This is a genomic window from Pseudomonas viridiflava, assembly GCF_900184295.1.
GTDB lineage: Bacteria > Pseudomonadota > Gammaproteobacteria > Pseudomonadales > Pseudomonadaceae > Aquipseudomonas > Aquipseudomonas viridiflava.
In genome coordinates this window covers 5313430-5774802 of record NZ_LT855380.1, presented here as the reverse complement: position 1 = coordinate 5774802, position 461373 = coordinate 5313430, and the positions used below count along the sequence as shown (strand labels likewise).

Here is a 461373-nt window from a genome sequence, read left to right as displayed (position 1 = left end):
ACTCGGTTAGAAATCTGCGGAGAGATGAGTCGACCTGTAGCCCGCAACCATGCTTGTCCAGACGTGACTGCAGATCTTTGAAGTTGATCGCGAGCAACGACTCGGGTGCCGCCGAATGGTTGTACTGTTCGCCTTTGCCATCCAGTAGGTCGAGTGCTGACCAGAATGGAATCAATGCGTCCTCAGCTGACTGTTCGGGCAAGCCAATGGTATCGAGGGCTGGTATCGGCATGCAGAGCAGCGCAGAAAAATGGGCGAGCTGGTCATAGATCGCCGAACGAAGCGCCATGCTCCTGGTTCGATTCAACTCCCTCAGGAGGAAAACTCGATGGCGGGACAACGCGATCTGGTCAGCGACGCATAAATCCTCGGACATGTTTATCTCCTATGCCCCGACCGGGTCGATGGCGCTGAAACGTGACCGGAACGTGGGATTTCGTTCTGAAAACGGGGGTGGGGTAAAAAAATAGCGATATTAGCTAGATGTGAGGAAAAAGGGGTTGGAGGCCCCGGTTTTGCTGGGTCCTTCATATAGCAGGGGATAGCGATATGATAGCTATATGAATAGCGATATTTTACCAAACCCCCGGAATCATTGGGTTTTAAGGAAGGTAAATATTACTGTTCATAAAGGTAATATTATCGCCTTCATATCGCTTCAATATCGCTATTTACCGAAAACGCTGAGAGCCTTGATTTACAAGGGCTGTAGCCGTTTTCAGCAACGCATATTACTAATATCGCTCTTTTTTTCTGCCCCAACAAATTTTGAGACGCTGCCCTTGGGTGGGCTGCTTGGGGAGGTGCGGACGCGTGTTGGCGTGTGCGCTTTTACCGGCGCGAGTAATCACGTTTAAGGCCTGGTCAGGCGCAGTGAAAGGATGGCTTGTTACGTGGCTTGTTACGTGTACCGCAAAAAACAAGGGCCTGCATCGCTGCAAGCCCTTGATTTATATGGTGCCGGCACCAGGAGTCGAACCCGGGACCTACTGATTACAAGTCAGTTGCTCTACCAACTGAGCTATACCGGCGTAATGGGCTGCGAGTATATAGAGTCTGATGCGCTTGTAAACCCTAGCTGACTGATTCAGTTGAAAAAATTTGACCGCCGGTGCGGCTCAGCGTCGGCATGCAGGACAGGGTCGGTGGTGAATGAAGGACGTTTCCCTATGGTTTGGCGGATTAGGCTGCCTGATGGCGGGTAGAAGGGTGTCTCAACATGCTGGTTTGGCCCCGTTTTGATGAGAGTGATTCGGCTATAACCCGCGTCGATTTTTAACCTGCCCATGCGAATCAATGACTTAGGCGGTGGCAGCTATCTGAGGCCGTTCAACGCTTCAGCCGAGTCAGGGGCTTTTGGGCCGTTTGCACGCTCGGGACGCTTTGCATAGGCTTGTTCTCAACGGCCCAAGCCACTGAGTCAGGCGGCGAGGGGCGTTCACTTTTCAGTCGGGGATAAAGGATTATCCATTGAATGACACGAAGGATCGTTGCAGGGCTTCGGGGATGCAGTACACCTTAGGCCAGCCATTCACTGAGAAGCGGTTTGAAGGTATTGGTAACGACGTCGTGTCCGGTCGGGCAGGCGTCAGGTGATAGAGAGGCTGTGCATTGCCGTCTGAATCGCATGAATGTGCGTCTGGACGCTGATGGAGTCATCACCAAGTCGGGTACGGTCAAGGTCGCTTCGGCGGGTCTGTGATGGTCTCGATGCTTGAAAACGATGCCCGGGTCTCAGGATCCGGGCATTTTTTTGCGTTTGTATCGGGTGTGTAGCATTGCGATTGGAGTTCGTGCGGTTCTGGCCGATATAGCTGTATCAAAATGGCAGTCGGCCATGGACAGCTAGTGCAATGCAGAGAACGCCCACGCATTACGAGCTGCTGAATGTCGCTCGCGATGCCTCTCCTGATCAGATCAAGAAGGCTTATCGCAAGATCGCTCAGAAGCTGCACCCGGACAGGAATTCCGACCCTTACGCTTCGGACATGATGAGTGTCGTCAACGCGTCTCACGATGTGCTGGCCGATGCTGGCAGACGCGCGGTTTATGACGCGCAGCTGGTGGCCGATGAGCAGAGGGCTCGCGAAGACGCTGCACGCCGCAGGCAGGTGCAGGCGATGCGTGGGCGGGCCGTTCATGTGTATGCCAGTGCGTCGGGCTCGGCGTCTGCTGCACCGCAGCAATCCACCTATACCGGCCCTGAGCGTCGGGCCAATGGTTCTCCCCAGCCTTCCAGAAGTCAGCGCCACGGCAGTGTGTGGCGCTGGGCGGCGGTGTTCGTGATTTTCTGTGCGGGCGGCGCGTGGATGGGGTACGACCCTAATGCTGGCAAGTCTTTCGTGCCGACTGAATCGGTGCCTGTGGTTCAGCCGTGGGCCAAACCGGCTGTTGAGCCCGAGCCTGTGGTTGAGCCGGTCAGCGTGTCTGAGAAAGCTGCGGACGTGGTTGCGTCCGAGTGTGAGGTGCCGACGGTGGATCCGATGGGCGCGCCCTGGCCGCAGAAGGCGGGCTATGTAAAGGACATGCCGACGCTCAAGGACAATGGCTGGTCGCAGATCACTGTTGATAACACGGCAGGCGGTTCTGCGGTTTACGCCAAGGTCACGGACGCAATGGGGCGCAAGGCGTTCCGGCATGCGTATATTCCGGTGGGTGCGTCGTTCTCGTTCGCCAAGATGGACGCGGGCCTGTACCTGCTCAAGTACAAGATGCTGGATACGGGCTGTGCGTTTGCCTCGGGGCGGATCCTGTTGGAAGAGACGCCGATGGGCAGTCAGATCAAGTCCAGTGCGTACAAGCTGACGTTGCGTAAGTTGCAGGGGCGCAGTGTGCCGTTTACGCGGTTGAAGGATGATCAGTTTTAGCTGGTATTCGTCTGGGTTCAGGATCTGCATGGTCAGTTGAATCGGACGCGGAGCGTCCTCGGCGGCATTCCCACGCGGAGCGCTCATCGTATACACAAGTTTGCCTCGACACTGATCGTGCCCATCGCTCCGCGTGGGCATGCGTCCCGTGACGCTCCGCGTCACAAATGGCACAGATTGCGGATTCAGTGAGCCGAGCGCATGACGTGGATAACGCTGGAGCTTTGGCCACGCATCTGCGCCACATTCAAGAGCGGACGCGGAGCGTCCTGGGAGGCGTTACCACGCAGAGCGTAGGAACGATCAGAGTGATCTCAGGCACGCCGATATGCCCATGCACCCAAGTCTTGCTGCAACCACGGACTACCGTGGGAGGCGGCTTGCCGGCGATGCTTTTTCTGAAGCGATCTATCGGTGACTGAACAGGCGCCATCGCCGGCAAGCCGCCTCCCACGGGATATGCATTCAGTCAGACGCTTTCGTTTGGCCCCGTTTTGCGCGTCTTTCGGACTTGTGTATAACGATGAGCGCGGAGCGTGAGGAACGATCGTCAAACCTGCATCACTCATGTCTTGCAACGCTTTCAGGCGTGTTTTTGAAGGCTTCGTCTCTTTCCTTTGCGGGACATTTCCGAGAGAATCCCGGCCCGCTTGTGCCTTGCTGTCTGTGCTTCTACTCTCCCGTCCGTCGCTGCCCATCAGCGATGGGGTTTAGTCGCCCGTGTTTGAGTTAAGGCGCATTGCGCCGCTGTTTGATCAGGTCGTTGGCCTGTTCTTTATGGCGGCTGTGCCTAGGGCACCTTCGGGTGCGCCGGTTCTTAGCTCCCGGTCGACTAACCTTCGTACAGCCGCCACCTTTATTCGTTTAGTCGCGACTCGGTGGCGGTTTCATTGAGGAGAGCTAAGCATGGTCAAAGTCACCCCCGATCCACCCTCGAAAACATCCACCGGCGCACCGATCTTCGATCAGGCCGTCGTCAAACGCGCGATGGCGTGTTACCTGCCCACCCGTCGTCCCAACAATGAATCCCAAGACAACAGCGCCGATTACATGAACCTGGAAGCAACGCTACTGCACGCGCTGGATTTTCTGCGCTGTGCCTCGGCAACGGCTTATGAACTGGGCGATGAGTTGAACGGGTCGAAACGGGACCTGGCGTTTGCTGCCATGCACATGGCCGAGATGGCCAAGGTGATGGTCGAGCGATCCTTGGAGTGTGTTGAGGAATAATCAGTTTTAGCGGGGCGTTTGTGTTTGCTCAGGATCTGCGTAGTCAGTTGAATCGGACGCGGAGCGTCCTGGGCGACATTCCCACGCGGAGCGTGAGGAACGATCATCAACTGACCTCGCTCACGCTTTGCAACGCTTTCAGGCGTGTTTTTGAAGGCTTCATCTCTTTCCTTTGCGGGACATTTCCGAGAGAATCCCGGCCCGCTTGTGCCTTGCCGTCTGTGCTTCTACTCTCCCGTCCGTCGCTGCCCATCAGCGATGGGGTTTAGTAGCCCGCAATGAGCAAGGCATCACAACCGTGTTTCATCAGGTCCGTCCCGATGCTATGGCGGCTGTGCGCTTGGCGCCTTCGGGTGCGCCGGTTGCCTGGCTCACCGGTCTACTAACTCGTGCACAGTCGCCGCCCTTTCGTTTAGTAGCGAGAGGACAGCGATTTCATCGAAGGAGCTAGAACATGGTCAAAGTCACCCCCGATCCACCCACGAACACTTCCACTGGCGCACCGGTCTTCGATCAGGCCGTCGTCAAACGTGCGATGGCGTGTTACCTGCCCACCAGTCGCCCCAACAACGACGCTCAAGACAACAGCGCCGATTACATGAACCTGGAAGCGACGTTACTGCATGCGCTGGACTTTCTGCGCTGTGCCTCGGCGACGGCTTATGAACTGGGCGATGAGTTGATCGGGTCGAAACGGGACCTGGCGTTTGCTGCGATGCACATGGCCGAGATGGCCAAGGTGATGGTCGAGCGATCCCTGGAGTGTGTCGAAGAAGTCTGAGATATCCGCTTGAAAACCGGATCGTGAACGGCGTGTTACCCGTATGCGATCCGGCACCGCAACAGGCCCGTTCCAGAGCCGTTACCAAATCTTTATGCACAATCGCTACATCAATATTTGCGTACATGCCAATAAGTGTGCAAATACCCCGCCTGTGTCGCAAACCACTGTTTTTGTGGGTTCCTGACGGAACAGGCAGGAAAAATCAGGGACTTCAGTAACTGGTGCGCCAAGCTTTAACGCGCCATTCAGAATTTTCATCAACAGACTTATCCACAGGATGTTCTGTGGTTTTACAGCTTCATTTATGGCCCAGTATCAGAAGGTTGCGAGGCGTAAGCTGGCGCTGACAGAAAGTCCCCACGCTGACGCTGTAACCCTGCTCCTGAAGATACAGGGCTCGATCGAGCACCAGCCACATTTCCAGCGGGCGTCGGAACAGGTTCTGGACCAGTTCCAGATTGCGCACCTGAGCCAGTCGCTGCCAGCCCGCAGCCTCCCATTGCGCCCAGTTCTGTTCGCCCGACAAGGGCAGGTTTTTCAGTTGCGCCAGATGACGGCAGTAATCTTCGTAGGGAGCGTCAAGCCACGAGACGGGCAATGACGGTGTGGGCAGATATTCATCGATGCCGCGCAGCGTGCGCTGCAGCAGGTCGAACCCCAGGCGGCGTGCCATCGAGGTGTCGCGCTGACGACGGACGCGGGCACCGGCGGTCACGGTTTCGCTCAACGGCAAACCGAGTTCGTCACGCGACAATGTCAGCCCCGATGCTTTGCCCTCGCGGGACAGTGGCTGGTAATGATCGAAGCGAGTGCGGTTGTAACAGCAGGGCGCAATCGCCAGGCGCTGGCAGCCGGTGTGGCTGGCCAGTTGCATCAGTTGTACATGCAGATCACCGCAAGCATGCAGCGCGACGGGCGTATGGTGCGGCTGCAGGCTGCGCCACGCATCATCGGCCATGACGTCCTGTTGAACATGCCGGGCTTCCAGCCCTTGGCGGGCGCTGAGGGTAAGGCCCGCTTCGACCAGCGCCGGGTCGCGCTCAAGGCAGGTGAGTTGCTGGCCGCGCCCGGTCAGGCGACGACCTAGATGACCCTTGCCCGCGCACCAGTCCAGCCAGTGAGTGCCTGCCTGTCCGGTGTCCACATGACGGGCGAAGGCTTCGATCTGCTGCCACTTACGTCCCGGTACATCGGCACTCATGCGCGGCTCGACGGGGGCGAGCGGGTAGACGGGCAGTTCGGCGACCTGGCTCAGGGCAACGGCTTCGGATGCCAGTGCCGCAAACGGGAAGGGCGCGTCGAGTTGGTCGGGGTCCAGGTGCGCCGCTTCAGCCTGTTCGAGGGTACGTTGGCGCAACCATTGTGTCAGTTCGGGGTACTGGTCTTCCCACGGCAGGTGCAGATGGGTGAATGGCTTGGGCCGCCACAAACCCTGATGCGCGAACAGGAAGCTGTCCAGCGCACCAAAGTGGCTGCGAAGCGTGTCGTTCTGCAGGCTGGGTTCAGAATTCATGGTCGGCGGCTTCGCGTGGGAGACTGGCCGGATGAAAGCCAGCCCCCTTCATATCAGCGACCCTGGCTCGCGTCTACGCGTAACAGCTTTTCCAGCAGGCGGAAGCCCTGTACCAGCACGAACGCCATGACGAGGTAGAACAGGCCTGCTGCGAAGAAGATCTCCACCGGCATGTAGGTGCGGGCAATGATCGTGCGGGCCATGCCGGTCAGTTCCAGCAGCGTGACGGTACTGGCCAGGGCGCTGGCCTTGAGCATCAGGATCACTTCGTTGCTGTAGGCCGGCAGGCCGATGCGGGCGGCGCGTGGCAGGACGATGTAGAACAGCGCTTTCCACTTCGACATGCCCAGGGCGCGGGCGGCTTCGACTTCGCCGGGCGGTACAGCCTGGATCGCGCCGCGCAGGATTTCTGCGATGTAGGCGGCGGTGTGCAGGGTCATGGTGATGACCGCGCACCAGAAAGGGTCGCGCAGATAGGGCCACAGTGAACTCGCGCGTACGGCATCGAACTGCGCCAGGCCGTAGTAGACCAGAAACAGCTGCACCAGCAGCGGTGTGCCGCGGAAGAAGAAAATGTAGGCGTAGGGCAGGGTGCGAACCGGCCAGTGCCGTGAGGCGCGGGCGATGCCCAGCGGGATCGCGAGAATCAGGCCCGCAATGACTGCAATCGCCACCAGCTCCAGCGTCAGGGTGGCGCCCTGTGCCAGGCGTGGCAGCCATTTGATGATGACTTCCCAGTTCATGATGCGCTCCTCGCAAAGCCGCGGGCGGCGCGTTTTTCCAGGAAGTACATGCCGATCATCGCCAGCACGGTCAGGCCCAGGTACATGATGGCTGCGACCATGTAGAAGGTGAACGCTTGCTTGGTGAAGCCCACGGCGATCTGCGCATGGCGCATGATTTCCTCAAGGCCGATCACCGAGACCAGCGCGGTGTCTTTCATCAGGATCATGAACAGGTTGCCCAGGCCGGGGAGGGCGATGCGCCACATCTGCGGCAGGATCAGCTTGTAGAGGATGCGCGTGCGCGACATGCCCAGCGCCAGCCCGGCTTCCCGATGACCTTTGGGAATCGCCAGAATGGCGCCGCGAAACACTTCGGTGGCGTACGCGCCGAAGCACAGGCCTAGCGCGATAACGCCCGCGGCGAACGCGCTCAGCGCCAGGTCCGGCTTGCCGAAGACTTCACCCAGTGCGCGCATGCCGTTCACGGTGCCGAAGTAGATCAGCAACACCCAGAGCAGTTCGGGAACGCCGCGCACGATGGTTGAGTAGGTGCCGCCCAGCCACTGCAAGGGCTTGTAGGGCGAGGTCTTGGCCAGGGCGCCGAGCAGGCCGAGTATCAGCCCCAGGCACAGGGCCGAAAGAGCCAGTTGGACGGTCATCAGCGCGCCAGCCGCAAGGGCCGGGCCGAATCCGTGGAGATCAATGTTCATGGGCAGGCTTATTCAGGACCGGTCGCCGGGCTTCGAGTCGAAGCCGCAGCGACGCCGTCAGGTGAATCAGAGAATGCTGAAAGGGAAATACTTGTCGTTGATCTTCTTGTAGGTGCCGTCAGCGATGATTTCTTTCAGGGCGGTGTTCAGGCGCTCACGCAGCGGGTCTTCCTTGCGCACGGCGATGCCGATCTTGTCGTCATCCTTGACAGGGTTGCCCTTGAATTCGAAGTTCTTGCCCGCCTCGCTTTTGAGCCATTCGTAGCCGACGTACTTGTCGGCGAGCATGGCATCGACACGGCCGGACGACAGATCAAGGAAAGCATTTTCCTGAGTGTCATAGAGCTTGACGTTCACATCGGGCATTTCGAGCTGCTGGTCTTCCAGCCAGATGCCTGACAGGGTCGCGCGTTGGGCACCGATGGTTTTGCCTTTGATGCTTTGTTTGGCCTGGTCGGCGGTGTCAGCATCAAACGACGTGGTTTTCGGCGCAATGAACTGCAGCTTGTTCGAGTAATACGGATCGGTGAAATCGACGGCTTGTTTGCGCTCGTCGGTGATCGACATCGACGAGATCAGAAAGTCGAACTTCTTCGCTTCAAGGGCCGGGATGATACCGTCCCAGTCAGAGGTCACCGCCTGGCATTCAGCCTTGAGCTTGGCGCACAGGGCCTGGCCAATCTCATAGTCGAACCCCACGACCTGACCGCTGGCGTCCTTGTTGTTGAACGGCGGGTAGGCCGCTTCGATACCCATCTTCAAGGTTTCGGCAAATGCACTGGTCGTAAAAGCCAGGGTGGCCGCTGCGACCAGCAGGATCTTCTTGTACGTCTGCATGGGTGTTGCTCCGTTAGCGGTGACTCGACATGAATTGTTTACACCTTACCGACAGCGGGTTCTCGAACACTTGCTGCGGTGTGCCCTGTTCTTCGACCATTCCTTGATGCAAAAACACGACTTCACTTGAAACCTGGCGTGCAAAATTCATTTCGTGGGTCACCAGCAGCATGGTGCGGCCTTCCTCGGCCAGCGCGCGGATGACGTTGAGCACTTCCTGAACCATTTCCGGGTCGAGTGCCGAAGTCGGCTCGTCGAACAGAATGACTTTGGGTTGCATGGCCAGCGTGCGGGCGATGGCCGCGCGCTGTTGCTGACCGCCCGAGAGCTGGGCCGGGTAGACATGGCGCTTGTCAGCGATACCGACCTTGGCCAGCAGCGCTTCTGCAACTTCGATGGCTTCGGCCTTGCTCTGGCCCAGCACGCGGCGCGGCGCTTCGATGATGTTATCGAGCACGCTCATGTGCGGCCACAGGTTGAAGTTCTGGAACACGAAGCCGATCTCGCTGCGCAGGCGATTGATCTGTTTGTTGTCGGCCGCAACCAGCTCGCCGTTGCGCGCCGCCTTGAGCTTGAGTTCTTCGCCTGCGACCAGAATCTGACCCTGATGCGGGTTTTCCAGAAGATTGATGCAGCGCAGCAAGGTGGACTTGCCGGAACCGGATGAACCCAGAATCGAGATGACGTCACCTTCACGCGCTGTCAGCGAGATGCCCTTGAGCACCTCCAACTGATCGTAGCGTTTGTGCAGGTTGCGGATTTCCAGGGCGGGCGTGGCCTCAGCCATGTGGGGTCCTCATAGTGTTGTGCGCTCTTTCTGCGAGGCGAGCGCCAAGCTAGCACAGCGTTCAAAAGACAACCAACTGCGCCGAAGAGTGAATGTGACAGCGTTTTACGGTTTGTCGCATCGCCGCAGCAGACTGTCGCTAAATAGCAGACGGGCGCGTGGATCGGGTACCCGGTCGAGGTGGGCGTGCGCGAAAAAGGCGCGATGTTGCCATTTTTGACCGGGTGTTGGAAGCAGCTTTTGCGGAGCAGCGCCTGACGGCGCGCACCATTGGTGAGCTTTTATGTGTGGTGTGTGCATTTTCGGTGCGGTGGTGTGAAGCGGTTTTGGGGCGTCAGGTAACAAATCCTACGCCATAGACCGTATTTTCAATTTGTCCATTCAGGGACCGCTTGCCTACAACCCCTATGTTTCAGGAACGACGTCGTTTTTGAAATATTTTGGCGCAATTCTTGCGTCAAGAATACAGAACGGCACCGTTGCTTTCTTTTTACGAGCTGCTTCGGTGTGCCTCGCTCGTCTTGCACAGGTGGTTTTATGAGCAGTACCGCTAACTCTTCCGAGCTCGAACAAGGGCTGAAACCTCGACACATCACTATGTTGTCGATTGCTGGCGTCATTGGCGCCGGCCTGTTCGTAGGCTCCGGCCATGCCATTGCCGAAGCCGGACCTGCCGTGCTGCTGGCTTACGCTGCAGCGGGTACGCTGGTGGTGCTGGTGATGCGCATGCTGGCCGAAATGGCCGTCGCCTCGCCTGACACCGGTTCATTTTCGACATACGCCGACCGAGCCATCGGGCACTGGGCCGGTTTCACCATCGGTTACCTGTATTGGTGGTTCTGGGTATTGGTGATTCCGCTGGAGGCCAACGCGGCGGCGACCATTCTGCACGCCTGGTTCCCGGACATCGCCATCTGGATGTTCACGCTGGTCATCACCTTGTTGCTGACGGCCACCAACCTGTTCAGCGTGAAGAACTACGGCGAGTTCGAGTTCTGGTTCGCGCTGATCAAGGTCGTGGCGATCATCGCGTTCGTGGTGCTGGGTGTGGCGGCGATCTTCGGCCTGCTGCCGACCAGCCAGGTCAGCGGTGTCAACCATCTGTTCGATACTGGCGGTTTCCTGCCCAACGGCATGGGCGCCGTGCTGGCGGCGATGCTGACCACCATGTTCTCGTTCATGGGCACCGAGATCGTGACCATTGCGGCGGCCGAATCCAAGAATCCGGGCAAGCAGATCACCAAGGCCACCAATTCGGTGATCTGGCGGATCTTCCTGTTTTATCTGGTTTCGATTTTCATCGTTGTGTCGCTGGTGCCATGGAACGACCCGCGTCTGGCGGAAGTGGGCTCGTACCAGACCGTGCTGGATGCCATGGGCATTCCCAACGCCAAGCTGATCGTTGATCTGGTGGTGCTGGTTGCGGTGACCAGTTGCCTCAACTCGGCGCTGTACACCGCGTCGCGCATGCTGTTCTCGCTGGGCAAGCGTGGTGACGCACCTGCATTGTCCAAGCGCACCAGCAAGGGCGGCACGCCTTATTGGGCGGTTCTGCTGTCGACGGCGGCGGCGTTCCTGACCGTATTCGCCAACTACATCGCACCTGCCGCTGTTTTCGACTTCCTGCTGGCCAGTTCCGGTGCCATCGCCTTGCTGGTGTATCTGGTGATCGCGGTGTCGCAACTGCGCATGCGTCAGAAGCGCATCGCGGCGGGTGAGGCCATCGATTTCAAGATGTGGCTGTTCCCGTGGCTGACCTGGATGGTGATTGTGTTCATCGTTGCGGTGTTGACGATCATGCTGATCCAGGAAGAGCACCGCATCGAAATCATCGCGACCGGCCTGCTCAGCCTGCTGGTGGTTGGGGCCGGCCTGATCGTCTCCCGCCGCCGCAAGGCTTCGCGGGTCGGGGCTGCTGCGCTGGGGTGATGGCAAATATCTGATCGTGCCAACGCTCCGCGTTGGCATGCATCCCGTGACGCGCTGCGTCACAAATGGCACAGATTGCGGAATCAGTGAGCCAGGCGCATGACGTGGATAACACTGGAGCTTGGGCGCACATCTGCGCCATATTTGAGAGCGGACGCGGAGCGTCCTGGTAGGCGTTCCCACGCAGAGCGTAGGAACGATCATCATCGTATTCCTCCAGGAGGATTTGTGTATAACGATGAGCGCGTGGGAACGATCAACTCTTTCAGCGCATCGCTCTGGCGTCGCGCTTCATCAGCAAGTCCGACGCCATCTGGAAATCTGCCTGGAAAGCCTTGCCTTCGACCCACTCCACGGCGGTGTCTTCGTCTTCGTTGTGGTGAATGGCGCGGTAGGTGATGAGCAGGCCCATCATGAAGTCGGTCGCTTCCTCTTCGTCTTCTTCCGAAACCACCAGCGCCAGCACCGGGTATTGCAGGAACACCAGACACATCGCCAACTGGCTGATGGCCTCGGCGGACTTCATGGTGTCGAACAGGTCTTCGTAGTCGGCCGGGTCGAACCCGTTTTCAACGATGTCCTTGAAGTCGAACGTGCTCATGTCCAGTTGCACATCGTCGAACGGCTGGTTGACCAGCGCAGAGGCGAATACGGGATGCACGACGTTGGTCGGTGACTTCCCGGAGCGGTTCTGCTTGGCCTTGATCTTTGCGCGCTTGGCACGTTTTTGTTGCTTGTCTGGCGAGGCCATGAGGCGGTCCTTTGTCCGGCGGTAAGGGCAATGGCGGCTATTGAAGCGCACAGAGCCCGAATAGCCAAGGCCGGGATGCTGGCGAGCGGGTTTGCTATTGATGTCCTGGGCGTAGAAGAAACATAAAAGCCCGCAGGGCGCGGGCTTTCAGTGTAGCGGTACAGCGAACAGTTATTTTTTGCCGGTTTTGGAGAAGGCTTCTGCCTCGTCCATACGGTTGGCGAACATGCTGACCGCCTCAACGGCATCGCTCGCGCCGTCACGAATTTGCACGATCACCTGTCCGGCCTGATCCGCCAGCGTAACGCCACGATTTGCGCCTTCCTGAGTCGCGCTCATGCTCGCTACCGCTTCGCGTGTCTCGGCCAGAATCTTGCCGATCATCTCGGCGATTTCCGTGGTCGAGCCGCTGGTGCGTCCCGCCAGTTGTCGGACTTCATCGGCTACGACCGCAAAGCCACGACCCTGATCGCCGGCCCGTGCCGCCTCGATGGCCGCGTTGAGCGCCAGCAGGTTGGTCTGGTCGGCAATGCCACGAATGGTATTGACGATGGCCGTGATCTGTTCCGAGCGATCGCCCAGCTGCCCGACCAGTCTGGCGGATGCGCCGATGTTTTCGGCGATCTGCCGCATCTCGCGTGCCGTTTCCTGGATCACCAGCGTGCCCTGTTCGGCCACTTTCTCGGTTTCGGCCGAGATGTGATAGGCCTTGGACGCGCCGTGTGCGTCGGCTTCCTGCTTTTCCACACGGTCAGTGATGTCGCTGGCGAACTTCACGATCTTGTACAGCTTGCCCTCGACGTCATAGACCGGGTTATAGGTCGCTTCCAGCCAGACGACTCGGCCATGCTTGCCCAGGCGCTTGAACTGGCCGCCCACGAACTCGCCGTGGTTCAGCTTGCGCCAGAACTCTGTGTACTCCGAGCTGTTGACGAACGTCGGCTCACAGAAGGTCTTGTGGTGTTTGCCTTTGATGTCCGTCAGCGAAAAACCCATCACGTGCAGGAAGTTGTCGTTGGCTGTCAGCACATGGCCGGCCGGGTCGAACTCGCACACCGCCATGGCGCGGTCCACTGCATTGAGTTTGCTGTGAGTTTCGTTTTCAAGCATGACCTTCCGGGTGACGTCGAGTGCGTACTTAACGATCTTGATCACTTTGCCCTGAGCGTCTATCACCGGATTGTAACTGGCCTCTAGCCAGACACTTTTCCCGGTTTTGCTGACACGCTTGAAGGTGCCTGATATGAATTTCCCTGCCCGCAGCGATGCCCATAGATCAGCATACTCACGACTGCGTGCCATTTCAGGCTCGCAGAAGTCGCGGTGGGACTTGCCGGGAAGCTCTTCGGCCCGATAACCCATTGCTGTTAGAAAGTTGTCGTTGGCACGCAGGATCCTGCCATCAAGATCCAGCTCGACCACCGCCATCGATTTTTCAAGTGCGCCCATCAGTCCTTTTGCGCTATCTACTTCTGCCTTCATGGCTGCCAGTTCGTTTTTGCTTTTATTTCCGAACATAACCTGCCGCCTTTGGTGTTGTTTTTACGAAACTCTATTCATCAGGCTATCGACACCAGAGTTGAAGGCATTAGGGCTGGAATGACGTTTTGGACAGGCGGGATAGGGTGAGGATGGCGGTAATTTTTAGCTGAAAGCGGTCAGCGCCAAACGCCGGACAAAGAAAAGCCCGCGATGGGGGAGCGGGCTTAAGGATTCACACTTGGGAGCAGCTCTACAATGGCTTATCGGCTGTGAAAACTTTGTGAAGAAAACAGGCCGTTTTTACTTTTTTTCAGGTGTCTGAACGGTGTTGGTCACTTCGGAGGTCGGCACGAAGGTTTTCGACTCTTCGGCAGCGGCTTCCTTGGATGCAGCCTTGTCTTTGGCGGCTTCGGCGTTTTCTTTCGCCGCGTCGTTCACTTTGGCCTGAGCCGACTCCATCTTCTGCTGAGCGTTTTCCTGATGCGCCTGAGCGTCCTGGGCTTTCTGCTCGGATTTGCTGTCGCAGGCGGCGAGGCCAAGGGTGGCGGCGATGACGAGGGCGGAGGCGGTAAACTTGAGCACAGGATTTTTCCCTTTGAAAACAAATGTATGAGTTCGAGGGGATGGGTGGGGCTAAGTTCAATCGGTTATAGGCATGGGGGCGAACGTACTGTGGATGCAACCTATCGGATCGCTGGTGTGCGAAAACGCATCAATAGTATGACAAGATGATCGCCGTCAATGATTTCACTTGAGGTTCAATCATGGGAACCGTTCGCAAGACCATTACCGTCACCGATCAGCAGGACAGCTGGATCAAGGCCCAGATAGATGCGGGCCGATACACCAATGACAGCGAGTATATTCGCGACCTGATTCGGCATGAGCAGGAGCGTAGTGCAGAAATTGAAGGTATCCGCCAGGCACTGATAGAAGGCGAGGCGAGCGGAGAGCCCCGGCGGTTCAGTGTCGATGAGTTCAAGAAAAGGATGTTGAACGCGCATGACTGAATACCGTCTTGCGCCTGCCGCAGAACGCGATCTGGAGGCAATCTGGCTCTAAACGTTTCAGGAGTGGGGCTCAGCACAGGCCAACCACTATGTGGACATTATTACTGAGGCGTTCGCTGAGCTGGCGCAAAATCCGAAAACCGCACCTGCCTGTGATCACATTCGTTCAGGTTATCGTCGTCGCAGCATTGAGCGGCATGTCATTTATTTCCGCGCGACGGAGTATGGCATTGCTGTTATCCGTGTCCTGCACGACCGAATGGATGTGTCGCGTTACATTTGACTCGTTTCAATCGCGACCGCGCAGGGGGTGGTCGTAAGGAATGAGGTAAATCCCGGACAACAAAAAACCCGCACTAGGCGGGTTTCTTGTGTGCTTTCAGCTGTGCTTGGCATCACCTGAAAACGGAAGGTGGTGCCCAGAGACGGAATCGAACCGCCGACACGGGGATTTTCAATCCCCTGCTCTACCGACTGAGCTATCTGGGCAACGGGGCGCATTAAACGTGTTTTTCAGGAGGTCGTCAAGCGCGTTCTCAAAAAATATTGAATTATTACCGACGCTTACGACCTTCACTGCGCGAAACGCTTTATTTCTCGGGCGGAACGTAGCCTTCAGCCTGGGCGTATTCCTCGCCGGACAGGTACTTGTCCATTTCGGCCTGGAGGAATTTGCGGTCTTCGGCGTTCATCATGTTCAGGCGGCGTTCGTTGATCAGCAGGGTCTGGTGTTTCTGCCAGTCGGCCCAGGCTTTTTTCGAGACGTGGTTGAAGATGTCTTCGCCCTTGGCTCCCGGATAAGGGGCGCGTTCGAGGCCTTCCAGTTCTTCTTTGTACTTGCGGCACATTACGGTGCGGGTCATGACGACTCTCCTGCGTTCAATACGTCGGCTGCGCGTTTGAGCAGCTTTTTCACCGGGGCGGCAAGGCCCAGGCGCGGCGGGGTGGCGAGGTTATACCAGAGCCAGTCAGCCTCGGCCACGTGATGGGCGGACTCCTGGACCTGTACCAGCCAGGGTTCGATGCTCAGCTGGAAGTGGCTGAAGGTGTGGATCAGGCCGGGCAGTTCGTGATGCTTGCCCAATTCCAGCGAATGTTGTGTTGCCAGATGCTGCACGTCGTCGAAGTGATCGAGTTCCGGCAGGCTCCACAGGCCGCCCCACAGTCCGCTGGACGGGCGGCGGTACAGCAGAATTGCGCCGTCGCCGTTGGCGAAGATGGGCATGAGGGTGCGTTTTTGCGGCACAGTCTTGCGCGGCTTGGGGATCGGGTAGCGGGTTTCCAGACCCAGCATGTGCGCCTGACAGCCGCGCTCGAGCGGGCAGAGCAGGCAGCTGGGTTTGCTGCGGGTGCAGAGCGTTGCGCCCAGGTCCATCATCGCCTGGGTGTAGTTGTTCACGCGCGTATGGGGCGTGAAGCGCTCTGCCGTGGCCCACAACTGTTTGGCAACCTTGGGCTCGCCCGGATAGCCTTCCTGCGCCGTGAAGCGCGCCAGAACGCGTTTGACGTTGCCGTCCAGGATCGAGGCGCGTATGCCCATGCTCAGGCTGGCAATGGCGCCTGCGGTGGACAGGCCGATGCCGGGCAGTTCGGTCAACTTTTCGACATCGCGGGGAAATTCGCCGCCGTGTTCAGCCACGACAATACGCGCGGTCTTTTGCAGGTTGCGGGCGCGGGTGTAGTAACCCAGGCCGGTCCACAGGTGCAGCACTTCGTCTTCGGGTGCTTCAGCCAGCGCCTGCACGGTCGGCAGGGCTTCCATGAAGCGGTCGAAGTAGTTCAGCACGGTGCTGACCTGCGTCTGTTGCAACATGATTTCCGACACCCAGACCCGATACGGCGTGATGCCTTGCTGCCAGGGCAGGTCGTGTCGGCCGTGGCGGTCGTACCAATCCAGAACTGCGCTGGAAAATTGCTCGGGTTGCATCGCCTGGTGGGCTCCTGTGAAACAGCTCGTGACCTGATGAAATGCTGATAGTTGTAGGAGCGCGCTTGCCCGCGATGCGATGTATCAGGCGACTCATCAGTGACTGAGTGGACGCTTTCGCGGGCAAGCGCGCTCCTACAGTCCTTTGTATCTTGCGAGGCGGCGCTGTGTCAGGGACATCGCGCCGCCTTGCTTTTCTAACGCTTGAACAACCCCTTGAGCGCATCCTTGAGTTCCGGGCTGACCTTGTCGCCCAGCTTCTCGTTGAGCTTGTCCTCGAGTTTTTCGCTGATCCGGTCGCCTGCCAGTTTTGCGGCGATCTGGCCGACGCCTTCGCGGTCCAGACGGCAGGCCTTGGCGCCCAGTTCCAGCGGGCCTCGGCACTGCACCGGCCACTCGATGCCGACGTAGCGCGGATTGACCTCGCAGGCCGGGTCCGGCATGTCGCTCTTGTCGCCTTCGATGATGATGCCGACGCGATAGTTCATGCCCAGCACGCGCAGATCCACGTCACCATTGCCGTTGACGGTCAGGCCAGGGATGCGCACTTTCAGATCCGGGTTGCTCGCCACGCCGTTGCGGATGACCAGATTGCCGTCCAGCTGCTGGAAGGGCGTGTCCTTGGCGCGCGGCTCGCCGGTCAGGGGTTTGCGGTTCAGCGTCGAAATGCCTTTGCACAGTTGCTGCTCAAGGTTGGCGTTGACCAGCACGCCGTTGTTGAGCGCGAAACTGGCGGTGCCATTAAGGCTGTCAATGAGCGCTTTCTCGCTGTTGCCCTGGCCGGTCAGACTGCTGTTCAGTGTCAGCAGGCCACGCACCGGCGGCGTTTGGCCCTGGCTTTCCAGAACGCGGTCCACCGGTACTTTGGCGGTGCGCGTCTGCACACTGATGGTCGGCAGGTCTGGACGCGCATCCAGATTGCCTTTGACCTCGAAGTTGCCGTTGTAGAGATTGCCGCTGAGCGTATCGAGCTTGATGACGCCGCCCAATGCCTGGGTCTTGAACACAGCATTGTCGATAGGCAGCTTGTTCAGGGTCAGCTTGCCCAGGCTGATGTCAGCCTCGACATCCAGCGTGCGCAGGCGCTCCAGTGGCAACAACTTGGCAGTGCTCCAGGCAGCCTTGGTGGGCTGTTCGGGCAATGGCGAATCTCCAGCGGCCGCTGCGGCTTCACCGCTCTGCACCTCGGACTTGCGCGCAGCCTTGGCGCCCTTGCTTTCTTCGCTTTCGGCAGGGCGGTAGCGGTCGGCGTCGAAGGTGTCGCCCTTGAGCTGCACGCGCAGGGCCTGTTTGGCGAAGTCGTCTATCGCGACACGGCCAGTGAAGGTGCTGTCGTCCACTTTCAGGTTCAGGCCGTCCAGCACCACGCTGGTGGGCGTGCCGCTGAGGCGCGTGACCATTTCGACCTTGCTGAGTGCGCCATCGGCCATCGGCGGCAGTGGCTGGCCGATGTTTTCAAAGAAGGTGCGCACATCGAGCTGCGCAATAGACAGGCCGCCACTGAGCTGCGGAGTCTTGTCCAGCTCGCGGGCACGCAGCTCGCCGAGCGCGCGCATCTGATTGGCCGAGATTTTCAGGCTGTTCCATTCGGCAATGTTGGCTGCCAGGTCCACCAGCAGTTGACCTTGTGCCGAGAAGGTCACGGTCTTGCCCTTGAGTGGCTCGCCAGCGACTTCGCCGGACAGGCGCATGTCTTCGAATTGATAGCGCTTGAGTACACGATCCATGCGCAGTTCGCCGACCAGTTCGGTCTTGGCGCGTACCACGGGCTGGTTGGTGCTCAGGAAGGCGGTCAGCTTGATTGGAATATCCGACGCTTCGCGAATCGGACCGGTGCTCAGCTGGATGCTCTCTGCCGTGAAGGTCTGGCCTTTTCGGGCGTCGCTGTAATCCACGCGGGCGTTATTCACGGTCAGGCTGTCGATATCAAGTTTCAGCGGCTGAGAGGAGCGTTCCGGCTTCGGTGCTTCCGGCGTCGGCGTGGTTTCCGGTTTCGCGTCGGTGGACGCGACGGCAGGTGGCTTGCCGATGTCTTCCCAGTTGCCGTGACCCTGCTCATCGCGATGCAACATCAGGTTCAGGCCCTCGACACGGATATCGCTCATCTGCACCTGTTTGCGCAGCAAGGGCAGAACCCGAACGGACAAGCCCAGCATTTGAACATCGGCAAAGGGCTGGTCGGGAGCGGTCAGGGTCGCCACATGAGTGTCGTGCAGCTCCAGTCCGAGCCAAGGGAACAGGCTCCAGCCGATATCGCCATTGAGCGTCAGCTCGACGTTGGCCTTTTCGCGTGCCAGTTGCCGAATCTCGTCTTTGTAGTCGTTGGGATCAAACAGATGGGTCAGGGCAAAGCCGAGAGCCACGATGATCAGCAACAACCCGAGAATAAACAGCCCCAGGATTTTGCCGAACGCTTTCATGGGCGAGTCCTTGTGTCGATGTTCAAAAATAGCCCACGAGTATACCGCTCTGAGGAGGGTCTCGGGCTTCGGATGCCTTCATGGCTGGATGACGCCCGGTGATTCAGGGCGTTGCGACGTCCAGTTGCACAGAAAGCCTGGCCGCCAGGGCGAGGACTTCGGGGCACTCGGCGGTTGCCAGCAAGCGTAGTTCGCAACCGGCTTCCCGGGCCAGTTTCTGCCCTTCGCAGACTATGCGTTCAGCGACACCGCGTCGACGTGTCGGTTTGCGCACGCACAGATGAGACAGGTGCCAGACAGTCTTGCCGCGCTCAAGCCGGGCCGCGCCCAACAGCCGGTCGTTGAAGCGTCCGGTCAGCAAGGCGCCGTCTGCCAGTGTTGTTTCGATCAACTGTGCTGCACCGAAAAAGGGCGGGAACATATCTGCAGGTGCGTCGAGATATATCTTTTGCAGGTCTTCCTGATCCTGAAAAGTGGGCGAACTTAATAGCCCAACTAAGACCGGCATGGATCTTCTCCTGATGTTTAATTGACTGCATCTATGGGGTCATAGATAACGTGGATTAAGTGGGTGATATTAATAATAAAAACACTGTAACAAGATGCTTATTGGCCATCAGTAAGTGATAGTCTCCGCATCTGCTGGCTCGGGTGCGTCTTTTTGTCACGTATCTGAACAACCTGCCGATAAAACAGACATGGCCGCTCGGCATGGAGTCTGTGGCGGATCAGCGGGACCATCTGCAAGCTTCACACATTGGGGTAATTATAATGAGCACAAGCACAGCATTGGGCGGCGCAGCCGTTCAGCCTGCGTTCTTGTCCAAAGAGCGCATTATCGCCAAGCCCGGTTTCAACCGCTGGCTTGTTCCACCCGCCGCACTGGCCATCCATCTTTGTATTGGTATGGCGTACGGCTTTTCGGTTTTCTGGTTGCCGTTGTCGAAAGCGGTCGGTGTTTCGGCACCTGTGGCATGCACACCGGACATGGGCTTCTTTGCACAGATGTTTGCATCGACCTGTGACTGGCAGATTTCCATGCTGGGCTGGATCTACACCCTGTTCTTCATCTTCCTGGGCTGTTCGGCTGCCATCTGGGGTGGCTGGCTCGAGCACGCAGGTCCGCGCAAGGCCGGTGTCGTTTCGGCACTGTGCTGGTGTGGCGGTCTGCTTATTTCGGCGCTGGGTATCTATACCCACCAGATCTGGCTGATGTGGCTGGGCTCGGGTGTCATCGGCGGTATCGGACTGGGGCTTGGCTACATCTCCCCGGTGTCGACCCTGATCAAGTGGTTCCCGGACAAGCGCGGCATGGCGACCGGCATGGCGATCATGGGCTTCGGCGGCGGCGCGATGGTGGGTGCACCTCTGGCGACCTTCCTGATGGGTCACTTCGCTTCTGCGGACAGCGTGGGCGTATGGCAGAGCTTTGTCGTGATGGCGGTGATCTACTTCATCTTCATGATCGGCGGCGCACTGGGCTACCGCGTTCCGCCGACCGGCTGGAAACCTGAAGGCTGGACCGCTCCGGCTGCCAAGGCCAAGAACGCGATGATCACCAACCGTCACGTGCACGTCAGCGTGGCCTGGAAGACTCCGCAGTTCCGTCTGGTCTGGCTGGTGCTGTGCCTGAACGTTTCGGCCGGTATCGGCATCCTGGGCATGGCTTCGCCACTGCTGCAGGAAGTGTTCGCCGGCAAGCTGCTGGGCAATGACCTGACGTTCAGCCAGCTCAATGCTGACCAACTGAAAGCCATCGCCGCCATCGCTGCGGGCTTCACCGGTCTGTTGAGCCTGTTCAACATCGGTGGTCGCTTCTTCTGGGCTTCTTGCTCGGACTACATCGGTCGCAAGGCTACCTACTTCGTGTTCTTCGCACTGGGCTTCGTGCTCTACGCTTCGGTGCCGACACTGGGTCACATGGGCAGCATCGCGCTGTTCGTTGCCGCGTTCTGCGTCGTGCTGTCGATGTACGGCGGCGGTTTCGCAACCGTACCTGCCTACCTGGCCGACCTGTTCGGCACGCAGATGGTCGGTGCAATCCACGGTCGCCTGCTGACTGCCTGGGCTGCAGCCGGTGTACTGGGTCCGGTACTGGTCAACTACCTGCGTGAGTATCAACTCAGCCACGGTGTTGCACGTGCCGACGCCTACGACATCACGCTGTACATCCTCGCCGGTCTGCTGGTGCTCGGTTTCATCTGCAACCTGTTGATCCGTCCGGTGGCCGACAAGTACTTCATGACCGACGCGGAGCTGGCGGCTGAACAAGCCATCGGCCACGACAAGGGCTCTGATGCGACCACTTCGCTGGAATGGAAAGCTTCAGCGGGCAGCAAGCCGCTGGTGATTGCCGCCTGGCTGGCAGTGGGCATTCCACTGGCGTGGGGCGTCTGGGTAACACTGCAAAAGACCGCCGTACTGTTCCACTAACAGTCTGCGAGTCCTGAAAAAGCGCGTGCACTTCGGTGCATGCGCTTTTTTTTTGCCCGGTTTTCGAGGGCGCTGCAGTTAAGGGCTTCGCTTGATACAAACGCAGATCAGCGAGATGTGAACCAGTTGGGGTGCAGTCGTGGGATATGCTCCTTCAGCCAATTCACAAAGGCATCCACCTGAGGGGCAAGGTGCGTTCTGCTGGGGTACAGCACGGAAACCGGTCGCGGTCGTGGACGAAACTCCCTGAGCACTTCGACCAGTTCCCCATTGGCGAGGAATGACTCAACGGTAATGCCCGGTGCCTGAACAATGCCGAAGCCTGCCACTCCGCATTGAACGTAGGCATTCGACTCGTTCAAGGTAATCCCGCCACGAGGCGTGTACGGATGATTGTCAGCGTCTACCGTGAAGTGCCAGAGCAGCGGTCTGTTGTTCTGACCGGACAGGAAGCTGACGCACCGATGGCCCGACAAGTCTTGCAGGCTCATGGGAACGCCGTGCCTCTGGAGATAATCCGGGGATGCACAGGTGACCATGGTAGCGGTGCCGATTTCTCTGGCGACCATGCTGGAGTCGGGGAGATCACCGATACGTAGCGCACAGTCGATGCCCTCGGCCACGAGATCCACTGCACGGTCGGTCACGCCAAGTGCAAGCTCGATTCCCGGAAATGCCTCGGTAAATTTTCTCAGGCTCCCCATGAAGCTGCGTTGGGAAAAGGCAGCTGGAATATCAATTCGAAGCCGCCCCCGTAACGTGGAACCGCTACGGTCGAACATGGACGTGGTTTGAGCGATGGTTGCCAGGATCTCTTTCACCCGCTCGTAAAATTGCTCGCCCTCTGCAGTCAGGTTTACTTTGCGCGTGGTGCGCTGGAAGAGCCGGACACCTAGCGAGGCCTCCAGCTCCTGAATGGTGCGGGTGACATGCGGACGTCCAGTCTGCAATGCCTCTGCGACTTTGGTGAAGCTCCCCAACTCAACCAGCTTGGCGAATACCTGCATCGACTGTAGAAGCTCCATAAGTCTTCTTTCCCAAAGCATATTGAATAGATGATTGTTGCTGATCAGGATAACAATCCTGTCGGTTTCTGCGCATTTATCGCAGGCGACGAAACCTCAACAATGGCTCCAGCGCAAGGAGGAGTCTGCCTCCTGCAATTGAAAATGGCTGGAGACAAAAAATGAAAGCATGGCTTCTGAAAGACTTCGGGCTGGACAATCTGGTGCAGGAAGACGTTGAAACTCCGGTGCCCAAAGCCGGAGAGCTGCTGGTAAAGGTGGGCGCGGTATCGCTCAACTTTCGGGACAAGGCAATCGTTGACGGCATTTATGAGCCCCATATGGTACCCAAGCCGCTTATTCCGGTCAGCGATGCGGCAGGTACTGTCGTGGCAGTGGGTGATGGCGTCAGCCGATTCGTCGTCGGAGACCGGGTCAACTCGCACCTTTATTCACGCTGGCTGGATGGCATGCCCGGGCCGGATGAGCCTGACTACTGCTTCGGCTCGCCACTGCCGGGCGGTCTGGCGCAATACATGATCATCCACGAAGACAGCGCCGTGCGGGCCCCCGATAACATGTCGGATGAAGAGGCCGCGACGCTTCCGATCGCTGCTCTGACGGCATGGTATGCGCTGGTTGATTTTGGCCGGATCGAGCCGGGTCAGACGGTTCTGGTTCAGGGGTCTGGAGGTGTTTCCGTTTTTGCAGCACAGATTGCAACAGCGCTGGGCGCTCGCGTCATTGCCACTTCCAGTCGGGATGAAAATCTGGACGCGTTGAAAAAGCTGGGTGCTTTTGCAGGTGTGAATTACCGCACTCACCCTGAATGGGCAGAGCAGGTGCTTAAACTCACCGAAGGTAAAGGGGTCGATCTTCTGCTGGATGTGGCGGGAGGTGATGGCATCAATCAATCCATTGCTGCCACGAAGGCGGGGGGACGGATCGCACAGATCGGCTTTTTGACGGGGCAGACCTCTGCGCTGAATCTGATGCCTATGATTTTCCGTCAGACAACAATCCGCGGCATCGCCGTTGCGCCACGCTCGTCATTTGACCGGATGAATGAATTCCTGAATAAGCATCGGATTCGCCCCGTGATCGATCACGTTTATTCATTCGATCAGGCTCGCGAGGCTTATGAGCATTTGGCCAGAGGTGCTTTCGGAAAGGTCGTCATCAAGATTGGCTGATGACCGGGCGCATGGAGCGGCTTGGCGTGAGCGTGGATGTGTGATCTCGACTGATCACCTTGAGGTGCTTCAGGGTCAGTTGGCGTTTGCCCCGGCGGACGTTGGATGCTGCCTCAAGGAAGCGGTAAGGTGGGGTTTAATGCCTGTCCTGCCCCACACGTGTATTTTTCTGCCAAATACCAGCCCTGGCAGGGTTAATATCCCGCAGCAGAACCACAGACCTGATCGTTGTCCGGCCTGATTTCATTCTTTAAGGAGTTGTTTGCATGCTAGCCCACGTGGAGTCGTACGCCGGTGATCCGATCCTTTCGTTGATGGAAACCTTCGGCAAGGATCCTCGCGCCGACAAGGTCAATCTCAGCATTGGTCTGTATTACGACACTCAGGGCCGCATTCCGCCTCTGGCCGCTGCCGTCACTGCACAGCAGCAACTGGCCGAGGGCGAGCAGACCGCTTCGCTGTACCTGCCGATGGAAGGCCTCGCGCCTTATCGTCAGGCGGTGCAGACCCTGCTGTTCGGCGAGAACAATCCGGCCGTGCTCGCCGGTCGTGTGGCCACGATCCAGACCGTGGGTGGTTCCGGCGCGCTGAAAGTGGGTGCTGACTTCCTCAAATATGCGTTTCCGGATTCGCAGGTCTGGGTCAGCGATCCGACCTGGGAAAACCATAACGCGCTGTTTGGCGGCGCGGGTTTCAAGGTCAACACCTATCCCTACTTCGATGCCCAGACCGGCGGCGTGAGGTTTGACGCCATGCTGGATGCGCTGCAACAACTGCCCGCACGCAGCATCGTGTTGCTGCACCCTTGCTGCCATAACCCGACCGGCGCGGATCTGTCCGTTGCGCAGTGGGATCAGGTGGTCGCACTGGTCAAGGCTCGCGAGCTGATTCCGTTTCTCGACATCGCCTATCAGGGTTTCGGCAAGGGTATGGACGAAGACGCCTATGCCATTCGTGCGATGACGGAGGCTGGTGTCACGGCGTTCATCAGTAACTCGTTCTCGAAGATTTTCTCGCTGTACGGCGAGCGTGTGGGCGGGCTGTCGGTGGTCTGCGAAGACAGCGCTTCGGCCGTCAACGTGCTGGGCCAGCTCAAGGCGACCGTACGCCGCAACTACTCCAGCCCGCCTGCTCATGGCGCGCAGGTAGTTTCCCGCGTGCTCAACTCGCCGCAACTGCGAGACCAGTGGCTGACCGAGGTCGAAGTGATGCGTCAACGCATCCTCGACATGCGGACTCGTCTGGTGGCGGTGCTGGCGCAGAAGGTCCCGCAGCACGATTTCAGTTTCATCCTCCGCCAGAACGGCATGTTCAGCTACACCGGCCTCACGCCTGCGCAGGTCGATGAGCTGAAGGATACCCACGGCGTCTACCTGATCCGCAGCGGCCGCATGTGCCTGGCGGGATTGAATGAGGGGAATATCGACAAGGTCTGCGACGCGATTGCAGGCCTTTTCAGCTGATTTCTCCAGTGATGGGTAACATGTAATCCGCTGGGGAAACGTGATGTGTGGGAGGCGCCACCACGTCTTCGACGCAGCGCTGTCGCGCAGCAAACTTGGTGGGAGCGGACTTGTCCGCGAAAAGGTCATTACATCCGACGAATATTCATCGACTGAAATACAGTATTCGCGGACAAACGGAACGCCGCCCGGTCCGCTCCCACAAAATCCGGTTTCTTCAGTGGGTTGCAGGTTGTTTGATAAGAGGCGCGACCCAGTATTCAACATGGCGCTGTCGCGTAGCAAATACGGGACTGTGGGAGGCGGCTTGCCGGCGATGAACGATGACGCGATTTGCCTGACCCACCGCGTCCACTGCATCGCCGGCAAGCCGCCTCCCACAAAAAGCTGGCGTTTCTTCAGTGGCTTACAGGTTGCTTGATAAAAGCGGACTTGCCGAGGCGCAAAAGGGCGCTGCACAGTAAATCCCCTGTCTGTCGTCTGTTTGCTTCATGCGGGGCCGTTCTGGGCCTATAATGATTGCCTTTTTCGCCCAATGATTTTGCGGAGCTGGTGATGGCCGAACGTAAGGCTTACGTCGAGCGCAATACTCTGGAAACCCAGATCAAAGCCTCGATCAACCTGGATGGCACCGGAAAGGCCCGATTCGATATCGGCGTGCCTTTCCTTGAGCACATGCTCGACCAGATCGCCCGGCATGGGCTGATCGACCTGGACATCGAGTGCAAGGGCGACCTGGAAATCGACGACCACCATACGGTGGAAGACGTCGGTATCACGGTGGGTCAGGCATTCAGCCAGGCCATTGGCGACAAGAAAGGCATTCGCCGTTACGGCCATGCCTACGTGCCGCTCGATGAAGCGCTGTCGCGTGTGGTCATCGACTTCTCGGGCCGTCCCGGCCTGCAGATGCATGTGCCGTACACCCGTGCAACCGTTGGTGGCTTCGACGTCGACCTGTTCCAGGAATTCTTCCAGGGCTTCGTCAACCACGCCAATGTGACGCTGCACATCGACAACCTGCGTGGCCACAACACTCATCACCAGATCGAAACGGTCTTCAAGGCCTTCGGCCGTGCCCTGCGCATGGCAGTGGAACTGGATGAGCGCATGGCTGGGCAGATGCCTTCCACCAAGGGTGTTCTCTGATGCAGACAGTTGCGGTTATCGATTACGGCATGGGCAACCTGCACTCGGTCGCCAAGGCCCTGGAGCACGTTGGCGCAGGCCGTGTGCTGATCACCAGCGACGCCGATGTGATTCGTGAAGCCGACCGTGTGGTGTTTCCGGGTGTGGGTGCGATTCGCGACTGCATGGCCGAAATCTGCCGTCTGGGCTTTGACTCGCTGGTGCAGGAGGTCAGCAAGGACCGTCCGTTTCTGGGTATCTGCGTCGGCATGCAGGCGTTGCTCGACAGCAGCGAAGAGAGCGACGGTGTGGACTGCATCGGCATGTTTCCCGGCCAGGTGAAGTTCTTCGGCAAGGACCTGCACGAAGATGGCGAGCACCTGAAAGTGCCGCACATGGGCTGGAATCAGGTCACTCAGTCGGTCGATCACCCGCTGTGGCACGACATCCCGGATCTGGCGCGTTTCTACTTCGTCCACAGCTACTACATCGACGCCGTCAATCAGCGTCAGGTGGTGGGCCGTGGCCGTTACGGCATCGACTTCGCAGCAGCGCTGGCCGACGGTTCGCGCTTCGCCGTGCAGTTCCACCCGGAGAAGAGCCATACCCATGGCCTGCAGTTGCTGCAGAACTTCGCGGCGTGGGACGGTCGCTGGTAATCGACATGAGCAAAGCCAAGGCCAAGCCACCCATCCTGACCCTCTCGCCCGAGCATGAGCAGCAGGCGATCGACAAGCTCAAGCGTCTGTTTGCAGACCGCTTCGAGCTGGAGCTGGGGTCGTTCGAGGTGGCCGAGGTGCTTGAGCTGTTCACGCGCGAGATTGCCCCGCATTACTACAATCGAGCCATTTTCGATGTTCAGCAGCACCTCAAGGAGAGGTTCGAGAGCATCGAAAGTGACCTGTGGGCGCTCGAGAAAAACTAATTTCCGGACAAGTAGGTTCCCCGATGCTGATTATCCCCGCTATCGACCTTAAAGACGGCGCCTGCGTGCGCCTGCGTCAGGGCCGCATGGAAGATTCCACGGTGTTCTCCGATGATCCGGTGGCCATGGCCGCCAAGTGGGTCGAAGGTGGCTGCCGCCGTCTGCATCTGGTTGATCTCAACGGTGCGTTCGAAGGTCAGCCGGTCAACGGTGACGTGGTCACCGCCATCGCGCGGCGCTACCCGAACCTGCCGATCCAGATCGGTGGCGGCATCCGTTCGCTGGAAACCATCGAGCACTACGTCAAGGCGGGCGTGAGCTACGTGATCATCGGCACCAAGGCGGTCAAGGAGCCTGAGTTCGTGGCCGAAGCTTGCCGCGCGTTTCCCGGCAAGGTGATTGTCGGCCTGGACGCCAAGGACGGTTTCGTCGCGACTGACGGCTGGGCTGAAGTCAGCTCGGTGCAGGTCATCGACCTGGCCAAGCGTTTCGAAGCCGATGGCGTGTCGGCCATCGTGTACACCGACATCGCCAAAGACGGCATGATGCAGGGCTGCAACATCCCGTTCACCGCTGCGCTGGCGGCGGCAACGCGGATTCCGGTCATCGCGTCGGGTGGCATCCATAACCTGGGTGACATCAAGGCGCTGCTCGATGCCAAGGCGCCGGGCATCATCGGTGCAATCACCGGTCGCGCCATCTACGAAGGCACGCTGGACGTCGCCGAGGCCCAGGCCTTGTGTGATCTGGAACAGCGCTGAGTCTGCGCTGGTTCAATTAACCGGAGATTGATCCTGTGGCCCTAGCCAAACGCATCATCCCTTGCCTGGACGTCGACAACGGTCGAGTGGTCAAGGGCGTCAAGTTCGAGAACATCCGCGACGCGGGTGATCCGGTAGAGATCGCTCGTCGCTACGATGAGCAGGGCGCCGACGAAATCACCTTTCTGGACATCACCGCCAGTGTCGATGGCCGTGACACCACGCTGCACACCGTCGAGCGCATGGCCAGTCAGGTGTTCATCCCGCTGACTGTGGGCGGCGGCGTGCGTACCGTGCAGGACATCCGCAACCTGCTCAACGCCGGTGCCGACAAGGTGTCGATCAACACCGCTGCTGTGTTCAATCCGGAGTTCGTCGGCGAAGCCGCTGCGCGTTTTGGTTCGCAGTGCATCGTGGTCGCCATCGACGCCAAGAAGGTTTCCGGACCGGGCGAAACGCCACGCTGGGAAATCTTCACCCACGGCGGCCGCAAGCCGACTGGGCTGGACGCTGTGGTCTGGGCGAAGAAGATGGAAGAGCTGGGTGCGGGCGAAATCTTGCTGACCAGCATGGACCAGGACGGTATGAAGAACGGCTTCGACCTGGGCGTCACCCGCGCCATCAGTGATGCGCTGGGCATCCCGGTAATCGCCTCGGGCGGTGTCGGCAATCTGGAGCATCTGGCCGCCGGTGTGCTCGAAGGCCACGCCAGTGCTGTATTGGCGGCGAGTATTTTCCACTTTGGTGAATACACGGTGCCTGAAGCCAAGGCTTACATGGCCAGCCGCGGTATCGTCATGCGCTGAGTTGTTGTGCATGAAGCGAGCGCTGTTGTTTCAAACCTCCGGGTTTGAGAGAGCAGCGCTCTTTTTCGTTTGGCACCCTGCTTTTGCTTCTGACTTATTGCCTGGAAGCGACATCCGATAGCACCGGGCTAGACACTGCCGCAGGTTCGCGGCACTCTGCCTCAGTCGTTCAAGATCGAGTGCCGGAACATGCTCAAACGTCTTTTTCTCGCACTGGTCGGAGCAGGGGTTCTGCTCAGCGAGGTTGCCCGGGCCGGCACCTCGCCTGCCTATTCAATGGTTCTGCTGACCGAAAACTACCCGCCTTACAACATGGCAGCGGATGGCAAGAATTTCGCTCAGGACAGCAACATCAATGGCATCGCCGTGGATGTGGTTCGCGAAATGTTCAAGCGTGCCGGTGTCGGCTACAACCTCACCCTGCGCTTTCCCTGGGAGCGTGTGTACAAGCTTGCGCTGGAGAAGCACGGCTATGGCGTGTTCTCTACGGTGCGTACGCCGGAGCGGGAAAACCTCTTCAAGTGGGTAGGACCCATCGGGCCGGTGGACTGGGTCCTGCTGGCACCGGCGAACAGCACGGTTGCGCTGTCGAGTCTGGAACAGGCCAGGGGTTATCGGATTGGCGCCTACAAGGGCGACGCGGTCGCCGAGCATCTGGCGCTCAAGGGGCTGGATCCGGTGGTGATGCTGCGCGATCAGGACAACGCCCGAAAGCTGGTCAACGGGCAGATCGATCTGTGGGCAACGGCTGATCCTGTAGGGCTTTATCTGGCCAAGCAGGAAGGCATCACCGATCTCAAGGCCGTGCTGCGTTTCCACACCGCCGAGTTGTACCTGGCCTTGAACAAGGACACACCGCAGGACGTAGTGGATCGCCTGCAGGCCGCGCTGGATAAGATGCGCGACGAAGGGCAATTGAAGAAAATCAACGACCGTTACCTGTAAAACCTAGCGATAGGTCCCGTCTTTGCCATGACCGGCCATGGCCTTGTTGCCACGCTGGCTGATCATCTCGCGCAATTCGATCCACTCGATGCCCTGCGCTTTCAGTTTGGGCAGTTCGCGCTCAAGCACGTCCAGCGTGACAGGGTAGGGATGACCAATCACCACCGCCGAGCCCTGCTTTTGCGCCAGCTTGATCGCCGTCTGTAATTGCCGGGTAATAGCTTCGGCCGTGCGCTCATCGTCAAGAAACACATCGCGGGACACGCTGGCCAGACCGATGCGTTGCGCCTGGGCGGCGGCGACGGTCTTGGCGCTGGTGCGGCTGTCGACGAAGAACATATGCCGACGCTGCAACTCTTCCATCAACCACGCCATGGCAACCGGCTCTGCGGTCATGCGGCTGCCCATGTGGTTGTTGATGCCTGCTGCGTACGGAACCTTGAGCAGTGCGGCGTTCAGGCGGCTTTCAAGTTCCGGCAACGGCAGTTCAGGGTGCCACGCATAAGGCCCGGTCGCCGGGTCCATGGGCATGTGCAGCATCACGGTCTTGCGCGCGCGATGCGCCTGTCTGGCGAATTCGGTGGCGTGGGGTGTGTCGGGCATGATCGCCAGCGTGACCGGGCCGGGAAGGGCGAGCGTACGGCTGTCGCGCTCGGGGTTCTGGCCCAGGTCATCGATGATCAGGCTGAGGTAGGCTTTGGCCGGTTTTGCACTGGTCTCGGCTGGCGCCGCATGAGCAGCGCCAGTGATCGAGAATGCCAACAGCAGAAGGCTGACAATACGCATCCGTCAGTTGCCGCGCGTAATACTCAACCCCTTGAGCAGGCTGAGGGCCTGGCTGAGCTGGAAGTCATCGTCCTGCGGACGCGCCTTGGCCGCCGCGCCGCCCTTGAGAGTCGGTTTGTCCGCGCCGCCGTTGCCGTTACCCAGGTGACCGAGCAGGTCGGCTTCCTTGTAGTTCTCGCCATCGACTTCGTTGGTGACCTTGGCACGACGCACCACGATGTCAGGATTGATGCCCTGTGCCTGAATAGACCGGCCATTTGGCGTGTAATACAGCGCCGTGGTGATCTTAAGTGCGCGATCGTTGTTCAGCGGCAGCACGGTTTGCACCGAGCCTTTGCCGAAACTGTCGGTGCCCATCAGGATGCCGCGTTTCTGGTCCTGCAACGCACCGGCAACAATTTCCGACGCCGAGGCGCTGCCACCGTTGATCAGCACCACCAGAGGCACGCCTTCGCTGGCGTCTGCCGGGTCGGCCGAGAAGCGCAGCTCGGAGTTGGCGATACGGCCCTTGGTGTAGACGATCAGGCCCTTGGTGAGGAAGTGGTCCGCCACCTGCACCGCCGACTGCAACACGCCGCCAGGGTTGTTGCGCAGGTCCAGAATCAGCCCGCTCATCTTCTTGCCGTTGTCCTTGCGCAGCTTGGCCAGCGCCTTGCCCACTTCGTCGCCGGTCTTGACCTGGAACTGGGTGATGCGGATGTAGCCGTAGCCGTTCTCCAGCATCTGCGCCTTGACGCTCTTGACCTGAATGGTCGCGCGCGCCAGCGTCACGTCGAACGGCGTGCCGCCGTCGCGTACCAGTGTCAGGGTGATTTTCTCGCCGATCTTGCCGCGCATCTTGTCGACCGCTTCCTGCATGGTCTGACCCTGCGTCGGCGCGCCGTTGATCTTCACGATCAGGTCGCCGGCTTCGATGCCCGCCTTGGAGGCCGGGGTATCGTCGATAGGCGAGACCACTTTGACCAGGCCGTCTTCCACACCGACTTCGATGCCAAGGCCGCCGAATTCACCGCTGGTGCTTTCCTGCAGCTCCTGGAAGTCTTCCGGGCCGAGGTAGGCGGAGTGCGGGTCAAGGTTGCTGAGCATGCCTTTGATGGCGTTTTCCAGCAGGGTCTTGTCATCCACCGGCTCTACGTAGGCGGCTTTGACCCGATCCATGACCTCGGCAAAGGTGCGCAGCTCTTCGAGCGGCAGCGGCGGCTTGGCGTTGGCATTGGCCGGAGCGACTGCTGCTGTCGGAGCTGGCGTGGTCTTTTCGGCAGCTTGCGCCAGCGGCGCGCCGATAACGATGGCAATCGCCATGGCCAGCGAGGTGAGGCGGGACAAATGCAGCATGTCTAACGAGCTCCTACTGATATTGGCGCCGACTTATCCTTGAGTGCGGCACCATTGGGCTGGATCGCTTGGGCGACCCTGCTGACGAATAGCAAAGTACAACGCTGATGTGTCCTGACCGCCGCTGTTGCCTACGGTGGAAATCGCTTCACCGGCTTTTACGATATCGCCTGCCGACTTGAGCAGGCTCTGATTGTGTCCGTACAGACTCAAATAGCCATTACCATGGTCGAGAATGACCAGAAGCCCGGCGCCGCGCAACCAGTCAGCGAAAACCACTCGCCCTCCGTGCACGGCATGTACCTGACTTCCGGCCGAAGCGCTGATCATGACGCCGTCCCATTTGGTCCGCTCGTCATCACCTCGCGCTTCACCAAAGCGTGCAAGCAATCGACCATCGATGGGCCATGGAAGTTTTCCCTTGGCCTCTGCAAAAGGTCCGCCGTACGAAACACCGGCACTGGAAACCAGCGCGCCGGGGCTTTTGACCGGACGACGCGGAGCGGGTTCATCATCGGTTTTGCCGCTGTTGCGGGCGACGGCCTCGGCTTCACGTTGACGTTTCTCTTCTGCTTCCTTTGCCGCCAACAGGGCCTTCTGGCGTGCTTCTTCAGCTTCGCGGGCCTGTCGGGCCAGCGTCTCTTCGATGGTCTTCAGTACCTTGGCCAGATCGGCCTGGTCCTGCTGACGGGCCTGCAACTTCTGGTCGCGGGCCTTGTAGTCCTGATTGAGTTTAGCCAAAGCCTGCTGACGTTCCTGACGAACCTTGGCCAATTCTTCTGTCTGGCTGTCGAGGTTGCTCTTTTGAACCAGCAACTGCGCCTGCTGCAGGTCGATGTCTTTACCGACATTGGCCAACTGACGCAGGGTTTCATTGAAGTTGCGCAACTGCTCCAGGCGCGCCTGGCTCAGGTAGTCGTAATAGGTAAGGGTGCGGGCGAATTTTTCAGGGTGCTGCTGATTGAGCAACAGCTTGAGGTATTCCTGGCGGCCACTCTGGTAGGCGGCGCGGGCCTGAATGGCGATGAGGCGTTGCTGTTCAACCTTGGCGCTATTCAGTTTTTTTTTCTCACCGTCGAGCTTCGTCAGCTCGGCTTCGGTCTTTTTTAGTTCCTTTTGCAGGACCTCGACCTGCTTTTCCAGCTTGCCCATTTCCGTTTCGGTGGTGCGCAGGTCCTTCTGGACGCCTGTGCGTTCTTCCTGAACCTGTTTCAGGACTTTTTGCAGCTCAGCGACATCCTGACGCGCAGCGTCTATCTGTTTTTGGGTTTGCGCACGCTCGTCTTCGGCGAACGCCGGATTGAGCAGGCAGATCAGAACAAGGGCGATCAAGGCGCGAAGCATGAGGGTGGGCGATACCGAGGAATTGTGAGAAAAAGTGTCAGGCCTAGTATGCCCGGCATGGGGTACAAAAAAAACGCCCCGGTCGTACTGCTTTGGGGCCTGTAACACAAAAAACCGGCACCGCCTGATGGCCTTGTGCCGGTTTTCAGCCGATTACTCGTTCACAAGGATCGAGTGACCCGTCATCTCCTGCGGTTTCTCCATGCCCAGCAGGTGCAGCATGGTTGGCGCGACATCGGCCAGCACACCGCCCTCGCGGACTTTCAGCTGGCGTTTGCCAACGTAGACGAACGGTACGGGCTCGGACGTGTGCGCGGTGTGAGCCTGGCCGGTGTGATCATCGGTCATCTGCTCGACGTTGCCGTGGTCCGCGGTGATCAGTGCTTCGCCACCGACCTTTTCCAGCGCTTCAGTGATGCGGCCGACGCAGACGTCCAGGCACTCAACGGCCTTGATCGCCGCTTCCATGATGCCGCTGTGGCCGACCATGTCGCCGTTGGCGTAGTTGACGACGATCACGTCATAGCGCTGATGCTCGATAGCATCGACGATTTTGTCGGTCACTTCCGGCGCGCTCATTTCCGGCTGCAGGTCGTAGGTGGCCACTTTCGGCGATGGAATCAGGATGCGCTCTTCGCCCGGGAACGGTTCTTCGCGTCCACCGGAAAAGAAGAAGGTCACGTGGGCGTATTTCTCGGTCTCGGCGATGCGCAGTTGCGTCTTGCCGTTGTTGGCCAGGTATTCGCCCAGCACGTTCGTCAGGCTGCCTGCGGCAAACGCAGACGGCGCAGGAATGCTGGCGGCGTACTGAGTCAGCATCACGTAGTTGACCTTCGGCTGGCGGGCGCGCTCGAAGTCCTTGAAATCGTTTTCGACGAACACGCGGGTCAGTTCGCGGGCGCGGTCGGCACGGAAGTTCATGAACACCACGGCGTCGCCGTCTTCGACTTTCGCAGGCTCACCAATGCGCGTGGCTTTGACGAACTCGTCGTTTTCATCACGCGCATAGGCGGCTTCAAGCCCGGCCACGCCGCTGTCAGCGTGAAATTCGGCGGCGCTGTCGACGATCAGGTTGTAAGCGCTGGAGACACGGTCCCAACGGTTATCACGGTCCATGGCGAAATAGCGGCCGATGATCGTGGCGGTACGGCCCTTGCCCAGGCGGGCGAAGGTTTCATCCATCAGCTCAAGGGATTTCTTTGCGCTGCGCGGTGGCGTGTCGCGGCCGTCCAGAAACGCGTGCAGGTAGATCTTCTCGGCCCCGCGCTTGACGGCCAGCTCAGCCATGGCGACCAGATGGTCCTGGTGGCTGTGAACGCCGCCATCGGACAGCAGGCCCATGATGTGCACGGCCTTGCCAGCGGCAACCGCCTTGTCCACGGCGGCGCAGATGGTCGGGTTCTCGAAGAACTCGCCGTCGCGAATGGCCTTGGTCACTCGAGTGAAATCCTGATACACCACGCGCCCGGCACCCAGGTTCATGTGGCCGACTTCAGAATTGCCCATCTGCCCGTCCGGCAGACCGACATCCATGCCGGAACCTGAAATCAGGCCGTTGGGCATGGTCTTGTAGAGGCGATCCATGACTGGCATCTTCGCAGCCAGGATAGCGTTGCCTTCACGGTGTTCGCTGTGTCCGAAGCCGTCCAGGATGATAAGGACCAGAGGTTTTGGGGTGGCAGTCATAGAACCCACTCGAGGCTGGTTGGAATAAAGAACAAGGGATCGGCATTTTAAGGACAAGTTCAAACGGCGTCACTGCCGTACGGACTTTGGCCGACCTTGGGTGCTGTGTATACTGGCCGACATTTTAACGCCCTGGAACCTACCGATGGTTGCTCATCTGCTTGAATTCGCTACTAACCACTATTTGATCACCGGTGCCTTCGTCATTCTGTTGGGACTGCTGATCGCTTACGAACTGAGCAAAGGCGGCGCGAGCCTGAGCACCCGCGAGCTGACCGCACTGGTCAACAGCGACCAGGGCGTGGTCATTGACGTGCGCTCCAAGAAGGATTTCGCCAACGGCCACATCGTCGGCTCCCTGAACTTTCCGCAGGACAAAGTGCTGACCCGCACCGCAGAACTGCAGAAATACAAGGACAAGACGTTGATCATCGTCGACGCAATGGGGCAGCATGCTGGCAGCACCGCCCGCGAGCTGCTCAAGACCGGCTTCAAGGCGGCCAAGCTGTCCGGCGGTATCTCGACCTGGCGCGGCGACAATCTCCCACTGGTGAAATGAAAATGGCTCAAGTCATCGTCTATTCCAGCGACTACTGCCCGTATTGCATACGGGCCAAGCAGTTGTTGCAGAGCAAGAGTGTGGCCTTCGAGGAAATCAGGGTCGATGGCAAGCCGCAGGTTCGTGCCGAGATGACCAAAAAGGCCGGTCGTACTTCGGTACCCCAGATCTGGATCGGCTCGACCCACGTGGGCGGCTGTGATGATCTGTTCGCTCTGGAACGCGCCGGCAAGCTCGATGCGCTGCTCGGCTGATTCCCCTATTTAACCGCCCCATTTGAGAAGGATCCGAAATGACCGATCAACCGAACAACGGCGCCGTGGCCAACGAAGAAGAAAACGCTCCGCAATTCTCCCTGCAGCGTATCTATGTTCGCGACCTGTCTTTCGAAGCACCGAAAAGCCCGGCGATCTTCCGCCAGGAATGGACCCCGACTGTCAGCCTCGACCTCAACACCCGTCAGAAGCCGCTGGAAGGCGATTTCTACGAAGTGGTGCTGACCCTGTCCGTGACCGTCAACAACGGTGACGAAGTCGCCTTCATCGTTGAAGTGCAACAGGCCGGTATCTTCCTGATCAAGGGCCTGGACGACGCTTCGATGAGCCACACCCTGGGCGCGTTCTGCCCGAACATCCTGTTCCCTTACGCTCGCGAAGCCATCGACAACCTGGTTGTCCGCGGTTCGTTCCCTGCGCTGATGCTGGCCCCGGTGAACTTCGACGCGCTGTACGCACAGGAACTGCAACGCATGCAGGAAGCCGGCGAAACGCCGACTGTTCAGTAAGCGTTACGGCTGAATGTAAAAAAGCGCCTTTCGGGGCGCTTTTTTGTGGGGCATATGTCTGTGGACCGACACAGCGCCGTCTTGCCGCAAACCACAGATTGTGGGAGGCGGCTTGCCGGCGATGCGGTTTATGCAGCGCCATATCAGCGACTCAACTGACGCGATCGCCGGCAAGCCGCCTCCCACAGTTCGGTGTTTGCTGCGCGACAGCGCTACGTCGAAGACGTGGTGGCGCCTCCCACAGAAACAGATCATGCCCACGCGGAGCGATGGGCAGGATCAGTGTCGAGGCTTCTCAGGACGCTCCGCGTCCGCCTGAGGCGCTACGCAAACCCATGCTGCCGCCACGCCTCGTAGACCGCTACGGCGACGGTATTGGACAGGTTCAGGCTGCGGCAGCCTTCGCGCATCGGCAGGCGCAGGCGGTGATCGCCGCTCAGCGAGTCGAGAATATCGGCAGGCAGGCCCCGGCTTTCCGGACCGAACAGAAACGCATCGCCCGGCTCGAAACTGACATCATGAAACGGCCGCGAGCCCTTGGTGGTGAAGGCGAACAGCCGTGGGTTGCCGATCTTTTCCAGACAACCGGGCAGGTCGGCGTGCGTCTGCAGCGTGGCATACTCGTGATAGTCGAGACCCGCCCGGCGCAGGCGTTTATCGTCCAGCTCGAAACCCAACGGTTCGATCAAATGCAGGGTGCAGCCACTGTTGGCGCACAGCCTGATCACATTGCCGGTATTCGGCGGAATTTCTGGTTGAAAAAGGATGACGTGAAACATGCACGGCTCCGAACAAAAGGACGGGATGCATTCTACCCCTGAAGCGGACCCCAGACCGAAGCTATGGCCGCGTGTTCTTGGTTCGATGGCCATTGTCGGCTTCACCATCGGCACAATCATCGGTCGCCTGCAGCAACCTGTGCCGGTTGAACTGGAGCAGATTGAAGAGCTGCCGACGGGTCTGGCGCTGTGGTTCGACGAAGAGCCCCGCTATGAGGGCCGCACGGTGGACGGCGCAGTAGTGCTCAGGCTCGATGCTTCGGGACGGCCGTGGAGCGGCCAATTGCGATTCGACAGCAAGGTTGCGCGCTGGAAGCTGGAACGAGGGGAGAAGGGGTTGGTGCTGACGCTCCTGGCGGCCCGTCCACTTCAGGGCGACTGGCGCACTGAGAAGGTGGACGGGCGCTGGAGACTGGAGGTCAGTCTCCGGGAGGAATAAAAGAGGGGATTCCCCGGCCTGCCTGTACCAAGGTCCCCAAAACTGGTGATGTAATACCTATTGCAGGCAGCGTGCCAGTTTTGAGAAAGCAGCGATAAAACCCGTGTTAATCCTTCGAAAGCCCTCGTTTGGCGGGTTCTGAATAATCCGATAATGGTCGCCGAGTCTTTCAGTTGCTCCGGCCATGCAGCCGTCTCCCCTATTTATGCACCCAATTTGCGCATCACAACGGTGCGCCACACCAAGCTGATGCAATTTGTGTCTAGAACCGGCCGAATCAGTGATGCTGCCCGTGCCAAGGCACCAGTCGGCGTTGCAGTGCCCGCAGGCTCAGTTCCATGGCGAAGGCGATGATGGCGATGACCAGAATGCCCAGCACTACGACATCGGTGACCAGAAACTGCGCCGCCGACTGCACCATGAACCCCAGCCCGCTGGTGGCGGCGATGAGTTCGGCGGCCACCAGTGTCGACCAGCCCACGCCGAGCCCGATGCGAATACCGGTCAGGATGTCCGGCAGCGCGCTGGGCAGGATGACGTGCCGAATCAGCTGCCAGCGTGTGGCGCCCAGCGATTGCGCGGCACGCACTCTGGTCGGATCGACCGTGCGTACGCCGGTTGCAGTAGCAATCGCGATGGGTGCGAAGATCGCCAGATAAATCAGCAGCACTTTGGAAAACTCACCGATGCCGAACCAGATCACGATCAGCGGCAGATAGGCCAGCGGCGGGATAGGGCGGTAGAACTCGATCAGCGGATCCAGAATACCTTGCGCGATGCGGTTGTGGCCGATGGCAATCCCCACCGGAATCGCCGTCAGGATCGCTGCGCCCAGACCCAGGCCGATGCGTTGCAGGCTGGCGCCCAGATGCTGCCAGAGCGTGGAATCCATGTAGCCCTTGGTCAGCAGCAGCCAGGCTTTTTCCAGCACCGCTGAGGGCGGCGGCAAGAACAATGGCTCTATCCATTCGGCGGCAGTCACGGCCCACCACAGGGCGAGCAGCACAACGAGGGTCACGACGCTGATGGCGCGGGTGCTCAGGTATAAGCGAGGGCTGTGTGCCCGAGTGCCGGGTTTGACCGGATGGCTCAGTTCATAGCTGCTCATGCGTGCTGCTCCCTGGCGCGTTGCGAGAACACAGTCGCAAGCACGTGCTCGCGGGTATCGATAAAGCGCGGATCGGATTTGATCGCCCGTGCGGACTCTCCAGCGCTGTAACGTTGGCCGAAGTCCAGGCGCAGGTGTTCGGCGATGCGTCCCGGATTGGGCGCGAGCAGGATCAGGTCTGTGGCCAGAAACACCGCTTCTTCTATGTCGTGGGTGATCAGGAAAACAGGCTTGGCCGTGCGTCGCCACACCTGTAGCAACAACTCCTGCATGTTTTCGCGTGTGAAGGCGTCCAGTGCGCCAAACGGCTCGTCCATCAACAGTACTCGCGGGTCCGCAGCCAGCGCGCGTGCCAGACCCACGCGCTGGCGTTGTCCGCCGGACAGTTGCCAGATGCGCCGTCTTTCAAAGCCGCTCAGGTCCACCAGCGCGAGCATGTCCCGCGCCTTCGCTTCCCGGTCGGCCCGACCGATGCCAGCCAGCTCCAGGCCGAAAGCGACGTTGGCCAGCACGTCCTGCCAGGGCAGCAAGGCATCGTCCTGAAACACGACGCCGCGTTCGGCGCCTGGCCCTTCAACGTCTTTGCCGTCCAGCGTGATGCGTCCGGTGGCTGGCTTGATGAAGCCGGCTATCAGGTTCAGCAACGAAGTCTTGCCGCTGCCGGATGGCCCAAGCGCCACCAGCAATTGCTCGGGGCCGAGGCTCAGGTTGATGTCCGTCAGCACGGGCTGCGTTGCGCCGGGATACCGTGCGCCGATGCGCTTCAGCTTCAATAAGGCCATGGCCCTTGGCTCCTTCCGGGTCGGTCAGCGAGGGATAAATTTGTCCGTCACGTAAGGTGAGTAATCAGGCAGCACGGCGTCGACCTTGCCTTGCTCCTTGAGAAAGGCGGCGGTTTTGGTCACAGCTTCGATGGTGGGCGCGCCGAGCAGCGCGGTCTGGTCTGCGGCCAGCGGATAAACGTTGCCTTGCAGCAGGCCCGGGATGTCTGCGGCCTTGGCACCGGAAAGGCGGGTCAGCTTGTCGATGTTGGAGGCGTTGGCGATCCAGGCACCAGGGGCCTGGCGGTAGTTGGCGTAGGCATCGAGCGTCACCTTGGCGAAGGCGCTGACCACTTCAGGGTGCCTGGCAGCGAAGTCTTTCCGCACGATCCAGGCATCGAAGGTCGGCGCCCCGACCTTCGCCAGTTCGCCGGAGGTGATGAGTACCTTGCCGGTTTCCTTGGCGACACCCAATGCAGGGTCCCACACATAGGTGGCGTCAATGTCGCCACGCTTCCATGCCGCAGCGATGGCGGGCGGAGCCAGGTTCAGAATCGTCACCTTGGCAGGATCGATGTTCCAGTGCTTGAGCGCGGCAAGCAGGCTGTAGTGCCCGGTGGACACGAACGGCACAGCGATTTTCTTGCCGATCAGGTCCTGCGGCGAATTGATCCCCGACCCGTTGCGCGCCACCAGCGCTTCTGCGGCGCCGATCCGGGTAGCGATCAGGAACGTCTCCACCGGCAGCTTGCGGGTGGCGGCTGCTGTGAACGGGCTAGAGCCCAGATAGCCGATCTGTACATCGCCGGAAGCAATCGCTGTGATCACGTCAGCGCCATTTTCGAACTTGCGCCAGGCTATTTTAGAGTCAGTGGCTTTTTCATAGGCATTGTCGGACTGGGCCACTTTGGCCGGGTCAACCGTGGTCTGGTAAGCCACCGTAAAGTCAGCCGCCTGGGCGATAAACGCCGCGCCTGTCAGTGATAACGCCGTCAACAGGCGCAAGGAAAAGTGCAGTTTCATGGGTTGCTCCGAGTCAAGCGGGCCGGGGGCTGGCTGATCTGGAGCCTAAATGATCTAAGAATTTCTAAATAAATAACTTTTGAGCATTAGCTTAGAAACGGTTTTTGTCTCTTTTTTGAGAATGCAAAACGGGCAATCCGCACATTCACGTCTATTCTGCATCTGCCAACTGGCTCACATCGCTGGCGCAAGACAGTAAAACGGGCGATTTGTTCACGCATGCGCCCCTGTGGGGAGTGGTTCACGAGGCAAAACCGACCTTTTAATGACCTGAAAAACCATTCTTCAAAAAAAATTTGAGGCGGGGGAGCGTGCTTCTGCGCAGTGATGACAACTGTAACATTTGATCCCTATTCTCTCCGAAGCTCCCGATCTACAAGGGTTTTAGCTGAGATGGCTAAAGGCTTTCTTTAGGTTGGGCGTGACCGGCGGGTCTTGAACTGGCCATTTGGTTGCACGAAACAGAACGATCTGACGAGCGGTAGCAAAATATATTTTGTGAATTAGCGAATTAGGTCGATACACTCCGTGACGTCGTGATTGACACGAGTTGTGACATATGCCGAAAAGTTATTGATTGGGGTTAATTGATTCCTTTCTGTTCTTCAGGGTTTTCACTACCGTCCAGCCACCGACATGCGCGGTCTAGTCATGCAGTCGGGGTGCACAGAAACCATTGACCTCAAGGTCGGGCCTGTCACCTGCGCGAATCCATGGGTCAGGGCAAAAATGCCCGGCACCGTGGAAATAAAAAATTAGATTCACGAGGAGCGTTGCAATGAAGAAGTCCACCCTGGCCCTGGCCGTAACCGTTGGTGTATTGGCGCAACAGGCCGGTGCAGCTGGTTTCATCGAAGACAGTAAAGCGTCCATCAGTTCTCGTACCCTGTATTTCAACAACGACCTGCGTGAAGGCCTTCGTGCTCCGGATCAGCGTGAAACCGCTACCGGTCTGAAGTTCGACTACCTGTCGGGCTACACTCAAGGCACCGTCGGTTTCGGCCTTGATGTACAGGCAGTAATGGGTCTGCACCTGGGTGGCGGCATTCAGCACCACAACGCCAACACGGCCAACACCGTTGTTCCGACCGACACTGACGGTTCTTCTGTCAGCGACTGGAGCCGTGCCGGTGCCAACGCCAAGGTCCGCTTCTCCAAGACCGAGTTGAAAGTGGGTAACGCTCTGGCGCCTAACCTGCCGATCCTGGTCAGCAACGATGGCCGTCTGTTGCCACAAGCCTTCCAGGGCGGCATCGTGACCTCCAAGGATCTGGACAATGTGACCTTCACTGCTGGTCAGTTGAGCAAATCCATTGGCCGTGCTTCGAGCAACTGGACTGACTTGTCCGTAGCCGGTGCTGCCAAGACCAGCGACGAGTTCCGCTTTGCCGGTGCCGACTGGAAAGTCACCAAAGACCTGACCCTGCAGTACTACTACGCCAATCTGGAAGACTTCTACAAGCAGCACTTCCTGGGCCTGGTTCACGTCTACCAGATCAATGACAACCAGTCCTTCAAGACTGACCTGCGCTATTTCAACAGCAGCGCTGATGGCAAGAACAGCAGCAACACCTCTGGCTACAGCTTCAGCAACAACGGTGGCTACGCCAAGACTCCGGGCGAAGTTGATAACCAGACCTGGTCTGCAATGTTCACCTACACCCTGGGCGGCCATGCACTCATGGTTGGTCACCAGCAGGTAGGCGACGACGGCGGCATGGTTTACCTCGGCCAGGGCAACGTTCGTAAAAACAACGGTGTTGGCAGCCTGGAAGGCAACGGCGGCTCCAGCTTCTACCTGTTCACTGACTCGATGATCAACGGCTTCAACCGCGCGGGTGAAAACACCACGTTCGGTCAGTACTCGTTCGACTTCGCCAAGGTTGGTGTCCCAGGCCTGAAAGCTGCGATTGCCTACCTGAGCGGTGATGACATCCGTGACGTGAACCGTGCTCGTGACTCTCACTCCGAGTGGGAACGCGACATGCGTGTTGACTACGTCATCCAGAGCGGTCCACTCAAGGGCTTCGGCACTACTCTGCGTCACGGTACTTTCCGCGGCGACAGTGCAACAACTGCTGACACCGATCAGACCCGTCTGATCTTCAACTACACCTACAACTTCATGTAAGTGTACTGAGTGTCAAAGAAACCCCGCCCCGTGCGGGGTTTCTTTTGCCTGTTTTTTGATATTCGTTATCGATCTAATCAAAGCGATATCCATTCTTTTTAATTTACTTCAGCGACAGGCAGAGTGGTCTTGACTGAAAGACTCAATCGAACAAGACAGGAGCCACACCATGACACTGCGACTTGGCGATATCGCCCCCGACTTCGAACAGGACTCCAGCGAAGGCCGTATACGCTTTCATGAGTGGCTGGGCGACAGCTGGGGTGTGTTGTTTTCCCATCCCGCAGACTTCACGCCGGTCTGCACCACTGAGCTGGGTTTCACGGCCAAATTGAAAGACGAGTTTGCCAGGCGCGGCGTCAAGGCCATTGCGCTGTCGGTGGATCCGGTGGACTCGCACGTCAAATGGATCGACGACATCAACACCACACAGAACACCCAGGTCAATTTCCCGATTCTGGCTGACGCGGACCGCAAGGTGTCCGATCTGTACGACCTGATTCATCCCAATGCCAGCGACACCCTCACCGTGCGCTCGCTGTTCGTGATCGATCCGAACAAGAAGGTGCGCCTGACCATTACGTATCCAGCCAGCACCGGGCGTAATTTCCACGAGATTCTGCGGGTCATCGACTCCCTGCAATTGACCGACAACTACAAGGTCGCCACGCCCGCCAACTGGGTGGATGGTGAGGACGTAGTGATCGTGCCGTCGATCAAGGACGAGGAAGAGATCAGGCAGCGCTTTCCCAAGGGCTACAAGGCCGTCACGCCTTACCTGCGCCTGACGCCTCAGCCGAACCGCTGATTTCCGATTCACCAAGCGTGGGGTCTTCGGGCCGATTTATCGGCCCTTTTTTGTGGGCGTTTTTTGAGCGTCGTCATGTTCGTTGCCGCTGCGCTCACTCGGAAATGTGACGCGGAGCGTCACGGGCTGCATACCCACGCGGAGCATGGGCACGATCAAATGGGTGGCGCCAGATCGTTCCCATGCTCCGCGTGGTAACGCCTCTCAGGACGATCCGCGTCCGGGCTTGAAGCGACACGGTACGTCCAGATTCAGGATGGGTTCAGAGCGACGCTTTGTATATCTCCAGATGGAATAACCAAATGAATAAATGAGATTTATAGATATAAAAAATCACTGTTACTGTCTCCTTCATTCCGGCGGTCCCCGCCACCCAATACCCGGTAAAGGAGCGCGCCATGCGCACTGTCATTTTGCGTCGAGGTCTGGCCGCTCTGTTGGCTGCAGCAGTCACGTTCGGTGCCTTGAGCCAGGCTCAGGCAGAAGACCTGCGTATCGGCTATCAGAAATACGGCACGCTGGTACTCCTCAAGGCCAAGGGCTCGCTGGAAAAGCGGCTGGCCGAGCAGGGCGTCAAAGTGCAGTGGACTGAATTCCCCGGCGGCCCGCAATTGCTGGAGGGCCTGAACGTCGGCTCCATCGACTTCGGTGTCACCGGCGAAACGCCTCCGGTGTTCGCGCAGGCGGCCGGCGCCGACCTGCTCTACGTGGCCTACGAGCCGCCAGCGCCGACCAGCGAGGCGATTCTGGTGCCCAAGGATTCTCCGATCACCTCGGTCAAGGACCTCAAGGGCAAGAAAGTCGTCCTTAACAAAGGCTCCAACGTGCATTACCTGCTGGTCCGCGCGCTGGAAGACGCAGGCCTCAAGTATTCCGATATCCAGACCGTGTTCCTGCCGCCCGCCGACGCCCGTGCCGCCTTCGAACGCGGCAGCGTCGACGCCTGGGTCATCTGGGATCCGTACCAGGCCGCTGCCGAGAAACAATTGCAGGCGCGTACCCTGAGAGACGGTTCCGGCATCGTCGACAACCACCAGTTCTATCTCGCGACCAAACCCTATGCGCAGAAAAACCCCAAGGTGATTCAGGCGCTGATCGAAGAAGTGCGTGCGGTGGGCGAGTGGTCCAAGGCCAATCCCGAGGAAGTGACCAAACAGGTTGCGCCGCTGCTGGGGCTGCCAGCCGATATCACGCTGACCTCGGTCAAGCGTCAGGGCTACGGCGCGCTGTTCATCACGCCGCCCGTGGTCGCGGCCCAGCAGAAGATTGCCGACGCCTTCTTTCAGCTCAAATTGATTCCCAAGCCGCTCAGCATTGCTGATGTGGTCTGGACGCCACCCGCTGCTGTTGCTCAAGCACAGTGATCCACAGGCCCTTCGAGGAGACCACTCCATGAGCCTCAGTGCTTCGCAACGCCTCATTCACCGGCTGGCGCCCTGGGCGTTACCTGTTTTGCTGCTGGCGGTCTGGCAACTGTCGGTCAGCGCCGGCTGGTTATCCACACGTATTCTGCCTGCACCCAGCGCTGTCATCGAAGCCGGTGTGACGCTGGTTTCCAGCGGTGAAATCTGGACACACCTGGCCATCAGCGGCTGGCGTGCAGGTTTGGGCTTTGTGATCGGCGGCGGTATCGGCCTGGCGCTGGGCTTCATCACCGGCCTGAGCAAGTGGGGCGAGCGCCTGCTGGACAGCTCGGTGCAGATGATCCGTAACGTGCCGCACCTTGCGCTCATCCCGCTAGTGATTCTGTGGTTCGGCATCGATGAAACCGCCAAGATCTTTCTGGTGGCGCTGGGCACGCTGTTCCCGATCTACCTGAACACCTATCACGGCATTCGCAATATCGACCCGGCCTTGGTGGAAATGTCGCGCAGCTATGGCCTGTCCGGCTTCAGCCTGTTTCGCCATGTGATCCTGCCAGGCGCCATGCCTTCGATCTTGGTCGGCGTGCGCTTCGCGCTGGGCTTCATGTGGCTGACGCTGATCGTGGCTGAAACCATCTCGGCCAGCTCCGGCATCGGCTATCTGGCAATGAACGCCCGTGAGTTTCTGCAAACCGACATCGTGGTGCTGGCAATCGTGCTGTACGCCGTGCTCGGCAAGCTCGCCGACCTGGCGGCGCGGGGTCTGGAACGGGTCTGCCTGCGCTGGCACCCGGCCTATCAAGTCAGCAAAGGCGGTGCCGCATGAGCAATCTGAAACAACAACCGGCACATCTGTTGCGCGGCATTCCACTGGCGATTCAGAACATCAAGAAGGCGTTCGGCTCGCGTGAAGTGCTCAAGGACATCGACCTGCACATTCCGGCGGGACAGTTCGTGGCCGTGGTCGGTCGCAGCGGCTGCGGCAAAAGTACCTTGCTGCGCCTGCTGGCCGGACTCGACAGCCCGACTCAAGGCGCGCTGCTTGCAGGCTCCGCACCGCTTGGCGACGCCCGCGAAGACACGCGCCTGATGTTTCAGGAAGCACGTCTGCTGCCGTGGAAAAAGATTATCGACAACGTAGGCCTTGGCCTGACGGGCGACTGGCGCGGACAGGCTCTCGAAGCGCTGGAAGCGGTCGGTCTGGCCGAGCGCGCCAACGAATGGCCCGCCGCATTGTCCGGTGGACAGAAGCAGCGCGTCGCACTGGCGCGGGCTTTGATTCACAAGCCGCGCCTGCTGTTGCTCGACGAACCGCTGGGTGCGCTGGATGCGTTGACGCGCATCGAAATGCAGCAACTGATCGAAAAACTGTGGCACCAGCATGGCTTCACTGTGCTGCTGGTGACGCACGATGTCAGCGAAGCCGTTGCCATTGCCGACCGCGTGATCCTGATCGAAGAAGGACGCATCGGCCTCGACCTGCTGATCGATCTGCCACGCCCAAGAGCGCGTGGCTCGCATCGTCTCGCGGCGCTTGAAACCCAAGTCCTCAATCAGGTGCTGGCCATTCCCGGCTCGCCGCCTGAGCCTGAACCTTCTTCACCCTTGCCCACGCAACTGCGTTGGGCGACTTAACTCCGATCCCCAAAGGAAGACCTGCCATGACTATCAAAGCCATCAACGTTCGCAACCAGTTCAAGGGCACCATCAAGGAAATCGTCCACGGTGACGTGCTGTCCGAAATCGATGTACAGACCGCGTCCGGCGTCGTGACGTCGGTGATCACCACCCGCTCGGTCAAAGAGCTGGAGCTGGTGGTGGGCAGCGAAGTGATTGCTTTCGTGAAATCCACAGAGGTCTCGATCGCCAAACTGTGAACACGCTTAAACACCCGACCCCGAACGGTGAAGACCCTTCGGGGTTTTTATCATTGTGCTCGGCAGGTTGAGGTGCTCATGAAAGACCTCTCGCCCTGCTTGCAAAGACCGGGCATACACTCAAGAAGGCAGTGTAAATCGTGCTACAACGGGGTGACTGATGTCCACATTGCCACCCACCAGTAATGCTCCATCTTCCTGTAGCTTCAGAGCGGTAATTCGATCCTGACTGCCCATTTCCGACTTGGCCCATCCAGAGTCGGTAAAAGACTTATCGGCAGTGCCATCAGGCAACAGGCGTGCGACAAATCCCGCACCATTATTGGTGCCCTGCCAAAAACTTCCGCCAATGATGAGCCGCTTGAGCGCATCAATTTCGATGCCGTACAGCAGGGTTGCCGACTCATCGATTGAATAAAGCATTGGACGGCCACCACTGAACTGGCTGTCTGGAAGTCCATCCGCGTTCAGTTTGAACAAGGCACCTTGATAGCTCTTTACGTCAGCCGGGGACGCATTACCAAAGCCCCAGTAGCCGCCATCGTCATCAGGCCGTAAATCAACGATATAGCGCACTGTTGCGTTTTCACCCGGCGCGGGATCGAACATCAAGTAGCCCGCTGCGCCATAACCGGTGTCAACTGAGCCATCTGCATTCAGACGAGCGATGAAGCCTGTTGACGCGTATTTACCCTCAACAGGTTCCTGCATGGATCCCCAAATGAGATGTTTGCCGTCCTTCAATGCCAACTGTCCTCTCAAACCTGCAAGCCCGTTGGGTGATGTGTGTCTGATTGTGGTAACGCCGCCGTCTCCGAACGATGCGTCCAGTGCACCTTGATCGGTGTATCTCAGAACGTAGGCATCGGGGAGGTTTTGAAGGGTGGCGTAAACGATAACGCCTGAATCTGACAGGTGTTTTGAACTGCTCGCAGCCGCTTGTTGAGACATGGCGGCCTGAAGAACGCCAGCTTCCGGTTCGACGGGCGGATCGGGCCTGACTGGCGTGCTTGCAGAACCCGCTTTTCCTTGTGATTCCAAAGGCAGGTATTGAACGATAAACCCGTTTTGATTACCCCCGAACGTTGAATCCAGTTTGCCAGATTTGTCGACGCGGGCCAGACCCAACGCACTGGCTCCATGAGCCACAGGGCATAGCAGGTATTTTTCATCCGGCAACGTAATAACCTGATTGAAAACCCAGGCAAAGTTCGACGCATCGAATTGCGGGATTATGTAGCCTGAATCTCCGTACGATGTGTCCAGCTTTCCAGCGTCAGAAAGACAGACGAGGCCGCATTGAGAGGCGTCGGAAAAGCATGAAATGATTTTTTCGTCCGAGCGTTGTTCGACCGCATACACGATGCCGGTCCCCAGAGCCTTCAGTCTGGATATGCCGCCTTCACCAAAACCGGTGTCCAGCAGGGGGCCTTTGGATTGCTTGTCTTGATGACTCATGATGTTCCCTCATCATAAAGAGTGGATGTATTGACGTGGTCATCCATGGTTTCTGGAAAGACATTGCCTTCGCCAGCCAATCATCGAAACGCCACGCTGTAAAGTGTGCGCCTGTCGGCTCTGCAGGAAGCGGCTGTTGGTCGGCGTTAGGGACCGGGCTAGCAGTTTTGACAGGTGTCGCCTGTGCCCGGTTTGCAGGATGCTGAGCGTCTGTTGCTCTTGGAGGGCTCAACATGGCATTCCCCACGAACGCAGTGCTCAGCCGTTATCGCTACGATGCGCTTGATCGACTGACCGCCAGCACGTCTGCGGGACGGCCGGATGTGAAGTGCTTTTACCAGAAAAGCCATTTGGCGACGGAAATTCAGGGCTCCGTGACGCGCATTGTTGTTCAGCACGATGATCTGCTGCTGGCCCAGGCACAAGTCGAAAATACTGACACCATCGTCAATCTTCTTGCCACCGATCAACAGCGCTCTGTGCTCAATAAGTTGGGCAGTTCCGGCCCGGAAGCGATGGCCTATATGCCTTACGGACATCTCCCGGCTGAAGTCAGCTCGGCCTCGTTGATGGGCTTCAATGGTGAACGCTGCGATCCCGTGACCGGCCATTATTTGCTGGGCAACGGTTATCGAGCGTTCAACCCGGTGTTAATGCGGTTCAACAGTCCGGACAGCCTGAGTCCGTTCGAGGAGGGGGGCTTGAATGCGTATGCCTATTGTCAGGGGGACCCGGTTAATTTTGATGATCCGACAGGGCATATGCCCAGGTATTTAGCATTACTTAAGATGCAGCCTGCCAAGCGCGCAATGGTTTTTGGGGCTGAACATTCTTCGCTGCCAAGAGTGATGGGGTCATTACCTGCAGGGCACGCCGTTCCCGGAGTGGGCAACGGGGTTCCCGTTTCATCAACGGTTGCCAGTACAGCCTCTGTTGCCTCGCGATCACCCACTCAGCCAATACCGTCTTCCGAAGTCAATGTAACCTCGCCTTCTGTTGCGAAACCAGGCCGGTCCAGAAAGCGCAATGCGCTACGGGATGATGGAGCCGCCAAGGTCAAAAAAGCAAAAAGGGAATATGAGTCTGCAATGGAAAGTTTTGCTGTTACCAACAGTTTGCTTGGGGCAGATCCTTATCTGCTCGGACGACTCGATGCCCGAGCAACGCTTCGGGAGGCCGCATACAGAAAACTGAATAACGAATATATGGATGCAAATCGGTCAAAGCCAGGCTTCAGCCAAGCAGCGTTTGATGAGAATCGGACTTTGCTGAACGCTGCGAACAGAAGGATAGAAACTTATGCCCAGACGTCTAGTGAAGTGGCCACCATTCGTCAATAAGGGCTCTCAAACAGATCTCTTCGGCAAATAAACCGGCAAGTACAACCCCACATACGCATCAAACACCCGCATCCCTTCCACCGCCATGCGCGGGGTAATCTCACCGTGCAGTTGCACCGACCGGGCATACACCCGGTCGCCTAGCTCCATGGCCAGCGCGAACACGTCCACGTCGTCCGGCAGCGCGGGCAGGTGGAAGTGGCGGTTGAACACCTCGAGCATCAAGTGGCCCAGTTCAATGTCGTGCTGACGGTCAGCCTGATTGATCTCGGTCAGGCCGTGCTGCGCCAGGATCAACTGGCGTGCGGCGGCGTCGGCGTTGTAGATGTCCAGCATGCGCATCTCCACCACCCGCGACAGGTCTCGCCAGTTGTCGAGCGAATCATGTTCGATAGGGGCTTGCAGGGAGGCGCGAAAGGCTGCATGGATGTCTGCCGTCAGGGCTTCAAGCAACGCCGGTACGCTGGCGAAGAAGTGATAGACCGAGGACGGCGGAATACCCGCACGCTCCGCCACGCTGTAAATCGACAGGCTGGCCACTCCTTCCGACGCCAGCAACGTACGGGCCGCGTCCAGAATCGAGTCGATCCTGGCCTGGCTGCGTGCTCGGGGTTTGCGCGGGGCGGCGGTACGGGTCATGACAAGGCTCTCGGTTGAACGAGCGCCATTGTAAGACAAACCCTTCATGCCTGTCGGTAAGCGAAGCGGCTCGTGGTTCAGTAACCCTGGCCGCGATCCACCTGACCCTTCATGACTTCGCCACGCTCGAAGCGTCGAATATTGTCCAGCAGCCCCGGGAACGCGCTTTCCGGCTGGGTCATGGCCGCCACGTGTGGCGTCAGCAAAATGTTCGGGTGTGCCCAGAACGGATGATCGGCCGGTGCTGGTTCTTGTTGCAACACGTCCAGCACCGCAGCGCTGAGCTGGCCGCTGTCCAGCGCCGCCAACAGATCCTGTTCCACCAGATGCCCGCCACGGCCCATGTTGATCAGCGCGGCACCGGGAGGCAATTGCTCGAACAGCGTGCCATTGAGGATGCCTTCGGTTTGTCCGGTCAACGGCAGTACGCACAGCAGAATGTCGCACTGGCCGAGAAAGGCTGGCAGTTGCGCTTCGCCTGCGTGGCAGGTCACGCCCTCGACGTGATGTTCACTGCGCGCCCAGCCTGACAGCTTGAAACCGAATGGTTTCAGCGCCGACAGAATCTGCTGCGCTTGCAGGCCCAGGCCCATCACACCCACCCGACGTTGGTGAGCAGGCGTCAGTGGATGTGCCTTCCAGCGTCCTTCTACCTGCTGTTGCCGATAGCGCAGCATGTCGCGATGCAGGCTCAGCACCGCGAAGGTCGCGTATTCGTACATCCCCCGGCCAATGCCCGGATCAAGCAGACGCGCGACAGGCAACGATGCCGGAATGCGGCTCAGGTCCAGTTGATCGACACCCGCCGACAGGGCGAACAGCACCTTCAGATTCGGCAGTAACGTCTGCAGATCATCCGGTGCCAGCCAGGCGCCCAGATAGTGAACGTCGTCCGGATTACCGATGTGTGGCCATTCCCGCCATTCGATGTCTGGCGCGTGCTCGGCGAACAGCACTCGCCAGCGTTCGGCGCGTGCAGGATCGGCTTTGTAGAGGAAGGCGGGCATGGGCTTTTCCTGAGTATGAAAGTGGGGCTCCATCTTGCCGCAAGTACGAAGCACGATCTGTTGAAAGGTCTATTCCCAAGCACGCTACGCGCTGAAAAAGAGCGTTTTGCGGCAGATTAACCGGCCTTCGGCGGCTTGAAGGAATCTGCCGTTTGCGAGGCAAAAAACAGTGGATATGGACGTCTGGGCGGCCAAGTTCGGCTTAGATCGTTTCGCCGAACGCTTAACCTGAACAGCATCGCAGCCACCCGCCGGTTGCCTGGCTCACTATAGGTAAAACCATGAACAGCAAAGTCGACGAAACACCTCATCTGCTCCGTCAGCGCGATCAGTTCGTGCCGCGCGGCATTGTCACGGCCCACCCGCTGGTCATCGACCGCGCGCAGGGTTCCGAGATGTGGGACGTCGACGGCAAGCGTTACCTGGACTTCGTGGGTGGCATCGGCGTGCTGAACATCGGCCACAATCACCCGAACGTGGTGAAGGCAATTCAGGGCCAGTTGGAAAAAGTGACCCATGCCTGCTTTCAGGTGGCGTCCTACCAGCCTTATGTGGATCTGGCCAAGCGCCTGAGTCTATTGGTTGCCGGCCAGAGCGGCATCGATCACAAGGCCGTGTTCTTCACGTCCGGTGCCGAAGCGGTGGAAAACGCGGTGAAGATCGCCCGCGCTCACACCAATCGTCCGGCGATCATCTCATTCCGAGGCGGCTTTCACGGTCGCACGCTGCTCGGCACCACGCTGACCGGCATGAGCCAGCCTTACAAGCAGAACTTCGGGCCGATGGCGCCTGAAGTGTTTCACACCCCGTATCCGAACGAATACCGCGGCGTCACCAGCGAAATGGCGTTGGCCGCACTGCATGAACTGCTGGCGACCCAGGTTGCGCCTGATCGCGTGGCGGCCATTCTCATCGAGCCTGTGCAGGGCGACGGTGGTTTTCTGACCGCTCCGGTCGAGTTTCTGAAAGCGCTGCGGGCGCTGACCGAGCAGCACGGCATCGTGCTGATCCTGGATGAAATCCAGACCGGTTTCGGTCGTACCGGCAAGTGGTTCGGTTTCGAGCACGCCGGTATCCAGCCGGATCTGGTCACCGTCGCAAAGAGCCTGGCGGGTGGCATGCCGTTGTCGGGCGTGGTCGGTCGCGCCGAGATCATGGACGCACCGCTTCCGGGCGGTTTGGGCGGCACCTACGGCGGTAATGCGCTGTCCTGCGCCGCCGCGCTGGCGGTCATCGACACCTACGAACAGGAAAATCTGCTGGCGCGTGGCGAGCAACTGGGTCAGCACCTGCGTGCAGGCCTGCTCAAGCTGAAAGAGCGTTACAGCTGCATCGGCGACGTGCGCGGCACCGGTTTCATGCTGGCCATGGAAATGATCAAGGATGACGCCCAACGTAGCCCCGACGCTGACCTCAACTCGAAGATCATCGATCAGGCACGCATCGGCGGACTGCTGGTGATCAAGTGCGGCGTGTACCGCAACGTGTTGCGCTTCCTGGCACCGCTGGTGACCACCGAGCAGCAGATTGACGAAGCACTGACCATCCTCGACGCCGCGCTGGCACGAGTATTGAAATCCAACTGAGCCCAGGCCCGGTCATGGCGTTGCAAGACGCTGCGACCGGGCGCCTTGGTTCACTGTTGGAAAGGAGACGTTGCCTGCCATGGGGCTTATTGATTACCGCGCACTGCTGATCGATTGTGATGAAGTTCTGGTGGATCGCGACTCCGGGGTTTGGACCGCCTTGCAGCCGCTGCTGGACAACGCCATGTCCGCACCGGACCGGGATGCTGTGCTGACCGAATTCAACGCGGTCATCGCTACGCTCTATCCGCGTTTTGATGAGCTGGGCTTCAGTGGTCTGTTGTGTTTTGCCCATCGCCAGCTGGCCGAGCGACTGGGCATCAAAACCAGTTGGGAGGAGGGCATGACCTTCGCCCGTTCGGTACCCAATTGGACGCTGTTCGAAGACGCACCCGGCGCCATGCTCTATCTGCGCAAGTTCTACCGACTGCTGGTCTACGCCGACCGTGATCTTCAGGACCGGGGTCTGCTCTGTGAGCGGCTGGGGCTTGAGCCTGACAGCCTGCTGTCGCTGACAACCCATCCACTGGACGATCCGCAATGGCTCGTCGGAATGGATCTGGACCCTGCCGAGACCCTCGTGGTGTCGCGTCCGCCCGCCACCGCGTTGGGCAACGGCGGTCTCTGTCTGATCCGCAGAAGCCGTGCGCAACACAGCCAGCCATGTCCGGCAGACATCTGTATCAACAGCATGGCCGATCTGGTCGCTCAGCATCAGCTGTCCTTACGGCGCTGATTTTGCTAGAAGGTAGGCACTGTGAACGGCACAACACGAGGTAGGTAATGGAAGGCTTGGTCAAACTGGATCGGATTGATATCAATATCCTGGTAGAACTCCAGAAAGACGGGCGCATGACCAACGTCAGCCTCGCCGATGCCGTCGGGCTGTCAGCGAGCCCCTGCCTGCAACGCGTCAAGCGCCTGGAGTCGGCAGGTTACATTTCCAGCTACAAGGCGCACCTGAATCTCGCAAAGATCACTGAATCGGTCACGGTGTTCACGGAAATATCCCTCAGTGACCACAAACGCGAAGACTTCGCCAAGTTCGAAGCCAACATTCGCCATGTGGACGAAGTGCTGGAGTGTCACTTGATCAGCGGCGGCTACGACTATTTGGTGCGCTTCATGACCCGCAGCATTCAGCACTATCAGGAAGTGATCGAAGAACTGCTGGACAAGAACATCGGCATCTCCAAGTACTTCAGCTACATCGTCATCAAATCCCCGGTCATGAAAGACGGCGTGCCGTTGCGCAAACTGCTGCGTCACTGACATCTAGCGCACGTAGAACCACCCACAAAAAAGGAGACCCGAAGGTCTCCTTTTTCAATGCCGCAGGGCTATCAGAACAGAACGCGACTGCGGATAGTGCCTTTGATGTGCTGCAGCTTCTCTTGCGCCAGATCCGAGTATTCGGCGTCGACGTCGATCACCACGTAACCCACTTTCTCGTTGGTCTGCAGGAACTGACCGGAGATGTTGATGCCGTTCTCGGCGAAGACCTTGTTGATCTCGCTGAGCACGCCGGGGATGTTTTCGTGGATGTGCAGCAGGCGGTGCTTGCCAGGGTGAGCGGGCAGTGCCACTTCCGGGAAGTTGACCGAGGACACCGAGGTGCCGTTGTCGCTGTACTTGACCAGCTTTTCTGCCACTTCCAGTCCGATGTTGGCCTGCGCTTCGGCAGTGGAACCACCGATGTGCGGGGTCAGAATCACGTTGTCCAGGCCACGCAGCGGGCTTTCGAAGATGTCGTCGTTCGAGCGTGGCTCGACCGGGAACACGTCGATGGCCGCGCCGATCAGGTGCTTGTCCTTGATTGCATCAGCCAGGGCGTCCAGCTCGACCACGGTGCCGCGCGCCGCGTTGATCAGGATCGCGCCTTTCTTCATGGCACGAATTTCCTTCTCGCCGATCATCCACTGGGTGGACGGCAGCTCAGGCACGTGCAGGGAAACGATGTCGGCCAGACCCAGCAGTTCGTTCAGGCTGGTGACCTGGGTTGCGTTGCCCAGTGGCAGCTTGGTCAGCGGGTCGAAGAAGAACACCTGCATGCCCAGGCTTTCAGCCAGAACCGACAACTGCGTACCGATCGAGCCGTAGCCGATGATGCCCAGCTTCTTGCCACGGATTTCGAACGAGTTGGCAGCGCTCTTGATCCAGCCGCCACGGTGGCAGGACGCATTCTTCTCGGGGATGCCGCGCAGCAGCAGGATGGCCTCGGCCAGTACCAGTTCGGCGACCGAACGGGTGTTGGAGTACGGCGCGTTGAACACCGCGATACCGCGCTCACGAGCCGCGCCCAGGTCAACCTGGTTGGTGCCGATGCAGAAGCAGCCGACCGCGACCAGTTTCTTGGCGCAATCGAACATTTCTTCGGTCAGTTGGGTGCGGGAGCGGATACCGATGAAATGAGCGTCGGCGATCTTTTCCTTCAGCTCGGCTTCCGGCAGAGACTTGGTGTGGTACTCGATGCTGGTGTAACCGGCTGCCTTGAGGACGTCGACGGCGGATTGATGGACGCCTTCGAGAAGAAGGAACTTGATCTTGCTCTTGTCGAGGGAAGTCTTGCTCATCTGCGTAAACCTGTGTCCCGGAGAAAATTGGCAGGGGGTGGCCGAAACGGCGTCAGGCGCTGTTCACGGGGGGCGTATGCTAGCATAAGCCCCCCGCGAAACCCCATTCTTGAACGTGAACCGTTCTCAGGATGCCCATGAATTGTTCGAGAGTTGAGTCCATGACCCATCCCGCTTTGATTGATGAGCTCAAGACCCTGGTCGACCCCGGCAAAGTGCTGATCGACGAGGATTCCCTGCAGACTTACGGCAAGGACTGGACCAAACAATTCGTCCCGGCCCCGCTGGCCATCGTGTTTCCCAAGACCATTGAACAGGTGCAGGCCATCGTGCGCTGGGCCAACGAGCGTCTGGTCGCGCTGGTGCCTTCGGGCGGCAGAACCGGGCTCTCGGCCGCTGCGGTGGCGGCCAACGGCGAGGTGGTGGTTTCGTTTGACTACATGAACCGGATTCTGGACCTCAACCTGACGGATCGCACGGCCGTCTGCCAGCCGGGCGTGATCACCCGGCAATTGCAGACAACGGCTGAAGAAAACGGGCTGTATTACCCGGTCGACTTCGCCTCGTCAGGCTCCAGCCAGATTGGCGGCAACATCGGCACCAATGCGGGCGGGATCAAGGTCATTCGCTACGGCATGACGCGCAACTGGGTCGCAGGCCTCAAGGTCGTGACCGGCAAGGGCGATCTGCTGGAACTGAACAAGGACCTGATCAAGAACGCCACCGGTTACGACCTGCGTCAGTTGTTCATCGGGGCCGAGGGCACGCTGGGCTTCGTGGTCGAAGCCACCATGCGTCTGGACCGTGCCCCGCGAAACCTGACCGCCATGGTGCTCGGCACCACCGACTTCAATTCGATCATGCCGGTGCTGCATGCCTTCCACGGCAAGCTCGACCTGACGGCTTTTGAATTCTTCTCCGACAAATCCTTTGCCCGGGTCATGGCGCGGGGTGACGTGCCTTCGCCGTTCGATACGCCGTGCCCGTTCTACGTATTGCTGGAATTCGAAGCCACCACCGAGGATCTGGCCAATCAGGCGCTGGCGACTTTCGAACACTGCGTCGAACAGGGCTGGGTGCTGGATGGCGTGATGAGCCAGAGCGAGCAGCAATTGCGCAATCTGTGGAAGCTGCGCGAGTACATCTCCGAAACCATCTCGCACTTCACGCCCTACAAGAACGATATCTCGGTCACTGTCTCGAAAGTGCCACAGTTCCTGGCTGAAATTGACGCCATTGTCGGCGAACACTATCCCGACTTCGACGTGCTCTGGTATGGCCATATCGGCGACGGCAACCTGCACCTGAACATCCTCAAGCCGGAAAACCTCGACAAGGACGAGTTCTTCATCAAATGCGCCCGCGTCAACAAGTGGGTGTTCGAGACGGTAGAGAAATACAACGGCTCGATTTCTGCCGAGCACGGCGTCGGCATGACCAAGCGCGACTACCTGACCTACAGCCGCTCGCCGGTCGAAATCGAGTACATGAAAGCCATGAAAGCGATCTTCGATCCGAACGGCATCATGAACCCCGGCAAGATATTCGCTGTTTGACGACTGTCGTAACGTTTCACAACGCGTTATAAAACCTTATAAAAACCGCCTTTATCAGACTCAGGAGACGTCATGAGCTACCAGCACAAATATGTCGATGGAACGAATATCCACTTTCCGCTGGGCAAAGTGGTGTGTATCGGTCGCAATTACGCTGAGCACGCCAAAGAGTTGGGCAACCCGGTTCCCACCGAGCCGTTGATCTTCATGAAGCCGGGCAGCGCGGTGGTTGCACTGGAAGGCGGTTTCACCATTCCAGCCGACCGTGGTTCGGTGCATTACGAAGCCGAAATCGTGGTACTGATCGGCAAGCCGTTGACCAAGAATCCATCCCGCGAAGAAGTGCTGGATGCCATCAGCGGTTTTGCCCCAGGTCTGGACCTGACCCTGCGTGACGTGCAGTCGCGTCTGCGTGAGAAGGGCCTGCCGTGGGAACTGGCCAAGTGCTTCGATGGCGCTGCGGTCATCGCACCGTTCGTGCCGGCCGAGACCTTTCCGGACCTGACCGACATCGGCATTCGTCTGACCATCAACGGCAAGGTTGTCCAGGACGGCAACAGCAGCCTGATGCTCAACCCGATCGTGCCGATGATCCAGCACATGGCGGCCAACTTTTCCCTGCAGGCCGGTGACATCATCATGACTGGCACGCCAGCGGGCGTAGGGCCGTTCGAAGCCGGTGACCAGATCGTTCTTGAACTGGGCGGTCAGACGCCATTCGAGAGCGTCGTTCGCTAAGCGTTTCGAAAAGCGCTCACCGAAAGCCATCCGGATTAACGTCCGGGTGGCTTTTGTTTATCCGCTGGGTAATAGTTCATTCCGATTTGCGTTTTTTTCACACCTGTTCTGGATAATCCTGCCGGCCCTTCAAGGGCGATAAGCCCTGTCGACGTTACCTCTGCTCGGGAACACCTTGAATGCCCCTCCCTGCCCAAACGCTGCCTGCCGCCAAGAAACGCTTTGCCTTCATTCGGAGCCTGCGCTGGTATTCGTGGCTGTTACTGGCGGTCATCATGGGCTACGGCCTGGCCTTTGCGATGCACTGGGATGATCGTGCGGTGCTCTGGGTTCAGGAAAGTTTCGAGAACAAGGCGGGCCGCAGCGCAAGCATCTGGTTGCCGGACTACCATGTAGAGATCGATGCGAAAGCGTTGCCCGGCATGGAAAAGGACGAGGCTTCGGACCTGTCTTATAACCCGATCACCAAGACTCTGTTCGCCGTTATGGGCAAGAACGCCTTTCTGGTCGAGCTGACGCTTACGGGTGATGTGCTGCGCAAGATCCCGCTGGTCGGCTGGAGCAATCCAGAGGGCGTGGCAGTGATGAACGACGGACTGATCGCCATCACCGACGAGCGTCAGCATCAACTGACCATCGTCAAGGTCACGGCAGAGACCACGACGCTGAACATCGAGGACTTCCCGAAATACGATCTGGGCAAATCCGACAACCAGAACAAGGGTTTCGAAGGCATCGCCTGGGACCCGCGTCGCCAACAGTTGATACTGGGCGAAGAGCGGCCTGCTGCGCTGTACACCTGGAAAAGCGATGGCAGTGACGTGCTCAAGGGCGATAAGCAGAAACTGCCAAGCCGTTCGCTGGACATGCGTAACCTGTCGTCGTTGAGCATCGACCCGCGCACCGGCCACATGCTGGCTTTGTCGGCGGACTCGCATCTGCTGCTGGAGGTGGATGAGCAGGGCGAACAGGTCAGCTTCATGACCTTGCTGGGTGGCATGAATGGCCTGAAAGAAACGATTCCGCGTGCTGAAGGCGTTGCGCTGGATGAGGCAGGAACGTTGTACATGGTGAGCGAACCGAACCTGTTCTATTCGTTTCGCAAGCACTGAGCCAGGACGGCGACACATACTTGGTAAAAAAGTAGCACTACGCCATTAAGCTTGTTTTCAGAATGGCGTGCTATCAATGCCGCCCGCTCAACCTTTTCGAGTCACCCCAATGCGTCGCTCTACCCGCTCTTTGCTCCTGCTTGTCATCCTCGTGCCGTTGATCGTCTTGCTGTTTTCCATCGCCAACCAGCGATACCGTTTCGTGGAGCGTGCTCAGTTCGATTGGCAGATGTTCTGGCAGTCCGATTCGCAGGAAGCCATCGGCCTTGATCAATACCGGGCGGTGATCGAAGGGCAGGTTATCGACGGGCTGACAGACGACGTTTCGGGCCTGAGCTACGATCCTGATCGTAAAAGTCTGTTCACGGTGACCAACCAGAACGCCGAAATGGTCGAGTTGAGTCTCGATGGGCACATCCTGCGACGCATCAAGTTGATCGGTTTCGGTGATGCGGAAGCCGTCGAGTACATCAGTCCTGGCGTGTACGTGATCAGCGACGAGCGCCAGCAGCGCTTGATCAAGGTGCACATCGATGACAGCACCCAGTCGGTGGATGCGGCCAATGCCGAACAACTGACGCTGGGGCTCAACGCGGGCGGCAACAAGGGCTATGAAGGTCTGGCCTATGACCGGCACCGTGAGCGTCTGTTCGTCGCCCGCGAGCGTGATCCGGTGCAGATCATCGAAGTGCGCGGCTTCCCCAAGACTAATGCAGAAGGCCCAAGCAATCTTCAGGTGATTTCCGACAGCAAACGCGATGCCGGTCTGTTCGTGCGCGATCTTTCCAGTCTGCAGTTCGATCAGAACAGCGGTCACTTGCTGGCATTGTCCGATGAGTCCAGGCAGATCGTCGAGCTGGATATCGATGGCCGTCCGATTGGCAGCGGCTCGCTGAAGAAGGGGCAGATGGGCCTGAGCAAGACCGTGCCCCAGGCCGAAGGCGTGGCCATGGACGACGATGAAGTGCTGTATCTGGTGAGCGAGCCGAACCTGTTCTATGTGTTTCGCAAGCCATAACCCTGCGAAACGTTAGCCAGTTGAAACAAAAGTGCCCACGCAAGGTGGGCACTTCTTCAAGCCGTGACGCTTAGCGGGTCAGGGTTTTCACACCTTCGGCCGTGCCCAGCAACAGCAGATCCGCCGGACGCGCCGCGAACAGACCATTGGTGACCACGCCGACGATGGCGTTGATCTGTGCTTCCAGCTCCACCGGATTGGTGATGCTCATGTTGTGCACGTCGATAATGATGTTGCCGTTGTCGGTCAGCACGCCTTCACGGTAGACCGGGTCGCCGCCCAGCTTGACCAGTTGGCGCGCTACATGGCTGCGCGCCATCGGGATGACTTCAACCGGCAGCGGGAAAGCGCCCAGCACGGGCACCAGCTTGCTGCCGTCTGCGATGCAGATGAAGGTCTTGGCGACAGCCGCCACGATCTTCTCGCGGGTCAGGGCTGCGCCGCCGCCCTTGATCAGGTTCAGGTGCTCGTCGCTCTCGTCCGCGCCGTCGATATAGAACTCCAGATCGCTGACCGTGTTGAGCTCATACACCGGAATGCCTTGGCCCTTGAGGCGCGCAGCGGTGGCTTCGGAGCTGGCGACGGCGCCGTCGAAGGCGGCCTTGTGTTTGGCCAGCGCGTCAATGAAGCAGTTGGCCGTGGAGCCGGTGCCGACGCCCACAATGCTCTTGTCGTCGAGCTTCGGAAGGATGAAATCGACAGCTGCCTGGGCGACTGCCTGTTTGAGTTGATCCTGGGTCATGCGGGCTCCACGGTGCCAGAGGTGTGCAAAAGGGCCCGCATTATAGCGGCGAGCGCGGCGTAAAGCCCCGTCATTCGTATGGTCGTGCATCGGACTGCGGGGTAGACTTGCCGGTCTTGCCCTTTCCGCCAGTGATGTCGTCCCGATGCTTGAACAGTACGTCAAGAAAATCCTCACTTCCCGCGTCTACGACGTCGCCATCGAGACGCCGCTGCATGGCGCGCGTCAGCTCTCCGAACGGCTCGGCAATCAGGTGCTGCTCAAGCGCGAAGACTTGCAGCCGGTGTTCTCGTTCAAGATTCGCGGCGCTTATAACAAGCTGGCGCAGCTGACCGCTGAAGACGCGGGGCGCGGCGTGGTCACGGCTTCGGCGGGCAACCATGCGCAAGGGCTGGCGCTGGCGGCGCGGGAGCTGGGCATCAAGGCGACCATCGTCATGCCGCGCACCACGCCTGAAATCAAGGTAGAGGGCGTACGCTCACGCGGGGCGACCGTGGTACTGCATGGCGATTCGTTTCCCGAGGCGTTGGCGTATTCGCTGAAGCTGGTCGACGAGCAGGGTTTTGTGTACATCCATCCCTATGACGATCCCGACACCATTGCCGGTCAAGGCACGGTTGCCATGGAAATCCTGCGCCAGCAGCCGGGGCAACTGGACGCGATCTTCGTGCCGGTGGGCGGCGGTGGACTGATCGCGGGGATTGCGGCCTACGTGAAGTATTTGCGGCCCGAGATCAAGGTGATCGGCGTCGAGCCGGACGATTCCAACTGCCTGCAAGCCGCCATGGCCGCGGGCGAGCGTGTGGTGCTCAGCCAGGTCGGGCTGTTTGCCGATGGCGTGGCCGTGGCGCAGATCGGCCATCACACCTTTGAGGTCTGCCGTCACTACGTGGATGAAGTGATCACGGTCAGCACCGACGAGATCTGTGCGGCGATCAAGGACATCTACGACGACACCCGCTCCATCACCGAACCTTCCGGCGCGCTGGCCGTGGCGGGGATCAAGAAGTACGTCGAGCAACGCGGTGTCAGCGGCCAGACCCTGGTGGCGATCGACTCCGGGGCCAACGTCAACTTCGACCGCTTGCGCCACGTGGCCGAGCGTGCCGAACTGGGCGAAGGCCGCGAAGCGATCATCGCCGTGACCATCCCCGAACGGCCCGGCAGCTTCAAGGCGTTCTGCGAGGCCATCGGCAAACGGCAGATCACCGAATTCAACTACCGCTACCACACCGACCGCGAAGCCCACATCTTCGTCGGCGTGCAGACCCACCCCGAGAACGATCCGCGCAGCGCGTTGATCGCCAGCCTGACCGAGCAGGGCTTTCCGGTGCTGGACCTGACCGACAACGAACTGGCCAAGCTGCACATCCGCCACATGGTGGGTGGACACGCCGAGCGGGTCAGCGATGAAGTGGTGCTGCGCTTCGAATTCCCCGAACGGCCCGGTGCGTTGTTCAACTTTCTTAACCGTCTGGGCGGACGCTGGACCATCTCGATGTTCCACTACCGCAACCATGGTGCGGCGGATGGTCGAGTGGTTGCAGGGCTGGTGGTGCCTGAGGACGAGCGGCACCTGGTGAGCCAGGCGCTGGCCGAGATCGGCTATCCGTACTGGGATGAAAGCGAGAACCCGGCGTACCGGTTGTTCTTGGGCTGAGGCCTTCAAGCTGCTTACACCGGGACGCGGAGCGTCCTGAGCGGCATTCCCACGCGGAGCGTGAGGAACGATCAGCATAAAGGCTATAGCTGTTGATGCAGGTCTGACTGCTAGACTCAACCCGCCCGATTCAAGAGGAAGACCCTGCAATGGAACCCGTCACTGCCCTGAAAACCCTGCACATCGCTGCCATCACGCTGTTGCTGCTCAGCGTTCTGGTGCTGGCCAGCGGCGTCATCAAGGTGCGCCTCGAAGGTGATGCGACCATCCAGACGCGTCTGCTCAAGCGTCCATTGCTGTTCTTCTGGCTGCTGATGGCGGTCTGCCTGGCGATTCTGCCGTTCAGCGGCTGGTGGCTGGTACATTCGATAGGTTTGTCGCTGGGGCAGACCTGGGTGTTGGGCAGCAGCGTGCTCTATACGGTGGGCCTGTTCAGCTGGGCATGGCTGGTGGCGAGGCTGAACCGATTGCGCCTCGGCGCGCGGACCGACAGGCGCGGCTTCACCCTTGCACTGGCGATCATCAGCGTGGTGTGTTTCGTCGTAATCGCCGGCCTGATGGGCTTCAAACCGGCGTAAGCACTGGCTGAATCAGTGGCGCAGCGTGATCACCGGCCAGCCGCGTTGTTCGGCTTCGGCGCGCAGTTTCGGATCGGGATCGACCGCGACCGGATTGGCGACTTGCTCCAGCAGCGGCAGATCGTTCATCGAGTCGCTATAGAAATAGCTGTCCTCAAGGCTGAACGCGTTCTCTTCCAGCCACAGATTCAACCGCGTGACCTTGCCTTCACGGAAGCACGGAATGCCCGTCGTGCGGCCGGTATAACGGCCATCGATCATCTCGCATTCAGTAGCCAGCAGCGTCTCGATCCCCAGCCGCTCCACGATGGGCGCCGTCACGAAACGGTTGGTCGCGGTAATCACCACCAGCTTGTCGCCCGCCGCACGGTGCTTGGCGATCAATTCCATGGCCTTGGGCAGCATGATCGGTTCGATGCAGTCACGCATGAACTCACGGTGCCATTGCGCCAACTGTTCCATCTCGGTCGCGCCCAGAATCTCCAGTGTGAAGTTCAGGTAGTCGGTCATGTTTAACGTGCCAGCCAGGTAATCCTGATAGAACTCATCGTTACGGGTTTTGTAGGACGCGGTGTCGAGGATGCCGCGACGGCACAGATAATCACCCCAGGCGTGATCGCTGTCGCCACCCAGAAGCGTGTTGTCGAGGTCGAATAGTGCCAGGCGCATGCGGTTACTCGCTGAATTAGCTGAAAAAAGAGCATCAGAATACGAGGTTTTCACAAGTCTTCACATAAGGTGACAAGCCTCGTTGCTGGTTTGATCGCCTTTGTGGAACAATGCGGCGACATGCGTTTGCGAGGTTGTTGCCGTGATCGACCCCGATGGTTTCCGTCCTAATGTCGGGATTATTCTGACAAACGATGCTGGTCAGGTCCTATGGGCTCGGCGTATTAACCAGGATGCCTGGCAGTTTCCGCAAGGGGGAATCAACCCACAGGAGACGCCGGAAGACGCGCTTTATCGTGAGTTGAATGAAGAAGTCGGACTTGAACGACATGATGTGCAAATACTTGCCTGTACTCGAGGCTGGTTGCGCTATCGTCTGCCGCAACGACTGGTCCGTACTCATAGCCAACCGCTGTGTATCGGCCAAAAGCAGAAATGGTTTCTCCTGCGCCTGATCTCCAACGAGCAGCGGGTGCGGATGGATTTGACCGGGAAACCGGAGTTCGATGGCTGGCGCTGGGTCAGCTATTGGTATCCGCTTGGCCAGGTGGTGACATTCAAGCGCGAGGTGTATCGACGCGCACTCAAAGAGCTTGCCCCGCGCCTCTTATCGCGCGACTGACACGGAGTTCGACCCCGAGCCATGCTCAATACGCTGCGCAAGATCGTCCAGGAAGTTAACTCCGCCAAGGATCTCAAGGCGGCGTTGGGCATTATTGTGTTGCGCGTAAAGGAGGCCATGGGCAGCCAGGTCTGCTCGGTCTACCTGCTCGATGCCGAAGCCAACCGTTTTGTACTGATGGCCTCCGAAGGCCTCAACAAACGGTCCATCGGCAAGGTCAGCATGGCGCCGAACGAAGGCCTCGTGGGTCTCGTGGGCACGCGCGAAGAACCGCTGAACCTCGAAAACGCCGCCGATCACCCTCGTTATCGCTACTTTGCCGAAACCGGTGAAGAGCGTTACGCGTCGTTCCTGGGTGCGCCGATCATCCACCACCGCCGTGTGGTCGGGGTTCTGGTGATCCAGCAAAAAGAGCGCCGCCAGTTCGATGAGGGCGAAGAAGCCTTCCTCGTCACCATGAGCGCGCAGCTCGCGGGCGTTATTGCTCACGCCGAAGCCACTGGCTCGATCCGGGGGCTGGGTCGCCAGGGCAAGGGTATTCAGGAAGCCAAATTCGTCGGCGTGGCCGGTTCGCCCGGCGCTGCGGTCGGTGTGGCGGTGGTCATGCTGCCACCTGCCGATCTGGAAGTGGTTCCCGACAAGACGGTTACTGACATCGCGGCCGAGCTGGCGCTGTTCCAGAACGCACTGGAAGGCGTGCGCAATGATATGCGCACCCTGTCTGCCAAGCTCGCCACGCAGCTGCGCCCCGAAGAGCGCGCGCTGTTCGACGTCTATCTGATGATGCTCGACGATGCCTCGCTGGGCAGTGAAGTCACCAACGTCATCAAGACCGGCCAGTGGGCGCAGGGCGCGTTGCGCTCGGTGGTCAACGAACACGTCAAACGTTTCGAACTGATGGACGACGCTTACCTGCGCGAGCGGGCCTCGGACGTCAAGGACCTGGGTCGCCGCCTGCTGGCCTATCTTCAGGAAGCGCGGCAACAGGCGCTGGTCTACCCCGACAATACGATTCTGGTCAGCGAAGAACTGTCGCCGGCCATGCTCGGTGAGGTGCCGGAAGGCAAGCTGGTCGGTCTGGTCTCGGTGCAGGGTTCCGGTAACTCCCACGTCGCGATTCTGGCCCGGGCCATGGGTATTCCGACGGTCATGGGTCTGGTCGACTTCCCGTATTCCAAGGTCGATGGCATCGACCTGATCGTCGACGGCTACCACGGTGAGGTCTTCACCAACCCCAGCGACATCATGCGCAAGCAGTTCGGCAAAGTGGTCGAGGAGGAGCGTCAGCTCTCCCAAGGCCTCGATGCGCTGCGTGAGCTGCCGTGCGTGACGCTGGACGGGCATCGCATGCCGCTCTGGGTCAACACCGGCCTGCTCGCCGACGTGGCGCGTGCTCAGCAGCGTGGCGCCGAAGGTGTCGGGCTGTATCGCACCGAAGTGCCGTTCATGATCAACCAGCGCTTCCCGAGCGAAAAGGAACAGCTGGCAATCTACCGCGAGCAGCTGGCGGCTTTCCATCCGCTGCCGGTGACCATGCGCAGCCTGGACATTGGTGGCGACAAGGCGCTGTCGTACTTCCCGATCAAGGAAGACAACCCGTTTCTTGGCTGGCGCGGCATTCGTGTGACCCTCGACCACCCGGAAATCTTTCTGGTTCAGACCCGCGCCATGCTCAAGGCCAGTGAAGGCCTGAACAACCTGCGCATTCTGCTGCCGATGATCTCCAGCACCCACGAGGTGGAAGAAGCGCTGCACCTGATCCACCGCGCCTGGGGTGAAGTGCGTGACGAAGGCACCGACGTGCCGATGCCGCCCGTGGGGGTGATGATCGAAGTCCCGGCGGCGGTCTATCAGACCCGCGATCTGGCGCGTCAGGTGGACTTCCTGTCGGTCGGCTCCAACGATCTGACCCAATACCTGCTCGCGGTCGACCGCAACAACCCGCGTGTCGCCGACCTCTACGATTACCTGCACCCTGCGGTGCTACAGGCCCTGCAAAGCGTGGTGCGAGACGCTCATGCCGAAGGCAAACCGGTCAGTATCTGTGGCGAAATGGCGGGCGACCCAGCGGCCGCAGTGCTGTTGATGGCGATGGGCTTCGACAGCCTGTCGATGAACGCCACCAACCTGCCGAAAGTGAAGTGGATGCTGCGCCAGATCAACCTGAGCAAGGCCAAGGACCTGCTGGCCCAATTGATGACCAACGATAACCCGCAAGTCATCAGCAGCTCGCTGCAGCTGGCACTGAAAAACCTCGGCCTGTCGCGGATGATCAACCCAGGGTCCGTGAAAGGGCACTAGGTTCGAGTGTTGAATTGGAGCGCGCTTGATCGTTCCCGCGCTCTGCGTGGTAACGCCTCCCAGGACGTTCTGCGTCAGCTATACGCTCAACTCAACCTCACCCAACCGCCCACCCTGCGGCCCGAAGCTGTGTTCGATCATCTGCCGTGTGCCGTCGGCGTTGACGATCAGTACGGTGCTGGCGCGGGTGCCGTAGTTGGGGCTGGCGATGAACACGCTGGACAGCAGCTTCTCGGTGGCAAGGCCCACGCCGGTTTCAGGCAGCTCGGCGTCTGCGGCAGGCTGCGGATCCTTCAGCAGGTCCAGTAATCGTTCGGGCCGAGGGTCATCCAATTGCGCTGTCAGTGCTGCTCTGGCCTTGAGCAGTTTGGGCCAGGGCGTGTTCAGGCCTGCGTTGGACAGCCCGTACACGCCTTCGCCCAGCAACCGGGGCGTCGGGTTGGTCGAGTTCAGGTAATACAACTGCGCTGCGTCACCCGCCAGCAGGTTGAAACCCGTGTATTCACTGGCGCGCGCAGCCATTTCGGCCACGTAATCCTCGGGCGATTGCTCACCTGCCAGAAACTTAGCCACCAGCTCGCCACGCGAACGCAGGCCCAAAGTCTGGCCCGGATCACGAATATTGGTCACAGCGGCAAAGCGTCCCTGGGCACCAATGCCCATCCAGGTGCCGCCGGCTTCCAGGTCCCGTCCTGCATAAACGTTCGGCATGTCCTCCCACTGGCTCAGTGGCCGGGTAGGGCGCGCATAGAATTCGTCACGATTGGCCGCCACAATCAGCGGCTTGGCCTGAGACGGCCGCCAGGCGAATACGATCAGACACATTCGGTTCTCCTTTTTTCCTGAACTGTACGCAGCTTTGTCCGGTGGCCGCTAGAGCAACCGGCCGGGCTCCGGTAACATGCCCGCCTGATTCAGTCGCCCGCACGGGCGTTCCAATTGAGGATACGCAATGCTGCCTTACCCGCAGATTGACCCGGTAGCCGTTGCCATCGGCCCGCTGCAAATTCACTGGTACGGTTTGATGTACCTGGTCGGCATCGGTGGTGCCTGGCTGCTGGCGTCACGTCGCTTGAACGCATTCGATCCGACCTGGACCAAGGAAAAACTTTCCGACCTGATTTTCTGGCTGGCCATGGGCGTGATCGTCGGCGGACGGCTGGGCTATGTGCTGTTCTACGACCTGTCGGCCTATATCGCCAATCCATTGCTGATCTTCGAGGTCTGGAAAGGCGGCATGGCGTTCCACGGTGGCTTTGTCGGCGTCATGATCGCGGCCTGGTGGTTCGGCAAGCGCAACGGCAAAAGCTTCTTCCAGTTGATGGACTTCGTTGCACCGCTGGTGCCGATCGGCCTGGGTGCCGGGCGTATCGGCAACTTCATCAATGCCGAGCTGTGGGGCAAGCCGACCGATGTGCCGTGGGCAATGGTGTTCCCGCCGTTCAGCGACCCTGCGCAACTGGCGCGCCATCCGTCGCAGCTGTATCAGTTCGCACTCGAAGGTGTGGCACTGTTTATCATCCTTAATCTTTATGCGCGTAAACCCCGCCCGACCATGGCCGTTTCCGGCATGTTCGCGCTGTTTTACGGCATTTTCCGTTTTGTGGTCGAGTTCGTCCGGGTGCCGGACGCACAGCTGGGCTATCTGGCGTGGGGCTGGGTCACCATGGGTCAGATCCTGAGTCTGCCGATGATCATCGCCGGTCTGTTCCTGATCTGGCTGGCCTACAAGCGCGCTCCGGCGTCTACCAACGCAGCGGTCTGACACCGAAACGCCGCATGCTCGCGTGCGGCGCTTTCAACAAAGCAGGTGATTTATGAAGCAATATCTGGAACTGGTCGCACATGTGATCAAGCACGGGACCTTGCAGTCCAACCGTACCGGCGTGAACACCATCAGCTTTCCGGGTGCGATGCTGCGTTACGACTTGCAGGAAGGTTTCCCGGCAATCACCACGCGTCGTATGGCATTCAAGTCGGCCATCGGCGAGATGGTCGGTTTTCTGCGTGGCGTGAGCAATGCGGCCGAATTCCGCGAGCTGGGCTGCAAGGTCTGGGACCAGAACGCCAACGAAAACGCTCAGTGGCTGAACAACCCGTTCCGCAAGGGCGAGGATGATCTGGGCGAGATCTACGGCGTGCAGTGGCGCAAATGGCCTGCCTGCAAGCGCATCGATGCGGCCAATGTTGCCGCGATTGAACTGGCGCTCGGTCAGGGTTATCGCCAGATTGCCGAATCCGAAGAAGACGGCCAGGCGTTCGTGGTGCTGTACAAGGCCATCGACCAGATTCGCCAGTGCGTCGACACCATCATCAACGATCCAGGCAGCCGCCGGATTCTGTTCCACGGCTGGAACTGTGCACAGCTGGATGAGATGGCGCTGCCGCCTTGCCACCTGCTGTACCAGTTGCATCCGAACCCGCAGACGCGTGAAATCTCGCTGACCCTCTACATCCGTTCGAACGATCTGGGTCTTTTATCAGGCGGTCAGAAAAATGCACAGTACCTAACCGCTGCGTAAAAAAATTTGCCTACTCCTGCGATTTTATCTGGACGTTGACAATCTGCACATTCTGAATAGTATGTGCCGCCTTGTCGAAAGGGGGTGGGTGTGACGGTAGTAGTATCAGAAGGCGTAGAGCTTGATCTCAGAGCGTCGCCGCTAAACGACGAGACCCAGGTGGTTGAGGGGAAGGTAACAGTCATTGGGTGCGCGGTCTTTGACGATCACGAAAGAATCCTGCCGCTGGTGTCTGAGTTTCTCACTAAGGCATCCCAGACCAAAAAGCTTTCCTTTCCTTCGGTCAAAACCTATGGCCGAAACCTAGGCTACCTGGTTGACCACTTAAGCCGGTTGCCAGAGTTTGATGGATGTTCTTCAGATGAAATTCTGTTGACCGTCAAACGGCCTACTATTGCAGCATATATTGTTGATCTGCGCAGGGTGTACGGGATCGACTCGGTTACCATTCGTAATCGGGATGCCTGTTACCGGACTTTCTATAACAAGTTCCTTTGCGTTCGCTCTGACGATCAAGAGGTACGAAGAAAGAATAATCCATATGCAGCTGGATTCATTTCTCCATCTCCCAAAAGAAAGCTCGTAAAAGCCTGCTCACCTCAAGAGCTGGAAGCTCTTGTACTCTCTACTAAGAACGAGCGCGAACGGGCACTGCTGCAATTCATTTTCGATGCGGGACTTCGGCGGTCTGAGGTAGGTCGTATTACACTCGACGCTATTAACAAAGCGCTTCGTTTCTCACGAGAACAGATGATCGTTGATTCAAAAACCGTTCCTGAAGTGCCAGTTTATTGCCCGCTGTTTGTAGAGGGTAGCAAGGGCAGGGGAGGGGAAACCAAGCAGCGATATTCTATTGTCAGTAGGCCAACTCTCGACAGAATCAAGAAGTATCACGCTACGCCCCTGTACAAGCGTTATGCGGCGCGTTATGAGAGCCCTGAGAAGACGCCTGCATTCTTTAATGCTAATGGTGATCCATTCAATGCAGATGCGATTAGTGCCCTCCTGGAACGTATCTCCGAGCGAGGAGTGAAGTTCAAGCGCCTCGAGAGGTCTGTTGCACCGCATAAACTCAGGCATGGCCATGCTTACGCTATTTTGAACAGCCCAGACATTGGCAAAGACATTCTGGATCAGATGGTCATTGTTCAAATGTCTCTGGGACATGATCGCCCTGATACAACGGATATCTACACGCACATCCCTCAGGATATGTATCGAGCTCTATGCGGCAATGAATCAGTCCTGCTTACAAAAGCCGAGACTATGGCTCAGCTGTGGAAGAACACTGCCGTTCGTATCGATATCAGGATGAAAAAATGACTCCCACCATCCTAGACAAAGGACGTGTAATTGCTTGGTACAACGCCACCAAGGATTCCGCCTTCAATCTTTGCAGCTTAGAGCTGGAACGTGATCAGTATGATGACGAACTTTACCTCACTGATGCGTACATTGCTGAACATGGCTTGTGTGAGGAGTTAGAGCTATTCGCACTCAGTGAAAGGTGTTTGATCACGCAGCTGTTTGTGGACGGTTACTTGAGTCTTGAGGAGCAGTCTGTCGCCGGACTTAATTGGTCGCTAAAGCTGCTGGGTTGGTACGGAAATCTTACTGATGATGAGAAAAAAGCGATTCCAACATTTGGAAATAAAATCGGCGTCCGGTCTCTGGCAAGACAGGAGAGGAAATTTGCTACTCTTGGAAAGTTAGTGGACTACCCGGCTGTAAAGGCGGCCCTTGAGAAGATCAATACTCAACATCTGGAATCTGGATACCTTGCTGTTGATTATGAACCTGTTAAAGACAGGGGGGCTGATGGTGTCGCCAAGTCTGTAACAGTGGCCAGCCCAGAAACTCTTGACTTTCGGCGTCTGTTGAATTTGCGCGTAAATAATGTCAATGAGCTTGAAGCATCATCGTCGAGCTTTCCCTTCCAAACTATCAAGCATCTGTTCGCCTACGCCACTTCTTTTTACGACGAGTGGAAGGCGGGAATGTTTGCCTTCTCATACTTCATTCGATTTCTCAAAGGCCTAGGTTGCTCTGGTGCCGAAGGCCTGTTTGAGGCTGTAGGCGCTTACAGCCTCGTTCGATTCCGTGCTTGTCTGGTTGAACTCATAGTGGAAAAGGAGTTGGCACCTAGTACCGCTAATGGGATTTTAAGTAAAGTCCGCATCACGCTTAAGTCGCTCCAAGGCATTTCAGGTGGAGAAGATTTCAACTTCTACGACGTGGAAGGATTTGATCCTGTTCGCGTTACAGATATGTACATTCCTTACACTCCTTCGGAGCGTGAGCGGATTGCACTCTGTGTGAATGATGATATTGACCTTTATGACCGCCTCTCTCAACCTTATAAGGTCTCTGGAGTAGGCGTTGATCCCTATGAGGCGGATCAAAGTAAGATCGTGCGTGGTTACGCCACTCTCGAAAACATGCGTTGGGTTTTTGAGAACCGGTTGAACTCTACTCCACCTACCGCTGAGCAATTGAGTGTGCCTGGCTACGCCTCGTCATTCGCCAAAACCATTAATAGGTTGGCTGGTAGTGTTGAAGCTGTATATCATTCTTGGGGTGTTCTTCAGCGCGTTGATAATAGTGTCATCACTCCTTATGTGATCAAACTTGCTCAAGTGACCGGGCTTAATGCTGACTCCCTTAAGTGGCTTGATTTAGATGACTATGCTCCATACCACCCTTTCACAAAGCGTCCATGCTTGAGATATTGGAAGGAGCGTTCGGTGGGGGAAAAGCTTTACCCCCTGGATTTGATGCAAGCTGAAATTACGTGGTTAACTTCAGCTCAGTCAAATGAGGTTGCGAAAATATTTGAGGATGTTAAAGCGCTGACTAGCCGCTTTCGCTCTAGTGCACCTGAAGATATTGCCAATAAGCTGTTCATTTGGCAGTCGTCGGGGCCAAGTTCCTATGGTGAAATTAAAAGCCTTGCCACCTCTAAAGTTAGCATAGTTTCTCGCCTGTTCTCAGAATACGCCAAAGCCAAAGCGCTTCTTGATGACAATGGGGAACCGCTGAGACTGTCGGCTTCACGCTTACGTCCAAGCTTTATTAGTGAGCTTTTAGAAAAAGGAGTGTCACCCAGAGAGATTCAGGTGATTCTTGGGCATGCTAAGTTGCGAACCACAATTGCCTATTTTGATCGAATGGACTTCAATCGATTTGCTAGAAAAAAGCTGAATGAGGCTATTACCTCTATCCATGAAGGCGCAGTCGGGAGTTATGAGCGAATTCATGCTGTGGACTTAACTGATTCGGATAGCAAACCGGAGCCGGAGGCCGCGATGGCCCCCAGGGTTGTTTTTAAGACTCCACTTGCGGACTGTGTGAATATTTTCAATCCTCCCGAGTTTGTCAGGTCTCTTGCTTCATATGTCCCAGGTACACCCTGCGCTATGTATAATAAATGTTTGTCCTGTGATAATTCGATCATCACAGTTGCGCATCTGCCGCAGTTATATGCGATGTACAGGGACTATGCTCGCTTAGTAGAGGTGTCTCGAGTGATGGATACACCTTATGGGTTTGTAGTTAAAGAAAATATGTCGTTGCTTGAGGGTATGCTCGACCCTGAGACTTCTGATTTCTCAGAGGAGGAGTTGCATAATGCTCAGCGGTTGTCTGATTACATTGAGACTACCATTTTGATCGACGGGGTGGGGGTATGATTCTTAGTGAGCAACTGGTGGGTTCGATTCTGTCCCTTGGGCAGTTCAATCGAGTCGCACTTGCGGTTATGCAGAACTCCCAGCGCGTCGTTGATGACTACGAGTCCTTGCAGGCAATTGCTATTCTGGAGGCTTTGGATAGCGTTCCAGTCTCCAAGCTGTCTGTATTCAAGGACGCCGTTTGGGATTTCAATGAAGATAATCCCAATGTCTCAAGGCTCCTGCGAGGCGTTCGTCTTAAGATTGATTTTTCTCGTTATGTACACATTCCAGATGTGGTTATGCTGGAATTAAAATGTGCCACTCTTTTGTACTCTCAGGCGCCAGGTGTTCTGGTTGTAAAAGAAGCTAACCGGAAAAAGGCAGCAAAAGTTCTCAAAGCCCAGACGGTTGCTGCTGTTGTGGATCGGGGGCTGAAGTTCGTAGATCAGCTTTATGCGGTGCTTCGGCTAGATTTAGGCGATGAATACATCGACCGTACTATGCAATCGCTGTCTTTCGTGCCTTCTTCGTATTATACACTGGCGGCAGAAAGCTTTGAGTTTGTGTATGATTCCTTGGTAGAAGGCTTTTTCAAGGTGCTTCGGTCATTATCGCTTCAAGGTACTCTTTTTCCTGAGGCTATGCCTGTGGTTGACCTTGATCAGTTACCTTGGGCTCGACTGGGCAATGGAAAGAAGCCAGACAGCGAAAAGAAAGCCAAGTCAAACACTGTACTTCCCAATGAGCTTTTCGAGCACTCGTCCCACATCGCTTCAATGGTTGTCGTAGATTTTCTTGATGCTTTAGGGCACCCTATTATTGATAACTCTGTGTTGGAGATTCGCAATAATAAGCAGTTCTTCCAGGGTAAGGATAATGAGCTCAGTCCGTTAAAGCTGAACGTTTATATGGCAATGCGATTATTTAAGGCAGGCTATCCTCTTGATTACATCAAAGATATGTGGCCTGAAGGCGAAGATGTGATCGATGATCTGTTCGCAAGTAGCAATGTTGTCACCTATCGTAAGATGTGTTCGGCGTGGGTTGGCTCTAAATACGACAGAGATTTTCAGCAGTATCTAAATTATGTAGGTTATAGCTGCATGTATCTCGTGGCTCAGTTTACAGGTATGAGGCCGGGGGAATTAGTTAGGCTTATTGCTGATAGCTGTCTCAGGGAGGACAAAGAGGCAGGCTGCTGGCTTTTGGAAGGCCGTGTAGAAAAGCATCAGGATAATTTGGTTGGTTTGTTTGATGACTATTGGGTCGCGATTCCTATCGTTCGAGATGCAATAAGGGTTAGCATCATTCTAAGTAAAATCAAACAAAATCCGTACGTTTTTTCGAGCGTACAAACCGTCCAGTGTGGTGAAGACGCAGACCCCCTTTCTTCGACGGGTTTTGGAGAACCCACCCGCTCTTTCTTCAGTGGGTTCATGTCACCTGAAGAGGTGGAGGAGTTAGGCTTTTATCCCTATATGCTGCGTCATACGTTAGCTTATCAGCTGTATCGTGCGGACGTTGGTCTTCCGTTTATTTCTCACCAACTTAAACATTTTGGCGACCTAGTAGGGCGTCCGGGGTTTGGAAAGGGTTTTAGTAAGACCACGCTTGCCTATGGCGAAATCGGAGACATGCTTGCGAAAGGCAATAATCGATTCAAAGGTAAAAACCTGATCCGACACCAAGCGGAGCTTGAATGCGTGAAGACTATGTATAACCCCAATGGTAATTACGCTGGTGCCAATGCTGCGGAGCACAAGGCGAACCTAAAACAGGCGTTCGCAGGTTATATGGCAGCTGGTTATACCGATGATGAGGTCTACGAGGCGATGACAGAGCAGCATATTGCGGTCATCAACGTCGGACAGGGTTTTTGCTACGGCAAGCGGCAGGAGGGATTCGACGCCAGTCTTCCATGCATTGGGGGGCTGCGATGCAACCCTTATCGGTGCAAAAATTCCGTTGTGACTGAGGCGCATGCTCCAGCCTGGAAAAATGTGTACCTGCAAAACAAGCGCTCGATGGCCGACCCTCGTTTGCAGCACAGCGTGGGCCATTACAAAGCCGCGATGGACGAGGCTCGAATGGTACTCCGTTCACTTGGAATTGAGGTGGATGAATGATCGATTCCTCGACGCATGTCCAGGCTTTTGACTCCAAGAATCAAGAAGACTTTGATAAGAACACCGGGATCATAACTGACGGTTTGATGGCTATCGGCTCCGATAGCTCCATCAAGGCAACGGTTGCTGAGCTTAGTCGGATTACTGGAATCCACCGTAATACATTACGCCAGCGCCTGTGGCCTATTCAGCGGCTTAAAGCGATCAAGGAAGATCGTGTAGTCGCTGCGATTCGTCAGCGCCTGGTGAAAGAAAAAGCTGCCGATCCGTTGAGCGTGCTGACCTCCAAGCTAGAGGCCTCGCGACGCGAAGTGCTGCACTGGTTCGATCAGTACCTCAAGGCCAATGACCGCGCAGAGCAGCTTGGTGCTCGTGTTAATTTCATCAAGGGTACGATCTCTGAATATGAGGCCTTCCGAGCGGAGCGAGACAGCAAGCTGTTGGAGCTGAATGGTGAAATTGCTAGACTCAAACGAGTAATCGATGTCTTGCAATCTGAGCAGGCGGAAAAGAATTCATGAAAAGCTATCTGGATCTACTGGGTGACGTTCTCGAAAACGGCGCTCAGAAGGGCGACCGCACGGGTACTGGTACGATAAGCGTATTTGGCAGGCAATTCCGCCATGACCTGTCGAAAGGCTTTCCTTTGCTCACAACAAAGAAACTGCATTTCAAAAGCATTGTTAATGAGCTTATTTGGTTCCTTGGCGGCGATACCAACGTCAGATGGCTCAATGAGAACGGCGTCAAGATTTGGAACGAGTGGGCTACCGAAGAAGGTGACCTCGGGCCTGTTTACGGTAAGCAGTGGACAGCTTGGCCAACCAAAGATGGCGGCACGATCAACCAGATCGACTACGTCGTCAACGCGCTGAAGACCAATCCGAATAGCCGACGAATCCTGTTCCATGGTTGGAACGTGGAGTACCTGCCGGACGAAAAGGTAAGCCCTCAGGAAAATGCCCGGCAAGGCAAGATGGCGCTGCCGCCGTGCCACCTGCTTTACCAGTTCTATGTTGTGGACAACAAGCTGTCGGCTCACCTCTTCATCAGGTCGTCCGACACCTTCTTGGGGCTCCCATACAACACGGCATCCTTGGCGTGCCTGACGCACATGCTGGCACAGCAGTGTGATCTCGACGTTGGTGAGATCGTTATCTCGCTCAGCGATGTCCACATCTACTCCAACCATATGGAGCAGGTGAAGACTCAGCTCACTCGTGAACCACGTCAGTTGCCTGAGCTGAAGCTGCTTCGCAAGCCTGCATCCATCTACGACTACAAGTTCGAAGATTTCGAGGTAGTGGGCTACGATCCGCACCCGCATATCGCGGCGCCTGTATCGATTTGATCCCCTGCTGCATTGAGTGACAAGACCGGTCTTAGGGCCGGTTTTTTCTTTTCTGTGGATGAGGAAATGCGGTACCGCGTCATGTTTTCTGCGGGCTGATGATCCTAGGCTTTCAGTTAGGGCGTGCCCCTGCGGGTAGCGGCTGTCGTATACCAAGCCCTGACGCTGCCAGGTCTCGGCCCTTCGGGCTTCCATCCTCACGCCTTTGGCCCTGCGGGCCGGCGCGCTCCGCTTGCTTGGCGCGGACATCTCCAGTCGACTGTTTGCTGTGAGTCAGCGGTGCTCGATATCAGCGGCTGCTCAGATGCCATCGTTTCGAGCAGGGGGGGCTTTGGGTGATAGCCTATCGGGGTGCCTTACTATCCGCATCATCGGAGCGCCACATGATCGACCTCCATCACTTAATCTCCTGGTTGTTTCCCGACCGGCGTCCCGACTGGGAGCAGAAGCGTGAACGCGAGTTCATCCTGGCAGCAAATAAGCTGAAGACCCTCTCGGTGACTGACCGGGGTGGCATGTCTATCGACCCGGAAGAGATTCGCGAGCAGATCATTGCCTCACGTGAGCAGCTCAAGCATCTCGTTCGCAATCCTGGAGCCCCCAGCAACTCGCTGAACGGCGCAACTGGCACTCAGGTGGATCAGGAAGCGAGTGGCGTCGTAAAAGCTTCTGTGGAGCCACAGGACTGCATTGAGGTTGTGGCTTGGCGTAAGCTGCCAAGTGGCGCTGCCGTGCGCTACGTGTGCGTTCAGTCCCCAGTGACCGGTAGTTATGCTGTTGCTACAGCCAGCCTGTTTTCAGGAGGTACGGAGAGTCTTCCGGCTTGGGTCGACGGGAATACAAACAGGCAGGTCGCTACTGCCCTCCAAAATAGAGAGCTCCGCTGGTTCGGTAGCGTGAGTGAGGCGATGAATGCCTGGGACGAGGCGCTCTGATGAGTCTACACAGTAGAAAGGTGGATCTGCTTCCGCTTGAGTGCTACGAAGACTTCGGTGACATACCACCAGAGGGGATGGAGCTGGAGGATGTGGTGCTCATCTGGTGGACGGTCGCATCTAGGATGAGCAAAAAGGAGCTTCGAAGTAGGCTGAATGCAGTCGTAGAGAACTACCGTGATATAGGTTGCTTCCAGTACGCGGCAGTTTCAGATGTTGAAGTGCGCGGTCGATATCCTCGTGGCGTTATCAGTGTTCTTAAGCAGATACTCAGGCGGCGTGGTTTGATGCCTTAGGACACTGCTGAGGATGTGCTCTATGTCCAGGTTGAAGTCTGGCATCTGTGCATTTCCAAAGCGCTTGAGTGGTGCCCACCAAAAGCTCTAACTAGGAAGCTTCGGGGAATCCGGGTTGAAGCTGATCTGGGGTTATAAACTGGGGAGTTCGATTCACTGGCACCATGGGCCCAAGAGGGCGGATTTTCAATAATATCGATGGAGATATTGAGCTCACGCTGCATGCGCTCAAAGACCCTGTTGAGCGTCGGATGGGCATTGGACTCCCTCAGTGTTGTAACCAAGAGCAATAGCTCTCGACCTTGAGCCAAAGGCATTTGCACGTCGCAATAAACCGTGTCGTCATCGTCAGTCATTCCCATCGAAAAATCCTCATAGCACGGTCTCCGCCTCTGGCATACGCCGCCTCGGCGATTGGGCGTGCCCCTCCGGGGATGGTCTGTTGTGAACCGAGTCCGCGTCTCGGCCCTCCGGGCTTCGCGCCTCCACGTCTGCGCCCTCCGCTTGCCATGACTACTCAGCATGGATGGCGACTAGACAGCGTCCTACTCGACACCTTAGGCTCCAGCCATGGCAGATGATCTTTCTAGACGTCGCATCAACTAATCGAGAACGGAGTTTCGAATGACGACTCAGGAGCCCTCACTGGACTTTGCAGCGCTTTCCATCGACAGCAATATTTTGCGAGGTCAGCGTTACAACTTTGACGGCGGTATCCTGAAGCAGCTTGAACAGTTTAAAGGGAGCCCCGTACAGATTCTTCAGCCAGACGTTATCCACTCAGAGGGCATCAAGCATCTGGCGTCTGAAATCACTGATGCGCTAAGGGCGGCAAGGAGTAACCTTCGGACTCTGGCAAAATATGCCCTGTTTGATAATATTCAGAATTTTACCGAAAACTCGCTCGGCCCCGTCTTGAGCGCACCCGCACTGGCTGAAGCGAAGCTAAATTCTTTCTACGAGCGGATCAACGCTCGCGTCATTTCAAGTTCATCAGTTCAGATCCAAGATTTGATGAATATGTATTTTAATGCTGAGCCTCCTTTCGAAACCGCCTCTGATAAAAAGCATGAATTCCCCGATGCGATAGCGTTGTTGGCACTCAAAGCTTGGGCCGTAAGTGAGAACAAACGGACGGTGGTTGTCAGTAAGGACAAAGGGTGGCATGCGTTTGCGCAAAATTTGCAGCACCTACATGTTGTAGGAGATTTAGCAGAGGCACTGGCCCTGTTTCAGCCCCATACAAAGGTCGCAAAGCTGATAAGCCTGTTGCAGGCTGAGGGAATGCTCGAGCACGATAGTCACCTCTTTGCGAGCATAACCAATGCGATTGCAATCCACACTACCGAACAAATGCCAGAGATCGAAGCGAATGCCGTATTCAACTATGAATATGATGACTTTCAGATTGTCTATCTCTCCCATAAGTTTGCGAAGCCTGAAGTAGGCGAGAAACCAAGAATCAGGATCGTGCTCATTAAAGACGACCTCGTGGTGCTCAGCCTGTCTGCGTTGGTTTTGACCGAGGTGATGGCAACATTCTCGTTTAGTCAGTACGACTCCATCGATAAGGATTATGTCTCACTAGGTGGCACAGTCGAGGAACGCCCAGTTAGTTATGAGGCCGATGTTCTTATTCATTTTCGGGGCGATTGGAAGCATCTAGATCAAGGCCTGAAGCCTAGCAAGATCGAGATCGTCGGAACGATGCAACAGATACATTTTGGAGACATCGGGCCAGATTATTCGAATGACAGGGATGACGATATCCAGTTGGCCTGGGAACAGGAACAGGAGTACCAGAGGCGTCGAGATGATGACTTAGAGCGCTGGCGGTGAGCAGTAGCGTTTACTATTACTTAGGCAGATGCTTCCCATCGCTCGAACCTGACTTCACTCTACTACCAGCCTGTGCAGCTCGGTGATTTTGCAGATGCAGCATCTCACGCTCCCACTCAACCAGAAACTTCTGCCAGTCACATGCGTATGGCCCTTCAGGAAGTCGCGTTGATCCGATGGAGGCTTGTAAAAAGCGCTCTCTCCAGGGCTCGGGGATGTCTAGTTCCAATACTATATCGATGCCGGAGGTGTGGCGTTTTAGACGGATAAAATCACGAATCTCGTTGAGCTCGAGAGGCTCATGGATGAAGGCTGTGCTGCTTCGCTCCTGGTCGTCGAGATCGTCAAGGATGGCTAAGACACCGAGTGCTACTGAATCACCAGGATGGAAGGCGGCGAGCTCCCAGAGAGCCCTTCGTTTTGCTCTCTCCAGCTCGCGGAGCTTATCACTGGTCATTGTAGACTCCTCTGAATTGGTTCGAGGCTGCGCAGCGATGATGGCGTGCCGCCTGACGGCGGATGTGGCTGGCGTGAACCGAGCCACAGAAAGCTGTGTCTCGGCCCTCCGGGCGCTCATCCTGCACGTCTGCGCGCTCCGCTTGCTTGATGCTCGCATGGGAAGGAGGTCTGACGTTGCGAATCTGGGATTCCTGATGCGCTTTCCAGCAAGTGAGGCAGATGTTGCACGCACCCCAGCTTATCGCCAGGTTGGTTACTTATGGAATTTACTGAGGCGACTAGAAAATGTCGCAGGCTCAATGCTTTCCCAAGTCTCTGGATTCACCGTCGCGCTGAGCATCACCTTAGCGTGCCAAAGAAAAAACGTAAGCGTACGGGGAATACGTCTTGCGAAGGTCAGCTCGGCACCCACTAATGTGGCAGCAGTTGCTCGATCTCACTGTCTTTCTGCGTCGGCAACCGCATCAGAACATCCTTGTGTTGCTGCAGTGCGGAGCTAAATGGGGATAAACTTCGTCTAGGTCGAATAACTGATCGGCGCAATGCAAATGGATCGAGTCGTGATCGACCAGGTTCAAAGAGTGGATGGAGGAGACTGAGCGGCTCCTGCCAGCGCCCCAGCAGCGTGGAGAATTCCACTAGCCTGATGGAGGTTAGGTGATCCAGCAAGGCCAGCTAACTCAGCTCAGTTTTTCAGTGGATAGACACACCGGTGTCAGTCGAAGAACCAGTCTTTAGATAAATGAAGGATCGATTCTCGATCCTACACCTCAGCCATGAGCGCAAGAATCCTGCTAGGGCAGGATTCTTTGAAGTTACTGCACAGTTGGCTTAGCGCCTGGTGCGAACTGTTTTCTTGGCGCGACATAACTGACAAAAAGAGGCTTCACGCCGTGCTTAAGCGCAACGTCTTTCGACTTCATGCCTGAAGCAACGTCTGTTTGAATATGTGCTACGAGCATAGCGTTCACACGACCCTCTGCCCGACGAAGGCGCTGACCGTGAGAGTCCAAGCGTTTTTCATGATTTACTGACTTCTGCTCCAAGGCAGCCAGACGTTTCTCGATTTCCTCAGTCATAGGGACTCTCTTCCAATGTGCCTCTCCAACAGAGAGCGCGTGATAGAGGCCACTTGCTCTTGATCGACTCGGTAGTGATGCTGCTGAACTTCTCGCAGCCACATCGACACAGTAGATTGACTGCAACCAACAATGGATGCGATCTCTCCCTGCGTTTTCCCTTGCCGCTTGAGCTCGTGGGCTACGTGCATTACGGCCTCACGAGGAAAGCCGTCCAAGTTTCTGTATAACATCTCGCCATTATCGAATAATCGATAACCGATGTAAAGGCAGATCTCAGGTCTGTGGCACAGAAATTTCTTAAGCGTACGGGGACTACGCCTTGCGCAGGTCAGCCCGGCATCCACTGATGCGGTAGTAGCTGCTCGATTCCACAGGCCTTTTGCGTCGGCAACCGCATCAGCACATCCTTGAGATACGCATACGGATCATGCCCGTTCATACGTGCCGACTGGATCAGGCTCATGATCGCCGCAGCCCGTTTACCGCTGCGCAGTGACCCAGCAAACAGCCAGTTGGAACGGCCAAGCGCCCATGGCCTGATCGTGTTTTCGACCGGGTTATTGTCGATGGGCACGGCACCATCATCCAGGTAGCGAGTCAGCGCCAACCAGCGTTTCAGGTTGTAATCCAGTGCCTTGGCCGTGGCCGAACCCTCGGGCACAAGCGCGCGTTGAGCGATCATCCACTCATGCAGCTTTTCAGTGATGGGCACCGCCATTTCCTGACATAATCGCCAGCGCTCTTCATCACTCATGTCCTTAGCCTGCCGTTCGACTTCGTACAACCCGCCGATGGAGTGCAGCGCCTGTTCGGCCAACTGGCTTTTGTTCGCCACGTGCAGGTCGAAAAACTTGCGTCGGGCATGGGCCATGCAGCCGATTTCGGTGATGCCCTTTTCAAAGCCGGCTTTGTAGCCGGCGAAGTCATCGCACACCAGCTTGCCGTTCCAGGTGCCTAGGAAGTTGCGCGCATGTTCGCCGGCACGGCTGGGGCTAAAGTCATAGACCACGGCCTTCAGTGCCGAGAATGGCGTGGTGCAGTAGGCCCAGACATACGCGCGGTGCGTTTTCTTCTCGCCCGGGGCCAGCATCTGCACCGGTGTTTCATCGGCATGGACGACCTGCTGAGCCAACACGGCTTCGCGTAGTGCATCGACCAGCGGCTGCAGTTGTACGCCGGTTTGGCCGACCCACTGAGCCAGCGTCGAGCGGGGGATTGCCAGGCCGGCACGGCCGAAGATCTTTTCCTGCCGGTACAGCGGAAGATGGTCGGCGAACTTGGCCACCATCACGTGGGCCAATAAGCCGGCAGTGGGGATGCCCTTGTCGATCACTTGGGCAGGCACCGGTGCTTGAGTCAGTGTTTCGCATTGGCGGCAAGCCCACTTGCCACGAACGTGCTGCTCAACCGTGAACACGCCCGGCGTGTAATCCAGTTTCTCGCTGACGTCTTCGCCGACGCGCTGAAGCTGGCAGCCGCAGGCACACTCGGTGTTCTCCGGCTCGTGATGAATGACGGTACGTGGGAACTGCGGTGGCAACTGTGCGCGCTTGGGCTGCTGGCGTGGTTCGTCCGGTGCTGGAGTAGGACGAAGTGCTTTCAACTCGGCGTCGATGGCTTCGAGGTCGGTGCTGAGTAAGTCATCCAACAAGCTGCCTTGCGCCGGGCTGATCTGCTCACTGCGCTTGGCAAACTTGTGACGTTTGAGGATGGCGATCTCGTGAGCGAGCTGCTCGATGACGGTTTTGTCGCGGCGGCTCTCTCGGCCCATGGTGTCGACTTTCGACAGCAACTGCGCAGCGAGTGCGCGCAGTTGTTCGGGGGTCATTTGATCGAGATCGGGCAAGGAAGTCATGGGGGTGGATTTTACCAAAGCCGCCCACTCGACACAGCTAAAAGACCCGATTCAGAGCAACGTAATGACGCCGTTTGCGCCAATCCGCTGCCAAGGTAGGCCCAGCACCAGCGCTTGAAGTTGTTCGGGGTCGAGTTCAACTTCGTGGCCTCGATGCGTGCCATGCCAATGGAATTTTCCTTGGTTCAGGCGGCGCGCAGCCAACCAGATACCCACGCCGTCGTGCACCAATACTTTCATTCGATTGGCGCGGCGGTTGGCGAACAGATAAGCGCAGTGCGGCCTCGCCGCACCAAATACAGCGACCACACGAGCCAGTGCTGTGTCCGTGCCGGCGCGCATGTCCATAGGCTCGGTGGCGAGCCAGATGGCGTCGATGCGGATCATTGGGAGAGGCTGCTGATAAAGCGGGCACAGCCGCCCGGGTCGGAGATCGGCCAGTTCACAGTGACTGTTCGCTGCCCGGAAGAGATATCGATGCGGGCTAGATCCTGCCGAGCAGGCGCCGCCACGGCGGTCTCAAACTTCAACGGTACAAATGCAGGTAAGGCAGAGGCCTGCCGGTCACGATAGATAGGTATCCACTTGCGAACCAGATTGGCGTTGATGCCGTGCCGCAGGGCCACGCTGGCAATGGACACGTCAGGGCTTAGGCATTCCTGAACAACCTGGGCCTTGAAGGGTTTGGGATAAGAGGTGCGCTGGCGCATGGTGATCCTTGAATTGAGGGCGATGGTGTCCACGTATTTTTAGGTGGACACCATCGCCCTTAATCTGGGGATTCTGAAGGTGTGTTTGCCATCCGCTTACGAAAAAACAGCGTAGCCGAGCTGCCTTCCACTTTCGCAAGCACGCTAGCGCTGGAGAAGGCGTCCGGATTCCCCTTAAGTATTAAAAGTCTAAGTCAACCGAATGGAATAGGTGGGTGAGACAGACCAAGACTATTACGTTCCGCTTCGGGAAACAGGGCGTTACAAGCCCACCAGGCAGCGTTTCTGAAAGGTTGTGCGGGATCACTTATATATAAGCTAATTATTCTGTCCCATGTCCTCTGGGCGGCAGTTGGACGACCATCCTTGAAGTGAGCGTCGGCCTCTACCCATAGTCCAACGAGAAGCTTAAGGTGATTTTGTACTTTGTCGGCACGAAACGTAAGGTCTAAAACATCAATGCTGGTGTCACCCCTATCATCTAAGCCTACGACTGTCCACTGCCAGTTATTCGGGTGTAGTTTCCGATTAACAGGGATCCACTGGATATGATCTATGGGGTTGTCTAACCGAGGATCAATCAACAAGCGATCTTCAGCAGCGCAGTCGTAGTAGATATCCTGAATAGGGTAAGAGTACGGTGCGGAAGGAGCCAACATCCTAGAAGCGGAAACTCGAATGGGAAATTTATTCCCTTTATTTCCAGAGTTATTGCAGCGCTCACAGGCAAATAGTAGATTTTCCCATGTCCATGCTAGCCACCAGTAGTGTGTAGAAACCCTCCGCCAAACTCCATTAGTTTTATCGTCCGCCCCCAGCTTGGGGCGGAAGTGTTCAACTGGACTTCCGCACACGTCATTTGAAATTTCACAAAATGCACATTTACTATGTTGCCTTTCGAATAGAAAAGGGCGAGCGCATTGATAACCTGTACTGAAGACTTCCTTAAATTCTTTAGAGCTCAGCCCGTGGGCATTCAAAACCAGAATTGCCTCAGCCAATTTTTGGGCACGAGTTGTAGTTAGAATCTGCGGCTCCGAGCCGAGATAAAGCTTAATCATGATCTCTCGCAACCGGCTCTATAAGATCTACTACGCCATCGGTTTCGAGTTCGGCCCTTAGCGCTAGCATTACCGCATGCTGATGCTCATTTCGGAAGGGGCTACTCGCCAGTGCAGTGTACTGCCTAATTTTCTCTCCACTGATGTTCAACGTTAACCGGTCAAATCCAAAATATTCCGTATACATTTCTGTTCCGGTCATGGTGCGTGGATCAGGTTGAGTGTGCAGATCCGCTTCTCCCTCAACCTCATCCCATTCACCTGTAACTGAGTCAGGTGTGATGCGGTGGACATCGCCTGTTGTCGGATCTGACTGAACCCTGATGACTTCCTCCGGGGAAAGAGTTGCAAGCACGACGGGGCTATGTGTTGTGACTATAAATTGTAGTTTTGGGAAAGTTTTACGAAGTGCAGGGATCAGCTGAGATTGCCACTTGGGATGAAGGTAAAGATCTATCTCATCAATAATAACTAAACCTTCAAACTCTTCGGGCTGCAGGTCGGAATTTGGCGACTCCAAGAGAATGTGCCCCACTAAATCTGCTATCCAGGCAATCGTAGATTGATAGCCATGAGCGAGGGCAATAGCAGGAACTTGAAAGGTATCCGTTCCCATTTTCTGATGGAACCGGTTTCTCTCTATCAGATCCGATGCGCGCTTCACGCCTCCCTGTCCCCGCATTTCCAAGTTTATAATATCAAGCGGTAATATGCCGGTATCAATTATAGTGCTTTTTAGGATTCGCGAGTAAGCAAGAGCTTTTTTCTGCCGCTCACCGAAATGGCTTAAAAAACTCGTACTCGTTAATGCTGCTCTCGAATCGAATAACGATTTCATTCGATCCACAGAAGCCCGTGCAAGATCAGGCATCCCACCCGCCTCAGGAAGCGCGCGCTGAACTCCGTAGCCAATTACAAACCAGCTTGGAGCTTCTGTTGCTCTCGCTGTATCGAGCGGATTAACTATCTCCTGATATATGTCGAAATCATAATTGTCAGATGCGCGAATGGAGGTTTCTTTTGGCTTGAGGGTTACATTTGACCTCAAGCCCATGCCGTAAAATGGTGGGGTCTTAAGGCCGGGGTGATACTTTTGATTTATTGATGTTGGAGTGAACTGGAAGTCGGCATTAATCTCGAGAGCGCTCTTACCTCTTCTGTCCAAGAGATGAGTAATTGAACTTCCGGCTAGATCATTGACGCGCAAGCTGCCAGCTGCGGCTAAGGCGATGGCTTGAAGAATGCTGGTTTTGCCTGTGCCATTTTCCCCAATGAGAACAGTCCACATGCGCGGTTCTCCATTGGATTGCTTGAAATCTAATTTCAAGTCTTTAAGGCGTTTCAGATTTTTAATGTGTAGAGATCGGAGATACATCGCCGCCCCAAAAAATTCCAATTCAGCTTACTATACTACATCAGATCAAACAGGTTGGTATGAGTATCGAAAGGATCCGCAGATCATCCCGACGTCTCGGGATTTTTTGCCAGTCGTAGTTACTGGACGTGTCAGGTCTGATGAAAATGGCTGGTCAGCCTGAAGGCGAACGTGTGACGCCTCTGGCATTCGGGGGCAGCGGTGTATCCTTGGTAAACGTTGATTTGGGCTGTGTGGCATATGTACCGACTACGTAGGAAAACGAATGAGGAGAACTCGTCATGAAGCTTGTCAGGCTGACACGCCATGCGGAAAGCGCGGCCAACGCCGGCGAGGCTAGCTTCGATCACGCAACCATTCCTCTCACGCCGAGAGGGATTGAGCAAGCGAACCTCGTAGCTCGTTCCTTCGCGCAAGCGCCTGATCTGATCATAGCATCGCCGTTTTCCCGGGCTAAGCTGACTGCGATGGCCACCGTAGCCGCCTTTCCGGGTATTCCTGTTGAGACTTGGCCCATCCAGGAGTTCACTTACCTCGAGCCTGCCAGGTGTGCAAATACGACTGGCGACCAACGCCGGGCCTGGGTTGACGCTTACTGGTTGAAGTCAGATCCTATGTATGTGGACGGTACCGGCGCCGAGTCGTTCCGAGACTTCATTCATCGAGCTCAGTCATTCTTGGATCGACTTGCAGAGCATCCTGCTCAGGATATAGCGGTGTTTTCTCATGGGCAGGTTATCAATGCCGTCGCATGGCTGATCAAGCGTAGGCCGCAGATCTTAGATGGTCGGGCTATGGCTGACTGGCGCGAGTACGAGATCACCAACCATGTCCCCAATGGCGGTGGCTATTTGCTGACCAAGTCTTTAGACGATGCTGCTTGGAGCGTGTCCACCTCATTACTTGGAGAACGGGTCGAGGCTTCCCCGCAAGTGGGCTGTCCGCTCTCCTGTGATTCGGCTATGCAGAGTCAACCGAGCATCCACGAGGCTAGAACGGCAGTCCAGTCATCGCAGGAGGGTACCGTTGATGAGCACGCTCAAGGTGAGCTTTCTGCCAGAGAAGTAGGCCAAGTGCTTAGAGACGTGACTTGGGGGCGGCGTCTTATGACCAAGGTGGGTCACGAGTCGTGGGGTGGGATCTATGCCGGTAACTTCCGCGTGCTTATAGATGGGTGGGAGCTGTTAATTTACAACGACTGTGATGAGCTCGATTACTGCGAAGAATGCATCAGCCCTGATGGGCGTCGTTGGTCGTTTGATTCAGGGGCTCGATTTGGAACAGATCCCACTGCGTTGCTCAGCACTTGGGAACATCACACGCTTGAGAAACTGCTGAAGGCTCTCTAGCGGTCGAGTTTCGTCGGCCACGACGGCTTCCGCCGCCTCGTATCTTCTAACGCCTGCGTCCAGCGTATAAAGCTTCTAGTGATCATCCCAATCGTCGTAATACTCGTCGGACTCTGGCTGACCATCCTCGCGCTGCAGGTCTTCCGTTATGAATCTGACACGACAAACCTTATGCCTCACCAGCGTGTCAGGCACGTACTCAATCGCAGGCGTCTGCGATGAGGGGCTGCTAAGCAAATCATCTAGGCTCGTAAAAGCAGTTCGAGGCTCGAGTGAAGCCACCACCGCATGATTAAAAAGAGTCAGGTTAGTGCCTTTCCGCACTTGAGCGGATTCGAACAGTACACCGTCGAGCGGCGGGTCGAATTGCGTAGCCAGGTACTCCGCCATGACTTGGGTAGCCAGGTATTCGTGTTCCTGGTTCGGAAGCACTGGTACGGTGATTTTTGCGTGTAGCGTTTTCAAGAAGATGCGCCTACCCATTTGCTCTTCATAGCTGGCTTCAAAGGCACTCAACGGCTTCGCTTCGTAGGCTTCATCCAATGCGATGAAGTCCAGGACGCGGACGGGTCTTGTGAGTTTGAATTCGCCGCTTACGACTCGTCCTCCTACTGGTGGGCGAAGTTCGGCAACACATGTTTTTCGATCAAAGGCTCCATAAAAAGCAGCCAAGCCTTTAGGGTTCATTCGGCCAGCACCAGCGGCCTCCTTGGGTGGAGGTCCGAGTTCTGCAGCAGGCTTGCTAATGATCGAGTCGTATTCTGCAAGGGAATCACAGCGCCTGGCACGAAAGATCTGTTCGTCGACAAGCTCTCTAATAACGGACATCGAGCCATCAGGGCTTTTGAAGGATGAGAGCCCTCGAAACAGCCAGTCCAGAAAATCCTTGGCATGCTGACTAAAAAATCGATTTCCATGCTTCATTTCGTTCTGAAAATTCAGCCATCGAGCTTCTGCTTCTCTTGGTCGAATCACTCTCCACTCATAGTTTTCATCATCGCTGTACCTCGCTTCACCTCCCTGCATGATGTCGTAATGGGAGCTTTCGTTGAGGTCGCAGAGAACACGCTCGACAACCGGGTCGTCCTCATCCAAACCAAGTAATTCTGCGACATGAAAAATAAGGGGGTCGCCAGCCTGCTCTGTTTCAGAGCGTTTCCCATTGTCATCGTAATGATCGTATATCGCTCCAGGATGGCAATACTTCTGGAGGACATCGTCGACCATGGTGATCAGGTCGTCGAATGGGATAGCCTTACGCCTTTTTAGGCAGAACGAGCACTCCGCAGTCACGCCGGTTCGCCTGATCAACCCAATGAGATAGGCTTCGTTCAAGCATTGGTGGCAGATCAGGTCTTCATCCATGTGGCTGTGCCCAGCAATTCAGTTGACGGTGATTCTAAGTCAACATAGACGCTCGGCTCGATGAAAACCTGCGGCCCATAGGCTCTGCCCTCAAGGAACCCGTTGGAGACCACGTGTGGACTTGGGCTGCTTAGCCACTAGGTGTTGCAACACCATGGCTTCATAGCGTTAGCACTGACAAATGGAGTTGATTTTAAGGTTATGACCGCACCACATGCCTCGACCTACCGACGTCCCGCAGACTGGAAGCAATTCGAGCGTCTGTCTTTAGCAGTGATGAGTTGCGTCTTTAAAAGCAGGTTCGATCAGTACGGTCGGGAAGGCCAACGGCAGCATGGCGTGGATCTGTATTGTCGCCTCAAAGATGGTTCTCTCATCGCCGTTCAGTGCAAGGGACGAAATGAGAACCTCGGCAAAAATCTGACCCTGGCTCAGGTAAACCAGGCGGTTCTCGAAACAGAAGACTTTCCGTTCAAGATCGATCACTTCTTCATCCTTACCACCAGTCCGCATGACAAGCACCTTACCAATCGTGCCTTAGAGCTCACGGAAGAGCGAGCTATCGTTGGAAAGGGAACAGTGGACGTATGGGGCTGGGGGGCGCTTGAAGCTGTGATTCAAGAGAACGCCTCGCTCCAGGAGTCATTTTATCCTGACTACAAACCGAAGATTTCTCTTCGTGGCTGGTTCCTCAGGGTCGGGTTGGCTAGCTGCTTTTTCGTAGCTGCCGTCGTGGGGACTCATAAGTACCTTACCTATCAAGCCGATACAGCACAGATGAACCAAGCGACTGTCGAGGGCCTCACTGAGTATATGGATCTGAATGATCGGTTGATTCAGATCTATGAGGGTTGCCTTGGGATGCTGGACAAAGAGACCTTTGCCTTCTCATATTCTTTTCAGCAATTTTGCATCGCTCCTGTGGAAAAAACGCTGAATGCAATGGAGCATCAAGTGCAGCACGCCAGTTTAAAAATCGACATTGCAGCGATTAATCAGCTGGATGTGCTGCTCGACCTATTGCGAGAGGATTATCGACAAGGATTGATCGCCAATCAGATGAGCGATTTTTTTGAACAGGGCATCAGGGATAGCCAGAAGGCACTTTGCATTCCTAACAATTCTGATGCGTCTGCTGAACGCTTGAAGCGGCTGCGTAAGCCAGCTGACGATGCGATGAACCGGCAACTGGAGTTCTATTTCATCCTCCGCGACTTTATCCTGCCTGGGCTTCAATCCATGCAGGCAAATGTGCTCGTCGCAGCTCGGCAAAGCAACCGCAGTGGCCTATCAGAACAGATGCTGAGTGACGCGCATCAGTTAAGCGAGCTACTGAAGCAGCGCCATCAGTATCGAATGGAGGAGCCACAGCAGCCTTTCACTCTGTCTGCTGTCAAGCATTTGAGCTCCCGAGGGATAACAATATCAGGCGAAATGGACACCATGATTGAAGATGCCCGCTATGCCCACGTTTTGCTCAAGGGGATTCGAGCATCATTTCTTGGCAAGCACGAGGACGTGAGTGAGCTAATTGAATGTGGCGTCTATGTTAAGGATGCCGGAGTAAGGTTCCGCAAGGATGAAGAAGCCATCAAGGCCTCCGCCGTACCAAACGCCTGAGATGAGCAGTCAGGCTGTTGCTTACCGAGGCGGTGCTGTTGGTAGCGCGGGTGCACAGAGGCATGTCACATGACGCAACAGCTCTTCGATTTCGACCTCAAACGCGTTTCTCGCTGGCACTACATAACTGGCAAAACCGCAATCAATTTCCCCTACCCAGGGTGTATCACTGGTGGTTGGCACTTCCTGTCTTACTTCGACCGAGATTCGGGCGTTGCCAAGGTGTCGCTTGCAGGGATTCACTACCCTAACACCGATGCGTTTTTTGGCGACACGGGCATCACTGATGTGACCGAGCAGCCCAGGAAGGGTGGCTGGCCCGTAGAGGAAAAAAACCTCTTCATGGCTGACCACTACAGAGCCGCAGCAGACATGATCGTGAAATGGGCTTTGAGCGATTCAAGACACTGCAATGTAGAAGTCGCGGAATGGTTCCCTTCCCCTGAGGCGAGAAGTCGGCTGCTTGAGTTATTGGAGCTTGGCAAGCCCAAGCTTTTGGAGCTGAGCAGGCTGCAAAAAGTAGAAGCTTGGCTAAGCTCGCAATAAGTGATGACGTCTGGTTGGTCAGGAAGACAGCCGTGTAATACGTACTGAATGAGAGCAATGGATATGCGCAAGAAGTCCCAATCATGGTTTGTCCCGGTGCTGATTCTTTTTGCCGTTCTGTGGGCAATAGGGAAGAAAGACACACCTCCCGCTTCGGTACAACCAAGCGCCCTGAGCACGCCAAATACGCTAACGTCAATTTCGCCGAGTCAGTCCTCAGCGCCGGCCCCTGCCACTGCGACTGAGCACTTTGTAAGTGCTGATAATCTCAATGTCCGGGATCAACCAGGCGGTAAGGTCGTATCGAAGCTGAAGCGTGGGGAAAAGGTTCAGGTTTTCGAGACGAGGAATGAATGGGCGCGCATCAGCACTGATGGTCAGTCTTCGAAATGGCTTTCGTTAAAAAGCCTGTGCAGCGGGTCGTCCTGCTACATTGTTTCGAAACCCAAACCAGTGACTCAGCCAGTGCAGCCTGCTCTCCAACAGACTCCAGCTTACGGTTTCTCATGCCCCTGTTTCTCTGGAAATGTGTGTATAGGGCCTCGCGGTGGTCGGTACTGCATAACTTCCGGAGGAAACAAGCGCTACGGCGTTTGACCCATTATCTAATGACGGCCTTCACGCAGATTAGTGATTTCGCAGGCGCGTAGGCAGAAAGCCCGGTAGAGCAGGCTGTAACGTCACGATAAATTTCCCTGCAGATTACGGGTATTGGCTTTGAATCCTTGCGACCGCCCCCGTTGCTGACCAATGGGCAGGTTCAGGGGGCGGGGGATTGAGCGCAAGAAGCATTTCTCTATTGGGCGAATCCTTTCTTCCTGAATCACCTTGGATCAGCGGCGCAGGAGACGGTTAAGTACAAGTATGGCTACTGCACCAATCGCGATAGCAGCCACTGGTTTTTCTTTCGCGAATCTAGACACGCTATCAAGTGCATCGCCATAGGTTTGAGTCAGCTGGCCAGCAGCTTGGCGTCCCGCACCTTCGGCTTCAATCTTCGAATCACCCAGTAGTTTTCCCACTGCGCTTTGAGCTTTGCCGGCAACCTTCTCTACAACGCCCTCAACCTGTTCGCTTTTCATGATTTCAATACCTTCGTGAGTGAGCAGCTCAGATTCAGCTGAGCTAGCGGCCATGTGCACGGCTTTAGGGGGATGAGCTTCAAAATAAGTTCAAAGTTGGTAAGGCTCAGGAACGAACCCATCTAGTAGATAGGACATTTGCGACTCTGCTATCTTGACCGTCGACCGCTACTTGCATGAGGGTGCATGGGATGAATTATTTGGCTCATCTACACCTTGGGGGGCAATCGTCTGACGAGCTCCTGGGGAGCCTGTACGGGGACTTTGTTAAAGGCCCACTCGCAGGGCGCTTTTCTCCTAAAACTGAGACTGCGATTCAGCTGCATCGCACGATTGATGCCTTCACTGATGCCCACGGGTTGGTCAAGCGAGCGCTGTCACGATTTCCCAACGAGAAAAGACGCTACGCTGGGATCGCTCTCGACATGTTCTTTGACCACTGCCTCGCGCGCGATTGGGAGCAATACTCTAACGTCCCGCTGGATGATTTCGCGCAGCAGATCTATGGGATTTTGGAGGCAGAGCCTAACCTTCCTCCGTCACTGGCGCAGGTCGTGCCTTTGATGATCTCGGAGGATTGGCTGTGCGCCTATAGAGACCTTGAAATGATTGGATATGGCCTGGGCATAATCTCGATGCGCCTTTCCAGACCAGAGGTGCTTGATGGATTGTTCGAACATCTCGAAGGCAATTATGAGCTGCTGAGCGCAGATTTCAGTGAGTTTTACCCAGCACTCCAAGATTTTGCGCGTGTGCCTGCTGACGCAGACCCAATGTGTTGAGGTTGTGGCGCACTGGCCAACTCGACTCAAGGGTGAAGCCTGGTAAGGCAAACGCTGTCTTATGATGAGTGACTAATTTATGATGCCCAGATGACAAATTCGGATTCGGCATCATGAGTACACGTTCAGACCTTTTGACTAGCGCCGAAGTTCTGCTGCGCACTAAAGGCTACGCGGCCTTCAGCTATGCCGACCTTGCGGACGACATCGGCATCAAGAAGGCGAGTATTCACCATCACTTCCCCACCAAGGAAGGCTTGGCAATTGCCATCGTCGAGAGCTACCTGTTCCGGTTTAAAAAGCAGCTGGACGCTATCAATGATGAACACGTAAGTTTTCTTGACCGCCTGAATGCGTTCGCCTTGATGTTCGCGCACAGCAGTCAAAACGGGATGCTTCCACTCTGTGGTGCCTTGGCCGCAGAGCTTCTGGCCTTGCCTGAAAGTCTCAAAGAAATGACGAAGGATTTCTTTGAGATCCATCTCACTTGGCTCCAAGCAAATATTAAGCTGGGTCAAGATCGAGGAGAACTCAAAGCCGACCTAGATGTAATCAGGGTTTCAAGGTTCATATTGAATACTTTGGAAGGTGCGAGCTTTGTTTCTTGGGCGATGAGCGATGACTACGAGAAATCCTCGGGATTTGATTTGATTTTATCTAGCCTTCGTCACTGAACTACCAAGAGCGAGCGACCTTGAATCATTTGATTCAGGGTCGCGAGCCGATCTACGCTTTTTTCAATTAGCGCGTACTGAAATCCACCGGATAGATCACTCGGTATTATCTGGTGTGCGATAGATTTGCAACCAATGACGTGAAGGCTTGCTTGTAGGAGGCTCCTATTCGTGGTCGCGGATCGTACAATACCGCCCATGACGAGCGTCAACCGCGCTCTTAGCTGCGTTTAAAGTGACCTCTTGAAACGACCCCCCGTCTCGTCCCAGCACGTTGCCTGGGGTTACATAAACAGTCATAAAGCCTCCCTGATTTCTATCCACGTAATGATGGCACCATGCCGTCACGCCTGCACAATTGCATAAAACCTACCCCGATGCATAGAGCCGTGCGATGTCTTGCCAAGGCGCCGCTCTCGGTGATTCTACTGATCACATCACCCATTGCTTTGCCATCAATATTCCCAATTCCTCTATGCAGCCTAAATTTACAAAGCTATCGGTATCATCACATCCCTTGTAAGCCATCCTACTACTTGGTAGGCTTGTTTCTCTCCCGGCCTAATCGTCAGGCTTATCTGAAGAGGAACATCTACATGAGCAGCAATCTGAATGGTATCGATGTAGCCGCACTGCAGAATTTCGCCGAAGGCGTTGCTGTAGATGCGAGCAAGCGCCACGCGAGCTTCAACGTTAAGACCGAGTGGAAAGGCCAGACTCGCTCCGTAGCTAAGGTCAGCCGTTACAGCCTGGCCGGTGAAACCTATTCCCGCAATTTTGAAATTGCCGCCGACGAGCCGAATGAATTGCTGGGCGAAAACACCGCTCCTAACCCTCAGGAGCTGCTGATGGCTGCTCTCAACGCCTGCATGTCGGTCGGCTATGCCGCCAATGCCGCGATGATGGGCATCAAAATTTACAGCCTGGAGATCGAGACTGACGGCACCCTCGACCTGCGTGGCTTTCTGGGCATCGATGAAAGCGTTAACCCAGGCTACGACGAAGTAAGTGTCGTCATTCGCCTGCACACCGATGCGTCCCGTGAGCGCGTAGAGGAACTGCACAACGTGGTGCTCAAGACTTCGGTCAACTACGCAAACTTCTCTAAAGCCATCCGCATGCTCCCTAAGCTCGAAGTCATCGAAGGCTAGCCGTCCTGGCTACAGGTCAGCACGGCACCTTGCCGCTGGCGACCTCTCACTTATCTGATACCGGAGTCTGTAATGAACGATTTTTTTAAAGGCAAAAAACTGTTGGTCGTCGGCGGCACGAGCGGCATGGGCTTGGAAACAGCGCGCCAGTTTTTGAAAGCGGGTGGCAGCGTGGTTCTCACCGGCAGCAAACAGGATAAAGCCGATGCTGTGCGTGCCGAGCTGAGTCCGCTGGGGAACGTATCAGTGATCGTTGCCAACCTCATGACCGAGGAAGGGATGAATCATGTACGCAACGAAATCAATGCCAATCACAGTGACATCGGCTTCATGGTGAACTCTGCAGGCATATTCATTCCGAAGCCTTTCATCGAGCACGATGAGGCGGATTACGACATGTACCTGGATTTGAACCGCGCCACATTCTTTATCACGCAGGCAGTGGTCAAAAATATGCTTGCTGCCAAGCGCGAAGGCTCCATTGTCAACGTCGGTTCGATTGGCGCACAGGCCGCGCTGGCCGGCTCTCCAGCAACTGCGTATTCGATGGCTAAGGCGGGTCTGCACGCAGTCACCCGTAACCTTGCAATTGAATTGGCTCACTCAGGTATCCGAGTCAATGCCGTTTCGCCTGGCATCGTTCACACCTCGATCTATGAAGGCTTCATGGACAAGGACGCGATCCCTGAAGCGATGAAGTCACTGAACAATTTCCACCCACTGGGTCGAGTGGGTGTTCCCGAAGACGTCGCCAATACCATCCTGTTCTTGCTGTCCGATAAAACTTCCTGGGTGACCGGTGCTATCTGGGACGTTGATGCAGGGGTGATGGCGGTACGTGCCTAAACACCGATGCAAGCGCTGCGTGTAGCGCCTCTCATTGGGGCGCTTCCCAGCACGCTGCTCCGGTTATAAGGCTGCTGGCTGCAGGAGTTCAAATGTCCATCACGACAAAAGCCGCGCTGCTGAGCTACGCGGAAACCCAGATGCGTTCAAAGGGTTACTCAGCGTTCAGTTACGCGGATCTCGCAGCGAAAGTCGGCATTAGAAAAGCCAGCATTCACCATCACTTTCCTACTAAGGAGTGCTTGGGCGCGGAGCTGATCAACGACTACATCGCTCGGTTCAACGAGACGTTGGTGTCAATCGAGATCAGGCATCCCGATCCACTGCAGCGCTTACAGGATTTTTCCCGACTTTTCGTGATCAGCGCGAATGAGGGGCTGCTGCCGTTATGCGGCGCCTTGGCGGCGGAAATGGCTGCATTGCCTTTGTCGCTTCAAGGGCTCACCAGGGACTTCTTTAATTCGCAACTCGCCTGGCTCCAAAGCACCCTTAGTGACGCAGTCCGGCAGCACAACTGGTCACTGGGAACACCCGCTGAGAACTTCGCCTTCATGCTGCTGAGTATGTTGGAGGGCGCAAGCCTCATTGATTGGACGCTCGGTCGATCAATCGACCCTTTGGCAGGTTTTAACCATTTGCTTGAAATGGCGGCAATTCAGTCTTCATTTCTTCGTGCAGGATAAATTATGCAAACCCCTTCGAAAAAATTCGTAGTCGATATTTGGTCTGATTATGTGTGTCCTTGGTGCTGGATTGCCAAGCGTCGTTTTGAAAAAGCGCTCGAAAACTTCCCGCAGAAAGACGATGTACAGGTCAACGTTCGGGCCTATCGACTGGCTGCAAATCACGCCCCTGAACCGATGGTCGCAGCACTGAAACGTAAGCTCGGCAACCCAGATTCCGCAGCAGCGATGATGAACACTGTGAGTAAATATGGCCAGGCCGACGGGCTGGATTACCGCTTCGACACTATGATGTTCGGCGATACTGCTGATGCTCATGTCTTGGTGAAAGCGGTTGAAGACGGGGCAGTGAAAAAGCGCCTTGTGGAAGCGCTGTACGAACAAAGCACCAGCCACGGTAAGTCACTTTTTGATCGCGCCAGCTTGGCGGTGATTGCGAAAGATGCAGGTGTGTCGGATGCGGCAATTCAATTGGCGTGGTCATCTGTAGAACTGCGCGTAGAGATGGAAGCGGATGAGCATTTCGCCGCCCAGTTGGGTTCTGGCGTGCCTCTCTTCGTCTTCAACAATGAATTCTCTGTTTCCGGTGCACAACCTGAAGCTGCTTTTCTTGAAGCGCTCAATCAAATGGTAGAAAGCGCGAAAGTCGACGATAGCTCATTGATGGGCCAAGTCTGCGGCATCGATGGCTGCAAAGTTTGATCGGCAACGGAACGTGGCACTCACAAGGTGCCCCCTTTTCCTTAACACAACACGTGAGACCCAAATGAGCCGTATCGTTGAGTTGAGCGCTCCCCAATTTGCCCGCTTTGTTGCCAAAGGCAGCAGTGTCGTACTGTTCTCAGCATCTTGGTGCAAACCTTGTAAAGAGATGAAGCCAGTCTTCATGGATTTGGAAGCAAAGCTCCATGCTCTGGCAGTGTTTGGAAAAATTGATATTGCGGTATCACCGACGATTGCGCAGATGTATGGCATTCGCACTGTGCCGTCCTTGGCAGTGTTCCACGAAGGCCGATTGTTGAAAGTCTTCGCCGGGTCTAAATCAGTTTCAGCCTTGAAAAAAGCAATCGTCACTGAGCTGGAGGACGCTAGCTAAACAAGCATCCTCCTCGACCGGTAAGTCAGTCAGCTATCTGACTCGCTGCGTGGAAGGCTCACCTTTCCTGGGCCTGCGTCAATTGGATGAGCGCGATCTTCATTGAATATTTCCGTTAGTAAAGCGTTGGCTCGTTTGTAAGCGTCGTACTTGAATTCGGTATCGTCCTCGGGCTGAGCGGCCATCTCTTCTAGCATTTCCGAGTTCAGGCGACGGAATCGATCCGCACGCTCACGAGCTTCGTAGCGTCCTATCCCGAGTTGCCCCAAAGCCCTGCGCCCCAGGGACAATGCGCTTTCAAATGTCTCTCGCTCGACTTCTTCCACACCCATCTGACGTAGGGTAATGATGTGCCCCATATCTCGAGCGCGCACCACCAGTTTTAGGGATGGAAAATGCTCCTGGGCCAACTTGGTCAGTGCCAGGTTATCGTCCTGATTATCGATGGCGTTGATCAGCACCACGGCTTGAGCAGCGCCCGCTGCGTGCAGTAAGTCGAGGCGGGTGGCATCCCCGTAGAACACCTTCACCCCGAACTTTCGCAGTGTCTCGATGTGGTCGGGATCATGATCCAATACCACGACTTCAAAACCACAAGACATCAGCAGTCGCCCAGCGATCTGCCCGAATCGACCGAAGCCAGCAATGATGACCCGAGGGTTGCTCTGATCAATGGTGTCCGATTCCTCGCTGCCCTGTTTGCTCGAAGACTCCAGATGATTGAGCAAAAGGATCAACAGTGGCGTTACACACATGGACAGCGCCACCGCCAACGTCAGGCTTTTACCCCAAGGGTCTACCAGGATGCCGGCGACGGTCGCTGCGCCAAATACTACAAAGGCAAACTCACTTCCCTGTCCAAGGAACACCGCCTGCCATGAGCGCTGATCACTTGGGACATTCAGGAAACGCCCCAGGAGCTTGATCACGAGCAGCTTGATCAGGATAAAGCCCAAGGTCAGAGTGATGACTTTCAGCGGCGAATCGATCAGCGTTCCGAAGTCAATCGACATGCCTACGCCGATGAAGAACAGACCCAGCAACAGTCCTTTGAAGGGTTCAATATCGCTTTCCAGAGCGTGGCGATATTCCGAGCTGGCCAAGAGAACGCCGGCCAGGAAGGCGCCCATGGCCATGGATAAGCCGGCCTCTTCCAACAAGAGACCGAACCCGAACACCAGGAACAGTGCGACGGCACTGAAGATTTCCCTCAAGCCGGAGCGCGCTACAAAGCGAAGGACAGGGCGAGATACGTATTGGCCCAGGAGAACCACTGCGACAATCGCCCCGACGATTTTTGCGATGGACAGGGCCAACTCTGCACCTGAGGGCGTACCACCATTTGCGGCCAGCAGTGGGATCATGGCCACTAGGGGAATCGCCGCGATGTCCTGCAAAAGCAACACGGCAAAACTGCTGCGACCCACTGCGGTGGAGTTCATGTTTCGCTCGGTCATGGCCTGCATCGCGATAGCAGTCGAGGACAGGCTTAACGTCAGCCCTACCAGCAGCGCAGCCGTCCAGTTCAAGCCAAGTGCAGCGCAAAATATTGCGATGGCCGCACCGCATGCCAGCATCTGCAAAGCGCCACCGCCGAACACCATGCGGCGCATGGCCCAAAGGCGTTTGGGGTCGAGTTCGAGGCCAATGATGAACAGCATCAACACCACGCCGATTTCAGCAAAGTGCAGGATGGACTCGACATCGGTCACAAGCTTCAAACCCCATGGGCCGATAAGGCAGCCGGCTATTAAGTAGCCTAGAACCGGGCCAAGCCCTAACCGAACGGCGATTGGGACTATCAAGGCAGCTGAGCCCAGGTAGATCAGCATTTCAATCAGACTATGAGTGTCCATTCAATCTTCCTTCCATGACGTCAGGCGTTCGCCATAAATATGGATCTGCTTGAGCAGTGCGGTTTGATCTGCTCTGTAAGCGCCATGGACTGCAACTGGGCTTAGCCAATGCATCCCGCAGTAACTCGCCGTTGCCTGAAGGGGCTGAGACAGTACGGCAAAACCTGGGTAGTCGCCGCCTTCAAAATGATCATGCTCTCCACCGGTAGTCACGGCCCACAGCAGTTTTTTGTTTTTTAAAGCAGTGCCACCCGCGCCGTAGGCCCAGCCCTGAGTGAAGACTTTATCGATCCACAGCTTCAAGAGAGGTGGGTAGCTATACCAGTACAGAGGGTGTTGCAGAACGAGGAGATCTGCCTGTTCCACCGCCCTCTGCTCAGCTTCAACGTCGATATTGAAATCGGGGTAGAGGTCGTACAGCGAACGGATTGCGACATCGGGATTGTTGGCTGCCAGCTTGAGCATCAACATGTTGACGTTGGATTTATCAGGGTAAGGATGGGCGTAAATGATCAAAATCACGGAGTAGTCCCCACAAACCTGGCGTTCTTTAAGAACGGAAAAGCTCCCTGTTCATTGAGCATAACCGCACTCAACGAACAGGGAGCTAATGACCTGAAGGTGAAGCCTTACTGGCCGGCTTGCAGCTTCAATACTTCCTGCGCAGTCACAGGTTTGCCAGCAATACCCCAGTCTCCGCTCTTAACCTCTTCGAAGATGACCCAGGTGAGGGCACGCATGTTTTCTCCCTCTACCGATACCATGGCGTCAGTCACTTTGCGGATGACCTCGGCTTTTTGCTCGTCGGTAAAAACGCCTTCAATGCCTTTGATAGTCACGAGTGGCATGGTGTTCTCCTAAATGTTTGGGATGGGATATCAAGCGTTGGCCGCTGCGTATTCCGGATAATCGGTGTAACCCTTATCAATCGAATCGCTTACACCGTAGTAGGTCGCGCGATCACCTTCGGCCAATGGCCAATCGTTCTGCATACGCTCTACCAGATCAGGGTTGGCAATGTAGGCGGTGCCAAAGGCAATCAGATCTAGCTCGCCTTTGGCCAGCTCAGACTCTGCGATCTCCTTGGTGAAGCCGCCCGCAGCCATCAAGGTGCCCTTGTACGCTTCACGGAATGCTGCGCCGAAACCAGGTGGTGTTTGTGCGGCAAGGATGGTCGGTTGGTAGTTCAGATGAACAAATGCCAGCTCTCGCTCGTTGAGGGCAGCCGCCATACTCATCCAAGTTTCTTCTTCGCCTTCGTACACACCGAAGTCATAGAGGCGACCAAACGGAGAGAAGCGCACACCGATCTTCGATCCGCCGATTTCAGCAGCAATCGCGTCAATGGTTTCCAGCAGGAAGCGCTGACGGTTGGCGATGGAGCCACCGTACTGGTCTGTCCGAGTGTTAAGTGCGCTGCTCAGGAATTGGTCGAAGAGGAAGCCGTTGGCTGCCATGATTTCGATACCGTCAAAGCCGGCGTCGATGGCCATCCGTGCGGACTTCACGAAGTCAGCGATGACGCGCTTCACTTCTTCAGTCTCCAGGGCGCGTGGTGCGCTAGGTTGAACAGGGCCTGATTTGGTAGGTTCGATCCAGGCATACACAGTGGTATCCACTGCAGGCACCGTGCCCGAGGACACAGGCACGATGCCATGAACCGATACATGGGACATGCGACCAACGTGCCAGAGCTGAGCAAAAATTTTCCCGCCCTTGGCATGCACTGCGTCAGTCACTTTGCGCCAGCCTGGTAAGTGCACATCCTCATAAATGCCAGGGGTGTACAGATAGCCGCGAGCCTCATCGGAAATAGGCAGGCCTTCGGTGATCAGCAAGCCGGCAGAAGCTCGTTGTGCGTAGTAAAGCGCGTTGGATTCATTCGGAATGTTGTTCAAGGTTCGGGTGCGAGTCATGGGGGCCATGACAACGCGGTTTTTCAAAGGAGTACCGGCCAGATCGTAAGGAGTGAACAGCTTATTCATGATTTATCTCGACGTCGTTGAAGGGAGAAATTCGGCGTTTGATTTAGGACTTGTCGAACGCGTCGAGTACGTGGGTGCTGTAAACCATCGCAGCACCAGCATTCATGTTGATGGCCACACCCAAGGCTTCAGCTACCTCTTCACTGGTTATGCCGAGCTTCTTGGCTTCAGCAGCATGGAAGGCAATGCAGCCATCGCAGCGTGTCGTCACGGCCACTGCAAGGGAGATGAGCTCGCGAGTCTTGGCGTCCAGATGGTTGGTTTTCCCACCGGCGGCGCCGAGAGCGGCCATGCCTTTCATCGTTTCTGGCGACAGGCCGTTGAGCTCTACCAAACGAGTATTGATGTCTTTGCGGGTTTGCTTCCAATCTTGCATGGGATTCTCACAGGGATGGCGTTGGTTGCATGAATTTAAAATCTGCAACAAAGCTACCATCCAGTTGGTAGGCTTTCAACGATCATGTGTTGATTTTTAATATCAATGCAATTGAATGGGCAGTTTGTGCTGATTTTTGGAAGGAGAGATCGAGTGAGAAATATTGCTCAGCTAGCTGGAGGCTCATCTGGCGGGTTGTCTAGCAGCTCTACCATGTAATACCACTGCATTTTTTGGTGACACCAGCGTCACTGGTGCGACCGCGCAATTGGGATTGCGTGGCTGACCTTCAGAGTGCAGAAAGCTCTTCATGGCTGACCACTACAGAGCTGCGGCGGACATGGTGGTGATTGGGCATTGAGCCATTCAAGACACTGCAACGTAGAAGTAGCCGAATGGTTCCTTCCTCTGAGGCGACGCAGCGTCTGCTCGAGATACTGGATCAGGGAGAAACCAAGCTTTCAAAATTAGGTTGGCTGCAAAAAGTGGAAGCTTGGCTAAGCTCGCAATAGGTGATGATGTCAGGTTGGTCAGGAGGACAGCCGTTGTCATACGTGACGAATGAGAGCAATGGGTATGCGCAAGAAGTCGCAGTCATGGTTTGTCCCGCTCCTGATCCTTTTTGCCGTCCTGTGGGCAGTGGGGAAGAAGGACACGACTCCAGCCCCCGCACAGTCAGGCGTTCTGACCGCGCCGAGTGCGTTAGAGTCGACTTCTCCAGCCTCACCCTCAGCGCCGGCCCCTGTCTCTGCGACTGAGCACTTTGTAAGTGCTGATAATCTCAATGTCCGGGATCAACCAAGCGGTAAGGTTGTTTCAAAGCTGAAGCGCGGGGAAAAGGTTCAGGTTTTCGAGACGCGCAACGAATGGGCGCGCATCAGTATTGGTGGTCAATCACCGAAATGGCTTTCGTCAAAAAGCCTGTGCAGCGGGTCGGGCTGCTACGTTGCTCCGAAGCCCAGACCGTCGGCCCAGCCTCCACAGCCTGCTCGCCAACAGACTCCAGCTTACGGTTCCTCGTGCCCCTGTTCCTCAGGAAACGTGTGTATTGGGCCTCGGGGTGGTCGATACTGCATTACCTCTGCCGGTAACAAGCGGTACGGCGTTTGAGCGATTAACTGATGACGTCTTGCCGGGGGTTACACTTTCGCAGGCGCTTTAGCCGGTAGACGAGCCGGTCTCTTGACGAGGTTTCGTTGCAGACGGATAGGTATTGGCTATGAATCCGTAACCACCTGACTCTACAACCAGGTGGTTCACCCTCATTTTTGATTTTCCAGCTCAGTGCTAAACATGCACACCATACGGAAAGTGGTAATTCAGAATTTCAAAAAATTCAAAACGCTCACGCTCGATTTTGAGTCTGGGAAGAATGTGCTGATTGGCAACAATGAGGCAGGAAAAAGCAGCATTTTGCTCGCGCTAGACCTCGCGCTCGGCGGGAGTCGCAACCGCATTGAAGCTCTGGGTGCAGAAGCTCTGCTCAACAAGGATTCGGTTGACACTTTCCTTGCTGGGGAGAAGAGCCTGGAGAAACTACCTGAGCTGATAGTCGACGTTTTCCTAGAGGAAGGTGACGACGAGGGCCTGTATGGAACCAACAACGCCCACCAGCGCCAGACTGACGGTGTGCGCATGATCCTTGCGGTGATGGCCGAGTATGGCGAAGCGGTGAAAGCCATCTTGGCTGATGATCAACCGAACTTCCCATTTGAATATTATGCGGTGCGGTTTGAAACGTTCGCCGGCAGGCCCTACGCAGCATTCAACCGCCCCATTAAGCACATGATGCTAGACGGTTCACGTATTGATGGCGATCACGCGTCTCGTGAATACACCCGAGCCGTGTACGCTTTCAACGCACCCGTAGAAGATCGGTACAAACTTGAAAACCTGTACCGCCAAGGCAAGCAGGCGTTTACAGGACAACATCTCGCAGCGCTCAACGCTGACCTACCCGCGTATCAGTTTGACGTACGGAGTGGCGTCCGGTCGAACCTGGAAATCGACCTAATCCTCACGGAAGACAATATTCCGCTTGAGAACCATGGCAAAGGAAGGCGGTGCTTCATCAAGACCGAATTTGCGCTTAGCAAACACAAGCAAGGCGGCTTGGATGTAATGCTCTTGGAGGAGCCTGAGAACCACCTCAGCCATTCCTCGATGAAAGCACTCGTCGCCAAGCTGGCGGAGAACGAGAGCACACAGCTTTTTATCGCAACCCACAGCAGCCATATTTGCTCAAGACTTGACCTTCGGCATGCCCTTTTGATCGGCCCGAATGCAGCTGCTGGCTCACTTAAAGCCCTATCACCTGACACCGCAGAATTCTTCATGAAAGCCCCGGACAACAACGTCCTGGAGTTCGCGCTCTCAAAGAAGGTGATATTGGTTGAAGGTGATGCTGAATTCATCCTGGTGGAAGAGTTCTATAAGCAATGTACAAATGGACATCTACCGCATGTCGATGACGTTCACATAATCTCTATTGGCGGCACCAGCTTCAAAAGGTACATGGAGCTCGCTAACCTGCTCGGAATTCGAGTTGCAGCCATACGGGACAACGACAAGGATTATCAGAAAAACTGCGTAGAAAACTACGTCGACTTCGTTTCGGATAACGCCAAAGTCTTTGCCGACAAAGACGATGCCCGTTCAACCTTCGAAATAGGGTTGCACAACGACAACGAGGAAACCTGCAAGACTGTCTTCGGCCCAGGACGAAAAACCCTCTCCCCCTTGGAATACATGCTGGCAAACAAGGCAGAAGCCGCGTTTGAGCTGCTGAAGGGAAAGCCCGGTGAGCTGACCGTTCCGGCCTACATCGCGGAGGCAATCCAATGGATAAACGAGTGATGTTCGCTGTGGCAGGGTCAGGGAAGACCACCTTACTCGTGAAGCGTCTGAGCCTAGAAAAGCGCGCACTGATAATCACCTACACGGAGAACAACTATCGCCATTTGCGCGATAGCATCATCAAACGGTTTGGCCATGTGCCGAAAAACATCAACCTGCTGAGTTATTTCACGTTCCTTTATAGCTTCTGCTATCGCCCTCTGCTGCAGGTGCATATGCAGACGCGGGGAATCAGCTTTCGAGCTCCGCACGCCCGTACGCTAAAGCTCAAACGGGACAATATGGCGTATTACGCCACTAAAAGCGGCAGCGTTTACCACAATCGCCTCGCAAAGCTCCTAGAAACCGTTAATGCAATTCCTGACGTGATGGCGCGAATGGAGCGCTTTTACGATGAGTTTTATGTCGACGAAGTTCAAGACCTAGCAGGTCATGATTTCAACCTGCTAATGGCATTAGCGAAAGCCAAGGTTGAAATGCTATTTGTAGGTGACTTCTACCAGCATACGTTCGACACCAGTCGTGATGGAAACGTGAACAGCTCGCTACACGCCGACATTGGGAAATACGAAAAGCTTTTTCAAAAAGCGGGTGTGACTGTCGACAAGGAAACACTGAGCCGAAGCTGGAGGTGCGGTGTCACCGTATGTGATTTTATTCGAACACATCTGCAGATTGATATGCAGTCACAGCATACCTACGAAACCGAAATCATTCCTCTGGCCAATCAGGTGGATGCTAACGCCGTACACGCCGATGGCAACGTGGTGAAGCTGTTCTATCAGGAGCATTACAAGTACGGGTGCCTGTCTAACAACTGGGGCGCCAGTAAGGGTTTGGATCACTACAACGATGTGTGCGTTGTACTGGGTACTACTCACTGGAAGATCTATCAGACGTCCTCGCTCGCCGCGCTCCCCCCACAGACAAAAAACAAGCTTTATGTTGCGTTCTCACGGACTCGCGGAAGGCTGTACCTAGCGCCCGAAAAACTTTTCAAACCCTTTAAAACGGACTAGGTCGTAGCCATGGGTGGTGATGTCTGGCGTAAGACCTTGCCCAGAAAGTATTCTCAGTATGAAGGGGAACCGCCGGGCATGACACCTAGCGTGATCAGTCGAAAGACTGGCCCTGCTCCATCTCCCCAATCCAGCTGTATGTGCCGTTTAGCCAAACGAAGACGCTGTTGAGCACCTCGCGCAAGTGCCGGATGTTGATATGCGTAACGTCTGGGAGATGGTCTTTACCATTGTTGGTCGTCGCATACCGAAACGCCATCGAGTCTGGGTCGACGTTGTCCAACTGGCGAATGAATTCGTGAACAGCAGTAGCGTTGACGTCAGACCGCTCTAGCCCCAAGTCCTTGAGCAGATGCCGCAACTCCGACCACAGAGGCATCAACGGATGCTTATCGTAGTTCTTGGGCTCTTTGCCTGTCAGAGCGCGAGCACTCTTTAGCATCAGCTTGAACTGCAGCTCCAAGGAATGGCGGTACAGAAAAAGCAAAGGATAAATGCCGCTGTCCAATGGCACCTGACGATTCGCCATCGCCTCCACAAGACCGTCGGCGGCATCTTTGTATGCAAAAGCATAGAGGTCGGCACGAAAGTGAGACCAGTTCAGCATCGCGTTGTACTGCCAATCCTCACCCTGGATAAACAGCTGCTGGCCGGAGAAGTCTGCCGGCCACTGGATGGCCTCAAGCTCCGGGTCGAGCATCGGTAGCGATTCCTCATCCATATCGTCTCCTCACGTTGGCCAGTCCATGGTGTAGAACTTTACGAATCTAGGTGGACTACCGGCAACCAGTAAGTGGTTTTCTGGCTCGGGCTACTGTGCGAGAAAGCGTGATCTCAGGTTGAGGTCACGGCGTTCTTTGTGCGGGATACTTGATCTATGCTGGGTATGATTTCGGTGCCTCATTGAGCCTCATAGGGTTTGTTATCGCGGTAGCCTAGAGGTCATTGCAAGGAAGCTTGTATGAGATTTTATCGGTTTGATCCCCAAAAGCTTGTTATGCCCGTGAAGCACGACGTGCAAGTTGATTCCGATTTGGCCGGCCTGATTCTGCAGGTGCGTCCCAAGGACTGCATTGTGCTGGCCGGTTGGGACGCGAGAGCCCAGGTTGGTAATGTGAGGGCATTTGGCATCGTCATGACGGTTGATCGAGAGTCAGGCCGTGCAAAAATTCTGTGGCGCGAGGCTGATGTCACGCTTCGGCCCAGCTCGAATGGAAGACGTTACTGGGTGCAAGCCAAACACTGGTTTGCTTTTGCTCCTGACGTGGTCAACCGGTACGGTCTTCCAGATCTACATGCCGAATATTTTCCAGACATCGCTGGATTCGACATCCCTGCACCACCACCGCCCGTGAAAGGTGTGAGTCGTCCCTCGAATTCGCCGACAGGTGGATACGTCTATGTCATTCGATCTAAGCTGGGTTTCAAGATCGGCAAAACAATTCACCTGAAAGCTCGCACTCGGCTCTTTGAGGTCAAGCTCCCCTTTCCCATAAGCCTTGAACATTACGCCTGGTTTGATGATTACAGTCATGCAGAGCGAAGCTTCCACATCACTTATCAAGCAAAGCGCCTTGAGGGTGAGTGGTTCGATCTCGACGCCTTCGATCTTGAGCAGATCAAAACTTTTGGTCAGTCTGTGCCGGTGACAGGGCTGTGAGTAGGAACTCAAATGGAAGTGAATAGCTATTTGCGAGTCGAGGAGTCGATAGAGACTTGCCTTGAGGTACTTACGACTGCACTGGCCGCTATACCAGCGCAGATCATTGAGTGTGCGTCCATTTCTACAGGAGCTTCAGCCGTCGCGATGCTGGATCGCGAAGCCTTCATCAAAGCCTGTGAAAGCCTCAAACCTGCTGTGGTGTTCATTCATCGCGAGCATAGCCTTTTGGAGGAACAACTCGCCGATCTGGTTTCCGAAATCACAGAAGTCCAGGCTGAAGCGGATAAGCTCCGACAGGAGTTCTTGTCCAAGGAAGCAGGGATCGTGGATAGAGCTCAAAAATCCTGTCCTGAATACTCTCACCTTCAGTGTTTCTTTACCTGCGGGGCGGCATTAGTCGCTATGGCCTGTGAGGTAGGTGCCTACCAGGACTTCACTGAGGCACTCGACAGGTTTGAGCAGGTTGCGGATGAGGCCGAGAAAATGGCGTCGTCTCTAGACCAGGCAAGACTGAATAGTGAGATGAAAAAGGTCGCGGAGACGGTTTCCAAGGATCAAGGTTTCATTTCCCTTCGTGGCAAGCGAAAGCGGGCGATGTATGTCCTGAAGCACTATCGACAGGAAATTCCTGAGTCGCCTTATGTGGAGCGCCCCGACCAGGGATCAGATCCAATTGACCGCAACGTCGTGTTGGTTGCAAGGCAGGCCGCCGACATTCTTGAGTTTGAGACCTGAACAGGGTTAACCGCCAACGTGCCACAGCCGGTTAACTGTGCCCTTGGGCAGTTCTAATTGCCGGCAAACCTCCGCTTGAGAAAGGCCGGCCGCCTTGAGATCGCGCACCGCTTTGAGTCTTTCTGCGGCAGCAATTCTCTGGGGTGTAATGAGCTTTTGAGGTTCGGCAGGTAGCTGCTCATCGAGAACACCAAGCTGCATGAGTTCTTTCATTGTGTCATTCAGAACTGAGCGCGCGGTCTTACCTTCATCGGCTGCTGCCACCAGTGTGAGAAAGGAGAGTGGCATTAGGCCTAGCGCTTTAGCTAAGTCGGCACTGAGATCGACGGTTGCCGATGTCGTCGATGCTTCCAAGCGGCTTATGTGTGCTTGGTCAGTCTGATGCTGGAGGTCTGCTTGCGACAACCCATGTCGAACCCTCAGCCACTGTAGCGTTGCCGCATATGCCTTGCGCAAAGACATCAAGCGCACCTCAGCCCAAAAGGAGAAGGTATGCCGCGTTTGATGAGTTCCACACAAATGTATATAGTCATTGCGATGGAACTAAAGGCATGCCGCCTTTGCGATCTGTACGTACGCTGAACCCTATTTTCTTTGTCGCCAAGGGGATCATCAATTTATGGCTAATTCTCCTGAGCACGAGCTGCTCCAGGATGGTAGGCAGTCCTCCGCTGGCACGTCTCTATCTCACACCGAGGTGGAGGCATTGGTAGCGCAGCGCTTCGGTCGCAAGCCTTTTTGCACTGTTGAGGATTGGCTCATCTTTCATGTCGACGAGCCCCCTGAGTCGCTCGCGAAAGTACGAGCAACTGGCCTAGAGCCGATGTTCATGTATGCCCATTGCGTCATCCATGACGGTCATGGCCGGTTCCCGCCAGGGGGATGGGTACGCTCAACCCTTTGCAAATCGTTCGACGGTGTTTGCCTTTTCGAGACGCGAAACACGGTGTACGTGCTCATGGGAAAAGGGCGCGAGATTACTGCCTCGCTGAAGACAATATTTGGCTTATGTTAATCGCAGGTGCGCTTCCCGGGCCTGCTCTACACGAGATACACGATGTTCAGGATTAGCATGCAAGACCAGGCCGGCCCGGTGGGAATGTTTGGCGATGGCCTAGCTCACTTTCACGCGGTCTCCCGATCTCTCGCAACGCATTGGTATCACGTCAGTCTCAGGCGCCGGCATGAGGGGCGATTCCGGGCTTATGAGGAGATGGTCAGCGATGAGCCTCGACTCGTGGAGCTGCTGATCTCCCAAGACAAAAGCATGGTCATTCAAGATGTCCAGGTTGTTACCCCTGCATGGATGAACAAAGGGTCAGGCTGGAAGATGGAAAAGCTGAAATCGCTTTCCATGGGGTTCAACCAGGCAGAAGTGCCGATCTGTGTTCTGCAGGTCGAGAGTGGTGATGTGTACGTCAATACCCATCAGCGCGACCTCGATGTTGATGCCTTAGTTGGCGTCAGGGAGCTATATCGGCGCAGTGCTGCGACCACCGGCGTAGCCTCAGCTTCGGAGACTGTGTAGCTATGGACGACATCAATACAGTCGCAGTCGATTTACACGAAAAACGCTACTCGGACTTCGACCTCCTTCGCATCGCCAAAGCAGTGAGTCAAGACTACGACGGGCTGGTGACGGCCTACCTAGTAAATGTCCACATTCATGCGTGCAGTGCCGTTGGCGTGGTGTTCAGTCACATTTGCCCTGGGCCGTACCAACGGTTTGCAGATGGTAGGCTGATTCGGACATCGGACATTCAGTCCGTTACGAAGGAAGGTAAGTTTTGGGTTATCAACACGGTCAACTCCAAGTACGTCATTGCGACGTTTAGGCGTGATGTCGGGCGGCGTAGCTTGCGAGAGTTTATGCGTGTAGCAAGCGGACGGTATGTCCCAACACCCAGTGGTCTCCAGTAGTCTTTTCATTCATGTCGTTTGGGCTTGCCCCCTTCGGGTGGACGGCTGTCGTGAACCAAGCTCCGCTACAGCGGATCTTGGCCCTAACGGGCTTCCATCCTCAAGCCTCTGGCCCATCCAGGGCCGGCGCGCTCCGCTTGCCATTTTGGCGGCATCCTTGTGCCGTATGTTTGATAGACCTTGATGACTGTGAATCAGCACAATGAAGCCCCACCTGAGATCGACATTAGAGAATTCCGTGACCGCTATCCTGCGATGTTCTCAGACCCTGGAGTTGACGAGATATATTGCGACTCTGGATGGCGTGGGATCTTGGTCTCCCTTTGCGAGACCATTCACCATCATCTAAGGCGATACCCAAAAGTCACGCCGGTCGTCGTCACCCAGATAAAGTCCAAATTCGGCGAACTGCACTTTTTCTATGACGGCGGGGACGCATACTGCAGGGGTGCGGTCGACGTAGCAGTCCAGCTTTCGCTGCAGACTTGCTCGTACTGTGGAGCGCCTGGAAGTCAGGTAGGCGGCGCATGGGTGAGCACGCTGTGCCCAAGCCATGATGGCAGCGGCAGATCGGAGATCTGACCTCTGACAGGCTTGGGTTCGCATCTTACATAAGTGCATTACCAGAGCGTTTCGCTGGGCGCTGATATGAATGAACCGTTCAGGCCGGCTGCTACCGGCTCGATGGAAACGCGGTCTAGAGCTATGTATTTATGCTCTGGCGACATTTGTGTTAAAAATGCGACATTATAAAATCTTCTCCCTTGAAACCATTTTTCAAAACCGGAGATGTATATTTTGAACTCAAAAGAAAAGCAGCGGTGCCTGAGCCTCTTAATTTTTTCTTTTGAGAATCTGGTTGTTTTGCTGATCGTCTTTTGGTGTTGCCTATTCGATCTGAAGGACTTTTTAAGCTCATTTTCAAGCCCATGACATCGTCTGGGTTTGTCCCTCCGACCTCTATAACCAACTCGCCATTTGGGGCCGCAGGCCCCGGCTCGCTTTTGCCACCAAATGAAAAGTATTTAATCCTACTTTTTTAGTGGGTATACGAGATCGGGTGTGATTAGAAATCGAGAAAATCCAGCGAATCAGCCAGAGGGATAGCTCCGTCAACCTAAAGCTTCTGGTCGACGCGGCTGATCAACACAATTCTTTCTTTGAACACGTTGGCGCGAACATGCTGGCGATAATGCGGGCATCTAGGAGGGCGTGATGGGGGAGCGGCGCTCCGTCGTTAATCGCCTCTAGGGTGGTTGCGTCGGTGGGGTGATTGCGCACATTACGAGGCCACTTGCCTTCGTCGTAGGCTAGCTCGCAAAAGAGCTCCCAGTCGTACTGAGGGGCGTCCGTGACGATCTCTAGAACATCATCGTAGGACGCAAGGAAGTCGAGCAATGCCTTCCTGGCCTCTATCACCGGTAGAGCGTGAGCTCCTGCCCAAAGCTGTGGAAGGACGATCCCGATCACAAACTCACTACAGTCTTCTACTTTCCACGCATCCAGCAATTCGACGTAGAATTCGCGCCCGTCCTCTGCCACCAATGCTAGCGATATAAGCTTCGCCGCTGCTGAGAGCTGGGAAAATTCGCAATCAAGAAAGAGCCTCATACCGTTGGATTCCTTTTCATGACAAGCACCCGCCTGAAACTGTCACAGGAGGGGATGCTGTGGAAGATCGCGCTGGAACACCTTGGCCCAGTAGGCCTCCATCAAGTGGTAGTTGAGTTATGGCCAACAGCACGTCCGCCCAGCCCTGGCGCTGTTGAGAACCTGCATCGCGATCATCTTGGCGATGATGTGCTGAGTATTTTGAGAACTGCCCAAGTCGCTGTGGGCGCGGTGGTGCCTTACAGGGTAGTTGAACCTAAGCAGCTAGCGATCTATTCCACTCATGCCGAGGCCCTGGCTTATGGACTATTGAAGGCCCTACCAGTCCGCATTTTGTCTCCCATGTTGAAGGGGGCCAGGCTGGAGGACGATTTGGGAATGTAAAAATCAAAGCTTTGACCGACTGCTTGCCCCTACCGCCCTATTCGAAATGCTCGATCAGAAATAGCACACTGGTGCAGGGGCAGGGACATCGTGCCTTTGCCGTCAGCAGGCTTTATCTCCCACCGCCCATCTCTTCACAGCCTCCAGAGTAGGACGTTTCGTGCCTACGGCACTCAGTCCTTTTAGGGTGTAAAGCCTAATCAGTGGCGATGCCCCTGAGACTGTTGTGATGTCGATTATCGAGAGGTTCAGCCGCACACCTTGGGCGATCATCCGTTGGGTAATTCGACCCTCACGAATCTCTGAGTCAAACTCGCTCTCCACGGTTACCGGGGTGCCCATGGGTGAGTGCTCCAGGCAGAGGCGGCTAGCGTCCCGAAGATTTCGGTACGCTGCCGCAGCACTCAAATCTGTGCGGATCTCACCGTCAAAACTCCTTGAGTCAGTAAGCAGATCGGTGGAGCTGTTTGTGCAGCCGACGAGCAGAATCGAAGCAGCCAGTATTCCTGAAAGTTTCACGGTCGTTCCTTGTTAGGTGGGCTGATGGCCACGGCGCGGTTTTGGATATCAAAGCCCCGAATAATACGGGATGCCCGCGATTGGCGTGGAGGGTATCGAAAGACACCGCCGGTTACTGGTTGTGAACGGTAAAGGGTCGGGCAGCACGGCAGGCGAGGTCACCGTTATAGCGGCACCAGTTGCGTTCAAATTTTCAGGGGTTCGACGGGCGTTGGCCTCTTAGGGAATTGTTACATATCAGGAAATCCAAAACTGCCAAAGCAGAGAACGGTAACCGCTTTACACGCGCTCCGTTATTTCGAAACGATCCTTCGCCCTTGCTGCTTCCTACTATGTTGAGATAAAACATGGAGGAAACCGTCATCATGGACAGTCAAGCAAGAGAGGCAAGAGAGGCTCTGATCGCTGTGCTCAGCACCGCAGCATCAATGGGTATCGACATAGATCAGCTGTGCCATCTATCTGCAGAGGAGCTGGCGTGCGAAGAGGTTAGGGAGGAAGTGAAGCCCTATGTCTCTGGCGCTATCTATCAGCTAGCGGTTTGTATGAATTACGTTGTTGATCCCGGTTGATCTCTATTGTCATGGCACTGTATGCCGTGTGCTGGAGGTCGATGCCCACCGCGCCCTAGGTATTGCCAGTGTGATGGGCTACCTGCACGTCGCACCAATGGACGTAATCCCAAAACGTGGTCTGCCGGTAGATAATCATTAGATGCTCCCGAAGCCAATTCATTCTTTCACATAGCTAAAATCAAGCATCTCATGCCTATTGAAAGCATCCCTCCGTATCCATAGGATGACTCTGCAACAACCCAAATCAACATTTGTATCAAGGAGAGATATTATGGCGCTTAAACCTGGCCCAAAGCCAATTGCCAAATCAACCGGCGAAGTCGATAAACGTCGTCGTGACAATAAAGACACGCCAAGTAACAATCCTGACTTGAAGCCTAGCAAGTCTACAAAAAAATAGCTTGTCGCTGACAGAAGCTACTTAAGTGTAGTTTTTGTCTTTGAAGCTTATGGGATGAATGCATAGTCTGTAATTAATCTGTAGATAACGGTTGTTAGTAACCGTCCGGGCAAGTCATCTAGCGTAGCTGGCTCTATTGTTTTACGAGATTGCGCAACGATGAAGCTCAGCCCTCAATGTCGATCAGGGACTGCCGGGCATCATCACCCCAGTCAGACCCGATCAAAGCACTTTCTCGTGCTATCAACAATTGAAACGCTTGAGATTCCTTTCAAGCGTTGCTGGATAACTTAAACTTGCCGACTACGCTGCGAAGTTCATTAGCGAGCAATGAAAGCTCGTCAGCCGTTACGGCGTTGTCCTCTACGCCTTCCATGACGATTAAGCTGCTGTTTCGAATGCCGATGACGTTGCGATTGATATCCTCTGAGACCGAATGTTGCTGCACCGCCGCACTTGCAATCTGAGTGTTCATGCCCACAATTCCGTCTACTGCTTCATTGATCTGGTTCAGGCTGCCAGACGCTTGGCTCGCTGCCTGAATGCATTCCCTAGCTCGGGTTTGCCCAGCTTTCATCTGTTGAACAGCGGCATCAGTAGCGCCTTGCAACTGTTGGATGATCCGTCGAATTTCTTCTGTGGAGTTTTGTGTGCGCGAGGCCAGAGTCCGCACTTCGTCAGCCACGACCGCGAAACCACGGCCTTGCTCGCCAGCTCGCGCCGCCTCGATGGCCGCGTTAAGGGCCAGCAGGTTAGTCTGATCCGCGATGGTACTGATGACCTCGATGACACCACCGATTTCTTTGCTGTGTGTCGCTAACGCTTCGACTTTGCTTGCACTGAGCTCCACTTCGTTGGCCAACGCCTCAATAGCGGCACTTGTTTCAATCATAACTTTCAAGCCGTCGTTAGACGCACTGCTTGCAGATTCAGCGGCACGTGCTGCGCCCTCGGTATTCTGGGCCACGTCGGCAACGCTCGCGGTCATTTCGTTGATGGCAGTAGCAACCTGCTCGGTTTCAGCCTGTTGTGAGTTCATTGAGGCTTTGGCTTGGCCTATGGAGATCTCTAGTCGCTTTGCCGCATCTGAGACTGAATGCGAGCTACGCTCCACCTGGCTCAGTGAGCCAGAGAAGGCCGTTACCATGCGGTTAAGTCCCTCGCCTACATCACCGATTTCATCGTGGCTGTTGATTCGGACGCGCGCGCTCAGATCGCCTTGAGCAATACGTGCCGTCACAGCTAGGAGCTCATCAACCCCAATCCGCAGAGCCTTGTAGATGCCGACGAACGCATAGAGCAGCAGTATCGCAATGGCGATAAATAGCTCAGTGCCGAAAGTACGCTCATTACTCAGTGTATTCAGACGCTCATCAATTCGAATTCGCAGCGATTCCTGCATCTGATCCTGAGCTTTGTAAAACTGAGCAACGGCGGCGTTTCCACGCTCGCCCAAGGTGTTGGCATTCACGTTTGAGCGCTTGCTCGGATCAAGGTAGTCCACCAGGTCTTTACGCAGATTTTCCAGGTCGGTAATGGCTGTTGTTACAGACGGCTGAACTACACCAGATAATTTAGGCTCTTCTCGGCGAAGCAGGGAAAGGCTCTGCTGCAACTCTTGACGCATTAGCAGCTCCTGTTTCAACAAAGTCTGGGCAAAAATACGAGTGGTGTCGTCCAGAGGACGGTCAGCGCTAAAACCGCTGGCCAGACCGCGAATCTGTCCGACCAGATTTATTTGCCGAGGTAGACGTATAGAGCTTAGATCGATGAGGTACAACGAACCTGCTTCTTCGTCCAAAATCATGCCGGAAGTGGCCGTAATGTAGTAAACGAAATTCATTAGGTCGGTTAACTGGTCGTTCCACGCGGAAAAGATCACCAAAGGTGCTTCGCCTGCTTTGGCGCGTTCAACCAGCTGCACACTAGCGGTACGCAACGTCTGAACTCGGTCTGTCGTTGCCAGTTGGGTGCTAAATTTTGCGTCCTGCGCAGCAAGAGTCGCATAGGCATCGTTAAGCTTTTCAGCATTGCGTGCTGCATTGGCTACTGCGTTGGTGTCACCGCTGAGCATGCCGTGTGTCAGCGCCCTCTGAATCATGGTTAGACGCAGGATAGGGGTGACGTCCAACAAGTATTGTTGACCCACCTGTTCATGCTTGATGCCCGTGATGCTCGTGTTCAGTGAAAGCATCACCCGGGTGCCTAGCAGGAGCAGAGGAATCAGGACAATAAATCCCAAAATTGCGAATTTCATGGGGAATCGAACACGGTTGGTAACGAACAGGGCAGGCGCTAATAAATTCATCGGGTTCTCGATCACTCAAGGTCTGTGAGTGCTTTCTTAGGCGTTAAAAAGTGCCCATCTCTCATTTATGGTTATGAGGTAATGAAAGCATTCCAAGAGATCTTCCTCAAAAGCCGCTTACTCTCCTTTGTTACAGGATCGAATTGCCGCGCTTCTCTTGGTACGAAAACTATCGGCTGAACCGGGCGAAGCTGTAGGGAGGAATGCATGGATAACCAGCATAAAGGCTAAGTAGACCGGTAATGGCACCAGTTGGAGGTGCGTCCGGGCATCCCGTCTTGCGCAACTAAACCGGTCGCCACCTATGCGGTAGTAGCTCCGCAATCTCACTTGCCCGCTGCGTCGGCAGGCGCGTGAGGACGTCCTTCAAATAAGCATACGGATCATGGCCGTTGAGTCGCGCCGATTGGATCAAACTCATGATCGCCGCTGCACGTTTACCGCTGCGTAACGATCCCGCGAACAGCCAGTTCGAACGCCCAAGAGCCCACGGCCGGATTTGATTCTCGCACCAGTTATTATCGATGGGCACGGCACCGTCATCGAGATAGCGCGTCAGCGCTATCCAGCGTTTGAGACTGTAATCCAGCGCCTTGGCGATGGCCGAACCCTCAGGCACAAGCTGTCTTTGGGCGATCATCCAGGTATGAAGTGCGTCGGCGATTGGCGCTGCTTTTTCCTGCCGTATTCGCTGCCGATCACCCGGCTCCAGCTCTCGGACTTCTCGTTCAGCTTCGTACAAGGCCGCGATGTAGTTCAGCGCTTTTTCGGCGACCTGGCTCTTGTTGGTCGCGTGCAAGTCGAAGAACTTCCGGCGGGCATGGGCCATGCAGCCGATCTCCGTAACGCCCAGTTCAAAGCCTGCCTTGTAGCCGGCAAAGTCATCGCAGACCAGCTTGCCGTTCCAACTGCCCAAGAAGGCTCGGGCATGTTCGCCAGCGCGGCTCGGGCTGAAGTCGTAAACGACCGCCGCCAGGTTGGAGAACTGACTGGTGGCATAGGCCCAGACGTAAGCGCGATGAGTTTTTTTCGCACCAGGCGTCAGCATTTGTACCGGCGTCTCGTCGGCGTGAACGACGTCGTGCGTCAGCACGGCTTCGCGCAGCGCATCAACCAGCGGCTGTAATTGCACGCCGCAGTTGCCCACCCACTGCGCCAAGGTCGAACGGGCGATGGGCAGCCCGGCGCGGCCGAAGATTTTCTCTTGGCGATACAGCGGCAGATGGTCGGCAAACTTGGCCACCATGATGTGGGCCAGCAGGCCTGCGGTCGGGACGCCTTTGTCGATGACGTGCGCCGGTACCGGCGCCTGGATCAGTGTTTCGCACTGTTCGCAGGCCCACTTTCCACGGATGTGGCGTTCGACTGTGAACACGCCGGGCGTGTAGTCGAGCTTTTCGCTGGCGTCTTCGCCGATGCGCTTGAGTGCGCAGCCGCACTGGCAGTGGCTGTTGTCCGGTTCGTGATGGATCAGTGTGCGAGGAAACTGCGGTGGCAGCGGTGCGCGCTTGGGTTGCTGGCGCACTTTGGCTTCGACAGGTGCCGGTTGCAGCGCCTCAAACTCGGCTTCGATAGCGGCGATATCCGTATCGATCAAGTCGTCGAGCAGGCTGGCTTGATCCGGGCTCAACTGCTCGCTGCGCTTGGCAAACTTGAAGCGTTTGAGCAGCGCGATCTCGTGGGCCAGCTTCTCGTTGACCGATTTGTGATGAGTGATTTGCTTGTCCATCGTCTCGACGCGCTGGATCAACTGCGCCGCCAAGGCACGCAGTTCTTCAGGGTTTAATTGATCGAGATTCGGATGCGAAGTCATGCCGCCGATTTTGCCAGAGAGGGCTAGTGGCGGCGATAGACTGATGGGCCAATTGCGCTGGCAAGCAGGCCATGGCAGGCGAATTAGAGCACCGTGATGGCTCCTCCGGAACCGACGCGTTGCCAAGGCAAGCCGAGCACCAAGGCTTGAAGTTGCTCTGCATCCAACTCGACTTCAGAGCCGTGCCGCACGCCCGGCCAAAAAAAACGTCCTTGATTCAAGCGCCGGGCAGCAAGCCAAATCCCCAAGCCATCATGCACCAGCACTTTCATGCGATTGGCACGACGGTTGGCAAACAGATAAGCACAGTGCGGCTTCGCCGCACCGAACACCGCCACGACCCGCGCCAGCGCAGTTTCAGTGCCTGCGCGCATGTCCATGGGCTCGGTGGCAAGCCAGATGGAGTCGATGCGGATCATCGCAGCAGGTCTCGCAGGAAAGCAGAACACGCCGCTGCATTTTCTGCCGGCCAACTCACCACGACTACGCCTTTTGAATGCGGCACTTCGATTCGGATCGTGGCAGGAAGGGCCTGATGCATCGGCACCGGCGGCGATGTCTTGACCGGGATGAAGGCGGTTTGAAGTGTCAGGTTTTTCTGTGCATGCACCCGAATCCATTTATGGACGAGGTTTGCATTGAGGTTGTGGGTCAAGGCGACATTGGCAATTGAAGTGTCAGGTTGGGCGCACTCAGCAATGACCTGGGCCTTGAAGGACTTGGAATAGGAACGGCGTTCTTGTGGCATGGGCGTCCGCTTAAAAAGGCTAAAAATGGTGTCCACCTATATTTGGGTGGACACCATCGCCTCAAGCGACGGTGTCAGGAAGGTGTGTTGCCCGGACGGTTACGGTTGTTATCCTTTATATAAAGGTGTGGTGGCCTGTCGGGGATAGCGAGCACAGGCGAATAAGGAGGTGATAGCTTTTAGCCTCAATGCCAGCTAGATTCGACGCTTTGTATGATCAAGGACGGATATGAAAAAGCTCATCGCAGTCATGGGGATGTGTGTCGCACTTGGCGGCTGCGCTACGTCGCATTACACCGCAGGGCGAGACTTCCCGTCGGCCAGTGTAGCGAGCATCACCAAGGGCAAAACCACGACTTCGGAATTGAAATCCCTATTTGGTGAGCCCTACGCCAAAAGCGCAGTCAGCGAGACTGACGAGAAGTGGATCTACACCTACACCAATGGCTCAGCCCATGCCCAAAGCTACGTGGTTACCATGAAGGTGACGACTACAGGCACTCAGAAAACTCTCGACGTCCTGATCCGTAATGACGTAGTTATCAACTACACGTTCAGCGAAGGCCCTGCTCCGGGCACTACTACTGCGACGAACTGAGGTCGCCACCTTGCCATTGGGTGACCACCGCTCAGTAAGGTGTTGATGGAGCAAACTCATGGATAGAACGCATGCCTTCGTAGATGAGTCTGGAAACTCCGGGCTAGATACGTCCAAAGGTGGAAGCTCAGGCTTCTTCATCGTGTGCGCCATTTTGGTGGCGGAAAAAGACTTGGATGCTGCCTATGCCCAAGCAGAGGAACTCCGTAAGCGTCATTTCCAAACGGGCGAGATCAAATCCAGCAACCTGAAAGTCAAGGATGCAGATCGCCGTGCTCGGATCCTCAACGAGCTAGCCGAACTACCATTCAAGCTCTTTTTCACCGTCGTTGATAAAGGTCGAATCCACAAAGATGGCGGACTTCGTATCAAGACCTCGTTCATAAAATACGTGAACGGGTTGCTCTATGAACGCTTGTTCCGCGCATACCCTGACCTCCAGATGATCGTAGACGAGCATGGTGGTCAGGAATTTCAGGAGAGCCTCAAAAGCTACGTTGCAGCTCGGTTCATCGACGACCTATTTGGCGATAAGGACGCCTTCCAGACGATGGCCAGCAAGGACAACGTTTTGGTTCAGGTTGCAGATTTTTTTGCTGGTTCAGTGGCTCAGATTTACGAGAAGAAAGCCTCGGAAGAAGCAGTTCTAGCCTACAAAAAGATCCTGCGCGACCTGACTCTTGGCATGCTGGAGTGGCCATCCAAGTATCAGACTCTACTGCTGCCGCCGACGGATGAATCTGGGTATGCAGACTATCAGGTACACCAAGAAGCCCTCCGCCAGGCTGACCTTTTTAGCGAACGGGTTGGTGAGCACCCTGATGAGGATGAGCGTCTGCAGCTAAGCATCTTGCGGTTCTTGAGATTCCAGAGCGAATTCGTCACCAAAGACTACGTACCAACCGCAGAAATAGTCGCCCACCTAAAAGATAGCGGCTTCGGAGATATCAACGACCAGAGGATTCGCTCCAGCGGCATCGCTAAGCTTCGCGATTCGGACGTGATCATCACAAGCGCGGCCAAAGGCTGAAAATTCCTCAGACACGGGCTGATATCAACGAGTTTCTGGAAAGAGCGTCAGGCATAGTCATCCCTCTGCTGGATCGAGTTAAAAAAGCCCGCGAGGTTTATCGGCTGAGCAGTCGAGGGGAATACGACATCGTTACTGCAGCGAACCTTACTGAGCTAGCTAAGCTTCTACACGTGCTCGAGGGGAGGTATCTAGAAGAGCCATAGCCAGAATTTGATGATGGCTAGGTAGAAGAAAGCCCGTATGGTAGATTATTTGTGCGCTTGTTAACCTCCGAATCGAGTGGTCGGATCGCCTTAGGGTCTATCTGCGAGGCATGTCGATCCATATAGCTCCACGTGACGTTTTCAACAAGGATGTAGATCATGACTGATGAGACTGGTAGAGCCCCTTATCACCAAGACCTCAATGACTGCCCACTGCAATGCAAAATCATCGCTGATGCCATTCAGGGGTATGTAGTTGCTGACCCATTTGACCGTGACGACCTTTTTGATCCTGTGTTTTTGGACTGGGGGTATGGGCCCTATTGGGCGATTGCCAAGCAACTAATATCCAATCCTTTACTCGATCAATTCGCTGGCATCCTCGAGGGCGCTAAGGATCGAAGCTCTCTGGCCCATCGAATAGTTTTTTACTTCTGGGATGAGGATCGGTCTGTCAACGCCGATGAATTGCAGATGGCTCAGATAGTCTCGTACTAGGGAAATCTGCTACGAATGTAGGGTCGTTATCTAGATGGGCCACTTGATCTCCCCTTAGTTAACGGGTGCCAAGCGGTCTCATCGGTACTCACACCCAGCAATGAGGGATTGAACTCGAGTTTCTGATTTTCAGGTGACCCTGCTGCGTCTCGGGCTGACAGCCATTTTTGACGCCTGAGGTCTCTGGAAGATTGCGTCAACACCCGGCATTGTGCGAATGCTAGTCTGATCACAAATTACAGAGCTAAGACTGACTTACGCTAGCTTCGGTCATGGCCTATAACTAGCATCAACTAACCGGCCCACTCCCTTTTAAAGAAGATGGAATTTTCGCTATTTATGCGCATTCGCGACCCTCGAAACGAACCCACTTGCGCTATGGCTAGGTTGCTCGGGCGAATAGTCTTCGCATGTGCTGCTGGCTCCCTCATCTCAACTGCCATCGCGTCTGACTACCAAATCAGCGTGACGCGCAAAGGTAGCAATCTGTACAAGGTTGATGGGCAGCAGGTGTTCATTCGCACCAACTACTGCTATGAGTATGCCTATAGTGAGGCGGCAACTCTTCAGGCCGTCGGGAGCGCAGGGAGTTTAAACTTCCTGCGCTCCCAAGATGAGTGCCCGGTGAAAGCGGTTTTGGGAGCGTCCCAGCAAACTCCTGGAAAATATCAGGTCGATGTAACCCAGGAGGGTGATGACTGGTATGAGGTCTCCGGCCAGAATGTGTTCGTACATACCAGCGGGTGTTTCAATATGGCGATGAACGAGGATGCAGTTCTAGACCTGTACAGTGGCGGTTCCGGCACTTTGGAGTTTGAGAACGACAAGTGCACCGTGGACGGTATTTACTCAAAACTTCGGCTCTGAACTTAATTGCCCACGCCCCAACTTCAAAGACTGTTTTGGGCTCGGCGTCTTCACTGAGCTAACATGAACCTGTGTCCTTAAGTGCCCGAGCAGCTGACTGCTAGCTGGCGGAAGTCGCACGGTGGCGCAGGGGCGGAGGGCCAGAATTCAAAGTGAAGGTGGCCTAACGAGTGTTAGCATCTCTTCAGTCAGACCGTCTTGAATGTATAGCTCTGGTATCGATTCCTCACCAGGGGTCTCCATTGCCACCAGAGCTTTAGCCTGCTCGAACGCCCTAGTGATCGAAAGTCCAAAGCCAATCGCAGAATAGAACTGCGCAGAAAAAATCCGTGCAGGTAGATCCCCAACATCTCTATTCATCCCGATGGTCGCGGGCACGTGCTGCAGGCAGCCTTGGGCTTGATTGAATGAGAAACACGTATTGAAGAACACCAATTTGACACTCTCAGCACCAAGAGCCATGGCACTGACTATGGCTTCTTTGGTGACGTGCTTTTCTTCTCCTAGATCATCCTGTAACACGAGCATGTCAGCGCTTGTTCCGTGGCCACTAAAATGAACTACTGTCGGCTGCAGTTCGTTAATGGCCTGGAGCACGTCTCGCGGTCGTACTGCCCACCTTGTGTGAAATACCACTACATCTCTGTGCTCCGATGCACGGATCCGTTCCCCTATTAAGCGTGCTTCTTCATCTAGAGCAAGCTTGGTGGTTGAGTTGCTGCCAGGGTCGGCTGCGAAGAAAACGACCGTGATTTTTTCTGGAAGAGCCTTCAAACGCTCAATCTCCAGAGCCGTTTGGAGATGTAGATGTTCGTGCCTTGAAAGGCCGTGCGTAATATCGCGAAGCGTACGCTCCTGTTTAAGTGTGGTGCGCTTCTGCTCTGCCATGAGTTTTTTTTCTTCCGTGATTCGCCTGGCCTGAGCAGCGTCTTGCCTTTTACGCTCTCGGCCCAGCTCATCCTCCAGACGCTTTTGTGCGGCAACGAGCTTTGTGTGCTCAGTAGCAATTTTCTTTTCGATTTTGCCGACTTCCGTCTCAGCTTTGGCCTGCTCTTCGGCGTGTCGTATCGCCTCTCGTCGCTTAGACGTTGCGGTCGAGACCGAGGATGCTCGCATTGCAGCCGACAAAGCATCATGACTTATCTTTCCAGCTTTCGCAGCGGCATCGACTTTCTTGGCCTTGTCGCCCTGAAGCTTGGCAATGCCCTTTTGAATATTGGCAACCTGTGTACGGTACTGATCAGCGCTCATAACAAATTCCTTTCTGTCGATGCTTGCATATCGCTACTATACCGCGATCAGGCTCGAGGGTGATTGTGCCTCTCAAAATGGGACTACCACTTCAATGGATGAAACGATTTCGTACCTAAAAGACAGGTTCAAAGAGGAGCAGGCTCGCTTCGATCAGGTGGAGAATAAGAGTGCTAAATTTTTCACCGCCGTGTCGGTTTTGGTTGCAGGGCTTAGCGCTTTAGCAGCGTTAAAAAATGGAATACTCTTCCAGATTCAAACGCCGCTGGCCTTGAGCGCGTTCCTGGCTTTTGCCGTGGCAGCATTCGCTCTAGCTTGCGCTTGGGGCCACGCTCTGAGTGCGCTTAGCGTCAAAGCCTACCCGAACCTACCCTCCAGCCGTGAAACGGCAGAATATCTAAAGGCGGTAGATAATGATGCTCAGAAAGCTCATCTCTATAACTGCTATGTTGACACCCTTGAAATCCTCAAAGCGGCTATCGACGAAAAGTCAAAACCACTAAGTCTGGCCTATCAGGAAATTACTATCGCTGCGGGTTCATTTGCTGTACTCGCCGTGCTTACCATCATCAGAGAGTTGATCGCATGACAAATGAAAAAAAGCCACAAAATAGCGAGCAGAAAATTCCAAGTCCGCCACCGACCACGGAGTATCAACGACGTGACAAAGAATCGCCCTTGAGCCAGCAGGAACGAGATAGGCGCCGATAGTCGTGGCCACTGCATCGGTGCTCCTTGCGGGCTGCAATCAGCTAGTGGAGTAAACCAGCAATGCACCTCGTTGAAGCCATTCGCGCCAAATATCCCTTGCACGTGCCGCTTGCACTTGGGGCAGCGACGCAGCTCAGTTCTTCGAGTTGGCAACTTCACGCAGCGCAAAGTGCCTGACAGTGCAGTCGATACAAAGGATTTTGATTTTTGCGAGTGGATAGGTTTCTCGAGCTTGTTTACGATTTCATGTTAGATAAGCTCCGAGCGCAAGCGGAGCGCGCCGGCCCGCTACGGGCCAGAGGCTTGAGGATGAAAGCCCGCAGGGCCAAACTTGGCGCAGCCAGGTTCTGGTTCACGCCAGCCGTGCCCCGAAGGGGCCAAGCCAAAACGGATCTACCGGAAATGGCCATCCAACGACGAGACAGCATGGTCGCCGAAGGCCTCGCGAAGCAGGTTCTGCATCATCATTGAAGCTGGGCCTTGGAGGAAGTGTTCCTGGGGGCTGACATCGAACCGCACAGGATTTATGTGAACGACAGTCGCACCATGACCCAGCGCACGTAGCGGGAGTTCAGCAGCTGGATACACAACTCCGGACGTACCAATCGAAAGGAAGACATCGCAGCCATCCGCAGCTGCGAGACCTGCGCTCCATGCATTCTCAGGCAGCATCTCACCAAACCAAACGACGCCGGGCCGAACATACCCGCTACATCTACTGCATCGCGGCGGCTCAATCCTACTCCCACCATCCGGCAGGGCCTCGAACGTGATGGGCAGCGTATAAGCCAGCCCGCAATCGATGCACCGAGGGGCATGCAGGCTGCCATGTAGATGAATCACATCCTGGCTGCCAGCTCGTTCGTGTAGGTCATCAACATTTTGAGTCACTACGGTCAGCTTCGGCACATGCTTGGCAAGCTCAGCGATAGCGAGATGAGCCCTGTTGGGCTGCGCTTGGAGAACCTTCAGCCGGCGCCACTCGTACCATCCCCAGCACAGGCTCGGGTCTGCACGAAACGCTTCAGGAGTCGCAAGCTGCGCAGGATCAAATCGCTCCCATAGTCCACTAAGGGCATCTCGGAATGTTGGGATGCCGCTTTCTGCTGACGCTCCTGCACCCGTGAAGACAACGATATGCTGAGCCTCACGCAATCGCTCAGCGAGGGAACTGGTAGTCACAAACTAACCCCTTGATATGCGGCATTTGATCATCGTTCACGCGGCCTAGATCTGCAGTAAGCCAAACGAGGCATTTTGAGCTGGTTGAAGTCGCTCCTTCCCTAGGCCATTCGGAGGCCCTTCGCGAATTTAACCACTGCAAAAATAATATTGCGAAAGCAATCAACCATGGGTAGCATCCACTCAAGGTCTAGAGAACCATCCCCTCCCGCCCATCTTGGGCACGGTAAATCTCTGTTGAACAATTCTTTGCTGCGCTCCTAACTGAGCACTGAATGGCAAGGGGAGGCCCCGTTCTTACATGTGCTCATCATGGAGAAAGGTATGCCTGCTCTCAGTGTTGCCGAAGCAAAAGAATTAGCGCACTACGTAAAACATTCTCACGCTCACATCTTCAATACCGTACCGCTCGGGAAATGGCTGACCGCTATATCGCGTGCCTGTGGGTTCCGTGACTGGAACGTGATGAGCGTCAAAGCACCGAAATTACCCGCTTCGTCCAGTGATAATTGGGGAAACTCTGGTCTCGGTTTTGCTGTTGTATGCGCGCCGGGGCGTGCGACCTCCTACCAATTGTTCCATGATCGCAGCAACGCCTGGAACATGGTGCAAGTCGCCAAAAAACTAGCTCAAAGGATCGCCAGTGGTGGAGAGCATCGGTTTTCAGGCGCGACTTCAAAGTTTTCGTTGCTAGACCCAGCCGAGCCTATCGAAGACTGGCCGGCTTTCAATCTCCCCATACGAAGAAAGCATTCCACAGCGCTTCCCCCTGTTCAGGTCACGATAGCGGACGGAGAGGTCACCATTTGGCTCTGGTGGCTAAGTCCGCGTTACCTGCTTCGCGCAGGCGATTCAGGTGAGCCGGAAACCCTCGGCTTCTACTCTCTGAATGAGCAATCAATGACTACCAAAAATGAGTGCGTTACAAGTTTGTTTTTGCGTGAACTGACCGGTAAGGCCTTACCAAAAAAACACTGCTACTACTGCACCGAGCTTCCAAACGAGCGACACATTTACAGGCTGATGCTCGTTCAGGAAGGCAGTCGTGAAGGGCAAGCAACCCAATACGCTTATGACAATCATGAGTCTGCAGTCAGGCAGAAAATAACGTTGAACTCGAGCCTTGGATTGAGTGAGCGGGATGCCCAAGCCGTATCAGCGGTATTCGCCCAATACGATCCTTATTATGAAGAGGATTATTTCGACGACTACTCGCACAACAACGACTGACTCAGCCATTGCCAGCTAGGAATCAATCTCTATGTCAACGTATCACTATCAGTGCCAACATTGTTATTGCACCACCAGCATGTGGGAGGTGGAAGATGGCGAAGACGATTTCTATGGCGGTGCCATTGAAGACTGTGGCTGTACGTCGCACCATGGTGATCAGGATGACGATGATGACTAACGCTTGACGCTGACCACCTGAGCGCTTGTTTGATTCGGTCTTTGCGTAATTGCGAGGAACTGACCAAGCGCTTGCGTCGCATTTGACCCGCACGCTACGTGTACTTGATCGGCAGAAACCGGCCAGAAGCAGACATCGGAACTGTCGAGAGATACTAGAACCTTCCTGCTAACCGTCAGAGCGAAGGCTTTCAGCACTCAGTTCAGCGATACATTTGCACTGACACGGCAGCTCTACACATTTTGGTGATACCGAGGATTACCAGGATGGATTTCTGGAACTATGCGGCCTTTAAACCTCAATACACCATCACAGGGACGATCTGAGATTGAAGCCAAAGGCTAAAGATTGGAAGGGCATCGCCATAGGCGAGTGCCCTTTATCGACGAGGTGGAGAACCTACATCCCCCAGCGCTTTATGATGCTGACTCAGCAGATGCCACTGAGGCAGATGAACGCGTTGTAGCCTACGCGTAATATCCGTCAATCCTGCCAGAAAAGCGGCTAAGATCCTCGTGACGAAGCACTGCGAAATGCTTAATCGGATGCTGGCCATGTGTCAAAATTCGATTCAATGTTTGATCGTTTTTTGTACACTGGCTCCCTGGTTGCGGTAGGTCAGCGAAACCAGAGATTTTTAATCACCACGGATGGAGACCGAATTGAGTTACATCGTTGCTTTTGTAGATTTAGATGAGCACACAAAGCCAATCCCCGTTGAGTGCTACAGGACTGATTTGATCGTTGGCGATCAGGTTGTCGTGAGCGTGGATGACGGAAGCCTGAGACGCGCAATCGTTGTTGAGCTCCAAAATCTGAACTGGAGCTGTAGGCACCGCATCGAATGCAAAGCTTCTGAAGCAACCGAAACGTCTAAGGGGCAGATTCTGCTACCCGGTGAAAGCCCAGTGAGAGTCGGCATCTGTACAGAGGAAAGCTTCATTTCTGCCGCGCAAGCCATAGGGTGTATACCAGTAAAACCCTCCCATCGCACATACAGACTAATTCTGCTGGCCGAAAACGCAAAGATCCGTGCTAGGATTTTTTTGCGGAAAAATGGTATCGATTTGCAGCTAGTAGACAAAGATCCCAACGGCCTACCGGAACCCTACAGCATCGTCAACTCTTCACTGTCGGAAGGTCAGTCAGTTCGTCATTACTACGCCCATACCAAGTTCAATTTGTTCGAAGGTATTTTGCGATTTTGCAGAAGCGTCATGAACGACGAGCCTGATTTATCTCGTTACTTCATAGCCGTAGGGTCAAATGACAAGCGGCCTGAAGAGTTTAAGCTATAGCGATAATGCTTAACGTATTCAAACCGCACTCATACATTAGTAGATATGCGCATCCTGGCCTCCTCTTTACCAAGTTTCAAATCACCTCAGGTTAGCCGGCAAGGTGCAATCTGTCTTTATAGCTTTCAAGCTTGAGATAACTTTATCGTTGGCGTCTGAGATCTTCTGTATAGTCCCAACATCAGACCATCCCCTCCAAAGCTTTTCTTTTTCTTGTAGGGATGAACAGTGAGCGGTGACCAGGTCAGAATGCATCTGGTTATATATCGCAGGAGTGTTGAGCTGCATTGCATTCTCGATATTTGTTTTCAAATGATCTACCACGTAAATATGCCCATCTTCCGTCAGGATACTTCTTCCGGTCATTAGGAGTTGTGGAGTGATCTGTACCGGATATTGGACGCCTTTGGTGTTGATCACGTTGGTCAGCAGGAATTCTTTCATCGAAGCCTTAGGGTCTGACGCCGTTAGCCTCTCATCCCTGTTCTGATTGTATTTCACGATCACGAAGACAGTACATTTCACCAAGAGCGCGAGCAGTATCAGTATGAGGATTGAACGCAACTTCTTCATCGGTAATCCTTAGCAGAATCTGGAGTTAACTGTGCAGTGAATCACCAGCCGTTTTACGGTCGTTAGCAAACGGTTGATCACCAGGGCCCCCGATGCGTAGAGCCGCCCCGCTGGTTTGAAGCCTTTCTTGGTTGCTTGGGCTTGTGACTGCACATGGGGTAACTCGAGCATGAGCGGAACTCCCCATAAGGGCCTTGGCGCGGGACAATGACGCCAGTCTTGCAGGTCGGACAACGATCTTCTTTTATCGGCTCGCCCCGGATGTTCGTCACTTTGATAGCGCCGTCATTGACCATCTCATCGATAAAAGGTGAGTTTTTCCCCATGACAGTGAACATCGCTACAGAACGACGAGCACGTGTTAGAGCTACGTAAAACAACCGCCGCTCCTCACTGTGCTGGTACGTGTCCCCAGCCGGCATTACAAGCCCAAGCAGAGAGTCATCACTCTTCATGTTGGGAAAGCCTCTGGAGACCATGCCAGGTAGGACAACATATTCGGCCTCATCACCTTTGGAGGTGTGGATAGTCTTGAATTTAACGTCCAGAAGATCTCCGAAATCGTATTGCCAGTATTCGGGAATGTACTGCTGGTCGTTTCTGTACCTACCTAGGATGAAGACAGTGACTTTTCCGTTCTTACCTAATGGCACCGTACCTTCAGCCAAACGTGCATGTAGGTCTGAAAGGTAGTGATTTATGCCCCCTTGAATCTGGTTCCTGTTTGGGACTTGAAACGCCTGAATCGGAATATCCACAGCGGGAGTCACAGACGTGACTCGTTTTGCCAGCTGCGACGGATTTTTCGAGACAAATCGGCTGGATATGTCGCAGATCTCTTGAGGGCATCGGAACGTTGTCTCGAGGCGATAGATCTGACCGTGCCCAAACCATTCCCGAAAGCCAGTCATGACAGAGATATCTGCACCTGCAAAGCGGTTGATAGACTGCCAGTCGTCACCAACAGCAAAAAGGTGCCGCCCTGGCTCGGCCACTAACGCCCGGCAAAGACGCGCACGAGCTCTCGATGCATCCTGGTACTCGTCCGCCATTACCAGGCTGTATGGTGAAGGATGGCCTCGCTCTAACACCTCTGCGGCCATGATGATCATGTCCTCAAAGTCGATTCCTTTCTCTAGGGAGAGGGCCATGTTCCAGCCATTCACCACCGGGATTGCCAGCTTTAGAAAAGCCTCAAATCTATATTTAAAAACATCTGTCGGTAGGGCCTCGAGTCGCTCATGCAGGGACTCGATGGTAAGGCTATTACTCTTTAAATGAGTGATAAACGTTCTAATAAGCTTTACTAGGTCGACGTGCTCCATCGGCACCATTCCCTTGTCAGGGATAGGACGGTCTGGGTTCGGATCAAGAACCAAACCTCGAGCGGTTAGCTCCTTGGACAGGTGCCTAAAAATCTCGCCACAGTTCAACTGGTGCGAAGTCGTCTCCATGAGAGCTGTACCCATTTTTTTATGGGTCTCACGCTTCCATTTCACTCCTTCAACGTAGTCTTTGAAATGCTCTGGTGCTTGGCCCGATGCGTCCAAGGCGAAGTGCTCGTGGTAGAGGTTGATTTCAGGGTAGAAAAAGTCTGGGAAATATTGACGATGCGTGACAGTGGCGGTGTCATGCTCGTAAGAGCGTTCATACTGATAATCGATACCGTGAAAAAAAAGCCAGTTCGCGATCACCCGCTCCTCATGGCTTGCCACATGCTCACCGTTCAATGAGACAAGGCGACCTTGCCCTTCCTTGTCCCAGACCTCAAATAGCTGATCCTCGCCGGCTGCAGGGATATCTCGGCCAAGTACCAGTCTGAACAGATCCCACTCTTCTCTGAACTCTTCTGATTGATCCCTGAGGTCATCGACAATAGTCATGAGCTTCTCGAAGCCCAAGACATTCTCCACCGCCCACTCAGGAACATGAGGCTTGCGCCCGGTCGCCTCGGCAATGATTGATAGTCCAAGAGAGTGAAAGGTCTTGGCCTCGATCTGTACGTTTTCGATAGCAACACGCTCAAGCGATAGAGCGACTCGTGCCTGAAGCTCTTCAGCGGCAGCTTTGTTGAAGGCCAGCATCACGATAGAGCCAGGGAATACCAGTTTGCGGTGCAGGGCATAAACTGCCTTGGCCACCATGGTTGATGTTTTTCCTGAGCCTGCAGAAGCAATGACTTGTACTCGGTTATCGAAACAGATCACCGCACGCGATTGCTCATCGGTGAGGGGTTTGCTTTCCACCCCGGCAAATAGCGCCTTGCATGCCTCAAGCTCCCGCTGCACGTGATCATCGTTTCGCTGCGCCCAAGCCTCAGGCCAGTCGCACATCCAGTTCTCCAGATCTCGCTCGACGGTCGTGTCTGCATCTGGCAGAGATGACTGAACTTCTGGGGTCTGAAACAGCTTGTTTAACGCTTGATCGTCAAGGTTCAGGCTCGGCTTAGCTGCCAACAACTCTTGCTGCATCTCATGAGTCAGCCACAAGCATTTCGAATCAACCGTTTTTATAGAACTTTCGACAGCGTTTAACCAGATTCGGATGAGCGAGTAGCACTCTTGAAAGCGCTGCCGACGAGTGACTTTGAGAAGTCGGCCTATTTCCTCACGGAGTAGAGACTCCTTCGAGTTAGGCAATCCATCCACGCGGAATATGCGGCCTTCACGGAGGGTGATATCCGTCCACAGCACCCCACGATTGATCTCTAAACTAGAGAGATTATCAGGCTGTACCTCGACCACACTTGCGCCAAGCCTAAAAAAAAGCCGGTCGTCCTCGACATGCAGACGCCACGGCTCAGTTTTTGTCAGCAACCGCCCCCAAGCGGATGCTCGCCATTCCATAGTCATCCTGGTACCACAAGCATAAAGATCCCAGTGTACCCCAAGACGTCCTACGTTCCGGGGCGAAATGGCCTACAGGCCAAACGGTGCATCGACTTCTGATCGGGAGGATAAATTCCAGGGAAGTATTGGTTCGACTTAGGTCGCATCTAGGTGGATTCTGCGAGCAGCGATGCATCTCGCAGTCACTAAAAGATGGGCGCTAGAGCTTGAAAAGGCTTTGGAATGATGAATGGGTAAATCTCGCTTACACCGCACAAGCCAGCTAGCAATGTCGAGTGAAGAATGCGCTGCATTGACTTGGCGGACATCTGGCCAAAATCACCCTTCCTGGCGGCGCTAAGGTACCTGTGTTCACTTCACACCCCTCCTGCATGGATAGACGCCTATAGGCAAGACTAAGTTACTGTGTGCGTATAGTAGGTCTTGTCTGTTGCTGCTGTTAAGTATTTAGGGTAAGCTTACTCTACACCTACAGAGGCGCGGAATAACAAACGTGAAAAATGAAATTACTGATGCACTGGACTCGCTCAAGCCTTCTGATGACGGCAAGACTATCAAGGGGACTCGGGCACTGATCTCGGCTCTCCAAGAAGCAACAGGATTTCCTCAATCGAAGATCGCTGAGATCAGCCAATGTAGCATTGCAGGCATCCAGCGCTGGGTCAGTCTCGATAGCGGACAGAAAACCCGGCTCAACCATCTGATCCAATATTCTCGATCTGTTGCGCAAAAACTTGAGGCCGGAGAAACGTCGCCTGGGCAAGCGGGATCGTTCGCCGAAGCTATACGTCGATTCCCTTTGGCAGATTTGGAAAGTGAGTTTCGTGCGAGCTTGCTACGACTGACGGGCGTGACGGTTGAAAGCTGCGAAATCAGCAAGCTTGAATCGAGCGGTGGGGCGGTGACTCTTGAGTTCCGAATCAAATGACGGCTGAGCATTAAGAGAGAGAACCGCTGTGTCCAATGGAGCCCTCAGGCTTTGTGCTAGCTGCTAAGAGCTGGTTTTGCCTGCCTAGGGCGAGCGCGTTAAGTTTCTAGCCTCGATGCCGATCTCTGCCCAGCATGCGGGTATAGGCATCACATGAGTTCTAATTGGCTTATGTGGTCAAAGTGCCATCAGTCGAATAGTATTGGCATTACTGTGCTGAGGTATCAGTACAGATCAATCAACAAGGAGATGTTATGGGCTTCTGGGATAAAGCAGGTGAACTCGCGTTGAAGGCTGGCACCTTTGCTGTGAAAGAGGTGAAGGCTGCCGGAGATCGCTCTCGGGAGTACAAAGAGCTCATGCCGACCCTATCTGATGATGAGCTTCTGCGGATTGTGAAAAAGGAGCGCAGCTCCTCCCCCATGAAAGCTGGTGCAGCACATGGTGAGCTTAAAAACCGTGGTTACGATCCAGAGTCGATCAAACAACTTGCTTCATAGACCTAGCTCTCATTTATTGACCATGCATCTGATAAGGAATATCCATGTCGTGTAGCGCTTGTGGTGCGGGAAATCACACCCTAAAAAATTGTCCTAATGTTAATCGCTGCTCTGTTTGCAGCAAGTCTGGTCATAACGCTCAAACTTGTCCGGAGGCCCGGCGTTGCAGTATTTGCAGTGGCAGAAATCACGATGCCCGCAATTGTCCTGTCAAAAAATAAGATGCCCTCTGGGTCATTCGATCAGCTTTGAAAGGTGCTATCACCCTCAACGCAAGCGGAGCGCGCAGGCCCTTTGGGCCAAAGGCCTGAGGATGGAAGCCCGTAGGGCCAAAACCTGGCGAAGCCAGGGTTTGGTTTACGACAGCCGTACCCCGATAGGGGGCGGGCTCAAAGCATGGATACCTTAGATCGCCGTCGACCTATGAGGCATACAAAGCGCCAATTGCCCGCGAATCTGGCGCTATGTCATTTCCGAGTTTGGGCCTAGTGAACAGTGCTACTGGTTGTCGGTAATCCGACTGCGTATGCCAATGACGTGTTGGCTGAGTGGTGCCCCATGCTATCGCTGATTTGACGCATGAAGTGCGCGTAATTTTCTGTAGTGCTGCGGATAGCATGAGGTGTGAGCAGGCCCGCATCAATATCCGCTTTGCGAGCCCACGAGACACAGATCTTTCTCAGCGCGTAAGGCGATAGTGGACGCCCAGGGGCATTAGCCGCACGGAAAAGATACTCTCCGTCCGACAACTTCGAGGTTTTGATGTATTGCTCGAACATCGACCTGTGCCTATCGGGAATTGCATCGAGTACCTTCTTGGTTTCACGGCTCTTCACACCATACACCGCAACACCATGCTGCATTCTGGCCGACAGGAACTCGTTTTGCCGTAAAGCACCCAGCATGCATGCAAGCAGCGCCCGATCCCTCAAGTCGCCAGATTCGGCAAGAATGCTTTCCAAAGTATGGACGTGTTCTTTGGTCAATCCTGACTGATCCCGGCTAACCAGACCAGGCAACGGGCTATGACCAGCACTTGGAGAAACCCGCACACGTTTGAAGGCTACGAGCTTTTTCAGTGAGAGATCGTTTACAAGCTGTTCCAGCTTCTGTTGAACCACAGGCAGCAATGTTTCCGGCTGCAGGGTAGCTTCGATGGCTGAACGAATTGCCCGTCTGACGTCGGCTTCGAGCGGCGCAGACTCATGTGGTGGACAGACCTTTGAGGTTTCGCTGAGATCGTGGAAGCTCTGATAGCCCAGTCCTTGCGCAAGCGCTTTTTGAGCATCTGCCAGCGAGATTGGGGTTGGGCCACACCATTGCTGTTGCAACTGCTTGGACAGGCTTTTGAAGCCACGATTACGGATCAAGTCTTGTGGATAGACTGGGACGCGCATAGCAATTCTCCGGTAGCGTCAGGGTGTCGGCTGCCCGCTGACTATCGTCGAAATGCGTGCGATAAAGAGGTGTTGCAACCTGTGGCACTAGAGCCTTCACGAGCCGACCGTTTGATCCAGGGAGATCAGAGATGCGGCGAAGCTAGCATGCCAATCTGCAGCGCGTCTAGGTATGCCTGGGTATTTGGCGGTGTCCATGCCTTGAAAGACACATTTACAGATTGAGAGCGACACTGGTCAGTTTTTTAAAGATAGATTACAGGTAGGAGAGACAAGGGAATGGCTGCTAAAGGTGCAAATAGCTTTGGCCGATTAATGAGGCACTTAGATCAAGGGGATTTTGCCAAAAGTGAAAAGCCTTTGGCTTTTGTGGAAGATCTGTTTTGTAAGGAGTGGTTATCCACGAACGGCGGCCATCGGCTTCAGAAGCTATGGACGAGAAAAGACATGTTGTCTAGCACAGAGCTCTTTGCGCTAGGGCGTGCAATCGAGATACTGACTCCTGATCACTCGCTCTGGCTGAAGCGGGTGGCAAATGACATCATAAGACAACCAAAAAATGCTCATGGATATCTGGCCGAAATAATAGTCTGCGCTTCTCTATCAGCTCCTGGCGGCATAGTCCTTCCTGCGTCAAAGGGGAATAAAGGGTTCGATTTAACGTTGACGATGCCCTCCCAATTCAAGTACCAAATTTCTATAAAAAATCATGACATATCGGAACATGAAGGGGTGTTTAGAGAGAAATGTGCTGTTCTCAAAGCCGCTTTTCAGAAGAAGATGAATGAACTGCGAATTCATGGCGCCCTGAGGATTGCTTCGGATCAATTTATTGAGCCAGCTTCTCTCGATACACTGGTAGCGTGGGTTTCCAAGAAAATGGAAGCGCCTGGATCTTACGAATGCCAAGGGGGAGCTGTAAGAGTCTTCTTTTCTGAGCTGCATTCAACAGAAAAACGGCCATTGGCAGGAAGCTTTTTTTCTAGCGATTTAATGGTTATTAGTGGGTTCCATAGAAATGAGTTGGCCAATCAGAAGTCTCGAATACTCAAGGCAGCAGAGAATCTGAAGAAGCACGTTTCTCCGTCATCTAACTCTTGCCGATTCGTCTGGATGAGGGTTCACTCCAGCGCGGATGTGGGGTTGATATCTGGGGTAGTGAAGGAGTTGCTCGCACAAGAAGTGTCTGGTGATATTGGTTTTGACGGGTTTATCATCGCACAGCCTTCAATCGTTCGAGAGAATGGCTCGAGTAGGGTGAACACTGTATTTTCAATTATCGAGGGCCCCCATGTTGGGCTGCAGACTTCGAGGAAATTGGGGGAAAAAATTTCCATAGAGGTTTTAGTAGGGAGTTTTAGTTCTGAGCCATCTCGTGTACTGCTTCAGGTAGATGGGAGAAATATAGAGCTTTCGGCTCATCAATATATTTATCAGGATAGTGACTTCTACGTGTTATCAAAAATGGAGAATGGCGCAGCTACAGGTGATATCTCTTCACCTGCTTCCGGTGTGCGGAACCACAGTGTCATTGATATAGATGGACAGGAACTTGGATTGACTGGCCGATTGACTCCTAGAGCGGAAGAGCTATTGGTCTTCTAAGCTGATCAGCTCGCCGGCGCCTTGGCCTCTGCGGTCGGACTCTGCTTTAGCAGGGTCATCTTAAGAGGCTAGAGTAGGCGGGGCTCTGTCCGGTGTGTGAGTGCATCATCGCAGATGTTCATATCAGTTTAGGCGCGGGCCAGCATCAGGAGACTCATTATGATCCTGGCCTTCGCTATATGATTCAGGTTAGCTGGATCTCGATCCGAATTCGGCTATCCACTTTTGCAGAGCCAAGACGTCGGCCTCAAAGACATCCAGCTCGAGCGCGCTGCTGGGCAACTCGTCCGACTGGGCATGCTCAAACACTGAGTAGCGTGTCATCAGGTCATCAATGAATACGCAGTCTTCATTTTTCACCTTGGCGACCTTGTGCAGTTTGCCTTGGGTGTTGATTGCACGCCTGAAACGTCCTACAACATCTGCCAGCAGGATGAACTCAATCGTCTTTTCAACGATGATCCTGAAGTCACTGCACGCGCTCTTGCCAAGCGCCTCGTAAGCTTCGACCTCAGCGTTTTCCTGGTGCTTCTTTAGGCGTGTAATAGCGTTATCGATCAATCCGCGCACCGCGCTTTCCGGCTTTAGGTCTCGAGCGCTTGCAGTCGCGACAATGCCGGCAGTTTTCGCTAACCGTTGAAGTGACGTCAGCGTTGGCTTGATGGAGGGCATCCCAGGGGTCTGCTCCCACTTCTTGGTAACAGCTTCTACCTGAGCTACCAGAGAAAGTCGGTGAGTGAAAATGATGACCTGCCTCGTCTGAGATAGGGCCACGAGACGCTCGACTACTTTTTCTTCGAAGTCCTGATCCAGCGAAGAAATCGGGTCATCAAAAATGAACGGGGCCAGTTGGTTTGAGCCTGTGGTGTCCGCAAGGAACGCTGCAAGCGCAGCGATCCTGGTCTCTCCTTCGCTCAAGATATAGTCCAGGCCATGGGTGCCATTTGCACCCACCAGGTTCAAGCCGAAGGTGATCTTGCCTTTGCCCCCGGATTTACTTTGCGGCGCGATTGGAAGACGGTGGCCGCCGAGGCGCTTCAACTCATCCAGGAATCGAGATTGATAGCCGGCATCAAGCTCGGTCTTCGCCAGCTCGTTTTTCTTCGTAGTCAGGGCATTGGTGGCGGCTGAGCGCGAAGCTTTATCAATCGCTGCAACGGCGATCAACCTAGCCCTTTCTGCAACAATTGACGCTTTGTTTTGAGAGAGCCACTGCTTGGCTTGGAGTTGCTGAACTCGGCTCTGCACGGCTTGGCGATGTTCATCTTTCAACAAGGCCGACAGGCTCAGCTCCTCCTCGGTGAGTTTTGCAGACTTGGTCTTTGCCGCCTCGTTTATGCCCGACCAGTCGAAAGGTTGCAGGGTGCCTACAGGGCTACCCAGTGAAATTTGATCTAACCGTGCTTTCAGCAGGCCAAGCCAGCTGACCCCATCGGCTTCTTCAAAGCCTAGAGTGGACATGTGGACAATCCAGTCAGCTTGTCCTGGAAGAACCGGCAGCCGCTTCTTGCGGTCGGCAAATCCATTTTCAGCCGTCTTGGCGGTTGTTTCGAGGCCGTCAGTCACGAACTTCTCAAACCCTGTCAGTCGGGCTTTGGCATCCTCGCTGAGGCTTTGGTGGCAAAGTACGCAACGTGAATCAGCTGAGACGTTAGGGAACGCTATATCGACGTAGGCTGTTCCGGTGGAATAGGCACGTGCTTGCTCCCACATTTTCTGCCAGGTCGCTGAGCCAACACCCTCAAGCTCTGCTTTCCCGAAAATAGCTGCCGCTGCCTCTTCGCAGGTGCTCCTCGCTTTGACGGCGGTATTCTTCAGGTTTTCCAGTTCACCCGCCGTCGCGTCGTTCAAGCCCAACTGAAGTGTCGACATCGCTGTCTCGATACTTTTCAGGGCAGTTTTTTCTTTGTTGATAGCCAAGAGACGACCGGCGATGTCCTTCTCTGCAAGCAAGGCTTCGCTTTCTATACGCTCCCGATCAAGTTGGTCGGTATACAGACATTCCTTATCAATGCTCGCAGGCGCAGTCGTGCTCTTCAAGGCGGAAAGCCATTTCGCTTCGACTGTTTGACTAAGGCTCTGAGCCATAGCGGGTAGCGCTTTGCTAAGCAACGCCTTTTCTCTTGCAAGCTCCGCGCTAACGGCATCTGCGGTGGCGATCAGCGCGGATACAAACTTCATCCGGCTTGGCTCATAGCAAGCCTCAGTCCTGGTCATGTACTGCTGGGCAGCCTTGGTATCGAACACCTGTGCATGTCGTAGCGCTTTGTGAGGCCCACTGGGAATGTCCCAGTGAACATCAGCCGATTTACCGTCAATCGATACCTTGAACTGTGCACGGCACGGAGTCGGTGCTGGATCGAAGACATTTCCGTGAATGTCGTCCTTGGAACGTGATCCGCAGATCTGCTTGAGCAACCTTGCAAACCCGCTTTTGCCGGTTCCATTCTGTCCGTAGATAACAGACAGGTTACTCTTGCCGAAGGGGAGGTTGGCGCCAGGCTTGATTGCGTTCAAACCATGCACATCCAGGATCTCTTCAATCCGGAGCATGGGTCTATTGGCGACCTGCGATAACGTGCCGGGCGTGACGCTCAGAAGTCCTGTATCAGCCTCACCCTTGGCCTCGACCATGCAGAGCCTGGACAGCTCTTTGACTTCGTCCTGGTTCAGCTGCCGCTTCGAGTCGATAAGCATTCGAGCTGCAGTCTGCAACCATTTGGGGCGCCCGTTTAACCATGTCTCAAAATCATCAGCGACTACTGGTGCTATCTCAATCGTAGACATGGTGCGCTCGTTTCAAAAAGGAATCTGTGAGCGTAGACGTAAACTGGATTTTTGGTGTTAATTGGCCACTACAATAGTTTCAAGATGTGCCTGCGAGGGCTACTGGGCGAATGCGGTCAAGTGGGTCGGCGGTAGGCTGCCGCCGCTGTATGCCTTGGCGCTGCCTCACGCGCTCTACTAGGAGGCTGAACTGGGCAGTGGCTTGAACTCATCGCGATTTGCAACGCTCTCTAGCGCCCCGAAGCGCACCTTCAGCCCCTTAATCAAGTAGCGATTTGTCCGGTCGAAATCCTGGCCATCGTATTCGCTGTAATTCCCAGATCGGAAAGAGATCAGGTTCATCTCGAAGAGTAGCGTGATTGCGGGGCTTACTGAATGGCGACCCACATCGGTCAGCTCAGAAATCCTGTCATAACTGATCACAGTCAGCCCGTCGTCTTTAGGGAAGTCGCGGTGACGAAGGGCCAGCAGCAAAATGTATATCTTGAGCGCTTGCAGCGAGAGGCGCTTGTTGAAGGTAAATCCCTTGAGCTTTGTTAGCGTTTTCTCTGGGGGGTTGCTCGAGTGATCGTCCTTCGGCCCTCGGCCATGATAAAACCAACTCTTAGGGATTTTGGCGAACCCTTGATCTTCTAGCCATCGCTCAACGTAGATCAAAGACCCCCCTCTTGGGTGAGTAGTATCGCGACGGATGTACCCGTTATCTTCAAGCACCTGCAGTGACCGGGCGATCACATTTCTCGAGAGCCCTGCCAACGTGCAAAGCTCCGGGTAGGTTGTCTTCACCACGCCGGTCTCGTACTTCGCGCGAGTACAAATCGCTAAGTACACCTTCAGTGCCGCGAGTGAGGTGTTCAGCACCGTCAGGTCGACTTGACCGTTGCCATCGCGCTCACCAAAACTTTTCAGTCCTCCTTGCATGGCCCAGCGGTTTGGCATTTTTGCCCAGCGGAGCTCAGGTAGTGGTGTCTTGCTCATTTTTCCTTCCTCAACAGCGCCAAGCTCAAAACGAGTGCGACACACAATGCGAGAGTCAGTGGATCAGCAGAGATCGCTTTATCAACAAGAGTCATTAAATCGTTCATGGAAAGGGCTCCGTTACTTTCGATGCCTCCGAAATTAATCGCTCCCTTGCCGTTGAATCTAGATATAGGCGATCATGATTTATCGTCTAGATTGCCTGAATTCAAAGGTCTGCAGCTCCGATCTCCTAAAATTATTAGTATTTTCGACCGATAGACGGGTAGTATCAATATACTATTTTTGATTTTAAGAGTTTGATATTGAAATCACTAACGGAGTATAGATATGGCGGATTTAGAAACTCCTTTCACTGAAATCCATCTTCCGTTTCATCTGAGCCAAAAAAATCGGAAGGTTAGGCTGGTTCAGAGAGATGGGGGTTACACGCTGGTGGTGGTGCATAACGACACTGTGCATCTCCTGACTGCTCAGAGGGGGCACGTTCGGGTGTTTAAGAATCTGACGCTGGCGGCGGAGTATCTTAAGGCCAAGGGGGTGAAGAAATTTATGGTGTATCTTGAGGTGGCGAAAGAGGCTGCGGAGCGCAAGGCCAGAAAAGTTTTTGACTGGGATGAGGAATAGTGTGATTTGGGGCGACACTTGGGTATCGCCCGGCATAGCCTATTCAGTTAGCCCCCTTAACTTTAAGCTTCGCAGCGATATACTGCTCTGAATCCCCCCTGGCCCAATCATCGCGCCAACAAACCGTTTGTGGTTTGCCCCGCTCGTGCCACACCACACCTTCTGAACGTCTCCGGGATGCATGTTCATTGTCACCGCCAGGCCATGCGCTACGTTCCGTCACAAAAACCCATACGCAAGCAAGCCCGTCTTCCTCCAGAAATGTCTGGAAAAGCTGCTGGTCGATAAACGCGTGTGAGCCATCACCTGGGCTTCTGCCGCAAATGAAGCGAGTTTCTCCAGAGTGATCCACGTAGACAGCTTGATCTGTAGGATGGGGCTTCAGTTTGAGCCTCTGGGCCAGCCAAGGCGCTGGTATTAAAGCCTGCGTGCCTTCGGGCATTGAGACATCCAAATGTGATTCCCAATAGTGGCGGAAGCAGGGATAGGCGACTTCTATTTCCCCCAAGTCGTAAAAGTCATAGGTTGACCATTGCTCTTGAGCCCATGTCGAGCGCCATGGCGCTTCTCTAAGATAGCCATCATTGGTGAAATCACGAGCTGTCCAGGAGTCCACTTCCAGCTTTTGCTTTTCCCCAATGTAATCGAGAAGCTGTTGCTCGTCCTCCCGCCTTACCAACACCGGCAACAGGAAGCGCCACTGCTGTTGCCTGGAGCCATGCTCCCCACCTTCCTTCTCTGGGTACTTCACAGTCACGGAGCGATGTTCGTGTAGGGCTACCCATGCCGCACTGGATGAATCAGTACGGATTACCAGGTTTGCTATGCCGTCGGAGGGTTCCTCCTCGAAAGGCCATTTCCCTACGTCGTTTTCGACAGTCTCTCGTATGGCTATCCGAAACTCATCGATCACCGGGTGGTTTACATCGGGCCGGCTATGCTCGTCAGTGAGCAGGATGGTTGGGTCTATGTCGCGATGAGTACCGATGTCCAGAGGGCTGGCGTAACGACGCGCCCCCTGTTCAGACGTCTCAGATAACCACTTGTTGTCGGCAAGGCTGCAGAGAAGCTCATCAAGGGCAAGCCACTGGTATTTTTTACCGATGCGTTCGATTAATGGTCGATTGCGACTGTAGTCATGCCGACCCGAACGATCATCCGGAAACAGCTTTTTTGTCCAGCCAAGCCCGTACGCTCGTTTGGCCACCCAACGCTGTGCCGCCTTTATGTCGACGTGAGGTAGCCGCTCAGTCGCAGTCGTCGAGCGTTTGAAGCGTTTTTTATACTCCTTTTTATATCTTGTCCGCTCATCAGGGCTCAAAATATCCAGTAGTATTTTTTCAGCCCTCGCAAAGTACGCTGAGCGCTCAGTAATATCCTCCTCGGAAAGCTTGAGCCTCAGATCTCTGAAGGCATTAGGCCTGAAATCGTTCATAAGTTTCAGGACGTCAGTTCTTAGATCGCAGTGGTTAATAACCTCATCCTCGAACCGCTCATATACCTGGGTGGCGCTCAGAGGCTCCTGCAACTCCAATGGCACGCTCAAGAAGGAGCCGATCCTCGGCTGTATCTCATAGCTCGCGAAATCGCCCCCCCATCCGGCGCAAGAATCTTGAATCTGCGAGTCTCCAGCCCGCGTCACTGCCTTTTCAAGGGCCTCTTCGGACACTGACAGCCTTATGTTTTTTGAGTGATAAGGGGGCGTAGCTTTCACGATATCAACCTGTTCGGACAGGTGATCATTTAGCAGTGCGTGCTCGATAATGCCTAGCGCGCTGTCCCTGAGTAGAATCGAGAGCGGAACATCCTCTCTGTCGAAGACCTCGTTGTACGCGACCTTAGAAAAGGTGCTCAGTCGATGCTTCTCTGGATCGATGCAGCATGCTCCAAAGGCGGCTGTGTGTAGGCGCTCGAGGACGTAGAGATCGTCTACCTGCCTGAAATCCCTGCAAAGCATCCCATACAGGCTGGGATTCCAGATCATGAGCGACGTAAGCGCCTTGGTCGCTTTGTCTCGCAGCTCCCGGTGAGAGCAAGTGAAAAACCAGGTCAATGTTATTGCGCAGAGGTACTGGACTTCTGGGTCTGTTTGATCGCGTTGCTCGAAGGCACTCCATTCAATCAAACGCCGCCCGGTATTTTCCTCATCCATGGACAGGAAGTTCAGCTGAGTTGTCCATGACGCATCGCGCTTGGGCATGCTCTGAGCCTCTAGCCGATTGTGCAAAGACTTCGCATTCCACGGGTGGCCTACACTCGCACTCACTTGAAGCATGATGTCTAGATAATCTTCGTTCTCAGATAGGAAATGCTCAAAGAGTTCAAGCGTACGGTTGCTGAACGACTTATTAGCTCGCCACCGCAAACTTTCAATGAAAGCATTTTCGCTAGAGTTGTCGTTTACCCATTGTTTTGCGCCTCCAGGCATAACATCGAGAAATTCCTCTTGGAAACGTTCAGGTAACTGTACGGACAGCGCTTCGGCCAAACCGGCCCACTTGGGATGAAGCCGCTTTCCATTGTGAATGAACTGGAGCGAGCCGTTTATTAAAGCTTCTGAAGGGTCTTTGACCTCGTCTAGAAGCCCCGAACCCATCAAATAATCCTGTAGCCTCTGGAAGCTAAAGCGGACAATGTCTTCCGACGAGTCGAATGGGTCGATATCTCTGCTTTTTGGATCTGGATCAATCCTGAACAGTCCACTTCGCTGAAGTACCTCAAACCAGGTTGTTCCTGATGGGGGCGGAAAAGCGTGGAACTTATCAGCAACGATGCGTATGGCGTGGGAGTAGCAAACGTAGTCTTGCCGCTTTGCGGCCATCTCCATAGCAATCGATAAAAGGGCTTGATTGGTTGGTTTGACGAGATCATCGCTGCCGTCTCTTCCGGCACCTAAGTGCCGAGCAATACTTCTCAGATAAAAAGAGAAGACCTGCTTAGTACCGGTCAATCCTCTCGGAAACCATTTTTGATTTTCTTTGTTCAACGCAATACAGGCACTTCGCAAAAACAACGGATTGACGAATTCCGCAGCTAGCCAGGGCACGTTAGGTTGTGAGATTCCTCGTTTACTTAGGTATATGCGAGCAGCGCGGGCCTGTTCTTCAGGGGTCGCGAATCCGCGAATTAGAAAAGATGGTACTTTTTCTTCAAGGCTGGAAGGTATGACGTAGGGTGTATATTCACTTCTGCAACTGAACACAGCCAGTAGGTTTTTATGCTTCTCAATCCTAGCGATGAACGCTGCAAGCTCCTTACGCCACAGGGTTATGCCAGATCCCTCATTTAGAGCATCAATCAGAATCAAGCCGCGCTTGCCCGTGACCTCTGCAGCAGCACTCAATGCTTGAAGGAAGGCATCAGGATCTATATCCCCAAGGCCTAAACGGTCAGTGACTTGGCTCCAGATACTTTCGTCAGTTAAGTGTTGGCCGAGTATAAGGACAACGACCCTGCCATCCGAGATAGCTTGCTGAGCAATGTTACCAAGTAAATGAGATTTGCCGGTGCCGGCCTTTCCGTTAAGGAAAAAACTTCGGCTATGCTCTACAGAGAAATATCTGTCTTGAAGTGATGACCTCAGTGCGTATGACGCGTCGCTAAGCTCGCTCAACTGATGATCTAAGGATGCTAAAGATTCGCTTCGGGGCTTTTTCGCATTACGTCTATCTTCCTTGATTGTCCATGCCGTACGTTGGAGATCATGGACGCTGTCCGAGATTTGTTCGATGCATGCAAGACATTCCGCCAGTGGCCAAGTAAGCCAAGCGTCAGGTGTGATTTTTACTTTAAGCGTATCAAGCTTTTTCACCTGGCATACAACGCTTTCCATGAGAGCGGTGCTGGAGCTGCCCAATTCATTTTCAGTGTTGCTTATTTTTGCTAAAGCGCGGACTTTGTCGATCTTGGCCTGGAGCTCTGAAATGATGCCCTGATCGTGCAAAATCACCTTGAATAGCTTTTCAATCCCGACTTCGACATGATCTTCAGGATGAAACCTTTCATCGAGAGATTTTACAGCCCAGTCGACTTTTTCTGATAACCAAGTCGGTGAGAATTCGATATCCCCAAACCAGTATCTTCTCAGGCCTTCGGCATTTGATACGGAGAGTCGGTGGGTCAGGTCTGAAGCAGTCCAAGGAACAAACTCCACTGTTTGACCCGATGGAACATAGGATGTCCATTTTTCCTTATGGGCTTCCCAGTGTTCCCAACCTCTTCTGCCGCCCCCTTGCTTACCGCTCCTATCAGTCAGGTCGCAGGCTAACGCTACAACGTATTTGGTTAGCGATGGATGTGACTGCAGGGCGCGCTTAACGGAGTCGTCAATATTCGCCCAATCAATGTCACCTGCCTTTAGATAGTATTTGGCTTGGTAACCTATCTCGCTTCCATCGCTCAGCAACCAATACGCCTCGATACCGCCGTCACCCCCAGCGCCCTCTATTCGCTTGAATTCTGCGTCAGCGGCTGGTGGTTCGCGTCGTGCAAGCTGGCAAACGAGTTCTTCAAAGGCGAGGCGCTGTCCTGAATCCATGCCTCTGATGCGTCTGTAGTCCATGGTGAGTCCGTTGCGAAATCTGATAGTCGTGATGGCTGATTGCCGATAGTCGAGTGTATCTGCTTCACGAATGTTTTGGCGTGGCTGCCTAGGCGTACGTGCCGCAGGCCGCGCAGTGAGAGGGAGTAGAGCTAAGTAGCTGACCTATATGAAGAAGATAGACATCGCCTCTCGAAATGTGCATAATCCGAACTGCACATAGGGATTTCTTCCATATGAACCAGTAAATACGACTGGGTGTGCAAAAAAAGCATCGCAGGAAGGTCATGGGCACGCCGTTCAACCTCACCGAAGGCGCCGCGCTGCTGAGTCTGATCGGTCGTCTGACGGGCTACACGCCACGCTGGTTCACCTATTTCATTGGTGACGCCCACGTCTACGAGAACCATCTGGACATGCTCAACGAGCAGCTTACCCGCGAGCCGTTCCCGATGCCGAAACTGAAAATCTCCGACCGCGTGCCGGAGTTTGCCAAGACCGGTGTGTATCAGCCGGAGTGGCTGGAGCTGATCGAGCCGTCTGACTTCACGCTGGAAGGCTATGAGCATCACCCGGCAATGACAGCGCCGATGGCGGTTTAAGCGCCGATCCTGATCGTTCCCACGCTCCAGAATGTGACGCGGAGCGTCGGAGAATATCGTGTGATGATCGTTCCTACGCTCCGCGTGGGAATGCCTCTCGGGACGCTCCGCGTCCGCTCTGGAATGTGACCCAGAGCGTCACGGCTGCAGGCCCACGCAGATGGGCGCGATCAGTGGAGGATCAGGCGATCAGCTCAAACCAGAACGATCTGGTTCTTGCCCTGGCGTTTGGCCTGATACATCGCGGCATCGGCGCGGCCGTAGAGGGCTTCCAGGCTGTGGTCGTCCTGGGTCAGGTTGGTCAGGCCCTGGCTGGCCGTAATGCTGAAGGTGCTGGTGCCGCACTGAAAGCTCTGGCGCTGGATCTCGCGTTGCAGGCGCTCTGCGATCTGCATGGCCATCTCCGGTGCGCAACCAGGAAAGACCGCTGCAAACTCTTCACCGCCAATACGTCCGAACAAATCCCCGCGCCTCAGCGCTGAGCGACCGCTCTCGGCAATGCGCTGCAGCACGGTATCGCCTTCCTGGTGGCCGTAGGTGTCGTTCACCAGCTTGAAATCATCGATGTCCAGCAGAAGAAAGGCCAGCGGCGTACCGTTCAGGCGTGCCAGCTCGAACTCGCGCTGGGCGCATTCGAAGAAGTGGCGTCGGTTGCTGCTCTGGGTCAGGACGTCGGTGGTCGCGAGGCGCTGCAGTTCATCCTCGAGCTGTTTCTTCTCGGTGATGTCCTCGGCAATGCCCACCACGACCAGGCGCTGCGCATCATCGGTCTGGCGACTGACGAAGCACTTGTCGCTCAGCCAGCGCACTTCACCGTCGGCGCGGATGATGCGGTATTCGCGGTCTTCAATGGCGCCTTTTTCGATCACTTCGCTCAGGCTGCGCTCGGCGTAGTTGAGGTCATCCGGGTAAATGCTGTCGCGCCACTCGCCGTAATCGGCCAGCAAAAGCCCTGCAGAGCGGCCGAAGATGCGCTCGTAGGCCGGGCTGACGTAAATCATGCGCTGGGTTTCCCAATCGAACGCCCAGAGCACAGCGTTGACGCTGACCAGCAGCGAACTGAACAACTGTTCGCGCTCGCTCAGACGCGCCACTTCAGCCTGAGCATGCATCAGGGCAAGCAAGGTTTCAGCGGCGGCGGGCATTTCTGTAGCGGAGGTGACAGGGCTTTGCTTTTCCATAAGGCGACGTCTCAAGCAGCGCGCAGCCAGTGCTTGCACGCTCTCCCATTCACAGCGGGAAAGACGATCAGATGTTTTAAAAGGGGGGAAGTTCCGAAACCGGCATGCCCGCAAGGGGCACGCCGATCAACGGTGTCAGGCTTGAGCCGGGCGCAGCGAGTAGGTTTTCAACTGATCGGCGAAGTCGCGCAGGGACTGAATGCCACTGGCTTCGGCTTCGTGAATCCACTCTTTCATGGCCGACAGCATGTCATGACCGTTGGTGCTGGTCTTGACCCAGATCTGCTGCAGCGCGAGGCGTTTTTCGTAGATGACCTTCAAGGCCTGGCTGTGTTCCAGCATGGTCTGGATGCGCACATGGTGCCTGTCGTCCAGTAGGCTGGTCTCGCGGGACAGCAGGCGCTTGGCACGGTGGAACTGATGGCGGACCGACGCATCGGCCTTGGCCAGTTCCTGAGCGACCAGCGGACCGATCACGACCTTGCGGTACTGAGCCATGATCTGGAAGCGGTTGTTGAGGATGGCCATCGCGGTGTCCATGTCCATATGGCCCTTGCCTTCGACCCGATGGGCGATAGGCGCGACGCGCTGCACCTTGGCCAGACGCAGAAAGCTGAACACTTTGATCCACGCCCAGCCCATGTCGAACTCCCACGGCTTGACCGACAGCTTGGCCGAATTGGGATAGGTGTGATGGTTGTTGTGCAGTTCTTCGCCACCAATGATGATGCCCCACGGCACCAGATTGGTCGCCGCATCACGGCACTCGAAGTTGCGATAACCCACGGCATGACCCAGTCCGTTGACCACGCCTGCGGCCCAGAACGGAATCCACATCATCTGGATTGCCCACACGGTGATACCGATGGCACCGAACAGCGCCAAGTCGATCACCGCCATCAGGGCAATACCCAGCAGCTTATAGCGCGAGTACAGATTGCGTTCGATCCAGTCTTCCGGGCAGTTCTTGCCGTAGATGCGCAGGGTGTCTTCGTTCTGAGCCTCTTCGCGATATAGCTCGGCGCCCTTGCGCAGGACGGTGGACAGCCCCTTGACGACCGGACTGTGCGGGTCATCGACGGTTTCGCATTTTGCGTGGTGCTTGCGGTGGATGGCGGTCCACTCGCGGGTGTTCTGCGCCGTGGTGAGCCACAGCCAGAAACGGAAGAAGTGCTTGAGCCCCGCATTGAGTTCCAGGGAGCGGTGAGCTGAGTAGCGGTGCAGATAGACCGTGACGCCGACAATCGTCACATGGGTCATGGCCAGCGTGACTGCTATTACCTGCCAGACGGAAAGGTCGAGCAAACCGTTGTACCACATAGGCTGTTTGGCCCTCGTAAAGATACGCGTGAAGAAAAAAGTAACAACTGCATTATCACTGACATCCCACAGAAAACCAGTCACGCTTTTAGATAAGAGTCGCAGGATGTTTCTTGCTTTATAATTGCGCTCCTTTCATAAGGCCCTGGATTTTCTTATGACGGACTCTACTGACGGAGCGCTAAGGACGGCCATTCTGTACGGCATGCTGTCCGTTCTGTGGTTGCTGGCGTTCGATTGCCTGTTGCCGCTTTTCATCGAAGATCCGGCTCATTTGGCTATCGCGCAGCGAGCAGGCGGTTACGGATGGGTGTTGATAAGCGCGGTCATGCTCTTCGTCGCGCGTGACCGTTTGATGAAAGTCATCACCGGCAAGGCACAGGTAGCGCGTCATCAGGACGATCACGACCAGCTGAGACTGGCTGCTGCGGTGTTCGACAGTACCCTGGAAGGGGTACTGGTGACCGACGCGAAAGGGCGGATCGTGCATGTCAACCGTGCTTTCGTGGACATTACCGGCTATCAGCCCGATGAAGTGCTGGGTTTCAACCCCAGCAAGTTCCAGTCCGGCCGCCACGGTGCGGAGTTCTATCGGCAGATGTACCGCTCGATCCTCAGCGCCGGTCAGTGGAGCGGCGAGATCTGGAATCGGCGCAAGAGCGGCGAAGTCTATCCGCAGTGGCAGACGATCCGCAGCATCAAGGCCGATGACGGCCAGCCGAAAAACTTCGTCGCGGTGTTTTCCGACATGACCGCCATCAAGCGTTCCGAGCAGGAACTGGCTCAACTCGCCCACTACGATGCGCTGACCGGCCTGCCCAACCGTCTGCTGCTCACTGATCGGATCAGTCAGGCGCTGACGTCTGCCCGCTCCAGCAAGCGCGGTTGCGCGCTGCTGTTGATCGATCTGGACCATTTCAAGAACATCAATGACAGCCTCGGCCACAATATCGGCGATGAAGTGCTGAAGGCCATTGCCGTTCGACTCGAAGGTGTGATCGAGAGCGACATGACCCTGGCGCGTTTGGGCGGTGACGAGTTTGCCTTGCTGGTCAAGAACTGCCCGCAGATGGTCCAGGCTGCGGCCCTGGCGCAGCGGGTCATCGAAGTGCTCAAGGCGCCATTTACCATCGCCGGACAGCAGCTGTTCATCAGTGCCAGCCTGGGCATCAGCCTGTTTCCAGGCGATGCGCTGACTGACCAGCAATTGTTGCGCAATGCCGACTCTGCGCTGTTCAAGGCCAAGAGCAACGGCCGCGACGGCTATGCGTTGTACACCGAAGAGCTGACGTCCCACGCCCGTCAGCGGGTGCAACTGGTCAGCGAACTGCGCCACGCCATCGAACATCAGGAATTACGCGTCTTTTATCAGCCGGTTCACGACCTCGCCACCCGCTGCATTGTGGGTGTCGAAGCGCTCGTGCGTTGGCAGCACCCGTCACGGGGCATGGTTTCACCGGGGGAATTCATTCCGGTGGCCGAGCAGAGCGGGCTGATTGCCGATATCGATGCCTGGGTGCTGGAAACGGCATGTCGGCAGATGCTGGCCTGGCAAGCCTGCGACGTGCCGATCCGCTTTGTGGCGGTCAATGTTTCCAGCCGGTTGTTCAGCACCGGTGATCTTGATCGTCAGGTCAGCCAGGTGCTGCGTGATACCGGCCTTGATCCTGCCTTGCTGGAGCTGGAAGTGACTGAAAGCGCAGTAATGGAAGACCCCGAGCAGGCCATCGAGCAGTTGCACCGGCTGCGCGAGTTGGGCCTGAGTCTGGCCATCGATGACTTTGGCACCGGTTATTCCTCTCTGCTCAGGCTCAAGCGCATGCCGGTCCAGAAGCTGAAGATCGATCAGGGCTTCGTGGCTGGGCTGCCGGGCGATGACGACGATATTGCCATCGTGCGCGCGGTCATCGCACTGGCGGGCAGCATGGGCATGCGAGTGCTGGCCGAGGGCATCGAGCAGGCCGAGCAGGCGGCGTTTCTGTTCGACAACGGGTGTGAGTTGGGCCAGGGCTACTGGTTCGGGCGACCCGTGCCTGCCGAATCGATCAATTGGGTACATGCCCCGGTGTTCACAACAGCTCCGGTCTGACGGGTTCTGACGCGCCTGATTCATGCTCTGGCCGGACGTGCAATGCGTTCCGCCATGGCGTGGAATCTTTTAATTTCTTTTGGTTATATCTGCATTCTTAAATAGTCTTTTTAAGAATATCTGCACCTCACTACTATTGCCTTATCGCCACATGCCAGCGCTTCGGGTGCGACGGCAGGCTCCACTTTCAAGGAATACGATAATGAGCGCATCTCTACGTAGTGTTGACGGTCAGGACGAAGCGGCCATTTTGCGTGAGATTCAGAGTGCGTTGCGTGACCTGCGCTTTGGCGCCGTCGAGATCACCGTGCACAACGCACAAGTGGTGCAGATCGAGCGCAAGGAAAAGTTTCGTTTGCAGAACCCGGGTAACAAGCCGAGCTGACACAGCGCCGGATGAAACAACCGAATGCGATGCACCCCTGACAAGCAGCGCGCCGGTGTGAATCTCACGCTGGCGTGCGACGAAGAAATCAAAAAAAGCCGACACACAGAATTTGCAGGAGCTTCACCTATGTCCATTCGCCGTTTTGCCCTGGCCGCTCTCGCCAGCGCTGTATTCGCAGGTTCCGCTGTCGCCAAGGATTACGAGCTGCTCAACGTGTCTTACGACCCGACACGTGAGCTGTATCAGGAATACAACGCCGAGTTCGCCAAGCACTGGAAACAGTCCCATCCGGACGACACCGTGACCATCAAGCAGTCCCATGGTGGTTCGGGCAAGCAGGCCCGTGGCGTGATCGACGGCCTGCGCGCCGACGTCGTTACCCTGGCGCTGGCCGGTGACATCGACGAGATCGCCAAGCTGGGCAAGACCCTGCCTGAAAACTGGCAGACGCGTCTGCCGGATGCGAGCACCCCGTACACATCGACCATCGTGTTTCTGGTGCGCAAGGGCAATCCAAAAGGCATCAAGGACTGGGGCGACCTGATCAAGAAAGACGTGTCGGTGATCACGCCCAACCCGAAAACCTCGGGCGGCGCGCGCTGGAACTTCCTGGCTGCCTGGGCTTATGGCCTGAAGGCGGGCGGTGGCGACGAAGCCAAGGCCAAGGAATACGTGCAGACCCTGTTCAAGCATGTGCCGATTCTGGACACCGGTGCGCGCGGCTCGACCATCACCTTCGTCAACAACGGTCAGGGTGATGTGCTGCTGGCGTGGGAAAACGAAGCGTTCCTGGCGCTGAAGGAAGACGGTGGTGCCGACAAGTTCGACATCGTCGTACCGTCGCTGTCGATTCTGGCCGAGCCGCCGGTCGCCGTGGTCGACAAGAATGCCGAGAAGAAAGGCAACACCGCCGTCGCGACCGAGTACCTGAAACACCTGTACAGCAAGGAAGGTCAGGAAATTGCCGCGAAAAACTTCTATCGTCCACGTGATAAAGAGATCGCCGCCAAATACGAGAAGCAATTCCCGAAACTGGATCTGGTGACTATCGACAAAGACTTCGGCGGCTGGAAGACTGCGCAGCCGAAGTTCTTCAACGACGGCGGCGTGTTCGACCAGATTTATCAAGCGCAATAACCGCATGACGATACCGCGCAGCCCTCAGTGGGCACGGTATCGCAGTGATGGTCAAACAGCCCGGATCAACGTCCGGGCTTCGTGCAAGTAAAACCAGGGACTTCTATGTCGCGTCGTATCTCCCCCGTCATACCCGGCTTCGGGCTGACGCTGGGCTACACCTTGGTGTACCTCAGTCTGATTGTGCTTATACCGCTGGCCGCCATGTTCGTGCATGCCGCACAGCTCACCTGGGATCAGTTCTGGACCATCATCACCGCCCCTCGCGTACTGGCGGCGCTGAAGTTGAGTTTCAGCACCGCGTTCTACGCCGCTGTCATCAACGGCGTGATCGGTACGCTGCTGGCGTGGGTGCTGGTGCGTTATACCTTCCCCGGACGCAAGATCATCGATGCGATGATCGACCTGCCTTTTGCCCTGCCGACCGCCGTGGCCGGTATCGCCCTGACAGCGCTGTATGCGCCCAATGGCTGGGTCGGGCAGTTCGCTACTGATCTGGGTTTCAAGATCGCCTACACCCCCTTGGGTATCACTCTGGCGCTGACCTTCGTGACGCTGCCGTTCGTGGTGCGCACCGTTCAACCGGTGCTGGCCGATATCCCGCGTGAAGTCGAAGAGGCCGCCGCCTGCCTGGGTGCCCGTCCGCTGCAGGTGTTTCGCCACATTCTCGTGCCCGCGCTGCTGCCTGCGTGGCTGACGGGCTTCGCGCTGGCCTTCGCTCGCGGTGTGGGGGAGTACGGTTCGGTCATCTTCATCGCGGGCAACATGCCCATGAAAACCGAAATCATGCCCTTGCTGATCATGGTCAAGCTCGACCAGTACGACTACACCGGTGCGACTTCCATTGGCGTTCTGATGCTGGTGGTTTCCTTCATTCTGCTGCTGCTGATCAACCTGCTGCAGCGGCGCATTGAAACCCCATCCTGAGGAGGCGAGCATGTCTTATTCATCGGTATCCGCTGCAGCCTCCGCCAACGACGCACGTCGTGGCAATGCGGTAGCGCGTCGTATCCTGATCGGCCTTGGCTGGCTGATCTTCGCCCTGTTTCTGGGGCTGCCGCTGTTCATCGTGGTCTCGCAAGGCCTGAAAAACGGTCTGGGCGCATTCTTCGAGGCGGTGCTCGAGCCGGACGCACTGTCGGCGCTCAAGCTGACGGTCATTGCCGTGCTGATCTCGGTGCCGCTCAACCTTGTGTTCGGCGTCAGCGCCGCGTGGTGTGTGAGCAAGTACTCGTTTCGTGGCAAGAGCATTCTGGTCACGCTGATCGACCTGCCGTTCTCGGTATCGCCGGTCATTGCCGGTCTGGTCTACGTGCTGATGTTCGGCGCGCAGGGCCTGTTCGGGCCGTGGCTGCAGGATCATGACATCCAGATCGTCTTCGCGCTGCCGGGCATCGTGCTGGCAACCATCTTTGTGACCGTGCCGTTCGTCGCGCGTGAACTGATCCCGTTGATGCAGGAGCAGGGCACGCAGGAGGAAGAGGCGGCGCGTCTGCTGGGTGCCAACGGCTGGCAGATGTTCTGGCATGTCACGGTGCCGAACATCAAGTGGGGCCTGATCTATGGCGTGGTGCTGTGTACCGCTCGGGCGATGGGTGAGTTTGGCGCGGTGTCGGTGGTGTCCGGCCACATTCGCGGCGTTACCAACACCCTGCCGCTGCACGTCGAGATCCTCTACAACGAATACAACCACGTTGCCGCCTTTGCGGTTGCGAGCCTGTTGCTGATCCTCGCGCTGTTCATCCTGCTGCTCAAGCAGTGGAGCGAATCCCGTATTAACCGTCTGCGCCATAACGCGGCGGAGGAATAATCATGTCGATCGAAGTCCGTAACGTCAGCAAGAACTTCAACGCCTTCAAGGCCCTGAACAGCATCAATCTGGACATCCAGAGTGGCGAACTGGTTGCCTTGCTTGGCCCGTCAGGCTGCGGCAAGACTACCTTGCTGCGCATCATCGCAGGCCTGGAGACCCCGGATGCCGGCAGCATCGTGTTCCACGGTGAAGACGTCTCCGGCCATGACGTGCGTGATCGCAACGTCGGTTTCGTGTTTCAGCATTACGCGCTGTTCCGGCACATGACCGTGTTCGACAACGTCGCGTTCGGCCTGCGCATGAAGCCCAAGCGCGAACGTCCCAACGAGACGCGGATTGCCGAGAAGGTTCACGAATTGTTGAACATGGTGCAACTGGACTGGCTGGCCGACCGCTACCCGGAGCAGCTTTCCGGTGGTCAGCGCCAGCGTATCGCGCTGGCCCGCGCCTTGGCTGTGGAGCCCAAAGTGCTGCTGCTGGACGAGCCGTTCGGGGCGCTGGACGCCAAGGTCCGCAAGGAGCTGCGTCGCTGGCTGGCGCGTCTGCACGAAGACATCAACCTGACCTCGGTCTTCGTGACACACGATCAGGAAGAAGCCATGGAAGTGGCGGACCGCATCGTGGTGATGAACAAGGGCGTGATCGAACAGATCGGCTCACCGGGTGAGGTGTATGAAAACCCGTCCAATGACTTCGTGTATCACTTCCTCGGCGACTCCAACCGTCTGAGTCTGGGTGATGAAGGCCACGTATTGTTCCGCCCGCATGAAGTGTCGTTGTCACGCCAGGAACTGGAAGACCACCACGCCGCCGAAGTCCGCGACATCCGCCCGCTTGGCGCGACCACGCGGGTCACGCTCAAGGTCGAAGGGCAGAGCGAGCTTATCGAGGCCGAAGTGGTCAAGGATCACGACAGCCTTGTGGGCCTGGCGCGGGGCGAGACCCTGTTCTTCAAACCCAAGGTCTGGCAGAAGTTGTAAGGCAGTCGGGCTGATCGTGCTTGTTTGAACGACCCGGTACTGATCGTGCCCATCGCTCCGCGTGGGCATGCCGCCCGTGACGCTCTGCGTTATATTCAAGAGCGGACGCAGAGCGTCCCGAGAGGCATTCCCACGCGGAGCGTAGGAACGATCATCACACTATATTGATGCGCCCACGCGGAGCGTAGGAACGATCACCCGTTCGTTAAACCGCAGCCTTGCGCACGTTGCGCCCCACCGGGCCGGCACGTTCTTCGATGGCGTGCTGCAACGGTTTCAGCAGGCCCATCAGGAATGCCAGCTCCGCCACCACGAACAGCGGGCCGATGATCAGGCCGGTCACGTCATCGATGAATGCCGGTTTGCGGCCTTCGTAATAGTGGCCGATGAACTGGATGATCCAGCCAACGACAAACAGCCCCACGCCCGCACTCAGCCAGACCATGGTCGTCTGTTGCGCCAGATTCGCGCCTGCCCAGATGCACAGCAGCAAAAGTACCGCCATCACCACGCCAAGCACCCGGTCCAGTCGCAGGTAAAACACGGTCGATGCCAACGTCACCAGCGCCGCGGGCGATAGCCAGATGCCGCCCACTGACCAGCCCGGCCGGGACAAAAGTACGGCCACTGCCAGAACAATCAGCGGGATACCTATGAAGTGGGTCACGATATTGCGTGAGTCGCGGTGATAGGACGCGTATTGGCTGAGATGATCGACAAGGTTTTTCATTATTATTCCTGCCTGAAGCGCTGATCCGGGTTGATCACCGTATCGCCTTTGCAATACGACTGCCTGAAAAACAAGGGAGCAAATATGACAAATGGAACGTTATGGCGGTCACGATTGCTGTCCGATTACTGGTTTTCCAATCTACCTGCCGGTTTGCAGGATAGCCTGCTGGACGCCGCTTTCCAGATTCGCAAGACGCCCGGCAAGGCACTGTTCAAAAAAGGCGACCCGGCGTGCGGTCTTTACGTGTTGGTCGAGGGCAGTGTGCGTGTCGGTCCTGCTGTTGATCAGCGTCTGGTGCCACGTCTGGAGCCCGTTCGCCTGCCGTGCTGGTTCGGAGAAGTGTCGTTGTTCGACGGGCTGCCGCGCAGGTTCGATGTGGTGGCACGGGAGCAGACGATCTTTCTGCATGTGCCCCAGCGCGTGCTCATGGAGCTGCTCGATCAGCATCCGCAGTACTGGCATTCGTTTGCCGGTCTGCTCAGCCACAAGCTGGGCCTGCCGATTCCGCTTTCTGATGAGATGGCCCGATTGCCCGCCAGGCACTGGGTTGCGTGGCGCCTGCTAATGCTGTCCGAAGGCTATGGAAATCTCAGCCATGCGCGGCGCCTGGTTACGCTGGACGAAATCCAGCCGCCTGAGGATCTTTCTCCGGCCGTTTTGCTCGACGTGCTTCAGGACCTGCACCAACGCAGGATCGTGCGCCTGGGGGAGGGGCAGCTGGAAGTCTTCGAAGTGGAGAAGCTGCGCAAGGTGGCGAATTACTCCAAGGCCAGCGCCGTGTGTTGAAGGTGCGCCCGACGCTGATCGTGCCCATGCTCTGCGTGGGCATGCAGCCCATGACGCTCCGCGTCACATCAACAAATGATCATCAGCGCATCAAGTCACTTCGGTACTGCCCCGGCGTCATGCCGGTCCAGCGCTTGAAGGCGCGGCTCAGGCTGTCGGTGTCGGCGAAACCCAGCAGGTAGGCGACTTCGCTCAGCGAGCTGTGCGGGTCGCTCATGTGCATCAGCGCCAGGTTCTGGCGGCACTGATTGAGCAGCAGGTCATAGCGGCAGCCTTCGTCGGCCAGGTGCCGTTGCAGGCTGCGCGGGGTCAGGTGCAGGGCTTCGGCGATGCTCTCGGCAGAAGGCTCGCCGTCCGGGAGCAGGGTTTCGATGGCCGAGCGCACGCGCTGTTCCCAGATCAGCGATGGCAAGGGTTCTGCGCTGGGCATCTGTTCGGTCAGCATGATCGGGTTTTCGTCCAGGTGACTGTCGAAGTCGTCGCAGGCAAATTCCAGCCGATTCTCCGACGCCGAGAAAAACAGCGGCGCTCGAAACAGTTCATGCCAGGGCTGCGGGTTTTCAGGTTGTGGACGTTGCAGGTGAATGGCCAGCGGTGCGTAGTTCCTGCCCAGCCGGTTGCGGCAGGTGCGCACATAAATGGCGGCGAAGGCATCCAGCAGTTCATGGGGCGTTGACAGGCAGGACGCGGGCGCAGCAAAGCGGAATTCGTAACGTTCGCCCGCAGGTCTGAAGCCCAGCTCCAGTGAATCTTCGGCCATCGAGTGATAGCGCACGATGCGTTCAAAGACTTCACGCAGCGAGCCGCTGGCCACCAGCGTGTAACCCAGTGCATGAAATGTGGTGGGGCTGACAAAGCGCGAAACCCGCAAGCCCAGCGCCGGATCGCCGCTGGCCTGCACAGCCAGTTGCCAGAGCTTCGCGGTGGCGCTAGCCGCGAAGCTGGCCTCGGGATCATTGAGCCGCTGCGTATCGATTCCCGCTGCCTGGCACAAATCGTCACTGTTCAGGCCAAGCGCATCCAGTTGCTTGCGCAGCGAACGGGTCCAGCTGGCGAGGCTGCTTGGCTCAGGCATGCGGGCGACCCTTCCTGTCTTCGATTGGCATTCAACGTCGGTCTGTGCCGACAAGGCATCAATGGGCAACTCCTTTGCCTGACGCTGCCTCCAGAGAATGGAAGCTTTTGTGACACTTTTGCAAGTACTGCCTGACTGAATGCAGCGCTTTGCACGAAGTGGCAATAGGCTATGCGCGAAAACCTCTTGTCGTCGTATGACTGGCCTTTTGGCTGTTCAGCTCCTTGAGTGATTTCCCTATAGAGAACGTTGCTCACAGTTGGGTTCGGCATTTGACACGCTCATGGCAAATGACTATAAATGCGCCATGTTGTACGACAACGTATGGCTTTCAAAAATTACAACCATAAAAATAATTCAAAGAGTAACAAAGCTCATGTCCAGCGCTCATATCTCGCCCAGGGATCACTCACCATGGTGCGAAAGATACGGTAAAAAACCCGTAATCCGTCCATTGTGCATGCATAAAACCTTTTCAGCTTCTGTAATCTGACGTTACAAAAATCCAGCCGCCCCTCGGTCAAGGCTGCGGGACGCTCGTCGCCAATCCAAGAATAAGCAGGGTGAAGAGATGAAAGTAAAAGGCATTCGGTGGTGGATGGTCGGGCTGGTCACAGCCGGTCTGGTCGTCAACTACCTCGCTCGCAATACGTTGTCTGTCGCAGCGCCTACGCTCATGAGTGAGCTGAGCATCTCGACCGAGCAGTACGCTCACATCGTGGTCGCCTGGCAGATGTGCTACGCCCTGATGCAGCCGGTTGCGGGCTATATCATCGACGCCATCGGCACCAAGATGGGTTTTGCGATCTTTGCCGTGGCCTGGTCTGCAGCCTGCGCTGCGGCTGCGTTTGCCACCGGCTGGCAGAGTCTGGCGATCTTTCGCGGTCTGCTCGGCTTGACCGAGGCAGCGGGGCTGCCTGCGGGCGTCAAGGCCACCACCGAATGGTTTCCGGCCAAGGAGCGCTCGGTCGCCATCGGCTGGTTCAATATCGGGTCGTCCTTCGGTGCCTTGCTGGCGCCACCGCTGGTGGTGTGGGCCATCCTGCACAACGGTTGGGAGCTGGCGTTCCTGATCGTCGGCGGACTGGGCATTATCTGGAGCGGTCTGTGGTTGCTGCTGTACAAGCACCCTCGTGATCAGAAACGCCTGAGCGACGCCGAGCGTGATTACATCCTCAGCGGTCAGGAAGCACGCCTCAAGGACGCTCCGGCGCAAAAGAGCAGCTGGAAAAAACTGTTCAGGAATCGCAACTTCTACGCCATCGCCTCGGCGCGGATCCTCTCCGAGCCTGCCTGGCAGACCTTCAATGCCTGGATTCCGCTGTACCTGATGACCGAGCGGCACATGAACATCAAGGAAGTCGCGATGTTCGCCTGGCTGCCCTTTCTTGCGGCAGACATCGGCTGCGTCCTGGGCGGCTACCTCAGCCCGCTGTTCCACAAGTACTGCAAGGTGTCGCTGTTCACCTCGCGCAAGATGGTGATGCTGTTCGGCTGCTTCTGCATGATCGGCCCGGCGTGCATCGGGCTGGTTGCAAGCCCTTACACCGCCATCGCGCTGCTGTGCATCGGCGGCTTCGCGCACCAGACCCTGTCGGGCGCGCTGTACTCCATCACCTCGGACTCGTTCGGCAAGAACGAAGTCGCGACAGCCACCGGTATGGGCGGCATGTTCGGCTTCCTTGGCGCAGCGGCATTCACCATGGTGTTCGGTGTGCTGGTCACCAAGATCGGCTACAGCCCGCTGTTCGTCGTACTGGCGATCTTCGACATCATTGCAGCCTTTGTGGTGTGGACGGTGGCACGTGAAGTCACCCAGAAAGACGATCCGCTGATCGTGGATGACATCGTACCGGGCACACGTTCCGTTCCAGCCACCTGATGCGGCGTCGCACAGTTGTCACAAAGACTGGTTAACCTTCGCTCAATCTAGTTTTTTATTCAGGGCCGTTCCTTCAAGGCAGGGAGCGGTCCTTTTTTTGCCTCAGGCTTTATATTCTTTTTGGGAATTAATAAATATCTTCTTATTCCTTAACGAATATATGTTCCATCCCTATACTCGCCCCATGAACGCATACGTGCAGGAGGCGAATCCATGCATAACGAGTCGATCCGGTATCTGATCCTGCCAGGATGGCAGGGATCCCCTGAGAATCACTGGCAAACCCACTGGCAGAACAGCCTGCCCAACAGCGCACGCGTCGAGCAGGCCGACTGGCTCAAGCCGCGCCGCGAAGACTGGGTGGGTGAGTTGCAGCGCACCATTGCTGCACAAGACACGCCCGTGATCCTGATCGCTCACAGCCTGGGTTGCGTCACCGTTGCGCATTGGGCGCAACTGGCTCCGCTGGAGACGCTGCGTCAGGTGCAGGGCGCACTGCTGGTCGCGCCTGCCGACGTGGATCGCCCGAACTGCCCGCCTGCGTTGCGCAATTTCTCACCGATACCCACCGACCTGCTGCCGTTCCCGACCCAGATTGTCAGCTCCGACAACGATCCGGCCGTCAGCTCGCAACGCGCGCTGGAAATGGCCCGTCACTGGGGCGCTGAACTGGGCTTTCTGAGCGAGGCCGGGCACATCAACGTCAAGTCCGGCCATCAGCGCTGGGAGCAGGGTTTCGCGTATCTGTACCGTCTGCAAAATCGTCTGGAGCAACACGCGCGTCGTCGCGCATGACCGGATTGCCTTGTATTGCGGGCCATCCGGCCCCGTTTTTTTAACGCCTGAGACCGTGAGCGGCTCGGGCGGGAGTGCGTCATGAGCCTTCACGAAACCTTCGGTCAGCCGCTGCTGACCTTCCCCGATTCCGACAAAAGCCCACTGAGCATTCGTGCCAAGGCGCTGGTCTTCATCGACCCGCGTTCGCGCCAGTTGCGCGAAGAGATGGAGTTGCTGGCGCCGCGTTCGCTGCCTGTGCTGATACGCGGTGAGTCGGGAACGGGCAAGGAGTTGCTGGCACGGCATATTCATCGCGGCAGTGATCGCTCCGGCCTGTTCGTATCCGTGAATTGCGGCGCCATCAGCCCGACCTATGCCGACGCCGAGCTGTTTGGCTACGCGGCAGGCGCACACAGCGGCTCGGTCAGCAGCCGCGCAGGCTGGTTCGGTTCGGCCAATGGCGGCACCCTGTATCTGGACGAAATCGGCGACTTGCCGCTGCCCATTCAAGTGAAGTTGCTGGCGGCGCTGGAAAATCATGAAGTCACCCGCGTTGGTGCGCATCAGCCAAGCCCTGTGGACGTGCGATTGGTGGCAGCCACCAGTATCGATCTGGCCCAGGCCGTGGCGGCCGGGAAATTCAATGAGCGGCTCTACCATTACCTGCGCGAAGGCAAGCTCGACCTGCCAGCGTTGCGCGAGCAGCCCGGCAACATCCTGCCGTTGGCCGAGTATTTCGTCGGCATCTACAGCCAGCGTCTGAACCTCCCTGTCCAGTTGGTCAGCGAGGCCGCGCAGAAGACGCTGGAAGCCTATAGCTGGCCGGGCAATACCCGTGAGCTTGAAAACGTCATCCATTTTGCGTTGTTGGTCAGCCAGGGTGATGAGATCCAGCCTGAAGACATACACCTGCCCGAACTTGCCAGCCCGCTGAAACAGATCGAGCATCAGGCTCGCAGGTTGCTCGCCGAAAACAACCCCGGCCAGCTTGCGGCACTCAGGCAGTTACTGGAAACGGTCGCGGACCGACTTGAGCAAAACCCGGCATAACCCTTGTTGCAGAGCGCTGCTAATGAGGTGGAAGACGCCTTCGAGAAAAAAAGCATAAGCATTTGCTTAAAAAGTATTTTCTCGGAATAACAAATCTCGGTAATGTCCACATGATGTCGCAGCACGGGATAGCGCCGCGGCAAACCACTGAAAAGGCGTCATTTTTTGTGACGCTCACGGATTCGCTAAGGACATTGCATGAAAAAGACGTTGTTGATGACCGCTCTGGCGGCTGCTTTCTCGATTGGCCTGGCGCACGCCGGTGAAAAACTGGTCGTGGGCGCCACGCCTGTGCCGCACGCGGAAATCCTTGAGCTGATCAAGCCGACCCTGGCCAAGGAAGGTGTGGACCTGGAAATCAAGGTCTTCACTGACTACGTTCAGCCGAACGTGCAATTGAGCGAGAAGCGTCTGGACGCCAACTACTTCCAGACCAAGCCTTACCTGGATGGCTTCAATAAAGGCAAGGGCACCAACCTCGTGACGGGTGTTGGCGTACACGTCGAACCGTTCGGCGGCTACTCGAAAAAGTACAAGAGCATTGCCGACTTGCCTGAAGGCGCAACCGTTGCCATTCCGAACGAAGGCAGCAACGCCGGTCGCGCACTGCTCCTGCTGCAGAAGAACGGTCTGATTACCCTGAAAGACCCGACCAACGCACTGGCTACGCCGAAAGACATCGCCACCAACCCGAAGAAACTGAAATTCCGCGAACTGGAATCGGCCGTACTGCCGCGTGCACTGGGTCAGGTTGACCTGGCGTTGATCAACACCAACTACGCGCTGGAAGCCAAACTCAATCCGCAGAAAGACGCCCTGATCATCGAGGGTGCCGATTCGCCGTACGTGAACTTCCTGGTCACCCGCGAAGACAACGCCAACAGCGACGCCATCCAGAAACTGTCCAAGGCCCTGACCAGTCAGGAAGTCAAAGACTTCATCAACAAGAAGTACGACGGCGCGGTACTGCCCGCGTTCTGATTGTTGATGCGCTGATCGTGCCCATGCTCTGCGTGGGCATGCCTCCCGGGACGCTCCGCGTCCCGGCGTAGGCTCGAAGCTGAACAAAACCTCGTAACACCTTGCTCGTTCCTCTCTCGTGGAAATGGACGTTAGCCTTGTGTCATCAGACTCCCCGTCTGCTGACTCAAGGACGAATCGATGGCCCGAAGCCGCTACACCATCACTGAACCTGACAAACCTCATTTCCTGACGTGCACGATTGTGGAGTGGATGCCCTTATTCACTCGGCCTGAATGGGTGGGCATTCTGTTGGACGCGTGGCGCTATCAGCAGAATGAGCAGGGAATGCAACTGTTCGGGTATGTGATTCTGGAGAACCATCTGCACTATGTGGCTCAGGCACAAGATCTGGGCAGTTGCGTTCGCAGCTTCAAATCCTTTACCGCGAGACGGATCGTCGATCATTTGGAGAGAAGCAACGCAGAGCGTGTGCTTGAGCGATTACGCTTTACAAAACGTGCGTATAAGGCAGACAGGGTTTATCAGGTCTGGCAGGAAGGCACCCACGCAGAGGTCATCTGGAGTGAGGACGTGATGCGGCAGAAACTCGACTACATCCATCACAACCCGGTCAAGCGGGGGTATGTAGATGTCGGTGAGCACTGGCGATACTCAAGTGCCCGGGATTATCAGGGACAGGTCGGTTTGATCGACGTCCAGCGCTGGTATTGATCGCCCGACATCGTGCCCGTGACGCTCTGCGTCACCTCACGGCCGGACGCGGAGCGTCCTGAGAGGCATTCCCACGCGGAGCGTAGGAACGATCATTACACGATATTGATCATGCAGCCCGGGACGCTCTGCGTCCCATTCTGGAGCGGACGCAGAATGATGAGGCCTAATCATTCCTGGCTTTTGATTTGTCAATAACAGTCAGCCCACCCCTCAAAACGCCAATGTCACCCGCGCATTCAGCGCCTGATCGGTCGTGTCGCTGCCGAGTTGTCCGTTGTAGCTCACGCCCACGCTCAGCGTTTCACTCAACCCCAGGTCCACACCCGCGCCCAGCACTGCTGCGTTACGCGCAATCGGTGCGCCGGACAGTGCGAAGGTGTCGCCGCCGCTGAAGGCTGCGCGGCTTTCGGGTGTCACGTCGCCGAACGCACGGCGCCAGCCGACGGTGGCGTTGGGTTTGACGTCGACGCTGCCCACGTTCATGTGCGTGGCTGCCCGCAGGCCGAGAGTGCTGAACGTGACGTGGTTTTCCTCGGACTTGTTGCGCAGGCTGATGGCGTTGCTGTTTTCGTCGAAACCGTCGGTGTCCAGCCTTACGTGGGCGAGGTTGGCGAAGGGTTCGAGCTGCGCGTTGCCCAGTTCGATGGCATAGCCGAGTTCACCAAATACCTGATTGGTCGCCGCCTGATAATCCTGCTTGAAGCGCTCGGAAGAGCCCGGCAGGTCCAGGGTGCGCTTGGACGTCAGATCATGCCAGGTCCGCACGGCGCCCAGACGCAGGCCCAGTTGGCCCCATTTTGCACCGCCGTAGATACCCAAGTGATAGTTGTCACTGTCGCTGGAGCCAGACGCATGGCGCAGGTCGAAGCTGCTGCGGCTGAAACCGGCGAGTGCGCCGACACGCCAGGTGTCGTTGACCGGCACGTCGGCACCGAACAACAGGCCGCTGGTGTGGCTGTCCAGACCCGAAGCGTCATCCGTGCTGTCGGTCTTGCCGGTTGCGCCAATGGCCTGCGTCCAGACCAGACCGCGCGAGGCATCGCCTGCCAGGGTTTGCGAAGCACCGCCGGATGCCTGCGCCGATTGTGATTGCTGCAGGCGGTCAGCGATGGCGTTGCGCACCAGACGGCTGTCTTCGATCAGCGCAGACTGAGTCGAGGCATGCAGTTCGTTGGACAGCGCGTTGAAGGTGGCTTGTGCCGTTGCCGCATCGGCCTGTACGACACTTCTCCACAACGCGTTGCCTGCGCCTGCGCTGTCCAGGCCCTGAGCCACGGCTCGTGCATTGCGGCTGGTCGCCAGGCTGGCGAAGCTTTGCGCGTTGCGATCAAGCGTCAGGCCGACATCGGTCGCGGTGTAATTGAGGGTGGGCGTCAGGAACGCGAAGTTCGACTGTACATTGTTGAACGTACCGCTGATGCCGCCCGCTGCCGAGAGAATCGAGTAACGGCTTGCTGCGACCCAGTTGCCGCCCTCGACCAATGAAACGGTGGCGTTGTTCAGTGTGGCGCGGCCTGTGGCGACGATGCGGTCGGCATTGCCAGCCGCATCTGACTCTAGCTGATAGACCGAGCCCTGTGCGAAGTTGACGTTGCCGTTGACGTTCAACTGGCCCACCGAGTTGCCTGGAGCAACCACGCCACCCGACGCAGCGTTGATACCGCCCACCGAGCCATTGCCGCCCAGCACTGCACCTGAGTTCACGGTCACGACCGAGTTGCCGAGGTTGCCGTTCACCGCCAGTCGCCCGGCCTGCACGGTTGTTGCGCCGGACAGACTGCTGTTGCCCGTCAGGTTCAGCGAGCCTGCGCCCTGTTTGATCAATGCGCCGTTGCCGGTAATGGCGTTGCTGAAGTTGTCATTGGTCGACTGATCGAGCACCAGCGTCGCATTGTCGGTGATCGTCCCGCTGCCGAACGACTGGGCGTGACCGGTCAGGACGCCGCCGTTGATCACCGTGCCGCCCGAGTAGGTGTTGTTGCCGGTGAGTATCAGGTTGCCAGTGCCGTTCTTGATCAGGCCGCCTGTGCCCGAGATGTCGTTGCGCCAGGCGTCGATGGCGTTGTATCCGCCTTGGCTGGCGTTCATGTTGACCGTGACATTGGAGTTGAACGCGGCATAACCGTCACCTGCGGCGTACAGGTTCAAACGGCCGTAGCCATTGGACTGATCGATCACTGCGTAACCCGAAGAAATCTCGGTGGTGCCCAGAATCTCGCGGCGCTGGCTGGCGTCCAGGTACGGGAAGCGGGTTTCCAGCAGCACTTCAGCGTTGACCGGCACCACGGGCGCAAGGTTGGTCGGGCCGACCGGGCTGAAACCGTAGGTCATGCGTGAGGTGTACAGCGCCTTGTCCTGCGCGTGCTGGGACGTGCGGTCGGTAGCCGGATCGATCTTCGCCATGCAGTTATTCACGTCGCCGCCACACTGCGCGGTGAAGTACGCCAGCGCCTGGGCACTGGCATCGGCGCGCAGCTGGGTGTTGGCCGGGTTGGACAGGTTGTCGATGGCGAAATAAGTGGCCGTGATGCGCCCGCCCATCACGTCGAAGGGCGAGTGCATGCCGGCTTCGATGCGGTTGTCGCCAATGTCCGAGGCACGCAGCATCAGTTCGCTGTAGCGCTCGGGAATCGCGTAGGCGAGGGCGATGGACGACAGGTACGCGGCGTTGGTATGGCCGCTCGGGAAGCCCGCATCGCTGGCAGGCGTGGTGCTCTTGGCGGGGCGCAGGGACGGCTGCACCACGAACTCCAGGTTCTGGCCGTCCAGCGTCTGACGCCAAGGACGTGGGTACTGATAATGGGATTTGGCTGGTGTGGTGGACGCGTCGTTACGCACCGCGCCGACCAGATCGACCACCTTGCCCAGCGCCGAAGCCGAACTGCCCGCGCCGTTGCCCTTGTCGTCGTATTTGACGGTCTTGTTGGTGTCGTCGAACTGGGTAATCGTGGTGAAGGCGCCGGAACCTGCCTTGTACGCATCGCTCAACGAGCCCAGGCCGCTGATGGCGCTGTAGCTCTGGTCGCGACGGTCATCGAAATACGCGGCGGTTTCCTGCGCAAGCGTGCGCGAGTTGGCGCGGTCGAGCACCAGTTGCAGGTTGCGCCTGAGCAGGCTCTGACCCAGCGCGGTCGGCGTGCCGGTGTCCCAGGTTGGACCGGTTGTCCACAGAGTGTTATAGCCGGACAGCAAGTCAACGCCGTTGATGCGGTCATCCCCTGACCTGCCTGCTGCGTGTACCGAAACTGCAAGCAGCGAAAGTATCAACGTCGATACCATGACATGGGCGGTGGGTTTGACGCTCGGCATATTGCTGTCCTGCACGCAATTGAAAGAAGGCGCTGACGCTAACAAGCCGTTCTTACAACTGGATGTATCGTGCGTGACACATTTGTGTGAGCCGATCAGGTTCCAGATTCACGCTCGTTCCTACGCTCCGCGTGGGAATGCCGCTCAGGACGCTCCGCGTCCGGCGTCCGGCTGCGCGCTATCCCATTCCGCGCTATGCATATTCCTCAACGGTATTTAAATTCAGTTTCTTATAGCTATACAGTTCTCCTTCTCAGCCACATTCTGGAGTCGGAGTTCTCATGCCCGCAGCCTCCCTCGCTTCATCGTATGCCCCTGCGGCCTCGCAATCGTTCGACGTGCGTCCATTCGCCGAAAAGGTGGGCGCTGAAATCGTCGGGCTGGATTTGTCCCGGCCCTTGAACGACGCTGACTTCGCGCGCGTTCATCAGGCGCACCTCGATTACCACGTCATCGTGTTTCGCGATCAGCACATCACGCCGCAGCAGCAGATCGATTTCAGCCGTCGTTTCGGCGTGCTGCAGATCCACGTGCTCAAGCAGTTTCTGTTGGCCAACCACCCGGAAATTCTGATCGTCTCCAACATTGTCGAGAACGGTCAGCCGGTCGGTCTGGGCGACGCTGGCAAGTATTGGCATTCGGACTTGTCGTACAAGGAGCTGCCGAGCCTGGGCTCGATGCTGTATGCGCAGGAGCTGCCCAGCGAGGGCGGCGATACGTTGTTCGCAAACATGCATCAGGCCTGGGACACGCTGCCCCGGCACCTGCGCGATGCGGTCGAAGGGCGGTCTGCCGTTCACAGTTATACCGCACGCTATTCAGAGGGCCATAACGCCGTCAACTGGCGTCCGACCCTGACCCCAGAGCAACTGGCGCAGGTCGTGGAAGTCAGCCATCCCATCGTGCGCACCCACCCTGAAAACGGTCGCAAGGCGTTGTTTGTCAGTGAAGGTTTCACCACGCGCATTCTTGGCCTGCCAGAAGACGAAAGCCGCCAGATTCTCAACGAAATCTACGCGCACAGCGTTCGCCCTGAGCATATCTATCGCCATCAGTGGCAGCCCAACGACATGGTGTTCTGGGACAACCGCTCGCTGATTCATCTGGCGGCGGGCTGTCCGGCGCACCTGCGACGCAAGCTTCATCGCACGACCATTCAAGGCTCGGCGCCGTTCTGATGGAGAACCGTTCATGAATGCTGCTCTGCAAGGCCACACGGCCAGCCAGAACACGACCTCTTACGTCCCTGAAGCCTTGCTGCAGGTTCGTGGTGTCAGCCTTGAGTACCGCACGCCCGAGCGGGTGGTGCGGGCGACGCATCAGGTCAGCTTCGAGGTCGATCCGGCGGACCGCTTCGTCCTGCTCGGCCCATCGGGCTGTGGCAAGTCCACACTGCTCAAGGCTGTGGCGGGTTTCATCCGGCCCAGCGAAGGCGAAATCCGGCTGGCAGGCAATCAGGTGCGCGAGCCCGGCCCTGACCGCATCGTGGTGTTTCAGGAGTTCGACCAGTTGCCGCCGTGGAAAACCGTGATCGAGAACGTCATGTTTCCGCTGCTGGCGTCGCGCACCTTGAAGCGTCCAGAGGCGTTGGAGCGTGCGCGTTATTACCTGGAGAAGGTCGGACTCAGCGCCTTTGCCGATGCTTATCCACACACCTTGTCCGGCGGCATGAAAGCGCGTGTGGCCATCGCCCGGGCGCTGGCGATGCAGCCCAAAATCCTGTTGATGGACGAACCCTTCGCCGCACTCGATGCCCTGACGCGTCGCAAGATGCAAGAAGAGTTGCTGGAGCTGTGGAACGAAGTGCGCTTCACCCTGTTGTTCGTCACCCATTCCATCGAAGAAGCGCTGGTGGTGGGCAATCGCATTCTGCTGTTGTCGCCACATCCCGGACGCGTGCGTGCCGAGATCAACAGCCATCAGTACGACCTGAAAAGCCTCGGCGGCGTCGGTTTTCAACAGACTGCGCAGCGTATCCACCGCCTGTTGTTCGATGAGGGCGAGGCGGGGCAGGTCGATGAAGAACTGAATTTTCAGGACATCCGGATCGCGTACTGATCGTTGCTGATCGAGCCGACGCAGAGTATGGGCACGATCAGAACAGGCGCTTCCCCCAAGCAATCAGGTAACCGCACACCATGAGCCTCGCACCTCCCGCTCGCGAAGAATACGAAGTCACGCTGCAGCCTTTCACTCAGGAAGACCTGGCCCGCGACCTGCCGTTGGCCCAACGCATCTGGCAACTGAGCTGGGTGCGCAAGACCGTGATCATGATCGCGCTGGCCGTGATCTGGGAACTCGCTGCGCGTCTTCAGAACAACGACCTGCTGCTGCCCAGCTTTTTGCAGACCGCCGCCGCGTTCTACGACGGCATCGTCAGTGGAGAGCTGCCGGGCAAGGTCTGGATTTCCCTGACTGTGTTGATCCAGGGTTACCTGATCGGCATCGTCCTGGCGTTCGGCCTGACCACGCTTGCGGTGTCCACCCAGTTGGGGCGCGACCTGCTCGGCACGTTGACCGCCATGTTCAACCCGCTTCCCGCCATCGCGCTGTTGCCCTTGGCGCTGCTCTGGTTCGGACTGGGGCAGAACAGCTTGATTTTCGTGCTGGTGCATTCGGTGCTGTGGGCGCTGGCGCTCAATACCTACGCGGGCTTTCTGGGTGTTTCCGAAACCCAGCGCATGGCGGGGCGCAACTATGGACTGAAAGGATTGCGCTTTGTCTGGCACATCCTGATTCCAGCGGCGCTGCCGTCGATTCTGGCGGGCCTGAAAATTGGCTGGGCATTCGCCTGGCGCACGCTGATCGCCGCCGAACTGGTGTTTGGTGCCTCTTCCGGCAAAGGCGGGCTGGGCTGGTACATCTTCCAGAACCGCAACGAGCTGTACACCGACAAGGTGTTTGCCGGGCTGGCCGCCGTGATCCTCATCGGCCTGCTGGTGGAGAACCTGCTGTTCGCCAACATCGAGCGCCTGACCGTCAAGCGCTGGGGCATGCAGCGCTGAAACAAATTACCAAACGACTTTTAGAACGACTATAGCGAGCACTCCATGGCAACTCCTTTCAAGCGTCCGGTGCTGACTGCACTGGCGGCAACAATCGGTCTGTTCGGTGCATTGATCAGCGGTGGCGCACAGGCAGAAGGCAAGATCAGCATCGCCCAGCAATTCGGCATCGGTTACCTGATTCTCGACGTAGTGCGTGATCAGAAACTGATCGAAAAACACGGCAAGGAGCAGGGCCTCGACATCAAGGTCGACTGGAACAGCATCTCCGGCGCCACGGCCATGAACGAGGCGTTGCTGGCCGGTGCGCTGGACGTTGTGTCGGCGGGCGTACCGCCGATGCTGACGGTCTGGGACCGCACCAAGGGCAAGCAGAACGTCAAGGCCATCGCCTCGCTGGGATCGATGCCCAACTACCTGCTGACCAATAATCCCGACGTGAAGACGATCAAGGATTTCACCGACAAGGACCGCATCGCCGTACCTGCGGCGGGCGTGGGTTTCCAGTCGCGTACCTTGCAGATCGAAACCGCCAAGGTGTTCGGTAACGACAACTACAAGAAATTCGACAACATCTCGGTCAGCCTCGCGCACCCTGACGCCACGGCCGCGCTGATCGCGGGTGGTTCGGAAATCAACTCGCACTTCTCCAGCCCGCCGTTCCAGTACCAGGCGCTGGAAAACCCGAACGTGCATAAAGTGCTCAGCTCGTATGACGTGTTGGGCGGTCAGGCCACGTTCAACGTGCTCTACACCACCGAGAAATTCCACGACGAGAACCCCAAGACCTACAAAGCGTTCTACGACGCATTGGCCGAGGCCGAGAAGATCATCAAGGCCGACAAACCAGCGGCGGCGCAGACCTACATCCGCGTCGAGCAATCGAAGCTGCCGTTGCCGCTGGTCGAGAAGATCGTCTCCGACCCTGAAATCGACTTCACCATCACCCCGCAGCGCACCTTCATCTACGCCGAAAAGCTGCATGAACTGGGTGTGTTGAAGAACAAGGCGGCGAGCTGGAAGGACTACTTCTTCGAAGAAGCGCAGAGTGGCGCGGGGAGTTGATACAAGTGTCTGGCGACGCTATGCGTCACCGCACGACCGGACGCGGAGCGTCCTGAGCGGCGTTACCACGCAGAGCGTGGGAACGATCAGCGATCTCAAGCACACTGATCGTGCCCATGTTCCGCGCTCATTGTTATACACAAGTCGCGATGAGCATCTGGAGCGGGCACGATTCCGGTCGTAGGAGCGGACCGGGCGGCGTTCCGTTTGTCCGCGAAAGCAGGTGCAGCCGACGAAGATGCAGCGTCTGAAACATGGTATTCGCGGACAAGTCCGCTCCCACTTTCGGATACCGCATTCATTCAGGTCGATTTGTGTATAACGATGAGTGCTCTGCGTGGGCATGCATCTCCGGACGCTCTGCGTCCGATATGTTGTGGCGGATGTGTAACCTGAGCTAACGAAAATCTGCTTTTGAAGGACCATTCTTTCAGGTCTTTCCCTTTCACAAGTACGAACTTTCCTAGAAAATCCCGGGGCCTTGTGTGCACGGATTCTGGGCACTAGGCTGCGTCGGTCGCTGAGTTTCAGCGGTCGGGTTTAGCAGCCTGTCCAGAGTCACGAATACAAGAACCGCTTGATGGCGGCTTTGCGTGGGGCACCTTCGGGTGCGCCGGGTTTCGTGTTCTCTACCGGTCTGCTAACCCGTGTCAAAGTCGCCACCCTTTTCGTTTAGCAGCGAATACGAGGTGGCCTTATCAATAGAGACCACAGCAATGATCAACTCCACCCCAGCCCCACCCCACACCTCCCTCGAAGAAACCCTGATCCAGGTCAGCGACATCCTGCGCTGCGCCTCCGCCGCTGCCTATGAATCCGGCGACGCCCTCAACGGCGCGAAACGCGACCTGGCATTCTCGGTGGTCCATCTGATCGACATCGCCAGAGCCCGGCTCGATCGCTCGCTGGACGATGTAGCCGCACCTTGAGCTGAAGCCAACCTGATACTTCTGCCAGTAGCCGATACGTGTCTGGCAGTTCAGTGTAACGGTGTGAGCGAGGTTCAGCCTGCTCGCACCGATGTTCTGCATATCAAACCGGGTAGGCGTCTGACATGGCTCATAAAACAACTTTCTGCCTCTACCGCTACGACCCGCTGGACAGGCTTGCCACCCGCACCCCTCTCGCCGAAGCCATTTCAAAGGTGTTCTACAAGGCTGGCTTAATCGTCACTGAAACCCAGGGCGGCGCACAGCGCAGTTTCTTTCAGCACAATCGCCAATTGCTGGCCTGCCGAACAGTTGTCGGCAAGTCCTCCAGCGTGTCATTGACGACCAATGATCTGCAAAACAGCGTGCTCAGTGCGGTGAAAGTTGATCAGACAGACGCTTTTGTCTACACGCCTTACGGTCACTATCAGCCAGCACATCACCTGCCGGGGTTCAACGGCGAGCGGCCCGATCCGATCACTGGCCATTATCTGCTGGGTAATGGTTATCGTGCCTATAACCCGGTGTTGATGCGCTTCAATGGCACGGACGACCTTAGCCCGTTTGGCAAGGGGGGCTTGAATGCCTATGCGTACTGTGCAGGAGACCCGGTCAACAGGAGTGATCCGAGCGGTCATGTAAACATGGTGAGCGCGTTGAAGGGGGGATGGAGCCGTCTGACACGTAAAGTACCTGAAGTGCCGGGTCTCAAAAGTAATGTGGAACTGCTCAGCCTGCCTAGACGGCTGTCCCTTGAACCACAAGTGACATTGACTGATATGCCAGTTGAGGTTTTTGCCAGGATTCAACGCTACCTAAGCGTAAAAGATATCTCAAAGATATCGAAGGTCCCAGAGCTGAATGCCTTGGTGAGTGAGGCCTCTGATGTAAATTTTTTGAAGTACATGCGCAGCAAGACTGTCGTTCGCACGGCCAAAGGCATCCGGTTTGAGACTGAGTTGGAAAAAATCCAAATGGCGCACTTGAGTGCAGCTCCAGGCACTCTAAGTTCGGAAGCACGTCGGGTTATCAGCGAGACAGCAGCAGCAGAACTGGCAAGGCAAAATATGCTACATAAAAGAGCTGAACACCTGGCCAGAGCCGTGCGAAGTGGCTCCAGAGATTCGATCACCACTGTCAGTTCATCGGGCTCTCAGGACGTCTGGCTTGAGCGGTGGGCATACAACAGCGACTTCTCTGAATAGGTGTAACCGCAGCCATTTATTCACTGACGTCCAAGGTGGCCAGTTGAGTTTCCCATCAATGCCCGTCGTGCCTGAAGCTGCGGAAAACCTGACAGTTCTGCGAGTAGCCGATAGGCGCCCGGCGGTTCAGTATCACGGTGTGAGCAAGGCCAGCCTGCTCGCACCGATGCTCTGCATATCAAACCGGGTAGGCGTCTGACATGGCTCATAACACAACTTTCTACCGCTACGACCCGCTGGACAGGCTTGCCACCCGCACCCCTCTCGCTGAAGCCATTTCAAAGGTGTTCTACAAGGCTGACGTACTCGTCACTGAAACCCAAGGTGGTGTACAGCGCAGTTTCGTTCACCACGACCGCCGGCCGCTGGCCCAACAGACGCTTGTTGGCACATCTGTCGACACCTTGCTGACGGCCGCGGATCAGCAGCACAGCGTACTGAGTGCCTTGTCAGCCGCGCAGCAACAGGCCATTGCGTATAGCCCCCATGGTCATCGAGCGCCGCTGAATCATCTTCCCGGTTTCAATGGCGAACAGCCTGACCCGGTAACCGGCCATTATCTGCTGGGTAACGGTTATCGTGCCTATAACCCGGTGCTGATGCGCTTCAACAGGCCGGACAAGCTGAGCCCATTTGGCAAGGGTGGTTTGAATGCCTACGCCTACTGCGCCGGGGATCCGGTCAACAGGAATGATCCGAGCGGGCACGAACTTATCGATACGTTGATTTCAGCGTTTTATATCGCTGCGGGTGTGGCTACGGCAGGGATCGGTCTGGCGATAGCAAGACCCTCGTTCAAGGCAGTGTTCAAAGGGGTAAAAGTAAAACCTGCGACTGCTGACGTCGGTCGGCACTCTCTTCCCTTGAGAAGACCTGCCAACACGACCGAGAAACTTTCAGCCGGTGTCGCAACAGGCGCAATAGCGGCCGGGGTCACGTGGGGCGCTGCGTTTACTGTTAAGACGGCGGATCCTGATTCGCCAATTCAGCGACCCTTGGCTGCACTTGCCTTGTTTATTAGCCTGACTACGCTCGGATTTCGTGGCTTTGCTTTCGCGCGTTCCAGAGTCGCAGCAAGGCCAGTTGCTCCGACGCCGACTCCAGCCCCGGCTTCAAACATATCCTCCAGACGCAGCATCGGTATTCAGACAGACAGCATCCGCAGTCGGGCCTCAAGTGTGCGTTCAAATGTGCCTGAACAGAGCGAGATGCAAGAGACCCGGCTCTGACACCGCTACATCCGTAATATAGGCATGCCCCTCCAAGGAACCCTCCCGCACGCCAACAGTCGCATGTTCACGTTGTTCTCTCGTGATCCCACGCTTGCACCCGGCATCCGCAAAAGGAGTCTGCATGCCCGCTCGTCCTTCAAATTTGTTTACGCTCGGCCTTGCCGCTGCCCTGGCAGTGCTGGTCGGCTGCGGCGAGGAAAAACCGGCAGCGCCTGAATTGCCCCGCGTGTACGTGCAACCGGTGAAAACCGCCGAGTTCGCCGCTAGCGTGGCGCTGACCGGCGATATCCAGGCACGGGTGCAGACGCAGCTTTCGTTCCGGGTCAACGGCAAGATCATTCAGCGCAACGTGGATGTAGGCGACCGGGTCAAGGCGAACCAGGTACTGGCACGGCTCGATCCCAAGGATCTGCAGATCAATGTCGACTCTGCGCAGGCGTCCGTCGCGGCCGAGCAGGCACGTGTCAGTCAGACCCGCGCCGCGTTTGTCCGCCAGCAGAAACTGCTGCCCAAGGGTTACACCAGCCAGAGTGAATACGACTCCGCACAGGCGGCCCTGCGTGGCAGCGAGAGTTCGCTGAAAGCCGCTCAGGCGCAACTGGCCAACGCCCGCGAGCAACTGAGTTACACCGCCCTCGTGGCAGAGGCACCAGGGGTGATCACTGCACGTCAGGCCGAGGTTGGGCAGGTGGTGCAGGCTACGGTGCCGATTTTCGATCTGGCGCGTGATGGCGAGCGCGATGCGGTATTCAACGTCTACGAATCCCTGTTCGTGCAGCCGCCGGGCGACGAGCCGGTGCAGGTGACGCTGCTCGACAACCCGACTATCAAGGTCAGCGGCAAGGTGCGTGAGGTGACGCCAGCGGTGTCGGCGCAAACCGGCACCCTGCAGGTCAAGATCGCGCTGGACCCGCTGCCTGAAGGCATGGACCTGGGTTCGGTGGTCAGCGTTGCGTTGAGCAAACCGGCCAGCGCCAGCGTCGAGCTGCCGTGGTCGGCGCTGACCAAGGACCTTGGCGAGCACCTCGGCAAACCTGCCGTATGGGTCGTGGACGAGCAGGGCAAGGCCAATCTGCGCCGTGTCACGGTTGCACGCTACCTGACCTCCCACGTGATCATCAGTGATGGCCTCAAGGGTGGAGAGAACGTGGTGATCGCTGGCGGCCAGTTGCTGCACCCGGACATGCAGGTGGAAATCGCCGATCAACCCGAGCCACAGAATGCCAAGGTGCAACCATGAAGCGTTTATCGTGCGTTGTACTGAGTGGCTTACTTCTGGCGGGTTGCGGCAAAGATGAAGCGCCGCCCGAGCCGGTGCGGCCGGTGGTGTTCGTTGAAGCGAAACCTGAGTCGATGGAGGATTTCGGACGCTTTGCCGGCAATATCGAGGCGCGCTACCAAAGCGTGCTGGGCTTTCGTGTGTCGGGCCGTATCGCGAGTCGGCACGTGGACGTGGGCAGTGAAGTGAAAAAGGGCGATCTGCTCGCGACCCTCGATCCCACCGATCAGCAGAACAATGTGCGTGGTCGTCAGGGTGATCTGGCCAATGTTCAGGCGCAGTGGATCAACGCGCAGGCCAATGCCCGCCGTCAGCAGGAACTGTTTGACCGTGGTGTCGGCGCGCAGGCGCAACTGGACATCGCGCTGACCAACCTGAAAACCGCTCAGTCGTCGCTGGATCAGGCCAAGGCTGCCGAGCAACAGGCCCGTGATCAACTGAGCTATAGCGATCTGCGCAGCGATCACGATGCGGTGGTCACTGAGTGGAAAGTCGAAGCCGGCCAGGTCGTCACGGCGGGTCAGGAAGTGGTCACATTGGCGCGTCCGGATATCAAGGAAGCGGTGATCGACATGCCAGCACAGCTGGCTGACCAGTTGCCTGACGACGTGGTGTACACCGTGGCCAGTCAGCTTGATCCGCAAGTGAACACGACCGCCACGCTGCGTGAAATCGAACCGCAACCGGATCGCTCGACCCGCACGCGCCGGGCGCGCTTTTCGCTGACCGAAACGCCGCCTGCGCTGCGTCTGGGCACGGCGATCAGCGTGACGCTCAGCTCGGCCATCGCGCCACGCATCCGCCTGCCGCTCAATGCCTTGCAGGAGGTCGATGGCAAACGCCAGATCTGGGTCATTGATCCGCAGAATCAGACCGTCAACCCGAGAGTCGTCAACATCGTGAGCCAGGATGACAGCAGCTTTCTGCTGGCTGGCGGCGTGAGCGCTGGAGAAAAAGTGGTCAGTGCGGGCGTCAACAGCCTCAAGCCGGGGCAGAAAGTCAAAGTCGATGAGGAAAGCCCGCGATGAAAGGGAATTTCAATCTGTCCGAGTGGGCGCTCAAGCACCAGTCGTTTGTCTGGTACCTGATGTTCGTTGCGCTGTTGATGGGCGTTTTCTCCTACATGAAGCTGGGGCGTGAAGAGGATCCGTCCTTCACCATCAAGACCATGGTCATCCAGACCCGCTGGCCGGGCGCGACCGTGGACGAAACCCTGGAACAGGTGACCGACCGCATCGAGAAAAAACTCGAAGAGCTGGACTCCCTGGACTACGTGAAGAGTTACACCCGGCCGGGCGAATCGACGGTCATGGTTTTCCTGCGTGACACCACCAGCGCCGAGGCGATACCGGAAATCTGGTATCAGGTGCGCAAGAAGATCGACGACATTCGTGGGCAATTTCCTCAAGGGCTGCAGGGTCCAGCGTTCAACGACGAATTCGGCGACGTGTACGGATCGATCTATGCGTTCACGGCCGACGGGTTCTCGATGCGGCAATTACGCGATTACGTCGAGAAGGTGCGCGTCGATATCCGCTCGGTGGAGGGGTTGGGCAAGGTCGAGATGGTCGGCCAGCAGGACGAAGTCATTTACCTGAACTTCTCGACCCGCAAACTGGCGGCCCTCGGGCTGGATCAACGGCAGGTCGTGCAGAGCCTGCAATCGCAGAACGCCGTGACGCCTGCGGGCGTGATCGAAGCCGGACCGGAGCGGATTTCAGTACGCACTTCGGGGCAGTTCGCGTCCGAGAAAGACCTGGCCGCGGTCAACCTGCGGCTCAATGATCGCTTCTACCGTTTGAGCGACATTGCCGACATCACCCGTGGTTACACCGATCCGCCCAAACCGCTGTTTCGCTACAACGGCAAGCCTGCCATCGGCCTGGCCATTGCAATGAAGAAGGGCGGCAATATTCAGGCGTTCGGCAAGGCGCTGCATGAACGCATGGACGCCACGACCGCCGAACTGCCGGTCGGCGTTGGCGTGCACAAGGTGTCGGATCAGGCCGAAGTGGTGGACAAGGCGGTGGGTGGCTTCACCAGCGCCTTGTTCGAAGCGGTGATCATCGTGCTGGTGGTCAGCTTCATCAGCCTTGGTGTGCGTGCCGGTCTGGTGGTGGCGTGTTCCATTCCGCTGGTGCTGGCGATGGTGTTCGTGTTCATGGAATACAGCGGCATCACCATGCAGCGGATTTCCCTCGGCGCGTTGATCATCGCCCTCGGTCTGTTGGTGGACGACGCGATGATTACTGTGGAAATGATGGTCACGCGGCTGGAAATGGGCGAGACCAAGGAGCAGGCAGCGACCTATGCCTACACCTCGACTGCGTTCCCGATGCTGACCGGCACGCTGGTAACGGTGGCGGGCTTCGTGCCGATTGGCTTGAACAACAGTTCTGCCGGGGAGTACACCTTCACGCTGTTTGCCGTGATCGCGGTGGCGATGCTGGTGTCCTGGGTCGTGGCCGTGCTGTTCGCGCCGGTGATCGGCGTTCATATCCTGAGCAGCAACATCAAGCCCAAATCCGAAGAGCCGGGACGCGTCGGCCGGGCGTTCAACAGCAGCATGATCTGGGCCATGCGTCATCGCTGGCTGGCGATTGGCATCACATTGGCGCTGTTTGCTGCGTCGCTGTTCTCGATGCAGTTCGTGCAGAGCCAGTTCTTCCCGTCATCCGACCGGCCGGAGATTCTGGTCGACCTGAACCTGCCGCAGAACGCCTCGGTCAATGAGACGCGCAAGGTGGTGGATCGCTTCGAGGCAAGCCTCAAGGACGACCCGGACATCGAACGCTGGAGCACTTACATCGGCCAGGGCGCATTGCGTTTTTACCTGCCGCTGGACCAGCAACTGGAGAACCCGTTCTACGCCCAGCTGGTGATTGTCAGCAAAGGGCTGGAAGAGCGTGGCGCGTTGACGGCACGCCTGCAGAAACGTCTGCGTGAAGATTTCGTCGGCATCGGTTCCTACGTGCAGCCACTGGAAATGGGGCCGCCGGTCGGGCGTCCGTTGCAGTATCGCGTCAGCGGCGAGGACGTCGACAAGGTGCGTCAGCACGCCATCGAACTGGCCACGCTGCTGGACCAGAACTCGCATGTGGGCGAAGTGATCTACGACTGGAACGAGCCGGGCAAGGTGCTGCGCATCGACATCAATCAGGACAAGGCGCGGCAGTTGGGGTTGTCATCCGAAGACGTCGCCAACCTGATGAACAGCGTGGTCAGCGGTTCTGCCGTGACGCAGGTACGCGACGATATCTACCTGATTAACGTGGTTGGCCGCGCCGAGGATGCTGAGCGGGGTACGCCGGAAACGCTGCAGAACCTGCAGATCGTCACGCCGAGCGGGGCGTCCATTCCGTTGCTGGCGTTTGCGACGGTGGGTTACGAGCTTGAGCAGCCACTGGTCTGGCGTCGTGACCGCAAACCGACCATCACTGTGAAAGGTGCGGTGCGCGACGAGATTCAGCCGACAGATCTGGTCAAGCAGTTGAAGCCCGAGATCGACAAATTCGCTGCCGGTCTGCCGGTGGGCTACAAGGTCGCGACCGGCGGCACTGTGGAAGAAAGCAGCAAGGCCCAAGGCCCGATTGCGAGCGTAGTGCCGTTGATGCTGTTTCTGATGGCGACCTTCCTGATGATCCAGCTGCACAGCGTGCAGAAGATGTTCCTGGTTGCCAGCGTTGCACCGCTGGGCCTGATCGGCGTGGTGCTGGCGCTCATCCCGACCGGTACGCCGCTGGGCTTTGTGGCGATTCTCGGTGTTCTGGCACTGATCGGCATCATCATCCGCAACTCGGTGATTCTGGTCACCCAGATCGACGCGTATGAGATCAGCGGGTATCTGCCGTGGGATGCCGTGGTCGAAGCCACCGAGCACCGCCGTCGGCCGATTCTTCTGACGGCTGCGGCGGCGAGTCTGGGCATGATCCCGATTGCGCGGGAAGTGTTCTGGGGTCCGATGGCTTACGCCATGATCGGCGGCATCATCATCGCCACCTTGCTGACGCTACTGTTCCTGCCTGCGCTGTATGTGGCCTGGTACCGGATCAAGGAACCGACCGATGAACAGCGTCGTGAGGCTGATGAGAAGAAGGATCATGACGGTGAACTGGCGACGGGGCACTGAGTGAGCGCCGTGCCGCCTGTGGGATCGGACGCGGAGCGTCCTGGGAGGCATTCCCACGCAGAGCGTAGGAACGATCATCAGCGACGAGCGCGGAGTGGGGGGACGATCAGTGGCTGACTTTGATCGTGCCTCACGCTCTGCGTCACATTTCCGACAGGTTCACACCCTGCGCCAGACACTCGCCAGCCAGGGCTGTTGCTCACGTGGCAGTCCGGCGGGGCGGTAGTAGTGTTCCAGTTCGGCGAATCCGGCTTCGGTCAGCAATGCTCGCCATGATTCCAGGTCGTGGTACGAGCCGTAACGTTCGCCTTGCCAGCCTTCCTGATTCTCTCCGCGCGGGTTGGAGCTGAACAACACGCCGCCCGGTTTGAGCGTGGCGCGGAGTTGCAGCAGCACGCGAGGCAGTTCCTGACGCGGGATGTGAAACAGCACGGCGTTGGCGAATATCCCGTCGAAACGTGCAGGTGGCAGGTCGAGTTCGAGGAAGTTCTGTTGCAGCACTTCGCAACCGGTCTCGGTACGCGCCATTTCGGCGAAGCGCTCGGAGCCGTCCAGCCCGACCGCAACGTGCTCCAGTGCCGTGAACGTTTTCAGATCACGTCCCGGCCCGCAGCCAAAATCCAGAATTTGCCATGGCGTCGGCCCTTCGATGTTGCGCATCAACGCGTCGATATTCTGGCTGACGTCATGGTCCCGTGTGCCTTCGCGAAAGTCGTCGGCAACGCGGTTGTAGTTGTTCAGCGTGGTTGCGGTGATCTGGTCGAGTGTCTGGGGATCGAGTTTCATCAAAGGCGTTCCGGTCCGGGAAGGCCGCCAATATACCCCGGACCGTCAGCGCTTGTTGAAGCGTCGCGCCAACCGGTCGCCGCCCAGTTGCACGAACGCCACCACAGCGACCAGCAACACGATGACCGTCAGCATCACTTGCGTGTCGAAGCGCTGATAGCCGTAGCGATAGGCGATATCGCCCAGACCACCCGCACCGATGGCACCGGCCATGGCCGATGAGTTGATCATGGTCACCAGCGTAATGGTGAAGCCGCCGATGATGCCGGGCAGCGCCTCGGGCAGCAGCACGTGCCAGATGATGTGCCAGCGTCGGCAGCCCATGGCCTGTGCGGCTTCGATCAGGCCGTGATCGACCTCGCGCAGGCTGACCTCGGCTATGCGCGCAAAGAACGGCGTGGCGGCGATGGTCAGCGGCACTATGGCCGCCCACACGCCATACGTGGTACCGACGATCAGCCGCGTGAACGGAATCAGCGCCACCATCAGGATCAGAAACGGGATCGAGCGGAACAGGTTCACGAAGGCGCCCAGCGCCCGGTTGATGGCTGGCGCTTCATAAATGCCGCCTTTGGAGCTGGTGACCAGTATCACCGCCAGCGGAATACCCAGCAGCAGCGCGATCAGCGAAGACACGCCCACCATCAGAAACGTATCGATAGTGCCTTGCAGCAAACGATCAAACCCCATAGCCCAGTACCTCCACGCGTGGTGCCTGCCTGCGGGCACGGACCAGTAATTCTTCCCGGCTGTAGGGTGAGCCTGCGACCGACAGAATCAGGTGCCCGATGGCTCGATCCTGAATACGCTCGACGCCGCCCTGCAGCAGTTGCACCTTGCCGCCCAGCGTCGCGAGCAGCGCCGCCAGATCCGGCTCCTGGCCACTGACACCGGTGAACTGCACGTCGAGCAACACCGTGGCGTCGGGTTGTTGCGGGTCCGCGGTCAGCCGCTTGGCCCATTCTTTTGGCAGCCCGGGTTGCAGCGGTGCCAGCAGGGTTTTGCTGACCTCGTGCTGCGGGTCGCCGAACACTTGCCAGACCGGGCCTTGCTCGACCACCTGTCCTTGTTCCAGAACCACAACGCGGTGGCAGATGTCGCGAATCACCGCCATCTCGTGAGTGATCAGCACGATGGTCAGGCCCAGGCGCTGATTGATCTCGCGCAGCAGGCCGAGAATCGATTGCGTGGTTTCCGGGTCCAGCGCCGAAGTGGCTTCGTCGCAGAGCAGAATCGCCGGGTCGTGCACCAGTGCGCGGGCAATGCCCACACGTTGTTTCTGGCCGCCGGACAACTGCGCGGGATAGGCCTTATGCTTGTCCTGCAGGCCGACCAGTTCCAGCAACTGCGCAACTTTGCGCTGACGCTGCTCCTTGGGCACGCCCGCGACCTTGAGCGGCAGCTCGACGTTCTGCCACACGGTCTTGGCCGACATCAGGTTGAAGTGCTGGAAGATCATGCCGATGCGACGACGCAGCTCCACCAGCCTGTCTTCGTTGAAGCCGCCGATGTCGACCTGATCGATCAGCACCCGGCCGCTGCTGGGTTGTTCCAGACGATTGATGGTGCGGATCAGCGATGACTTCCCCGCGCCGCTGCGGCCGATGATGCCGAAGATCTCGCCGCGCTGGATCGCCAGATCAATGTTGCCCAGTGCCTCCACCGGGCCTTGCCGACCCTGATAGGTCTTGCCCAGATTGATGAAGCGTACATGGGCGTTATTCAGGTCCGGGTGCAGTTCGGTCTGTTGCGCGACGTGCCCTGCGTCCGGTCTGTCCAGTGGCTGTTGTCGTTGCGCGATGGCGGTCATTCTTTCCACCCTACCTGGTAGAGCTTGCCGTTGACCTTATCCAGCGCGGCGCGGACTACAGGCGAGTGCTGGTAGATGTCGACGAATTTGGCCAGACGCGGGTCGTCCTTGCGCTCGGGCTTGATCACGAACTGGATGACGTATTCCGGGTGGTCCATGCCGTCGAACAGGATCGCCGAGTCGGCCGGGAAGGTCTTGGCCAGGCGGATGTAGGCCGGATAGCCCTGCACCAGATCGGCGTCGTCGTAGGCGCGCACCAGTTGCACGGCCTCGACCTGGATGATCTTGAGGTTTTTCGGGTTGGCGGTGATGTCTTCTTCGGTCGCCTTGTAGCCGACGCCCTGCTTGAGGGTGATCAGCCCGGCCTTGGCCAGCAGTTGCAGACCGCGCCCGCTGTTGATCGGGTCATTGGCGATGGCGACGGTGGCGCCGCTTGGGAGTTCGTCGAAGCTTTTGTACTTTTTCGAGTAAAGCCCGACGTTGTTGATGATCCCCGGCGCGTAGGGCACCAGGCCGAAACCTGCGGCCTCGTTGGCGTTGGTCAGGAACGGGATGTGCTGGAAGTAGTTCACGTCGATGTCGCCCGCCGCGAGGGTGACGTTGGGCGCGATCCAGTCGGTGAACTCGACCAGCTCGACCTTCAGGCCCTGCTTGTCGGCTTCCTCTACGGCCGCTTCAAGCGGAATGGCAAAGGCTGCGGTGGTGCCGACCTTCAGCGGCGCATCGGCGGCGTGAGCGTTCAGGGTCAACAGGCCGAGGGCCAGGGCTGCGAGGGTTTTGGTCATGTTACATTCCGTTGAATTGACAGGTTATCGAATGGGTTGATGTCGATCGTTCCCGGACGCTGCGCGTCCAGTGCTTTGACGCAGAGCGTCACGGGCTGCCTGCCCACGCGGAGCAGGGGCGCGATCATGATTCATGAGCCCTGCCGATACCCGGCGCCGGCATGCTGCGGCGGCAGGCGGTCGGTGCCTTGGGGGAAGAGTTTCCTGCGCAGGCTGCCGTCTTCATAAGCGGTCTTGTACGACCCGCGGCGTTGCAGCTCGGGGATCACCAGATCGATGAAGTCCTCGTAGCTTTCCGGGGTGACGATGCGGGTCAGGTTGAAGCCGTCCAGACCGGTTTCGGCGATCCACGACTCCAACTCGTCGGCGACCTGTTCAGGCGAGCCGATCACCGTGATGTAACGACCACCCAACGCATGCTGATCGAGTAGTTTCTGGCGGGTCCAGTCGTTGTTCTTGAGGTTTTTGGTCGCCGACTGAATGGCATTGCTCTTCACGTACTGAATCGGCTCGTCCAGTTCGTACTGCGCGAAATCGATCCCGGTGGACGCTGCAAAATGCGCGACGCCCGCTTCGGCGCTCGCATGGCGGCGGTACTCGGCGTGCTTTTCCTGCGCCAATGCTTCGGTCGCGGCGACGATCACATTCAGGCCCATGAACACCTTGATGTCGTCCGGATTGCGCCCGGCCGCTACGGCGCTGGCGCGGACCTTATCCACCTGCTCGCGGGTAGAGGCCTTGTTCTGGCCGCTGATGAACACGCACTCGGCGTTCTCCCCGGCGAACTGCAAACCACGCTCCGAACTGCCTGCCTGAAACAGCACCGGCGTGCGTTGCGGCGAGGGTTCGCAGAGGTGATAACCCTCCACCTGATAGAACTCGCCTGCGTGCCGGATCTTGTGGACCTTGCCCGGCTGGGCATAGACGCGCTGCTCGCGATCATTGATCACCGCGTCGTCTTCCCAACTGCCTTCCCAGAGCTTGTAGAGCACCTCCAGGTACTCGTCGGCCTGATCGTAGCGTCGGTCGTGTTCCACCTGTTCGCTCAGGCCCATGGCGCGGGCGGCGCTGTCGAGATAGCCGGTGACAATGTTCCAGCCGACCCGGCCCCGACTCAGGTGGTCGAGCGTCGACATGCGGCGGGCAAACAGGTACGGCGCGTCGTAAGTCAGGTTGGCGGTCAGGCCGAAACCCAGATGCTTCGTGACGCCCGCCATGGCCGATACCAGCAGCAGCGGGTCGTTGACCGGCAACTGAATCGCCTCCTTGAGGGTGACGTCCACCGAGTTCTGGTAGATGTCATACACCCCCACGATGTCGGCGATGAACAGCCCGTCGAACAGACCGCGCTCCAGCAGCTTCGCCAGATCGGTCCAGTATTCCAGGCTGTTGAACTGCGTGGACGTGTCACGCGGGTGGGTCCACAAACCGTGGTTGATATGGCCGATGCAGTTCATGTTGAACGCGTTGAGCAGGATCTTCTTGCGCGCCATCAGATCGTCCCTCGCAACGGAGGGTTTGTGTCGTTGAGGTAGTAATGGCCGATGGCGTGAAATTTCCAGCGCACCGGGTCGTGCAACGTGTGCACGCGAGCATTGCGCCAGTGACGATCCAGGCCGTGCTCGGCGAGCGTTGACTGGCTGCCGGCGAGTTCAAACAACGTGCTGCCCGCCGCCAGAGAAATCTCGGTGCTGATGGCGCGTGCCTCGGCCACCGCGATGGAGGCGGCGGCCACGGTGTCGGCGTTGCTGTCAGCCTGGGCGATGTCCAGAATCTCACCTGCGCGCTCCAGCAAGGCCTCGGCGGCGTGCAGCCGAATGCTCAACCTGCCGAAGCTGTGCAGGGTCAGCGGATCGTCCACGGCCTTTTCGATGCCTGAGTCGATCCATGGCCGGGTGCGAGTGCGGACGAAGGTCAGCGCGTCCTCGAAGGCGGCACGGGCGAGGCCGGTGTCGATGGCCGCGTGAAGAATCTGTGCCAGCGGCCCCAGCGTGGTCGGGCGCTCGAAAGCGCTCTGGAACGGCACCACATCGTCCGGATCGACGTACACGTTGTTGAACACCACCGAGCCGCTGCCTGTAGTGCGCTGGCCGAAACCGCTCCAGTCGTCGATAACCGTCACGCCCGCGCTGTCATGCGGCACGAACGCCAGTTGTTGGATACCGTGGTCGTCGATCACCGAGGTCGGAATGCGCTGCGCGTACAGCGCGCCGGTGGCGTAGAACTTGCGGCCGTTGATGCGATAGCCGTCGCCCTCGCGCTTCAGGCGCGTGGTGCGGTCGTGGGCGGTTTTGGTGCCCAGTTCGGCCAGTGCGTTACCGAAGCGCTGACCCGCCAGCGCTTCGGCGTACAAGCGCTTCTGCTGTTGCGGGCTGCCGTTCACGCGCAGCACTTCAAGGGCATAGAAATGGTTTTGCGGAATCTGCCCCAGCGAGCCGTCGGCTTCCGAAATCAGCGCGATGACCTGGGCCAGAGTGACCGACGATACACCTGCGCCGCCGAAAGCTTTCGGCACGCTGATGCCCCAGAGTCCGGACTGACTGAACAGCTCCAGTTCTGCATGTGGCAAGCGTCGCTCGCGATCCCGTACGGCGCTTTCGGTCTTGAAGTGGTTGGCCAGTTCGCGGGCAATCTGCAGAGCCTGGGCGTCACTGGTGATCAGCGCTGCGTGGTCGCGCGCCTGTGGATTGAAACTCATGAAAGGGGTGCTCCAGTGGTCTGGTTCAGATCCAGGAATGGCGGGCGGGCAGGGTGCCGTTCAAGTGCCAGGTGCCGACGGCGTGGTATTTCCAGCGCACCGGGTCGTGAAGGGTGTGGACCCGTGCATTGCGCCAGTGCCGATCCAGATTGAATTCGGCGAGGGTGGCGCGACTGCCAGCCAGCTCGAACAGTTTTTCGCTGGCCAGCAGCGAGATCTCGGTGGTCAGCACCTTGGCGCGCGCGACGGCGATGGAGGCGAGGGCGGCCGACTGTTCGTCGATAGGCGCTCTGCTGACCTCATCCAGCACTTGAGCGGCCTTGCGCAACAGCGCTTCGGCGGCGTGCAGGTCGAGTTTCAGCTTGCCGATGTCGGCGATCACGTAAAGGTCATCGCTGGCACGCTCGACGTTGGCGTCTATCCAGGGCCGGGAGCGATCCCGGACAAAGGCGATGGCGTCGTCGATGGCACCGCGTGCAATGCCTGCATCGATGGCGGCTTGAATCAACTGTGATACGGCGCCCTGAATGTTAGGCGTCAATGACAAGCGCCAGTTGGCGACCACCTGCTCGGCCTCGACCGGTACGTTGTCCAGCAATACCGTGCCGCTGGCTGTGGTGCGCTGACCAAAGCCTGACCAGTCATCGACGATGCGCAGCCCCGGCGAACCGCGTTTGACGAAAGCCATGACCTGACGGCCTTCCTCGTCCAGCGCCTTGACGGCGACCCAGTGCGCGAACAGCGCGCCGGTGGAATAGAACTTCTGGCCGCTGATCACGAAATGATCACCCTGAGCGGTGATTCGCGCCTTGAGGTCCAAGGTGTTTTTGGTGCCGCGCTCAGGCCCTGCATTGCCGATTCGCCAGCCGTCCAGCACGCTCTGGAACAGCGCTTTTTTCTGCGACTCGGTGGCCGTGCCTTGCAGCAAATGGAGGATGCCGAACTGATTCTGCGGTATCTGTCCGAGCGCCGGATCGGCGGTCGAGATGATCCTGAAGACTTCGGCAATCGTCACGAAAGAAACCTGCGGGCCGCCATAGGCACGCGGGATGGAAATGCTGCCCAGCCCGCTGCGGGTGAACTGCTCGATTTCCGGCCAGGGCAACAGGCGCTCCTGGTCGCGCCGGGCTGCCTGCACGCGAGCTGCCGCAGCCAGTTCATGGGCTGCAGAAATCGCGTCCGCGTCGTTTTTCAGCACCTTGGCAGGCGACAAAGGAGGGGCGACGTCGGGCTCTTGTGGAGCCTTGATCGCCCTGGTGTTATCCACAGGGGTGGTTGTGAAAGTGACCATCGAAACCTCGTAGCGGTAGGCCGCAAGCGCTGCGGCTGAAAACATCACGATGTCCGGTGGTCCGGTGCATATACCCTAAGCTTGTATTAAATATTTTTAAACTTTCATTTTGGAATAAGCATAGATTGGCAATGCGTGGTCAGGCGAAAGCCTGTGGTCACTCAAATAAGCCCTGTAGCCGCTTGTTTGATTCGAAACTGTTTTACTCGACTCTGTCTTAATCGCCATTGCTGCAGAAACGGACCTGATTAATGCGGTCGGTGCTAATTAATTATATTAAGTGGTGGCAAACTATCCGTGCTGCGGTTATTGCTTACAACGCTCCTTTGGTTGCCCCGATTCTGTCTGCGGGTTGTCCGGTTATTGCGGTGTCCTGACACTCGATGCCGGAATTGTTATTTCACGTGGCGGCGCCCACAGCGAATTGTTCCCGACCCTGTCGATAATGCAATAGGTCACCTCAAGTTGCTGGTCACCGGCTTCCATGATCAGGTCAGGGGGTACGACCAGATCAATCGGCTCACCGATATCTTCCTGAGTAAGGGGCGGGAGGTCCATGCGCAGATCCCCCAGGCGTACCGTGATTTCATCGTGGGCCGCCATGTTCAGGTAGGGCTCGATGGCCATCGGCAACCCGCCGTCCAGATGCCGCTGCGTCAGGCCTCGACGCAGCACCGAAGGCGCCACGTAAAGCGGCGCCAGCCCTTGATTCTCCTCCGCGTTGGGTCCGAGCAGCCGTCCTCCGGGCGGGTTGAGCTTGACCCACAGCTTGCGGCAGGCCGACGTGATCGGCATTCCCCCCACTTTCATGACCCGGTAGTAAGTACGCGCCTTGCCGTTCTGTAGAAAGCTTTCCGGGACACGTAGGGCGATGGCGGTCCCGATGTCGGACGCCGTTAGAATTTTCGACGCGACGTAACAGCCGTCCCAGAACAGTTCTATCAGGTCGCCATCATCCATGCTGTCATAGGGATCAATGTGGACGGTCAGGCTGGAGGCAGTCCTGACACCGATGCCATGTCGGCAGGCCTGCGGAACAGAAGGGGGCGACAGCTTTACGAGGCTGTTTTTGCACAGAGTCTGGTTCATGTCGAGTACTCCTGAAAACAAGGATTCAAGTAAAAAGTCGTCACGACTTTTCATGTTTGACTAAAATAATTCTCAAAACAGACGGGTTGATAAGTACCGCAAACTTCCAAGCTATGGCAAACATTACAAAGTGTCGAAATTGGTGGCTTGAAAGTTTGTGCGGTTATCAATGTGTCGTTTCAGGCGAGCTAATTAGCTTTACGTGATCGTGTCAATATACGGCCGCTGTCAAGTAGGGCTTTTCTGAAAAATTAGATGCTTCCTACAACCGATATTCGGAACTGTTTACTTGGCGGGCATCAACTGTCCTACCACAGGAAACTTTTAAATGAACGCTGTGGCTGAACCGGTTTTTTCAGGAAGGCAGGTGCATGAAAGCGTTTGGGGGGCTGTGTGGAAACGCAGGCCGTCATGTGACAGAACGTCGTTGGCACGGACCCATTCTTTAGATGAGTTGCCACCGGCGTATCGCAGAAAACCAGTGAAGATCCTGATCGAACAATCTTTTTTGAAATGTAAAACGCAAAAAAGCAGCACGTGTGAAGTGCTGCCTTTGGGAAGGGCGCTGTAGGATCAGGCCCTGGTTCGCTCCAGAAATTGCTTCGTCCGTTCCTGCTTCGGGTTGGCAAAAAGCTCTTTTGCGTCGCCCTGTTCCACGATCACGCCCTTGTCGATGAAGATCACCCGGTTGGCGACATCACGTGCAAAACTCATCTCGTGAGTGACGATCACCATGGTGCGCTTTTCTTCGGCCAGGGCGCGGATGGTGGTCAGCACTTCGCCCACCAGTTCGGGGTCCAGCGCCGAGGTCGGTTCGTCGAACAGAATCACCTGCGGTTCCATCGCCAGCGCGCGGGCAATTGCCACGCGCTGTTGCTGGCCGCCTGACAGCCTGCGAGGGTAGGCATCTTCCTTGCCCGCCAGGCCGACCTTGGCCAACAGCGTCCTGCCCAGCGTCATTGCGCTTTCACGCTCGACCTTCTTGACCACCACCGGGCCTTCGATGACGTTCTCCAGCGCGGTGCGGTGTGGAAACAGATTGAAGTTCTGAAACACGAACCCGACCTGTTGGCGCAACTGCCGGATAAGGCCCTGCTGCTGGCTGACGGGGCGGCTGCCATCAATGGTGATGTCCCCGACGGTGATACTGCCGCTGGTGGGTGTTTCCAGCAGGTTCAGGCAGCGCAGCAGGGTGGTCTTGCCCGAGCCGCTCGGCCCGATGATGGCCACTACCTCGCCGGCCTCGACACGCAGGTCGATGCCTTTGAGCACCTGATTGCCCTTGAATTCCTTGGTGAGTTTTTCAACCACGATCATGTGTCAGGACTCCAGATCATGCCGGTTGACCCGCGCTTCGAGCTTGTTTTGCAAGTGCGAAAGCACCGTGGCAAGGATCCAGTAGATCAGTGCGGCGGCCAGGTACATGGTGAAGATTTCGAAAGTGCGCGCGGTAATCAACTGCGCCTGGCGGAACAGCTCCGGCACCTGAATGGTGGCAGCCAGCGCAGTGTCCTTGACCAGCGAAATGAAGCTGTTGCCCAGCGGTGGCAAGGCCGTGCGCGCTGCCTGCGGCAGAATCGCCCGGCGCAGGGTCTGCCAGCGGGTCATGCCGATACTGGCCGCCGCTTCCCACTGACCACGTTCCACGGCGCCGATGGCCGCACGCAGAATCTCACAGGCATAGGCACCCATGTTCAGCGAGAAGCCGATCAGCGCAGCCGTCAGAGGATCCAGCTCGATGCCCAGTTCCGGCAGGCCGTAATAAATCATGAACAGCTGCACCAGCAGCGGCGTGCCGCGGAAGAACGACACGTAGATACGTGCAATCCAGCCCAGCAACTTGAAGCTCGACAGACGCATCAGTGCCAGGCCGAAGCCCAGCACCAGTCCGAAGAACATGCCGCCCAGGCTGAGGATAACGGTGTAATACGCGCCCTTGAGCAGAAAGGGCGCGGAGTCCAGCGCGAGCTTCAGGCTCTCTTCGATCATTTGGTCACGTCAGCCTGGAAATACTTTTGCGACAGCTTGGCCAGTGTGCCGTCGGCACGCAGTTTGTCGAGGGCCTTGTCGATGGCTGCCAGCAGTTCCGGTTCGCCCTTGCGCAGTGCGATGCCCGATTCCTGACGGGAGAAGGGGGCGCCAGCGACGGCCATGGCGTTCCTGGTCTTGGTGACCATTTCCAGTGCCGCGAGACGGTCGACCAGAATGGCGACGATGCGGCCCGATTTCAGGTCCTGAAACTTGGTAGGGTCATCGTCATAGGTTCTGATGTCCGCGCCTTTGACGTTTTCCTTCAGCCATTGCTCATAGTTGGTGCCCAGGCCAACCCCGACTTTCTTGCCCTCAAGGTCGGCAGGTGTCTTGATGGTGCCTTCGTTCTTCTTCAGGGTCAGCGCCTGAATACCGGAAAGGGTGTAAGGCTCGGAGAAGTCGTACTTCTTCTTGCGCTCATCGGAGATGGTGACCTGGTTGATCACGACGTCGAGACGCTTGGAGTCCAGGGCGGCCAGAATGCCGTCCCATTTGCTCGGCTGAATCTTCGCCTTGACGCCCAGTTCCTTGGCCAGCGCCTCGGAGAGTTCGACTTCGAAGCCGGTCAGCTTGCCGTTCTCGTCCACGAAACTGAACGGCGGGTAAGTGCCTTCCAGGCCCACATTCAGGGTGCCGCTATCCTTGATTTTCTGCAGTTGCTCGCCTGCCATGGCGTGTCCAGCAATACCGGTGCCGAGCATCAGGCTCAGTGCCGAGAAGAGAAACGTGCGACGAATAGCGGAAATGTTCATGCGAGCCTCTTGTTTTGTGTGAAGTGTCGGCCCGGTTTCGGGCCTGACGGACGCGTCTGGGTGCTGGAATTCAGCGTTGTTTTTCAGTGGGTTACGCGACAGGTTGAGCGTGCCGGGCGCCACTATAAGGCCATCCGGTTATGAACAAAAATAACTAAAAAGACGCTCGTCTTTCATTTTGGACATAACCCTGGTCATTGCCTGCCGGATCAGCTGGAAAATACATCCGGGTAAGCGAACAGCGCAGGTGCGCCGCCGGTGTGCAGGAAAATCAGCGGGCCGTCGTTGAATCGCTGACGTCCGATGCCATCCAGCAGCCCTGCCATCGCCTTGCCGGTGTAAACCGGGTCAAGCAGCAGACCCTCGTGACCCGCAACAAGTTTGATCGCCGAGAGTGTTCCGGCATTCGGCTCGCCATAACGCGGTGCGAAATACTCGTCCCACAGCTCGACCTTGAAGCCTTGCGGCATCGGGATTTCCAGCAATTCTGCGGTGCGCTCGGCCAGGCCCTGGACCTTGGGAAACTGCGCTTCTTCACTGCGCGAGACGGTCACGCCGATGACTGGCAGATCCGGCAATTCGCTGGCCAGCGCCAGCGCGAGACCGCTGTGGGTGCCCGCGCTGCCCGAGGGCAGTACCACGGCGGCGAAGTCGATGCCGGTCTGTTTGATCTGCTCGGCCAGTTCCAGCCCGGCGCGCACATAGCCCAGCGCGCCGACCGGGCTTGAACCGCCGATAGGCACCAGATAAGGCTTCTTGCCGTTGCTGCGCAGACGAGCGGCCAGTGCGTGCAGTTGTTCGTCGGCGTCGTCGAGGTTCTCGACCAGCTCGACTTTGGCGTCGAACAGCTCCAGCAGCAGGCGGTTGCCGTTGTGCAGGTAGTTGCTGTCTTCGGTGCCGATGGGGTTTTCCAGCAGTGCGACGCAGCCCAGACCCAGACGAGCGGCCAGCGCTGCGGTCTGACGTACGTGGTTGGACTGGATCGCACCGGCCGTGATCAGGGTGTCGGCGCCCTGCGCCAGCGCATCGGCCGCCAGGTATTCAAGCTTGCGCACTTTGTTGCCGCCCAGCGCCAGGGTCGTGGTGTCATCACGTTTGACGTAGATCTCGCGGCCAGCCCATGTCGACAGACGGTCGAGCTTTTCAAGGGCGGTGGGCGCGCTGATCAAGTCCAGGCGATTGAAACGGGCAAGCTGATTTTTGATCATGGAGATAAATGAGCCGTGTAGAGAGTCAGCGGGACTTTAGTCAGCGGACTATAGGCAGACGTTTCCCACACGGCAACCCATCGGTGTTTATGCTTCGCTCAGCCGTTTCGTACAAAAAATTGTTATTTTTTCCACATGAATGTTTGCCGTAGAGTGGACGCAGCAGCGCCCGATACGGTCGGGTCGCCAATCGTCATGACCAAGGAGAGTTCAGCGTGAGCGATATTCCAGAAGCATCCGCCGACGGCCGTTCCAGCCATTGGCAGTTGCAGCGTATCGTCAGCCAGTTACGCACGGCGCGTGAGGACTGGCGCACGCGCAACCGCCGCGTGAGTGGCGAGCATGGTGGTCGCGAGCTGCCGTCGCGTGCAGCCATGGGCGAAATTCTCGAAGCCCTGAGCGGCGCGCTGTTTCCGATGCGACTCGGCCCTGTTGACCTGCGCGAAGAGAGCGAGGATTTCTATGTCGGCCATACACTCGACGTCGCGCTCAATGCGCTGCTGGCGCAGGCCCGGCTCGAGCTGCGTTACGTGGCTCATCAGCAGGGCCGGGAACTGGCCGGGATCGACGAGCATGCGCTGACGCTGATTCAGGATTTCGCCACGGCCCTGCCGGGGATTCGTCAGTTGCTCGACACGGACGTGCTGGCGGCCTATCACGGTGACCCGGCGGCGCGCAGTGTCGATGAAGTGCTGCTGTGCTATCCGGGCATTCTGGCGGTGATCCACCACCGGCTCGCCCACCACTTGTACCGCGCAGGTCTGCCGCTGCTGGCGCGCATCAGCTCGGAGCTGGCCCACTCGGCGACCGGCATCGACATTCACCCCGGCGCGCAGATCGGTCCGAGTTTCTTCATCGACCACGGCACAGGCGTCGTCATTGGCGAGACCGCCATCATTGGCGAGCGAGTGCGGATTTATCAGGCTGTCACGCTGGGCGCCAAGCGCTTCCCGGCGGATGAAGACGGCCAGTTGCAGAAGGGCCACGCGCGCCACCCGATCGTGGAGGACGACGTGGTGATCTACGCCGGTGCGACCATTCTGGGCCGCATCACCATTGGTCAGGGCTCGACCATCGGCGGCAACGTCTGGCTGACCCGCAGCGTCCCGGCAGGCTGCAACCTGACCCAGGCCAACCTGCTGCAGCAGGATGACGGGACGCAGAAGTAGATTTTTGTAGCGCGTCCGCCTCAACACTGATCGTGCCCATCGCTCCGCGTGGGCATGCCTCCCGTGACGCTCCCGACTGATGCGTAAATGCGCCCTGCATACACATTCCGCACCCGGGAACGAACCCTCTCCTGCACACGTCCTACCCAGGTCTGAGCCAGCAATCACAGCCTCGCGATTCGTAATCACGGGGCCTTTCGTGTTTAAATTGAACGTTCATTCAAGTTAAACCGGTGGTTCGCTGCCCGCTCACAACAGGAGGCTAACCCTTGCCGTATGCGTTTTTTGTAGTGGTTTCAATCAGTCCGGAGGCATGCAGTCGATGAGTACTCCGAGTACGCAACCCAGCGGTACGGTCCGCATGAACGCTCCAGTGTTTTACTTCGCTGCGAGCTTTATTCTGATCTTCGGCGTCATCGTGATCGCCTTCCCGCAAGCCGCCGGTGCGTGGCTGCTGGCAGCGCAGAACTGGGCGGCCAACACGGTCGGCTGGTACTACATGCTGGTCATGACGCTGTATCTGGTCTTCGTGGTGGTCACCGCCGTATCTGGCTACGGCAAGATCAAGCTCGGTGCCGACCACGACGAGCCCGAATTCAGTTACCTGTCCTGGGCCGGCATGCTGTTCGCTGCCGGGATCAGCATCACGCTGTTCTTTTTCTGCGTGTCCGAACCCCTGACTCACCTGCTGCAACCGCCGCAAGGCGAGGGCGGTACCACCGAGGCAGCGCGGCAGGGCATGCAGCTGCTGTTCCTGCACTGGGGCCTGCATGGCTGGGGCGTGTTTGCCTTCGTCGGCATGGCGCTGGCGTACTTCGCGTATCGCCACAACCTGCCGCTGGCGCTGCGTTCGGCGCTGTATCCGCTGATCGGCAAGCGCATCAACGGCCCCATCGGTTACGCGGTGGACGGTTTCGGCATCATCGCGACCATCTTCGGCCTGGGCGCCGACATGGGCTTCGGCGTGCTGCACCTCAATTCGGGTCTGGACTACCTGTTCGGCGTCGCACACACCCACTGGATTCAGGTCGGGCTGATCACGCTGATGATGGGCGCGGCGATTCTGGTGGCGATTGCGGGCGTCGACAAAGGCGTGCGCCTGATGTCCGACATCAACATGCTGCTGGCCTGCGCGCTGCTGCTGTTCGTGTTGTTCGCCGGTCCGACTCAGCACTTGCTGAACACCCTTGTGCAGAACATCGGTGACTATCTCGGTGCACTGCCGACCAAGAGTTTCGACGTCTACGCCTACAACGAGCCGAGCGACTGGCTGGGTGGCTGGACAGTGTTCTACTGGGCGTGGTGGATTGCCTGGTCTCCGTTCGTGGGGCTGTTCATTGCGCGCATCTCGCGTGGCCGTACCATCCGCGAATTCGTCTTCGGCGTATTGCTGATTCCGCTGGGCTTTACCCTGGCCTGGATGTCGATCTTCGGCAACAGTGCCATCGATCAGGTGCTCAACCACGGCATGACCGCGCTGGGCCAGTCAGCCATCGACGATCCTTCGATGACGCTGTACCTGCTGCTGGAAACCTATCCGTGGAGCAAGACGGTGATTGCCGTCACGGTGTTCATCAGTTTCGTGTTCTTCGTGACCTCGGCCGACTCGGGCACCGTGGTGCTTTCGACGCTGTCGGCCAAAGGCGGCAACCCGGACGAGGATGGCCCGAAATGGCTGCGTGTGTTCTGGGGCGTGGCGACCGCGCTGATCACCAGCGGATTGCTGTTCTCAGGCAGTATCGATGCGCTGAAATCAGCGGTGGTGCTGACCTCGCTGCCGTTCTCGCTGATCCTGCTGCTGATGATGTGGGGGCTGCACAAGGCGTTCTTCATGGAGTCCCAGCGCCAGATCGCGCAGCTGTATTCGCTGGCCCCAGTGTCGGGTTCGCGACGTGGCGGTTGGCGTCAGCGTCTGAGTCAGGCCGTGCACTATCCGTCGCGAGACGAGGTGTACCGTTTCCTCGACCAGACTGTTCGCCCGGCCATCGACGAGGTCACGGCCGTGTTTGTCGAGAAAGGCCTGAGCGTGGTCAATGTGCCCGATCCTTCCAACGACTCGGTGACGCTGGAAATCGGCCATGGCGAGGAACGTCCGTTCATCTATCAGGTGCAGATGAAAGGGTTCTTCACCCCGTCGTTCGCACGCGGTGGCATGGGTTCCAAGCAATTGAACAACCGCCGCTACTACCGCGCCGAGGTTCACTTGAGTGAAGGCAGCCAGGACTACGATCTGGTGGGTTACACCAAGGAACAGGTGATCAACGACGTGCTCGACCAGTACGAGCGGCACATGCAGTTCCTGCATCTGGTGCGTTGATCGAGCGGGTCTGAAATCCTCAGATGATCGTTCCCATGCTCCGCGTGGGAACGCCTCTCGGGACGCTCCGCGTCCGCGCTCTCAAATCACGTGCTCTCCCGCTCAACCAGCTCGCATGCCAGCAGGTTCAGCCTCTGAATTTCACCCTCGACCGACAACACGCCCAGGCTCTCCAGCACGCGCTGCGCCGCCAGTACGCCGATCTGCTGGGCGGGTGGTTTGATGGTGGTCAGGCTGGGCATCATCATTTGCGCGAAGGCGTAATCGCCGAAGCCCATCACGGCGCAATCCCTGGGTGTCTGCAGGCCAATACGCTGGCTGGTGAGCAGGCCGCCCGCTGCCAGGTTGTCGTTGGCAAAGAAAATCGCATCAGGCCGAGGATGGTTGTCCATCAGCACATGCATCGCCTGCCTGCCCGCTTCAAACGGCGCAAGCCCCGCATCCGGTACGAACACCCACGGCTTTAGCCCAAGCGCTTCCAGTGTGGCAACACATCCGTTGCGGCGTTCCTGCGCGCTGAGGTCACCGGCGATGCTGTTCTCTACGAAGGCAATCCGACGGTAGCCCTTGCCGTGCAGATACCGCGCCGCCGTGACGCCGACTTCGTAGTGGGAAAAACCGATCTGGATCGGACTGCGTTCAGGCTGATGGTCCCAGGTTTCGATCACCGGGATATCCGCCTGCCCGATCATCTTTTCCGTGGCGTCGCTGTGAAAGCGGCTGGTCAGCACCAGCGCTGCCGGTGACCAACCCAGAAACGCACGCACGGCGCTTTCTTCCTGCTCGACGGAGAAATAGCTGGAGGCCAGCAGCAACTGAAAGCCGTGCTGGCTCAGGGTGTCACTGAAGCCCTGAATGGTATCGGCGAAGATCGGCCCGGAGATGTTCGGGATCACCATCGCCACCACTCGGCTGCGCGCCGACGCCAGACCGCCGGCCACCAGATTGGGCACGTAGCCCAGCGCATTGACCGATGCCGCAATGCGCTCGCGCAGTTCCGGCGACACCTGTTCCGGTTGGTTGAAGTAGCGCGAAACGGTGATGGCCGACACGCCAGCCTGCTTGGCTACCGCGTTGATCGTCACGCGGCCTGCGCCCCGGCGTTTACGTGTCACGGGTGTTGGGTCAGCCATGTTCATGCGCTTCTTTTAAAATTAAAAAGCATATAAAACTAATTTTTCAGTATTGGACGATCTATCCGTCATTTCCTGATACTGGCGATGTTAGCGCTAACAACAATGGTTTGTCTGCTACTCGCCACCGCGAATGCCCGGAACCGGTTTGGTTGTAATCAAAGGCGTCAGTGCTTGGGGCACTGTCGGATCAGGGCATATTTCAGGCAGGCACGCAGATGCACACAACACATGGGGATGGGGTCAAACACACACTGCTGGCGCAGGCCATTGATCAGGTCCATGCGGCGCGGGGGCGTCGTTGCGGCTGGTTGTTGATGGGGCTGACGGCCTTGCCAATGGCGCCGGTCATGGCGGCCGATACGGTAGAGCAGGCCGCCGAGACGCCGACACTCGAATCGGTCACCGTAACCGCCACGCGCCGTGAAGAATCGCTGCAGAAAGTACCCGTCGCCGTGTCGGTGATTCAGGGCGAGCAACTGGAGCGCGACAACCGCAACGGCGTCGCCAGTATCGTGCAGCAGGTGCCCTCGTTGAATTTCAGGACCGGCGCGTCGAACAAGGACACCTCGCTGTTCGTCCGTGGCGTCGGCACCATCTCTACTTCGCCAGGCGTCGAGCCAACCGTTGCGACAGTCATCGACGGTGTGGTCTACGCCCGTCCCGGCCAGGCCACGCTCGATCTGCTGGACCTGGAGCGCATTGAAGTCTTGCGCGGTCCGCAAGGAACGCTGTTCGGCAAGAATGCGTCGGCCGGGGTGCTCAATGTGACCACCAAGGCGCCGACCGAAGAGACCCACGGCTACATCGATCAGTCCTACTACAGCGGCAATGAAAGCCGCACGCGCTTCGGCATCGGCGGCAGCCTGATCCCTGACACGCTCAAAGGCTCGATCACCACGCTGTTCGGCAGCTACGACGGCAACGTCGACAATAAGCTCAACGGCCATGAGGTCAACGGCTACAACCGCAAGGGCGCGCGGGGCAAGCTGGAGTTCACGCCCAACGACGACATCACCTTCACCCTCGCGGCCGACTACATGCAGTCCCACGACGACGCGCCCAACGGCGTGGTGACCCAATCGCTCACGCCAGCGTTCACTAGCGCGCTGTCGCCGGTGCGTGCCGACAGCGACAACCGCAACGTGATCAGCGATTACCGCAGCCATGTCGAAGACACCAACAAAGGCCTGTCCGGGCAACTGGATTGGCAACTGGGTGACTACACCCTGACGTCGATCACCGCCTGGCGCGGCTGGGACAACACGCAGTATCAGGACGGCGACCGTTTGGGCACCGTCACCGCGGCGTTCCCCGGCACCGAAGACAAGGGTGATCTCGAGTTCAACCAGTACTCGCAAGAGCTGCGTCTGGCTTCGCCAAAGGGCCAGTTCATCGAATACGTCGGTGGCCTGTTCTACATGCATGGCAAGAGCGACGAGACCTATCAGCGTACGTTGATCACGCCGACGCGCCGCGATCAGGGCGTGGCGGATTACACCACGACCAATGAAAGCTATTCGGTGTTCGGCGAAACCACGTTCAATTTCACCCCGGACTTCCGGGCGATTGCCGGGCTGCGCTGGACGCACGACGACCTTGAGTACGATCACCGCCGCGTCTCGACCTCGGCCACCACGGTCAGCGGCATTCAGCCGGCGACCAGCAGCTCCGGCTCGGTCAACGAAGAGGGCAAGTCGGGCCGTCTGGGGCTGCAATACGATCTGAGTGACAGCGTGACCAGCTACATCACCTATTCGCGCGGCTACAAGGGCCCGGCCTACAACGTGTTCTTCAACATGCAGCCGCGTGACACAGAAGCCTTGAAACCCGAGACCTCCAATACGTGGGAAGTCGGCATCAAGGCCACCACCTGGAACAATCGCCTGACCACCAACCTCGCGGTGTTCCACAGCGATTACGACAACTATCAGGCCAACTTTTTCGACAGCGTTGCCGGGCAGGTCGTGACTCGACTGATCAACGCGGGCAGTGTCAGCACTGAGGGCGTTGAGCTGGATTACGCCTTGCAGGCCACGCGCAACCTGAAGTTTTCCGGTGCGTTGTCCTACACCCGGGCACGCATCGACACCTTCGCCTGCCCGGCCGGTGCCGCCGCGTCCTGCAATGTGGATGGCAAGACTCTGCCGTATAGCCCGGACTGGAAGAGCTACGTCCGCGCCGACTACACCATCCCGCTGGACAACGGCCTGGATATCGAACTGGGCACCGATTACAGCTGGCAGAGCGAAGTGCAGTACGACATCAGCCAGAACCCGGACACCAAACAGGGTGCCTACGGCATCTGGAACGCCAGCGTCGCGCTGGCCGATTACAACAGCGGCTGGCGTGTGGCGCTGTTGGGCAAGAACCTGGCGGACAAATCCTATGCACCGATGCTCGCCACGGGCGGCAATTATGTGTATCGCTCGGTGCCACGTGATGACGAGCGTTATTTCGGCGTGCAGGTGCGCAAGGATTTCTAAGCGGGCAACCGCAATGAAGGGAGACAGGTATGAGCACAACGGCTCGACAGATGAAATTGGGCGCTTTCCTGATGGCCACGGGGCACCATGTGGCGGCCTGGCGACACCCGGACGTGCCCGCCAACGCGGGGCTGGATTTCAAGCACTACCGGCATCTGGCTCAGGTGGCCGAAGCCGCGAAATTCGATGCGCTGTTCGTGGCTGACAGTGTCGCTGCCGCCACGGGCGACATCGCCAGCCGCATGGCGCGTTCCGATCATTTCGAACCGCTGACGCTGTTGTCGGCGCTGAGTGCGGTGACCGATCACATCGGCCTGATTGCCACCGCAACCACAACCTACAACGAGCCGTACCATGTGGCCCGCAAGTTCGCCTCGCTGGATCATCTGTCGGGTGGGCGAGCGGGGTGGAATCTGGTGACGTCCGATGCGGCGGCCGAAGCGCAGAACTTCGGTCGCAGTGAACACGTCGGTCATGCCGAACGTTACAGCCGCGCCCGGGAGTTTCATCAGGTGGTGACCGGGCTGTGGAACAGTTGGGCAGACGATGCGTTCACCCGTGACAAGGCCAGCGGTCAGTATTACGACCCAGCCAAAGTGCAGGTGCTGAATCATCAGGGCGAACACTTCAGCGTCAAAGGCCCACTCAACGTGGCGCGCTCGCCGCAGGGTCAGCCGGTCGTCGTGCAGGCCGGTTCATCGGAGGTCGGTCGCGATCTGGCGGCGCAAACGGCCGAGGTGGTGTTCACCGCACAGACCTCACTGGCCAGCGCGCAGGCGTTCTATGCCGACATCAAGGGCCGTCTGGCAGCGTATGGGCGCAGCGCCGATTCGCTGAAAATCATGCCTGGCGTGTTGATTGTCGTGGCCGAGACCGAAGCGCTGGCCAGGGAAAAATTCGAGTCGTTTCAGGACTTGGTGGAGCCCGAGGTCGGCGTTGCTCTGCTGGGGCGGATGCTGGGCAATTTCGACTTGTCCGGTTACCCGCTGGACGGGCCGTTGCCGGAACTGCCGCTGACCGACAGCGGGCAGCGCAGCCGTCAGAAGCTGCTCACCGAACTGGCCGAGCGGGAACACCTCAACCTCACGCAGTTGGGCCGTCGCATCGCGGGTGGGCGCGGGCATTACAGCCTGATCGGCACGCCTGAACAGGTCGCTGATGAGCTGCAGACCTGGTTCGAGCAAGGCGCTGCGGATGGCTTCAATGTGCTGGTGCCGCACCTGCCCGGCGGGCTTGAAGACGTTGCGCGATTGCTGGTGCCCGAGTTGCAGCGTCGCGGCCTGTTCCGCACGGAATACGAAGGCACCACCTTGCGCGAAAACCTCGGCCTGCAGCGCCCGATAAATCGAGTTTGATCGTTCCCATGCTGGGCGCTCATCGTTATACACAAGTCCGTCTCGACACTGATCGTGCCCATCGCTCTGCGTGGGCATGCCTCCCGTGACGCTCGCGGCACAAATGGCACAGACTGAGGATTCAGTAAGCCGAGCGCATGACGTGGATAACGCTGGAGCCTGGGCACACATCTGCGCCACATTCCAGAGCGGACGCGGAGCGTCCTAGGAGGCATTCCCACGCAGAGCGTAGGAACGATCATCATCGTATTCCTCCAGGAGGACTTGTGTATAACGCCAAGCGCAGAGCGTGGGAACAATCATCGGTAAAGGAAAAACCTCATGAAACCATTTGCAATCATCGCCGCCATTCTCGCGTTCAGCGGCCTGTTAAACACGGCTTCAGCCAGCGAACCCGACACTCTGCGTATCGGCTTTCAGAAAGGCTCGATCACGCTGGTCCTCGCCAAGGAACATGGCCTGTTGGAGAAGCGATTCCCGCACACGCAAATCAAGTGGATCGAATTTCCGGCCGGGCCGCAGATGCTGGAAGCCTTGAATATTGGCAGTCTCGATATCGCCTCGACCGGTGATATTCCGCCGATCTTCGTTCAGGTCGCGGGTGCCGATCTGGTCTACATCGGCGCCGAACCCGCCAAGCCCCAGGCCGAAACCATTCTGGTGCGCAACGAAAGCCGGCTGCACAGCGTGGCCGACTTGAAAGGGCGCAAGGTCGCATTCCAGAAAGGCTCCAGCGCGCACAACGTGGTGCTGCGCGTGCTGAACAAGGCAGGGCTGACCTTCAAGGACATTCAGCCAATCTACCTGACCCCGGCCGACGCCCGCGCGGCGTTTGAAAACGGCAGTGTCGATGCCTGGGCCATCTGGGATCCGTACTATTCCATCGCACTCAACGAAGGCCACAGTCGTCTGTTGGCAGATGGTGAGGGGTTGGGATTGTCCGGCCCGTTCTACACCGCACGCCGCGGTTTCGCTGACAATAACGGGGCTTTCGTGCAGAGCGTGCTCGACGAACTGACCGCCGCCGATGCGCTGACCCGCTCGCAACGCGCCGAGAGCATTCAGATTCTGGCGCGCAGCATGGGCTTGTCCGAAGCGGTCATCACTCAGTATCTTGACCATCGCCCGGCCTCACCGAGCCTGCCGATCACGCCAGAGATCGTCCGCGCGCAACAAGCGACCGCCGATCTGTTTTTCGACAACCACCTGGTGCCCAAGCGGGTCGATATCCAGCAGGCCGTGTGGAACAGGCCTTGAGTATCCCCCTGACAAGAGAGGATTCAATGACGTATATCGCTGCCGAACATCGCTACAACGACATGCCTTATCGCCGTACCGGTCGCAGCGGGCTGGTCCTGCCAGCGCTGTCGCTGGGCCTGTGGCATAACTTCGGTGACAGCACGCCCATCGACACCCAGCGCGCCATGCTGCGCACCGCGTTCGATCTGGGCATCAACCATTTCGACCTGGCCAACAACTACGGCCCTCCCTACGGCAGCGCCGAGATCAACTTCGGTCGCCTGCTGCGTGAAGACTTCAAGCAGTACCGCGATGAGCTGATCATCTCCAGCAAGGCGGGTTGGGACATGTGGCCGGGACCTTACGGGCAGGGCGGTGGTTCGCGCAAATACGTGCTGGCCAGCCTTGATCAGAGCCTGCAGCGCATGGGCCTGGATTACGTCGACATTTTCTATTCGCACCGCTTCGACCCGGACACGCCTCTGGAAGAAACCGCCAGCGCACTGGCCACTGCCGTGCAGCAGGGCAAGGCGCTGTACATCGGTATCTCGTCCTATTCCGGGGCCAAGACCCGCGAGATCGCTGCGTTGCTCAAAGAGTGGAAAGTGCCGCTGCTGATCCATCAACCGGCCTACAACCTGCTCAACCGCTGGGTCGAGAAAGACTTGCTCGATGCGACTGAAGAGCTGGGCGCAGGCGTGATTGCCTTTACTGCGCTGGCGCAGGGTCTGCTGTCGGACAAGTACCTGAACGGTGTGCCCAAGGATGCGCGGGTCAATCGTCCGGGCGGCGGTTCGTTGCAGGCTTCGCACCTGTCCGAGCAGAACATCGCTCACGTGCGTGCCTTGAATGAAATCGCCCAGCGTCGTGGCCAGAGCCTGGCACAAATGGCCCTGGCCTGGACGCTGCGCGATCCACGTGTGACATCAGCGCTGATTGGCGCAAGCCGTCCCGAGCAGATCGTCGAGAACGTCGGCGCCTTGAAAAACCTGTCGTTCAGTCAGGAAGAACTGACCGAGATCGACAGTTTTGCGGTAGAAGGCGGGATCAATCTGTGGGAGAAACCTTCGCTGGCTGAGTAAGCGAGGAGCGCGCCGGGTAGTACGCCAGGCTCAACGCGGGTTGCCATTTGACTGCGAAGAATGGCGCTGGCGGCGTGCTCGCCTGGCGAGGCAGCATCGCAGGGCTGTTCAGTGTCCCCCACTGAACAGCCAGGAACGGCGTCTGGGTCATGACGGTGTTCTCCTGCCCTGAAGTATGACGAGCGGGTCGGCGGAATATCGAGACGGAATGTCTTCGAAGGCCCACAAGGGCATCGGTGGACGCAGGGTGAAGACCGGGTCCGGCGGTGCCATGGTGTGGTACTGGGGATAGTGCATCTGGAAATCGATGGCGGCCTGCACCAGCAGCGGCTCACTGAAGCGCCTGCCCCAGAACGCTGCGTTGATGGGCAGCGTCCGGGGCACGCCTGTCGTTCCATGACCGACAGGCAGCGTCAACATCGGCCAGGCCAGTGCGTTGGGCAGCTCGTGATACATGCGTTGCACAGGCAGCGTCTCGGCCACTGCGCCGGTGCGTTTCCCGATGTGGGCGCCCAGCGGCAGTACCACCATGAAGTCGATTTGATCGTTATCCAGAGCCTTTTCAAAAAGCGCCTGTTGCTGACGCCGCCGATTCTCGGCCTTAAGCCTGATGCCGGTGGGTATCCGTGTGGCAACCTGATCGTAAAATTCTTCGTTTTTACGAAGCAGATAGTCCCTGTGGTCCTGATTTTCCAGCGTCCCGGCGAAATCACGTACGGCTGACCAGTGTCGCGTTTCCAGTTGGTTGGCATAGCTCGTGGCCGCAGGTGCGTTAAGGCTCATCAGCAAGGTGCCGTCTGCATCGTGCACATCATGAAACGGGTAGGGCGATGTGTAGGGCACGTTTTCGTCTTTTTGCGCATCGAGCCACGGAAAGTCGACAACCTCTGCACCCAGCGCCGTGAGTTGAGCCTTGAACCGGGCGAAGGCTGCGCGGTAATCCTCATCGTAGCTCTGGGCGGGAGGCAGATTGGGTGCCGTCATCCAGTCAGTCTGCGGAATGCCGATTTTCAGCCCCTCAAAAGGCAAGGGGTCGGCAGAGGGTTTGATGGGCAGGTCGCCGCCAAGCGAGGGGGCGCTGAGACTCTGCGGGTCGTTCTCGGCATCTGTTCCGGCCAGTATCGAGAGCAACAGCGATGCATCGCGCATCGAACGAGCCATCGGCCCTACCACGTCCCAACCGGTGCGCAATGGCATCACGCCTGCGCCGGAAACAAGACCCAATGAAGGTTTGATGGCGCTGGCGCCGTTGGCCGCTGCGGGGATGATGATCGAGCCTGCGGTTTCTTCACCCAGGGCTCCTGCGCAAAGCCGCGCCATAGGTGCTACGCCCGAGCCCTGGCTTGAGCCTCCGGGCACCCGCTCGGGGTCCCAGGCGTTACCGGCAAACTGGCCGATGGTATGGGTCGACAGCTCCGAGCAGATCGTGTGGCCCAGAATGATTGCGCCCTGCTTTCGAAGACGCATCGTGCAGGTTGCGTCCCTGGCCGCCAGATTCGTGGTGAAGGCCTGGGTGCCATTTTTGCTTTCCAGGCCCTGGATGGCGATGGAGTCTTTGATGCCGATGGGAATGCCACAGAGAGGTGGTGCCGGTCCTCTGTCGTCGTCCGCATTCATCAGCCAGAGATCTGCGAGCCTGGCCTGTTGCACAAGCGTGGGCCTTGCCTGGAGCCTTACAAAAGCGTTGTAGAACCCGTTGTCGCCATAGACTTCTGTCGGGCCGTTGAGGCGGTCGATGCGCTCAAGATAGGCGAGCAGAACCTGCTCGACGGTGAGGCGCTGCGGGTTGCCTTCTCTGAACAATGCGGCGAGTTCGACCACTTCGTAGTCGACGATCCGTTCACGCTGCGGGACGGACGAACCCTTGGGAAGGTCGGCCAGCAGACGGGCGTTGTTGAGGTGTTCTTCGGGTGTAAACGTGGGGTTGAGGTATTCAAGACTGTCCATTGCATTCAGCTCCTTTCATGTCTTGATAGCGAGGCATGTCGGGAGCTAAGCAGCATGGTCCGGGTTCGTATACTGTCAGAAGTGACAGTGTCCGGTCATATCAGAGCAGTCAGCCTTCCTCACCCTCGTCATCATCCCCGCCATCGACCTTCATGCCCAACTCCTTGATTTTTCGGGTCAGGGTGTTTCGGCCCCAACCCAGCAGCACGGCGGCATCGCGACGGCGGCCTGCCGTGTGCTTGAGGGCGGTTTCGATCATGATGCGTTCGAAGGTCGGCACGGCGCTGTCCAGCAGGCTCGACTGACCGCGTGACAGGGCCTGATCGGCCCACTGACGCAGTGCCTGCTCCCAGTTTGTGACCGGCGCAGCATCCTGCGGCAGACTGAGCAGTTCTGGCGGCAGGTCGCTGATGTGCACTTCACGGCCCGAGGCCATGACCGTGATCCAGCGGCAGGTGTTTTCCAGCTGACGCACGTTGCCCGGCCAGGGCAGATGCTTGAGGTATTCCTCGGTCTCGGCCTTGAGCAGTTTCGGCTCGACCGCCAGTTCCTGCGCAGCACGGCTCAGGAAGTGGCGGGCGAGTGTCGGGATGTCTTCGCGACGGTCCGACATGCGCGGAATGTGAATACGGATCACGTTCAGGCGGTGGAACAAGTCCTCGCGGAACTTGCCGGCCTGCACGAGGGTTTCCAGATTCTGGTGGGTCGCAGCGATGATGCGCACATCGACCTTGACCGGCGTATGACCGCCGACCCGATAGAACTCGCCGTCTGCCAGAACACGCAACAGTCGCGTCTGGGTGTCGGCAGGCATGTCGCCGATTTCGTCGAGAAACAACGTGCCGCCGTCAGCCTGCTCGAAGCGGCCGCGACGCAGGTTGGCTGCGCCGGTGAAGGCGCCTTTCTCGTGCCCGAACAGCTCGGACTCCATCAGATCCTTGGGGATCGCCGCCATGTTCAGCGCAATGAACGGCGAAGCCGAACGCGGGCTGTGACGGTGCAGGGCGTGGGCGACCAGCTCTTTACCGGTACCCGATTCGCCATTGATCAATACGGTGATGTTGGAGTGGCTCAAACGCCCGATGGCGCGAAACACTTCCTGCATCGCAGGCGCTTCGCCGATGATCTCGGGGGTGCGGGTCAACGTGGGCGCGACATCCAGGCCTTGCTGTTCCTGAGCGTGCTGGTTGGCACGCTTGACCAGCGAGACGGCCTCATCGACGTCGAACGGCTTGGGCAGGTACTCGAACGCACCGCCCTGATACGACGCTACGGCGCTGTCCAGGTCCGAATGAGCGGTCATGATGATGACCGGCAGACGTGGATGCTGTTCGCGAATTCGCGCCAGCAGGTCCAGGCCGCTGGCACCCGGCATGCGGATGTCGGAAATGATCACGTCCGGTTGCTGACGCGCCAGGCGACTCATCACCCCATCGGCGCTGTCGAAGCTCTGCGTGGTCATGCCTTCCTGTTGCAAGGCCTTTTCCAGTACCCAGCGAATGGAACGATCGTCGTCTACGATCCAGACAGTTTCACTACGGCTCATGTCGAAGCTGCTCCTTGTTCCAGCGGCAGGAAGATCGAGAATGTGGTGTGGCCGGGATGGCTGTCACACTCGATAAGCCCCTGGTGCTGGCTGATGATGTTCTGGGTAATGGCCAGACCGAGCCCTGTGCCATCCGGGCGGCCACTGACCATGGGGTAGAAAATGGTTTCCTGAAGCTCGGCCGGGATGCCCGGACCGTTGTCGATGATCTCGATCTTGCTCACCAGCCTGTGGCGCACGTGGCCGATGGTGAACTGGCGCATGGCACGGGTGCGCATGGTGATGCGGCCCAGGCGCAATTCGTTCTGACCGCTGATGGCCTGCATCGCGTTGCGCACGATATTGAGCACGGCCTGAATCATCTGCTCGCGGTCGATCAAGACATCCGGAATGCTCGGGTCATAGTCGCGCACCAGCGTGATGCAGCCCTGGCTTTCGGCTTCGACCAGACTGCACACCCGCTCGAGCACTTCATGCACGTTGGTCATCGCCAGCGAAGGCAATTTGTTGGAGCCCAGCATCCGGTCAACGAGGTTACGCAGGCGGTCGGCTTCTTCGATGATGACGTTGGTGTAATCCTTGAGGCTTTCTTCAGGCAGTTCGCGAGCCAGCAGTTGTGCTGCGCCGCGGATCCCGCCCAGCGGATTCTTTATTTCGTGGGCCAGGCCGCGCACCAGCATCTTGGTGGTTTCCTGCTTGGACAACTGGGCCTCTTCCTTGGTGATACGCAGCAGGCGGTCACGAGGGTGGACTTCAAGCAGCAGCAGGGTTTCGCCCTTGCTCAGAATCGGGGTTACGGCGTAGTCGACGGTCAGGGTCTGGCCGGTCAGCGCGGTGAGCATGGCTTCACGTTTGGTGAAAGGGTGGGCCTGTTCGACTGCCTGGCGAAGTGAACTCAGCGCTTCGGCCGACTCGGTGAACAGCTCGCTGATGAATTGCCCATGGCTGCGCTGCCCACTGATGGCGAGCAGCATTTCCGCCGCCGGGTTCATGTACTCGAGACGCAGGTCGGCGTTGAGCAGAATGGTGGCAGTGGTCAGGTTATCCAGTAACAGTCTGTGCAGCGCGTCGCTGATAGTCATGAATCGTGTTGACCTCTTTTGGCACATGGCAATCGCGCTATGCGGGTGCTGACAGGTCCTTGTCAGCACGGGCAGAGCCACCCATATGGTGCTTGACGGGGTGCTATGCCGGTGAAGTTGCAAAAACCAAACCAAGGCTCCGAAAAGAAGCGTTTTCTCTGCAAAACAGGTGCTTTTTTCGAACGCGTGCCCGCATACGGCGCTACTTGAGGGTGATTTCTGAACCAAAGTGGGCTGTATTGTTGCGTGGATGCCAGATTAGCGCACCAAAAAGGTGCCCTGGCGTATGCCGTCTCCTGTCACGCGTCCAGTGCCTGAAGATTGGTTGAAATCGGCTTCTGCCCGCAGGGCGTAGGAGCTCTCGCAGGTTACGACGGCAGCGATGGGCTGCGCAGCGGCCCCAAGGTGCATCTGACACACCGCGTGTGCAGGTTTTGCTGCCGGTTCCCGGCAGATCGCCGGCAAGCCGCCTCCCACGGTCCGGTGTTTGCTGCGGGACAGCGCTACGTCGAAGACGAGATAGCTTCAGAGGAACGGCAGAATGCTGCTTTCCGGTTCGGGCTTGTCCTTGATCGGGCACTCAGGGCGAACACCGTACTCCTCGGTCTTGCACGGGTTGACTGCACGCTTCTGTGCAAGGGAAATGCGCTTCAAGTGAAAGGACTGGTTGGGCGTCTTTTCCAGTACCCGTCCCAATGGGTCGAAGATCTCGACAGAGATCTGATGCGTGCCCCGGTCAATATTGCTCAGTGGAAACACCGGGCTGCGTCCCGGCTGGCCTACGGCAACCCCGTCCAGCAAAAGACGATAACTGTGGCCGGGCTGTAATACCGGATCGCTGGTCACCGTCACGATCAGGTCGCCGCTGGGGCTGCTGATCGCGGCATCCGGTTCAGGCACAAGCACTCGCAACAGCTGATAGTGGAAGATCGCAGGCGGCTTGCTTTCGACGGGTTTGCTCTTGAGGGTCCGGGTGGGCGGCGTGCCGGTCATGTTGTTGCTGGGCGGGATGTCGACGCGCTTGGCCTTCTTGCGCGGCTGGTCGGTAAAGACTCGATTACCGTTGGCATCTATATAGGTGTAAACGTCCGCCAGCGCGGGCAGCGCGTAGAGCAATAACAGCGTCAGCAGCAGGTTGCGCACGTTCATGGCTTGCCGAGGTGAACGCGTTGCACGGTCAGGGTGATGGTCTCGCTTTGCTGGATGATGCGTTCGCCGTCCTTCACTACCACTGCGAAGCTGTGCTCGCCACGATCAATGTTCATGACCTGAAAGCGCGGAAGGTTGGTGGGCTGGCCATACAGGTTGCCGTCCAGCAGCAGTTGCAGGCGGTGGGCCTGTTGCAGACGCGGCTGGATTTTCACGCCGATGATGAAAGAACCGTTGTTGGCGCGCAGTGCCTCGTCGGTCGGCAGGTCAGAGAGTTCGAGCGTGCTGTAGGCGTCTTGAGACTGTGCCGGCGTTTGAGTCTGCGACTCGACTGCTTGCGGCGCGGTGTTGAGGACCGGTCGGGAGGGACGGGATTCCACGCTGTTGAGCGGCGGCAGTTCGACGACTTCGGTCTTGACGCCATTGGGTGGCTCATTACTGAACGCCGTATTGCCATTCGCGTCGGTGTACTTATAGATCTGCGCTACGGCAGGCAGGCTGATCAATAGGAACAGGCAGATGAGGCTTTGACGCATGGGGGGCTCGACAGCGAAGGGCAAAGGTCACCAGCATAGAACACTTCGCCCTGTGTCGTGCAGACAGGCTTACAGTTTTGGTGCGCACAGATCCGCAGTGGCCAGCACCAGCGCCTGATCATGGATTGGGTCGCTCAGGTGGCGCTTGAGTGCGGCGTCCAGCAGCGTCTGGCAATCGCTCGACATGCGCACCGGCTGGAAGTCCGCGTAGGCCTTCAACAATTCAGTCTGCAGGCGATCCAGTTTCGGACGGATGTCGTCGACCAGGCTCAGACGTACGGTGTCGGGCGCCTTGCCTGCCGCGTGCCATTGGGCAAGCAGGGCGTTCTGCACACGCTTGTTGGCTTCAATCTGGGCACGGAACAGCCGCTGGACATCCTCCGGGTTCAACTTGAACTCGGCGGCACGCGCCTGGGCAGCGGTAATCACCTGTTGCTCGCGGGGCGGGTCTTCGACGGCCTTGCCACTGTCCCATTTGCTGAGAGCCACCTGATCGGCAATCGTCAGGCGCTCGCTGATGGCCTGCAGCAAAGGTTCAAGGGCGGAAGGTTTCTGCTCGGCGGCGAAGATAAAGCCTGAGGACAGACAGGTCAGGGTCAGTAACGAACTGGCGAGAAGCATGCGCATGGGGCGCTCCATCGTGGGAAAGGATGAAGAGTTAACGCCACGTCGCGGTTCGGGGCCAGTGCCTTCGAGTGAATAAAGATTCATGAATTGTCCGACAATTGATATTGCGCAAACAAAAAGACCTCCCGAAGGAGGTCTTTTGTTACGCCATCAACGTCAGGCCATCAACGTTGGTGCGACTGGATCAGCAGCTGTAGTACAGCTCGTATTCCAGTGGGTGTACGAAGGTGCGGACCTTGATTTCTTCTTCGCTTTTCAGCTCGATGTAGGCATCGATGAAGTCGTCGCTGAATACGCCGCCCTTGGTCAGGAACGCACGGCCCTTGTCCAGTTCTTCCAGGGCTTCTTTCAGGCTGCCGCAAACCTGTGGAATCTCTTTGGCCTCTTCAGGCGGCAGGTCATACAGGTTCTTGTCAGCTGCGTCGCCAGGGTGGATCTTGTTCTGGATGCCGTCCAGGCCAGCCATCAACAGTGCAGCGAACGCCAGGTACGGGTTGGCTGCCGGATCCGGGAAGCGTGCTTCGATACGACGGCCGCGTGGGCTGGAGACGTAAGGAATACGGATGGACGCGGAGCGGTTACGTGCCGAGTAGGCCAGCATGACCGGTGCTTCGAAACCTGGGACCAGACGCTTGTACGAGTTGGTCGACGGGTTGGTGAAGCCGTTCAGTGCCTTGCCGTGCTTGATGATACCGCCGATGAAGAACAGGGCAGTGTCGGACAGACCGGCATAGCCTTCGCCTGCGAAGGTGTTCTTGCCATCTTTGGAGATGGACATGTGCACGTGCATACCCGAACCGTTGTCGCCATAAAGAGGCTTCGGCATGAAGGTAGCGGTACGGCCGTAGGCATCGGCAACGTTGTGTACGCAGTATTTGAGGGTCTGAACTTCGTCAGCCTTCTTGACCAGCGTGTTGAATTTCACGCCGATTTCGTTCTGGCCGGCAGTGGCAACTTCGTGGTGGTGTACTTCCACGATCTGGCCCATTTCTTCCAGGGCGTTGCACATTGCGGTACGGATTTCGTGGTCGTGGTCGACCGGTGGAACCGGGAAGTAGCCACCCTTGACGCCAGGACGGTGGCCCTTGTTGCCGCCGTCGATGTCGCCGTCGGTCATCCAGGAAGCCTGTTCGGAGAAGATCTTGAACATGGAGCCGGAGATGTCGGACTTGAACTTCACTTCGTCGAAGACGAAGAACTCTGGCTCAGGACCTACGAATACGGTGTCACCGATACCGGTGGACTTCAGATATTCCTCGGCACGGTGGGCGATGGCGCGTGGGTCGCGATCGTAGCCCTGCATGGTCGAAGGTTCGATGATGTCGCAGACCAGAATGATGGTCGGCTCTTCGGTGAACGGATCGAGAACGGCAGTTTCGTCGTCCGGCAGCAGGATCATGTCGGAGGCTTCGATGCCTTTCCAGCCAGCGATGGAGGAACCGTCGAACATTTTGCCGACTTCAAAGAAGTCGTCTTCCAGCGCATCGCGCGCAGGCATCGTGACGTGCTGCTGCTTGCCCTTGGTGTCTGTGAAGCGCAGATCAATCCACTTAACGTCATGATCTTTGATGAGTTGAACCGACTTCGACATGGTGTCCTCCGGGTGGCTAGGGACCGCCTTATAGTTTTGGGCCCCTTGAATTTGGGTGATGCCGGCGCGAATACTCTGCCAAGGCAACCTGCCTCACAAGGGAGCAATTTGCATGCCAGTGCCCCGTGTTGGGTTTTTTGCCTCAATCCGAGGCTTTCAGGGCGTCAAATGAGGATTCTCGGAAAAATCACGCACCTTTATGGCGCTGGCAATTGAAGCGCCGACCCTTTTTGGTGCGTAGATGATTGGCCGTACGATAACTGGTTAAACCGTGAGCAATTTCCGCTATAATCCGCGCCCCCCTTTTTTGGTCGGCACCTCACGCACCGTTTCCATGAAACTAATCGTTAAAGTTTTCCCAGAAATCACCATCAAAAGCCCGCCGGTTCGCAAGAAGTTCATCCGGCAGCTGGGCAAGAACATTCGTACCGTGCTCCGGGAACTGGACGCGGACATTGTTGTGGGTGGCGTATGGGACAACCTCGAGGTGGAGACCCGGCTGACCGACCCCAAAGTGCTGCAGGGCATTACCGAGCGCCTGAGTTGCATGCCTGGCATCGCCAACTTTCTGCAGGTGGCCGAGTACCCGCTGGGCGACATGGATGACATCGTTGCCAAGTGCAAAGCGCACTACGCCGACCTGCTGCCGGGCAAGATGTTCGCCGTGCGTTGCAAGCGTGCCGGACGACACGATTTCAGCTCCATGGATGTCGAGAAATACGTCGGCAGCCAGTTGCGTCAGCAGTGCGGCGCGGCCGGAATCGAGCTGAAAAAGCCCGATCTGGTGGTCAGAATGGAAATTCGCGACCAACGGTTGTTTGTCGTTCATGACCAGCATAAAGGCCTGGGCGGTTATCCGCTCGGCGCGCTGGAGCAGACCCTGGTATTGATGTCCGGCGGTTTCGATTCGACCGTTGCGGCCTATCAGATCATGCGCCGCGGGCTTATGGCCCACTTCTGCTTCTTCAATCTGGGCGGTCGTGCCCACGAACTGGGCGTGATGGAAGTCGCTCATTTCATCTGGAAGAAGTACGGCAGCTCCCAGCGAGTGCTGTTCGTGAGCGTGCCTTTCGAGGAAGTTCTCGGAGAAATTCTGCAGAAAGTCGATAACAGTCATATGGGTGTAGTTTTGAAGCGTATGATGTTACGCGCTGCTTCATCCGTGGCTGATCGTCTCGAAATCGATGTGCTGGTCACGGGCGAGGCGATTTCACAGGTGTCGAGCCAGACGCTGCCCAACCTGTCGCTGATCGATTCGGCGACCGACAAGCTGGTGTTGCGGCCTCTGGTGGCCAGCCACAAGCAGGACATCGTGGATCAGGCGACGGAGATCGGTACGGCCGACTTCGCCCGACACATGCCTGAATATTGCGGGGTGATCTCGGTCAACCCCAAGACCAACGCCAAGCGGAATCGCGTTGAGTACGAAGAAAAACAGTTCGACATGGCGATTCTCGAGCAGGCGCTCGAGCGCGCAAAGCTGGTTTCGATCGATCGGGTCATCGACGATCTGAGCCGCAATGTCGATATAGAAGAAGTCAGCCAGGCGCTGGCCGGTCAGGTCGTCATCGACATCCGTCACCCGGATGCGCAGGAAGACCAGCCGCTGCAGGTGCCGGGCATAGAAGTACAAACGCTGCCGTTCTATGCACTGAACAGCCGTTTCAAGGAACTGGATAACACGCGCCAGTACCTGTTGTATTGCGACAAAGGCGTCATGAGTCGCCTGCATGCTCACCATTTGCTCAGTGAGGGGCATGCCAATGTGCGCGTTTATCGACCGAGCTAAGTGCCCGGGGCTGTTTGCCTGTGGCTTGCGTCACCGGCCCCCCGACACCAGTCGCCAAGCCGTAACGGCTTTTGCCGACTAGTAACTGTTAATCGCCGGCGTTAAACCGTCAGCAGACCGAATCCTCTGATCGAGATACACAAGTGATCGAAAATCTACGCAACATCGCCATCATCGCCCACGTTGACCATGGTAAGACCACCCTGGTAGACAAACTCCTGCGTCAATCCGGCACTCTGGAGCGCAACGAGCTCAACGACGAGCGCGTGATGGACTCCAACGACCAGGAAAAAGAGCGCGGTATTACCATTCTCGCGAAGAACACCGCGATCAACTGGAACGGCTTCCACATCAACATCGTGGACACCCCGGGCCACGCCGACTTCGGTGGTGAAGTAGAGCGCGTGATGTCGATGGTCGACTCCGTGCTGCTGCTGGTCGATGCTCAGGACGGCCCTATGCCGCAGACCCGTTTCGTGACCAAGAAGGCTTTCGAAGCCGGCCTGCGTCCAATCGTGGTCATCAACAAGGTTGACCGTCCAGGCGCGCGTCCGGACTGGGTTCTGGACCAGATCTTCGACCTGTTCGACAACCTGGGTGCCACCGAAGAACAGCTGGACTTCAAAGTCGTCTACGCCTCGGCCCTGAACGGCATTGCCGGTCTGGACCACACCGACATGGCTGAAGACATGACCCCGCTGTACCAGTCGATCGTCGACAACGTACCGGCTCCAAAGGTTGACCGTGACGGCCCGTTCCAGATGCAGATCTCCGCACTGGACTACAACAGCTTCCTGGGCGTCATCGGTGTTGGCCGTATCGCTCGTGGTAGCGTCAAGCCGAACACCCCGGTCGTCGCCATTGGTGCTGACGGCAAGAAGCGTAACGGTCGTATCCTGAAACTGATGGGTCACCACGGTCTGCACCGTATCGACGTTGAAGAAGCGTTTGCCGGCGACATCGTATGCGTGAGCGGTATGGACTCCTTGTTCATCTCCGACACCCTGTGCCAGCCGGACAACGTCGAGGCCATGAAGCCTCTGACTGTTGACGAGCCAACCGTTTCCATGACCTTCCAGGTAAACGACTCGCCGTTCTGCGGTAAAGAAGGCAAGTTCGTGACCTCCCGTAACATCAAGGAGCGTCTGGACAAGGAGCTGCTGTACAACGTTGCTCTGCGCGTTGAAGAAGGCGACTCGGCTGACAAGTTCAAGGTTTCCGGCCGTGGTGAGCTGCACCTCTCGGTACTGATCGAAACCATGCGTCGCGAAGGCTTCGAAATGGGCGTTGGTCGTCCGGAAGTGATCATCCGCGTCGTTGACGGCAACAAGCAGGAACCGTTCGAAAACGTCACCATCGACACCCCGGAAGAATCCCAGGGCAAGGTGATGGAAGAGATGGGTCTGCGTAAGGGCGACCTGACCAACATGGTGCCGGATGGCAAAGGCCGTGTGCGTCTGGAATACAACATCCCTGCTCGTGGTCTGATCGGTTTCCGTAACCAGTTCCTGACCCTGACCAACGGTGCTGGCATCCTGACCTCGATCTTCGATCGTTACGACACCATGAAGTCCGGCCAGATGTCCGGCCGTCAGAACGGTGTTCTGGTCTCGGTTGAAACCGGCAAGGCGCTGACCTACTCCCTGGAAACCCTCCAGGCGCGTGGCAAGCTGTTCGTTGAGCACGGTCAAGAGATCTACAACGGTCAGATCGTTGGTCTGAACAGCCGTGACACCGACATGGGCGTCAACCCAACCAAAGGCAAGAAGCTCGACAACATGCGTGCTTCGGGTAAAGACGAAACCATCGCTCTGGTTCCACCTGTTCGTTTCACTCTGGAACAGGCTCTGGAATTCATCCAGGACGACGAGCTGTGCGAAGTTACGCCTAAGTCGATCCGTCTTCGCAAGAAGATCCTGGACGAAGGCGAGCGTACCCGCGCTGCCAAGAAAGCCAAGGCTTGATACTTAGCCCTCGCTGAACGAAAACGCCCCCGGTCGAAAGGCCGGGGGCGTTTTTGTTTGTGTGGGTTTTATGAAAGCCTTGCCCCGTGCATCACATGGGAGAGCGGACGCGGAGCATCCCAGGATGCATTCCCACGCGGAGCGTAGGAACGATCATGCGTTACAGATGATCGTGACCATGCAGCCCGTGACGCTCCGTGTCACATCAGGCAGTCGCTCAGAACTTCGGGACAGGCGCGCTGGTGGCGTTTCTCAGTGAGCCACTTTCCGGGCGCACGACAGCCTTGGGCTTGTAGGCGCAGTAGCCGGGACGTGGGCCAATCCTGGGATGGTTGCGGCACGTATCCGGGCGCTTGTCGTAGATGGTGCACAGGCGGCTCTTGCGATCCAGGTACAGGCAGTCGTTGTTGCTCATGCGCTGCAGGGTGAAGATCTCGGTCTTCTGGTTGTAGCGCTCGACGATCCCTTCCTTCTGCAACCGCTTGGCGATGTTCTTCGCAGGCTCGCCACGTTCGAAATCATCGACGATGCCGATACGGATCAGGTCCTTGATCTTCACTTCGACCGGCAGCGTGCAGCAGCTGGACACGCAGCCTCCGCACATGTGGCTGGAGTACTTTGCCCAGGTATCGATGCGATCGAGTTCTGCGGCGGCGATCAAGGTGGGTTTCATTTGAATTCAGACTTCCGGGTGAATCGGGCGCGCGATCATAACGGGCTCGACGGTTTTGGAGTAAGTAAAAATTGTCGGGGCGACTGTCGGTCGTGCAGGTCTGCGTACGTACAGCGTGCCCACGCAGAGTGCTCATCGTTACACACAAGTCTGGAAGACGCGCAAAACGGGGCCAAAACGTAAGTATCTAACTGAATGCATACCCCGTGGGAGGTGGTCGCAGCAAGGCTCGGTATAACGCTGAGCACAAGCGTGGGCACGATCGGCGTGCTTGAGATCACGCTGATCGTTCCTACGCTCCGCGTGAGGAATGCCTCTCGGGACGCTCTGCGTCCCTATCAATGCGTCAGAACAGGTCGATCGGCGCTGACTCATCTGCTGGCAGTGGGCTGCCCGGCGCGCTGCCGCCGCCCAGTTCGTTGACGCTTGGCGGCGTGTCTTCGCTTTTGAACAGTTCGAAGAACGCATTCGGCGTGCTCGGCGTGGCCGCACGGCCGCTGACCGGGTCGACGCGCAGGCTGAGGATGCCATCCGGCTCTGCCTGCTGATGCGGCGGCTTGTCTTTCAGTGCCGCGCTCATGTAGTCCATCCAGATCGGCAGGGAAACCGTGCCGCCGAATTCATGGCGTCCCAGGCTTTCCGGCTGGTCGAAACCGCTCCAGACCGTGGTCACGTAATCGGCGTTGTAACCCGAGAACCACGCATCCTTGGATTCGTTGGTCGTACCGGTCTTGCCCGCAATGTCAGGCCTGTTCATCGACAGCGCACGACGTCCGGTGCCGCGCTTGATCACGTCCTGCAGCATGCTGTTGAGGATGAAGGTGGTGCGACTGTCGACGATGCGCTCGGCCACGGCAGGTGCCTGAGGTTCGACAGGCGTCGTGGACGATGGAGTCGTCAGGTTCGGGCTGTCGTGTACCGCAAAGGTCGACGTGTCCGGCGCAGTCTTCACGTCATGAGCCGGAACGCTCGGCGGGTTGGCGGCGAATATCGTCTGGCCGTCGCGGTTCTCGATGGTCTGGATCAGATAAGGACTGACCTTGTAGCCGCCGTTGGCGAACGCACTCCAGCCGGTGGCGATTTCCATCGGCGTCAGCGTTGCCGTACCCAGTGCCAGCGACAGGTTGCGCGGCAGGTCCTGCTTGGCGAAGCCGAAGCGGGTGATGTAATCGATTGTGCTGTCCACGCCCAGAGCCTGGAGCAGACGGATCGAAACCAGGTTACGCGACTTGTACAGCGCTTCGCGCAGGCGAATCGGACCCAGGAAGGTGTTGGTGTCGTTCTTCGGACGCCAGACCTTGTCCAGGTATTCGTCGACGAACACGATAGGTGCATCGTTCACCAGACTGGACGCGGTGTAGCCATTGTCCAGCGCGGCGCTATAGATGAAAGGCTTGAAGCTGGAGCCCGGCTGACGCTTGGCCTGCATGGCACGGTTGTAATTGCTCTGCTCGAACGCGAAGCCGCCCACCAGTGCACGAATGGCACCATTCTGCGGATCCAGTGACACCAGTGCGCTCTGCGCGACGGGAATTTGACTGAATTTGAGCGAGCCATCGTCCTGACGCAGCAGACGAACCAGATCACCGACCTTGGCGACATCTCCCGGCTGCTTGGGATTGGCGCCCAGGCTGTTGGTGTTCAGGTAAGGACGCGCCCACTTCATGGTGCTCCAGTCGACCGTCTCTTCCTGCTCGCCGTTACGGGTCAGAACCTTCAGGCCGGTCTTGTCGACCTGAGTCACGATGGCAGGCTCCAGGCCGTTGATCGTGCGTTGCTTGCTCAGTTCCTGAGCCCAGTTGGCGCGGGTCATGCCGGGGAAGCGGCTTTCCGGTCCGCGATAGCCATGACGCTGGTCGTAGTCGATCAGGCCGCGCTGAATCGCCTTGTTGGCATCTTCCTGCAAGCCGCTCGGGACGGTGGTGGTAACCCGGAAACCCTCGGTGTAGGCGTCGCTGCCGTAGCGGCCGACCATTTCGGCACGTGCCATTTCCGCGATGTAAGGCGCGTTAACTTCAGGTGTCGGAACGTGGTAGCTGGCGTTCAGCGGCTCGTTCAGAGCGGCCTGATACGCGGTCTGGTCGATCTTGCCCAGGCGGTACATGCGGCCCAGGATCCAGTCGCGGCGTTCCTTGGCACGGGTGGGGTTGGCCAGTGGGTTGAAACGTGACGGTGCCTTCGGCAAACCGGCAATCATGGCCATTTGCGCAAGGCTTACATCGCGAATCGATTTGCCGTAGTAGACTTGCGCCGCCGCCTCGATGCCATAGGCCCGGTTGCCCAGATAAATCTTGTTGACGTACAGCTCGAGAATCTCGTCCTTGGTCAGTTGGCGCTCGATTTGCAAGGCGAGAAGAATCTCGGTGGTTTTGCGCGAAAAGCTTCTTTCGCTGGTCAGGAAAAAGTTTTTCGCGACCTGCATCGTGATGGTACTGCCGCCCGATTGAATGTGGCCGCTCTTCACCAGCTGGGTGGCGGCGCGCATCAGGCTGCTTGGATCGACACCGTAGTGATTGGCGAAATTGTCGTCTTCGGCCGATAACAGGGCGTTGATGAAATTGGGCGGGATTTCCGCAAAGCGAATCGGCGTGCGACGCATCTCGCCAAATTCGGCGATCAGCTTGCCGTCACTGCTGTACACGCGCAGAGGGATTTGCAGTTGGATGCTTCGCAGCGCCTCAACGGATGGCAGAGTGGGGCTCAGATAAAGGAACGCGCCGCTCAGGCCGAGCAGCAGCGAGCAGAATACCGCGACGAGAGACCACCAGAAAAACTTCAGCAGGCGTATCAAGGCTTTTGGATTTCCAGAAAAAATAATGGGTTAAGCGCAGGCATTTACAAATGAACACGCCTTGAAGCTTTCTCAAACGAAAAAAACGCTGGGCATTATAAGCATTTTTCGTCCCCAAGCGTGATTTGCGCTACTGTCAAGGCTGTTGGCAGTGACGCCGACCCGAAATAACTCCGTAAGTGACGGAAACTCATAGGAATCAGGTTGTGTTCGAACTCTTCGGTAAGAAGGCCAACACCCTTCTAGGGATCGATATTAGTTCCACCTCGGTCAAGCTCCTTGAATTGAGTCGTTCCGGAACCCGCTACAAAGTCGAGTCTTACGCTGTTGAGCCGTTGCCGGCCAATGCCGTCGTCGAGAAGAACATTGCCGAACTCGAAGGGGTTGGTCAGGCGTTGTCACGGGTCGTTGGCAAGGCCAAGACCAGCGCCAGAATAGTGGCGGTCGCTGTCGCAGGCTCCGCAGTCATCACCAAGACGATCGAAATGGATGCCGGTCTCTCGGACGACGACATGGAAAATCAGCTCAAGCTCGAGGCTGACCAGTACATCCCCTATCCCCTTGAAGAAGTGGCCATCGATTTCGAAGTGCAGGGCTATTCGCTGCGCAACCCCGAACGCGTGGAAGTCCTTCTGGCTGCCTGTCGCAAGGAGAACGTCGAGGTGCGCGAGGCCGCGCTGGCGCTGGCGGGCCTCACCGCAAAAGTTGTCGACGTCGAAGCCTATGCCCTTGAGCGTTCGTTCGGGCTGCTGGCTGCGCAACTGGGTAACGGTCACGATGAGCTGACCGTGGCGGTCGTCGACATCGGCGCCACCATGACCACACTGAGCGTCCTGCACCATGGCCGGATCATTTATACCCGTGAGCAACTGTTCGGCGGGCGCCAACTGACCGAAGAAATCCAGCGCCGCTATGGCCTGTCGATGGAAGAGGCCGGGCTTGCCAAGAAACAGGGCGGGCTGCCGGACGACTATGTCAGTGAAGTGCTGGAACCCTTCAAGGATGCGTTGGTGCAGCAGGTCTCGCGCTCACTTCAGTTCTTCTTCGCGGCAGGCCAGTACAACTCTGTGGATCACATCATGCTCGCTGGCGGTACGGCTTCCATTTCCGGCCTGGAGCATCTGATTCAGCGCCGACTCGGCACGCCGACCCAGGTGGCCAACCCGTTTGCCGACATGGCCCTCAGTTCCAAGGTCAACGCCGGAGCGCTGGCCAGTGATGCGCCCGCGCTGATGATCGCGTGCGGTCTTGCTTTGAGGAGCTTCGACTGATGGCGCGGATCAACCTTTTACCTTGGCGTGAAGAACTGCGCGAAGAGCGCAAGAAACGCTTCCTGACTGTATTGGTCTGCGTGCTGGTGGTCTCTGTCGGCGTGCTGTTCCTGATCGATCGCTACATCGGTATGGCGATCGACAACCAGTTGGCGCGCAATACCTTCATGCAGAAAGAGATCGCGCAACTTGATGTGCGCATCAAGGAAATCAGCGATTTGAAAGCGCGGCGCAAGCAGTTGCTGGAGCGCATGAAAATCATCCAGGACCTGCAGGGCAACCGCCCGATCACCGGACGGGTGTTCGATCAGCTCGCCCGCACCCTGCCGGATGGCGTGTATTTCTCGCAGGTCAAGATGACTGACAAACTGATCGCGATCACCGGTGCGGCCGAATCGAACAACCGGGTTTCCGACCTCATGCGTAATCTTGAAGCATCCGACTGGCTGGAGGCGCCAAGCCTGACCGAGGTCAAGGCGACGACTGCGGGTGCCGTGGATCAGGCCAACGTCTTTCAATTGACCGTGCGCCAGACCCAGCCCCAGGTACAAGTTCCTGCCGAAGGAGCCAAGCCATGAACGTGAGCGAGTGGCTGGAAGGGCTTCGCAAGGTCGAACTCAACGAACTCGACCTCAACAACCTGGGTTCATGGCCTGCTGCAGTCAAGGCGATTGCCGGTGTGCTGCTGGCTGTTTTGATCTTTGCCCTGGGCTATTTCCTGTTCATTCAGGACATGGAAACCCAGCTTGAGAACGCGCAGGCCAGTGAGGTTTCGCTCAAGGAACAGTTTTCCACCAAGGCGTTCCAGGCCGCGAACCTGGAGCCCTACAAAAAGCAGATGGAGGAAATGGAAAACACCTTTGGCGCGCTGCTTCGGCAATTGCCCAGCGACACCGAAGTGCCTGGCCTGCTTGAAGACATTACCCGCACCGGTCTGGGCAGCGGCCTGGAGTTCGAAGAAATCAAACTGTTGCCCGAGGCGGTGCAGCAGTTCTACATCGAACTGCCGATACAGATCACAGTGGTCGGCGGCTATCACGATCTGGCGACCTTCGTCAGTGGCGTGGCCGGGTTGCCGCGCATCGTGACGCTGCATGATTTCGATATCAAACCGGCTGATCCCAAGGTGCCTGCCAAGTTGCGCATGAACATTCTGGCCAAGACCTACCGCTACAACGATGAAGGGTTGAAGAAATGAGGGTGGCGCGTGTGTTGTGCGTCAGTACGGTCCTGGCGGGGTTGGCTGGTTGCGGTGGCGGCAATGATTACGCTGACCTGAGCGAGTTTGTGGCTCAGGCCCAGTCGCGTCCGAGCGGCACCATCGAGCCTTTGCCAAGGTTTCGTGCCTATGAGGCGTTCACCTACAACGCCGCCAGTCTGCGCAGCCCCTTTCAGCCTGCGGTCAAGGTCGATGCGCTCAATCGTCAGAAAGGCTCGCGTCTGATTGCGCCGGACGATACTCGCGTCAGGCAGTTTCTCGAAGGCTTCAACATCGAGTCGTTCGACATGGTGGGTACCATCGGCAACGACTCCGGCATCTTCGCCCTGTTGAAAGGGGCCGGAGGCGTCTATCGCGTGAAAGTGGGTGATTATCTGGGTCGCAACAACGGTCGCATCGTGTCGGTCAGCGACGGGCAGGTCGATGTCATTGAAATAGTTCCTGATGGAGAGGGGGCCTGGCTGGAAAGGCCGCGCAGTATCGCCCTCAAAGAACGCTCATGAAGTGGGCAAGGCCAAGCATGTACAGCACCGCACAACGGAAATTGATCATGACCCGGATTCTCTCGATTATCGGCGTTTCGTTATGGATAGCGATGATGTCGCCGGTTCTCCAGGCTGCCAATCTCAAGACGCTCGACGTCGCAGCCCTGCCGGGTGATCGAATCGAGCTCAAGCTTTCCTTCGATGCACCGGTGCCCGCGCCACGCGGCTATACCACCGAGCAGCCTGCGCGCATTGCGCTGGACCTGCCGGGCGTGACCAGCCAGCTGGCGACCAAGAGCCGTGATCTGGGCGCAGGCAATGCCCGCAGTGTGGTGGTTGTGCAGGCGCAGGACCGTACGCGAGTCATCATCAACCTGACGACGCTTTCGCCGTACAGCTCACGCGTCGATGGCAACAACCTGTTCGTGGTCATCGGTCAGGGTGCGGCGGCGGCACAGGCTTCGCAGCCGACCACCGCCAAGGGCGCTGCACGGGTCGCCGTGCCGCCACCCACACCGGCATCGGCGCGGCCCTATGTGCCTGCGGGCGTCAGAGCCATTCGCAATGTCGACTTCCAGCGCGGTGAGCTGGGCGAAGGCAACGTGGTCATCGACCTGAGCAATGCCAGCATCGCTGCAGATATTCAGGAGCAGGGCGGCAAGATCCGTGTCGATTTCGCCAAGACGCAATTGCCCGATCCGTTGCGCGTGCGTCTGGACGTGAAAGACTTTGCCACACCCGTGCAATTCGTCAGCGCCACGGCGTCCGGCGACAAGGCCAGCATTTCCATCGAGCCATCGGGTGCGTTCGATTATTCGGCGTTCCAGACCGAGAACAAGCTGACCATCAGCGTGCGCCCATTGACCAATGAGGACGTGGATCGTCGCGCTGCTGACAAGCCGGTCTACACCGGCGAGAAGCTTTCGCTGAATTTTCAGGACATCGATGTGCGTTCGGTACTGCAACTGATCGCCGATTTCACTAACCTCAATCTGGTCGCCAGTGACACGGTTCAGGGCGGCATCACCCTGCGTCTGCAGAACGTGCCGTGGGATCAGGCGCTGGACCTGGTGCTCAAGACCAAAGGGCTGGACAAGCGCAAGGTCGGCAGCGTGTTGCTGGTCGCCCCGGCTGACGAGATCGCCGCGCGTGAGCGTCAGGAACTGGAGTCGCTCAAGCAGATTGCCGAACTGGCCCCGTTGCGTCGTGAGCTGCTGCAGGTCAACTACGCCAAGGCTGCGGATATCGCCAAGCTGTTCCAGTCGGTCACCAGCGCCGAGTCCAAGGCGGACGAGCGTGGTTCCATTACTGTGGATGAGCGCACCAACAACATCATTGCGTATCAGACTCAGGATCGACTCGACGAGCTGCGCCGCATCGTCTCGCAGCTGGATATTCCGGTACGTCAGGTGATGATCGAGGCGCGGATAGTTGAAGCCAACGTCGACTATGACAAGCAGATCGGCGTGCGCTGGGGCGGGCGAACCGACCGGTCGCGCAAGTGGAGTGTCGGCGGCCTCGACGATAATGGTGATGAAGCAGGCAACACGGGCAACGATCTGACGGCCAACATTCCGTTTGTGGATCTGGGTGCTCCAGATGCCACGGCGGGTGTCGGGATCGGTTTCCTGACCAACAATGCACTGCTGGACCTTGAGCTGAGTGCTATGGAGAAGACCGGCAACGGTGAAATCGTCTCCCAGCCCAAGGTCGTCACCTCCGACAAGGAGACTGCCAAGATCCTCAAGGGCACGGAGATTCCGTATCAGGAATCCAGCTCCAGCGGTGCCACGACAGTGAGCTTCAAGGAGGCGTCCCTGTCGCTTGAGGTCACGCCACAGATCACGCCGGACAACCGCATCATCATGGAGGTCAAGGTTACCAAGGACGAGCCTGATTACCTCAATGCGGTGCTGGGCGTGCCTCCTATCAAGAAGAACGAGGTCAACGCCAAGGTGCTGATTTCCGATGGCGAGACCATCGTGATCGGCGGGGTGTTCTCCAATACGCAAAGTAAAGTTGTAGAGAAAGTGCCATTTCTCGGTGATGTGCCGTATCTTGGCCGCCTTTTCAGGCGCGACGTGGTGGCAGAGGCGAAATCCGAGCTGTTGGTATTTCTGACACCGCGTATCATGAACAACCAGGCGATTGCTGTGAGTCGTTGATTCTGTGCGAAATTTAATACTTGTGGGGCCGATGGGTGCTGGCAAGAGCACCATCGGCCGTTTGCTTGCCAAAGAGTTGCGACTGCCGTTCAAGGATTCCGACAAGGAAATCGAGTTGCGCACCGGTGCCAATATTCCCTGGATTTTCGACAAGGAAGGCGAACCGGGCTTTCGCGACCGTGAGCAGGCAATGATTGCAGAACTGTGTGAAGCCGATGGCGTTGTTCTGGCCACGGGCGGCGGTGCGGTCATGCGCAGCGAAAATCGTCAGGCGCTGCACGCTGGTGGACGAGTGGTGTATCTGCATGCGTCGGTCGAGCAGCAGGTCGGCCGGACGGCACGCGACCGCAATCGGCCCTTGTTGCGTACGGCGGATCCCGCTCGCGTGCTGGGCGAATTGCTGGCCATTCGCGACCCGCTGTACCGGGAGATTGCCGATCTGGTGGTCGAAACCGACGAGCGGCCGCCGCGTATGGTGGTTCTGGACATCCTGGCGCGTCTTGCCGAGCTTCCTCCCCGTTAAAGCGCAGACAAAAATGCGCTATCCTCGGCGACCAATAAAACAGCGACGGTACAGGGTCCGGCACAATGGCCATCCTGACGCACCCAGGTGTGCAACCGTCGAACCGGCAATCAACGTGGGGACACATGCAGACACTTAAGGTCGAGCTTGGTGAGCGTAGCTATCCGATCCATATCGGCGAAGGCCTTCTGGACCGTCCCGAACTCCTGACCCCGCATATCGTCGGGCGCCAGGTGGCCATCGTGTCCAATACAACGGTCGCGCCGCTGTATCTAGAGCGACTGACCCGCACGCTCGCCGGTTATAACGTGCTGCCAATCGTGCTTCCCGATGGCGAAGCGTTCAAGAACTGGGAAACCCTGCAAACCATTTTCGACGGTCTGCTGACGGCCCGCCATGACCGCCGCACAACGGTCATCGCCCTGGGTGGCGGCGTCATCGGCGACATGGCCGGGTTTGCCGCCGCGTGCTATCAGCGCGGCGTGAACTTCATTCAGATCCCGACCACGCTGCTGTCGCAGGTTGATTCCTCGGTGGGCGGCAAGACCGGCATCAATCATCCGCTGGGCAAGAACATGGTTGGTGCGTTCTACCAGCCGGGTGTCGTGCTGATCGACACCACTTCGCTCAATACCCTGCCTGCGCGTGAGCTGTCCGCCGGGCTTGCGGAAGTCATCAAGTACGGGCTGATATGCGACGAGCCGTTCCTGACCTGGCTCGAAGAGCATGTCGATGCGTTGCGCGGGCTGGATCAGGCTGCATTGACCACGGCCATCGAACGTTCTTGCGCGGCCAAGGCACTGGTCGTCGGTGCCGACGAGCGCGAGTCGGGTGTGCGGGCGACATTGAACCTGGGTCACACATTTGGTCACGCCATCGAGACGCATATGGGCTATGGTGTCTGGCTGCATGGCGAGGCGGTTGCCGCCGGTACGGTCATGGCGCTGGAAATGTCCTCGCGCCTGGGCTGGATCAGCACGCAAGACCGCGACCGCGGCATACGTCTTTTCCAGCGTGCCGGTCTGCCGGTGGTGCCCCCGCAGGACATGACCGAGGAACATTTCCTCGAGCACATGGCAATCGACAAAAAAGTCATCGACGGACGCCTGCGTCTGGTGCTGCTGCGTCAGATGGGTGAAGCGGTCATCACGGACGATTATCCAAAAGAAGTACTACAGGCCACTCTGGTTGCGGATTACCGCGCCCTGGTGGATCAGCTTAGAGGTTAACGGAAACCCATGACTAGTTTGCACGCCGACGAGGCCTTCCTCGGCCATTACCAGTTGAGTCATGACCCCTTTGCAGCGCGGGTACCTGGCTTCAAATTCTTCCCTGCCCAGCGCAAGCCGGTGCTGGGTCAGCTTCATCATCTGGCGCGCTACAGCCAGCTGTTGCTCGCAGTCACCGGGCCTCAGGGCAGCGGCAAGACCCTGCTGCGTCAGGCACTGGTAGCGAGTACCAACAAACAATCGGTCCAGAGCGTGGTGGTTTCGGCGCGGGGCGCCAACGATGCGGCCGGTGTGCTGCAACAGGTCGCGCAGGCCCTGAGCGTTGCCCATGCCGAAATGCAGTCGATCCTGTCGCAGGTGGTTCAGCTCGGTCTGACGGGGCAGGAAGTGTACCTGCTGGTTGACGATGCGGAACAACTGGGCGATTCGGCGCTCGAAGCGTTGCTGGGTCTTGCAGCGGGTACGCCGGAAGGGCGCCCGCACGTATTCCTGTTTGGCGAACCGTCACTGCTCGATCGTCTCGATCAGTTGTGTGCCGAACTGCAGGGCGACGTTGAGGGCGAGCGCTTTCACGTCATCGAGTTGCAACCTTATACGGAAGAAGAAACCCGGGAGTATCTGGCTCAACGTCTGGAGGGTGCAGGGCAGGGAATCGCATTGTTTACTGCCGACCAGATCACCGATATCCATGAACAGTCCGATGGCTGGCCTGGGGCGATCAACCAGGTGGCCCGCGATTCAATGATCGAGGCGATGATCGCAAGTCGTTCTGCGGTCAAGCGTCCAAGTGTGGGGTTCAACATGCCGAAAAAACACGTATTGGCTCTGGGTGCTGTCGTGCTCGTGGCCGTGGCAGCCGCTGTGCTGATCCCGGGCCGTGGCGACAAGACACCTGCCAGTGACCCTGCTTCCGCTCAGGCGCAACTGCCTCTGGGGCAGGGCACGCCATCTGCCCAGCAGTCGAACAACGGTGGCCCGGCCATCGAGTTCGCGGGCAACTCCCAGCCGATGCCGTTACCACTGGGTGGCAACTCGCAACCGGTCATGCGCGGCCCGCTGGCCGAGGCGGCAGGTTCGAGTGATTCCGACGAAGACGCAGTGCCAACCGGTTCGCCCGCTCAGCCTCCGACCGTGACCACGACTGCGCCGCCAGCGGGTGTTCCTGCCGGTCAGGCTGCGGCTCAGACGCCACGCTCGTCCATTCCTGCACCGACGCCAGCCGCTCCGGTGACTCAGCCTGCACCGGCTGCCAAGCCTGCGCCAGCGCCGACTCAGGTGGCGACTGCCAAACCGGCTCCAGCGCCGGCCGCCAAGCCCGCCGAGAAGCCTGCTGCCGCCAAACCGGCTGCCGGTGGCAACTGGTACAGCGGTCAGGCACCCGGCCACTATGTGGTGCAGATCCTCGGCACCAGCTCGGAAGCGACGGCTCAGGCCTACGTGGCAGAGCAGGGCGGCGAGTACCGTTACTTCAAGAAAACCCTGCAGGGTAAGCCGCTGTATGTGGTGACCTACGGTAACTTTTCTGACCGTGCTGCCGCCCTGGCAGCCATCAAGGTATTGCCAGCCAAGGTTCAGGCTGGTAAACCTTGGCCTCGTACTGTCGCAAGCATCCAACAAGAGCTTGGCGCCACTCGCTGAAGTCGCAGCGGCCTTATCCAGGCCGCTCACCCGGCAAACCTGACTTTACCCGCTTGAGCGCGCCGCCTTTTCGGGGCGCGCCTTGTGGCGTCTGCGTTACAAACGCTCCGCAGTCTCAGTCGCTTCAGTCAGATTATTCAAGAAATACTTTGACTACCACAGTGACCCGCTTTAAAACTTTCACAATTGCGACATTGATTATCCACCAATCGTCGTTAAATTTGTGAGCCCCAGTGTCGCTGTGTACAATGACCTCCGTTTTGCCCGTCCGAAGCCGGCGTACGTTCGGCGTGTCAGGTAATTGGTTGAATTAAAAGGAAATTTGCCTCGCATAGAGGCAGCCTGGTGAGAAAGTGTCTATGAAAGCAGGTCTGTACCAACCAGATGAATTCAAGGATAACTGTGGTTTCGGCCTGATCGCACACATGCAAGGCGAGCCCAGTCATCACCTGTTGCAGACGGCTATCCAAGCCCTGACCTGCATGACCCACCGTGGTGGCATCAATGCCGACGGCAAGACCGGTGACGGTTGCGGTCTGTTGATTCAGAAGCCCGACGGATTCCTGCGCGCGATGTCCAAGGAACACTTCGGTGTCGATCTGCCCCGCCAATATGCTGTGGGCATGGTGTTCCTCAATCAGGACGACGCCAAGGCCGAAGCCGCACGCGAAAACATGAACCGCGAAATCCTGGCCGAGGGCCTGGAGCTGGTGGGCTGGCGTCAGGTGCCGATCGATACCAGCGTGCTGGGTCGCCTGGCGCTGGAGCGTCTGCCGAAGATCGAACAGGTCTACATCGGCGGTGAAGGCCTGAGCGATCAGGAATTCGCGATTAAGCTGTTCAGCGCGCGTCGCCGTTCATCGGTTGCCAATGCCGCTGACAGCGATCACTACATCTGCAGTTTTTCGCACAAGACCATCATTTATAAAGGTCTGATGATGCCGGCCGACCTCACGGCCTTCTTCCCGGACCTGAGCGACGAGCGCCTACAAACCGCGATCTGCGTGTTCCACCAGCGGTTCTCGACCAACACCCTGCCGAAATGGCCGCTGGCTCAGCCGTTCCGCTTTCTCGCCCACAACGGCGAGATCAACACCATTACCGGTAACCGCAACTGGGCGCAGGCGCGTCGTACCAAGTTCACCAACGACCTGATGGAACTGGATGAGCTGGGGCCGCTGGTCAACCGCGTCGGTTCCGACTCGTCGAGCATGGACAACATGCTTGAGCTGATGGTCACTGGCGGCATCGACCTGTTCCGTGGCGTGCGCATGATCATTCCGCCTGCGTGGCAGAACGTCGAGACCATGGACCCGGATCTGCGGGCCTTCTATGAATACAACTCCATGCACATGGAGCCGTGGGACGGTCCGGCCGGTGTCGTGATGACTGAAGGTCGCCACGCGGTCTGCCTGCTGGACCGTAACGGTCTGCGCCCGGCGCGCTGGGTCACCACCAAGAACGGTTACATCACCCTGGCGTCGGAAATCGGCGTGTGGGACTACAAGCCTGAAGACGTCATCGCCAAGGGCCGCGTCGGTCCGGGCCAGATCTTCGCGGTCGATACCGAGACCGGTCAGATCCTCGACACCGACGCCATCGATAACCGCCTCAAGTCGCGTCATCCATATAAGCAGTGGCTGCGCAAGAACGCCTTGCGCATTCAGGCAACCATGGAAGACAACGACCACGGTTCGGCTTTCTATAACAGCGACCAGCTCAAGCAGTACATGAAGATGTATCAGGTCACGTTCGAAGAGCGTGATCAGGTGCTGCGTCCGCTGGGCGAGCAGGGTCAGGAAGCCGTGGGATCGATGGGTGATGACACGCCGATGGCCGTGCTGTCGCGTCGTGTGCGCTCGCCTTACGATTACTTCCGCCAGCAGTTCGCGCAGGTCACCAACCCGCCGATCGACCCGCTGCGTGAAGCCATCGTCATGTCGCTGGAAATCTGCCTCGGTGCCGAGCGCAATATTTTCCAGGAGTCGCCCGAGCACGCTTCGCGCGTGATCCTCAGCTCGCCGGTCATTTCCCCGGCCAAGTGGCGCTCGCTGATGAACCTGGATCGGCCGGGCTTCGAACGCTATATCATCGACCTGAACTACGACGAGCAGATGGGCCTTGAAGCCGCAGTCCGCAACGTCGCCGATCAGGCCGAAGAAGCGGTGCGTTCCGGTCATACCCTGATCGTACTGAGCGACCGTCATATCGCACCCGGCAAACTGCCGGTCCATGCCTCGCTGGCCGTTGGCGCGGTTCACCACCGCCTGACCGAACAGGGTCTGCGCTGCGACAGCAACATTCTGGTCGAAACCGCGACCGCCCGTGACCCGCATCACTTTGCGGTGCTGATCGGTTTCGGTGCGTCGGCGGTCTACCCGTTCCTGGCCTACGAAGTGCTGGGCGACCTGATCCGTACCGGCGAAGTGCTGGGCGATCTGTACGAAGTCTTCAAGAACTACCGTAAAGGCATCACCAAGGGCCTGCTCAAGATCCTGTCCAAGATGGGCATCTCGACCGTCGCGTCCTACCGTGGTGCGCAGCTGTTCGAAGCCATTGGCTTGTCCGAGGAAGTCTGCAACACCAGCTTCCGCGGTGTGCCGAGCCGTCTGAAGGGCGCGCGTTTCGTCGACATCGAAGCCGAGCAGAAGGCCCTGGCGGCCGAAGCATGGAGCCCGCGCAAGCCGATCCAGCAAGGCGGTCTGCTCAAGTTCGTGTTCGGTGGCGAATACCACGCCTACAACCCGGACGTGGTCAGCACCCTGCAGGCTGCGGTGCAGCAGGGCGACTACAGCAAGTTCAAGGAATACACCTCGCTGGTGGACAAGCGTCCGGTGTCGATGATTCGCGACCTGCTGCAGGTCAAGACCCTCGACCAGCCGCTGAACATCGACGAAATCGAGCCGCTGTCGGAGATTCTCAAGCGCTTCGACTCTGCCGGTATCTCGCTGGGCGCACTGTCGCCCGAGGCGCATGAAGCGCTGGCCGAGGCGATGAACCGTCTGGGGGCCCGCTCCAACTCCGGCGAAGGCGGTGAAGACCCGGCGCGCTACGGCACTATCCGCAGCTCCAAGATCAAGCAGATCGCCACAGGTCGTTTCGGCGTGACGCCGGAATACCTGGTCAACGCCGACGTGCTGCAGATCAAGGTCGCTCAGGGCGCCAAGCCTGGCGAAGGCGGGCAGTTGCCGGGCGGCAAGGTCAACGGTCTGATCGCCAAGCTGCGTTATGCAGTGCCGGGCGTGACGCTGATTTCGCCACCACCGCACCATGATATTTATTCCATCGAAGACTTGTCGCAGCTGATTTTCGACCTCAAGCAGGTCAACCCGGCGGCGCTGGTTTCGGTCAAGCTGGTAGCGGAAGCGGGCGTCGGTACGATTGCGGCCGGTGTTGCCAAGGCTTACGCCGACCTGATCACCATTTCCGGTTATGACGGCGGTACCGGTGCTTCGCCGCTGACCTCCATCAAGTACGCCGGTGCGCCGTGGGAGCTGGGCCTGGCTGAAACTCACCAGACCCTGCGCGGCAACGACCTGCGCGGTAAGGTCCGTGTGCAGACCGACGGCGGCCTGAAAACTGGCCTCGACGTGATCAAGGCGGCAATTCTGGGTGCCGAGAGCTTCGGCTTCGGCACTGCGCCGATGATCGCGCTGGGCTGCAAATACCTGCGTATCTGCCATCTGAACAACTGCGCCACCGGCGTTGCGACCCAGAACGAGAAGCTGCGCAAGGACCACTACATCGGCACCGTCGATATGGTGATCAACTTCTTTACCTACGTGGCTGAAGAGACGCGTGAGTGGCTGGCAAAACTGGGTGTGCGTTCGCTGGAAGAGCTGATCGGCCGTACCGATCTGCTGGAAATACTGCCGGGCGAAACCGAAAAGCAACAGCATCTGGACCTGACCCCGTTGCTGGGCAGCGATCACATTCCGGCTGACAAGCCTCAGTTCAGCCTCGTGGATCGCAACCCGCCGTTCGACAAGGGGCTGCTGGCCGAGAAGATGGTGGAGCTGGCCAAACCGGCCATCGAAGCCCTCAGCGGCGGCGAGTACGAGATGGATATCTGCAACTGCGACCGTTCCATCGGCGCGCGGATCTCCGGCGAAATCGCTCGTCTACATGGCAACCAGGGCATGAACAAGGCGCCGGTCACGTTCCGCTTCAAGGGCACGGCCGGTCAGAGCTTCGGCGTGTGGAACGCCGGTGGCCTGAACATGTATCTGGAAGGCGATGCCAACGACTATGTCGGCAAAGGCATGACCGCTGGCAAGCTGGTTATCGTGCCGCCCAAGGGCAGCCCGTTCAAGACCAACGAAAGTGCGATCATCGGCAACACCTGTCTGTACGGCGCAACTGGCGGCAAGCTGTTCGCGGCGGGCACGGCAGGTGAGCGTTTCGCGGTACGTAACTCCGGTGCCCACACGGTTGTGGAAGGCACGGGCGATCACTGCTGCGAATACATGACCGGCGGTTTCGTCTGTGTCCTCGGCAAGACCGGCTACAACTTCGGCTCCGGCATGACGGGCGGTTTCGCCTACGTGCTGGATCAGGACAACACGTTCGTTGACCGCGTCAATCATGAGCTGGTTGAAATCCAGCGCATCAGCGGCGAAGCGATGGAGGCTTATCGCACTCACCTGCAGAGCGTGCTGAACGAGTATGTCGCTGAAACCGACAGTGAATGGGGTCGCAACCTTGCGGAAAACCTGGACGACTACCTGCGTCGTTTCTGGCTGGTCAAGCCCAAGGCTGCCAACCTGAAGTCGCTGCTCTCCAGCACCCGGGCGAACCCGCAATAAGCGCAACTGCACGCGGCGTGTTTTCACGCCGCGCGACCACAGCAGTGCGCGAATGCCTGCGAACATGATTTCCTGCAGCTTCACGGCCATGGCCTGAAGCTGTCGTGTAGAGGTTCTAGAGAATGGCCGAGCGTCTAAGTAACGACTTTCAGTTCATCGATGTCGGGCGTAAAGACCCGAAGAAGAAGCTGCTGCGTCAGCGCAAGAAAGAGTTCGTGGAGATCTACGAACCCTTCAAGCCCCAGCAGTCCGCCGATCAGGCGCACCGCTGCCTGGGCTGCGGTAACCCGTATTGCGAATGGAAGTGCCCGGTGCACAACTTCATTCCCAACTGGCTCAAGTTGGTCGCCGAGGGCAATATCCTGGCGGCGGCCGAGCTGTCGCACCAGACCAACACCCTGCCGGAAGTCTGCGGCCGCGTATGCCCGCAGGACCGTCTGTGCGAGGGTGCCTGCACCCTGAACGACGGCTTCGGCGCCGTGACGATCGGATCGGTCGAGAAGTACATCACCGACACCGCTTTCGCCATGGGCTGGCGTCCCGACATGTCCAAGGTCGTGCCGACCGGCAAGCGCGTGGCAATCATCGGTGCCGGACCTGCGGGCCTGGGTTGCGCTGATGTGCTGGTGCGTGGCGGGGTAACGCCGGTGGTGTTCGACAAGAACCCTGAAATCGGCGGTCTGCTGACCTTCGGTATTCCCGAGTTCAAGCTCGAGAAGAGCGTGCTGAGCCATCGTCGCGAGGTGTTCACCGGCATGGGTATCGAGTTCCGGCTCAATACCGAAGTCGGCAAGGACGTCACCATCGACCAGTTGCTTGAAGAATACGATGCCGTGTTCATGGGCATGGGCACCTACACCTACATGAAAGGCGGCTTTGCCGGTGAAGACCTGCCGGGCGTACACGATGCACTCGACTTCCTGATCGCCAACGTCAATCGCAATCTGGGCTTCGAAAAGTCGCCTGAAGATTTCGTCGACATGAAAGGCAAGCGGGTCGTGGTACTGGGCGGTGGCGACACCGCGATGGACTGCAATCGCACGTCAATCCGTCAGGGTGCCAAATCCGTGACCTGTGCCTATCGTCGCGACGAAGAAAACATGCCGGGTTCGCGCAAGGAAGTGAAGAACGCCAAGGAAGAGGGCGTGAAGTTTCTCTACAACCGTCAGCCGATCGCCATTGTCGGTGAAGACAAGGTCGAGGGCGTGAAAGTGGTCGAGACCCGTCTCGGCGAGCCGGATGCCCGTGGCCGTCGCAGCCCCGAGCCGATTCCGGGCTCCGAGGAAATCATCCCGGCCGACGCCGTGGTCATCGCCTTTGGTTTCCGCCCGAGCCCGGCTGCATGGTTCGAACCCTTCACGATCAACACCGACAGCCAGGGCCGCGTGATTGCGCCCGAGCAGTCGCAGTACAAGCACCAGACCAGCAACCCGAAAATCTTCGCCGGTGGCGACATGGTTCGCGGCTCCGACCTGGTGGTTACCGCAATCTTCGAAGGCCGGAATGCGGCTGAAGGGATTCTGGATTACCTGGGCGTTTGATGGCTCTGACTCTGTAGATAAGAGGCCTCGCTACGTCTTCGACGTAGCGCGGTCGCGCAGCAAACACGGTGGGAGCGGACTTGTCCGCGAATGCAGTATTTCAGCCACCGCATATGTGTCGGATGTACTGGCCTTTTCGCGGACAAACGGAACGCCGCCCGGTCCGCTCCCACAAAATCGCGTTTCTTCAGTAAGTCACGCATTGTCTGAGGGGCGTCTTTCCGCCTTTCAGGTCTGAACAGCCTTCTTCAGGCTGTTTTCCCGCCTTTGCTGTCAGTTTTGACAGTTCCCGTTCCTGACGCATTTCGCTTTACTGAAAATCGGCTGGCTCGTTCGAGACGCCGATATTTCGACGTGTGCTGCAGGATCGCAGGCGCGTTGTAACAGGGATTCAGTCACGATCAGGGAGTTGATCATGAACAAGCTACTCGCGTTAATTAGTCTGGTCGCCATACTGGCTGGTTGTGGCGCAGACCGTGGCATCGAAGATGTCGGAAAGATTGTCGGCGGTGAGCCCGCTCCCAGAGGCCAATACCCGTTTTTTGCGGCGTTGGTCGAAGAGGATGGCGAGCACATCTGCGGTGGTGCGTTGATTGCACCGCAGTGGGTCCTGACGGCCGCGCATTGCCTGACCAATCCTGAAAAAAAGGCACACGCAGTCAGTATCGGGCTGGAACAATACCGCCCTGAGGTTATCGAGAGAGAGCGTATTACTGTTGGTGATGTCTTTCTTCATGCGGGTCTTAATCGGGGTCAGTACGACATCGCCCTGGTCAAGCTGAGCCGTCCTGCCCAGAGCACGGAGTTTCTCAAGCTGGACAGCGGCCAATCTCCTCTTCCTCTTTACAAGAACACGCCAGTGACACTGATCGGGTTCGGTCGGACCGATGAGGGGGTGCTGGCCGATGTCTTGTATCAGGGCCAGGGGCGCATATTGAATGACGCAAGGTGCATCTACATTCCAGAGGGCTATCCCGACACCAACTTCAACCCCGATAACAACATCTGTGCAGGCTACAACCAGGCGGGAGGCGATTCTGGCGGGCCTCTCCTGTACAAGACAGCAAGCGGGTATGTCGAAGTGGGACTGGTCAGCCGTACCTTGATGTACGGTGCCGGACAGTACACACGGGTGTCATTCTTCGACGGTTGGATAAGGCAAATCATGCAAACCAACCCGTAGAACTGCCGGGTTACATACAGTCATGACGTCGTTGGCGCCTGCGGCAAATCGACCCGATAGATAAAAGGCACGGCTCTTACCGTGCCTTTTGCGTCGCGCTCTGAGAAAATGCCCGCACTTTTATAGCGGATGCCGACATGACTGCCCTGAAGAACGACCGTTTCCTGCGCGCCCTGCTCAAGCAACCCGTGGACGTGACCCCTGTCTGGATGATGCGTCAGGCGGGCCGCTATCTGCCCGAGTACCGTGCCAGCCGCGCCAGCGCCGGCGACTTCATGAGCCTGTGCAAGAACCCGCAGTTCGCCTGTGAAGTCACGCTGCAGCCGCTTGACCGCTACCCGCTCGATGCGGCGATCCTGTTCTCCGACATCCTGACCATTCCCGATGCGATGGGGCTTGGCCTGTATTTCGAAACCGGTGAAGGCCCGCGCTTCAAGAAGACCGTCAGCACACTGGCTGACATCGAAGCCCTGCCGATCCCTGATGCGCAGAAGGATCTGGGTTACGTGATGGACGCGGTCAGCACCATCCGCCGCGAACTCAATGGTCGCGTTCCGCTGATCGGCTTTGCCGGCAGCCCGTGGACCCTGGCGACCTACATGGTCGAAGGCGGCTCCTCGAAGGACTTCCGCAAGTCCAAGGCCATGCTCTACGACAACCCGCAAGCCATGCACCTGTTGCTGGACAAGCTGGCGCAGTCGGTCACCACCTACCTCAACGGCCAGATTCTGGCGGGCGCGCAGGCGGTGCAGATTTTCGACAGTTGGGGCGGCAGCCTGTCTTCGGCGGCGTATCAGGAGTTTTCTCTGGCGTACATGCGCAAGATCGTCAACGGCCTGATCCGTGAGCACGACGGGCGCAAGGTGCCGGTGATTCTGTTCACCAAGGGTGGCGGATTGTGGCTGGAAAGCATTGCCGATGCCGGTGCCGATGCACTGGGGCTGGACTGGACCTGCGACATTGGTGAAGCGCGTCGGCGTGTCGGCAGCAAGGTTTCATTGCAGGGCAACATGGACCCGACCGTACTTTATGCGCGTCCTGAGGCTATCCGCCAGGAAGTCGCACGCATCCTTGCCAGCTATGGCAGTGGCACCGGGCATGTGTTCAATCTGGGTCATGGCATTACGCCGGAAGTCGACCCGGCGAATGCGGGCGCTTTCATTGAGGCCGTGCACGAGTTGTCGGCGCAGTATCACCAGAACTGAGTCGGCACTGTCTGATCGTGCCAGTCGGCGGGCACGATCAGATTTCCTCGCTTGAATCGTTACTTCGCTTCTTTGCCAATCTTCGAATCATCCTCGCGCCAGATCAGGCGTGAGGTGTCGTAACCCTGTTGGCGGGCCTTGCTCAGCATGTCCTGTTTGACCGACTCGGAGACAGTTGGCGTGCGCGACAGCAGCCACAGGTATTTGCGGTCCGGATTGCCGACCACGGCAGTCTTGTAGCCATCGCCGATATCCAGCACCCAGTAATCGCCCTTGGCGACGCCCGGCAGCAGGCGCGAGAACCAGTTATCAAACACGACCCACAGTTTGTCGGTCTTGCCCGGCACCTGTGGCGATGCAGTACCGGTTGCTTCCTGCCACTCGCCTTCAATCGTACGGCAGCGGTTGGTCACCGCAATGTTGCCGTCATCCTTCAGTGCGTAATGGGCCTCGGACTGGGCGCACTTGCGCTGGAAGAACATCGGCAGGCGCGCCAGCTCGTACCAAGTGCCCTGATACTGCTTGAGATCGACGCTGTCGACTGTCCTCGGCTCGAGGTTGTCAGCCGAGTGTGCGAAGCCGATGGCCAGAAAACTGGCCATCACGAAGATACCAAACCGAACGAGTACCTTGATCATGTTTATTTGAGGCCCTGGCCCGAGAACAGCACGACCTTGTCGGCTGCATACTGGACGCTGATGAAAGTGTTCTGATCACCCCATGTGCAACTCGACATGCCCAGCGCACCAGAGCACTCGGTCGGGCTGCCCAGCAGCGACTCGACCTGAGCCTTGGGCATGCCAGCGGAGAGCTTGGCGTAGTTCTCTTGGGTGATTTTGCTGCACGCAGCCAGAAACACGCAAAACGACAGTAACGCGACATAGCGCAAGGACATGGATGTAGCTCCTGAACGGAAGGGGGTCGCGTCGCAACGAAGGCTGATGCAGCCTGACGCTGGCGCAATACCGAAAGGTTAGAAGAGAAAAAGCCGATCTGGTTCCCGGCAGGGACAAGGATTTATCTGGCTGATCAGAAGCTTGAGCCGGGTTTCTTGAGAAATTCTATCTCTTCGTCGGTCGACGACCTGCCCAGGATGGCATTGCGATGCGGAAAGCGCCCGAAGCGGGCAATGATCTTCTGATGGCGTTCTGCGTAATCCAGACTGCTTTTGAAGTAGTCGCGATCAGTGGCGGGCAGCAAGGGAAGCAGACGGGTAAAGCAGGTGATGGCATGGTTCTGGTCAGCGAGGTCCTCGCTGTGTTCCAGCACCAGATAGATGAAGGTGCGCTGCAACGGATCAAGGTGTTGATCGCGTTCCAGTTTCAAGCCGTGTTTGACCAGTGACTGTGCGCGCAGGTCGCCGGCAAAGGCTTTGGGGGTATCGCGGTGAATCATGCGGGGCAATTGGTCGAGCAACAGGATCAGCGCCAGCCAGCCCTTGGGGTTTTCCGCCCATTCGGCCAGTTCGCCCGCCAAGGCCTTTTCGACCTGATCACCAAAGCGCTCTCGCGCTTCAGTGTCGTTGGCTTTTTTCTTGCCGAACCAGAGCGTGTTCCTGGCTTTCACCACGTCACTGGGCGATTCGGCAGAACCGAACCACCAGTCGAGCAGCGGCAGCCAGGGCGCACGCATCGGTCCTGTCCCTCTTACTCTTTGTGATAAGCGGTGGCGCGCTCGACTTCCTGCTTCGAACCCAGGAACACCGCGACACGCTGGTGCAGGCCTTCAGGCTGAATGTCGAGGATGCGCTGATGGCCGTCGGTGGACGCGCCGCCGGCCTGCTCAACCAGGAACGACATCGGGTTGGCTTCATACATCAGGCGCAGTTTGCCCGGCTTGGAAGGCTCACGGCTGTCACGCGGATACATGAACAGACCGCCACGGGTCAGGATGCGGTGTACGTCGGCAACCATGGCCGCAACCCAGCGCATGTTGTAGTTCTTCTTCAGCGGGCCTTCTTCGCCCTGCAGCAACTCGTCCACATAGCGCTGTACCGGGGCTTCCCAGTGACGCTGGTTGGACATGTTGATGGCGAATTCCTGAGTGGTTTCAGGGATGGTGATGTCTTCGTGGGTCAGTACGAAGCTGCCCATTTCGCGGTCCAGCGTGAAGCCTTTGACGCCGTCGCCCAGCGTCAGGATGAGCATGGTCTGTGGGCCATAGATCGCGTAACCGGCAGCGACCTGCTCGGTGCCTGGCTGCAGGAAAGCCTTTTCGTTCAGGGCTTCGTTCTGGCTCAGGTACTGGTTCGGGCAACGCAATACCGAGAAGATGGTGCCGACCGGTGCGTTGATGTCGATGTTGGACGAGCCGTCCAGTGGGTCGAATACCAGCAGGTAGGCACCTTTGGGGTATTTGCCGGGAATCTGGTAGGCGTTGTCCATTTCTTCGGACGCCATGCCGGCCAGGTGACCACCCCATTCATTGGCTTCCAGCAGGATTTCGTTGGAGATCACGTCGAGCTTTTTCTGTACTTCGCCCTGCACGTTCTCGGTGCCCATGCTCCCGAGTACACCGCCCAGTGCGCCCTTGGAGACGGCGTGGCTGATTTCCTTGCATGCTCGCGCCACTACTTCGATCAGGAAGCGCAGATCGGCAGGAGTGTTGTTGCTGCGGGTCTGCTCAATCAAGTAGCGACTTAGTGTAACGCGGGACATGGATAGCTCCGAAATAGGGGGGTATGAAAACCCGCGCAGTTTAACGCGAGTGGCGACGTAATACTGCTATCAGACTGGCTTATGACTGTTTCAGTTCATACGCCGGATCAGCGTAGCTGGAATCCGGCGCTCTCGGACGGCCTGTTCAGCGTTTCGAGGCACGCAGGGTGCTCATCGCCATCCAGCCCAGAAACAGCACGCCCAGCACCAGGACTGCCCACAGTCCGATGCGCTTGAAATCGACGCTTTCCTGCACGACCGGCAGCGGTGCGGCCATGTTGGCGACCGTGGCGGACGTCGGTTTCGCCGTGCCGAGTGTGGCCAGTTTCTGCGGGGTGAAATCGGGAATGAGAGTCGCCAGCGACAGGTTGGCGGCCTTCACGGAGGTGTTGCCCACGGCGAGAGTGAACGGCCCGTTGCCGCGCGCCAGAAACACTACTTCGCTGGCCCGGACGGCGACGCTCAATGCTGGCGCTTCTGTGCCCAGTCCGCCGCCGCGGTCATCGACCACGAGTTTGAGTTGCTGGACGATACGCCCGGACAACTGCAACTGATCCTGAACCACATCGCTGCCATTTTGCGTCAGGCGATACAGCAGTCCGCTGCTGATCGGTTGCCAAGGCTGTCTGGCGTCGCTGCGTGCGTAGAGTGTGCCCGGTGCAAGGCTGTTGGGCTGGGCGATGTCGACTTTCACACGTTCGACCGGCAGGCCCGCAGGCAGCTCCCAGACATATTCGTTGGCCTTTTCGACCTTGCCGGTGACCGGTGGTGACCAGGTCAACGGCGGGGTGGGCGTTTCGCTGTCGGCTGCGAACAGATGGGCCGAGATCAACGTGGGGGCGCTGTGCGGCGAGCGCCACAGCAAGCGCAGATAGCGGGCGCTCTGACCGGGCAGACCCACCTCGCGCTGATCGACCACTTCATCGGCGAACGAAAGGCGTGCAACCTGTCCTTCACCCCAGTCGCGCCAGTGCTGGAGGTCATCGCTGGCCTCGATGCTGAAACTCTGGAAACCCTCGCGCTCGGCGCTCCAGTCGATGATCAGTTGTTCAAGTGGGGCCTTGATCGCGCTGGTGTCCAGCAGCCAGCCGCGCAACACTTCTTCGCCGGCCTCGATGTCACTTTGCGGCTGGACTTCGATCACCGTGCCATTGCTGGCGCGCTCGATGCGAATGACCGGTGTGGCATCGCCCGCTTCCTGGGTGCTGTAGAGCGCGAACCACTTGACCGGGATCGGCGTGGGCTCCTGTTCCTGCGAAGCCTGCTTCTGATTCAGGGCATACGCCTGCGGTTGGCCTTCGTTATTGAACACGCGCAGATCGCTCAGATCGGCCTGCCGCGCATTCAGCTGCACCGAGAGTGGCAGTTCGATGCGATACCACGGGCCATCACCGCTGAGGGTCAGCGGCGTCTGGCTGGCGAAATCGGCCGGTTTGTCTTGAGCATGGGCGGCCATCGTCGTGCACAGGGTCAGGCCGAGCACGGCGATTTTCAGGGGTGAACGACTCAAGAACGGTTTCCTCATGGGCTGTTCGGCTCAGCGGTTGGAGCCGTGCCGGGCTCCCCGTCAGTCTGGGTAACGGGAGGTTTCGGCGGTAATGGTGCGAAATATCCCACCACCAGTAGCAGAATGCCAACTCCTATGAACGAGACAATACGTTCCATGCCCCCGCGATTGCCCAGTTCGATGAAGAACAGTTTGATCACCACCACGCCGATCAACGCTGCGCCGCCCAGCCAGATCTGTCGATGGGCGCGCATGTGCCCGCCGATCATCAGCGCCAGTGCCATCAACGTCCAGACGATCGACAGACCGGCCTGAATGCGCATCGATTCGAGCAGGTCTTCGGTGTTCCAGGGCACTTCAGCCCAGTGATGCGCAGTGCGCATGACCATTGCCGTGACCAGCGCAAAGAGTGAAGCGCCTGCTATCAGCAGGGGAATATTGCGCGAGCGCGTGTCATCCAGGCCCATCTTCGGCAGGTAATGGCGCGTCCACAGGAAGACGCCGGTCAGCGAGAACAGCAGACCGATTTCCAGCGGGTTGAGCAGTGGGATGTACGGCAGGGGATCTGCTGCGCCGTCGCTGAAGATATTGGCCAGCCAGAACCAGGCGAGCATCAGTACAGCGAGCGGAGCGGCGGCGCTGACCCGGTAGGCCTGAGGGTAGGCGGACACAGGCCACGGCCATTGGCGCTGCGAGGTCATCGCCCACAGGTACAGACTCGGCACAACGGCCCAGCCCAGCCAGCGCCATGCGTTGTACTGCTCGGACAATTGCATCAGCCCGAAGCGCAGCTCCAGGGCCAGTACGGCGATGATCAGCCAGCAGCCAACGACATGTGCAAGGCGAATCGCAAGGCTCGGGGCCAGTTCGGCGAGGCGACGAAGCGAGAGCAGATGCACCGCGAATACCGCCAGCCATGCGATCCAGCCGCCATCCTGCGCCGGGTGATACTGACTGCCCAGCGAGGTCAGTAGCACAAGGGTGCAAAGCGGAGTCAGTGTGGCGCACAACGTCGCCAGATCGGACCAGCGTAGCCGCAATGCCAGCACGGTCCAGAGCGCGGCACTGGCCGCAGCCGCCATCAGCAGCGCAGAGGTCTGCAGCAAGACAGGCACGAACAGCTGGACGACGTTGATGACTGAAAACATCCACCACGCAGCAGCCCAGACCATCAACAACGCTCTGGCCAATTCCTGATCCACCAGCGTCAACGTCTGGTAGCGATGGATGCACCCGGCGCTGACAAAGGCGGCAATGGCCAGAATCATCGCGGTCCAGTAATCACCGTGGAGCGACAGCGATGTGTCCGACAGATCCAGGTTGCTCAGCAGGGTGATGCCGGCAGCCAATTGCAGGAACAGACCAAACGCACGCGCCAATACCCGATGTTGGCGCATGCCCAGCCAGAATATGGCTGCGCCTTCCACGGCCCAGGCGCAGGTCGTCCATTGCGAACCCAGCCCCAGCGGGATCGCCAGTGTCGTGAACACCACGCCCAGTGCCAGGCAGGTTTCCATCAGCAACGTGGTTCTTTCCGAGCCGCGCGCTGCCAGCACCCGCGCCAGTCCCATGTAGATCAGGCCCAGCGCCAGCGCACTGAATGCAGCGCCCAGTTCGACGTGTTCGACCAGCGCATATTGCAGGCCGAACCCGACGATAGGCGTCCCGAACAGCAACGTGCCGTCGACATAATCACCCTGACGCGCCGACCAGCGCAGCAAGGCGTTGCGGCTGTCATCCTGTGGCCCGCCTGCCTGCTCCTGAAGCTTGCGCCGCGCAAACAGCAGGCCGATGGCCAGGTACATCAGGAAAAACAGGATCAGGAATGGTTCGGTGCTCCAGAACAGCTCCGGTGTGTAGGCCTTGATACCCCACGCAAAGCCGATGCCGAACGTGCCGAAAAAACCGATCAGGTTCAGCACGCGCCAGGCCCGGAACCAGGCGATGGCGAAGATGCCGGCGTTGAGCAAGGCGAAGTAGCTGAAGAGCGACACATGGCTGCCTTGCCCGGTCGAGGCCAGCAGTGGCGCGGCAAACCCGCCCAGTGCGCCTGCACAGGCCAGCGCCAGCGAATTCTGGGTCAGGGCCAGCACGGCCGAGAACGCCGTGATCGCCACCAACAGCCCGAAGCCCAGGGTCGGGTCGAGCAGCGTGTGCAGTTTCATCGCGGCGAATACCGTCAGGTACAGCACGCCGATGCCAGCGCCCTGAAGCATCAGGGCGTAAGGTGCGTTGCGCAGGCGCAGCCACCAGCCGAGCCCCAACAATGCCAGCGCACTGGCGGCCACACCTGCATAGCGCGCCTCGATGGGTACGACCATGCCTTCGGTGGCGTAGCGCAACAGAAAGGCCAGCCCCAGAAACAGCACCACGATGCCGACCCGCAAAACCGTATTGCCACCCATCAGCCAGCCCATGGCGCTGGATAGAGTCCTTTCGATGAAGTTGGGTGAAGACGGTGTGGTCGATGCTTGCCTGGTCGTGGCCGTTGCAACTGGGGCAGCGGTCGGCGCTGCAGGTGCTTCTTCGGCAGGCAAGTCCCAGATCAGCTCGGGTCCGGTGGTCTGCGCTGCGATGATGACCGAGTCGGCGGGCAGCGGAGCGGTCTGCTGCGCTTCGGCAACGGGTTGCGGGCTTGGAACGGGCGGGTATTCGAGAAGCGTCAGACGCTGTTGGAGGGATTCGACGGTCTTGCGCGTTGCCAGCAGTTCCACAGACTGCTCGGCCGAGCGTTTGTCCAGCAGATACAGGCGAACGCCCGCCCATAGCCCCCAGCCCATGACTGCACCGATGAGCATGCCTTCCCACTCGTCGTAACTGACCGAGTACCCGAGCACTGCACCGCCTACTACCAGACAAATCCAAAGCACGCGACGACATCCTTTTCGATGTGTGAAGGTTTATCGGTGCGCAGTATAGGGGAGAGAGGGACTCAGCGCGCTCCTGACGTGGAGCGGTACATTCAGTCGAAATGGAGCGTCTGAAGCCAGTCTTCGTGGACAAGTCCACTCCTACAGGTCGAAAGCCGGTTTCTGCCAGTAGGAGCGGACTTGTCCGCGAAAGGGGCGGTGCATCAGGTTACGGATGTGCCCCCCCTGTTTCAGTCCAGTGCTTTCCAGATTTCGCCCGCGTACTCGCGAATGGTCCGGTCGGAGGAGAACCAGCCCATGCGTGCCGTGTTGAGCACTGCCGAACGCCACCATTCCTTGGAGTCGTGCCAGCGTTCTTCGACCTTGGCCTGGGCGGCCCAGTACGAGTCGAAGTCGGCGCAGACCAGGAAGCGGTCATAGGCCAGCAACTGATCGACCAGACCTGCATAGCGGTTCGGATCATCCGGCGAGAACACCCCGCCACGAATCGCCTGCAACACATCGTTCAAACGACCGGACGCGGCAACATCGCCATGTGCGCTGAAGTCGCCTGCCTGCTTGCGGGCTTCGACTTCCTGCGAGGTCATGCCGAAGATGAACATGTTTTCCAGACCGATCTGCTCGCTCATTTCCACGTTGGCACCGTCCAGCGTGCCGATGGTCAGTGCGCCGTTGAGGCCGAACTTCATGTTGCTGGTGCCCGAGGCTTCAAGGCCTGCAGTGGATATCTGCTCCGACAGGTCGGCTGCCGGAATGATGCTCTCGGCCAGGCTGACGTTGTAGTTGGGCATGAACACCACTTTGAGCAGGCCGCGTACGGTCGGGTCGTTGTTGACGGTGCGGGCGATGTCGTTGGTGAGCTTGATGATCAGCTTGGCCGAGTGATAGCTGGCTGCCGCCTTGCCCGCGAAGATCTTGACCCGAGGCACCCAGTCCGTGCCCGGCTCGGCACGAATCGCCTGATACAGGGCGACGGTGTGGAACAGGTTCAGCAACTGACGCTTGTATTCGTGGATCCGCTTGACCTGCACGTCGAACATCGCTGCCGGGTTGACTGCGATGCCGAGGCGCTCGTGAATGATCGCCGCCAGCGCACGCTTGCTGTGCAGGCGTTGATCGGCCATCTGCTTGCGGAAGGATGACTTCTCGGCGAACGGCTCCAGTTCCTTCAAACGGGTTTCCGCGTTGTCCAGCACGTCCGGGCCGAGTGCTTCGACCAGCATTTCGGTCAGCTTCGGGTTGGCCTGGAACAGCCAGCGGCGGAAGGTGATGCCGTTGGTCTTGTTGTTGATCCGTTCCGGATACAGCTTGTGCAGTTCGGCAAATACGGTTTTGCGCATCAACTGAGTGTGCAATGCCGAAACGCCGTTGACGCTGTGGGAACCGAGGAATGCCAGGTTGCCCATGCGCACGCGACGGCCATTGTCTTCTTCGATAAGCGACACCGCGCGCAGCACTTCGAAATCGTGGATGCCCTTGGCGCGCAGCGTGTCGATGTGTTGCGCGTTGATCAGGTAGATGATCTGCATGTGGCGCGGCAGCATCCGCTCCATCAGGCCGACCGACCAGGTTTCCAGCGCTTCAGGCAGCAGGGTGTGGTTGGTGTAGCCCAGGGTGCCGACGGTGATTTTCCAGGCGGTGTCCCACGGAATGTTGTGGTTGTCGATCAACTGACGCATCAGCTCGGCCACCGCGATGGACGGGTGTGTGTCGTTCATCTGGATCGCCGCATGCTCCGGCAGATCAGTCAGCGTAGCGTGCATGTTCAGGTGACGACGCAGCAAGTCCTGCAGGGAAGCCGAAACGAAGAAGTATTCCTGGCGCAGGCGCAGTTCCTGACCGGCTTCAGTCGCGTCGTTCGGATACAGCACACGGGAAATACTTTCAGCGCGCACGACTTCCGCCACGGCACCAAAGTGGTCACCGGCGTTGAAGCGTTCCAGGTGCAGATCTTCCACCGCACGGGCGCGCCACAGGCGCAGGGTGTTCACGCTTGCACCACGCCAGCCGACTACCGGCGTGTCGTAGGCAATGGCGCGGACGGTTTCGCCCGGGCGCCAGACCTGACGCGTCTCACCGGCTTCGTTGGTGAAGGTTTCGACGCTGCCGCCGAAGCCGATCGAGTACACCACTTCCGGACGTTCGAATTCCCACGGGTTGCCGAAGTCCAGCCAGTTCTCGGTCTGCTCCTGCTGCCAGCCGTCGACCACTGCCTGACGGAACAGGCCGTGTTCGTAGCGAATGCCGTAGCCATGACCCGCAATGCCCAGAGTCGACATGCTTTCCATGAAGCAGGCCGCCAGACGACCCAGGCCGCCGTTACCCAGCGCGGCATCGGGTTCGAGCAGGCGAATGCGCTCGATGTCCACGCCCAGTTCGGTCATGGCTTCGCGAGCGATTTCCAGCAGGCCCAGGTTGCTCAGGCTGTCGTACAGCAATCTGCCGATGAGAAATTCCAGCGACAGGTAATAGACCCGTTTCTGAACCTTGCGATAAATCTGTCGCGTGTGGTCCATCCAGTGCTCGACCATGTGGTCACGAGCAGCCAGGGCAACAGCTTCGAACCAGTCATGCTCAAACGCATGGTCGGGGTCCTTGCCCACTGAGTAAGTGAGTTTGGCGAGCACTGCGGCGCGGAAAGCAGCCACATCAGCGTCACGAACGAGTGGTTCCTGAGACATCGGTACGACCTCAAGTAGTCTGACGGATTGAAAGATGGGGTTATTAGACTGTAGGCGTGTCGTCAGTTATTTCCTGAAAATGAAAGAAATAATTGAAGACAGAGCTCTCGCTTCGACCCAGCGCGACTGCGCTGGTTCGCGAATGCTGCAAATTGGCAAAACGCTTGCATTGATCGTTCCACTCGCAACGATGATGTGCAGCATGCTCATTCCTCGTTTCGGGTTTATGATGCCCAACGGCAGAATAATAGAAGCCTCTGAATCGGACTCATGGAGCACATATGCAGACTTTGTACCCGCAGATCAAACCTTACGCCCGGCACGATCTGGCCGTGGAACAGCCGCATGTGCTTTACGTCGATGAAAGCGGGTCGCCCGAAGGCCTTCCCGTTGTCTTTATCCATGGCGGGCCGGGTTCGGGTTGCGATGCACAGAGCCGTCGTTACTTCGATCCGAACCTGTACCGCATCATCACCTTCGATCAGCGCGGCTGCGGTCGCTCCACGCCTCACGCCAGCATCGAAAACAATACCACCTGGCATTTGGTTGAAGACCTCGAACGAATCCGTGAACACCTGGGCATCGAAAAATGGGTGCTGTTCGGCGGCTCGTGGGGTTCGACGTTGTCGCTCGCTTACGCCCAGACTCACCCGGACCGCGTTCATGCGCTGATCCTGCGCGGAATCTTCCTGGCGCGCCAGCAGGATATCGACTGGTTTTATCAGGCAGGCGCCAGCCGCCTGTTCCCCGATTACTGGCAGGACTACGTCGCACCGATTCCGCTGGATGAGCGGGACAACCTGCTGGCGGCTTTCCACAAGCGCCTCACCGGTCCGGACCAGATTGCGCAGATGCACGCGGCCAAGGCCTGGTCCACCTGGGAAGGTCGTGCGGCCACCCTGCGTCCCAATCCACAGGTAGTCGACCGCTTCTCCGAGCCGCAACGCGCCCTGTCGATTGCGCGGATCGAATGTCACTACTTCATGAACAATGCCTTTCTGGAAGCCAACCAGTTGATTCGCGACATGCCGAAGATCGCCCATCTGCCGGGCATCATTGTTCATGGTCGTTACGATGTCATCTGCGCACTGGACAATGCCTGGGAGCTGCATCAGGCATGGCCCAACAGCGAGCTGCAGGTGATTCGTGATGCAGGCCACGCGGCGTCGGAGCCGGGCATTACCGATGCGCTGGTACGGGCTGCCGCACAGGTCGCGCGTCGTCTGCTTGACCTGCCGCCTGAAGAAGCCTGATACCGTCGCGTCCTTGTCGCAGGCCTGAAAAGAGTCTCTATGAAAGCTTTATTGCAGCGCGTGCAGGGTGCACGCGTGGAAGTGGGTGGTGAGGTGGTTGGCGCAATCGATCAGGGCATTCTGGTGCTGGTCGGTGTGGAGCCTCAAGACACTCGGGCCAGTGCCGATAAGTTGCTGCACAAGTTGCTCAACTATCGAGTGTTCAGTGATGCCGAGGGCAAGATGAATCTTTCCCTGCGTGAAGTGGGCGGCGGATTGCTGCTGGTTTCGCAATTCACGCTGGCGGCCGATACCAAAAGCGGCATGCGTCCAAGCTTCTCGAAAGCGGCGCCGCCTGCGCTGGGTGCCGAGTTGTACGACTATCTGTTGAGTCAGGCCAGGATCGCGCATTCAACGGTTGCGGCGGGCCAGTTTGGTGCGGACATGCAAGTGCATCTGGTCAATGATGGCCCTGTGACTTTCCTGCTTGAAACCTGAGCTAATATTCCGTTGTCTTCTCCCGGATTCATAAGTCCGGGAGGAATAAAATTCTTTGTCATACCTGATGCGTTGTGACGCGTGCTACTGGATAATCGCGCGCAACGGAGATCAGCGGTGGTTGGTCCATCTGGCATGACAAAAGCGGTTCTGACACCAGGTTGGGGAATCATTAGGCCCAATTGGAGTCGGAACAATGCTCGCCAACCCGGCATCGATAGCTGGCCGTTGGTTTCTTCATCTGTTTTCGGCGAGGGTTGCTCGTGATTGTTAGTCCCTGTAATGCTCCAAAGAAATCTGTCAAGCGCCTGCGCAGTGCGCTCCTGGCAAGTTCGGCGCTGGTCTGCCTGTTCAGTGCGGGTCAGTTGTGGGCTTTCAGCCTGGATGATGTAGCGGCCAGAGCCAAAGAAATGGCCGGGCAGAAATTCGAAGCGCCGAGAAGCAATTTGCCCAACGAGTTGCGCGACATGAAGTTCGCGGACTACCAGAAAATCCGGTTCCGTGATGACAAGGCCGAGTGGGCGGGCGACAAGACGCCGTTCAAAGTGTCCTTCTATCATCAGGGCATGCACTTCGACACGCCGGTCAAGATCAACGAAGTCACCGCCACGTCCGTTGACGAAATCAAGTACGACGCCAGTCGTTTCGATTTCGGTGACTTGAAGATCGATCCGAAATCCACCGAAAAACTGGGTTATGCCGGTTTCCGTGTGCTGTACCCGATCAACAAGGACGACAAGCAGGACGAGATCATGACCATGCTGGGCGCGAGCTACTTTCGCGTGATCGGCAAGGGTCAGGTCTACGGCCTGTCCGCTCGTGGCATGGCCATCGACACTGCATCGCCGTCGGGCGAAGAGTTTCCGCGCTTCAAGGAATTCTGGATCGAGAAGCCAGGCCCGGATGACAACCATCTGGTGATCTTCGCACTGCTCGATTCGCCGCGTGCCACCGGTGCCTATCAGTTGACCCTGCGTCCTGGTACCAACACGCTGGTCGACGTGAAGTCGCGCATGTTCCTGCGTGACAACGTCAACAAGCTGGGCGTTGCGCCATTGACCAGCATGTTCCTGTTCGGTGCCAACCAGCCTTCGCGTGTGCCTAACTACCGTCGCGAGCTGCACGATTCGAGCGGTCTGTCGATTCAGGCAGCCAACGGTGAGTGGCTGTGGCGTCCGCTGAACAACCCTAAGCATCTGTCCATCAGCAGCTTCTCGGTCGAGAACCCGCGTGGTTTCGGTCTGTTGCAGCGTGGCCGTGACTTCAGCCAGTACGAAGACCTCGACGACCGCTACGACAAGCGCCCAAGCGCCTGGATCGAGCCGAAAGGTGACTGGGGCAAAGGTACGGTCGAGCTGGTCGAAATCCCGACTGCCGATGAAACCAACGACAACATCGTTGCCTACTGGAAGCCTGAGACCCTGGCCAAGCCGGGCGAGCCGATGGACTTCAACTACCGCATCCACTGGACCATGCAGGAAAACTCGATTCACTCCCCGGATCTGGGTTGGGTCAAGCAGACTCAGCGCTCCATCGGTGACGTGCGTCAGTCCAACCTGATTCGTCAGCCGGATGGCAGCCTCGCATTCCTGGTCGATTTTGTCGGTCCGGTGCTGGCTGCACTGCCTGAAGACAAGACCATTCGCAGCCAGGTGACCACCGACGACAACGTCGAGCTGGTCGAAAACAACCTGCGCTACAACCCTGTCACCAAAGGCTATCGCCTGACCCTGCGGGTGAAGGTCAAGGACTCCGGCAAGCCGACTGAAATGCGCGCTTACCTGCTGCGTGAGATTCCGGCCGAACCGGGCAAGGAACCTGCGCTGCTGGTTGCCGACAAGGCAGAAGACAAGAAAGTCGCTGCCAAGGAAGCTGCTGCCAAGGAAGCTGCTGCCAAGGAAGCCGCCAAGCCTGCGGCAACCAAGGACACGGACCAGGTAGAAATTGCCAAGGCCGATGCGCCGAAGGTCGAAGCCGCCAAGCCTGAAGCTGCGAAAGGTGATGCATCCAAGCCTGACGCTGCCAAAGGTGAAGTTGCCAAAACCGACGCCGCCAAGGCTGACGTAGCCAAGGACAAGGACGGTAAAGAAATCCAGCAGCCTGAAACCGAGGCCGCGCCCACCCATCCGGAACCGGCCAAGACGTTGCAAGTCATGACCGAGACCTGGAGCTATCAGTTGCCGAGCGATGAGTAATTCTCTACCGGTGCCAGTGTCTCTGAACGAGTACCTGGCGCATTTACCGATGAGCGACGAGCAGCGGGCCGAACTGGCCGGCTGCAAATCCTTCGCCGAGTTGCACGAACGCCTTTCGGCGCAGCCATTCACCGACACTGCCGAGGCCGCACAGGCTTCGGTAGGCCGTCGCCTGACGCTGTCCACAGCCGATGAATTGCAGGACGCCGAGATGCTCGGTGTCGATGCAAGCGGTCGCCTGTGCCTGAAGGCCACTCCGCCAATCCGTCGCACCAAGGTCGTTCCCGAGCCGTGGCGCACCAACATTCTGGTGCGCGGCTGGCGTCGGCTGACCGGCAAGACCAATCCGCCGAAGCCTGAGCACGACGATCTGCCACGCGACCTGCCCAAGTCGCGCTGGCGCACGGTCGGCTCGATCCGTCGTTATATCCTGCTGGTTCTCATGCTGGGTCAGACGATCGTGGCTGGCTGGTACATGAAAGGCATTCTGCCGTACCAGGGCTGGTCGCTGGTTTCGCTGGACGAAATCACGCGCCAGACGTTCGTGCAGACTGCTTTGCAGGTCATGCCTTACGCCTTGCAGACCAGCATCCTGTTGCTGTTCGGGATTCTGTTCTGCTGGGTATCGGCCGGTTTCTGGACCGCGCTGATGGGCTTCCTGGAATTGCTGACCGGTCGCGACAAGTACCGCATCTCCGGTGCCAGCGCAGGTAACGAGCCGATTGAAGTCGGCGCGCGTACTGCACTGGTCATGCCGATCTGCAACGAAGACGTGCCTCGCGTGTTCGCCGGTCTGCGTGCGACCTTCGAGTCGGTCGCGGCCACGGGTGACCTGGATCGCTTCGACTTCTTCGTCCTCAGTGATACCAACGACACCGACATCGCCGTTGCCGAGCAGCAAGCCTGGCTCGACGTGTGCCGTGAAGCCGGTGGTTTCGGCAAGATTTTCTATCGTCGTCGTCGCCGTCGCGTCAAACGCAAGAGCGGCAACCTCGATGACTTCTGCCGTCGCTGGGGTGGTGAATACCGCTACATGGTCGTGCTCGACGCCGACAGCGTCATGAGCGGCGAGTGTCTGACCAGTCTGGTTCGCCTGATGGAAGCCACGCCGGACGCCGGTATCATCCAGACCGCGCCACGTGCTTCGGGCATGGACACGCTGTATGCGCGCATGCAGCAGTTCGCCACACGTGTCTATGGTCCGCTGTTCACTGCCGGTCTGCACTTCTGGCAGTTGGGTGAATCCCACTACTGGGGGCACAACGCGATCATCCGCATGAAGCCTTTTATCGAGCACTGCGCACTGGCGCCGTTGCCGGGTAAGGGGGCCTTCGCTGGTGCGATCCTGTCTCACGACTTCGTCGAAGCTGCGCTTATGCGCCGTGCCGGCTGGGGCGTCTGGATTGCCTACGATCTGCCGGGCAGCTACGAAGAGTTGCCGCCCAACCTGCTCGACGAACTCAAGCGTGACCGCCGCTGGTGCCACGGCAACCTGATGAACTTCAGGCTGTTCCTGGTCAAGGGTATGCACCCGGTTCACCGTGCGGTGTTCCTGACAGGCGTGATGTCTTACCTGTCGGCACCGTTGTGGTTCTTCTTCCTGGTGCTGTCCACTGCCTTGCTGGCGGTGAACACGCTGATGGAGCCGACCTACTTCCTTGAGCCGCGTCAACTGTATCCGCTGTGGCCACAATGGCACCCGGAAAAAGCCGTTGCGCTGTTCTCGACCACCATCGTTCTGTTGTTCCTGCCCAAACTGCTCAGCGTCATTCTGATCTGGGCCAAGGGCGCGAAGGGCTATGGCGGCAAGTTCAAGGTCACCATCTCGATGCTGCTGGAAATGCTGTTCTCGGTGCTGCTGGCGCCGGTTCGCATGCTGTTCCACACCCGCTTCGTACTGGCCGCTTTCCTGGGCTGGGCAGCGACCTGGAACTCTCCGCAGCGCGACGATGACTCCACGCCATGGATCGAAGCGGTCAAGCGTCACGGTCCTCAGACTCTGCTGGGCGCTTGCTGGGCCGCTCTGGTGTTCTCGCTGAACCCGAGCTTCCTCTGGTGGCTGGCACCGATTGTGGTGTCGTTGATGCTGTCGATTCCGGTGTCGGTGATTTCCAGCCGTACCGGTCTGGGTCTCAAGGCGCGCGACGAGAAGTTCTTCCTGATTCCGGAAGAGTTCGAGCCGCCGCAGGAACTGATCTCTACCGATCAGTACACCCACGAGAACCGTTGGCATGCGCTGAAGGAAGGCTTTATTCGCGCCGTGGTCGATCCACAGCAGAATGCCTTGGCCTGTGCGCTGGCAACGTCGCGTCACAAGCAGGCCAGGCCGATCGAAGTGGTCCGTATGGAGCGCGTCGAGCATGCACTGAAGGTTGGTCCGGAAAAGCTTGGCAATCATGAGCGCCTGATGTTGCTGAGCGATCCGGTTGCCCTGGGTCGTCTACACGAGCTGGTCTGGAGCGGTGGCCATGAAGAATGGCTGGCAGCGTGGAGAGCTTCCATTGCAGCTGACCCTCATGCGCCGTTGCTGCCACTGCAGCCGCTGAAACCTGAGGTACAGCCGGTTCTGGCCTGATCGCCACCCGGTTTGAAAAAGCCCCTGAAGTGCTGCTTCAGGGGCTTTTTTATGCTCGCCCGACTCACGACCGCGCAAGTGACGCGGAGCGTCACAGGCTGCATGCCCACGCGGAGCATTGGCACGATCAGTGTGCTTGAGACCATGATCGTTCCTACGCTCCGCGTGGTAACGCCTCTCAGGACGCTCCGCGTCCGGCCGTGGAGTGACGCGGTGCGTCACGGCTGCATGCGCACGCGCACGCGGAGCATGGGCACGATCAGTGTGCTAGAGATCATGATCGTTCCCACGCTCCGCGTGGTAACGCCTCTCAGGACGCTCCGCGTCCGGTCTGGCAGGCGATCACCCCACTCGGAACTTCCCCACCAGCGCTTTCAGGTGCGAGCCCAGGCGGGCGAGTTCTACGCTTGAAGCGGCGGTTTCGTTGCTGGCGGAGGCGGTCTGTTCGGAGATGTCGCGCACGTTGATGACGCTGGCGTTGATCTGCTCGGCCACAGTGCTCTGCTCTTCGCTGGCGGCGGCGATCTGTTCGTTCATCTGCTGAATGGTGGCCACGGTGCGGGTGATCTGCTCCAGCGCTCCGCCAGCCCGACGGCTCAGTTCGACGCTGCTGTCAGTCAGGCTGCGGCTGTTGTCCAGCGTGGTGGCGACCTGCTGAGTGCCGGTCTGAAGGGCCTCGATCAGCTCTTCGATTTCCTCTGTGGACTTCTGCGTGCGCTGCGCCAGGCTGCGAACCTCATCGGCCACAACCGCGAAGCCACGGCCAGCCTCGCCGGCACGTGCGGCTTCGATGGCAGCGTTCAGCGCCAGCAGGTTGGTCTGCTGGGAAACCGATTTGATCACGTCAAGAACCCCCACGATCTTGCTGCTTTCCTGCTTGAGCTGATTCATCGCCTGAGTCGAGTTGACGACTTCGCGAGCCAACTGCTCGATCTGGGTAATGGCCTGGCCGACAACCCGATCTCCGTCCTGCGCCTGCTGATCAGCCTGAGCCGCCGATTGCGAGGCTTCCTGCGCATTGCGGGCGACCTCTTGAACCGTCGCAGTCATCTCGTTCATGGCGGTAGCGACCTGATCGGTCTCGTCTTTCTGTGTATTGACCCCCATGCAGGTCTGTTCGGTCACGGCCGACAGTTGCTCGGCCGCGCTGGCAATCTGCGAGACGCCGTCGCCGATGCCGCCAATCAGCTCTCGCAGGCTCAGCGTCATGGCTTGCATGCTGTTCTGCAGTTGCCCCAGCTCGTCGCGGCGTCCGGTTTCAAGGTCCTTGCTCAAATCGCCCTGGGCGATCCGGGCGGCAGCGATCAGCGTCTGACGTAAAGGCTCGGTAATCTGCCGAGTCATGATCCAGGCGGCCAGCAGGCCGACCAATAAGGCCAGCGCAGCAACGCCGGACAGGGTTTTTCTGGAGCTGTCCGCCTCGCTGTCGCGCCGTGTACCTTGCAGGGTGCTCAGTTCTGCGACAGCGTTGAGCATCTTGTCACCCAGATCCTCCAGCATTCCCTGACCTGCCTCGGTCTTGACCTGGATGACCTTGAACCGGGTCAGCTGCTCCCGATACTGCTGCAAGGCCTCATTGGCAGGCACCAGCGCCTGAATATTTTCATCCGCCTGATCCTGCGAGATTTGCTGCATTTCCTTGAGCGCTTCGTCAATTGCGGTGACAGCTGCGGTCTCATCCGCTTCCTTGCCGGTGAAGGTGTAGGCCTGCACCTGATAACGGGCAATCTGAATCTGATGCTTGAGTTGCGAGAGGTTGGTGAACTCGTCCATCCGCTCACCGTTGTCCTGCTCCTGACTGACCGCCTTGAGCACTTCCTTCTCTACCTGCGTTACGGCGTTTACCGCTTGCTCGGACTTCTGATCAAGTCGGGCGCGTATCTGATCGCGTGCTTCACGATCGGCCCCCAGGTCGGTGAAGGTCTTTTCCATAAGGCTGATCAGTTGGCTCTGGGACTCGAGGCTGGCAAGAGCGTCAGCTTCGTCGCTCTGTTTGCGCAGCGAGGCCAGGAGGGCTTCGATCTCATTGAGTCGGTCGACGACTCTGGATACGTTCTCCGGGGTATTTTCCACTCGGGCGACGATCCGCTCGGTGCGCAAGTCCTTGGTCAGGCTGTTGAGCCGGTCGATTGCGGAGAGCGATTCTGAACGATCGATCATCGTGTCCAGGCCATGCCAGCCGGTCAGCGTGATCGCCAGCGTCAACAGCAGTACCAGGCCAAAACCGAGTGCCAGTTTGAGTTTGACGCTCAGGTTGCCGAGCGTGTGAGTGATCCTTCCAGGCATTGAAATGCTCCTGCGATATGCGAACGAAACCAGATCCTGAACAGCACAGAACCTGCGTTATGAACGCATCGGCGAGGAGTTGAATCGCGTGACCTGAGCAGGTCGTAGGAGATTTCTGAGTCGATCGGGACAGTGACGGGCGTCACTCAATGACAAGGCCGGGCATTTCCGCACCGTTCAACGGGCGCGGAAATGGTCTCGGTGCAATCAGACGGTGAAGCGGCTCACCAGCGTTTGCAGATGAGTACCCAGGCGCGCCAGCTCGATGCTGGATGCGGCTGTTTCTTCGCTGGCAGCGGACGTTTGTTCCGACACGTCGCGTACGTTGATGATGCTGCGGTTGATTTCTTCCGCCGTGGCACTCTGTTGCTCGGCGGCAGCGGCGATCTGTTGGTTCATCGACTGAATCGCCGAGACGGTCTTGGTGATATTTTCCAGCGAGCTACCTGCGCGGCGCGTCAGGTCCACGCTGCTGGCACTCAGCTCGCGGCTGCTGTCCATCACGCTGGCCGCCTGTTGCGTTCCGCTCTGCAGGCTGACAATCAGGGCTTCGATCTCTTCGGTGGATTTCTGAGTGCGCTGTGCCAGGCTGCGCACCTCGTCGGCGACCACGGCAAAGCCGCGGCCGGCTTCACCGGCGCGTGCGGCCTCGATGGCGGCGTTCAAGGCCAGCAGGTTGGTCTGTTGGGCGACGGACTTGATCACATCCAGCACGCTGCCGATCTTCTCGCTTTCCTGCTTCAGCGCGCCCATGGCTTCGCTTGAGTTACCGACCGCCGACGCCAGACGTTCGATCTGGGCGATGGCTTCGTTGACCACGCGCTCACCTTCGCGTGCCTGCTGATCGGCCGCGACAGCTGCTTCGGAGGCTTCTTCGGCGTTGCGAGCGACTTCCTGCACGGTGGCCGTCATCTCGTGCATGGCGGTCGCAACCTGATCGGTCTCGACCTTCTGGTTGTTGACGCCAGCGCTGGTCTGTTCAGTAACCGCTGACAACTCTTCGGCAGCGCTGGCAATCTGGGTGACGCCATCGCGGATACCGCCGACCAGCTCGCGCAGGCTGACGGTCATGCGCTGAATGGTGCTTTGCAGCTTGCCCAGTTCGTCCTTGCGATTCACGTTGAGGTTGCGGCTCAGGTCACCAGCGGCGACGCGCTCCACCACTTCCAGGGTTTCCTGCAGCGGCGTGGTGATCTGACGGGTGATGATCCATGCCGCCAGTACGCTGAGCAGCAGCGCCAGAACGGTGGCTGCAATAATCATCATGACGGCGTGGTCACTTTCTGCGTCACGGCTTTTGTTCTGGCGCTCGATCATCTCAGTGCTGGTGGCCAGCATTTTCACGCCCAGAGCGGTCATTTTCTCCAGCGCGGCCTTGCTGGCAGCCTGCGAGTCCCGGTATACGCCCACCGCAGCGCGGTAGCCTTTCAGGCCTGCGATGGCTTGTTGCAAGGTCGGTGCGAACTCTGAGGACACATCGCCTGCCAGGGTATTGATACCGGTGACTGCGTCATCGATGGCCTGGTTGGCGTTCTTCTCGAATTCCGGTTTGCCGCTGTAGGTGTAGCCGCGAACCTGAAAACGTGCCTGCTGGATCAGCTTGCTGACACCCACGATGCCATTGAAGGCCAGGATGTTGTCTTCCTTGAGCAGCGCCGCTTCGATCTTGTTTGCCTGCTCCACGGCCTTGTCGGCGTTGTCGCCCATCTGGCTGCGACTGCCTTCACGCACTCCGATGGCCTTGGTCATGTCGTCGAACGACTGACGGTATTCGCGCGTCGCCTGTATCTGCCCATCGATCAACTGAATGTTTTCCGGAGACCGCAGCAGGTTTCTGGCGCTCTGGAGGGCGGCGTCGAGTTGATCAAGGTTGGCTTTGACGTCAGTGGCAGTCTCCGCGTTGTACAGCGCTTCGTAGCGCATGCGGTTGATGCGCAGCTGCAGGGTCAGCTCATTGATTTCGGCAATCGCCGTTACGCGATCCCCACGATCAATCAGGGCGTCGGTGCTGAACCAGGCGGTCGTGGAGATCATCAGGGTCATGATCAGCACCAGACCGAAGCCGATGGCCAATTTCAAGCTGACACTCGCGTTGGCGAGACTTTGAGTTAACCCGCGATACATGACCACTCCTCGATGACTCATTCTTGTGCGTATCCATCCCTATCGGCCAGTCATGACGTAACTGAAGCGATTGAGCGGGATACCGCGATTTGAATCAGAACAGTCGTGCGAGGAGTGCAGTGACAGCGGTTTCAACCCGCAGAATACGGTCGCCCAGTTGCACCGGCTGCAGGCCGGATTTGCCCAGCAGGTCGACTTCGTAGGGAATCCAGCCGCCTTCGGGGCCGATGGCGAGGGTGACCGGTTCGGTGACAGCGCGCGGGCAGTCCGGGTAGTCACCGGGATGGCCGACCAGCCCCAGAGTATTCAGCGCCAGTTGCGGCAGACGGTCTTCGACGAAGGGCTTGAAACGTTTTTCGATCACGATTTCCGGCAGCACGCTGTCGCGGGCCTGCTCCAGCCCCAGAATCAGCTGTTCACGAATTGCGTGAGGCTCGAGAAACGGCGTTTGCCAGAAGCTTTTTTCCACTCGGTAGCTGTTGAGCAGGATGACTTTCGGAACGCCCATGGTCGCGACAGTCTGAAACACTCTGCGCAGCATTTTTGGGCGAGGAAGGGCGAGCAGCAGGGTAAGGGGCAGCTTTGCAGGCGGCTCGCTGTTCAACGAGACCCGCAGCTCGGCTTCACGCGGTTCAAGGCGAAGCACTTCGGCGGTGCCCAGCAGGCCATTGACGCGACCGACCCGCATACTGTCGCCGACCTCGGCCCGATGCACTTCCTGCATGTGCGTGAGGCGACGGTCACGCAGCACCACCCGGTCGGCCGCAATAAAGTCGGCCTCTTCGAGAAGCAGCAGGTTCACGGCTGAGTCGCGGGCGGCTGGTCTTGCTTGTCGGCTTCCTGTTCTTCATCGTCCGGGTGCTCACCGCGTTTCTTGATGAGTCCGCTGCACAGCACGCCCAGTTCGAACAGCAGCCACATCGGCACGGCGAGCAGGGTCTGCGAGAAGATGTCAGGCGGGGTGAGGATCATGCCGACCACGAAGCAGCCGATTACCACGTACGGGCGGATTTTCTTCAGGTACTTCACGTCTACGATGCCGATCCAGACCAGCAGCACCACGGCCACGGGAATCTCGAACGCCACGCCGAAGGCGAAGAACAGCGTCATCACGAAGTCGAGGTAACTGGCGATGTCGGTCATCATCGACACGCCTTCCGGCGTCACGCTGGCGAAGAAGTGGAAGATCAGCGGGAAAACCAGGAAGTAGGCGAATGCCATGCCTGCGTAGAACAGGATGATGCTCGACACCAGCAACGGAATCGCCACGCGCTTCTCATGCTTGTACAGGCCAGGTGCGATGAAGCCCCAGATCTGATGCAGGATGACCGGCATGGACAGGAACAGCGCCACCATCATGGTCAGCTTGAACGGCGTGATGAACGGCGAGGCCACGTCGGTGGCGATCATCGTCGCGCCTTCCGGCAGATAGACCCGCAGCGGCGCGGACACGAGCGTGTAGATCTTCTGCGTGAAGTAAAACAGACCGGCAAAGATCAGAAACACTGCGGCAACGCAGCGCAGCAGGCGTGTACGCAGCTCGGTGAGGTGCGAGATCAGCGGCATTTGCTGATCGTTTTCCGGGGTATCTGCGCTCATGGGGCTCGCGGTGGCAATGACGAATCGTGGGCGGGAGAGGGCGTGACGTCCGGTGTCGTGTCGGCGGCAGGTTTCGCGGTTTTCTCAAGCGTCAGCGGTGCCTTGTCGGCAGGCTCTGCCGGGCCGATCTCGTGATGCGATGCTGGCTGGGCAGCCTGCGGCGCGGTCGGCGGAACGATCGGCTCGTAGGCCACTTCAGGGTGCTGTTGCTGAGCGAACATTTTGCGCGCTTCATCTTCCAGCGAAAGAATGTGCTCGTTGTGCAACTGCCGACGGATTTCGTCGGCACCGATTTCACGTTCAACTTCCTGTTTGATCGCATTGAAGCTGCGCTTCAGTCGGCCTATCCACAGGCCTGCGGTGCGTGCTGCGCCGGGCAGTCGCTCGGGGCCGAGCACCAGCAGGGCCACGAGGCCGATCAACAGCAATTCAGAGAAGCTGATACCGAACATGGTCTTAAACCTGGTCTTTGCGGGTCGGCTCTTCGACTTTGTGCGCCTGCGCATCGATGGTATGCGGCTGGTTCAGAGGCGAGCCCTGAGGCGCGGTATACGGTTGTTGAGTCTGAGGTTGAGGCTGTGGTTGCGCAGAAGCTTGATCAGCGTTTTTTTCGTCGTCGTTCATGGCCTTGCGAAAGCCCTTGATTGATTCGCCGACATCAGTGCCCAGACCCTTGAGTTTCTTGGTACCGAAAACCAGTACCACGACGATCAGGATGACGATCCAGTGTTTCCAGTCAAAAATACCCATGAAACAGTCCTCGTAGAAGATTCTTCAAGCTCGAAAGGGGAAGGCAGTCAGTCTGCTGTGCGGGCGGCTTTTTCCGCATGACCGGACAGCCCGAACCGGCGGTCCAGTTCATCGAGCACGGCCTGTGGATGCTGACCCAGTGCCGCAAGCATGACCATGCTGTGGAACCACAGGTCAGCCGTTTCATAAATCACGTCGCTGCAATCACCGCTGACGGCAGCGTCTTTGGCGGCAATGATGGTTTCAACCGATTCCTCGCCAAGTTTTTCCAGAATCTTGTTCAAACCCTTGTGATACAGGCTGGCGACATAGGAGCTGTCGGCAGCGGCATCCTTGCGTGATTCCAGCACCTCGGCCAGGCGGGACAGCGTATCAGTCATGTTCAATGGCCTGCATGGTAAATAGCATCAGGATCTTTCAAGACCGGGTCGACGGTCTTCCAGCCTGAATTTTCATACACTCGGTAGAAGCAACTTTCACGGCCAGTGTGGCACGCGATGCCGCCGATCTGCTCGACCATCAGGATGACGACGTCGGCATCACAGTCCAGGCGCAGTTCATGCAGTTTTTGCACATGACCCGATTCTTCACCTTTGCGCCAGAGTTTGCCACGCGAACGCGACCAATAGATTGCACGATTCTCGGACGCCGTCAGACTCAGGGCCTCGCGGTTCATCCAGGCCATCATCAGTACGCGACCGGTCTTGTGGTCCTGAGCGATTGCAGGCACCAGACCGTCGCTGTTCCAGTGAATCTCGTCCAGCCAGTCTTTCATATCTACTCCGGCAGCCGGACTTGAGGTCCGGCGGGTTGAACAGTGTGCCAGCGCCATGCGCTGCTGGCTATCGGCGAACGATCAGATACAGCCCGGCAATGAGCATGATCGCCGCAGGCCAGGCCGCAAGTGTCGGCAGTTGCGTACCGGCTTCGCTGATCACCCAACCCTGTATGACGCCCCCCGCCAGCAAGGCCGAGCCGATCAGTCGCAAGGCCCAGCCGTCCCTGTTCTCGCGCCATGGGTTTGGCGGGTCGGAAGCGTGCGGGCGGGACAGACGCTCCAGCAGGTCGCGGGTCATGTTGGCGATGTGCGGCAACTGCTCGACCTGCGATTGCAGATTGCTCACCAGGGTCTTGGGGCTGACGCGTTCGCGCATCCAGCGTTCCAGATAGGGCTGCGCGGTGCTCCAGAGGTCAAGCTCTGGGTACAGCTGGCGGCCCAGACCTTCGATGTTGAGCAGGGTCTTTTGCAGCAGGACCAGCTGTGGCTGGACCTCCATGTTGAAGCGGCGTGCAGTCTGGAACAGGCGCATCAACACCTGACCAAAGGAAATGTCCTTGAGCGGCTTCTCGAAGATCGGCTCGCACACGGTGCGGATCGCCGCCTCGAACTCATTGAGCTTGGTTTCGGCCGGCACCCAGCCTGAATCGATGTGCAATTGCGCCACGCGACGGTAGTCGCGCTTGAAGAAAGCGAAGAGGTTGCGGGCCAGATAGTCCTGGTCTTCCGGTGTCAGGCTGCCGACGATGCCGCAGTCGATGGCGATGTACTGCGGGCTCCAGGGGCTGACTGTGCTGATGAAGATGTTGCCTGGGTGCATGTCGGCGTGAAAGAAGCTGTCCCGGAAGATCTGGGTGAAGAAGATTTCCACCCCGCGCTCGGCGAGCAGTTTCATGTCGGTGCGCTGATCGGCCAGGGTCGCCAGATCGGTCACCTGAACGCCATAGATGCGTTCCATGACCAGCACTTTCGGGCGGCACCAGTCCCAGTAGACTTGCGGCACGTACAACAGCTCGGAGCCTTCGAAATTGCGGCGCAACTGGCTGGAGTTGGCGGCTTCGCGCAGCAGGTCCAGTTCGTCGTAGATGGTTTTCTCGTAGTCCATCACCACTTGCACCGGGTGCAGCAATCGCGCATCGGCTGATACGCGCTCGGCGGTACGGGCCAGGATGAACAGCCACGCCAGATCCTGGCCGATGATCGGTTTCAGGCCGGGACGCACCACCTTGACCACAACCTCTTCGCCGGTCTTCAGACGAGCGGCATGTACCTGCGCGACCGACGCCGACGCCAGGGGTGTTTCATCGAAGCGACTGAACACGTCGCAGATTTTCGCGCCAAGCTGTTCTTCGATCAGCTTGATGGCCAGATTCTGGTCGAACGGCGGTACGCGGTCCTGCAACAGCATCAGTTCGTCGGCAATGTCCTCGGGCAACAGGTCGCGCCGGGTCGAGAGCAGCTGACCGAACTTGATGAAGATCGGCCCCAGATCCTGAAGAGCCAGACGGAAGCGTGCGCCACGGCTCAGCTCCGATTTGCTGCGCGGCAGCCAGCGCCACGGCAGCACGAAACGAACTGCCAGCATCCACCACGGCAGGGGCAGGGCGAACAACAGGTCATCGAGGCGGTAGCGAATAACGACACGTTGAATGCGAAACAGACGGCGGACGGCAAGCAGCTTCATGCGTTATCGCTGGAATTGAGGGATCGGGCAAGGCGCGCAAAACGCGCCTCGAGGCGTTCCAGATCGAGTTTGATCTGGTCGAGTTCGGCAAAGCGGGCTTCGGCTTCATGTTTGCCGACCAGTGTGCGCGACTCTTCGCTGAAGTAGTCGGCAGCGTTCTGGCTCAGGCTCGCCACACTATCACGCGTCCAGCGCGCACTATTGCGTAAATGGCCGCTGAGCAGTTGGCTGGCCACAGGACCCAGCCAGCGGGACAGCTCGTGTTCCCAGTCCAGCTCAAGGTCCTGGAGGATCCCGACCAGTTCCAGCAGTACACCACTGTCGCCATCCAGCTCGACTTCAGGACCGTGCAGCACGGCCGTCTTGTCCTTGCTCAGGGCCAGCCGCAGCAGGCTCGACGCCGGAGCACGAAGGGTGCAGTCGGCATCGGCGGCCCACTCAGGGGCCAACAGCAGGCCCTCGTCGCTGGGTAGAATGTAGATTTTCAGGGACGGATCGCGGCAATCGATCTTGATCACATGGCCGGACAACCGCGCCAGACGCGGCAGCGCCGTGCTGTCCAGACGCAACACGCGGTTGATACCGTGCTCGACGCTGGCGAGCAGCCCCCGAAGCAACATTACGGTTTGATACCGCGGTGCAGGGCAACAATGCCCGAGGTCATGTTGTGATAGGTCACGCGGTCAAAACCGGCTTCTACCATCATCGACTTCAGGGTTTCCTGATTGGGGTGCATGCGGATCGACTCGGCAAGATAACGGTAGCTTTCCGAATCGTTGGTCACCAGCTTGCCCATGAACGGCATGAACGCGAAGGAATAGGCGTCGTAGGCCTTGGACATCAGCTTGTTGGTCGGCTTGGAAAACTCCAGCACCAGCAGGCGACCGCCGGGCTTGAGCACGCGCAGCATGGAGCGCAGGGCGTCTTCCTTGTGCGTCACGTTGCGCAGGCCGAAGGCGATGGTCACGCAGTCGAAATGGTTGTCCGGGAACGGCAGCTTTTCAGCGTCGGCCTGGACGAATTCCACATTGCCGGCAACGCCCAGGTCGAGCAGGCGGTCGCGGCCGACCTTGAGCATCGAAGCGTTGATGTCTGCCAGTACCACGTGGCCGGTCGGGCCTACGAGGCTGGAGAACTTGCGGGTCAGGTCGCCCGTGCCGCCCGCGATGTCGAGCACGCGGTTGCCGGTACGAACGCCCGAAAGTTCGATGGCAAAGCGTTTCCAGAGCCTGTGCATGCCGCCAGACAGCAGGTCATTCATCAGGTCGTACTTGGCCGCTACCGAGTGGAATACCTCAGCGACTTTTTCTGCCTTCTGGCTTTCCGGTACATTTTTGTAACCGAAGTGAGTCGTAGGTTCGGCATCGCTGCCTTTGCGCTGATCGTTCATATCGCTTCACCGGAATAGATTGCGGGCCATTCTAATCGTCAAGGCTGGCTTTGTCTTGACAAGGCTCACCGCCAACGCTTTCTTGGATGCAGACGGGTGTATATAGTTGCGCCGCATTTCATACGATCATCAAGGAACACTCTCATGGCGAAGATAACGGTTGAGCGCCCTCATTCCCTGGGCCGGGAGCAGGCTCGCGAGAAGGCCGAGCAGTTGGTGGAAAAGCTGGCCGACCGGTATGGCCTGGCCCATGAGTGGGTAGGCGACACCGTGAAACTCGAAGGCAAGGGCGCCAAGGGCAAGGTAGAGGTCGAGGACGAGCTGATTCGCATCAATATCGACCTGAACTTCATCCTGTCGACCATGAGCGGCTCGATCAAATCCGAGGTCGAGCGTGTGCTGGACAAGGCACTGGCTGCCTGAGACTGTCCGAGTCGTAATGCCCCGTTTGTCGGGGCTCAGCAGGCCGCCGGGCTCTGCTCCTTTCCTTTCACCCTAGGGTGAGCATTCTAATTTTTCTCCGTAGCTTTGAGCTCATGCCCCTGTGGGGCGGTTCCTTCAACTTTCGAGCATGAGGTGCACCATGGCCAGAGTTACCGCCAGGAAAAAAATCGAAGACGAACAGGCTTCCACCTTTTCCGACGTCAAGCTGTATGCCCGCAAGATCTGGCTGGCAGGCCTGGGCGCCTACGCCAAGGTCAACGAGGAAGGTACGCAGTACGTCAAAGAGCTGATCAAGACCGGCGAGCAGACTGAGAAAGAAGCCAAAAAAGCCCTGGATGAAAAGCTTGAAGCCGCGAACAGCGAAATGGACTCGATCAAGGGCGAAGTCTCCGATGCCAAGGGGCGCGTCGAAGCGCAACTCGACCGAATCGAAAGTGCTTTCGACCGCCGCGTCGCAAAGGCCTTGAACCGGATTGGCATCCCGTCTAAACATGATGTTGACACGCTCTCTGCTAAGCTCGATGAGCTGACGGCATTGCTTGAACGTGTCGGGCCCAAGAAGCTCGAACGCTCTGAGCCTAAACGACTCGAACGTTCCGAGCCTGGACAATAAGGAGAGCAGGATGGCTGGCAAGAAAAAGGTAGAGAAAGAAGGCAGCTCCTGGATTGGCGAGGTTGAGAAGTACTCTCGCCAAATCTGGCTGGCTGGTTTAGGCGCTTACTCCAAGATAAGCAATGACGGCAGTAAGCTTTTCGAGACGTTGGTAAAAGACGGCGAAAAGGCCGAGAAGCAGACCAAGGCCGAAGCGCAGAAACAGATCGACGAAGTCAAGGACACCACCAAGGCGGCCAAGTCCCGCGTCGGTGATGTCAAGGATATGGCTTTGGGCAAGTGGAACGAACTGGAAGGTGCGTTCGACAAGCGTCTGAACAGCGCCATTTCGCGTCTGGGTGTGCCGAGCCGTAACGAAGTCCAGGCACTGCACAGCAAGGTCGATCAGTTGACTCAGCAGATCGAGCAACTGACCGGCGCCAAGGCTCGTCCGGTTGCGCCGCGCGCTGCTGCCGCGCCCAAGCCTGCTCCGAAGACCACGGCCAAACCGCTGAAAGCAGCGGCCAAAACCGTCGCCAGGACAGCGGACAAGGCTGCGGATAAAGCAGCAGCGGCCAAGCCTGCGGCCAGAAAGGCGGCCGCCAAGCCGCTTGATGCTGCCGAGAAAGCGGCGTCGAAAACGGCCAGCAAGGCCAAGGATGCCGCCAAGCCAGCCGCCAAACCGGCTGCGCCGAGAAAGCCGGCAGCCAAAAAGGCCGCAGCACCCAAGCCAGCCGCCTCGGCCACGGCAGACAGCCCGAAACCGGCTGCCGCGCCAACGCCTCCACCGGAAGCACCCGCCAACCAGCCTTCGTAAGAAGACCGGAAACGCCAAGGCCCGACCTGCTCAGCAGGTCGGGCTTTTTGTTGGCGGGAAATATAGCTATCGGCCAAACCTGAAAGAGGTGTTTGGCTCTACAGTGGATATCTGTTTGACAGATATCTGTATTTGAGATAAAAATGCTCTCGTGTAGGGATGCCGAAGACTTGAAGACATGCGGGTAATAGCAAAAACGACGGTTGCGAAAGCCATCGAAGCTCATGGTCAGTGGAAGGCGGCACTGAGTTTGTGGCTGACCACCTTTGACAGGGCGACTCTGCGCTTTGAGTCCTTCGAGCAGCTTCGAGATACCTGGGTCACCGCTTCTGGATGGAACATTGACCGAATTCCCTGCTCGAAGCTGAGACAGCCGAGCGTTAAAGGGCCTCTTGATGTGTATGTCTTCGACATCAAGAAAAATGAGTGCCGGATTATTGCGTGGATTAATACCCGGAATGGCACTATTTATATAAAGGATATTCTGCCCCACGCCGGTTATGACAAGTGGTGCAAGAGTGACGTTAAGTAGTTGATCAGGACGATCGGTTCTATTTATGTATAACGTAATTATAGGTGACGCAATGAAGCATGATAAGAACGGAGCCACTGGGCTGGATTCCTTCATCGCTAACATTTCACCGATGCTTGATGGCTTAAGCGATCAGATAGCAACGATGGCCCAGTTATTGGCTGCCTGTCATGATCCCGTCAAGAGTGACACTGACTTGAAGGGGCGGATGGCGCTGATCGATGAGCTTTACTCTCATGCAGACAGTGAAGATCACGCAGCCGCGCGCTTTGCGGAGCTGGTGGCCGAGCGTGTGTATGAGTACGAGACTGAAACCGTTTTGATTCCTTACTCATCTCAGGCGGAAGCACTGGCTTTCCTGATTTCGGACAGGGGAGTCAGACAGAAGGATTTGTCAGGTGTTGCCACTCAAAGTGCTGTTTCCGAGATACTGAACAACAAGAGGAAAATGACGGTTGCTCAGATAAAAGGCTTTGCAGAATTCTTTAAAGTGCCCGTCGAGTTTTTCATGCATGGCGTCGTCTGATTCTTTTATGTTTAATCAGTTTTTTGAAGCGTGAACGTTCGACCGCCTTCCCTCGAAACAGGCATTCAAGGTACCGCTGTTTATAATACGAAGGCCGCCGCGTGACATGTGCCTGGCTTTTTTGCGGATGCCTTTATGTTCTGCTCGGATGAAGGATGAAGGCTGTGACGATGTCGCCTCTCACCGCCCCAGATACTCCATCGCAATCTGCTCGGCTGCCTGCCTCGAGGTGGGCAGCAGGTGCGGGGTGACGAGCATCATGATCTGGTACACCACCACCCGCACGTCGCCTTCACGGCCAAGAATGCGCTGGTAGTCCAGCGAGAACAGCAGGGTCATGGTGATCTGTTCCACCAGTTGCCCCAGCGCCTGGGTTTCGCTGACCAGTTGGCCCTGGGATTTCAGGCGGGCCAGCAGTGAGGCCAGGGTGCGTTTGAGCGAGTTGAGCAGGTTGCGGATGCCACGCGCCAGCTTGGGCAGGCGTCCGGCGAGGTTGGATAGGTCCTGAAACAGAAATCGATAGTGCGACAGGCGCTCGACGATCAGGTGCAGGAACATCCAGTAGTCTTCGGCATTGAGCCTTGCGTCGGCGGGCGGGTCGAGCAGAGGGGCGAGTTCGGTCTGGAAGCGTTCGAACAGACCCAGAATCAGCGGCTCCTTGCCGTGAAAGTGGTAGTACAGATTGCCAGGGCTGATGCCCATTTCGTTGGCGATTTCCAGCGTCGAGACGTTGGGTTCGCCCTGTTGATTGAACAGCGTCAGCGCACATTCGAGGATACGGTCGCGGGTTTTCATCCAGTCTTCTTGTTCGAGAATCCAAAGTCATCAGGAGGCAAGGGGCGCACCGCACAGGGTGCCCCCTTCAGGTCAGGCCATCAGCGCATGTGCACGTAGGTGCCCGGCGCGGCTTCCATCGGCGGGTACTTGGCGTTGCCCAGTTCCATGCGGGTCTCGCGCTCACTGCCGGAACGCTCCTGAATCCAGGTCAGCCATTCAGGCCACCAGCTGCCTTCGTGGTTCTGGGCGTCGTAATACCAGGCGCGCGGGTCGCCGCTAAGCTTGCCGTTCTCTACGTAATTGGCTTTCGGATTGCCCGGCGGGTTGAGGATGCTCTGCACGTGACCACTGTTGGACAGCAGGAAACGACGCTCGCCGCCCAGCAGCAGGGTCGAGCGATAGACCGAATCCCAAGGCGTGATGTGGTCGTTGATGCCGGCGACGCTGAAACTGTCCACTGTGACTTTCTGCAGATCGATAGGCGTACCGCAGACCTCCAGTCCGCCCGGATGGCTGAGCGGGTTGTGCTTGAAGAAATCCAGCAGGTCGCCGTGCAGCGCGGCCGGCAGACGCGTGGTGTCGTTGTTCCAGTACAGAATGTCGAACGGCGGTGGTGCCTTGCCCAGCAGGTAGTTGTTGACCCAGTAACTCCAGATCAGGTCATTGGGCCGCATCCAGGCGAATACCCGGCTCATGTCGCTGCCCTCCAGTACACCGCGCTGATAGGAGCGACGTTTGGCGGCCTCCAGTGCTTCTTCATCGATGAACAGCGTGGCCGGGCTTTCGATCTGGCTGTCCAGCAGGCTGACCATGTAGGTCGCGCTTGCCACTCGCCGTATCTGGCGCTTGGCCTGCAAGTGGCCCTGCAGCGCAGCGATGGTCAGGCCACCGGCGCAGGCTCCGATCATGTTCACTTCACGGGCACCGGTGATTGCCCGGCACACATTCATCGCTTCTTCGGTGGCCTCCACGTAACTGGACAAGCCCCATTCCCGATGCCGCACATCCGGGTTGCGCCAACTGATCACGAAAGTCTGCAGGCCATTCTTGAGTGCGTATTGCACAAAGCTGTTGGTGGGGCTCAGGTCGAAGATGTAGTACTTGTTGATCTGCGGCGGGACAATCAGCATCGGTCGGCTGAACTGTTTTTCGCTCATCGGCTTGTACTGGATCAGCTCAAGCATCTCGTTGCGAAACACCACTGCGCCGGGTGTTGCCGCCACAGTCCGACCGATTTCAAACGCGTCTTTGGTGGTCTGGCTGGGCAAGCCGTTGTTGTGCAGCAGATCATCGGCCATGTGGCTCAGACCCTTGATCAGGCTGGTGCCGCCGGAATTGAACAGCTCCTTGACCGCCAGCGGATTGAGCAGGGTGTTGGTTGGCGACAGGGCATCGTTGAGCAGGTTGAACAGAAAGTGCGCCCTTGCCCGGTCATCCTTCGACAGGTCGCAGTCATCGATCCAGCGTTTGACCTGGTGCTGCCAGCTCAGATAAGCCTGCAAGCCACGACGGTACAGCGGGTTGAGGCTCCAGGTCGGGTCGGCGAAACGGCTGTCGCGCGGGTTGGGCGGATGCGGCGTCTCGCCCAGCAGCATCACGCGCCCCAACTGACCGCCCAGCGCCAGGGCGTGGCGGGCGCTGCGAAAGGGATGGCGCAAGCCTTGGGTGGCGACACTGCGCAGGGTAGAAAACAGATCGCGTCCGCGCAGGCCGGTCACGGCGCTTTGCACGTTGATGAAGGTGGCCGGCGTCATTTCGGCAACCTTCGTGGGTTTTTCTTGCATGAGGGCAACACTCCTTCGTCAAGCCATCAACTCATGGACTGGCGCAGGCCCCGTCGCGGCGGCCTGCGTCGTTCTGCGCGGTTCGACACTCCTGTCTCTGGCGCAGTCGGTGAAGCTTTTTTGTTCGCGAAGCGTTCCAGTGCCTTCGACCGTGACGGACGGATTCAGCGCGCTCTGGGAGGTACAGGTTGCGGGTGCATGACTGCGCGTTGTCGTTCCTGTTGCAGAAAACTCATGATGATGGGAGCCACGGCTTCGGCTCGAGTGATCAGAAACAAATGCCCGTCATCGATTATGTGTAGCTGGGCATTGGGTATCCGCCAAGCCAACAGGCGCATATTGACCAACGGGATCAATGGATCGTCATCACCCGCCAGCACCAGCGTCGGCTGATGAATCTTGTGCAGCCAGTGGATACTGGTCCAGCCCATACCTGCGAATAGCTGCCAGTAGTAACCGAGCTTGCCGGACGAGCGGACCTTCGCCGCATGGTTAGCCGCCAGATGAGGGTCGCGACGGAACGCACCACCATAGATTTCCGGTGCGATACGGATCACGTGCGACGGCTGGATGTACCGGCGCGGACTTGCCATCAGCCACAGCACCCGTGGCTTGCCGGGCACCATCGCCATACCGGCCGCAGTCGCGGCCAGCACCAGCTTCTTGCAGCGCTCGGGGTAGTCGTGGGCGAACTGCTGTGCCAGCGCACCGCCCCACGACACGCCAATCGCATTCACCTGCCCGTAGTCCAGATAATCGAGCATGCGCGCAGCCAGCTTCGCCAGGCCCGGAAAGCGGTACGGACGTCGAGGTGTGGAGGAGCCGCCGACGCCAGGCACGTCGAACGCGATGACTTCCAGATCCGGGTCCAGCGCGTCGACGAACGGAAACACCAGCTCGAGGTTGGCACCGATGCCGTTGAAGATCAGCAGCGGCGTCAAATGGCTCTTGCCGGGTCGCACAGCGGTGCGAATGGTATGACCGTCCAGGTCGATGGAGCGAAATACAAACGGTTGAGGCATGCGCAAAGCCCTGTTGGTTAAACCGCTGGGAAAGCTGTCCTGCGTTTCGACCAGATCGTACGTCTGTCATTCGCCTAACGAGCATTGCCGGTCACTTCCATAGTGAACGGCAGTGCGCCTTCTTCCTTGAGTCTAGCGTTCGTGAACGTAGGTGCCGGGTGCCGCTTCGCCTGCCGGGAATGTTTTATTGCCAAGTGTGGTGGGCGCTTTCTTGAGCTTGCCCGAACGCTCGGTCTGCCATGCCTGCCAGTGCAGCCACCACGAGTCTGTGTGTTTGGTACCGTTTTCCTGCCACTCGTCTGGCGTGGCCGGCAACTCGGCGTTGGTCATGTAGCGCGACTTGGGATTGCCCGGCGGGTTGAGAATGCTCTGGATGTGCCCGCTGCTGGACAGCACGAACTCGGTCTTGCCGCCGAACAGACGCGCGGACTTGTAGCAGGACGGCCACGGCGTGATGTGGTCATTGGTGCCTGCCAGACAGAACACATCGGTGGTCACCTGTTTCAGGTCGATCGGTGTGCCACAGACTTCCAGCGCGTTCGGGCGAGTCAGCGGGTTGTTCTTGAACATCTCGATCAGGTCGCCGTGAAAGGCTGCTGGCAGGCGTGTGGTGTCGTTGTTCCAGAACAGGATGTCGAAGACCGGCGGTTCATTGCCGAGCAGGTAGTTGTTGACCCAGTAATTCCAGATCAGGTCGTTGGGTCGCATCCACGCGAACACCTTGGCCATGTCCCGGCCTTCCAGTACGCCCGCCTGATACGAATGACGCTTGGCAGTTTCCAGTGTCTGCTCATCGACGAACAGGGCGACATCGGTGTCCAGCGTGGTATCCAGCACGCTGACCAGCAGGGTCATGGCGTTGATCTTCTGCTCGCCAAGGGCTGCGTAATGGCCCAGCAGGGCGGTGCAGGTGATGCCGCCGGAACAGGCGCCCAACACGGTCAGGTCCTTGCTGCCAGTGATCGCCAGGACTACGTCCACGGCTTCCTTGAGCGCCTCGATGTAGGTCGACAGGCCCCACTCGCGCTGAGCCTTGGTCGGGTTGCGCCAACTGATGATGAACGTCTGCACATTGCTGCGCAGACAGAAGCGCGCCAGGCTCTTTTCCGGGCTCAGATCGAAGACGTAGAACTTGTTGATCTGCGGCGGAATCACCAGCAGTGGCTTTTCGTGGACCTGCTCGGTGATCGGCTTGTACTGGATCAGCTCCAGCACGTCGTTGCGAAACACCACCGCGCCTTCGGTCGTACCGAGGTTCTTGCCCACCTCGAACGCGTCCATGTTCACCTGGCTCGGCATGCCGCCGTTGTGCACCAGGTCTTTGGCGAGGTGTGACAGGCCGTCCAGCAGGCTTTTACCACCGGTTTCAAAGAAGCGCTTCACAGCGGCAGGGTTGGCGGCCGAGTTGGTGGGCGACATGGCTTCGGTCATCAGATTGATCACAAAGTGAGCACGGCTGACGTCCTGCGGGGTGAGATTGCTGCCGCCAATCCAGTCATGCAGCTCCTTGCGCCAGGCAAGGTAGGTCTGCAGATAACGGCGATACAGCGGGTTCTGGCTCCAGGCCGGGTCGGCAAAGCGTCGATCGTCCGGGGACGGCTGCAGAGCGGATTTGCCGAACACCACCTTTCTGAGTTCGGTACCCAGATGAGCGACATGCTTGAGGCTGTGGATCGGTTGTCTGATGGCCTGGCGTAGCACCATGCGTGCGGTGGTCAGTAGGTCCTTGCGACGCAAGCCCACCACCGGATTGAGATTCAAGGTGTGTTCAGAGGCCTGGCGCTGCAGGTCATCGTCTTTCGTGTTACTCATCTACGACGCTCCGTTGTCCTGAGACGAGTACCGCAACTACTTCCCTGTGAACCAGTGACACAGGCGAATAGCCGGTACTACTGCTCGTGTGACCTAAGATGGCTTGGCAGCCAATTTCCCGATTTTCACGCAGGCTACCGCGAAGGCATCTGAACAGCTGCGCTTCGTGTAACCACTCCTTGCATACCGCGTCTGCGCATCGGATCGATACGGAGGAAATTGCCAATGCCATTGGTTACGCGAGATTTCAAAAAATCGCAAGCGGCGTCAGTCATTGGCCGCTGCGCGGAACATTGAAACAAATTCGATTAGAAAGCGCGTCCTAAAACGGCAGATGGCGTGCCAGAGCGGCTGGGGAGGGGTTTTGCGGGTCAGAGCATGAGTTTGACGACGTGCTCGGAAGGATCGCGGGACTTGCCGGCCTTTTCCAGCTCCTGAAGATAGTCCGCCCACAAGGCTTCCTGACGCACGGCCAGTTCGTGGAGGTATTCCCAAGTGAACAGGCCGCTGTCATGACCATCGTCGAAGGTCAGTTTCAGCGCGTATTGCCCGGCCGGCTCGACTTTCGTCAAGCCTACATTCAGTTTGCCATGTTGCAGGATCGGTTTGCCGTGGCCCTGAACTTCGGCGGAAGGAGAATGCACCCGCAGCAACTCGGCAGGCAGCTGATATTCCTCACCGGACGCGTATTTGAGCGTCAGGCTCTTCGAGGCCTTGTGCAACTGAATGGCGCTGGGGATTGGGCTCATGGATTCCGGTTTCGATGTTCAAGGCGATGATGCATGCACAGGAGCGCTTTTCGGCGCCCCTGTGCAGTCTGGCAGGCTTACAGGATGTAACGCGACAAATCTTCGTCCTCGGCCAGTTCGCCCAAGTGACTGTTGACGTAATCGGCGTCGATTGCGATCGGCGCAGCGTCAGGGCTGGAGGCCATGTCGCCTGCGCTGAACGACACTTCCTCAAGCAGGCGCTCAAGCAGCGTGTGCAGGCGACGGGCACCGATGTTCTCGGTCTTCTCGTTGACCTGCCAGGCGATTTCCGCCAGACGCTTGATGCCTTCGGGCTTGAATTCGATATTCAGGCCTTCGGTCTTGAGCAGCGCGCAATACTGCTCGGTCAGCGATGCGTGCGGCTCGCTGAGGATGCGTTCGAAATCCTGCGGCGACAGGGCCTTGAGCTCGACGCGAATCGGCAGACGACCCTGAAGCTCGGGCACCAGATCGCTCGGCTTGCTCAGGTGGAATGCACCGGAGGCGATGAACAGGATGTGGTCGGTCTTGACCATGCCCAGCTTGGTGTTCACCGTACAGCCTTCGATCAGCGGCAACAGGTCGCGCTGAACGCCTTCGCGGGACACGTCCACGCCACCGGAATTGCCGCGCTTGGCCACCTTGTCGATCTCGTCGATGAACACGATACCGTGCTGCTCGACGGCTTCCAGCGCCTTGACCTTCAACTCTTCATCGTTGACCAGACGGCCCGCTTCTTCTTCACGGACCAGCTTGAGCGCTTCCTTGACCTTGAGCTTGCGGCTCTTCTTCTTGCCCTTGCCCATATTGGCAAACAGGCTCTGAAGCTGGTTGGTCATCTCTTCCATGCCGGGTGGCGCGGAGATATCGACGCCTACGGCTTCGTTGATCTCGATCTCGATTTCCTTGTCATCCAGCTGACCTTCACGCAGGCGCTTGCGGAACAGCTGGCGAGTGTTGGAATCGTTGGTCTGCACCGGGTCTTCGTTGAAGCCGACACGGGCCGGTGGCAGCAGGGCATCAAGAATGCGATCTTCGGCCGCATCTTCGGCACGATGGCGAACTTTGACGATTTCCTGCTCGCGCAGCAGCTTGATCGCAGCGTCGGCCAGATCACGGATGATCGACTCGACATCGCGGCCGACATAGCCGACTTCAGTGAACTTGGTCGCTTCGACCTTGATGAACGGCGCGTTGGCGAGCTTGGCCAGACGACGGGCGATTTCGGTCTTGCCGACACCGGTCGGGCCGATCATCAGAATGTTCTTCGGCGTCACTTCGACGCGCAGCTCTTCAGGGAGCTGCATGCGGCGCCAGCGGTTGCGCAGGGCAATCGCAACGGCGCGCTTGGCATCGTCCTGGCCGATGATATGGCGGTTGAGTTCGTGGACGATTTCGCGGGGAGTCATGGACATAATGATTGACGGTCCTCTAGCGCAAACAAGCCGAGAGCGGCTTATTCGGCGAGGTCCTGCTCCTCAATGGTGATGTTGTGGTTGGTAAACACGCAAATGTCGCCTGCGATGTGCAGGGAGGTTTCCGCGATTTCGCGTGCCGACAGATCGGTCTTGAGCAGCAGGGCGCGTGCGGCGGCCTGAGCGAATGCACCGCCGGAGCCCATCGCGATCAAACCGTCTTCCGGTTCGACGACATCGCCGTTGCCGGTGATGATCAGCGAGGCGTCCTTGTTGGCGACGGCCAGCATGGCCTCCAGACGGCTCAGCGAGCGGTCGGTGCGCCAGTCCTTGGCCAGTTCGACGGCTGCCCGCACCAGATGACCCTGGTGTTTTTCCAGTTGGCCTTCGAAGCGCTCGAACAGCGTGAATGCATCGGCGGTAGCGCCAGCGAACCCGGCAATCACTTCGCCGTGGTACAGGCGACGGACTTTCTTTGCGTTGCCTTTCATGACGGTATTGCCCAGGGAAACCTGGCCGTCGCCAGCCATGACGACTTTGCCGTGACGGCGCACTGAAACGATGGTGGTCAAGGGGAGAGTCTCCACGCAGCGGGGCGAAAATGCCCTGATGCAGACTCATATGGGGGTGGGGTCGGGTATTTCAACCGTTGGGGATGAATGGCTTTCTCAACACTGATCGTGCCCATCGCTTCGCGTGGGCATGCCTCCCGTGACGCTCCGCGTCACAAATGGCACAGATTGCTGACTCAGTGAGCCGAGCGAATGACGTGGATAACGCTGGAGCTTGGCACACATCTGCGCCGCATTCGAGAGCGGACGCGGAGCGTCCTGGAAGGCATTCCCACGCAGAGCGTGGGAACGATCATCGATCAGTGTCGAGGCAGACTTGTGTATAACGATGAGCGCTCCGCATGCGAACTATCGACTATTGGTGCGCGCCTTACCGGCTCTGGCGCTGCTGCAACAACAGGTTACTAAATCCACCACCCGCCAGTTGTTTCTGGGCCGTGGTCAGTTGTTCGCGGTTGCTGAACGGACCGACCAGTACGCGGTACCAGGTTTCGTCTTTCACCGTGCCGGATTCGACCGTTGCCGTCTGGCCCAGCAGGATGATCTGCGCACGTACCTTTTCGGCGTCGGCCTGCTTGCGGAACGAGCCCGCCTGCAGGAAGAACGTGGTCACCGCTGCCGGTTTGGTTGCCGCGACCGGAGGCGCTGGAGGTGGCGTCAGACCGCTGAGGGCAGCCTGGGCGCGGGCCGTGTCGATCTTGGCGGCCTGCTCCGGCGTAACCGGGGCGGTCGGCGCGACCGCAGGTGGCGTCTTTTCAGGCACCGCTTCGTTCGGCACGATCACTTCCGACTCGGGCAGCAAGGTGTAGAAGTCATACTTGGGCTTGACCGGCGCCGTCGGGCTTGGTGGCGTCTTGTTCGCCTCGGCGATCTTCGCGGCCTTGGCGTCAGCCTTGACTCGCTTGATGTCATCGCCGCCGGGTTCGAGCTTCATCAGGAAGACAACGAATGCGCCTACGGTCAAACCAATGACCAGCCACAGCCATCCTGGAATCGGCTGCTTGGCGGGTGCCTGATAACGGCTGGCGCCGCGCTTGGGTGCCGGTTTCTTCTTCGCAACTGCCAACTTACATACGCTCCAGAGTTTCCAGACCCAACAGATCCAGGCCTTGCTTGAGGGTGCGACCGGTCAACGCTGCCAGACGCAGGCGGCTCTGCTGCTGATCGGGATTTTCGGCACCAAGGATCGGGCAGTTTTCGTAAAAGCTCGAAAACAGACCCGCAAGGTCATACAGGTAAGCACAGAGTACGTGAGGCGTGCCTTTTTCTGCGACGTTATTCAGGGTTTCGGTGAATTGCGCCAGGCGAGCCGCCAGTTCCTGCTCCTGTGGCGCTTCCAGCACGATCTTGCCTTTGCTGGCGTCGAACGGCGTGCCCAGCTTGCGGAATACGCCAGACACGCGAGTGTAGGCGTAGAGCAGGTAAGGCGCGGTGTTGCCTTCGAAGCTCAGCATCTGGTCGAAGTTGAAGCTGTAGTCGCTGGTGCGGTGCTTGGACAGGTCGGCGTACTTCACTGCGCTGATGCCCACCGCCTTGGCAATGCTGCGCAGTTCGGCTTCCGCTACCTCGGGATTCTTTTCTTTCACCAGCGTGTAGGCACGCTCTTCGGCTTCGTCGAGCAGGTCGATCAGCTTGACCGTGCCGCCATCGCGCGTCTTGAACGGACGGCCGTCGGCGCCGTTCATGGTGCCAAAGCCCATGTGCTCCAGCTGCATGCCTTCATGAACGAAGCCTGCGCGGCGCGCTACCTCAAATACTTGCTGGAAGTGCAGCGCCTGACGCTGGTCGACGAAGTAGAGCGCACGGTCCGCCTTGAGCACCTTGCTGCGATAACGAATGGCGGCAAGGTCAGTGGTGGCGTACAGATAGCCGCCACCGGCTTTCTGTACGATCACCGGCAGGGGCGTGTCTTCCGCGGTGCGGAATTCATCGAGGAACACGCACAGGGCGCCATTGCTTTCCACCAGCAGGCCTGCGGCCTTCAAGTCGCTGACCACATTGGCCAGATCATCGTTATAGGCGCTTTCGCCCATGACATCGGCCGGGGTCAGATTGACGTTGAGGCGCTCGTAGGTCTTCTGGCAGTGCGACAGCGAGATCTCGTTGAAGCGTTTCCACAGCGCGAGGCACTCGGCATCGCCGCCCTGCAACTTGACCACCAGCCCGCGAGCGCGCTCGGCGAACTCTTCGGATTCGTCGAAGCGCTGCTTCGCGGCGCGGTAGAAGTTTTCCAGGTCAGACAGTTCGTCGCTGGTCGCCGGTTTTTCCTGAAGATACGCCAGCAGCATGCCGAACTGGGTACCCCAGTCGCCGACATGGTTCTGGCGAATGACGGTGTCGCCCAGAAAAGCGAGGACGTTGGCTACGCCGTCACCAATGATGGTCGAGCGGAGGTGGCCGACGTGCATTTCCTTGGCCAGGTTCGGTGCCGACAGGTCGACCACCACACGCTGCGCCGGGCCTGCCTTGCGCACCGAAAGCTGTGGGTCCGCCAGGGCCGCGTCCAGACGCGCGGCCAGGGCCTGAGTGTTCTGGAAAAAATTCAGAAAGCCGGGGCCTGCGATCTCCACCTTGCTGACCTGCTCATCAGCGGGCAGCGCTGCAATCAGCTTTTCAGCCAGATCACGCGGCTTCATCCCGGCAGGCTTGGCGAGCATCATCGCGATATTGCTGGCGAAGTCCCCGTGGGTCTTGTCGCGAGCGTTCTCTACCTGAATCGCCGGCGTCAGCCCTTCTGGCAAGACGCCCTCGGTGACGAGACTGGTCAGGGCTTGTTGGATCAGCTGACGAATGGTGTCTTTCATGATGCTCTCTTCGACCGCAAGCGCGGTGGCGCCTGGATGCGCGGGTGGAAAAACTCTGCATTATCCGTTGCTCAAGCCGTGTTGCCAACCGTGTTGGTTTTCAGGCCCGTAACTGTGCAGCCGCGTCCCACAAAAGCCGTGTTTATTTACATGGATAGCTCAGTACAGATCCACCGGATCCACATCCAGCGACCACCGGACCTGCCTGCCGCTGGGCATTTGCTCCAGGACAATCAGCCACTGGCTCAGCAATTTGTGCAGCGGCGCGCGGGCGCTGGACTGCAGCAGCAGTTGCGCACGATAACGTCCCGCGCGGCGCTCCATGGGGGCGGGCACCGGGCCGAGCAGTTCGATGCCGCCCAGGCTCATGTCAGCCAGCAGTCGTTCGGCTTCACTGCAAGCCTGATCCAGAAACTCCTCGGCCTGCCCGGGCTTGTGCGCTTCTGCGCGCAGTAATGCCAGGTGCGAGAACGGCGGCAGTCCGGCGGAGCGGCGTTCGCTCAGGGCCTGCTCGGCGAACGCGAAATAGCCCTGTTCGGTGAGCTGGATCAACAGCGGATGGTCGGCCAGGTGCGTCTGGATGATCACCTTGCCCGGCTCTTCGGCCCGGCCTGCGCGCCCGGCGACCTGCACGATCAGTTGTGCCATGCGCTCGCTGGCCCGGAAGTCGCCGGAGAACAGCCCGCCGTCAGCGTCGAGAATGGACACCAGCGTAACGCGGGGGAAGTGGTGCCCTTTGGCGAGCATCTGTGTGCCCACCAGAATGCACGGTTGGCCGCGCTGGATGGTCGCGAATAGCTGGTTCATCGCATCCTTGCGCGAGGTGCTGTCGCGATCGACGCGCAGCACCGGGTAATCCGGAAACAGAATCGCCAGGCGCTCTTCAGCGCGCTCGGTGCCTGCACCAACCGGTCGCAGATCCACCTTGCCGCAGGACGGGCACTGACGCGGGATTCGTTCAACGTATCCGCAGTGGTGGCAGCGCAACTCGCCTGAGCGTTGGTGCACGGTCATGCGCGCATCGCAGCGCTGGCAGCCGGACATCCAGCCGCAATCGTGGCACAGCAAGGTCGGCGCAAAGCCGCGGCGGTTGAGGAACACCAGCACTTGCTGGCCTGCCGCGAGCGTCTGGCCGATGGCCTGTTGCATCGGCCCGGAGATACCGCTGTCCAGTGGACGACTCTTTACGTCCAGGCGCAGAAAGCGCGGTTGTTGTGCGCCACCGGCCCGCTGATTCAGGCGCAGCAGGCCATAACGGCCGGTGTAGGCGTTGTGCAGGCTTTCCAGTGATGGCGTCGCCGAACCGAGCACAATCGGGATGTTTTCCTGACGGGCGCGCACCAGCGCCAGATCGCGGGCGTGATAGCGCAGGCCTTCCTGCTGTTTATAGGAACCGTCGTGCTCTTCGTCGATGATGATCAGGCCCGGGTTCTTCATGGGCGTGAACAGCGCCGAACGGGTGCCGATAATAATGTCGGCCTCGCCGTCGCGCGCCGCCAGCCAGGCGTCCAGTCGCTCACGGTCGTTGACGGCCGAATGCACCAGCGCAATACGTGCATTGAAGCGCTGTTCGAAACGCGCCAGGGTCTGCGGCCCGAGGTTGATTTCCGGAATCAGTACCAGCGCCTGCTTGCCAGCTTCCAGCGTCTCGCGAATCAGCTGCAGATAGACTTCGGTTTTGCCGCTGCCCGTCACGCCCGCCAGCAGAAAGGCGTGGAAGCTGTCGAACCCGGCGCGAATGGCCTCATAGGCGGCGCGCTGTTCGGTGTTGAGCGGCAATTCCGGCTGGGCCAGCCAGTGTTCATGTCGCGCACTGGGCGCGTGGCTGCGCACCTCGACGTACACCAGTTCCTTGGCCAGCAACAGGTTGAGGCTGTCTTTATTAAGCATCAGCTTGCTGAGCAGTTGATGCGCTACGCCATGGGGATGCTGGGCGAGGGTGGTCAGGGCTTCCCGCTGCTTGGGCGCGCGGGCGATGCGCGAGTCGTCGACGCTGGCGCCGGGTGATACGTGCCAGAAGCGTTCCTGGCGGGTTTCGGCCAGTTCGCCCTGACGCAGCAACACCGGCAACGCCCAGTTCAAGGTGTCGCCCAGGCTGTGCTGATAATACTGGGACGTCCACAGGCACAGCTTGAACAGCGCAGGAGGCAGTGGCGCCTGGCTGTCCAGCAAGGCAATGGCCGGTTTCAATTTTTCAGCGGGTACTTCGCTGTGATCCACGACCTCGACCAGAATGCCGATCATTTCCCGCCGACCAAATGGCACTCGCAACCGCATGCCGGGCTGCAGGGCACTGCGCGACACGCCAGCGGGGGCGCGGTAATCGAACAGGCGGCGAAGCGGCGAGGGCAGGGCAAGGCGCAGGATGGCGTCGGGCACGCGGTGTTTCCCTGTGTCGGTCGTGGGCGATGGGCGATCTTAGCAGACGACCGGTGCAAAGGTTCGCTTGCGTCGTTTTGATTGTCTGATACTATCCACGGCCTATTTCCGTGCGGTATTCAACAATAGTGTTGGGTGGCGGCACGCTAGACTGAGGAAGTACCGATGAAAGCTGATATCCATCCAGTTTACGAAGCCATTGACGCAACCTGCAGCTGCGGCAATGTCATCAAGACCCGTTCCACTCTCGCCGGCCCTTTGAGCCTCGACGTGTGCAACGAGTGCCACCCGTTCTACACTGGCAAGCAGAAGACGCTTGACATTGGCGGCCGTGTCGACAAGTTCAAATCCCGTTTCGGTGCGTTCGGCGCAACCAAAGCGAAGTAAGACTGGCTGCCTCTTGGGCATTTCCAGACTGCTTGAAAAGACGCCCCTTGTGGGCGTCTTTTTTATGTCCGCGATTTGGCTGTCCGAGGCGCAGGCGTTCTGCCCCGCACCGGCCGGTTTGCCTGTTGCAAAGGTGCAGCGGGTGGTGGACGGCGACACCCTGCGCCTGAGCGATGGTCGCAGCGTGCGAATGATTGGTCTCAATACCCCCGAGACCGGCAAGCGCGGTCAGTCCGCCGAGCCGTTTGCCGAAGCGGGCAAGCGACGTCTGCAAGCGCTGGTCAAAGACAGCGGCGATCAGGTCCGCCTGCAGATCGGTCAGCAGGCCAAGGATCGTTACGGTCGCACGCTGGCCAACGTCTACAGCCGCAACGGCACCAATCTTGAGGCGCAGTTGCTCAGCGAAGGGCTCGGCTATCTGGTCGCCTTTGCACCCAATACGGCGCTGGTCGATTGCCAGCAGAGCGCCGAGCGTCATGCGCGTCAGGCCAGACTGGGTCTGTGGCGCAACTCGCCTGTGCAATCTGCCAATCGGATCAAAAAAGGCGGCTTTGCCGTGGTGACCGGTCGTGTGAAGAGCGTTCAGCGCAATCGCGGCGGTGTCTGGATCGAACTCGACGGTTCACTGGTGTTACGCGTTGCCCCTGACCTGCTGTCTGCCTTCGATGTGGCGAAACTTGAGCGGCTCAAGGGTCAACAGATCGAGGCGCGGGGCTGGGTGGTGGACCGTTCCCGGCGCGGTGGTCTACAGTCAGGACAGGCTCGCTGGCTGATGCCGCTGACCCACCCGGCCATGCTCAACCCCTAGGCATCGCCTGCAATCCCGGGCCTTTCGACGAGCGGTTCGGCTTTTTGTGTTTCCAGTGCCTTAGCGGAAAGTCTAACTTCTCGCCCCTTGACAGCAGTGACTGGTCAGTCTTGTTAGGACTATGCATCTTGCGTATCCTCGGCGGTCCGTCTGTCCCACAGTAAAAAAAGCGGAATCCAATACATGTCAGATTTGAAAACTGCCGCGCTCGATTACCATGCCAATCCCCGTCCAGGGAAGCTGAGCGTAGAACTCACCAAGCCGACCGCAACCGCTCGTGACCTGGCTCTGGCCTACAGCCCTGGCGTTGCTGAACCCGTGCGTGAAATTGCCCGTGACCCCGAGCTGGCTTACAAGTACACCGGCAAAGGCAACCTGGTAGCAGTTATCTCCGATGGCACCGCAATCCTCGGCCTCGGCGATCTGGGCCCGTTGGCCTCCAAGCCGGTCATGGAAGGCAAAGGGGTTCTGTTCAAGCGTTTCGCCGGTATCGACGTTTTCGATATCGAAGTCGATTCCGAAAGCCCGCAGGCCTTCATCGACACCGTTAAGCGCATCTCGATCACTTTCGGCGGCATCAACCTGGAAGACATCAAGGCACCTGAGTGCTTTGAAATCGAGAAAGCGCTGATCGAACAGTGTGACATCCCGGTGTTCCACGATGACCAGCACGGCACCGCTATCGTGACCGCAGCCGGCATGATCAATGCACTGGAAATCGTCGGCAAATCCCTCGACACCGCCAAGATCGTCTGCCTGGGCGCTGGCGCTGCCGCCATCTCCTGCATGAAGCTGCTGGTGAGCATGGGCGCGAAGATCGAAAACATCTTCATGATCGACCGCACCGGCGTGATCCACTCCGGCCGTACCGACCTGAACCAGTACAAGGCTGTGTTCGCACACGCCACCGAGAAGCGCACGCTGACCGATGCACTGGAAGGTGCTGACGTGTTCGTAGGCCTGTCCGGTCCTAACCTGCTGAGCGCTGAAAACCTCAAGCTGATGGCCAAGGATCCGATCGTGTTCGCCTGCTCGAACCCTGATCCGGAAATCTCCCCGGAACTGGCTCACGCCACTCGCAGCGACGTGATCATGGCGACCGGCCGTTCGGACTACCCGAACCAGGTCAACAACGTACTGGGCTTCCCGTTCATCTTCCGTGGTGCTCTGGACGTTCGCGCCAAGCGCATCAACGAAGAAATGAAGATCGCCGCAGCCAACGCCCTGCGCGAATTGGCCAAACTGCCGGTTCCTCAGGAAGTGTGCGACGCCTATGGTGGCATCAAACTGGAATTCGGTCGTGAGTACATCATCCCGAAACCAATGGACACCCGCCTGCTGGGCCGTATCGCCGAAGCAGTCGCCAAGGCCGCTATCGAAAGCGGTGTGGCCACCCTGCCATATCCGAAGCACTACCCGCTGACCAGCGTGGACGACGTGTTCAAGGGCTGATTCCTTGAAGCAATAAAAAACCCGCAGAGATGCGGGTTTTTTATTGAGCGGTCGCTGTCAGGCGTTTTTAACCTGCGCGATGATCTCGTTCTGGCGCTTGGTCGCCTCAGTCAGAACAACACTGTAAATACGCTTTTTTTCATCGGACTTCGCGTTGCGAATGAATTCCGCGAAAGGATTCTTGGCCTTCTCGGAGTGCGGATTTGGAAGCTTCATTGACTGGCTCCTGAGGTGAGACGTTTTCCAGCGCAGCTGCCAGCTCATCGCGGGTATAGCGCTCGGGGATATGGTAGTCAATCCTGTCCACGCCCGCCTTGTAAAGGCGGGCTGAGTTATCTATGTGCTTTAGAAGCAGATCGACATGCACATGTTTTCCATACTCTAGCTTAAGCGTGTTCACGACGTCACGTGCGGAGAAGTATTGCTCGACGAAATGGTCAGCGAGGATACGCCTGCCCTCTGCCTGCTCTCGAGCCTTGACGAACTCCCAGGCAAGCAACGGATTTTGATAGACATACAGCACTTGAACGTAGCGTCCTTTCTCCAAGGATCTTTCGACATTGCTCCGTGCAATGTCGATTTTTGCAAGGGTCCCATCCAGCAGAAAAGACTGCTGCTGCGATAGTGCCAGATCGATAATCTTGGAAATCAGAATTGAGATGCCACCTTGGAACAGGTACGCGTTACCCCCGGTGTAGAGATCAAATTCAGCGCGTAGCTCGTCTGGGTCTATTCGTAAAATAGACGAGCTTGTAAAGAGATTCAGAAGAGCAATCGACGCTTCTGTCTTACCTGCTCCAGGGGATCCAGACATGAAAACCGATACGGGCTCGTCCTCTGCCGGGTAAAGATCCAGTGAGGTCAGCTTTCTCCCGATAGCCTTCTTGTTTTGCCTCGCGAATTTGATCGCTTCGTTCCAGAGTCTCTTCTCATCATCCGTGAATTCCACCAACACTCCATTTTTTTCCAGCCTGCCCTCTCGGTACCGAGTAGGAAGCGGTTAGCGATACGATGAAGAGTAGCGGTCGAAATTGAATCTGGAGCACGCAAGCCTGGCCAAAATACTTCAAAAGATATCTGTACAGCCGCCAATAACGTGATCGCGACCCATTCGTCGATTGTTCGGATGCACACGGCCAGGACTCGGAATGCTTTTGGATACTCTGCTATGCGAATCGTGACGAACGGGCAGGTTTGACGGCTCACCCCTGCAAAATCACCTCGGTCAACTCATCGATCGCTTCCTGCCGTTCAGCCTGATTCAGCCGCGCACGCGGGTTCAGTGATGACCATTGCGGGTGGGCTCGGGATCGTGACAAAGGTTCGGGCAGTTTGCCCTTACGCCAGGTCTTGTCTTGCGGTGTGGTCAGTTCGATGCTGTTGATCGCCGCATGGCCTCTGACGCCCAGCGCAAGCATCAGCTGACGTTGTCGAAGCGCAAGCAGGCGCAGTACGGCGTCGTCGACGGTCAGTTCCCGGTGTCCCTTGAGTTTGCCCAGCAGACGTCCGCCGTAGCTGCGGGCGGTCAGCAGGGCGCCGCCGGCAATGGCACCTACCAGCGCAGCGGCGCCCAGTGTGACGCCACCGACCATCAGGTCCACGCCTGCTCCGGCCGCGGCGCCTGCTGCCACGCCGCCGCCGACGCGTACGCCCATCAGTTTGAGGGTTTCGGGGTTGAACAGGTCATCACCCCAGCGTCCATCCATCAACGGCAGGTCGCTGGCGGTCACGTCATCCTTGCGAAACGCATGCAGCTTGAGCAGCGCTTCGACGCACTGCTGTTCACGCTGACGGACCGCCTGACGTAATGCTTCGATGGCCTGTTTCTCCTGATCAGGCGTGGTTTCGACGCTACGCCGACAGGCTGCGCAGTCGATCAGCATTTTCGCGATCAGACGCGCTGCGCTGTGTCGTTTGGCCTGACGCTGTTTCTCCTGATCCTCGATCAGACGCTCCAACTGCGGGCGTGCGCTTTCCAGCATGAGCGCCAGACTTTCATATAGCCGCCGCCCGCCGTCTTCAGGAGGGGCGACGCTGTCGAAACGCACCAGCGCATGCAGACCGAGACGTGAGAGGGCTTCGCGCCATTCAGGCTCGCGGTGTTGCTGCGCACTGACGAAATTGAGCACTGGCAATAAGGGTTTCCCGCAACTGGCGAGCACGGACAGTTCGTCGCGGTATTTGGACAGCACCGGTTCGCGGGCATCGATGACATACAGACCCGCATTCGAATCGAGCAACTGTCGCAGCACTTTGGCTTCCTGCTCGAAGCGTTGGCGAGCTTCGCTGCCTTCCAGAAAGCGTTCCAGTCGAGCCGGGCCGTCCAGCCGTTCACCGGGGCGGTCCAAACGCTCCAGATAGTCGAGCAGGGCGATGGCATCTTCCAGGCCAGGCGTGTCGTACAACTCGACCGTAGCCTGGCCGTCCACCGAGAGACGAGCACCTTCGACATGCCGTGTGGTGCTGGGGCGATGGGACACTTCGCCGAACGTCACATCGCCCGTCAGGGTGCGCAGCAAGGAGGTCTTGCCCACGTTGGTGTGGCCGACCACGGCGAGCTTGATGGGACCAGACTTGCGCGCATCACTCATGGCCTGTCTCCAGCCAGCTCATGGGCAGATGGTCTGCCCAGGGCAATTGCAGTTGATCCAGCGCGACATGCCAGTCATCCAGCCGCTCGGGGTCCAGGGTTTGTCCGGCGGGCGCAGGCAGCAGCCAGATGCGGGTTGCTCCGGCGCAGCGCGCCAGTTCTGCGATCAGCGCAAGGCTGCCGCGATCCGGCGAGCGACGCGGGTCACAGGCAATCAGCAGGCGTGCGGGCGGGTATTGAGTCAGTTGTTCCAGCAGTCTGTGGCGTGACTCGCGGCTGTCCAGAACACCTGCGTTGGCAACGCCAGCGGGCAAATGGGGCGGCCAGACCTGTTGGTCGTCCAGCTCGATGGCCACCAGCAGGGCGCCGTCGCTTTGAGCAATCCCTGCGTCGCGCTGAACCTGATGCAGCATTGCGGGCTCGGCATCGTTGACGCCCAGGCGTTCGCTGCTTGGCATCAGTCGTTCACGCAGCTCAAGGTAATCGGGCTGTTCCAGATCGAGTCGCAGGCCAGCGCGGCCGTTTTTCCAGCGCCACAGGCAAAGCGCGGCCAGCATTAGGCGCGGCAGGATGCCATAGACCAGCAGCACACCAACCAGCCACGCCGCCCAGGCCTGGCGAGCGTTTTCGATGCTCAATGCGCCGTCACCACTGGCTCGGATCATGGATTCGTCCGGCACGCTGAAGCCCAGCCAGGCCGGGATCGTACTCAGCGTCTGGGTCAGGCTGACGAACGTGTCGCTGCTCAGAATGGTGGTTTCCCAGACAAACCCGTAGCGCCGGGTCGACATCAGCATCAACAGCACCAGCAGCGCACTGAGCAGTGCGATCAGCCACAGGCTGTTGACCACCAGTCCCAAGACCCAGCGATTCAGGCGTTTGCGTTGCAGCAGCAGAATCAGCGCCGGTGCCAGTTGCGCGGCCTGAGCGTCGCGGGCGAGTTTTTCACTCAGCCATAACCAGAGTCGGCCAAGTCCACTGTTGTTGCGCCCGGCAAAAACCACACCCAGCGCCCAACTGATCAGCAGAATCAGATTCAAACCGAGCAGGCTGCACAGCGCCCAGAACACATTGACCGGCGTCTGGCCGTCGCCCATGGCAGCGAAGGCCAGACCGGCGCCACTCATGACCGCCATTACGGCCAGTGCCATCAGAGCCAGTCGCGCGCCCTGTTTCCAGTGATGCAGCGCGGCAACCATGCCGTCGCGCTCCGCCAGCCACAAGGCACGGTGAGTGATGCGGGTCGTGAGGTCGCCTTCGCCAGCGCGTGCGCGGCGGTTGGCCTCCTGATCGTCGAGCGTCCCCGCTTGTTTTTCACGCAGGCGCACAGCTTCGGTCAGCCAGAGGGTATCGAGGGGTGTCAGCGCAGTCACACGGCGTCTCTTCAAGGAATTCAGCGGTGAGCATAACCGCTGTCATGGGACTGAGCACGGCGTGTAACAGTTCAGTGGCTTGCTGCGTGTGCTCTGATATCCTCGCTCGATGAATACTCATCTCCCCCTCAGCCTGATTGCCGCCCTTGGTGAAAACCGAGTGATCGGCGTCGACAATTCCATGCCCTGGCATTTGCCGGGGGACTTCAAATACTTCAAGGCGACGACCCTCGGCAAGCCGATCATCATGGGTCGCAAGACCTGGGATTCGCTGGGCCGTCCACTGCCGGGGCGCCTGAATCTGGTGGTCAGCCGCCAGACAGACCTTCAGCTCGAGGGTGCCGAGGTTTTTGCTTCGCTGGACGCCGCTGTGGCGCGTGCCCAGCAGTGGGCGCACGAGCAGGGCGTCGATGAAGTCATGCTGATAGGTGGTGCTCAGTTGTACACCCAGGGCCTGGCTCAGGCGGATCGTTTGTATCTGACGCGCGTGGCGTTGAGTCCGGAAGGCGATGCCTGGTTTCCCGAGTTCGATCAGGTGCAGTGGAAGCTGGTTTCCAACACTGAAAACCCCGCCGTCGAAGACAAGCCCGCCTACAACTTCGAAGTGTGGGAACGGGCCTGAACCATCAGCGGTGATGCGGCAGCAAACAAAATGTCACAAAACTGTCGTTTTTTGTTTTGCTGTCGCGATCAATGGGGTAAATGACGTCTTCTGACGCCTCAAAGGTCGCTCGCGCACTTTCGCGTTCATAATATTTTGTTACGGTCTGACCCTTCGAATTTTTGAGAAGGGGACTTCGCTCATGAAACTCGCGCCAAAAATGCTGTTTGCTGCACTTTGTGTCGGGCTGGCCAGCCAGGCTTTCGCCGCCACCGAATTGAAGCATTGGCCCGAGCCCGCCGCGAAAGCACTCGATGCGATGATCGCCGCAAACGCCAACAAGGGTAACTACGCAGTCTTTGACATGGACAACACCAGCTACCGCTTCGACCTCGAAGAATCGCTGTTGCCGTACATGGAAAACAAAGGCCTGATCACCCGGGAGAAGCTTGATCCTTCCCTCAAACTGATGCCGTTCAAAGACACCGCCGAGCACAAGGAAAGCCTGTTCAGTTACTACTATCGCCTCTGCGAGGTCGACGACATGGTCTGCTACCCATGGGTCGCTCAGGTGTTTTCAGGTTTCACCCTTCAGGAGCTCAAAGGCTACGTGGATGAGCTGATGGCGCTCGACAAGCCGATCCCTGCGACCTACTACGATGGCGATACCGTCAAACAGCTGAATGTCGAACCGCCCCGCGTGTTCACCGGCCAGACCGAGCTGTACAAGAAGCTGATGGAAAACGGCATCGACGTCTATGTGATGACCGCAGCCTCCGAAGAACTCGTCCGTATGGTCGCCTCCGATCCCAAGTACGGCTACAACGTCAAGCCAGAGAACGTGATCGGCGTGTCGCTGCTGCTCAAGGACAGAAAAACCGGTGATCTGACCACGGCGCGCAAACAGATCACGGCTGGCAAATATGATGCGAAAAGCAACATGGGCCTGGAGCTGACGCCTTACCTGTGGACACCTGCGACCTGGATGGCAGGTAAACAGGCGGCCATCCTGACCTACATCGACGAATGGAAAAAACCGGTGCTGGTGGGCGGTGATACCCCGACGAGCGACGGCTACATGCTGTTCCACAGCGTCGACGTCAGCAAAGGTGGCGTGCATTTGTGGATCAACCGCAAGGACAAATACATGACGCAGTTGAACGGCATGATGAAGAAGAACGCCGAAGCCCAGGCCCAGGAAGGGCTGCCGGTGACTGCCGACAAGAACTGGGTGATCGTCAAACCGGACGAGATTCAGTGAGGAATACGATGATGATCGTCCCCACGCTCTGCGCTCAGCGTTATACACAAGTCCGCAAGACGCGCAAAACGGGGGCCTAAACGAAAGTGACTGACTGAATGCATACCCCGTGGGAGGCGGCTTGCCGGCGATGGCGCCAGTTCAGTCACTGACAGGTCGCTTCAGAAAAAGCATCGCCGGCAAGCCGCCTCCCACAGTCCGTGGTCGCAGCAAGACTCGGGTATGACGCTGAGCACAAGCATGGGCATGATCGGGGTGCTTGAGATCACGCTGATCGTTCCTACGCTCCGCGTGGGAATGCCGCTCAGGACGCTCCGCGTCCGCTCTCGAATGTGGCGCAGATGCGTAGACAAGCTCCAGCGTTATCTACGTCATGCGCTCGGCCCACTGAATCCGCAGTCTGTGCCATTTGTGACGCGGAGCGTCACGGGAGGCATGCCCACGCGGAGTGAAGGGCACGATCAGTGTTGAGGCGGACTTATGTATAACGCCGAGCGCTCTGCGTGGGAATGCCTCCCAGAACGCTCCGCGTCCGCTTTTAAGGGCACATACGCTCCATTAACCCAACAAAAAGCCCGGCATCTCTGCCGGGCTTTTTGCATTACCGATGCTGCTTCAAGGCACCAGCTTGTCCAGCAACGCCTTGTCACGCACAGCGCCTTTGTCGGCACTGGTTGCCAACAGGGCGTAGGCCTTGAGGGCGGTAGTCACCTTGCGAGGGCGCGATTCGACCGGCTTCCAGCCTTTCTTGTCCTGCTCGGCACGGCGCTCGGCCATTTCAGCGTCGTCGATCAACAGATTGATCGAGCGGTTCGGAATGTCGATCAGCACCTTGTCGCCATCGCGCACCAGACCGATTGCGCCACCAGCAGCGGCTTCAGGCGATGCGTGGCCGATGGACAGACCCGAAGTGCCGCCCGAGAAGCGACCGTCGGTGAGCAGCGCACAATCCTTGCCCAGACCTTTGGACTTCAGGTACGACGTCGGGTAGAGCATTTCCTGCATGCCCGGGCCGCCTTTCGGGCCTTCGTAGCGAATGATCACGATATCGCCAGCCTTCACTTCGTCAGCAAGGATGCCGCGCACGGCGCTGTCCTGGCTTTCGAAAATCTTGGCATTGCCTTCGAACACGTGGATCGACTCATCGACACCTGCGGTTTTCACCACGCAGCCATCCAGTGCGATGTTGCCGTACAGCACGGCCAGGCCGCCTTCCTGCGAGTAAGCGTGCTCGACGCTGCGGATGCAGCCGTTTTCACGGTCGTCATCCAGGCTCTCCCAGCGGGTCGACTGGCTGAACGCGGTTTGCGTCGGGATGCCTGCCGGGCCTGCCTTGAAGAAGGTGTGAACCGCTTCGTCGTCAGTCTGGGTGATGTCCCACTTCGCGATGCCCTCGGCCAGGGTCTTGCTGTGCACGGTCGGCAGGTCTGTGTGCAACAGACCGCCGCGCGCCAGCTCGCCAAGGATGCTGAAAATCCCGCCTGCGCGGTGCACGTCTTCCATGTGGTACTTCTGGATGTTCGGCGCGACCTTGCAGAGCTGCGGCACCTTGCGCGACAGACGGTCGATGTGGCGCAGGTCGAAGTCGATCTCGGCTTCCTGAGCGGCGGCGAGCAAGTGCAGGATGGTGTTGGTCGAGCCGCCCATGGCGATGTCCAGCGTCATGGCATTCTCGAACGCCTTGAAGTTGGCAATGTTGCGCGGCAGCACCGAGTCATCGTTTTGGGTGTAGTACTGTCTGCACAGGTCGACAATGGTGCGGCCCGCCTGCAGAAACAGTTGCTCACGGTCACTGTGAGTGGCGAGCGCGGAACCGTTGCCCGGCAACGCCAGACCCAGTGCTTCGGTCAGGCAGTTCATCGAGTTGGCGGTGAACATGCCCGAGCACGAACCGCATGTCGGGCAGGCGCTGCGTTCGTATTCGGCGACTTTTTCATCGCTGGCAGTCGAGTCGGCGGCAATGACCATGGCATCGACAAGATCCAGGCCATGGCTGGCCAGTTTGGTCTTGCCAGCTTCCATTGGTCCGCCGGACACGAAAATCACCGGAATGTTGAGGCGCAACGACGCCATCAGCATGCCAGGGGTGATCTTGTCGCAGTTGGAGATACAGACAATGGCGTCCGCGCAGTGGGCGTTGACCATGTATTCCACGGAGTCGGCGATGATTTCGCGGCTCGGCAGCGAATACAGCATGCCGTCATGGCCCATGGCGATGCCGTCATCCACCGCAATGGTGTTGAATTCCTTGGCCACGCCACCGGCGCGTTCGACTTCGCGGGCTACCAGTTGACCCATGTCTTTCAGGTGCACGTGGCCCGGTACGAACTGGGTGAAGGAGTTGGCGATGGCGATGATCGGTTTCTTGAAATCTTCGTCCTTCATGCCCGTGGCGCGCCAGAGGGCACGGGCGCCGGCCATGTTGCGGCCGTGGGTGGACGTTTTCGAGCGGTAATCAGGCATTGGAGCACTCCGGCAAAAATAAGGCTGATCAGGAAGGGAGTGAGCTTCTATTGACGTCGCTCGCAGGCGGCAGTGACCGGATGCAGCGAAGAAACCGAAAACCACGGGATCACCGTGTACTCGGCCTGAGCTCATAAACCCGCCGGGGGATGACTGGCGATGAATAGGAGCGATTCTACACCGCTCACGCAGTGTTGGCATGAATGAAGCTTAAGATGATGGGTTGCAGCGGGTGATGCCGTAAGGTGCAAGTCACTGAGTTGAGTGAGTGAGGAGTTTCTTTTGTAAGGTTTTTCTGAAAACGACCCATGCCGTTTTTATGGATATGTTGTGTCGATAGCATGGCCTGTCAATTGGGCCACTCCTGCGGTGAGTGGTCAATCTCGAGAGGTCAGCGTGAATAGTGAAATGTTTGGTATTACGGGTTTAAAAGCGGTTTGTGGAGCCTGCAACAAAGAGTTTTCTCTCAGCAGGAGGCGTCAACGTGAATTGTTCGAAAAAAAGAGCATCGTGTGCGCATCGTGTCGGAGCATTCAGATATTGTCTCAAGAGCAGATTGAAGCGTTAAGAGGCAAGGGCAATCCCGGACTTGAATATGAAGCCATGATGGGGTTCTTTGGAGTTGTCAGTGTTTTTTATCACGGTTCGTTAGTAAGGGATCTGGTGCAGGGTAGCCTCTCTATAAGGCCAGTCGACTTCATCCTGGCCTCATCAAGTCTGACCATTGGTATTCTTCTGGTAGGCGTTATTTTAAGGCGCGCGACTCGTGAAATTAAAGTCGAACTGACACGTCATCATGTTAATTAAATACACTGGAGATGATAGGCCAAAGCAGATTTTTTGGACTGGCATCCAGGACTTAATAGCGCCGACGTCTCTCTGTGCCTTGAAGCCCACAGCTGCATCAACGAATGCATTGGTCCAACAGAACATCATTTAAATAAAAACTGCCTACAGGGCCCTGTCGGCAGTTTTTAAATCAGACGTTATTGATCAACGATTCACAATTGTCTGAATCTGATGCAGGTAAGTTTCACCGGCAACAGGTTGCAGCACGAGTGCGTCCTTGTTCCAGGCGGAAGGCAGGCGGCTGATTTCTTCGAAATAATCAGCTACCTGGCCGCGTTGATCTTCAGGCACCAGGTCCAGCATGTATTCCAGACCACCCGGTTTGCCCAGGAATTCACCCAGTACATAACCGGTGCGAGTCCAGTCATGGTTCTCATGGAAAATGCGATCGGTTGGAGCGGCAGGCTGCTCTGGCACATAAAGAATGTACTGGCCTTCCGGGCCGCGGATCACAAACAGGCGAATCAGAGTGGCACCGCCGTGAAGCGGCATAACGAAACGACCGATGGTGATGCCGTCTTCATCGGAGGCGACTGGAGCATTGATGACTTGCTGGATAAGGTCTGCGCCTTCCGGAGAAAGCAGACCTTTGGACAGCTGGTCAGCAGACATCCTGTTCAGGTCGTCGCGGATGTAGTCAACGTATTTAGAGTCAGTCATGATTTAAATCCATTTAAATTAAACAAAGTCCATTTTGAGTGTTGTCCTGATTCGCATCTTGTTGGTGTTTGCTGACAGGACGGTGACAATTTATCAGTGCGCAAAGACGACGTGCGATACATGTTTATCGCGTCTGAAGAGGGGTGTATCGAGATGTTTTTTCAATAGCGGGCGATCAGCTCAAGACAGGCTTGAGCTGACATCGTGCACCGGGTCGGAGTAGAGCCGACCCGGTCAGTCGATCAACTGTTGGGCAACAGTCGGCAGGTGATGCTCTTGATATAGCGCGTCTCTGCAATTGCAGGATGCACCGGATGATCCGGGCCCTGGCCACCACGTTCCAGCAGCTGAATATTGCGGTCCAGATGGCGGGCGCTGGTCAGCAGAATGTTTTGCAGGTCGTCTTCCGGTAGGTGCATCGAGCACGAGGCGCTGACCAGAATACCGTCCTTGGTGAGCAGGCGCATGGCTTGCTCGTTCAGGCGGCGGTAGGCACCTTCACCGTTTTTCATGTCCTTCTTGCGCTTGATGAACGCAGGCGGGTCGGCCACGATTACGTCGAAACGCTCTTCGCTTGCCTTCAATTCTTTAAGCGCCTCGAACACGTCACCTTCGATGCAGGTCAGCTTCTCGGCAAAACCGTTCAGGGCGGCATTGCGTTCCACGCCGTCAAGGGCAAAGGAGGACGCATCGACGCAGGTGACATCGCTGGCGCCGAACGCAGCAGCCTGGATACCCCAGCCGCCGATGTAGCTGTACAAGTCCAGCACGCGCTTGCCTTTGACGTAAGGTGCCAGGCGCGCACGGTTCATGCGATGATCGTAGAACCAGCCAGTCTTCTGGCCAGCCATGACCGGCGCTTCGAACTGCACGCCGTTCTCCTCCAGCGCGACCCATTCCGGAACCAGACCGAACACGGTCTCGACATAGCGATTCAGGCCTTCGGCATCGCGGGCGGCCGAGTCGTTCTTGAACAGGATGCCGCTTGGCTTGAGCACCTGGACCAGCGCGGCGATCACATCGTCCTTATGGTGTTCCATGGTGGCCGAGGCCATTTGCACGACGAGGATGTCACCGAAACGATCCACCACCAGACCCGGCAGCAGGTCCGAGTCGCCATAGACCAGGCGATAGAACGGTTTGTCGAACAGGCGATCACGCAGCGACAGCGCTACGTTCAGGCGATGAACCAGCAGTGACTTGTCCAGCGGCAACTTGACGTCGCGCGACAGCAGACGCGCGCAGATCAGGTTGTTGGGGCTCATGGCGACGATGCCCAGCGGCTTGCCGCCGGCGGCTTCGAGAATGGCTTGATCGCCAGCTGCAAAACCGTGAAGAGGGGTGGCGGCTACATCGATTTCATTGCTGTAGACCCACAGATGGCCGGCGCGCAGGCGACGGTCGGCGTTGGCTTTGAGGCGCAAGCTAGGCAGGGACATGACGTCGCTCCGGAAAAAAGAGCGGGATTATAGCGCGTCATCCCGGTTGCGCGCCGGGATGACGAGAATTAACACGGTCGTTTATGCCGACAGCGCTTCAATCAGCTTGCTATTGAATGCCGGAATGTCATCGGGCTGGCGGCTGCTGATCAGCTTGCCGTCGGTGACCACTTCCTGGTCAACCCAGTTGGCGCCAGCATTCACCAGATCGTCTTTCAATGTCTTGAAGCTGGTCATGGTCTTGCCTTTGACCAGGCCTGCGGAGATCAGCAACCAGCCGCCGTGGCAGATAACCGCCAGTGGTTTGCCGGATGCGCTGGCATCCTTGACGATCTGCTGTGCGTCACTGTCCACGCGGATAGTGTCGGAGTTCTGCACACCGCCCGGCAGGACGATGCCGTCATAGTTGCTCGCGTTGGCGGCCTTGAACGTGCCGTCCACCGGAAAGTCGTCAGCCGGTTTGTCATGATTCCAGCCTTTGACGTTGCCGTCCTGGCTGGAAAGGATTTCTACGGTGGCACCCGCTTGCTCCAGAGCTTCCCTTGGGCCGGTCAGTTCGACCTGCTCGAAACCATCCGTTACAAGAATCGCGATGCGTTTACCATTCAGTGCGTTTGACATGGGGTCCTCCAGTCTCGTGCCTAGGGATGGCGCATTGCTGGCCTTTATGAGGCCAAGCCTGCGTCGGTTACACAGAGTCCGAAGCTGTCTGTAAGCCAAAGTTCCGAGAAAATCAGCAACGAAGGTGATGGACCGTTGCCTGATGAGGGGGCAGAATCCCGTTATGCCTTCGAGTAAAGACCTATGCCTCCAGAGCTAACATCCGAGCAGATCCAGCAAGCGTTGCAGGGCATCAGCGTGCCCCCGCAGCCGCAGATCATGGTGGATCTGCAGATGGAACAGTACATGCCAGACCCTGATCTGGGCGTGATTGCGCGGCTGATCGCTCAGGATCCGGGCCTGTCCGGGGCGTTGCTGAAAATCGTCAACTCGCCTCATTACGGCCTGTCCAACAAAATCGCGTCGATCCAGAAGGCGGTAAATCTGCTGGGCAGTCGCACCGTCATCAATCTAATCAATGCCCAGTCGATCAAGGGTGAGATGAGCGATGAAACCATCGTGACCCTCAACCGTTTCTGGGACACCGCTCAGGACGTGGCGATGACCAGTCTGACGCTGGCCAAACGGATTGGCTCGCAGGCAGTGGACGAATCCTACGCCTTGGGTCTGTTTCATGACTGCGGCATTCCGCTGATGATCAAGCGTTTCCCGGACTATATGACCGTGCTTGAAAGCGCCTACGCCAATGCAGGTCCGGAGTGTCGTGTCGTGGATACCGAAAACACGGCGTTCGACACCAACCATTCGGTGGTTGGCTATTACACCGCCAAGTCGTGGCGACTGCCGGATCATGTCACCGAAGCCATCGCCAACCATCACAACGCTCTGGCGATCTTTCAGGACGACTCCAGCCGTAATGCGGTACTCAAGAACCTGCTGGCCCCACTCAAGATGGCTGAGCATATCTGCCAGTCCTATAGCGTTCTGGGCAATCAGGACGAAGACCACGAGTGGGAAAGCATCGGTGCACTGGTGCTGGACTACGTCGGCCTGTCCGAGTACGACTTTGAATACCTGAAGGAAAGCATTCGCGAGCTGGGCGCGCACTGATTCTGCTCATCGCTCGTTTTTCCTTTCCGCACGACCGAGTTATCCATGCCTGAATTACCAGAAGTCGAAACCACCCGACGCGGCATTGCGCCCCATCTCGAAGGGCAGCGCGTCAGCCGCGTGATCGTGCGCGACAGCCGTCTGCGCTGGCCGATCCCCGAAGACCTCGATATCCGCCTTTCCGGGCAGCGCATCGTGCAGGTCAACCGCCGCGCCAAGTACCTGTTGATCCAGGCGGAAGTCGGGACCCTGATCAGCCATCTGGGCATGTCGGGCAATCTGCGTCTGGTTGAGGCCGGATTGCCCGCGCTCAAGCATGAGCACGTGGATATTGAACTGGAGTCGGGTCTGGCCTTGCGCTACACAGACCCTCGACGCTTCGGTGCGATGCTCTGGAGTCTCGATCCGCACGCACACGAGCTGTTGATTCGTCTGGGGCCGGAGCCGCTTACCGACCTGTTCGATGGCGAGCGTCTCTATGAGCGCTCCCGAGGCAAGTCGATTGCGGTGAAGCCCTTCATCATGGATAACGCGGTGGTTGTCGGCGTGGGCAATATCTATGCGACCGAAGCGCTGTTCGCCGCCGGGATCGACCCGCGCCGCGAGGCGAAGAGTATTTCCCGGGCGCGTTACCTGAAACTCGCGATCGAGATCAAACGCATCCTGGCTTACGCCATAGAGCGGGGAGGCACCACGCTTCGCGACTTCATCGGTGGCGATGGCAAGCCGGGTTACTTCCAGCAGGAGTTGTTCGTGTACGGGCGCGGCGACCAGCCATGTAAGGTATGCGGCACCACATTGCGTGAGATCAAACTGGGTCAGCGCGCAAGTGTGTACTGCCCCAAATGCCAGCGCTGAAAACAGAACCGTGCCATGAAACATCATGGCCACTTGCTTAACCCCCATCGCTGTTTATAGTGATGGGCAGACCCTTACGCCACGCCTGAAGGACCACGCTATGAGCCCGTTTCGTATTCTTGCTGCCATGCTGGCGCTGTTCTTTGGCCTGCAGGCGGTGCCCGCCGTTGCGGCGGAAGTAGCTGAAGGCAGCGGAAACCCGGTCTACACCATCCAGAACCCACCCGTGTTCGCCATGGTGGGCGATCTGCTCATCGCGCGACCGCTGTTGATTGCCGCCACGGTGATCGGAACAGGTCTGTTTGTGATAGCCGCGCCGTTTGCGGCTGCAGGCGGAAACTTCAAGGCGACCGCCAAGGCGCTGGTAGTCGACCCTGGCAAGTCGGCCTTCGTGCGTTGTCTGGGGTGTACGGGTGATGGTTATGGCAAGCAGCAGTAAACGTTGATCAAACCACTTTGCTGGTAATGATCCGATACTTGTCCATCAGCTGTTCCTTGCTCTCGACGTGATTTTCATCCAGAGGGATGCAATCCACAGGACAGACCTGCTGACATTGGGGTTCGTCGTAGTGGCCCACGCATTCGGTGCACAGGTTCGGATTGATCACGTAGATCTCCTCGCCTTGTGAAATCGCCTCGTTCGGGCACTCGGGTTCGCAGACGTCGCAGTTGATGCAATCGTCGGTGATGATAAGGGACATGAAATGCTCCTGCCGCGGCCGACGCCGGGGCACATGAAAACCAATGCCGCGAATTGTGCCGCATTAGTCCTCAGGTTGCACCTGCACGTTCCTGCGATGTGTTATCGCTTGAACCGCTGAGTCAGTGCTTCGGCGACTGCAGGATGCACGAACTTGGTGATATCGCCGCCCAATGCCGCGATTTCGCGCACTAACGTCGACGAAATGAACGAGTAGCGCTCTGATGGCGTGAGAAACAGACTCTCGACGTCCGGTGCCAGCTGGCGGTTCATGTTTGCCAGCTGGAACTCATATTCGAAGTCCGACACGGCACGCAGGCCACGCAGAAAAACGTTGGCGTTCTGTTCCTTGGCAAAGTGCGCAAGCAGCGTCGAGAAGCCTACGACTTCCACATTCGGCAAGTGTTTGGTGACCTCGCGGGCCAGCTCCACGCGTTGTTCCAGAGGAAACAACGGGTTTTTCTTTGGACTGGCGGCAACGGCAATGACCACTTGATCGAACAGGCGCGAGGCTCGCTCGACCAGATCTCCATGGCCCTTGGTAATAGGGTCGAAGGTGCCTGGGTACAACACTCGGTTCATCGCGTCGTCCTGGTCGGAGTCCGTTGTGGGACTCGGATGGTATCGCAGCCTTTCCGATGGGCCAAGCCGCGCAGCGGGCATCAAAGGTCGTATTGCGCCGATTATCGGCCATTTTCGGCTCAAAAAGCCCTGTTTACAGGCTTGCAGTGCTTTTTTTGATCAGCGCAAAAAGAGTTTATAAACCCAGCGTTGAATCGCACGTCCGTATGGCGGATAAATCAGTCGCGCCGCATTGATGCGCTGTTTGACGAACACGCCCTTGGCCTGACTGAACGTCAAAAAGCCTTCATGTCCATGGTAATGGCCCATGCCTGATGACCCGACACCGCCGAACGGCAAATCGTCCTGAGCTGCGTGCATCAAGGTGTCATTGAGCGACACGCCTCCAGAATGGGTTCGCTCCAGCACCTGCTGCTGTTCTGCCTTGTTGTAGCCGAAGTAGTAAAGCGCCAGCGGGCGAGGGCGTTGATTGATGTAGGCGTAGGCATCTTCGACGTTTCTGTACGGCACAACAGGCAGCAGGGGGCCGAAAATCTCGTCCTGCATGACCAGCATGTCGTCACTGACGTTCAACAGCACGCTGAACGGCATCCGCCGATCCTGGCCCTGGTCATAGAGTGGGATAAGGGTTGCGCCTTTACTGATGGCGTCTTCCTGATAGCGGCTCAGTCGGTCGAATTGACGCTGATTGATGATCGACGTGTAGTCCGGATTATCGATCAGCGTCGGATAGAAACGTTTGACTGCCTGCCGGTAAGCGTCCACGAACCCGGCCAGACGGTCCTCTGGCACCAGCACGTAATCGGGCGCGATGCAGGTCTGGCCTGCGTTAAGTGTCTTGCCGAAGGCGATACGCTCGGCGGCGTCTTCAAGGGGTACGTCATGGGACACGATAGCCGGCGACTTGCCGCCCAGTTCCAGTGTGACCGGTGTCAGGTTTTCGGCCGCTGCCCGCATCACGTGCCTGCCGACACTGGTCGCGCCGGTAAACAGCAGATGGTTGAATGGCAGGCGCGAAAACGCCATGCCGACCTCGGCTTCGCCCTGCACGATGGTAATCAGGTCTTCGGGAAATGTCAGGGCGAACAGACGCTTGAGCAGTGCGCCGGTGGCAGGTGTCGATTCGCTCAGCTTCAGCATTACCCGGTTGCCCGCCGCCAGCGCGCCGATCAGCGGGCCTATGGCCAGAAACAGCGGGTAATTCCACGGCACGATGACTCCAATCACGCCCAGCGGTTGGTAGACGACCTTGGCAGAGGCTGGCTGGAACGCCAGGCCCACGTGGCGTGGCGAGGGCTTCATCCAGCGTTTCAGGTGCCTGCGTGCATCGCGGATCCCCAGCAGGCTCGGCAGCAACTCGGCCAGCAGCGTTTCATCGGCGCTGCGATGGCCGAAATCCTGATCGATGGCCTCGATCAGCTCCTGCCTATGAATGCTGATCATCTTTTCCAGGTGTTTGAGCCATTGCAGACGCTGCCCCAGAGGCGGCATCGGGTTGGCGGAAAAGGCGCGCTGCTGCGCCGCGAAGGCCGCATGCATTGACTGAAGCGCCTGCTCATCCTGATGAAGAGTGTTTTCCGCCAGCATGGTCGCTTCCGGTGAGTGATTAACGGGGTTTCTAGAGTCATTGCTCTACAAAGTCAACGTTCGCCTGAACGATAGCTGGCAATCAGAGCGCGTGATGTTCGCCGATGATGCGCTTGCGCTACTATCGGCAACATCTCATCAGTACTCGAGCGGTTCAGGCAAGCATGGCACCACGCACTAAAACCCGTGAGCGTATCGTTCAGGTCAGCCTCGAGCTGTTCAATCAGCAAGGCGAGCGCAATGTGACGACCAATCACATTGCGGCCCACATGGAAATTTCGCCGGGCAATCTGTATTACCACTTCCCCAACAAGCAGGCGATCATCGCCGAGTTGTTTGGTCAGTACGAAGCGCTGGTAAAGAGCTTCCTGATGCCCACCCAGGATCGCCTGCCAAGCATCGAGGACAAGCGCGATTATTTTCTGGCGATACTCGATGGCATGTGGCGCTACCGCTTTTTGCACCGTGATCTGGAGCATTTATTGGGTGCCGATCCCGAGCTGGCGGCGCGCTATCGATTGTTTTCCCAGCGCTGCCTGGTTCAGGCGATGGCCATCTATCGAGGTTTCATCGACGCAGGCATTCTGCAGATGGATGAGTCGCAGATTGAATGGACCAGCCTCAATACCTGGATTGTGCTGACGTCATGGGTGCGCTTTCTGTGTACGGCGCGGGAAAATTCCGAACATTTGAACGAAGACGCCATTCGACGCGGCGTCTATCAGGTGCTTATGCTTGAGTCAGGCTTCATCGCACCGCAGGCTCGCGAGGCGTTCGATGCCTTGTGCCAGGCGTTTCATGCGCCACTGCACAAGGTGCTGGTGTGAGTGCGAGATGAAGTGCCTGGTTATCCGGTTTTCTGTCACAGGAGTTTGTCATGTCCATCGCGCAACTGATTGGTCCTGAACAGCTGGCGGCACGTCAGCAAACGCCAGGGCTGGTGATTCTCGATTGCAGGTCTGCTCTGGAAGATCCTGATTACGGGCAGCGCAGTTATGCACAGGGCCACATCGAAGGCGCCCGTTTTGCAGACTTGAACCGTGACCTCAGCAGTCCGGTCGTCAAGGGCAGGACTGGCCGCCACCCGCTGCCTGACGCCGACACGCTGGTGGAGCGTCTCCGGGCATGGGGCATCAGCAATGACAGCGATATCGTGCTCTACGACGACGGCCCCGGCATGTACGCTGCTCGCGCATGGTGGCTGCTGGCATGGCTGGGCAAGCGCGAGGGCGTGTACCTGCTCGACGGCGGCCTCAAGGCCTGGCATGCGTCAGGGCTGCCGCTGAGTCTGGATGCGCCGGGCGGCGAGCCGGGAGACTTCACTGGCGAGCCTGACATGTCGCTGGTGCTCAGTGCCAGTCGTCTGCAGGGGCGTCTCGGTCGTCCGGAAATGACGCTGATCGACGCCCGTGCCGAGGCCCGGTTTCGGGGTGAAGTCGAACCGATCGATCCGGTCGCCGGGCATATCCCCGGTGCGCAGTGTGTGGCGTTCAACGAGAACCTTGGGCCCGACGGACGTTTTCTGCCGCCCGAGCAGCTCAAACAGCGGTTCGCCGAAAAACTGCAAGGTCGACCTGCGGAAAGTCTGGTGTCTTATTGCGGATCTGGCGTCACGGCCTGCCACAATCTGTTCGCGTTGTGCCTGGCGGGTTATCCACTGGGAACGCTGTATGCCGGATCGTGGAGTGAGTGGATCGTTGATCCCGAGCGCGAAGTTGCCACTGGAGCAGGCTGAGCCTGCTCCTTCAAGTCGTGTAGGGGTTGTCGCGTTCGTGTGCGATGCCCAGCCACAGCGGAATTCGTCGTTCAAGGTAGTAACCGGGATTGCGCAGCGAGCCATCGACGAACCCGACATGCCCTCCCTTCGCCTGCAGCTCGAATTCTGTACAGGATGACAGTTCTTCAGGGTCAGGCAGGCTGTGCGGGAACACGAAGGGATCGTCTGCTGACTGGATGATCAGCGTCGGCGTCTGAATCTGTCCCAGGTAATAGCGGCTCGAGGCCTTGCGGTAATAATCCTGGGCATCGGTAAAGCCATGCAGTGGCGCCGTTACCCGGCCATCAAAATCCCAGAAGGTGCGCATGTTTTCCAGTGAGCCCAGTGCCGCCAGCTCGGCAAGGCCTTCACTGAGCCCTTCGCTCTGGAAGCGGGTCTGCTTGTCACGAATGTAAGCCAGCATCTCGCGCATGAAATGCCGCTGGTAGACCCGTGAAAATCCCTGCCCGATGCGATTGGCGCACTCGTCCAGCCGAAACGGTACGGAAACGGCCACAGCCCCCAGCAACTTGCTGTTCGCACCCGACTCGCCCAGATACTTGAGCAACACATTGCCGCCCAATGAATAGCCCACGGCGTACAGCGGCGCGAGAGGGCGCAACGACCGCAGGTGCGCGATCACTTCCGCCAGGTCTTCGCTGGCCCCCGAGTGGTAGCTGCGCGACAGCAGGTTCGGCTCGCCGGAGCAGCCGCGCCAGTTCAACGCCACACTCGCCCAGCCTTGCGTCGCCAGTGCCTTTTGCAGTCCCGCCACATACGGTGAGTTCGACGAGCCAGTCAGGCCATGCAGCACCAGCACCAGTGGTGCATCGACCTGATGTGGCCCATGCCAGTCCATGTCGAGAAAGTCCCCATCCTGCAACCACACCCGTTCACGCGTACGCGCCAGCAACGTCCGTTTGCGCCACAACGGCCCCCACAGGGTTTGCAGATGCGGATTGCCCAGGCCGGATGCAGGTACGAACGGATTGACATGAAAACGAGAGGTGGGGCTGTTAGGCACGGTCTTGCTCATCGATGAATTCAGTTGCTGACAGGTTGTACGTTGCCACTAAGTGGCACGGGATGTAAGAGGGGGTTGGTCGAGTGGTTCGATAACGGGAATTGAACGTCACGCATCATCTGATAGCCGGTGGCGTTCAACTGATTCTGGCGTATGGCTGTATAGGCGGCTGCTCTCGATGCTCGGCTTGCCATAAATCGTAGTCTGCCTGGATGCCCAGCCAGAGGCGCGCGCTACTGATACCGGCCCGCTCAAGCCTCACAGCCAGATCCGGACTTACGGGCGCATGCCCATGCAGAATCCTCGATAGAGTTTCTCTGGCGAACCCGAGATGGCTCGCAAATTCTGTGATAGTGGTTTCCAGACCCGGTATCACCTCTTCGAGCAGAATTTCGCCCGGATGGGGGGGGTTGAACATTTCCATATGGACCTCCTTTCAGTGGTAATCCAGATAGTCGACCAATTCGACATCTGTTCCTGCGAAACGAAAAATCACTCGCCAATTGGCATTGATGGTGATTGACCAGAATCCGGACAGGTCGCCTTTGAGTGGATGAAGGCGCCAGCCAGGAATATTGACGTTGTCCGGCGTTGACGCGTGGTTCAACAGTGTCAAAACGTGAGCAATACGCCTGGAATGATCTGCGCGGATTCCACTCGTAGAGCCGGTTTCAAAAAAGGTTTTTAGTCCTTTATGGTTCCAGCTGATGATCAATGCGCCATTGTGATGCGATACATCACGCTCCGCAATTGGCGTGCGAATGATCTGCTTGTTACATCCATATCCAGCCCTCGCTTATCGTTCAAACCTGTAATGGTGGAGGGGGATATGACTATAAAATGCGATGGCGGATCAACGAATCCGGTGTAGGGTGTTTCCCTGATTTGTGTAAGTGGCGCTTAGATCCGCTTCACAAGACATACTCAGCCTTTCCATGCAAAGCAGTGTGTTGCTCTGTCCACTCCGGTTGCGAGAACGCAGTCCTCGAAGTGGACTTTCCCAAGAGAGGCAACGAGATCTAAAATCCTTATCCCCGTTGCCAAAGCGCGTAGTACACCTGACCGGCTTTTTTCTCGCGATGCAACCGCCAGGAGCCCGGCAGGCCGGTGGTGGAAGGAGGCGTTTCGCTTTCGGTATAGATCCAGGCCTGATCCGCCAGCCAGCCACGGGTTTCCAGCAGGTTGCAGGCCGAAGCCAGCAGGCCCTGATGGAAGGGCGGGTCTAGGAACACCACGTCGAACGGCGATGCCTCGGCGGTTTCCAGGTGGCGCAGTGCGTCGGTCTGGGAAACCTGGCCGGTGGTGCAGTTCAGTGCGGTCAGGTTCTGGCGCAGGCTGGCGATGGCCGTCGCGTTGCTGTCCAGCGCCAGGCCCATGCTTGCACCGCGGGACAGCGCTTCGAAATACAACGCGCCACTGCCGGTGAATACATCCAGCACCCTGGCTCCCGCGATATAGGGCGCCAGCCAGTTGAACAGGGTTTCGCGCACGCGATCGGGTGTCGGGCGCAGGCCGGGGGCGTCGGGGAAGGTCAGTTTGCGACTGCCCCATTCGCCGCCGATGATACGAAGCTGACCCAGGCCGTTATGGCCCTTCGGACGTGGATTGGCCATCAGTGCTCTGGAACCCCGGCAGGTTGACGAGTGGGTTTATCGGTCGGCGCAGGCAGTTCTTTCTGCGCCACGGTCGGGCCGACGGTCACGATGACCATCTTGTCGACATCCAGGTGCTTGCTCATGGCGGCCTTGACCTGCTCGACGGTCACGCCTTGGGCGGCGGTCATGTAGTCCTCGAGGTAGGTCAGCGGCAGATCATAGAAACCGATGGCACCCAGTTGAGCAACGATAGCGGAGTTGCTGGCGGCGGTCAGCGGGAAGCTGCCGGTCAGTTCGCGCTTCACGTCGTCGAGTTCTTTCTGGGTCGGACCGTTGGCGAGGAAGTCCTTCACGATGCTCTGTACCAGCTTCAAGGTGTTTTCATTCATCTCGGCGCGGGTCTGCAGGTTGATCATGAACGGCCCTTGAGCCTGCATGGCACTGAAGCCGGACGAAACGCCGTAGGTCAGACCGCGCTTTTCGCGCACTTCGGTCATCAGGCGGCTGCCGAAACCGCCACCGCCCAGGACCGAGTTGCCCACGGTCAGCGCGGCATAATCCGGGTCGTTACGTGTGATGCCCAGTTGTGCCAGCATCAGCAGCGTCTGGTTGGAGGGAAACTCAATGTGCGTGACACCGGCCTTCGGCTCGACCGGATCGACAACTTTCGCCAGTGCCGGGCCTTTTGGCAGTGCCGCCGAAACCTCTGCTGCAACGGCCTGTGCTTCTTCCTTCGACAGATCACCCACCAGCGCGATCACCGCATTGCCAGCCGCATAGCCTTTGGCGTGGAACGCCTTGAGCTGAGCCAGAGTGATGGCGTTGATGCTTTTGGCGTCTCCATCGCTCGGGTGCGCGTAGGGATGGTCGCCGTACAGCTTCTCGAACAGCGCCTTGCTGCCGATAGTCCCGGGGTTTTGCTTCTGGTATTCGAAGCTGGCACTCAACTGATTCTTGATGCGGGCCAGTGAGTCTGCCGGAAAGGTTGGCTTGCCGACGACTTCACTGAACAGCTTCAAGGCCGGCTCACGCTTGTCGGGTGCGCTCAGGCTGCGCAGCGAAGTGACGGCCATGTCGCGATAGGAGCCGTTTTCGAACTCGGCGCCCAGGCCTTCGAAGCCTTGGGCGATAGCGCTGACGTCCTTGCCTTTGACGCCTTCGTTGAGCATGGCGTTGGTCAGCAGGGCGATGCCGGGAGTCTTCTCATCCTGGCTGCTGCCTGCGGCGAAGATCAGTCGCATGTCGATCATCGGCAGTTCGCGGGACTCGACGAACAGCACCTTGGCGCCTTCGGCGGTGTTCCAGGTCTGAATGTTCAGCGCGCGGCGAGCGGGTGCCTTGCCATCCAGTTCCTTGAGCGTTTGCAGGTTGCTGCCCAGTGGCTGGGCGGCAGTTTCATCCGCCATGGCGGGCTGGACGATGAAGGTACTGGCCAGGATCAGGCCAAGCAGCGCATGACGTGGAGCGTTGCGCTTGATCATTTGGCTTTCTCCTCAGGCAGAACGTGCGCGATGCTGAGGCGCTCGCGAGTGAAATAGGTGTTGGCAGCCTTCTGGATGTCCTGGGGCGTAACGCTTTGCAGGGCTTCCAGTTCTCCGTCCATCAGTTTCCAGGACAGGCCGACGGTTTCCAGTTCGCCGATCATGGTCGCCTGACTGGTGATCGAATCGCGCTCGTAGACCACGCCTGCAATGACCTGCGCCCGCACACGCTCCAGCTCTTCAGCGGAAGGTGCCTTGGTTTTCAGGTCGTCCAGCAGGCGCCAGATACCGGCTTCAGCGTCGGCCAGAGTTTTCTTCTTCTGGGCGTTGGGGGTGGCGCTGATCATGAACAGGCTGTCCCCACGGGCAAAGGCGTCATAGCGCGAGGATGCCGCTGACACCACTTCTTCGCCGCGCTCCAGGCGCGATGGAATGCGCGCGCTGTAACCGCCGTCGAGCAGTGCTGCGATCAGGCGCAGTGCATTGACCGAGCGTTGATCTTCCGCCGTGGCCACACTGGGCACGTTGAAGCCGTAAAGCAGGCTCGGCAGTTGGGTTTTGACATGCAGGGTAATCTTGCGCTCACCGGGTTCGGCCAGTTCAAGCGGTTTCTTGGACGGCGGCACGTCACGACGCGGGACGGGGCCGAAGAAGCGTTCAGCCAGGGCCTTGACCTCATCCGGCTTGACGTCGCCGACCACCACCAGTGTGGCGTTGTTCGGCGCGTACCAGGCTTCGTACCAGTGGCGCAGTTCCTCGACCTTCATGCGCTCAAGGTCTGCCATCCAGCCGATGGTCGGTGTGTGATAGCCGCTGGCGGGGTAGGCCAGCGCGTTGAAGCGTTCCAGTGCCTTGCCCAGCGGCTTGTCATCAGTGCGCATGCGGCGCTCTTCCTTGATGACTTCGATCTCGCGGCTGAACTCGTCGGGCGGCAGCTTAAGGGTCGCCATGCGGTCGGCTTCAAGTTCCAGCGCGACGGCCAGGCGATCACTGGCCAGGACCTGATAATAGGCGGTGTAATCATTGCTGGTGAACGCGTTCTCTTCTGCGCCCAGATCGCGCAGGATCAGCGAAGACTCGCCTGGCCCGGTCTTGCTGCTGCCTTTGAACATCATGTGTTCCAGGGCATGGGACAGCCCCGTCTGGCCAGGCGTCTCGTAGCTTGAGCCGACCTTGTACCAGATCTGGGATACCACCACAGGCGCACGGTGGTCTTCGCGGACGATAACCTTGAGGCCATTGTCGAGGGTGAATTCATGAGTCGGTTGCGGATCGGCGGCCAATGCTGTCAGCGGCAAACAGATTGTGCTGAACAGCAGGCCTGCAGCACGGCGGGCTAGAACATTCATTCGTGGTTTGAACCTGTAGGACGGCCTGCGTGAACTTGGCGTCGGCAGGCGCGGGGGTATTAGGATACTGGTCCGTTCGCATGAGAAACAGCCTTCACAGGTCAAATGCGAGTGAAGCGTGTTTGGAACGAAGCTGAAAGATAGCCTTAGAAGGGGCTGCCCCGTGAGCAGGCAGCCCGGAATGTAGCTTTTTTTGCATGTCAGAATCTTTCAGGGTCGCTCTGTTGGCGTGCGGCAATCTGATTCTGAATGAGGCTGGGGTGGAGAAAGCCCTGCGACAGCTTCCATCAGATTGCTCGTTCAGGTCAGCAACCTGATGGAAAGAGTAAGATCAGTTAGACAGTCTCATTTCTCCATAGCTGTCAGTGCCCTTTGACGCTGACTGTTTGAGACGTCAGCCGTTCTGTGTCGGTACAGGCAGCTCTTCCTGCGGCACGGTCGGGCCTACGGTCACCACGATCATCTTGTCAGCACTCAAGTGCCTGCTCATGGCCGAATTTACCTGCTCGACCGTCAGTTCCCGGATGGCTGTCATGTAGTCATCGAATTGGGAAAGGGGAAGGTCGTAGAAACCAATGTCGGCCAACCTGGAGCCGATCGCACCGTTGCCAGCTACCTCCAGAGGGAAGCTGCCGGTTATTGCGCGTTTGACGTCATCCAGTTCCTTCTGGGTCGGCCCGTTGGCCAGGAAGTCGTGCACGATCTCCTGAACCAGCTTCAAGGTGTTTTCACTCATCTCGGCGCGGGTCTGCAACTCGATCATGAAAATTCCAGGCGCTTTCTTGGTAAGGAATCTGGACCAGACGTTGTAGGTCAGGCCGCGCTTTTCACGTACTTCTGTCATCAGGCGGCTGCCGAAACCGTTGCCGCCCAGTATCGAATTGGCCGCCATCAGCGCGGCATAGTCAGTGTGGTTACGCGCTATGCCCGACTGGCCCAGCAAAATCTGCGTCTGGCTGGAAGAAAATTCGAAATGCGTCGAACCTGCCTTGGATTTGACAGGATCGCCAGCCTTCGTCAGTGCGGGACCCTTTGGCAGCGAGGCTGAAACCTGGGCCGCGATAACCTCGGCTTCTTCTCTGGAGGCATCCCCCATCATGGCGATCACCGCATTGCCAGCGGCATAGGCCTTGGCATGAAATGCCTTTAATTGCTCTGCAGTTATTGCAGTGATGCTTTTTTCAGTACCGTCGGTTCGATGGGCGTAGGGGTGATCACCGTAAATGTTCTTGTAAAGCTCATCCCAGGCAATGGAACGGTGCTCCAGCTTCTCATTCTTGATACGTGTGAGCATCTGGCTCTTCAGGCGCGTCAACGAATCGCTCGGGAAGCCAGGTTTGCCGATGATTTCGTTGAAGAGTTTCAAGGCCGGTTCAAGCTTTTCCGCCGCACTCAGGCTGCGCAGACAAACCGTGGCTTTGTCATGATAGGGCCCAGCGTCAAACTGAAACTTGGCTCCAAGACCCTCAAAGATCCGGGCGATTTCGCTGGAGTCCTTGCCGTCGACGCCTTCTTTGAGCATGTAATTGGTCATTGCGGCAATGCCCGGTGTCTCGTCATCCTGGCCACTGCCTGCTGCGAAGGTCAGAATCAGGTCGAACATTGGCAGTTCGTTGGCCTTCACGAACAGTACTTTGACACCTTCTGCGGTGTTCCAGCTCTGGATATTCAACGCCCGACGAGCTGACTTATTGCGATCGAGTTCCTTGAGTGTCTCTAGTTTGCTACCCAGAGGCTGTCTGGTTGCATCGCCGTCCATGGCGGGTGGAGAGATGAAGGTTCCGGCAGGAATCAGGCCGGGCAGCGTCTGTTGTGGAGCGTTGTGCTTGATCATTGGGCTTTCTCCTCAGGCAGCACATGCGCGATGCTGAGGCGCTCGCGGATAAAGTAGGTGTTGGCGGCATTCTGGATGTCCTGCGGCGTCACGTTCCGGAGGGATTCCAGCTCGTCGTCCATCAATTTCAAGGGCAGACCGATCGTTTCAAGTTTGCCGAGTGTGGTGGCCTGGCTGCTTATCAAGTCACGCTCGTAAACCAGGTTTGCAATAACCTGTGCCAAGACACGTTCAAGCTCATCAGTGGATGGTGGCGTGGTCTTCAGATCATCCAATAGGCGCCAGATGCCTGCCTCGACATCAGACAGGGTTTTCTTCTTCTGGATGTTGGGGATGGCGCTGATCGTGAACAGACTGTCGCCCCGAGTAAACGCGTCGTAGCTTGAAGAGGCTGCGGACACCAGTTCTTCTCCACGTAAAAGTTGTACTGGAAGACGTGTGCCGTTACCACCGCTCAGCAATGCTGCAATCATGCGCAGGGCGCAGGCCGAGCGCTGATCTTCAGCTGTGACGAGGCCAGGCACATTGAAGCCATAAAACAGCCTGGGCAGCGCGGTGTCGAGAAGCAGGGTGATCTTGCGCTCGCCCGGTTCTGCAAGTTCCAGCGGTCTTTTCGACGGCTGCACCTCGCGGCGAGGAATGGGGCCGAAAAAACGTTCTGCCAGTGACTTGACTTCGTCCGGCTGAACGTCACCTACCACCACCAGCGTGGCGTTGTTAGGCGCGTACCAGGTTTCATACCAGTGACGCAGTTCCTCGACCTTCATGCGCTCAAGGTCAGCCCTCCAGCCAATGGTCGGGTTGTGATAGCCGCTGGTGGGAAAGGCGAGAGCGTTGAAACGCTCCAGGGCCCTGGCCTTCGGAACGTCATCGGTGTTCCGGCGCCGTTCTTCCTTGATGACTTCGATTTCGAGGCTGAACTCGTCGGCTGGCAACGTGAGGGTTGCCATGCGATCTGCTTCCAGCTCCAGCGCTACGCTCAGGCGATCACAAGCCAGCTCCTGGTAGTAGACGGTGTAGTCGGCACTGGTAAACGCGTTCTGTTCGGCACCGAGGCTGCGCAGGATCAGCGAAGACTCGCCTGGCCCGGTTTTGCTGCTGCCTTTGAACATCATGTGCTCAAGCGCGTGGGACAGACCGGTCTGGCCGGGGATTTCGTAGCTGGAACCCACTTTGTACCAAAGCTGGGAAATGACCACGGGGGCACGGTGGTCTTCGCGGACGATGACCTTGAGGCCGTTGTCGAGGGTGAATTCATGAGTGGGTTGAGGATCGGCGGTCGAGGCCGCCGACGGTAAGGTGTTGCGGGTTGAAATATTCATCCGTGAATATGAACCTGTTGTAGTACGCCCTGCCTGAACTTAGCGTCGGCAGGCGCGAGGATGTTAGGATAATGGTGTGTTTCGTCAGAACCGGCTTTCACCTGTCAAATGCGAGTGAAGCCTGTCTGAAACGAAGCTGAACCATATCCCACCAAAGGACTGCAAAGTGAACACGCGGTCCTAAAAGCAGTCTGTTTTTACTGTCAGAATTTTCCGGATCGCGCTCTGGCGTCCCGCAACCTTGAGATAGCCGTCCTCCATGTTTGGTTCTAACGACGACAAGAAAACCCCAGCTGCCGCTGGAGAGAAGAAAGGCCTGTTCGGGTGGCTGCGTAAAAAGCCACAGGAAACCGAGCCCGCGCCGCAAGAGTCAACCGCTGAACAGCCTGAACCGGTCGTCGAAGCGACGCCACAGGTTGAACCGCTCATTGCCCCTCAATCCGCTCCCCTGGCTGTCGAGCCTGCGCCTGCTGCCGAGCCGCAGTCGCATGTGGAACCGGGTCAGCCATCGCCCCAGCCCTGGCTGACGTTGCCGGTGGCTGAAGAGTCGGTGGCGCTGATCGACGAGCTTGAGCCCCACGTCACACCACCGATTCCCGAACAGCATCACGTATCGTCGGCACCTCAATACGCAGCGGCACCTGCTCCAGAGCCTCGGCCTGAGGCCGCGCCTGTCGCCGATATCGTGCCGGTCAGCGTTCCTGAGCCGGTACTTGTCGATCCTGCGCCTGTCGCAGAGCCGATGATTGACCCCGTGGCCCCGGCGCCAGTTGCGCAGCCGGTTCCGCAGCCCGTCGAGCCTGTTCAGGAACTCGCGCCTGTCGCTGCGCCTGTTCAAGAGCCTGAAGCCAGCAAGGTCGGCTTCTTCGCCCGCCTCAAGCAAGGCCTGTCGAAAACCAGCGCCAGCATCGGCGAGGGCATGGCCAGCCTGTTTCTCGGCAAGAAAGCCATCGATGATGACCTGCTCGAAGAAATCGAAACCCGCCTGCTGACAGCGGATGTCGGCGTCGAAGCGACATCGGTCATCATCCAGAGCCTGACCCAGAAGGTCGCGCGCAAACAGCTGACCGATGCTCAGGCGCTCTACACCTCGCTGCAAGGCGAACTGGCCGCGATGCTCAAGCCGGTCGAACAGCCGCTGGTCATCAAGGCCGAGCACAAGCCGTTCGTGATACTGGTCGTAGGCGTCAACGGCGCAGGCAAGACCACCACCATCGGCAAGCTGGCCAAGAAGCTGCAGCTTGAAGGCAAGAAGGTCATGTTGGCCGCAGGCGACACCTTCCGTGCCGCTGCCGTTGAGCAGTTGCAGGTCTGGGGCGAGCGCAACAAGATTCCGGTCATCGCTCAGCACACGGGCGCTGACTCCGCTTCGGTCATCTTCGACGCCGTGCAGGCCGCCAAGGCGCGGGGCATCGACGTATTGATCGCCGACACCGCCGGTCGCCTGCACACCAAAGACAACTTGATGGAAGAGCTGAAAAAGGTGCGCCGCGTAATCGGCAAGCTCGACGCAGATGCGCCGCACGAAGTGCTGCTGGTGCTCGATGCGGGCACCGGTCAGAACGCGATCAACCAGGCCAAGCAGTTCAACCAGACTGTCACGCTGACCGGCCTTGCGCTGACCAAGCTGGATGGCACCGCCAAGGGCGGCGTGATTTTCGCGCTGGCCAAGCAGTTCGGTCTGCCCATTCGTTACATCGGCGTCGGCGAGGGTATTGATGACCTGCGCACCTTCGAAGCCGAACCCTTTGTTCAGGCTCTGTTTGCGGAGCGGGAGCGTCCATGATTCGTTTCGAGCAGGTCGGTAAGCGCTATCCGAATGGACATGTCGGGTTGCACGAACTGAGCTTTCGAGTACGTCGCGGCGAGTTTCTGTTTGTCACCGGGCATTCCGGTGCAGGCAAGAGCACGCTGCTGCGCCTGTTGCTGGCCATGGAACGCCCGACAACTGGCAAACTGATGCTGGCTGGCCAGGACCTCGGCCAGATCAGCAATGCGCAGATTCCGTTTCTGCGTCGGCAGATCGGTGTGGTGTTTCAGAATCACCAGCTGCTGTTCGATCGCACGGTGTTCAACAACATCGCACTGCCCTTGCAGATTCTCGGGCTGTCCAAGCCTGAAATCGCCAAGCGCGTTGATTCGGCGCTGGATCGCGTGGCGTTGTCCGACAAGGCCGACCTGTACCCCGGTGATCTTTCCACCGGCCAGCAGCAGCGCGTCGGTATCGCGCGCGCCATCGTGCACCGTCCGGCCTTGCTGCTGGCGGATGAGCCGACCGGTAACCTCGATCCACGATTGGCAGCGGAAATCATGGGTGTGTTCGAAGACATTAACCGACTGGGCACCAGTGTGCTCATCGCCAGTCACGACTTGGCGCTCATCGCTCGCATGCGTCACCGTATGCTGACCCTGCAACGCGGTCGTCTGATCGGTGACGGGGAGGCCGGAGTATGAGTGCCACACGCAGTCCAAAGGTTGCAGAACGCGTCGCGCCAAAGGCGGCTGATCCTGCACCCGGAAAACAGAAAAAACAGCGTCACGATCACGACGATGACGGGCCGGACTTCAGCACGCTGCTTTCAGCCTGGCTTGAAAGCCATCGCTCAAGCATGGTCGACAGCCTGCGTCGTCTGGGCAAGCAGCCCATTGGCAGCTTTTTTACCTGTCTGGTCATGGCCATTGCCCTGAGCCTGCCCATGGGCTTGTCGTTGCTGTTGAGTAACGTCGAGCGTCTGGGCGGTTCCTGGCAGCGAGCAGCACAGATCTCGATCTACCTGAATCTGGACGCCAGCACAGCCGATGGCACTCGCATGCGTGATGAGATCAAGGCGATGCCCGGCGTGGCGGATGCCGAGTACATCAGCAGCGAACAGGCGCTGGCCGAGTTTCAGCAACAGTCCGGGCTGGGTGAAGCGCTCAAGGAGCTGCCGGTAAACCCGTTGCCCGGCGTGGTGCTGGTGACGCCAGACGAAGTCGACAAGCCCGCGCTGGAAGCCTTGCGCACCCGTCTTGCCGAACTGCCCAAGGTGCAGCAGGCCCAGCTCGATCTGGTCTGGGTCGAGCGCTTGGCAGCGATCCTCAAGCTGGGTGACCGGTTTGTGTTCGGCTTGACGGTTCTGCTGGTCTCGGCTTTGCTGTTGGTAATTGGTAACACAATACGTCTGCACATCGAGAACCGTCGCACCGAGATCGAAGTGATCAAGCTGGTGGGCGGGACTGACAGCTATGTGCGCAGGCCCTTCCTCTATATGGGCGCGCTGTACGGTTTCGGGGCAGGCATCCTGTCCTGGGGCGTGCTGGCCTATGGCTTGAACTGGCTGAACGGCGCTGTGACCGGATTGGCGGGGCTTTACGGAAGTGACTTTGCGCTCACGGGTGTGCCGATGGGTGATGGTTTTTCGCTCTTGCTTGGAGCGGTGTTGTTAGGGTATATCGGTGCTTGGATTGCGGTCGCCCGTCACTTGCGTGAACTGGCGCCACGGTAGAGCTAAAATTTGTTTCACCAGATTGGCTTCTGAAAATCAAGGAACTTGTCTCGCGGTTCCAAGTCAATCTGGCAGTGCTGAACTGCACATTTATGTGCGCTGGAGGTTTTTTCGTATGACCAATTCTTTGCAACCTGCTTATGCCTTAGTCCCGGGTGCGAACCTTGAGGCCTACGTGCATACGGTCAACAGCATTCCGCTGCTGACGCCCGAGCAGGAGCGTGAACTGGCTGAGAGTCTCTACTATGAGCAGGATCTGGGGGCGGCTCGGCAGATGGTTCTCGCCCACCTGCGTTTTGTCGTGCACATCGCACGCAGTTATTCCGGTTACGGTCTGGCTCAGGCTGACCTGATCCAGGAAGGTAACGTCGGTCTGATGAAGGCCGTGAAGCGTTTCAACCCTGAAATGGGTGTGCGTCTGGTGTCGTTCGCCGTGCACTGGATCAAGGCGGAAATCCACGAGTTCATCTTGCGCAACTGGCGCATCGTGAAAGTCGCCACGACCAAGGCGCAGCGCAAGCTGTTCTTCAACCTGCGCAGCCAGAAGAAGCGTCTGGCTTGGCTGAACAACGACGAAGTGCATCGCGTCGCTGAAAGCCTGGGTGTCGAGCCACGTGAAGTGCGCGAGATGGAAAGCCGCCTGACCGGCCACGACATGGCCTTCGACCCGGCAGCCGAAGCTGACGACGACAGTGCATTCCAGTCGCCAGCCAACTACCTGGAAGACCATCGCTACGACCCGGCGCGTCAGTTGGAAGATTCCGACTGGACCGACAACTCCACCGCCAATCTGCATCAGGCGCTGGACGTGCTGGACGAACGCAGCCGCGACATCCTCTACCAGCGCTGGCTGGCAGAAGAAAAAGCCACGCTGCACGACCTGGCGCAGAAGTACAACGTCTCCGCCGAGCGTATTCGTCAGCTCGAGAAGAGTGCGATGAACAAGCTCAAGACGTCGATAGCGGCGTAACGTAGCCGGTAACGCAAAACGCCCCGATCTGATCGGGGCGTTTTTGTTTAAAGGTCGTCAGCGTTGCATGTCAGCTGGTAGAAGTAGTTCGGATCATGGGGTTCATCACCGATGAGCCTGACGATTGCTTCCAACTGAGAAGCGTTCAGGTTGTAGCCTTCATCGCCCCACTGCTCGGATGTCCAGCCCATGATGTTTTTGAGCCGTTCGTCATTGCCGGCTGGGATTTCTTTTTCAAAAGCGAGAAATTCTGTTTTTCTGTCGAATGCTTCGAGTAGGTATTTCATGGTTCGATGCTCGTTTCAGCAGTAGACCTCTTTGGTCTGTGCTTCTGTTTTCAGTATGATCTGGCGTAGATGTATAACGTCTTCGCTGAGCGTATTCATCAACATTGGAGGAGTGCGATGAGCACGCTCAGTATATCGATAGCGGCATGATGCGTTGCCGCATCACAAAGTCCCAACGTTGGACAGTACGTTTTGGTTAGTAGCCATCAGCATTGCATGTCAGTTGGTAGTCGTAATTCGGGTCATGGCTTTCATCGCTTATTATCCTGACGATTGCTTCCAGCTGAGCGGCGTCCAGATTGTAGCCTTCATGGCCTAACTGCTCGGATGTCCAGCCCATGATGAGCTTGAGTTGTTCATCGTGGCCGGCCGGGATTTCCTTTTCAAAAACAAGTATTCCGGTTTTTTTGTCGAACGCTTCGAGCAGATACTTCACGGTTCGATACTCCTTTTAGGGTCGGCGTCTTTGGTCTGTATGCCTGTTTCAGGGTTGAATTCGCCTAAGTGTTTCCCCCGTTTGTTGTACATTTCTACCATTCCATGCTGATAGTCCCATTCAAAAATCAGACCTTTTGCGGTCTTCCATCGTTTACGTAATTTTCCACCACCCCTCACAGCAGTTTTGCGGCCTGTTTTGGTTGCTTCAGGAAAACCCGGTAACAATATTGGGGGGTGATGGTAGCTACCCTCCGAAAGACTCAGCGCAACATAGATAGGCTGTAAACCGGTATCTACAGGAAAAACCAGAATCGCATCCCGATAATCCACAGGCAGAACTGGATTTTCGTGATTCTGTTGCGCCCGCTCGCTGGTCGGATAAACCAGAATCAGTTTTGGAAATGATTTGACCTCAAGTGCAGGAATACCCAGCACTTCACTTCTGTCAGTTGCTGGCGTCCAGATCAGATTGATGCCTTGATCCAGTTCCGCAACGAATTCTTCGCCACGAGAAACTGCTTTGACGATCGGAACCTTCTGCCACTCTGGGTTGTTGCCTGTGTAGAATCCATAGGCATCTACACTGCCATCCGATAGCTGCTTGACGTTAAGTCTTACTTGAGTTCGGCCAAGCGTTAAGAGGTCATATTGCTCGCGCTTGTAAAAAGCACTGTCTTTGTCTGTATTGGCTGGTAACAGAAGCGCCAGGGTACCCACTACAGAGCCTCTTGCCATGGCGGGGCTAATGGCTTTTGAGATGATCTCAAGAGATAAACTGCCGCCAAGTCTCGCAGCAATATTTGTTGAGCTGGATGCAGGGGTCAGAAGTTTCAGGCTTGCAGGCCCCGACCCTATTGCAACTCCGGTACCAAGAGCCGCCCAATCGCCATAGTCATCCAGTACTTCAACAATGCTGAAGTCACAGCGTGTCATATCGTCGATAACGCCGTTTGGAAGTTTACGGGATTTGGAAAAGACGTAGCCGCAGCGTTGATCTTCCTCTTTTTTACGCTGAGCTAATTCGGCAGCTCGCTCTTTTGACTGATGTATGGCTTGATCAAGACGCGCCCTTTCTCTCTCTGCTCTCTCGTTATGAAGTTTCTCTTCAGCGTCGCGAGTGGCGAGTTCGGCTTCTGTCAGGTCGTCGATGTATCTATATCCTCCTCCATCTCCACCTGTATGGCGCCATGTTTGCTGTCTTCTTTTGCTCAAGGATAAGTTTCCGACTTTCTATCAAGCAAATCAGAGTAGATATTCTAAATTTCTAAACAAGGTCTCGGAATAAAACGAGATGGATACTACGAGAGTAAGTAAATAATCATACGTAGTGGCGGGGTGGTTTCATTCTTTAATGTTCTGCGCCGCACGACCTGGCGCAGAAATACAACATCTCTGCCGATCGTATTCGCCAGCAGCGAAAGAACGGGATGAGCAAGCTCAACCCGTCGATCACGGCACAGGTGGCTTGGTAAGCGAAAATCTGGACCTGATCGTGCCAATGCTCTGCGTTGGCATGCCGCTTGGGACGCTCCGCGTCCCGATCTTCTGATTACACTGATATCCAAGTGTAAACATCGGCAGGCGAAGCGTCGGTTCTCGGGGACGCGAGCTTGCCCACTATCAGGCCATTAATCCGCTTGAAGAAAGGCATCGCTTTCGTGGGATTGCCGCCCAGAACCCGCGTGCACGGGTTCTACACTCATCAAAACCGACGGCTATGGTTCAAGTTCGCCAGATAATCATCCCCGCCCAATTGCCGCATCTGCTGACGGATCCAGCCGGCGCGGCGGGAAACGTAGCTGCTGGGGTGGCTGGCGCTCCATTCTCTGGGGTTGGGCAGGACGGCGGCGAGGTAGCTGGCCTGCTGGACCGTCAAGGCGCTCGCGTTGACGCGGAAATGGTGCTGCGCGGCCGCTTGTGCGCCGAACACGCCTTCGTCCCATTCGACGCTGTTGAGGTAGACCTCAAGGATGCGCTCCTTGGACCACAACATCTCAATGAGCATCGTGAACCAGGCTTCGAGGCCTTTGCGCAGGTAGCTGCGGCCGGACCATAAAAACAGGTTTTTCGAGACTTGCTGGCTCAGGGTGCTGGCACCTCGGATCGAGCCGCCACGTTCGTTGTGCAGAATCGCGGCCTGGATCGCGTCGACGTCGAAACCCCAGTGCTCGGCAAACTTCTGGTCTTCGCCTGCAATAACGGCGATTTTCAGGTTGTCGGAAATCTTGTCCCACGGCTGCCAGTCGCGTTGCAGGTCGATAGGCTGACCGTCAAACCAGGATTCCACCTTGCGCTCCACCATCAACGCCGTGCCGGGCGGCGGTATCCAGCGGAAGATGATAACCAGAATGACACTGCCGGCAGCGAACCACAGCAGGGCTTTGATAAGGCGACGAAAGAGAGACTGCAGCATAGAGATGGCTTGGCCGAACCCGTTGAGCGGGCCATTATACAGACCGTGCGCCTTCGGACGATTTCTCACTGGAGTTCCTGATGCTTCGTAGCTTTTTAATGCTGGCCGCCTTCTTCGGTTTTACGGGCGTGGCGCTTGGTGCCTTCGCCGCTCATGGCCTGAAAGGGCGTCTGACCGCCGAGTACCTGACCATCTTCCAGACCGGCGTGCTGTACCAACTCGTTCATGCGCTGGCGCTGCTGGGTGTGGCCGTACTGGCCGCACAGCTTCCGGGTCGGCTGGTCACCTGGGCCGGCATTTCCTTTGCCATCGGCATTCTGCTGTTTTCCGGCAGCCTGTATGCACTGACCCTGACCGGCATCAGCAAGCTGGGCATCATCACCCCGTTCGGCGGTCTGGCGTTCCTGTTTGGCTGGGCGACCCTGGGGCTGGCGGCATGGCGTCTGGGTTCTGCACCCTGATCGTGGCGCAGATTGCCGAGGTCGCTTGAGACGAATGGCGCGGCTTTGATTTGGTCATACCGGCTGATCGGGCTAGAATGCTGGCCCCCTAAAATGATGGCTGCTCTCGCATGCACATTCAGTTGAACGGTGAGTCCTTTGAATTGCCCGACGGCGCAACCGTCGCGGCGCTGCTGACCCGTCTGGAACTTGCCGGACGCCGCGTCGCAGTGGAATTGAATCTGGATATCGTGCCGCGCAGCCAGCACGAGGCCACTGCCCTGTCCGAAGGTGATCAGGTCGAAGTGGTCCACGCCATCGGCGGCGGCTAGTTCGCAGCGCTGGACGGCGACGCCCCCTAATCTGCAAGTTGAAGAGGATTTCCGATGAGCAATGTTCGCAGCGACAAGCCCTTCGTTCTGGCCGGTCGGACCTTTGAGTCGCGCCTGCTGGTAGGTACTGGCAAATACGTGGACATGGAGCAGACCCGTCTGGCCATCGAAGCTTCGGGTGCCGAGATCGTCACCGTTGCCGTGCGCCGGACCAACCTGGGTCAGAACCCGGGCGAGCCGAACCTGCTGGATGTGCTGCCCCCGGATCGTTACACCATTCTGCCGAATACCGCTGGCTGCTTCGATGCCGTCGAAGCGGTGCGCACCTGCCGCCTGTCCCGCGAACTGCTGGACGGCCGCAATCTGGTCAAGCTGGAAGTCCTGGCTGATCAGAAGACCCTGTTCCCGAATGTGATCGAAACCCTCAAGGCTGCCGAAGTGCTGGTCAAGGACGGTTTCGACGTGATGGTTTACACCAGTGATGACCCGATCATTGCCCGCCAACTGGCCGAAATCGGCTGCATTGCGATCATGCCGTTGGCTGGGCTGATCGGCAGCGGTCTGGGGATCTGCAACCCGTACAACCTGCAGATCATCCTGGAAGAAACCAAAGTGCCGGTGCTGGTCGATGCCGGTGTCGGCACCGCTTCCGATGCCACCATCGCGATGGAGCTGGGTTGCGAGGCGGTGTTGATGAACTCTGCCATCGCCCACGCCCAGCAGCCGATCATGATGGCCGAAGCCATGAAGCACGCTGTAATTGCCGGTCGTCTGGCGTACCTCGCCGGACGCATGCCACGAAAACTCTATGCCAGCGCATCTTCGCCGCTGGATGGCCTGATCAAGTAAGAGCCCGTTTGATGACTGATTCGCACGTTCCGCACCCAGAGTCGCCTGCTACCGAAGAGGGCGAAGAGCGCCAGCACCGCCGCATCAAGAGTTTCGTGATGCGTGCTGGCCGCATGACCGAAGGCCAGCAGCGCGGTCTGGATCAGGGGCGTCCGAAATTCGGCCTGTCCCTGACGGACGCGCCGGTCGATTTTGATCAGGTGTTTGGCCGCTCTGCGCCGCGCACGCTGGAAATCGGCTTCGGCATGGGGCACTCGCTGCTGGAAATGGCTGCGGCTGCGCCCGAGCAGGACTTCATCGGCGTTGAAGTGCATTACCCCGGTGTCGGCGCATTGCTCAATGGCGTGCTGACTCAGGGCCTGACCAACGTGCGGGTCTATGACTGCGACGCCATCGAAGTGCTGAATCGCTGTATTGCGGACAACAGCCTGGATCGCCTGATGCTGTTCTTCCCGGATCCATGGCACAAGAGCCGTCACCACAAGCGCCGCATCGTGCAGCCTGAGTTTGCCGCGCTGGTACGCAGCAAGCTGAAGACCGGTGGCGTGTTCCACATGGCGACCGACTGGGGTCCTTACGCCGAGTACATGCTGGAAGTGATGAGCGTCGCGCCGGGTTTCCGCAATCAGGCCGAAGACAATCAGTACGTGCCACGCCCGGCCGAACGCCCGATCACCAAGTTCGAACGCCGTGGCGAGCGTCTTGGTCATGGTGTCTGGGATTTGAAGTTCGAGAAGGTTGACTGACCGTCGAAGCGGACGCGGAGCGTCCTGAGAGGCGTTCCCACGCTGGAGCGTGGGAACGATCAGCGTGAAGTTGACGATCGTGCCCATGCTCCGCGTGGGCATGCATCCCGTGACGCTCTGCGTCACATCTTCAAGCGAACGCGGAGCGCTGGAATGATCAAATCACTTCCTGTCCGCAACCACTCCGATCAGCACCAGCACCACCAACAGCACCGGCGCCAGGCTGTAGTTGTTGAACTGGCTCAGGCCGCGCACGACCCAAGGGGTGGCGTAGATCAGGGCCAGGCCGCTGCCGACGGTGCACAGCAGGGCCATGATCGGGATGCGCAAGGCGCCTGCCATGCTCCCCACGCGCTGTTCCAGCCAGCCCTTGACATCCGAACCGAACAGCACCAGCAGGCAGCCCACCAGCGCGAGAGCGATTTCTGAAAGGTTGCTGCGACTCCAGCGTGACACGGTGGCGAGCAGATCGAGTACGAGATCCATGCAGGGTCCTTAGATCAGAAAGTATTGCAACAAGTCATTGAGGAAAAGCTGGCCTTGCGGCGTCGCTGCCAGACGTGTCGGATCGGTCTGCAACAGACCGCGTTGCTCCGCCTGTTTACGAGCGCTGGCCAGTGAGTCGACGCTTAGACCCGTTCTTTCCCGAAATAATGCAGCGTCCACGCCCTTTGTCAGTCGCAAGGCGTTCATCAGGAATTCGAACGGCAATTCGTCCAGCGGCAACAGTTTCATGCCGGCCTGAAAAGGCTTGTCCGGGTTCAGGTAATCCTTGGGCAAGCGGGTCTTCCATGTGCGGAAAATACGCCCGTCCAGATGACTCAGTTTGCCATGAGCGCCCGCGCCGATCCCGATGAAATCGCCGAACGCCCAGTAATTCACGTTATGCCGCGCCGGTTTGCCGGGCTGTGCATAGGCCGACACTTCGTATTGCGCGTAGCCATGGTCCGCCAGCAGTTGCTGGCCGGTTTCCTGAATGTCCCAGAGGATGTCGTCTTCCGGCAGCACCGGCGGCTGGTTCCAGAACACCGTGTTGGGCTCCAGTGTCAGCTGATACCAGGACAGATGGGTCGGTTTCAGCGCGATGGCTTGTCTCAGGTCATCCAGCGCTTCGTCTTGCGATTGATCCGGCAAGCCATGCATCAGGTCCAGGTTGAAGTTGTCGAAACCGGCCTGACGCGCCATGTCCGCCGCGCGGATTGCTTCGTCACCATTGTGGATTCGGCCCAGCGCCTTGAGCTTGGATTCCTGAAAGCTCTGGATGCCGATGGACAGCCGGTTGATGCCCAATGCGCGATAGGCGCTGAACTTGGCCTGCTCGAACGTACCGGGGTTGGCTTCAAGGGTGATTTCGATATCGCTGGCGAATCGAATGCGTTGTTCCACACCTTTCAACAGACGGCCCAGCGCCTCGGCACTGAACAGGCTGGGCGTGCCGCCACCGAAGAAGATCGATTGCAGCTCGCGGCCGTAGACGTGTGGCAGGTCCTGATCCAGATCGGCCAGCAGTGCGTCGACGTACTCCTGTTCCGGCAGCACCGGGCTGGCCGTGTGGGAGTTGAAGTCGCAATACGGGCATTTGCGCACGCACCACGGAATGTGAATGTACAGCGACAGCGGCGGCAGGTACGGCAATGCAGGGCGCGGGCCTTCGGACGAAAAACCGGTCTCGCCCAGAAACAGCGGCTGCGCAGGCGGATCGTGGATCATTGCAGACCCAGGCGCTGGCGCAGCAGGACCATGGCGCGGGCGCGATGGCTGAGCTGGTTTTTCTCGACAGGCCCGAGCTCTGCGCTGGAGCAGTCGCGCTCCGGCACCCAGAAAAGCGGGTCGTAGCCAAAGCCGTGTTCGCCGCTGGCTGCATGCAGAATGCGCCCGTGCCACAGGCCTTCACACAGAATCGGCAGTGGGTCATCGGCGTGTCGCACCAGCGCCAGCACGCACACGAACTGCGCACCGCGTTGCTCGTCCGGCACGTCTTTCAATGCGTCCAGCAGCTTGGCGTTGTTGGCCGCGTCGCCCTTGCCATCGGCGTAGCGTGCCGAATAGATCCCCGGCGCGCCGCCCAGAAAGTCCACCGCCAGCCCCGAGTCGTCCGCCAGGGCAGGCAGGCCCGACAGGCGCGATGCGTTGCGGGCCTTGAGGATGGCGTTCTCGACGAACGACAGGCCGGTCTCTTCCGGCTCGATCTGGCTGAATTCGCCTACTGAGCGCAGGGTGACGCTGTCGCCGAGCATGGCCTGGAGTTCTTTGAGCTTGCCAGCGTTGTGGCTGGCCAGTACGAGTTGGGTAAGGTTCATCATTGGCCCGGAAAGAGTTCCTGGTTAAAACTGAAACGGTGAGTATTGCCGTCTGTCTGGACGGTAATGTCGAAAATTCGGACTTCCTGCTGCGGCACAGGGTACTGCGCCACATAGCTGACCGCGCCGTATTCGGTGACCGGCTTGAAACCCAGCGGCAGCGAGTCATTGGCCAGATCCCTGATCGTCCCGCTGACCTGCGCCATCTGCGGCTTTCCATTACGGACCACAGAGATGTTGATGACACCCTGTTCCTTGCTGCGGATCAGCTCCGCATTTCTGGCGATGTCCGGTTGCAGCACCGTCGAATTGAAGGTGTTGTAGTAAACCGTGATGTCGCCAAACTGCTCCTGACGATTGCCCTTGATGGCGTCTGCTGCCATTGCGGGCAGGCTCAGACTGGCGATCAGCAGAGACAGCATCAGGCGGCGCATGTCGTTTCCTCGAAAAGCAGCGTTACACGGCGATCCGGTGGTCCGTCAGCCCAGGGCTGGTGACCCGGTAGATGCCGATTTCACCCAACAGATTAGGCCATAGCTTGCTGGCCCACCCATGGCGGTGCTGCTGATCGACAGCCAGTCGGTCGAGTACCTGCGCATCGCGCTCGCGGCACAGTTCTTCGAAGTCGCCGAAGGTGCAGAAGTGGATGTTCGGCGTGTTGTACCAGGTGTACGGCAGAAACTCGGAGACCGGCATGCGGCCCTTGCTCGCCAGGTACCAGCGGCAGCGCCAGTGGCCGAAGTTCGGGAACGTGATGATGCATTGCCGGCCGACCCGCAGCATTTCGTCGAGGATCCGGTCCGGGTAATGTACGGCCTGCAGCGCCTGAGTCATGACCACGATGTCAAAGCTGTTGCTGGCGAAGTTGCCCAGCCCTTTGTCCAAGTCCTGCTCGATGACGTTGATGCCCTTGGCGACGCACTGGGCGATGTTGTCTGCGTCGTTTTCCAGGCCGTAGCCTGTGACCTGCTTGTGGTCACGCAGCCAGGTCAGCAGCTCGCCGTCACCGCAACCCAGGTCGAGCACGCGGCTGCCAGCGGGAATCCATTCCTGGATGATTTCCAGATCGGCTCTCATGACATCCTCACAGCGAAATTCGATTCATGTAATTACTGAAAGCCTGCAGATAGCGCGGGATGGGGATCAGGAAGGCGTCGTGCCCCTGAGGCGCATCGATTTCCAGGTAGCAGACGTCCTTGCGGGCCGCCATCAACGCATCCACCAGTTCGCGGGAGCGGGCTGGCGAGAAGCGCCAGTCGGTGGTGAAGGACATCACGCAGAACCTGGCTGTCGCATTGGCGAAGGTCTTGGCCAAGTCGTCGTTGAAGTTGGCGGCCGGGTCGAAGTAATCCAGCGCCTTGGTCATCAACAGGTAGGTATTGGCGTCGAAACGCCCGGAGAACTCTTCACCCTGATAACGCAGGTAGCTCTCGACCTGAAACTCGACACTGTGGAAATCGTAATTGAGCTTCTCGCTCTTCAGGCCGCGGCCGAACTTCTCGCCCATCGAGTCATCGGACAGATAGGTGATGTGGCCAACCATGCGCGCCAGCATCAGACCGCGTTTGGGTATCACGCCACGTTCCTGAAACGAGCCGCCGTGAAATTCGGGGTCCGTGAGGATGGCCTGACGCGCCACTTCGTTGAAGGCGATATTCTGAGCGGACAGCTTCGGGGCTGAAGCGATGGCCAGGCAGTGACGCACGCGCTCGGGGTAGCTGATGGTCCATTGCAATGCCTGCATGCCACCCAGGCTGCCGCCGATGACCGCAGCCCACTGGGCGATCCCCAGAACGTCGGCCAAGCGGGCCTGGCTGTTGACCCAGTCTTCCACGGTGACGACCGGGAAGTTGGCGCCGAAAGGCTTGCCGGTTTCCGGATCGATACTGCTGGGGCCGGTCGAACCGTTGCAGCCGCCCAGATTGTTCAGACTGACGACGAAGAATTTGTTGGTATCGATAGGCTTGCCGGGACCTATGCAACTGTCCCACCAGCCGGGCTTGCGATCATCGACGCTGTGAAAGCCCGCCGCATGATGGTGCCCGGACAGCGCGTGACAGATCAGCACGGCATTGCTGGCCGTGGCATTGAGTTGACCGTAGGTTTCGTAAATCAGGTCGTAGGCCGGCAGCGAACGTCCACACGCCAGCGCCAGAGGCTCACTGAAATGGGCCAGTTGCGGTGTGACCAGACCGACAGAATCGTGGGGAAAGACCGTGGGCATCGACCCTGCTCTCGCTTGAATGAGGCGTAAGTCTAAAGACCGTGGGGTGCAGCGGCAATAAGGGAATATCAGGGGCGGTACGGACTGCCTCAACACTGATCGTGGCCATCGCTCCGCGCTCATCGTTATACACAAGTCCTCTTGGAGGAATACGATGATGATCGTTCCCATGCTCGTGGGAACGATCGCCAGATCATCATCAAGGGATTACATCAACAGGCGCAGCACTTCTGGCATGTGGCTCATGGCCGCAAGGTTGTTGATGACCAGCATGTCCAGTAGCTTGAGCACCAGAAAAGCGAGGATCGGCGAGATATCGAGGCCTCCCAGGTTCGGCACGATTCTGCGGAAGGGTGCCAGCGCCGGTTCGCAGATCTGATTGACCAGTTCCGCACCAGGATTGTTGCTGCCCGGCGCGACCCAGGACAGGATTACGCTGATGATCAGGGCGAAGAAGAAGATCTTCAGGAACAGCGCCGTCACGCTGATGATCGACCACAGCAGCAAAAGCAACGGATCTCCGGTGGTGCCGATTATCAGCAGCAGGGTCAGGGCCATCAGAATCATCTGCACGATGATCGCGAGCACCAGCGACGACATGTCCAGTCCGAAAATGCTCGGAATGATGCGTCGCAGCGGCTTGAGCAGCGGCTGAGTGGCTTTGACGATGAACTGACTCAGCGGGTTGTAGAAGTTCGCTCGCACCAGTTGCAGCACGAAGCGCAACAGGATGAGCGTCAAATACAGACTGCCGAGGGTTTGCAGGACATAAATTGCAGCGGTGTTCAATCCGATCATCAATCTGCTCCGAAAAAGACCTGAAATTATTTGCCCAGTTGCTCAGCCAGTTCGGCTGCGCGGTGATCGGCGGCGGTCAGCGCGGTTTGCACCAGTGCTTCGAAACCGCCTGCCTGAAATGCCTTGATCGCGGCTTCTGTGGTGCCGCCCGGTGAGGCGACACGACGACGCAATTCGCCTGCATCCACATCGCTGCCCGTCGCGATCAGCGCCGAGCCGAGTGCGGTTTGCAGGGTGAGTTTTTTGGCGATGTCTTCCGGCAGGCCCAGTTTCACACCTGCGGCGGTCATCGCTTCCATCATTAGAAAAAAGTAGGCAGGGCCGCTGCCGGACACCGCAGTGACGGCGTCCATGTGCTTTTCCTGCTCGACCCAGACCGCGATCCCGACGGCGGCCAGCATTTGCTCGGCCTGTTCGCGTTGTGTGGCGGTGACATTCGCTGTGGCATACAGGCCGCTGGCGCCCTGACGCAGCAGCGAAGGCGTATTGGGCATGCAGCGGACCACCGGCTGTTCGCCCAGCCATTTGGTCAGGCTGGCGCAGGTAATGCCGGCAGCCACCGAAACAATCAACTGATGCGCTTCCAGGCTGGACTTGAGGGCTTCGCACACGGCTTTCATCAACTGTGGCTTGACCGCGAGTACCACAACGTCCGCACCCTTGACCGCTTCGGCGTTGTCGGCGAAGACTTTGATGCCGTGCTCGGTCGAAATGCGTTCGCGGGTTTCGGCACCCGGCGCGCTGGCACAGATCAGGCTTGCCTCCACACCTTGGGCACGCAGTCCTCCGATCAGGCTGGAGGCCATGTTTCCGGCGCCGATGAAGGCGATACGGGTCTTGCTCATGAGTGGGGTCCTTGTGTGGAGGTTATGGCTGGCCGTAGTCGCGGGCGCCAAAGAGGGCGGTGCCGATCCGTACCCAGGTTGCGCCTTGAGCGATGGCGGCTTCCAGGTCGTGGCTCATGCCCATGGAAAGGGTGTCGAGCGGCAGGTCCAGTTGATCCTGCAGCGCGCGCACAGCTGCAAAGGCAGCGGCCTGTTCAGCCTGATCTTCGGTGGGCTCGGGAATCGCCATCAGGCCACGCAGCTTGAGGCGCGGCAGGGCGCTGATGGCAGCAGCCAGTGCCGGCAGATCCTCTGGCGTACAGCCTGATTTGCTGGCCTCACCACTGACATTCACCTGAATGCAGATGTTGAGCGGCTCCTGGCCTTCAGGGCGCTGCTCGGAAAGGCGTTGAGCAATTTTCAGGCGATCCACGGAATGTACCCAGGCGAAGTTCTCGGCGATTGCGCGCGTCTTGTTCGATTGAATGGGGCCAATGAAGTGCCAGCACAAGGGCAGGTCGGCCAATTCAGCCTGTTTACCGAGCGCTTCCTGCAAATAATTTTCGCCAAAGTCACGTAATCCGGCAGCGTATGCTTCGCGCAATGCGCTGGAGGGCTTGGTTTTACTCACCGCCAGCAGGCCGACCGAGGCCGGGTCGCGCTGCGCTTCGAGAGACGCTGTACGAATTCGCTGTTCGAGCGTTGAAATGTTCGCTGCTATCGTGGACATTGATTTGCGCCAGCAGGGCTAAAGTCTGCGGCATTCTATGTGATTGAGGAGCTGTATGGATATTACCGAGCTGCTGGCCTTCAGTGCCAAACAGGGCGCGTCGGACTTACACCTCTCTGCAGGCCTGCCGCCGATGATCCGTGTCGACGGCGATGTGCGGCGGATCAACCTGCCACCGCTCGATGCAAAAGAAGTCAAGGCGCTGATCTACGACATCATGAATGACAAGCAGCGCCAGGTCTTCGAGGAGTCTCTGGAAACCGACTTCTCGTTCGAAGTGCCGGGTGTCGCGCGTTTCCGCGTCAACGCGTTCAACCAGAATCGTGGCGCTGGCGCCGTGTTCCGGACCATTCCCTCCCGGATCCTGAGCATGGAAGATCTGGGCATGGGCAATGTGTTTCGCAAGATTGCAGACGTGCCTCGCGGTCTGATTCTGGTCACGGGTCCCACCGGGTCGGGTAAATCGACCACGCTGGCGGCGATGATCGACTACCTCAACTGCAACAAGCATCACCACATCCTGACCATCGAAGACCCTATCGAATTCGTTCACGAATCCAAGAAGTGCCTGGTCAACCAGCGCGAAGTGCATCGCGACACGCTTGGGTTTTCGGAGGCTTTGCGTTCGGCACTGCGTGAAGACCCGGACGTGATTCTGGTGGGCGAGCTGCGCGACCTTGAAACGATTCGTCTGGCGCTGACTGCTGCCGAAACCGGCCACCTGGTGTTCGGCACGCTGCACACGACATCAGCGGCCAAGACCATCGACCGGGTGGTGGACGTGTTTCCGGCTCAGGAAAAATCCATGATCCGCTCGATGTTGTCCGAGTCGTTGCACGCGGTGGTGTCACAGTCACTGCTCAAGAAGGTCGGCGGCGGGCGGATCGCGGCTCATGAAATCATGATGGGCACGCCCGCGATCCGTAACCTGATTCGCGAAGACAAGGTGGCGCAGATGTATTCGGCCATTCAGACCGGTGGTTCGATGGGTATGCAGACGCTGGACATGTGCCTGGCCGATCTGGTCAAGAAAGGCCTGATCACCCGTGAAAGCGCACGCGAGCGGGCCAAGGTGCCTGACAACTTTTAGGGATTGGGAACGGGAGATGAAACAGGCCTGCGCAGAGGCAGGCCTTGGAGGGGATCAGCGCTGGACGACCCGCATTTGCGTGGTCTGCTTGGGCAATACGCGCTTGGCGATCTTGTAGTGACTGTTCCAGTACGGCTTGTTCAGCGTGTCCACGGTGACAGCCTTGCCACGACGCGGCGCATGAACGAACTTGTTGTCGCCCAGATAGATCGCCACATGGTTCACGTTGCGGCTCTTGATGTTGAAGAACAGCAGGTCACCCGGTTTCAAATCCTTGCGATCCACGGTCTGCCCGTGACCTTGGGCCATGGCATTGGACGTACGTGGCAAGTCGACTTCACGAACGTCGCTGTAGGCGTACTTCACCAGCCCACTGCAATCCAGACCTTTGCCCGGCGTTGTACCGCCCCAGCGATAGGGCGTGCCGACAGTCTGCAGAGCACGTTTCACAACGGCGTTACCCTGTTTGGCGTTACCCGCGTTCAGAGCCTGAACGTGGGCAGCCTTGGAGGAATTCTTTCGCGAAACCGGCGTCTGAACGGCGCGGGTGGTTCGCGTTGCATGTGGAATGACGGTGGCTTCCTGAGGCGTATTTCGCGTTGCTATCACGGGCGTAAGGTGACTTTTGGCGGTGTAACCCGAGAAGCTCGCAGGAAGCTGTTGCTCACGATTGGTGGCGTGGGCGGCCAGTGGCATAAACAGGCAAATGGTTAGCCATGTCTTGAAAAAAGGACGCATTTGGCAAGGCTCATGGTGGTCAGCGCGCAACTTTATAACAGCTTTTTTGAAAATCCTGACCCCATTTGTCGAGTGAGTCACAGTGGCATCATTGCAAAATGCGCGAAAGACTCTTTCTGTTTTCTCCGTAATTCCTTTGGCGACAAGGGTTTGACGGTGCATAAGGGCGTAGGATGCCGTACGTCGGAAGACGACAATGGAGTCACAAAAATGTTATTTATTTTTTTCTATTGACTCAGAGAGGATACAAATGAACGGCTATCGCTCCGACACACACAGCAAGGTCATGGGTTATCTGTTGTGGATTTTCGGGTTCCTCGGCGCGCACCGTTTCTACTACGGCAAGCCAGTGACCGGGACCATCTGGTTCTTCACATTCGGGCTGCTAGGCATCGGCTGGCTGATCGACCTGTTTCTGATTCCGTCGATGGATCGCGAAGCCGACCTGCGCTTTACGTCGGGCTCGACCGACTACAGCCTGGCCTGGATCCTGCTGACCTTCCTCGGCCTCTTCGGCGTGCATCGCATGTACATGGGCAAGTGGATCACCGGAGTCATCTACCTGTTCACAGGCGGGCTATTCCTGATCGGCATCCTGTATGACTTCTGGACACTGAATAATCAGGTCTCAGTGGAGAATGCACGACGCGGTTGATAGCTGGCGGGCATGCGGCCGTGACGCGGAGCGTCACATCACGGCCGGACGCGGAGCGTCCTGAGAGGCGTTACCACGCTGGAGCGTGGGAACGATCAGGGGTCTCAAACACACTGATTGTGCCCATGCTCCGCGTGGGCATGCAGCTTGTGACGCTCTGCTCAACGGCTATAACTGATCCGCCCATCCACCAGCGTGTAACGCACTGAACTCGGCAGGCAATGACCGATGAAGGGGCAGTTTTCGCCTTTGGACAGCCAGGTTTCGCCCGCAAGGGTTGAAGCCGCTGGATCGAACAGGACGATGTCTGCTGGCGCACCGGCGCTCAGTTTGCCAGCAGGCAGGCGCAGCGCGGCGGCCGGGCCGCTGCTCAGGCGGGCGATGAGGGTTGGCAGGTCCAGCAGGCCGTCTTCGACCAGGGTCATGGCCAGTGGCAGCAGCAACTCGACGCTGCTGATGCCCGGCTCGGTCGCACCAAATGGCGCCAGCTTGGCGTCACGCTCGTGAGGCTGGTGGTGGCTGGAGATGGCCTGGATCACCCCGGACTTCACCGCTTCGCGCAGGCCGTCACGGTCGGCACGGGTGCGCAGGGGCGGCTGGACGTGGTACAGGCTGGAGAAGTCGATCAGCGCCTCATCCGTCAGGATCAGCTGATACAGCGCCACATCCGCCGTTACGGGTAGTCCGCGCGCCTGCGCCTGTGCAATCAGGGCCGCGCCGCGAGCGCTGGTCAACTGGCTGAAGTGCGCGCGCACGCCACTCTGCTCGACCAGCAGCAGGTCTCGCGCCAGGGCGACGGTTTCAGCTGTTTCCGGAATGCCGGCCAGTCCCAAAAAGCTGGCCGTCGGACCTTCGTGAGCCAGACCGCCTTCGGCCAGATCACGATCCTGCGAATTGAAGATCACGGTCAGGTCAAACGTGGCTGCGTATTCCAGCGCCCGGCACAGTGTGCGCGTGTTGTTGAAGCTGCTCAGCCCGTTGCCGAACGCAACGCAGCCTGCATCGCGCAGGGCAATCAGTTCGGCCAGTTGCTCGCCTTCCAGGCCCTTGCTCAGCGCTCCAATCGGAAAGACCTTGCTGAAACCGGCTTCACGAGCGCGGTCCAGAATCAGCTCGGCAACCGCTGACGTATCCAATACCGGTTTGGTGCGCGGTGGGCAGCACAGGCTGGTCACGCCGCCAGCCGTCGCCGCACGGGTTTCGCTGGCGATGCTGCCTTTACGGCTGTAACCCGGCTCACGCAGGGAGACATTGAGATCGACCAGACCGGGCGCGGCGACAAGGCCGGTGGCGTCGATGGTCTGGCTCGCTTCGAAGCCGGCTGGTGCGGCGCCGATTGCCAGAAGCTTGCACGCTTCAATGTGCAGGTCGGTGACTTGATCCAGACCGCTGACCGGATCGATGACGCGAGCGCCGAGAATACTGAGCTTCACAGGGCGTTCTCCTGCTCGAACTGTCGTTGTGCGGTCTGTCCGCTCATGGCCATGGACAGCACCGCCATGCGCACCGCGATGCCGTAAGTCACTTGATTGAGAATCACCGAATGAGCCCCGTCGGCCACTGCCGACTCGATTTCCACGCCGCGATTGATCGGACCGGGATGCATAACGATGGCATCCGGTTTCGCAACCGCCAGACGCGCGGTGGTCAGACCGAACAGGCGGTAGAACTCGCCTTCGCTGGGCAGCAGGCCGCCGGTCATGCGCTCACGCTGCAGACGCAGCATGATGACCACGTCCACGTCTTTCAAACCTTCGTTCAGGTCGGTGTAGACCTTCACGCCATACTGTTCGATGCCGACCGGCAGCAGGGTTTTCGGTCCGATCACACGGATGTCCGGGCAGCCCAGCGCCTTGAGCGCCAGCATGTTGGAGCGCGCCACACGCGAGTGCAGGATGTCGCCGACGATGGCCACCGACAGGTTCTCGAAACCGCCCTTGTGACGACGAATCGTCAGCATGTCGAGCATGCCCTGGGTCGGGTGAGCGTGACGGCCGTCGCCGCCATTGATGATCGCCACATCCGGGCAGACGTGTTCGGCAATGAAGTGTGCTGCACCCGAGTCGGCGTGGCGCACGACAAACATGTCGGCTGCCATGGCCTCAAGGTTGCGCAGGGTGTCGAACAGCGTTTCGCCCTTGCTGGTGGACGAGGTCGAGACGTTCAGCGTGATCACGTCGGCTGACAGGCGCTGCGCCGCCAGTTCGAAAGTGGTCCGCGTACGGGTCGAGTTCTCGAAGAACACGTTGCACACCGTCTTGCCACGTAACAGCGGGACTTTCTTCACCGCCCGGGCACCGACTTCGAGAAACGAGTCGGCGGTGTCGAGGATTTCGGTGAGCAGCTCGCGAGGCAAGCCGTCCAGAGACAGAAAATGGCGCAGCTGACCCTGATGGTTCAACTGCAGCGGGCGCTTGGCGTCGAGAGGCGTCATCGCAATGGACTCTTAGAGGGCGGTAGAGAGGTCTTGAAGTTCGAGTGCCAGAGGCTCGGGGCCGGACAGCTTGATGCGTTCCTGTGGTGCCAGAGACAGCGTCGCGCCTACCACGTTAGGACGGATCGGCAGTTCACCGGCTTCCAGGTCCAGCAGGCAGACCAGCGTGACACTGGCCGGGCGGCCGTAATCGAACAGCTCATTGAGGGCGGCGCGAATGGTGCGGCCGCTCATCAGGACGTCATCGATCAGCACCAGATGCTGGCCTTCGATCTCGAACGGCAGCTCAGACGGGCGTACTTGCGGATGCAGGCCGTTCTGGCTGAAGTCATCACGGTAGAAGGAAACGTCCAGCGTGCCGAGCGGGGCCGTATTGTCGAGTGCCTTGAGCAGCGCCTGAGCAACCCATACGCCGCCGGTGCGAATACCGATGAAACGAGGGTCGCTGATGCCGCGCTTGCTCAGGTGAGCGTTCAGGTCAGTGGCCATCTGACGAATCAGTTCGGCGGGATTGGGCAGGCTCATGGTTGCTCCTTGGGGCTCGGGCAGCGTCCGTCCAGGCGGCGCGGCTCAGGCGTAAACGTGGAATCCGGGTATCTCGAAGCGGTGCGGACGCAAAAAGTCACGCATTCAACAGTTCGGGGTGCTCGTCGAGCCACCCTTGCAACAGCAGGGCGGCGGCAATGGCGTCAACTGGATTGTCGCGGTAGCTGCCTTTCTGGCCGCCTCGGGCCATGCGTTCGCCCTTGGCTTCGAAGGTGGTCAGGCGTTCGTCGTGGGTATACACCGCCACGCCGAAACGGCCATTGAGCTTGCGTGAAAACTTTTCCGCCAGGTCGCTCATGTTACTGCGTGTGCCGTCCATATTGAGCGGCAGACCTACCACGATGGCGTCGGGTTGCCATTCCTTGATGAGCGCCTGAACCTTATCCCAGTCCGGGATGCCGTTCTGCGCCTTCAAGGTACACAGCTCACGGGCCTGACCGGTAATGGCCTGGCCGACCGCAACGCCGATCTGTTTGGTGCCGAAATCAAACCCCAGCAGCAGGCGCAATGCAGCCATTAGGCGTGCCCTGCCTGGGTCGAAAGGAGATTGAGATTAACGCCCAGTCGTGCGGCAGCGGCGTTGAGGCGCTGATCGCTGTCCACATCGAACAGGATGCCCGGGTCAAATGAGCAGGTCAGCCAAGCGTTGGCGGCCATTTCGGCGTCGAGCTGACCGGCGTCCCACCCGGCGTAGCCGAGTGTGATCACATTTTGATCAGGGCCGTAGCCGTCGGCAATCGAGAACAGCACATCCTGCGATGTGGACAGCGAGATACCTCCCGGCAGATCGACCGTTGCCTGAAACACCTGGCCGCTGGGATGCAGCACGAAGCCGCGATCGGTCTGCACCGGGCCGCCGGAGTGGATGGGGATCTGCTGGCAGCGCACCGGTGCAGGCAGCTCCGGTCGCAATTGTTCGAGCACATCGGCCAGGGTCAGGCTTTGCGGGCGGTTGATCACCAGTCCCATTGCGCCATTGGCGTTGTGCTCGACAACGTAAGTCAAGGTCTGCGAGAAGTTCTCGTCGTGCATGTGCGGCATGGCGATCAAGAACTGATGCTTGAGGTAACTCGGAGAGACTTTTTTCATGAGCCCTAGTGTGGCGCTGAGCCGCGTGCCTGACAACTGTCAGTTGTGCGTGCGCTGGCAGTATTGGCAAAAAAGCATCAGTTGCTGGAAAGCTTGTCCCCGCGGGCGAATTTCCAGGTGCGAATGATCTCGAGTCGATCGATGTCAGCCAGATCGCCGGTGAACGGCGCAAATGGCGCTGCAAGCCTCACGATTCGCTGCGCCGCCTGATCCAGCAGAGGCTGCCCGGAGGATTCCAGTACCAGCACTTCGTACAGCGAACCGTCGCGATTGATCGAGACCAGCAGTCGCAGGTTTCCGTAGATCTGCTTGCGGCGAGCCTCTTCAGGGTAGTTGAGGTTGCCGACCCGCTCGACTTTCTTGCGCCAGTCATCCTTGTACCAGGCGCCCTTGTCGCGCATGGTCGAGGCCGCGTTCAGGCGATGGATCTTCGGGCGTTTGGCGTACAACTGCTGTTCGGCGGACAGTTCGGCTTCCAGGCTGGCGATTTCGTTGCTCAGTTCGGCGCTGTCAAAGGTCGGCGCGGCCTTGACCGCTGGGTCGGGTTTGACCTCTTCGCGCTTGGCGACGGTTTTCTGAGGGCTGGGTGCCGTGGTGGCGACCGCAGTCTTGGGCGCTTCCTGCTTGACCACCGGCTTGCTGGCCGGCGGCGGCGTGACCTTGTTGACCTTGGTGTCCTGGTAGGGCGCGACTTCGGTGGTCTTGAGCGTTTCAGCCTTGTCCAGCGTACCGCTGCCCTGCTGGTCGTCCTGAGCGAGGAAGTCAGCCTGTTTGGGCTTTTCTTCGCTCTTGAACGTGGCGAGGGTGATTTCCAGGGTTTGCGAGATATGTTCCGGCTTCACGTAGGTAAAGCCCACGCCGAGAATGATCGCCAGATGGATCAACGCCGCGATCATCATGGTGAAGCCCAGACGATCGGCCGGACGCACGCCGACGTTGGCGAGTTCCAGGGGGAGGTCGTTTCTGGCCATCGATGTCATGAGCGGTTCAGCATCTCGTCAGCCTGCATGTCAAAGTCCGTGTCGTGTTACAGGTGACGCATGATAACGCAATGTGGCTTGAAGCTCCGGTCCGGATCGGACGAAGGGCGTTCAGTGCCCGGTATACCCGGCAGTCCTCGATGTGGGAGGCCCCGCTGCGTCAAAGACTTCGCAGCGGGTTTTCCACAATTCGGGATCATTTCAACGTAAAACCTGCCAATCAGGCAGCACGCGCCTGCAGCTTCTTCTCGATTGCATCCATCAAAAGGCCGCCGATGTCGGTGCCGAAAGCGTTGTCGATTTCGCGAATGCAGGTCGGGCTGGTCACGTTGATTTCGGTCAGGTGCTCACCGATCACGTCCAGGCCCACGAACAGCAGACCTTTCTCGCGCAGGGTCGGGCCGATCTGTTCGGCGATCCAGCGGTCCTTGTCGCTCAGCGGACGCGCTTCGCCACGGCCGCCAGCGGCGAGGTTGCCACGGGTTTCGCCGGCTGCCGGAATACGCGCCAGGCAATAAGGAACAGGTTCGCCGTCGACCATCAGGATGCGTTTGTCGCCGTCCTTGATCGCGGGCAGATAACCCTGCGCCATGATTTGCTGGGTGCCGTGGGCCGTCAGGGTTTCCAGAATGACCGACAGGTTCGGATCGCCCGCGCGATGGCGGAAGATCGACGCGCCGCCCATGCCGTCCAGCGGCTTGAGAATCACGTCGCCGTGCTGTTCGGCGAACTCGCGGATGATGTCGGCGCGGCGGCTGACCAGCGTCGGCGGGGTGCATTGCGGGAACAGCGTGGCAAACAGCTTCTCGTTGCAGTCACGCAGGCTCTGCGGCTTGTTGACCACCAGCACGCCAGCGCGCTCGGCCTGTTCCAGCAGGTAAGTCGCGTAGACAAACTCCATGTCGAATGGCGGATCCTTGCGCATCAGGATCACGTCCAGATCGTCCAGGCCTGCGTCGACTTCAGCCTCGAATTCGAACCATTTGCCAGGATCGGCGAACACCTTGAGCGGCTTCATGCGCGCACGGGCCTGACCTGCGTTCTGATACAGATCCTTCTGCTCCATATAGAACAGCTCCCAGCCACGCGCCTGTGCAGCCAGCAGCATGGCGAGCGAACTGTCCTTTTTATAGGAGATGCGCTCAATGGGGTCCATGACAATCCCTAGGCGAACGCTCATGGGCAATATCCTCTGATCGATAAGGGCCGGTACGGCCGTGAAATTGGCGTCAGGGTGGCGCTCCGAGTGCTCCCGGTCAAGGGGCGGCGCAGTTTATGGATTGAGAGGGAGGAGTGTGCTAAAAAGGCCTCACACCTAGTCTACGATCCTTCCGGATCAGTGAAGCCATACCATCAGGCTCCCAGTGCTTTGCAGTACACGCAAAAATTCGTTGCGGCGATGGAAGAGCAGATATGGAACAGCACCCCACAGCCTTGAAAGTCATGGTCATCGATGACTCGAAGACCATTCGCCGTACCGCCGAAACGCTGTTGAGAAACGTCGGCTGTGAAGTCATCACGGCCATCGACGGTTTCGATGCGCTGGCCAAGATTGCCGATAACCACCCGCGCATCATATTCGTCGATATCATGATGCCGCGTCTGGATGGCTATCAGACCTGTGCCCTGATCAAGAACAATCGAGCGTTCAAGTCCACGCCTGTCATTATGCTGTCCTCCAAGGACGGGCTGTTCGACAAGGCCAGGGGTCGGGCTGTGGGGTCGGATCAGTTTCTGACCAAGCCATTCAGCAAGGAAGAACTGCTCAGCGCGATCAAGGCTCATGTGCCGAGCTTCGTTGCAGTAGAACAACACATACCGTGACGCCCGCGCCCATTGAACGCGTGCTCGCAACCTGACGGGGAACACCCATGGCTCGAATATTGATCGTCGATGACTCGCCGACTGAAATGTACAAACTCACCGGCATGCTGGAAAAGCATGGTCACGAGGTGCTCAAGGCTGAAAACGGCGCGGACGGCGTGGCCCTGGCCCGTCAGGAAAAGCCCGACGCCGTGCTCATGGACATCGTGATGCCGGGGCTCAACGGCTTCCAGGCCACGCGTCAGCTGACCAAGGATGCCGACACCGCCATGATTCCGGTGATCATGATCACCACCAAGGATCAGGAAACCGACAAGGTCTGGGGCAAGCGCCAGGGTGCACGCGATTACCTGACCAAGCCGGTGGATGAAGACACCCTGATGAAAACCCTGAACGCGGTGCTGGCCGGCTGATTGCCGGAATCGCCATGGCCGAGCCACGCACAGCCTTTGAAATGCTTCTGGACATCGACCGGCGCTGTCGGTCGCTGGCGGCTGGCCTGCCTTTGCAGGAAGCCCATCAGCAGGACTGGGTCGGTATCGGGTTCAGAATGGGCGAGCAGCGTTTCGTGGCGCCCATTGGCGAGATCGCCGAAATCCTGCACGAGCCACGACACGCCGCGTTGCATGGGGTCAAGCCCTGGGTCGTGGGCATCGCCAATCTTCGCGGACGACTGTTGCCTCTCACCGACCTGTGCGGATTCTTCGGACAGGAGCTGTCGCCTGTGCGTAAACAGCGCCGCGTGCTGGTGGTCGAACATCAGGATGCGTTCGCCGGTCTGCTGGTGGACGAAGTCTTCGGCATGCAGCATTTCAGTCAGTTGAGCCTGATTTCCGAAGCGCAGGGCATGCTGGATCCGCGTCTTTTGCCGTTTCTGCGCGGGCAGTTCATTCGCGAGCAGGCCTGGCTGGTGTTCAGTCCGTGGGCGCTGGTGCAGTCTGCGGAGTTTGTGGATGTGGCGTTCTAGAAGGTCGCAGCGGCTCGCCATGGGCGGGCTGGTTTTGTGTCATGAATCGCAGTTGGTCCAGGCGGGGGCCTGATTTAAATGAGTAAGACAGGCAGGTCACTGGAAGGCGCACGCAGCCGTACGCAGATTATCGTGCTGTTCTTCGCGCTCATCGTGTTCATCATGTTGCTGTTCGCCAACTTCGCTTACCTCAATACTCAGTCGAACTACGACAAGCAGTACATCGGGCATGCCGGAGAGCTGCGCGTGCTGTCCCAGCGCATCGCGAAAAATGCTACCGAAGCGGCCGCAGGCAAGGCCCAGGCCTTCAAGCTGCTGGCCGATGCGCGCAACGATTTCGACCTGCGTTGGGGCTACCTGAGAAAAGGCGATCCCAACACCAGCCTGCCCGCCGCGCCGTCATCGATCCGCGACGAACTGCGCAACGTGCAGAACGATTGGGAAGCGCTGCGCAAGAACACCGACGTGATTCTGGCCAGCGAGCAGACCGTGCTGTCGCTGCATCAGGTGGCTGCAACCCTTGCCGAGACCATTCCGCAGTTGCAGGCCGAATACGAAAAGGTTGTCGAGATTCTTCTGCAGAGCAAAGCGCCTGCCGCGCAGGTTGTGGTCGCCCAGCGTCAGGCCTTGTTGGCCGAGCGGATTCTGGGATCGGTCAACACGGTGCTGGCGGGTGATGAAACCGCCGTGCAGGCGGCCGATGCCTTTGGCCGTGACGCCAGCCAGTTCGGGCGTGTGCTTAACGGGATGCTGGAAGGCAACGCCACCATGCGCATTGCCCAGGTCGAAGACCGGGATGCGCGAGCGCGGCTGGCCGAGATTGCCGAGTTGTTCGAGTTCGTATCCGGCTCGGTGGACGAAATTCTGGAGACCTCGCCCGAGCTGTATCGCGTACGGGAAGCGTCGGGCAACATCTTCAATACCTCGCAGACCCTGCTGGACGAGACCTCAGTGCTGGCCAACAGCCTGGAAAATCTGGCCAACCGACGCACCGTCAACACCGTGGGCGGTTACGTGCTGGGGCTTCTGGCGCTGATGTCGATCATTCTGATTGCGCTGGTGATGGTTCGCGAAACCAACCGCCAGTTGCGTGAAACCGCACAGAAGAGCGAGCGTAACCAGAACGCGATCATGCGCCTGCTCGATGAAATCGAAAATCTGGCCGATGGCGATCTGACCGTCACCGCCTCGGTAACCGAAGACTTCACCGGTGCCATCGCCGACTCGATCAATTACTCCATCGATCAATTGCGTGAGCTGGTGGTCACCATCAACCTCACGGCAGAGCAGGTGGCCTCGGCGGTTGCCGAAACCCAGGCCACGGCCATGCAGTTGTCCGCAGCTTCCCGGCATCAGGCGTTGCAGATCAGCGCGGCCTCGACTTCGATCAACGACATGGCGGCGTCCATCGATCAGGTGTCGGCCAATGCCTCTGAATCCTCATCAGTGGCCGAGCGTTCGGTGACCATCGCCAACAAGGGCAACGAGGTGGTGCATAACACCATTCGCGGCATGGACAATATTCGCGAGCAGATTCAGGACACCTCCAAACGCATCAAGCGTCTGGGCGAGTCTTCGCAGGAAATCGGCGACATTGTCAGCCTGATCGATGACATTGCCGATCAGACCAACATTCTGGCCCTCAATGCGGCCATTCAGGCTTCCATGGCGGGTGATGCCGGGCGTGGTTTTGCCGTGGTTGCCGACGAAGTCCAGCGGCTCGCCGAGCGTTCGTCTTCGGCCACCAAACAGATCGAGACGCTGGTACGGGCGATCCAGAACGACACCAACGAGGCGGTCATCTCCATGGAGCAGACCACCAGCGAAGTGGTGCGTGGCGCGCGGCTGGCGCAGGATGCAGGCGTCGCGCTCGAAGAGATCGAAGGCGTGTCCAGAGTGCTGGCCGAGCTGATCGAAAGTATCACCGATGCCGCGCGGCAACAGGCCGAGTCGGCCGGACAGATCTCCCAGACCATGAGCGTGATCCAGCAGACCACCTCACAGACCACCTCGGGCACCGCGGCAACCGCCGAGAGCATTGGCAACCTGGCGAAGATGGCCAGCGAAATGCGTCGTTCGGTGTCGGGTTTCACCTTGCCGCCATCGAAAAAAATCGGATGATGTTCACTCAATGAACGATCTGGACCGGGTAAAGGGCGGTATCTGTCATGGCTGATCGTCACGACTATGTGGCGCTGGAGTGGCTCAAGGGCGAGATCGCCGAGACGCTCACGCAGGCACGTCATGCACTGGACGAATTCATCGAAAACCCTGCGGACGAGGCTGCGATAGCCGAGTGCCTGAACCTTGTGCATCAGGTGCATGGCAGCCTGCAGATGATCGAATTCTACGGCGCAGCGCTGCTGGCCGAGGAAATCGAGCAACTGGTGCTGGCCGTGCAGCAGAAACGCGTCAGCCATCCGGTCGAGTCCGAGCAGTTGCTGATTCAGGCGATGACCCAGTTGCCGGTGTATCTGGAGCGCATTCATTCGGCGCGCCGGGATCTGCCTTTGGTGGTCCTGCCGCTGCTCAACGACTTGCGCAGCGCCCGTGGCGAAAGCCTGCTGTCGGAAACCAGCCTGTTCGCCCCGCAACTGGTCGTTGTTCCCGCATTGGACGAGGAAGAACTGGCCCGGCGTAATACGCCTGATCTGCCCAATCTGTTGCGCAAGTTGCGTCAGACCCTGCAGGCTGCTTTGGCGGGCCTGATGCGCGAGCAGGGCGTCAAGACGCAACTCGGTTACATGGCCAAGGTATTCGCCCGTCTGGAACAGCTTTGTGAAGATGCGCCGCTGGGGCCGCTCTGGCGAATCGCCACGGCACTGGTCGAGACCATGCTCAACGGCAACTTCGCCAACAGCCCGGCACTGCGCAGCCTGCTCAAGGATGCCGACAAGGAACTCAAACGACTGGCCGAGCAGGGCATCGAAGGTATTAACCAGCCTGCGCCCGAAGAACTGCTGAAAAGTCTGCTGTTCTACATCGCCAAGTCCGACAGCCTCGCGCCGAAGATGCTCGATCTCAAGGATCAGTACGCGCTCGCCGATGCGTTGCCCGGCAACGACGTGGTCAATGAAGAACGCGCCCGCATGGCCGGGCCGGACCGTGACGCCATGCGCTCGGTCATCGTGGCCTTGTGTGAAGGGCTGGTGCGGGTCAAGGAACGGCTGGATGTGTTCGTGCGCGGCGACCGGGAGCACGTCAGCGAGCTGAACCCCTTGCTGCCGCCGTTGCGGCAGATCGCTGACACCCTGGCGGTGCTCGGTTTCGGCCAGCCGCGCAAGGTCATCATCGACCAGCTTGCGGTGGTGCAGGGCATGGCGCATGGGCAGCGCGAGCCCAGCGATGCGGCGTTGATGGACGTGGCGGGTGCCTTGCTGTACGTCGAGTCGACCCTGGCCGGCATGGCGGGCAGTACCGAGCAGGACAGCCGTGAAGACAGCCGTCTGCCGACCACCGACCTGACCCAGATCCACCAGTTGGTGATTCGCGAAGCGCGTGTGGTGCTGCAGCAGGCCAAGGACGTGATTCTGGAGTACATCGACAGCGAATGGGACCGCCAGCGCCTCGACCCGCTGTGCGCCTTGCTGGTCCAGGTGCGCGGCGCGCTGGCAATGATTCCGCTGGCGCGAGCGGCCAGTCTGCTGGCAGCGTGCAACGAATACATTCAGGAACACCTGCTGGTGGACGAGACGCGTCCCGGCGCGATGCAGCTCGACTCTCTGGCCGACACCATCAGCTGCGTCGAGTACTACCTGGAACGCATGGGCGAAGACCATGAAGCGCCGGGCGACCAGATCCTCGACATGGCGCAGCAGAGTCTGGCCCGGCTGGGCTACACGCCAGCGCCGGACTCTCTGGAAGTGCCGCTGCTCGACGAAGTCATCACCCAGGACGAACTGCTGGCGCTGGACGACCGCAAGGCGCTGGTCAGCCCGACGCAGACCATCGCTCAAGTGCTGGCCAGACCGGTCTCGGCCGTCAATCCGCCGGCCCGTAATGCGCCCACCAGCCTGCTGCCACCGCCCGCCGGTGAAGACGCCGTAGACGACGAACTGCGTGAAGTGTTTCTGGAGGAGGCTGACGAAGTACTGGACGCTCTGCGCGAGTACCTGCCTCGCTGGTTTGCTTCGCTGGGCAAGGGCGATCAGTGGGATGTGGTCGCGCTGACCGAAGTGCGCCGTGCCTTTCACACCTTGAAGGGCAGCGGCCGAATGGTGCGGGCATTGATTCTGAGCGAACTGGCCTGGGCCGTGGAAAACCTCCTGAACCGCGTGCTGGAGGGCGATGTGCCGCCAGCGCTGGACGTCCAGCAGTTGCTGACCGATGTGCTGGTGTTGCTGCCGCTGGTCATCAAGGATTATGCCGAAGGGTCGCAGCGTCAGCGCGACGATGTCGACCTGCTGGCCGCGCGCGCTCATGCATTGGCCAACGGCCTGGAGCCGCCAGCACTGCCGGTGCAGCCGAACGAGCCCAATGTCGAAGTCATCGATCCGCAATTGCTGGAGATCTTCCGTCAGGAAGCCCTCGGGCACCTGGGCACGCTGGATCGCTTCCTTGAAAGCGCCGAACAGTCACCGTCGCCCTCGATCAGCGACAGCCTGTTGCGTGCCTTGCATACCCTCAAGGGCAGCGCACACATGGCGGGCGTTTTGCCGATAGCCGAACTGGCCAGCCCGCTGGATCAACTGGTGCGCGAGTACAAGGCCAACCTGATCGCCATCGGCATGCCCGAAATCCGTCTGCTGCGCAGCGCCGAGCCGCTGTTGCGCAAGGGGCTGGAGCAACTGGACAGCCAGCCGCTGGCACCGATTCCCGGCGCGCCTGCCCTGATCGAGGCCGCCTGCGCGCTGCTCAATGACCGCCTGACCGCTGCCCTGCGCGAGTCGGACAACGGCCTGCGCATCAAGCGTAATCCGAAACTCATCGCCAGCTTTCTGGCTGAAGGCATGGACATCGTGCTGGATGCGGAAAACCTGCTGCGACGCTGGCGTGAACATCCCGGCGAGCGACAGGAACTCAGTGCGCTGCTCGATGAGCTGACCACTCTGGGTCATGGCGCGCATCTGGCCGATCTGCCGCAGGTCGATGAGCTGTGCGAAGCCTTGCTCGACCTGTATGGCGCAGTGGAGGAAAGCAGCCTGGCGGTCAGCGATCAGTTCTTCGACGATGCCGAGCGGGCTCACGAAGCGCTAATCAATATGCTCGATCAGGTCGCGGCCGGGCAGGACGTCGACCCGCGTCCCGAATGCGTGCGGGCCTTGCACGACCTGCTCGAACAGGCACTTGACCCTTCCGCGACCGGGCTGATCAAAAGCGATGGTCATCAAACGCTGAGTGTTACCGAACTCAATGCCGCCACCGCACAACTGGCCAGCGAGGCCCCGCAGTCCGAAGCTCTGTCATCTGAAGCGGCCAGTCTGGACGACGAAATTGTCGAAATATTTCTCGAGGAAGCCGTCGACATCCTCGACAGTGCCGGGCAAGCCTTGCAGCGCTGGCTGGACGAGCCGGAAAACCCGTTGCCGCTGTCTTCGTTGCAACGCGATCTGCACACCCTGAAAGGTGGTGCACGAATGGCAGAAGTCGCCGAAGTGGGCGATCTGGCCCATGAGCTGGAGAACCTTTACGAGGGGCTGATCGACCGGCGCTTCAACCATTCGCCGCAACTGGCCGAACTGCTTCTCAAGAGCCACGACGAACTGGCGATCATGCTGGAACAGTTGTTTCGGCACGAAGCGCTCAGCGATCCGGCGCCACTGATCGACGCATTGATTCAGTGTCGCAACGGCGAGTTCGGCGAGCCTGAGCCCGTTGCGCCAACGAAACACGTCGAAGAGCCGCAGGAACGCGATACCGAACTGCTGGAAATCTTCCTCGAAGAAGGCTTCGACTTGCTGGAAAGCTCCGGCGCATCCCTGTCGCGCTGGCAGGCTGACCCGCAGAACACCCTGGAAGTCGAGAACCTGCTGCGTGATCTGCATACGCTGAAGGGCGGGGCGCGCATGGTCGAGATCGCCCCCATCGGTGACCTTGCCCATGAGCTTGAAACGCTCTATGAAGGTTTGTCGTCAGGTGTCATGCAGGCTGATCCGCTGATGATGAGCCTGCTGCAGAGCGGTCATGACGTGCTGGCCGACATGCTCGATGCTGTGCGGACCGAAAAACCGCTGCCTGATGCGACTCTGCTGATTCAAAATATTCAGAACCTCGCCAGCCAGGAACCCGGACAGCGGCTGCCGCTGGTGAACGCGCCCGAGCCGGAACCCGTGGCTGCACCGGCGGCCGCAGCGGAAGCCGAGTCCGAGCGCAACGTGCCGGAGACGATCAAGGTGCCGGCCGAGCAGCTGGAGAATCTGGTCAACCTGGCGGGCGAGACCTCGATCTTTCGGGGACGCATCGAACAGCAGATGCTCGACGCTCAGGTCGCGCTGGTGGAGATGGAGACGACCATCGAGCGGATGCGCGATCAGTTGCGACGTCTGGACATGGAAACCCAGGGTCGCATCCTCAGCCGCGAGCAGGTGCAGGCCGAACGCCTTGGCTACGAAGAATTCGATCCGCTGGAAATGGACCGCCACTCCCAGTTGCAGCAGCTGTCCCGCGCGCTGTTCGAGTCGGCATCCGACCTGATGGACCTCAAGGAAACCCTTGGCGCACGCACGCGTGACGCCGAAATGCTGTTGTCGCAGCAGGCACGGGTCAACACCCAGCTGCAGGAAGGCCTGATGCGTACGCGCATGGTGCCTTTCGAGCGCATGGTCCCGCGCTTGCGACGTGTCGTGCGGCAGGTCGCGACCCAGTTGAACAAAAAGGTGCAGTTCGAGGTGGCCAACGCCGACGGCGAAATGGACCGTAATGTGCTGGAACGGATGGTCGCGCCGCTGGAGCACATGCTGCGCAACGCCGTCGACCACGGCCTTGAAAGCACTGAAAGGCGCCTTGCGGCGGGCAAGCCCGAGCAGGGGTTGATCACGCTGGAACTGATGCACGAGGGCGGCGACATCCTGATCGAGCTCAGCGATGACGGGTCGGGTGTCGATCTGGCCGCCGTGCGGCGCAAGGCGATCAAGCGCGGCATGATCCACCCCGATGCCGATCTGGCCGATCACGAGGTTCTGCCGTTCATCCTGCAGGCTGGATTCTCCACGACGGAAATCATCACGCAGATTTCCGGACGTGGCGTGGGCATGGACGTGGTGCACGCCGAGGTCAAACAATTGGGCGGATCGATGGTGATCGACTCGACGCCGGGCAAGGGCACTCGCTTCAGGATTCGCCTGCCATTCTCGGTCTCGGTCAATCGCGCGCTGATGGTCACCTGCGGCGAAGAGCAGTACGCCGTGCCGCTGAACACCGTCGATGGCATCGTGCGGGTCATGCCCAATGAACTGGACACCTGCTACCAGACCAGCCCGCCGCGCTATCAGTACGGCGGACGCAGCTATGAATTGCGCTATCTGGGTGAGCTGATCGACAACAGCCCGCCACGCCTGATCGGCCAGCTCGAGCCGCTGCCGGTGCTGCTGGTGCATCTGCAGGACCAGTGGGTGGCCGTGCAGGTTGATGCGCTGGCCGGCTCGCGGGAAATCGTGGTCAAGAACCTCGGCCCGCAATTCGCCAGGGTTCAGGGCATTTCCGGCGCAACCATTCTGGGCGATGGTCGTGTGGTGCTGATTCTCGACCTGATGGCGCAGATTCGTACCTTGCAGGGCCGCCTGCACAGACCTGCAACTGACGGACCGGTGCAGACATTCCATGAGATCGAACAGGCCAGGCCGCTGCTGGTCATGGTGGTGGACGACTCTGTCACGGTGCGCAAGGTGACCGGCCGACTGCTGGAACGCCACGGCATGCACGTGCTCACGGCGAAGGACGGTGTCGATGCCATGAGCCTGCTTCAGGAACACACCCCAGACATCATGCTGCTGGACATCGAGATGCCGCGCATGGACGGCTTCGAAGTGGCCAGCCAGATTCGTCATGACGAGCAGCTCAAGGATTTGCCGATCATCATGATCACTTCCCGCTCTGGCCAGAAACACCGCGACCGCGCCATGGCGATTGGCGTCAACGAGTACCTGAGCAAGCCGTATCAAGAGAGCGTGCTGCTGGACAGCATCGCCTACTGGAGTCAGGTCAATGTCTGAAAGCACGTTCCAGACCAGCCGTCTGACCAGTCTCACCGGCCTGCTGTTGCCCTTGAGCGACCGCCACCTGTTGCTGCCCAATGTGGCCGTTGCAGAACTGATCGACTATCAGGACTGCAGCGCCGAGCCAGGCGCGCCCGAGTGGTACCTGGGGCCTATCAGTTGGCGTGAACTCAGCTTGCCGCTGCTCAGTTTCGAAGCCGCCTGCGGCGGCCGCACCCGGGTCGGCGGTCGTGCCCGCATCGTGGTGCTCAATGCGCTGGGAGGACGCCATGACGTCCGGTTCATCGCCCTGCTGACCCAAGGCATCCCGCGCTCCTGCAAGGTCGACAGCCAGTTGAGCTACGTCGACGTGCCCCTGGCCGAGCTGGAGCTGGCGGCGGTGCAGGTCGGCGACACCGTCGCCCGTATTCCCGATCTGGAAGGGCTGGAGCAATGGCTGGTCGATGCGGGGCTGGCCAATCCATCAGTGCGCGGCTGAAAACGGACGCGGAGCGTCCTGGGCGGCATACCCACGCGGAGCGTAGGAACGATCATTCCCGATATTGATCGTGCCCATCGCTCTGAAGTGGGCATGCATCCCGTGACGCTCCGCGTCACTTCTTGCGAATTGCGGGGATCACGACGAACAGCTGATTTCCAGGTGCTTGCCCCAGTCCGGTGGGCGCTGGGCGTAGCGGTCCATGTCGGGTTGTTCGGTGAAGGGGTTGCAGAGCACTTCGTGCAGGCGGCGGACTTCTTCGTAGTCGCCTTTTTCGGCGGCTTGAATCGCGTTTTGTGCAAGGTAGTTGCGCAGGATGTAGAGCGGATTGACTGCGTGCATGCGGGTTTTGCGTTCGTCTTCCGAGGTGTTTTCCTCTTGGGCGATGCGCGCCAGATAGGTCTCGCCCCAACTGTCGAAGCCCTTGATGTCGACGAAGTCATCACGCAAAACGCGCAGCGCTTCGGCTGCCGGTGCATCGCCCAGTCGACGGAAGAAGAGGGTGTAATCGACGCCGCTGTTCTGCATCAGTTGCAGCAGGCGACTGATCAATATGTCGTCCTGCTCGTCGTCCTGCTCGTTGGCTTGAGTCAGGCCGAGGCGACGGCGCATCAGGTCCCGGTAGTGCGCCTGATACAGCGGCAGGAACAGACCGATGGTTTCGCGCAGCGCGTCCACGCTGATGAACGGCGTCAGGGCCTGCGCCAATGCGCTGAGATTCCATTGCGCGATGGGCACCTGATTGCTGAAGGAGTAGCGGCCTTCGTGATCGGAATGGTTGCAGATAAAGTGCTGATCGAAATCGTCCAGAAACGCGAACGGCCCGAAGTCGAAGGTGATGCCCAGAATCGACATGTTGTCGGTGTTCATCACACCATGGCAGAAACCATAGGCCTGCCACTTGGCGATCAGCTCGGCGTTGCGCTCGACGATTTCCCGGAACATCGCCAGATACGGCTCGGGCTGCTCCTGGCACTGCGGGTAGTGCATCGTCAGTACATGCTCGGCCAGTTGCTTCAACTGTTCCGGCTGCTTGGTGTAGTAGAAGTATTCAAGACTGCCGAAGCGCACATGGCTGTGAGCCAGACGCAGGACCATCGCGGCGCGTTCCTCGGTTTCCCGCCAGACTGGCGTGCTGGAGCCGATCACACAGGCGGCGCGGCTGCTGGGAACGCCCAGTGCATGCAGGGCTTCGGAGGCCAGAAATTCGCGGATCGAAGAGCGCAGCACCGCGCGACCATCGCCCATGCGCGAGTAGGGTGTCTGTCCGGCACCCTTGAGGTGCAGGTCCCAGTGCTCGCCTGCGTCGTTGTAGACCTCGCCCAGCAGCAGCCCGCGCCCATCCCCCAGGCGCGGGTTGTACGAACCGAACTGATGGCCGGAATAGACCATCGCCCGCGGCTCGGCTTCCTGCCAGAGCTTGTGTCCGGCAAAGATTTCCGCAAACAGAGGCGTTTCGGCCTGGCTCGGGTCAAGGTCCAGCAAGGACAGTGCGGCCTTGCTGGCGACCACGAGACGCGGTTCGGCGATGGGTTCAGGCAGGACTGAGGTGGAGAACGCATCGCCCAAGCGGGCGAAGCGGTTGTCGAAGACGAGTTCGTCGAGGGCTTTCACAGGCCATCTCCAGCAAAATGTGAGGGCATTCTGCTGGGGTTGACCCGATCAGTCGAGCCTGAGTTCAGGCGGTTCTGGCGCATCCTTGGTGGCGGGTGCCACTTTGGTGTTGACCGGCGGTGTGGCCTTCTCGGTCGGCAGCACGGTCTTTTCCTCGGCGTCTACGGGCACCATCTTGTATTCCTTGCCCTGGGTGTTCTTGAGGTAGATCTCCATCTGGCGGAACGAGATGTTGATCTTCTGCTTCTTGAACTCGCGGTTGATGAACCGGTTGATCTCGTCCAGCACCGGGTTGCGGTCGCCCAGATCGCGAACGTGCATGCGCAGTTCGTGATCCAGCGTGCTTTCGCCGAAATTCAGGAAGTAGACGATCGGTTCCGGCTCTTTCAGGACCCGAGGGTTCTCACGGGCCGCCTGCAACAGCAGGTCGCGAACCAGGTCCAGGTCCGAGCCGTAGTCCACGCCGAGCTTCAGGGTCACTCGGGTAATGGTGTCGGTCAACGACCAGTTGATGAGCTGGCCGGTGATGAACGTCTTGTTCGGGACGATGATGTCCTTGCGGTCGAAGTCGGTGATGGTCGTGGCACGGATACGGATCTTGCTGACCGTACCCGACAGGTTGCCGATGGTGATGGTGTCGCCGATCCGCACCGGACGTTCAAATAGAATCATGATGCCGGAGATGAAGTTGGCGAAGATCTCCTGCATCCCGAAGCCGAGACCGACCGACAGCGCTGCCACCAGCCACTGCAACTTGTCCCAGCTCACGCCGAGTGTCGAGAGCGTGGTGACGAAGCCGATCCCGGCGATGGCATAGGACAGCAAGGTGGTGGTCGCATAGGCACTGCCCTGCGCCAGATTCAGGCGTGACAACACCAGCACTTCCAGCAGACCGGGCAGGTTACCCGCGAGCACAAAGGTGATGGCGATGATCACCACCGCGCCGATGAAATCGCCCAGGCTGATCGGCACCATGCTCATGTTGGCACCGGTGCCGCTGGTGTACTCATAGAGCGTGATGTTGTCGAGATAGGCAAACACTGTGATCAGATCGGCCCAGACCAGATACAGCGCGCCGATGAAACCGCCCAGCAAGGCCAGACGAATCAGACGCAGCGATTGCTGGTTGACCTGTTCGATGTCCAGTTTGGGTTCTTCGACCGGTGTATCGCTGTCGCCGTTTTCGCGAGCAGCCTGACGTTTGGCCAAGGCGCGCTGGTAGGCCAGGCGGCGTGCCGCCACACCCAGGCCGCGCACGAAGGTGGCCTCCACCACCAGCCAGAGCATGAGCAGGTACAGCGTATCGATCAGTCGGTCGCTGAGCTTGAGCGCGGTGTAGTAGTAGCCGAAGCAAACCGCCACGAACAGGGCGACGGGCAATGCGGTGAACGCCATGCCCACGGCTTTGCGAAACAGCGACGCGTTGTGGTGGGTCGGGCTCGAAACCAGCAGGCGACCCAGCAGCCAGGCCATCAGTGCGTAGCAGGTCAGCACTACGCCAATCCCCAGTACGTCGTCGGCCAGCGCGGCAGGCTGATGTTCGGCGACCGCTACAACGGCGACCAGCGCCAGTACCACCAGCCCGAGGCGACGGACCCAGCCCCGCAGGAATTCGACCTGCGCCGTCTCCCAGCGGAAATGCAGTTGCGCAACGCCCGATGGAGCAAGCACGCGATAGGCGGTGTAGAACACCAGCCAGGCCAGAGCGATCTGCAGCAGCGCTTCGCCCAGGTTGGCGTTTTGTCCGCGGGCATCGATCTGCAGCGCATAGCCGCACAAGGCGAGCCCGAGTGCGACAGGCATGGCCAGCAGCACGTTGATCAGCAAGGCCAGCGGGGTTTTCCACTGACTGTCACGCTTGAAGTGGCCGATGTCGGCGTGCAGGCGGTTCAGACGCTGATACAGCGCCTTGCGCCGCCAGGTCAGCACACCGATCAGCAACAGCAGCGGCAGGAACAGCAGAGGGCGCTGCGTCAGGCCGTCCGACAGTTCGCTGAGGCTGGACGTCCAGGGCAGGGTGGCGACCTGTTTTTCAAGGCGCGGCCAGATGTTCTGGAACCACTCGATGTCCAGCGGCTTGTTGCTGGGAATCCAGAACATCTGCTCATCCAGCGTGGAGCGCAGGCCGATGGCGGTGCTGGTCAGCTGTTTCTGGTTCAGTTGCAGGGTGATGGATTCGTTGAGCAGCGCACTGAGTTCACGGTTCAGGCGCTCGAGCAGATCGCTGCGGGTGATTGCCAGATCCAGCAAGGTCCGGCGCAACTGCGGCGTTACGTTTTCTGGTGGCTGCGTGGTGAGCAGTTTTTCGACATACGCCGTTGGCGTGCTCATCTGCTCGCGTTTCTGGTTGATCTCGAACTGATACAGACGAATGTTGGCGATTTCGTCTGCCAGCCCCTTGTCCAGTTCCAGATGCGGCAACGACTGCTTCTGCTTGTAGAGAATCTTGGACAGCAGCAGGCTGCCGCTGAGGACATTGATCTGCTCGCTCAGCGCCTGATCGGTCTGGGTCAGGTTGTCCAGTTGCTGCTTGGTCTTGAGGTTCTGCTGGGTCAGTTCGTTGAGGCGGTCGGTGCCGCGCAGCAGGTAGTCGGACAGCTGCAGGTTGTAGGCGCTTTCGGTCGCCAGCAGGCTGCTGCCACCGGACTTCTGGGCTTCAAGGGACAGGTCGGCCACGGTTTTCTGCGACTGGGCACGACGCTTGTCGTTGATCAGGGTCTGCAGGTCCTGGATTTCCTGCTCCTGACGCGCGACCTTCTCGGTGAGCAGGTCATGCTGGCTGTTGCCCAGATCCTGCAACTGGCTGTTGCCGGCCAGTTCCTGACGGCGCAACAGGTTCAGGGCATTGATCGACGCCAGCTCGGCGTTGAGCAGGTTGCGTTGATCGGCGCTCAGGGCCTTGCCGTTGTCCTTGCCCAGTTTGAGGATCGCATTGATCTGCTGGATGCGGTTCTGGTTGGCGCTGATTTCCGCCTGGGCACGCTCGGGGCGGGTCTGGGCGGTAATGCTCAGGCTGTTGGCGTCATTGAGTTCTTTCTGCAGATCGCTTTGCTGGGTACTGCGCTGGCTGAGCATCTGCTCCAGCTGCGGCACATCAAGGCCGCCGTAGCGCTGCGCAATCGGTACGATTTTGCTTTCCTTCAGGCGACTCAGCTCACGCTGGTTCTCGCTGGTCTGTTTGGGCGCCTGATTGAGTTGCTGCTTGAGTGCGGTCAGCTTCTGCTCGCTGTCCTGCTTGCTGGCCAGGAACGCCAGTGTTTGCTCGAGCACCTGCTGCAGCGCTTTCTGGTCGGCGTCCGGCAGTTTGCGGTCGGCGATCTTGTCCAGACTCTGCTGCACGGCCTCACTGGTGGGCGGGTCGGCGGCAAAGGCTGGAGAGATGGAAAGGCTAAGCGTAAACAGTGCGGCAGCACAAAAAGAGCGCAGGGAAAACATAGACACCGGTCGCGTGATGGTACGTGTGGGTGGGCAGTTTAAAGGAACAATCCGGGACCCGGGCGGCTTCCTTCGGGGAATTTGACGCCCACTTTCTGGATCTTGTTCCCGTCCATGACGGCAACTGTCCAAATAGTTCCATTCCATTCAATCTGGTCGCCCACGATCGGCTCGCCGCGATTCTTCTGCACAATGAACTGGCTGAGCGGCATGCCGGGGTCGATGCCGTCGAGTTTCAGGCCGTAGAGCGCTGCCACATCGCCCAGTTGTGCATCGCCTTCGAGCACGAAGTCGCCGAAGAAGCGCAGGTCCAGACCACGTTGCGGGGCCTGGCTGAACAGTTTGCCCAGCGCGGGCAGGTCATGCTCGTGGCCGATCACGCAGAGCAGATCGCCGACTTCCAGCGTGGTACTGCCGGACGGGTGAAGCAGCTGCTGGCCGCGGAACAGGGCCGCGATACGGGTGCCTTCAGGCATCTTCAGCTCACGCAGTGCCGCGCCGATGCACCATTTCTCTGCACCCAGGCGATAGACAAACAGCTCCCACTCGCTGGTCGCGTGGACTTCAAGGGCGGCGCGGGAGATAGGCGCAGGATCAGGCGGAACCGTGACTTTCAGCAGTTTGGCCATCCACGGCAGGCTGGTGCCCTGCAGCAGCAGCGAGACCAGCACGATGAAGAAGGCGAGGTTGAAGTAAAGCTGCGCATTGGGCAGCCCGGCCATCAGCGGGAACACCGCCAAAATGATCGGTACCGCGCCGCGCAGGCCGACCCAGGCGATGAACGCTTTTTCGCGACCATGAAACGCCTTGAATGGCAGCAGTCCGACCATGACCGACAACGGCCGCGCGACCAGAATCATCCACAGCGCCAGACCCAACGCCGGAATGGCGATAGGCAGCAGGTCGTGAGGTGTGACCAGCAGGCCCAGCACCAGAAACATGCCGATCTGCGCGAGCCAGGCCATGCCGTCGAGCATGTGCAGAATGCCGTGCCGGCTGCGGATCGGGCGGTTGCCCAGTACCAGACCGCACAGGTAGACCGCCAGGAAGCCGCTGCCGTGAATGGCGTTAGTCAGAGCGAAAATCGCCAGACCGCCTGCGATCACCAGAATAGGGTACAGGCCGGCTGCCAGATTGATGCGATTGACCAGCTGCAGCATGATCCAGCCGCCGCCCAGGCCAATGATGCCGCCGATACCGAATTCCTGAATCAAATGCCCCAGCAGGCCCCAGTGCAAACCGGTCTGGCCGCTGGCAAGCATGCCGATCAGGGTCACGGTCAGGAATACCGCCATCGGATCGTTGCTGCCGGACTCGATTTCCAGCGTGGCCGTGACCCGTTCGTTCAGGCCTTTGCCGCCCAGCAGCGAGAACACTGCTGCAGCGTCAGTCGAGCCGACAATGGCACCTATCAGCAGGCCCTGAATCATGTTCAGGTTGAACAGCCAGGCCGCGACCATGCCAGTCAGCACCGTGGTAATCAGCACCCCGACCGTGGCCAGCGACAGGGCCGGCCAGAGCGCCACCCGGAAACTCGCCACCCGGGTTCGCAGGCCGCCGTCGAGCAGGATGACGGCCAGCGCAAGGTTGCCGACCAGATAGGCCGTTGCATAGTTGTCGAAGATGATGCCGCCGCCGTCGACACCCGCCACCATGCCTACCGCGAGGATGATGACCAGAATCGGGATGCCGAGGCGCGAGGAAAGGGAGCTGACCAGAATGCTCGCCGTTACCAGCAACGCGCCGATCAGGAACAGGCTGTTGATGGTTACTGCATCCAAGGGCGGTACTCCATAGAAAACGAATCGAAAACGATGAGAGCGAAAACTGACCATGCAGTCCGCGTGCCAAGGGATTCTAACCTGTTGAAATGGCTGACTGTCAAAGTTTTGCGGATTAATACACAGCGTACCGATGTCCGTGCCGCTACCGGTGCGTCTGCTTTATTCATGTCGTAACTATTTAGGGTCGATCCGCCCTCTGGATCTGATCACGTATGGCTTCCATCCCTGAAGGAACAGGAAGCCATGACTTCTGAAACAACACGGTTACACCTTGCAGACCAGCAACAGCTTCGAAAAAAAGCCCACGAATACGTGACCGACTATCCCGACCTGTACGACATGGCGCGGCGAGCGGCGCAGGCCATCATCTGCAAGCGAATGGGCAAGTGGCTGGACCCCGACAAGGTCTATTGGCACCGGTTCAGCACTGCCGTCAGCAGCCCTCGCACGTTTACCGGCTGGGAGCATGTCGGCACGCCGGTCGAGTCGATGACCATAGTCGAACTCGTGATTCGCCGCTTCAGCCCGCAGGATCAGGTTGCCAGCGACGAGCTTTCGTCTTATGGCGGTTTTTATACCGTAAACGCAGACCACGGCAGGTTCAATGAAACCAACGAGGTGCGATTACTCGCTCAGGACGTGTTGAATGACTTCTGGGCGCTGGATTTCAGCACCGGTTACCGGCGCAAACTGGAACAGTTCTGGAATAACCACGGACAGACGTTCTGCCTTTTGGCCAAGGCCGACTTTCTGGCGGCGGCAGGGCGCTGCGTTGGCAGTAGACAGATTTCGGCGGCTGACTTCGAGTGGTTGATCAGTCTGATTCTGGGTGAAAACAGCGACACGCCGACCCTGACGACCCTCGGTGCTGCCCTGCAATCCGGTGCCAGGGCAGCTTTCCACTGGCTGGATGTCGGCGGTTTCAAGGCTCGAGACATGCTGCGCATGGTCCATGAGCACGGCGCGCAGATCCTCTATATACCCGGCGACAGTCACCCCTTTCACCGATTTGCCGATCGACAAGCGCTGTTCGACTGGCTCAAGGCGCGTTTCGCCGCTGCCGAGACTCGAAGCGAAATGCGCAGCCATTTCATCCGCCCTTCGGCCGAGCAAGCGTCTGGCGCTGCGTTCGATCGATGCATCGACAGCCTGCTCGCTCACGATGGGCAGACAGGGTACGGACTGATCAATCAACTCGAAGCGGCCATCCCTGGCGATCCTTTCGAACTCCTGCGCGACATCGCGAGAGACGAAATGACCGCTGACGCCCACGTCTTGCTGACCAGTAATGTCGAACTGCGCAAGCGACTGTGGATGGGCTATCTCGACGCCTTTCTGCGGGTCAGTGGCAACCTCGCGCTGTTGGGCTGGCCAGTCGCCCTGGCAGTGGTCGGGGCGAGTGCCTTTAACCTGGGGCTGAATATTGATCAGGCAGTGCTCGGCAAAACGGCGGCGCAGCGCAAGGCCGGTGTGCTGGGCTCCATATGCAATGCGCTGTATCTGGCGTTCAACCTGCCGCTGTTGACGGGCCTGAGTCGTGCCGCCGAGGGTTTGACCGACACGCCTGCAACTGCGTCGCTCGCAGACACGCTCGCCAGTCTGAACGGCAACCAGTTGATGCTCGAAGGCGCCATGCCCATGGCAGCCGAAGGAAGGCTGCGAGGCATCTACCGACTGTTTAACGGTGAGACCTGGATCAGGCTGAGCGGATTGTTTTATCGCGTGCGCTTTGATGAGTCGTTGGGGTGCTGGCAGGTGATTGATCCGCATAACCCCTTTGCCTTTTCTGCCGGCCCTCTGGTGGTACTTGATGAGCACGGCGAGTGGCAACCGCTCCCAAGACCGAGCCTGTCAGGCGGCTCCCCTCAGGACGTGCCTTCGGCTGCAGACGCGCAGCCCGTCTCGCATCCTTATGGCACGACGGGTTCAGCGTTCTGGGATCACTACATGCTGATCAACGTTTATGACGAAAAGAACCTGGCCGAGGTGGCCGTCGCGCGTCAGGAAGCGGTCATGGATATCTTTCGGATGGAGCCGGAGGAAGAGGTGGTTTCCGATTCCGAGGGTGAAGACGTGCACATCGATCCATGGGGCGCAAAGCACCGGGTGTTCAAGACCCATGATGCGACGTTCCATGCGCAGAGCATTCGTCGTTACACCGATAATGGCGCAATCTATAACCAGTACCTGCGCACAGGAGAGGTTTTTGAAGGCGACCCGTCGACAGGCATGATCGATATTGCCGAGCAGGTGGAGGACATCAAGCGCTTTGTCGAGGATGTCAGGACGCTGGGTTTCAACAACGACGTCACGCTTTATCGCGGCGGAAGTGGTGAGCGAGGCACGTCAGGTCAGTTCTTCAGAGGCGGGCAGGTCAGGGTCGGTGATGTGCTGACCAATACCGATATCACCTCGTTCAGTGAAAACCCGTACCAGGCCAGGACGTTTGCCAGCAGCCAAGCGGGCACCAATGCCATATCCATCTCGGCACCGGTCAGCTTTGATGACACGTCGGTGGTCTTTGAGCTGCCTGCCAGACAGTACCTGAGCGCAACGCCCATCGCGCCCTTTTCGTCCAGCCCCGGAGAGGCCGAATCTGTCTTCCTGCCCGGTCGCTACTTTCGGATCGAGCAACTTGATGAGGTGCAGGGCGCGTTCTATCGATTCATGAGGGTGCGCATCAGCGAAGTGTTTGCGCCTGACGCCGGACGCAAGCTGCTGGACATGCGCACGGGTGAGCCGTTCAGCCGTGAGCGCTATGCCGCCCGGCTGGGTGCGGCAGGCAAACCGCTCCTCAAGGTGTTTTATCCACAGGCTGTGCCTGCACCGTCATGACGATATCCGGCCCCCAACGTAAATAATTACCCCGAACGGTGCCCCACAAACTGATTAAGTGCATGGCTTTCCTCAAGAGCAAAGACAGGACGTCATGCACTCAACAACTCACAAAACCCGGACGGCAAAAGCTGCTGTCGATGTCTGGACGGACAAGGCGCTTAAAGCCCGTGCAGTCTCTCTCATGGGCGCATATCCGGATCTTTACAGTCTGGCCTTTCAGGTTGCACGCACAATCATTGCCCGGCATACCGACAAGGTACTCGACCCGTGCAACGTGTACTGGCATCGATTCACGAATGCAGACAACAGTGGTCGCACGTTTTCCGGATGGGAGCATGTCGGCCCACCCTCCGAATCCGTCACGCTGATTGAGCTGGTGATGCATCGCTTCAGCGCCAGTGACAACGTTGCCGCCGACGAGCTGAACACTTACAGCGGCTTCTATCACGCAGGGCCCGGCGAGCGGTTTTACAACGAGCACAACGAAGTGCCGATCCTGCCCAGTGATGTGCTGAAGGATTTCTGGGCGCAGGATTTCGCCGCCGACTGCAAGCGCAAGGCCGATACGTTCTGGCGTGATCATGGTCAGGATTTCTGTACCTTCGCCAGGATAAGCCTGTTGTCTTCGGCGGGCCTTGCGGTCAGCAGGAAGCAGCTGCAGACCGATGACTTCGAAACCGTGCTCATGGCTGTCAACGGCAGCCGCGACACCGTTGATGCGTGGGCGACGGTGCAGCAGGACAAGCCATTCACTCCAGGCGTATCCCTGCGGGTGTTCGAGCTTGCCGGTCATGCATCGAGGGACATGCTGCTGATCAGCAACGCTGATGGACGGCAGATTCTCTACACGGCTGGCGCTGAACCGGCGTTTCAGCGGTTTGCCACTGAACAGGCGCTTTATCAGTGGCTGCAAACGCAGATCGCCCAACCTGCCGACAGGGCGGCTCTGGTGTCGCACTTCATTCGTGAAGACCAGCAGCAGACCGCTTTGGGCGCAAGGCTCGCCAAGCTTGTCGTGAAACCGTGGTCAGTTGATCAAAAGGTGATCGGACGCCAAGTCCCGGCGAGCCCCCGGCCTGTGTTCGAGCATCTGCGTGATGTGGCGCACAAGGAGATGAACGAGGATATTCACCGTCAATTGACCAGCAGCGCCAGCTTGCGCAAGCAGATGTGGATCGGCTACCTGAGTGCGTTCATTCGACTGGCGGGCGGTGTGTCGTCGCTGGCATGGCCGATCGCGCTGAGTCTGGTGGGCGCCGGTATCGCGAGCGTCGGTCTGAATATCGATCAGGCCGTCAACGGGCGCACCGCGCAGTTGCGCAAATCGGGCGTGCATGGCGCGATCATCAACTCGGTGTACCTGCTGTTCAATCTGCCGCTGTTGGCGAGCATTGGTCGTACCGCCGAGCTTGCGCCAATTGCGGAGGATCCGGCGGCTGCGCTGGCCGGTCTTGAAGGCAATGAAGTGCTGGAAGACGTACCGGTGGCTGTTGAAGAGCATGCCAGGGGCGTTCATGTTCTGGGAAATGGCCAGACCTGGATCACCCTGGAAGGCTTTCCCTATCGGGTGCGGTATCTGGACGACTTCAAGACCTGGGCCATCGTCGATCCGGAAAATCCCTACGCCTTCAATGGCGCTCGTCCGGTGCGGCGCAATGAGCTGGGCGAATGGGAGTTGCTCCGCAAACCTGTGCTGCGGGGTGGCAAACCACCGCTTGAAGGTGCCAAGCCTTATGCGACGGCCTCGTCACCCTTCTGGGATGCTCACATGCAGTTCAACCTGGCAGAAGAACAGCGTCTTTCCCGCGTCGGCAATGAGCGTCAAAGGGATCTGATGGACATCTATGAGATGGACTCAGAAGAGGAAGTGGTTTCCGACTCCGAGGGCGAGGACGTTGTATTCGATGCATGGCGTGACAAGCACCGGGTCTTCAAGACGGCGGACGACGACTACTACGGCGGAGCGATTACCCGGTATACCGAGGACGATGACGCCTATAACCAGTTCCTGCGCACCGGCGTGCCTGACGGTACGAGTCAGGTCGAGGAGCTGGAGAAACTGATAGAGGACATTGGCGAGATCGAGCACAACAACGATGTGCCGCTGTATCGCGGCGGCAGTGGCGAGCGCGGCACGTCAGGCGAGGTTTTTCGAAAGGGAACACTCAAGGTCGGCGACGTACTGGTCAATACCGACCTCACCTCGTTCAGTGAAAACCCTTACATCGCACGCGTCTTCGCCAGCAGCCAAGGCGGCGTGGTATCCACGCTGCACGAGGGCGAAATCACCTTCGATGACACGTCTGTAGTTTTTGAACTGCCTGCCAAGGAGTACCTGACCGCAACACCGATCAGCCCGTTCTCCAACAGCCCCAGCGAAGTCGAATCGTTGTTCCTGCCGGGCAATTATTTCGAGATAAGCCGCGTCGAAGAAGTCGCAGGCGCCAACTACCGTTTCATGAACGTGCAACTCAGGCAGGTGCCGGTGGAACAGGTCACAGGCCCTGCCTACGACCTGCGCACCGGAGAGCTTTTCAGTCGCGAAGCCTACGCCGCGAAGCTGGGTGAGGATGCGAAAGTACTGGTGGATACCTTCTTTCCGCCACAGGGATAAGGTTCGTCGTGATGCGCATCCGTGTGACGCCGAATCAGAACCACTCGTTCTGCATCGACAGGCACACGTCATCGCGGGCCTGCAGGATTGCCAATTCGTGATGACAGGCCGGTACTTCCCAGGTCAGGAAGTACCGTGCCGCCTGTAACTTACCTTTGTAGAAATCAACGTCGGCCGCGTTGCCTCTGCTCAGTCCCTCTTCGGCACGAATGGCCTGTTCCAGCCAGCGCCAGCCAATCACGGTGTGTCCGAACGCCTTGAGGTACAGCGCCGAGTTGGCCAGCGCGACGTTGACCTTGCCTTGTGCCAGATCGGTCAGCAGGCCGACGGTCACGCCCTGCAACGCCGTTACCAGTTGCTCCAGCGGCTGACGCAGGTGATCAAGCTGACTGTGGGCGCTGGCGCATTGTGTGGTATCGGCGATCAGCCTGACCAGTTGCTTCAGACCGGCACCGCCGTTCTGCGCCAGCTTGCGGCCCAGCAGGTCCAGCGACTGAATGCCGTGGGTGCCTTCATGGATCGGGTTCAAGCGGTTGTCCCGATAATGCTGCTCGACTGGGTATTCGCGGGTATAACCGTGGCCGCCGAGAATCTGGATTGCCAGCTCGTTGGCCTTGAGGCAGAACTCAGACGGCCAGGATTTGACGATGGGTGTCAGCAGATCGAGCAGTTCGTGGGCTTGCTGGCGGATCTGCTCGGTCTCGCCGGTCTGTGCGTCGTCGAACAGACGGGCCGCGTACAGGCCCAGGTCGAAAGCGCCTTCCACATAGGCTTTTTGGGTCAGCAGCATGCGCCGCACGTCGGTGTGCTGGATGATCGACACGGGTGCGCTGTCCGGGCTTTTGTTATCCGGCAGACGACCTTGCGGCCGTTCGCGGGCGTAATCGAGCGAGTACAGATAGCCTGCGTAACCGAGCATGACCGCGCCCATGCCGACGCCGATTCGCGCTTCGTTCATCATCTGGAACATGTAGCTCAGGCCTTGATGCGGCTTGCCGACCAGATAACCGACGCACTCACCGTTGTCGCCGAAATTGAGCGCAGTGGAGGTCGTGCCTTTCCAGCCCATCTTGTGAAACAGCCCAGCCAGCAGCACGTCGTTGCGCTTGCCGAGGCTGCCGTCTTCGTTGACCAGAAACTTGGGCACGATGAACAGCGAGATGCCTTTGACCCCGCCCGGCGCATCCGGCAGCTTGGCCAGTACCATGTGCACGATGTTTTCCGACAGGTTGTGATCGCCACCCGAAATGAAAATCTTGTTGCCGCGCAGCCGATAGGAACCGTCTGCTGCGGGTTCGGCGCGGGTGCGGATGTCGGACAGGGAAGAGCCTGCATGAGGCTCGGTCAGCGCCATGGTGCCGAAGAAACGACCCTCGATCATCGGTTGCAGGAAACGCTGCTTCTGCTCGTCGCTGCCAAAGCTTTCGATCAGATTAGCCGCGCCCATGGTCAGGAACGGGTAGGCCGTGGTCCCGGCGTTGGCGGCCTGGAAGTGAGCGAAGCAGGCTTGCGACAGCAATGTGGGCAACTGCATCCCGCCCGCCTCGAAATCGCGTGCAGCATTCAGAAAACCCGCCTCCAGAAAGGCATCCACCGCAGGTTTGACCTCGGGGATCAGCACCGCGGCACCATTTTCGTAGCGCGGCTCGTTTTCGTCAGCCTTGCGGTTGTGCGGTGCGAAGTACTTCTCGGCAATGGTCCGCGCCGTGCCAATCGCTGCATCGAACGTCTCCCGAGAATGCTCGGCAAAGCGCTCGCGGCGGATCAGGGCTTCGGCATCCAGCACTTCATACAACTCGAAAGCCAGATTACGGGAACTGAGCAGCGACTCGGACATGGCAACGCACCTTGACTGGATGTCGCACCAGTCTAGGCCGCTGAACGGGGAGGGGGTAGCAAGATTGATGCGGGTGATGAAGGTCAGTGAGCAGTGGGTATCGTGGCGTCTGCCTGAGTGTGACGCAGAGCGTCACGGGATGCATGCCCACGCGGAGCGATGGGCACGATCAGTGTGTGACGCCAATGGTCAATCAGCCGATGGTCATCAAGCTAGCATTACCCCCCGCCGCTGCGGTGTTGACGCTCAACGCCCGTTCGATCACCAGACGTTCCAGCGGGATGTTGGTCTCGCCGTGGGACAGGCCGTTGACGCCGACAATGGCACCGCTGCGTTGGGCGATCTGCTTGCAGATGGCGCGCAACTGGTCCGAGTCGCCGTGGTGCAGGACCGCGTCGATGATCACTTCGTCCTTGGTCCAGTCAGGCACCAGCTTGATGCGTGCCTGAATCTCTTTCGGCAGACGGGCGCGCAGCGGTTTGCTGATCTCCGTTTCCGGCCAGACGGCCGAGCTGCCCACCGCCAGCACTGCGGCCAGTTGGGTCAACAGATCGGTTTCGTCGTCCGCCAGGCACAGCACGTGCTCGCGCGGCAGGATTGCGTAGCTGTTGCGCTCGCCGGTCGGGCCGGCCAGTTGACGAGTGATGCCGCTCTGCGACTGCTCGGCGTACTGGCTGCACAACATATCCAGCGCAGCATGCTGATGGCTGGTCGCCCAGCTTTTCAGTGCCTGCAACGGCTTGCTCATCACTTCGCGCAGACGCAGATCCGGGGCGGACAGGGCGTCGCCACGTACGAATGACTTCTCGATGGCATCCTGAGGGCGGGTCGACAGCAGGCGGTACAGGTACAGCGGACCACCGGCTTTCGGGCCGGTCCCGGACAGGCCTTCGCCGCCGAATGGCTGAACACCCACCACAGCACCGACGATGTTGCGGTTTACGTAGACGTTACCAGCATGGACGTTGTCGATCACCTTGGCGATGGTCTCGTCGATGCGGGTGTGAACGCCCAGCGTCAGGCCATAACCGGAAGCGTTGATCTGGGCGATCAACTGGTCCAGTTCCTTGCGCTTGTAGCGCACCACGTGCAGCACGGGGCCAAAGATCTCGCGTTGCAGTTCGTCGAAGCTTTCCAGCTCGATCAACGTCGGCATCACATAGGTGCCGCGCTTGAGTTCGGCGCTGTCGGCAATGGCCACCTGATACACGGTGCGGCCCTTGTCGCGCATGGCCTGGATGTGTTTCTCGATGCCGGACTTGGCTTCGGCGTCGATCACCGGACCGATGTCCACGGACAGACGCTCAGGGTTGCCCAAACGGCTTTCGGCCATCGCACCCTTGAGCATTTCGATGACGCGGTCGGCAGAGTCTTCCTGCAGGCACAGCACACGCAGTGCCGAGCAGCGTTGACCGGCGCTGTCGAAGGCCGAGGAGACGACGTCGATCACCACCTGTTCGGTCAAGGCCGAGGAGTCGACGATCATGGCGTTCTGGCCGCCGGTCTCGGCGATCAGCGGAACCGGACGACCCTGCGAATCCAGACGGCCGGCCACGTTGCGTTGCAGCAGACGGGCGACTTCGGTGGAGCCGGTGAACATCACGCCTTTGACGCGCTCGTCACCCACCAGTCCGGCACCGACGGTTTCGCCGCGACCCGGCAGCAGTTGCACTACGCCTTCAGGAATACCGGCTTCCAGCAGCAGGCGCACGGCCTGCGCGGCGATCAGTGGCGTCTGTTCGGCAGGCTTGGCCAGTACAGGGTTGCCTGCGGCCAGTGCAGCAGCCACCTGACCGCTGAAAATCGCCAGCGGGAAGTTCCACGGGCTGATGCAGACCACAGGCCCCAGCGGGCGATGGGCGTCATTAGTGAAATCATTGCGTGCCTGCACGGCGTAATACCGCAGGAAGTCCACGGCTTCGCGCACTTCGGCAATGGCGTTGGCGAAGGTCTTGCCGGCTTCGCGGACCAGCAGGCCCATCAGCGGCTGGATCTCGCCTTCCATCAGGTCGGCGGCACGCTCCAGAATGGCGGCGCGTTCGGCGGGCGGCGTGGCCTGCCAGATCGGACCGGCGCTCAGGGCGCACTGGATGGCGTTGTCGACATCCTGAACGGTGGCTTCCTGAACATGGCCCACCACGTCACGCAGATCGGACGGATTCAGTGCCGCGTTGGCGACGCCTTCGCTGGCCGGACAGCCGAGCATCGGCGCGGCTTTCCAATCATTGTGTGCCGTGGCCAGCAAGGCCGAAGACAGCGACGCCAGACGGTGTTCGTTGGCCATGTCGATGCCGCTGGAGTTGGCGCGTTCGCTGCCGTACAGATCGCGTGGCAACGGAATGCGCGGGTGCGGCAGGCCGAAACCGCCTTCCTGCGTCGCCATGCGTTCGATCTGGTTGACCGGATCGGCCACCAGTTCCTGAATGGAAATGGTGTGGTCGGCGATACGGTTGACGAATGACGTGTTGGCGCCGTTTTCCAGCAGGCGACGCACCAGATAAGCCAGCAGCGTTTCATGGGTGCCGACCGGTGCGTACACACGGCACGGACGGTTCAGCTTGCCATCGGCGACCTTGCCTACAACCTGCTCGTAAAGCGGCTCGCCCATACCGTGCAGGCACTGGAACTCGTACTGGCCGGGGTAGTAGTTCTGACCCGCGATCTGGTAGATGGCCGCCAGGGTGTGCGCATTGTGTGTGGCGAACTGCGGGTAGATGACTTCCGGTGCCGCCAACAGCTTGCGGGCGCAGGCGATGTAGGACACATCGGTGTACACCTTGCGGGTGTAGACCGGATAGCCTTCCAGGCCTTCGACCTGAGCGCGCTTGATCTCGCTGTCCCAATAAGCGCCTTTCACCAGACGAATCATCAGGCGATGGCGGCTGCGTCGGGCCAGATCAATGACGTAGTCGATCACGTACGGGCAGCGTTTCTGGTACGCCTGAATCACGAAACCGATGCCGTTCCAGCCAGTCAGTTGCGGCTCGAAGCACAGGCGTTCGAGCAGGTCCAGCGACAGCTCCAGACGATCGGCTTCTTCAGCGTCGATGTTCAGGCCGATGTCGTATTGCTTGGCCAGCAGCGTCAGCGACAGCAGGCGAGGGTACAGCTCTTCCATCACGCGCTCGTACTGGGCGCGACTGTAGCGAGGGTGCAGCGCCGACAGCTTGATGGAGATGCCCGGGCCTTCATAGATGCCGCGACCGTGGGAAGCCTTGCCTATGGAGTGGATAGCCTGCTCGTAGGACGCCAGATACTTCTGCGCGTCGTGTTCGGTCAGCGCGGCTTCACCCAGCATGTCATAGGAATAGCGGAAGCCCTTGGCTTCGAAGCGGCTGGCGTTGGCCAGGGCTTCGCCGATGGTTTCGCCGGTGACGAACTGCTCGCCCATCAGACGCATCGCCATGTCCACGCCCTTGCGGATCATGGGTTCACCGCTCTTGCCGATGATGCGGCTCAACGATGACGTCAGGCCTGCCTCGTTGTGCGTGGCGACCAGCTTGCCGGTCAACAACAGGCCCCAGGTGGCAGCGTTGACGAACAGCGACGGGCTGTTGCCCAGGTGTGGCTGCCAGTTGCCGTTGCTGATCTTGTCGCGAATCAGCGCATCGCGGGTGCCTTTGTCTGGAATGCGCAGCAGCGCTTCGGCCAGACACATCAGCGCGACGCCTTCCTGCGACGACAACGAGAATTCCTGCAGCAGACCTTGAACGATACCGGCACGGCCGCCAGCGCTCTTTTGGTTGCGCAGCTTTTCGGCGATGGAGGCGGCGAGCTTGTTGGCAGCTTCGGCCATTGGCACCGGCAGGCGCGCCTGCTCCAGGAGCATCGGCACGACTTCAGGCTCTGGGCGACGATAAGCGGAAGTAATGGCGGCACGCAGAACGGACTGCGGCTGGATGCTTTCGGCAAAGTCCAGGAAGCACTGCAGTCCGGCATCGTCGGCCAGCTCGCCACGGTCATCGCTGTCCTTGCTCGCAGAACCGTTGAGTTCCAGCAGGGTTGCACCACTCTCCAGCTTTTCCAGGTAATTGAAGATCGCCTGCTTGATCAACCAGTGCGGGGTCCGGTCGATGGAGTGGGCGGCTGCTTTCAATCGCTCGCGGGTCGGGTCGTCCAACTTGACGCCCAGAGTGGTGGTGGCCATGTATTGTCCTCATTGTAGCCACTACGAACGTGGCATCGGCTTTGGCGCAGATTAGCCTCGCACTGGTATGAGGTGCAACCGGGTGCAACCTTTTTTTCAGAATATTTCACGCCGGTGTCACAGGTTTATGATCAAAAACAGCAAGTTGCTCTTTCATAGGGCGGATTTATTTGATTAACGTCTTTTTGCCGCCCCAAAATAGGGCGTTGGAGCCTGGAAAACGGGTTTTCGAGAGCAGGTGCAACTTGCCTGTTGAAAGTGGTTGCACCTTATTCAAGTTGTTTAATAGGATTCGTTCCCACGGTGCAACCGTAGTCATTGAGTGTTCATTTTCCATGAAGTGGACAGTCAGCGCGGTGTCGGGTGCAAGGGCATGGGTGGGCTGAGTTTCAGTTGTCATCCCCTTGGTCATCAGGTGCCAACATAAAAACAATGCCAAGGCAGAACTCATGAGTGTCAGTAACCCTACCTTGATCACGTTTGTGATCTACATCGCGGCAATGGTCCTGATCGGCCTCATGGCCTATCGCTCGACCAACAACCTCTCCGATTACATCCTTGGCGGACGCAGCCTCGGCAGTGTGGTGACCGCCTTGTCGGCCGGTGCTTCAGACATGAGCGGCTGGCTGCTGATGGGCTTGCCGGGCGCCATCTACATGTCGGGCCTGTCGGAAAGCTGGATTGCCATTGGTCTGATCGTCGGTGCCTACCTGAACTGGCTGTTCGTGGCCGGTCGTCTGCGTGTGCAGACCGAGCACAACGGTGACGCCCTGACCCTGCCGGACTATTTCAGCAGCCGTTTCGAAGACAACAGCGGCGTGCTGCGCATCATCTCGGCTGTGGTAATTCTGGTGTTCTTCACCATCTACTGCGCTTCTGGCATCGTTGCCGGTGCACGACTGTTCGAAAGCACCTTTGGCATGTCCTACGAAACCGCCCTCTGGGCCGGTGCGGCCGCGACCATTGCCTACACCTTCGTCGGCGGTTTCCTGGCCGTGAGCTGGACCGATACCGTTCAGGCCACGCTGATGATCTTCGCGCTGATCCTGACGCCGATCATTGTGCTGCTGGCGACTGGCGGCGTGGACACCACCTTCCTGGCCATCGAAGCGAAGGATCCGACCAGCTTCGACATGTTCAAGAACACCACTTTTATCGGCATCATCTCGTTGCTGGCCTGGGGTCTGGGTTACTTCGGCCAGCCGCATATCCTGGCGCGCTTCATGGCGGCAGATTCGGTCAAGTCGATTGCCAAGGCCCGCCGTATCTCGATGGCATGGATGATCCTCTGCCTGGGCGGCACCGTGGCGGTCGGTTTCTTCGGCATCGCTTACTTCTCCGCGAACCCGGGTGTGGCAGGTCCTGTCACTGAAAACCCTGAGCGGGTGTTCATCGAGCTGGCCAAACTGCTGTTCAACCCATGGGTTGCAGGCGTGCTGCTGTCGGCGATTCTTGCGGCGGTCATGAGCACGCTGAGCTGCCAGTTGCTGGTGTGCTCCAGTGCGTTGACCGAAGACTTCTATAAAGCGTATCTGCGCAAAGGCGCTTCCCAGCTGGAGCTGGTCTGGGTCGGCCGTGGCATGGTGCTGCTGATCGCGATCATCGCCATTCTGTTGGCTGCCAATCCGGAAAACCGTGTGCTGGGTCTGGTGAGCTATGCGTGGGCAGGCTTTGGCGCAGCTTTCGGTCCGGTGGTGCTGATTTCGGTATTGTGGAAAGGCATGACCCGCAACGGCGCGCTGGCCGGTGTGATCGTCGGTGCTGCCACCGTGGTGCTCTGGAAGCAGTTCAGCACCATGGGCCTTTACGAAATCGTTCCTGGCTTCATCTTCGCCAGTATCGCCATCGTGTTGTTCAGCCTGATCGGCAAAGGTGCTTCGGAGTCGATGCAGGCGCGCTTCCTGGCGGCCGAGAAGGACTTCCAGGCTAACCGCTGATCCGCAACATTCGGCGCTATAAAAAGAACGGCCCGTGCTCTGATGAGTCCGGGCCGTTTTTTGTTTGCGCAGGTGCCTGTCGCTCAGGTCTTGTTGTGGTCGATGTCCAGGTTATAGAACGTGGCCTTGCCGCCTTCACTGCTGTAGCCGGTGTGATCCTGGGTATAGACGCCCGCCTTGAAATAAAGAGGCTTGTCTCGCCAGTTCGAGCTGATCTGGGTATCCCAGTTCACGCCCCGCGTGCTGACGCTCAACTGGCCGCCGGGGCTCAGGTGAATGATGTATTTGAATTTCTCGTTAAGCGGCACGCCTTCGGCAATCTTGTAGACCTTGCTCTTATCGTCGTCGAAGCGTTTGCGCACCTTGAGCACGATATCTCCGGCCTTGTCCTGGTCCTTGTACTGATACTCGACCTTGAGCATCGGTTCGGTACTTTCGTACGCGTGTATCTGGCCGATGACGATCTTGCCGGAAGACGGCACCTGATCCACTTCCAGCGTGGCATTCAGAAAATTATCCGCGTCTCCATACATCCAGTTGCGCAAGGTGCCGTCAGGCCAGGTTTCCCGTAACTCACTGCGTGCGTACTTGGCATTTTCGGTTTTGGAACCCGTAACAGGCGCCCAGAAGAAAATCGATTTGGAAGTGGATTCGAAGTACTTGCCGTCGTAACCCTTTACCAATTGTGAGGTCTCAATGGTCTTGGGTGGCGAGCCTACCGGAATGCTGAGTTGCCACGTCGCAAGATCTATCATTTTTATCCGTCCGAATATGTCTGTTTGCCAGCAAAGGAAGCCTCTAGCCAGAGGGTTTCAGCGTGGCTTTATACGGGTTGTAGGACAATTTGTTAACGCAAAATTGCCGGTCGAATGACGTCAAAGTGCTGTCACTTTTCCTACAGGGCAGTGTGGGTAAGGCCTACAGGAAATGACCGTTAGTCGGGTAATTGTATGTTTGATGATGGCAAACAGCTGGCTAGCTTCTGCTTTTTCCAAGACGCGGCTAGAGTTGATTTCATATGTATGACGGTCTTCCTGAGCTTCAGGCGTCGTACCACAGATAGAGAAGCAGCATGGATCGCGCGCAATTCGGGCCAGCCGATGGCTCCTCAGTGTTACTGGTTGTAGATGACTATCCGGAAAACCTGGTAACGATGTGCGCTGTCCTGCAAAGGACAGACTGGCATATCGTTACGGCCAGCTCGGGCATCGAGGCCCTCACCATTCTGCTGGAGCAGGAGGTGGATCTGGTGTTACTGGATGTGCAGATGCCAGACATGGACGGCTTTGAAGTGGCCCGCCTCATGCGTGGCAGTCAGCGTACCCGTCTTACGCCCATCATCTTTCTCACCGCCAACGAGCAGAGCAAGGATGCGGTGCAGAAGGGTTACGCCAGCGGCGCGACGGACTATCTGTTCAAACCCTTCGATCCGAACATCCTCAAGCCCAAGGTCCAGACCCTGCTGGAACAGCAGCGCAATCGTCGTGCATTGCAGGCGTTGTCGCAGGAGCTGGAATCGGCGCGAGCATTCAATGCCTCGGTGCTGGCCAATGTGGCCGAAGGCATTCTGGTCGTGGATGAACAGGGCGTGATCAGCTTCGCCAACCCGGCCATCTGTTCGCTGCTCAACGCCACCGTCGAGCAGCTGTGTGGTACGCGAGTGCTGGATTACATCCAGGAGCCGCAGGTTGCAGGCTGGCTGGACTCGGGTTTCTACAAGCACTATCGAAGGGCCGACACCTATCGCGTGCACGACGCCGTTCTGAGAACGACAGAGGGGCGGCAGTTACCCGTCGCGTTGTCCTGTGCGGCGTTGCCTGCCGAGCAGAAAGCCATGGTCCTGACCGTTCTCGACATGTCGGTGGTGCGTGATCTGTATCAGCAGCTGGAAAAGCAGGCGGTCACCGATGCGCTGACCGGGCTGCTCAATCGGCGCGGTTTCTATCAGGCTGTCGAAGGCATGCTCGGGCGCAACGATCAGGTCGGCAAATGCCTCGTGGTCCTGTACATGGACCTCGATGGCTTCAAGCAGATCAATGACGCGCTGGGCCACGATGCGGGCGACGAGATTCTGCTGTGGGTGGCCGAGCAACTGAAAGAAAGCATGCGCCCCTACGATGTTCTGGCGCGTATCGGTGGTGACGAGTTCACGGTGGTGATCGACGGGCTCGACTACCCCGAGCAGGCAGCAAAGATTGCGGAAAAACTTATCGAGCGCGTCTCGGGTCGTCGGCACATCGACGGCGTGGAGATCAGCATGGGCGCCAGCGTGGGGATTGCCACGTATCCCGATTGCGGTGCCAACCTCGACGGATTGCTGCGTGCTGCCGATATCGCCATGTACGAGGCCAAGCGGGCAGGGCGTCAGCAGTACCGGTTCTACGACCACAACATGAACGGCCGTGCCCGGTCGCGACTGATGCTGGAAGAAAGCGTACGCACGGCCATCGACGGCAAGGATTTCTCGGTCGTTTATCAGCCTCAGATTCATGTGGCGGACGGCAGATTGCGTGGCTTCGAGGCGCTGCTGCGCTGGCAGCACCCTGCGGTGGGGGACGTACCGCCAGCCTTGTTCATCCCGTTGCTGGAAGAAACCCGGCTGATCAACAAGCTGGGCAGCTGGATCTTCGATCAGGGTGCCGAGCAGCGGCAGGCCTGGGCTGGCGTGTTTGCGTCCGATGTGGTGCTGAGCGTCTGTGTCAGCCCCACGCAGTTCTGCATGCCCAATCTGGTGTCGGAGCTCAAGCGAGCCATGGACCGTTTCGGCCTCAAGCCGGGGCAGCTGGAGGTGGAAATCACCGAAAGCTCGCTGGTGCACAACCTCTCTCACAGCCACAAGCAATTGGCGGAGTTGCATGACATCGGAGTACGTATCGCGCTCGACGATTTCGGCGTCGGCGAGTGCTCGCTGTCGCACCTGCGCAACCTGCAACTGGACACCCTGAAGCTCGACCGGCATTTCGTGGCCAATATTCTGGGCTCGCCGCGAGAGGCTGCGATGGCGCGAAGCATCATCGATCTGTCCCGCAACCTCGACATGCTGATCATTGCCGAAGGTGTCGAGACACAGGAGCAGTACCAATGGCTGGCCGACAGCGGCTGTCAGGTCGTACAGGGCTTTTTCGTCGCCCATCCGATGCTGGCGGAGGAAGCGCTGCACTTCCCGGCACAGTTTGAGGTGCCAGGCTTGAAACGGGGCTGAGTGCGGTAGACTGGCGTCTTTCACACCGTGCCCCGACGTCATGACCAGTCATGTTCCACTCAAATACCTGCAGGCCTACCCTCAGGCGCTGCAGGATCAAGTGCATCAACTGATTGCGCAGGGACGGCTTGCCGACTACCTGCAGCAACGTTACCCGGCGCGTCATCAGGTGCAGAGCGACAAGGCCCTGTATGCCTACGCGCTGGCGTTGAAGCAGGATCATCTGCGCAATGCGCCCAGTATCGACAAGGTCCTATTCGATAATCGTCTTGACCTGACCCATCGAGCGCTTGGCTTGCATACTAAAATTTCAAGAGTGCAGGGCGGCAAGCTCAAGGCCAAGAACGAGATTCGCGTGGCGTCGCTGTTCAAGGAAGCGCCACCTGAATTTCTGCAAATGATCGTGGTGCATGAGCTTGCACACTTTCGTGAGTCGGATCACAACAAGGCGTTCTACAAGTTGTGTGAGCACATGCTGCCCGGTTACCACCAGCTGGAATTCGATTTGCGCGTCTACCTGACGTGCCGCGACCTGCAATCCGCCTCTGGATCGATCACCTGAACAATGCATTGAAGGATACGACGATGGAGGTCAGCAAGACCAAAAGCAGTTTCTACCGCCGCCTGTACGTGGCGTACCTGATCGACTGCCAGCTCGCCAGCAGTGTCCCGGAGCTGGAGAAAGTCACCGGCATGCCGCGCCGCACCGCCCAGGACACCATCGCCGCCCTGGCCGATCTGGACATTCAGTGCGAGTTCGAACAACAGGACGGTGCCCGCAACCTTACCGGGCGATACCGCATCATCGACTGGGGCGCCATCGACCGCGACTGGATCACCCATCACCTGACCACGATCAAGGCGGTGCTGGGGTATCCGTAAAGAGGCGTGCGTTGATGATCGTTCCCACGCTCCAGCGTAGTAACGCCGCCCAGGACGCTCCGCGTCCGCTCTCGATGCGACGCAGAGCGTCACGAGATGCATGCCCACGCGGAGCGATGGGCACGATCAAGGTTCGGTGTAACGATGGGCTCCGCGTCCAATTCTGAGATGACGCAGACCAACTGCCCTTACTCCAGATCCCGACGCATGCCGATGTGCGGGATGTCGTCTTCCAGGTAGACCTCGCCCACCGGATTGAAGCCATAACGGCTGTAGTAGCCCTGCAGGTGCGCCTGCGCCGACAGGTAGATGGGCTGGTCGGGCCATTTGCGCTCGGCGTGTTCCAGTGCCTGGACCATCAGTTCGTGGCCGATGCCTTTGCTGCGAATCGAGGGCGCCGTGACCACTCGGCCGATGGTCACGTCGCCGCCCTGCTGGATGGGGTCGAGCAAGCGCAGGTACGCGACCAGTTGGTCTTCCTGCCATGCCATCAGGTGGCAGGTGTCACCTGTCAGGTCCTGTCCGTCGACGTCCAGGTACACACATTGCTGTTCCACCACGAACACCTCGGCGCGCAGTTTCAGCACGGCGTAAAGCTGTTGGACGTTCAGCTCGGTGTGGTGTTTGCAGATCCATTTGATAGACATGTTGCCGACTCGCAGAGAAACCAGAAGCGAAGTCTAAACGCATCTGGCGTCATTCCCAATAAACGCTGACACTGAGATGAGTATCGTCCCGGGAGCATCGCAACAACGGCCAGCCTCATCGCTTGCAAACAGGCCTTTGAGGCGCCGCGACGAAGTAGACTCTGCTGCACGCTTTTGACTTGTTTATTGGCTGTTTTGGGTCTTCACTCAGGCTCAGCGTCATCCTTATGGAGGGTGGCCTCGCCGTTGTCAGGTGTTGACCCGGCAAGCGTCCTTTCAGGAATCCAGGCATGCCGTATCTGCTTCGAGCGTTGGGGTTGCTGGTGGTGTTGGCGATGGCATCTGCCAATGCCGCTGAAAGGCTGCGTCTTGTTGCCGACCCGTGGCCACCTTTCACCGACGCCTTGCTGCAAAATGGCGGGCTTGCGACCGACATTGTCAGCACCGCACTCAAGCGTGCCGGTTACACGGTCGAGTATCAGCAGGTGCCTTGGGCCAGAGCCCTGCTGGCCCTGAGCGAGGGGCGTCAGGATGTGCTGGTGAATGCCTGGTTCAGTGAGGACAGAAATCTGATCGGGCAGTTTTCCCAGCCTTATCTGGTCAACCGCATACGCCTGCTCAAGCGCAAGGACTCGCCCATCGCGCCGCAGACTCATCAGCAACTGCATGCCTACATGATCGCCATCGTGCGCGGCTATGCCTACTCGCCTGAATTCGACAACGACTCGCTTCTGCAAAAGATACCGGTGCAGAGTTTCTCCATGGCGATTCGCATGCTGGCGGCCGAGCGCGTGGACCTTGCAATCGAGGACGAATACGTGGCCCGCTATAACCTGTCGCTGGAAGCAGAGGACGTACGTGAGCGGGTAGAATTTCTGCCCGGCTCAGTGAGCGAGAACGGCCTGCATATTCTGGTCAGCCTGAAGCATCCGAAGCATGCCGAGATCGTCGCGGATTTCGACCGGGAAATTGCCGCCATGAAAGCTGACGGCAGTTACGACGAGCTGTTCAGACGGCATGGTCTGGGACAGCCTGCGGCGCTTTGATCAAGTGAGCGGCGAGGGTGCGCAGTGGAGAAAGCTGGCGACAGATCAACGCGAGCTGGGTCTGCACCAGTCGCTGGCTTTCATCCATCTCTTCCGGGATCTGCTCAAGCTGCGCGGCCAGTGCCTCTTCTTCATCGCTCTGCACGGCAACACTTTGTTTCTCGGCCAGACCACGGGCAATTTCGTCGATGCTGGCGGCCAGTCTGGCGCCTGCGCCGTCGATCAAGTGCTCGTGAACATCGCTGGGCAATTGCGTGTCGCGATGCGCACCCAGACCCGACAAATAGCTCAGCAACGTGTGCGACAGCACCAGAAAACGGAATCCGACGTCGGCTTCCTTGCGGAAGTGTCCGGGCTCCATGAGCATGTTGGCCAGCGTCGTCGACAGCGCTGCATCGGCATTGTGGGCGTTGCGCCGCGCCAGTCGATATGCCAGATCGTCGCTCTTGCCCTTGGCGTACTGCTGCATGATCTGACGCAGGTAGGTGCTGTTGCAGGTCAGGGTATTGGCCAGCACCTTGTTCAGGCGCCGCCCCTGCCAGTCCGGCAGGAACAGGAACACGGCAAGACCCGCGATCAGGCTGCCCAGCAGCGTATCGAACAACCGTGGCAGGAACAGCCCGTAGCCGTCGCCCACCTGGTTGAAACAGAACAGCACCATGACCGTGATCGCGGCCGTCGACAGCGTGTAGCGCGTGGTCCGGTTGACGAAGAACACCACGCCGGCCAGCACTGCGCACATCGATTGCAGAATCGGGCTGGTGACCAGATCGAACAACACCCAACCGACCGTCAGGCCGATGGCCGTGCCGATGATCCGCTGTCCGAGTTTGCGCCGGGTCGCGCCGTAGCTCGGCTGGCAGACGAAGACCGTGGTCAGAATGATCCAGTAGCCTTGCGAGGGGTGAATCAGATGCACCATCGCATAACCGATCGTCAGGGCCAGCGGCAGGCGCAGCGCGTGTCGAAACAGCAGCGAGGTCGGGGTCATCTGCAGGCGCAGGCGCGTCCAGACATCCTTGAGGTTGCGCGGCGAACGGTCCAGCAGACTGCTGTCAGTCGCATCGGCCAAGGCGTCCGGGTTGCTGGCGTCGCTGATCAACCGGTCCAGGGTGGTGAGGTTGGCGGCCAGGGCGCGCAGCGAGCGCAACAGTCCGCGCCAGGCCGGGTTGCTCTGGATGCGCAGGTGTTCCAGCGAGGCATGCAGGTCTTCCATGGCCTCGGCAAAATTGGGGTCGTAGACGAATGGCTGACGCAACTGGATGGATTCCGACAACGCCTGGCACGCACTGCCTTGCTGGCGCAGCAGACGTTGGCAGCGGAACAACACGTCGCTGTGGAAGAACGCGTCGGTCAGCGAGTTGTAGGGGTAGTGCGACGAGCTGGCGCGCTCGTGAATGTCCTGAGCGATGAAATACAGCTTCAGGTAGCGGCTGACTTTCGAGCCGGGCCGACCGCTGCCGACCCGGTGCAGAATGATTTCCTTGGTCGCGTTCAGTGCAGCGACCACCTTGCCGTTCTGCTGAGCCAGTTCAAGACGCCGGGCTTCCACGTTCAGGGTGCGGATGGGTTCGAACAGCGTCGATTTGAGCTTCAGGTATTGCCCCAGCTCGCGAAACAGGCGGGCAAGCGCTTGCTGCACGGGCTGGTTGGAAAACAGCATCTGCCATACCACCGACAGCAGGCCGTACCACGCGGCACCGGCGACCAGCAGCATCGGTTCATGCCAGAAATCCAGTACCTCACCGCCGCGCTGATCCACGCCGATCATGGTGTAGACCGACAGAATCAGTGTGCCGTAGGCAATCGCGCCGTAGCGCTCGCCCAGCGCGCCGAGCATGGTCAGACAGAAGCTGGCCAGCGCCAGCGAGCAGACGAACAGCCAGGGGTAGGGAAACAGTAACTCGACGGCGAGGGCGGCAATACTGAAACACACCAGCGTTACGGCCAGTGCGTTGAGGCGACCCTGCCAGCTGTCATCGGTCTCGGCCAGCGCACTGGCGATAATCCCCAGGAACAGCGGGATCAGCAACGCCATCTCGTTCTGATACCAGCACAGCGCCATGCTGCCGGTCAGGGCAATGAAGACTCGAACGCTATAACTGAATTTATCCAGCGCCCACAAACGGCGGAAAGTATGACGAAGCGATTTCGATGCCATGAATTAGCTGAAGGCCTTGTGCTCAATTAATCGATCCTGCAGGAGGATATGTACAGACCAAACGGCTGGCTGTACATCCGACTCGCAAAATTTATACCGGCATTCAGTGTTGCGTCACACGTATTGCGCTGCAGCGTAGGCCGATGCCCACGCCCATTGGAAATTGAAGCCGCCCAGGTGGCCACTGACGTCCAGCACTTCGCCGACAAAATACAGACCGGGCGATTTCAGCGACTCCATGGTCTTGGAAGACACTTCACGTGTGTCGATACCACCCAGCGTGACCTCGGCGGTGCGGTAGCCTTCGGTGCCCGCCGGAATGACCTGCCAGCTCGCCAGTTTCTCGGCGATGTCGGCAAGCTCGGCGTGGGTGTACTGCTTCATCGGTTTGGAGACGAACCAGTGCTCGGCGATCAGGTTGGCCATCTTCTTGGTGAAGATCTCGCCCAGCAGCGTCTTCAGCTCACTGTTGGGGCGCTCGGCCTGTTGCTGCGCCAGCCAGGCTGGCACGTCATGATCGGGCAGCAGGTTGATTTCCACGGTGTCGCCAGGCAACCAGAACGAGGAAATCTGCAAAATCGCCGGGCCGCTGAGGCCACGGTGAGTGAACAGAATGTTCTCGCGGAAGCTGGTGTCGTTGCAGCTCACCAGACAATCCACCGAGGTGCCCGACAACTCGGTGCACAGCGTTTTGAGCTGATCGGTGATGGTGAACGGCACAAGACCTGCGCGCGTCGGCAACAGGCTGTGGCCGAATTGCTTGCCGACCTGATAGCCGAAGCCGGTCGCGCCCAGTGTCGGAATCGACAGCCCGCCGGTAGCGATCACCAGTGACTGGCAATCCAGCGTGCCGAGCGTCGTTTGCAGGCGGTAGCCCGAGTCGGTCTTTTCGATCTGCTGCACCGAGGTGTCCATGTGCAGGCTGGCACCGGCCTGTCGGCATTCCTCCAGCAGCATTTCCAGAATGTCGCTGGACTTGTTGTCGCAGAACAGCTGGCCGAGTTTTTTCTCGTGATAGGGAACGCCGTGTCTGGCGACCATCTCGATGAAATCCCACTGGGTATAGCGTGCCAGCGCCGACTTGCAGAAGTGCGCATTCTGCGAGAGGAAGTTGGCAGGCTCGGTGTACATGTTGGTGAAGTTGCAGCGCCCGCCACCGGACATGAGGATCTTCTTGCCGGGTTTGTTGGCGTGATCGATCAGCATCACCTCGCGCCCGCGACTGGCAGCGGTAAACGCACACATCAAACCTGCGGCGCCAGCGCCAATGATTACAACGTCAGTAACGGGCACAGCATGGTCCTCGGGAATCGCCTGCATGGACGCTGCGCGTCCGCTTCTTGAAATGACGCAGAGCGTCACGGGCTGCGTGCCCACGCTTGCCGCGGGCACGATCATCATCGGTAAAGGTTACAGAATCCGTACGCGCAGCGACTTGCCTTTGATCTTGCCGTTGTTCAAGCGCTCCAGCGCCTGTTTGGCCATGCTGCGCTCGACTGCCACATAGGCCTGGAAGTCGAAGATCGCGATCTTGCCGACCTGAGTGCCCGGAATGCCGGCTTCGCCTGTCAGCGCACCGAGGATGTCGCCTGGACGCAGTTTGTCCTTGCGACCCGAGCCGATGCACAGCGTGGTCATGGCGGGCAGCAGCTTGCCGCCTTCCTTGATGCTCAGCTGGTCGTATTGCTGCCAGTTCAAGGGTGCTTTCTGCAGCTCCTCGATGGCACGGGCGCGCTGGCTTTCCGACGGCGCCACGAGGCTGACCGCGATGCCTTTCTCGCCTGCACGACCGGTCCGGCCGACGCGGTGGATATGAATTTCCGAATCGCGTGCCAGTTCGACGTTGATCACCATGTCCAGCGCATCGATGTCCAGACCGCGTGCCGCCACGTCAGTCGCGACCAGCACCGAAGTGCTGCGGTTGGCGAACATTGCCAGCACCTGATCACGGTCGCGCTGCTCCAGATCGCCGTGCAGGCCGACGGCGGACATGCCCTTGGCGGTCAGATGGTCGACGACTTCCTGAACCTGCTGCTTGGTGAAGCAGAATGCGACGCAGGAGGTCGGGCGGAAATGACCCAGCACCTTGACCACCGCTTCCAGACGCTGCTCGGGGGAGATTTCGTAGAAAATCTGTTCGATCTGGCTGTCGGCGTGCAGCGCCTCGACCTTCACGGTCTGCGGATCGCGCATGAACTTCGACGACAGCTGTTTGATGCCGACCGGGTAGGTGGCCGAGAACAGCAGGGTCTGGCGACGCTGCGGGGTCTGCTCGATGATGTCGGCGATGGCGTCGTAGAAACCCATGTCCAGCATGCGGTCGGCTTCGTCGAGGATCAGCGTGTTCAGGCCGTCCAGCACCAGCGAGCCTTTGCGCAAGTGCTGCTGAATACGGCCCGGCGTGCCGACGATGATGTGCGCGCCGTGCTCCAGCGAGCCGATCTGCGGGCCGAACGACACGCCGCCACACAGGGTCAGCACCTTGATGTTGTCTTCCGAACGCGCCAGACGACGGATTTCCTTGGCCACCTGATCGGCCAGCTCACGGGTCGGGCACATGACCAGTGCCTGACAGCCGAAAAAGCGCGGATTGATCGGGTTCAGCAGCCCGATGCCGAAGGCGGCGGTCTTGCCGCTGCCGGTCTTGGCCTGAGCGATCAGGTCCATGCCCTTGAGGATCACCGGCAGGCTCTGCGCCTGAATCGGTGTCATTTCGGCATAACCAAGCGACTCCAGGTTAGCCAGCATGGCAGCGGACAGAGGCAGAGTATTGAAAGCGGTGTTTGTCACGACGATGGACCTGCAAAACAAAAATGTCGCGCAGTGTATCAGGTCCGGGGGGCGGCTCAGATGGCGATGTCGATAAATGGCTGATCGGCGTGGCTGTGCAAGGTGTGACGCGGAGCGTCACGGGCGGCATGCCCACGCAGAGCGATGGGCACGATCAGTGTTGAGGCGGATTTGTGTGATGATCGTTCCCACGCTCCAGCGTGGTAACGCCTCTCAGGACGCTCCGCGTCCGATTCCGGACGCGGCACGGATCCACTCATGTCACCTTCTTGCGCCCCTCGTTCGCAGGCAGTTGCAGGAAGATCCCCGCCGCAAACATCGCCAGTATGCCGACGCTCAGGAAGGTCATGTGGAAAGCCCCCAGCACGTCGCTGACTTCGCCTGTCGCCACCTCGTCACTGAAACCGCCCAGCAGGGCAGCAGCGCTGGCCACCCCTAGGCTCAGCGAAAGTTGCGCCACCACCGAGAGCAGGCTGTTGCCGCTGGCGGCGCTGGCGTCATTCAGGTCGATCAGGGTCACGGTGTTCATGGCGGTGAATTGCAACGAGTTCACCGCACCCAGAAGCCCCAGATGCACCAGCAACACCCAGTACGGCGTGTCCACCTCCACCAGTGCGAAACTCGCCAGCAGCAAGCCCAGCAGCAGCGTGTTGCTGGTCAGAAGGGTGCGATAGCCCAGGTGCTCGATCAGCCAGCGCGCCACGGTCTTGGCGAACATCCCTGCAGCGGCCAGCGGCAGCATGCTCATGCCCGCCTCGGACGGCGAGTAACCCAGCGCGACCTGAAGCAGCAACGGCACCAGAAACGGCAGCGCGCCGCTGCCGAGTCGGGCGAACAGATTGCCCATGATGCCGACCGCGAACGTGCGGGTGCGAAACAGTGAGGGCGCAAACAGCGGCGCGTCGATGTGTCCTGCTCGCAGCCAGTACGCCGCCAGACAGCCCATGCCGGCGAACAGCAACAGCACCACGCGCATGTGCGGCAGGTGCAGTTCGCCCAGACCTTCCAGTGCAATGGTGATCAGCACCATGGCCGCGCCGAACAGCACGAACCCGACCCCGTCGAAGCGGGTACGACCGCCGCCGGGAATGTCCGGAATGAAGTGCTTGACCGCATAGCAGCCAATGATCCCGACCGGAATGTTCAGCAGGAAAATCCAGTGCCAGCTCAGGTATTCGACCATCCAGCCGCCCATCGTCGGACCGAGCAACGGACCGATAAGCCCCGGCACTGTGATGAACCCCATGATCCTTACCAGCTCCGAGCGTGGGTAAACCCGCAGCACGATCAGCCGCCCGATGGGCACCATCAACGCGCCGCCCAGCCCTTGGATCACCCGCGCACCCACCAGCATGCTCAGCGAGTTGGACAGTGCACACAGCAGCGAGCCGAAGCTGAACAGCAGGATGGCGCTGAAGAAGATCCGCTTGATTCCGAACCGGTCGGCAATCCAGCCCGAGGCCGGGATCAGCAGCGCAATGGTCAGCATGTAGGCGATGACCACCGACTGCATGCGCAGTGGATCTTCGGCCAGTGAGTTGGCCATGGACGGCAGGGCGGTGTTGAGAATCGTGCCGTCCAGGCTTTGCATGAAGAACGCGATGGCGATGACCCAGGGCATCCAGCGCAGGGTCTTGTCGTCCATGACGTGCGTGGCAGAGTTGGCCATAAGCTCCTTGTTACAACGTGAGGGTCAGTCGGCTGATCAAAGCACCCGGCAATTGAATGGATCCTGTCTGGCGCTGACTGTAGGTGCTCGATTGCAGAATGAGTTCCCTTTCATGCGTCAGATCTTCCAGTGCGCTGCCCAGCAGGCTGTAAGCACTGTCGTCGAAACGCATGGTGCTGACCGGCGCGACGATTTTGCCATCCTCGACCCAAAAGGTCGCAAAACGCGTCATGCCGGTCAGACGGCCTGCAGCCTGATCGGAAAAGTTCAGGTACCAGAGGTTGCTGATGTACAGCCCTGTGCCCAGCTTTTGCAGCACCTGATCCAGCTCCAGCGAACCGCCGGCAATGGCCAGTGCGCTGGGCCATTCGCCGTAGTCGGCACCGTTGGCCTGCAAGTCGTATTCGGCGGCGCTGCTGGAATCCACCAGTTGCTCGCCCGCCTTGCCGTCCGCGACTAGGGTCAGATCCTTGCGCGGATAGCCTTCGCGGGAGAACGCAGGCGACAAAGAGCCGCTGACCTTCTCCTCGATGCTGACCAAGGGACTGAACTGCGCGTCGCCGTTGTACAGGCGCTGCAACGGGCTGCGCTTGCTGGCAATCGCCTGTGCGGAAAACCCGCCCCAGCTCAGCATGCCGATGACTTCGTCCAGCGCTGCCGGAGCGAGATAGGCGCGATACTGTCCGGGTTCGAGGGTATGCAGCGGGCGACTCAGATAATCCAGCTGCTCGCGGGCCTGCTCGAAGCGGCGCGTGAACGCCTCGTTGTCCCAGTCGTGACCGGCATAGTTGGCTTTCACGGCCTGACCGTTTTCGTGAAACAGGCTCCAGTCGAAGTTGAAGCTGTTGGCCTGATGCCAGCCCAGCGCTCCCCATGAACTGGCGAAACCCCGGTACAGCGGGCCAGATGCGTAGAAACCGACCAGATCCAGCCCTTGAGCCAGTTCGCTGATCCGCTCCACAACCTGCCCGCTGTCAGGCAGCGGATTTTCCTGAACGTTATTGCTCTGCCACGGCTGCATGTTGGGCAACAGATACGGGTCCTTCGACAGCAGCGGCAGCGTTTCGCGCAGTTGCTGCAGGGCATCGGTCAAACGTTGCGCATCGGTGTCGGTGTCTCCGGACAGCGTCACTTCCAGATTGGCGTGGCGGCCGTCATCGATCAGCTTCAAACTCAAAATGGCTTGCTGCACCTGTCCTGCCTGGCGCACCTGGCCGTGGTTGAAGCGGATGAAATCCGACGCCTCTGCATCATAGGCCAGGGTGAACTGTTCGGTCGGGCGGATGGCCGCCTTGAGCAAGGCGACCAGTGCTTCGAATTGCTGTTGCTGAGCCATCAGGCATCTCCTCCAAACACATCCACCTGGCTGAAGACACACGCGGGCGTCGCGTGGCCGACCCGGATCACCTGGTTAGGCTCACCCTTGCCGCAGTTCGGCGTGCCCAGCACTTTGAAGGTGCTGGCATCGCCCACGGCGCTGACGCTTTTCCAAAAGCGTGCAGAGATCGCCCGATAGTTGGGGTTCTTCACCACGCCTTTGAGTTCGCCGTTCTCGATCAATTGGCCCCATTCGCAGCCGAACTGAAATTTGTTGCGCGCGTCGTCGATGGACCACGAACGGTTGCTCGACATCAGAATGCCGTGCTCAATGTTGCCGATCAGTTTGTCCATCGATTGATCGCCCGGCTCGATGTTCAGGTTGGCCATGCGATCGATGGGCGGACGGTTCCAGTTGCTGGCGCGGCTATTAGCTACGCCGTCCAGGCCACTGCGGTATTGCGACAGTGCGCCACCCAGTGGACGTTGCAGCAGGCCGTCGCGGATCAGGAATTGCTTGCTGGCTGCCGTGCCTTCGTCGTCATGGCCGTAACTGGCGAGCTGCTCTGGGATGTCCGGGTCGAACGTCACGTTGAGCAGGTTGGAGCCATACTGCAGGGTGCCGAAGTCCGACATTTTGACGAAGCTGGTGCCTGCGTAATTGCGCTCATCGCCCAGGATCCGGTCCAGCTCCAGCGGGTGGCCGATGGACTCGTGAATCTGCAGCACCATCTGGTCCGGCATCAACAGCAGGTCGCGCGGGCCTGACGGTGTGTTGGGCGCCAGAATCAACTGCAACGCTTGATCGGCGACTGTCGCTGCCGCGCCGATCAAACCGCAGTTGCTCAGCACTTCAACGCCGCCCTGCTGACCAAAATTCTGACCGCCCAGGCTGCGGGTCTGGCTGTCGCTTCCGTCGTAGGCCGTAACACTCATCCCCGGAAAGACAAAGCGCTGTGCCTGACGCAGCTCGGCACCTGCGGTATTGAGATAGATCTGCTCGACGGTCTCCAGCCCCAGCTCGGCCTGCCAGTTGACCAGCCGCTCGTCTTTCGGGACGGCCGTGGACTCGCTCATCAGCAGGCCGATGCAGTCGCTCAGCGGCGGAAACGCCTGGTTGAAGTTTGGCGAGAAGTAGTCGGTCTTTGCGGTGGAGACGGGTTGTGCACTCAGGTCCAGCAGCGCATGCGGCGCCAGACGGCGGGCCATGGCCTGGGCCTGATGCAGGGCAGCCTGCAGGCCGTTCTGAGATATGTCGTGGGTTGCGGCGTAGGTTTCAACGCCATTGAGGCGAACCGTCAGCATCGCGCCTTCATCGGTGAACAGCGAAGGCGGCTCGGCCACGTTCTTGCGCACAGACAGACGCTGGCCGTTTCGACGGACATAACGCACGGAAAAGAATTGTGCATCGCTCTTGAGGGCAGCAAACCGCTGCTTGAGCTGAGCGGAGAAATCGAACATGCAGACAAGCTCCTTCTTGAGGGCGGTCGGTGAAGTCCGGACGGTCTTGTGGACCGATTGCCTTGAAGACGGAGATTAACCCGAGGACGGGCTGTGCTGCACCCGTTGGGTTGAGATAGACGCTTGCGTGATTCTGGCAGGGAGCCCTGCGTCTGCTCCCGAATGGGACGCGGAGCGTCCGGGCTACGTGCCCACGCAGAGCACTCATCGTTATACACAAGTCAGCCTCGACACTGATCGTGCCTACGCTCTGCGTGGGTATGCCGCCCGTGACGCTCCGCGTCACAAATGGCACAGACTGCGGATTCAGTGAGCCGAGCGCATGGCTCCAGTCACCTTTTCGCCCCTCGGCGACTTACTTTGAGAGGCCAAAGTAAGCAAAGCCTTTTGCTCCGGTTCCGGCCCCGGCTTCGCCGGGGTTCCTTCGTCCTGACACTGATTCGGGGGTCGCTGCAAATGGGCCATCCATGGCCCAGTGCAGCTCAATGGGCATCCATGCCGATTGCCCCCCGAATCAGCGCCAGGACTCAGCCTTCACCCACGTCGCGATCTGCGGTGTTCATGCCATCGCGCTACAAAAGCGCATCAGCGCTGCTGCCTCACTGGATAGCCAGATGACTTGTGTATAACGCTGAGCGCAGAGTATGGGCACGATCATGAACGGTCAGATGATCGTTCCCACTCTGCGTGGTAACGCCTCTCAGGACGCTCTGCGTCCGGTCTTGAGTACGACGCGGAGCACGATCATCAGTGGTTCAGGCCTGATGGCTGATTTCGCGCAGCGGCTTGCCACGTGCGGGCTTGTCGCCCGCCACGAAGTAGTCTGCAGTGCTGCGCGGCAGGGGCTGGCGGCCGCGGATCTTGTCGGCGATTTTCTCGGCGATCATGATCGTGGGTGCGTTCAGGTTGCCGGTGGTGATGATCGGCATGATCGAGGCATCTACCACACGCAGGCTCTGCATGCCATGCACACGGCCCTGGCCATCGACCACGGCCATTTCGTCGGTGCCCATCTTGCAAGAGCACGACGGGTGATAGGCCGTCTCGGCGTGTTCGCGCACGAACTGGTCCAGCGCCTCGTCCGACTGCACATCAATACCCGGGCTGATTTCGCGGCCACGGTACGGATCCAGCGCAGGCTGCTGCATGATTTCGCGGGTCAGGCGGATGCCGTCGCGAAATTCCTGCCAGTCCTGATCGGACGCCATGTAATTGAACAGGATGCTCGGGTACTCGCGCGGGTCCTTGGACTTGACGTGCACACGGCCACGGCTTGGCGAACGCATCGAACCGACGTGTGCCTGGAAACCATGCTCCTGCACACCCTTCGTACCGTTGTAGTTAATGGCTACCGGCAGGAAGTGGTACTGAATGTTCGGCCACTCGAACGCTTCGCTCGACCGGATGAAACCACCGGCTTCGAACTGGTTGCTGGCGCCGATACCGGTGCCGAGGAACATCCACTCCGCACCAATTGCAGGCTGGTTCCACCACATCAGCGAAGGGTAGAGCGACACAGGCTGAGTGCAGGCGTACTGCAGGTACATCTCCAGGTGGTCCTGAAGGTTCTGGCCGACGCCCGGCAGGTCGTGAACCACTGGAATGTCCAGCGTGTTCAGCAGGTCGGCAGGGCCGACGCCTGAGCGTTGCAGGATCTGCGGCGAGGCAATCGCACCGGCACACAGCAGGACTTCCTTGCGTGCACGGGCTTCGTGGCGGGTGTCGCTGTCGCCGACCAGGTACGCGACGCCGACGGCACGCTTGCCTTCGAACAGGATGCGGTCAGTCAGCGCGTGAGTGACGATGTTCAGCGTCGAGCGCTTTTTCGCTTCGTCCAGATAGCCGCGTGCAGTGCTGGCGCGACGGCCTTTGGGCGTCACGGTGCGGTCCATCGGACCGAAGCCTTCCTGCTGATAACCATTCAGGTCATCGGTGCGCGGATAACCAGCCTGCACACCGGCCTCGACCATGGCATGGAACAACGGGTTGTTGCCTGCCTTGGGCGTGGTCACGCTGACCGGACCTTCGCCGCCGTGATAATCGTTGGCGCCGATGTCGCGAGTCTCTGCCTTGCGGAAATACGGCAGGCAATCGAGGTAGCTCCAGTCTTCCAGACCCGGTTCTTTCGCCCAGCCGTCATAGTCCATCGCGTTGCCACGGATGTAGCACATGCCGTTGATCAACGACGAGCCGCCAAGGCCCTTGCCGCGACCGCATTCCATACGGCGGTTGTTCATGTGCGGCTCTGGCTCGGTCTCGTAGGCCCAGTTGTAGCGGCGGCCTTGCAGCGGGAACGCCAGTGCGGCAGGCATCTGAGTACGGAAGTCCAGACGATAGTCCGGGCCGCCGGCTTCCAGCAGCAGAACGGTGACGCCTTCGTCTTCGGTCAGACGGGCTGCCAGAGTGTTACCGGCCGAACCGGCACCAATGATGATGTAATCGAATTCCTGGGACATAAATGCGCCCTCTTCAAGGTAGGTGGGGCAAATGCAAATCAGCGCGGGTCAAGCAGCTTGTGGCTCGACCCCTGGCACCCCATGCCAGTGCGCTACTTGAGGGGCCATTTCACGAGAAAGCTGCTCCCACGCAGTCAATGCCTGTGGGAGCGGACTTGTCCGCGAAGGCCTCGCCTCAGACGAAATTCAACTCAACTAACCTCAGAAAACCGATGCGTAGTCGCCCAGCTCGATCTGTACCGACTTGATCCGGGTGTACTGGGCCAGCGAGCTGATGCCGTTTTCACGGCCCACGCCCGACTGCTTGTAACCGCCGACCGGCATTTGCGCCGCCGACTCGCCCCAGGCGTTGATCCAGCAGATACCGGCTTCCAGCAAGTGGATCACGCGGTGTGCGCGGTTCAGGTCACGGGTCACGATGCCAGCTGCCAGACCGAAATCGGTGTCGTTGGCGCGGCGGACCACTTCGTCTTCGGTGTCGTAGCCGAGAATGCTCATCACCGGGCCGAAGATCTCTTCGCGCACGATGGTCATCTCGTCGGTGCAGTCGGTGAACACGGTCGGCGCGACATAGGCGCCTTTGGCGAACTCACCGCCAGTCAGGCGCTCGCCGCCACACAGCAGGCGTGCGCCCTGTTCCTTGCCCTTGGCGATGTAGCCCAGCACGCTTTCCATGTGCTCGAAGCTGACCAGCGGGCCGAAGTTGATGTTTTCGTCTTCCGGGTTACCGGCACGAATACGCTTCACGCGCTCGAGGATCTTTGCTTCGAACTCGGCTTTCAGTGCGTTCGGCACGAACACGCGGGTGCCGTTGGTGCAGACCTGACCCGAGCTGTAGAAGTTGGCCATCATCGCGATGTCGGCGGCGCGATCCAGATCGGCGTCGTCGAACACGATCAGCGGCGACTTGCCGCCCAGCTCCATGGTCACTTCCTTGAGCGAAGAGCTCGAGGCACTGGCCATGACTTTCTTGCCGGTGTCGGTGCCACCGGTGAAGGAGACTTTCTCGATACGCGGGTGCTCGGTGATCCAGGTGCCGACTTCACGGCCGCTGCCGGTCAGTACGTTGAACACGCCATCCGGGACGCCCGCTTCGGTGTAGATTTCAGCCAGCTTCAAGGTGGTCAGCGAGGTGACTTCACTTGGCTTGAAGATCATCGCGTTGCCTGCCGCCAGCGCCGGTGCGGATTTCCACAGGGCGATCTGGATCGGGTAGTTCCACGCGCCGATCCCGGCGACGACACCCAGCGGCTCGCGGCGGGTGTAGACGAAGGAGGAGTCGCGCAGCGGGATCTGTTCGCCTTCGATGGCGGGCACCAGGCCTGCGTAGTACTCCAGCACGTCAGCGCCGGTGACGATGTCGACGTAACGGGTTTCCGAGATGGCCTTGCCGGTGTCCAGGGTTTCCAGAGCGGCCAGTTCATCGTTGCGCTCACGCAGGATGTCCACGGCACGACGCAGGATGCGCGAACGCTCGACTGCGGTCATGGCGGCCCAGATTTTCTGGCCCTTTTCGGCGGCGACCACGGCGCGCTCGACATCTTCCTTGCTGGCGCGCTGGATCTTGGCCAGTACTTCGCCGTTCGCCGGGTTGATGGAGTCGAAGGTCTCGGTGTTGCTGGCATCGACATAACCGCCGTCGATGTAGAGTTTTTGCAATTCAAAACGGGCCATAAAGTCCTCGCAAATTCAGTGGGGGAGGCGATGACTGATTCTGTGTGCCGGAAACATTGGGCAACACGGCGTTTCAGTCGTTCGGTGATGGCGCTTCGAAAGCGCTCAGTTCGCCGATTTCGCCAATTGAAAATCCATGTATTCGTAAGCGATCCGTTGCGCTTGCTCGGTGTCGAATGCATCGCCTGACAGCGCGCCTCTCAGCCACAGCCCATCAATCAGGGCTGCGAGCCCGCGGGCCGCGTTGCGTGCCTGTTCCAGCGGCAACGCGCGGCGGAACTGACAGCACAGGTTCGAATACAGACGATGGTCGTTGATGCGCTGCAAACGGTGCAGCGACGGGTGATGCATGCTGGTCGCCCAGAAGGCGAGCCAGGTTTTCATGGCCGGGCCGTTGACCTGGCTGGCGTCGAAGTTGCCTTCGATGATCACTTGCAGATGCGCACGCGGGCTGTCGTCGGTCAGGGCCTGACGGCGGTCTCTGACGGTCTGGATCAGTGCATTCATCAGATGGCGCATGGTGGCTGCGATCAGGCCGTTCTTGTCCTGAAAGTAGTGACTGATGATGCCGTTCGAAACGCCTGCAAGACGGGCGATCAACGCAATACTGGCGTCGCCCATGCCGACCTGATCGACCGCGGTAAGCGTGGCCTGGATCAACTGTTGGCGGCGGATGGGTTGCATGCCGACCTTTGGCATAAACGCGATTCTCCCGAGTGGCTGAAGTGATCGTTATACCGAAATGGCTGACACAGTCTAAAGATTTTTAATTGAACGATCAATCAATAAAAAATGACAGGCGTGTCAACTGATCGTGCCCATCGCTCCGCGTGGGCATGCCGCCCGTGACGCTCCGCGTCACAAATGGCACAGATTGCGGATTCAGTGAGCCGGGCGCATGACGTGGATAACGCTGGAGCTTGGGCGCGCATCTGCGCCACATTCGAGAGCGGACGCGGAGCGTCCTGAGCGGCATTCCCACGCGGAGCGTGGGAACGATCAACATCGTATTCCTCCAGGAGGATTTGTGTATAACGCTGAGCGCGGAGCATGGGCACGATCGGTGTGCTTGAGACCCCTGATCGTTCAGCCGTGATTCTTGCCCAGCAGCGCGTGGTACAGCTCGGTATCGCCAAGGATGCCGACGACCTGGTTGCCGTCCTGCAGCACCAGTTTGTTGCCGGTCTGGTAGCGGATCTGCAAGGCGTCGCGCATGCCGATGTTGGAGTGCACGAGGGTCGGGCGGCGGTCGAGGGTGTTGACGTCCTGGCCCGGAGTCCAGTTCTGCAGGTCCAGCGTGCCGGTGCCCTGACGTGCGCCTTTGATGACATTGCCTTCGGCCAGGTCCAGCCAGGAATCACCACCCGGATCCAGGCATACCGAGCCGTTGACTCGGGTGCACTGGTCAACCGTGCGCATCAGGCTGCGGCCGCACAGCACGTTCAGCGGATTGGTATGCGCGACGAAGGTGCGCACGTATTCATCTGCCGGGTTGAGCACGATCTGCTCCGGCACGCTGTACTGAACGATGCGGCCGTCTTTCATGATCGCGATGCGGCTGCCCAGTTTCAGCGCCTCATCCAGGTCATGGCTGACGAACACGATGGTCTTGCTCAGCTTGCTTTGCAGTGCCAGCAGTTCATCCTGCAGGCCCTGACGGATCAACGGGTCGAGTGCCGAAAACGGTTCATCCATCAGCAGAATGTCGGCGTCCATCGCCAGCGCACGGGCCAGACCCACGCGTTGCTGCATGCCACCGGAAAGCTCGTCCGGCTTCTTGTTGCGCCATTGTGTCAGGCCGACCAGTTCCAGCTTTTCGTCCACCAGCTTGCGTCGTTCCTTCTCAGGGCGACCCTGCATTTCCAGGCCGAAACTGATGTTTTCACGCACTGTCAGCCAAGGCATCAGGGCGAACTTCTGAAAGACCATGGCGATGCGCTTGGTGCGCATCATCTTCAGCTCCGCCGCCGAGCAACTGGCAATGTTGATCTGCGAGCCTTCATGCTCGACGAACAGCGAGCCGCGGCTCACGGTATTGAGGCCGTTGATGCAGCGCAGCAGGCTGGATTTGCCGGAGCCGGACAGGCCCATCAGTACACAGATTTCGCCTTTCTCGATTTCCAGAGTGGCGTTTTCCACCCCCACGATCTGCCCGGTTTTCTTGAGGATCTGGTCACGCGTCAGGCCTTCGTCCAGCAGCTTCAGGGCCTCACGCGGATCCCTGGAGAAGATGACGTCTACCTTGTCGAATTTGATGATACTCATGCGTCGGACCCTACCTTGCCTTCGGGTTGTTTGCAGATGCGGTCGAGCATGATGGCCAGCAGTACGATCGCCAGGCCGGCTTCGAAGCCCAGGGCGATATCAGCGGTGTTCAATGCGTTGACCACAGGTTTGCCCAGACCGTCGGCACCCACCAGCGCCGCAATCACCACCATCGACAACGACAGCATGATGCACTGGGTGATACCGGCCGCGATGCTTGGCATGGCGTAGGGCAGTTCGATTCGTGTCAGCAACTGGCGGCGCGAGGAGCCGAATGCCTTGCCCGCGTCGAGCAGTTCCTGGGGAACGTCGCGGATACCCAGGTACGTCAGGCGGATCGGCGCGGCGATGGCGAATACCACCGTCGAAATCAGGCCGGGCACCACGCCCAGACCGAACAGCGTCAGCGTCGGAATCAGATAAACGAAAGTGGGCACCGTCTGCATCAGGTCGAGCAGCGGGCGGATGACGGTGTAGAACATCGGCTTGTGCGCGGCAATGATGCCCAGCGGCACGCCGATCACGACACAGACCATCGTGGCGAACAGCACCTGCGCCAGGGTTTCCATGGTTTCCTGCCAGTAATGCAGGTTCAGGATCAGCAGGAAGGAGAGGATGACGAACACCGTCAGGCCCCATTTGCGCTGGATAAAGTGTGCGAGTGCGGCGATCAGGCCAATCAGTACGAACGGGTTGAACCAGGTGAGGGCGAAGGTCAGCCCGTGGATCATCATTTCCAGTGTCGAGGCAATCGCATCGAAGTAGTCGGCGCCGTTACGCGTCAGCCAGTCGACGAACGCCGCGATGTACTCGCCCAGAGGGATTTTATGATCAGTCAGCATGATAGTGATTGTCCGCTTGCGGGGAAAAATGAAAGCAACAGGCGGGACGTGCCCGCCTGCCGCCGGCTTACTGGGTCAGCTTGGCCTTGGCAGCCTCCAGCCCCGGTTTGCCGTCAACAGTGGTCACACCGGCAAGCCAGGTGTCGAGCACTTGAGGGTTCTTCTTGATCCACGCCTTGGCGGCAACATCAGGCTTGGTCTTGTCTTCCAGAACGTTGCCCATCAGCGTGCTTTCCATGTCCAGCGTGAACGACAGATTCTTGAGCAACTGGCCTACGTTGCTGCATTCCTGGGTGTAGCCCTTGCGCGTGTTGGTGTAGATGGTCGCTTGACCGAAGTTGGGGCCGAAGAACTCATCGCCACCGGTCAGGTACTTCATCTTGAAGCGTTTGTTCATCGGGTGCGGTTCCCAGCCCAGGAAGACCACGTCGGTGTCGCGGCGGGTCGCACGATCCACCTGCGACAGCATGCCGGCCTCGCTGGACTCGACCACCTTGAAACCTGCGTCTTTCAGGCCGAAGGCGTTCTTGTCGATCATGCTCTGGATCAGGCGGTTGCCGTCATTGCCAGGCTCGATGCCGTAGATCTTGCCGCCCAGTTCCTTCTTGAATTTGGCGATGTCGGAAAAGTCTTTCAGGCCCTTGTTGTAGAGCGCTTCAGGTACAGCGAGGGTGTACTTGGCGTTTTCCAGGTTGGCTCGAACGGTTTCGACGGTGCCGGCTTCGCGATAAGCCTTGATGTCGTTTTCCATGGTCGGCATCCAGTTGCCCAGAAACACGTCCATGTTTTTGCCGTCCGCCAGAGACTTGTAGGTCACGGGAACGGAGATCATGGTGGTCTTGGTCTTGTAGCCGAGGGATTCGAGTACGGCGCTGGTCACTGCGGTAGTGACGGTGATGTCGGTCCAGCCGACATCGGAGAAGTTCACGGTATGACAGGCCTCTGTTTCGGCGGCCTGGACCAGCATCGGGGTACAGAGCGTGGCGGCCAACAGCAACGATTTGGAAGCTTTCATGGGGTGGACTCCTGTGAGTTTCTTCTGGTCATCAGCAGGTGAGCGCTGACGCGACTTATGTGTTGGCAATGCATTTCGCGAAGCTCCATCACTGCGCCTGGCGATCGAGTCGAGGCCGATCATGTAACAGGCAAAATCAAACGCATACTGGGTGCGTCGTATCCAGTACAGGCGGGGTCGCATCCAGTGTGCGCAAGGTCGCTTACAGATTTATTCCAACGTGCAAGCGCACTTCTGCAGGGGTGGAGCAGCCAGAAAACGGCCAAAAACGTCTGCTGGCTGTGCTGCTCGAGGCCTATGGCGCTGATGGGTATGGGCATGTCGGTGCCGGGCGTCGAGCGCTTGCGTGAAGGCCCATGCTGCGGGCGGTGCGGCTCCAGCGTAGCAGAGCAGGGCACAGGCACTCGGGCCTGAAAACCGGTCATGAACCCGTTCATGACGAGCAGCGCCTTCGCGAACGCGGTCTTTTTGAGGGAGTTGTTCCGGGTTAGTTCCGGGATGGCAGGGTCATGGCCCGAGCTTGCAGCTGCAAACGGCTGCGCGATTTTTGAACACCAGCCCCGAAAGCCGCCACCTTTTAGCGCGAAATCGGGGCTGGCCGCTTGCCTGCTCCCCTGTGCTTTGGGTAGCACTCCCCGAGTAGTCACGCGGTTGCCGTTTCCTTGCAGTGCTACCGAATTGCTCACACGGCAACGCCTTGCGCAGTCCTCCACGTCGCAAACAGACAGGCACGTCGCTACCGGATAGACGCATCGCGACGTCGTTTTCAGGGGTTATTGAATGGCTGATCAAATTCAGGCACGGGATTTGCGATGTCATTGCAAAGCCCTCGATGGATGAAGGCTATAACAAGAGCCTCGCCTGAGGCCGACCCCCGCCACGTGAGAGGAGATAGTGTGATGACATCGTTCAATCAAGGGGCTCAACCCCAGAACCGCGCCCCACAATCCATCGGCTTTCTGCTGCTGGACAACTTCACACTGATCTCCCTCGCGTCAGCGGTAGAACCTCTGCGAATGGCCAACCAGTTGTCCGGCCGTGAGCTGTATCGCTGGACCACCCTAAGTGTGGACGGCGGTCAGGTCTGGGCCAGTGACGGTCTGCAGATCACCCCGGATGCAGCGATGCATCAGGCGCCGGTCCTGGACACCGTGATCGTCTGTGGCGGTGTCGGTATTCAGCGCACTGTCACCCGCGAACACGTGAGCTGGCTGCAAAGTCAGGCGCGTCAGTCCCGTCGGCTGGGTGCGGTGTGCACCGGCAGTTGGGCGTTGGCCTGCGCAGGTCTGCTGGACGGTTTTGATTGCAGCGTGCACTGGGAGTGTCTGGCGTCCATGCAGGAAGCCTTTCCGCGAGTGGCGATGAGCACACGTCTGTTCACCCTCGACCGTAACCGTTTCACCAGTTCCGGTGGCACCGCACCGCTGGACATGATGCTGCACCTGATCAGTCGCGATCATGGTCGTGAGCTGTCGGCAGCGATTTCCGAGATGTTCGTCTACGAGCGTATTCGCAACGAGCAGGATCACCAGCGCGTGCCGCTCAAGCACATGCTGGGCACCAATCAGCCCAAGCTTCAGGAAATCGTGGCGCTGATGGAGGCCAACCTCGAAGAGCCGATCGACCTCGACGAGCTGGCTGTCTACGTCGCCGTGTCACGCAGACAGCTGGAGCGGCTTTTCCAGAAATACCTGCACTGCTCGCCGTCGCGCTACTACCTGAAGCTGCGTTTGATTCGTGCACGGCAACTGCTCAAGCAGACGCCGATGTCGATCATCGAAGTGGCATCGGTCTGCGGCTTCGTCTCCACGCCGCACTTTTCCAAGTGCTACCGCGAATACTTCGGCATTCCGCCGCGTGACGAGCGCGTAGGCTCCAACACCGCACAGCAGGTCGCCATGATGCCGATCCCGCAGGCATTGGTATTGGCTCCGCTGTCAGGGCCGATGTCGGCACTCAGTCAGGCACGTAATGAATCGACGTTTGCGAGTGTCAGGCTGTAGAGACGTGATCGCGTTCGGGACCCGACGCGGAGCGTCCTGAGCGGCATTCCCACGCGAGCGTGAGGAACGATCAGTTACGTTGATCGTTCCATGCAGAGCGCGGGCAGAGCGCTGATCAGAGGGCGAATCGCCCCACCATGCTGTTCAAATCAACCGCCAGGCGCGACAGCTCGGTGCTGGCGGCGCTGGTCTGGTTGGCGCCGGTGGTGGACTGTGCGGACAGGTCACGGATGTTGACCAGGTTACGGTCCACTTCACGCGCCACCTGCGCCTGTTCTTCGGCTGCGCTGGCGATCACCAGATTGCGCTCGTTGATTTCTTCCACCGCAATGTTGATGGTGTCCAGCGCCAGGCCTGCACCCTTGGCGATGCTCAGGGTCGATTCGGCCCGCTCGGTGCTGTTGCGCATCGACGTCACAGCCTGTTCCGTACCGCCCTGAATGCTGCCGATCATGCGTTCGATCTCACTGGTCGATTGCTGAGTGCGATGGGCGAGGGCGCGAACTTCGTCTGCCACGACCGCAAACCCGCGACCGGCTTCACCCGCACGGGCCGCCTCGATGGCCGCGTTGAGTGCCAGCAGGTTGGTCTGGTCCGCGAGGCCCCGAATCACGTCCAGCACCTTGCCGATGTCACGGGATTCATTCGCCAGATTGCCGATCAGTTCGGCGGTTTCCTTCACGTCACCGCTCATGCGTTCGATGGCGCCGACGGTTTCCAGCACCAGGTCACGACCATCACCCGCCGAAGCGGTGGCGTTGCGTGAGGCTTCGGAAGTGCTGGTCGCGTTGCGCGCCACTTCTTCCACCGCGCTGGTCATTTCATTGACCGCAGTAGCGGCCTGCTCGATCTCGTTATTCTGCTGCACCAGACCGCGTGCGCTTTCATCGGTCACGGCGTTCAGTTCTTCAGCGGCAGACGCCAGTTGCGTGGCTGAACCGGAGATGCGCTGCAGCGTGTCGCGCAGCTTGTCCTGCATGGTTTTCATGGCCTGCAACAAGCGACCGGCTTCGTCAGTACCGTCAACCTTGATCGGCTGAGTCAGGTTGCCCTGGGCAATGGTTTCGGCAGCATGGAGTGCAACGGCAATCGGGGTGGTGATGCTTTTAATCAGCATCCAGGCAAACACCAGGGTCAGCAGGGTGGCCGCGACCAGCAGCGCGATGACCATGTCGAACGCCGACTTGTATTCCTCGGCTGCCTGCTTCTTCACCTGCATCAACTGCGCGGTGTTGATCTCGACCAGCTTGATCAGAACGGCGTTCATCTGATCGGAGTTGCTGAGCATGTCTTTATTGAGCAGGTCCTGCAGCTCGTCGACCTTGTTGGCGAGCGTCAGCGTCTTCATGCGCGACTCAAGCTCACGGTATTGCCCGAGCAACTGCACATACTGGTTGTAGAGGTTGCGCTCGTTCGAATCGCTGATCAGCTTCTCGTAGATGGCCTGGGCATCGTTGATCTGCTTGTTGCGCATGGCCAGCAATTCGATGGTCTTCTGCTGGATCTCCGGCTCGCGGTTGACCAGCAGACGGTATGACAGAACGCGCAGGCGGATGCTGACCTCTGCAAAACGATCAAGGCTCTTGATGCTGGGCACGTTGTTGTCGGCGAGCACTTCGGTAGCGCCGCGGATCTTGCTCATCTGAGAGAGCGCGAAGACACCAAGGATCAGCATCAATGCGCCGATCATGGCAAAACCGAGAAAGGCGCGCGGGGCGATATTCATATTGCGAAGAGACATAGATGGCTTCCAGAGTCAGGGTGCGCAATCCATGCGGCAGAAACAATAAGTAACGTGAATGCGTGCCTATCGGTCGAACGACTGGAGACTTGAGCGCAATGAGTCAACCTGCTGGCGTTCGATTCATGACGTTTTTTTCATCCGTGGGCGATTACCCTCGCAAAGCCTTAAAAGTACTGGCGATAGGGACTTTAGAAGCATGGCACTGTGCCCACAGGCTGTGCGTTTATGTCGCAGGCCGGGACGGTCTGACGAACAGCCGGAACAAGATCCCCGAATAGCAGTCACAAGGCCCCCATGCGTTCCGTTACAGACGTGTCCATGGCGTAAGACGCCAGTGCCGCAGGGCCTGAGCGCTGGCATGCGCAGTGACTTTTCTTTATCGTGTGCGCCCGTTGAAATTTGCTTGAGTAATCAGAATGTTGGAAGCCTCCCTAAGCCAGTTGGAACACCTTGTCGGTGATCTGGTGCAACAGAACCAGAACCTGCAAAACACGAATGCCCAGCTCACTGCCGAGCTGGCCAAAGTCAGGGATGAAAACGACAGCTTGCAATTGAGCCTGATGGAGCAGGAAGAAAAGCAGGGCAGCACCGCCGCCCGCATTCAGGCACTGGTTGACCGGGCGACCAGCGCCAGCGCTGTCGAAGCATGAACTTCGACCGAAACGGGGTGACGGTCCTGTCCATCCTGGGTAACCAGTATTCGGTGAAAGCGCCGGAAGGCGAGGACGTCAAACTCCTGCAGGCCGCCGCGATGCTCAACGCCTCGCTGGCCGACACCAAACGCAAATACCCGACCCTGATCGGCGACCGCCTGCTGGTGCTGGCCGCCCTGAACCTGTGCTCCCAGCAGATCGACCTGAAGGATAAGCACAAGGGCGAACTGGCGCGGTATGAAGATCAGGTCAGTGCGACGGTTGATGTGATTGCCAAGACCCTGTCGCAGGGTTGAGGGCTGGCTTGCCGCAGACATTGGACCGTGGGAGGCGGCTTGCCGGCGATTGCGTCAGTTAAGTCGCTTGCCTGGCGCCTGAAAAACCGCTTCGCCGGCAAGCCGCCTCTTATCAAACAACCTGTAACTTACTGAAGAAACGCGATTTTTTGTAGGAGCGGACTTGTCCGCGAATAGGCCGGTACATCCGACGCATATGCAGTGGCTGAAATACTGCATTCGCGGACAAGTCCGCTCCCACGGGTTTGCTGCGCGACAGCGCTACGCCGAGGACGTGGTGAGGCCTCCCACACGAACCATGTTCGTCAGTCGGGTACGTGTTGTCTGAAGAGGGACTGCGCGTCACACCCGGCTCAGCCCTGACTCTGTCTGTACGCCGCCAGCGCAGGCAGCAGTTGCTGGTCGATGGCCTGGCGCACGGCTGGCAGGATGGTTGCGCTGCCGGTCAGGAGTTGTTCGACCAGACGCCGAAGTGCGGTGGCGCGTTCGGCGTTGAGGCCGCGCACCACGTGGGCGCAGGCCTGCTCGGCTGTGGCGCCGCCGGGCATGTCGAAACCCAGCGCCCTGAATTGGCCAATCAGGTCTTCTTGATCAATCAGGTCCGCGTGCATCATGGCGTGTCTTTCCTTGTTCGAATGTGCCTCGATTCTGGTAGCAGCCTTGCGCTCGGGCAACCCTCGTTGATCAACAATGGCCGGATTGGCTATGAACGTGTCGTTTTCAGTCGGTGGCCATGCTGTCCAGCGTCAAGTCGACCATGGTTTTGGCCATTTCCGTGAGGTGCATGATCGACAGGGTCAGGTCGCGTTGCGCGCCGCTCATGCTGTCGCTGAATTCGTAGGCGCTGGTGACGGCGCAGCGCAGCAGGTCGCTGGCGTGCATCAGTGCGTCTTCATGGCTCAGGTCAGGGTTGGCTTTGAAGGCGGGTGGGGCAGGTACTATTTTCAGCATTTCGGATGACTCCTAATCGAACATCGGTAGGTCGTCACCGTCGGCTACTAATCGAAGGTGGCGGCCATGCGTAGGTAGTAGCCCGGTGATTAGGAACCGGTGCATCCGAAGATGCCCTGACGCATGGCCACCATAAAATGCAGGCCATAAAAAAGCGCCTTTTACAGGTGGCGCATTGCGCCTAATCACACTGAGGGCTACTACTCCTCATCGCTGAATTTGCAGCGACCGGCGCAGAGTAGTGACCGGGATCGACAGGCACAAGGGCCGGGGAGTTTCTCGGAAATGTCCTGCAAAGGAAAGGGATCGGTCCCGCAAATTCGTTACAAATTCTTGTTCACCGCTCAGTTTTGCTAAACTGCGCAGCCTTCCAGGAGCTGCCATGAATTACCGTCACGCCTACCACGCCGGCAACCACGCCGACGTGTTCAAACACATCGCACTGACTCGCTTGATCGCCCTCATGGCGCGCAAGGAGCAGCCGTTCGCCTACCTCGATACCCACGCAGGGCTCGGGCTGTACGACCTCAAGGGTGATCAGGCCACCCGTACCGGCGAATGGCTGGAAGGCATCGGCCGTCTGTGGGAAGCGGCGGACGTGCCTGCGCTGGCTGCCGATTACCTGCAGGTACTGCGCGACATGAACCCGGATGGCGAGCTGCGCTATTACCCCGGTTCCCCCGAACTGGCCCGCCGCCTGACCCGCGAGCGCGAGCGTGTGCTGCTCAACGAGAAGCACCCCGAGGATGGACGTCTGCTCAAGGAAAACATGAAGGGCGACCGCCGCGTTGCCGTTCACCTGGGCGAAGGCTGGCATGTACCGCGTGCCTTGCTGCCGGTTGCCGAAAAGCGTGCCGTGATGCTCATCGATCCGCCGTTCGAACAGCTCGATGAAATGAAGCGCTGCGCTGTGGCGCTGAAGGAAACCATCGGCCGCATGCGTCAGACCGTGGCCGCTATCTGGTATCCGATCAAGGACCCGCGCCTGCTGAGACGCTTCTACCAGGACCTCGCCGAGACCGGCGCACCCAAGTTGCTGCGCGTTGAACTGTACGTCCACCCGCTGGACACCCCGGCCAGCCTCAACGGCTCAGGCCTGGCCATCGCCAACCCGCCGTGGGGCCTTGAAGAAGAACTGCGCGAGCTGATGCCGTACCTGGCCGACAAACTGGGCCAGACCCAGGGCGGCTGGAAGATGGATTGGTTGATTGCGGAGTGAATGACTGATCGTTCCCACGCTCCAGCGTGGTAACGCCTCTCAGGACGCTCCGCGTCCGCTCTCGAAGGTGACGCAGAGCATCACGGGATGCATGCCCATGCAGAGCGATGGGCACGATCAGTCGTAGCGATCAGGCCGGCAGACAAACCCCGGTACCGCCCAGGCCGCAATAGCCCTGCGGATTCTTGGCCAGGTACTGCTGGTGATAAGCCTCGGCGAAGAACACGGTCGGTGCCTCTTCGATTTCTGTGGTGATCCCGCCCAGACCGGCCTTGCTCAGTTCTGCCTGGAAAATCTCGGCACTGGTCTTGGCTGTATCGAGCTGTTCAGGTGTGGTGCAGTAGATCACCGAGCGGTATTGCGTGCCGATGTCGTTGCCCTGACGCATGCCCTGGGTGGGGTTGTGCGCTTCCCAGAACACTTTAAGCAGCGACTCATAGCTGATCTTTTCAGGCTCGTAGACCACCAGCACCACTTCGGTGTGGCCGGTGAGGCCGGAGCAGACTTCTTCGTAAGTCGGGTTCGGCGTGTGTCCGCCCGCGTAGCCAACCACGGTGCTCACGACACCTTCCTGTTGCCACAGGCGGCGTTCTGCGCCCCAGAAGCAACCCATGCCGAAGATGGCGAATTCCACATTGTTGGAGAACGGCCCGAGCAGCGGGTTGCCGTTGACGTAGTGGGTCTCAGGCAGCGCCATGGGTGTTTCGCGGCCCGGCAGTGCTTGTTCTTTGGTAGGCAGTACGTTCTTGTTCACTAGAATTTCCGAGCGCAGAGTCATGAACCATATCCTCTCGTTTAGAGACAGGCAGCAGGGGCCAGGACAGATGAATGCAATTACATAGGTCCCGTTACACGTAGAAACAAGTGCTGCCGTGTAAAAACAGACCGACAGTGTGCCCGACTGGGCTGGGTGCAGGAAGAGGGATCAGGCCGACGGTCGGCGCGGGTAACGCTGCAGCTTCTCGATCAGCGCTTCGCCGGGGATCGGTCTGTCGAACAGATAACCCTGTCCGACGTCGCAGCGATGACGGCGCAGGAAAGCCAGTTGGGCGGCGGTTTCAATGCCTTCGGCGACCACCTTGAGCTTGAGGTTGTGCGCCATGGCGATGACCGCCGACGTGATTTCCATGTCGTCTTCGTCATCCGGAATATCGCGGATGAAGCTGCGATCGATCTTGATCACGTCGATGGGAAATTTCTTCAGATAACTGAAAGACGAGTAGCCGGTGCCGAAGTCATCCATGGCCAGCGACAGGCCCAGCTTCTTCAGCGAGTCCAGCTGCTGGCGCGTGTCTTCGGTGGCTTCCAGCAACAGGCCTTCGGTCAGCTCCAGTTCCAGCAGCGAGGCGTCCAGTTCTTCCTCCTTGAGGATCGAGGCAATCGAGGATACCAGCTCCGGATCGGAGAACTGTTTGGGCGAAACGTTGATGGCCACTTGCAGATTGCCGAAGCCCGCTGCGGTCAGGTCCTTGCTCATGCGGCAGGACTGGCGCGCGACCCACTTGCCGATCGGAATGATCAGGCCGGTTTCTTCCGCCACGCTGATGAACTGGTCGGGACGAATCATGCCTTTTTCAGGATGGTTCCAGCGCAGCAGCGCTTCCATACCGATCAGCCTGCCGGACAACAGGCACAGCTTGGGCTGATAGAACACTTCCAGCTCGTTCTGCGTCAGGGCGCGGCGCAGGTTGTTCTCGACGAACAGCTTGTAGCTGGCCTCGGCGTTGAGTGCTTCAGTGAACACCTGTACCTGATGTTTGCCGTTGGCCTTGGCTTTGTGCAGCGCCAGCCCCGCGTTCTTCATCAGGGTTTGCGGATCACGCCCATGCAGTGGCGCGCAGGCCAGGCCCACGGAGCCGGTGACGCTGATCAGCTGATTGTCGACGAACATCGGCTTGTCCAGCGTCGCCAGTACTTCGCTGGCGATGTTCTGACCCGCTTCCTGATCGGTGTTATCGAGCAGCACGGCAAACTCGTTACTGGCAAAACGCGCCAGGACGTCCGTCGGGCTCAAGGTGTTACGCAGGCGGCGTGCAAGGCTGATGAGCAGCTTGTCGCCGGTCTGGTGGCCGAGGCTGTCGTTGATGCGCTTGAAGTTGTCGATATCGACCAGCAGCAGGCTCATGGGCGTATCGGTGTCTCGGTCGAAGCGTTCGTCCAGATTGCGGATGAATGCGGGTCGGTTGCCCAGGTTGGTCAGGTTGTCGGTGTAGGCCAGGCGCTCGATGCGCTGCTGGGCCAGCTTGCTCTGGGTGATGTCTTCGTAAATGCCGATGTAATGCGTCAGTTCGCGGTTGTCGCCGTACACCTTGGAGATCGACAGCTGGCTCCAGTAGGGTTCCAGATTCTTGCGTCGGCTCTTGAACTCGCCCTGCCAGCTGTTGCTGGTGGTCAGGCTGGAGTTGGCTTCCAGCAGCAATTCGTTGAGGTTCTCCAACGCAGGCAATTCAGAGAGCTTGCGACCTGCGACCTCTTCGGAGCTGTATTGGGTGATGGCTGTGAAGCTTGGGTTGACGTACTCGACCACGCCGTCGCAGTTGACCAGCAGAAAGGCATTGGCGCTTTGCTCGACCGCCCGCTGGAACAAGTGCAATGCATTGGTCGCGGCGCGGCGGTTGAGGTTGTTGATGACCTGCGCGAACTGGTCGGCCAGCTCACCGGCAAAGGCGATCTCGTCGGACTGCCATTCACGCGTCGAGCCGGTCTGCTCAAGGCACAGCACACCCACCACCTGGCCGTCGATGCGGATACTGGCGTCCAGGGTGGCGTTGGTTTGCTGAGGACGGAGGCTCTCGGCCAGCTCACGCGTGCGCGGATCGGACTGAATGTTGAACGCATCAATCGCACGACTGGTGTGCAGTGCCTGCAGGTAGCTGGGGTACGGGCTGACATCAATGACTGCACGAGACCGGTAGTCGCCGGTCAGCCGGTGGTAATCGGCGATCGGCTCCATGCACTTGTCATTGAGGTTCCAGATACTGGCGCGATCGACATCGTAGATGACGCAGGCGCTTTTGGTGATCAGCTCTGCAGCTTCCAGCAGGGTATTGGTGGTGGTGTAGCGATGCCGCGTCAGGCGCAGGATCAGGTCTTGCTGGGCGCGGACGCGCTCCAGGTGAGCGTACTGATCACGCTGCGCGCGCTGGTTCAGTTCCAGGGCGATCTGCAGGCGTGAGTTGCGGGTTTCCAGGTCACTGTCGACCGCCACTTCGCCTTCTGCGAGTGCGTCTTCGACGATGAGGAAATAACCGCGCAACAAATGGCGATTGTGCTGCTTGTAAGCCTCACCGATTTCCAGAAGGCCAAGCGGGCCTCTGGGCGTGTGCAGTGTGTAGCGAATGCTGTAATTGTTGGATGTCGCCAGTTGCAGTTGCACCTCGTCATGCAACTGATAGCGCGCTTCTGGTTCCATCAGGCTGGCGTAGGGCGAGCCAATCAGGGCGCAGAGATCCACGGCAGGCAGGCCGAACTGTTTTTCACAGTTAGCGTCGAGGTACAACAGCGCCCAATTGGCTTCGTTAAGCCGCTCGAAACGCAGCATGCCCAGGCGCGAAGGCACAGGCAATTGCGTCACTACCTCGGCTGCGGATCTACCGGCAGCATCGGTCTGGCTCTTCATCAACAAATTCGCTTCCGGAATACTGATTGCGTTGGGCCAAAGGCCTGTTTCCGCGTATGGCAAGGTTGCATCATGCGGGCAATGCTTACAAGAGACCACGGTGGCTTAGTGCTATAAAAGTGTCGGCCGCAAGAGCCAGTTCTTCAGCGCAAATGGTCGGATAGGGGAAACGATTCAGTTTTGAGCGGAAAAAGGGGTATTTCTGCTGGGGCATGTCTGCGCAGAGAACTCATCGTTATACACAAATCGGCCTCGGCACTGATGATGATCGTTCCCACGCTCTGCGTGGGAATGCCTCTCAGGACGCTCCGCGTCCGCTCTCGAATGTGGCGCAGATGTGCCCCCAAGCTCCAGCGTTATCCACGTCATGCGCTCGGCTCACTGAATCCTCAGGCTGTGCCATTTGTGACGCGGAGCGTCACGGGAGGCATGCCCACGCGGAGCGATGGGCACGATCAGTGTTGAGGCAGACATGTGCACAACAACCGCCGCTCGTCACTGGTGACAACCAATCAGCAGGCAAAAAAAGCCCCGCTTGAAGGCGGGGTTGAGGTTCGAGCGTGGCAGCTCGTAAACACGTGCGGCAAGGCCCGCTGTGAGGCGGGCCTGCTCGGGCTTACAGCAGGATTGTGCGGATGTCCGCCAGCAATTCGCTCAAGCGCTTGGTGAAACGGGCAGCGGCCGCGCCGTTGATCACGCGGTGATCGTAGGACAGCGACAGAGGCAGCATCAGCTTTGGCTGGAAGGCTTTGCCGTCCCAGACAGGCTGGATGGTTGCCTTGGAAACACCCAGGATCGCCACTTCCGGTGCGTTGACGATTGGCGTGAAGCCAGTGCCGCCAATGTGACCGAGGCTGGAGATGGTGAAGCAGGCGCCCTGCATGTCGTTGGCGGTCAGCTTCTTGGTGCGTGCTTTCTCGGCCAGTGCAGCGGCTTCGGCAGCCAGTTGCAGCAGGCTCTTCTGGTCGACGTCGCGGATGACCGGGACCAGCAGGCCGTCCGGGGTGTCCACGGCGAAACCGATGTGCACGTACTTCTTGCGGATCACAGCCTTGCCGCTTGGTGCCAGCGAGGCATTGAAGTCAGGCAGCTCCTTGAGCAGGTGAGCGCAGGACTTGAGCAGCAGAGGCAGAACGGTCAGCTTGACGCCCGCCTTCTCGGCAGCGCCTTTCTGCGCGACGCGGAAAGCTTCCAGTTCGGTGATGTCGGCCTGGTCGAATTGCGTGACGTGCGGGATGTTCAGCCAGCTGCGGTGCAGACCGGTTGCGCCCAGTTGCATCAGGCGAGTCATCGGCACTTCTTCGATTTCGCCGAAGCGGCTGAAGTCGACTTCCGGGATCGGCTGGATGCCCATGCCGCCGCTTGCGCCGCCGGCTGGTGCGTCCTTGGCCTTCTGCATCATGGCCTTGACGTAAGCCTGAACGTCTTCCTTCAGCACGCGGCCGTGTGGGCCTGTGGCGCTGACGGCGTTCAGCTCGACGCCGAATTCGCGGGCCAGTTGACGAACCGCCGGGCCTGCATGGACCTTGGCGCCGTCTTTGGCCGGTGCAGCCGGTGCTGGCGCGGCTTCTGCCTTGGGAGCAGGTGCTGCGGCCGGAGCCGGTGCGGCTTCAGTCTTGGCCGGTGCGGCCGCCGGTGCGCTGGCTGCCGGAGCAGGAGCGGCGGCAGGGGCTGCGCCTTCGACTTTCAGTTTGAGGATCAGGTCGCCGGTGCCGACTTCCTGGTCCAGTTTGACTTCGATGCTTTCGACAACGCCCGCGGCTGGAGATGGAATCTCCATGCTGGCTTTATCGGATTCCAGGGTGATCAGCGATTGATCGGCCTGGATGCTGTCGCCGACCTTGACCATCAGTTCGATGATCTTGGCCTTGCCCGACGAGCCGATGTCCGGCACGTGGATGTCCTGTACCGAAGCGGCAGCGGCAGGCGCTGGTGCTGCGGCGGCGGGAGCCGGTGCGGCTTCAGCAGGTTTCTCGGCAGCAGCCGGAGCTGCAGCAGGTGCGGCCTCGGCCGGCGCGGCAGCCGCTTCGCCTTCGATTTCCAGCTCGAACAACTCGTCGCCTTCTTTCAGGCGGTCGCCCAGCTTGACCTTCATGGCCTTGATCACGCCCGCCTTGGGCGCCGGGATTTCCATGCTTGCCTTGTCGGACTCAAGCGTCAGAACGCTCTGGTCAGCTTCGATGCGATCACCGACCTTGACCATCAATTCAATGACTTCACCTTCACCGTTGCCGATGTCGGGTACGCGAATTAGCTCACTCACTCTGTATCTCCTTGGGAGAACCTGTTCACTCACGAATACGCTGGTTCAGTTACAGCAAAACAGCCTTGGATGCTCATTTACGCGAGGTAAATTCCGCATCTTCGGCTGTTCACGCCCTGATCAGCGCTCTTGAAGCAGACTCTTAGCAGTCCAGTGGATTGCGTTTTTCTGGATCGATGCCGAACTTTGCAATGGCTTCAGCCACGACTTTAGGTTCGATATCGCCGCGATCAGCCAAGGCTTCCAGGGCTGCCAGCACAACGAAGTGACGGTCGACTTCAAAGAAGTGACGCAGCTTCTTGCGGCTGTCGCTACGGCCGAAACCGTCGGTGCCCAGTACTTTGTATTCCTTGGTTGGAACCCACTGACGAATCTGGTCAGCGAACAGCTTCATGTAGTCGGTCGATGCGATGACCGGACCCTTGCGACCGTTCAGGCACTGCTCGACGTAGCTCAGCTCAGGCTTCTGACCTGGATGCAGGCGGTTGTTGCGCTCTACCGCCAGACCGTCGCGACGCAATTCGTTGAAGCTGGTTACGCTCCAGACGTCAGCGCCGATGTTGAACTCGTCACGCAGGATCTTCGCCGCTTCGCGAACTTCACGCAGGATGGTGCCCGAGCCCAGCAACTGGACGTGGTGCGCCGCTTCCTTGGTGTCTTCTTCAAGCAGGTACATGCCCTTGATGATGCCGTCTTCCACGCCGGCCGGCATGGCTGGCTGGGTGTAGGACTCGTTCATCACGGTCAGGTAGTAGAAAACGTCCTGTTGTTCTTCGAACATCAGGCGCATGCCTTCACGAATGATCACAGCCAGCTCGTAACCGTAGGTCGGGTCGAAGGTGCGGCAGTTCGGGATGGTCGACGCCAGGATGTGGCTGTGACCGTCTTCGTGCTGCAGGCCTTCGCCGTTCAGCGTGGTACGACCGGCGGTGCCGCCGACCAGGAAGCCACGGGTGCGGCTGTCGCCAGCGGCCCAGGCCAGGTCGCCGATACGCTGGAAACCGAACATCGAGTAGAAGATGTAAAACGGAATCATCGGCTGGTTGTGGCTGCTGTACGAGGTACCTGCAGCGATGAAGGAGGACATGGCGCCCGCTTCGTTGATGCCTTCCTCGAGGATCTGACCCTTCTTGTCCTCGCGGTAGAACATCACCTGCTCTTTATCGACTGGCTCGTAGAGCTGGCCGACGGAGGAATAGATGCCCAGCTGGCGGAACATGCCTTCCATACCGAAGGTACGGGCTTCGTCCGGGATGATCGGCACGATACGCTGGCCGATTTCCTTGTCCTTGACCAGTTGGGTCAGGATGCGCACGAACGCCATGGTGGTGGAGATTTCGCGGTCGCCCGAACCGTCAAGGATGGCCTTGAGGGTTTCCAGCGGCGGCGTCGGCAGGTTGAAGCTCTGTGCGCGACGCTGTGGCACGAAACCGCCCAGTGCGGCACGGCGCTCGCTCAGGTAACGGGCTTCGGCGCTGCCTTCTTCCGGCTTGTAGAACGGCAGGGCTTCGAGTTCGGAGTCCTTGACCGGGATGTCGAAACGGTCACGGAAGTGACGCAGGCTGTCGACATCGACCTTCTTGGTGTTGTGCGCAGTGTTTTTCGCTTCACCGGCGCCGGTGCCATAACCCTTGATGGTCTTGGCCAGAACCACGGTCGGTTGACCCTTGTGGTTGACGGCTTCGTGATAGGCCGCGTAGACCTTGTACGGGTCGTGACCACCACGATTGAGTTTCCAGATCTCGTCGTCGGACAGATCGGCAACCATCGCCTTGAGTTCAGGCGAGTTGAAGAAGTGCTCACGGACGAACGCGCCGTCCTTGGCCTTGTAGTTCTGGTATTCGCCGTCGATGACTTCGTCCATACGACGTTGCAGGATGCCGTCGACGTCCTTGGCCAGCAGTGGGTCCCAGAAACGGCCCCAGATGACTTTGGTGACGTTCCACTGAGCACCACGGAACACGCCTTCCAGTTCCTGGATGATCTTGGCGTTGCCGCGAACCGGACCGTCCAGACGCTGCAGGTTGCAGTTCACGACGAAGATCAGGTTGTCCAGCTTCTCGCGACCGGCCAGGGCGATGGCGCCCAGGGATTCCGGCTCGTCGGTCTCGCCGTCGCCCAGGAAGCACCAGACTTTCTGCTTGCCTTCCGGGATGAAGCCGCGGTGTTCCAGGTACTTCATGAAGCGTGCCTGGTAGATCGCCTGGATCGGGCCAAGGCCCATGGATACAGTCGGGAACTGCCAGAAATCTTTCATCAGCCACGGGTGTGGATAAGACGACAGGCCATTGCCGTCGACTTCCTGACGGAAATTGTTCATCTGCTCTTCGGTGATGCGGCCTTCCATGAACGCACGGGCGTAGACGCCTGGCGATGCGTGACCCTGGAAGTAGATCAGGTCGCCGCCGTGTTCTTCGGTCGGGGCCTGGAAGAAGTAGTTGAAGCCGATGTCATACAGCGTGGCACTGGAGGCGAAGCTCGAAATGTGACCGCCCAGATCCGGGTCGTTCAGGTTGGTTTTGACAACCATGGCCAACGCGTTCCAGCGCACCAGCGAGCGAATGCGGCGTTCCATGAACAGGTCGCCAGGCATGCGTGCTTCGTGGGTGACAGGAATCGTATTGCGGTAAGGCGTGGTGATGGCGTAAGGCAGCTGCGAACCACTGCGGGTGGCGAGTTCGCCCAGACGGGTCATCAGGTAATGAGCACGGTCTTCGCCTTCTTTGTCGAGAACCGATTCCAGGGCGTCCAGCCATTCCTGGGTTTCGACGGGATCGAGGTCTTGCATGGCTTGCTCCAGGGCGGAAAGGCTTCCAGAATCGGTTGCCTGAGTTTGCGACTGGCCTTGTGGGCAGACGACATAAATTCTTGGATTACCGGAGGTTGGCCCGGCGGCGTGTAGTTTTACTACAAATCGACGACTATTTCAGCCCTCCGAGTTACGTAGCCAGTAGTAAAACTACAGAGAAGCGACCAAATCGCTCCTGTTGTGTTGTGAGATAAAACGTTACTGTTGATGTGTTTCGAATGTGTTGCGGTAAAAAGTCGGAATTTTATGCTTCTAAAACGATTTTTCCAGCAATTTATAACCTTTGTTCGACAAGCGGCAGTGGCAGGTCAATCTCGCAGTCATGGCAGGTAGCCCGTTGCACGCCGATCAAGGATAGACCATGAGCCTACCTTTACTGGCCGATTTTCCGGCCATCCTGCTGCCATTGATTACCCGTGCACAACAGACTTTTCGTACAGCGCTCGCTGATTTATCTGCCGAAGCACTGACTTCTTTCGAGGCCTGGCCCGAGTCGCGTCGCCTGGCGTTCGACCTGGTCTGCGCAGCCAGCGACTTCGTCACCGAGCAGATCAGCCGGGATCCGAACATGCTGTTGGACATGGCCGATTCGGGCGAACTGGAGCGTAGCTTCTCGGCAGGCGAGCTGCGCGGGCAAATCGCCGACGCATTGAGCACCGCGACCACTGACGATGAGTTGGGGCGTAATCTACGTCGCCAACGCATGCGGCATCAAGTGCGGATTATCTGGCGGGACCTGACGCGTCAGGCAGACCTGATCGAGACCTGCCGCGACCTGTCGGACATGGCCGATGCCTGCATCGACCTGGCCTGTCACTGGCTGCACGAGCGTCTCTGCCAGCAGTTCGGTACGCCCACCGGGCGTCGCACGGGGCTGCCGCAGCAGATGGTGATTCTGGGCATGGGCAAGCTGGGCGCGGTCGAACTGAACCTGTCGTCCGACATCGATCTGATCTTCGGCTACCCGGAAGGCGGCGAGACAGTCGGCGTCAAACGCCCGCTCGACAATCAGGAGTTCTTCATTCGTCTGGGGCAGCGGCTGATCAAGGCGCTGGACCCGGTGACCGTCGATGGCTTTGTGTTTCGCGTCGACATGCGCCTGCGGCCTTACGGTTCATCCGGGGCGCTGGTGCTCAGCTTCAATGCGCTGGAGCAGTATTACCAGGATCAGGGCCGCGACTGGGAGCGTTACGCGATGATCAAGGCCCGTGTGGTGGGCGGCGATCAGAAGGCGGGCGCCGAGCTGCTGGAAATGCTGCGTCCGTTTGTCTATCGCCGTTATCTGGATTTCTCGGCCATCGAAGCGCTGCGCACCATGAAGCAGCTCATTCAGCAGGAAGTGAAGCGCAAGGGCATGGCCGAGAACATCAAGCTCGGCGCGGGCGGCATTCGGGAAGTCGAGTTCATCGCCCAGGCCTTTCAACTGATCCATGGCGGTCGCGACCTGAGCCTTCAGCAACGCCCGTTGTTCAAGGTCCTGAAGACCCTCGAAGGCCAAGGCTATCTGCCCAGCGCCGTGACCGAAGAATTGCGTGAGGGTTATGAATTCCTGCGCTACACCGAACATGCGATTCAGGCGATTGCCGACCGGCAGACCCAGATGCTGCCGGACAACGAGCAGGATCAGGCGCGCATCGCGCTGATGATGGGCTTTTCGGACTGGGCGAGCTTTCACGAACGACTGATGTACTGGCGCGGCCGGGTATCGTGGCATTTCCGTCAGGTCATTGCCGACCCGGATTCCGACCCTGATGACGAGCAGGAGGACGACAGCGAAGTGATCGTCGGTGGCGAGTGGCTGCCATTGTGGGAAGAATCCCAGGACGAAGAGGCCGCCAGTCGCCAGCTTTCTCAGGCCGGTTTCGTCAACGCCGAAACGGCCATCAAGCATCTGGCGAACCTGCGTAGCAGTCCGCACCTGCGTTCGATGCAGCGCCTCAGTCGCGAACGTCTGGACGCCTTTATTCCGCGCCTGCTGGCGCAGGCGGTGGAGCACGCTAAACCTGATCTGGTGCTTGAGCGCGTGTTGCCGCTGGTGGAAGCGGTGGCCCGGCGTTCGGCCTATCTGGTGCTGCTCACCGAGAACCCCGATGCATTGCGCCGCCTGCTGACCCTGTGCGCAGCCAGTCCCTGGATCGCCGAGCAGATTGCCCGCTTCCCGCTGCTGCTCGATGAGTTGCTCAATGAGGGCCGTCTGTTCAATCCGCCACTGGCGCCTGAACTGGCCGCCGAACTGCGCGAACGGTTGATCCGCATTCCCGAGGATGACCTTGAGCAGCAAATGGAAGCGCTGCGGCACTTCAAGCTGGCCCACAGCCTGCGGGTGGCGGCGTCGGAAATCACCGGCAGCCTGCCATTGATGAAAGTCAGCGACTACCTGACCTGGCTGGCCGAGGCGATACTCGAGCAGGTACTGGCGCTGGCCTGGCGTCACAGTGTGGCGCGACACGGCACGCCGTCGCGGCCTGACGGCACGTTATGCGATCCGGGTTTCGTGATTGTCGGGTACGGCAAGGTGGGCGGCATCGAACTGGGTCATGGGTCCGATCTCGACCTTGTGTTCATTCACGACGGCGACCCGCAGACCGAAACCGACGGTGCCAGACCGATCGACAGCGCGCAGTTCTTTACCCGGCTGGGGCAACGGATCATTCACCTGCTGACCACTCAGACCAACTCCGGCCAGTTGTATGACGTCGACATGCGGCTGCGTCCGTCCGGCGCCTCGGGGTTGCTGGTCAGTTCGCTGGGCGCTTTCTCGCGTTATCAGGACAAGGAAGCCTGGACCTGGGAGCATCAGGCGCTGGTCCGCGCCCGCGTCCTGACCGGCAGCCCCGATGTGGGCCGCGAAGTCGAGAAGGTGCGCGCCGACGTGCTGGGTCGCGAGCGCGATCTGGACAAGCTGCGCGCCGAAGTCAGCGAGATGCGCGCCAAGATGCGTGACAACCTCGGCAGCCGTCTGACGGCGGCGGGCAGGGGAGCCAATGCCTTCGAGTCCTCCATGCCGTTCGACCTCAAGCAGGATGCCGGAGGTATCGTCGATATCGAATTTATGGTGCAATACGCGGCCTTGGCGTGGTCCAGAGAGCATCCGGGGCTGCTGCAATACACCGATAACATTCGTATTCTCGAAGGGCTGGAAGAGGCCGGGTTGTTGCCCGATGCCGATGCCAGCCTGTTGCGCGAAGCCTACAAGGCGTACCGTTCGGCGGCGCACCGGCAGGCGTTGCAGAAGCAAGCGGGTGTGGTCAGCGGCGATCAGTTTCATTGCGAACGGCGTGAAGTGATGCGGATCTGGGCGCAGATGGGTTTGAGCTGAACGGACGACATGCCGTTCGTTCACAACAAGACTATATAAAGCTATGACAGGGAGGCGACAGGTTGTGTGGGAACGTCACGCAGTCTGATCGGCCTCCCTGATCGTTTCCGGTCGTTTTTGGATGAAACATGAATATTCTGATCGTTGGGCCTAGCTGGGTCGGTGACATGGTGATGGCGCAAACGCTGTTCCAGTGCCTGAAACAGCGTCATCCCGAGTGCCAGATCGATGTGTTGGCACCTGAGTGGAGTCGTCCGCTGCTGGAGCGCATGCCCGAAGTGCGCGCTGCGCTCAGCTTTCCCCTCGGCCATGGCGCTCTGGAGCTGGCTACGCGCCGTCGCATCGGCAAGTCCCTGGCCGGTCAGTACGATCAGGCGATTCTGCTGCCCAATTCGCTGAAATCCGCGCTGGTGCCTTTTTTCGCAGGCATCAAACAGCGTACCGGCTGGCGTGGCGAGTTCCGCTATGGGCTGCTCAACGATGTACGCACTCTGGATAAAGAACGTTATCCGCTGATGATCGAGCGCTTCATGGCGCTGGCCTACGACAAGAACGCGGAATTGCCCCGGCCTTACCCCAAGCCAAGCCTGCAGATCGATTCGGCAACCCGCGATGCGGCGCTGGCCAAGTTCGGGCTGACGCTGGACCGTCCGGTGCTGGCGCTGTGCCCTGGTGCCGAGTTCGGCGAGTCCAAGCGCTGGCCCGCAGAGCACTACGCGCAGGTCGCCGATGCGCGAATCCGCGAAGGCTGGCAGGTCTGGCTGTTCGGCTCGCAGAAGGATCATCCGGTCGGCGAGACCATCCGCGAGAACCTGATTCCCGGTCTGCGTGAAGAGTCCGTCAACCTGAGCGGGCAGACCTCGCTGGCCGAAGCCATCGATCTGCTGTCGTGTGCCGACTCGGTCGTCTCCAACGATTCCGGTCTGATGCACGTTGCGGCGGCGCTGAATCGTCCGCTGGTAGCCGTGTATGGCTCGACATCGCCAGCGTTTACTCCGCCGCTGGCCGACGAAGTCGAGGTTGTCCAGTTGGGCATCGAGTGCAGCCCATGCTTTGACCGCACTTGCCGTTTCGGCCATTACAACTGCATGCGCCTGCTTGAGCCGGGCGCAGTGATTCAGGCGCTGGGCCGCCTGGACAGCACTCCGGTAGAGGTCGTCTGACGTTGCGGGTATTGCTGATCAAGACGTCTTCGCTGGGTGATGTGATCCATGCCTTGCCCGCGCTGACCGACGCGGCCCGTGCGCTGCCTGGCATCCGCTTCGACTGGGTTGTGGAAGAAGGCTTTGCCGAGATTCCGGCCTGGCATCCGGCTGTCGATACGGTGATCCCGGTGGCGATCCGCCGCTGGCGCAAGAACCTGTGGCAGACCTTCAGAAACGGTGAGTGGCGTGGCTTTAAGGCCCTTTTGCGCGAGCAGCGTTATGACCTGGTGATCGACGCTCAGGGGCTGTTCAAAAGCGCCTGTCTGACCCGCTATGTCGATGCGCCGGTGGCCGGTCTCGACCGGGACTCCGCACGCGAGCCGGTCGCCAGCCGTTTCTATGACAAGCGCTACCCGGTGGCACGCGGACAGCACGCGGTCGAGCGTTTGCGCCAGCTGTTCGCGCAGGCGCTGGGCTACAGCGTGCCGGTCGGGATCGGTGACTACGGGCTGAATAAACCGACCGCTCAGGATGACGCGCCGCAGGCACCCTTTGTGCTGTTTCTGCACGGCACCACTTGGGACACCAAGCACTGGCCGGAGCTGTACTGGCGACAGCTGGCGGAGCGGATGGCCGCTCAAGGCCTGCAAGTGCGCCTGCCGTGGGGCAATCCGGCTGAAAAGGCCCGTGCCGAGCGTATCGCCGACGGGCTGGACGCGGCGCAGGTGCTGCCCAAATTGAATCTTGCAGGCGTGGCGCGGGTGCTGGCTCAGGCGCAGGCCTGCGTGGCGGTGGACACCGGTATCGGTCATCTGGCCGCCGCGCTGGATGTGCCGACTGTTTCGCTGTTCGGACCGACCAACCCGGTGCTGACTGGAGCCTATGGCAAATCGCAGGTGCATCTGGCCGCCGATTACCCAAGCTGCGCGCCGTGCCTGCAAAAGAAATGCACATACCAGCCGACCGCTGACGATCAGCGCCGGTTTGACCTTAAACGCGAGTGGCCACCGTGCTTCACTCGCCTGAATCCCGAGCGAGTAGCGAGCCAACTGGGCGCGCTGTTGCTGGCAAAGGAACCTGGCTGATGCAACTGGCTTTCGTCCTGTACAAATACTTTCCGTTCGGCGGACTGCAGCGCGACTTCATGCGCATCGCGCTGGAGTGCCAGAAGCGCGGTCATCAGATTCGCGTCTACACCCTGATCTGGGAAGGCGACGTGCCTCCCGGCTTCGAGGTGCTGGTCGCGCCGGTCAAAGCCTTTTTCAACCATCGCCGCAATGAAAAGCTCAGCGCGTGGATGGAGGCGGATCTGGCCAAACGCCCGGTGGACCGCCTGATCGGCTTCAACAAGATGCCAGGTCTGGACGTTTACTACGCGGCAGATGGCTGCTTCGAGGACAAGGCGCAGAACCTGCGCAGTCCGCTGTATCGCAAGTGGGGCCGCTACCGCCACTTTGCCGACTATGAGCGTGCTGTTTTCGCCAGGGACGCCAAGACCCAGGTCCTGATGATTTCCGAGGTTCAGCAGCCGCTGTTCATCAAGCATTACGACACGCCGCTGTCACGTTTCCATCTGTTGCCGCCCGGCATTTCCCCGGATCGGCGGGCGCCCCCTGAAGCACCGGAGATTCGTTCAGGCTTCAGGCAGGAGTTCGGTCTTGCTGAAAATGACTTGTTATTGGTGCAGATCGGCTCAGGTTTCAAGACGAAAGGCGTAGATCGCAGCCTCAAAGCCCTGGCGGCACTGCCGACCGACCTGAAGAAACGCACGCGGCTGTTTGTAATCGGCCAGGACGACCCCAAGGTATTCCAACTGCAAAGCGCTGCATTGGGACTGGGCGATCAAGTGACCTTCATGAAAGGTCGCAGTGACATTCCACGTTTCCTGATGGGCGCTGACGTTCTGATTCATCCGGCCTACAACGAGAACACCGGCACCGTGCTGCTTGAAGCGCTGGTGGCGGGTTTGCCCGTTCTGGTCAGCGCCGTGTGTGGCTATGCCCATTACATCGCCGAAGCCGACTGCGGTCTGGTGCTGGATGAGCCGTTCGAACAGGCGCAGCTCAATCGTTATCTGGCAGACATGCTCAAGGACGATACGGCGCGCAGCAACTGGGGCCGAAACGGCCTGGCGTTCGCTGACACGGCGGACCTTTACAGCATGCCGCAGCACGCTGCCGATGTGATTCTGGCGGAGCACTATTGATGAAGCTGTTCCTTGCTGAACCGTTCAAAAGCCTGTGGGCCGGGCGCGATGCGTTCGCCGAGGTCGAGGCCTTGAGCGGTGAGGTGTATCGCGAGCTCGAAGGTCGCCGGACACTGCGCACCGAAGTCGACGGGCGCGGCTATTTCGTGAAGATCCATCGCGGTATCGGCTGGGGCGAAATCGCCAAGAACCTGGTGACCGCCAAGTTGCCGGTGCTGGGCGCAGGCAAGGAGTGGGACGCCATCGAGCGGCTGCATGAAGTCGGCGTACCGACCATGACCGCCGTGGCCTATGGCGAGCGCGGCAACAATCCGGCCGCGCAGCACTCGTTCATCGTGACCGAAGAGCTGGCACCCACCACCAGCCTTGAAGACGTCAGCATCAACTGGCGCAACGAGCCGCCCGAGCCGCGCCTCAAGCGGGCGTACATCGCCGAGGTCGCGCGACTGGTCGGGATGATGCACCGCGCCGGGGTCAACCACCGCGACTGTTACATCTGCCATTTTCTGTTGCACACCGACAAGCCTGTCACGGCCGACGACTTCAGGCTGTCGGTCATCGACCTGCACCGCGCCCAGACCCGTCGGGCGATCACCCCGCGCTGGCGCAACAAGGACCTGGCGGCGCTGTATTTCTCGGCGCTGGACATCGGTCTGACGCGTCGCGACAAACTGCGCTTTCTCAAAGGCTACTTTCAGAAGCCGTTGCGGGAAATACTGGTCAGGGAAGCGAAGCTGCTCGGCTGGCTGGAGACAAAGGCCGACAAGCTTTATCAGCGTAAATTGCGATACGGGGATGCGCTCTGATGGCGGGTTGGAACCTGGAGCCTGCGTACGCGTTTCTGGCTGAAGACTTCGGCGACCTGGACGCTGTGTTTGCCTTGCAGGGTGAACGCCTGACCCGTGACCCGCTGTCCGAGGTGATTCGGGTTCAGCGCGCCGGGGTCAATTACTACGTCAAACGCTACGTGGGCGCTGGCAAAGGCCTGCGACGTTATCTGGGGCGGCCTCGGGTCAAGTCCGAGTGGCAGAACCTCAAGCGTTTCGCCAAGTGGGGCATTCCTACGGCTGAAGTGGTGGCCTGGGGGCTCGAGCGCAACGGCGCAGCGTATGACCGTGGTGCGTTGATCACCCGCGAACTGCCCAATACCGAAGACATGTCTGCCCTGGCGCAGCGCAAGGATCCGCTGTTGTCCGACAGGCAATGGGTGGATGGTATCAGCCGTCAACTTGCGTCCTACACGCGGATCATGCACGACCATCACTTCACCCATAACGACCTGAAGTGGCGCAACCTGCTGGTGGACGATCAGGCCCGGCTGTTCTTCATCGATTGCCCCAACGGGGCCTTCTGGTGGAGCTTCATGCTGCGCTACCGGATCACCAAGGACCTGGCGTGCCTGGACAAGGTCGCCAAGTACCACCTGTCCGCCACCCAGCGGCTGCGCTTTTACCTGCAATACCGTCAGCGTGCGCGTCTGAACGCCTCCGACAAAAAGCGTATCCGTCATGTCGTCAGCTTTTTCGAGGGGCGCGAATGAGCGTGTTTATTGCCAGTGCCGACCGGCCCCTGCTGGAGCGCCACGGCCTGACCGATTTCGAGTCGCTGTGGAAGCTGAAGCTGGACGCAGTCGATGAGCCCAATACCGGACGAGGCGGCTGGAGCAGCGTGTTCCGGCTGGATCTGGACGGCCAGGGTTTTTACCTCAAGCGCCAGAGCAATTACCTGACCCACACGTTGCATCATCCGTTTGGCGAACCGTCGTTTTCCCGTGAGTTTCGTAACATCAGCCGTTACCAGAAGCTGGGTATCCCGGCCTTGCAGGCGGCGGTTTACGGCGAGAGCAGGGTCGATGGCGAACGTCGGGCGATTCTGATGACGCGCGCGCTGGACGGCTGGACCGATCTGGATGAACTGCTACAGGGTTGGACGGAACTGGGCGGCGCCGCGCGATCAGCTATTCTCAAGGCTTGTGGGCTGTTGGCGCGCACGCTGCACGGCGCGGGGCAGATCCATGGGTGTTTCTATCCCAAGCATATTTTTCTGCGGACCGATCAGGCGGGCTGTCAGGCGCAACTGATCGATCTGGAAAAGACCCGGCCGGTGATCTTTGGCCGGCGTGACCGGGTCAAGGATCTGGAACCGCTGTTGCGCCGTGCGCGTATGTGGACAGAAGCCGATCAGCGCGAACTGCTGGCCGCCTACCTGCAGGCCGGTCCCGACAGCGAACAGGTCAATGCCTGGCGTGCGCGCCTCGGGCAGCGAGGCCAGCACAAGCGTGACCTTCAACACCGTGACCAGAAAGAGACCCGTTGATGCGTTTGTCCGATCTCAAGAACGCCGGGCGCAAGCCTGAGCTGCCGATGAGCCTGACCTTGGCCGATGCCGCAGGCAGCGCCGAACTACAACTGCTGACCCTGCTGCGTGTATTGCCCGGTCAGCGCTACGTGGGAGCGGGTGTCTGGCGTGGTCGCACGGTGCTGGCCAAACTGCTGGTCGGCAGCAAGGCCGCCCGGCATTTTCAGCGTGAACTGAGCGGCGTACGGCTGTTGGCCGAGCAGGGCGTGACGACGCCTTTGCTGCTGGCCGACGGTCTGCAGGAAGGCGAGGGCGGCTGGCTGTTGTTCGAGTTTCTTGAGAACGCGCCAAGCCTGGGCGACGCCTGGAATGCCGTGCAGCACCAACCGCCGCTGACCGATGAGCAACAGACCGTGCTTGGCGAAGCGCTCTCGGCGATTGCCCTGCTGCACGCCAAAGGCCTGTGGCAGGAAGACCTGCATCTGGACAACCTGCTGCGCCATGACGGCAAGCTGTACATGATCGACGGCGCAGGCATTCGTGCCGAGCAGGCCGGACAGCCGTTGTCACGTCAGAAAGTGCTGGAAAACCTCGGCGTATTCTTTGCCCAGTTGCCCCGGGCTTTCGAGCCGTTCACCGAAGAGTTACTGGTGCATTACCTGTTGAGCAACGCCGAGCATGGCTTGCCGATGGAAGCGCTGCAGAAGCAGATCGACAAGATACGCAACTGGCGTCTGAAGGACTTTCTCGACAAGACCGGTCGCGATTGCAGCCTGTTCAGCGTCAAGGACAGTGCTTCGGTGTTTCAGGCGATTCGTCGTGAAGAAGAGGCGGCAATGCTGCCGGTACTGGATCAGGCCGATGCCTTGCTCGATGACGGGCATCTGTACAAGACCGGCGGCGCCGCCAGTGTCGGGCGTGTCGAAGTTGGCGGCCGTGCACTGGTCATCAAACGCTACAACATCAAGAATTTCAGCCACTGGCTCAAGCGCTTCTGGCGCCCGAGCCGGGCCTGGCATTCATGGCGCGAAGCCAACCGGCTGGCGTTTCTGGGCATCGCGACGCCCAAACCTCTGGCGGTGCGCGAAGAGCGCGTGCTGGGTATGCGCAGCAAAGCCTATCTGATTACCGAGTTCCTGCCGGGTCCGGACATCATCGAGCGTTTTGCGCCCTATGTTGAAACCGGCGATGTGCCCGAGGCCGAGTTGCAGGCGCTCGATACGCTGTTCGCGCAATTGATTCGCGAGCGCATCAGTCATGGTGATTTCAAGGGTCATAACGTGTTCTGGCAGGAAGACCGCTGGGCGCTGATCGACCTGGATGCCATGCAGCAACACAGCTCTCAGGCGTCGTTTATTGCAGCTTTTGCCCGTGATCGCGCACGCTTCATGCGCAACTGGCCGGAGCAAAGTGCGCTGCACCGGAAGCTGGAGCAGCGCTTGCCGACGGGCGAGACGGCCTGAGTCGTCCCGCCCTTCGGATGATTCGCGTTATTCCACGCGACTGAGGTTCATGTCCCTGAGTGCGACGGTCAGGGCGTTCATGTCGTCGTAACTCTTCAGGTGCACCGGCACCCAGCTCGGACGATCAACGGACAGCTTGCCCTGGGCATCCGTGTTCACGGGGGTGCGATAGATCTGACTGTCTCGTGAACGATGCACGATGATCTGCAAGCCATCAGCGTTCTGCTCGATCAGGAACATGCCAGGCTTGGCGAGTCGCTTTTCGATGGAGCGGGGGCGCGTGACAGGGCGGGATCTTGGGATCTCGATTTCAACCCGATAGTCGCCCTGGATGTGGACCTTTGCCTTTCCGAGATCCAGGGGCAACGCTTCGCCAGGGTCGCGCACGATGCCGCGTGACGCACCCGGCAGGACATCCCTGACCCGCAAACCGATGCCGCCTTCCAGCTCCGCCAGCCCAGGAACTGCGTCCATGAAGGTGTTGGAATGGCTATTGCCGACCAGCGCAATCCACTTGTGAAACCCCATCACATCCTGATGCCTGCGAACGGTGCGTGAAGCAAAGAAATTCATCATCTGTTGGCGGGTCGTAGACGTTTCGTTCGCCAGGCCTTTGAGGTGATAGCTGGCCAGGCAATCGATGGCACGAATCTCGATACCTTGCTGCTGCGCCTTGATCACCAGTTTCTCGAAGGTATAGATACCCTTGGGATCTGTCTGATGACCCTTGTCCAGCGCCTGAAGGTCATGCAGCAGGCGCTTGCTCATCTGGCCGGTGTCGAGGAAATCATCCAGATCGGCTTGATTCAGGTCGCTCAGCAGGTGCTCCAGATAGAGTGTCTTGACGTTCTGTTCGGCCAGCAGCGGCAGGTTATCTATGATCAGCTTTTTGCTTGCGACTGAGGCATGTGATTCGCCCACCACCACGCCGGAAGTATGCTGATAAAGCCGTTCAAGAAAGTCTGCCGGTGATATGTCGGGCGGTACTTGAGGCAGCAGCGGTCTGACAGGCAATTCTGTGGTGTGCACCGCTTCCGAATCCCGCAGCAATTGTTTGCGCAGCTTGAAAAAATCTTCCCTCGGGTCCATCAGTTCGGGATCGAACAGAAAGTAGCGCTCATCAAGACCCCGGTGTTCGAAGTTCGCCAGTGTGTGTAACGCGTCTCTGTGTTCGACAGGGGCGTCGTAAGTGGCGTCTGCCAGAGATTGTTGAATGGCTGTCATCGAACGGGGATTACCCTCTGGGTCGCCGCGCAGCCAGCCCTTTTCGGTATCCCAGCGGAAGACATAATCGCCTGCCCAGCGCTCCGCGGACTCAATGCTTTCCCGATCGACCATGCGGTTCATCAACACCGCATCCAGTTGGGTACCGGGTTGCAGTGGCGGGACGGACGCAGGCACCAGCGGGTTACAAAACTCGACCGTGAAATCGGCTGACGATTCGGCGGCTGGCGGGAAGCTGTTCTTGCGTACACGAGTCGCACGGCCTGCGGGAACATCCTGAACGTGAACGCTGATTGCACCCTGCAGTTCGGTGATGCCCGGAATGCTGTCGTGGGTGGTGGCCAGTTTCTGGTCGAGCAAGGCTACCCAGCGTCGTGATGGCTGGCGGGCCACGTCTTCACTGATCAAGGTGTGACCAAAGAAGTTGCTCATTTTTTGAGCAGCGCTCAGGTCGTCCGCCGCTGCGGCAACCGGATTCTCGATCAGGGGGTAGCTGGCCGAAGAACTGAACGGGCGAACCTCTATGCCATGTTTGTGGGCTTCCTTGATCAGGTGATAGTAGTCGTACTCGGAGGCGTGATTGTTCAGCGCGCCATTGTTCAGGTACTTCAGGTGTCTTTTGATTTCGTGAGAGCCGGATCGACTTCTCGCACCCAGCTGACGATAAGTGGCCAGCTTTTCGAGATGCTTGTCGGTGAACAGATGCTGGATGTACAGAACCTCAACCTTTTGTTCCGCCAGCATTGGCATGTTGAGAATGAGCAGACGCTTGCTGGCAATCGATTGGGCCGCTTCGCTCATGACCAGGCCATTGCTGTGGTTGAAGATGTTTTCAACGAGCGTATCGACGTCTGCGCGAGGGGCAAGCGTCGGAATCGTGGGGCGCGCTGGCAGGACTGGTTTTGTGAAGAAGGTTTTGGCGTCGTGATAGAGCTTGTCTTGAAGCGCCGCCAGGGTCTGACGCATGCTGGCGAAATAGCTTTCGAAATACAGCTCCAGGCCCATATTGGTCGGGTCTGGAATGTTCCGGTGCATGATGGTGTAAATACCCGGCCTCATGGCCACCGGCATTTCGTAATCACTCGAACGGACGACAGCGTCGCCAGACTCAACCCCTTCTTCCTGTAGCGGCCGCCAGGTAGCCTGATCCTCGAGCCCGCCACCGCGTAACTGATGGCGGTCGATTTTTTGCCATTGGCCCCGGCTGTCCAGGCGCACGGGCTGTTTACCGAAGAACGCGAACGGGGTGTCAGGGTCGATGATCTGCCAACAGCGCAGCCCGGCGTCGAATTGCACGACGTAAGTCTTTCCGGACATGCCGATACAGTATTGGCCATCCACCAGGCAGACGCCTTTGGCATGGCCGTCCTTGATGCGCGGCACGTTGTGCAGTGGAAGGTCGATGGACAGGTCGGGTTTCGCGTCCAGGGGCGAGCTCAGCGGCAGCCACGTGTCGCCGCTCCTGCTGCCGATGAACTGGCCGGTGGGGCCGACCTGCGAAGACGAAGGATCGACCTGCTGGTAAAGCGGAGCGTGGCCGTTGGCGTTTTTCTTGCCGACCCACACGGTTTTTTCCTGCAGGTCGACCGGGAATAGATCTTCATAGCGCGGCAGTGACGACTGGCGTGACAGGGGGCGCAATGCCGAGGTCACCGAATCCATCGAGTTCGCAGCACTTACCGAGTGCACCGACCTCATCGGAGCGCCGCGCTCCAGTTGGTGCACGATACCGCCGAAACCCTTGAGGCCTGAATGCAGATCGCCCGCAGCGCCCAGGCTGTTGAGCAGCGCCGATATCACATGGGCGCCAGCTGTTTCATGGTCGCCATCGGTCAGCGCCTGCACCGCACGGACGCTGTCGTGCAGGGACAACAGGCTGCCCACTGCGAAACTTGCAGGCGGGAACGGCAGCGTGAGTGCCGTCGCGATGAGCTCGACGCTGACCCACGCCATCTTCGACAGCATGTCGTTGCGACCAGTTGTGGTCTGCTCCGTATCCAGCAATCGTCGCTCGACAGTCTGGTTGAAGCAGGTATCGGCAAAGTCGGTGATGAACGCCTTGGGCAGAAAAGGCGCCTTGTTCGCGCCGCCCTGTTGCATGTCACGCAGGAAGAACGACAGCAGCCGGCGTGCGTTGAAGCGGCAGCGGTCCTTGTAGTAATCGATCATGCCTGGCGTATCCAGCGAGGACATGAAGCTGCTGAACAGGCGGAACTCGATCCCGTCGGGCGCCTGAGGCGTGTAGAGCAGGGCGGTCTGGCGGGTCTGCGTCGAGAGCACCGCCACGCAGCCTTGCACGGTCTCGGTATGCGTCAGCAGCGAATCGGGAAACACCAGTTGGTCCACGACCTTGAGGTTGGAGGCAATGAACGGTTTGTCGACATGCAGTTGCAACGGGTAGAGCGGGTATTGCTCGCGTGTTGCCGCATCGCTTGAGTGCGCGCGATCCAGCGAGCTTTTCAGCCAGGCGTATTGAATGCCATCAATGTGGCCTTTCAGATAGCTGCGCAGCGCGGCGGCTTTCATTTGCAACTGGGTCGTCAGCGCGCTTGCCTTGCGGCGGTAGTCATAACCTTCATCCTGCGGGTTGAGCAGGGTGAGCCTGACCTCTGCGATGTAGCGGTCGGCCACCCAGTTTCCGCGCACCGAGCCAGCCACACTGGCCGGTGACAGGACGCTGAGGTCCACACCCTCGGGGCCTTTGAACGTCGCCATCGTGTCGGCAGTGGCAAGCAGCGGATTGACGCTGTCGTCATAACCATTGCGCAGCAGTTGGGTGTAGGTGACGGTTTCCCGTTCACTGGTGATCACGATAAGGTCGGGATCCACCGTGCCTTCTGGCACACCCAGCAACGTGTTGATCTGCTGGCTGGCTTGCTGGTGAACATACTGCTCGAACGGTTGAACGCGAGTATGGGGTTTCGCCTCGTAATTGCGCTGTGCGCCGGTGGCTGCATCCTCCAGCGCAACCAGCTCCTGACGCTTGTCGAGGCTGGCGTTCACGTACCACCGAGGCGTGTGCAAGTCCTGTTCAGACAGCGCGACTTCAATGTGGCCGTTCGCGAAAAACTCCAGACCTGCGTCGTAGTCCGGCAGCGCGATAAGCTGGACGAAATCCTCGTCGGGATGAGGTTTGAGTCTGAGGGCGGCCAGTTGCGTTTCGAGCTCCGGTCGTGCGGAGACGTCTGTCTGCTGGAGCAGGTAATCCCGGTGCTCGTCCGACGCGGTCCAGCTGACCAGTTCCTGGGCCAACTGAATTTCGTTGTCGAATGCCCGGAAAAACTGTTGATCAGGTGCGTCCTGAATGAACATGACCAGACGTTCCAGCTCGCCTTGCGCGTTTTGCTTGCGAAACACCAACAGTTTGCTCATGGCGTTTTTCGCGTTCAGCCTGATGTGGCAGGTGCTCAGTGCCGGGTCGGGTTTTGCGTGCGAGATGGCTTCGATGATGGCGAAATCTTCAGGGCGAATATGGCCCTGCATTTTGGCGGCGCAGGCGAGGGCATTGATCTGGGTGCGAGTCAGGGTGCGCATCAGGGACTGGTTGTGCGGGTGCTGATAAGCCGCTTTCTGATGCGTGCCGAAGCGTACCCGCAGGTCCAGCTCTTCAACAATGCGTGCAATGTAGGCGGCATCCAGGTGCTGGTAATCGGATGCCAGCGGCATGCCGTCATGGCTGAGCGCGGTTCGGTTCAGAAAAGCCGATGTCTGGAGGCGGTCGCCGGGGTGCAGGCCGTAAAGCGCCAGTTCCACCCACGAGCGCGTAACGGTATAGGTCTCGCCTGTCACTGGCAGCGTTCGCTGCGTACTGACCGAGATCAATGCCGGATCCAGTCCGTAGCCCAGATCGTCCGCCAGGCGTGCCTGCAAGTGCGCCCTGGCAAACTGTTTTGCGGACGCCGCCGTGCCCAGCGCGCTCAGGGTTGCTGCACGAGCCTGTTCGTAGTGCTCAAGGCGCTCGATATAGGCGCTCATGTCTCTGGGGCTTGCGAGCTTGATCCAGTCCGGCAGGCTGCGCTGGTAGCGCGATTCGCGTAGCGCCATTTCGCGCAGTTCGAGCATGGCCTGCGGGCCGAACAGGCCTTTCTGGTCAATCGCCTGCTGAATCAGCAAGCGGCGCGCTTCACGATCATCAATACCGGATCGCGTGCAGGCGTAGCGCACATCAACGCGCTGTTTTTCCTGCAGGCGTTTCAAGGCGTGGGCCACAGGCTCCGTGGTGATGGCGTGCAACTGCACATCGATGGCAAGGAACGGTTCGGCGTACAGGTCGGGGTCCGAGTCGATGAGTGCCGACCGAGCCTGATGGATCTGCTCGAAGTTCTGGATCAGAGCGTCTTTCAGGGCGGGCGAATTGAGCCATTGTGTGAGCGCTTCGCGCATCTGCTCCTGGGTCGCGAACGCCTTGATGCCCAGGCCCGGCAATACCAGCAAGGTCGGTCCCTGCGCCTGGGACAGCACCATGGCGCCGCTCACTTCAGCCTGAATCTCTTCATCAAGCTGTATATGCAGCGAGAAAGCGTCGGGCGCCCTGGTTTCTGTGGGGGACAAGGGTGAAACGGGCAGGCAGCCTGCATGCACTGCCGAGAGTTCACCCTCGTGCAGCTTGACGCAGAATTCATCGCGCAGCGCCTGCTGCATGGCGGACAGGAATTGGTCGTGACGACTATCGCCGGCCGCTACGGCAGCATGCCAGTAATCGTCGAGCTGCGAGAGCAGGCTGGCAATGGACGCCTCGTCTGCGGGTGCGTCCAGCAAGGCTTCATCAGGTGTTGGCAGCAGCTTGAGCGTTTCGCCCAGTCGAGAGCCCAGTTGATTGAGTCTTTTGAGGGCCGCCGTTGCTTCAATAAAGGTGTCGGCGGGTTTGGGTGACACGGGTGTCAGTGTTTGCATGGTTTTTCCGGTTCTGACGAGCGCAAGGTGCGCGGGTTGATTGAGGGCGGTAAGCCCGTGAGTCATGGCCTTCAATCAATCAGAATTCGGCGGGCCGGGAGCGTAGATAGTTATTGGATGTCAGCGGGTGGGTGAGATTCTTCGGATGCGTCCTGAAGGACGTGATGTCATCTGTTTGTTTAAACCCTCTCAGCCCCCGAGCCAAATCCTTGGTCATTACGCTATAATCCCGCCCTTTAGCTGCCCTCAGCCCGCTGTGCGGGGGCACACATTTTCTCGGGCGCGCTGCGCCTGTACGCAGACTAAAGAGGCTAGACCCTAGTGGCATTGACGATCCTTGGCCTGTCCGGCGCCCTTAGCCATGATCCTTCCGCGGCGCTCTACATCGACGGCAAGCTGATCGCAGCGGCCGAAGAAGAGCGCTTCGTTCGCGACAAGCACGCAAAGAACCGCATGCCCTACGAGTCGGCAAAGTTCTGTCTGGAACAGGCAGGCATCAAGCCTTCCGATGTCGACGTGGTCGCGATTCCGTTTGCGCCGATCAGCCTGTTCGGCAAGGCCCGCTGGCACTACGCCAAGCGTTACTGGTACGCACCGGACCGCGCGCTCGATGCGCTGCTGATGGGCAATCGCCGTTACAAGCGCTATCGCAACAAGATTGTCTGGTGCCTCGAGCAATTGGGCTTCGATCCGAAAAAGATCAAGATCGAGCCGGTCGAGCACCACCTGGCCCACGCTTCCAGCGCCTACCACTGCTCCGGTTTTACCGAGAAAACCGCGATCATGGGTATCGATGGCAAGGGTGAGTACGCCACGACCTTCTTCGGCTACGGCGAAAACGGCAAGATCCACAAGATCAAGGAATTCTTCGATCCGGATTCGCTGGGCGGCCTGTACGGCGCGATCACCGAGTTCCTCGGTTTCGAGATGCTGGACGGCGAGTTCAAGGTCATGGGCATGGCGCCGTACGGCGACGCCAGCAAGTACGACTTTTCGCGTCTGGCCACGTTCGAGAACGGCGAGCTGGTCATCAACACCGAACTGGCCAACGTCATCGGCCTGCGTCGCTACAAAGAGAACGGCAAGGGCTTCTACTTCTCGCCGAAACTGATCGAATGGCTCGGCCCCAAGCGCGTCGGCGATGTGGCGGACGAACCGTACATCCACTACGCCGCCAGCATGCAGGCGCTGTTCGAAAAGCTCGCGCTGCAGATGATGGACCACTACCTGGGTGACATCCTCAAGGAAACCGGCAAGATCGCGTTCGCCGGTGGCTGTGCGCTGAACGTCAAACTGAACCAGCGCATCATTGCCCGTCCCGAGGTCAAGGAACTGTTCGTTCAGCCTGCGTCCGGCGATGCCGGAACGGCGGTGGGCGCGGCGGCCTACGTGTCTCACGCGCGCGGCGTGCCGGTCGAGAAGATGGAACACGTCTACCTCGGCCCCGCTTACAGCAACGAAGATGTGATCGCCGCGTGTGCCCGTCATCCGAGCAAACCGGTATGGCGCCAGATTGAAAACACCCCTGAGCGGATCGCCGAGATCATGGTCAAGGGCAACCCGGTGGCCTGGTTCCAGGGCCGCATGGAGTTCGGTCCACGTGCGCTGGGCGGTCGTTCGATCATCGGTTGCCCGAGCGTGGCCGGCGTGGCCGACCGCATCAACCACCAGATCAAGTTCCGCGAGCGCTGGAGGCCTTTCTGCCCGTCGATGCTCGACACCGTCGCACCACAGATGATCAAGATCGATCACCCGGCGCCGTTCATGACCTTCACCTTCGAAGTGGCGGAAGAGTGGAAGACCCGCGTGCCGGAAGTCGTCCATGAAGACGGCACTTCCCGTGCCCAGGTGCTCAAGCGCGAATACAACCCGCGCTACTACGACATGATGAAGGCGCTGGAAAACCTGACCGGCAACGGCGTGTCGCTGAACACCTCGCTGAACCGCCGTGGCGAACCGATGATCTGCTCGCCGACCGATGCCTTGAACATGTTCTTCGGCTCCGACCTCGAGTACCTGATCATGGAAGACATTCTGGTGGTCAAAGAGGGCGTCGAGGCTTATGACACGCTCGGCTGAACGTCACGTACTGCAGTTCTGTCACGGCTATGACGGGCCGTTTCTGGACTGCGCGCGTCAGTACGCCAGCCTGTTCGCAGGCAAGGGCTATCGGGTGACCACGGTGTTTCTGACCGGTGCCGCCGACCCTGATGTGGTCGCCGACTGCGGTTCGGACGAGGTGCTGTTCATGGAATTCAGCTCGAAGGCCATTCGTGGCCTCAAGCTGGGTGCCATTCGCGAATTGCGCAGTATCGTGGCTTCACGTCATTTCAGCTTCTGCATCGCGCATCGATTCAAACCGGTCTATATCGCGCTTTTGGCGACACGTTTGCCGGTGATCGGCGTTCATCACGCGTTTGGCGATTATCAGCGCCGCAGCCGCAAGCTGTTCGCCAATCTGTTCCGCAAACGCCTGAGCCTGCTGGGCGTTTCGGATTCGGTGCGCGACGACATGCGCAAAAGCCTGCCTGCATGGCCGGCAGAGCGCATCGAGACCCTGTACAACCGCATCGATGTCGAGCAACTGCAAGGCAGCCAGTTTTCTGCCGAAGACGCGCGCGTCGAACTGGGGCTTTCACCTTCGGCCTGGATCGTCGGCAATGTCGGACGTCTGCATCCTGACAAGGATCAGGCGACCCTGTTGCGCGGCTTCGCGCTTGCTCTGCCGAGCCTGCCCGAGAACAGCCAGCTGGTGATTCTTGGCAAGGGGCGGCTGGAAGAGTCCCTCAAGGAGCTTGCCCGTGAACTGGGCATTGGCGCGAATGTGATGTTCATGGGCCAGGTCGCGGACGCACGTCGGTATTTCAAGGCGTTCGATGTCTTTGCCCTGAGTTCGGATCACGAACCGTTCGGCATGGTGCTGCTGGAAGCCATGGTGGCAGGCGTGCCGGTCGTTGCGACGTCCTGCGGCGGTGCGCGTGAAGTGGTCGAAGACGTCGGTCTGCTGTTCCCGCTGGGCGACGAGCAGCGTCTGGCTCAAGGCCTGATGCACATGGCCGGGCTGGATGCGGATCAGCGTCAGGATTGCGCCGAACGCATGCTTCTGCGTCTGCGCGAGCGCTTTTCCGACCACGCGGTACGCAACGTGTTCTGGCGCCTGCCGCAGGTCACCCGCCTGGTTGCGGAGTCCTGATGCTCAACCGATTTCAAGGCGTGCGTGAACGTGGCTGGACCGAAATCGATGCCGCTGCCTATACGCAGGCGTGGCACCGGTTTGGCGGTAGCGTGGCCACCCACCCTCAGGTCGTCGAACGTCTTTCCGTGTTCGCTGACATTCCCGTGCGCTATCTGGGCTGGGAGCAGGGCGGCGACATCAGGGCAGCGATTGCCACTTGGGGTCGCTCGCTGGCGCTGTCCAAGGACGAGCTCAAACGTCACGGCAAGAAAGGTCTTTTCGATCTGGGCAACGCCGAGCTGATTCTGCCGGTGGCGCAGGGCATCGAGGTGCCGGTACGTCATCGCGGGCGTTACATCTCGTCGTTGAACGAAGGCCGGGTCAGCACCTTCAAGCCGCAGGCCGAGTCACTGGCCATGGCACGTACACCTGAAGAGCTGTCCAAAAAGTTTCGCTACAACCAGCGTCGCGAGCTGCGTCTGCTGGAAGAGGCGGGCGGCACGGTCCGGCCTGTCAACGATTTCAGCAGCGCAGAGCTGGCGCGTATGTATTGCGAGCTGTTCCAGCGCCGCTGGGGCTTTGAAGCGACCGGTGCTGCGCACAAGGCTGAAGTGATCGAGCTGCTGCGCGACCTGCTGATCGGCTCGGTGGTGTTTCTCAACGATGCGCCGATTGCCATTCAACTGGTGTACCGCGTCGAAGCGCCCGAGTGGGTCAGCATCGAATACGTCAACGGCGGTGTCGACCCCGAAACCCGTGATTTCAGTCCAGGCAGCGTGCTCAGTTTCGTCAACACGCAGAGCGCCTGGGAAGATGCACGTGCGCTGGGCAAATCGTTGCGCTTCTCGTTCGGCCGCGCCGACCGCGAATACAAGGATCGCTGGTGCAACCCCGTGCCGGTGTTCCAGATTTGAGCCGCAAGCAGGAGTTGCTCAAACGCCATCGCCGTAACAAGCGGCTGGCGTTGCTGGGTGGCCTGTTACTGTTGATTGCCCTCGGCGTGGCGGTAGCGTGGTGGTTGATACCGGTGCTGGCGATCAGCGCATGGATCGCTCACGAGGCCTGGTTCGCCGATCACCTGTTCTATTCGCCTGCCGATGACTATCAGTACAACTTCGCCGCCGAAAACGAAGTCTCGGGTGTGCGTCTGGAGAATGGCCGACTCACGTTCGCCGAACCTCTGAGGCTGACTGGCGGCGAAACGCTGGTACTGGCCCTGAACATCAAAAGTAACTGGCTGGGACGTTTTCTGGACCCTGTCGTCGAGTTGCAAGGTTCAGGTCTCGTCGATCGGCAAGCCTTCGAGCGCGGTGTCGACGCCGTGCGCTATCTGAACCTGACCGGGCTCGGTGAACCGTTGGCGGCAGGCGCGTTAACCCTGCGCGGACGTTTTTGCCGACTGAGCGGACAGCCGCGTTTGTGGGTGTTTCGTCAACCTGATGCACGCCAGCAGCGGGTAATGGTGATCGCGCCGCACGCTGATGACGCCGAGTTGGCCGCTTTTGGTCTGTACAGCCAGGCCAGTGATGCGTGGATCGTGACCCTGACCGCCGGTGAAATCGAAGCCGATCACTATCGGCAGATGGGCCTGGACAAGGCCGAGGCGGCGCGCATGAAGGGGCGGCTGCGTGCCTGGGACAGCATTGCCGTGGCGCGCTGGGGCGGTGTCGCGGAGGCACAGTGTGTGCAACTGGGCTATTTCTGCCTGCAACTGCCTGCCATGCAGGCCGCACCGGATACGCCGGTCTGCTCTCGCGAAGCGGATCTGCTCGATACGCGTCTGTTTCGCCAGTTCAACACCTTGCCGCTGCCGGGCGACGATGGCCAGCCGACCTGGAATAACCTGCTGGCCGATCTGCGCGCGCTGATCCTCAAGGCCAGGCCGCAGGTCATCGTCATGCCGCACCCCGCCATCGACCCGCATCCTGACCACATCTGTGCGCAGGCCGCTGTGCGTGAGGCGCTGGCCGGGCTTGAATGGCAGCCGGAGGTCATCCTGGGGTATGCCAATCACTTGCATGACAACGACCGCTGGCCCATGGGCGATGCGTACACCGGCATCAGCCTGCCGCCGGTTTTCGATGCCGATTTGAAGCTTGAGCCCTACAGCCTTGAGCTGTCGGTGCCGACACAGCGCGACAAAGCCATGGCGCTGGGCATGATGCATGACCTGCAACCACCGATGCCGGGCAAACGTCGAGTGCGCCGCTGGCTGCAGCAGGTGCTCGCTGGGCGCCGCTGGCCTGCAGAAGGCGAGAACGAATTTTTCCGAAAGGCTGTGCGACGACACGAGTTGTTCTGGCGCAGCCGTGATTTCTGATTCAGCAGGCGCAGTACTGCAAGGAAAACAATGAAAGTCCTACTTCTGGTTCAGAAAGAGCAGCGTGCGATTCTGGATCGTCTTTACGACGGCATCGCGTCGAGCTGCGACTGCGACGTGCGCTGGCTGGATTCCAATGACCAGCGCAACCTGCGCAGCTATTTCCGGCGTGAAATCGATGTGAGCCGTTACGACCGGATCGTGTTCTTTCTGCGCTTCAAGCAGGAAGTGCGTCAGGTGGCCTTCATCCGTACGATTCCGAATCTGGTCATTCTCGAGCACGACGCCTACCAGAACTACATTGCCTGCAAGTACACCGGCAAGTTCAGCGCACACTATCGCAAGCTCCCCTGGGTTCGGGTGCTGTGCTCGGGCTTCATGGTCAGCGAGCGGCTGCGTGAGGAAGGCTTCGACGCGGTGTTCGTGCCCAAGGGCTACGATCAGACGCTGTTGCAGGCGCAGAACCGCGAGCGTGACATCGAGTTGGCGTTCGTCGGCAGCACCAACAGCGTCGCCTACAGCGGCCGCAAGGCGCTGCTTGACGAGTTGGGGCAGCATGAGAATCTGCTGGTCACGCGGACCAAGTCGGGCGAGGAATACTGCGACACGCTGAACCGCATCCGCTTTTTCGTCAGTGCCGATGTCGGCATGGGCGAATACATGATCAAGAACTTCGAAGCCATGGCCTGCGGCTGCGTGCTGCTTGCCTTCGATCAGGGCGCTGAAGAGAATCGCGCACTGGGCTTCGTGGATATGCACAACATCGTGCTGTACCGCGATATTCCCCAGCTTCGTGAAAAGCTGGCGCAACTGCGCGCGGCCCCGGCACTGGCCGATGAAATATCCCGTAACGGGCAGGCGCTCGTCGAGGAGCGCTATACGTTCCACGCTTTGGGCAAAGCCATTGTCGAACACATGCGTCCACCGCTGCGGCCGATGCCGGCTGCGAGCTGGGTCGACCGTCTGCGCTCGCGTTGGGCATGGTAATGCTTCTTGAACTTTCAATGATTGGGAACAGATGATGGTATTCAGCGAAAATAGCGACATCACGCTGGTGGTGACCAGTTGCGGGCGATTCGATCTGTTGAAGCGCACCCTGGAAACCTTTGATCGTTACAACACCGCCGCCATCCGCCATGTGCTGATCACTGAAGATTCAGGAGACGTTCAGGTCGAGGCCTGTATTCCTGAGCACTGGCGCGCACACACCCGCTTCCTCATCAACAATCCCAAGTTGGGACAGATGCGCTCGGTGGACGCCGCTTATGCGCTGATCGAGACGTCCTGGGTGTTCCATTGCGAAGATGACTGGGATTTCTACCGCCCGCACTTCATCGAAGAGTCGATGATCCTGCTGGAGAACGATCCGCAGGCGCTGCAGGTGTGGCTGCGCAGCTTCAATCATGATCTGCAGATTCACAGCCCGTACATCTATTTGAACGAGCGCGAAGTGGTTCAGGGCATTCCCTTCTACAAACTGGGTTCGCACAAGCCGGAGTGGCAGGGTTTTTCCTTCAATCCCGGATTGCGCCGTCTGGCCGATTACAAGCAGCACGCGCCGTATGCGGGCCATGGTGGAGAGAAGAAACTTTCACAGTTGTTCGCGTTGGAAAACCGATACGCTCTGATTCTGGAAAACGATGCTGTACTGCACACCGGCTTTGGTGAGCATGTGGTGGTGCCGCAGGAGCGCCTCGACAAACAGCGTCGCAAACGTCGTGATCGCGTCAAATTGATTGTCGCGGTAGTCATTGGACTGGTAGCAGGTTGGTTGCTTAATAATGTCAGTTGACCGAGCCGGTGTGCCTTCAGGCAAGGCACAAATCTATTTTGGTGCTGTGCTGGTCGTCTTTCTGCTGAGTTTCATCCTGAACTCTTCAGCCAAGACGACCAATAATCTGTTCTATGCCCTGACCGCATTGCCGGGCCTGTTCTTCCTGATCAAATACCGTGGCGCCAGCGTGTTCGCGCAGCCGCTGGGGGTGGCCTGGGCAGTGTTCATGGCCTGGTTTCTGGTGCCTGCCTTTTACGGACAGGATTTCCAGTTCTATAAACATGTGGCGTACGTCAGCCTGTTCGTCTTTGTTGTGGCCGGTTTGACGGACAATCGATTCTTCCAGCAAGGCCGGTTCGTACGCAGCTTTTTCTGGGCCATTTGCGCTTACATTCTGGTGGCCAGCATTTACAGCTGGATGACCGGGCAGTTCGCGTTCGGCAAGCGTGTCGAGATATTGCCTGCGCGCATGGCTAACGTGATTTACGCCAGTGCCTGGCTGGTCTGCTGCCTGGCCCTGGCGTTGCCGGTCTGGCTGAAGGAGCAGCGCTGGATCGAAGCCGTTGCGGGTATTGTGCTGACCCTGGTCGTTGCTGCCTTCATCGTGCAGACCCGCACCGCGCTGGTGGGTGCGGCGTTCCTTATTGCGGCTTGTACGCTGTATTCGGTGTATCGCTTTCCGAAGCGCAGTCTCATCACTTTGGTGGTGCTGGCACTCATCTGCGCGGCCTTGTTCTGGGTGGTCAGGGATGAGGAGTGGATCAAGCTGCTGATGGTGCGCGGCGATTCCTACCGTATCGAGCTGTTCGAGATCATGACCGGCGAATGGCGCAATTGCGGATGGATGCTGGGCTGCGGCGTTGATTTCTACACCACCAAGACGCTGACAGGCGGTATGGCGATTCAGCATCCGCACAACATCTACGTCTCGATGGGGTTGTACACCGGCGCGGTGTCGCTGGTGCTATTCCTGATCGTGATGGCCATGACGCTGTGGCACGCATTGCGCCTGCGCGACGCGTGGGGGCTTTACCTGGCGTGCGCACTGGTGATGCTCAATTTCGACGGCGCGAAGCTGGTCGGCAACCCGGATGAGCTTTGGGTGCTGGTGCTGCTGCCTGCGGCGATGGTGCTGGGAAGGGTAGTTCAGGAACATCGGCTAAGGCACTGAGTGCCGAGCGCTGAAATGGCCGCCTGCAAGCGGCCATTTTTTCAGTTCATGGCCTGGGTCAGTTCCGCTGCGGTGCAGACGCTCTGACCGCTCAGGTAGCCATTGAGGAAGGCCGGGTTGGCGTCGCCCAGCAGCCATTGCCGGTCTTCCAGATAGCGCAGCATGTGCTTGAAGTTGCGCAGCCGCAGATTTTTGCGCAGCGGGCGACGGTAGGTTTTCAGGTCGGCAATGTCGATGAGGCCCAGCGTGCCTTCCGGGGTAAGAATCACATTGCCCAGATGCGCTGAGCGAAAATAGATGCCTTTTTCATGCAGGTTGGCGATGAAGCGCCCCAGTTGCATGCGCAGGTCATCATCGCTGGCAGCCTTGCCCAGCAGTTGACGCAGGGTGTGACCGGCCAGCGGATCGTAATGCACCGCGTCGCGGGCGATGTCGGCGATTCTGTAAACAGTGCGAACATGCGGGCAGGGGATGGCGCGTTTGGCCAGGGTCAGGCAGTTGTCAGCGAAGCGTTTGGCATAGGGATACCAGGCGGCGGAACTGATCAGCCGCTTGCGTCGAAACAGTTTCAACATTGAACCGTCATTCAGACGTAGTACTTTATCGCCCGTGCCGTCGGCTTCAAGCACTTCGGCACCTTGAACCAGGGCAAGGTAGTGGGCGTGGTCGAGCGCTTGCATCGATACTCCGGATTCTGCGCCCCAAGGGCTGTACGGGCCGCCTATGTTACCGCAGCAGGCTGTTGCGAAAACGGCTTGTGATACAATTCCGCTTCTTTTTAACACGACGGATACTCATGACAACCTCCGAATCGTCCGCCACTTCCAGCGTGAAAATCTACTTCCGCCTGTTGTCCTATGTGCGTCCGTATGTGGGCATTTTCCTGCTCAGCATCCTCGGTTTCGTGATCTTTGCATCCACTCAGCCGATGCTGGCGGGCATCCTGAAATATTTCGTCGATGGGCTGAGCAATCCGGAAGCGGTGCTGTTCCCCAATGTTCCCTACCTCAGGGACCTGCAATTGCTGCAGGCCGTGCCGCTGCTGATCGTGCTGATCGCCGCCTGGCAGGGTCTGGGTTCGTTTCTCGGCAACTACTTCCTGGCCAAGGTATCGCTGGGGCTGGTGCATGACCTGCGCGTCGAACTGTTCAACAAGCTGCTGGTACTGCCCAATCGCTACTTCGACACCACCAATTCGGGCCATCTGATTTCACGCATCACCTTCAACGTCACCATGGTGACGGGTGCCGCCACGGATGCTATCAAGGTGGTGATCCGTGAAGGCCTGACCGTTGTGTTCCTGTTCATCTATCTGTTGTGGATGAACTGGCAGCTGACGCTGGTCATGCTCGCCATCCTGCCGGTGATCGCCATCATGGTCGGCACCGCCAGCAAGAAATTCCGCAAGCAGAGCAAGAAGATCCAGGTGGCGATGGGCGACGTGACCCACGTTGCGTCCGAAACCATTCAGGGTTATCGCGTGGTGCGCAGCTTCGGCGGCGAAACCTACGAGCAGGATCGTTTCGCGCGTGCCAGCAACAGCAATACCAAAAAGCAGTTGCGCATGACCAAGACCGGCGCGATCTATACGCCGATGCTGCAACTGGTCATCTATACCGCCATGGCGGTGCTGATGTTCCTGGTGCTGTTCCTGCGTGGCGATGCGACGGCGGGCGATCTGGTGGCATACATCACAGCCGCAGGCCTGCTGCCCAAGCCGATTCGTCAGCTGTCGGAAGTCAGTTCTACCATCCAGAAGGGTGTTGCCGGTGCCGAGAGCATCTTCGAACAACTGGATGTGCAGCAGGAAATCGACACCGGCACCCTCGAGCGCGAGCGTGTTTCGGGTCGCCTGGAAGTGAAGAACCTCAGCTTCTTCTATCCCGAGACCGAGCGTCAGGTCCTCAACGACATCAGTTTCTCGGCAGCGCCGGGGCAGATGATTGCGCTGGTAGGACGTTCGGGCAGCGGCAAGTCGACTCTGGCCAATCTGATTCCGCGGTTCTATACCCACGAACTGGGTCATATCCTGCTGGATGATGTCGAGATCAACGATTATCGCCTGCGCAACCTGCGTACCCACATCGCGCAGGTGAACCAGAACGTCACACTGTTCAACGACACCATCGCCAACAACATCGCCTACGGTGATCTGGCGGGTGCGCCGCGTGCCGACATCGAGGCGGCCGCCGCTGACGCCTACGCCAAGGAATTCATCGAAGAGCTGCCGCAAGGTTTTGACACCCCGGTGGGCGAGAATGGCGTGCTGCTGTCCGGTGGCCAACGCCAACGTCTGGCGATTGCCCGTGCGCTGCTCAAAAACGCGCCGGTGCTGATCCTCGATGAAGCGACCTCTGCGCTGGATACCGAGTCGGAGCGTCACATTCAGGCCGCGCTGGATCAGGTCATGAAAGGACGCACCACGCTGGTGATCGCGCACCGTCTTTCCACCATCGAGAAAGCCGACCTGATTCTGGTCATGGATGCCGGTCAGATTGTCGAGCGCGGCACCCACGCCGAACTGCTGGCAAAGAACGGCTATTACGCCCGCCTGCATGCTATGGGCCTGGACGAGCCAGCGCCTGTCGGTGCGATCTGATCAAGCCTGGCTGCGCTGTGTTTCAAACACGGCGCAGCGGCTTTTCACCGCATCACTACACGCATCTTTTCTCCCGCTGGAATCGTCTTTTGTCAGCGTCAGGAATCCGGTTATGAACAGCCTGTCTGTTCAAACCCCCTGTGCTAAGATTCCGCCCCTGTCCATTTTTCTAGTACGGGTTGTTCGATGAAGTTATCCATGCCGCGCTTTGATCAGGCCCCTGTCCTGGTGGTTGGCGATGTCATGCTCGACAGATACTGGCATGGTGGTACCTCGCGTATTTCCCCTGAAGCGCCTGTGCCTGTCGTCAAGGTCGACCAGATCGAGGACCGTCCGGGCGGCGCCGCCAACGTGGCATTGAACATCGCTGCACTGGGCGCGCCAGCCTCGCTGGTGGGCGTCACCGGTGAAGACGAAGCGGCAGAAAGCCTGAGCAACAGCCTCAAGGCAGCCGGTGTTCTGGCTCGTTTCCAGCGCATCGCCGACCAGCCGACCATCGTCAAACTGCGGGTGATGAGCCGGCACCAGCAACTGCTGCGTATCGACTTCGAAGAACCCTTCGCCACCGATGCACAGGCCCTGAGCGCAGAAGTCGAAAACCTGCTGGATGGCGTCAAGGTGCTGGTGCTGTCGGATTACGGCAAAGGTGCGTTGAAAAACCATCAGACACTGATCCGGGCAGCCCGCGAGCGCGGCATTCCGGTGTTGGCCGATCCCAAGGGCAAGGACTTCGCGATCTACCGTGGCGCGAGCCTGATCACGCCTAATCTCAGCGAATTTGAAGCCATCGTCGGCCATTGCGTCGACGAAGCCGAGCTGGTTGCCAAGGGCGCGCAGCTGATGAGCGAGCTGGATCTGGGCGCGTTGCTGGTGACCCGTGGCGAGCACGGCATGACCTTGCTGCGCCCCGATCAACAGGCGCTGCACTTGCCAGCGCGTGCGCGTGAAGTCTTTGACGTCACCGGTGCCGGTGATACGGTCATTTCAACCCTGGCGGCGGCGATTGCGGCTGGCGAGGAACTGCCACATGCGGTTGCGCTGGCCAATCTGGCGGCAGGCATCGTGGTCGGCAAACTGGGTACAGCGGCCATCAGTGCGCCTGAGCTGCGTCGTGCGATTCAGCGCGAAGAGGGCTCGGAGCGTGGTGTTCTGGGACTGGAGCAGTTGCTGCTTGCCGTCGATGACGCGCGGGCACACAAGGAAAGGATCGTTTTCACCAACGGCTGCTTCGACATCCTGCATGCCGGGCACGTGACCTACCTGGAGCAGGCGCGCGCGCAAGGTGATCGTCTGATCGTGGCGGTCAACGACGATGCCTCCGTGAGCCGTCTCAAAGGCCCTGGTCGTCCGATCAACAGCGTGGATCGCCGCATGGCCGTTCTGGCCGGTCTGGGCGCTGTGGACTGGGTGATCAGTTTCCCCGAAGGCACACCTGAAAACCTGCTGACCCACGTCAAGCCCGATGTGCTGGTCAAGGGCGGCGACTATGGGATCGATCAGGTGGTTGGTGCCGATATCGTGCAGGCCTACGGCGGCGAAGTGAAGGTGTTGGGGCTGGTTGAAAACAGCTCGACCACGGCCATCGTCGAGAAAATTCGCGGACAGTGAGTGGATCAGGTTTGCCCGGAGCGTTCCGGGCAAACCGGTTATTTGCTCAAGCTGCCGCGTGCCAGTCCCAGAAGCTCTCTGGCTTTGCTGGTCAAACGCTTCAGCCCCGTCTTCTTTGGCGGTGGTGTCATGCCTTGCTGGCGCAGCCAGTCTTTCCAGCGAATCCTTTCCTCACGCACCACCCAGCCATCCTGTGCCGCAAAGCTCTCTGCCAGGTACAGACCACGCGTGCCCGCTGGGGTCAGCTTGTCACGCTTGAGCGTGTACAGCTCTGGCAGTGGCGAGCCGTTTTCCAGCGGCATCAGGTAGAGGTCGGGCTTGCTTCGGTTGAGGCGGGCGACCAATTGATCGTTTTCCAGCACCTCATCGACGTGGAACAGGCTGATCGGGCGGGCTTCCTTGGGGATTTCCAGACGCATGTCATAGATCAGCTGCAGCGACGCAGTGGGCAGGTGGACATAGGCGCGGGGGCGTTCCAGCAGCGTCAGGTTGCCAGCCCGTACCGGTCTGGCAGCACCCGAGAGCGGGCTGAGGGTGAAGGGCATCGCCTCCCGGTAATGCAACGCCGCTGCGTAGGGAGCGGGCAGCCATGTGTCCTTGAACATTCCGCTCAGCCAGCCCTGCGGCGTTTCGATCAGGCACTCTTCAGCGACTTCCTGAATGGCGGTGTGCAGCGGCAGCGTCAGCTCGTGCGCCGGGACATAGCCTGAAATCAGCTTGAGCACCACGTCGCCACGGTCCTGACGGCGTTGCCGGACCAGCACCCAGTAATCCCGGTTCTGCCAACTGATGGTCAGGCGGATCGACACCCCGAGATTGGCCAGCTCAGTGGCGAATCGCTCAGGGTCCGGCACCTCGACCTTGCGGCGTCGCTGCAAGGTCTGCGTAAAGTTCATCGGCATGCCGACACTCTGATAACTCAGGCTTTCAGGAGTGGCTTCGACGAACAGCGGCAGGGTCTTGAAGTTGCTGGGATTCTTCCGAATCAATGTTCGCGGCATATCGGCTCCTTCTTGCGTTGGGGTCGGCCGCCCAAATCAGGCTTGACGGCAAATCACGGCAGCAGCGGTGGCAACGTTGTGTGCCAGGTGCATGGGGTTGATGGTCCCGACAATAGCACTGGCGACGCCCGGATGTTCAAACAGTAACTGGAAGCTGGCCTGGACCGGGTCTGTCCCGGGCGTCAGGCACACATGGCCGCTGGCCAACGCCTTCTTGACCAGAATGCCTTTGCCGTGGGCAGCCGCGTAATCCAGAACCGGTTTCTCACCCTGTTCATTGAGATTATAGGTGACCATCGCGCAGTCCCCGTCGCGCAGGGCAAGCAGGCCGCCTTCGACAGTCTTGCCGGAAAAGCCGAAGCCACGGATTTTGCCCTCGCTTTTGAGCGCCGCAAGGGTTTCGTACACCGCCGTTTCGTTGAGAATCGCCAGATCGTTGCCGTCCGAGTGGACGAGTACCAGATCAAGAAAGTCGGTTTCAAGGCGTTTCAAGCTGCGCTCGACTGACAGACGGGTGTGCTCGGCGCTGAAATCGTGGCTCGACTGTCCGTCCACGAACTCTTCGCCTACCTTGCTGACGATGACCCAGTCCTGACGCTGGCCGCGCAGCAGCGGGCCAAGGCGTTCCTCGCTGGTGCCATAGGCGGGCGCGGTGTCGATCAGGTTGATCCCCATGTCGCGGGCCATCCTGAGCAGCATCGCGGCCTGCTGGTCATCCGGGATCTTGAAGCCGCTGGGGTATTTCACGCCTTGATCGCGTCCCAGCTTCACGGTGCCCAGACCCAGCGGCGAGACGCTCAGGCCGGTGCTGCCGAACGGGCGATGCAGGTCGTGCAGGGTTTTCAGGCTCATGGCAGCAGTTGATCCCAGACAGGAACGGCAATGGGTGGCTTCGGCACATTCGCCAGCGCCGGTTGCGGCGTCGGGTGGATGCCTTCCCTGGACAGGACTGACAATACGCGGTCGGCGAAGTCCGGCGCCAGCGCAAGCTTGGTCGGCCAGCCCACCATCAGGCGTTTCTGACTGTCCAGAAAGGCGTTGTCGGGACGCACCAGACCCGATTGTGCAGGTTCTGCACGGTCAACGCGCAAGGTCGCCCACTGCGCCTGGCTCAGGTCGACCCATGGCAGCAGCGCTTCGAGTTCCTTGCGGGCGACGGCGATCTGCGCCTCCGGCTCGCGTGCTACGCCATCAGCCTCGGCGAGATCGCCGCCCAGGTACCACACCCACTGGCCGTCGGCCGCCGGGTGCGTGGTCACGGTGATGCGCGGTTTGGTGCCGCCACCCAGGCAGTGGGCATACAGCGGTTTGAGGGTCGGCCCTTTGACCAGCACCATGTGCAGCGGACGACGCTGCATCTGCGGTTGTGAGATACCAACCGCCTTCAGCAGATCGGCATTGCCGCCGCCTGCGCTGAGCACGATGCGCTGGGCATGTATATCCGTGCCATCGACCCGCAGGCCAATCAGTTCGTCGCCTTCGTACAGCGGCTCGATCTGTTTTCCGGCGAGCAGCGAGTCACCGGCCAGTTCTGCGAGACGATTGATCAGGCTCGGTACATCGACCACCAGCTCTGCCAGCCGATAGACCTTGCCCTTGAATTTCGGATGCTGCAGTGCGGGCGGCAATTGCTCGCCCTTGACCTGATCCACGCGCCCACGCACGGCCTTGCTGGCGAAGAAGCTGGTCAGGTTGCCCGCGATCGTGCCCGGCGACCAGAGGTAATGGGCGTCGGACAGCAGGCGCACGCCCGAGAGGTCCAGCTCGCCCTTGCCGTCGAGGGCTTCACGCCAGCGACGCGGCATGTCGGCAATGGCTTCCGAGGCTCCCGACAGGGCACCGTGCAGCGCGTACTTGGCGCCGCCGTGGATGATTCCCTGAGACTTGAGACTCTGTCCGCCACCCAGGCTTGCGCTTTCTACCAGCACTGTCGAGAACCCTTGACGACGCAACCGGGCATTGAGCCAGAGGCCGGCAACGCCAGCCCCGACAATCAGGACGTCAGTGGAAATAACAGATGGCATGGGCACCTCAGTGAGTAAAGATTGCGGCCATTATAAGGGAACGGACTTTCAATGCCCGGCGGTTTTCGAGAACACCTGGATGACCACTACACCCGCCACGATCATTCCCATGCCCAGCAGAGCGGGCAGGTCGAGTTTCTGACCGTAGACCAGGAATGCCGCAATGCTCACCATCACGATGCCCATGCCCGACCAGATGGCATAGGTGATGCCGACGGGAATGGTGCGCATCACCAGAATCAGCATCCAGAACGCAATCGCATAGCCGCCAATGACCAGCAGCAGGGGCAGCGGTGTGTTGAAGCCTTTCACCGCTTTCATCGAGGTGGTGGCGATGACTTCGGCGCAGATTGCGACGCCCAGCAGGTAATACGGATTCATGATCTTTTCCTTGTATGAGACAGCGCATTCTAAAGGGCGGTGGCGACCGACCTGATGATTCACACGCCGCCCTCCGTCGTGTCTGCGTCTTCATGTCGTTGTGGCATTGCGCAGGCGGGCTGATAAACTCCGCGCCCATGAATAGAACCCTCTACACCTTCCTGTTTCATCTGGGCCTGCCGCTGGTTGCCCTGCGGTTGTGGTTGCGCGCTCGCAAGGCGCCTGCGTATCGCCAGCGCATCGGCGAGCGCTTCGCCATGGGCCTGCCGCCGATGCAGCGTGGCGGTCTCTGGGTGCATGCGGTGTCGGTCGGCGAAAGCATTGCTGCCGCGCCCATGATCCGCGCCTTGCTGGCGCAGTATCCCGAACTGCCGATCACTGTGACTTGCATGACGCCCACAGGTTCGGAGCGAATCAAGGCGATGTTCGCCGACGAGCCGCGCATTCAACATTGTTACCTGCCTTATGACCTGCCGTGGGCGGCCGGGCGTTTTCTCGATCATGTGCAGCCGCGCCTGGGCATCATCATGGAAACCGAGCTGTGGCCCAATCATATTCATCAATGCAGCAAGCGCGGCATTGCGGTGGTGTTGGCCAACGCTCGGCTGTCGGAGCGTTCGGCGCGGGGTTATGGCCGTTTTGCGAAACTGACAAGACCGATGCTCGCCGAAATGTCCTGGTTCGCTGTGCAGACTGAAGTCGAGGCCCAGCGTTTCCGTGATCTGGGCGCGCGGCCTGAGTGCGTGACGGTGACCGGCTCGATCAAGTTCGACCTGAGCATCGACCCCGCATTGCTGGAGCGCGCTTCCAAGCTGCGGGAAGAGTGGCAGGCCACGCAACGCCCGGTGTGGATCGCGGCGAGCACTCATGCGGGCGAGGACGAAAGCGTGCTGGCGGCGCATCGCACGCTGCTGTCGAGCCATCCCGATGCCTTGCTGATTCTGGTGCCGCGCCATCCCGAGCGTTTCGACAGCGTGCATGGGTTGTGTCAGCAGCAGGGTTTCAGCACCGTTCGGCGTTCCACTGCTCAGGTTGTCACCCCCGACGTGTCGGTACTTTTGGGCGACACCATGGGCGAGCTGCTGTTTCTGTATGCGCTGGCGGACAACGCGTTCGTCGGCGGCAGTCTGGTGCCCAATGGCGGCCATAACCTGCTGGAACCTGCGGCATTGGCCAAGCCGGTGCTGAGCGGCCCGCACCTGTTCAACTTCCTCGAAATCGCCGCCATGCTACGCACTGCCGGAGCGCTGGAAGAGGTGAGCGATTCAGCCGCACTGGCGGTCGCCGTGCAGCGCCTGTTCGATCAGCCGAAGCTGGCAGCCACCATGGCTGAAGCGGGTCTGGGTGTGATGAAGGCCAATCAGGGCGCACTGCAGCGTTTGCTGGATGGAATCGGGCGGTTGATGCAGAGAATGTGACGCAGAGCGTCACGAGCTGCATGCCCACGCTCTGTGCTCGGCGTTATACACAAATCGACCTGAAGGAATGCGGTATGGGATCGTTCCCACGCTCTGCGTGGTAACGCCTCTCAGGACGCGCCCCGTCCGCTCTTGAGTGTGACGTGGAGCGGCAGGCACGATCAGTGTTCAGGCTGCCGCCCTCAGCGCTGGGCCGGTCTTTCGAAGTTCTTGCGGGCCGCCGCTGCCAGATCCGGTGGCAGGAAATCCTTGTCCGGGTTGTAGTCGGATTTCAGATAGCGCGACAGGTCTTGCAGGTCGCCCGGATTCAGCGTGCCAGCGGCCTGTTTCAGGCGCAGGTTGTCCAGGATGTAGTCATAGCGCGTGTTGTTGTAGTCGCGCACCGAGGCGTACAGCTGACGCTGAGCATCGAGCACGTCGACGATGTTGCGTGTCCCCACCTGATAACCGATTTCCGTGGCTTCCAGTGCGCTCTGGTTGGAGATGATCGACTGCTTGCGCGCCTGAACCTGCTCCACGTCGGTGTTCACCGCACGGTGGAGGTTACGGGTGTTTTCCACCACCTGACGACGCAGGCCTTCGCGGCGCTGTTCACTCTGGCTCAGCCTTGAATAGGCTTCGCGCACCTGCGAATTGACCAGCCCGCCACTGTAGATCGGGATATTCAGCTGAACGCCAATCGTGCGTTGCTCTACATCACCGCCGTAGTTCTGCCCGGTGTAGTTGGGGTTGTTGAACCCCAGCGCATCGTTGTCGCCACGTTGATAGGTTGCGACGGCATCCAGAGTCGGCGCATGGCCGGCCTTGCGTTGACGCAGGGTTTCTTCGGCGGCGTTGACTGCGTAGTTGCTGGCCAGCAGGTTGAGGTTCTGCTGGGCTGCGGTGTCGACCCAGGCCTTGGCATCGTTGGGCGTCGGCGCCAGCACCGGCAGGGTGTGGACGATGCCTTCGATGGAGTTGTATTCGCGATTTGTCAGGGTTACCAGCGCCTGAAACGCATCGTCTACCTGACGCTGGGCGAGAATGCGGCTGGCGCGCGAGGTGTCATAGCTGGCCTGCGCCTGCAGCACGTCGGTCTTGTCCGACAGGCCTACATCGAAGCGCTCCCTGGCCTGATCCAGCTGGCGCCTGAATGCCGATTCCTCGGCCTTGGTCGCTGCCAGACTGTCCTGTGCACGCAGCACACTGAAGTAGCTCTGCGCCGATTGCAGAATCAGGTTCTGTTCAGTGGCCGACAGCTCGAGCGCGGCCTGTTCGTTGACCGCTTCGGCGGCCTGGAGCTGGAACCAGCGGTCGGCACGAAAGATCGGCTGGCTCAGGGTCGCCTGATAGACCGTACCGCTACGGGTTGCGATCCTGCTGGGCTGATCGATGCTGGTGCGTGTGTTGTTGGCCTGAGCGCTGCCGGAAAGATTGGGCAGCAGACCGGCACGCGCCTGAGGCACGGCTTCCTTGCGCGCAGCGTAATCGGCGCGTGCAGCGGCCAGATCGGCGTTGTTGTCCACCGCCTGCTCATAGACGTTCACCAGACCCGTCTTGGTCGGCAGCGGCATATCGGCTGCCCAGGTCAGTCCGTTGGACGCAAATGAAACAGCCACGACCAACGAAAGTTTGCGCAACATGAGGCGTTCCCTGTTCATGAAGAAAATTGTCACGGTTGGATGAAAAAACCGGGATAGCGAGTGTAGAGCCAGACGCAGAACGCAACAATCGGCCATTTCAGCCATTTATCGATGCCCACGCAATTGCGCTGGCTTTACAGCCTCGACGCGGCATAGACTGATGCCGTTCTTGTCGGGGTGCCTTGCTGTGAGGCTGAGATCGGTTAAACCGGATCCCGTTGAACCTGATCAGGTTAGCGCCTGCGTAGGGAACAAGATTTCTCGTCACCCGGCGAGTCCTCTTGAGTGTCGTCCGGGGTCGATCGTTCAATCAATGAACAGCACGCCTCTCTCGATACTCAGCACTTCTTCAGTGCACCCGTCCGTCCCGATCAGGTTACTCCGACAATAAATCCACAGTGGATGTCTGGAGAGACCGTGATGAGCATAAAACCAAAAAACGCACCCCACTTGAGCGAGTCGGCGCAGGTCGATTCCGGATCGGTACAGCCGTTTACCCGTTCGCAGAAGATCTACGTCCAGGGGTCGCGCCCGGACATTCGCGTGCCCATGCGCGAGGTCACTCTGGATATCACACCGACCGACTTCGGCGGCGAGATCAACGCCCCGGTCACGGTCTACGACACTTCCGGTCCCTATACCGACCCCAACGTGATCATCGACGTGCGCAAAGGCCTGGCCGATGTGCGCTCCCCGTGGATCGACTCACGTAACGACACCGAGCGTCTACCGGGCCTGAGCTCGAACTTCGGTCAGCAGCGCCTGAGCGACGCCGAGCTGACCGCGCTGCGCTTTGCCCACGTGCGCAACCCGCGCCGGGCCAGGGCGGGTGCCAACGTCAGCCAGATGCACTATGCGCGTCAGGGCATCATCACCGCCGAGATGGAATACGTCGCCATCCGCGAAAACATGAAGCTTCAGGAAGCCCGAGCGGCTGGCCTGCTGACTCAGCAGCACGCCGGGCACAGCTTCGGCGCGAGCATCCCTAAAGAAATCACTGCCGAGTTCGTGCGCGAAGAGATCGCCCGCGGTCGCGCAATCATTCCGGCCAACATCAACCATGTCGAGTTGGAACCGATGATCATCGGTCGCAACTTCCTGGTGAAGATCAACGGCAACATCGGCAACAGTGCGCTGGGTTCTTCCATCGAAGAAGAAGTCGCCAAGCTGACGTGGGGCATTCGCTGGGGCTCGGACACGGTCATGGACCTGTCCACCGGCAAGCATATTCATGAAACCCGCGAGTGGATCATCCGCAACTCGCCGGTCCCTATCGGCACGGTGCCGATCTATCAGGCGCTGGAAAAGGTCGGCGGTGCGGCCGAAGACCTGACCTGGGAGTTGTTCCGCGACACGCTGATCGAACAGGCCGAGCAGGGCGTCGATTACTTCACCATCCACGCCGGTGTGCTGCTGCGCTACGTGCCGCTGACGGCCAAGCGCGTGACCGGCATTGTCAGCCGTGGCGGTTCGATCATGGCCAAGTGGTGCCTGGCGCATCACAAGGAGAACTTCCTCTACACCCATTTCGAAGACATCTGCGAAATCATGAAGGCCTACGACGTCAGCTTCTCGCTGGGCGATGGCCTGCGTCCGGGCTCGATTGCCGACGCCAACGACGCGGCCCAGTTCGGCGAGCTGGAGACTCTGGGTGAGTTGACCAAGATCGCCTGGAAGCACGACGTGCAGACCATGATCGAAGGCCCGGGCCATGTGCCGATGCAGTTGATCAAGGAGAACATGGACAAGCAGCTGGAGTGCTGTGACGAAGCACCGTTCTATACCCTTGGCCCGCTGACCACGGATATCGCGCCGGGTTACGACCACATCACCTCGGGTATCGGCGCTGCGATGATCGGCTGGTTCGGTTGCGCCATGCTCTGCTACGTCACGCCGAAAGAGCATTTGGGCCTGCCGAACAAGGATGACGTGAAGACCGGGATCATCACCTACAAGATCGCCGCTCACGCAGCGGATCTCGCCAAAGGGCATCCGGGCGCGCAGATTCGCGACAACGCCTTGAGCAAGGCCCGCTTCGAATTCCGCTGGGAAGACCAGTTCAACCTGGGCCTGGACCCAGACACCGCGCGCTCGTATCACGACGAAACCCTGCCCAAGGATTCGGCCAAGGTCGCGCACTTCTGCTCCATGTGCGGCCCGAAATTCTGTTCGATGAAAATCACCCAGGAAGTGCGCGAGTACGCCGCCAATCAGCGAATCGAGGCCGTTGATGTGGACGTCGCCCAGGGTCTGGCGGAGCAGGCCGAGCGTTTCAAACAGGAAGGCAGTCAGCTCTATAAAAAGGTCTGACACGCCTGCTGTCAGTGTGCGCTCCGTGATGTGACACGGAGCGTCACGGGCTGCATGCCCACGCGGAGAATGGGCAGGATCAGTGTTGAGGCGATCGTTCCCACGCTCCTGCGCTCGGCGTTATACACAAGTCCTCCTGGAGGAATACGATGATGATCGTTCCTACGCTCTGCGTGGGAATGCCTCCCAGGACGCTCCGCGTTCGATCCACAAGACGATACATCACTCATTTCCTTACGAGCCAGAACCGTGAATACACCCGGCACCTATTCCCCCGACACACCCATCGCTGCCAGTCAGCGGGTATTCGGCGGGCGCGATCTGTTTTCCCTGTGGTTCTCGTTGGGCATCGGCCTGATGGTGCTGCAGACCGGTGCCTTGCTGGCGCCGGGGCTGGGCATGTCCGGCGCGTTACTGGCGATACTTCTCGGCACGCTGGTCGGCGTCCTGCTGCTGGCCAGCGTGGCGGTGATCGGCACGGACACAGGCCTGTCGTCCATGGCCGCGCTCAAACTCAGCCTCGGCAGCAAGGGCGCGTCGTTGCCTGCCGTGCTGAACCTGCTTCAACTGATCGGCTGGGGCTCGTTCGAGATCATCGTCATGCGCGATGCCGCCAGCCTCCTCGGCGCACGTGCCTTTGCCGAAGACAGCCTGTGGGCCAATCCGTTGCTATGGACGTTGTTCTTCGGTGCGTTGGCGACCCTGCTGGCGGTCGGCGGGCCGTTGACCTTTGTGCGTCAGATCCTGCGCCGCTGGGGTATCTGGCTGTTACTTGCCGCCTGCCTGTGGCTGACCTGGAACCTGTTGACCAAGGCTGACCTTGCCGCACTCTGGGCGCGCGCGGGTGACGGGTCGATGCCGTTTGCCGTGGGTTTCGACATCGCCATCGCCATGCCGCTTTCCTGGCTGCCACTGATCGCCGACTACTCCCGATTCGGCCAGCGCGCACGCAACGTATTCGGTGGCACCGCTGTGGGCTTCTTTATCGGCAACTTCTGGCTGATGGGGCTGGGCGTCGCCTATACCCTGGCGTTCGCGCCGAGTGGCGAAACGAATGCGCTGCTGCTGGCGCTGGCCGGCGCGGGTCTGGGGATTCCGTTGCTGTTGATTCTGCTGGACGAGTCGGAAAACGCTTTTGCCGATATTCACTCGGCGGCAGTTTCCACGGCGTTGCTGACCCGGATCAAGGTCGAGCATCTGGCGCTGTTCATCGGCATCGTCTGCACGCTGATCGCGTGTCTCGCACCGTTGGCGCAGTACCAGAATTTTCTGTTATTGATCGGTTCGGTGTTCGCGCCGCTGTTCGGCGTGGTGCTGGTGGATCATTTCATCCTGCGTCGTCGCGGCAGTCAGGTCGCGGCGAGTGGCTTGCGCTGGATGAGTCTGCTGTCCTGGCTGGGCGGTATCAGCACCTACCACCTGCTGGCCAACCTGTATCCGGATGTCGGCGCAACACTGCCAGCGCTCATCGTCGCTGGCGTGCTGCAACTGTTGATCGGTCGTGCGATCAGCCGCGGCCGGGAAACAGTTCCGACTTGATGATGCCATTGAGCTGAGGGTAAGGAATCTTCAGCTCGATGTGGCCCATGGAGTAGGGCGCGATGGTTTCCACCGGATACTTGAGGATCACAGCGCCGTAAGTCAGGGCAATGTGCGGCGTGCGCTTGAACGGCCAGGTCTGCACGAATGCAGCGTCTTCGTTCATCTTGCTCGACACCAGCCAGCCCTGATGAGCCAGTTCGGCTTTCTGCCAGAACTCCTGCTCCTTGCCTGGAATCACCATGTCGGCCAGCGTCAGCACCTTCTGCTGCTGGCGCGAATAGTTGATGAACGCCCGGCCAGGGTTGCCATGAGCGCCGCCGTTATCCAGGTAACTGGACAGCTCGACGACCACGATACCGTCATGCTGCTCGCGTACCTTGGCTTGCAGGTAGCTGCTGTTGCGGCCTTGGGCGCGGTTCAGGAACTGCTCCTGATAAGCCTTGATCGACGCGGGCGGCGGCGTGCTGCTGTCAGCGACAGTCAGTTGCAGCAGCGTCTTCTGGACGATGGCGTCCAGCTTTGGCTCGTCAGGAAAATGCACGGTATCGATGTTCACCAGCGGGCAGTCGGCAGTGGTGCAACCCGGCTTGATCAGCTCGGAAGCATCACGCTGAACCTGCAGCGGTGCGCGCATGTTGGGCGTGAAGAGGCTTTGGCAGGCGCCCAGCAAAAGAGCCAGGCAGGCCAGTGAAGTGATCCTCAGTAACGACATGTTGATCCTTGGCAGAGTCAGTAAAGGCGGTCGTGTTGTGCGTATGCAGGCAGGTTGGACTGCAAAGGCCCGGTTCGGTTCGCCGCTGGGCGGATTAGAATTGTTTTACGTAGCGGCCGTCTACCCTGCTTATTTAAGGGGGCTGCATCCAGTGGTCGATGCGCGTTAGGATGGTTGGAAGTTCAAGATAGCCGCAAGCGAGAAACCCATGACTCAGACCACCCGATCAGTACCGACGGCTTTCGAGATTACCCGGCGGGAAAACTGCTTCAAAGGCTTTTACAGACTGGACAAACTGTACCTGCACCACGAGCTGTTCAATGGCGGCACCAGCAAGGAAATCAGCCGCGAACTGTTCGTTCGCCACGATGCTGTCTGCGTGCTGCCTTATGACGCCAAACGTGACGAAGTGGTGTTGATCGAGCAGTTTCGCGTAGGTGCCGTCGAGAAGACTGGCAACCCCTGGCTGATCGAACTGGTGGCCGGCCTGATCGACAAGGACGAGCAACCGGAAGAAGTTGCTCATCGTGAGGCAGAAGAGGAAGCTGGGCTTGTGTTCGGCGCGCTATGGCCGATCACCAAATACTTTCCTTCACCGGGCGGCAGTGACGAGTTCGTTCACCTGTTCATGGGGCAGTGCGACAGTCAGGGGGCGGGCGGCCTGCACGGGCTTGAATCCGAAGGCGAAGACATCCGCGTGACAGTCTGGTCGTTCGACGATGCGATGCAGGCCGTGGCTGATGGAAGAATCATGAACGCGGCAACGATCATCGCCTTGCAATGGCTGGCGTTGAACCGCGCTGAAATAAGGGGGTTATGGTCGTGAATCTACTGCGCGAGCGCTACCGTGTTGACCTTGCCGGGCTGCAGGCTGCCTGCGAGGCCAACTACGCGCGCTTGATGCGTTTGTTGCCGGACATGCGCAACGAACAGCGCTCACGGCGCGTTGCGGTGACCCAGGGTGACCAGATGCTGGGCGTGCTGGCAGTCGAGGTTCTGCTCGACTGTCCGTACACCACCACCCTGCAGGTGCGCCAGGAACACAGCCTGCCATGGCTGCCGATACCCAGCCTGGAAGTACAGGTCTACCACGACGCACGCATGGCCGAAGTCATCGGCGCCGAACACGCCCGTCGCTTCCGGGGGATCTATCCGTATCCCAACGCCGACATGCACCAGCCGGACGAAAAGGCCCAGCTCAATCTGTTTCTGGGCGAATGGCTGAGCCACTGTCTGGCCTGTGGGCATGAGTTCGAAGCGGTCCGCTGATTCATCTTTCGATACGTTTTGACACGCTCTGCTGACAGATGCCGCTATTCATGGGCGGCATTTTGCTGAATACGTTTCAGCCTTCGCTCCCGAAATTTCCCGATACTTTTTGACGCTGGACGACCTCGCGCCAGCGCTTAAACTCGCCGGCTGTTTTTCATCTGCTTACGTTCAGCCAGGGTTTCACGACCGACTGAACTGCACCGCCCCAGCGCATGGACGCGTGATCATTGATACAAGGAGTTCACCGCCATGGGTGTTTACGACACCAGAGGCAACTATTCGCCGACGCCGGGTGTTTGCCGGCCCGCCGGCCCTGCCAAATCCTCGCCGGAGTCACGGCCACCCGAATACACCTGGGAAAATCAGCCGCCACGTACGCTTTATAAGGAAGAAATCAAATCCAGCTGTCTGGTGGGGGTTCGATTTCTCTGGAGTAACGGTGAGTGTCTGGTTGGCTGTCCTTGGGGGCTTACTCAGGAAGACGGTCAGGTCATCCGGGGCACGCTTGATTCCAAGAGTTTTCTCAGTCAGGTCATTGAAGGGCGTGCACATCGGATTCGGCTCAATCCGCAGTTCGATCCGAAAGCGCAGTTGGGTGGCATTCGAGCAGAACTGCAAGAGATCCTGCACGAAATCCTGGCTGCCGAGCGAGTCGAAGCCGACCGTCTAACAGCGATCCAGGCGCAGCGCAGCGCGGTTGCCAATGGCTTTTATGCCCAGATCGCACTGGGACGGGGATTTTTGTACGGCGCCTGGGGGCTGGTTGAGTCAGGCCTTGAATTCGCTGATCTGGCCAACCCCTTTGATGAGCTTGCACAGGCGGCAGTGGCGGCCTGGAAGTCGGAGCCGGAACCCGGAAAAGGCTGGCTGGATTCATTTCAGGAGCAATACACGGCGGCTCAATACCGCGACCTGGCCGCTGCGCTTGGTTTTGATCCCGCGACTATTAGCCGGGAAAAAATGGCGCAGGCCTATGAGGCTGCGAACTACATCTTCGAAGATGCAGCCAGCAAGCGTGCACTCCGAGACTTTGCTGCAGAATACGTCAGCCTCCAGAACCACGAATCCATTCTCCAGTTCACCGGGGGTATGGTTTTCGAGATCGTACTGGCAGCCTTGCTGGTATTTCTGACCGGCGGCACCGGCCTCGCAGCCCGCGCTTCAGTCGCGTCCACACGATTGACGCCACTGCTCACACGGTTAGGCGAGACACTGGGCAAGTTGGGCGCTAATCTCAAGAAAGCCAGGGTTTACGAGGCAGGGATTGCTGAAGGCAAAGGGAGCGGATCGCAGACGGTTGTGATTCCGCAGGCGAAGGGTATTACACCTGCAAGAGTTTCCAAGCCGCCTACCGCAGGCATTCTGATGGGGGCTGCCAATGCCTTGATTGACCCTAGAAAGATAACGGGTTACGCACTAAACAAGGACCATGTTTCCGGAGGACCAAAAGCACGAGTTTTTGAGTCTGCTCTTGGTTTTACAATAGAGAATGCGGATGAATTGATAAGGCAGCTTCATCATGGAGTTCGTACTACAGGCTCAACACCTGGAGTGGTGAATGACAGAGGGGCTCGCTTCAGAGTGGATATTCTGGTCAAAGGTCCAAAGCGAGAAGGTATTGTTCGCACAGGTTGGATCTACGATCCGGGCTCATCGGTCCCACGGTTGACAACATTATTTGTAAGGTAGAAATATTTATGAAGTTGACAATAAATGATGTCGTGAGGCTCGATGTTGATGTTCCTGAAGAAGGATTGTTTGCAGGTGATATTGGAACTGTTGTTCACGAATGCGTAGGGCCGGGAGCTGCGTACGAAGTTGAGTTTACGGATGAGGATGGCCGAACGCTTGTGCAGCTCACTTTATTACTTTCTCAGATATCTTTGGCGATGGATGTTGGGTAAAACTACTCATCGCCCGAAGGGTCTGCAAAGCTCCAAGTAACGGCGGCAGTTTTCGAGGCAGAGGGTCGAGACAGAGTCCTCCTCAAGCGCTGTCAGCCGCATATGATCGTTGTATGGCTGTGCGGAGCTTGGATCGTATGGTGAGGAGCCGCACCGGCAAAGTTGCATATGCCGGACCGTGAGAGCCATATAGGCTTTATGGGTATCCGGTGAATGTTCAACTGGAAATAGCTATGCTTTTGTGCAGATTGTTTTGGCAGGTATAGCGCTGGGTGCGTTGATTGCACAGACAGTTCGCAAAGCTCGAGCCAGGAGCCAACGTATCCCCTGACATCCAGCAAATGTGACCCACACCCACATTCCGGGTTTACCCGTATCGCTCGCCGTCACATAATCGCGCTGAATCCCTTCCAGGAGACGGCCTTGCCGAGCGCAGCCCCTTCATCGTCAGTTTTGCTGGTCCAGCTATCCGACAGCCACCTGTTTGCCGAGGCGGACGGCACGTTGCTGGGCATGAATACCCGTGACAGCCTGGAAAAGGTGGTCGAGCGGGTGCTGGCCGAGCAGTCGGATATTGATGTGGTGATTGCCAGTGGGGATATTTCCCAGGATGGCAGCGTGGAGTCGTATGAGGCGTTTCGTCGGCTCAGCGGACAGATCGCAGCGCCTGCGCGCTGGTTTGCCGGCAATCACGATGAGTTGCCGCAGATGGAACAGGTGGCGCAGGGGGCCGGGTTGTTGGAGCCGGTGCTGGATATCGGCCAGTGGCGTGTCACGTTGCTGGATTCTGCGGTGCCGGGCTCGGTGCCTGGTTTTCTGGCTGAATCACAGTTGCAGCTGCTGGCGCAGTCTCTGAGCGAAGCGCCGGACCGGCATCATCTGGTCTGCCTGCATCACCATCCGGTGGCGATCGGCTGTGAATGGATGGCACCGATTGGTTTGCGCAACGCCGAGGCGTTTTTTGCGGTTGTTGATCGGTTTCCGCAGGTCCGCGCCGTGCTCTGGGGGCATGTGCATCAGGAGTTCGACCAGATGCGCCAGGGTGTGCGGTTGCTGGCTTCACCTTCGACCTGCATTCAGTTCGCGCCGGGCAGTGAGGACTTCAAGCTGGACACCCTTGCGCCAGGCTATCGATGGCTGCGTTTGCACGACGACGGACAGCTTGAAACGGGGGTTTCCCGCGTGGTCGGCATGGTGTTCGAGGCCGATTACGGCGGCACCGGCTACTGAATCGTCTTACGTAACTATTTCCAGTAAGGTTTTGTCGCGTTAGTCCCTGTAAACTGCGCGGCTTTGCTTTGCACCCAGGAGCGGCAGCGTGACCAGTGAAACCCCCTCATTGCTGTACATCCATGGCCTGAACAGCTCGGCTTTGTCGAAAAAGGCCTGCCAGCTGCTCGCGTTGATGAAGACGCTGGGTCTTGCCGAACAGCTTCAAGTCCCTGAACTGCATCATCATCCACGTCAGGCCATGGTTCAGCTTGAGTCGGCCATTGCTGCGCTGGGTCGGCCTTTGCTGGTCGGCAGCTCGCTCGGCGGCTACTATGCGACTCATTTGGCGCAGCGCCACGGTCTCAAGGCCGTGCTGATCAACCCGGCCGTCAATCCGCATCAACTGTTCGACGGGTTTCTTGGCACGCAGCAGAATCTGTACACCGGTGAGCAGTGGCAACTGACGCAAGACCATATCGACGCGCTGGCGGAGCTGGAAGTGCCTGCTCCCCAGGATCCGCAGCAGATTCAGGTCTGGCTGCAGACGGGCGATGAGACGCTGGATTACCGCCGCGCCCAGGCTTTCTACCGTGCCTGCGCATTGCGCATCCAGCCCGGTGGCGACCACAGCTATCAGGGTTTTGCCGAGCAAATGCCGGCGCTGCTGAGTTTTGCCGGGTTTGCCCCGAGCCTGTTGCAAGGGATTGATCTGTCAGCGCTGTAAATGACTGCCGGTCAAAGGCATATAAAGAACATTCAACTCCCGAAATTTAATGAACGATTGATAACGAGAACCCATGGCCAATCCCAGCGCTAGCTCTTATAACGCAGACGCCATCGAAGTCCTCTCGGGCCTCGATCCGGTTCGCAAACGTCCGGGCATGTACACCGACACCTCGCGGCCCAACCACCTGGCGCAGGAAGTCATCGACAACAGTGTCGACGAAGCCCTGGCCGGTCACGCGAAGTCGGTGCAGGTCATTCTGCATGCCGACAACTCTCTTGAAGTGTCCGACGATGGTCGCGGCATGCCGGTGGACATTCACCCGGAAGAGGGCGTGTCGGGCGTCGAGCTGATCCTGACCAAGCTCCACGCGGGCGGCAAGTTTTCCAACAAGAACTACCAGTTTTCCGGCGGCCTGCACGGCGTGGGGATTTCGGTGGTCAACGCGCTTTCCACTCAGGTCCGGGTGCGGGTCAAGCGTGATGGCAACGAATACGAAATGACCTTCGCCGATGGCTTCAAGGCCACGGAGCTGGCGGTCATCGGTACGGTTGGCAAGCGCAACACCGGCACCAGCGTGTATTTCGCGCCCGATCCCAAGTATTTCGACACCCCGAAGTTTTCCGTCAGCCGCCTCAAGCATGTGCTCAAGGCCAAGGCTGTGCTGTGCCCGGGCCTGCTGGTCAGCTTCGAAGACAAATCCACCGGCGAAAAAGTCGAGTGGCATTACGAAGACGGCCTGCGCTCCTATCTGCAGGACTCGGTCACCGAGTTTCTGCGTCTGCCGGATGAGCCGTTCTGCGGCAGCTTTGCGGGCAACAAGGAGGCGGTCGACTGGGCTTTGCTCTGGTTGCCGGAAGGCGGCGACAGCGTTCAGGAAAGCTACGTCAACCTGATCCCGACCGCGCAGGGCGGCACCCACGTCAACGGTCTGCGCCAAGGGCTGCTGGATGCGATGCGCGAGTTCTGCGAATTCCGCAACCTGCTGCCGCGTGGCGTGAAGCTGGCGCCGGAAGACGTCTGGGAGCGCATCGCGTTCGTGCTGTCGATGAAGATGCAGGAACCGCAGTTCTCCGGCCAGACCAAAGAGCGTCTGTCCTCACGTGAAGCGGCGGCGTTCGTCTCTGGCGTGGTAAAGGACGCATTCAGCCTGTGGCTCAATACCCACTCCGAGCTGGGCCTGCAACTGGCCGATCTGGCGATCAACAACGCCGGTCGCCGCCTGAAGGCCAGCAAGAAGGTAGAGCGCAAGCGCATCACCCAAGGTCCGGCATTGCCGGGCAAGCTGGCCGATTGTGCCGGGCAGGATCCGGCGCGCTCCGAGCTGTTTCTGGTCGAGGGTGACTCTGCGGGCGGTTCGGCCAAGCAGGCGCGCGACAAGGAATTCCAGGCAATCCTGCCCTTGCGCGGCAAGATTCTGAACACCTGGGAAGTGGACGGCGGCGAAGTGCTTGCCAGTCAGGAAGTGCACAACATCGCGGTCGCCATCGGTGTCGATCCGGGCGCGGCGGATATCAGCCAGTTGCGCTACGGCAAGATCTGCATCCTGGCCGACGCCGACTCGGACGGTCTGCACATCGCAACGCTGCTGTGTGCGCTGTTCGTTCAGCACTTCCGTCCGCTGGTCGACGCAGGCCATGTGTACGTGGCCATGCCGCCGCTGTATCGCATCGACCTGGGCAAGGAAATCTACTACGCGCTGGACGAAAGCGAGCGCGACGGGATTCTTGATCGTCTGGTGGCCGAGAAGAAGCGCGGCAAGCCGCAGGTCACCCGATTCAAGGGGCTGGGCGAAATGAACCCGCCACAGCTGCGTGAAACCACCATGGACCCGAACACCCGGCGTCTGGTGCAACTCACGCTGGATGATTACGCGGCGACCTCGGAAATGATGGACATGCTGCTGGCTAAGAAGCGCGCCGGTGATCGCAAAAGCTGGCTCGAATCGAAAGGCAACCTCGCCGAGGTCATGATTTGATACGAGCCTGGCTCGCTGCCCTGTCCCTTGTGGTCGCGCCGGTTTTTGCGGCGCCGCTTGAGGCCCTGAAACTGCAATCCGAGCATCCGGTAGACGGTATGGTCGGCGGCAATCTTTCGGGCCTTGCCTCGTGCAATGGCCGGTTGTGGACGGTTTCCGACCGTGACGACAACCTGCTTTACAGCCTTGATGTGTCAGATCGCACCTGGAAGGCCGAACCGCATGTCATCGATATGCCGAAACCTGAGAGCTATCTGCCGCTGAGTCTGCGCTCGCTGGCGAATCTGTCGTCGATAGTGCGCGGTGGCAGCATGGATTTCGAAGGCATCAGCTGCGATGCGGCGGGCAATCGTTATCTGGTCAGTGAGGCCTACGGCACGGTGCTGAAAGTGCCGGTGGAAGGTGCTCCGGTCTGGCTGCCATTGCCTGCGGCGCTGGTTGAACAGGCGCGCGCCAACGGGATGTTGCAGCACTTCAATGCGATCTTCGAGGGCATTGCGGTAAACGCTGCGGGCGACCGGATCTGGCTGGCGGCCGAACGCGAGAAGCGCGGGCTGCTGGTGGTGCAGCGTGACAAGGATCAGTGGACCTGTGGACAAAGCTGCGTGCTGCTGGCCGAAGCGGGGAAAGATACGCTGCCGCCGGAACAGAATCGCAAGAAGGTCTCGACGGATTTTTCCGATATCTCGCTGTACAACGGCAAGCTGTTCACCCTGGAGCGTTCGGTGTATCGCATCTGTCGCCGGGAGCTGGAAACCGGGCAGATCGAGCGTTGCTGGTCGTTTTCCAAGGAAGCCATGCTACCGTCGCGTCGCTATGATCAGCCTTATGGTCTGACCGAGGCGCTGGTGGTGGATGAGACCGGTGCCTGGATCGGCATCGACAACAATTCCGGTGCCCGCGCCGATGGCGAAGAACGCCCGATTGTGTGGCGTTTCGCTGCACCTGCGGCGGGCTGGAGTGAAGGTCAATGAACCAGGCGGTTCCCGGCAGGCGCGCGGGCAAGGTCCTGATGATTCTGGCCTGGGCGGCCGGTATCTTTCTGGCCACACGCTTTTTCGGTGCCTGGGAAGACAAGCAGCAGAACCCCAATACCGTGGTCGCCTCGCAGCATGGTGACGGTTATATCGAAGTGCAGTTGGCGGGCAATCGTCAGGGGCATTTCGTCAGTACCGGCCAGATCAATGGCCGGACGGTAGAGTTCATGATCGACACCGGGGCGACGGACGTCGCCATCCCCGGTGATATGGCCGACAGCCTGGGCCTGAAACGCGGCATGCCGGTGACGGTCAGCACGGCCAACGGCAACAGTCAGGGTTTTCGGACCTCGCTCGACCGGCTGCAACTGGGCGACATTGTCCTGACCAACGTGCGCGCCCTTGTTGCGCCGGGTCTGGAAGGTGATCAGGTGCTGCTGGGCATGAGCGCAATGAAACAACTCGAATTCACACAGCGCGGCGGCAACTTGCTGCTGCGCCAGTCAACACAATGATGAGGCCCGCATGAGCGACTCCCTTGACCTCAGCCTGGATGGCGTAGAACGCCGCTCGCTGGCTGACTTCACCGAACAGGCCTACCTCAACTATTCCATGTACGTGATCATGGACCGTGCCCTGCCGCATATCGGCGACGGCCTGAAGCCTGTACAGCGCCGTATCATCTACGCCATGAGCGAGCTGGGCCTGGGTGCAGATGCCAAGCACAAGAAGTCGGCGCGTACCGTCGGTGACGTGCTCGGTAAATTTCACCCGCACGGCGATTCGGCCTGCTACGAAGCCATGGTGCTGATGGCTCAACCGTTCAGCTATCGCTACACGCTGGTGGACGGTCAGGGCAACTGGGGTGCGCCGGACGATCCCAAGTCCTTCGCGGCCATGCGTTACACCGAGGCGCGCCTGTCGCGTTATTCCGAGGTGCTGCTCAGCGAACTGGGGCAGGGCACGGCGGACTGGGTTCCGAACTTTGACGGCACGCTGGACGAACCGGCAGTCCTGCCTGCACGTTTGCCGAACATTCTGCTCAATGGCACCACGGGTATCGCCGTGGGCATGGCAACCGACGTACCGCCGCATAACCTGCGCGAAGTCGCCAGCGCCTGTGTTCACTTGCTGGACGAGCCAAAGGCGACCATTCAGGAGCTGTGCGAGCACATCCTGGGGCCGGATTACCCGACCGAAGCGGAAATCATCACGCCTCGCGCCGACCTGTTGAAGATCTATGAAACCGGTCGCGGTTCGGTACGCATGCGTGCGGTGTACCGCATCGAGGACGGCGACATCGTGGTCACCTCGCTGCCGCATCAGGTCTCCGGTGCCAAGGTGCTGGAGCAGATCGCTGCCCAGATGCAGGCCAAGAAACTACCGATGGTGGCCGACCTGCGTGACGAGTCGGACCACGAGAACCCGTGTCGCATCGTGATCATTCCACGCTCCAATCGCGTCGAGCTCGACGAGTTGATGCAGCACCTGTTCGCGACCACCGAGCTGGAATCCAGCTACCGGGTCAACATCAACATCATCGGTCTGGACGGCAAGCCGCAGCTCAAGAATCTCAAGACGCTGCTCAGCGAGTGGCTGACCTTCCGTATCGGAACGGTGCGCCGTCGTCTGCAGTTCCGTCTGGACAAGGTCGAGCATCGTCTGCACCTGTTGGATGGTTTGCTGACGGCTTACCTGAACCTCGATGAAGTCATTCACATCATCCGTACGGCCGAACATCCCAAGGCCGAGCTGATTGCACGCTTCGATCTGTCGGAAATTCAGGCCGACTACATTCTCGATACCCGTTTGCGTCAATTGGCGCGCCTGGAAGAGATGAAGCTGCGCAGCGAGCAGGATGCGTTGCGCAAGGAGCAGGCCAAGCTTCAGGCATTGCTGGGTAGTGAGTCCAAGCTGCGCAAGCTGGTGCGTGCCGAGCTGATTGCTGACGCGGAAACCTATGGCGATGATCGTCGCTCGCCTATCGTGGCGCGTGCTGAAGCCAAGGCGCTGTCCGAAAACGAATTGATGCCGACCGAGCCAGTCACCGTGGTGCTTTCCGAGAAGGGCTGGGTGCGTTGCGCCAAGGGGCATGACATCGATGCAACCGGGCTTTCCTATAAGGCGGGCGATGGCTTCAAGACGTCAGCCATTGGGCGCTCCAATCAGTTTGCGGTGTTCATCGACTCGACCGGGCGCAGTTACTCGGTCGCCGCACATACCTTGCCATCTGCGCGCGGACAGGGCGAGCCGTTGACCGGCAAGCTGCAGCCTCCGCCGGGTGCGACGTTTGAATGCGTGCTGCTGCCTGACGATGAGTCGCTGTACGTGATCGCCTCCGACGCCGGATACGGGTTCGTCGTGAAGGGTGAGGATCTGCAGGCCAAGAACAAGGCGGGCAAGGCGTTGCTGAGCCTGCCGAATGGCGCGAAAGTCATCCTGCCGCGGCCGGTGACTGACCGCGAGCAGAACTGGCTGGCAGCGGTGACGACTGAAGGCCGCCTGCTGGTGTTCAAGATCAGCGACCTGCCGCAACTGGGCAAGGGCAAGGGCAACAAGATCATCGGCATTCCCGGCGAGCGGGTGGCGAGTCGTGAAGAATACGTCACCGATCTTGCAGTCATCGCACAGGGCGCTACGCTGGTGCTTCAGGCAGGCAAACGCACGCTGTCGCTCAAGCCCGAGGATCTGGAACATTACAAGGGCGAGCGCGGCCGTCGCGGCAATAAACTCCCGCGCGGCTTCCAGCGAGTCGATGCCCTGTTGGTGGAAAATGGCTGAAAACATTGATCTGACGCGGGTGTTCTTCGTTTTGCCATGAAGTACGATGCATAATCGCTGGAGTCATGGCGAATATTCACGGATGATATGGGGTCTTGGGGCGCAAGCGTGGCGCAGTGCCTGCATGGGTCTGGAAAGTACTTATACTGTGGCTTCCCGAGGGGCAGCCACCTGGATGGGATGATGAATTTTCTACGCCTTCCCCTTGTCCTGTTGATGACCGGCGTCCTGGGTCTGGCTGGCTGCAGCGTGCACCAGCCGACCGCGCTTTATCAACTCGACAGCGGTGAGCCTGGTCAGCCGAAACAGAGTAGTGGTCTGGCAGTCTTGCTGGGCCCTGTTTCGGTGGCCGACTACCTGCAACGCGAAACCCTTCTGCAACGACAGCCTGACGGCACCCTGACCGCTTCGCCCGATGGGCGCTGGGCGGGAAATCTGTCGTCGGATATCGATCAATTATTGCTGCGTCAACTGGCCTGGAAACTGGACAGTCAGCGCGTCGTGCTGGCCCCGGCAGTCGCCAACTTCTCGCCTGATGTTCAGGTGGTGTTATCGATTACCCGCCTTGATTCCGGTGCAAAGCAGCCTGCGGTGCTGGATGCGCAATGGCGTTTGCTGGACCGCAAGGGACACGTGCGCGACAGCCGTCTAGTGCACCTTGAGCAGGTCCATGCGGGCAGCTCGGCCGATCAGGTCAAGGCGCAAGGCATGCTGCTCCAGCGTCTGGCCGATCAGGTCAGCACCGCCATCAAGCCGATCTCCTGGCAGCCGCTCGAAGAACCGAAGAAAGCCCCTGTGGCCCGCGCCAAAGAGGCCGAAAAGCCTAGAATTCCAATGGCTTCACCGATACGCACTGACCTTGAAGTGTTCCGCTTCTAAAGGTGCAGCCAACAAAAAGCCCGCAGCGATGCGGGCTTTTTATTGAGCGTTATCCTGAACGCGATCAGCGATCGGTGTGTGTTGGGTCAATGATCGTTCCCACGCGCTGCGCTCGTCGTTATACACAAGTCCGGAAGCGCGCAAAAACGGGGGCCAAAACGAAAGTGACTGACTGAATGCATACCCCGTGGGAGGCGGCTTGCCGGCGATGGCGTCAGTTCAGTCACTGAGATGTCGCTTCGGAAAACGCATCGCCGGCAAGCCGCCTCCCACAGTAGTCCGTGGTTGCAGCAAGACTTGGGTATGACGCTGAGCACAGGCGTGAGCATGATCGGCGTGCTTGAGATCACTCTGATCGTTCCCACGCTCTGGTGGGAATGCCTCCCAGGACGCTCCGCGTCCGCTCTCGAGTGTGGCGCAGATGTGTGCCACATTCGGGAGCGTTATCCACGTCATGCGCTCGGCTAACTGAATCCCCAGTCTGTGCGATCAGTGTTGACGCAGACTTGTGTATAACGCTGAGCGCGGAGCGTGAGCGCGATCAGCAGGAGTCCTTCAGACCTTGTTCGTCTCGTGCATGCGCGCCAGTTGACGCTCCAGCATGGACGGGTAGGGTTCCATCAGGCGTTCTACACAGCAGGCACCTTCCGGGCTTGCGATAGGGCGGATGCGGGCGCGCTGGCGGATCAGAGGATCGTCGTTGATCTTGCGCTCAACCAGCAGCAGGTTGCGGCTGTGTTGCGACAGCGCCAGTGCGTCCTGCGCGGTTTCAGTCAGCAACAGGTCGATCTGACTCAGGCCGCCCAGGCCTTCACCCAGCGTCAGGCCCAATTGCAGTTGTAACGTGATGCCGCTGTCGGCCACCTCGATCTGCAGGGCATGACTCAGCGCACGCAGCAGTTCGCCGCAGCAGATGGCATTGGTCAGGTAGTCGTCGCCGCTTTCCTGGCTGTGGAACAGCATCAGCGTGCTGCCATCGTTCAGGGTGTGCAGTTCGCTCTCGTACAGCGAGGCGGCTTGATCAAGGCAGTCGCGGTAGCGCTGCAGCAGTTCAGTCAGACGGGCACGAGGCAGGCGACGCAATTGGTCCTGCGCGCCCAGCTGTACCGCCAGAACGGCGCTGTGCTGAGGTTCGCTCGACACCACCGGAGCGGCAACCGGGCGGGCAGCGGGCGCTGAGCCTGCGCTGTCGGATGTGTCGCGCAGCTCGGCAAACGGATCATCGCCGTCGTCATCCTCATCTTCCTCGGCAACGATACGGCGTTGAACCGGTGGCGCAGGCAGTCGAGGCTTGGCCACAGGTGCGGTATCGCGCGCAGAGAAAGAGGGACCCGGTTTTTCGTCCGGCTCCAGATAAGGATCGTCGCCTTCGTCTTCCTCTTCGTACTCGGGTTCCGGCACGGGTTCAGGCTCTGGAACGGGCGGGGCGAAGGACGTGCGCAACTGACGCGCCAGATCACCGATTTCATCCTGGCGATCGGTTGCCGGCGTGTAGGGATCGATATCGCGCAGCCAGATACGCATCTGCATCAATGGCGTAGAAATGTGGCGACCCAGACGCAGACTCAAAGCCAGCGCCAGCGCCAGCAGAATGCCCGCCAGGATGCCCATGCTTTGCAGGCTGATGGTCATCGGCTGCTGGAATTGCGACATGTCGAGGCTGATGCGCAGGTGGCCCGCCATCACGTCCTGAAACGTGATCTTGATCTCGTACAGGCCCTGGGCTTCACCCAGAAGCCCGTTTTTCGGGCGCTGGCCGGCTTCGGCAAGGATGCGGTTATCCACGCTGTAGATCGCGGCATGCGCCACCAGCGGGTTTTTGACCAGATTGCCCAGCAGCACGTTGAGACTGAGGATGTCGTTGGACACCAACAGCTCGGTAGCCGAGGTGGCGGTCTGGGTCGTCAGGGCCTGCCCCAGTGCGTCGGCCTGTTCATGCATGGCCTGCTTGAACTGCAGGCCCATGACACCGGCGTAGATCACCAACGCCAACGCGACCAGGATCACGTTATGGCTGGCAATGCGCAAAGCGATCGGTACACGGCGGTGACGCAGGGCACGAAAGATGAGCAGGAAGAAATTATCGGTTTTAACGGGCGTGGGCCGGTTCACAGAGCACGGCTCTTTCGGTGAAGTTGCCGGGCAGTATAACGACCGACCTTGTAGCGGCAAAGCGCTGCCTGTGCCCGGTGGTCACTGAAAGTGGTTAGAATGCGGTTTTTTTCCACTGCGGGGGTGCGCCTTGCGCGAAATCGTCCTGATTAACATCACCGGTGTAGACCGTCCCGGTCTCACTGCGGCCATCACCGGCGTCCTCGCCCAGGGTGGCGTGAACATTCTCGATATTGGTCAGGCGGTGATCCACGACACACTGTCGTTCGGCATGCTGGTTGAAATTCCGGGTACCGAGCAAGGTTCTTCCGTGCTCAAGGACATCCTGTTCACGGCCTACAAGCTGGACCAGCAGGTGCGCTTCACGGCGGTGTCCGAAGAGGATTACCAGCACTGGGTCGAAGGTCAGGGCAAGGCGCGTCATATCGTGACGCTGCTGACCCGCAAGGTGACGGCCGAGCAATTGCAATGCGTGAGTTCCATCACGGCCAAATACGGATTGAACATCGACCAGATCGATCGCCTGTCCGGCCGCATGCCCCTCGATACGCCAGCCGACAAGGGCAAAGGCTGCATCGAGTTCTCCGTTCGTGGCGAACCCGGTGATATGAAGGCCATGCAGGCGGAGTTTCTCGCCGTCGCGCAGGACCTGAACGTCGATATCGCGTTCCAGCAGGATTCGCTGTTCCGTCGCAATCGTCGGCTGGCGGTCTTCGACATGGACTCGACCCTGATCGAAGCCGAAGTGATCGACGAACTGGCCAAGGCAGCGGGTGTAGGCGAACAGGTGTCCGAAATCACCGAGCGCGCCATGCGCGGCGAACTGGATTTCAGTGCCAGCTTCAAGGAGCGTCTCGCGTTGCTCAAGGGGCTGGACGTCGGCGTGCTGGACGAGATTGGTGCTTCACTGCGTCTCACTGAAGGTGCCGAAACCCTGTTCGCGGAACTCAAGCGTCTGGGTTACAAGACTGCAATTCTCTCGGGCGGCTTCACCTACTTTGCCAAGCAGCTTCAGGCGAAGCTGGGCATCGATTATGTGTTTGCCAACGAACTGGCAGTGGAAGATGGCAAGGTCACGGGTGTGGCCGTCGAGCCGATCGTCGATGCCAAACGCAAGGCGGACCTGCTGCGTGAGCTGGCCCACAAGGAAGGCTTGAGTCTTGAGCAGACGATTGCCGTGGGCGACGGTGCCAACGACCTGCCGATGCTGGCGATTGCCGGGCTGGGCGTGGCTTTCCGCGCCAAGCCTCTGGTCAAGCAGTCGGCCAAACAGGCGATCTCGACGCTGGGTCTGGATGGCGTTCTGTATCTGTTGGGTTTTCGCGACCGCGAAGCCAGCCGCTGAAATCGCAATGTACGGCCGTGATCGCGTAAGAGATCGCGGCCGTTACAGCGAGCCCCACAGCGAATCGAACTCCTGCCCCGGTTTGGGTTTTTCGCTCTCGGCTGCCTTGGGCGCGTCGTAGACCTGATATTCGAACTGGTTGTAGCTGGCGCTGCTGATGCGGCGATTGCTCAGTGTCGCGCGCCGCTCTTCGCCATTGACGTTGATCATGACCTTGCTGTCGTCCTGAAACGGCAGGCGAGGTGCAAGCACGGTCGCCGGTTTGTCCATCGCCCGTACTTCCGGCAGCATAAGGGTGCGCAGGTACTGGCTGTTCTGCGATTCGCGGATCAGTTGCATGCCGCATGGCTGGGCAAAGGGCGCGATCAACTCGATGCCCATCTGCGTGCCGCCGCTGCGCACCTGCCTTACCCAGCGCACGATGGCGATGCTCCAGCCTTGCCCGGAGTCATCCTGAATGCCCACCAGCTCGCCGGCCTGTAACTGCTGCGGCACGTCCTTCTGCCACGCCAGGCAGTAACCGCCCGGACTGTGGTTGACGATGTTCACATCAAAAGTCGGAAACGTGCGTTGTGCGTTGGAGGCGGAGTCGCCATCGGCGTCCGACTTCTGGTATTCGATTTCTTCGTAGGGCAGCAGGACCGATGAGGTATTGCCGCGCTGGGTATCGAACGCCGACGACCAGGGATCGTCGTCGTTCTCGTTGACCACCTTGAGCGCGAAATCGGCAATATGGCTGGTCGCATTCAGTTGCAGCAGTTCGCTGAACGACTTCTGCCCGGCAACGTAGTAATGGACTGCGCTCATGCCGATGCACAGTTTCAGCGTGCCCTGGCCCACCGTGCGCTGGAAGGTTCGCTCGGCCACATCACCCCAGGCCGCTGCCAGGTGTTGCAGCAGGTCGGTGTTGACGCCGGTGGGAATGAGCAGCTTGGCAGGACCGCGCTGATCGGCCGGCAGAGCGAGGTAATGATTGATTGCATCCGCCAGCGCCAGCGGCTGAATCCCCAGCATCCTGGGCATTTGTTCGTCGGTAAACAGCGTCCGGTACAGTGGTGGCTTGTCGCTGGCAGGGTCCAGAGCCAACAGGCTGTGCTCGTCGGCGGGCACCTGCAGCGTCACCAGTGCGCTCCACGCTTCAAGCGCGTCGGCCAGCTTGCCGATGTTCAACTGGCGCATCTGATTGCAGCGCGAACACCCCATCAACAGCGCGATCACGTAGGTCTGCTCTGAGCTGAGCGTGCGGGTGTGATGAGCCAGGGGTTCGTCTACCTGGGTGCGATGCAATTGGAACTGACGGGCAATCTGGTAGAGCTGGTGCAGTTCGAGCCAGAGGCCTTCCTGCACCGGGCAATACAGTTGATTGGCACGAATCAACGGTCCATTCAGGCCATGCAGAGCCCGCTGCAACGCCGTGGCGAGCATCGCGCTCTGGTCCTTGCTGTAGCGCGGGGCGATCTGCTGGATGACCTGCTTGTAGCCGGTTGCCAAGTGGTTTTGCAGCGCCTGACACAGGTTGGCGACCTTGCGCGGGCGTTCGTCGAGCACGATGGCCTGATTGAGAAAGTGCCGCTCAAGGTGCTTGCAGACGAAATAGACTTCGGGGCGCAACAATTCCAGCATCTGCAGGCGATTGTCGCTTGGGGTGATCAACTGGTTGAGTTCGCTGAGCCCCTGATACAACTGACGGGCCATTTCACCGAGGTTTGCCTTGGGCAGTCGGGAGATCCAGCGTTTGAGGTCGCGGGGCGTGGGTTCACTGAATGACAGGCTCGACTGCGTTGGCGTGGGGGCACGCAACAACAGAGGAAGGCTCAAATTACTCATGTGACAGGTGAACTCCAACGACTCTCTGGCCCGGACGGCGACTCCATGCTGGCAATGAGCCACATCCTTCGGTAGGAGGATGTGGACCCGGTGCCACTGAAAAAGTGCAACGTATCCTTACGCACCGATGCTGTGACTCTACCAGTATCGGTGCAACCACGCAGCTATTATGGCCTGACGCCATCAAGCCTCGGTGGTTTGCTTCGCAGCGCCGAGCGCCTGCCCCATCTGAACCTTGGAGAGGGCGCTCAACTGCTCGGCCCACTTCACCTGGTTCGGTCCGAACAGCACGATGGCTGTGGAACCCAGCTTGAAGCGACCCATCTCGGCGCCTTTTTCCAGATGGATCGGTGCACGTGCGGCTTCGTCGTAGCTGAATGTCTTCAGTTCGCGCTTGGGTGGCGTGACCAGCCCGGCCCAGACCGTTTCAACCGATGCAACGATCATGGCGCCGACCAGTACGACAGCCATCGGGCCGCGCTCGGTATCGAACAGGCAGACAACGCGCTCGTTGCGGGCAAACAGCTCTGGAACGTTTTCGGCCGTGGTCTGGTTGACCGAGAAAATACGGCCAGGCACATAAACCATTTCACGCAGCGTGCCGGCCAGAGGCATATGCACGCGATGGTAGTCCTTCGGCGACAGATAAACAGTGGCAAACTCGCCGCCCATGAACGGCGCGGACAGTTTTGGATCGCCGCCCAGCAGTTCAAGCACGCTGAAGCTGTGACCCTTGGCCTGGAAGATGCGGCCGTGATCGATCGAGCCCAACTGGCTGATGGTGCCGTCGGCAGGCGAAAGCACCGCGCCCGGCGTGTTGTCCAGCGGGCGGGCATCGGCTTTCAATGCGCGAGTGAAGAAGGCATTGAAGTGCTCGTAAGCGGTCAGGTCTTCGACCAGTGCCTGCGACATGTCGACCTGATAGCGGCGAACGAACCAGGCGGTGAAGGCGTTCTTGAACCAGGTCACGCGGCATTCGGCAACCAGACCGGCAATACGGGACAACAGATGATGCGGCAACAGGTACTGGCTGAGGATAAACAAACGATCTTTCATGGGTATTCCTGAACTTGATAAGGAAACGGGCGGTGCTCGAAAAGATGAGCACGGCCCTGGTCATTTTTCGACAGGCGTGTCCGGGTGGTTGCCCCATTCGCCCCATGAGCCGGCATACGCCTTGACCCGGGGATAGCCCAGCGCCTTGGCCACCAGATAGGTGAAGCCGGAGCGGTGATGAGTCTGGCAGTGGGTGATCACTTCCTTGTCGGCTGTGATGCCCAGGTCCTGCAGAATCTGTGGCATGTCATCGCGAATGCGCAGTTGGCGTGCCTTGTCCATGCCAGCCGTCCATTCGAAGTTGACGGCGCCCGGTACATGCCCGGCCTTGGCCGCCAGCACTTTCTCACCCGAGTATTCGGTAGGTCCGCGTGCATCCCAGATGGCCAGATCGGCAGCGCCCAGTCGGCTTTGCAGGTATTCGCGGGTCGCCGTCGGCTCGTCGTGCAGCTTTAGCGCAACCGGGCCGCCCGCCATTGGCGGAACGTCCCGGGTCAGCGGCAGTGACTGGGCTTCCCAGGCCAGCAGGCCGCCGTCCACGTAGTGATAGCGATGGTGGCCGATCACGTCCAGCAACCAGATGAAGCGCCCGGCCCAACCGCCGCCTTCGTCGTCATAGACAACATAGACGGCATCGGGGTTGTGGCCCAGTTCGCCGAACAGCTTTTCCAGATCGGAGTGCGCGGGCAGCAGGCCGGGCGCAGGTGGCTGGCCGAGTTGAGTGCGCTTGGGATCAACGAAGCGAGCGCCAGGGATATGCCCTGCGTCGTAGCGAGCGCTGCTGGTCAGATCCACCAGAATCAGTTCCGGGGCTTCCAGGCGCTCGAGCAGATCGTTGGGCTCGATGACCAACGGTAAGCCAGCGAATACGGACATTTGCAGCCTCCGATGAAAAGAAAGATGCGAATTGTACGCCAGGCCTCAGGCTTTGCGATGACTAAAGATGCCCAGCGCGCGTTCAATGCATTGCGCGGTTTTTCCGAATGCCTGAACGGAAATTTCCGACAGCGCACCGCCGCCCTGATCCGCCACCACCAGCATCATGACTTTGCCGTTGCTGCTCAGGGAGCGAATCAGCCAATGCTGACCGCTGAACAGCGTTTTGAGCGGCGCAGGCAGCAGGGCAGAAAACTGGGCGATGTTGGCAGGTGTCATGCGCAACTGTGTCGGCTGGGTCAGGAGCCGTTGCAGCACGGTGCTTTCCTTCACGAACAGCTGCATCGCTGCAGCCTCGGGCGCCAGTCCTGCAGACTGATGCACGCGCAGCGCTGTTCCGGTCTTGTCCATCATCAACAGCATGACCCGCTGCATGCCGCAGGCGACAAGCGCTTCGCGTGCAGACGTGGTCAAGTGCATCGCATTGATAAACGGCGTCGGGTCCTGCAGCAGTTCGGCGCATTGCTTGCGCCAGAGCTGCAGCGCGTCGGCCGAGGGCGGTGGCGCAGGATCGTTGTCTCGCCTTACGCGGCGCGCATCCCAGGGCCAGATCAGCGATTCGGCTGGATGCCACAAGTCCTTTTCGCTGTGATGGCGTGCGCTGCTGGCCGCATTCTGGTGGGCCTGCTGCTGAACGTCATCCAGAGGCTGTTGCAGGTACAGGCTGGTGAGTCGCTCCCAGCGCAGGCAGTGCGGACTGTTCCATGCGTGCTGCGCAGCCAGCGCCAGTCCGTTGCCCAGCAGTACGGTATTGGCGGGCTGGTTGAGCCAGCGACGCAGGTTGGGATCGGCATCCATCAGCTGCTGTTGCAGCAGCGGATCCTGATCTTCGCGCGCGATCCGCAGCACCTTGACCAGATCACGCCGCTCGTTGAGCAGCAGTTTATAGCCACGGGTCACCCAGACCGGCAGGCGCCAGAACTCGGCGAGCGCAAGCGCCAGTTCCAGCAGGTTGACGCCGAACAGTTCCTTCTCGACGGCAATGCTGGAATGGCCTTTGTGAATGACCCGCAGCTCCAGTTCCTCAAGCAGCTTTGGATAGGCAAGCGCCATCGGCCACAGCGGTGCCAGAAACAACAGGCTGCCCAGATGAATGTCCTGCCACAGTCGCGCCAGACGGCTGGCGAACAGCCCGTTGGCCTGTTGTGTGGCGTGCTGACTGATCAGGATCAACTGACGGAAAGCGGCCGGAATTTCTTCAGGCGGCTTGGCGGGCAAGCGACCCAGCAGCACCTCCGTGCGTGCCAGACCCAGTCGGTTGATCGCGATTTCCAGGCTCTCGGCCTGTTCAGTGATGCCGTGCGTGTGGTGATTGGCCTCGCGCATCACGCTGAGCACCAGTGCAGGACTTTCCTGCATCATTTCCGCAATTTCACGCAACGAGCGGCGACTGTCATTGAGTGCCGCACGAACCCGGTCGTGGTTGGCCGCAGGCACGGGCAGATCGACGCCGTCGAGCAGTCTGACCCAGGATTCAAGCGTCTTTGGAACCGGCGGATGTGGAACATGCGTTGTCGACATTCGATGCCCTGTGCAGCTGATTTT

General features: G+C 58.6%; 388 protein-coding genes, 2 tRNA genes, 12 pseudogenes and 1 riboswitch (1 of these 403 only partly in view). Of the genes and pseudogenes, 203 read left to right on the top strand and 199 right to left on the bottom strand.

The window, feature by feature from the left end; genetic code table 11:
• Together CFBP1590_RS25925 and CFBP1590_RS25920 are read right to left on the bottom strand one after the other, a co-directional pair.
• On the bottom strand, nt 1–376 hold the 5' portion of the coding sequence (locus CFBP1590_RS25925; RefSeq protein WP_088236212.1) for a hypothetical protein. It extends 95 nt beyond the left edge of the window; 376 of the gene's 471 nt are visible here — the first part of the coding sequence; it begins with the start codon at nt 374–376; its stop codon lies off the left edge, out of view.
• Between the two features lie 579 nt (nt 377–955).
• Nucleotides 956–1031: transfer RNA gene (locus tag CFBP1590_RS25920), tRNA-Thr, on the bottom strand.
• 822 nt (nt 1032–1853) lie between these two features.
• Here CFBP1590_RS25920 and CFBP1590_RS25915 point away from each other — a divergent pair.
• The 3 genes from CFBP1590_RS25915 to CFBP1590_RS25905 all read left to right on the top strand — a co-directional run bounded on the left by CFBP1590_RS25915 (nt 1854) and on the right by CFBP1590_RS25905 (nt 4878).
• Complete coding sequence (locus CFBP1590_RS25915; RefSeq protein WP_088236211.1) at nt 1854–2867, top strand: J domain-containing protein; 1014 nt, start codon at nt 1854–1856, stop codon at nt 2865–2867.
• A 906-nt stretch (nt 2868–3773) separates the two neighbouring features.
• The gene (locus CFBP1590_RS25910; RefSeq protein ID WP_088236210.1) at nt 3774–4097 is read left to right on the top strand and encodes a DUF6124 family protein; all 324 of its coding nucleotides are present in this window, start codon (nt 3774–3776) and stop codon (nt 4095–4097) included.
• Nucleotides 4098–4551: 454 nt separating this feature from the next.
• The gene (locus CFBP1590_RS25905) at nt 4552–4878 is read left to right on the top strand and encodes a DUF6124 family protein (protein WP_043306320.1); all 327 of its coding nucleotides are present in this window, start codon (nt 4552–4554) and stop codon (nt 4876–4878) included.
• A 301-nt stretch (nt 4879–5179) separates the two neighbouring features.
• Here CFBP1590_RS25905 and CFBP1590_RS25900 read toward each other — a convergent pair.
• The 5 genes and pseudogenes from CFBP1590_RS25900 to CFBP1590_RS25880 form a co-directional block, all read right to left on the bottom strand.
• A pseudogene (locus CFBP1590_RS25900) lies at nt 5180–6446 on the bottom strand (methyltransferase).
• 1 nt (nt 6447) lies between these two features.
• Nucleotides 6448–7137: an ABC transporter permease gene (locus CFBP1590_RS25895; RefSeq protein ID WP_004883040.1), complete on the bottom strand. Its 690-nt coding sequence runs from the start codon at nt 7135–7137 to the stop codon at nt 6448–6450.
• Complete coding sequence (locus CFBP1590_RS25890; protein WP_043306318.1) at nt 7134–7829, bottom strand: ABC transporter permease; 696 nt, start codon at nt 7827–7829, stop codon at nt 7134–7136. Before CFBP1590_RS25890 ends, CFBP1590_RS25895 begins: the two co-directional genes overlap by 4 nt.
• Nucleotides 7830–7895: 66 nt before the next feature.
• A complete protein-coding gene (locus CFBP1590_RS25885) occupies nt 7896–8666 on the bottom strand; it encodes an ABC transporter substrate-binding protein (RefSeq protein ID WP_088236208.1) in 771 nt (256 codons plus the stop codon).
• 13 nt (nt 8667–8679) lie between these two features.
• Entirely contained in the window at nt 8680–9453 is a 774-nt protein-coding gene (locus tag CFBP1590_RS25880) for an ABC transporter ATP-binding protein (RefSeq protein ID WP_029244070.1), read from the bottom strand.
• A 537-nt stretch (nt 9454–9990) separates the two neighbouring features.
• Between CFBP1590_RS25880 and gabP the strand changes: the two genes are divergently transcribed.
• Nucleotides 9991–11382 carry a GABA permease gene (gene gabP, locus CFBP1590_RS25875; protein WP_088236207.1) on the top strand — a complete coding sequence of 464 codons (1392 nt, stop codon included), beginning with the start codon at nt 9991–9993 and terminating at the stop codon, nt 11380–11382.
• 265 nt (nt 11383–11647) lie between these two features.
• On the opposite strand, the gene CFBP1590_RS25870 is transcribed toward gabP, so the two are convergent.
• The 4 genes and pseudogenes from CFBP1590_RS25870 to CFBP1590_RS25860 all read right to left on the bottom strand — a co-directional run bounded on the left by CFBP1590_RS25870 (nt 11648) and on the right by CFBP1590_RS25860 (nt 14197).
• Nucleotides 11648–12133: a hypothetical protein gene (locus tag CFBP1590_RS25870; protein WP_088236206.1), complete on the bottom strand. Its 486-nt coding sequence runs from the start codon at nt 12131–12133 to the stop codon at nt 11648–11650.
• A gap of 171 nt (nt 12134–12304) precedes the next feature.
• Nucleotides 12305–12772: pseudogene (locus tag CFBP1590_RS28650) on the bottom strand (methyl-accepting chemotaxis protein); the annotation flags it as partial.
• A 102-nt stretch (nt 12773–12874) separates the two neighbouring features.
• Nucleotides 12875–13582 (bottom strand): annotated as a pseudogene (locus tag CFBP1590_RS28645) (PAS domain-containing protein); the annotation flags it as partial.
• Between the two features lie 333 nt (nt 13583–13915).
• Nucleotides 13916–14197 (bottom strand): hypothetical protein, encoded by a 282-nt coding sequence (locus CFBP1590_RS25860; protein WP_004883057.1) that lies wholly within the window; start codon nt 14195–14197, stop codon nt 13916–13918.
• A 182-nt stretch (nt 14198–14379) separates the two neighbouring features.
• Between CFBP1590_RS25860 and CFBP1590_RS25855 the strand changes: the two genes are divergently transcribed.
• Together CFBP1590_RS25855 and CFBP1590_RS25850 are read left to right on the top strand one after the other, a co-directional pair.
• Nucleotides 14380–14625, top strand: coding sequence for a type II toxin-antitoxin system ParD family antitoxin (locus CFBP1590_RS25855; RefSeq protein WP_088236205.1), 246 nt, complete (start codon nt 14380–14382; stop codon nt 14623–14625).
• A gap of 73 nt (nt 14626–14698) precedes the next feature.
• A pseudogene (locus tag CFBP1590_RS25850) lies at nt 14699–14908 on the top strand (type II toxin-antitoxin system RelE/ParE family toxin); the annotation flags it as partial.
• A 130-nt stretch (nt 14909–15038) separates the two neighbouring features.
• On the opposite strand, the gene CFBP1590_RS25845 reads toward CFBP1590_RS25850, so the two are convergent.
• The 5 genes from CFBP1590_RS25845 to CFBP1590_RS25825 all read right to left on the bottom strand — a co-directional run bounded on the left by CFBP1590_RS25845 (nt 15039) and on the right by CFBP1590_RS25825 (nt 19480).
• Nucleotides 15039–15114 (bottom strand) — tRNA-Phe (locus tag CFBP1590_RS25845).
• A 101-nt stretch (nt 15115–15215) separates the two neighbouring features.
• The gene (locus CFBP1590_RS25840; protein WP_004883065.1) at nt 15216–15488 is read right to left on the bottom strand and encodes an oxidative damage protection protein; all 273 of its coding nucleotides are present in this window, start codon (nt 15486–15488) and stop codon (nt 15216–15218) included.
• Nucleotides 15485–16552 (bottom strand): A/G-specific adenine glycosylase, encoded by a 1068-nt coding sequence (gene mutY, locus CFBP1590_RS25835; RefSeq protein WP_004883066.1) that lies wholly within the window; start codon nt 16550–16552, stop codon nt 15485–15487. The genes CFBP1590_RS25840 and mutY overlap by 4 nt, the downstream gene beginning before the upstream one ends.
• Nucleotides 16553–16749: 197 nt before the next feature.
• Complete coding sequence (locus tag CFBP1590_RS25830) at nt 16750–18972, bottom strand: AsmA family protein (RefSeq protein WP_088236204.1); 2223 nt, start codon at nt 18970–18972, stop codon at nt 16750–16752.
• Between the two features lie 103 nt (nt 18973–19075).
• The gene (locus CFBP1590_RS25825) at nt 19076–19480 is read right to left on the bottom strand and encodes an acetyl-CoA sensor PanZ family protein (protein ID WP_029241407.1); all 405 of its coding nucleotides are present in this window, start codon (nt 19478–19480) and stop codon (nt 19076–19078) included.
• 263 nt (nt 19481–19743) lie between these two features.
• Between CFBP1590_RS25825 and CFBP1590_RS25820 the strand changes: the two genes are divergently transcribed.
• Entirely contained in the window at nt 19744–21405 is a 1662-nt protein-coding gene (locus CFBP1590_RS25820; RefSeq protein ID WP_043306308.1) for an OFA family MFS transporter, read from the top strand.
• 107 nt (nt 21406–21512) lie between these two features.
• Here the strand turns inward: CFBP1590_RS25820 and CFBP1590_RS25815 are convergent, their stop codons facing one another.
• Nucleotides 21513–22412, bottom strand: a complete 900-nt coding sequence (locus CFBP1590_RS25815; RefSeq protein WP_088236477.1) for a LysR family transcriptional regulator — start codon at nt 22410–22412, stop codon at nt 21513–21515.
• A 179-nt stretch (nt 22413–22591) separates the two neighbouring features.
• On the opposite strand from CFBP1590_RS25815, the gene CFBP1590_RS25810 reads away from it, so the two are divergent.
• From CFBP1590_RS25810 to CFBP1590_RS25775, 8 genes are all read left to right on the top strand, one after another.
• Complete coding sequence (locus tag CFBP1590_RS25810) at nt 22592–23602, top strand: zinc-dependent alcohol dehydrogenase family protein (protein WP_088236203.1); 1011 nt, start codon at nt 22592–22594, stop codon at nt 23600–23602.
• A 266-nt stretch (nt 23603–23868) separates the two neighbouring features.
• Entirely contained in the window at nt 23869–25065 is a 1197-nt protein-coding gene (locus tag CFBP1590_RS25805; RefSeq protein WP_088236202.1) for an amino acid aminotransferase, read from the top strand.
• A gap of 555 nt (nt 25066–25620) precedes the next feature.
• Nucleotides 25621–26214 carry an imidazoleglycerol-phosphate dehydratase HisB gene (hisB, locus tag CFBP1590_RS25800; protein ID WP_004883084.1) on the top strand — a complete coding sequence of 198 codons (594 nt, stop codon included), beginning with the start codon at nt 25621–25623 and terminating at the stop codon, nt 26212–26214.
• Nucleotides 26214–26852, top strand: coding sequence for an imidazole glycerol phosphate synthase subunit HisH (gene hisH, locus CFBP1590_RS25795; protein ID WP_029243879.1), 639 nt, complete (start codon nt 26214–26216; stop codon nt 26850–26852). The genes hisB and hisH overlap by 1 nt, the downstream gene beginning before the upstream one ends.
• A 5-nt stretch (nt 26853–26857) precedes the next feature.
• A complete protein-coding gene (locus CFBP1590_RS25790) occupies nt 26858–27118 on the top strand; it encodes a DUF2164 domain-containing protein (protein ID WP_004883087.1) in 261 nt (86 codons plus the stop codon).
• Nucleotides 27119–27141: 23 nt separating this feature from the next.
• Nucleotides 27142–27879, top strand: a complete 738-nt coding sequence (gene hisA, locus CFBP1590_RS25785) for a 1-(5-phosphoribosyl)-5-[(5-phosphoribosylamino)methylideneamino]imidazole-4-carboxamide isomerase (protein ID WP_029243878.1) — start codon at nt 27142–27144, stop codon at nt 27877–27879.
• Between the two features lie 35 nt (nt 27880–27914).
• Nucleotides 27915–28685 (top strand): imidazole glycerol phosphate synthase subunit HisF, encoded by a 771-nt coding sequence (gene hisF / locus CFBP1590_RS25780; protein WP_025993341.1) that lies wholly within the window; start codon nt 27915–27917, stop codon nt 28683–28685.
• A gap of 189 nt (nt 28686–28874) precedes the next feature.
• Nucleotides 28875–29630 carry a substrate-binding periplasmic protein gene (locus CFBP1590_RS25775; protein WP_088236201.1) on the top strand — a complete coding sequence of 252 codons (756 nt, stop codon included), beginning with the start codon at nt 28875–28877 and terminating at the stop codon, nt 29628–29630.
• A 3-nt stretch (nt 29631–29633) separates the two neighbouring features.
• On the opposite strand, the gene CFBP1590_RS25770 is transcribed toward CFBP1590_RS25775, so the two are convergent.
• From CFBP1590_RS25770 to gpmI, 4 genes are all read right to left on the bottom strand, one after another.
• The gene (locus tag CFBP1590_RS25770) at nt 29634–30416 is read right to left on the bottom strand and encodes a divergent polysaccharide deacetylase family protein (RefSeq protein ID WP_088236200.1); all 783 of its coding nucleotides are present in this window, start codon (nt 30414–30416) and stop codon (nt 29634–29636) included.
• Between the two features lie 3 nt (nt 30417–30419).
• On the bottom strand, nt 30420–31751 hold the full coding sequence (locus CFBP1590_RS25765; RefSeq protein WP_025993337.1) for a S41 family peptidase: 1332 nt from the start codon (nt 31749–31751) through the stop codon (nt 30420–30422).
• Between the two features lie 33 nt (nt 31752–31784).
• Nucleotides 31785–33095 (bottom strand): murein hydrolase activator EnvC family protein, encoded by a 1311-nt coding sequence (locus CFBP1590_RS25760; protein WP_004883095.1) that lies wholly within the window; start codon nt 33093–33095, stop codon nt 31785–31787.
• A gap of 153 nt (nt 33096–33248) precedes the next feature.
• Nucleotides 33249–34781, bottom strand: a complete 1533-nt coding sequence (gpmI, locus tag CFBP1590_RS25755; protein ID WP_025993335.1) for a 2,3-bisphosphoglycerate-independent phosphoglycerate mutase — start codon at nt 34779–34781, stop codon at nt 33249–33251.
• A 145-nt stretch (nt 34782–34926) separates the two neighbouring features.
• On the opposite strand from gpmI, the gene CFBP1590_RS25750 reads away from it, so the two are divergent.
• The 3 genes from CFBP1590_RS25750 to secB are packed head-to-tail and all read left to right on the top strand — an operon-like array spanning nt 34927 to nt 36124.
• Nucleotides 34927–35340, top strand: coding sequence for a rhodanese-like domain-containing protein (locus CFBP1590_RS25750; protein WP_004883098.1), 414 nt, complete (start codon nt 34927–34929; stop codon nt 35338–35340).
• Between the two features lie 2 nt (nt 35341–35342).
• Complete coding sequence (grxC, locus tag CFBP1590_RS25745; RefSeq protein ID WP_029243875.1) at nt 35343–35594, top strand: glutaredoxin 3; 252 nt, start codon at nt 35343–35345, stop codon at nt 35592–35594.
• A gap of 38 nt (nt 35595–35632) precedes the next feature.
• Nucleotides 35633–36124: a protein-export chaperone SecB gene (gene secB, locus CFBP1590_RS25740; RefSeq protein ID WP_004883102.1), complete on the top strand. Its 492-nt coding sequence runs from the start codon at nt 35633–35635 to the stop codon at nt 36122–36124.
• Nucleotides 36125–36447: 323 nt separating this feature from the next.
• Here secB and CFBP1590_RS25735 read toward each other — a convergent pair whose 3' ends face one another.
• Nucleotides 36448–36903, bottom strand: a complete 456-nt coding sequence (locus CFBP1590_RS25735; RefSeq protein ID WP_025993333.1) for a tRNA (cytidine(34)-2'-O)-methyltransferase — start codon at nt 36901–36903, stop codon at nt 36448–36450.
• On the opposite strand from CFBP1590_RS25735, the gene CFBP1590_RS25730 reads away from it, so the two are divergent.
• Entirely contained in the window at nt 36902–37342 is a 441-nt protein-coding gene (locus CFBP1590_RS25730; protein WP_088236199.1) for a hypothetical protein, read from the top strand. The two genes, CFBP1590_RS25735 and CFBP1590_RS25730, sit on opposite strands and share 2 nt — an antisense overlap.
• Nucleotides 37343–37619: 277 nt before the next feature.
• Here the strand turns inward: CFBP1590_RS25730 and tauC are convergent, their stop codons facing one another.
• The 3 genes from tauC to tauA are packed head-to-tail and all read right to left on the bottom strand — an operon-like array spanning nt 37620 to nt 40234.
• On the bottom strand, nt 37620–38450 hold the full coding sequence (tauC, locus tag CFBP1590_RS25725; protein WP_088236198.1) for a taurine ABC transporter permease TauC: 831 nt from the start codon (nt 38448–38450) through the stop codon (nt 37620–37622).
• Complete coding sequence (gene tauB, locus CFBP1590_RS25720) at nt 38447–39232, bottom strand: taurine ABC transporter ATP-binding subunit (RefSeq protein WP_088236197.1); 786 nt, start codon at nt 39230–39232, stop codon at nt 38447–38449. Before tauB ends, tauC begins: the two co-directional genes overlap by 4 nt.
• A 24-nt stretch (nt 39233–39256) precedes the next feature.
• On the bottom strand, nt 39257–40234 hold the full coding sequence (gene tauA / locus CFBP1590_RS25715) for a taurine ABC transporter substrate-binding protein (RefSeq protein ID WP_088236196.1): 978 nt from the start codon (nt 40232–40234) through the stop codon (nt 39257–39259).
• Nucleotides 40235–41012: 778 nt separating this feature from the next.
• Here tauA and CFBP1590_RS25710 point away from each other — a divergent pair.
• From CFBP1590_RS25710 to CFBP1590_RS25685, 6 genes are all read left to right on the top strand, one after another.
• Nucleotides 41013–42365 carry an OprD family porin gene (locus tag CFBP1590_RS25710; protein ID WP_058432361.1) on the top strand — a complete coding sequence of 451 codons (1353 nt, stop codon included), beginning with the start codon at nt 41013–41015 and terminating at the stop codon, nt 42363–42365.
• Between the two features lie 169 nt (nt 42366–42534).
• A complete protein-coding gene (locus tag CFBP1590_RS25705) occupies nt 42535–43173 on the top strand; it encodes a peroxiredoxin (protein ID WP_025993327.1) in 639 nt (212 codons plus the stop codon).
• Nucleotides 43174–43571: 398 nt separating this feature from the next.
• The gene (locus CFBP1590_RS25700) at nt 43572–44537 is read left to right on the top strand and encodes a sulfonate ABC transporter substrate-binding protein (protein ID WP_058432785.1); all 966 of its coding nucleotides are present in this window, start codon (nt 43572–43574) and stop codon (nt 44535–44537) included.
• Between the two features lie 28 nt (nt 44538–44565).
• Nucleotides 44566–45363 (top strand): aliphatic sulfonate ABC transporter permease SsuC, encoded by a 798-nt coding sequence (ssuC, locus tag CFBP1590_RS25695; RefSeq protein WP_004882835.1) that lies wholly within the window; start codon nt 44566–44568, stop codon nt 45361–45363.
• Nucleotides 45360–46172, top strand: a complete 813-nt coding sequence (gene ssuB / locus CFBP1590_RS25690; RefSeq protein ID WP_088236195.1) for an aliphatic sulfonates ABC transporter ATP-binding protein — start codon at nt 45360–45362, stop codon at nt 46170–46172. Before ssuC ends, ssuB begins: the two co-directional genes overlap by 4 nt.
• Nucleotides 46173–46198: 26 nt before the next feature.
• Nucleotides 46199–46414, top strand: coding sequence for a TOBE domain-containing protein (locus CFBP1590_RS25685; RefSeq protein WP_002555770.1), 216 nt, complete (start codon nt 46199–46201; stop codon nt 46412–46414).
• A 120-nt stretch (nt 46415–46534) separates the two neighbouring features.
• Here CFBP1590_RS25685 and CFBP1590_RS25680 read toward each other — a convergent pair whose 3' ends face one another.
• On the bottom strand, nt 46535–47872 hold the full coding sequence (locus tag CFBP1590_RS25680; RefSeq protein ID WP_029243868.1) for a delta-60 repeat domain-containing protein: 1338 nt from the start codon (nt 47870–47872) through the stop codon (nt 46535–46537).
• A gap of 233 nt (nt 47873–48105) precedes the next feature.
• Here CFBP1590_RS25680 and CFBP1590_RS25675 point away from each other — a divergent pair, with 233 nt between their 5' ends.
• Nucleotides 48106–49212, top strand: a complete 1107-nt coding sequence (locus CFBP1590_RS25675) for an RHS repeat-associated core domain-containing protein (RefSeq protein WP_088236194.1) — start codon at nt 48106–48108, stop codon at nt 49210–49212.
• Nucleotides 49213–49218: 6 nt separating this feature from the next.
• Here the strand turns inward: CFBP1590_RS25675 and CFBP1590_RS25670 are convergent, their stop codons facing one another.
• A complete protein-coding gene (locus CFBP1590_RS25670) occupies nt 49219–49851 on the bottom strand; it encodes a TetR/AcrR family transcriptional regulator (RefSeq protein WP_073169270.1) in 633 nt (210 codons plus the stop codon).
• A gap of 77 nt (nt 49852–49928) precedes the next feature.
• The gene (locus tag CFBP1590_RS25665) at nt 49929–50858 is read right to left on the bottom strand and encodes a 2-hydroxyacid dehydrogenase (protein WP_088236193.1); all 930 of its coding nucleotides are present in this window, start codon (nt 50856–50858) and stop codon (nt 49929–49931) included.
• 281 nt (nt 50859–51139) lie between these two features.
• On the opposite strand from CFBP1590_RS25665, the gene gabT reads away from it, so the two are divergent.
• The 3 genes from gabT (at nt 51140) to CFBP1590_RS25650 (ending at nt 53716) form a co-directional block, all read left to right on the top strand.
• Nucleotides 51140–52444, top strand: coding sequence for a 4-aminobutyrate--2-oxoglutarate transaminase (gene gabT, locus CFBP1590_RS25660; protein ID WP_088236192.1), 1305 nt, complete (start codon nt 51140–51142; stop codon nt 52442–52444).
• Between the two features lie 79 nt (nt 52445–52523).
• A complete protein-coding gene (locus CFBP1590_RS25655) occupies nt 52524–53180 on the top strand; it encodes an HAD family hydrolase (protein ID WP_088236191.1) in 657 nt (218 codons plus the stop codon).
• Nucleotides 53181–53227: 47 nt separating this feature from the next.
• On the top strand, nt 53228–53716 hold the full coding sequence (locus CFBP1590_RS25650) for an Lrp/AsnC family transcriptional regulator (protein WP_002555947.1): 489 nt from the start codon (nt 53228–53230) through the stop codon (nt 53714–53716).
• A gap of 71 nt (nt 53717–53787) precedes the next feature.
• On the opposite strand, the gene serA is transcribed toward CFBP1590_RS25650, so the two are convergent.
• Nucleotides 53788–55017 carry a phosphoglycerate dehydrogenase gene (gene serA / locus CFBP1590_RS25645; protein WP_004882828.1) on the bottom strand — a complete coding sequence of 410 codons (1230 nt, stop codon included), beginning with the start codon at nt 55015–55017 and terminating at the stop codon, nt 53788–53790.
• Between the two features lie 161 nt (nt 55018–55178).
• Here serA and CFBP1590_RS25640 point away from each other — a divergent pair, with 161 nt between their 5' ends.
• The 4 genes from CFBP1590_RS25640 to CFBP1590_RS25625 all read left to right on the top strand — a co-directional run bounded on the left by CFBP1590_RS25640 (nt 55179) and on the right by CFBP1590_RS25625 (nt 59441).
• Complete coding sequence (locus CFBP1590_RS25640) at nt 55179–56573, top strand: D-2-hydroxyglutarate dehydrogenase (RefSeq protein ID WP_088236190.1); 1395 nt, start codon at nt 55179–55181, stop codon at nt 56571–56573.
• Between the two features lie 72 nt (nt 56574–56645).
• Nucleotides 56646–57311, top strand: a complete 666-nt coding sequence (locus tag CFBP1590_RS25635) for a fumarylacetoacetate hydrolase family protein (protein WP_029243862.1) — start codon at nt 56646–56648, stop codon at nt 57309–57311.
• A gap of 179 nt (nt 57312–57490) precedes the next feature.
• A complete protein-coding gene (locus tag CFBP1590_RS25630) occupies nt 57491–58423 on the top strand; it encodes an SdiA-regulated domain-containing protein (RefSeq protein ID WP_058432790.1) in 933 nt (310 codons plus the stop codon).
• Between the two features lie 109 nt (nt 58424–58532).
• The gene (locus tag CFBP1590_RS25625) at nt 58533–59441 is read left to right on the top strand and encodes an SdiA-regulated domain-containing protein (protein ID WP_167383108.1); all 909 of its coding nucleotides are present in this window, start codon (nt 58533–58535) and stop codon (nt 59439–59441) included.
• A 70-nt stretch (nt 59442–59511) separates the two neighbouring features.
• On the opposite strand, the gene rpiA is transcribed toward CFBP1590_RS25625, so the two are convergent.
• The gene (gene rpiA, locus CFBP1590_RS25620; RefSeq protein WP_088236188.1) at nt 59512–60183 is read right to left on the bottom strand and encodes a ribose-5-phosphate isomerase RpiA; all 672 of its coding nucleotides are present in this window, start codon (nt 60181–60183) and stop codon (nt 59512–59514) included.
• 145 nt (nt 60184–60328) lie between these two features.
• On the opposite strand from rpiA, the gene ilvA reads away from it, so the two are divergent.
• Nucleotides 60329–61843, top strand: a complete 1515-nt coding sequence (gene ilvA / locus CFBP1590_RS25615) for a threonine ammonia-lyase, biosynthetic (protein WP_088236187.1) — start codon at nt 60329–60331, stop codon at nt 61841–61843.
• A gap of 149 nt (nt 61844–61992) precedes the next feature.
• A complete protein-coding gene (locus tag CFBP1590_RS25610) occupies nt 61993–62421 on the top strand; it encodes a DUF2269 family protein (RefSeq protein WP_058432673.1) in 429 nt (142 codons plus the stop codon).
• Nucleotides 62422–62433: 12 nt separating this feature from the next.
• Here the strand turns inward: CFBP1590_RS25610 and CFBP1590_RS25605 are convergent, their stop codons facing one another.
• Complete coding sequence (locus CFBP1590_RS25605; RefSeq protein ID WP_004882820.1) at nt 62434–63090, bottom strand: histidinol-phosphatase; 657 nt, start codon at nt 63088–63090, stop codon at nt 62434–62436.
• A 142-nt stretch (nt 63091–63232) separates the two neighbouring features.
• On the opposite strand from CFBP1590_RS25605, the gene CFBP1590_RS25600 reads away from it, so the two are divergent.
• Nucleotides 63233–63712: an RNA pyrophosphohydrolase gene (locus tag CFBP1590_RS25600; RefSeq protein ID WP_002555745.1), complete on the top strand. Its 480-nt coding sequence runs from the start codon at nt 63233–63235 to the stop codon at nt 63710–63712.
• Nucleotides 63713–63733: 21 nt separating this feature from the next.
• On the top strand, nt 63734–66013 hold the full coding sequence (ptsP, locus tag CFBP1590_RS25595; protein ID WP_025994331.1) for a phosphoenolpyruvate--protein phosphotransferase: 2280 nt from the start codon (nt 63734–63736) through the stop codon (nt 66011–66013).
• A 78-nt stretch (nt 66014–66091) separates the two neighbouring features.
• Here ptsP and CFBP1590_RS25590 read toward each other — a convergent pair whose 3' ends face one another.
• A complete protein-coding gene (locus CFBP1590_RS25590) occupies nt 66092–66838 on the bottom strand; it encodes an NRDE family protein (protein ID WP_058432674.1) in 747 nt (248 codons plus the stop codon).
• A gap of 127 nt (nt 66839–66965) precedes the next feature.
• On the opposite strand from CFBP1590_RS25590, the gene lgt reads away from it, so the two are divergent.
• The 8 genes and pseudogenes from lgt to CFBP1590_RS25550 all read left to right on the top strand — a co-directional run bounded on the left by lgt (nt 66966) and on the right by CFBP1590_RS25550 (nt 76618).
• Nucleotides 66966–67778 carry a prolipoprotein diacylglyceryl transferase gene (gene lgt, locus CFBP1590_RS25585; protein ID WP_004882818.1) on the top strand — a complete coding sequence of 271 codons (813 nt, stop codon included), beginning with the start codon at nt 66966–66968 and terminating at the stop codon, nt 67776–67778.
• 52 nt (nt 67779–67830) lie between these two features.
• Nucleotides 67831–68490 (top strand): annotated as a pseudogene (thyA, locus tag CFBP1590_RS25580) (thymidylate synthase); the annotation flags it as partial.
• Nucleotides 68491–68625: 135 nt separating this feature from the next.
• Nucleotides 68626–69858, top strand: a complete 1233-nt coding sequence (locus tag CFBP1590_RS25575; protein ID WP_057429684.1) for a tyrosine-type recombinase/integrase — start codon at nt 68626–68628, stop codon at nt 69856–69858.
• Nucleotides 69855–72224: a tyrosine-type recombinase/integrase gene (locus CFBP1590_RS25570; RefSeq protein ID WP_088236185.1), complete on the top strand. Its 2370-nt coding sequence runs from the start codon at nt 69855–69857 to the stop codon at nt 72222–72224. The genes CFBP1590_RS25575 and CFBP1590_RS25570 overlap by 4 nt, the downstream gene beginning before the upstream one ends.
• Nucleotides 72221–74332, top strand: coding sequence for a site-specific integrase (locus CFBP1590_RS28205; protein WP_231991780.1), 2112 nt, complete (start codon nt 72221–72223; stop codon nt 74330–74332). The genes CFBP1590_RS25570 and CFBP1590_RS28205 overlap by 4 nt, the downstream gene beginning before the upstream one ends.
• Entirely contained in the window at nt 74329–74853 is a 525-nt protein-coding gene (locus CFBP1590_RS25560; RefSeq protein WP_057429683.1) for a hypothetical protein, read from the top strand. Before CFBP1590_RS28205 ends, CFBP1590_RS25560 begins: the two co-directional genes overlap by 4 nt.
• The gene (locus CFBP1590_RS25555; protein WP_088236184.1) at nt 74850–75683 is read left to right on the top strand and encodes a thymidylate synthase; all 834 of its coding nucleotides are present in this window, start codon (nt 74850–74852) and stop codon (nt 75681–75683) included. The genes CFBP1590_RS25560 and CFBP1590_RS25555 overlap by 4 nt, the downstream gene beginning before the upstream one ends.
• A 383-nt stretch (nt 75684–76066) precedes the next feature.
• Complete coding sequence (locus CFBP1590_RS25550; RefSeq protein WP_088236183.1) at nt 76067–76618, top strand: hypothetical protein; 552 nt, start codon at nt 76067–76069, stop codon at nt 76616–76618.
• 449 nt (nt 76619–77067) lie between these two features.
• On the opposite strand, the pseudogene CFBP1590_RS28200 reads toward CFBP1590_RS25550, so the two are convergent.
• Nucleotides 77068–77276: pseudogene (locus CFBP1590_RS28200) on the bottom strand (hypothetical protein).
• A gap of 262 nt (nt 77277–77538) precedes the next feature.
• On the opposite strand from CFBP1590_RS28200, the gene CFBP1590_RS25535 reads away from it, so the two are divergent.
• Nucleotides 77539–78753: a PIN domain-containing protein gene (locus tag CFBP1590_RS25535; RefSeq protein WP_088236181.1), complete on the top strand. Its 1215-nt coding sequence runs from the start codon at nt 77539–77541 to the stop codon at nt 78751–78753.
• A 16-nt stretch (nt 78754–78769) separates the two neighbouring features.
• Here the strand turns inward: CFBP1590_RS25535 and CFBP1590_RS25530 are convergent, their stop codons facing one another.
• The 7 genes from CFBP1590_RS25530 to CFBP1590_RS25500 all read right to left on the bottom strand — a co-directional run bounded on the left by CFBP1590_RS25530 (nt 78770) and on the right by CFBP1590_RS25500 (nt 85295).
• A complete protein-coding gene (locus CFBP1590_RS25530; RefSeq protein WP_088236475.1) occupies nt 78770–79210 on the bottom strand; it encodes a hypothetical protein in 441 nt (146 codons plus the stop codon).
• Nucleotides 79211–80027: 817 nt separating this feature from the next.
• Complete coding sequence (locus CFBP1590_RS25525) at nt 80028–80291, bottom strand: hypothetical protein (protein ID WP_088236180.1); 264 nt, start codon at nt 80289–80291, stop codon at nt 80028–80030.
• A 331-nt stretch (nt 80292–80622) separates the two neighbouring features.
• Complete coding sequence (tnpC, locus tag CFBP1590_RS25515) at nt 80623–82149, bottom strand: IS66 family transposase (RefSeq protein ID WP_088236178.1); 1527 nt, start codon at nt 82147–82149, stop codon at nt 80623–80625.
• Between the two features lie 51 nt (nt 82150–82200).
• The gene (tnpB, locus tag CFBP1590_RS25510; RefSeq protein WP_145958190.1) at nt 82201–82536 is read right to left on the bottom strand and encodes an IS66 family insertion sequence element accessory protein TnpB; all 336 of its coding nucleotides are present in this window, start codon (nt 82534–82536) and stop codon (nt 82201–82203) included.
• A complete protein-coding gene (gene tnpA, locus CFBP1590_RS25505) occupies nt 82533–82859 on the bottom strand; it encodes an IS66-like element accessory protein TnpA (protein ID WP_088236177.1) in 327 nt (108 codons plus the stop codon). Before tnpA (CFBP1590_RS25505) ends, tnpB (CFBP1590_RS25510) begins: the two co-directional genes overlap by 4 nt.
• A 194-nt stretch (nt 82860–83053) precedes the next feature.
• Nucleotides 83054–83920: an HNH endonuclease family protein gene (locus CFBP1590_RS27745; protein ID WP_145958189.1), complete on the bottom strand. Its 867-nt coding sequence runs from the start codon at nt 83918–83920 to the stop codon at nt 83054–83056.
• On the bottom strand, nt 83913–85295 hold the full coding sequence (locus CFBP1590_RS25500) for an AAA family ATPase (RefSeq protein WP_088236176.1): 1383 nt from the start codon (nt 85293–85295) through the stop codon (nt 83913–83915). The genes CFBP1590_RS27745 and CFBP1590_RS25500 overlap by 8 nt, the downstream gene beginning before the upstream one ends.
• Nucleotides 85296–85576: 281 nt before the next feature.
• Here CFBP1590_RS25500 and CFBP1590_RS28195 point away from each other — a divergent pair.
• Nucleotides 85577–86185 (top strand): annotated as a pseudogene (locus tag CFBP1590_RS28195) (histidine phosphatase family protein); the annotation flags it as partial.
• Between the two features lie 90 nt (nt 86186–86275).
• Nucleotides 86276–86644 carry a DUF7693 family protein gene (locus tag CFBP1590_RS28770; protein ID WP_445380960.1) on the top strand — a complete coding sequence of 123 codons (369 nt, stop codon included), beginning with the start codon at nt 86276–86278 and terminating at the stop codon, nt 86642–86644.
• Between the two features lie 75 nt (nt 86645–86719).
• Here CFBP1590_RS28770 and CFBP1590_RS25490 read toward each other — a convergent pair whose 3' ends face one another.
• Nucleotides 86720–88009, bottom strand: a complete 1290-nt coding sequence (locus CFBP1590_RS25490; RefSeq protein ID WP_088236174.1) for an RES family NAD+ phosphorylase — start codon at nt 88007–88009, stop codon at nt 86720–86722.
• Between the two features lie 201 nt (nt 88010–88210).
• On the opposite strand from CFBP1590_RS25490, the gene CFBP1590_RS25485 reads away from it, so the two are divergent.
• From CFBP1590_RS25485 to CFBP1590_RS25475, 3 genes are all read left to right on the top strand, one after another.
• Entirely contained in the window at nt 88211–89629 is a 1419-nt protein-coding gene (locus CFBP1590_RS25485; protein ID WP_145958187.1) for a PDDEXK family nuclease, read from the top strand.
• A 69-nt stretch (nt 89630–89698) separates the two neighbouring features.
• A complete protein-coding gene (locus CFBP1590_RS25480) occupies nt 89699–90175 on the top strand; it encodes a hypothetical protein (RefSeq protein ID WP_088236172.1) in 477 nt (158 codons plus the stop codon).
• A 48-nt stretch (nt 90176–90223) separates the two neighbouring features.
• Nucleotides 90224–90772, top strand: coding sequence for an SH3 domain-containing protein (locus CFBP1590_RS25475; RefSeq protein WP_331717155.1), 549 nt, complete (start codon nt 90224–90226; stop codon nt 90770–90772).
• Between the two features lie 236 nt (nt 90773–91008).
• On the opposite strand, the gene CFBP1590_RS25470 is transcribed toward CFBP1590_RS25475, so the two are convergent.
• Complete coding sequence (locus tag CFBP1590_RS25470; RefSeq protein ID WP_088236473.1) at nt 91009–91257, bottom strand: CsbD family protein; 249 nt, start codon at nt 91255–91257, stop codon at nt 91009–91011.
• Between the two features lie 191 nt (nt 91258–91448).
• Here CFBP1590_RS25470 and CFBP1590_RS25465 point away from each other — a divergent pair, with 191 nt between their 5' ends.
• From CFBP1590_RS25465 to CFBP1590_RS25430, 7 genes are all read left to right on the top strand, one after another.
• A complete protein-coding gene (locus CFBP1590_RS25465; protein WP_088236171.1) occupies nt 91449–92039 on the top strand; it encodes an acyl carrier protein phosphodiesterase in 591 nt (196 codons plus the stop codon).
• Between the two features lie 113 nt (nt 92040–92152).
• Nucleotides 92153–92713, top strand: a complete 561-nt coding sequence (locus CFBP1590_RS25460) for a TetR/AcrR family transcriptional regulator (RefSeq protein WP_088236170.1) — start codon at nt 92153–92155, stop codon at nt 92711–92713.
• Nucleotides 92714–93309: 596 nt separating this feature from the next.
• Nucleotides 93310–93864, top strand: coding sequence for an OsmC family protein (locus CFBP1590_RS25450; protein WP_088236169.1), 555 nt, complete (start codon nt 93310–93312; stop codon nt 93862–93864).
• Nucleotides 93865–93936: 72 nt separating this feature from the next.
• Entirely contained in the window at nt 93937–94710 is a 774-nt protein-coding gene (locus CFBP1590_RS25445; protein ID WP_088236168.1) for an SDR family NAD(P)-dependent oxidoreductase, read from the top strand.
• Between the two features lie 92 nt (nt 94711–94802).
• Nucleotides 94803–95393 (top strand): TetR/AcrR family transcriptional regulator, encoded by a 591-nt coding sequence (locus CFBP1590_RS25440; RefSeq protein WP_088236167.1) that lies wholly within the window; start codon nt 94803–94805, stop codon nt 95391–95393.
• 3 nt (nt 95394–95396) lie between these two features.
• Nucleotides 95397–96095, top strand: a complete 699-nt coding sequence (locus CFBP1590_RS25435) for a DsbA family oxidoreductase (RefSeq protein ID WP_088236166.1) — start codon at nt 95397–95399, stop codon at nt 96093–96095.
• A gap of 64 nt (nt 96096–96159) precedes the next feature.
• A complete protein-coding gene (locus CFBP1590_RS25430; protein ID WP_088236165.1) occupies nt 96160–96489 on the top strand; it encodes a thioredoxin family protein in 330 nt (109 codons plus the stop codon).
• Between the two features lie 29 nt (nt 96490–96518).
• On the opposite strand, the gene kefC is transcribed toward CFBP1590_RS25430, so the two are convergent.
• The 5 genes from kefC to CFBP1590_RS25405 all read right to left on the bottom strand — a co-directional run bounded on the left by kefC (nt 96519) and on the right by CFBP1590_RS25405 (nt 100706).
• A complete protein-coding gene (gene kefC / locus CFBP1590_RS25425) occupies nt 96519–98345 on the bottom strand; it encodes a glutathione-regulated potassium-efflux system protein KefC (protein ID WP_088236164.1) in 1827 nt (608 codons plus the stop codon).
• Nucleotides 98346–98867 (bottom strand): glutathione-regulated potassium-efflux system oxidoreductase KefF, encoded by a 522-nt coding sequence (kefF, locus tag CFBP1590_RS25420; protein WP_054090582.1) that lies wholly within the window; start codon nt 98865–98867, stop codon nt 98346–98348.
• 107 nt (nt 98868–98974) lie between these two features.
• Nucleotides 98975–99193 carry a tautomerase family protein gene (locus CFBP1590_RS25415; protein WP_054090583.1) on the bottom strand — a complete coding sequence of 73 codons (219 nt, stop codon included), beginning with the start codon at nt 99191–99193 and terminating at the stop codon, nt 98975–98977.
• Between the two features lie 30 nt (nt 99194–99223).
• Nucleotides 99224–100330, bottom strand: a complete 1107-nt coding sequence (locus CFBP1590_RS25410; protein ID WP_088236163.1) for an alkene reductase — start codon at nt 100328–100330, stop codon at nt 99224–99226.
• Nucleotides 100331–100373: 43 nt separating this feature from the next.
• Nucleotides 100374–100706 (bottom strand): carboxymuconolactone decarboxylase family protein, encoded by a 333-nt coding sequence (locus CFBP1590_RS25405; protein ID WP_053481123.1) that lies wholly within the window; start codon nt 100704–100706, stop codon nt 100374–100376.
• Nucleotides 100707–101267: 561 nt separating this feature from the next.
• Here CFBP1590_RS25405 and CFBP1590_RS25395 point away from each other — a divergent pair.
• The 3 genes from CFBP1590_RS25395 to CFBP1590_RS25385 all read left to right on the top strand — a co-directional run bounded on the left by CFBP1590_RS25395 (nt 101268) and on the right by CFBP1590_RS25385 (nt 104581).
• On the top strand, nt 101268–101816 hold the full coding sequence (locus CFBP1590_RS25395) for an SH3 domain-containing protein (protein ID WP_331717154.1): 549 nt from the start codon (nt 101268–101270) through the stop codon (nt 101814–101816).
• A 183-nt stretch (nt 101817–101999) separates the two neighbouring features.
• Complete coding sequence (locus CFBP1590_RS25390; protein WP_088236471.1) at nt 102000–103562, top strand: ATP-dependent nuclease; 1563 nt, start codon at nt 102000–102002, stop codon at nt 103560–103562.
• A complete protein-coding gene (locus CFBP1590_RS25385; protein ID WP_088236162.1) occupies nt 103547–104581 on the top strand; it encodes a DEAD/DEAH box helicase family protein in 1035 nt (344 codons plus the stop codon). Before CFBP1590_RS25390 ends, CFBP1590_RS25385 begins: the two co-directional genes overlap by 16 nt.
• Nucleotides 104582–104675: 94 nt before the next feature.
• Here CFBP1590_RS25385 and CFBP1590_RS25380 read toward each other — a convergent pair whose 3' ends face one another.
• Nucleotides 104676–105302 (bottom strand): hypothetical protein, encoded by a 627-nt coding sequence (locus tag CFBP1590_RS25380; RefSeq protein WP_231991778.1) that lies wholly within the window; start codon nt 105300–105302, stop codon nt 104676–104678.
• A 240-nt stretch (nt 105303–105542) separates the two neighbouring features.
• On the opposite strand from CFBP1590_RS25380, the gene CFBP1590_RS25375 reads away from it, so the two are divergent.
• Both CFBP1590_RS25375 and CFBP1590_RS25370 read left to right on the top strand, forming a co-directional pair.
• Nucleotides 105543–106241 (top strand): GIY-YIG nuclease family protein, encoded by a 699-nt coding sequence (locus CFBP1590_RS25375; protein ID WP_088236161.1) that lies wholly within the window; start codon nt 105543–105545, stop codon nt 106239–106241.
• 12 nt (nt 106242–106253) lie between these two features.
• Nucleotides 106254–106979, top strand: coding sequence for a hypothetical protein (locus tag CFBP1590_RS25370; protein ID WP_088236160.1), 726 nt, complete (start codon nt 106254–106256; stop codon nt 106977–106979).
• Between the two features lie 6 nt (nt 106980–106985).
• Here CFBP1590_RS25370 and CFBP1590_RS25365 read toward each other — a convergent pair whose 3' ends face one another.
• Nucleotides 106986–107441 (bottom strand): helix-turn-helix domain-containing protein, encoded by a 456-nt coding sequence (locus CFBP1590_RS25365; protein ID WP_088236159.1) that lies wholly within the window; start codon nt 107439–107441, stop codon nt 106986–106988.
• A 157-nt stretch (nt 107442–107598) separates the two neighbouring features.
• Here CFBP1590_RS25365 and CFBP1590_RS28365 point away from each other — a divergent pair, with 157 nt between their 5' ends.
• From CFBP1590_RS28365 to CFBP1590_RS28185, 3 genes are read left to right on the top strand one after another with little or no spacing between them, the layout of a single operon-like run.
• Nucleotides 107599–107994: a DUF6957 family protein gene (locus CFBP1590_RS28365; protein ID WP_088236158.1), complete on the top strand. Its 396-nt coding sequence runs from the start codon at nt 107599–107601 to the stop codon at nt 107992–107994.
• Between the two features lie 42 nt (nt 107995–108036).
• Entirely contained in the window at nt 108037–108507 is a 471-nt protein-coding gene (locus tag CFBP1590_RS25355) for a hypothetical protein (RefSeq protein WP_088236157.1), read from the top strand.
• Between the two features lie 2 nt (nt 108508–108509).
• A complete protein-coding gene (locus CFBP1590_RS28185) occupies nt 108510–108899 on the top strand; it encodes a hypothetical protein (RefSeq protein WP_088236156.1) in 390 nt (129 codons plus the stop codon).
• A 1143-nt stretch (nt 108900–110042) separates the two neighbouring features.
• Here the strand turns inward: CFBP1590_RS28185 and CFBP1590_RS25345 are convergent.
• Nucleotides 110043–110510 (bottom strand): 3'-5' exoribonuclease, encoded by a 468-nt coding sequence (locus CFBP1590_RS25345; RefSeq protein ID WP_088236155.1) that lies wholly within the window; start codon nt 110508–110510, stop codon nt 110043–110045.
• A gap of 18 nt (nt 110511–110528) precedes the next feature.
• Here CFBP1590_RS25345 and CFBP1590_RS25340 point away from each other — a divergent pair, with 18 nt between their 5' ends.
• Nucleotides 110529–110894, top strand: coding sequence for a hypothetical protein (locus CFBP1590_RS25340; protein WP_088236154.1), 366 nt, complete (start codon nt 110529–110531; stop codon nt 110892–110894).
• Nucleotides 110895–111760: 866 nt separating this feature from the next.
• Nucleotides 111761–111985 carry a hypothetical protein gene (locus tag CFBP1590_RS25330; RefSeq protein WP_231991776.1) on the top strand — a complete coding sequence of 75 codons (225 nt, stop codon included), beginning with the start codon at nt 111761–111763 and terminating at the stop codon, nt 111983–111985.
• Between the two features lie 674 nt (nt 111986–112659).
• On the opposite strand, the gene CFBP1590_RS28640 is transcribed toward CFBP1590_RS25330, so the two are convergent.
• The 5 genes and pseudogenes from CFBP1590_RS28640 to tnpA (CFBP1590_RS25310) all read right to left on the bottom strand — a co-directional run bounded on the left by CFBP1590_RS28640 (nt 112660) and on the right by tnpA (CFBP1590_RS25310) (nt 117257).
• On the bottom strand, nt 112660–113376 hold the full coding sequence (locus CFBP1590_RS28640; protein WP_370445645.1) for a methyl-accepting chemotaxis protein: 717 nt from the start codon (nt 113374–113376) through the stop codon (nt 112660–112662).
• Nucleotides 113377–113535: 159 nt separating this feature from the next.
• A pseudogene (locus CFBP1590_RS28635) lies at nt 113536–113790 on the bottom strand (HAMP domain-containing protein); the annotation flags it as partial.
• A 1192-nt stretch (nt 113791–114982) separates the two neighbouring features.
• On the bottom strand, nt 114983–116509 hold the full coding sequence (locus CFBP1590_RS25320; protein ID WP_017707762.1) for an IS66-like element ISPsy43 family transposase: 1527 nt from the start codon (nt 116507–116509) through the stop codon (nt 114983–114985).
• An 83-nt stretch (nt 116510–116592) separates the two neighbouring features.
• On the bottom strand, nt 116593–116928 hold the full coding sequence (gene tnpB / locus CFBP1590_RS28180) for an IS66 family insertion sequence element accessory protein TnpB (RefSeq protein ID WP_017279403.1): 336 nt from the start codon (nt 116926–116928) through the stop codon (nt 116593–116595).
• Nucleotides 116925–117257 carry an IS66-like element accessory protein TnpA gene (tnpA, locus tag CFBP1590_RS25310; RefSeq protein ID WP_003317539.1) on the bottom strand — a complete coding sequence of 111 codons (333 nt, stop codon included), beginning with the start codon at nt 117255–117257 and terminating at the stop codon, nt 116925–116927. Before tnpA (CFBP1590_RS25310) ends, tnpB (CFBP1590_RS28180) begins: the two co-directional genes overlap by 4 nt.
• A 229-nt stretch (nt 117258–117486) precedes the next feature.
• Here tnpA (CFBP1590_RS25310) and CFBP1590_RS25305 point away from each other — a divergent pair, with 229 nt between their 5' ends.
• From CFBP1590_RS25305 to CFBP1590_RS25290, 4 genes are all read left to right on the top strand, one after another.
• Nucleotides 117487–117855 carry a hypothetical protein gene (locus CFBP1590_RS25305; RefSeq protein ID WP_088236152.1) on the top strand — a complete coding sequence of 123 codons (369 nt, stop codon included), beginning with the start codon at nt 117487–117489 and terminating at the stop codon, nt 117853–117855.
• 58 nt (nt 117856–117913) lie between these two features.
• Nucleotides 117914–118885, top strand: coding sequence for a DUF3800 domain-containing protein (locus CFBP1590_RS25300; protein ID WP_231991774.1), 972 nt, complete (start codon nt 117914–117916; stop codon nt 118883–118885).
• A gap of 365 nt (nt 118886–119250) precedes the next feature.
• Nucleotides 119251–119589 (top strand): hypothetical protein, encoded by a 339-nt coding sequence (locus CFBP1590_RS25295; RefSeq protein ID WP_088236151.1) that lies wholly within the window; start codon nt 119251–119253, stop codon nt 119587–119589.
• A gap of 339 nt (nt 119590–119928) precedes the next feature.
• The gene (locus CFBP1590_RS25290) at nt 119929–120456 is read left to right on the top strand and encodes a hypothetical protein (RefSeq protein ID WP_231991772.1); all 528 of its coding nucleotides are present in this window, start codon (nt 119929–119931) and stop codon (nt 120454–120456) included.
• A gap of 147 nt (nt 120457–120603) precedes the next feature.
• Here CFBP1590_RS25290 and CFBP1590_RS25285 read toward each other — a convergent pair whose 3' ends face one another.
• A complete protein-coding gene (locus CFBP1590_RS25285) occupies nt 120604–121707 on the bottom strand; it encodes a CHAT domain-containing protein (RefSeq protein WP_088236150.1) in 1104 nt (367 codons plus the stop codon).
• Between the two features lie 94 nt (nt 121708–121801).
• Between CFBP1590_RS25285 and CFBP1590_RS25280 the strand changes: the two genes are divergently transcribed.
• Complete coding sequence (locus tag CFBP1590_RS25280) at nt 121802–122296, top strand: hypothetical protein (RefSeq protein ID WP_088236467.1); 495 nt, start codon at nt 121802–121804, stop codon at nt 122294–122296.
• 515 nt (nt 122297–122811) lie between these two features.
• Here CFBP1590_RS25280 and CFBP1590_RS25275 read toward each other — a convergent pair.
• Nucleotides 122812–123600 carry an SIR2 family NAD-dependent protein deacylase gene (locus CFBP1590_RS25275; RefSeq protein ID WP_088236149.1) on the bottom strand — a complete coding sequence of 263 codons (789 nt, stop codon included), beginning with the start codon at nt 123598–123600 and terminating at the stop codon, nt 122812–122814.
• Between the two features lie 324 nt (nt 123601–123924).
• On the opposite strand from CFBP1590_RS25275, the gene CFBP1590_RS25270 reads away from it, so the two are divergent.
• The 3 genes from CFBP1590_RS25270 (at nt 123925) to CFBP1590_RS25265 (ending at nt 126309) form a co-directional block, all read left to right on the top strand.
• Entirely contained in the window at nt 123925–124830 is a 906-nt protein-coding gene (locus tag CFBP1590_RS25270; RefSeq protein WP_088236148.1) for a hypothetical protein, read from the top strand.
• A gap of 31 nt (nt 124831–124861) precedes the next feature.
• On the top strand, nt 124862–125011 hold the full coding sequence (locus tag CFBP1590_RS27950) for a hypothetical protein (protein WP_167383106.1): 150 nt from the start codon (nt 124862–124864) through the stop codon (nt 125009–125011).
• 662 nt (nt 125012–125673) lie between these two features.
• On the top strand, nt 125674–126309 hold the full coding sequence (locus tag CFBP1590_RS25265) for a hypothetical protein (protein ID WP_088236147.1): 636 nt from the start codon (nt 125674–125676) through the stop codon (nt 126307–126309).
• A gap of 81 nt (nt 126310–126390) precedes the next feature.
• Here CFBP1590_RS25265 and CFBP1590_RS25260 read toward each other — a convergent pair whose 3' ends face one another.
• Together CFBP1590_RS25260 and CFBP1590_RS25255 are read right to left on the bottom strand one after the other, a co-directional pair.
• A complete protein-coding gene (locus CFBP1590_RS25260) occupies nt 126391–126882 on the bottom strand; it encodes a hypothetical protein (protein ID WP_088236146.1) in 492 nt (163 codons plus the stop codon).
• Between the two features lie 77 nt (nt 126883–126959).
• The gene (locus CFBP1590_RS25255) at nt 126960–129728 is read right to left on the bottom strand and encodes a UvrD-helicase domain-containing protein (protein ID WP_088236145.1); all 2769 of its coding nucleotides are present in this window, start codon (nt 129726–129728) and stop codon (nt 126960–126962) included.
• A 496-nt stretch (nt 129729–130224) separates the two neighbouring features.
• Here CFBP1590_RS25255 and CFBP1590_RS25250 point away from each other — a divergent pair, with 496 nt between their 5' ends.
• Both CFBP1590_RS25250 and CFBP1590_RS25245 read left to right on the top strand, forming a co-directional pair.
• Nucleotides 130225–130659 carry a hypothetical protein gene (locus tag CFBP1590_RS25250; RefSeq protein WP_088236144.1) on the top strand — a complete coding sequence of 145 codons (435 nt, stop codon included), beginning with the start codon at nt 130225–130227 and terminating at the stop codon, nt 130657–130659.
• Nucleotides 130660–130913: 254 nt separating this feature from the next.
• Nucleotides 130914–131159 (top strand): hypothetical protein, encoded by a 246-nt coding sequence (locus CFBP1590_RS25245; protein WP_088236143.1) that lies wholly within the window; start codon nt 130914–130916, stop codon nt 131157–131159.
• Nucleotides 131160–131644: 485 nt separating this feature from the next.
• Here CFBP1590_RS25245 and CFBP1590_RS25240 read toward each other — a convergent pair whose 3' ends face one another.
• Nucleotides 131645–132556 carry a tyrosine-type recombinase/integrase gene (locus tag CFBP1590_RS25240; protein WP_088236142.1) on the bottom strand — a complete coding sequence of 304 codons (912 nt, stop codon included), beginning with the start codon at nt 132554–132556 and terminating at the stop codon, nt 131645–131647.
• A gap of 279 nt (nt 132557–132835) precedes the next feature.
• On the opposite strand from CFBP1590_RS25240, the gene CFBP1590_RS25235 reads away from it, so the two are divergent.
• Nucleotides 132836–134161 carry a hypothetical protein gene (locus CFBP1590_RS25235; RefSeq protein WP_088236141.1) on the top strand — a complete coding sequence of 442 codons (1326 nt, stop codon included), beginning with the start codon at nt 132836–132838 and terminating at the stop codon, nt 134159–134161.
• Between the two features lie 189 nt (nt 134162–134350).
• Here the strand turns inward: CFBP1590_RS25235 and CFBP1590_RS25230 are convergent, their stop codons facing one another.
• Both CFBP1590_RS25230 and CFBP1590_RS25225 read right to left on the bottom strand, forming a co-directional pair.
• Nucleotides 134351–136948, bottom strand: coding sequence for an AAA family ATPase (locus CFBP1590_RS25230; RefSeq protein WP_088236140.1), 2598 nt, complete (start codon nt 136946–136948; stop codon nt 134351–134353).
• A 177-nt stretch (nt 136949–137125) separates the two neighbouring features.
• Nucleotides 137126–137926: a helix-turn-helix domain-containing protein gene (locus CFBP1590_RS25225; RefSeq protein WP_231991770.1), complete on the bottom strand. Its 801-nt coding sequence runs from the start codon at nt 137924–137926 to the stop codon at nt 137126–137128.
• 330 nt (nt 137927–138256) lie between these two features.
• Between CFBP1590_RS25225 and CFBP1590_RS25220 the strand changes: the two genes are divergently transcribed.
• Nucleotides 138257–138553, top strand: coding sequence for a hypothetical protein (locus tag CFBP1590_RS25220; RefSeq protein ID WP_088236139.1), 297 nt, complete (start codon nt 138257–138259; stop codon nt 138551–138553).
• A gap of 43 nt (nt 138554–138596) precedes the next feature.
• Here the strand turns inward: CFBP1590_RS25220 and CFBP1590_RS25215 are convergent, their stop codons facing one another.
• Nucleotides 138597–143114 carry an NACHT domain-containing protein gene (locus CFBP1590_RS25215; protein WP_088236138.1) on the bottom strand — a complete coding sequence of 1506 codons (4518 nt, stop codon included), beginning with the start codon at nt 143112–143114 and terminating at the stop codon, nt 138597–138599.
• A gap of 266 nt (nt 143115–143380) precedes the next feature.
• Between CFBP1590_RS25215 and CFBP1590_RS25210 the strand changes: the two are divergent.
• Nucleotides 143381–143695, top strand: a pseudogene (locus CFBP1590_RS25210) (thymidylate synthase); the annotation flags it as partial.
• 194 nt (nt 143696–143889) lie between these two features.
• Here the strand turns inward: CFBP1590_RS25210 and CFBP1590_RS25205 are convergent.
• Nucleotides 143890–144876, bottom strand: a complete 987-nt coding sequence (locus CFBP1590_RS25205) for a GGDEF domain-containing protein (RefSeq protein WP_004882816.1) — start codon at nt 144874–144876, stop codon at nt 143890–143892.
• A gap of 135 nt (nt 144877–145011) precedes the next feature.
• Entirely contained in the window at nt 145012–146196 is a 1185-nt protein-coding gene (gene desA, locus CFBP1590_RS25200; RefSeq protein WP_025994335.1) for a delta-9 fatty acid desaturase DesA, read from the bottom strand.
• Between the two features lie 157 nt (nt 146197–146353).
• On the opposite strand from desA, the gene dibA reads away from it, so the two are divergent.
• The 6 genes from dibA (at nt 146354) to CFBP1590_RS25170 (ending at nt 152603) form a co-directional block, all read left to right on the top strand.
• Nucleotides 146354–148285, top strand: a complete 1932-nt coding sequence (gene dibA, locus CFBP1590_RS25195) for a phosphodiesterase DibA (RefSeq protein WP_088236136.1) — start codon at nt 146354–146356, stop codon at nt 148283–148285.
• A 202-nt stretch (nt 148286–148487) separates the two neighbouring features.
• A complete protein-coding gene (gene oscA / locus CFBP1590_RS25190; RefSeq protein WP_003170956.1) occupies nt 148488–148670 on the top strand; it encodes a sulfur starvation response protein OscA in 183 nt (60 codons plus the stop codon).
• A 129-nt stretch (nt 148671–148799) separates the two neighbouring features.
• On the top strand, nt 148800–149810 hold the full coding sequence (locus CFBP1590_RS25185; RefSeq protein WP_004882809.1) for a sulfate ABC transporter substrate-binding protein: 1011 nt from the start codon (nt 148800–148802) through the stop codon (nt 149808–149810).
• Nucleotides 149811–149915: 105 nt separating this feature from the next.
• On the top strand, nt 149916–150737 hold the full coding sequence (gene cysT / locus CFBP1590_RS25180; RefSeq protein WP_057408445.1) for a sulfate ABC transporter permease subunit CysT: 822 nt from the start codon (nt 149916–149918) through the stop codon (nt 150735–150737).
• A gap of 10 nt (nt 150738–150747) precedes the next feature.
• A complete protein-coding gene (cysW, locus tag CFBP1590_RS25175) occupies nt 150748–151620 on the top strand; it encodes a sulfate ABC transporter permease subunit CysW (protein WP_004882801.1) in 873 nt (290 codons plus the stop codon).
• Nucleotides 151621–151622: 2 nt separating this feature from the next.
• On the top strand, nt 151623–152603 hold the full coding sequence (locus tag CFBP1590_RS25170) for a sulfate/molybdate ABC transporter ATP-binding protein (protein WP_025994338.1): 981 nt from the start codon (nt 151623–151625) through the stop codon (nt 152601–152603).
• A 205-nt stretch (nt 152604–152808) separates the two neighbouring features.
• On the opposite strand, the gene CFBP1590_RS25165 is transcribed toward CFBP1590_RS25170, so the two are convergent.
• Nucleotides 152809–153333: an Mpo1 family 2-hydroxy fatty acid dioxygenase gene (locus CFBP1590_RS25165; RefSeq protein WP_004882798.1), complete on the bottom strand. Its 525-nt coding sequence runs from the start codon at nt 153331–153333 to the stop codon at nt 152809–152811.
• Between the two features lie 84 nt (nt 153334–153417).
• Between CFBP1590_RS25165 and CFBP1590_RS25160 the strand changes: the two genes are divergently transcribed.
• Nucleotides 153418–154122: a Crp/Fnr family transcriptional regulator gene (locus tag CFBP1590_RS25160; RefSeq protein WP_088236135.1), complete on the top strand. Its 705-nt coding sequence runs from the start codon at nt 153418–153420 to the stop codon at nt 154120–154122.
• Between the two features lie 82 nt (nt 154123–154204).
• Here CFBP1590_RS25160 and CFBP1590_RS25155 read toward each other — a convergent pair whose 3' ends face one another.
• Nucleotides 154205–155197, bottom strand: coding sequence for an AraC family transcriptional regulator (locus tag CFBP1590_RS25155; protein WP_088236134.1), 993 nt, complete (start codon nt 155195–155197; stop codon nt 154205–154207).
• Between the two features lie 571 nt (nt 155198–155768).
• On the opposite strand from CFBP1590_RS25155, the gene CFBP1590_RS25150 reads away from it, so the two are divergent.
• The 5 genes from CFBP1590_RS25150 to CFBP1590_RS25130 all read left to right on the top strand — a co-directional run bounded on the left by CFBP1590_RS25150 (nt 155769) and on the right by CFBP1590_RS25130 (nt 160601).
• A complete protein-coding gene (locus tag CFBP1590_RS25150; protein ID WP_088236133.1) occupies nt 155769–157079 on the top strand; it encodes an MFS transporter in 1311 nt (436 codons plus the stop codon).
• Between the two features lie 213 nt (nt 157080–157292).
• Nucleotides 157293–157874 carry an alpha/beta hydrolase gene (locus tag CFBP1590_RS25145; RefSeq protein ID WP_029241245.1) on the top strand — a complete coding sequence of 194 codons (582 nt, stop codon included), beginning with the start codon at nt 157293–157295 and terminating at the stop codon, nt 157872–157874.
• Between the two features lie 81 nt (nt 157875–157955).
• Nucleotides 157956–158906, top strand: a complete 951-nt coding sequence (locus CFBP1590_RS25140) for a sigma 54-interacting transcriptional regulator (protein ID WP_004882786.1) — start codon at nt 157956–157958, stop codon at nt 158904–158906.
• A 198-nt stretch (nt 158907–159104) separates the two neighbouring features.
• Nucleotides 159105–159887 carry a MetQ/NlpA family ABC transporter substrate-binding protein gene (locus CFBP1590_RS25135; RefSeq protein WP_025994344.1) on the top strand — a complete coding sequence of 261 codons (783 nt, stop codon included), beginning with the start codon at nt 159105–159107 and terminating at the stop codon, nt 159885–159887.
• A gap of 180 nt (nt 159888–160067) precedes the next feature.
• Complete coding sequence (locus tag CFBP1590_RS25130) at nt 160068–160601, top strand: REP-associated tyrosine transposase (protein WP_088236132.1); 534 nt, start codon at nt 160068–160070, stop codon at nt 160599–160601.
• A 213-nt stretch (nt 160602–160814) separates the two neighbouring features.
• Here CFBP1590_RS25130 and CFBP1590_RS25125 read toward each other — a convergent pair whose 3' ends face one another.
• Nucleotides 160815–163883 (bottom strand): autotransporter domain-containing protein, encoded by a 3069-nt coding sequence (locus CFBP1590_RS25125; RefSeq protein WP_374729079.1) that lies wholly within the window; start codon nt 163881–163883, stop codon nt 160815–160817.
• 311 nt (nt 163884–164194) lie between these two features.
• On the opposite strand from CFBP1590_RS25125, the gene CFBP1590_RS25115 reads away from it, so the two are divergent.
• From CFBP1590_RS25115 to CFBP1590_RS25070, 10 genes are all read left to right on the top strand, one after another.
• Nucleotides 164195–165091 (top strand): TauD/TfdA dioxygenase family protein, encoded by an 897-nt coding sequence (locus CFBP1590_RS25115; RefSeq protein WP_088236131.1) that lies wholly within the window; start codon nt 164195–164197, stop codon nt 165089–165091.
• A gap of 13 nt (nt 165092–165104) precedes the next feature.
• Nucleotides 165105–165971: an ABC transporter ATP-binding protein gene (locus CFBP1590_RS25110; protein ID WP_088236130.1), complete on the top strand. Its 867-nt coding sequence runs from the start codon at nt 165105–165107 to the stop codon at nt 165969–165971.
• 80 nt (nt 165972–166051) lie between these two features.
• Nucleotides 166052–166918 (top strand): ABC transporter permease, encoded by an 867-nt coding sequence (locus CFBP1590_RS25105; RefSeq protein ID WP_029241250.1) that lies wholly within the window; start codon nt 166052–166054, stop codon nt 166916–166918.
• Nucleotides 166919–166963: 45 nt separating this feature from the next.
• Complete coding sequence (locus CFBP1590_RS25100; protein ID WP_043306509.1) at nt 166964–167983, top strand: ABC transporter substrate-binding protein; 1020 nt, start codon at nt 166964–166966, stop codon at nt 167981–167983.
• A 716-nt stretch (nt 167984–168699) separates the two neighbouring features.
• The gene (locus tag CFBP1590_RS25095) at nt 168700–168912 is read left to right on the top strand and encodes a DUF6124 family protein (protein ID WP_029244310.1); all 213 of its coding nucleotides are present in this window, start codon (nt 168700–168702) and stop codon (nt 168910–168912) included.
• Between the two features lie 125 nt (nt 168913–169037).
• The gene (locus CFBP1590_RS27945; protein WP_122414045.1) at nt 169038–170117 is read left to right on the top strand and encodes an RHS repeat-associated core domain-containing protein; all 1080 of its coding nucleotides are present in this window, start codon (nt 169038–169040) and stop codon (nt 170115–170117) included.
• Nucleotides 170118–170317: 200 nt separating this feature from the next.
• Nucleotides 170318–171346: an RHS repeat-associated core domain-containing protein gene (locus CFBP1590_RS25085; RefSeq protein ID WP_088236129.1), complete on the top strand. Its 1029-nt coding sequence runs from the start codon at nt 170318–170320 to the stop codon at nt 171344–171346.
• 124 nt (nt 171347–171470) lie between these two features.
• Nucleotides 171471–172589 carry an efflux RND transporter periplasmic adaptor subunit gene (locus CFBP1590_RS25080; protein WP_088236128.1) on the top strand — a complete coding sequence of 373 codons (1119 nt, stop codon included), beginning with the start codon at nt 171471–171473 and terminating at the stop codon, nt 172587–172589.
• Entirely contained in the window at nt 172586–173656 is a 1071-nt protein-coding gene (locus CFBP1590_RS25075) for an efflux RND transporter periplasmic adaptor subunit (protein ID WP_004882764.1), read from the top strand. Before CFBP1590_RS25080 ends, CFBP1590_RS25075 begins: the two co-directional genes overlap by 4 nt.
• A complete protein-coding gene (locus CFBP1590_RS25070; RefSeq protein ID WP_029241240.1) occupies nt 173653–176757 on the top strand; it encodes an efflux RND transporter permease subunit in 3105 nt (1034 codons plus the stop codon). The genes CFBP1590_RS25075 and CFBP1590_RS25070 overlap by 4 nt, the downstream gene beginning before the upstream one ends.
• Before the next feature lie 159 nt (nt 176758–176916).
• Here CFBP1590_RS25070 and CFBP1590_RS25065 read toward each other — a convergent pair whose 3' ends face one another.
• From CFBP1590_RS25065 to CFBP1590_RS25010, 12 genes are all read right to left on the bottom strand, one after another.
• Entirely contained in the window at nt 176917–177543 is a 627-nt protein-coding gene (locus CFBP1590_RS25065) for a class I SAM-dependent methyltransferase (RefSeq protein ID WP_029241239.1), read from the bottom strand.
• 45 nt (nt 177544–177588) lie between these two features.
• Nucleotides 177589–178233 (bottom strand): methionine ABC transporter permease, encoded by a 645-nt coding sequence (locus tag CFBP1590_RS25060; protein WP_029241238.1) that lies wholly within the window; start codon nt 178231–178233, stop codon nt 177589–177591.
• A complete protein-coding gene (locus CFBP1590_RS25055) occupies nt 178223–179353 on the bottom strand; it encodes a methionine ABC transporter ATP-binding protein (protein ID WP_088236127.1) in 1131 nt (376 codons plus the stop codon). Before CFBP1590_RS25055 ends, CFBP1590_RS25060 begins: the two co-directional genes overlap by 11 nt.
• Nucleotides 179350–180138: a MetQ/NlpA family ABC transporter substrate-binding protein gene (locus CFBP1590_RS25050; protein ID WP_088236126.1), complete on the bottom strand. Its 789-nt coding sequence runs from the start codon at nt 180136–180138 to the stop codon at nt 179350–179352. Before CFBP1590_RS25050 ends, CFBP1590_RS25055 begins: the two co-directional genes overlap by 4 nt.
• 131 nt (nt 180139–180269) lie before the next feature.
• On the bottom strand, nt 180270–181631 hold the full coding sequence (locus CFBP1590_RS25045) for an LLM class flavin-dependent oxidoreductase (protein WP_088236125.1): 1362 nt from the start codon (nt 181629–181631) through the stop codon (nt 180270–180272).
• On the bottom strand, nt 181631–182836 hold the full coding sequence (locus CFBP1590_RS25040; protein WP_088236124.1) for an SfnB family sulfur acquisition oxidoreductase: 1206 nt from the start codon (nt 182834–182836) through the stop codon (nt 181631–181633). Before CFBP1590_RS25040 ends, CFBP1590_RS25045 begins: the two co-directional genes overlap by 1 nt.
• A 25-nt stretch (nt 182837–182861) precedes the next feature.
• The gene (locus CFBP1590_RS25035) at nt 182862–184034 is read right to left on the bottom strand and encodes an SfnB family sulfur acquisition oxidoreductase (protein ID WP_029241233.1); all 1173 of its coding nucleotides are present in this window, start codon (nt 184032–184034) and stop codon (nt 182862–182864) included.
• A 453-nt stretch (nt 184035–184487) separates the two neighbouring features.
• Entirely contained in the window at nt 184488–185216 is a 729-nt protein-coding gene (locus CFBP1590_RS25030) for a hypothetical protein (RefSeq protein ID WP_004882750.1), read from the bottom strand.
• Nucleotides 185217–185789: 573 nt separating this feature from the next.
• The gene (tcyN, locus tag CFBP1590_RS25025) at nt 185790–186533 is read right to left on the bottom strand and encodes an L-cystine ABC transporter ATP-binding protein TcyN (protein ID WP_004882749.1); all 744 of its coding nucleotides are present in this window, start codon (nt 186531–186533) and stop codon (nt 185790–185792) included.
• A gap of 3 nt (nt 186534–186536) precedes the next feature.
• A complete protein-coding gene (gene tcyL / locus CFBP1590_RS25020) occupies nt 186537–187205 on the bottom strand; it encodes a cystine ABC transporter permease (protein ID WP_088236123.1) in 669 nt (222 codons plus the stop codon).
• Complete coding sequence (gene tcyJ / locus CFBP1590_RS25015) at nt 187202–187999, bottom strand: cystine ABC transporter substrate-binding protein (protein WP_088236122.1); 798 nt, start codon at nt 187997–187999, stop codon at nt 187202–187204. The genes tcyL and tcyJ overlap by 4 nt, the downstream gene beginning before the upstream one ends.
• 209 nt (nt 188000–188208) lie before the next feature.
• Nucleotides 188209–189207, bottom strand: coding sequence for a D-cysteine desulfhydrase (locus tag CFBP1590_RS25010; protein ID WP_088236121.1), 999 nt, complete (start codon nt 189205–189207; stop codon nt 188209–188211).
• A 215-nt stretch (nt 189208–189422) separates the two neighbouring features.
• On the opposite strand from CFBP1590_RS25010, the gene epsC reads away from it, so the two are divergent.
• Entirely contained in the window at nt 189423–190376 is a 954-nt protein-coding gene (gene epsC, locus CFBP1590_RS25005) for a serine O-acetyltransferase EpsC (RefSeq protein WP_004882745.1), read from the top strand.
• A gap of 361 nt (nt 190377–190737) precedes the next feature.
• The gene (gene betT / locus CFBP1590_RS25000) at nt 190738–192693 is read left to right on the top strand and encodes a choline transporter BetT (RefSeq protein ID WP_161627598.1); all 1956 of its coding nucleotides are present in this window, start codon (nt 190738–190740) and stop codon (nt 192691–192693) included.
• Nucleotides 192694–192779: 86 nt separating this feature from the next.
• On the opposite strand, the gene CFBP1590_RS24995 is transcribed toward betT, so the two are convergent.
• Nucleotides 192780–193826: a LacI family DNA-binding transcriptional regulator gene (locus CFBP1590_RS24995; protein WP_029241228.1), complete on the bottom strand. Its 1047-nt coding sequence runs from the start codon at nt 193824–193826 to the stop codon at nt 192780–192782.
• Between the two features lie 218 nt (nt 193827–194044).
• Between CFBP1590_RS24995 and CFBP1590_RS24990 the strand changes: the two genes are divergently transcribed.
• The 4 genes from CFBP1590_RS24990 (at nt 194045) to mgrA (ending at nt 199988) form a co-directional block, all read left to right on the top strand.
• Nucleotides 194045–196312 carry a TonB-dependent receptor gene (locus tag CFBP1590_RS24990; RefSeq protein WP_032663430.1) on the top strand — a complete coding sequence of 756 codons (2268 nt, stop codon included), beginning with the start codon at nt 194045–194047 and terminating at the stop codon, nt 196310–196312.
• Nucleotides 196313–196341: 29 nt separating this feature from the next.
• The gene (locus tag CFBP1590_RS24985; protein WP_088236120.1) at nt 196342–197667 is read left to right on the top strand and encodes an LLM class flavin-dependent oxidoreductase; all 1326 of its coding nucleotides are present in this window, start codon (nt 196342–196344) and stop codon (nt 197665–197667) included.
• Between the two features lie 321 nt (nt 197668–197988).
• Nucleotides 197989–198924, top strand: a complete 936-nt coding sequence (locus CFBP1590_RS24980; RefSeq protein WP_088236119.1) for a sulfonate ABC transporter substrate-binding protein — start codon at nt 197989–197991, stop codon at nt 198922–198924.
• A 26-nt stretch (nt 198925–198950) separates the two neighbouring features.
• Entirely contained in the window at nt 198951–199988 is a 1038-nt protein-coding gene (gene mgrA, locus CFBP1590_RS24975) for an L-glyceraldehyde 3-phosphate reductase (RefSeq protein ID WP_004882731.1), read from the top strand.
• Nucleotides 199989–200135: 147 nt separating this feature from the next.
• Here the strand turns inward: mgrA and CFBP1590_RS24970 are convergent, their stop codons facing one another.
• The 7 genes from CFBP1590_RS24970 to glnA all read right to left on the bottom strand — a co-directional run bounded on the left by CFBP1590_RS24970 (nt 200136) and on the right by glnA (nt 208466).
• A complete protein-coding gene (locus CFBP1590_RS24970; RefSeq protein ID WP_088236118.1) occupies nt 200136–201935 on the bottom strand; it encodes an amidase in 1800 nt (599 codons plus the stop codon).
• 109 nt (nt 201936–202044) lie between these two features.
• Nucleotides 202045–203481 carry a nitrogen regulation protein NR(I) gene (gene ntrC / locus CFBP1590_RS24965; protein ID WP_024686097.1) on the bottom strand — a complete coding sequence of 479 codons (1437 nt, stop codon included), beginning with the start codon at nt 203479–203481 and terminating at the stop codon, nt 202045–202047.
• Complete coding sequence (gene glnL / locus CFBP1590_RS24960; protein WP_024686098.1) at nt 203478–204563, bottom strand: nitrogen regulation protein NR(II); 1086 nt, start codon at nt 204561–204563, stop codon at nt 203478–203480. Before glnL ends, ntrC begins: the two co-directional genes overlap by 4 nt.
• 525 nt (nt 204564–205088) lie before the next feature.
• Nucleotides 205089–205712 carry a DUF4124 domain-containing protein gene (locus CFBP1590_RS24955; RefSeq protein ID WP_088236117.1) on the bottom strand — a complete coding sequence of 208 codons (624 nt, stop codon included), beginning with the start codon at nt 205710–205712 and terminating at the stop codon, nt 205089–205091.
• Nucleotides 205709–206248 (bottom strand): DUF4124 domain-containing protein, encoded by a 540-nt coding sequence (locus tag CFBP1590_RS24950; RefSeq protein ID WP_050575422.1) that lies wholly within the window; start codon nt 206246–206248, stop codon nt 205709–205711. Before CFBP1590_RS24950 ends, CFBP1590_RS24955 begins: the two co-directional genes overlap by 4 nt.
• Nucleotides 206249–206317: 69 nt before the next feature.
• Nucleotides 206318–206875, bottom strand: coding sequence for a chorismate mutase (locus CFBP1590_RS24945; RefSeq protein ID WP_058432198.1), 558 nt, complete (start codon nt 206873–206875; stop codon nt 206318–206320).
• A 184-nt stretch (nt 206876–207059) separates the two neighbouring features.
• Nucleotides 207060–208466, bottom strand: coding sequence for a glutamate--ammonia ligase (glnA, locus tag CFBP1590_RS24940; RefSeq protein WP_004882724.1), 1407 nt, complete (start codon nt 208464–208466; stop codon nt 207060–207062).
• Nucleotides 208467–208800: 334 nt separating this feature from the next.
• Between glnA and thiI the strand changes: the two genes are divergently transcribed.
• Entirely contained in the window at nt 208801–210255 is a 1455-nt protein-coding gene (gene thiI, locus CFBP1590_RS24930; protein ID WP_004882723.1) for a tRNA uracil 4-sulfurtransferase ThiI, read from the top strand.
• A gap of 143 nt (nt 210256–210398) precedes the next feature.
• Nucleotides 210399–212219 (top strand): translational GTPase TypA, encoded by a 1821-nt coding sequence (typA, locus tag CFBP1590_RS24925; protein WP_025993639.1) that lies wholly within the window; start codon nt 210399–210401, stop codon nt 212217–212219.
• Nucleotides 212220–212436: 217 nt separating this feature from the next.
• Here typA and CFBP1590_RS24920 read toward each other — a convergent pair whose 3' ends face one another.
• Together CFBP1590_RS24920 and CFBP1590_RS24915 are read right to left on the bottom strand one after the other, a co-directional pair.
• Nucleotides 212437–212892, bottom strand: a complete 456-nt coding sequence (locus CFBP1590_RS24920; RefSeq protein WP_029243170.1) for a YkgJ family cysteine cluster protein — start codon at nt 212890–212892, stop codon at nt 212437–212439.
• Nucleotides 212893–213238: 346 nt separating this feature from the next.
• Nucleotides 213239–215680, bottom strand: a complete 2442-nt coding sequence (locus CFBP1590_RS24915) for a penicillin-binding protein 1A (RefSeq protein WP_374729078.1) — start codon at nt 215678–215680, stop codon at nt 213239–213241.
• 209 nt (nt 215681–215889) lie between these two features.
• Here CFBP1590_RS24915 and CFBP1590_RS24910 point away from each other — a divergent pair, with 209 nt between their 5' ends.
• The 12 genes from CFBP1590_RS24910 to hemE all read left to right on the top strand — a co-directional run bounded on the left by CFBP1590_RS24910 (nt 215890) and on the right by hemE (nt 232947).
• The gene (locus tag CFBP1590_RS24910) at nt 215890–216954 is read left to right on the top strand and encodes a pilus assembly protein PilM (protein ID WP_004882719.1); all 1065 of its coding nucleotides are present in this window, start codon (nt 215890–215892) and stop codon (nt 216952–216954) included.
• Nucleotides 216954–217532, top strand: a complete 579-nt coding sequence (locus CFBP1590_RS24905) for a PilN domain-containing protein (RefSeq protein ID WP_025993896.1) — start codon at nt 216954–216956, stop codon at nt 217530–217532. Before CFBP1590_RS24910 ends, CFBP1590_RS24905 begins: the two co-directional genes overlap by 1 nt.
• Nucleotides 217529–218152, top strand: coding sequence for a type 4a pilus biogenesis protein PilO (gene pilO / locus CFBP1590_RS24900; RefSeq protein ID WP_088236115.1), 624 nt, complete (start codon nt 217529–217531; stop codon nt 218150–218152). Before CFBP1590_RS24905 ends, pilO begins: the two co-directional genes overlap by 4 nt.
• Nucleotides 218149–218676, top strand: coding sequence for a pilus assembly protein PilP (locus CFBP1590_RS24895; protein WP_029243168.1), 528 nt, complete (start codon nt 218149–218151; stop codon nt 218674–218676). Before pilO ends, CFBP1590_RS24895 begins: the two co-directional genes overlap by 4 nt.
• 47 nt (nt 218677–218723) lie before the next feature.
• Nucleotides 218724–220823 carry a type IV pilus secretin PilQ gene (locus CFBP1590_RS24890; protein ID WP_057410477.1) on the top strand — a complete coding sequence of 700 codons (2100 nt, stop codon included), beginning with the start codon at nt 218724–218726 and terminating at the stop codon, nt 220821–220823.
• Nucleotides 220824–220827: 4 nt separating this feature from the next.
• Nucleotides 220828–221346 carry a shikimate kinase AroK gene (aroK, locus tag CFBP1590_RS24885; RefSeq protein WP_004882714.1) on the top strand — a complete coding sequence of 173 codons (519 nt, stop codon included), beginning with the start codon at nt 220828–220830 and terminating at the stop codon, nt 221344–221346.
• Nucleotides 221347–221471: 125 nt separating this feature from the next.
• Nucleotides 221472–222575 carry a 3-dehydroquinate synthase gene (gene aroB / locus CFBP1590_RS24880; protein WP_004882713.1) on the top strand — a complete coding sequence of 368 codons (1104 nt, stop codon included), beginning with the start codon at nt 221472–221474 and terminating at the stop codon, nt 222573–222575.
• Nucleotides 222576–222584: 9 nt separating this feature from the next.
• Nucleotides 222585–224213, top strand: coding sequence for an SPOR domain-containing protein (locus CFBP1590_RS24875; protein WP_088236114.1), 1629 nt, complete (start codon nt 222585–222587; stop codon nt 224211–224213).
• A gap of 359 nt (nt 224214–224572) precedes the next feature.
• Nucleotides 224573–229018, top strand: a complete 4446-nt coding sequence (gene gltB / locus CFBP1590_RS24865) for a glutamate synthase large subunit (RefSeq protein ID WP_088236113.1) — start codon at nt 224573–224575, stop codon at nt 229016–229018.
• A 122-nt stretch (nt 229019–229140) separates the two neighbouring features.
• Complete coding sequence (locus tag CFBP1590_RS24860; RefSeq protein ID WP_004882710.1) at nt 229141–230559, top strand: glutamate synthase small subunit GltD family protein; 1419 nt, start codon at nt 229141–229143, stop codon at nt 230557–230559.
• 415 nt (nt 230560–230974) lie between these two features.
• Nucleotides 230975–231742 (top strand): S1 family peptidase, encoded by a 768-nt coding sequence (locus CFBP1590_RS24855; RefSeq protein ID WP_088236112.1) that lies wholly within the window; start codon nt 230975–230977, stop codon nt 231740–231742.
• 137 nt (nt 231743–231879) lie between these two features.
• Complete coding sequence (hemE, locus tag CFBP1590_RS24850; protein ID WP_004882708.1) at nt 231880–232947, top strand: uroporphyrinogen decarboxylase; 1068 nt, start codon at nt 231880–231882, stop codon at nt 232945–232947.
• 59 nt (nt 232948–233006) lie between these two features.
• Here the strand turns inward: hemE and CFBP1590_RS24845 are convergent, their stop codons facing one another.
• The 7 genes from CFBP1590_RS24845 to CFBP1590_RS24815 form a co-directional block, all read right to left on the bottom strand.
• Nucleotides 233007–233585 (bottom strand): lipocalin family protein, encoded by a 579-nt coding sequence (locus tag CFBP1590_RS24845; RefSeq protein ID WP_058432380.1) that lies wholly within the window; start codon nt 233583–233585, stop codon nt 233007–233009.
• A 2-nt stretch (nt 233586–233587) separates the two neighbouring features.
• Nucleotides 233588–233842 (bottom strand): outer membrane protein assembly factor BamE domain-containing protein, encoded by a 255-nt coding sequence (bamE, locus tag CFBP1590_RS24840; RefSeq protein WP_004882706.1) that lies wholly within the window; start codon nt 233840–233842, stop codon nt 233588–233590.
• 134 nt (nt 233843–233976) lie between these two features.
• A complete protein-coding gene (locus tag CFBP1590_RS24835) occupies nt 233977–234579 on the bottom strand; it encodes a DUF924 family protein (protein ID WP_088236111.1) in 603 nt (200 codons plus the stop codon).
• A 14-nt stretch (nt 234580–234593) separates the two neighbouring features.
• Complete coding sequence (locus tag CFBP1590_RS24830) at nt 234594–235604, bottom strand: class 1 fructose-bisphosphatase (RefSeq protein WP_004882704.1); 1011 nt, start codon at nt 235602–235604, stop codon at nt 234594–234596.
• Nucleotides 235605–235749: 145 nt separating this feature from the next.
• Complete coding sequence (locus tag CFBP1590_RS24825) at nt 235750–237099, bottom strand: DUF3999 domain-containing protein (protein WP_162868476.1); 1350 nt, start codon at nt 237097–237099, stop codon at nt 235750–235752.
• Nucleotides 237100–237125: 26 nt separating this feature from the next.
• Nucleotides 237126–239981 carry a DUF2339 domain-containing protein gene (locus CFBP1590_RS24820; protein WP_088236109.1) on the bottom strand — a complete coding sequence of 952 codons (2856 nt, stop codon included), beginning with the start codon at nt 239979–239981 and terminating at the stop codon, nt 237126–237128.
• A 230-nt stretch (nt 239982–240211) separates the two neighbouring features.
• Entirely contained in the window at nt 240212–242662 is a 2451-nt protein-coding gene (locus CFBP1590_RS24815; protein ID WP_004882701.1) for a glycogen/starch/alpha-glucan phosphorylase, read from the bottom strand.
• A 281-nt stretch (nt 242663–242943) separates the two neighbouring features.
• Here CFBP1590_RS24815 and pip point away from each other — a divergent pair, with 281 nt between their 5' ends.
• The 4 genes from pip to mdoH all read left to right on the top strand — a co-directional run bounded on the left by pip (nt 242944) and on the right by mdoH (nt 249162).
• Nucleotides 242944–243915 (top strand): prolyl aminopeptidase, encoded by a 972-nt coding sequence (pip, locus tag CFBP1590_RS24810; protein ID WP_029243158.1) that lies wholly within the window; start codon nt 242944–242946, stop codon nt 243913–243915.
• 39 nt (nt 243916–243954) lie between these two features.
• Nucleotides 243955–244392, top strand: coding sequence for a D-aminoacyl-tRNA deacylase (gene dtd, locus CFBP1590_RS24805; RefSeq protein WP_025993906.1), 438 nt, complete (start codon nt 243955–243957; stop codon nt 244390–244392).
• Between the two features lie 263 nt (nt 244393–244655).
• Entirely contained in the window at nt 244656–246587 is a 1932-nt protein-coding gene (locus CFBP1590_RS24800; RefSeq protein WP_088236108.1) for a glucan biosynthesis protein G, read from the top strand.
• Nucleotides 246580–249162 carry a glucans biosynthesis glucosyltransferase MdoH gene (gene mdoH / locus CFBP1590_RS24795; protein WP_088236107.1) on the top strand — a complete coding sequence of 861 codons (2583 nt, stop codon included), beginning with the start codon at nt 246580–246582 and terminating at the stop codon, nt 249160–249162. Before CFBP1590_RS24800 ends, mdoH begins: the two co-directional genes overlap by 8 nt.
• 342 nt (nt 249163–249504) lie before the next feature.
• Here mdoH and CFBP1590_RS28765 read toward each other — a convergent pair whose 3' ends face one another.
• The 12 genes and pseudogenes from CFBP1590_RS28765 to ubiE form a co-directional block, all read right to left on the bottom strand.
• Nucleotides 249505–251448 carry a methyl-accepting chemotaxis protein gene (locus CFBP1590_RS28765; protein ID WP_088236106.1) on the bottom strand — a complete coding sequence of 648 codons (1944 nt, stop codon included), beginning with the start codon at nt 251446–251448 and terminating at the stop codon, nt 249505–249507.
• A gap of 207 nt (nt 251449–251655) precedes the next feature.
• The gene (locus CFBP1590_RS28760) at nt 251656–252369 is read right to left on the bottom strand and encodes a methyl-accepting chemotaxis protein (RefSeq protein ID WP_445380959.1); all 714 of its coding nucleotides are present in this window, start codon (nt 252367–252369) and stop codon (nt 251656–251658) included.
• A gap of 141 nt (nt 252370–252510) precedes the next feature.
• Nucleotides 252511–253482, bottom strand: a pseudogene (locus tag CFBP1590_RS28755) (methyl-accepting chemotaxis protein); the annotation flags it as partial.
• Between the two features lie 184 nt (nt 253483–253666).
• Nucleotides 253667–254374, bottom strand: a complete 708-nt coding sequence (locus CFBP1590_RS24780) for a 16S rRNA (uracil(1498)-N(3))-methyltransferase (protein ID WP_025993911.1) — start codon at nt 254372–254374, stop codon at nt 253667–253669.
• A complete protein-coding gene (tatC, locus tag CFBP1590_RS24775) occupies nt 254371–255171 on the bottom strand; it encodes a twin-arginine translocase subunit TatC (RefSeq protein WP_004882693.1) in 801 nt (266 codons plus the stop codon). Before tatC ends, CFBP1590_RS24780 begins: the two co-directional genes overlap by 4 nt.
• Nucleotides 255168–255623 (bottom strand): Sec-independent protein translocase protein TatB, encoded by a 456-nt coding sequence (tatB, locus tag CFBP1590_RS24770; RefSeq protein ID WP_058430864.1) that lies wholly within the window; start codon nt 255621–255623, stop codon nt 255168–255170. Before tatB ends, tatC begins: the two co-directional genes overlap by 4 nt.
• A 4-nt stretch (nt 255624–255627) precedes the next feature.
• On the bottom strand, nt 255628–255921 hold the full coding sequence (locus CFBP1590_RS24765; protein WP_004882691.1) for a twin-arginine translocase TatA/TatE family subunit: 294 nt from the start codon (nt 255919–255921) through the stop codon (nt 255628–255630).
• A 47-nt stretch (nt 255922–255968) separates the two neighbouring features.
• Nucleotides 255969–256301, bottom strand: a complete 333-nt coding sequence (locus CFBP1590_RS24760; protein WP_004882690.1) for a phosphoribosyl-ATP diphosphatase — start codon at nt 256299–256301, stop codon at nt 255969–255971.
• A 2-nt stretch (nt 256302–256303) separates the two neighbouring features.
• Entirely contained in the window at nt 256304–256696 is a 393-nt protein-coding gene (gene hisI, locus CFBP1590_RS24755; protein ID WP_004882689.1) for a phosphoribosyl-AMP cyclohydrolase, read from the bottom strand.
• A gap of 67 nt (nt 256697–256763) precedes the next feature.
• Nucleotides 256764–258383 (bottom strand): ubiquinone biosynthesis regulatory protein kinase UbiB, encoded by a 1620-nt coding sequence (ubiB, locus tag CFBP1590_RS24750; protein ID WP_004882688.1) that lies wholly within the window; start codon nt 258381–258383, stop codon nt 256764–256766.
• A complete protein-coding gene (locus tag CFBP1590_RS24745; RefSeq protein WP_025993915.1) occupies nt 258380–259003 on the bottom strand; it encodes a ubiquinone biosynthesis accessory factor UbiJ in 624 nt (207 codons plus the stop codon). The genes ubiB and CFBP1590_RS24745 overlap by 4 nt, the downstream gene beginning before the upstream one ends.
• Nucleotides 259003–259773, bottom strand: a complete 771-nt coding sequence (gene ubiE / locus CFBP1590_RS24740; protein ID WP_004882686.1) for a bifunctional demethylmenaquinone methyltransferase/2-methoxy-6-polyprenyl-1,4-benzoquinol methylase UbiE — start codon at nt 259771–259773, stop codon at nt 259003–259005. The genes CFBP1590_RS24745 and ubiE overlap by 1 nt, the downstream gene beginning before the upstream one ends.
• 144 nt (nt 259774–259917) lie before the next feature.
• Here ubiE and CFBP1590_RS24735 point away from each other — a divergent pair, with 144 nt between their 5' ends.
• The 5 genes from CFBP1590_RS24735 to CFBP1590_RS24715 all read left to right on the top strand — a co-directional run bounded on the left by CFBP1590_RS24735 (nt 259918) and on the right by CFBP1590_RS24715 (nt 262684).
• Nucleotides 259918–260196, top strand: coding sequence for a polyhydroxyalkanoic acid system family protein (locus CFBP1590_RS24735; RefSeq protein WP_004882685.1), 279 nt, complete (start codon nt 259918–259920; stop codon nt 260194–260196).
• 160 nt (nt 260197–260356) lie between these two features.
• A complete protein-coding gene (locus CFBP1590_RS24730; protein WP_088236104.1) occupies nt 260357–260830 on the top strand; it encodes a phasin family protein in 474 nt (157 codons plus the stop codon).
• Nucleotides 260831–260840: 10 nt separating this feature from the next.
• Nucleotides 260841–261626, top strand: a complete 786-nt coding sequence (locus tag CFBP1590_RS24725) for a phasin family protein (RefSeq protein ID WP_088236103.1) — start codon at nt 260841–260843, stop codon at nt 261624–261626.
• A gap of 178 nt (nt 261627–261804) precedes the next feature.
• Complete coding sequence (locus CFBP1590_RS24720) at nt 261805–262158, top strand: type II toxin-antitoxin system HigB family toxin (protein ID WP_063625668.1); 354 nt, start codon at nt 261805–261807, stop codon at nt 262156–262158.
• 52 nt (nt 262159–262210) lie between these two features.
• Nucleotides 262211–262684, top strand: a complete 474-nt coding sequence (locus CFBP1590_RS24715; RefSeq protein ID WP_029243148.1) for a helix-turn-helix domain-containing protein — start codon at nt 262211–262213, stop codon at nt 262682–262684.
• A gap of 180 nt (nt 262685–262864) precedes the next feature.
• Here CFBP1590_RS24715 and CFBP1590_RS24710 read toward each other — a convergent pair whose 3' ends face one another.
• From CFBP1590_RS24710 to CFBP1590_RS24665, 10 genes are all read right to left on the bottom strand, one after another.
• Nucleotides 262865–263479: a TetR/AcrR family transcriptional regulator gene (locus CFBP1590_RS24710; protein ID WP_004882680.1), complete on the bottom strand. Its 615-nt coding sequence runs from the start codon at nt 263477–263479 to the stop codon at nt 262865–262867.
• Nucleotides 263480–263559: 80 nt separating this feature from the next.
• Nucleotides 263560–265245 (bottom strand): class II poly(R)-hydroxyalkanoic acid synthase, encoded by a 1686-nt coding sequence (phaC, locus tag CFBP1590_RS24705; protein ID WP_088236102.1) that lies wholly within the window; start codon nt 265243–265245, stop codon nt 263560–263562.
• A 164-nt stretch (nt 265246–265409) separates the two neighbouring features.
• Nucleotides 265410–266267: a poly(3-hydroxyalkanoate) depolymerase gene (gene phaZ / locus CFBP1590_RS24700; protein ID WP_029243146.1), complete on the bottom strand. Its 858-nt coding sequence runs from the start codon at nt 266265–266267 to the stop codon at nt 265410–265412.
• Between the two features lie 132 nt (nt 266268–266399).
• The gene (phaC, locus tag CFBP1590_RS24695; RefSeq protein ID WP_088236101.1) at nt 266400–268079 is read right to left on the bottom strand and encodes a class II poly(R)-hydroxyalkanoic acid synthase; all 1680 of its coding nucleotides are present in this window, start codon (nt 268077–268079) and stop codon (nt 266400–266402) included.
• 371 nt (nt 268080–268450) lie between these two features.
• Nucleotides 268451–268828 (bottom strand): gamma-butyrobetaine hydroxylase family protein, encoded by a 378-nt coding sequence (locus CFBP1590_RS24690; RefSeq protein ID WP_088236100.1) that lies wholly within the window; start codon nt 268826–268828, stop codon nt 268451–268453.
• A 77-nt stretch (nt 268829–268905) separates the two neighbouring features.
• A complete protein-coding gene (gene hslU / locus CFBP1590_RS24685) occupies nt 268906–270243 on the bottom strand; it encodes an ATP-dependent protease ATPase subunit HslU (RefSeq protein ID WP_043304179.1) in 1338 nt (445 codons plus the stop codon).
• A gap of 41 nt (nt 270244–270284) precedes the next feature.
• Nucleotides 270285–270815, bottom strand: a complete 531-nt coding sequence (gene hslV / locus CFBP1590_RS24680; RefSeq protein WP_004882674.1) for an ATP-dependent protease subunit HslV — start codon at nt 270813–270815, stop codon at nt 270285–270287.
• Between the two features lie 370 nt (nt 270816–271185).
• Nucleotides 271186–271881, bottom strand: a complete 696-nt coding sequence (locus CFBP1590_RS24675; protein WP_029243144.1) for an SPOR domain-containing protein — start codon at nt 271879–271881, stop codon at nt 271186–271188.
• Between the two features lies 1 nt (nt 271882).
• Nucleotides 271883–273619 (bottom strand): arginine--tRNA ligase, encoded by a 1737-nt coding sequence (gene argS, locus CFBP1590_RS24670; protein ID WP_088236099.1) that lies wholly within the window; start codon nt 273617–273619, stop codon nt 271883–271885.
• Between the two features lie 159 nt (nt 273620–273778).
• Nucleotides 273779–275998: a primosomal protein N' gene (locus tag CFBP1590_RS24665; protein ID WP_088236098.1), complete on the bottom strand. Its 2220-nt coding sequence runs from the start codon at nt 275996–275998 to the stop codon at nt 273779–273781.
• Nucleotides 275999–276163: 165 nt separating this feature from the next.
• Between CFBP1590_RS24665 and rpmE the strand changes: the two genes are divergently transcribed.
• The 3 genes from rpmE (at nt 276164) to CFBP1590_RS24650 (ending at nt 278645) form a co-directional block, all read left to right on the top strand.
• Entirely contained in the window at nt 276164–276385 is a 222-nt protein-coding gene (gene rpmE, locus CFBP1590_RS24660) for a 50S ribosomal protein L31 (RefSeq protein ID WP_004888228.1), read from the top strand.
• A gap of 13 nt (nt 276386–276398) precedes the next feature.
• Nucleotides 276399–277193, top strand: coding sequence for a thermonuclease family protein (locus CFBP1590_RS24655; RefSeq protein WP_122414031.1), 795 nt, complete (start codon nt 276399–276401; stop codon nt 277191–277193).
• A 183-nt stretch (nt 277194–277376) separates the two neighbouring features.
• On the top strand, nt 277377–278645 hold the full coding sequence (locus CFBP1590_RS24650; protein WP_025993925.1) for a malic enzyme-like NAD(P)-binding protein: 1269 nt from the start codon (nt 277377–277379) through the stop codon (nt 278643–278645).
• 139 nt (nt 278646–278784) lie between these two features.
• On the opposite strand, the gene CFBP1590_RS24645 is transcribed toward CFBP1590_RS24650, so the two are convergent.
• The 3 genes from CFBP1590_RS24645 to CFBP1590_RS24635 all read right to left on the bottom strand — a co-directional run bounded on the left by CFBP1590_RS24645 (nt 278785) and on the right by CFBP1590_RS24635 (nt 282608).
• A complete protein-coding gene (locus tag CFBP1590_RS24645) occupies nt 278785–279600 on the bottom strand; it encodes a zeta toxin family protein (RefSeq protein ID WP_029243141.1) in 816 nt (271 codons plus the stop codon).
• Between the two features lie 247 nt (nt 279601–279847).
• Nucleotides 279848–281236 (bottom strand): DUF3482 domain-containing protein, encoded by a 1389-nt coding sequence (locus CFBP1590_RS24640; RefSeq protein WP_088236096.1) that lies wholly within the window; start codon nt 281234–281236, stop codon nt 279848–279850.
• Nucleotides 281229–282608, bottom strand: coding sequence for a DUF2868 domain-containing protein (locus tag CFBP1590_RS24635; RefSeq protein ID WP_088236095.1), 1380 nt, complete (start codon nt 282606–282608; stop codon nt 281229–281231). Before CFBP1590_RS24635 ends, CFBP1590_RS24640 begins: the two co-directional genes overlap by 8 nt.
• 109 nt (nt 282609–282717) lie before the next feature.
• Between CFBP1590_RS24635 and CFBP1590_RS24630 the strand changes: the two genes are divergently transcribed.
• Nucleotides 282718–283230 (top strand): dihydrofolate reductase, encoded by a 513-nt coding sequence (locus CFBP1590_RS24630; protein ID WP_058430872.1) that lies wholly within the window; start codon nt 282718–282720, stop codon nt 283228–283230.
• A gap of 181 nt (nt 283231–283411) precedes the next feature.
• The gene (locus tag CFBP1590_RS24625) at nt 283412–284470 is read left to right on the top strand and encodes an HAD family hydrolase (protein ID WP_088236094.1); all 1059 of its coding nucleotides are present in this window, start codon (nt 283412–283414) and stop codon (nt 284468–284470) included.
• Nucleotides 284471–285085: 615 nt separating this feature from the next.
• Here the strand turns inward: CFBP1590_RS24625 and ilvD are convergent.
• Nucleotides 285086–286933: a dihydroxy-acid dehydratase gene (ilvD, locus tag CFBP1590_RS24620; protein ID WP_004884431.1), complete on the bottom strand. Its 1848-nt coding sequence runs from the start codon at nt 286931–286933 to the stop codon at nt 285086–285088.
• A 396-nt stretch (nt 286934–287329) separates the two neighbouring features.
• On the opposite strand from ilvD, the gene CFBP1590_RS24615 reads away from it, so the two are divergent.
• On the top strand, nt 287330–287740 hold the full coding sequence (locus tag CFBP1590_RS24615) for a hypothetical protein (RefSeq protein WP_134672668.1): 411 nt from the start codon (nt 287330–287332) through the stop codon (nt 287738–287740).
• A gap of 186 nt (nt 287741–287926) precedes the next feature.
• On the opposite strand, the gene CFBP1590_RS24610 is transcribed toward CFBP1590_RS24615, so the two are convergent.
• The 3 genes from CFBP1590_RS24610 to CFBP1590_RS24600 form a co-directional block, all read right to left on the bottom strand.
• A complete protein-coding gene (locus CFBP1590_RS24610) occupies nt 287927–288442 on the bottom strand; it encodes a dermonecrotic toxin domain-containing protein (RefSeq protein WP_029243135.1) in 516 nt (171 codons plus the stop codon).
• A 242-nt stretch (nt 288443–288684) separates the two neighbouring features.
• Nucleotides 288685–289881, bottom strand: coding sequence for a class I SAM-dependent rRNA methyltransferase (locus CFBP1590_RS24605; RefSeq protein ID WP_004884429.1), 1197 nt, complete (start codon nt 289879–289881; stop codon nt 288685–288687).
• Between the two features lie 81 nt (nt 289882–289962).
• Nucleotides 289963–290502: a type 1 glutamine amidotransferase domain-containing protein gene (locus tag CFBP1590_RS24600; RefSeq protein WP_088236092.1), complete on the bottom strand. Its 540-nt coding sequence runs from the start codon at nt 290500–290502 to the stop codon at nt 289963–289965.
• A gap of 237 nt (nt 290503–290739) precedes the next feature.
• Between CFBP1590_RS24600 and CFBP1590_RS24595 the strand changes: the two genes are divergently transcribed.
• From CFBP1590_RS24595 to CFBP1590_RS24585, 3 genes are all read left to right on the top strand, one after another.
• On the top strand, nt 290740–291552 hold the full coding sequence (locus CFBP1590_RS24595) for an HDOD domain-containing protein (RefSeq protein ID WP_179302779.1): 813 nt from the start codon (nt 290740–290742) through the stop codon (nt 291550–291552).
• Nucleotides 291553–291597: 45 nt separating this feature from the next.
• The gene (gene mutM, locus CFBP1590_RS24590) at nt 291598–292410 is read left to right on the top strand and encodes a bifunctional DNA-formamidopyrimidine glycosylase/DNA-(apurinic or apyrimidinic site) lyase (RefSeq protein WP_004884425.1); all 813 of its coding nucleotides are present in this window, start codon (nt 291598–291600) and stop codon (nt 292408–292410) included.
• 100 nt (nt 292411–292510) lie between these two features.
• On the top strand, nt 292511–292849 hold the full coding sequence (locus CFBP1590_RS24585; RefSeq protein ID WP_004884424.1) for a hypothetical protein: 339 nt from the start codon (nt 292511–292513) through the stop codon (nt 292847–292849).
• A 7-nt stretch (nt 292850–292856) separates the two neighbouring features.
• On the opposite strand, the gene CFBP1590_RS24580 is transcribed toward CFBP1590_RS24585, so the two are convergent.
• The 3 genes from CFBP1590_RS24580 to CFBP1590_RS24570 form a co-directional block, all read right to left on the bottom strand.
• Nucleotides 292857–293111: a YfhL family 4Fe-4S dicluster ferredoxin gene (locus CFBP1590_RS24580; RefSeq protein WP_004884423.1), complete on the bottom strand. Its 255-nt coding sequence runs from the start codon at nt 293109–293111 to the stop codon at nt 292857–292859.
• Between the two features lie 101 nt (nt 293112–293212).
• Nucleotides 293213–293692, bottom strand: a complete 480-nt coding sequence (gene coaD, locus CFBP1590_RS24575; RefSeq protein WP_004884422.1) for a pantetheine-phosphate adenylyltransferase — start codon at nt 293690–293692, stop codon at nt 293213–293215.
• Between the two features lie 159 nt (nt 293693–293851).
• Nucleotides 293852–295279, bottom strand: a complete 1428-nt coding sequence (locus tag CFBP1590_RS24570; RefSeq protein ID WP_029243131.1) for a coniferyl aldehyde dehydrogenase — start codon at nt 295277–295279, stop codon at nt 293852–293854.
• Between the two features lie 164 nt (nt 295280–295443).
• Here CFBP1590_RS24570 and CFBP1590_RS24565 point away from each other — a divergent pair, with 164 nt between their 5' ends.
• Together CFBP1590_RS24565 and CFBP1590_RS24560 are read left to right on the top strand one after the other, a co-directional pair.
• Nucleotides 295444–296106: a TetR/AcrR family transcriptional regulator gene (locus CFBP1590_RS24565; RefSeq protein ID WP_058430907.1), complete on the top strand. Its 663-nt coding sequence runs from the start codon at nt 295444–295446 to the stop codon at nt 296104–296106.
• Nucleotides 296107–296156: 50 nt separating this feature from the next.
• Nucleotides 296157–297014: a sulfurtransferase gene (locus CFBP1590_RS24560; RefSeq protein ID WP_088236091.1), complete on the top strand. Its 858-nt coding sequence runs from the start codon at nt 296157–296159 to the stop codon at nt 297012–297014.
• A 10-nt stretch (nt 297015–297024) separates the two neighbouring features.
• On the opposite strand, the gene CFBP1590_RS24555 is transcribed toward CFBP1590_RS24560, so the two are convergent.
• The 8 genes from CFBP1590_RS24555 to CFBP1590_RS24520 form a co-directional block, all read right to left on the bottom strand.
• The gene (locus CFBP1590_RS24555) at nt 297025–298071 is read right to left on the bottom strand and encodes a hydrolase (RefSeq protein ID WP_088236090.1); all 1047 of its coding nucleotides are present in this window, start codon (nt 298069–298071) and stop codon (nt 297025–297027) included.
• 124 nt (nt 298072–298195) lie between these two features.
• Nucleotides 298196–298483, bottom strand: a complete 288-nt coding sequence (locus CFBP1590_RS24550; protein WP_004884417.1) for a HigA family addiction module antitoxin — start codon at nt 298481–298483, stop codon at nt 298196–298198.
• Nucleotides 298484–298495: 12 nt separating this feature from the next.
• Entirely contained in the window at nt 298496–298774 is a 279-nt protein-coding gene (locus CFBP1590_RS24545) for a type II toxin-antitoxin system RelE/ParE family toxin (RefSeq protein ID WP_057409737.1), read from the bottom strand.
• 313 nt (nt 298775–299087) lie between these two features.
• Nucleotides 299088–299672, bottom strand: coding sequence for a 16S rRNA (guanine(966)-N(2))-methyltransferase RsmD (gene rsmD / locus CFBP1590_RS24540; RefSeq protein ID WP_069142959.1), 585 nt, complete (start codon nt 299670–299672; stop codon nt 299088–299090).
• The gene (locus tag CFBP1590_RS24535; protein ID WP_029243126.1) at nt 299672–301135 is read right to left on the bottom strand and encodes a M16 family metallopeptidase; all 1464 of its coding nucleotides are present in this window, start codon (nt 301133–301135) and stop codon (nt 299672–299674) included. The genes rsmD and CFBP1590_RS24535 overlap by 1 nt, the downstream gene beginning before the upstream one ends.
• A complete protein-coding gene (locus CFBP1590_RS24530; RefSeq protein ID WP_004884410.1) occupies nt 301132–302484 on the bottom strand; it encodes a M16 family metallopeptidase in 1353 nt (450 codons plus the stop codon). The genes CFBP1590_RS24535 and CFBP1590_RS24530 overlap by 4 nt, the downstream gene beginning before the upstream one ends.
• Nucleotides 302485–302878: 394 nt before the next feature.
• Nucleotides 302879–304318 (bottom strand): M16 family metallopeptidase, encoded by a 1440-nt coding sequence (locus CFBP1590_RS24525; RefSeq protein WP_029243125.1) that lies wholly within the window; start codon nt 304316–304318, stop codon nt 302879–302881.
• The gene (locus CFBP1590_RS24520) at nt 304315–305640 is read right to left on the bottom strand and encodes a M16 family metallopeptidase (RefSeq protein WP_058430881.1); all 1326 of its coding nucleotides are present in this window, start codon (nt 305638–305640) and stop codon (nt 304315–304317) included. Before CFBP1590_RS24520 ends, CFBP1590_RS24525 begins: the two co-directional genes overlap by 4 nt.
• Nucleotides 305641–305899: 259 nt before the next feature.
• Between CFBP1590_RS24520 and ftsY the strand changes: the two genes are divergently transcribed.
• The 4 genes from ftsY to rpoH all read left to right on the top strand — a co-directional run bounded on the left by ftsY (nt 305900) and on the right by rpoH (nt 310095).
• A complete protein-coding gene (gene ftsY, locus CFBP1590_RS24515; RefSeq protein ID WP_088236089.1) occupies nt 305900–307426 on the top strand; it encodes a signal recognition particle-docking protein FtsY in 1527 nt (508 codons plus the stop codon).
• Entirely contained in the window at nt 307423–308094 is a 672-nt protein-coding gene (ftsE, locus tag CFBP1590_RS24510; RefSeq protein ID WP_004884405.1) for a cell division ATP-binding protein FtsE, read from the top strand. Before ftsY ends, ftsE begins: the two co-directional genes overlap by 4 nt.
• Nucleotides 308091–309125 carry a permease-like cell division protein FtsX gene (ftsX, locus tag CFBP1590_RS24505; protein ID WP_088236088.1) on the top strand — a complete coding sequence of 345 codons (1035 nt, stop codon included), beginning with the start codon at nt 308091–308093 and terminating at the stop codon, nt 309123–309125. Before ftsE ends, ftsX begins: the two co-directional genes overlap by 4 nt.
• Before the next feature lie 115 nt (nt 309126–309240).
• Complete coding sequence (gene rpoH, locus CFBP1590_RS24500; protein WP_004884403.1) at nt 309241–310095, top strand: RNA polymerase sigma factor RpoH; 855 nt, start codon at nt 309241–309243, stop codon at nt 310093–310095.
• 47 nt (nt 310096–310142) lie between these two features.
• On the opposite strand, the gene CFBP1590_RS24495 is transcribed toward rpoH, so the two are convergent.
• The 3 genes from CFBP1590_RS24495 to CFBP1590_RS24485 all read right to left on the bottom strand — a co-directional run bounded on the left by CFBP1590_RS24495 (nt 310143) and on the right by CFBP1590_RS24485 (nt 312032).
• On the bottom strand, nt 310143–310382 hold the full coding sequence (locus CFBP1590_RS24495) for a DUF7683 domain-containing protein (protein ID WP_088236087.1): 240 nt from the start codon (nt 310380–310382) through the stop codon (nt 310143–310145).
• Between the two features lie 196 nt (nt 310383–310578).
• Nucleotides 310579–310818 (bottom strand): DUF7683 domain-containing protein, encoded by a 240-nt coding sequence (locus tag CFBP1590_RS24490; protein WP_029243121.1) that lies wholly within the window; start codon nt 310816–310818, stop codon nt 310579–310581.
• The gene (locus CFBP1590_RS24485; protein WP_088236086.1) at nt 310815–312032 is read right to left on the bottom strand and encodes a colicin E3/pyocin S6 family cytotoxin; all 1218 of its coding nucleotides are present in this window, start codon (nt 312030–312032) and stop codon (nt 310815–310817) included. The genes CFBP1590_RS24490 and CFBP1590_RS24485 overlap by 4 nt, the downstream gene beginning before the upstream one ends.
• Before the next feature lie 152 nt (nt 312033–312184).
• On the opposite strand from CFBP1590_RS24485, the pseudogene CFBP1590_RS28620 reads away from it, so the two are divergent.
• A pseudogene (locus CFBP1590_RS28620) lies at nt 312185–312292 on the top strand (hypothetical protein); the annotation flags it as partial.
• A 230-nt stretch (nt 312293–312522) separates the two neighbouring features.
• Here CFBP1590_RS28620 and mtgA read toward each other — a convergent pair.
• A complete protein-coding gene (gene mtgA / locus CFBP1590_RS24480; protein ID WP_029243119.1) occupies nt 312523–313233 on the bottom strand; it encodes a monofunctional biosynthetic peptidoglycan transglycosylase in 711 nt (236 codons plus the stop codon).
• 80 nt (nt 313234–313313) lie between these two features.
• Between mtgA and CFBP1590_RS24475 the strand changes: the two genes are divergently transcribed.
• The 4 genes from CFBP1590_RS24475 (at nt 313314) to trmB (ending at nt 315600) form a co-directional block, all read left to right on the top strand.
• Nucleotides 313314–313694: a DUF423 domain-containing protein gene (locus CFBP1590_RS24475; protein WP_004884398.1), complete on the top strand. Its 381-nt coding sequence runs from the start codon at nt 313314–313316 to the stop codon at nt 313692–313694.
• Nucleotides 313695–313804: 110 nt separating this feature from the next.
• On the top strand, nt 313805–314005 hold the full coding sequence (gene thiS, locus CFBP1590_RS24470; RefSeq protein ID WP_029243117.1) for a sulfur carrier protein ThiS: 201 nt from the start codon (nt 313805–313807) through the stop codon (nt 314003–314005).
• A gap of 54 nt (nt 314006–314059) precedes the next feature.
• The gene (locus CFBP1590_RS24465; RefSeq protein ID WP_024686365.1) at nt 314060–314854 is read left to right on the top strand and encodes a thiazole synthase; all 795 of its coding nucleotides are present in this window, start codon (nt 314060–314062) and stop codon (nt 314852–314854) included.
• 98 nt (nt 314855–314952) lie between these two features.
• On the top strand, nt 314953–315600 hold the full coding sequence (gene trmB / locus CFBP1590_RS24460; RefSeq protein ID WP_213014107.1) for a tRNA (guanosine(46)-N7)-methyltransferase TrmB: 648 nt from the start codon (nt 314953–314955) through the stop codon (nt 315598–315600).
• A gap of 162 nt (nt 315601–315762) precedes the next feature.
• Here trmB and CFBP1590_RS24455 read toward each other — a convergent pair whose 3' ends face one another.
• The 9 genes from CFBP1590_RS24455 to CFBP1590_RS24415 all read right to left on the bottom strand — a co-directional run bounded on the left by CFBP1590_RS24455 (nt 315763) and on the right by CFBP1590_RS24415 (nt 322476).
• Nucleotides 315763–316086: a DUF3392 domain-containing protein gene (locus tag CFBP1590_RS24455; RefSeq protein WP_004884392.1), complete on the bottom strand. Its 324-nt coding sequence runs from the start codon at nt 316084–316086 to the stop codon at nt 315763–315765.
• 9 nt (nt 316087–316095) lie between these two features.
• Nucleotides 316096–317310, bottom strand: coding sequence for a radical SAM family heme chaperone HemW (gene hemW / locus CFBP1590_RS24450; protein WP_058430886.1), 1215 nt, complete (start codon nt 317308–317310; stop codon nt 316096–316098).
• On the bottom strand, nt 317307–317903 hold the full coding sequence (gene rdgB, locus CFBP1590_RS24445; RefSeq protein ID WP_032664029.1) for an RdgB/HAM1 family non-canonical purine NTP pyrophosphatase: 597 nt from the start codon (nt 317901–317903) through the stop codon (nt 317307–317309). The genes hemW and rdgB overlap by 4 nt, the downstream gene beginning before the upstream one ends.
• The gene (locus CFBP1590_RS24440; RefSeq protein WP_029243112.1) at nt 317900–318334 is read right to left on the bottom strand and encodes a DUF4426 domain-containing protein; all 435 of its coding nucleotides are present in this window, start codon (nt 318332–318334) and stop codon (nt 317900–317902) included. Before CFBP1590_RS24440 ends, rdgB begins: the two co-directional genes overlap by 4 nt.
• A gap of 22 nt (nt 318335–318356) precedes the next feature.
• On the bottom strand, nt 318357–318977 hold the full coding sequence (gene metW / locus CFBP1590_RS24435) for a methionine biosynthesis protein MetW (protein WP_004884384.1): 621 nt from the start codon (nt 318975–318977) through the stop codon (nt 318357–318359).
• 7 nt (nt 318978–318984) lie between these two features.
• A complete protein-coding gene (gene metX / locus CFBP1590_RS24430; RefSeq protein ID WP_004884383.1) occupies nt 318985–320124 on the bottom strand; it encodes a homoserine O-succinyltransferase MetX in 1140 nt (379 codons plus the stop codon).
• A gap of 207 nt (nt 320125–320331) precedes the next feature.
• Nucleotides 320332–320922 carry a YggT family protein gene (locus CFBP1590_RS24425; protein WP_088236085.1) on the bottom strand — a complete coding sequence of 197 codons (591 nt, stop codon included), beginning with the start codon at nt 320920–320922 and terminating at the stop codon, nt 320332–320334.
• 26 nt (nt 320923–320948) lie between these two features.
• Nucleotides 320949–321767, bottom strand: a complete 819-nt coding sequence (proC, locus tag CFBP1590_RS24420) for a pyrroline-5-carboxylate reductase (protein ID WP_043305767.1) — start codon at nt 321765–321767, stop codon at nt 320949–320951.
• A gap of 22 nt (nt 321768–321789) precedes the next feature.
• Nucleotides 321790–322476 (bottom strand): YggS family pyridoxal phosphate-dependent enzyme, encoded by a 687-nt coding sequence (locus CFBP1590_RS24415; RefSeq protein ID WP_088236084.1) that lies wholly within the window; start codon nt 322474–322476, stop codon nt 321790–321792.
• A 55-nt stretch (nt 322477–322531) separates the two neighbouring features.
• On the opposite strand from CFBP1590_RS24415, the gene CFBP1590_RS24410 reads away from it, so the two are divergent.
• Nucleotides 322532–323566 (top strand): type IV pilus twitching motility protein PilT, encoded by a 1035-nt coding sequence (locus tag CFBP1590_RS24410; protein ID WP_029243107.1) that lies wholly within the window; start codon nt 322532–322534, stop codon nt 323564–323566.
• Between the two features lie 54 nt (nt 323567–323620).
• On the opposite strand, the gene CFBP1590_RS24405 is transcribed toward CFBP1590_RS24410, so the two are convergent.
• Complete coding sequence (locus CFBP1590_RS24405) at nt 323621–324304, bottom strand: C40 family peptidase (protein ID WP_050575419.1); 684 nt, start codon at nt 324302–324304, stop codon at nt 323621–323623.
• Between the two features lie 250 nt (nt 324305–324554).
• On the opposite strand from CFBP1590_RS24405, the gene CFBP1590_RS24400 reads away from it, so the two are divergent.
• Nucleotides 324555–324959 (top strand): NINE protein, encoded by a 405-nt coding sequence (locus tag CFBP1590_RS24400; protein ID WP_004884377.1) that lies wholly within the window; start codon nt 324555–324557, stop codon nt 324957–324959.
• 161 nt (nt 324960–325120) lie between these two features.
• Here CFBP1590_RS24400 and CFBP1590_RS24395 read toward each other — a convergent pair whose 3' ends face one another.
• The 7 genes from CFBP1590_RS24395 to gshB all read right to left on the bottom strand — a co-directional run bounded on the left by CFBP1590_RS24395 (nt 325121) and on the right by gshB (nt 331188).
• On the bottom strand, nt 325121–326392 hold the full coding sequence (locus tag CFBP1590_RS24395; protein WP_004884376.1) for a dihydroorotase: 1272 nt from the start codon (nt 326390–326392) through the stop codon (nt 325121–325123).
• Nucleotides 326389–327393 (bottom strand): aspartate carbamoyltransferase catalytic subunit, encoded by a 1005-nt coding sequence (locus CFBP1590_RS24390; protein WP_004884375.1) that lies wholly within the window; start codon nt 327391–327393, stop codon nt 326389–326391. Before CFBP1590_RS24390 ends, CFBP1590_RS24395 begins: the two co-directional genes overlap by 4 nt.
• A gap of 12 nt (nt 327394–327405) precedes the next feature.
• Nucleotides 327406–327918, bottom strand: coding sequence for a bifunctional pyr operon transcriptional regulator/uracil phosphoribosyltransferase PyrR (pyrR, locus tag CFBP1590_RS24385; protein ID WP_025993543.1), 513 nt, complete (start codon nt 327916–327918; stop codon nt 327406–327408).
• A gap of 97 nt (nt 327919–328015) precedes the next feature.
• On the bottom strand, nt 328016–328456 hold the full coding sequence (gene ruvX, locus CFBP1590_RS24380; protein WP_004884373.1) for a Holliday junction resolvase RuvX: 441 nt from the start codon (nt 328454–328456) through the stop codon (nt 328016–328018).
• A complete protein-coding gene (locus CFBP1590_RS24375) occupies nt 328456–329028 on the bottom strand; it encodes a YqgE/AlgH family protein (protein WP_004884372.1) in 573 nt (190 codons plus the stop codon). The genes ruvX and CFBP1590_RS24375 overlap by 1 nt, the downstream gene beginning before the upstream one ends.
• A gap of 77 nt (nt 329029–329105) precedes the next feature.
• On the bottom strand, nt 329106–330008 hold the full coding sequence (locus CFBP1590_RS24370; RefSeq protein WP_029243105.1) for an energy transducer TonB: 903 nt from the start codon (nt 330006–330008) through the stop codon (nt 329106–329108).
• A 220-nt stretch (nt 330009–330228) separates the two neighbouring features.
• Entirely contained in the window at nt 330229–331188 is a 960-nt protein-coding gene (gene gshB, locus CFBP1590_RS24365; protein WP_025993545.1) for a glutathione synthase, read from the bottom strand.
• Between the two features lie 233 nt (nt 331189–331421).
• On the opposite strand from gshB, the gene pilG reads away from it, so the two are divergent.
• The 6 genes from pilG (at nt 331422) to CFBP1590_RS24335 (ending at nt 341430) form a co-directional block, all read left to right on the top strand.
• Entirely contained in the window at nt 331422–331832 is a 411-nt protein-coding gene (gene pilG, locus CFBP1590_RS24360) for a twitching motility response regulator PilG (protein ID WP_004884369.1), read from the top strand.
• Nucleotides 331833–331879: 47 nt separating this feature from the next.
• Nucleotides 331880–332245, top strand: coding sequence for a twitching motility response regulator PilH (gene pilH, locus CFBP1590_RS24355; protein WP_004884368.1), 366 nt, complete (start codon nt 331880–331882; stop codon nt 332243–332245).
• A 14-nt stretch (nt 332246–332259) separates the two neighbouring features.
• A complete protein-coding gene (locus CFBP1590_RS24350; protein WP_043305772.1) occupies nt 332260–332799 on the top strand; it encodes a chemotaxis protein CheW in 540 nt (179 codons plus the stop codon).
• Nucleotides 332800–332877: 78 nt separating this feature from the next.
• The gene (locus CFBP1590_RS24345) at nt 332878–334920 is read left to right on the top strand and encodes a methyl-accepting chemotaxis protein (protein WP_004884366.1); all 2043 of its coding nucleotides are present in this window, start codon (nt 332878–332880) and stop codon (nt 334918–334920) included.
• A 47-nt stretch (nt 334921–334967) separates the two neighbouring features.
• Nucleotides 334968–340949, top strand: a complete 5982-nt coding sequence (locus CFBP1590_RS24340; RefSeq protein ID WP_088236083.1) for an Hpt domain-containing protein — start codon at nt 334968–334970, stop codon at nt 340947–340949.
• Nucleotides 340942–341430, top strand: coding sequence for a chemotaxis protein CheW (locus tag CFBP1590_RS24335; RefSeq protein ID WP_088236082.1), 489 nt, complete (start codon nt 340942–340944; stop codon nt 341428–341430). The genes CFBP1590_RS24340 and CFBP1590_RS24335 overlap by 8 nt, the downstream gene beginning before the upstream one ends.
• Nucleotides 341431–341568: 138 nt before the next feature.
• Here the strand turns inward: CFBP1590_RS24335 and selO are convergent, their stop codons facing one another.
• Genes selO through CFBP1590_RS24320 form a run of 3 tightly spaced genes read right to left on the bottom strand, consistent with a single transcriptional unit; the run spans nt 341569 to nt 348260 of the window.
• Nucleotides 341569–343044 carry a protein adenylyltransferase SelO gene (gene selO, locus CFBP1590_RS24330; protein WP_088236081.1) on the bottom strand — a complete coding sequence of 492 codons (1476 nt, stop codon included), beginning with the start codon at nt 343042–343044 and terminating at the stop codon, nt 341569–341571.
• A 48-nt stretch (nt 343045–343092) separates the two neighbouring features.
• On the bottom strand, nt 343093–346479 hold the full coding sequence (mscK, locus tag CFBP1590_RS24325) for a mechanosensitive channel MscK (protein ID WP_088236080.1): 3387 nt from the start codon (nt 346477–346479) through the stop codon (nt 343093–343095).
• Nucleotides 346480–346517: 38 nt separating this feature from the next.
• Nucleotides 346518–348260: a potassium/proton antiporter gene (locus tag CFBP1590_RS24320; RefSeq protein WP_004884361.1), complete on the bottom strand. Its 1743-nt coding sequence runs from the start codon at nt 348258–348260 to the stop codon at nt 346518–346520.
• A 246-nt stretch (nt 348261–348506) separates the two neighbouring features.
• Between CFBP1590_RS24320 and CFBP1590_RS24315 the strand changes: the two genes are divergently transcribed.
• Together CFBP1590_RS24315 and CFBP1590_RS24310 are read left to right on the top strand one after the other, a co-directional pair.
• On the top strand, nt 348507–351098 hold the full coding sequence (locus tag CFBP1590_RS24315; RefSeq protein ID WP_088236079.1) for a dermonecrotic toxin domain-containing protein: 2592 nt from the start codon (nt 348507–348509) through the stop codon (nt 351096–351098).
• Nucleotides 351099–351192: 94 nt separating this feature from the next.
• Nucleotides 351193–353715: a dermonecrotic toxin domain-containing protein gene (locus CFBP1590_RS24310; protein ID WP_145958185.1), complete on the top strand. Its 2523-nt coding sequence runs from the start codon at nt 351193–351195 to the stop codon at nt 353713–353715.
• A gap of 34 nt (nt 353716–353749) precedes the next feature.
• Here CFBP1590_RS24310 and CFBP1590_RS24305 read toward each other — a convergent pair whose 3' ends face one another.
• The 3 genes from CFBP1590_RS24305 to CFBP1590_RS24295 all read right to left on the bottom strand — a co-directional run bounded on the left by CFBP1590_RS24305 (nt 353750) and on the right by CFBP1590_RS24295 (nt 360150).
• Entirely contained in the window at nt 353750–355552 is a 1803-nt protein-coding gene (locus CFBP1590_RS24305; protein WP_088236077.1) for an acyl-CoA dehydrogenase, read from the bottom strand.
• Nucleotides 355553–355745: 193 nt separating this feature from the next.
• A complete protein-coding gene (gene putA / locus CFBP1590_RS24300; protein WP_088236076.1) occupies nt 355746–359699 on the bottom strand; it encodes a trifunctional transcriptional regulator/proline dehydrogenase/L-glutamate gamma-semialdehyde dehydrogenase in 3954 nt (1317 codons plus the stop codon).
• A 166-nt stretch (nt 359700–359865) separates the two neighbouring features.
• Complete coding sequence (locus CFBP1590_RS24295) at nt 359866–360150, bottom strand: hypothetical protein (RefSeq protein WP_134674722.1); 285 nt, start codon at nt 360148–360150, stop codon at nt 359866–359868.
• Here CFBP1590_RS24295 and putP point away from each other — a divergent pair.
• Nucleotides 360149–361636, top strand: coding sequence for a sodium/proline symporter PutP (gene putP, locus CFBP1590_RS24290; protein WP_088236075.1), 1488 nt, complete (start codon nt 360149–360151; stop codon nt 361634–361636). The genes CFBP1590_RS24295 and putP overlap by 2 nt on opposite strands.
• 83 nt (nt 361637–361719) lie before the next feature.
• On the opposite strand, the gene CFBP1590_RS24285 is transcribed toward putP, so the two are convergent.
• Complete coding sequence (locus CFBP1590_RS24285) at nt 361720–362391, bottom strand: polysaccharide lyase family 7 protein (protein WP_043305794.1); 672 nt, start codon at nt 362389–362391, stop codon at nt 361720–361722.
• A 317-nt stretch (nt 362392–362708) separates the two neighbouring features.
• Here CFBP1590_RS24285 and CFBP1590_RS24280 point away from each other — a divergent pair, with 317 nt between their 5' ends.
• From CFBP1590_RS24280 to CFBP1590_RS24270, 3 genes are read left to right on the top strand one after another with little or no spacing between them, the layout of a single operon-like run.
• Nucleotides 362709–364838, top strand: a complete 2130-nt coding sequence (locus CFBP1590_RS24280) for a two-component system response regulator (RefSeq protein WP_025993560.1) — start codon at nt 362709–362711, stop codon at nt 364836–364838.
• A gap of 40 nt (nt 364839–364878) precedes the next feature.
• On the top strand, nt 364879–365400 hold the full coding sequence (locus tag CFBP1590_RS24275) for a YgjP-like metallopeptidase domain-containing protein (protein ID WP_029243092.1): 522 nt from the start codon (nt 364879–364881) through the stop codon (nt 365398–365400).
• Nucleotides 365401–365423: 23 nt separating this feature from the next.
• A complete protein-coding gene (locus tag CFBP1590_RS24270) occupies nt 365424–365720 on the top strand; it encodes a winged helix-turn-helix domain-containing protein (RefSeq protein WP_025993562.1) in 297 nt (98 codons plus the stop codon).
• Between the two features lie 188 nt (nt 365721–365908).
• Here the strand turns inward: CFBP1590_RS24270 and CFBP1590_RS24265 are convergent, their stop codons facing one another.
• A complete protein-coding gene (locus tag CFBP1590_RS24265) occupies nt 365909–366367 on the bottom strand; it encodes a GNAT family N-acetyltransferase (RefSeq protein ID WP_004884350.1) in 459 nt (152 codons plus the stop codon).
• Nucleotides 366368–366657: 290 nt separating this feature from the next.
• Between CFBP1590_RS24265 and CFBP1590_RS24260 the strand changes: the two genes are divergently transcribed.
• Nucleotides 366658–367413 (top strand): substrate-binding periplasmic protein, encoded by a 756-nt coding sequence (locus CFBP1590_RS24260; RefSeq protein WP_088236074.1) that lies wholly within the window; start codon nt 366658–366660, stop codon nt 367411–367413.
• Here the strand turns inward: CFBP1590_RS24260 and yccS are convergent.
• The 12 genes from yccS to CFBP1590_RS24200 all read right to left on the bottom strand — a co-directional run bounded on the left by yccS (nt 367376) and on the right by CFBP1590_RS24200 (nt 385063).
• Entirely contained in the window at nt 367376–369574 is a 2199-nt protein-coding gene (gene yccS / locus CFBP1590_RS24255) for a YccS family putative transporter (RefSeq protein ID WP_088236073.1), read from the bottom strand. The genes CFBP1590_RS24260 and yccS overlap by 38 nt on opposite strands.
• Before the next feature lie 114 nt (nt 369575–369688).
• The gene (locus CFBP1590_RS24250; RefSeq protein ID WP_088236464.1) at nt 369689–370867 is read right to left on the bottom strand and encodes a BaiN/RdsA family NAD(P)/FAD-dependent oxidoreductase; all 1179 of its coding nucleotides are present in this window, start codon (nt 370865–370867) and stop codon (nt 369689–369691) included.
• A 117-nt stretch (nt 370868–370984) separates the two neighbouring features.
• Nucleotides 370985–372364, bottom strand: a complete 1380-nt coding sequence (dbpA, locus tag CFBP1590_RS24245) for an ATP-dependent RNA helicase DbpA (protein WP_004884345.1) — start codon at nt 372362–372364, stop codon at nt 370985–370987.
• Between the two features lie 256 nt (nt 372365–372620).
• Nucleotides 372621–374033: a multidrug transporter subunit MdtD gene (gene mdtD, locus CFBP1590_RS24240; RefSeq protein WP_088236072.1), complete on the bottom strand. Its 1413-nt coding sequence runs from the start codon at nt 374031–374033 to the stop codon at nt 372621–372623.
• A gap of 10 nt (nt 374034–374043) precedes the next feature.
• Nucleotides 374044–375369, bottom strand: coding sequence for a TldD/PmbA family protein (locus tag CFBP1590_RS24235; RefSeq protein WP_088236071.1), 1326 nt, complete (start codon nt 375367–375369; stop codon nt 374044–374046).
• Nucleotides 375369–376811 carry a TldD/PmbA family protein gene (locus tag CFBP1590_RS24230; RefSeq protein WP_088236070.1) on the bottom strand — a complete coding sequence of 481 codons (1443 nt, stop codon included), beginning with the start codon at nt 376809–376811 and terminating at the stop codon, nt 375369–375371. The genes CFBP1590_RS24235 and CFBP1590_RS24230 overlap by 1 nt, the downstream gene beginning before the upstream one ends.
• 755 nt (nt 376812–377566) lie before the next feature.
• Nucleotides 377567–379267, bottom strand: coding sequence for a choline dehydrogenase (betA, locus tag CFBP1590_RS24225; RefSeq protein WP_088236069.1), 1701 nt, complete (start codon nt 379265–379267; stop codon nt 377567–377569).
• A 201-nt stretch (nt 379268–379468) separates the two neighbouring features.
• Nucleotides 379469–380941 carry a betaine-aldehyde dehydrogenase gene (gene betB / locus CFBP1590_RS24220; protein WP_029243383.1) on the bottom strand — a complete coding sequence of 491 codons (1473 nt, stop codon included), beginning with the start codon at nt 380939–380941 and terminating at the stop codon, nt 379469–379471.
• 105 nt (nt 380942–381046) lie between these two features.
• Nucleotides 381047–381640, bottom strand: a complete 594-nt coding sequence (betI, locus tag CFBP1590_RS24215; RefSeq protein WP_004888075.1) for a transcriptional regulator BetI — start codon at nt 381638–381640, stop codon at nt 381047–381049.
• Nucleotides 381641–382027: 387 nt separating this feature from the next.
• Nucleotides 382028–383206, bottom strand: a complete 1179-nt coding sequence (gene choV / locus CFBP1590_RS24210; protein ID WP_029243382.1) for a choline ABC transporter ATP-binding protein — start codon at nt 383204–383206, stop codon at nt 382028–382030.
• Nucleotides 383203–384051 (bottom strand): choline ABC transporter permease subunit, encoded by an 849-nt coding sequence (choW, locus tag CFBP1590_RS24205; protein ID WP_170968957.1) that lies wholly within the window; start codon nt 384049–384051, stop codon nt 383203–383205. The genes choV and choW overlap by 4 nt, the downstream gene beginning before the upstream one ends.
• A gap of 64 nt (nt 384052–384115) precedes the next feature.
• Entirely contained in the window at nt 384116–385063 is a 948-nt protein-coding gene (locus CFBP1590_RS24200; RefSeq protein ID WP_088236068.1) for a choline ABC transporter substrate-binding protein, read from the bottom strand.
• 899 nt (nt 385064–385962) lie between these two features.
• Here CFBP1590_RS24200 and gbdR point away from each other — a divergent pair.
• Nucleotides 385963–387066, top strand: coding sequence for a choline metabolism transcriptional regulator GbdR (gbdR, locus tag CFBP1590_RS24190; protein ID WP_088236066.1), 1104 nt, complete (start codon nt 385963–385965; stop codon nt 387064–387066).
• Between the two features lie 115 nt (nt 387067–387181).
• On the opposite strand, the gene CFBP1590_RS28615 is transcribed toward gbdR, so the two are convergent.
• Nucleotides 387182–388045, bottom strand: coding sequence for a methyl-accepting chemotaxis protein (locus CFBP1590_RS28615; protein ID WP_374729075.1), 864 nt, complete (start codon nt 388043–388045; stop codon nt 387182–387184).
• A pseudogene (locus tag CFBP1590_RS28610) lies at nt 388037–388792 on the bottom strand (MCP four helix bundle domain-containing protein); the annotation flags it as partial. The pseudogene CFBP1590_RS28610 and the gene CFBP1590_RS28615, both read right to left, overlap by 9 nt.
• A gap of 434 nt (nt 388793–389226) precedes the next feature.
• Between CFBP1590_RS28610 and CFBP1590_RS24180 the strand changes: the two are divergent.
• The gene (locus tag CFBP1590_RS24180) at nt 389227–389460 is read left to right on the top strand and encodes a hypothetical protein (protein ID WP_004888063.1); all 234 of its coding nucleotides are present in this window, start codon (nt 389227–389229) and stop codon (nt 389458–389460) included.
• A complete protein-coding gene (locus CFBP1590_RS24175; protein ID WP_004888061.1) occupies nt 389457–389759 on the top strand; it encodes a cell division protein ZapA in 303 nt (100 codons plus the stop codon). Before CFBP1590_RS24180 ends, CFBP1590_RS24175 begins: the two co-directional genes overlap by 4 nt.
• A 353-nt stretch (nt 389760–390112) precedes the next feature.
• Here the strand turns inward: CFBP1590_RS24175 and CFBP1590_RS24170 are convergent, their stop codons facing one another.
• Nucleotides 390113–390373, bottom strand: a complete 261-nt coding sequence (locus CFBP1590_RS24170) for a hypothetical protein (RefSeq protein WP_004888058.1) — start codon at nt 390371–390373, stop codon at nt 390113–390115.
• Nucleotides 390374–390479: 106 nt separating this feature from the next.
• A complete protein-coding gene (locus CFBP1590_RS24165; protein WP_004888057.1) occupies nt 390480–390710 on the bottom strand; it encodes a DUF6124 family protein in 231 nt (76 codons plus the stop codon).
• A 382-nt stretch (nt 390711–391092) separates the two neighbouring features.
• On the opposite strand from CFBP1590_RS24165, the gene CFBP1590_RS24160 reads away from it, so the two are divergent.
• A complete protein-coding gene (locus tag CFBP1590_RS24160; RefSeq protein WP_004888053.1) occupies nt 391093–391929 on the top strand; it encodes a 23S rRNA (adenine(2030)-N(6))-methyltransferase RlmJ in 837 nt (278 codons plus the stop codon).
• 130 nt (nt 391930–392059) lie between these two features.
• Here the strand turns inward: CFBP1590_RS24160 and msrA are convergent, their stop codons facing one another.
• The 4 genes from msrA to aceE form a co-directional block, all read right to left on the bottom strand.
• The gene (gene msrA / locus CFBP1590_RS24155; RefSeq protein WP_004888416.1) at nt 392060–392707 is read right to left on the bottom strand and encodes a peptide-methionine (S)-S-oxide reductase MsrA; all 648 of its coding nucleotides are present in this window, start codon (nt 392705–392707) and stop codon (nt 392060–392062) included.
• 147 nt (nt 392708–392854) lie between these two features.
• On the bottom strand, nt 392855–395548 hold the full coding sequence (locus CFBP1590_RS24150) for a putative bifunctional diguanylate cyclase/phosphodiesterase (RefSeq protein WP_004888419.1): 2694 nt from the start codon (nt 395546–395548) through the stop codon (nt 392855–392857).
• A gap of 616 nt (nt 395549–396164) precedes the next feature.
• Nucleotides 396165–397811 carry a dihydrolipoyllysine-residue acetyltransferase gene (gene aceF / locus CFBP1590_RS24145; RefSeq protein ID WP_043304957.1) on the bottom strand — a complete coding sequence of 549 codons (1647 nt, stop codon included), beginning with the start codon at nt 397809–397811 and terminating at the stop codon, nt 396165–396167.
• Nucleotides 397812–397953: 142 nt separating this feature from the next.
• Complete coding sequence (gene aceE, locus CFBP1590_RS24140) at nt 397954–400599, bottom strand: pyruvate dehydrogenase (acetyl-transferring), homodimeric type (protein ID WP_029243044.1); 2646 nt, start codon at nt 400597–400599, stop codon at nt 397954–397956.
• Between the two features lie 382 nt (nt 400600–400981).
• On the opposite strand from aceE, the gene glnE reads away from it, so the two are divergent.
• From glnE to CFBP1590_RS24100, 8 genes are all read left to right on the top strand, one after another.
• The gene (glnE, locus tag CFBP1590_RS24135) at nt 400982–403939 is read left to right on the top strand and encodes a bifunctional [glutamate--ammonia ligase]-adenylyl-L-tyrosine phosphorylase/[glutamate--ammonia-ligase] adenylyltransferase (RefSeq protein ID WP_088236064.1); all 2958 of its coding nucleotides are present in this window, start codon (nt 400982–400984) and stop codon (nt 403937–403939) included.
• Nucleotides 403940–404067: 128 nt separating this feature from the next.
• On the top strand, nt 404068–405102 hold the full coding sequence (waaF, locus tag CFBP1590_RS24130) for a lipopolysaccharide heptosyltransferase II (RefSeq protein ID WP_004883410.1): 1035 nt from the start codon (nt 404068–404070) through the stop codon (nt 405100–405102).
• Between the two features lie 2 nt (nt 405103–405104).
• Nucleotides 405105–406169 (top strand): lipopolysaccharide heptosyltransferase I, encoded by a 1065-nt coding sequence (waaC, locus tag CFBP1590_RS24125; protein WP_088236063.1) that lies wholly within the window; start codon nt 405105–405107, stop codon nt 406167–406169.
• The gene (locus CFBP1590_RS24120; RefSeq protein ID WP_088236062.1) at nt 406169–407290 is read left to right on the top strand and encodes a glycosyltransferase family 4 protein; all 1122 of its coding nucleotides are present in this window, start codon (nt 406169–406171) and stop codon (nt 407288–407290) included. Before waaC ends, CFBP1590_RS24120 begins: the two co-directional genes overlap by 1 nt.
• Nucleotides 407290–408096: a lipopolysaccharide core heptose(I) kinase RfaP gene (rfaP, locus tag CFBP1590_RS24115; RefSeq protein ID WP_029243040.1), complete on the top strand. Its 807-nt coding sequence runs from the start codon at nt 407290–407292 to the stop codon at nt 408094–408096. The genes CFBP1590_RS24120 and rfaP overlap by 1 nt, the downstream gene beginning before the upstream one ends.
• On the top strand, nt 408096–408830 hold the full coding sequence (locus CFBP1590_RS24110) for a lipopolysaccharide kinase InaA family protein (RefSeq protein WP_029243039.1): 735 nt from the start codon (nt 408096–408098) through the stop codon (nt 408828–408830). Before rfaP ends, CFBP1590_RS24110 begins: the two co-directional genes overlap by 1 nt.
• On the top strand, nt 408827–409606 hold the full coding sequence (locus CFBP1590_RS24105; protein WP_029243038.1) for a lipopolysaccharide kinase InaA family protein: 780 nt from the start codon (nt 408827–408829) through the stop codon (nt 409604–409606). The genes CFBP1590_RS24110 and CFBP1590_RS24105 overlap by 4 nt, the downstream gene beginning before the upstream one ends.
• On the top strand, nt 409606–411051 hold the full coding sequence (locus CFBP1590_RS24100; protein WP_088236061.1) for a lipopolysaccharide kinase InaA family protein: 1446 nt from the start codon (nt 409606–409608) through the stop codon (nt 411049–411051). Before CFBP1590_RS24105 ends, CFBP1590_RS24100 begins: the two co-directional genes overlap by 1 nt.
• Before the next feature lie 27 nt (nt 411052–411078).
• Here the strand turns inward: CFBP1590_RS24100 and CFBP1590_RS24095 are convergent, their stop codons facing one another.
• On the bottom strand, nt 411079–417168 hold the full coding sequence (locus tag CFBP1590_RS24095; RefSeq protein WP_088236060.1) for a membrane-targeted effector domain-containing toxin: 6090 nt from the start codon (nt 417166–417168) through the stop codon (nt 411079–411081).
• 321 nt (nt 417169–417489) lie between these two features.
• Between CFBP1590_RS24095 and CFBP1590_RS24090 the strand changes: the two genes are divergently transcribed.
• From CFBP1590_RS24090 to CFBP1590_RS24060, 7 genes are read left to right on the top strand one after another with little or no spacing between them, the layout of a single operon-like run.
• Nucleotides 417490–419247 (top strand): carbamoyltransferase family protein, encoded by a 1758-nt coding sequence (locus tag CFBP1590_RS24090; RefSeq protein ID WP_004883428.1) that lies wholly within the window; start codon nt 417490–417492, stop codon nt 419245–419247.
• Nucleotides 419231–420361 carry a glycosyltransferase gene (locus CFBP1590_RS24085; RefSeq protein ID WP_004883432.1) on the top strand — a complete coding sequence of 377 codons (1131 nt, stop codon included), beginning with the start codon at nt 419231–419233 and terminating at the stop codon, nt 420359–420361. Before CFBP1590_RS24090 ends, CFBP1590_RS24085 begins: the two co-directional genes overlap by 17 nt.
• A complete protein-coding gene (locus CFBP1590_RS24080) occupies nt 420361–421257 on the top strand; it encodes an antimicrobial resistance protein Mig-14 (protein ID WP_029243035.1) in 897 nt (298 codons plus the stop codon). The genes CFBP1590_RS24085 and CFBP1590_RS24080 overlap by 1 nt, the downstream gene beginning before the upstream one ends.
• A complete protein-coding gene (locus CFBP1590_RS24075; RefSeq protein ID WP_163022976.1) occupies nt 421254–422663 on the top strand; it encodes a PIG-L deacetylase family protein in 1410 nt (469 codons plus the stop codon). The genes CFBP1590_RS24080 and CFBP1590_RS24075 overlap by 4 nt, the downstream gene beginning before the upstream one ends.
• A 30-nt stretch (nt 422664–422693) precedes the next feature.
• On the top strand, nt 422694–423650 hold the full coding sequence (locus CFBP1590_RS24070) for a glycosyltransferase family protein (protein ID WP_004883439.1): 957 nt from the start codon (nt 422694–422696) through the stop codon (nt 423648–423650).
• 31 nt (nt 423651–423681) lie between these two features.
• Complete coding sequence (locus tag CFBP1590_RS24065; RefSeq protein WP_088236058.1) at nt 423682–424455, top strand: glycosyltransferase family 2 protein; 774 nt, start codon at nt 423682–423684, stop codon at nt 424453–424455.
• A complete protein-coding gene (locus CFBP1590_RS24060; protein WP_088236057.1) occupies nt 424445–425608 on the top strand; it encodes an O-antigen ligase family protein in 1164 nt (387 codons plus the stop codon). The genes CFBP1590_RS24065 and CFBP1590_RS24060 overlap by 11 nt, the downstream gene beginning before the upstream one ends.
• A 41-nt stretch (nt 425609–425649) precedes the next feature.
• On the opposite strand, the gene CFBP1590_RS24055 is transcribed toward CFBP1590_RS24060, so the two are convergent.
• Entirely contained in the window at nt 425650–426288 is a 639-nt protein-coding gene (locus CFBP1590_RS24055; RefSeq protein WP_029243030.1) for a BUD32 family EKC/KEOPS complex subunit, read from the bottom strand.
• A gap of 116 nt (nt 426289–426404) precedes the next feature.
• Between CFBP1590_RS24055 and msbA the strand changes: the two genes are divergently transcribed.
• Together msbA and hldE are read left to right on the top strand one after the other, a co-directional pair.
• The gene (gene msbA, locus CFBP1590_RS24050) at nt 426405–428207 is read left to right on the top strand and encodes a lipid A export permease/ATP-binding protein MsbA (protein WP_088236056.1); all 1803 of its coding nucleotides are present in this window, start codon (nt 426405–426407) and stop codon (nt 428205–428207) included.
• A gap of 186 nt (nt 428208–428393) precedes the next feature.
• Nucleotides 428394–429815 carry a bifunctional D-glycero-beta-D-manno-heptose-7-phosphate kinase/D-glycero-beta-D-manno-heptose 1-phosphate adenylyltransferase HldE gene (gene hldE, locus CFBP1590_RS24045; protein ID WP_069144897.1) on the top strand — a complete coding sequence of 474 codons (1422 nt, stop codon included), beginning with the start codon at nt 428394–428396 and terminating at the stop codon, nt 429813–429815.
• 38 nt (nt 429816–429853) lie between these two features.
• Here the strand turns inward: hldE and CFBP1590_RS24040 are convergent, their stop codons facing one another.
• Genes CFBP1590_RS24040 through CFBP1590_RS24025 form a run of 4 tightly spaced genes read right to left on the bottom strand, consistent with a single transcriptional unit; the run spans nt 429854 to nt 433221 of the window.
• Entirely contained in the window at nt 429854–430816 is a 963-nt protein-coding gene (locus tag CFBP1590_RS24040; protein WP_029243027.1) for a hypothetical protein, read from the bottom strand.
• A 36-nt stretch (nt 430817–430852) separates the two neighbouring features.
• Nucleotides 430853–431668: an aldo/keto reductase gene (locus CFBP1590_RS24035; protein WP_029243026.1), complete on the bottom strand. Its 816-nt coding sequence runs from the start codon at nt 431666–431668 to the stop codon at nt 430853–430855.
• Entirely contained in the window at nt 431665–432840 is a 1176-nt protein-coding gene (locus tag CFBP1590_RS24030; protein WP_025993089.1) for an NAD(P)/FAD-dependent oxidoreductase, read from the bottom strand. Before CFBP1590_RS24030 ends, CFBP1590_RS24035 begins: the two co-directional genes overlap by 4 nt.
• A 48-nt stretch (nt 432841–432888) precedes the next feature.
• A complete protein-coding gene (locus tag CFBP1590_RS24025; protein ID WP_004883465.1) occupies nt 432889–433221 on the bottom strand; it encodes an SMR family transporter in 333 nt (110 codons plus the stop codon).
• Nucleotides 433222–433358: 137 nt separating this feature from the next.
• Between CFBP1590_RS24025 and waaA the strand changes: the two genes are divergently transcribed.
• Nucleotides 433359–434639: a lipid IV(A) 3-deoxy-D-manno-octulosonic acid transferase gene (gene waaA, locus CFBP1590_RS24020; protein ID WP_088236055.1), complete on the top strand. Its 1281-nt coding sequence runs from the start codon at nt 433359–433361 to the stop codon at nt 434637–434639.
• A gap of 182 nt (nt 434640–434821) precedes the next feature.
• Here the strand turns inward: waaA and CFBP1590_RS24015 are convergent, their stop codons facing one another.
• Nucleotides 434822–436261, bottom strand: a complete 1440-nt coding sequence (locus tag CFBP1590_RS24015; protein ID WP_088236054.1) for a TolC family outer membrane protein — start codon at nt 436259–436261, stop codon at nt 434822–434824.
• A gap of 163 nt (nt 436262–436424) precedes the next feature.
• A riboswitch (TPP riboswitch) is annotated at nt 436425–436529 on the top strand.
• Between the two features lie 152 nt (nt 436530–436681).
• On the opposite strand from CFBP1590_RS24015, the gene thiC reads away from it, so the two are divergent.
• Nucleotides 436682–438571 (top strand): phosphomethylpyrimidine synthase ThiC, encoded by a 1890-nt coding sequence (gene thiC / locus CFBP1590_RS24010; protein ID WP_043304976.1) that lies wholly within the window; start codon nt 436682–436684, stop codon nt 438569–438571.
• A gap of 249 nt (nt 438572–438820) precedes the next feature.
• Nucleotides 438821–440110, top strand: a complete 1290-nt coding sequence (cytX, locus tag CFBP1590_RS24005; protein ID WP_058431393.1) for a putative hydroxymethylpyrimidine transporter CytX — start codon at nt 438821–438823, stop codon at nt 440108–440110.
• Here the strand turns inward: cytX and CFBP1590_RS24000 are convergent.
• Nucleotides 440079–440825: an RsiV family protein gene (locus tag CFBP1590_RS24000; RefSeq protein WP_004883490.1), complete on the bottom strand. Its 747-nt coding sequence runs from the start codon at nt 440823–440825 to the stop codon at nt 440079–440081. The two genes, cytX and CFBP1590_RS24000, sit on opposite strands and share 32 nt — an antisense overlap.
• A 208-nt stretch (nt 440826–441033) precedes the next feature.
• Here CFBP1590_RS24000 and CFBP1590_RS23990 point away from each other — a divergent pair, with 208 nt between their 5' ends.
• From CFBP1590_RS23990 to CFBP1590_RS23940, 11 genes are all read left to right on the top strand, one after another.
• Nucleotides 441034–441651, top strand: a complete 618-nt coding sequence (locus CFBP1590_RS23990; protein WP_088236053.1) for an NUDIX domain-containing protein — start codon at nt 441034–441036, stop codon at nt 441649–441651.
• Nucleotides 441642–442094 carry a DUF1249 domain-containing protein gene (locus CFBP1590_RS23985; RefSeq protein ID WP_004883494.1) on the top strand — a complete coding sequence of 151 codons (453 nt, stop codon included), beginning with the start codon at nt 441642–441644 and terminating at the stop codon, nt 442092–442094. Before CFBP1590_RS23990 ends, CFBP1590_RS23985 begins: the two co-directional genes overlap by 10 nt.
• A gap of 252 nt (nt 442095–442346) precedes the next feature.
• The gene (locus tag CFBP1590_RS27940) at nt 442347–443786 is read left to right on the top strand and encodes a DUF6883 domain-containing protein (RefSeq protein WP_167383105.1); all 1440 of its coding nucleotides are present in this window, start codon (nt 442347–442349) and stop codon (nt 443784–443786) included.
• A gap of 8 nt (nt 443787–443794) precedes the next feature.
• Nucleotides 443795–444001 carry a DUF4926 domain-containing protein gene (locus CFBP1590_RS23975; protein WP_029243019.1) on the top strand — a complete coding sequence of 69 codons (207 nt, stop codon included), beginning with the start codon at nt 443795–443797 and terminating at the stop codon, nt 443999–444001.
• Between the two features lie 423 nt (nt 444002–444424).
• Complete coding sequence (gene cpdA, locus CFBP1590_RS23970) at nt 444425–445231, top strand: 3',5'-cyclic-AMP phosphodiesterase (RefSeq protein WP_032664005.1); 807 nt, start codon at nt 444425–444427, stop codon at nt 445229–445231.
• A gap of 88 nt (nt 445232–445319) precedes the next feature.
• Nucleotides 445320–445937: a YqiA/YcfP family alpha/beta fold hydrolase gene (locus CFBP1590_RS23965; RefSeq protein WP_029243017.1), complete on the top strand. Its 618-nt coding sequence runs from the start codon at nt 445320–445322 to the stop codon at nt 445935–445937.
• Nucleotides 445938–446010: 73 nt separating this feature from the next.
• Entirely contained in the window at nt 446011–447915 is a 1905-nt protein-coding gene (parE, locus tag CFBP1590_RS23960; protein ID WP_004883522.1) for a DNA topoisomerase IV subunit B, read from the top strand.
• A complete protein-coding gene (locus CFBP1590_RS23955; protein WP_058431395.1) occupies nt 447912–448889 on the top strand; it encodes an esterase-like activity of phytase family protein in 978 nt (325 codons plus the stop codon). Before parE ends, CFBP1590_RS23955 begins: the two co-directional genes overlap by 4 nt.
• Nucleotides 448886–449407, top strand: coding sequence for a retropepsin-like aspartic protease family protein (locus CFBP1590_RS23950; protein ID WP_058431396.1), 522 nt, complete (start codon nt 448886–448888; stop codon nt 449405–449407). Before CFBP1590_RS23955 ends, CFBP1590_RS23950 begins: the two co-directional genes overlap by 4 nt.
• Nucleotides 449408–449417: 10 nt before the next feature.
• On the top strand, nt 449418–451673 hold the full coding sequence (parC, locus tag CFBP1590_RS23945; protein ID WP_004883528.1) for a DNA topoisomerase IV subunit A: 2256 nt from the start codon (nt 449418–449420) through the stop codon (nt 451671–451673).
• Nucleotides 451674–451856: 183 nt separating this feature from the next.
• Complete coding sequence (locus CFBP1590_RS23940; RefSeq protein ID WP_029243014.1) at nt 451857–452552, top strand: PqiC family protein; 696 nt, start codon at nt 451857–451859, stop codon at nt 452550–452552.
• A 555-nt stretch (nt 452553–453107) separates the two neighbouring features.
• Here the strand turns inward: CFBP1590_RS23940 and CFBP1590_RS23935 are convergent.
• On the bottom strand, nt 453108–454664 hold the full coding sequence (locus tag CFBP1590_RS23935; protein ID WP_029243013.1) for a HAMP domain-containing protein: 1557 nt from the start codon (nt 454662–454664) through the stop codon (nt 453108–453110).
• A 130-nt stretch (nt 454665–454794) separates the two neighbouring features.
• Between CFBP1590_RS23935 and serB the strand changes: the two genes are divergently transcribed.
• The gene (gene serB, locus CFBP1590_RS23930; RefSeq protein ID WP_029243012.1) at nt 454795–456009 is read left to right on the top strand and encodes a phosphoserine phosphatase SerB; all 1215 of its coding nucleotides are present in this window, start codon (nt 454795–454797) and stop codon (nt 456007–456009) included.
• A gap of 42 nt (nt 456010–456051) precedes the next feature.
• Here the strand turns inward: serB and CFBP1590_RS23925 are convergent, their stop codons facing one another.
• The 4 genes from CFBP1590_RS23925 to CFBP1590_RS23910 all read right to left on the bottom strand — a co-directional run bounded on the left by CFBP1590_RS23925 (nt 456052) and on the right by CFBP1590_RS23910 (nt 461349).
• Entirely contained in the window at nt 456052–457836 is a 1785-nt protein-coding gene (locus tag CFBP1590_RS23925; RefSeq protein WP_029243011.1) for a cyclic-di-GMP receptor FimW-related protein, read from the bottom strand.
• A 183-nt stretch (nt 457837–458019) separates the two neighbouring features.
• Complete coding sequence (gene asd / locus CFBP1590_RS23920) at nt 458020–458898, bottom strand: archaetidylserine decarboxylase (protein ID WP_161987309.1); 879 nt, start codon at nt 458896–458898, stop codon at nt 458020–458022.
• A 54-nt stretch (nt 458899–458952) separates the two neighbouring features.
• The gene (rhdA, locus tag CFBP1590_RS23915; RefSeq protein WP_088236051.1) at nt 458953–459768 is read right to left on the bottom strand and encodes a thiosulfate sulfurtransferase; all 816 of its coding nucleotides are present in this window, start codon (nt 459766–459768) and stop codon (nt 458953–458955) included.
• A gap of 45 nt (nt 459769–459813) precedes the next feature.
• The gene (locus CFBP1590_RS23910) at nt 459814–461349 is read right to left on the bottom strand and encodes an HDOD domain-containing protein (RefSeq protein ID WP_058431400.1); all 1536 of its coding nucleotides are present in this window, start codon (nt 461347–461349) and stop codon (nt 459814–459816) included.
• Between the last annotated feature and the right edge of the window lie 24 nt (nt 461350–461373).

Excerpts from the sequence above, each read along its gene's own strand:
- CFBP1590_RS25915 (WP_088236211.1), top strand. The coding sequence starts at position 1,854 with ATGCAGAGAACGCCCACGCATTACGAGCTGCTGAATGTCGCTCGCGAT.
- CFBP1590_RS25910 (WP_088236210.1), top strand. The coding sequence starts at position 3,774 with ATGGTCAAAGTCACCCCCGATCCACCCTCGAAAACATCCACCGGCGCA.
- CFBP1590_RS25905 (WP_043306320.1), top strand. The coding sequence starts at position 4,552 with ATGGTCAAAGTCACCCCCGATCCACCCACGAACACTTCCACTGGCGCA.
- CFBP1590_RS25895 (WP_004883040.1), bottom strand. The coding sequence starts at position 7,137 with ATGAACTGGGAAGTCATCATCAAATGGCTGCCACGCCTGGCACAGGGC.
- CFBP1590_RS25890 (WP_043306318.1), bottom strand. The coding sequence starts at position 7,829 with ATGAACATTGATCTCCACGGATTCGGCCCGGCCCTTGCGGCTGGCGCG.
- CFBP1590_RS25885 (WP_088236208.1), bottom strand. The coding sequence starts at position 8,666 with ATGCAGACGTACAAGAAGATCCTGCTGGTCGCAGCGGCCACCCTGGCT.
- CFBP1590_RS25880 (WP_029244070.1), bottom strand. The coding sequence starts at position 9,453 with ATGGCTGAGGCCACGCCCGCCCTGGAAATCCGCAACCTGCACAAACGC.
- gabP (WP_088236207.1), top strand. The coding sequence starts at position 9,991 with ATGAGCAGTACCGCTAACTCTTCCGAGCTCGAACAAGGGCTGAAACCT.
- CFBP1590_RS25870 (WP_088236206.1), bottom strand. The coding sequence starts at position 12,133 with ATGGCCTCGCCAGACAAGCAACAAAAACGTGCCAAGCGCGCAAAGATC.
- CFBP1590_RS25855 (WP_088236205.1), top strand. The coding sequence starts at position 14,380 with ATGGGAACCGTTCGCAAGACCATTACCGTCACCGATCAGCAGGACAGC.
- CFBP1590_RS25840 (WP_004883065.1), bottom strand. The coding sequence starts at position 15,488 with ATGACCCGCACCGTAATGTGCCGCAAGTACAAAGAAGAACTGGAAGGC.
- mutY (WP_004883066.1), bottom strand. The coding sequence starts at position 16,552 with ATGCAACCCGAGCAATTTTCCAGCGCAGTTCTGGATTGGTACGACCGC.
- CFBP1590_RS25830 (WP_088236204.1), bottom strand. The coding sequence starts at position 18,972 with ATGAAAGCGTTCGGCAAAATCCTGGGGCTGTTTATTCTCGGGTTGTTG.
- CFBP1590_RS25825 (WP_029241407.1), bottom strand. The coding sequence starts at position 19,480 with ATGCCGGTCTTAGTTGGGCTATTAAGTTCGCCCACTTTTCAGGATCAG.
- CFBP1590_RS25820 (WP_043306308.1), top strand. The coding sequence starts at position 19,744 with ATGAGCACAAGCACAGCATTGGGCGGCGCAGCCGTTCAGCCTGCGTTC.
- CFBP1590_RS25815 (WP_088236477.1), bottom strand. The coding sequence starts at position 22,412 with ATGCAGGTATTCGCCAAGCTGGTTGAGTTGGGGAGCTTCACCAAAGTC.
- CFBP1590_RS25810 (WP_088236203.1), top strand. The coding sequence starts at position 22,592 with ATGAAAGCATGGCTTCTGAAAGACTTCGGGCTGGACAATCTGGTGCAG.
- CFBP1590_RS25805 (WP_088236202.1), top strand. The coding sequence starts at position 23,869 with ATGCTAGCCCACGTGGAGTCGTACGCCGGTGATCCGATCCTTTCGTTG.
- hisB (WP_004883084.1), top strand. The coding sequence starts at position 25,621 with ATGGCCGAACGTAAGGCTTACGTCGAGCGCAATACTCTGGAAACCCAG.
- hisH (WP_029243879.1), top strand. The coding sequence starts at position 26,214 with ATGCAGACAGTTGCGGTTATCGATTACGGCATGGGCAACCTGCACTCG.
- CFBP1590_RS25790 (WP_004883087.1), top strand. The coding sequence starts at position 26,858 with ATGAGCAAAGCCAAGGCCAAGCCACCCATCCTGACCCTCTCGCCCGAG.
- hisA (WP_029243878.1), top strand. The coding sequence starts at position 27,142 with ATGCTGATTATCCCCGCTATCGACCTTAAAGACGGCGCCTGCGTGCGC.
- CFBP1590_RS25775 (WP_088236201.1), top strand. The coding sequence starts at position 28,875 with ATGCTCAAACGTCTTTTTCTCGCACTGGTCGGAGCAGGGGTTCTGCTC.
- CFBP1590_RS25770 (WP_088236200.1), bottom strand. The coding sequence starts at position 30,416 with ATGCGTATTGTCAGCCTTCTGCTGTTGGCATTCTCGATCACTGGCGCT.
- CFBP1590_RS25765 (WP_025993337.1), bottom strand. The coding sequence starts at position 31,751 with ATGCTGCATTTGTCCCGCCTCACCTCGCTGGCCATGGCGATTGCCATC.
- CFBP1590_RS25760 (WP_004883095.1), bottom strand. The coding sequence starts at position 33,095 with ATGCTTCGCGCCTTGATCGCCCTTGTTCTGATCTGCCTGCTCAATCCG.
- gpmI (WP_025993335.1), bottom strand. The coding sequence starts at position 34,781 with ATGACTGCCACCCCAAAACCTCTGGTCCTTATCATCCTGGACGGCTTC.
- CFBP1590_RS25750 (WP_004883098.1), top strand. The coding sequence starts at position 34,927 with ATGGTTGCTCATCTGCTTGAATTCGCTACTAACCACTATTTGATCACC.
- grxC (WP_029243875.1), top strand. The coding sequence starts at position 35,343 with ATGGCTCAAGTCATCGTCTATTCCAGCGACTACTGCCCGTATTGCATA.
- secB (WP_004883102.1), top strand. The coding sequence starts at position 35,633 with ATGACCGATCAACCGAACAACGGCGCCGTGGCCAACGAAGAAGAAAAC.
- CFBP1590_RS25730 (WP_088236199.1), top strand. The coding sequence starts at position 36,902 with ATGCACGGCTCCGAACAAAAGGACGGGATGCATTCTACCCCTGAAGCG.
- CFBP1590_RS25735 (WP_025993333.1), bottom strand. The coding sequence starts at position 36,903 with ATGTTTCACGTCATCCTTTTTCAACCAGAAATTCCGCCGAATACCGGC.
- tauC (WP_088236198.1), bottom strand. The coding sequence starts at position 38,450 with ATGAGCAGCTATGAACTGAGCCATCCGGTCAAACCCGGCACTCGGGCA.
- tauB (WP_088236197.1), bottom strand. The coding sequence starts at position 39,232 with ATGGCCTTATTGAAGCTGAAGCGCATCGGCGCACGGTATCCCGGCGCA.
- tauA (WP_088236196.1), bottom strand. The coding sequence starts at position 40,234 with ATGAAACTGCACTTTTCCTTGCGCCTGTTGACGGCGTTATCACTGACA.
- CFBP1590_RS25710 (WP_058432361.1), top strand. The coding sequence starts at position 41,013 with ATGAAGAAGTCCACCCTGGCCCTGGCCGTAACCGTTGGTGTATTGGCG.
- CFBP1590_RS25705 (WP_025993327.1), top strand. The coding sequence starts at position 42,535 with ATGACACTGCGACTTGGCGATATCGCCCCCGACTTCGAACAGGACTCC.
- CFBP1590_RS25700 (WP_058432785.1), top strand. The coding sequence starts at position 43,572 with ATGCGCACTGTCATTTTGCGTCGAGGTCTGGCCGCTCTGTTGGCTGCA.
- ssuC (WP_004882835.1), top strand. The coding sequence starts at position 44,566 with ATGAGCCTCAGTGCTTCGCAACGCCTCATTCACCGGCTGGCGCCCTGG.
- ssuB (WP_088236195.1), top strand. The coding sequence starts at position 45,360 with ATGAGCAATCTGAAACAACAACCGGCACATCTGTTGCGCGGCATTCCA.
- CFBP1590_RS25685 (WP_002555770.1), top strand. The coding sequence starts at position 46,199 with ATGACTATCAAAGCCATCAACGTTCGCAACCAGTTCAAGGGCACCATC.
- CFBP1590_RS25680 (WP_029243868.1), bottom strand. The coding sequence starts at position 47,872 with ATGAGTCATCAAGACAAGCAATCCAAAGGCCCCCTGCTGGACACCGGT.
- CFBP1590_RS25675 (WP_088236194.1), top strand. The coding sequence starts at position 48,106 with ATGGCATTCCCCACGAACGCAGTGCTCAGCCGTTATCGCTACGATGCG.
- CFBP1590_RS25670 (WP_073169270.1), bottom strand. The coding sequence starts at position 49,851 with ATGACCCGTACCGCCGCCCCGCGCAAACCCCGAGCACGCAGCCAGGCC.
- CFBP1590_RS25665 (WP_088236193.1), bottom strand. The coding sequence starts at position 50,858 with ATGCCCGCCTTCCTCTACAAAGCCGATCCTGCACGCGCCGAACGCTGG.
- gabT (WP_088236192.1), top strand. The coding sequence starts at position 51,140 with ATGAACAGCAAAGTCGACGAAACACCTCATCTGCTCCGTCAGCGCGAT.
- CFBP1590_RS25655 (WP_088236191.1), top strand. The coding sequence starts at position 52,524 with ATGGGGCTTATTGATTACCGCGCACTGCTGATCGATTGTGATGAAGTT.
- CFBP1590_RS25650 (WP_002555947.1), top strand. The coding sequence starts at position 53,228 with ATGGAAGGCTTGGTCAAACTGGATCGGATTGATATCAATATCCTGGTA.
- serA (WP_004882828.1), bottom strand. The coding sequence starts at position 55,017 with ATGAGCAAGACTTCCCTCGACAAGAGCAAGATCAAGTTCCTTCTTCTC.
- CFBP1590_RS25640 (WP_088236190.1), top strand. The coding sequence starts at position 55,179 with ATGACCCATCCCGCTTTGATTGATGAGCTCAAGACCCTGGTCGACCCC.
- CFBP1590_RS25635 (WP_029243862.1), top strand. The coding sequence starts at position 56,646 with ATGAGCTACCAGCACAAATATGTCGATGGAACGAATATCCACTTTCCG.
- CFBP1590_RS25630 (WP_058432790.1), top strand. The coding sequence starts at position 57,491 with ATGCCCCTCCCTGCCCAAACGCTGCCTGCCGCCAAGAAACGCTTTGCC.
- CFBP1590_RS25625 (WP_167383108.1), top strand. The coding sequence starts at position 58,533 with ATGCGTCGCTCTACCCGCTCTTTGCTCCTGCTTGTCATCCTCGTGCCG.
- rpiA (WP_088236188.1), bottom strand. The coding sequence starts at position 60,183 with ATGACCCAGGATCAACTCAAACAGGCAGTCGCCCAGGCAGCTGTCGAT.
- ilvA (WP_088236187.1), top strand. The coding sequence starts at position 60,329 with ATGCTTGAACAGTACGTCAAGAAAATCCTCACTTCCCGCGTCTACGAC.
- CFBP1590_RS25610 (WP_058432673.1), top strand. The coding sequence starts at position 61,993 with ATGGAACCCGTCACTGCCCTGAAAACCCTGCACATCGCTGCCATCACG.
- CFBP1590_RS25605 (WP_004882820.1), bottom strand. The coding sequence starts at position 63,090 with ATGCGCCTGGCACTATTCGACCTCGACAACACGCTTCTGGGTGGCGAC.
- ptsP (WP_025994331.1), top strand. The coding sequence starts at position 63,734 with ATGCTCAATACGCTGCGCAAGATCGTCCAGGAAGTTAACTCCGCCAAG.
- CFBP1590_RS25590 (WP_058432674.1), bottom strand. The coding sequence starts at position 66,838 with ATGTGTCTGATCGTATTCGCCTGGCGGCCGTCTCAGGCCAAGCCGCTG.
- lgt (WP_004882818.1), top strand. The coding sequence starts at position 66,966 with ATGCTGCCTTACCCGCAGATTGACCCGGTAGCCGTTGCCATCGGCCCG.
- CFBP1590_RS25570 (WP_088236185.1), top strand. The coding sequence starts at position 69,855 with ATGACTCCCACCATCCTAGACAAAGGACGTGTAATTGCTTGGTACAAC.
- CFBP1590_RS28205 (WP_231991780.1), top strand. The coding sequence starts at position 72,221 with ATGATTCTTAGTGAGCAACTGGTGGGTTCGATTCTGTCCCTTGGGCAG.
- CFBP1590_RS25560 (WP_057429683.1), top strand. The coding sequence starts at position 74,329 with ATGATCGATTCCTCGACGCATGTCCAGGCTTTTGACTCCAAGAATCAA.
- CFBP1590_RS25555 (WP_088236184.1), top strand. The coding sequence starts at position 74,850 with ATGAAAAGCTATCTGGATCTACTGGGTGACGTTCTCGAAAACGGCGCT.
- CFBP1590_RS25550 (WP_088236183.1), top strand. The coding sequence starts at position 76,067 with ATGATCGACCTCCATCACTTAATCTCCTGGTTGTTTCCCGACCGGCGT.
- CFBP1590_RS25535 (WP_088236181.1), top strand. The coding sequence starts at position 77,539 with ATGACGACTCAGGAGCCCTCACTGGACTTTGCAGCGCTTTCCATCGAC.
- CFBP1590_RS25530 (WP_088236475.1), bottom strand. The coding sequence starts at position 79,210 with ATGACCAGTGATAAGCTCCGCGAGCTGGAGAGAGCAAAACGAAGGGCT.
- CFBP1590_RS25525 (WP_088236180.1), bottom strand. The coding sequence starts at position 80,291 with ATGACTGAGGAAATCGAGAAACGTCTGGCTGCCTTGGAGCAGAAGTCA.
- tnpC (WP_088236178.1), bottom strand. The coding sequence starts at position 82,149 with ATGACTTCCTTGCCCGATCTCGATCAAATGACCCCCGAACAACTGCGC.
- tnpB (WP_145958190.1), bottom strand. The coding sequence starts at position 82,536 with ATGATCCGCATCGACGCCATCTGGCTCGCCACCGAGCCTATGGACATG.
- tnpA (WP_088236177.1), bottom strand. The coding sequence starts at position 82,859 with ATGCGCCAGCGCACCTCTTATCCCAAACCCTTCAAGGCCCAGGTTGTT.
- CFBP1590_RS27745 (WP_145958189.1), bottom strand. The coding sequence starts at position 83,920 with ATGATTAAGCTTTATCTCGGCTCGGAGCCGCAGATTCTAACTACAACT.
- CFBP1590_RS25500 (WP_088236176.1), bottom strand. The coding sequence starts at position 85,295 with ATGTATCTCCGATCTCTACACATTAAAAATCTGAAACGCCTTAAAGAC.
- CFBP1590_RS25490 (WP_088236174.1), bottom strand. The coding sequence starts at position 88,009 with ATGGATGAAGACCTGATCTGCCACCAATGCTTGAACGAAGCCTATCTC.
- CFBP1590_RS25485 (WP_145958187.1), top strand. The coding sequence starts at position 88,211 with ATGACCGCACCACATGCCTCGACCTACCGACGTCCCGCAGACTGGAAG.
- CFBP1590_RS25480 (WP_088236172.1), top strand. The coding sequence starts at position 89,699 with ATGACGCAACAGCTCTTCGATTTCGACCTCAAACGCGTTTCTCGCTGG.
- CFBP1590_RS25475 (WP_331717155.1), top strand. The coding sequence starts at position 90,224 with ATGAGAGCAATGGATATGCGCAAGAAGTCCCAATCATGGTTTGTCCCG.
- CFBP1590_RS25470 (WP_088236473.1), bottom strand. The coding sequence starts at position 91,257 with ATGAAAAGCGAACAGGTTGAGGGCGTTGTAGAGAAGGTTGCCGGCAAA.
- CFBP1590_RS25465 (WP_088236171.1), top strand. The coding sequence starts at position 91,449 with ATGAATTATTTGGCTCATCTACACCTTGGGGGGCAATCGTCTGACGAG.
- CFBP1590_RS25460 (WP_088236170.1), top strand. The coding sequence starts at position 92,153 with ATGAGTACACGTTCAGACCTTTTGACTAGCGCCGAAGTTCTGCTGCGC.
- CFBP1590_RS25450 (WP_088236169.1), top strand. The coding sequence starts at position 93,310 with ATGAGCAGCAATCTGAATGGTATCGATGTAGCCGCACTGCAGAATTTC.
- CFBP1590_RS25445 (WP_088236168.1), top strand. The coding sequence starts at position 93,937 with ATGAACGATTTTTTTAAAGGCAAAAAACTGTTGGTCGTCGGCGGCACG.
- CFBP1590_RS25440 (WP_088236167.1), top strand. The coding sequence starts at position 94,803 with ATGTCCATCACGACAAAAGCCGCGCTGCTGAGCTACGCGGAAACCCAG.
- CFBP1590_RS25435 (WP_088236166.1), top strand. The coding sequence starts at position 95,397 with ATGCAAACCCCTTCGAAAAAATTCGTAGTCGATATTTGGTCTGATTAT.
- CFBP1590_RS25430 (WP_088236165.1), top strand. The coding sequence starts at position 96,160 with ATGAGCCGTATCGTTGAGTTGAGCGCTCCCCAATTTGCCCGCTTTGTT.
- kefC (WP_088236164.1), bottom strand. The coding sequence starts at position 98,345 with ATGGACACTCATAGTCTGATTGAAATGCTGATCTACCTGGGCTCAGCT.
- CFBP1590_RS25415 (WP_054090583.1), bottom strand. The coding sequence starts at position 99,193 with ATGCCACTCGTGACTATCAAAGGCATTGAAGGCGTTTTTACCGACGAG.
- CFBP1590_RS25410 (WP_088236163.1), bottom strand. The coding sequence starts at position 100,330 with ATGAATAAGCTGTTCACTCCTTACGATCTGGCCGGTACTCCTTTGAAA.
- CFBP1590_RS25405 (WP_053481123.1), bottom strand. The coding sequence starts at position 100,706 with ATGCAAGATTGGAAGCAAACCCGCAAAGACATCAATACTCGTTTGGTA.
- CFBP1590_RS25395 (WP_331717154.1), top strand. The coding sequence starts at position 101,268 with ATGAGAGCAATGGGTATGCGCAAGAAGTCGCAGTCATGGTTTGTCCCG.
- CFBP1590_RS25390 (WP_088236471.1), top strand. The coding sequence starts at position 102,000 with ATGCACACCATACGGAAAGTGGTAATTCAGAATTTCAAAAAATTCAAA.
- CFBP1590_RS25385 (WP_088236162.1), top strand. The coding sequence starts at position 103,547 with ATGGATAAACGAGTGATGTTCGCTGTGGCAGGGTCAGGGAAGACCACC.
- CFBP1590_RS25380 (WP_231991778.1), bottom strand. The coding sequence starts at position 105,302 with ATGGATGAGGAATCGCTACCGATGCTCGACCCGGAGCTTGAGGCCATC.
- CFBP1590_RS25375 (WP_088236161.1), top strand. The coding sequence starts at position 105,543 with ATGAGATTTTATCGGTTTGATCCCCAAAAGCTTGTTATGCCCGTGAAG.
- CFBP1590_RS25370 (WP_088236160.1), top strand. The coding sequence starts at position 106,254 with ATGGAAGTGAATAGCTATTTGCGAGTCGAGGAGTCGATAGAGACTTGC.
- CFBP1590_RS25365 (WP_088236159.1), bottom strand. The coding sequence starts at position 107,441 with ATGTCTTTGCGCAAGGCATATGCGGCAACGCTACAGTGGCTGAGGGTT.
- CFBP1590_RS28365 (WP_088236158.1), top strand. The coding sequence starts at position 107,599 with ATGGCTAATTCTCCTGAGCACGAGCTGCTCCAGGATGGTAGGCAGTCC.
- CFBP1590_RS25355 (WP_088236157.1), top strand. The coding sequence starts at position 108,037 with ATGTTCAGGATTAGCATGCAAGACCAGGCCGGCCCGGTGGGAATGTTT.
- CFBP1590_RS28185 (WP_088236156.1), top strand. The coding sequence starts at position 108,510 with ATGGACGACATCAATACAGTCGCAGTCGATTTACACGAAAAACGCTAC.
- CFBP1590_RS25345 (WP_088236155.1), bottom strand. The coding sequence starts at position 110,510 with ATGAGGCTCTTTCTTGATTGCGAATTTTCCCAGCTCTCAGCAGCGGCG.
- CFBP1590_RS25340 (WP_088236154.1), top strand. The coding sequence starts at position 110,529 with ATGACAAGCACCCGCCTGAAACTGTCACAGGAGGGGATGCTGTGGAAG.
- CFBP1590_RS25330 (WP_231991776.1), top strand. The coding sequence starts at position 111,761 with ATGGAGGAAACCGTCATCATGGACAGTCAAGCAAGAGAGGCAAGAGAG.
- CFBP1590_RS28640 (WP_370445645.1), bottom strand. The coding sequence starts at position 113,376 with ATGACCGCGAGCGTTGCCGACGTGGCCCAGAATACCGAGGGCGCAGCA.
- CFBP1590_RS25320 (WP_017707762.1), bottom strand. The coding sequence starts at position 116,509 with ATGACTTCGCATCCGAATCTCGATCAATTAAACCCTGAAGAACTGCGT.
- tnpB (WP_017279403.1), bottom strand. The coding sequence starts at position 116,928 with ATGATCCGCATCGACTCCATCTGGCTTGCCACCGAGCCCATGGACATG.
- tnpA (WP_003317539.1), bottom strand. The coding sequence starts at position 117,257 with ATGCCACAAGAACGCCGTTCCTATTCCAAGTCCTTCAAGGCCCAGGTC.
- CFBP1590_RS25305 (WP_088236152.1), top strand. The coding sequence starts at position 117,487 with ATGAAAAAGCTCATCGCAGTCATGGGGATGTGTGTCGCACTTGGCGGC.
- CFBP1590_RS25300 (WP_231991774.1), top strand. The coding sequence starts at position 117,914 with ATGGATAGAACGCATGCCTTCGTAGATGAGTCTGGAAACTCCGGGCTA.
- CFBP1590_RS25295 (WP_088236151.1), top strand. The coding sequence starts at position 119,251 with ATGACTGATGAGACTGGTAGAGCCCCTTATCACCAAGACCTCAATGAC.
- CFBP1590_RS25290 (WP_231991772.1), top strand. The coding sequence starts at position 119,929 with ATGCGCATTCGCGACCCTCGAAACGAACCCACTTGCGCTATGGCTAGG.
- CFBP1590_RS25285 (WP_088236150.1), bottom strand. The coding sequence starts at position 121,707 with ATGAGCGCTGATCAGTACCGTACACAGGTTGCCAATATTCAAAAGGGC.
- CFBP1590_RS25280 (WP_088236467.1), top strand. The coding sequence starts at position 121,802 with ATGGATGAAACGATTTCGTACCTAAAAGACAGGTTCAAAGAGGAGCAG.
- CFBP1590_RS25270 (WP_088236148.1), top strand. The coding sequence starts at position 123,925 with ATGCCTGCTCTCAGTGTTGCCGAAGCAAAAGAATTAGCGCACTACGTA.
- CFBP1590_RS27950 (WP_167383106.1), top strand. The coding sequence starts at position 124,862 with ATGTCAACGTATCACTATCAGTGCCAACATTGTTATTGCACCACCAGC.
- CFBP1590_RS25260 (WP_088236146.1), bottom strand. The coding sequence starts at position 126,882 with ATGAAGAAGTTGCGTTCAATCCTCATACTGATACTGCTCGCGCTCTTG.
- CFBP1590_RS25255 (WP_088236145.1), bottom strand. The coding sequence starts at position 129,728 with ATGGAATGGCGAGCATCCGCTTGGGGGCGGTTGCTGACAAAAACTGAG.
- CFBP1590_RS25245 (WP_088236143.1), top strand. The coding sequence starts at position 130,914 with ATGGGCTTCTGGGATAAAGCAGGTGAACTCGCGTTGAAGGCTGGCACC.
- CFBP1590_RS25240 (WP_088236142.1), bottom strand. The coding sequence starts at position 132,556 with ATGCGCGTCCCAGTCTATCCACAAGACTTGATCCGTAATCGTGGCTTC.
- CFBP1590_RS25235 (WP_088236141.1), top strand. The coding sequence starts at position 132,836 with ATGGCTGCTAAAGGTGCAAATAGCTTTGGCCGATTAATGAGGCACTTA.
- CFBP1590_RS25230 (WP_088236140.1), bottom strand. The coding sequence starts at position 136,948 with ATGTCTACGATTGAGATAGCACCAGTAGTCGCTGATGATTTTGAGACA.
- CFBP1590_RS25225 (WP_231991770.1), bottom strand. The coding sequence starts at position 137,926 with ATGAGCAAGACACCACTACCTGAGCTCCGCTGGGCAAAAATGCCAAAC.
- CFBP1590_RS25220 (WP_088236139.1), top strand. The coding sequence starts at position 138,257 with ATGGCGGATTTAGAAACTCCTTTCACTGAAATCCATCTTCCGTTTCAT.
- CFBP1590_RS25215 (WP_088236138.1), bottom strand. The coding sequence starts at position 143,114 with ATGGACTACAGACGCATCAGAGGCATGGATTCAGGACAGCGCCTCGCC.
- CFBP1590_RS25205 (WP_004882816.1), bottom strand. The coding sequence starts at position 144,876 with ATGGAAAAGCAAAGCCCTGTCACCTCCGCTACAGAAATGCCCGCCGCC.
- desA (WP_025994335.1), bottom strand. The coding sequence starts at position 146,196 with ATGTGGTACAACGGTTTGCTCGACCTTTCCGTCTGGCAGGTAATAGCA.
- dibA (WP_088236136.1), top strand. The coding sequence starts at position 146,354 with ATGACGGACTCTACTGACGGAGCGCTAAGGACGGCCATTCTGTACGGC.
- oscA (WP_003170956.1), top strand. The coding sequence starts at position 148,488 with ATGAGCGCATCTCTACGTAGTGTTGACGGTCAGGACGAAGCGGCCATT.
- CFBP1590_RS25185 (WP_004882809.1), top strand. The coding sequence starts at position 148,800 with ATGTCCATTCGCCGTTTTGCCCTGGCCGCTCTCGCCAGCGCTGTATTC.
- cysT (WP_057408445.1), top strand. The coding sequence starts at position 149,916 with ATGTCGCGTCGTATCTCCCCCGTCATACCCGGCTTCGGGCTGACGCTG.
- cysW (WP_004882801.1), top strand. The coding sequence starts at position 150,748 with ATGTCTTATTCATCGGTATCCGCTGCAGCCTCCGCCAACGACGCACGT.
- CFBP1590_RS25170 (WP_025994338.1), top strand. The coding sequence starts at position 151,623 with ATGTCGATCGAAGTCCGTAACGTCAGCAAGAACTTCAACGCCTTCAAG.
- CFBP1590_RS25165 (WP_004882798.1), bottom strand. The coding sequence starts at position 153,333 with ATGAAAAACCTTGTCGATCATCTCAGCCAATACGCGTCCTATCACCGC.
- CFBP1590_RS25160 (WP_088236135.1), top strand. The coding sequence starts at position 153,418 with ATGACAAATGGAACGTTATGGCGGTCACGATTGCTGTCCGATTACTGG.
- CFBP1590_RS25155 (WP_088236134.1), bottom strand. The coding sequence starts at position 155,197 with ATGCCTGAGCCAAGCAGCCTCGCCAGCTGGACCCGTTCGCTGCGCAAG.
- CFBP1590_RS25150 (WP_088236133.1), top strand. The coding sequence starts at position 155,769 with ATGAAAGTAAAAGGCATTCGGTGGTGGATGGTCGGGCTGGTCACAGCC.
- CFBP1590_RS25145 (WP_029241245.1), top strand. The coding sequence starts at position 157,293 with ATGCATAACGAGTCGATCCGGTATCTGATCCTGCCAGGATGGCAGGGA.
- CFBP1590_RS25140 (WP_004882786.1), top strand. The coding sequence starts at position 157,956 with ATGAGCCTTCACGAAACCTTCGGTCAGCCGCTGCTGACCTTCCCCGAT.
- CFBP1590_RS25135 (WP_025994344.1), top strand. The coding sequence starts at position 159,105 with ATGAAAAAGACGTTGTTGATGACCGCTCTGGCGGCTGCTTTCTCGATT.
- CFBP1590_RS25130 (WP_088236132.1), top strand. The coding sequence starts at position 160,068 with ATGGCCCGAAGCCGCTACACCATCACTGAACCTGACAAACCTCATTTC.
- CFBP1590_RS25125 (WP_374729079.1), bottom strand. The coding sequence starts at position 163,883 with ATGGTATCGACGTTGATACTTTCGCTGCTTGCAGTTTCGGTACACGCA.
- CFBP1590_RS25115 (WP_088236131.1), top strand. The coding sequence starts at position 164,195 with ATGCCCGCAGCCTCCCTCGCTTCATCGTATGCCCCTGCGGCCTCGCAA.
- CFBP1590_RS25110 (WP_088236130.1), top strand. The coding sequence starts at position 165,105 with ATGAATGCTGCTCTGCAAGGCCACACGGCCAGCCAGAACACGACCTCT.
- CFBP1590_RS25105 (WP_029241250.1), top strand. The coding sequence starts at position 166,052 with ATGAGCCTCGCACCTCCCGCTCGCGAAGAATACGAAGTCACGCTGCAG.
- CFBP1590_RS25100 (WP_043306509.1), top strand. The coding sequence starts at position 166,964 with ATGGCAACTCCTTTCAAGCGTCCGGTGCTGACTGCACTGGCGGCAACA.
- CFBP1590_RS25095 (WP_029244310.1), top strand. The coding sequence starts at position 168,700 with ATGATCAACTCCACCCCAGCCCCACCCCACACCTCCCTCGAAGAAACC.
- CFBP1590_RS27945 (WP_122414045.1), top strand. The coding sequence starts at position 169,038 with ATGGCTCATAAAACAACTTTCTGCCTCTACCGCTACGACCCGCTGGAC.
- CFBP1590_RS25085 (WP_088236129.1), top strand. The coding sequence starts at position 170,318 with ATGGCTCATAACACAACTTTCTACCGCTACGACCCGCTGGACAGGCTT.
- CFBP1590_RS25080 (WP_088236128.1), top strand. The coding sequence starts at position 171,471 with ATGCCCGCTCGTCCTTCAAATTTGTTTACGCTCGGCCTTGCCGCTGCC.
- CFBP1590_RS25075 (WP_004882764.1), top strand. The coding sequence starts at position 172,586 with ATGAAGCGTTTATCGTGCGTTGTACTGAGTGGCTTACTTCTGGCGGGT.
- CFBP1590_RS25070 (WP_029241240.1), top strand. The coding sequence starts at position 173,653 with ATGAAAGGGAATTTCAATCTGTCCGAGTGGGCGCTCAAGCACCAGTCG.
- CFBP1590_RS25065 (WP_029241239.1), bottom strand. The coding sequence starts at position 177,543 with ATGAAACTCGATCCCCAGACACTCGACCAGATCACCGCAACCACGCTG.
- CFBP1590_RS25060 (WP_029241238.1), bottom strand. The coding sequence starts at position 178,233 with ATGGGGTTTGATCGTTTGCTGCAAGGCACTATCGATACGTTTCTGATG.
- CFBP1590_RS25055 (WP_088236127.1), bottom strand. The coding sequence starts at position 179,353 with ATGACCGCCATCGCGCAACGACAACAGCCACTGGACAGACCGGACGCA.
- CFBP1590_RS25050 (WP_088236126.1), bottom strand. The coding sequence starts at position 180,138 with ATGACCAAAACCCTCGCAGCCCTGGCCCTCGGCCTGTTGACCCTGAAC.
- CFBP1590_RS25045 (WP_088236125.1), bottom strand. The coding sequence starts at position 181,631 with ATGGCGCGCAAGAAGATCCTGCTCAACGCGTTCAACATGAACTGCATC.
- CFBP1590_RS25040 (WP_088236124.1), bottom strand. The coding sequence starts at position 182,836 with ATGAGTTTCAATCCACAGGCGCGCGACCACGCAGCGCTGATCACCAGT.
- CFBP1590_RS25030 (WP_004882750.1), bottom strand. The coding sequence starts at position 185,216 with ATGAACCAGACTCTGTGCAAAAACAGCCTCGTAAAGCTGTCGCCCCCT.
- tcyN (WP_004882749.1), bottom strand. The coding sequence starts at position 186,533 with ATGATCGTGGTTGAAAAACTCACCAAGGAATTCAAGGGCAATCAGGTG.
- tcyL (WP_088236123.1), bottom strand. The coding sequence starts at position 187,205 with ATGATCGAAGAGAGCCTGAAGCTCGCGCTGGACTCCGCGCCCTTTCTG.
- tcyJ (WP_088236122.1), bottom strand. The coding sequence starts at position 187,999 with ATGAACATTTCCGCTATTCGTCGCACGTTTCTCTTCTCGGCACTGAGC.
- CFBP1590_RS25010 (WP_088236121.1), bottom strand. The coding sequence starts at position 189,207 with ATGATCAAAAATCAGCTTGCCCGTTTCAATCGCCTGGACTTGATCAGC.
- betT (WP_161627598.1), top strand. The coding sequence starts at position 190,738 with ATGAACGCTCCAGTGTTTTACTTCGCTGCGAGCTTTATTCTGATCTTC.
- CFBP1590_RS24995 (WP_029241228.1), bottom strand. The coding sequence starts at position 193,826 with ATGGCTGACCCAACACCCGTGACACGTAAACGCCGGGGCGCAGGCCGC.
- CFBP1590_RS24990 (WP_032663430.1), top strand. The coding sequence starts at position 194,045 with ATGCACACAACACATGGGGATGGGGTCAAACACACACTGCTGGCGCAG.
- CFBP1590_RS24985 (WP_088236120.1), top strand. The coding sequence starts at position 196,342 with ATGAGCACAACGGCTCGACAGATGAAATTGGGCGCTTTCCTGATGGCC.
- CFBP1590_RS24980 (WP_088236119.1), top strand. The coding sequence starts at position 197,989 with ATGAAACCATTTGCAATCATCGCCGCCATTCTCGCGTTCAGCGGCCTG.
- mgrA (WP_004882731.1), top strand. The coding sequence starts at position 198,951 with ATGACGTATATCGCTGCCGAACATCGCTACAACGACATGCCTTATCGC.
- CFBP1590_RS24970 (WP_088236118.1), bottom strand. The coding sequence starts at position 201,935 with ATGGACAGTCTTGAATACCTCAACCCCACGTTTACACCCGAAGAACAC.
- ntrC (WP_024686097.1), bottom strand. The coding sequence starts at position 203,481 with ATGAGCCGTAGTGAAACTGTCTGGATCGTAGACGACGATCGTTCCATT.
- glnL (WP_024686098.1), bottom strand. The coding sequence starts at position 204,563 with ATGACTATCAGCGACGCGCTGCACAGACTGTTACTGGATAACCTGACC.
- CFBP1590_RS24955 (WP_088236117.1), bottom strand. The coding sequence starts at position 205,712 with ATGAACGTGCGCAACCTGCTGCTGACGCTGTTATTGCTCTACGCGCTG.
- CFBP1590_RS24950 (WP_050575422.1), bottom strand. The coding sequence starts at position 206,248 with ATGCGTCAAAGCCTCATCTGCCTGTTCCTATTGATCAGCCTGCCTGCC.
- CFBP1590_RS24945 (WP_058432198.1), bottom strand. The coding sequence starts at position 206,875 with ATGCGCATGCTTCTCGCCAGTTCGTTACTGACCCTGACCTGTCTGTCC.
- glnA (WP_004882724.1), bottom strand. The coding sequence starts at position 208,466 with ATGTCGAAGTCGGTTCAACTCATCAAAGATCATGACGTTAAGTGGATT.
- thiI (WP_004882723.1), top strand. The coding sequence starts at position 208,801 with ATGAAACTAATCGTTAAAGTTTTCCCAGAAATCACCATCAAAAGCCCG.
- CFBP1590_RS24920 (WP_029243170.1), bottom strand. The coding sequence starts at position 212,892 with ATGAAACCCACCTTGATCGCCGCCGCAGAACTCGATCGCATCGATACC.
- CFBP1590_RS24905 (WP_025993896.1), top strand. The coding sequence starts at position 216,954 with ATGGCGCGGATCAACCTTTTACCTTGGCGTGAAGAACTGCGCGAAGAG.
- pilO (WP_088236115.1), top strand. The coding sequence starts at position 217,529 with ATGAACGTGAGCGAGTGGCTGGAAGGGCTTCGCAAGGTCGAACTCAAC.
- CFBP1590_RS24895 (WP_029243168.1), top strand. The coding sequence starts at position 218,149 with ATGAGGGTGGCGCGTGTGTTGTGCGTCAGTACGGTCCTGGCGGGGTTG.
- CFBP1590_RS24890 (WP_057410477.1), top strand. The coding sequence starts at position 218,724 with ATGACCCGGATTCTCTCGATTATCGGCGTTTCGTTATGGATAGCGATG.
- aroB (WP_004882713.1), top strand. The coding sequence starts at position 221,472 with ATGCAGACACTTAAGGTCGAGCTTGGTGAGCGTAGCTATCCGATCCAT.
- CFBP1590_RS24875 (WP_088236114.1), top strand. The coding sequence starts at position 222,585 with ATGACTAGTTTGCACGCCGACGAGGCCTTCCTCGGCCATTACCAGTTG.
- gltB (WP_088236113.1), top strand. The coding sequence starts at position 224,573 with ATGAAAGCAGGTCTGTACCAACCAGATGAATTCAAGGATAACTGTGGT.
- CFBP1590_RS24860 (WP_004882710.1), top strand. The coding sequence starts at position 229,141 with ATGGCCGAGCGTCTAAGTAACGACTTTCAGTTCATCGATGTCGGGCGT.
- CFBP1590_RS24855 (WP_088236112.1), top strand. The coding sequence starts at position 230,975 with ATGAACAAGCTACTCGCGTTAATTAGTCTGGTCGCCATACTGGCTGGT.
- hemE (WP_004882708.1), top strand. The coding sequence starts at position 231,880 with ATGACTGCCCTGAAGAACGACCGTTTCCTGCGCGCCCTGCTCAAGCAA.
- CFBP1590_RS24845 (WP_058432380.1), bottom strand. The coding sequence starts at position 233,585 with ATGATCAAGGTACTCGTTCGGTTTGGTATCTTCGTGATGGCCAGTTTT.
- bamE (WP_004882706.1), bottom strand. The coding sequence starts at position 233,842 with ATGTCCTTGCGCTATGTCGCGTTACTGTCGTTTTGCGTGTTTCTGGCT.
- CFBP1590_RS24835 (WP_088236111.1), bottom strand. The coding sequence starts at position 234,579 with ATGCGTGCGCCCTGGCTGCCGCTGCTCGACTGGTGGTTCGGTTCTGCC.
- CFBP1590_RS24830 (WP_004882704.1), bottom strand. The coding sequence starts at position 235,604 with ATGTCCCGCGTTACACTAAGTCGCTACTTGATTGAGCAGACCCGCAGC.
- CFBP1590_RS24815 (WP_004882701.1), bottom strand. The coding sequence starts at position 242,662 with ATGTCTCAGGAACCACTCGTTCGTGACGCTGATGTGGCTGCTTTCCGC.
- pip (WP_029243158.1), top strand. The coding sequence starts at position 242,944 with ATGCAGACTTTGTACCCGCAGATCAAACCTTACGCCCGGCACGATCTG.
- dtd (WP_025993906.1), top strand. The coding sequence starts at position 243,955 with ATGAAAGCTTTATTGCAGCGCGTGCAGGGTGCACGCGTGGAAGTGGGT.
- mdoH (WP_088236107.1), top strand. The coding sequence starts at position 246,580 with ATGAGTAATTCTCTACCGGTGCCAGTGTCTCTGAACGAGTACCTGGCG.
- CFBP1590_RS28765 (WP_088236106.1), bottom strand. The coding sequence starts at position 251,448 with ATGCCTGGAAGGATCACTCACACGCTCGGCAACCTGAGCGTCAAACTC.
- CFBP1590_RS28760 (WP_445380959.1), bottom strand. The coding sequence starts at position 252,369 with ATGCACGAGATGACGGCCACCGTGCAGGAAGTCGCTCGCAACGCCGAA.
- tatC (WP_004882693.1), bottom strand. The coding sequence starts at position 255,171 with ATGAGCGCAGATACCCCGGAAAACGATCAGCAAATGCCGCTGATCTCG.
- tatB (WP_058430864.1), bottom strand. The coding sequence starts at position 255,623 with ATGTTCGGTATCAGCTTCTCTGAATTGCTGTTGATCGGCCTCGTGGCC.
- CFBP1590_RS24765 (WP_004882691.1), bottom strand. The coding sequence starts at position 255,921 with ATGGGTATTTTTGACTGGAAACACTGGATCGTCATCCTGATCGTCGTG.
- CFBP1590_RS24760 (WP_004882690.1), bottom strand. The coding sequence starts at position 256,301 with ATGACTGATACGCTGTCCCGCCTGGCCGAGGTGCTGGAATCACGCAAG.
- hisI (WP_004882689.1), bottom strand. The coding sequence starts at position 256,696 with ATGAAAGACTGGCTGGACGAGATTCACTGGAACAGCGACGGTCTGGTG.
- ubiB (WP_004882688.1), bottom strand. The coding sequence starts at position 258,383 with ATGAAGCTGCTTGCCGTCCGCCGTCTGTTTCGCATTCAACGTGTCGTT.
- CFBP1590_RS24745 (WP_025993915.1), bottom strand. The coding sequence starts at position 259,003 with ATGTTGCTTCGGGGGCTGCTCGCCAGCGTCGAGCACGGTATCAACCGC.
- ubiE (WP_004882686.1), bottom strand. The coding sequence starts at position 259,773 with ATGAACGATCAGCGCAAAGGCAGCGATGCCGAACCTACGACTCACTTC.
- CFBP1590_RS24735 (WP_004882685.1), top strand. The coding sequence starts at position 259,918 with ATGGCGAAGATAACGGTTGAGCGCCCTCATTCCCTGGGCCGGGAGCAG.
- CFBP1590_RS24730 (WP_088236104.1), top strand. The coding sequence starts at position 260,357 with ATGGCCAGAGTTACCGCCAGGAAAAAAATCGAAGACGAACAGGCTTCC.
- CFBP1590_RS24725 (WP_088236103.1), top strand. The coding sequence starts at position 260,841 with ATGGCTGGCAAGAAAAAGGTAGAGAAAGAAGGCAGCTCCTGGATTGGC.
- CFBP1590_RS24720 (WP_063625668.1), top strand. The coding sequence starts at position 261,805 with ATGCGGGTAATAGCAAAAACGACGGTTGCGAAAGCCATCGAAGCTCAT.
- CFBP1590_RS24715 (WP_029243148.1), top strand. The coding sequence starts at position 262,211 with ATGAAGCATGATAAGAACGGAGCCACTGGGCTGGATTCCTTCATCGCT.
- CFBP1590_RS24710 (WP_004882680.1), bottom strand. The coding sequence starts at position 263,479 with ATGAAAACCCGCGACCGTATCCTCGAATGTGCGCTGACGCTGTTCAAT.
- phaC (WP_088236102.1), bottom strand. The coding sequence starts at position 265,245 with ATGCAAGAAAAACCCACGAAGGTTGCCGAAATGACGCCGGCCACCTTC.
- phaZ (WP_029243146.1), bottom strand. The coding sequence starts at position 266,267 with ATGCCTCAACCGTTTGTATTTCGCTCCATCGACCTGGACGGTCATACC.
- phaC (WP_088236101.1), bottom strand. The coding sequence starts at position 268,079 with ATGAGTAACACGAAAGACGATGACCTGCAGCGCCAGGCCTCTGAACAC.
- CFBP1590_RS24690 (WP_088236100.1), bottom strand. The coding sequence starts at position 268,828 with ATGAGCCCAATCCCCAGCGCCATTCAGTTGCACAAGGCCTCGAAGAGC.
- hslU (WP_043304179.1), bottom strand. The coding sequence starts at position 270,243 with ATGTCCATGACTCCCCGCGAAATCGTCCACGAACTCAACCGCCATATC.
- argS (WP_088236099.1), bottom strand. The coding sequence starts at position 273,619 with ATGAAAGACACCATTCGTCAGCTGATCCAACAAGCCCTGACCAGTCTC.
- rpmE (WP_004888228.1), top strand. The coding sequence starts at position 276,164 with ATGAAAGCTGATATCCATCCAGTTTACGAAGCCATTGACGCAACCTGC.
- CFBP1590_RS24650 (WP_025993925.1), top strand. The coding sequence starts at position 277,377 with ATGTCAGATTTGAAAACTGCCGCGCTCGATTACCATGCCAATCCCCGT.
- CFBP1590_RS24640 (WP_088236096.1), bottom strand. The coding sequence starts at position 281,236 with ATGAGTGATGCGCGCAAGTCTGGTCCCATCAAGCTCGCCGTGGTCGGC.
- CFBP1590_RS24630 (WP_058430872.1), top strand. The coding sequence starts at position 282,718 with ATGAATACTCATCTCCCCCTCAGCCTGATTGCCGCCCTTGGTGAAAAC.
- CFBP1590_RS24625 (WP_088236094.1), top strand. The coding sequence starts at position 283,412 with ATGAAACTCGCGCCAAAAATGCTGTTTGCTGCACTTTGTGTCGGGCTG.
- ilvD (WP_004884431.1), bottom strand. The coding sequence starts at position 286,933 with ATGCCTGATTACCGCTCGAAAACGTCCACCCACGGCCGCAACATGGCC.
- CFBP1590_RS24610 (WP_029243135.1), bottom strand. The coding sequence starts at position 288,442 with ATGACTGACTCTAAATACGTTGACTACATCCGCGACGACCTGAACAGG.
- CFBP1590_RS24605 (WP_004884429.1), bottom strand. The coding sequence starts at position 289,881 with ATGTCCCTGCCTAGCTTGCGCCTCAAAGCCAACGCCGACCGTCGCCTG.
- CFBP1590_RS24600 (WP_088236092.1), bottom strand. The coding sequence starts at position 290,502 with ATGTCAAACGCACTGAATGGTAAACGCATCGCGATTCTTGTAACGGAT.
- mutM (WP_004884425.1), top strand. The coding sequence starts at position 291,598 with ATGCCTGAATTACCAGAAGTCGAAACCACCCGACGCGGCATTGCGCCC.
- CFBP1590_RS24585 (WP_004884424.1), top strand. The coding sequence starts at position 292,511 with ATGAGCCCGTTTCGTATTCTTGCTGCCATGCTGGCGCTGTTCTTTGGC.
- CFBP1590_RS24580 (WP_004884423.1), bottom strand. The coding sequence starts at position 293,111 with ATGTCCCTTATCATCACCGACGATTGCATCAACTGCGACGTCTGCGAA.
- coaD (WP_004884422.1), bottom strand. The coding sequence starts at position 293,692 with ATGAACCGAGTGTTGTACCCAGGCACCTTCGACCCTATTACCAAGGGC.
- CFBP1590_RS24570 (WP_029243131.1), bottom strand. The coding sequence starts at position 295,279 with ATGCTGGCGGAAAACACTCTTCATCAGGATGAGCAGGCGCTTCAGTCA.
- CFBP1590_RS24565 (WP_058430907.1), top strand. The coding sequence starts at position 295,444 with ATGGCACCACGCACTAAAACCCGTGAGCGTATCGTTCAGGTCAGCCTC.
- CFBP1590_RS24560 (WP_088236091.1), top strand. The coding sequence starts at position 296,157 with ATGTCCATCGCGCAACTGATTGGTCCTGAACAGCTGGCGGCACGTCAG.
- CFBP1590_RS24555 (WP_088236090.1), bottom strand. The coding sequence starts at position 298,071 with ATGAGCAAGACCGTGCCTAACAGCCCCACCTCTCGTTTTCATGTCAAT.
- CFBP1590_RS24550 (WP_004884417.1), bottom strand. The coding sequence starts at position 298,483 with ATGGAAATGTTCAACCCCCCCCATCCGGGCGAAATTCTGCTCGAAGAG.
- rsmD (WP_069142959.1), bottom strand. The coding sequence starts at position 299,672 with ATGGCCAATCCACGTCCGAAGGGCCATAACGGCCTGGGTCAGCTTCGT.
- CFBP1590_RS24535 (WP_029243126.1), bottom strand. The coding sequence starts at position 301,135 with ATGATCAAGCGCAACGCTCCACGTCATGCGCTGCTTGGCCTGATCCTG.
- CFBP1590_RS24530 (WP_004884410.1), bottom strand. The coding sequence starts at position 302,484 with ATGAATGTTCTAGCCCGCCGTGCTGCAGGCCTGCTGTTCAGCACAATC.
- CFBP1590_RS24525 (WP_029243125.1), bottom strand. The coding sequence starts at position 304,318 with ATGATCAAGCACAACGCTCCACAACAGACGCTGCCCGGCCTGATTCCT.
- CFBP1590_RS24520 (WP_058430881.1), bottom strand. The coding sequence starts at position 305,640 with ATGAATATTTCAACCCGCAACACCTTACCGTCGGCGGCCTCGACCGCC.
- ftsY (WP_088236089.1), top strand. The coding sequence starts at position 305,900 with ATGTTTGGTTCTAACGACGACAAGAAAACCCCAGCTGCCGCTGGAGAG.
- ftsE (WP_004884405.1), top strand. The coding sequence starts at position 307,423 with ATGATTCGTTTCGAGCAGGTCGGTAAGCGCTATCCGAATGGACATGTC.
- ftsX (WP_088236088.1), top strand. The coding sequence starts at position 308,091 with ATGAGTGCCACACGCAGTCCAAAGGTTGCAGAACGCGTCGCGCCAAAG.
- rpoH (WP_004884403.1), top strand. The coding sequence starts at position 309,241 with ATGACCAATTCTTTGCAACCTGCTTATGCCTTAGTCCCGGGTGCGAAC.
- CFBP1590_RS24495 (WP_088236087.1), bottom strand. The coding sequence starts at position 310,382 with ATGAAATACCTACTCGAAGCATTCGACAGAAAAACAGAATTTCTCGCT.
- mtgA (WP_029243119.1), bottom strand. The coding sequence starts at position 313,233 with ATGCTGCAGTCTCTCTTTCGTCGCCTTATCAAAGCCCTGCTGTGGTTC.
- CFBP1590_RS24475 (WP_004884398.1), top strand. The coding sequence starts at position 313,314 with ATGCTTCGTAGCTTTTTAATGCTGGCCGCCTTCTTCGGTTTTACGGGC.
- thiS (WP_029243117.1), top strand. The coding sequence starts at position 313,805 with ATGCACATTCAGTTGAACGGTGAGTCCTTTGAATTGCCCGACGGCGCA.
- CFBP1590_RS24465 (WP_024686365.1), top strand. The coding sequence starts at position 314,060 with ATGAGCAATGTTCGCAGCGACAAGCCCTTCGTTCTGGCCGGTCGGACC.
- trmB (WP_213014107.1), top strand. The coding sequence starts at position 314,953 with ATGCGTGCTGGCCGCATGACCGAAGGCCAGCAGCGCGGTCTGGATCAG.
- CFBP1590_RS24455 (WP_004884392.1), bottom strand. The coding sequence starts at position 316,086 with ATGGATCTCGTACTCGATCTGCTCGCCACCGTGTCACGCTGGAGTCGC.
- hemW (WP_058430886.1), bottom strand. The coding sequence starts at position 317,310 with ATGATCCACGATCCGCCTGCGCAGCCGCTGTTTCTGGGCGAGACCGGT.
- rdgB (WP_032664029.1), bottom strand. The coding sequence starts at position 317,903 with ATGATGAACCTTACCCAACTCGTACTGGCCAGCCACAACGCTGGCAAG.
- CFBP1590_RS24440 (WP_029243112.1), bottom strand. The coding sequence starts at position 318,334 with ATGCGCCGCCTGATGCTGTCTCTGCTGATCGCCAGTCTGAGCCTGCCC.
- metW (WP_004884384.1), bottom strand. The coding sequence starts at position 318,977 with ATGAGAGCCGATCTGGAAATCATCCAGGAATGGATTCCCGCTGGCAGC.
- metX (WP_004884383.1), bottom strand. The coding sequence starts at position 320,124 with ATGCCCACGGTCTTTCCCCACGATTCTGTCGGTCTGGTCACACCGCAA.
- CFBP1590_RS24425 (WP_088236085.1), bottom strand. The coding sequence starts at position 320,922 with ATGATCGGATTGAACACCGCTGCAATTTATGTCCTGCAAACCCTCGGC.
- proC (WP_043305767.1), bottom strand. The coding sequence starts at position 321,767 with ATGAGCAAGACCCGTATCGCCTTCATCGGCGCCGGAAACATGGCCTCC.
- CFBP1590_RS24415 (WP_088236084.1), bottom strand. The coding sequence starts at position 322,476 with ATGTCCACGATAGCAGCGAACATTTCAACGCTCGAACAGCGAATTCGT.
- CFBP1590_RS24410 (WP_029243107.1), top strand. The coding sequence starts at position 322,532 with ATGGATATTACCGAGCTGCTGGCCTTCAGTGCCAAACAGGGCGCGTCG.
- CFBP1590_RS24405 (WP_050575419.1), bottom strand. The coding sequence starts at position 324,304 with ATGCGTCCTTTTTTCAAGACATGGCTAACCATTTGCCTGTTTATGCCA.
- CFBP1590_RS24400 (WP_004884377.1), top strand. The coding sequence starts at position 324,555 with ATGAACGGCTATCGCTCCGACACACACAGCAAGGTCATGGGTTATCTG.
- CFBP1590_RS24390 (WP_004884375.1), bottom strand. The coding sequence starts at position 327,393 with ATGACGCCTCTCGACGCCAAGCGCCCGCTGCAGTTGAACCATCAGGGT.
- pyrR (WP_025993543.1), bottom strand. The coding sequence starts at position 327,918 with ATGAGCCTGCCCAATCCCGCCGAACTGATTCGTCAGATGGCCACTGAC.
- ruvX (WP_004884373.1), bottom strand. The coding sequence starts at position 328,456 with ATGGCTGCATTGCGCCTGCTGCTGGGGTTTGATTTCGGCACCAAACAG.
- CFBP1590_RS24375 (WP_004884372.1), bottom strand. The coding sequence starts at position 329,028 with ATGAAAAAAGTCTCTCCGAGTTACCTCAAGCATCAGTTCTTGATCGCC.
- CFBP1590_RS24370 (WP_029243105.1), bottom strand. The coding sequence starts at position 330,008 with ATGACATCGATGGCCAGAAACGACCTCCCCCTGGAACTCGCCAACGTC.
- gshB (WP_025993545.1), bottom strand. The coding sequence starts at position 331,188 with ATGAGCGTTCGCCTAGGGATTGTCATGGACCCCATTGAGCGCATCTCC.
- pilG (WP_004884369.1), top strand. The coding sequence starts at position 331,422 with ATGGAACAGCACCCCACAGCCTTGAAAGTCATGGTCATCGATGACTCG.
- pilH (WP_004884368.1), top strand. The coding sequence starts at position 331,880 with ATGGCTCGAATATTGATCGTCGATGACTCGCCGACTGAAATGTACAAA.
- CFBP1590_RS24350 (WP_043305772.1), top strand. The coding sequence starts at position 332,260 with ATGGCCGAGCCACGCACAGCCTTTGAAATGCTTCTGGACATCGACCGG.
- CFBP1590_RS24345 (WP_004884366.1), top strand. The coding sequence starts at position 332,878 with ATGAGTAAGACAGGCAGGTCACTGGAAGGCGCACGCAGCCGTACGCAG.
- CFBP1590_RS24340 (WP_088236083.1), top strand. The coding sequence starts at position 334,968 with ATGGCTGATCGTCACGACTATGTGGCGCTGGAGTGGCTCAAGGGCGAG.
- CFBP1590_RS24335 (WP_088236082.1), top strand. The coding sequence starts at position 340,942 with ATGTCTGAAAGCACGTTCCAGACCAGCCGTCTGACCAGTCTCACCGGC.
- mscK (WP_088236080.1), bottom strand. The coding sequence starts at position 346,479 with ATGTTTTCCCTGCGCTCTTTTTGTGCTGCCGCACTGTTTACGCTTAGC.
- CFBP1590_RS24315 (WP_088236079.1), top strand. The coding sequence starts at position 348,507 with ATGACTTCTGAAACAACACGGTTACACCTTGCAGACCAGCAACAGCTT.
- CFBP1590_RS24310 (WP_145958185.1), top strand. The coding sequence starts at position 351,193 with ATGCACTCAACAACTCACAAAACCCGGACGGCAAAAGCTGCTGTCGAT.
- CFBP1590_RS24305 (WP_088236077.1), bottom strand. The coding sequence starts at position 355,552 with ATGTCCGAGTCGCTGCTCAGTTCCCGTAATCTGGCTTTCGAGTTGTAT.
- putA (WP_088236076.1), bottom strand. The coding sequence starts at position 359,699 with ATGGCCACCACCACTCTGGGCGTCAAGTTGGACGACCCGACCCGCGAG.
- putP (WP_088236075.1), top strand. The coding sequence starts at position 360,149 with ATGAGTGTCAGTAACCCTACCTTGATCACGTTTGTGATCTACATCGCG.
- CFBP1590_RS24295 (WP_134674722.1), bottom strand. The coding sequence starts at position 360,150 with ATGAGTTCTGCCTTGGCATTGTTTTTATGTTGGCACCTGATGACCAAG.
- CFBP1590_RS24285 (WP_043305794.1), bottom strand. The coding sequence starts at position 362,391 with ATGATAGATCTTGCGACGTGGCAACTCAGCATTCCGGTAGGCTCGCCA.
- CFBP1590_RS24280 (WP_025993560.1), top strand. The coding sequence starts at position 362,709 with ATGGATCGCGCGCAATTCGGGCCAGCCGATGGCTCCTCAGTGTTACTG.
- CFBP1590_RS24275 (WP_029243092.1), top strand. The coding sequence starts at position 364,879 with ATGACCAGTCATGTTCCACTCAAATACCTGCAGGCCTACCCTCAGGCG.
- CFBP1590_RS24270 (WP_025993562.1), top strand. The coding sequence starts at position 365,424 with ATGGAGGTCAGCAAGACCAAAAGCAGTTTCTACCGCCGCCTGTACGTG.
- CFBP1590_RS24265 (WP_004884350.1), bottom strand. The coding sequence starts at position 366,367 with ATGTCTATCAAATGGATCTGCAAACACCACACCGAGCTGAACGTCCAA.
- CFBP1590_RS24260 (WP_088236074.1), top strand. The coding sequence starts at position 366,658 with ATGCCGTATCTGCTTCGAGCGTTGGGGTTGCTGGTGGTGTTGGCGATG.
- yccS (WP_088236073.1), bottom strand. The coding sequence starts at position 369,574 with ATGGCATCGAAATCGCTTCGTCATACTTTCCGCCGTTTGTGGGCGCTG.
- mdtD (WP_088236072.1), bottom strand. The coding sequence starts at position 374,033 with ATGGCCAACTCTGCCACGCACGTCATGGACGACAAGACCCTGCGCTGG.
- CFBP1590_RS24235 (WP_088236071.1), bottom strand. The coding sequence starts at position 375,369 with ATGGCTCAGCAACAGCAATTCGAAGCACTGGTCGCCTTGCTCAAGGCG.
- CFBP1590_RS24230 (WP_088236070.1), bottom strand. The coding sequence starts at position 376,811 with ATGTTCGATTTCTCCGCTCAGCTCAAGCAGCGGTTTGCTGCCCTCAAG.
- betA (WP_088236069.1), bottom strand. The coding sequence starts at position 379,267 with ATGTCCCAGGAATTCGATTACATCATCATTGGTGCCGGTTCGGCCGGT.
- betB (WP_029243383.1), bottom strand. The coding sequence starts at position 380,941 with ATGGCCCGTTTTGAATTGCAAAAACTCTACATCGACGGCGGTTATGTC.
- betI (WP_004888075.1), bottom strand. The coding sequence starts at position 381,640 with ATGCCAAAGGTCGGCATGCAACCCATCCGCCGCCAACAGTTGATCCAG.
- choV (WP_029243382.1), bottom strand. The coding sequence starts at position 383,206 with ATGAGTATCATCAAATTCGACAAGGTAGACGTCATCTTCTCCAGGGAT.
- CFBP1590_RS24200 (WP_088236068.1), bottom strand. The coding sequence starts at position 385,063 with ATGAAAGCTTCCAAATCGTTGCTGTTGGCCGCCACGCTCTGTACCCCG.
- gbdR (WP_088236066.1), top strand. The coding sequence starts at position 385,963 with ATGACATCGTTCAATCAAGGGGCTCAACCCCAGAACCGCGCCCCACAA.
- CFBP1590_RS28615 (WP_374729075.1), bottom strand. The coding sequence starts at position 388,045 with ATGCAGGACAAGCTGCGCGACACGCTGCAGCGCATCTCCGGTTCAGCC.
- CFBP1590_RS24180 (WP_004888063.1), top strand. The coding sequence starts at position 389,227 with ATGTTGGAAGCCTCCCTAAGCCAGTTGGAACACCTTGTCGGTGATCTG.
- CFBP1590_RS24175 (WP_004888061.1), top strand. The coding sequence starts at position 389,457 with ATGAACTTCGACCGAAACGGGGTGACGGTCCTGTCCATCCTGGGTAAC.
- CFBP1590_RS24170 (WP_004888058.1), bottom strand. The coding sequence starts at position 390,373 with ATGATGCACGCGGACCTGATTGATCAAGAAGACCTGATTGGCCAATTC.
- CFBP1590_RS24165 (WP_004888057.1), bottom strand. The coding sequence starts at position 390,710 with ATGCTGAAAATAGTACCTGCCCCACCCGCCTTCAAAGCCAACCCTGAC.
- CFBP1590_RS24160 (WP_004888053.1), top strand. The coding sequence starts at position 391,093 with ATGAATTACCGTCACGCCTACCACGCCGGCAACCACGCCGACGTGTTC.
- msrA (WP_004888416.1), bottom strand. The coding sequence starts at position 392,707 with ATGACTCTGCGCTCGGAAATTCTAGTGAACAAGAACGTACTGCCTACC.
- CFBP1590_RS24150 (WP_004888419.1), bottom strand. The coding sequence starts at position 395,548 with ATGAAGAGCCAGACCGATGCTGCCGGTAGATCCGCAGCCGAGGTAGTG.
- aceE (WP_029243044.1), bottom strand. The coding sequence starts at position 400,599 with ATGCAAGACCTCGATCCCGTCGAAACCCAGGAATGGCTGGACGCCCTG.
- glnE (WP_088236064.1), top strand. The coding sequence starts at position 400,982 with ATGAGCCTACCTTTACTGGCCGATTTTCCGGCCATCCTGCTGCCATTG.
- waaF (WP_004883410.1), top strand. The coding sequence starts at position 404,068 with ATGAATATTCTGATCGTTGGGCCTAGCTGGGTCGGTGACATGGTGATG.
- CFBP1590_RS24120 (WP_088236062.1), top strand. The coding sequence starts at position 406,169 with ATGCAACTGGCTTTCGTCCTGTACAAATACTTTCCGTTCGGCGGACTG.
- rfaP (WP_029243040.1), top strand. The coding sequence starts at position 407,290 with ATGAAGCTGTTCCTTGCTGAACCGTTCAAAAGCCTGTGGGCCGGGCGC.
- CFBP1590_RS24110 (WP_029243039.1), top strand. The coding sequence starts at position 408,096 with ATGGCGGGTTGGAACCTGGAGCCTGCGTACGCGTTTCTGGCTGAAGAC.
- CFBP1590_RS24105 (WP_029243038.1), top strand. The coding sequence starts at position 408,827 with ATGAGCGTGTTTATTGCCAGTGCCGACCGGCCCCTGCTGGAGCGCCAC.
- CFBP1590_RS24100 (WP_088236061.1), top strand. The coding sequence starts at position 409,606 with ATGCGTTTGTCCGATCTCAAGAACGCCGGGCGCAAGCCTGAGCTGCCG.
- CFBP1590_RS24095 (WP_088236060.1), bottom strand. The coding sequence starts at position 417,168 with ATGCAAACACTGACACCCGTGTCACCCAAACCCGCCGACACCTTTATT.
- CFBP1590_RS24085 (WP_004883432.1), top strand. The coding sequence starts at position 419,231 with ATGACACGCTCGGCTGAACGTCACGTACTGCAGTTCTGTCACGGCTAT.
- CFBP1590_RS24080 (WP_029243035.1), top strand. The coding sequence starts at position 420,361 with ATGCTCAACCGATTTCAAGGCGTGCGTGAACGTGGCTGGACCGAAATC.
- CFBP1590_RS24070 (WP_004883439.1), top strand. The coding sequence starts at position 422,694 with ATGAAAGTCCTACTTCTGGTTCAGAAAGAGCAGCGTGCGATTCTGGAT.
- CFBP1590_RS24065 (WP_088236058.1), top strand. The coding sequence starts at position 423,682 with ATGATGGTATTCAGCGAAAATAGCGACATCACGCTGGTGGTGACCAGT.
- CFBP1590_RS24060 (WP_088236057.1), top strand. The coding sequence starts at position 424,445 with ATGTCAGTTGACCGAGCCGGTGTGCCTTCAGGCAAGGCACAAATCTAT.
- CFBP1590_RS24055 (WP_029243030.1), bottom strand. The coding sequence starts at position 426,288 with ATGCAAGCGCTCGACCACGCCCACTACCTTGCCCTGGTTCAAGGTGCC.
- msbA (WP_088236056.1), top strand. The coding sequence starts at position 426,405 with ATGACAACCTCCGAATCGTCCGCCACTTCCAGCGTGAAAATCTACTTC.
- hldE (WP_069144897.1), top strand. The coding sequence starts at position 428,394 with ATGAAGTTATCCATGCCGCGCTTTGATCAGGCCCCTGTCCTGGTGGTT.
- CFBP1590_RS24040 (WP_029243027.1), bottom strand. The coding sequence starts at position 430,816 with ATGCCGCGAACATTGATTCGGAAGAATCCCAGCAACTTCAAGACCCTG.
- CFBP1590_RS24035 (WP_029243026.1), bottom strand. The coding sequence starts at position 431,668 with ATGAGCCTGAAAACCCTGCACGACCTGCATCGCCCGTTCGGCAGCACC.
- CFBP1590_RS24030 (WP_025993089.1), bottom strand. The coding sequence starts at position 432,840 with ATGCCATCTGTTATTTCCACTGACGTCCTGATTGTCGGGGCTGGCGTT.
- CFBP1590_RS24025 (WP_004883465.1), bottom strand. The coding sequence starts at position 433,221 with ATGAATCCGTATTACCTGCTGGGCGTCGCAATCTGCGCCGAAGTCATC.
- waaA (WP_088236055.1), top strand. The coding sequence starts at position 433,359 with ATGAATAGAACCCTCTACACCTTCCTGTTTCATCTGGGCCTGCCGCTG.
- CFBP1590_RS24015 (WP_088236054.1), bottom strand. The coding sequence starts at position 436,261 with ATGTTGCGCAAACTTTCGTTGGTCGTGGCTGTTTCATTTGCGTCCAAC.
- thiC (WP_043304976.1), top strand. The coding sequence starts at position 436,682 with ATGAGCATAAAACCAAAAAACGCACCCCACTTGAGCGAGTCGGCGCAG.
- CFBP1590_RS24000 (WP_004883490.1), bottom strand. The coding sequence starts at position 440,825 with ATGTCGTTACTGAGGATCACTTCACTGGCCTGCCTGGCTCTTTTGCTG.
- CFBP1590_RS23990 (WP_088236053.1), top strand. The coding sequence starts at position 441,034 with ATGACTCAGACCACCCGATCAGTACCGACGGCTTTCGAGATTACCCGG.
- CFBP1590_RS23985 (WP_004883494.1), top strand. The coding sequence starts at position 441,642 with ATGGTCGTGAATCTACTGCGCGAGCGCTACCGTGTTGACCTTGCCGGG.
- CFBP1590_RS27940 (WP_167383105.1), top strand. The coding sequence starts at position 442,347 with ATGGGTGTTTACGACACCAGAGGCAACTATTCGCCGACGCCGGGTGTT.
- CFBP1590_RS23975 (WP_029243019.1), top strand. The coding sequence starts at position 443,795 with ATGAAGTTGACAATAAATGATGTCGTGAGGCTCGATGTTGATGTTCCT.
- parE (WP_004883522.1), top strand. The coding sequence starts at position 446,011 with ATGGCCAATCCCAGCGCTAGCTCTTATAACGCAGACGCCATCGAAGTC.
- CFBP1590_RS23950 (WP_058431396.1), top strand. The coding sequence starts at position 448,886 with ATGAACCAGGCGGTTCCCGGCAGGCGCGCGGGCAAGGTCCTGATGATT.
- parC (WP_004883528.1), top strand. The coding sequence starts at position 449,418 with ATGAGCGACTCCCTTGACCTCAGCCTGGATGGCGTAGAACGCCGCTCG.
- CFBP1590_RS23940 (WP_029243014.1), top strand. The coding sequence starts at position 451,857 with ATGAATTTTCTACGCCTTCCCCTTGTCCTGTTGATGACCGGCGTCCTG.
- CFBP1590_RS23925 (WP_029243011.1), bottom strand. The coding sequence starts at position 457,836 with ATGAGTAATTTGAGCCTTCCTCTGTTGTTGCGTGCCCCCACGCCAACG.
- rhdA (WP_088236051.1), bottom strand. The coding sequence starts at position 459,768 with ATGTCCGTATTCGCTGGCTTACCGTTGGTCATCGAGCCCAACGATCTG.
- CFBP1590_RS23910 (WP_058431400.1), bottom strand. The coding sequence starts at position 461,349 with ATGTCGACAACGCATGTTCCACATCCGCCGGTTCCAAAGACGCTTGAA.